Genomic DNA, 461,373 nt, shown 5'->3' on the forward strand with positions numbered 1-461,373 from the left:
TAAAGCGACCTTCACAGGCAGCCGGTCGGTTAAGACCATATCTTTAATCCGCCCATCTCGATGCGGGCAATTTCTTCTTACAATAGGACTTTATCCAGCTATACGATTTTCTTTTTCGCAGGTAAAGCGTATCTCCACAATGCTTTATCGCTTCCCAGTCAAAGATAGAATGATGTCTTATCATCCGTTCCCACCAATAAAGAAAATTATATGTAGACAAAGGCATTAACATAAACCACCAAGATAGCCATAATGACAATCCCAAGCCTGGTAGCAATGTGAGGAGAAAACATTCCGTATATTGTCTCAAATGAATTCGGGCCTCCATTTCTTCCCAAATTTCCAAATACTTATAACGGGTAAAGTAACAACCAAAAATCATAAAAGAATGTTTCTTCTTACCGAGAAAATATTTCGCTAAACGACTATTATATAAAATCATTATCCCTAATACTGGTTTGTAAGTTCCACTTTGCAAATGTCCGTATAATCACGAATATAGCAAATTGTATTCATGTCTAAGAGAAGAATACGTGTTCGAACTGGGCACTGATACTGGAACATATATTATGACAATATATTCCAATTACCCTTATTGTTTTCACAAAGATACTACATTTATGTGTATTTTATATGGAATATAGATAAAAATCATTCAATAATGCATTAAAATAAAAAATGCATCCTCTTTCCCACCGGAAAGAAGATGCACAAACAAAACAAACATAACAAATAATCTTTACCCAATAATACTTTTTATATAATCAGAAGGGCAGATGTTATAGAATTCCTTGAACTTTTTTCCAAAATATTTGGCATCACAATAACCTAGCATGCCGGCTATTTCCGAGTTAGTATACTGCTGGGAAGCTAAAAATATACGTGCTTTATCCATTTTAAATGAATAAATATAACTCTCCGGAGATTTTCCGGTAAGTTCTCTCATCTTACTATAAAATGCCGTACGACTTTTGCCCACATCAGTACAAAGTTGTTCTATAGAATACTTCTCTGATAGATTTTCTTCCAATATCGCGTTCACTTTTTCCATAAATTCCAAATCTTCTTTTGCCAATTCTTCCTGTACAGGCATCAGTGAAGTAACTGTATCTGACAAAAAACATTTTATCCGTTCGCGCATAGTCATATGATTTTCAATCAGCATACATATATTCGCCCTAAATTTACAAATACTTTCCATCCGCAATTCCAACCTGTCCGCACCGCTTCCCATATGAGACATATAGCTCTCATTATCAAAAGACCTTATCAAAAGGACAACCGGCATATCCCCCACTATCTTGTCCGTCTTGATTCGGAAACAAAGAGCATCTCCACTTATTCCATTGACATTGTCATCAATAATAATTGCATCAGGATTCAAATGGATTGTAGTTCTTATTAACAATTCAGGATTATCAAGAACCTCAATCCGAAAATATCTCGACAAATCTTTTTTCAAATAGTTACTGAGTCGCCTATCCGCCATAACTAATAAAACACAAGGTGCGTCCTTGATTTTTGCATTCCGACTCATATTATCAGCATTCCGGGAAGAACTACCGAAAGAACCCTTCACTCCGTCTGCCACATTTTTCCTGGCGGGGCATGACTGATTCTGACAATTGCAATCTGTTGGGATAATAATCCGAAAAGTGACAGTTTTGCCATACCCGAAACCCGTTATTTTTCCACCATGGAAATGAATAATTTTCCTCACTGTCCTTAAACCGCTAAACCCGTATAAAGGCAGCATAAGAGGAATAAAAGGAAGCATTCTTTTACCTTCTTTTTCCAACATCTTATGATTACTGATATAGAGTTTCCATGAATTTATCGTATGTGCTATCTTTATGAAAATGCAACAGCCTGGAGCAGATTTCTGAATCATCTTGTTCAGAAGATGTTGCAATGCCGCAGTCATAATATTCTCATTAATCCTGCAACTGACACAGTCTGGACATTCACTTACTATCAACTGTATCCGACGGGACTTCGCATAAGGACGACACTGATTTACAATAGAAGTAATATAAGTAAAAAGCTCAAAATTAATCGTAGATGTTTTGGGCTTGATTTTCCCATTCTCTTTGTCAAGCGTAGCAACATTATGATTACAGTCTATTACACATCTAGTATATCTCAACGCTTCTTCTATCTTGGGAGAAAGGGATTCCGAAAGATTATCAGTCTTTATGTCTTCCAACTGGTTCTGTAATAATAGTAATGGTGTATGTACCGCATGAATCATATTCACTGTAAGCTTATATTTCTCATGTGACTGTAACCTTGTATTATAGTCCAACAAGAAATACACCAATAAACAAACCAATAGCCCGAGTCCAAGACTCTCTACAGGAACCACATATCCTAATAAAGACATATTGGGTAAAATCACATCAACAGTTTGTTTACTATCTGCTAAATTGGCTCCGGCACTCAAAAAGAGTGAAGCCTGAAAATCTGATAACCAATTCAGATAACAATTATTCATACTAGTATCGGATTAAATTAATTAATATGTTACACTTTCAACATAACACACCTGATTTTTTATGCATGCCAAAAGTCGATGCAAGTGTAAACATTTTAACAACCACCAAGCAGGTGGTTTCCGACATAATAAATGGGTGTTTTTTATCAAATGGTAACAATTTACGCTGTTACCTTAAAAAATAAAGGATTTGATCGCAATTCTACCCGTTCTGTTTAGACTACAGTCTTAACCCATTCATTTGTAGAAGTGCCGATTCATCACTTGGAAGCAATCAATACGATAATCAAAAATAACAACAATTACAAAAGAACTTCACCCGCACCGTAGTTACTTTCCGGTGACGGCTCCGAAGTTCTGCCAAATTGTCTTTTTTCCTGGTATTCCTTAAGACTCATATATTTTTATGATTTATAAATGATTCAGTTCTATAACATCCTGTAGGCTCGTTTGTTTGCGGGTTTCTTGCATTTTAATGGCTTTAAAAACGTATTTAATTTTACTAACTTAATAATTCCTTTTTTTCTTGAAGTTTATTCGAATGTACTTAAATCAATAGAACTCACATAAACTAATTTCCCTTCAGATTTGTTTTTCAATGAAAAACAATTATTATGAAGAAGAATTTATCTGTTAATCAAGTAGTCATTGGCTGTCTGTTTATGTTCCTGTCTCCTTCTCTTGCAGAAGCCTGCACAGGTATTACTTTAAAAAGCAAAAATGACACTACTATCGTTGCAAGGACGATTGAATGGGGTGGAAGTGACATGAACAGCCAATATGTCATTGTTCCAAGAGGGTATACCGAACAATCATTCACTCCGGATGGCGTTGACGGAATGTTGTATGCCGCACAATACGGATATGTAGGACTGGCTGTAGAACAAAAAGAATTCATAGCCGAAGGTCTGAACGAAGCCGGACTTTCAGCAGGATTGTTCTATTTTCCTCATTATGGCGAATATGAGAAATACAATCCGGCAGAGAAAGCAAAAAGTATTTCTGATTTACAACTCGTTTCCTGGCTTCTGGGAAAATGTAAAACTGTGGATGAAGTGAAAAAAGCAGTTCAAGAAGTACACGTGATTAATTTTATCCCACAAGCATCTACTGTTCATTGGCGTTTTACTGACGCTTCCGGTCGACAGGTGGTTTTGGAGATAGTTCAGGGCATCCCCCATTTTTATGAGAATAAGTTGGGAGTGCTGACAAATTCTCCCGGTTTTGAATGGCATCTGACGAATCTCAATAATTATGTCAACCTATACCCCGGATCAGCTCCGGCCAAACGTTTGGGTAATATAGAATTAAGTGCTTTCGGCTCCGGAAGCGGCTTTCTAGGTATTCCTGGCGACATAACTCCACCCTCCCGTTTTGTACGTGCCGCTTTTTATCAGGCAACGGCTCCCCAACAGGATACTGCTTTAAAGACCGTTCTTCAATGTTTCCAAATACTGAACAATTTTGATATACCGGAAGGGATAGAGTTTCCGGCAGGAGAAATTCCGGCAAATATTCCAAGCGCTACCCAATGGACTTCAGCTACGGACATAGCCAATCGAATCATTTATTTCCGTACTATGTACAATAGCGCTATACGCAGTATCGATTTACATTCGATTAATTTCTCCACTGTACGTTATCAAGCTATACCGATGGATATTGTCAAACAACAACCTGTTGAAAATATAAGAATAAAATAGCATCCATATCTTTATAAACACATTTCCGAGGCAAGATGTTTCACGGAATATGGGTACAAAAATCTTCTCCAATCGTCCTTTTATAAAAGTATAAAAGCAATTGGACAGAAATGAATAAAAAGAGATTAATCGGATATCTGTTTGTTATGGTGTCTGTAAGTTGTATTCATGCACAGGAAAAGAAAGTAGCCACGCAGGAATATAAATTATGGTACGACCGTCCCGCACAGGTATGGACCGAAGCTTTACCCCTAGGGAACGGTCGCCTGGGAGCTATGGTATATGGAACACCGGGCACAGAACAAATACAACTAAACGAAGAAACCATTTGGGCAGGACGTCCCAACAATAACGCCAATCCGAACGCACTGGAGTATGTCCCGAAAGTGCGCGAACTGGTGTTTGCCGGAAAATATCTGGAAGCGCAGACTCTTGCAACAGAGAAAGTAATGGCAAAGACCAATTCGGGTATGCCATATCAAAGCTTCGGCGACCTGCGAATCGCTTTTCCCGGACATACCCGTTATTCCAATTATTACCGGGAATTAAGTTTGGACTCGGCACGTGCCATCGTCCGTTATGAAGTAGACGGAGTGCAGTATCAACGTGAAACGTTCACTTCATTTACCGACCAGGTAGTAATGGTCAGGCTGACTGCCAACCGTCCCGGACAAATTACTTTCAACGCACAACTTACTTCGCCACACCAAGATGTAATGATAGCTTCCGAAGAGGAAAATTGCGTGACACTTTCCGGAGTATCTTCCTGGCATGAGGGGCTCAAAGGGAAAGTGGAGTTCCAAGGGAGACTGACGGCAAAAAACAAAGGGGGGAAGATAGCATGTGCCGATGGTGTCCTTTCCGTTGAAGGAGCTGATGAAGCCACGGTCTATGTATCCATTGCCACCAACTTCAACAATTATCTCGACATCACTGCAAATCAGATAGAACGTGCCAGAGATTACTTGTCTAAATCAATGGCACGCCCATTCGCGGAAGCCAAGAAAAATCATATTGATTTCTACCGCAAATACTTGACCAGAGTAACTTTAGATTTAGGAGAAGATCAATACAAAAATGTGACGACCGACAAACGGGTAGAGAATTTCAAAGAAACGAATAATGCTCATTTGGTTGCCACTTATTTCCAGTTCGGACGCTACTTGCTGATTTGTTCTTCCCAACCGGGCGGGCAACCTGCCAATCTGCAAGGTATCTGGAACGACAAACTATTCCCTTCATGGGACAGCAAATACACCTGCAATATCAATTTGGAGATGAATTACTGGCCCTCGGAAGTTACGAACCTGAGCGAACTGAACGAACCTCTTTTCCGGCTGATAAAGGAAGTGAGCGAAACAGGAAAGGAAACAGCTAAAATCATGTATGGAGCCGACGGCTGGGTATTGCATCATAATACGGACATTTGGCGTGTCACAGGTGCAATCGACAAAGCACCTTCAGGTATGTGGCCGAGTGGCGGAGCATGGCTTTGCCGCCATCTTTGGGAACGTTATCTATACACGGGAGATGTCAATTTCCTGCGTTCCGTTTATCCCATACTAAAAGAATCGGGACGTTTCTTTGATGAAATCATGGTAAAAGAGCCTGTACACGGTTGGCTGGTAGTATGCCCCAGTAATTCACCGGAGAATGTACATTCCGGCAGTAACGGCAAAGCAACGACAGCCGCCGGATGCACAATGGACAATCAATTGATTTTCGACCTTTGGACTGCCATTGTTTCGGCATCCAAAATACTGGATACTGATAAAGAATTTGCCACTCACCTGTCACAACGCCTCAAGGAAATGGCCCCCATGCAAGTGGGACATTGGGGACAGTTACAAGAATGGATGTTCGACTGGGACGATCCGGATGATGTACACCGTCATGTATCCCATCTTTACGGACTATTCCCCAGCAACCAGATTTCTCCTTACCGTACTCCCGAATTATTCGATGCCGCACGCACTTCGCTCATTCATCGCGGAGATCCTTCGACCGGTTGGAGCATGGGATGGAAAGTATGTCTTTGGGCACGTCTGCTTGACGGTGACCATGCCTACAAACTAATTACAGACCAGCTAACCCTTGTACGCAACGAAAAGAAAAAAGGTGGTACCTACCCTAACCTGTTCGATGCACACCCGCCTTTCCAAATTGACGGTAACTTCGGCTGTGCCGCGGGTATCGCCGAGATGCTGATGCAAAGCTACGATGGTTTTATTTACCTGCTTCCTGCGCTTCCCACCCTTTGGAAAGAAGGTTCTGTCAAAGGTATTATTGCCCGTGGTGGTTTTGAACTCGACTTGAGTTGGAAAAACGGGAAAGTAAGCCGCTTAGTCATAAAATCCCACAAAGGCGGCAACTGTCGCCTACGCTCACTCAACCCGCTGACAGGCAAAGGACTGAAACGTGCCAAAGGAGAAAACATGAATCCTCTCTATGCTGTTCCTGCCATTCCCGAACCATTAATCAACGAAAAAGCCAACCTGAATAAAGTGGTTGTTGCAGATACCTATTTATATGACCTGCCCACCAAAGCAGGACAGGAATATATATTGACAGGAAAATAATAACTCAACCGATATGAACAGAAACTTATTAAAACTGATTGTCGCTTGCGGAGCTGCTTGTTTTATCGCATGCACGACCCCTCAGAAAGCAGAGACGGAAAAGTGGAGTGAACGTATGGCACGCTCCGAAATGAAGCGTTTTCCCGAACCTTGGATGATTGAGAAAGCCAAGAAACCACGCTGGGGATATACCCACGGTCTTGTGGTTAAGTCCATGCTCGAAGAATGGAAACATACGGGCGACAGCGCCTACTATGATTATGCCAGAATCTATGCTGACAGTCTGATTGATACCGACGGGCATATCAAAACCATGAAATACCTTTCATTCAACATTGATAATGTCAACGGTGGCAAGATTCTTTTTGACCTTTACGCACAGACTGGAGACGAACGTTACAAGATTGCCATGGATACCTTACGCAAACAAATGGCGGAACAACCCCGCACAAGCGAAGGCGGATTCTGGCACAAACTGAGATACCCGCACCAAATGTGGCTGGACGGAATCTTTATGGCTTCCCCATACTTAGCTCAATACGGTGCAACTTTTAATGAACCGGGCTTATTTGACGAAGCCGTGAAGCAGATTCTTCTTATAAACCGCAAGACTTATGATTCCGCAACCGGACTTTATTATCACGGCTGGGACGAAAGCCGCGACCAGAAATGGGCAAATCCCGAAACAGGCTGCTCTCCTAACTTCTGGAGCCGCAGTATCGGATGGTATGGAGCCGCCATTGTCGATGTGCTCGATTATCTTCCACAGGAAACTGCCGGACGCGACAGTGTGATGCAGATTCTTCAAGGACTAGCCAAGACACTGGTAAAATATCAAGATTCTCAATCGGGCACCTGGTATCAAGTAACCGACCAAGGAGCACGCGAAGGGAATTATCTGGAATCTTCGGCAACTGCCTTATTTATTTACACACTTGCCAAAGCTATCAATAAAGGATATATCGGCAAAGAATATATTGAACCCACACAAAAAGCCTTCGAGGGTATGATCAAGACATTCACCCGTCTTGAAGAAGACGGCAGCTACACAATCACCAACTGCTGTGCAGTTGCCGGATTGGGTGGAGACTCTAAAAGATACCGTGACGGCTCATTCGAATATTATATCAGTGAACCGATTATCGAAAACGATCCTAAATCGGTAGGCTCATTCATTTTGGCTGCTATCGAGTATGAAAAAATGATGGAGAAAAAATAATATTCAGGGACGGAATCATTAGTACAATAAACTAAAAACGATAAAATACAATGAGAAAATTCAAGATTCTTCCTCTTTTGTTGCTGTTATTGACACTGGCTACTACGGCCGCAGCACAAAAGAAAACACAAAAAACGTATATCCCCTGGGACAATGGCAAACTCGTCGTTTCCGAAGAGGGACGCTACCTGAAACACGAAAACGGCACTCCTTTTTTCTGGCTCGGAGAAACAGGATGGCTGCTCCCCGAACGATTGAACCGTGACGAAGCCGAATATTATCTGGAACAGTGCAAACGTCGCGGATACAATGTGATTCAAGTTCAGACAATGAATAATGTTCCATCCATGAATATCTACGGACAATATTCCATGATAGACGGATATAACTTCAAGAATATCAACCAGAAAGGTGTATATGGTTATTGGGATCACATGGATTATATCATTCGTACAGCGGCCAAAAAGGGACAGTACATCGGTATGGTTTGTATATGGGGAAGCCCTGTGAACCGTGGTGAAATGACTGTAGAACAGGCGAAAGCCTATGGCAAATTCCTGGCAGAACGTTATAAAGACGAACCGAACATTATCTGGTTTATCGGTGGGGATATTCGCGGCGACGTGAAAACAGACGAATGGGAAGCATTGGCAACCTCTATCAAGGCTATCGACAAGAATCACTTGATGACTTTCCACCCGCGCGGCAGAACGACCTCGGCAACCTGGTTCAACAACGCTCCATGGCTGGATTTCAATATGTTCCAAAGCGGACACCGTCGCTACGGACAACGTTTCGGTGATGGCGATTATCCTATCGAAGAAAATACAGAAGAAGACAACTGGCGTTTTGTTGAACGTAGCATGGCTATGAAGCCGATGAAACCCGTGATTGACGGAGAACCCATTTACGAAGAAATCCCTCACGGCCTGCACGATGAAAATGAACTGTTATGGAAAGATTATGATGTACGTCGCTATGCTTATTGGTCTGTATTTGCAGGTTCTTTCGGACATACATACGGTCATAATTCCATCATGCAGTTTATCAAGCCGGGTGTAGGCGGTGCCTATGGAGCCAAGAAACCCTGGTACGATGCTTTGAACGACCCGGGCTTTAACCAAATGAAATATCTGAAAAACCTGATGCTGACTTTCCCGTTCTTTGAACGCGTGCCGGATCAGTCCATTATCGCAGGTCAGAACGGTGAACGTTACGACCGTGCCATCGCTACACGCGGTAATGATTATCTGATGGTATATAACTATACCGGACGTCCGATGGAAATTGATTTCACCAAAATCAGCGGCGCAAAGAAGAATGCCTGGTGGTACACAACGAAAGACGGCAAACTGGAATATATCGGCGAGTTTGATAATGGTGTGCACAAATTCCAGCATGATAGCAGTTATTGCAGCGGAAACGATCATGTGCTGATTGTTGTAGACAGCAGTAAAGATTATCTGAATAAGGACTGGACGGAACTTCCCGCCCAGAACCGGCAAGGTGCCGGCTCTTAGTTTCCATTCGGTACAAATTAGCTACATAAAGTTAGTAGCCACTCTATATAATCAACGCTCATGAATAAAAGAATATTTATATTATCTATATTTTCTCTCCTGTTCTTTGCGGGTTCGCTACATGCAGCCATAGGCATAGCCGACTTGCGGACAGAGCAGTTGAAGAATCCATTAGGTATTGACACGCGCCAACCCCGACTAGGTTGGCGCATCGAATCCAATGAACAGAATGTGATACAAACAGCGTATCACATTCTTGTTGCATCTTCTCCCGAGCTATTGGCACAGGGAAAAGGTGATTGTTGGGATTCGGGAAAAATAGAGTCCGACGCATCCCAATGGGTCACTTACCAGGGAAAGTCATTAAAACGCAATGCCCCCTACTACTGGAAAGTGAAAGTATATACCAACAAAGGTGAAGCAGACTGGAGCACTCCGGCTTTCTGGACTATGGGATTACTCAACGAAGCAGACTGGCAAGGTCAGTGGATTGGATTGGACCGTGCCGCTCCGGGTGATAGTGAAACCCAATGGAGCCGTCTGGCAGCCCGTTACCTTCGCAAAGAATTTGTTTTGAACAAAGAAGTGAAACGCGCAACGATACACATTGCCGGAATGGGACTTTATGAATTGTTTATCAACGGACAGCGTATCGGAGAACAGGTATTGGCACCCGCTCCTACCGACTATCGGAAAACACTTCTGTATAATACCTACGACGTCACTTCACAACTTCAGAAAGAGAATGCAATAGGCGTTACCCTAGGTAACGGCCGCTTCTATACCATGCGTCAGAATTATAAACCGTACAAGATACCGACATTCGGCTATCCCAAGCTTCGGCTAAACCTGATTGTGGAATATACGGACGGCAGCAAAGAAACAATTTCCACTAATACTTCGTGGAAACTGACTACCGAAGGCCCCATCCGCAGCAACAACGAATATGACGGTGAAGAATATGACGCCCGCAAGGAACTGGGAAACTGGACGCAAAACGGATACGATGACAAGAACTGGATGCCTGCCCAGCGCGTCAGTATTCCTTCGGGAACATTGCGTGCCCAGATGATGCCGGGGATGAAAGTCATGGATACCTTAAAACCCGCTTCTATCAAAAAGCTCGGTGACAAATATATTCTGGACTTTGGTCAGAATATGGCAGGTTGGGTACGTTTCCGCATTAAGGGACAGGCGGGTGACAGCATCCGTCTCCGTTTCGCGGAAACTTTGCAAGCTAATGGTGAACTATTTACCAGGAATTTGCGTGATGCCCGTTCCACAGACGTATATATTACAAGCGGACACGAAACAAAAGATGCCACTTGGGCACCCCGTTTTATTTATCATGGCTTCCGTTATGTAGAAGTTGGCGGTTATCCGGATGCGAAAGCTGAGGATTTTGTAGCCGAAGTAGTGGAAGATGAAATGGAACATACAGGTTCTTTCAATTGTTCCGACGAGACTTTGAACAAGATTGTCCGTAATGCGTTTTGGGGTATCCGGAGCAATTATAAAGGCATGCCAATAGATTGCCCCCAACGCAATGAGCGCCAGCCTTGGCTAGGTGACCGCACCATGGGATGCTGGGGAGAAAGTATGCTGTTCAATAATCATGCCATGTACACCAAATGGGCGCGTGACATCTGCGAAGCACAACGTGAGGATGGTTGTATCCCCGACGTAGCCCCTGCCTATTGGAACTATTACTCGGATAATGTGACCTGGCCTGCTGCACTGCCTATGGCTTGCGATATGCTTTTCACCAATTTCGGAGACAAACGCCCGATAGAAGAGAATTATCCGGCTATCAAGAAATGGGTGTCCCATATCCGTGAATACTACATGACAGAGGAATACATTATCACCAAAGACAAATATGGTGACTGGTGTGTTCCGCCCGAATCATTAGAACTCATCCACAGCAAAGACCCTTCCCGCAAAACGGACGGTTCACTAATCGCCACCGCTTATTATCTGAAAGTGCTACAACTGATGCATCGTTTTGCAAGCTTACAAGGACTAAAGGATGATGCAGAAGAATGGGAAGACTTGGAGCATCGCATGAAAGATGCGTTCAATGCCCGTTTCCTACATATAAAAGAGGGAACTTCCCCTGTACCGGGACATGCGTTATACCCGGACAGCATCTACTATGGCAATAATACGGTTACCGCCAACATCCTGCCGCTTGCTTTCGGACTGGTTCCTAAGAACTATATCAAAGAGGTTGCTAAAAATGCCGTAACTTCCATTATTACAACCAATAAAGGACATATCAGTACCGGAGTAATCGGCGTACAATGGCTATTGCGTGAATTAAGCCGTCGCGGTCATGCCGATGTGGCTTACCTGCTTGCCACCAACAAGACCTATCCTTCCTGGGGATATATGGTCGAAAAGGGAGCTACTACCATTTGGGAATTATGGAACGGTGACACGGCAAATCCCGAAATGAACAGTGGAAACCACGTGATGCTTTTAGGCGACTTATTGCCTTGGTGCTTTAATAATCTGGCAGGTATCCGTGCCGACCGTTGGAAATCCGGTTATAAGCATATTGTCTTCCAGCCGGCTTTTGAAATTCAGGAGTTAAGCAATGTAGACGCATCCTATATGAGCATTTACGGAAAGATAACCAGCCGGTGGAGCAAAACACCCACACATCTCGAATGGGACATTGAACTTCCCGCCAATACAACGGGCGAAGTACATCTACCGGATGGACGAAAAGAGAAAATAGGTTCGGGAAAGTATCATTTCAGTGTAGATATACCTACTAAGAATACAGCTATTCTCAGTGATGAATTTCTATACAAAAAAGCATCTTTTCCCGAATGCCATGGGGCTACCATTGTAGAGATGAAGAACGGCGACCTTGTAGCCTCTTTCTTTGGCGGGACAAAAGAACGTAATCCCGACTGTTGTATCTGGGTATGCCGCAAGCCGAAAGGCGCAAAAGAGTGGACTGCTCCCCAACTTGCCGCCGACGGGGTATTTTCACTCAAAGACCCACAAGCAGCTTTAGCAGGAATTGATTCTACCTGTACACCTGTAAAAGACGCAAAAGGAAAACTTATCGCCCGCCGGAAAGCTTGTTGGAATCCGGTACTTTTTCAAGTCCCTGGTGGTGATTTGATTCTGTTCTACAAGATAGGTCTGAAAGTAAGTGACTGGACAGGATGGCTGGTTCGTTCGCGTGACGGTGGAAAGACATGGAGCAAACGCGAACCTCTCCCGAAAAGTTTCTTGGGACCTATCAAGAATAAGCCGGAATATGTCAATGGTCGTATTATCTGCCCCTCCAGTACGGAAGGCAGTAAGGGCTGGCGCATCCACTTCGAGATTTCCGATGACAAAGGAAAGACCTGGAAAATGGTAGAGCCATTGGATGCCGAATTATCCGTACCTACCCAAAACCGTAAAAAGGGAGGAATGAACGTAGATGACCAGGAAGGTGGAGAAGCCATCAAAGGAGAAGGCGCAAAACCTATTTATGCTATACAACCCAGTATTCTGAAGCATAAGGACGGAAGACTGCAAGTGCTTTGCCGTACACGTAATGCACAAATTGCGACTGCTTGGAGTAATGACAATGGCGATACGTGGAGTAAAGTAACACTGTTGGATGTCCCGAACAACAATTCCGGTACGGACGCAGTGACAATGAAAGACGGCAGACATGTGCTTATCTATAACAACTTCTCTACACTGCCCGGAACTCCGAAAGGCCCCCGTACTCCGCTCTGCATAGCCATATCAGAAAATGGAACCAACTGGAAGCCTGTTCTTACATTAGAAGATAGCCCAATCAGCCAATATTCTTACCCTAGCATTATTCAGGGAAAAGACGGCAAACTGCATGCCATTTACACTTGGCGTCGCCAACGAATCAAATATGCGGAAATAGATCCGGCAAAGTTTTAAATATCGAACGATAGACTGAATGAAATCGACCGCCCGTTCTAACAGAAATGAGCGGTCGATTTGTTGTAATTGACCGCTCATTTCTTGCGAATTAAGCAGTCGTTCCTATCCAATCAAACGGTCGATTCTTTGCATATATCCTTTTTATATTTTACATTTGCCAATAAAAAAAGAACAATGGCAGATAATTATATAGAGAGACAGCAGGAACAATATGAAGCCAGAAAAGCAGCTTGGAAACAGGCTCAAAAGTATGGTAAGAAGAAACCGGCAACAATCCGCCCGGCCGAATCAACCTCACACCTTCCAATGGCTTCAAAGTCAGATGACTCAAAAAGAAGAGTATTTATAACAGGAGGAGCGGAAGGAATAGGCAAAGCAATAGTAGAAGCATTTTGCCGGACTGGTAGTCGAGTCGCTTTCTGTGATATAAACGAAACATCGGGACAGGAGACAGCTAAATCAACAGGAGCCATATTCCATAAAGTAGATGTTAGTGATAAAAATGCACTTGAAAGTTGCATGCAAAGCATTCTTACCGAATGGAACGATATTGATATTATTATCAACAACGTCGGCATCAGCAAATTTTCTTCTATCACAGAAACAAGTGTAGAGGATTTCGACAAAATCCTGTCTATTAACCTGCGCCCTGTATTCATCACTTCCCGACTGCTTGCCATCCATCGCAAAGGGCAACCCTCTCCTAACCCATACGGTCGAATCATAAATATCTGCTCTACGCGTTACCTGATGAGTGAACCGGGAAGTGAAGGTTATGCAGCTTCGAAAGGTGGCATTTATTCTTTGACTCATGCATTGGCTTTGTCTTTATCCGAATGGAATATCACAGTCAACTCGATTGCTCCGGGATGGATACAGACGCATGATTATGACCAACTCCGCCTGGAAGACCATTCACAGCATCCTTCACGCCGGGTAGGTAAACCGGAAGATATTGCCCGCATGTGTCTGTTCCTCTGTGAAGGAAACAATGATTTCATCAATGGAGAAAACATCACTATAGACGGGGGAATGACGAAAAAGATGATTTATATAGAGTAAATAAAGTTACTGAAGACATAAATTATAGCAGCGTTTTTTGAGGGCTAAAGCATAGCTTTAGATATGATAAAGCTATGCTTTGTCAGTCGCAAAGCATAGCTCTATTCCCTCATTTTATTTCTTCTTTCCCTGAGCCTTCTTGTCAAAGTAAACAGCTACTTTATCAAATGAACGGATAGCATTTTCAGGAAGCAGTTCGCTTTTTTCTCCGAAACTGTACATCGCAGATTCCGGCTCAATTGTGACTTTGCTTTCATCCAGCATCTTTTTATCCAAATTGAATACGTCCGCGAAGAAGTCATAAACTGCATTTCGCTTATTAGGACCAAAGTCGTGCTTTTCTTTCGGAAGATGCACATTGGTTACTTTATCCGTTGCATTGTAGAAGCCGTATATCCGTTGCAAATATGGATATTCCAAAGCAGGTACGCTTGCCGTCCAGTCACCGCCATCCGAAACAATTAATTGCGGACGGGGGGCAAAAGCAGCCGCCAACTCCGCATTGCAAGTCCCACCTGCCGAAAGTTGGATAGGCATCCCGCTTTCACAAGGACATCCGCCGTCGAAATGAGAAGCCAGACTTATAACCGGTGCGGAAGCCGTAAAACGGTCATCCAACACGCTTAGCAAAACAGTATGCGTGCCGCCGCCCGAACCACCATTCGCTCCGATACGGCTAGTGTCGATATCCTTGCGGGAAGCAAGCATAGATTCAAGAATCAGCAAACCATTCATAGCCTGAATAGTATGCGCCGCACTGCTACGATGTGCCGCACTTCCTACCTGCAGGATAGATTCGCCCCATCCGAACAAATCATAATCTACACAAATAGCTCCCATACGGGCAAGTGTTCCCATACGCTGCTGTTGGTCTTTACGATAGCGACCGCCACCGAAATGTCCGTTCGGACAGATAATCAATGCATGTTTTCCTTTTGATTGAGGTGTATAGATAGAACCGCAAACATATAAACCGGGCAACGTTTCAAGCGCAAAATTCTGTACGGTGTATCCGTCAAACTTACGTACCTTTGAAAGGATAGGCTTTGATTTCACACATTGAGCCAGTAAAGCATCCAGCCCCAAGCGTTGGCGGACTTCCTTTTTTAGAGAATCGGCACGAAGCTGGAAAGCTTGTTTGTCCGCATATAGCGTATTAAGATAAGCCAGCATCTTTTCCCCGTCTGCATCTGTACGACGTGGATACTCATAGGCTTTCAGCTTATACATATTCCCTTTCTGCTTGACGAACTTATAATCAAAAGGTGCCAATACATTTGTCAGCGACTCTTCCACCGAATAAGGACGGATACGGAAATCAGCATAAGGCAATACTTTGCCTACCGTATCAATATCATACTTCAAGCGGATTCCAAAACGGTTTTGGATATCCGTCAGCACTTCATTCAAGGGACGGGCAAATTCCGCCTCGTATGTTTGTGTTTGCGCTTCTGCCGAAAGGGATGCGGCAAGAAGCATCGTGAAAAGGATTCGTTTCATATTCTAATTGATTTGATTCTGTTTTAATCTAGTTTGATTCCCTCACCATTGACGATTACATCATCCATCGTGATGCGTTCGCAATTTTCAAAGATACATTTCTGCTTTCCGCCCTGAATATGAATGTCACGCAATACGATATCAGAGATAGGAGCTTCTTCCAGTCCTACGATTTTGATAGGAGTCTTTACGTCTGTAACAGTCATCCCGCTGATATGTACATTGCGGAATACCGGAGTACGTTCGCTCTTTGGTTCTGCCGGCATTTTGCTGTATTTCAAATTCAATACGACAGCTTCCTGCTTGATATTACTCATCACAATATTGCTGACACGGATATCTTCAACGACTCCACCTCTTCCACGGGTCGACTTGATACGTATGCCACGGTCTGTTCCGTCGAACACACAGTTGGAAATAGTAACTTTACGTACACTTCCGCTCATCTCGCTGCCTATCACAACGCCGCCATGTCCGGAAAGCATTGTACAGTTCGTTATGGTAATATTCTCACAAGGCACTCCCAGACGGCGGGCTTGCGCATCCCTTCCCGATTTGATTGTGATGCAATCATCACCGACTGAAATATGACAATCGCTGATGTGAACATTCCGGCATGATTCGGGATTAATGCCGTCCGTGTTGGGAGAAGGAACATTATGGATGGTAATACCTTTTATAGTCACGTTCTCACAAAATTCAGGATTCACCGTCCAGAAAGGGGAATTGACAATTTTTACTCCTTCAATCTTCACTCTCTTACAACGAACCGGCTGTATAAACGGTGGGCGGAAAAAGCGACGCTGCAAGGTATTCACATAATCTTTATTCGTTTCGGCATAAATGGCAGTCGTATCGTTTTGGGCATCCCACATGGGTTGGTATTTGTTTATATCACGCATACCATTATCTTTCAGGTCAATCATGACATGGAAAAACTCCATCCACCATTTCTTGCCTTGCCCGTCCAATGTACCCTCTCCTTTGATAGTTATGTTCTCGGCATCTACCGCATAAATCAAAGGTTGGAAACTTTTCATCATCACTCCTTCGTGACGGACTTCCACAAAGGGAAGATAATCATCAAAGTTGTCGGAAAAGAGCAAAGTAGCCCCGGCTTCCAGTTCCAGTGTGATATTACTTTTCATGTGGATACTTCCTGTCAGGTAAGTTCCCGCAGGGAAGAACAGCGTACCACCGCCACCACGATTGAGACGGTCGATTGTGGTGTTGATTAACTTTGTATTAAGGGTCTTGCCATTTGCTTTTGCACCGGCTTTCAACATGTCTACACGTTCGGCACGAAGAACTGTTGCTGCACAGAAGCAAAGAAAAGAAATAAGAGTTATTCGTAAATTCATAGTCTATATAATTAAAGTATAATTTCTCCGTTACCTTCTAAAAAATCATGCTAATAGATTTATTTTTTCTTCCCAATGTTTTTATTAATCATTGCAATGATTTTTTCAAAGATGCAGCATGATTTTTTAAGGCATGCTACAAATATATGCAAAGATTTCCTTATTCTGCACATACAAATTTATATGTTCCACTTTGTACCTCTTTCGGTTCTTTCTCTCCCGGAAGAAAAACAACTGCGGTGGTATTCACAGGAACAGATACATTCAATGTGAAAGTTCCGTCCTGACGAGTCCAGTCCACAATGATAGTGCCATATAAAGTTTCATATGATGACTTGACAAACTTCAAATCCCCCACAGGTTCCGGAGCAATGATAAATTTCTGATAACCTTGCTTCGGATTGTTTTGTTGATTTCCGAATTCAGATGTGGCATAAGGACGGATGCCGACCAATGAATTGAAGAACCATTCGTCAATCTGCCCCATCATAAAGTGGTTCCAGGAAGAGCCTTGACGCGGGTCCCATTGCTCAGTCAGGGTTGTTGCGCCAAATTTCAGTTGGAAACCATAGCCGGGCGCTTCTTCGTGGTTGAACATTTTATATATCAATTCATGCTGACCGTTGCGGGCTAATGTCTGAATCAGATAACGATTACCTACATCTCCGGTGGTCAGCCGGTTGCCGTGTATTTCTATATCTTTAAGCAGATTCATAAATACCTTCTTATCCTGCGTCATATGAAGGAACAAGGGAAGTGCATTGCTGCACTGACTTCCTGTACCATACTGCGCCGTATCATTGTTCAGGAAACGTTTGCCAAATGCAATTCGTATATCTTCTGCCAAAGAACTGTAATAACGAATATCAAAATCATTGCCTACCATCTTTGCAGCTTCTATCAAATACATGACAGTCATATAATAATGTGCGGTAGCCACCAGTGGCACAGGCGTATTCCGGGAAAATCCGGCACGGAAATCTCCATAATCATACCAATCTCCCAGTCCGAAAGAAAGGATACCGTTGTCCGCACGTGTCTTCAGGTAATCAACATAACGACGCATGTTCGAATAATACTTCCTTATCAACGAATCATCTCCATACGTTTCATAATACATAAACGGGAAAATGACCAAAGAACCGCCCCATTCGGGAGATTCTGCGAAAGCATCCATTCCCGGACCTTCAAAAACCACGTATTCCGGGGCCGTGGTCGGCATTGCTCCATTGGAATGTTGCGCGTCCGCCATATTCTGCATAATCTGTGGAGCGTAGGCTGTCAAATCATAATTGTACAACAGTCCCGGACCGTTCAGATGTACCTGTTCCAGCCATCCCAGCTTTTCGCGGTGCGGGCAGTCTGTAAAAACAGATTGCATATTGCTGCGAACTGCTTTCTCTATCAAACGATGGGCGGCATTAAATATACGGTTGGATGATTCGAATGTAGATACCTTCTTTGCCGAATTATAGACAAAACAGGATTGGATATTCTTCAGTACAGGCAACTTTTGCGGATTCTTCTGTCCTTTCAATACGGCACCTTCCACTTGGATATATCTGAAACCATAATAGGAGAAACGAGGATGCCAGGTTTCATCACCATCGCCTTTCAATGTATATTCATAATAATGCTGGCGTCCCGTTTGGCGTTGGTTACAAGCGCCTTCATCAGTCAATGCTTCAGCTACTAGCAAAGTTACTTTTTGTCCACGTTTTCCACGTACTGTTATTTCGGGGAAACCTGCTAAATTCTGTCCCATATCCAGTACGAAAGCAGAAGGGTCTACTGTCCGTTTGGTCGATTTGGAAGCAGCCGCCACTTGGTCAGCATTCAGTTTGGTCACCTTTTGGATATCATATCGTTCCATTATCTTCACAGGTGGCGCCATCTGTGGACGGAGCATTCCTTTAGGTGCTTCCTGCATTACCACCGAGCGCCAATGGCTATCGTCAAATCTTGCCTGATTCCATCCTTTCTGTTCGCGGCGGGCATCATAATCTTCACCACCGTAAATACAGTTGAACGTTACCGGACTCAAATCATATTTCCATTCATTATCAGAACGGACGATTGTACGTGTTCCATCCTCATAATTGATAACTAATTCAAATAAAAGTGTGGGAGGGCCAAAACTTATCTGCAACTTGCGATAACGTCCCCCCTGCACATTATAGAATCCATTCCCCAATAAGATGCCAACGACATTCTCACCATACCGCAATTGTTCCGTTACATCATATGTGTTATAATAAACACTTTTATCATAATCACTCCAAAGTGGAGCAAACTCACTATTACCGACTTTCTTTCCATTCAAAGAGAATTCATAGAATCCCAAGCCGCAAACGTATGCAGTTGCTTCGACTATTTTCTTGCCGGACTCATTCCGGAACTCATTCTGGAGCTCATTACGAGACTTATGAGTCTTTGTTTTTTTCGCATCGTCCAGCAAAAACGTTCTTCGCAAGTAAATGCTTTTCTTCGCCAAAGTATCCACCGCTTCCCAAGCAGCTTTCACTTCCGGCTTTTTCAGTTCGCTGCCGTGAAACTTACGTCCTTCCGGCAAATGTGCATTCTGACGGGTAATAGCTCCAATCCATTTCCCTTCGGAAAGTCTTGAGGGGGCAGAACGGAACTTCGCTTCACGACTCCATTCGGAAGGAGTATCCGTTTCATCCCAAACACGGACACGCCAAATATAATTGAACGGATTATCAGAACTTATCTCCGCTCCTTCCGTTGAAACCAACTGGCTCTGTGAAGAATTGACTTTGCCGCTATTCCAGATTTGACGTCCCGTGAAAGCTTCCCTAATATCAATCTCATAAGCAGATTGTCGTGTCCCATTTTCCGGTGACTCCATCACCCATCCCAAACGGGGTGCTCCTTCAACCACTACCAATCCTTCCTGCATTTCACAGGTGAGACGGGTGATTGTTATGTTCTTCGCCTGTACAATACAGGGTAGACAAAGAAAAAGAAGAAGATATTTCTTAAAAGCCATTATTCGTTTTCATTATTTTTTATTAGACAGAAGAACAAAAGAACAGATATTCAGTAATCAATAAATAGTTATAAAAACTTTTGCTCTTTTGTTCTTCTGTCAGAAATAGATGATTTGTGTCTACTTTAAAGCATTTTCGCAAACAACTTTTGTCAATGTATCCGCATGTCCTACTTCTTTGCCATCGACAAAAATGCGTAATCCCTTCCCACAATGATAGCGGTCGCCATTCTTATCCCAAAGAATGGTCAGGTTATGCCCATGATACAATACATTGTCCAGACAGAACCAATCCCATTTATCTGCCGGAATCAACGGATTCACCTCTATCGTATTATCCAGGCGCGGACGTAATCCGATCAATCCTGTAATCATTAAGTCATTGAAAGTAGAATGATTATAATAGCGGCTGCGTTCCTGATCCCCTTTCAGCCAATAACCTGTCACTTCATCCAAATATTCGCCGATATACGGACGTCCACGGTGATATTGCGATTCTACATACAATTCCATTTGACGGAAATATACGCTGTCGGACAGTACGGTCTGCGGATAATTATTCATAAAGTTAGCCATTGCCGTCAATGTCTGTGCAGAAGCGAACGGCCAGATAGCTCCGTCCCATTCACATTTACCCACTCCACGCGTACGGAATTCCGGATGACGGCGTTCGGCAGTAGTCAGTCCGTAAGGAGCAGAGAAGCCTTTTTCGTCCATAATCTCTTTCCAGGCAACTTCGTACATCTTCGCCGTATCCGGCAAATTGAAGTACCACGGAATATAACCGATAGCCTCACGGACATTAGCAGAAGAATCCGTACGCATCGTTTCAAAGAACTGATGGCGTGTATTCCACAATTCGGTATCAACTAAAGTTTTCAGAGTATCTGCTTTCATGCCATATCTCATCGCCATTCCTTCATCACCGGAGAGGATTCCCATCAATGAAAGTGCTTTCGCATTGCCATACATATAACTGTTGATAGTAGGACGGGCATACTTCTTTCTGCGCCCGCCGCTGATGGATTCTTCCATACCGTCTTGTACGTCACCTTGCCAATATAAGCCGTTTTTCAGACGGTTTGTACGTTCCCAACGTTGGTATTCGGTCTCCAGGTCTTTCTTCATATCCAACATGAAGTCCTTATCACCATCGACCATATAGCGTGCCAATACCGCATCCGCATTCCATGAACTGAACTTATTCATTTTCTTCATCGGACCGCCGTCATTACCACGATACCAAGTATGGATAATCTGATCCAAATACCGGGGATCACGCAACCAACGGCTTTCGTAAATATGATGTCCGATGGCGCAGGCAATCAGATTATATTTATCCGAATAGGAACGTTGCACCAGGAATTCTGTCATGCCATATCCTACAGGAGTTTCTTTGATATGTTTGCGCAATGACCACCAACGGTAATAATACATTTCCTCAAAATTGCGTTGCGGACATTCAAACAAAGGAATATTCTCTTCCATCCATTCAGAAGCCTTGGCGTTAGGAATAGCCTGGATGATATTCTCATCTTCCATTCCATTGAAATAATCTACGTAATGGCTGAAATCCGCATAGTTCAGAAAAGCGGAAAACGCATCCTTGTCTGTAGAAGATGTTTTCACGTTGGCTATGCGATATTCAGCCAAAGGTTCCTGTTCACCTGCATTCGGCAAATCATAAGTCTGGTCAGCGGGAGTATCTACCGTCGGGAATGTACGTGGTGCACCTGTACGGAAAGCTATTCTTTCGACACTCGCTACCGGTGCATAGAACATACGCAACCCTACTCTCTTGCCGTCTACATATACTTGGATATTACGGTCTGTTGTTGAAAGGACAGCTTCTACGTGATAGTTTTTCCCGGCTTCATATTTCATCATATTCGCGAAACGGGAGCCGCCTTTCATACGAAAAATACCATCATTGGTCAGCTCCATACGAGAACAGGCGATTCCGTTCTCATCCAAGAATTCTATCTGAAGTGTGCCTTTATCATTTTGTCCGGCTTGTAAATCGAATGAAACTTTCAGTTCTTTAGAAGCTGGAATTTTCCGTTCCACTTTCGCGTAATCAAACGGATCTTTGTCTTGCAGTCTCAGCCATTGTCCGTCTAAGGAAACCGGAGCCCAGGCAGGAGAATAAATATTCCAATTGGTAAGTTCTGCAATTGCTTTCGATTTCGAGAAGTCATCATCGGCATGTGCGGAAGCATTGAGTTCCACCGGTACAGGGATACGGGAAATCCACATATCTTCCTTGTTCACACTGTAAGAAACCCATAAGTCACCATCCGCAGGTACTCCGTTTCCCTCTTGTATGCCACGAGGATATTGGGGACCGTATGATTTATAATTTCCACCGTAACGCATCGGTGTGATTTCACCGTGCACCAGGTTCAGCGTTGTATATTCCAGTCCGTCTTTGCTCAATGATATAGCAAGCGGCCAACGGAATTCGGAGGGGTTATACACTGTAGCATATGTACCGTCACTCAAACGTTGTCCCCATATTTTCGCATTACTATTAACAAAGCCTTTTGCACGAAGCACGGGTTCCGCCCAAGTATGTCCGCCATCTTCGCTGATGGAAGTCAGCGCGTGTTTCCAAAGACTGGCAATTTTTCCGTCAGGAAGTGTATAACAATTAAATGCTTTATATCCTTTCTTCAATGGAATGATAGGGTCTTCACGATCGGCTTCTTCTACCCATTGCATCATGTAGAGCGGATTATCGAGAATTTCCTGGCAGGCTTTCACAAATTCACGGTCCTTGCTTTTCTTGAAATATGGATAGTCGGTATTCTTTTCGTTGAATCCGTGATTATAATAAATGAAATAAATGGGACCGAACGAACCGTCTTTCTTTACCTCACGCACCACACGACCAATGCCGTTTCCGTCATTCGGGTCGTCTTTCTTATCCAGGGCAACACCGTAATTACCCATCGTTATCAAACGGCCTGATTTAGAGACGTAAAAACCTACGCGTTGGTGCATGATGGCAATCAAGTCTTTAGCCTGCATACCCGGACGGGATTCTTTGGTATATCCATCCGGAACTTTATACGGTGGAAAAACAATTTCGGGATTTGTCCATTGATAACCGTCTTTTGATGTCATCAAGAAGGTTTGGGAAGGCGGGACGTGTTCGTCCGAAGGATCAGCCAAGTATTGATAATAGAATTGACCGTTCCAATACGCCAGCATCGGTTGATGATTGTAAGTCCAACCATTGCCGTTAGAGGCATCAGGGTGTTCCCGGTTTGCCCGCACCAATTGGATATTATGTACTCCTACTACCGGCGACAGTTGCCCGTCATGATAAGTAGGATTTGAGATTTCTGTTCCTGTGTAATGGATTCTGTCTTGTGCTGAGACTGTGGCTGTCAGCCATCCGGCAGCCAGCGCAAGGAGAATCTTTGTAGAGTTGTTCATGATCTATTTCAGGTTTTAATTTATTACTTCTTGCTTTCTTCCAACAGTGTTTTAACCATTGTTTCCGGAGCCTTGAATATTGTTCCGTGTTTATGTCCCGCAGGTACGCTTATATCATTCGTTATATCTGTAAAATTCCTAAAGTCCTTTGTGCGCACAGCACCGTAGATTTTCTTCTTATAGACATCAAAATAAATGAGATAGTCCTCCCCTATCTTTTCTACGGTAGGTCCTTCTACAAAGGATTCGGTGAAGGGTTGTGATGCGGACGAATAAGGTCCTGTCAGGGAATCTGCAAAAGCTATTTTCAGATTGCGCTCCGGGCGGGTATTATCTTTGAGCACCATCACATAATCATTCTTAGCCCGTTTCACAAGAACAGCGTCAATTGTGCTAAAGCCCGGGTCGTATAGAACTTTCGCTTTTGAAATGGTCTTAAAATCCTTTGTTGTGATATAATACAAACGGTGGTTATTGTTTTCTTCTTCTATCCCTTTCTCAAAACGACCGGGGACGCAAGAAGCCCATACCACCATAAACTGCTCACTATCGTCATCATAAAAAATCTCCGGAGCCCATACGTTAACGGTGGTCGGCTCATCTGCCATGACAGGAATCATCTGTTGTTCCGACCAATGAACCAAATCTTTGGAATGTGCGTAACCAAAGCCCAAATCACCTTTCCAACTTGTAGTCCAGACTAAATGGAAAGTCCCGTCGGGAGTACGTACCATGGAAGGGTCGCGCATCAGTTGATGCTGTCCCAGTTCCGGCTTCAGCCAAACTCCGGGAATACTGTCCCAATGCATTCCGTCTTCGCTATATAAATATCTCAGCCCCTCGTCAGCGGGTTCGTGGAATGAAGTGAACATATAATAGTCTTTGCTTCCCCCACAAGAAGCCAAGAACAAAATACCTATTGCAGCTAATGTATTTCTTAACTTTTTCATTTCTATTATAATCAAAATTGTATCCTTATATATGGAAAAGACGATAAAAGCCCTCATTTGTACTCAAACAGATTCGAAGATTCGTCAGATTCTGAATTTATATACGAGAAAAGAGCGACTCTCCGAGCCACCCTTTCCATCATCAAACAAACTAACCATTTAATTATGGGAAAGAATCTTATAAAGATCCTCCACGTGCTTTCACACGTTTGTACCATTCTTCACGTTCTTTCTTGAGGTCATATCCGCGTTTAGTCAGATAATTATTAATACGACCTTTATATTTTCCGAAAGCTGCATGTTTCTTATTTGAATTTTCTGCATCCAAGGCAAATTCACGGGCTTCTACCAGCCACGCATAGATTTGTGCCTTTTCTTCTTCCTTCAATGTAGGAATCATGTCAAGATGTGAATCGTAGGTCACTTTCACCACTCCATAGGTCATGCCGTCCTTCACAGCTTCTATCTGCTTTTCGTCAAGAAAAAGAGATAAATTCGCGGGAAACGCAAAATGAGAACGATATAACGCTGCATCCTTAGCATTTTCGGCAGCTTTTAATGCTTCAGCCTTAGCATCACCGGTCAATCCCGATTCTTTTACTTTTTTGACTTTTGCATCGCGCACTTCATAAATATCGTTCAATTCGAAATAACGATTGGCAATGATATTACGGACGTCTTCAGCCACTTTCGCATCCGTAATTCCAAGTTTATCGACAATCTTTTGCGAACGATTGATGATAGACTCCACATACTTGGGGTCACGGTTTTCTTTGTTCAAGTCAACTGCCCCGGCAGACATCCAACCGGAAAATAACAGTAGAGAAATTATGATTATCTTTTTCATTAATTTTGTTTTTAAAGTAGGATACCGAAAGGAAACTTGGCTCCGGCACTTTGCCGGCGATTACATTAATTTTCCTTTTTCAGCCAAAGTATCGTAGTTGTTTTTCAAATCACGCCAGTTTACTTTGTGTTTCGTACTGATACCATTGATGTATTTTTCAATATTAGTGTATCCGTCACCCGTACAATCTTTATTGGCGTCACTCGGATCGTTCGGATTCAATCCGTTTGCGATTTCCCATTCATCCGGCATGCCATCCTTGTCTGTATCTACATAAGGAGTACCTTTGTACTCAGGATAGCCACCCATTTGACGAATATCTGTAATAATACCTTGTTTATAAGAATCTTTCGGTAAACGACGGTATCTAAACTGCCCGTCTTCACCCATTGACTTAGGAGATAAACCTGTCAAATCACCATAAGCGTCTTTCGGAAGCTTCTTTTCGTAATAAGGAATACCTGTTCTAACTTCTTCAACCACTCGTTCGTCTACAATATCACGACAAGGAATATTTGCGCCTACATGTTTCAATACATAATCATAAGCATCTTTAGCACCCATAATATTGATATACGGCATCTCGAAAGGCTGATAGCTACGCATATATTCGGTATATCCGTCAGTGTTCGGCTGGGTTTCAATCTGAATACCGCCGTTCCAGTTGTCTTTAGTTATTTCAGGATAGCCTTCCATGATATTTCCATCGGCATAAACACGTCCATACACTTTGTGATCCAACTTACTGCGTCCGGCTTCCGGTTTCAAGATACGATGTCCTACATTGGAATCCTTGGGAGTAGCAGGTCCCGGTTTATAGTAGTTGTTAATCATATTGAACATTGCAGTATAGTCACCACCATCGGAAGAACGGTGAACCCAATTGAATACTACATTATTAACGAAATTGAATATACCGTTCCAACCGATAGAAGGGTTACGTCCTGAGTTACTAGCCCAGAGATTGCGGGCAAATGCACAGTTCTCACCGCCTAATGTACTGCCAAATGCATGATTATATGTATCCAATGCTTTTGCTGAAATTGTATTCTGAATAGTTACGTTCACAGTAGGAAGTTTCAAATCTTTGCTTTCATATTGTCCTTCACTAGGATCATACATGTGACGATAGAAAGATATGTTTTCATCCAATCCCCATGTACAGGAACAATGGTCAATCATTATATTACCAACAGGGTTACCTCCGAAAGAGTCATCCCGATGCCATACTTTCGTTTCTCCACGACGGAAACGCATATGACGTACTACGACATCATGCGTATCTACCCAAAATGATTCTCCGGCGATACAAACACCGTCTCCCGGAGCTGTTTGTCCTGCAATAGTAACGTAAGGGGCACGGACGATAATCGGAGACTCCAGACGGATGATACCGGCAACATTGAACACGATAATACGTGCACCACCGGTTTCACATGCTTCACGGAAAGAGCCCGGTCCGCGGTCATTCAGATTTGTTACAGTTATCACTTTGCCGCCACGACCGCCGAAACTGTACATACCGCCACCTTCAGCACCTGGGAATGAAGGGATATCAGCCTGTGGCAAATCATACGGACGACCAGCCCAAGGAATATAAGGGCGGCCTTCTCTTGCTTCTTTTTGTACTATCGGCAACGCTTTTGCCCATGCTTCGTCAGAACGTCTCCGCTCTTCGGTCATCATCTTCGTATAGTTTTCTTTGGCTTCGCCGGATATTTGCGGGTATTGTGCCCATGCAATGGTCGGAGCCAACATTGTTGCAGCGAAAGCTGCTAAAAGTAGATGCTTCTTCTTCATTTTTATTTGGTTTTGTGAAGTTGTTAATTCAAAAATACAATAATAAGACGAAAGAGAAAAGGATTTGTAATCAGTAAGGAGAAATAATATTTCTTTTTTCCACCTATTTTATTGCTAAAGTTGATAGGCAAATATAAAATATTTTATTAGGAATATTCGGAACAAAAGGGAATTAATAGAAATTGCCACTTCCCGTCTTCTTCTTTTCAAAAAGAACAGGAAATGGCAATTTTCTGTATTTTCAGCCCTTTACAAGGAATGAGTCCGAGGGCATTTATTCAGCCAATGGATCAAAAGTTCCGTTAGCCCCACCATTCAAATAGTCACCCCAACCGATCGTTTGCGGCAATGCGTCATTATTACTTTGAATACCTTGATTAAACCCAAGTAAATAGTACCTTGGAAGGAAAGTGACATACAGTTCAGAATGACTGTCGTCATAAGAATCACCTTTCTTTGTTTTACGAATTAAGTTATCTTTATAGAAAGCTTTCAATCGTTCCTGTTCGCCGGCAAGATCTTTCCTCAAATCCATTGCTGCCGGACGGGTAACCCCAACTTTTACTAACGGGTCGGAATCAACTGTTGTTCCACCCACTCCAACTCCATTTCCTCCGTCAATATTCACACGGAATTCAAGATTTTCACGACGTTGTCCGTTCATCGGTTTGAAACCAAGATAGGTACAAGTATTTCCACCCCAACCGGTCAACTTCCAAGTGGCAGGCGCTCCGTCAGGCAGAACAGCTCCACCGTCAAACAGCATCCAACGGCGCATATCATCGAAACGCTTGCCTTCATAAGCCAACTCTATCTGACGTTCATACAAAATGGCGGCCATACACTTTGCCTGATCACTGCCTAAACCCACTTCCAGTCCAAAATTATTTTCAGCAGTATAACCAACCCGGGCGCGGATTTTTTGCAATTGTTCAACAGCAACGCCTAATTCGCCTGCATTACAAGCCGCTTCCGCATAATTGAGCAATACTTCAGCATATCTGATTTCCATATACGGGGCAGCCGAACGGGTGAATCCTCCGGAAGTTGCGAAAACATAACGTGAAGTCGAATTGACATCTCTATCATCTGAACGTTTACGGACATAAAAGCCTTTCACATTCTTTAAAAGAGCATCGGCACCATACGTAACATCACTATTCGCTTCAATATCATCTACGTAAGCCGCATCAGTATACCATGTGTAATTCCAAAGTTCATAACTGGGTCCATCATACGGATTTTGATTTTCCGACAGGCGTGGGTCACCGTTGAATGCCCAACGAACCCCCGGGAAAGCGAACGTACGGTAAAAACGTGGATCACGATTGATGAAAGGAAACTGAGGATCGTAAGTTACGGCTGATTTTGTCAGCGTAGTGTATGTGTTGCATGTGGCAGGTATCTTACCGTCGGACATCGGGAACATATCTACCAACATGGCAGAAGGAGTTTTGCCTCCCCCTCCCAAAGCGTTGGACGGACGGATACCCTGCTCCCATGTGTTGTTTTTACGATAATCGGGAGTACCTTCTGTGAGCGTATTGTGAAGTGTCACAAATACCGCTTCCTTACTTGGAACTTCTGTAAAAATCTTAGCCCAGTTGGAAGCATTCGTTCCCGGAGTTTCATTTGCTAATCCGTAGCCGGCAGCCGCCAACACGTCAATCGATCTTTTAATGTCAGTATAAGCCTGTTTCCAACGGTTTTCATCATTAGAACGATTGAACAATGGACTAGCATAAAGCAAGCGTACACGCCCTAACAAAGCAACTGCCGTACCGGAAGTAACACGACCGTAATTATCACCTGTCATCCACTGACCTGCCCCTGTGAAAGGAGCCAACATCGTCTCAGCTTTCTCCAAATCATTACAGATAAAATCGAAACAGTCTTTTGCAGAGGAACGGGGAGTTACCGAACTCTCGACCGGTTCTTGTACTTCCGTTATAATAGGCACACCACCATACCACTTCACTAGATTATAATAACACCATGCACGAAAGAAATAAACCTGTCCCAACAACTCATTCTTTTCATCCTGCGAAAGTGTACTGCCCTCAATACCTGCAATAGCATCATTAATATTACGAATACGTCCGTAAGCCGAAGTGATGGGATCTCCTTTCGTTCCTTCAAAATAATCAGGTACAGGATTGTTTCCGGTTTGATATGTCAGTGGCTTGAGAGGGTCAACAAAAGCACTAAACCCACTATATTCTTCAGTCGACTTTGATTGATCATCCGCCAAACCGGTACTGTTAAACATAGCACTAGGAACACCCTTAGGATCGGGTAGACATACTTTATAAACATCTGCCACACGTGCCAGCGCCCCACTCCAATAATTATAAGCATCGGTAGTAGTACTGTCATAATTCTGCTTATCTTGCATAAACTGGTCACTGCATGAAGTAAACGACATCGCAGCAAGGAAAGCAATACTAATACGGAATATATTTTTTCTTTTCATCATACTGTTCTTTTAGAATGTTAAATTAACACCAATCGTAAATTTACGCAGCGTAGGATAATTACCATAAATAGTCATCGGATCGATGAAGTTGTCCGGATAAGGATTATAGAAACTCAACAGATTCTGTCCTGTTACGTTGAAACGGCAACTTTCTATTCCCAACATCTTTGTATATTTTGACGGTATACGATATGCCAATGTCAAACGATTCAATTTGATACGTGTTCCGCTTATTCTCCAATAAGAAGATTTCTGGGCATTCACACTGCTCCATCGCAAGTTCGGATATTTACCGTTACGATTGGCTTTCACGACTACATTGCCTGCTGCATCCACTACATCATTGTATACAAACATATTATCTGTGTTCCAGAACGAAGGCATATTCGCATATTCCAAATCATTATAATTATTAGCCGATGTACCCTGATTTCCCAAAGAAATCGCATCGTCAGGCAAGAAACTGTAACCACCCCAGCTTGCGTTGAACTGAGCAGTCAGAGAAATTCCCTTCCATTCTGCATTGAGATTCATCGTCATGCTGTAAGGGTTATTCCGATTCGATAATCGTACTTGGTCATTTTCTGCACTTACCACCCCATCCGGTGCTGCGTATGTACCATCTGCCTGTCTCTCTCCCCGTACATCTTTATAAATCAACATACCAGGTTTTACATCTTCTTTTGCATAGCCCATGTAAGAAGTGATGTTGTATTTAGTAAAATACTCGTCTATATCCTGATAGCTGCGGAACATACCGATACACTGCATACCCCATGTACCCAAATCAAGACGGTCACCTTTCCTATAACTCTTATATGTTGGGTTTGTATCCCAGTCTCTCACAAGAATTTCATTATCACTAAGACCGGTATTCAACTGAATCTTATATTTAAAATCCTTGCCGATTTTATCTCTCCATGTCGCAGACAACTCAATACCGTAAGCATTCATTTCGCCATAATTCACTTTGGCAGAATTGGCGCCTACCGTAGAAGGAACCGATGCATTATAACTAAGCAGCATTTCACGATTCCATTCATAATAAGCATCCACATTAAAGGACAATCGGCTATCAAGTACATTTAGATCAATTCCGAAATTGCCTTTATAGGACTTGTCCCAATGAGCATCCCGGTTGATAGCTGCATTGTTTTTATTCATTGTGAGGTGACTACCTGCATTAGAAGTCATACCTGTTCCGAATACAGGACCTTTATCTTTATCTGTTCCGTAAGTCTGTAACCATTTCCATGGTTCTGTATTGTCACGCCCTGTCAAACCGAAAGATGCACGTACTTTCAAATAATCAATCCATTTCACATTCCGAGTAAACCATTCTTCTTGCGATACTACCCAACCTGCAGATACTGACGGGAAGAATCCCCAATAATTTTCAGGAGCAAATTTAGTGGATGAGTCCGAACGAAGCAGAAATTCTAACAAATATTTATTATCATATGAATAATTCAAACGTCCGATATAAGATAAATTACCAGATTCAAAACGAGTAAAATCCGTACTTGGTGTACTATTCCAGTCTACCGAATTCGATTGTCCTGTAGTAAATTCATACGGATTAGTAACCATACCATACAAATATTCAGTCTCTGATTCTGACTTTTCAATAGAAAACAAAGCTCCTACTGAATGCAATCCGAAATCACGATTATAAGTTGCCATAAAATTCATCTGATAATTATCCGAACGAGTCATAGCACGAGATAAATATCCGGTTATATCACTTGTACTGGAGTTAATTACCGGTTTGCCACTATTTGCATAGAAGAAATTGGAGTTTTCAAACGCACTATTATCCGCCCCATCAATCGGAGTATACAAATGCTGTCCACTACCTGCACGGGTCTCCATGTAATAAAGTTCGTATGAAGTACCATAATCATTCGTCTTATTAGTATTGATACTCTTCGAATAAGTAAACTTCAATTTCAAGCCTTTCAGCCATTTATTCCACCCGAAGTCATATTCCAATCCTGCATTAATATTCATATTGGACGTCATATTCCGTCTATAGTCTCCATTATTCTGAAGTACATTGAAATTGTAATTTTGTATATTACTAACCTGTGAGTTTGTGGGACCATAAGCAGCTACCGCATGTTCACCCACATACTCAGGTATATAATATGGATGCGTCAGAAGCGTATTATAATCCTTTTCAGCAGATGAACCACCCACTTGATTCAAGGGAGTATTCTTCTTTCCATAATCACCTGAAACTTGCACATTCGCCTTCACCCATTTACTAATCTTTACATCAATACCAGCACGATAATTCCAACGGTTGTAATCCAGCTTACCTAAATTACCATCTTGGTCAAAATAAGAAATACCAGCAAAATAACTAGCCCTTTCAGTAGCACCACTCAAATTCACACTATGCTGTTGTGTCAACGCAGATTCCCAATATTTATCCAAAAGATCATAATTCAACCCCTTCATGGCATTCAACTCATCTTGTTGAAAAATGGCTCTTAAAGGATCAATACCAGTCTCAGTCGGATCAGCCATACGTACTGCATTCCACAATTTACCATATTCGTATGCACTCAACATTTTCGGACGGGATACTTCGTCAGTAATACCAAATGTCCCACTATATGAGATTTTCGGAGTTCCCAATTTCCCCTTTTTAGTAGTTACCAGAATAACACCATTCGCTGCACGGGCACCATACACTGCTGCCGAAGCATCTTTTAAAATAGAAATACTTTCTACTACTGACGGATCTAAATTATTAAACGCTTCCGCACCCAAATTAGTATAAGAATTTCCCACTTTCACTTCTGTAGGATAAATATATCCGTCGATAACGTACAACGGTTGCAGATTTGAGTTTCCCATATTTTCCAATGCATTATTCTGGCGAATGGTAATTGTTGCGTTCTGCCCTGGACGAGTATCACCTCCACTAACAGATACTCCATTTACCAAACCGCTCAATGTATTTGCCAAACTACCGCTTGAAATATCTTGAATCTCATCAACGGGTACAGTAGCAATGGCACCAGTTAAATGCGCTTTTTTCTGTGTACCATAGCCTACCACAACTACCTCGTCCAACTGCTGAGCATCCTCTTTCATTATGATTCTTGTCAGTTTGAAAGGTGCAGAAAAATGCTGTGTCACATATCCTATATAGGATATCTCTACTTCCTTACCATCGGGAACATTCAATGTGAAATTTCCATCAAAATCTGTAATCGTTCCTATAGTTGTTCCCACTACTTTTACAGCAGCCCCAATGATAGGTTGTTCGGTCTCATCCAGAACAACCCCTTTGAATGTTTTAGAATTCTGTGCTATCGCAGGTATAACCATTACAAAAGCAAGAAACAGACCAAAACTAATTCTAAGTATATTCTTAAGTTTCATCTTTATCGTTTTCTAGATTTATACTCTTTTTAATTTAGCCAACGCGGATCACCGCTTGCATGAGCACGTATTTCAGGTGCACTCGGAGTGAAATCTCCTTCAACAGGATTGGCAAATCCGGGATCTACATTATAAGCAGTAGTTGTCTTGTCACCTTCTCCACGACCAGTTGTTTCATTCACTGGAATTCCCCCATTATACCAGTAACAGTTATCTCCAAAAGTCATTGCCACTGTAGTACTCTGTACTCTGATACGCTGATTGAATTGTCCGTTAAAAGAATCACAAAAAATATTGTTCTTTGACACGACTGAGTTGAAGTCTTTTTTCCAACCATTTCCATTAAAACTCTGTCCGGAGTATGATATATTGTAGAAAGTATTATTCAAGAATTTCATGCTTCCGGTTGACCACCCCGGTACATTCTGCGCATTTGCACCTGAATGCCGTATAAAACGGTTACCCGATTGAAGATGACTATAGAAAGTTGAATTACTTATTTCCATATCTTTTACAAAAGCCATATCTTTATTGAAATTAATAAAATCAACTTTTTGGTAAGCTTCAACAATACAGTCTCTAATGATAAGGTTCTGCACTGCATAACTCTTTCCATTAATATCAATAAATTTATTTCTAACATTCTTGATATTACAAGATTGAATCATGATCGGATTTGTTATAATGGGAGAAGTAATTCCCCACGCCTCAAATGTTTCCAATTCTCCCGGGACAATATCACCGAATCCCAAAAATATTCCTGTTGTAGCAAGATCGCAATCAAAATCTATAAACTTCAATGCTAATCCTCCCCCGCTCGTTAATATTTTACCGTCTGCACCTGTGAACTTCACTTTTGCATGCTTCAGTTTGTTTCCACGCAATTGCACATTGTTTATACCAAAATCCAAATTGCCTGAAATCGTATATTCGCCACCAGCTTCCAACTCGTATGCCACTTCTACATCTTTGCCTGTAGTAATCGGATTATTTGTAAACCATGCAGTTAAATCTCCAGGAGGAACAATAGTTGCAGGAACAAGTGTCGTCCACGTAGGCTCGGCAGGTGTAGTAGAAGCCGTGTTATTCAACTTCTCATTACCCAACGTGATAATTTCTGCTTTGTAATTAGTATCCTCTATATAAGGACACACCACAGACGAACCATCTATAATACTATCCTTTACTACCACAACCGGATTAGTTGGGTCATCTACAATATATAAGGAAAATCGGTACCCCCCCGCTCCCATAACCACAGGCCAAGTGACCTTTACATTATTAGTACCCGGAAGTTTGGCAAAAGCCACTTCTGATGCCTCCGGAGATTTCAATTGTGCCCCCTGCACGCCTCCCGAAAAGGTTTCTTCATCAAACCCATCTCCCGCACAAGAGCTAACTGAAAGAATCATCGACAAGCAAACTAAACTTTCGACAACCGTCTTTTTAATCTTTACTTTACTCTTCATAGATTAAATTTTAATTAAACAAAAATAATACATACTATCTTCAGTCTTAAAAAATATTTCAAATAAATACTTGTATCTAAAAAAATTTATTCACTTCAGATTCATAAAACTATAATCTTCTTTTTCTATATACACACAAACAGGACGAACAACTGAAGAAAATGTAATCACATAAAAAGTATAAAAATCAAATAAACGTGAACTTTATTTCTTCTGAACACATTTTATATGGTAATAACTTTCTTTATTGCAAGTTATATCTTCCTACAATCCATCCAAAAATTGCAGATTAATACCATAATGGAGATAATGAATTTTATAAAAAAAGCATGATTACAAACTTAATCCGGGAAGTTTATAAAGACAAAAAAACGAACTTAATATAAGTCCGGATTCTTAACATGATAAAAGTTCCAATTTAATAAAAAGTGACACTATTATTGAAACACCTCTTTCAAAAACTTTATGTTAGTTCCATAATTCTTCCTCACATTCCGTACATCATCTTTATCCCGCGAACGTTCTACAACCAACCATCCGCTCCATCCCATCTTATCGAGTGTCTTTTTCACCTTGTCCATATCTAGTCTCTTATTAAAAGGCAAAGTCACTCCATCTGTATCTGTACAGTGAATCTGGCAGATTCTCTTTTTCCCTAAAATCTTAAGTTCTTTACACAAATCCCTGCCATTCTCTAATGCATTCTGGAATTTAAAATAGATTTTAATACCGGGAGAATTAATTTCTTTCAGCAGTTTTACATCTCCTCTAGCATCCAATTGGGTTTCAATACCAATAACTACTCCTTCAGAAGCAGCCATGTCCCCCACCTTTTTCAAGCGTGTGACCACTTCCGCACGCAGTTCCGGTTCCTTTTCCCAACCTGCTTTTATTCCACCTAACGGAAGAAAAGCGACTTTAGCACTCATTACTTTCATTGCATTCAAGCAATCTTGTACCAGTTCCTTATAATTAGCACGCTCTAAAAAAGACTGTCCATAAAATCCGGACATAGCAACAGAAGGAACTTCCAATTGGAACTTCCGGGCAGTTTCACGAAACAATTGCTGGAAATGAGGTTCGCGCAGTTTGTTATCAAACATTTCCCTTTTTCCAAGACCACCCATATCCAGTTCTACTCCATCACCATTCAACTCATGCACCAACTGGAACGAGCCAATCTTCTGACGCTTCAAAATCATCCAGTCACATACGGCAATCTTATAACGCTGTTCTTTTTGCTGTGATGCGGCAACAGCCAATAAAGGAAAACATTCCACCAATATCAGTATCCAAAGGATCTGTCTAAATAAATTCTTTTTCATTTTAATTCTATTATACGCTATTTGTATAGTAGACGAATAAAGAGGTGTTTTGTAACCGCTTATATAATAGAGAATAAATAAAAGAAAAGAGAATCGAGAAATAACAAAGCAGGATGATGACGGTATCCGACTCGGATAGTGACGCTATACCATCCATATAGTGACGCTATATCGGGTATATACCGTCACTCTTTTTATTGGATATAATGATAAGAATAAATGTAAAAAAAATGGGCTGCCGAACCCCGAAAAGTCCGACAGCCCTGTCAACCCAAAAACGATACCTATGAAACACTGTGTGTTACTTTAAATCAAAAAATATGCGTTGACCATGAACCAGTTCATCGTGTGTGATATGATATTTATTGAACTTCTTGCCATTCAATACCACCTTATTGATATATAGAGTTCCCGGTTGAGTACGATTAGTCTCAATCACCAACTCTTTTTCCTTATACCATTTCGGATTCAAACGAATTGTGACTTTGTCAAATACCGGAGTCGTCAATGTGTATTCGGGTAGTCCCGGACAATCCGGATAGAAACCTATCATGTTGAAAATAGCCCATGAGGACATTGTTCCCGTATCATCATTTCCCGGAATACCATCCGGTTTTGTTGTGAAATACTTATCCAACAGACGTTGAGTCTCTTTTTGTGTACGCCATTCTTCACCTTTAAAGTATGAGAATAAATGAGGGTAGGCAATATCCGGTTCATTAGCCGGGTCATAAAGACCTTCGTCAAAAACCATTTGCAACTTTTCGATAAAAGATTTCTTTCCCCCCATCAATTTAGCAAGCCCATATACATCGTGGGGTACATAGAATGTATAGTTCCACGCACTACCTTCATGGAAACCGGGATTCGGTTCGAAATTCTCTCCTTGTCTCGGATTAAACGGACTGTAAAAGGTTCCATCAGGAAGAATGGGACGGAACGTACCAAATTCTTTACTATAATAATGTTTATAGCCTAAAGAGCGTTTATAGAACATTTCCGCATCCTTCTTTTTACCTAAAGCCTCGGCGAAGCGGGATAACGCAAAGTCTGCAATGTAATATTCCAACGCATGGGATACGGAATTGTCATACTGTTCACGAAGAGATACATATCCTTTTGACATATAATCATCATTATCCGGGCGCATCAGATTCTCCGCTCCTGGCAAAGTCGCTGATTTGTACATTGCTTCGTAAGCCAAGTCAACATCAAAGTCACGCAATCCTTTCATCCAAGTATCTACAATTACCGGAATGCTAGGGTCACCTTCCATCGTCAATGTCTCTCTTCCATATAATTCCCATTTAGGCAACCAGCCATGTTCCCGATACATATCAAGCATGGTACGGACCATCTCCATTTGACGTTCCGGATAGACAAGAGTCAGCAATTGGTGGACATTACGATAGGTATCCCAAAGAGAAAATACCGTGTAGCGGTCTCCCTTTGTTGTCATAATCTTATCGCTTTCCATTGCCGGATATTCTCCGTTGACATCTTGCAGGATATTCGGATGAATCAATAAATGATAAAGTGCCGTATAAAATACTGTTTTCTGAGCATCTGTTCCGCCTTCTACAGTTATACGTGACAAATCATCATTCCATTTTGCACGTGCGTCAGTATGAATCTGCTCGAAATTCTTTCCCGATTGTTCACGGTCTAAATTCAGTCGGGCATTCTCTATGCTGACAAATGAAACTCCCATCTGCACTTCCACTTGTTCCCCTTCTTCCGTATCGAAAGAAAAATAAGTGCCGATGTCATCACCTGCTATTTCTTTTCCATAGCGGGTATATAATTTATACTTCCCTTGATCAGGATCCCATTCGGCTTCCACACCCGTCATCGGGCGTTGCTTCTTCCAATATCCGGTTGCAGCAGGTGTCTTTTTAACCCGCATTACAAAATAAATAGGAAATACAGCCTGAGGATTATAGCAAAATGTACCAAGTAATTTTACTCCTTCCACTTCGCTATCGCTTACACGACGAAGCATGGCACCGCTTTCATTCGTCAGTCCTTCTCCCAGATTCAACAATATATGACTTTTACCTTTTGGGAAAGTAAAACGGGCAATACTAGTACGTGGAGTGGCAGACACTTCTGTCTTTACATTATACTTAGTCAGATAGTTGGAGTAATAACCCGGTGAAGCCTGTTCATCCTTATATTTACTACCGTATTCTTTATAATCTACATTCAGTTCTCCGGTAGTAGGCATCAATAATAAGGAACCTAATTCAGGACAACCGACTCCGCTCAAATTCACATGAGCATATCCGGTAAAGAAACAGTTGGTATATTCATAAGGCGTAGACCACCATCGGGCATCTTTATCATATGTATTCTCAGAAGAGCCCATCACGTTGAAAGGAACCACAGACATCATGCCATTCGGGCAGACTGCCCCTGGGTTGGTAGTACCGAAATTAGTAGTTCCGATAAAAGGATCTACATAATCTATCAAAAGATTCTTTTTAGCAGGAGGGCTTCCGCCTTCTCCCGCATAAACGGGAAGAAGGGCGAAAGCAAGTGTGTAAGTTAATAAAATACGTCTCATAACTTTATTAAATGATACTTGTTCGTTTAGTAAAGTCGATAATCTCTTTAATGTATCCGAAAGCCATGCCTACAACCGTATCTGCAGCACCATAATAAACGGCTACACGTTCTCCATCTTGCAAAGCGGCACAAGGGAATACTACATTAGGCACATCACCTTGAAGTTCATATGGAGCAGCCGGGCCAATCAGATATTCACGAGTACGGTAAAGTACTTTCTCCGGATGATCTTTATCAAGTATGGCAGAACCCATTGCATATCGGAAACCGTTGCAAGTAGTGATAACACCGTGATAGAAAAGCAACCAGCCTTCATCTGTAAGGAAAGGTACTGAACCGGCACCAATCTTCGTACACTGCCAAGCGCTTTCCGGGAATGGAGTCACTTTCATCACACAACGGTGTTCACCCCAATATTTCATATCCGGGCTATAGCTGATGTATATATCACCAAACGGAGTATGTCCATTATCACTGGGGCGGCTCAACATGGCATATTTGCCATCTATTTTTTGTGGGAAAAGTACCCCGTTACGATTGAAAGGCAAGAAAGCGTTCTCGCATTGGAAGAACTCCTTAAAGTCGAAAGTATAAGCAATACCAATAGTAGGACCATGATAACCATTACACCAAGTTACCCAATAACGGTCTTCAATCCATGTCACACGAGGATCATATTTATATTCCGATTCAATCATTTCCGTGTTACCGGCTTTGAACTGAATAGGCTCGTGATTAATATCCCAATGAATACCGTCCTTACTGAACCCGGCAAAGATATTCATCTGCACAGCTTTATTATCACAACGGAATACTCCTGCAAAGCCGTCTCCGAAAGGCACCACGGCACTATTGAATATACTATTAGAAGAAGGAATATGATAGCGTCCGATAACCGGATTTTGTGAGTAACGCCACATTACGTCCGTACATCCGACAGGACGATCTTCCCAAGGAATTTGAATCTTATTCATAATCAATGTTTTTTATATTATTTATTTTTTTGAATCATCATACGTAAAAGGTATGAAGTAAGTAATCAGAAAAGCAGGAATAGTCGCAATCAAGACATAAATAAAGAAGTTCCGATAGCCCAGCAAGTCACTAAGATAGCCACTCGCCATTCCTGGAAACATTACTCCTAAGTTCATAATTCCTGATGCAAATGCATAATGCGACATCTGATGTTTTCCCGGAGCAATCTGTTGCATCATAAACAATGTCAGTCCGACAAAACCAAAACCATATCCGAAATATTCCATCGTTATACATGTTCCTATCAGATACACGTCAGTAGGCTGTACAACTGCCAGGAAAGTATATGCGACAAACGGAAGATTAAATATACAACAAAGAGTAAAAAGTGTCTTCTTCAATCCGAACTTGGAGACATAAATACCTGCCAACAAAGAGCCAAGTACAAAAGCTGCAGAACCAAAAACTCCATTTAACGTACCAATCTCCGTCAAGGACAATCCTAACCCACCGGCATCTCTTGAAGCACGCAGAAATAACGGCGCAATCTTCATTATAAATCCTTCCGCCAGGCGATATAAAAGAATAAAGCAGATATAATAGAATATATGTTCCTTTGTTAAGAAGGCTTCAATAACCGTCATCAATTCTCTTTCAATCTCTGATGACGTTTTCTTTGTTGTTGACGGAATTTGTGAAGAAGGTAAAATTTTTATATGGTAAATGCCAATCAACACCATAATCACTGCAATAACCGCAAAAATGATCATCCATGCAGATGTATATGCTCCTTTATTAGCTTCTATAGAAGCACCTTCTATGGCTCCAAAATGTTCGGCCAATGTACCTGCCATAGCAACCAATCCACCATTGGCAACTAATTTGGCTACATTATAAAAAGCACCTTGTACTCCAATATATTTCGCTTGATCTTCTTTGTTTAATTCGGCCATATACACACCGTCACAGGCTATATCGTGTGTTGCTCCACTAAAAGCTATTATAGCCATTGTAGAAATACTTATGGCAAAAAAGTAATCGAAGAATAAAGAAAAGGCTACTATACCAAACAAGACTCCACTCAGCAATTCTGTGACCAATACAAAGAATTTCTTTGTTCGATACATTTCAAGAAAAGGACTCCATAAGAATTTAAATGTCCAAGGTGCCATAATAAGGGAAGTCCACAAGGTGATTTGTGTATCGGAAATTCCCAAATCCTTAAACATGAATACGGAAACCAGATTAATAGCAATAAAGGGAAGCCCCATTGCAAAATAAGCGGTAGGAACCCAGCAAGCCGGGCTGATAGAGTTTCGTTGAGAAGCAATTTTATTCTGTTGCATAAATCATAGTATATAGATAAAAAAATCATTTTTCTAACCCATCTATATATAATACAACTAAAAGGGGGAAACTACTAACGTCTCCCCCTACTTTTTTTTATTTTATTATCACTTCGTCTATGAAAAACCATGAAGGATGCCCTACACCATAATGCCAGGTCGGACATTCTTTCGTTCCTGTAACTTCCACTTTTACATAACGTGTCCTTATCGGCGTTGCAGATTCTGTCTTGACTCCGCGGAATCCGACCTTACCGGAGCGTTCTTCTGCCAAATCAGTCGTGCCCCACAAAGTATATTGTTCTCCATCCGTCGAATAAGAATAGGTAACTTGCAAAGGAAAGAGAATCCACGCCCCTATCTGATGTAAGAAATCTGTTTCTACACTACGAATCTCCTTTTCTGCTCCTAAATCTATGATGAACGCACCATCGGTTCCTTCCCAGCCTACCCAACTGTCAACAAAAGTAGCTCCGCCAAACAGTCCGTCCACTAATGCCGTCTTTCCTATCTCTACATATTTCCCGGTAGGCGGAATAATATAAGAAACCTTGGCTCCTAATGCCAAACTCCGTTCGGTCTGCGGCATATAACGTTTACGGTATAGCTCGCAGTACTCTATCGGTGAATTAGAACGTTCATTCAATGTAGGAACATTAAACTCTTTCACTCTCTCCTCAAAAAGTGTCAACTTTTTATCTATATCAGCTAAGTCTTTCACGGTTTCCGTACGCGCTATTTCCAACTCAGAATACTGAAGCGGCAAACGGGCACGCTGCACTCTTTTCAAGAATGTATCATTTGCTTCAACTGCTTTTTCCGCCAAATCAAACAAATCATTGTAACGACGCATCAAGGCCGGTTTCAACATTCCATATTTATGGGAGACAGGCGAATCATAAATCCATAGTCTTTGTCCACTGCCAATCAACGCACCTTCCATCACTTTTATATATTGATAAAGGTAAGGTGCAGCTTCGCCATAGTAGCCATGCAGAAAATGTTGCATCAATGAGTCTACATTAGCTTCCGGATTCCACATCAACTTCGATACCAGATAAGCACGCAACTCTGCAAAGTCTCCACCCCTGCTTCCTGCTATCTGAGAAAAGTGCATGGTAGCATGATTCTTCTTGAAAAGGCGGATATTATCCTGCAAGATATGGAAATTGGGGAATGGAGCAAGATAATTATCAAAGTTAATACCATAATCCCAAACAAATATATTATCAGTTATAGCAGACCAGCCCTCCATTGCCTTCACAAATTGCTTACCTGAAGCATTCTCAGTCAATGTCACTTCGCGGTCACAATCAATATCACAAAGCATTATATTTACATTAGGCAATGGTTTCACATGCTTCGGCGGGTTCATTGTGTATAAATAAGCCAAGGTAGAAAACTCCTTATCAGGAAAACGGGTAGCCAATTTATTCAAAAAGGTGATTATACTCCCTGACAATGCCCCTTCCCTATCATCAATAGCCTTACATGCATCACAAGTACAATTTGTATAGTTACCGTCATTCTGGCTTACAGACATAATGTGTTTATCAGGATTTGCCTTAAAAATAGAATCAACGCGTTGTGCTACAATCTCAAAGACTTCCGGGTTACTCAAGCACCACTGGCTAGCCTTTCCCGGATGACGTTTCCCCTTAAAATAAGAATAATATTCAGGATGTTCTTTTCCATAGACAGAGGAAGGTAATAATTTATCAAAGGTATGCACCCAATAACCGGCAGCAAAGACTTCACTGGGTTCTTCCAGCCGATTCCACCATTTATAGACAGAGTCCGTACGGATAGCATAACATTGCGTCTGGCGATAACGGAAAGCCGGATTGTCTATTTTATTAATCAAAGGCAAATTTATTGTTCTCTGTGGTGTGAGAGAATATTCATTTTCTCCCCAGTAATCAACGCCTAAATATTGTTCTAATAAGGTTACGATTCCATAAACGACTCCATTGTCTTTACCTGAAACTCTCAAAATGCCATCTTGAGTAGAAATAAAGAATCCATCCTCTGTCACTTCCTTAGTAGTTTCTCCACCAATAAAGATATCTCCTTTTTGTGGAATCTGTTTTATTACAATAGGCAAAGTTTTGCCCGTTATTTTTTGAACGAAAGATTGAAAAAGATTAGCAGCTACCCTATTCACATGGTTATCTTCTTCTAATATAACCTTTGCTTTCGTCTTTCCGTCTTTTATTAAAGGTATTTGGGCATATGCAAAAGACGTGCACATCCATACAATCAAAAAGAACATTAGCGTTCTCAAAATCAACTTTAGATTCATGTTTATTATTAATGGTGTTATATAAAGAATACAACTAAATGAACTACGGGACTAAACTGAAGCCTGTTCTTTTAATGCTTATTAAGAATTTTAAGAAAATAAGGCTTTTGTAGCAATACAGCTGGCAACACTAATACACTTAAACTCAAAAAGTTTTTTTCCTGTTTTTATTTCTTTGTCTCTACTTCTTTCATTATTTTTGTCCTGTAGAATTAAAAGAGAATGTCACAATCTCCAATATTTCTATAATAAATCTGTCATCAATGCTCTGAAAGCAGGCGAAGAAAAAGTTTTATTAATTCATCCTATTATTAGATAATGAGCGAACTCCTTGTTTATAAAGCCTCTGCAGGATCGGGAAAAACATTTACCCTGGCTGTAGAATATATTAAGCTACTTATTCTCAATCCACGCGCCTATCGGCAGATTTTGGCTGTAACCTTTACAAACAAAGCCACGGCAGAGATGAAAGAACGCATTCTCAGCCAGCTTTATGGTATCCAGACGAGTGATAAAGATTCTGAAGCCTATCTCAACCGTATCAAGGAAGAGACTGGTAAAACGGAGCAGGAAATACGTGAAGCAGCAGGTGTTGCCCTCAGCTATATGTTGCATGATTACAGCCGTTTCCGGGTAGAGACAATCGACTCTTTCTTCCAGTCCGTCATGCGTAACCTGGCACGGGAATTGGAACTCAGTCCGAACCTGAATATAGAACTGAACAACACCGAAGTACTTAGTGACGCAGTGGACAGTATGATTGAAAAGTTAGGTCCTACCTCCCCTGTCCTCGCCTGGTTGTTAGACTATATCAACGAACGGATTGCCGACGATAAACGTTGGAACGTATCGGACGAAGTCAAGAGTTTCGGACGCAATATATTTGATGAAGGCTACATTGAGAAAGGAGAAAAACTTCGTGAACGACTGCGCAACCCGGATACTATCAAAGAATACCGTAAACACCTGAAAGCCCTAGAGACTGAGGTTTTGGAACAAATGAAAGGCTTCTACGACCAATTCGAAGGAGAACTGGACGGACACGCATTGACTGCCGATGACCTGAAAGGTGGCTCACGAGGAATCGGCAGCTACTTCCGTAAACTCAACAATGGGATTTTAGGTAACGATATACGTAATGTCACAGTGGAAAAATGTCTGGAAGACGCCAAGAACTGGGCAGCCAAGACCTCACCCCGCTATGCGGATATCATAAACTTGGCTAATTCCAGCCTTATGCAAGTTCTGGAAGATGCCGAAAAGTTACGTCCACGAAACAATATGCTGCTGAACAGTTGCCGGCTGTCCCTGCAACATCTCAATAAAGTACAACTTCTCGCCAATATCGACGAAGAAGTACGCCAACTGAACCACGATAACAACCGGTTCCTACTGTCAGACACCAACGCCCTACTCCATCAATTAGTAAAAGACGGCGATTCTTCTTTTGTATTCGAAAAGATAGGGACGAATATCCGCAATGTCATGATAGACGAGTTTCAAGATACCAGCCGAATGCAATGGGGTAACTTCAAACTACTTTTACTCGAAGGATTATCCCAAGGGGCAAACAGCCTGATTGTCGGAGACGTGAAGCAATCTATCTACCGTTGGAGAAATGGGGATTGGGGAATTCTCAACGGACTGAACGACCATATCGAACATTTCCCGATTCGTGTCAAGACATTGGCTACCAACCGGCGTAGTGAGACCACTGTCATCCGGTTCAACAACCATATATTCACAGCTGCTGCCGACTATCTGAACGGAGTTTACCAGCAACAACTCGGCAAAGATTGCGAAGACCTACAAAAAGCCTATGCCGATGTCGTGCAGGAATCTCCCCGAAGTACAGAAAAGGGATATGTAAAAGTCTCTTTTCTCGAACCCGACGAAGAGCACGACTATACCGGACAGACACTAATCAGCCTGGGAGCAGAAGTAGAACATCTGCTTGCCAACGGTGTACGGCTAAATGACATAGCCATCCTTGTACGAAAGAACAAAAGCATCCCACGCATCGCTGATTATTTTGACAAAGAGCTGCATTACAAAATAGTATCGGATGAAGCATTCCGCCTGAATGCTTCCTTGGCTATTTGTATGATGATGGATGCTTTGCGCTATCTCTCGGACGAAAACAATAAGATAGCCCGTGCCCAACTGGCAGTAGCCTATCAGAACGAAGTTTTACAAAAAGGGCTGGACTGGAATGCCCTCCTGCTTCTTCCTGTCGAAAACTATCTTCCATCCGCATTTCTTGAAAGGATAAAAGAACTGAGGCTAATGCCTCTCTATGAATTGTTAGAGGAACTATTCAGCATCTTCGAGATGAAGAATATCAAGGCCCAGGATGCTTACTTGTTTGCCTTTTTTGATGCAGTAACGGATTACCTGCAAAACAACTCTTCCGAGCTTGACGCATTCATCCGTTATTGGGATGAAACATTATGCAGCAAAACGATTCCAAGCGGAGAGGTAGAAGGTATCCGAATCTTCTCCATACACAAATCCAAAGGATTGGAATTCCACACAGTGCTTCTTCCTTTCTGTGACTGGAAATTAGAGAATGAAACGAATAACCAATTAGTATGGTGTGCCCCTCAGGCAGCCCCCTTCAACGCTTTGGATATTCTTCCTATCAACTACTCCACGCAGATGGCGGAATCCATATATGGAAACGACTATCTGCACGAACGCTTGCAACTATGGGTAGACAACTTAAATTTGCTGTACGTCGCTTTCACCCGGGCAGGAAAGAATCTTATCATCTGGAGCAAAAAAGCCCAGAAAGGTACAATGTCGGAACTATTGGCAAACGCACTCCCTGTCGTAGCGCTCAAAGAAGGGATAGATTGGGAAGAAGAGTGTTATGAACAAGGTAGACTCTGCCCTTCGGAAGAAGATAAAGCTAAGACCTCTACCAATAAGCTTACTCAGAAACCGGAAAAGCTACCTGTTCAAATGGAGTCCATGCGCCATGATATTGAATTCCGCCAGTCCAACCGCTCAGCGGACTTCATACAAGGAATTGAAGAAGAGGAATCCGACGACCGTTTTATCAATCGCGGACGTTTGCTGCATACCCTATTCTCCGTTATCGAAACGGCAGAGGATATTGAACCCGCCATTGACCGGCTTATCTTTGAAGGAGTAATCAGAAACGAAGAAAAAGAGGAAATGGCACGTGAAGTCGCACAAAAGGCTTTCTCATCCCTCGAGATACAAGACTGGTATTCAGGAGAATGGACACTGTTCAACGAATGTGCCATCATTTACAAGGAAAAAGGAGCCTTGCAAACTCGCCGTCCCGACCGTGTAATGATGAAAGACGGGCAGGTAGTTGTCGTCGATTTTAAATTCGGCAAAGAGAATCCCAAATACAATAAGCAAGTGAAAGGATATATGCAACTGCTCACAAAAATGGGATATGAGAATATTACCGGATATTTGTGGTATGTAGACGAAGAAAGAATAGAAAAAGTCTAAAATTCAAAAGTATTAAATATTAGGTTCTAAGTATTAAAACAATATGCAAACATTTCTCCAACTAGTCGCTCACGATTTATATTCCAAAATAGGAAACGACCTGTCACGTACGGTACTCGTTTTCCCGAACAAGCGTGCCAACCTGTTTTTCAATGAATACCTGGCAGGAGAATCCGACCAACCAATTTGGGCTCCCGCTGCAATGAGTATCAGCGACCTGTTTCAGAAACTATCTGTACAGAAAACCGGTGACCCTATCCGATTAGTTTGCGAACTTTATAAAGTGTTCAAGGAAGAAACACAAAGCCAGGAGACATTGGATGATTTCTACTTTTGGGGAGAACTGCTTATCAGCGACTTCGATGATGTAGATAAGAACATGGTAGATGCAGACAAACTCTTCAGCAATCTGCAAGACTTGAAGAACCTGATGGATGACTATGACTTTCTGGACAAAGAGCAAGAAGAAGCTATCCGGCAATTCTTCCAGAATTTCTCTATCGAACGCCGGACGGAACTTAAGGCGAAGTTTATTTCCCTTTGGGACAAACTAAGCTCTATTTATCATCGCTATCAGGAGAACCTCGCAGAGCTAGGCATTGCCTACGAAGGTATGCTCTACCGGAATGTCATCGAGCAGCTCGATACTGACCGGCTCAAATATGACAAATATATATTCGTCGGTTTTAATGTACTGAATAAAGTAGAACACCAACTCTTCAAACTGCTGCAGGACGCAGATAAAGCCATGTTCTATTGGGATTATGATATATTCTATACCCAACAAATCAAGAAGCATGAAGCCGGAGAATTCCTTAAACGTAACTTACAGGATTTCCCGAACGAGCTTCCGGATAGTTATTTCGACTCTTTCAAAACACCCAAAAATATACGCTACATTTCCGCATCTACCGAAAATGCACAAGCGCGCTTCCTTCCCGAATGGATACGTACAACCTTCTCTAATAGTGAATGTGAAGAAAAAGAAAATGCAGTAGTACTCTGTAACGAAGCACTGTTGCTTCCCATACTCCATTCCATTCCGCAAGAAGTGAAGAACGTCAATATCACTATGGGATTCCCATTGGCGCAAACTCCCGTATACAGCTTTATCAACGCAGCAATGGAATTGCAGACCAATGGTTATCGTAGCGATACCGGACGATTTACCTACGAAGCAGTATCGGCTATATTGAAACATCCCTACACTCAACAACTGTCCACTCATGCCGATTCACTGGAAGATGAACTGACAAAGACAAACCGCTTCTATCCGCTCCCTTCGGAATTAAAACAAGATGACTTCCTAGCCAATCTCTTCACTCCCCGCAGCGGCATCAAGGACTTATGCGACTACCTTGTCGGACTAATCAAAGATATCTCCATCCTGTACCGCAAGGAAGGAGAATACAATGACATTTTCAATCAACTTTATAGAGAATCCCTATTCCAGAGCCATCTTAAAATCAACCGTCTCTATAGCTTGATTGAAAGTGGAGAACTGAACGTTCGCACCGACACATTAAAAAGGCTGATTAGCAAAGTACTGACTGCCTCTAATATCCCTTTCCACGGCGAGCCTGCCATCGGAATGCAAGTGATGGGCGTATTGGAAACGCGTAATCTTGACTTCCGCAACCTTGTGATGCTATCTCTCAATGAAGGACAACTGCCCAAATCCGGTGGAGAATCCTCATTCATCCCATACAATCTTCGAAAGGCTTTCGGCATGACGACCATCGAACACAAAAATGCGGTTTACGCCTACTACTTCTACCGCCTGATACAACGGGCAGAGAATATCACTTTACTCTACAACACCTCTTCAGATGGCTTGAATCGTGGAGAAGAATCCCGTTTCATGCTACAATTATTAGTGGAAGGACCTCACGAAATCACCCGTGAATATCTGGAAGCCGGACAATCTCCGCAAAGCAATCAAGAGATACAAATCGAGAAGACACCGAAGGTATTAAGACGAATTTACCGTGCTTACGACAGCACCAACCCGAAATCCGTCATTCTTTCCCCTTCCGCCCTTAACGCATACCTCGATTGTCGGTTGAGATTTTACTACCGGTATGTGGCAGGACTAAAGACTCCTGATGAAGTCAGTGCAGAAATCGACTCCGCTCTGTTCGGAACGATTTTCCATCTCTCCGCCCAACTGGCATATACCGAGCTGACAGCCAACGGAAATATGATACAGAAAGAAGACCTGGAACGCTTACTCCGTGATGAGGTCAAACTGCAAAGCTATGTTGACCGAGCATTCAAGAAAGAACTATTCAAGGTAGCTCCTGAAGAAAAACCCGAATACAATGGCGTGCAACTTATCAACTCCAAAGTCATTCTCTCCTATCTGAAACAGTTGTTACGCAATGACCTTCAATATACTCCTTTTGAAATGATTGCCATGGAAGAGAAAGTTGTAGAAGAAATAACTATCCGCACCGGACAAGGCCCGTTCACTCTCCGTTTGGGTGGAACAATAGACCGTATGGACGCTAAGGAAGGAACTTTGAGAATCGTTGATTACAAAACCGGCGGAAGCCCCAAAACACCAGCCAATATAGAGCAGTTGTTTACCCCTTCGGAAACACGCCCGAATTATATCTTCCAGACATTTCTCTATGCTGCCATTATGAGCCGGAAACAATCGCTGATGGTAGCTCCTGCCCTACTCTATATCCACCGAGCAGCATCGGAAAGTTATTCGCCCGTTATTGAAATGGGAGAACCCCGCAAACCGAAAATGCCGGTAAATAACTTCGCCTTTTTTGAGGACGAATTCCGCGAACGCCTGCAAGCACTATTAGAAGAGATTTTCGATGAGAAAGAAGCTTTTACGCAAACCGAAGATATAAAGAAATGTTCGTACTGCGACTTTAAGGCAATCTGTAAACGATAGATTGTTTTCAGAATTATAATAACGTGAGTTCGATATAAGTTCGCCCGCATGGCTTCCCCTCCTTCGGGAAGTATAGGCTTATATCGAACTGACGTTATACTATATAAAGTAGAGTTTGTCACATCCCTTGACGTGCCTTACGCAACTCTTCCGTTTGCGCCACAATGATTCGCTTCGCCGTGACCAGTGAAATCTGATGCGTCACACGGATAATCAGTTCCTCTTTATTGAACGGCTTCGATATAAAGTCATTTCCACCCACCTGGAATCCCTTCACGGTATCCGCAGTACTATTAAGTGCCGTCAGGAAAATAATCGGAATTTCAGCCATTTCCGGATCTGCCTTCATTTGTTGCGCCACTTCAAACCCGCTAATATCGGGCATCATGACATCCAACAGTACTAAATCCGGTTTTTCCTTCTTCACCTGTTCCAATGCTTGTGCACCATTGCCGGCTGTCACAACATTGAATTTCTCATTGGTCAGAAGTACCTTCAGCAAAAGCACGTTTGAGATTACATCATCCACAATGAGCACTTTATATTCAGAAGGATTAATTTCCATATTCATAATAATCGCGTTGTAATAGTTTTTTTATATATCAAACATAGCCATCAGATTATAACACCTTGCGTTCTGTTTCTGTAGGCGCAACTTCGTCAGGAATACTGAATTCCCGGTTGGCAAAGAGATCCGCCAAACCCGAAATTTGTTTCAGACGTAACAATTCGTCACGGTCCATACCGATATTTTTCATAATCCACTGGTCGGACATACCTGCCTTGTCGAGTTCCGCAACAATATTACACATCAATTCAATGTTGTGCATCCCACGGGCACGATTGTGCCGTATCGTCGAGCTCATACGATTCGACAAGTCTTTATCTATCACTACAATCGGGAGCAGTCCGTTCTCGCGTTTATAGATACGTTGCGACGTTTTCAGTACAGTATAACGGTGATAACCGTCCACCAGAATATAGTTATCTTCTTCTTTGTTGTAATAACACACACATGGCATCGTAAAGCCATCTTCCCAAATGGAAAGTTCGAGCAACTTCATTTCAGGCGGCGCTACGACATTCGGATTATAATCGTTTGCATGTACTTTCTCTACGGGCACCGCTTTTACTTCGTAAACAGGGCTTTTATCTACACTCATGACACTATGATTCTATATTGTTCCATTATTTGACTTCTTTTACTCATCTCTTCCTTCGTCGGCGAGAATCCCATATACTTGCAGGCATGGTCGTTCTTGATGATACAGATGCACATTCGCTTATAGGTAGGTATCTCCCTAAACTCCGGTATATCAATATCATCCTGATATTCCATGCGCACCGGCTTCTTCAACGTCTTATAGTTACTGTTGTCCATGACAATAATCGGCACTTTGGCATCAATCAGTTTCTTGATGGTGGCTTCACCCAGACAGCCCCCTTTCGTCCGCCAGAAATTTACGCTCACCGACAACTTCCGAAGATAATTCTTCCGTGCCCGCTCCGGCAAGGTAGACAACAGGAAGTACATAAACTCACGCCATGTATATCCTTCGGGCAGTTTCACCGATTGCCATCCCATGGCATGGGTACCGCCATACATTCCGGTGAAGTTGACACCGTTCACCCGTCCTATCATCTTGCCCCATGTATTGGGATCGAGCACGCGATAGAGCTGAAGGCTCTCCTGTGCCTCATTAATGAAGGGACTCGCCACACGCTGCCGTTCCAAATTGACACCTGCCCGATAATAAAGGTCATACAGTGTATTATAATCCCATTGGAACTTTCCGTTGGCAGTCCATACATCCGTCGTTTTCCAGTCGTAGATAGGATAGGCATTATAAATGTCGTTCCCCACTTTCGATGTCCACTTGTACTTATGATACATTTGAAACTTGCGGCTCATGTAGATACACCGCCACCGGTTGAAACTTTCCTGCGTGCGAATCCCAATCAGGCAGCAAGTCCGCACTGCGTCATTCTTATTATGTATCCATTGCGCAAATCGCATCTGGAACTCATAATCCCACATCGTTGTGTTATAAAAAGGAAAGTCATCCTTGGTCATTGCCTTTTTGGGCATGGAGCGCACCCATATATTCTTCTTGCTGTCTTCCCAAGGACGCCAGAATGATTGGTACATAGATGTACATGTAGATACGCGGAAAGGAATACACACACGGTACACCTCCAGGATATCCTTATTAGCTTCCAGAATCCGGTCTACATAATCAATGGTCATCTTATATTGAATCTCGTAATCCATATGAAAGACTCCGATACGTCTTTTCAAGTTATTCTTCCGGATATAGTCAATGCACATGTTCAACAATACTCCACTATCCTTGCCGCCGGAGAAAGATACATAGATATTATCAAACTCGTTAAATATAACCTTCAGTCGCTCTTGTGCCAGTTCATATACATTTTTTGTGCCCGTAACCTTCTTTTCCCCCATATATTATCTATACATTTTAACATATCTTGTCCACTTCTTATCCATGGAGATAAATTCAAACTTCTCGAATATCTCTTTGTCTTGTATCAATGTGACCGAATTAAGTAACCAGTTCGCAGGACCGAATTCCTTGGTGATGGCAGGTAACAACCGCGACAGGATTTCCTCCCGTTCAGCATCTTCTGCATTCACATAATAATTATTGATTACAGCCTTCTTCCGGCTTTTTTGCTCCACCGGAACGAAGCCTACCACTTCTTTATCTCTCAGCGCAATAAACCACACATACTCCTCGCCGGTCTTGAAAGGGTAATTATTGTTGGCACGTATTACTTCAGGATCCATAACCATCGGTGCCAAAAGCCGATACAAGTGTTTGTCTTTTCCTTTTAATTGTATTATCTGTATCATATCATTCAAAAATGGACATACAAAAATAAGGAAAAAATATCAATTCAGTCATTTCTATTCCTAAAACATTTGTTTTTCATATTATTATCTTTATATTTAATTACTATTGATATCTGGCATTCACCATTCCTCTTTCACGTTTAAAGTAGGTCAGTACGGTAGCAGAACTGAGATATTCCCGTCCGGGAATGTGCGACCGGCTCCGGAATTTATATCGTGCACACACCACTTCACATGCCAAGCTATACTTAAAAAACAGTTTATAACGATGCTGTATATAATCAAACATCTGGCAGAGGTGTGCAAAAGTCTCCCCCACCTTATCATTGGGAATAATTTGTGGCTCACGGTTCGTTTCTTCTATATGCTCCATCTTATCAAGTATATATTCCAATTGTTCTATTTCCTCTTCCGTCTTTTGTATTGTACACTTCATTTGTTCCGATTTCTCTTTCTGGTGCATGTATTGTTCGCGCTTATGTTGTAAACGTGCCTTTATTGCTTCTTTTCCTTTTAATACCATAATTTTTAGTTATATATGAATACTCTGGCACTGCTTCCGGATAGCCATTTAAAATGCCATATAAAATCTTTTTCCGCATGCAAATATAGAGAAGATTGTTTCAATAATTAGATTTTTAATTAAAAAGTTTCACGCAAATGGGATATTTAAATTACCGGCATTAAAAAGTTTGTTTTTTCAGCCTGTGAGGCAAGTAGTACTTTTGTGGCGTAATCAAACTTTGTAGACAATGGAAAAGGAGAAAAAGATACAATGTATTTTAATACATTCTTTCTTTACTATATATATTATGGGGACTGAGGGGTGGTCGAAGCGCGATTACGACATACGCGCTCCCCCCTTTAAACAGGGCATTTGAGAAAAAAGAAAGAGGTCGGTTCGGGTGGTTCAAAAAAACAGAGATACCAGACAGCCGGAATACTTTCATAATATATTCACCAAAAATTTATGAAAATGAATAAACCAACAGCAGAAATGCTAAAAAAGGGATATCTTCTCTTCCCTAAAGTGTTATTTGAGGAGCAGATTAAAGCGACTAAAGGCGCAAGAGGATATTTCGATGCCTTTATCCTGGTATTAACCCACGTCAATTACAGCACCACAACGTGTTGCAGCCATAATCACACGATCGAGTGTCGTCGTGGTGAGTCCATAATGTCCATAGCCCGCTGGGCTAAAATATTCGGATGGAAACGCAGCCGTACACGGTATTTCTTCAACAAGATGTATGAAGAGGATATTATCCAGCGAGTTGCCAACCCGTATACCACTCACATACGTATCCCCGCCTACGATATGTTCGTTGGACAGAAGCGTCGCGAGAATGCCCGTGAAACAACGAACGGAGTCACCTTCGAGACATTCTGGGAGAAATATCATGAAGTAACCCAAACCCCCAAGCGCAATATCGGGCGGGCGCGCCGGGAATGGAAAAAGCTTTCTCCTCATGAGCGAAATCTCAGCCTGAAGAATATTGATGAATATTATGACAACCTAACGGACACGAAGTACTGTATGCAGGCAAGCACGTATCTGTCGGACAAGGCATTCATGAACGAATATGATTATTAGAAAAGAGAATGAGTGAAATTTTAAACCCGCAGGATGCCGAGCTCGAGGAAATAGTACTCGGCGCCTGCCTGCTGGAAAGCAAAGCCATCACACTGGTTGCAGACATATTGCGACCGGAAGTCTTTTACACTGAAACAAACCGTGAGATTTATTCCGCCTTGCAGAGCATGTACCGTGCCGGAAAGGCAATAGACATCATGACGGCAAAAGAGGAACTTGCCCGGCGCGGCAAGCTCGAATTCATAGGCGGGCCTTACACAATAGTACGCATCAGCGCCCGTGTAGTGTCCAGTGCCCATCTCGAATACCATGCCCGGATTCTGAAACAGAAATATATCCGCCGTGAAGCGATTCTGGCATTCCACAAACTTCTGGCACTGGCGGCCGATGAAACAATCGACATAGATGATACACTGACTGATGCCTATACCCTTTTCGACCGGTTGGAGAAAGAGCGTGGCAATGCCGAACATCTTCGTTCCATGTTGCAACTTATGGAAGATACTATCAAGCAGATAGAAGTCCGCATTGCCTCTAACAAGAATGGTGTCACGGGGCTGCCTACCGGATTTGCCGACCTCGACCGCCTGACGTGCGGCTGGCAACCCGGTGACGAGGTGGTTATCGCCGCCCGTCCCGCAGTAGGCAAAACCGCCTTTGCCCTGCACCTGGCACGGGCTGCCGCTATTGCCGGATACCATATCGCTGTATATAGCCTCGAAATGCAGGGCGAACGCCTGGGAGATCGCTGGTTACTGGCTGCCGCTCCGAGGGTCAACCCTGACCACCTCCGCAGCGGACAGCTTACTCCCAATGAGTTACAACAGATACACGAAGCATCAACAGAGCTGTCACGCCTGCCTATTCACATCGATGATAACCCATCAGTGAGCATGGATTATGTCCGCTCTTCGGCAAAACTGCTACATAGCAAAGGGAAATGTGACGGTATCATCATTGACTACCTGCAACTGTGCGACATGAAAAGCGACCAGAACAACCGCAACCGTGAGCAAGAGGTAGCCCAGGCCAGCCGTAAAGCCAAGATGCTGGCAAAAGAGTTGAATATCCCCGTGATACTTCTCAGCCAGTTGAATCGTAATGTGGAAGGACGTCCCGACAATCGCCCCAGCCTGAGCGACCTTCGGGAAAGTGGAGCTATCGAACAAGACGCGGACTTGGTACTGATGCTTTCACGTCCCGCCCTTTCAGGACGTGAGACAGACCGCAAGAGTTCATATCCTACCGAAGGACTGGGAGTGATAGATGTTGTCAAACACCGTAACGGAACAACCAAGGAGCTTTACTTCAGACATGATCCGAGCATGACAAAGCTGGAAGACTACGTGCCCGGAATAGATTGGATGAAAAAGCATACAACTGCTTAGCCGTTTTTTATTAAACATTCGATTTATTTTAACCGGCCGCTTGATTGGAGACAATCGGGCAGCCGGTATTTGGAGAACAAGCGTATATTTACATCAAAACGACCACTCTTTTCTATCCAAAGGAGCGGTCGTTTTAATTCAAAAATACAGTCGTTTCAATTCAAAGGTACGGTCATTTCAACTCAAAAACACGGTCATCTTACATCAGCATGTTCATGCATAAGAATATAGCCGTCCGGTTCTCCCAAATAACGTACGATTAAGCGAACCTCCCGTGCGCTGAACATTTTCAGTTTCGGGTGAAAATCCCCTGCCGTCAATTCCTCCATCAAAGGCATACAGTTACGTATCCAACGGCGAAGTTTGGCTACGGATACAGGGTCACTCAAATAAGGAAAATACATCCTTGCCAGTTCTAACTTATCATAGCATCTCACACAAAATCTAACTTCTTCCATTTTATCCGGATTATTCTAATATTAATGGTATAAAGGTAGTCTTTTTCCCGTACACTGGCAAGCATTTAGTCAAAAATAATAACTACCGTTCAGTATCGTTCACTAACGTTCACTCCCCTGCTCCGATATGATATCTTTGCAGTGTAATCGATTACAGGAATATGTTTTTCAAGAAGTAAGTAGTAAGTTTCAAGTATTAATTTTTAAAGAGAAAATTATGGCACAGAAGTATGTAGTAGTGGAACGGAAGAACCCATTAAAGCCACAGGAACCGGCTAAGTTTTATGCGATGGCACGTAGCAACCGAAGGGTGGATACAGACGAGATAATCAGTCGTATCTCAGAACGTTCTTCCTTTTCCATTGGCGAACTGAAAGGTTGCATCACGGAGTTTTTGTTGGAAATGAAGAATCAGTTGGCACTGGGTAATATTGTCCTTTTGGGGGATATGGGGAGCTTCCGTATAACGATTTCCACCGGCAATGCGACAGAAACGGCAGAGAAATTCAAGGCAGCCACCTGTATCAAGATATCGCGCGTCCGTTTTCGTCCGGGAAATATGCTCGTAGATATGTGTAAGGCGATGAAGTACACCTTGATTAAGCCGGACAAAGAGGAAGGCGATGATGATGTCACTGTTCCCGATCCGAACCCGGATGATGGAAACGGCGGAGAAACTCCCGATCCGGATCCGGCAGCATAATTTAAGCAGTTATATATTCACCATTTAAAAGTAAAAAGTCATGAAAAAATCTATTTGGAAACAAATCTTGCAAATCATTATCACTGTAGCCACTTCAATCGTGTCCGCCCTGGGCGTAACGTCTTGTGCAGCTCACATCTAAACGTACGAATGAGATGAAAGAATTGAAAGAATTTTCTCTGAAAGAGGAATATGTGCCACGGAGCATCCAGTACATTGTCGTACATTGCAGTGCTACACGGGCAAATATCCCCTTCACGGAAGAGCAATTGCTCAAATGTCATTTAAAGCGTGGATTCAAGTGCATCGGCTATCATTTCTACGTGACGAAAGACGGGATTCTCCATCATACCCGCCCGATGAGTGAGATCGGAGCGCATGCGTTGGGATTCAACTTGCATAGTTTAGGGATTTGCTATGAAGGCGGATTGGACGAATCGGGAAAGCCGGCTGATACCAGGACTGCTTTGCAGAAAGAGACGCTTCGGCGGGTATTGAGTGAGTTGAAAGGACTCTATCCCGAAGTAAGGATTGTAGGGCATTACCAGTTGAGTGCGGATGTTCATAAGGCATGTCCTTGCTTTGACGCAAGAAAAGAGTATGCGGATTTGTAAAAGGTCTTAGGGGAATTTTATAGTAAAGGCGGTCGTTTGAAATGACCGCCTTTACTTGTTTATTTCATAAACACTTAACGAATTAACTCTGAAGCAAAACACCCAAACGCAACTAAATATTTTGCCCAAATTTGCTCTAATATTTCCTTTTATTAATTAAAAAGGGGACTGTTTATTAGACGTTTGTTGGAATTCATTCTCTTTTCTCTATATTTGCGCCCGCATTTAATATTTGCGCCCGCATTTATTATTTGAGATTAACCGCCTTATTCAAAAAACGAGCTAAATAAAATAGAACCGATGGATAAAATTAACGCAGTAATTACAGGAGTTGGAGGATATGTACCCGATTATATCTTGACTAATGATGAAATTTCCAAGATGGTAGATACCACCGATGAATGGATTATGGGACGTATCGGAATCAAGGAAAGGCATATCCTGAAAGAGGAAGGGCTGGGAACTTCGTACATAGCACGCAAGGCTGCGAAACAGTTGATACAACGCACCCAAACGAATCCGGATGATGTTGACCTGGTTATTGTCGCCACCACCACTCCCGATTATCGCTTTCCTTCCACAGCTTCTATCCTATGCGAAAGGCTGGGACTAAGAAACGCTTTCGCTTTTGATATGCAAGCTGTATGCAGCGGCTTCTTGTATGCATTGGAAACAGGAGCAAATTTCATCCGTTCGGGAAATTACAAGAAGATTATAGTTGTAGGAGCCGAAAAGATGTCGTCAATCGTCAATTATACAGACCGTGCAACTTGTCCGATTTTTGGTGATGGCGGAGCAGCCGTCATGCTGGAACCGACAACAGAAGATTTAGGTGTTATGGATGCTGTGTTAAGGACGGACGGCAAAGGGTTGCCTTTCCTGCATATAAAAGCCGGCGGTTCCGTATGCGCTCCTTCTTATTATACGCTAGATAACCAAATGCATTATATCTATCAGGAAGGACGCACTGTATTCAAGTATGCTGTAGCCAATATGGCTGATGCCTGCGAATCTGTTATCGAAAGAAATCATTTAAGCAAGGAAGAGATTGACTGGGTGATTCCCCACCAAGCCAACCAACGTATCATCACTGCTGTGACTCAGCGTTTAGGAATACCGTCCGAAAAAGTCATGGTCAATATAGAACGGTACGGAAATACTAGTGCCGGTACACTCCCACTCTGCCTCTGGGATTTTGAGAAAAAGCTCAAGAAGGGAGACAATGTGATTCTTACAGCATTCGGAGCCGGATTTGCGTGGGGAGCTATTTATTTGAAGTGGGGATATGACGGGAAGAAAGGATAAAAACAAGAATAATACTAGAAAAGAAAATGCTCTGATTCATGATGAATCAGAGCATTTTCTTTTTATATTTCTTTCAAGAAGCGGTGCGTACGGGACTCGAACCCGTGACCCCATGCGTGACAGGCATGTATTCTAACCAACTGAACTAACGCACCAAAATTTCTTTTTTATCGCATCTCTCTCGATTGCGGTTGCAAAGGTAGACATTTTTTTGAAACCTGCAATAGCTTTTATATCTTTTTTCTGAAAAAGTGGGTTTATTGAGAATTATCGTGTACATTTGCAGCTATTACATAAAATAGAAAATAGAATGAAAAATACACCAATTGAGCGACATCTGATTGACGAAACTATAAATGAGTTTCAAATTGTCGATTTTTCCAAGGCTACTATCCGGGAAGTGAAAGCTATTGCATCAAAGGCTGAAGCAGCATCGGGAGTGGAATTCATTAAAATGGAAATGGGCGTTCCGGGACTTCCGCCTTCTGCCGTGGGAGTAAAAGCGGAAGTTGAAGCATTACAGAAAGGCATTGCCAGTTTATACCCTGACATTAACGGATTGCCGGAGCTAAAGAAAGAAGCTTCTAATTTTATCAAAGCATTCATAAATGTGGATTTGAGCCCGGAAGGATGCGTACCTGTGACAGGTTCCATGCAGGGTACATTCGCCTCTTTCCTTACTTGCAGCCAATGCGATGAGAAAAAAGATACAATCCTGTTTATTGATCCGGGATTCCCTGTGCAAAAACAGCAGTTGGTAGTGATGGGACAAAAATATGAGACGTTTGATGTATATGACTATCGGGGCGAGAAATTGAGAGAGAAACTGGAAAGTTATCTGAAGAAAGGAAATATATCGGCAATCATCTATTCAAATCCGAATAATCCCAGTTGGATTTGCCTGAAAGATGAAGAATTAAGAATCATCGGCGAGTTGGCTACACAATACGATGTAATCGTTTTGGAAGATTTGGCTTATTTCGCAATGGATTTCCGTCAGAACTTGAGTAAGCCATACCAGGCACCGTTCCAGCCATCGGTTGCTCATTATACAGATAATTATGTATTGCTGATTTCAGGCTCTAAAGCATTCAGCTATGCCGGACAGCGCATTGGCGTAAGTTGTATTTCCGACAAGTTATATCATCGGAGCTATCCAGGGCTGAGCAAACGTTATGGAGGTGGCACTTTCGGTACTGTCTTTATCCATCGGGTGCTTTATGCGCTTTCTTCGGGAACGAGCCATTCGGCGCAATTTGCCATGGCTGCGATGCTGAAAGCTGCTAATGAAGGACAATATAACTTCCTTGACGAGGTGAAAATATATGGTGAAAGAGCGAAGAAGTTAAAAGATATCTTCCTTCGCCATGGATTCCATCTGGTATATGATAATGACTTGGGTGATCCGGTTGCAGACGGATTCTATTTTACAATCGGGTATCCGGGAATGACCAGTGGTGAATTGGCTAAGGAACTCATGTACTATGGCGTAAGTGCAATATCATTGGTTACGACGGGAAGCCATCAGGAAGGCTTACGGGCGTGTACATCCTTTATTAAAGACCATCAATATGCACAGCTTGACGAAAGGATGAAGCTATTTGCGGAAAATCATCCGATAGCCTGAGTATTAGATAGGAGATATTCATAAAAGCTACTCTTAAAATTTGAAAAAAAACGGAAAGAACGATTGTTATTCCGTTTTTTTTATTACTTTAGTGGCATGAATATAGACTTGAACATATTTAAAATTCAATCGAATAATGTACTTCCGTCAAGAGGAAAGATTTTAATATCCGAACCTTTTTTACGTGATGTGACGTTTGGCAGGTCTGTAATATTACTGGTTGACCATACGGAGGAAGGAAGTATGGGATTGGTCATCAACAAGCCACTGCCACTACTTCTCAATGATATTATCATGGAATTTAAATATCTCAATGAGATTCCTCTATATAAAGGTGGACCTGTTGCTACCGATACCTTATTTTATCTTCATACATTAACAGAAGTTCCCGGCTCTATTTCTATCAGCAAAGGTCTTTACCTGAATGGGGATTTTGACGCAATAAAGAAATACATATTGCAGGGGAATGAGATAAATGGGCACATTCGTTTCTTCCTGGGATATTCCGGCTGGGAAAGTGAGCAGTTACACAATGAAATTAAAGAAAACACATGGCTGGTCTCTGAAGAAGAGAACTCCTATCTGATGAAAGATGACACCAAGGATATGTGGCGGAAGGCTTTGGAGAAATTAGGCAGCAAGTACGAAACGTGGTCGCGTTTCCCACAAGTGCCTACTTTCAACTAAATGATTTATCACTTTATTTCTTAGGGTTCAAATACTGAAGGAGTGCCGCATCTTTGTAGCAACCGCCTACCTGCAACCAATTCTTCAATAGTCCGCATTGGGTGAAGCCGCAAGATGTAAACAATCTCATGCAGTTCTCGTTATCTACCGCCACGTGTGCGTATAGCTGGCTTAAAGAAAGAAAATCAAAGGCATATTCGCAAAGCAATTTCAATGCATCACTGGCATAGCCTTGTTGCCGATAGTCTTTATGAACAGCAATTCCTACTTCTCCGCGAGAATGGAGAGGAACAAAATCCGTAATATCAATCGTACCAATTATACAATGTTCGGATTTGCCCACAATCATCAGACGCAACTGTTTATCCGCAAAGACATCACACTGCGACCCTTCGATATACTGCCGTAACACATAGCGGGAATAAGGAACCGTAAAATTACTGATATCCCACATGGAAGGGTCATTCTCCATTTCGTACATGACATCCATATCTTCTGGCTCCACTGCACGGAGATAGATGCGGTCGTTCATTAAAAAAGATTGTCTCATTCGTCTTCGTCTTTTGAGATATGAAGTTCGTTACGCAGTTTTTTCTCACTGGGCAGACAGAACAAAGAAGCTGTCAGTCCAATCAACATACAAAGATTGCCTGTGCTGCTCAATGTCAAATAATAGCATAAAAGATTGACAATGATAGCTATTTCGAGTATTCCCAACCGGACGATACTCATTTGCACATAACGTTTCAGCGCAAGCGTGATAGTCATATTGTCTATTTTCTTCTTGAGCACAAGGCTGAATAGTTTCAGAGAAAAAGGTATACACAAGGCTGTCAGTAAGATACCGATAGTTTCAAAATAATAAGTAGCCTGCACGTTTCCTTCAATACTTCCTACAGGAATGAGTTCAAACTCCCCTGCCCCAAGCAGGAATGCCGGGAGCACCCAAAAGAAAACATAACTGATATTCAAATTCCTGACAGCACGCTTTATCTGTTCTTCCATGTTCGTCCTAAATTCTAAAGATGATTAATTATATAGTTCCGGTAAAAGCTGTCCGGTTCACAATGCTACGTCCTAAAGTGACTTCATCGGCATATTCCAATTCGTCTCCAACGGATACACCGCGTGCAATCACACTGAGTTTGACACCCAGCTTATCCAATTTGCGGTAGATATAGAAGTTCGTGGTGTCTCCTTCCATCGTGGTACTCAAAGCCAGGATAACTTCTTTAATTCCGCCTTCGGACACCCGTTGCACCAAGCTCTCTATTTGCAGGTCGCTCGGCCCTACCCCGTCCATTGGAGAAATGACACCACCCAGGACATGATACAATCCTCTGTATTGCTGGGTCGCTTCCACTGCCATTACGTCGCGGATATTCTCCACCACACAAATAATGGATGCATCCCGTTGCGGATTTGCGCAAATCTGGCAGGTTTCGGTATCGGATATATTATGGCAGACTTTGCAATATTTCACCTCGCGCTTCAAAGTTATAATGGAACTTCCGAACGCTTCCACAGTAGCCGTATCCTGACGGAGCAGATGCAGGACAAGCCTCATGGCCGTCTTACGCCCGATACCCGGAAGTTTGGAAAATTCGCCGACTGCCTTTTCAAGCAGTACGGAAGGATATTGTTGGTTCATAGATAATAATTGCTATTCTATCGATATTTTGGCGCAAAGATACGGATTATTGTTTTAATACCTGCAAAAAATACTACCTTTGCAGCCGTTATGATGATACTTATCACTATTATATGTTACTTTGCGATATTATTATTAATAGCCCGTATCACCGGACGCAAAGGCGGTTCAAATGCTGCGTTCTTCAAGGGAGAGAATAAATCGCCCTGGTATGTAGTCTCTTTCGGCATGATAGGCGCCTCTATATCCGGGGTTACTTTCGTTTCTGTTCCGGGCATGATACGCGGAATGGATATGACCTATATGCAAACGGTATTCGGATTCTTCTTCGGATATATGGTAGTGGCACATATACTTCTTCCTTTGTATTATAAACTCAACCTGACAAGCATATACGGCTATCTCGGCACACGCATCGGAGTACGCGCCTATCGCACAGGCTCCTTTTTCTTTCTGTTGTCGCGCATGCTGGGAACGGCTGCAAAGCTCTATCTGGTCTGCCTGATTCTTCACACCTATGTATTTCAAGAGATGCATGTCCCTTTCTGGACGATTGCTGTCGGTTCAGTGGCATTGGTATGGATATACACACATAAAAGCGGAATAAAAACGATTGTATGGACAGATACCTTGCAGACTTTCTGCCTGATTGCAGCGCTGGTTTTCATCATTTACTTCACTATTCAAAAATTGGATTTGAATTTCAGCGGTATTGTCCAAACCATCCGCAACAGCGAATATAACCGAATCTTCGTCCTCGACGACTGGATATCCCGACAGAATTTCTTCAAACAATTCTTTAGCGGTATCTTCATTGTGATTGTAATGACGGGGCTCGACCAGGACATGATGCAAAAGAACCTTTCCTGCCGCAACCTGCGCGAAGCGCAAAAGAATATGTATTGCTACGGATTCTCATTCATTCCGTTAAACTTTCTTTTCCTGTGTTTGGGAATCCTGTTGATAGCACTAGCCGGACAAATGCAACTGGAACTGCCTGCCATGAATGATGACATCCTGCCGATGTTCGCGACACAAGGTTATTTGGGGCAATCCGTCCTGGTACTCTTTACAATCGGAATCATCGCAGCCGCTTTCAGCAACTCGGACTCTGCCCTAACTGCCATGACGACCAGCGTTTGTGTCGACCTGCTGGATACGGAAAAGGATACCGAAGAAGTGGCACGCCGCAAAAGAAATAAAGTGCATTTATCACTTTCAGTCCTCCTGGCTTTCTTCATTTGCCTGGTAGAAATTTTAAATAACAAGAGTGTAATTGATGCTATCTACATCATCGCTTCCTATACATATGGGCCGCTACTTGGTATGTTCGCTTTCGGGCTGTTTACCCGAAGACAGACTAACGACCGGCTTGTACCTTTTATAGCCATCGCCTCTCCACTACTCTGCTTTGCCTTGGACTGGTGGATAGCCAAAGAAACCGGATATAAATTCGGTTATGAATTGCTAATGTTAAATGGAACGCTTACCTTTGCAGGATTAATTTTGATGTCTGGAAAAAAGAAAACGCCGAAAGTGCCATGAAAACAAGTGCCCAGCGTTTATAATATAATGAAGAAATAAATGACAAGAAAATGGAAATAACAAGTGCAGAATTTGTGATTAGTAATACGGACGTGAAAAAATGTCCGGCAGGTATTTTCCCGGAATATGCCTTTATAGGCCGTTCCAATGTGGGAAAGTCCAGCCTTATCAATATGCTGACCAACCGTAAAGGACTGGCCATGACTTCCGCCACTCCAGGAAAAACAATGCTTATCAACCACTTTCTGATTAATAAGAACTGGTATCTTGTCGATCTTCCGGGATATGGCTATGCCCGACGCGGACAGAAGGGAAAAGACCAGATACGTACCATAATCGAAGATTATATTTTGGAGCGGGAACAGATGACAAATCTCTTTGTCTTGATAGACAGCCGTTTGGAGCCCCAGAAGATAGACTTGGAGTTTATGGAATGGTTGGGTGAGAACGGCATTCCTTTCGCCATCATCTTCACCAAGGCCGACAAGCTCAAAGGTGGACGCCTGAAGATGAACATCAACTCATATCTGCGTGAGTTAGGCAAACAATGGGAAGAGCTTCCCCCTTACTTTATATCTTCTTCGGAAGACCGTACCGGACGTACAGAAATACTTGACTACATAGAAAACATAAACAAGAATCTCTAATTTAATGGAAAAGGGAATGAAAAAGAATTTTTTATCACTTGCCTTTATGGCAGCATTTATGCTCATGGCTACTGACAGCCAGGCACAATCATGGTCGGACTTATTTAATAAGGACAACATCTCAAAAGTAGTGAACGCCATTACCGGAAGTACCCAGTCTATCGACATGACAGGAACATGGAATTATCAAGGTTCGGCCGTCGAGTTCGAATCGGACAACCTGCTGATGAAAGCAGGCGGAGCTGCCGCAGCCACCATGGCGGAAAGTAAGCTGAACGAACAGTTGAGCAAAATAGGCATCAGAGACGGACAGATGAGTTTCACCTTTAATGCCGACAGCACTTTCACCAGCACGGTTGGGAAAAAAAAACTGAGCGGCACGTACTCTTACAATGCTTCGACCAAACAAGTAGACTTGAAATACCTGAAGTTGCTGAACCTGCACGCAAAAGTAAATTGTACTTCCAATTCGCTGGAATTACTGTTCAACTCGGACAAATTGTTGAAACTTATGTCTTTCATCGGTAGTAAGAGCAACAATACGGCACTGAAAACAGTGAGTTCACTGGCTGATAATTATGACGGAATGATGCTGGGATTCCAGCTTACCAAATAGCAAAAGTGAACCGTTTAATACTATTTCGCACTCCATAGAGTATATTTTAGGGGAAAAAGCATTACCTTTGGCACTCGTAATCAAAAAGAGAAGGAAAAATGAAAAAGATACTTTTTTTAATGACCTTATTAGTTATGGGTGTAAGTTTTGCATTTGCACAAACAAATGCAGACATCAAGTTTGACAAAACAACTCACGATTTCGGCAAGTTCTCAGAAAACAGTCCGGTGGTTAGTTGTACGTTTACCTTCACTAATATAGGGGATGCTCCTTTGGTAATTCACCAGGCAGTAGCTTCTTGCGGATGCACCGTACCCGAATATACAAAAGAACCTATCATGCCGGGCAAAAAAGGCACGATTAAGGTGACTTACAACGGAACAGGTAAATATCCGGGACACTTCAAGAAGTCGATTACCTTGCGTACCAATGCCAAAACAGAGATGGTAAGGTTATATATCGAGGGCGATATGGTAGCAAAAGACGCCAAATAAGAAAAAATAGGCATTACATAAAGGAGAATCTTTCGGTTCTCCTTTTTTTTTGTTTACTTTGAGGACGGAAATGTAAATTGACACATTAGCAAATTATAAAACTATGAAACAAGAAGAAGACAAATTCACCGGGTTGCCCGAGAATGCGTTCAGAGAGTTGAAACCAGGGGAAGTCTACAACCCGTTGATGAGTTCCTCGAAAAATTATCCGGAAGTTAATTTCTGGTCAGTAGCCTGGGGTATCGCCATGGCAATCCTTTTCTCGGCCGCCGCTGCCTATCTGGGCTTGAAAGTGGGGCAAGTATTTGAAGCTGCTATTCCGATTGCGATTATCGCAGTAGGAGTTTCAGGGGCAGCAAAAAGAAAGAATGCACTGGGAGAAAACGTTATTATCCAGTCTATCGGAGCTTGTTCGGGAGTAATTGTAGCCGGAGCTATCTTTACGTTGCCCGCTCTTTATATTCTTCAAGCCAAATATCCTGAAATGACAGTTACCTTTATGCAGGTATTCATCAGTTCTTTGCTGGGTGGTGTATTGGGCATTCTGTTCCTGATTCCTTTCCGGAAATATTTCGTCAGCGACATGCACGGCAAATATCCTTTCCCGGAAGCAACTGCTACCACACAGGTATTAATCTCCGGTGAGAAAGGCGGCAGCCAAGCCAAGCCGTTGTTGATGGCAGGTATGATTGGTGGTTTGTATGACTTCATTGTAGCTACATTCGGATGGTGGAACGAAAATTTCACGACCCGTGTATGCAGTGCCGGAGAGATGCTGGCGGAAAAGGCCAAACTGGTATTTAAAGTGAATACGGGTGCTGCCGTACTGGGGCTGGGATATATTGTAGGATTGAAATATGCTTCCATCATTTGTGCCGGTTCATTGGCGGTATGGTGGATTATCATTCCGGGAATGTCCGCTATCTGGGAAGACAGTGTGCTGAACGCATGGAATCCTGAGATTACGGCTACCGTAGGGATGATGAGTCCGGAGGAAATTTTCAAATATTATGCGAAGAGTATCGGTATCGGCGGTATCGCCATGGCGGGTGTGATTGGTATTATCCGCTCCTGGGGAATTATCAAAAGTGCCGTTGGACTGGCTGCCAAGGAAATGGGCGGTAAGGGTAATGTAGAAAAGACTATTATACGTACACAACGCGATCTCTCGATGAAGATTATCGCAATAGGCTCTATCATCACGCTGATATTGATTGTACTGTTCTTCTACTTTGACGTAATGCAGGGCAATCTATTGCATACATTGGTGGCTATTGCTTTAGTTGCCGGCATTTCTTTCCTGTTCACCACGGTAGCTGCCAACGCTATTGCAATCGTGGGTACTAATCCTGTTTCGGGAATGACGTTGATGACGCTGATTTTAGCTTCCGTAGTGATGGTGGCTGTCGGTCTGAAAGGTCCTTCGGGTATGGTTGCCGCATTGGTTATGGGTGGCGTGGTATGTACAGCGCTTTCAATGGCGGGCGGTTTCATTACCGACTTAAAGATTGGTTACTGGTTGGGAAGCACTCCTGTCAAACAAGAAACATGGAAGTTTCTGGGTACAATCGTATCGGCTGCAACCGTAGGCGGTGTGATGATTATCCTGAACAAGACATACGGATTTACAAGCGGTGCACTGGCTGCTCCGCAAGCCAATGCGATGGCAGCCGTTATCGAACCGTTGATGAGTGGTGTAGGCGCACCTTGGTTGCTATATGGTATCGGCGCTGTGTTAGCTATTATTCTGACTCTTTGTAAAATTCCTGCATTAGCTTTTGCATTGGGTATGTTTATTCCTTTGGAACTGAATGTGCCGTTGGTAGTGGGTGGAGCTGTAAACTGGTTTGTTACAACCCGCAGCAAGGACGCAACATTGAATACGGAAAGAGGAGAAAAAGGAACGTTGCTGGCTTCCGGTTTTATTGCCGGTGGTGCATTGATGGGAGTTATCAGTGCCGCTATGCGTTTCGGCGGAGTTAATCTTGTGAATGAAGCATGGCTGAACAATACCTGGTCGGAAGTGTTAGCATTAGGAGCATATGCCCTGTTGATTCTTTACTTTATCAAAGCTTCAATGAAAGTTAAATAAATAGTATGAGAAGACTTTTATCCGTCATAGTATCGTTTGTCAGTGTAATGACTTTTGCACAGGGACAGTCTGCGGAGCCTGCTCCGCAGGACTCTGCAGGGTTCGCAGCACCCACAGCGATGTTACAAATCGGGAAGTCTTATTTGGGAACAAAATATGTAGCCAATACCTTAGACCGGGACGGAGAAGAGAAACTGGTTGTCCGAACGGATGCGGTAGATTGCCTTACTTTCGTGGAATATACGTTGGCGCAGGCTCTCAGTCCATCATTTGCAGAGAATCTGCAAAAGATACGGTATCGGGACGGTATTATTGACGGTTATCCTTCGCGATTGCATTATACGTCCGACTGGATTGATAATGGTGTCCGGCATGGTTTCCTTACAGATATCACTGCTGAGAATAGTACGCCTACAATGAAATTGTCCCTTTCATACATGTCCACCCATCCCAAACAATACAAGAAATTGTCCGATTCGCCGGAAAATGTGTTACGGATGGCTGAACATGAGAAAGTTTTATCAGGAAAAGCAGTACATTGGCTGCCGAAAAGCCAATTGCCGGAAAACGGATTGCCGTGGATTATGGACGGAGACATTATTGCTATCACAACGAGGTTGCCCGGACTGGACATTGCTCACGTAGGAATAGCAGAATATAAAAATGGAAAGTTGCATCTGCTGCACGCTTCTTCCACATTAGGGAAAGTGGTGGTCAGCGATACGCCTCTCACCCATATGCTCAACAATAATAAATCGTGGACAGGCATACGTGTCGTTCGGATGTCGCACATTAAAAATAACTGATTATGAAACGAGTAAAACATTTCCTTCTCGTCTCGTGCTTATTTCCCGTCTTAGCGGGAGCACAAGGAGTGGCAAACGCCAACTTTCTGAGCCTTACCCCGGACGCCCAGTCGGCAGGTATGGCAGGTACGGGATTAGCTATCACCGATAACGGAAGTACAGCTATCTTTCATAACGCCTCTACTATCGCTTTCTCGCAGGAAGTGATGGGCGCGAGTTATTCATACGCTGATATAAACAAAGATTATGCATTGCACAGTGCATCCCTTTTCTATCGGATTGGAAGAGAAGGCATCCACGGATTTGCCTTAGGGTTCCGCCACTTCAAAGACCCTAAAATGATGGATTACCGTCCTCATGTATGGGACTTGGAAGCTGCCTATTTCAGAAATATAGCAAAGAACCTGTCGCTTTCATTGACATTCAGATATATGCAGGCAAAAGTCGCAGAAAGCGCGGATAGTAAAAATAGTGTTTCTCTGGATTTCGGCGCTACTTATTACCGCAACATGGCTCTGCTGGACGGAATGTCTTCCTGGAGTATCGGATTCCAGGCTGCAAATTTAGGAAAGAAACTGGACGGACAGAAGTTGCCCGCCAGATTAGGATTAGGGGGAGCAATCGACCTGCCGTTCAGCATAGAGAACCGTTTGCAGGTGGCGCTTGACTTCAACTATCTGCTTCCTTCCGAAATCCGTCATTTACAGGCAGGCGTAGGAGCCGAATATAATTTCCTGAAATACGGAGTAGTCCGTGCAGGTTATCATTTCGGAGATAAAGATAAGGGCGTAGGCAACTATGGCACCTTAGGCTGCGGAATCAACTTCTGGCCTATACGCGCAGATTTCTCATACGCATTGGCGGATAAGGATTGCTTTATGCACCGCACTTGGCAGTTGGGAGTCGGAATAGTTTTCTAAGCTCCTCTTCGAGGCGTTGCTTCACTTCGTCCATGGGCACATCGTGCTTCAACTCCTGACGAAGAGAAGTGACGCCTTTATCTATAAATCCACAAGGATGAATATAGCTGAAATATCGTAAATCCGTATTCACATTCAAAGCCAGTCCGTGCATAGTGACGTAATGGCTGCTCCTCACTCCTATCGCACAAATCTTACGGGCACGGGGAGTATCGCCTTCCAGCCAGACACCTGTTGCTTTCTCCAACCTTCCGGCTTCAATGCCATAAGATGCGCACACGCATATCACTGCTTCTTCCAGCAGATGAACGTATTCTTTCAGTCCCAGCCCGAACTCTTCCAAATTCAATATCGGATAGCATACTAACTGTCCGGGACCGTGATAAGTGATGTCTCCCCCTCTGTCAATATGATAAAGAGTCGCATCAATCGCTTTCAACTGTTGGTCACTCAGCAACATATTATTTTCTTTCCCGCTACGTCCCAAAGTATAGACGTGGGGATGCTCGCACATAACAATACGGTTCTCATAGGCTTCGCCCTGAGCTTTTGCCCGGACAACGCTGTCAAACCATTCCGTCTGCCGTTGCCATGCCTCGGCATACGGTATCAAATTCCAATCGACAAAAACTGTTTTCATAGAAACAAAGATAAGAAATAAAAAGAAAATGTGTACATTTGTTGGTCGAATATAACAAACACAACTATGAAAATGGACTTTCCACAGGTAGACTTGCCTACCGAAATATTAGCATGGACGAATGTCACAGAAGATATTCTGAATATTTATAAGCAATCTTGCCGGTTGCAGGCATGTATTGTCGCCATATGTACCGAGGGCTCGATGAAAGCATCCATCAACCTGCTTGATTATGAAATCCGTCCCAATGACTTGATAACACTATTGCCGGGAACCATCATTCAGTTCCGCGAAAAAACAGAAAAAGTATGTCTCTGCTTCGCCGGTTTTTCCGCTCATTGCGCCGGACGAATAAATCTGATGAAAAGTATCGGGAATGCTTATCCTAAGCTAATCGAACAACCGGTTGTACCGCTTACCGAAGAAGTGACCGGTTATCTGAAAGATTATTTCGCTCTGTTAGCACGTGCCAGTTGCAACGAAAACTTCGAGATGGATCCGGAGTTGGTAGAATTGGCACTTCAGACTATACTGACAAGCATACGGCTGATATACCATAACTATCCGGGAGAAAACAGCAGTTCAAACCGTAAAAAGGAAATATGCCGGGAACTGATTCAATCTATCACCGAAAATTACAAGAACGAGCGTCGGGCACAGTTTTACGCAGACCAATTGGGGATATCTCTCCAGCATCTGAGTACTACGGTAAGACAAGTGACCGGAAAAAGCGTACTGGATACGATTGCTTATATCGTCATTATGGATGCTAAAGCCAAACTGAAGAGTACGAATATGACTATCCAGGAAATAGCTTATTCACTAAACTTCCCAAGTGCTTCTTTCTTCGGCAAATATTTCAGACGATATGTAGGAATGACACCGTTGGAATTCAGAAACGGATAATGTTTATAACGATTAACGGAATAGTGATAATCACTAATCACTATCCCGTTAATCACTAAATCCTTCTTCTTCCCAAGCTCAGTGAATTAAGTACTACACTCACACTGGAGAAAGCCATAGCGGCACTTGCCAGCATCGGATTCAATAATAAACCATTCAAGGGGAACAGGACACCGGCAGCGATAGGGATACCTATCAGATTATAAATAAATGCCCAAAACAGGTTTTGATGAATCAGTTTGACCGTCTGCTTCGATAACTGGAATGCTTTAGGAAGCAGCAAGAGGTCGGATGTCATCAAAGTCACCATGGCAACATCCATAGCAATATCTGTTCCTTTCCCCATAGCAATGCTGACGTCCGCCAATGCCAGGGCTTGCGAGTCATTGATGCCATCCCCTACCATGGCGACTTTCTTTCCCTGCAATTGCAGTTCTTGCACAAAATCGGCTTTATCGGCAGGAAGGGCATCAGCTACAAAACGTTCGATTCCCAAATGGGAAGCAACAGCTAAAGCCGTTCGTTGCCCGTCGCCGATCAGCATACATATGTCAATGCCCTGACGTTTCAGTTCTTTCACCGCTTCGGCAGAAGTTGCTTTTATCGGGTCGGAGACTGCAATAATAGCTAACAGTTCATTCTCGCAACCATAGTAAATAATTCCGTTACCATCCGATTCATAACGAACCAGCATATCGGCCATTACATCATTCATCGTGGCACTGAAATCCCTTAATAGTTTGTGACTGCCTACCCAATACACTTTCCCTTGATAGGAGACTTTGATACCTTTTCCTGTGATACTTTCAAAGCTTTCCAATTTAGCGGGCTGTATCCTTTCCTCGTTCTGAAGCACAGCGACTATGGCATCGGCAAGCGGATGCTCCGATTTCATTTCCGCAGCCAGAAGTACATCTTTATAATGTGGTTCCTGAGACTGTGCCCATAACCATCCAGTGGCTGTGGGATGTCCTTCTGTCAATGTCCCCGTCTTATCCAATACGACGACATCCACTTTACGCATTTGCTCCAAAGCAACAGCGTCCTTTATCAGAATATGCTGACTGGCGGCTTTGCCTATTCCCACCATCAAGGCGGTAGGCGTGGCAAGCCCTAAGGCACACGGACAAGCGATAACAAGAACAGATACGGCAGACAGTACACCATAAGATATGTATTCACTACCGCCAATGACTACCCATAAGATAAACGTAAGGATAGCAATGCCTAGCACGACAGGCACGAAAATTCCAGTTATGCGGTCGACAATACGCTGAACGGGGGCTTTGCTGCCTTGTGCTTCCTGCACCGTGTGAATGATACGTGCCAATACAGTCTCGCTGCCGACTTGCGCTGCGCTAATGATAAACGAGCCGCGTTGATTGATAGTTCCCGCCAGCACTTTATCGCCTTTCTTCTTTTCTACCGGAATAGGCTCACCGCTTATCATACTTTCGTCAACATACGAGTCACCTTCGGAAAGTTTACCATCCACGGGAATCTGTTCTCCCGGACGGACAACGACCAAATCACCGACTTGCAGTTGCTCAATCAGAATCTCCTCTTCTACTCCGTTGCGCAGCACACGGGCTACTTTAGGCTGCATACCCATCAACTTGCGAATAGCGTTGGAAGTATTTCCTTTCGCGCGTTCTTCCATCAGTTTGCCGGTCAACACGAAAGCGATAATTACCGCAGAAGCTTCGTAATAGACGTGCGGTTCCAATCCACGGGCATACCAGAATTCAGGAAAGAAAGTATTAAACAGGCTGAACAGAAAAGCGATGGAAGTACTCAGCGCAACCAAAGTGTCCATATTACTCCGCCCTATCTTTGCCTGTTTCCAAGCTCCGGTAAAGAAACCGCCGCCGAAAAAGGCCATGACAGGGATGGCAAGCACCATCTGAATCTCGTTAGAATATGGCATATGCATCAATACCATAGAGAATATCAGTAGCGGCACTACCAGAATCCATGCACCAATCACTTTCCGTTTCAAGCGAACGTAGCGTTTATGCTGCTCTTCTTCCTGACGCTCTTCTTTATGGGCTTCCTCCACAATCAGGTCGTAACCCGCAGCGAGCACTGCCGCACGGATTTCTCCGGGAGTCAGCTTGTCCTTCTCATAAGAAACAGTCAATGTATTGGTGGCAAAATTAACGGAAGCCTCAGTGACTCCCGACAATTTCCTTACTATTTTTTCAACATTGTTAGCACAGCCCGCACAATGCATATTGAGCACGGGAAATGCTTTTTTCACTATATTACCCATATATAATTATTATTTTTGGCCTTTCCCCTTCCTCGGAAGAGGTGTGGAGAAAGACCATCGTTTATTTATAGAAACAAGTTAATACGGGTATTTGTTCAATTACTTCTTATCCGCTTTTTTACCGTCTTTCTTCGTTTCTTTCACAAATTCGGCTTCATAATTGAATTTATTAAATCCCGCCTGCAAGTTCTTCACATTTGTCTTTTCAGCATCGTATGTGATAGTAACTATCCGGTCTTTCACAACAGTGGAAATGTCTTTCAGACCTTTCTCAAAACGCATGTTGTCCTTCACCTTCTTTTCACATTTTTCGCAGTGCATCTGAGTCACCTTGAATACTACCACGCGAATATCCTTTGCCATTACGGCAACTACACTCAAAAGAGCCACCACGCAAGTGGCCATCCATCTTTTTGTTTTCATTTTTCTCATCTGTTTAAAAGTCATTTATTCTTTTTATTCACTGTTTCTAGCCAAGTTGAAACGCAGTCCGATATACGCCTTTGCACCGTGCATCGGTCCCCATATCATGGTGGAATCAAAGTTATCTCCCCAGGGATTTGCTGCGTCGATAATCGGGTTCTTCTGCTTGAAGTTTGTCAGGTTCTCGCCACCTACGTATATAGACCAGCGACGAAAATAGCGGGTTACTTGCAGGCTGAGTTGTTCAAAGCTGCCATAACGGCGGTTCCATGAGAGTTGTCCGTCCCCAAGTTTGTAAGGGGAAGGCATTCTGCCGCCGCCATTCAATTGCAGTGTTGCGTCAAATTGCCATATTCCCAGTGGAGTTTGATACGAAGCAGTCAACAAACCTTTGTATTTACTGGTCAAAGGTCTTTCCATCCGCTCGCCTTTGTAGGTGGTTTGCGCATCCGTCAAGCGGTAAGCGCCTGTCAGAGTAAATCCTTTGAAGAACGGATAGCTGGCTTCCACTTGGAATACATGCGAGTATGAACGCCCGTCAAGGTTGTAGAAAGACACTCCGTGGGGATTGCTGTCCATATCTACAACGACTTGTTTCAGAAAGTCCGTATAGTAGTATTCGGCATTTATATTCAGTGTTTTGCCGAATATCGGAATGTAAGTGGATACGCTCGCGCCATAGTTCCATGCTTCCTCCATATCCAGATTCTTCGCAATCTCTACTTTACGGCTGCTGGAAAGCAGATAGTTATTTTCTGCCAGTACATGATTTGTCCGGTAGCCTTTTCCAGCAGAGAGACGGAAGTTCACATATTCATTCGGATTGTATTTGAGATGCGCACGAGGAGTTACAAAGAATCCATGTTCGTTACTGTAATCTCCGCGAAGTCCTGCCATAAACATCCATTGATCGTTCAGATTCAAGGTGTACTGCACATAAGCACCGGGGACGGCTTCTTTCTCAAAAGCTTTGAGAGCGACTTTATCTACATTATTTTCCAAACGGTAATGTTGGTCGTAAGCATCGTAATTGAAACTCAGTCCGGCAGAGAAACTGTTCTGCTTATTAAACTCCGTTTCGAACATCAATGAAGCGTAAACATTGGTTTGGTCTACATTATAAAGTTTCTGTCCGTAGTTGGCGTCCTGATTATGCAAAGAGGCAGAAAGAATCAAAGCCAGGTTTGTATTCTTCTCCTTATTAAATATATAAGCATTTTTGGTGAAGAACTCATAACGTTCTGTGTCAATGTTTACTTTATAAGGATTGTCAAAATGCATTCCGCCATGATTGGCTTGTCCGCTGGTACGTGTTTCGGAAAGTGCTTTGATACCTGCCTGGAAAACATAATGGTCACCCATATACGCCCACCGGTTCCACACGTTGTATTGCTCTACCTGCGGAATATCTACAAATCCGTCATCATTGCCATCGTGGGCTTTTGTCTCGTTTTCATAATGCGCCAGCAGAGAAGTACTCCAGCGTTTGGAGATTTTCAGCGTAGCATCCGCATTGGCTTCATAACGATTGGTAGTGCTTGCGAAAAGATTAGCGGATACCCAGTCTGCTTCCGGTAATTGGGGCTTCTTGAACTCGACGTTAATCTGCCCTGTAATGGCTTCATAGCCATTCTTCACGGAAGAAGTTCCTTTGGAAACCTGTATGCTCTGCATCCACGGACCTGGAACATAGCCCAAGCCATAAGGAGCAGCAGCCCCGCGATAGTTTGGAATGTTCTCCGTCAGCATCTGCACATAAGTGCCGGACAATCCCAACAATTTGATTTGCTTGGCTCCTGTTGCCGCATCAGAATAACTCACATCGACTGAAGGATTCGTCACAAAACTTTCTCCCAAGTTACAACAAGCGGCTCTGCTCAACTCGGCACTGCTTATCATATCTTCATTCATCACGCTGCTGCGTAGTTTCATTGTTCCCAACCGGCGACTGACTACATTGACTTCATTCAGCTCCACCCCATCGCGAAGCACAATATCCAGCTTCTGATTCTTACCATTCACATGAATCGTATCGTTCTGAAAACCGATAAAGCTGACTATAAGCATATGGCTTTTGGAAGGTTTGCTGATAGAAAAACTTCCGTCTTCCTTAGTAGTCACGCCTTGTCCTGTATTCATCCAGAATACGTTTGCTCCGGGAACAACTTCCCCGGTACTATCTTTTACTGTTCCATGTACTTGTGCCTGCATATTGCTTGCAAACAACAGGAACAGTCCTATTATCAAATATTTCATTCTTTCTAAACTTTCTTTCGAGATACAAAATTAGTTCATTTTTCATGCAACTTGGTTGCATTCAATCTCACCTCACCTTCCAGCTTTAATTCAGCAGAAAGCAAAGTCCTAAAAAAGAAAGAAATAGTGGCTAAATTAGATAGGTGGCATATAGCGCCAACTTCTGTCTGGAGCAGAGAGGTGGCGGCGAAGTAGAAGTATCGTACTCTACTGATTTATCTGAATATGCAAAAGTCAGCAAATAACAGAACTGCGCACAGAAGAGGTCAACTGCTTGAGGTGAAACATTCAACTCAGTAGTATGTTTCATCAAGTCCAGCTTATAGATAGTAGCCGTACAACCTTTTGATTTGCAATCCTTCTTAGAGTCGCAAGTATGTGTTTTCTTACATTTCGGACAGCCTGTATCACAACAGCTTTGCACCGTTTCACAACGGGCACAACAATAGTGCATAATAGATACTCCTGCTCCCGAATAGATAATCAAGAGGGAAAGAATCAATGCTGTTATGTAAGCTAACTTTTTCATACCAAGGGACAAAGATAAGAATAAAAACAAATTAAATATTATAATTTATAGAAAAAACAAGCATAATGTCACATATGTTACAATTCAGAATCCACCTCTTGCTTTCTTCTTTTAGAAATACCTGAATATTTTTCTGTATTTATTAGTCCGATTCGTGAATTTCATCTATATTTGTCAATAGTGAATGAGATAGTAAATGTGTAATTTATAGAAAAAACGAGTATGAAAAAACAATATGTCAGCCTGCTTGCTATTATACTTTCGGTAAGCGGCTTTTTGTTTTCTTGTCATGACAAGATGAACAAAAACACAGGTGCGTTACAATTCGACAGTATCCAGGTGAATGAGACGGCACACCTCTTTAACGATACAGCCAAACCGGCTTGTAATATAATTATCAATTTCGCCTATCCCGTCAAGTCATCGGATGATATGCTGAAAGACAGTCTGAATACTTATTTCATTTCCGCCTGCTTCGGCGATAAGTACATTGGGGAAAAACCGGAAGAGGTCATAAAGCAATATACGGAAAATTATATCAGTGAATATCGCCGCGACTTGGAGCCGATGTACACAGAAGATGAGAAAGATAAGGAAGACGAAGCATCCATCGGTGCTTGGTATTCTTATTATAAAGGTATCGAAAGCCACGTGCAACTGTATGAGAAAGATTTGCTTGTATATCGTATTGACTATAATGAATATACCGGTGGTGCACATGGCATCTATATGACGACTTACCTGAATATGGATCTTACGCTGATGCGTCCGCTCCGTCTTGACGACATTTTCGTCGGAGATTACAAAGACCCGCTGACCGACCTCATTTGGAACCAGCTCATGGCTGACAACAAAGTGACGACTCACGAAGCTTTGGAAGATATGGGATATGCTTCGACCGGTGACATCACTCCGACCGAGAATTTCTATCTGAGCAAAGAAGGCATTACCTTCTATTATAATGTATATGACATCACTCCCTATTCCATGGGACCGGTAAAGGTGACAATCCCATTCCCTATGATGGAACATCTTCTCGGCAGCAACCCGATTTTGGGAGAACTGAAAGATTAAACTTCATAAAAGAACGAAACCTGATGGATATCCTGTTGTGACTATGCAGATAGCTATTTAGGCGGATATTCATTTCATATAATTTCTAATCAGTAATTTGTAATTGATAAAAGTGGAAATCATAGAGAAATACTTCCTTGAGCTGACAGAAGAGCAATGCAAACAATTTGCTGCTCTATATGACCTCTACATCGACTGGAATTCGAAAATCAACGTTATCTCACGCAAGGATATCGAGAACTTGTATGAGCACCATGTGCTCCATTCATTAGGCATTGCCAAAGTCATCCAGTTCCGTCCCGGAACCAGTATCATGGACTTAGGAACAGGCGGCGGTTTCCCCGGCATTCCCTTGGCGATATTATTCCCCGAAACAAAGTTTCACCTTGTAGACAGCATCGGCAAAAAAGTACGTGTAGCAACAGAAGTGGCTAATGCCATCGGACTGAAAAACGTCACTTTCCGCCATGCCCGCGCAGAAGAGGAAAAACGCACGTTCGACTTCGTTGTCAGCCGTGCCGTTATGCCCCTGGCGGACTTGATTAAGATTATCAAAAAGAATATATCTTCCAAACAGCAGAATGCATTGCCCAACGGGCTTATCTGTCTCAAGGGCGGTGAACTGGAACACGAAACGATGCCGTTCAAGCATAAGACAATGATTCACAGCCTGAGCGACAACTTCGAGGAGGAGTTCTTTGAAACAAAAAAAGTGGTATATGTCCCTATTTAAAGACTATTAGTTGTTCTGAATAAGATTAATCATAGAAAAGAACCATGAAAATAAAAAGGTTTGAATTTAATATGTTTCCCGTAAATTGCTACGTGTTATGGGACGAAACAAAAGAAGCAGTCGTCATTGATCCGGGCTGTTTCTATGAAGAAGAGAAACAAGCACTGAAGAAGTTCATTCTCACGAACGGACTGACCGTGAAGCATCTTCTGAATACTCACTTACATTTGGATCATATCTTCGGGAATCCTTTCATGTTGAAAGAGTTCGGTTTGGCAGCAGAGGCGAATAAAGCGGACGAGTATTGGATTGACGAAGCGCCGAAACAAAGCCGAATGTTTGGTTTCCAATTGCAGGAAGCACCCGTACCGTTGGGGAAATACCTGCATGACGGTGATATTATCACTTTCGGACACACCCAACTGGAAGCAATCCATGTGCCCGGTCACTCGCCCGGCAGCTTGGTGTATTATTGCAAAGAAGACAACTGCATGTTCTCCGGTGACGTCCTGTTTCAAGGCAGTATCGGTCGGGCCGACCTTACAGGTGGCAATTTCGACGAACTGATAGAGCATATTTGCAGCCGTCTTTTCATCCTTCCTAACGAGACAGTCGTTTATCCGGGACATGGCGCCCCCACGACCATCGGGATGGAAAAAGCAGAAAATCCATTTTTCAGATAAAACAATAAAATCCCCTTATCAATATGAAAACCGATTTGTTAGCTAGCCGTCACATCGGCATCAATGAACAAGACACAGCCGTGATGCTCCGCAAAATTGGAGTAGCATCACTGGACGAACTTATTGACAAAACAATTCCTGCCAATATCCGGCTGAAAGAGCCGTTAGCATTGTCGAGCCCGTTGACGGAATACGAATTTGAAAAACACATCGCCACACTGGCAAGCAAGAACAAACTGTACACCACCTACATCGGTCTGGGCTGGTACAATACGATTACACCCGCCGTTATCCAACGAAATGTATTCGAGAACCCGGTGTGGTACACTTCCTACACTCCTTATCAGACAGAAGTGTCGCAAGGACGCCTGGAAGCATTGATGAATTTCCAGACAGCCGTGTGCGACCTTACCGCCATGCCGCTTGCCAACTGTTCACTGCTGGACGAAGGAACCGCAGCAGCCGAAGCTGTCAACATGATGTATGCCCTGCGTTCTCGCGCCCAACAGAAATCGGGTGCAAACGTAGTCTTCGTTGACGAAAATGTCTTCCCGCAAACACTGGCTGTCATGACTACACGTGCCGTGCCGCAAGGTATCGAGCTGCGTGTAGGTAAATATAAGGATTTCGAACCTTCACCGGAAGTCTTCGCCTGCATCCTGCAATACCCCAATTCCAACGGAAACGTAGAAGATTACGCCGCATTTACAGAAAAAGCGCACACAGCCGATTGCAAGGTAGCTGTCGCTGCCGATATTCTGAGCCTTGCCCTGTTGACTCCGCCGGGAGAATGGGGAGCGGATATCGTATTCGGAACAACCCAACGTCTGGGCACACCGATGTTCTATGGCGGTCCGTCCGCTGCTTACTTCGCCACAAGGGACGAATACAAACGGAATATGCCGGGACGTATCATCGGATGGTCGAAAGATAAATACGGCAAACTCTGTTACCGCATGGCTTTACAGACGCGCGAACAACATATCAAACGAGAAAAAGCAACATCGAATATCTGCACGGCACAAGCCCTGCTGGCCACAATGGCAGGTTTCTACGCAGTCTACCACGGCCAGGAAGGTATTTCAACCATCGCTTCGCGTATCCACAGCATCACCGTATTCCTCGACAAGCAGTTGAAGAAATTCGGATATACGCAAGTAAACGCACAATATTTCGACACATTGCGTTTTGAACTGCCCGAACACGTTTCGGCACAGCAGATTCGGACGATTGCACTCAGTAAAGAGGTAAATCTGCGCTATTTTGAGAATGGAGATGTAGGGTTCAGCATTGACGAAACTACGGATATTGCAGCCGCGAACGTATTGCTTTCCATCTTTGCCATCGCTGCCGGAAAAGATTATCAGAAAGCAGATGATATTCCGGAGAAAAGCAATATTGACAAGGCTCTGAAACGTACGAGTCCTTTCCTTACTCACGAGGTATTCAACAAGTATCATACAGAAACGGAAATGATGCGTTATATCAAACGTTTGGACCGCAAGGATATTTCACTGGCTCAATCCATGATTTCCCTCGGCTCATGCACAATGAAGTTGAACGCTGCTTCGGAAATGCTGCCTTTGAGCTGTTCCGAGTTTATGGGTATGCATCCGCTGGTTCCCGAAGACCAGGCTGAAGGATACCGCGAACTGATAAAGAACCTGAGTGAGGATTTGAAGATTATCACCGGTTTTGCAGGAGTAAGCCTGCAACCGAATTCGGGTGCTGCGGGAGAATATACAGGTCTTCGCGTGATTCGCACTTACCTTGAAAGTATCGGTCAGGGACATCGGAACAAGGTTCTGATTCCGGCATCGGCTCACGGAACCAATCCTGCGTCGGCTATACAGGCAGGCTTTACAACCGTCACCTGTGCCTGCGATGAGCTGGGAAATGTAGATATGGATGACCTGCGTGCCAAAGCCGAAGAAAATAAAGATGAGTTAGCCGCATTAATGATTACCTATCCCTCGACTCATGGTATTTTTGAAACGGAGATAAAGGAGATTTGCAATATTATTCATGCGTGTGGCGCACAAGTATACATGGATGGTGCTAACATGAACGCACAAGTAGGACTGACCAATCCGGGATTTATCGGCGCTGATGTCTGCCATCTGAATCTTCACAAGACATTCGCTTCTCCTCACGGTGGCGGTGGTCCTGGAGTAGGTCCTATCTGTGTAGCAGAGCACTTGGTTCCTTTCCTGCCCGGACATGGTATCCTCGGCAATGCACAGAATCAGGTTTCTTCCGCTCCGTTCGGAAGTGCAGGTATCCTGCCTATCACATACGGATATATCCGCATGATGGGTACGGAAGGACTGACACAGGCAACTAAAATTGCGATTCTGAATGCCAACTACCTGGCTGCTTGCCTGAAAGACACTTATGGCATCGTCTATTGCGGAGCAAACGGTTTTGTAGGTCACGAAATGATTTTGGAATGCCGCAAGGTACACGAAGAAACAGGTATTTCGGAAAATGACATCGCAAAACGTCTGATGGATTATGGTTATCATGCCCCTACCCTTTCTTTCCCTGTTCACGGCACGTTGATGATTGAACCTACGGAAAGCGAAAGCCTTGCCGAACTGGATAACTTCGTAGAGGTCATGTTGAATATCTGGAAAGAAATCCAGGAAGTGAAGAATGGTGAAGCAGATAAGAATGACAATGTACTGATTAATGCTCCGCACCCCGAATATGAAGTGGTCAATGACCTTTGGGAACATTCATACACACGCGAGAAAGCTGCTTATCCGATAGAGAGTGTACGTGAAAACAAATTCTGGATAAACGTGGCACGCGTAGATAATACGTTAGGAGACCGCAAGTTATTGCCGACCCGTTACGGAACATTTGATTGACATATCCTCCTGAGATAGCTCAGAGAGCATGACGTTTTAAAAAGCTAAAGCGGCGTTTTAGGAGTCCTAAAGCGCCGCTTTACATAGTATAAAGCACCGCTTTAAGAACCGTAAAGCGTTACCTTAACAGTATTGAAGTGTCGTCTCAAGAAAATGAGATGCCGTATCAAAAATAGTAAGTCACTGGATATTTCTATCTCACGATGGTTACCATTCCTTCTTTTACTTTCTTCTCTTTTATCTGAATTTCCGGGTCAGCGTATCCTAAAGCTACACAACCATAAACCTTATGATTCTCCGGCACTCCGAGTGAAGTTATAAATTCGCGTACTTCAGAATCATCACATGTTGTACCTAACTGATTAATCCAACAAGAACCAATTCCTAAAGACTGGGCGGCAAGAAACATATTCTCTATCGCACAGGCACAGTCCATCCCTGCCCACCATTGGGTAGGCTCATTAGAGACGATGATTAAAGTCGGAGCATGGTAATAGCAGCAATAAGTCTTGCTATGACCGCGTTCCTGCAAACGGGTATCCTCACTTTTTGCGAAAGCTCCCTTTATACGTTCATTCAGTTCTGCCAATTTATCCATATTCTGAATAGCCGTGAAATGAAACGTTTCCAGATGCATTCCACTCGGAGCATAAGTTGCCGCTTCCAAAATCGCCTGCAAATTATCTTCTGAAACTTGCTGATTTGTATAAGCACGTACACTACGACGGGCTTTGATGTTTTCTAAAATCTCATTTGTTTTCATACTATCCTATGTTTAGAACCTATCCTTTTTTAATATCCTATTTTAATACTGTCTGTTTAGAGCCTATCTTTTAACCAGACCAATCTTTGCATTCAACTTGAAATAATAAACCCCGTTCTCCCTTTCCAGGAATCCGTATTTATCCTTCTCCAAAGCGCCTTTCTCCAAACGGGTATTCAAGAACAGAAAATCTTCCATAACCTGTTTTTCCGATTTATGATAACAGAGTACCTCTCCGCTCCCATCTACCAGCAAAATTCCTTCCACTGCCGAATCCAGTCCATTATAAATCTTTGCAGGACGCATGCCCAGCGCCAATGCCATCAAGAACTGCTTCACCTTAAATTCATAGAACTTATGCTTGTTTATCAACTCATCCTTAATCTTCAACGGATTTATCTGTTTGATAATCTCCGTCAGTTCACTAATACGGGACACACCGTCCAAATGCATGATACGCACCATTTCCGCCAATACACGCGGGAAATGCAAGTCAATCATCAAAAGGTTGCTACGAAATACCTTATCGGCTACATCCGAATACTTGAGTACACCGCCCAGACGTTCAATCATCATCATTCGCTCGGACACTTCATTGAGAGACTCGGGCAAAGCATTTATCTTATTCACCGTTGGAGTAGCAAATTTAACTCCACTCTGTTCCAGCTTCAGATTCGCTGCACGTCCACCGTCCAGCAACGGATTCATAGCGCTCAGTCTTGAACGGACATTGAAACCTCTCAACGGTGCTTCCGGATGCCAGAAGGCAACGGAGAAGTCCGTACGGTCTTCCGTCTTTGCCTCCAAGTCAAAAATGCCCGCTTCATCCAAAAACTCTTCTACTCCGTCCGGTGAAGTCACGTCATTCTCCGAAGAAGATTTGACAGCTTGCAATATCAGTTCGGCAACAATACCGAAATCTTCACGAGGCATGGATTTAACACTCGTTTCTCCTTCGATACGGATTGTCTCTTCTTCGATATAGTATCGACGCGTTCCGTCATGCTCTTCCCGTTGAATCATTGCAACAGGCCAGGACACTTCTCCTGCTTTCGCCTCTGCCGTACCTAATACCACTTTCCCGTCTGCCAACAAACGGAAGAATGTATAAAGTTCACACCATTCTTTTTTAGTTGCTTCAAATGCCATATATCTTGTTCTTCTTTATTTTGTTAATTATGTTTATCATTACATCACTTCTATTGACTGATAACCCGCGGCAATTCCACAGGCGGGACGAAAGGCGGAACCACATACATCACTTCTTCTAACGGCGGCAATTTGCCTACCTGTGCAAAGAGTGAATTGTGTATCCATTCCTTGGGAGTGACCACAATAAAACGTCCTGTCCAACATCCATCAAAATAAGAGGGATTACCCGGTTGTTTCTTTATAGGATAGCGGATATTTTCTCCCTTATTCCGCATCTCCGGCGAACGACCGGGGTCATTCACCCACACGTATTTATCATCAATCCCTCGAAGTACCATCCAATGTCCCCTCGGTCCGGGACGCAAGCCGCGAACTGCGCCTGTATATCTCACATTCACCAAAATAGGGATACCACGGTCAATATAATCTTTCAATATCCGATAATCTTTCTTTTGAAAATGCTCGGCACTTACCATATTTTCGTAATAACGAGCCAGCGAATCTATCTCGAAAGAATAATAACCACCCTGTCCTATCGAAGTACGACGACGGAAAGGAGCATGCTTTTTCAGAAAGTAATTCCGTTGATATTCCACCAGTTTCTTTTCAGCATCCTGAGCCGACCGTTGTTTGTCGGTCGTCATCCCCTTAAAATAGTCGAACACCATTAACGAAGAAGCCAGGGAACAATGCGAATAAGGACATCCCGTGATTTTCTGAGAATACCAGGGAACAGGAATATTATTAGGAGCTAACTGCCGAGTCTCTAAAGTCTCCGGAGTTTTCTGAACCTCCTGTGCACAAGCCTGAGTATTCCTCCATGCAAAGAAGCCCGAAAGCAGGATAAAAAATATATAGTTTTTCTTTCTCATTCAAATTCAGTCTAATCCCTCTGTCTCAACTATGACTATTTTCTACACGCTAATTCTCTTCATCATCCAGGATTCGTGCCGTCTCCACTTTTTCCAGTCGTGCCCGCAGTCTCGGCATCATCGAACGGCGAATCCGCAGTGTCATGCTGCAATCCATGTCATACGACTGATTGAGAATCTCCGGTTCTTCTTCCTTCACAATGCGCATGATGTCATTCATAAAAGGATACTCGAACATGACTGTCACATCATCATCTACCGTTTTCTCTATAATCGTAGCAGCAGCGATAGCTTCGGCAGCAGCAGCTTTATAAGCTACAATCAATCCGCTGGTTCCTAACTTGATTCCCCCGAAATAACGAACTACGATAATCAGAATATCCGTCAGTTCATTGGAATTAATCTGTCCGAGAATAGGCTTACCGGCCGTGCCGGAAGGTTCTCCGTTGTCATTGGCGCGAAAATCCTTGCGCGCCGCACCCAACATATAAGCATAACACACATGCCGGGCATCATAATACTTCTTCTGATACGTTTCAAGATGTACTTTTATCTCGTCGATAGTACGCACAGGAAGGGCAATAGCAATGAACTTGCTTCGCTTTTCTGTATAAATACCTTCAGAAGGTTCTGTGATGGTTTTATAAGTATCTTCAGCAGTCATAGCGCAAAGATACGGCTTTATTGAGAAAATTCAATCTATCATTTGGAAATATTAAGTGAAGTTCATTCATCCATATACGGTCGAACTGATACAAACAAGCGGCTGTTTCAGTGTAAATGAGCAGTCGCTTTACTGCAAACGAACGGTTATTCTATTATAAACGGGCGGTCGAACTGCTACAATTGACTGTATGATTGTAACGGTTCGACCGCTTGATTTTATTAAATAAGATTTTTTAATCCAACTTATGAATAACCAGTCCTGAGCGGAGTTTAGGTTCAAACCAGGTGGTCTTGGGCGGCATGATATTACCGGTATCTGCAATATCCATCAGTTGCTTCATAGACACAGGATAAAGTGCCAGAGCTACTTTCATTTCACCGCTATCCACACGTTTCTTGAGTTCGCCCAATCCACGGATACCACCGACAAAGTCGATACGCTTATCCGAACGCAAGTCCTTTATTCCCAAAATTTCGTCCAAAATCAAGTTGGAAGAAATGGTAACATCAAGTACACCGATAGGGTCATTATCATTGTATGTTCCGGCTTTGGCAGTCAGGCTATACCATTTATCATTCAGATAAAGAGAGAAGTTATGCAAACCGGACGGCTTGTATATATCCGCACCCTTTTCTTCTACGACAAAGTTCTTGCCTAATGCAGCAATGAACTGCTCGGGAGTCAATCCGTTGAGGTCTTTCACCACACGGTTGTAATCAATAATAGTCAGTTGGTTTGCCGGGAAGCAGACAGCCATAAAGTAATTATACTCCTCATCACCGCGATGATTCGGATTCTGCTTTGCCTTTTCAGCCCCAACCAATGCGGCAGCAGCGGAACGGTGATGTCCGTCAGCGATATACAGAGCCGGCATTTGGGCAAATTCGGCAGTAATGGCGGCAATGTCCTCATCCTGGTCAACAATCCAGAACGTATGACCGAAACCATCACCCGGAGCGATGAAGTCATAAACAGGCTTTTCTGCCGTATATTTCTTGATGATAGCATCCAACTTCTCATTATCAGGATAAGCGAAGAAAACAGGCTCGATATTCGCATTGTTCACACGGACATGCTTCATGCGGTCTTCCTCCTTGTCGCGACGGGTAAGTTCATGTTTCTTGATGACTCCATTCATGTAATCGGGAACATAAGCACCGACAACCAATCCGTACTGCGTCTTCCCGTTCATTGTCTGGGCATAGATATAATAGCTTTCTTTCGCATCCTGCACTAACCATCCTTTATCCTGAAACGCCTGAAAGTTCTCGGCAGCCTTGGCATACACCGGTTCAGCATGCTCGTCCGTACCTGCCGGAAAATCTATCTCCGGTTTGATGATATGATAAAGAGACTTTTCGTTACCTTCCGCTTCGACGCGGGCTTCTTCAGAATTCAATACATCGTAAGGACGGGAAGCAACCTGTTCCACCAAATCTTGCGGTGGACGAATGCCCTTGAAAGGTTTAATTATTGCCATGATATTAGTATTTAATATGTAAAAAATAAAAGCCACAGATTTTTAATAAATCTGTGGCTCAAATATACTACTATTTCTACGAATATTATTTATTCACGCGGAATTTTTCGCAACCGTCTTTCAAGAAACCAACGATTTGTTGGGCAGCAGCAATACCTGCATTGATATTTGCTTCGGCAGTCTGTGCACCCATCTTCTTCGGAGTTGAGAAATAACGTCCGGCAAACTTCTCCGCAAATTCTGCGTTGGCGGCAGGCATGATGTCCGTGATATATTTAAAGTCGGCACGGTCTTCCATCAACTTAATCAGTTCGGCTTCGTTAATAACTTCCTTGCGGGCAGTGTTTACCAACATGGCGCCCTTCGGCATATCTTTCAGCAACGCATAATTGATAGAATTCTTGGTTTCGGCAGTTGCAGGAATATGCAAAGACACCACCTGGCAAGTCTTATACAATTCTTCTGCCGAACCAACAGCCTTCACCCCGTCTTTTTCGATTACCTCTTTCGGGCAGAATGCGTCATAAGCATACACTTCCATTCCGAAGCCTTTGGCAACACGGGCAACATTGCGACCAACGTTTCCGTAAGCATGGATACCCAGTTTCTTGCCCATCAGTTCCGTACCGGACGTCCCGTTGTAGAAATTGCGGACAGCATACACCATCATACCCAAAGCCAGTTCGGCAACAGCATTGGAATTTTGTCCCGGAGTATTCATCACACAAACATTGTGAACAGTGGCAGCAGCCAGGTCTACGTTATCGTACCCTGCACCCGCACGAACCACAATCTTCAATTCCTTTGCAGCATCCAACACTTCAGCATCAACAATATCACTACGGATAATGATAGCGTTAGCGTCTTTCACCGCATCCAGCAACTGAGCCTTATCTGTATATTTCTCAAGTAAAGCAAGCTCATATCCGGCTGCTTCTATTTCTTTACGAATACCATCTACCGCAACTTTAGCAAACGGTTTTTCAGTAGCAACAAGTACTTTCATAACCCTTTTATTAATGAAGTTTTTCAAATTCCTGCATACAATCAATCAAAGCCTGTACACTTTCTTTCGGCATAGCGTTGTAGCAAGATGCACGGAAACCACCCACAGAACGGTGTCCCTTGATACCTACCATACCCTTTTCGGTAGCAAACTTCATAAAGTCAGCCTCAAGGTCTTTGTATTCGGGAGCCATTACGAAACAGATGTTCATGCGTGAACGGTCTTCCTTGGCAGCAGTACCTACGAACAATTTATTGCGGTCAATTTCCGCATACAGCATATCCGCCTTTTCGATGGCACGGCGTTCCATTTCTTTCACGCCACCCTGAGCTTTAATCCAACGAAGGTTCAGCATGGCAGAATAGATAGGCAATACCGGCGGAGTGTTGAACATAGAACCACCATCAATATGAGTCTGATAGTTCAACATTGACGGAATGTAACGTGACACCTTACCTACTGCATCATTCTTCACGATAACAAACGTAACGCCCGCAGGAGCCAGGTTTTTCTGAGCACCACCGTAAATACAAATATACTTGGAAACGTCAATCGGACGTGAGAAAATATCAGAAGACATATCGGCAATCATCGGAACCGGCGAATCAAGATCACTCTTCAATTCCGTACCGTAAATCGTGTTGTTAGTAGTGATGTGGAAATAATCTGCATCTGTCGGGATTGTGTAATCTTTTGGGATATAAGTATATGTAGCTTCAGCAGAAGAAGCGACCTCTACAACTTCACCAAACCCCTTAGCTTCTTTCATTGCTTTTTTTGCCCATACACCAGTGTTGAGATAAGCAGCCTTTTTTTCAAGGAAGTTATAGGGCACCATGCAGAACTCCATACTAGCACCACCACCCAGGAACAGTACCGAATAACCTTCGGGAATATTGAGTAATTCCTTGAATAATGCCACTGCTTCGTCAACCACAGGTTGGAAGTCTTTGGCACGGTGGCTGATTTCCATAATAGAAAGACCAGAGCCGTTGAAATCTAAAATAGCCTTCGCTGTGTCTTCTATTACTTCACGCGGAAGAATGGAAGGTCCTGCATTGAAATTATGCTTTTTCATTTGAAGTTTGTTTTTGGTTTAACAATTTCGTTACTTTTGTCTTTTGACCTTGCGAATTTACGAATTTATTTCTGGTGCACAAATCTTTCCTTATAAAAATACTGTTTTAAAGCAGATTTTCCTTTCTTTTTATTGTTTTATACAGGATATATACACCATATTGTTATCCATAGATAACAAGTAAGGGATAAAAGTCGAAATAGAAACATTACAAGGGGGAGTTACTAATAAAGTGAAACCAAAATGCAATAAAAACGTATATTTATTTAGCTTCTTCAATAATAGTCTTCATTCCTTTAATCTTTTCGCCTTGAATCAGGTTCAATAGTTGCTTGACCTTTGCACGCCGGACGGCAACGAACGCATAATGTTCCTTCACATCAATTGCCCCCACATCTTCACGGGTCAAGTTCCCTTTCTTATACAGGAATCCGGCAATATCCATCCGGCTCAGTTTCTCCTTCTTCCCTTTACCTATATATATGGTAGTCCAGACTGACTTCGGCGGACGGGACGGATTTTCAGGCAATGCAACCGTTTCCATATCTTCAGGGATATAAGCGGGCAGCTTTTCTTCCTCATGAAGAATCAGATAAGACGTTCCCGTAGCATCCCAGCGCGCCGTACGTCCGTTCCGGTGTGTAAAGGCTTCCTCATTCACCGGAAGATGATAATGGATGATATGCCCAATCTCCGGAATATCCAGCCCGCGGGCAGCCAAATCAGTAGAAATCAACACATGGCAACTGCCGTTACGGAATTTATATAATGCGCGTTCACGATCCGGTTGTTCCATGCCGCCATGAAAACGTTCGGCAGACAGTTTCTTATCCGCCAACAACTTCTGCACACGGTCCACCGCATCCCGGTGATTACAAAAGACAATGCTCGAACTGCTTCCCAACGTACAAAGCAGATTATATAAAGTATCAATCTTGTCTTTCACCGGAGAAAGCACCTTCATCAACGTCAGGCGGGATTCCTGTTCTTCGGCAGCGTCCGGCAGGAAATTCAACTTGACCGTCCGGTTCAGTCCTGCGAATTCGGGAATCTCTTCAGCGTCCGTAGCCGAAAGCAACATACGCTTTTTCAGTCCCGGAAGTTGGGTGATAATCCCCGCCATTTCATCATGGAAACCGAATTCCAGAGCCTTGTCGAATTCATCAATGATTAAAGTTTCAATGGTTGCGGGATTGAAATTTCCCTTTGACAAATGATCGGTAATACGTCCCGGAGTACCGATAATAATGGCGGGATGATTCCCCAGAATACTCTTCTTTTCTTCCGCGATGGGATGTCCGCCGTAGCAACAACATGTTTTCCAGGAAGTTCCCATGGCTTTAAACACGTTGTCGATTTGCAAAGCCAGCTCACGCGAAGGAACCAGAATCAAGACCTGCACATTACCGTCGTCCGGTTTCAGGGTAAGCAATAAAGGCAACAGATAAGCCAGTGTCTTGCCCGACCCTGTCGGTGACAATAATATAACATCTTTCCTTCCGGTAGCTTGTTCAAGTGAAGCTTCCTGCATCGGGTTCAGCTCTTCAATCTTCAAGTTGCGAAGAGCCGACTGTATAATTTCATTTTTCTCTAACATGGGGGCAAAGATACAAAAAGGAAAAGTATAAAGATACAAAAAGGAAAAATATGAAGAGGAAAACACGGTCAAACGAAAGACAGGCAGTAAAAAGCGTAAAAAAGAAGCGGGAAACCTGAAAAGCATATCAGCTTTTTCAGATTTCCCGCCCTGTTTCTTATGTCATCTTTCCGGTCAATTCTACCGACCGGAAATTAACTTCCGAAAAATTATCCGCCGAAGTTATCGAACATCAAGTTCTGAGCCGGTACGCCAAGGTCATCGAGCATCTTCTCAACAGCCTTCGACATCGGGCCAGGACCACACATGTAGTATTCAATATCTTCAGGAGCTTCGTGGTTCTTCAAGTAAGTTTCATAAATTACGTTGTGAACGAAGCCCGGAGTGTACTTCACGCCCGCAGCATCGGCAGCAGGATCCGGACGGTCGAGAGCCAGGTGGAATGTGAAGTTCGGGAAGTCTTTTTCGATTTGCAGGAAGTCTTCCAGATAGAACACCTCGTTCAGTGCACGGGCACCGTAGAAGTAAGACATCTTACGGTCTGTAGTATGCAAAGTCTTCGTCAAGTGCATGATTTGCGCACGCAACGGAGCCATACCGGCACCACCACCAATCCACATCATTTCCTTGTTGGAATCAAAAATCGGGTGGAAGTCTCCGTAAGGACCGCTCATGGTTACTTTGTCACCCGGTTTCAGAGTGAAGATATAAGAAGAAGCGATACCCGGCATTACATCCATAAATCCTGGCCCCTGTTCTTTCGGTTTGAACGGCGGAGTAGCGATACGTACTGTCAGCATGATGCGGTCACCTTCGGCAGGATAGTTGGCCATAGAGTAAGCACGAATCGTTTCCTCATCGTTCTTACATTTCAAGCCCAGCAGACCGAATTTCTCCCATGCAGGCAGATACTCGTCACCAATCAGGCCCTTGTCGATATCCTTGTCATAGTCCATTGAGAATTTAGGAATCTTAATCTGTGCGTAAGACCCCGGGACAAAGTCCATGTGTTCGCCCTTAGGCAGAGCCACGATAAACTCCTTGATAAACGTAGCCACGTTCTTGTTGGAGATAACTTCGCACTCCCACTCTTTCACGCCGAGTACAGATTCGTCAATCTTGATAGACATATCACTTTTCACTTTCACCTGACAGCCCAGACGCCAGTGGTCTTGCTGCTGTTTGCGGCTGAAGTGAGGAACCTCGGAAGGCAGGATTTCGCCGCCCCCTTCGAGCACCTGGCATTTGCACTGTCCGCAAGAACCCTTACCACCACAAGCGGATGACAGGAATACTCCGTTTACAGACAGCGTATTCAGCAAAGTAGAGCCGGAAGCCACTTCCAGTTCCTTTTCACCGTTGATTGTCAGTTTCACGTTACCTGACGGTACCAGAAAATTCTTGGCAACCAACAGGATAACAACAAGCAGCAGGATAACAACAAGGAATACCCCAATGCTCGCTAATATTAAATTCATATCCATTGTCTTATTCCTTTCTTTTTAGATGTTCAAACCAGAGAAACACATAAATGCGATTGCCATCAGACCTACAGTGATAAACGTGATACCCAAGCCCTTCAACGGAGCAGGCACGTCAGAGTAAGCCATTTTCTCACGGATAGCAGCCAAGCCGACGATAGCCAGCAACCAGCCGATACCCGAACCTAATGCATAGGCAAGAGCATCTGCAATGCCGCCGATGTATTTCGGATCGCTCGGACCGAGGTTGATGCGTTGCTGCATGAACAGAGAAGCACCCATGATGGCACAGTTAACGGCAATCAACGGCAGGAAGATACCCAGTGAAGCGTACAGCGACGGGCTGAAACGTTCTACCACCATCTCCACCAATTGCACGATACCGGCAATAACGGCAATAAAAAGAATAAAACTCAGGAAGCTGAGGTCGACGCCTTCAATGATAGCGTTGGCAGCCAGCACCCTGGTTTGCAACAGATAGTTGACCGGCAGCGTCACCAGCAACACGAAAGTTACGGCGATACCCAGTCCTACGGCAGTCTTCACATTCTTCGATACAGCCAGGTATGAGCACATACCGAGGAAGAACGCGAATATCATGTTGTCCACAAAGATAGAGCGGACGAATAAACTTAATAAATGTTCCATATCTTCAATTAAGAATTAAGAATGAAGAGTCTCCTTCATCTTTATTAATTACTTTCTTCTTGCAGTTCTTTGTGACGTGCACGTTGATACCAGATGATACAAGCTACAATAATCAACGCCATCGGCGGCATCAGCATCAAGCCGTTGTTCACATATCCAATGTTCCGGATAGGCTCATAGTTCAAGATATTGAAACCGAGCAACGTACCCGAACCGAGCAGTTCGCGGAAGAACGCCACGATTACCAGAATCTTGGCATAACCCAGACCATTACCGACACCATCCAAGAAAGATTCCCAAGGACCGTTCTGCATGGCAAATGCTTCCAGGCGTCCCATAAGGATACAGTTGGTAATAATCAGACCTACATATACAGAAAGCTGAACACTTACATCATAAGCAAACGCTTTCAGAATCTCGCTAACGATAGTTACCAGTGCAGCTACCACAACCAACTGAACGATGATACGGATACGGTTGGGGATGGTCTTGCGCAACAGTGAGATAACCACATTGGCAAACGCTGTAATGACCGTCACTGAAAGTCCCATTACGATAGCAGGCTCCAGTTTTGCGGTAACAGCAAGTGCAGAACAGATACCGAGCACCTGTACGGTCACCGGATTATCTATTCCCAACGGAGCAGAGAATACTTCTTTATTCTTCTTTGAAAACAGTTGTCCCATATTCTTTTCTTCTCCTTATTATTTAGTTAAAAAACTCATGTAACTACCCAGGCAAGCCTTCAGCATGGCATCCACACCAACAGAGGTGATTGTACCACCCGAAATACCGTCCACCTGATATTCAGGCTTCTCTACCTTGCCGTTCTTCACGACACCCAAAGTGATAGAACCGTTTTCCAGTGTCTTCTTACCTACGAACTCATTCTGGAAATGGTCGGTTGCGATTTCCGCACCCAGACCCGGAGTTTCACTTGCATGAGAGAAGTAAGTACCATATACAGTATCCTTATCTTCGTTCAGTGCAACGTATCCCCAGATAGAGCCCCAAAGACCGGCACCGTAAACCGGAAACACATATTTTGTCTGACCGTCCACTTCGCATACGAATACGTGAAGACGTTGTTGTTCTTTCGCTTCTTTCTCGTAGTTGGTAGCAAAATCGCCTGTATTTTCAGTCAGCGTACCGTCTACGTTCATCAGCATATCACCTTTTACATATTTCTTATATTCAGCATCCGCATCTTCCACGTTCTTGATGTTCAATGCAGCAAGAATCTGCTTTTTAGTGTCCAACTGCACATTCTTGTCCTGTGTAGCTTTCAGCGAAGAACTAACGAATGCCAGCAGGAATGCTACGATAATAACCATTACCGAAGCATAAATGATAGTATAACTATTACTATTTGTATTCATTTTCATCCGGTATTTATTGGTTAGACATAGCGCGTTTCTCGCGACGGCTGATATTACCCTGTACTACACAGTAGTCAATCAGCGGAGCGAAGATGTTCATCAGCAGGATGGCAAGCATCATACCTTCAGGATAACCCGGGTTCAGTACGCGGATGACGATAGCCATCACACCAATCAGGAATCCGAAGATGTATTTACCCCTTTCCGTACGTGCGGAAGTGACAGGGTCGGTAGCCATAAATACTGCACCGAAGCAGAAACCACCGAGAACAAGGTGTTCGTACCAAGGCATGTTAGCCATAGCGTTGTTTTCCATGCCGATGGCATTGAATACCCAAGCCATGAATGCACCACCGACAAATACGGAAATCATTGTCTTCCAGCTTGCAATGCCCGTCCACAAAAGGATAACGGCACCAATCAGGATGGCAATCACACTTGTTTCACCGATAGAACCCGGAATAAGCCCCGTCACCATATCCATGTTGAATGCAGGAGCAGCACCAGTCGTAGCAGCTTCTCCCAGTGGAGTGGCAACGGTGAGCCCGTCTACCGACTGTCCCAGCCCGAAGATGCTGTCGCCTGATACCCAAACGGCATCACCGGACATCTTGGTCGGATATGCGAAGAACAGGAATGCACGAGTAATCAACGCAACGTTGAAGATGTTCATACCTGTACCGCCGAATACCTCTTTAGCGAAGATTACAGAGAATGCAGTAGCTACTGCAAGAATCCATAGCGGACAGTCTACCGGAACAATCATCGGAATCAAGATACCCGAAACGAGGAATCCTTCCTGAATCTCTTCTTTCTTCCATTGTGCTACGACGAACTCGATGCCGAGACCTACTACATAAGATACGATAATTTTAGGCAGTACTGCCAGGAATCCGTAAGCGAACATTTCAATAAAACTACCAGTTGTATTGGTAGCGTGAAAATGCTGGTAACCTACATTGTACATACCGAACAGCAATGCCGGTACTAACGAAATAACCACAATCGACATGATGCGTTTGCTGTCAATCGCGTCGTGTATATGCGTTCCCGTTTTCGCAGTCTTGCTGGGCACGAACAGGAATGTTTCGAAGCCGTCGAACACCGACTGGAATGCGTGGAATTTGCCGCCTTCTTCAAAGTTCGGCTTTATCTTATCGAGATAATTTCTTAACGCTTTCATTTATTAAATTGAGAATTGAGAATTGAGAATTGAGAAACAGCTACGCAGTATTTACCGGAAGACGATTTCATAAAGTCCCAACTATCATTTTTTAATTTTTAATCTTTTATTTTAATTCTCTTATGCCATTTCCGAACGTAGCATGTCAAGTCCGGCACGGACGATGCGTTGCAGTTCCATCTTTGAGGAGCAGACGAATTCGCAGAGAGCGAAGTCTTCGGGAGCTACTTCATAGATGCCAAGCGCTTCCATGCGGTCGATGTCGCCGGCGATGATGGCTTTAATCAAGAACTCGGGCAAAATGTCCATCGGAAGCACTTTGTCGTACTCACCGGACATAATCATATGGCGTTCGCCACCTTTGACACGTGCATCCAGTGTGTATTCTTTCTTTCCCATCAGCCAACTGAAATAGGAACGGTTGGTACTGAACTGGTTGAAACGCGGCATAATCCATCCGAGCATTTCGTGGATGTCGTCACCTTCGGGGATAACGGTCACCTGGCTGTGGAATGCGCCTAAGAAGCCGTTCGGGGATACCTGCTTTCCTGTCAGCACGTTGCCGCTGATGTAGCGCAGGTCTTTGCCTGTCGTCACGTTGCCGGCGAATACGTTAGTCAGCAGTGCGCCTACCTGAAGTTTGCAGTAAGCGGGTTTCAACACTTCGGAACCTGTCACGGCCACTGTGCGGGTGAAATCCACACGACCTGTATTGAAAAGACGACCGATGAAGATAACGGCTTGCGGGTCGATTGTCCATACTGTCTCGCCTTTGGATATGGGAGCGATATGGTTGATTTGAACACCTACGTTACCTGCCGGGTTCGGTCCGTCGAATGCGGTGATTGTAACGTTCTTAGCCTGAGTCAGTGCGGCAGCATTCTGCTTCACGCTTATGTTCAGGTATGTTTTTGCCATCTTGGCAAGGGCATCAAGTCCTGTCTGGAAATTCGCTTCCTCACCTTTCAGCGCGAATTGGAAGTCGGGTGCCAGCGGATTGCTGTCAAACGCGGATACGAAGATGCCTTTCGGGAAACCCGACGGGTCTGCGATGATGTCATAAGGACGCTGTCTGATGAATGCGAACAGTCCGGCATTCAGCAAAGCAGCTTTCACTGAATTGCCATCCATCACGTTAACATCCATTTTACCGAACTCTTCGTAGTCCTGCTCTGCAGCAGCTTCCACTACAATGTTCAATACCTTACGACGGGCTCCACGCTCTACACTTGTCACTACGCCGCTTACGGGCGAAACAAATTTTACTTCAGGATGATACTTGTCAATAAACAAGGGTCCACCAGCCATCACATACTCCTGCTCTTTTACGACTACCTTCGGTGTCACTCCAGGAAAATCATCGGGTACGAGTGCGTAAAATCCCGGCTCTTTCACTGTCGTGTACGTCTCTGCAGCTGTACCTTTCAGGTTTATGTCAAGGCCTTTGCGTAACTTTATTACATTTGCCATGCTATAAATAAAATAATGGTTTCATAAATTTGCCGCAAAAGTAATAAATAATAATGTGATTAAAGAGGAAAAAAGAAAGGAATTACGGAAAAATATCCGTAATTCCTTTCGTGGTCGCACACATTACATCTTTCTTTTGTCTTGAAACAAAGAAAAGAACATCATTCAGCAAACATAGGGTCCCAAGCAGGAAGCCGGACAGGCTTCTGTTTTAGGACTTCAGATACTTTTTTCGTTGCATACTTGGTTTCTATCACCAGGCGGAACATGTATTCGTTGAACCACTCGTCGGTCATGATGAGATGCCCTTGATAACCGGAGCCGGCTCCCCAACTATTTTCAACCATCCATTTGGTTGGGTTTCCGTTCTTGTCGAGGTCTACTGCCATGAGCGTCATGGCGTGGCTTGAGCCGCTGGCGAAGCTTTGGATGCGTTGCTTCTTGTTCATGCCGAAGGTTGTCCCCATGAGGGCTTCGTAATCGTAGTTCTTAACATCCAGCAGACCACGGTCGGAATTGAGGAATTTGCCTACGTCGCAGGAGAAGTACATCATGGTGCTGTCTTTGAGAGAAGCTATTGCCATTTCCTTGATGTCCTCGATGGGAAGATTGACGTAAGTCCAGTTCTTGCCGTCGTAGCGGTGGCGGTCATAGTCTATCTCGTAAGATTTGTAGTAGTCGCGGCTGGGGTCATTCATGAGCATGACGTAGTTGCCGAGCAGGTTTTCGTCGCCGTACTTTTTCAGGAAAGAAAGCGGGGTGTAAGTTTCGGTGGATACAGGTTTGCCTTGGGCGTTGTATTCCGTCCAGGTGAATTCGGTGGGGGGAACGCCCAGATTCAAGACCAGCATGCGGTAGATGGTTCCGAGCATTTCGGTTTTCGTTTTTTCGAGAACTGCCGGTTTCGCACCTTTGGCGGCGAGGTCACGGAGTTGAAGCCCCTGTTCGCGGAGTTTCAGGGAGATTAGGCTTGCCATGCGGGACGTGTTTTCGCTGCTGTTCGTTTCGGGCATCACGTCTTTGGGGACAAGTCCGTATTTGCTTACGATGTCGGCTACACCGGTGAACGTTCCACCGTCACTCAAGGGATGACGAAAGAGCCATTCCACCATTTTGTCATCCATCGGTTTGTCGCTGGTGTCGATGATGCCTTGCAGGAAAAGGTTCGCCTTCTCCAGTTGGTCGAAGAAGAAAGGGTAAGTTTGCGAAAACTCGAATGAGCTGAGGTTGTGGCGGGCAATGGCCTTGGCACGCATCACGTTCAGACCGGTGAAGAGCCAGCAACGTCCGGAAGATTTCTGGTTGGTGATACCTTTGGAGTCCACTTTGATGGAGAAGTGCGTGTCCATTCCTTTCAGGTTGTCCTGGTTGAGGGCTAGTTTGCGGATATCGTTGCTGCCGATGGCGTTGCGGATAGCCTTGTCACTTGGAGTATTCTGGTAACTCTGTTTGATTTGTTGCATCATGTCGTCGCTGATGCCTCCTTTTGCACTCTGCGCTTGTGCAGAATAATAAAAAGCACAGAAAACAAAAACTGATAATATTCGTTTATTCATAAGTATAAATAGTTTATTAATCAATTACACTTCGGATATAGTAATAGAAAATCGCAAATTTACGATTCTTTTTTAGAATTATTATCTAAGAGTATCAAAACTAATCAAAATAAAAGAGTTTTCTTTGCAGTCGAATTCCTCAGAAAGAAATTATGAAGAAATATATAATAGGTGTATTGATGATGTTTGCATCCATCAATATTATGTCGGCTACCGCCGACAGCACAGCAATCTCTTTGTCGGATACCGTCCCCGCCCTCTCCAAACGTGAGGTGCGCCGCCAACGTGTGGCGAATCGAAATCTTCACTATAATATATTAGGTGGTCCCAGCTATACGCCTGACTTCGGTCTGCTAGTGGGCGGTAGCGCGTTGATGACGTTCCGGATGAATCCGAGCGATACCACCCAGCGACGTTCGGTGGTGCCGATGTCTATCGCGCTGATGTTTAAGGGCGGATTGAACCTGATGACAAAACCCCAACTGTTTTTCAAAGGCGACCGTTTCCGTATTTTCGGGACATTCTCCTATAAAAACACGATTGAGAATTTCTACGGTATCGGATACAGTACCAATAAAGACTATCCCCGTGGAGAAGATACCAGCGAATATCGTTACAGCGGCATCCAAGTAAATCCGTGGTTCCTTTTCCGTCTGGGCAAAAGCGACTTCTTTGCAGGGCCACAGGTGGATTTGAATTATGATAAAATCACCAAACCGGCAGAGGGAATGGTTCATCAGCCATCCTATATCGCGGCAGGCGGAACAGAGCATGGGTATAAGAATTTCAGTTCGGGGCTCGGCTTCCTGCTGACCTATGACACACGTGACATTCCCGCCAATGCATACCGTGGAATGTATCTCGATTTTCGCGGGATGATGTATAGCAAAGCGTTCGGTGGTGATGACAATTTTTACCGTCTGGAGATTGATTACCGCCAATACAAGACTGTCGGAAAACGCAAGGTTATCGCTTGGACGATGCAGACGAAAAATGTATTTGGAGATGTGCCGCTGACGAAATACGCGCTTAGCGGAACACCTTTCGACCTCCGCGGATATTACATGGGACAGTTTCGCGACAAGTCATCACATGTAATGATGGCAGAATACCGTCAGATGATAAATACGGACAAAAGCACATGGGTGAAGAAGATGCTCAATCATGTAGGTTATGTGGCTTGGGGCGGATGCGGCTTCATGGGCCCTACTCCGGGCAAGATAGAAGGCGTTCTTCCCAATCTCGGCGTAGGCTTGCGCATTGAGGTACAGCCCCGTATGAATATACGTCTCGATCTCGGAAGAGATATGGTGAACAAACAGAATCTGTTCTATTTCAATATGACGGAAGCGTTCTGATGCAGGCTTGTGGAATACGGGCTCAACCGCAGCCGGATGTTCTCATGGCAGAAAAGTGGATTACAATCAGGTCAATCTTCCTCATCGACCCGTCTCCTTTCACTCTTTTTGCCCTTTCTCTTTCTGCGAAAGAAGAACAGGACTTCCAGTACAATATCTAATTTTATAGTTTATATTATTGATAGGGAGACGGAAAACCGTGCACTAGCTTTCCGCCGGATGCGGACTTCTTATCCGAGAGAAGTTCAAAGATCATATTATTCTCTCCGCCACGGGTGGTCGCCGTGCTGTCGTTGGCAAGGCGCAAGGAATTATCGACCTTGAAACGAAGGTTGACACGGGTGATATTCTTCACTGTGCAGTCCTTTTCCACCTCTACACCGGGACAAATCAGCGTTGTGTAAAAGATGCCATACTTAAAAGATTGTTTCTACGAAAGGAAGGACATTCTCCCTTTCTGATGGTGAAACAAAGATACGGCAACACACCGGTAGCCTGACGGGTTACATCGGACTACGCAGGATTAAGAGGAAATAAAGGGAAATAAAAACAGGCATTGCTATCTTTGAATGCCCAAGATACAAAAATGGCAGCATGATTCCGAATCTCATGCCGCCATTCCTGTAAGTGCTTATCATCAGATATTTTCAATTTCTTCTACGGAAAGTCCGGAAGCCTGAGAGATAGTATCGGTGGGAACCCCTAATTTCTTAAGGTTACGGGCAATTTCCCTGCTCTTTTCCTTCATCCCTTTCTCCAGACCTTCTTCCATCCCTCTCTCCAGTCCTTTTCGCCAGCCTTTTTCTTCCGCAAACGAGATGGTAGCCAGTTGGTCACGAAACACTTTGATACTCTCATCGTATTTCATGCGTTCTTCTTTAGTCAGGGAAGCAATGTCCACAATCTTCTCCAACTTTTCGAAGACAGATTTTCGTGCCTTGAAAGGCATTCTTTTCAATGTGTCCATATTCTTCAATACATAAATCCAACGTTCAAAATCAGTTTCACATTCCGATTCCTCTTTGTGAAAAGAAGGAAGCTCGATAAAGATAAAACGTAACTTATCCGAAAATGTTTCATGCGTATCACGGTCGGCCAACACCACGTCCGTCCGAAGTTTGTGCGGAGCGTCTGCCAGACAGAAGTTCAGGAAAAACACGCCATACACCGCTTTCAAATCAAACTGCCAATGAGCGCCCCGCTCTCCTTGCCGGGCAACAGTATGCGATAAATAAAAAAGAGCCCGCTCCTTAAAATTCGTCTGCTGCTTGTTCTGCATCTCCACAATAAACTGCTCACCACTCTCTGTCGTACAATAAATATCGTAAATAACTCCACGGTCGCCCATGTATTCAGGAAGTAACTCCTTATCCAAAAAAGTGATATCCGTGATACTCTTCTCGTTTACAAGCAGGCCGTTCAAGAAATCAATCAGCAAGTCTTTTGTAATTTCCTGCCCGAATATCTTTTTAAAACCTACGTCCGTAAACGGATTGATAAATTTTCCCATTTTTCTTTGTTTTACGTTTGTATAGACCGAGATGTATCTGGTCTATACAAAGATACTATATTTTTCAAAGTGAGCGGTTTCTTTTCCTTTTTTTAACGTCCGCCCATTCCTTTTGAATCTTCCCTAATGTTTTCAAGTTCCCTCAAATGAGATTGACCCAAACTTGCACAACTCAGTAAAAATGCATAACTTTATAGCTAGTAAAAACAAACTCAACCACCCCATCAATGAAAGCAAAATCCGAAAACTTCCCGAACAGGAAGAAGAAAAAGTATTCCAATACCGCAGCTACGGAAAAGGCGAGCTTGCCGCATTATATCTCCCCTACATCAAGCAGCAGAGCGCAGTAGCCCGATTCAACGAATGGATAGACACTGCACCGGGACTGAAAGAGCGTCTGCTCGCCACCGGCATGAATCCCCGAAGCAGACGCTACACTCCCGCACAGGTACGGCTCATCGTAAAAGTGCTCGAAAAGCCTTAATCACTATTCAAACAGTTCTTTTTCCGGCAGCCAGCAGGTATTGTCGAAGATGGTATTCCGGGCACGCTGGTCGACAGGCACAGCAGGGTCATATGATTCCTCGTAGGGGAGATACCGCCCACTGACGGGGTCGTAGAAGAAAGTAGCCACACCGCCCGTTCCGAGATGCTTGAATTTCACCTTATCCACATACACACGGGTGATTCCGATTTCCTTGTCGCGCTCAACGACAATTCCGTAATCAGCCTTGTTGTAAAAATCTACGGAACCGTTGATGTCATACATTTCCACACGCGAGGTGACACCCGTCGCAGGATTTCGGTTCATTTTGCGCGGGTGGGCGGCGACTATCAACAGGCAATTATATTGAGTGGCAAATTCAGTGAATTCATTCAACAAGTTGGAGAGGTATTGCGTCTCCGACTGCCCCGGTTTGGGTTCGTGGTCGAAGCGGTTGAACGGGTCGAAGACGAAGATGCGGCAGCCGCGGCGGACAACGAGCTCGCGGGCTTTGGCTATCACACGTTCGGGAGTGGCGTTGCCTTTGAGGGAAATATGCGAGACGTTGTCCGCCAGAAACTCTTCGGAACGTGCTAAAATTCAACATAAAAATCTTTCGACCGCAAAGGTGTGTATTATTTTACATACCATATATCGCATATTTGCGATACATCGAATCTTATTTATCGGATATTTGCAACATTAACTTCTAATAAATATTTTTATAATGAAACAAAAACGCAATCAGACCCTTGATGAGATAAAAGAAAACGAGCTTGTAGACCGGATATACAACAATCAAATCCTATCAATAAAAAAATTGATTTATGCATCCAAATTGACAATCGCCGACCTGTGCGTACATCTTAATATAGACAGTGCCACGCTCCACCAATGGTATCAGGGCAAGCGCCCTACCCAAATAAATTTCCACACATACACGCACGCATCTTCTTCCACAAGTATATGACAAAACACAACATCCCTTATACGGAAGAAATTATCAAGCTGATAGAAGAAATAGAATCATTCTCCTTTATTTCATAATATTCTGACATGAATTTATACAAAAAAAAAGGAGCAAATTATCATATCTTTTCATACCTTTGTGGCAAAGCTCAGTTGATTAAGGTTCAGAAAAAAACATGAATGACAGTGAAGAGACAAACAGTACGGTGATAAAAGCACTTATTGTTTTCAGGGAAAACGGCGATACGGACAACCTGTTCGTCCCCATCTTGTGCGATGCTATCCGTATGAGCGGCATTGACGTGCGATGTTCCACAAAGAAATTTTGGGATTCGGATACAGCGTATGATATCATCCACTTCCAATGGCCCGAAGAGGTGGTGGGTTGGACTTGTGACAACCCCGATATCATCCGCCGACTGGAAGAACGGATTTGTTTCTTCCGCTCACGAGGGGCACACTTCATCTATACACGCCACAATGTACGCCCGCACTATGCCAATGAGATTATCAGCCGGGCGTATGACATCATCGAGTCGCAAAGCGATGTCGTGGTGCACATGGGGCAGTTCAGCCGCGATGAATTTGCCGCCAAATATCCCGGCAGCCGGAATGTCGTGATTCCGCACCATATCTACCAATATACCTATCAGGAGAATATCAGCGTAGAGCGTGCACGCCAGTATCTCAAGATTCCGCAGGAAGCGTTCATCGTCACCGCTTTCGGCAAATTCTGCAACCGTGAAGAAATACGCATGGTGCTCGGAGCATTCCGTGCGTGGGAGCAACCGAACAAGTTACTGCTCGCCCCCCGGCTTTACCCTTTCTCAAGACAGAACGACTATGGCGGCAATTTCCTAAAACGATGGGCTTCACGTGCCGGATATTATCTGCTCATGCCACTGCTCAACCGCTGGATGAAGCTGGAAGCCGGAGCCAACGACGAACTGGTGGACAGTTGCGACCTGCCATATTATATAGCCGCCTCAGACGTGATATTCATCCAACGAAAAGATATATTAAACTCCGACAATGTCCCCCTTGCCTTCTTTTACCACAAAGTGGTGGTGGGGCCCGCCGTGGGAAATATCGGCGAGATACTCTCCCAAACCGGTAACCCGACATTCGACCCCAACGATAAAACGGACATCGTCCAGGCACTCGAAACCGCCCGCTGGCTTGTGCTGCAAGAGAAGGGAGAAGCCAATTATTACTACGCCATGAAGAACATGAATGTCCGGAAAGTGGGAAAAGAGTACGCACAAACTTATAAAAACGCAGTAAATGGCTAACAACATCAAGCGTCAGATCTTCTCAGGAGTGTTTCAAACATCTGCTGAGAATTGACTATATTCTCCATTCGCCGGAGTCGAACTTATCATACATAACACACAAAAGGCTGCCCTCACATTTGAAGGCAGCCGTTCTTCATCTTATTTGCTTATATTTATTCTCCTACATAAATATTATCAAGCTGTACAGTGGATGTCTCATTCTTAGACTTATCTCCCAAGTAACGGAAAGCAATATAAACTTGCTGTCCGACATACTCTGTCATCATATAAGAACCTACATTAACAGATGTCCCATACTTGCCTGCCACCTGAGGTAAATTAAAGTTCTCAGTTACTTCTTTCCAAGTACCTTCCGGGTCAGCAGTTACATCTTCTTTGTTTCCAGAGAATGAAGAAGAAATATATACATGCAGGGCATCATGCGTCCAATGACCAGAAGTCATGTCAAAAGTCAATATATAATTACTCTTTATTTCCAAAGCCGGAGTTATCAGCCAAGAATCAACAGCTCCATCACTAATACCATATGCTGTACACTCTGTGTAATTGTTATCTTTATACGATTTATCATACCAAGCCTGTTTGTCTAATGCGACATTCAACCATCCTTCAAGCATTGTAGGGGCTTTAGCTGTAATCTTACGTCCATCTTCGTCAAACGTTTGATTCAAAGCAGCCTTAGGCACAGTACGCTTGTACACCCAAGCAGAACCGTCATATTCATATTCGTCAGTCATTTCCACTACGTCTGATGTAGAAGTCCAGCCAGCAACGGACTTTTGTAACTCAATAGCCATAAATTTATCTTCAGCCAATTTGAAACCAACAGCTTTAATTGTTCCGGATTGAGCATATGGATACTTTAATCCCAAATATGCAGAAATATAGGATTGCGCAGAAGATGCGGTCAGCTTCGTAACACCCATTGCTTCATAATCTTGGGGCTGCAGAAGCAGAATGTCAGTATATGCTTCCCATTTAGTACTCTCTTCATTATATTGATAGAAAGCAGAAACCTGCAAATAATGATTATCAGCCAAACTAGTAACGCTCCAGTTATTGGTATTCGCGCTTTCTGCCGACATAACTACTGTTTTCCAACTATCCAATGAATTGGATTCCAAATCATCCGTAAAAGCAAGTACTCCATCAAATGCACCATCACTATCGGCTTGGTTATAATTTACCACTGCCAGCTGCTTACCTACAGGAGCTGTAAATTCTTCCTTTAAGAAACCTGGTACATATTGAGTTGCTTTCTTTGTAGGAGAAAAATAAGTAAACGGCAAATCTTCCCACACTGCTTTGTAATCATCAGCTGTCACTGTATAAGCCGTAGCAGCAGAAACAGCTGAAACATATTCAGGAACTGAAGGCGCAAATTTGTAAGTTACCATCGCCGACGAACCTTTATCACACGTATAGTATTTTTTCTGCAACCATTCCGGCAATGTTTCTCTAGCCGGATTATCATCTGTAAAAGCAGCACCTAAATAAGTGTCTGCATATTTAGCCACATTTGTAAGAGTTTCACCTTTTACATCCAATCCCGGAAAATCCGGTTCATGGTCACAAGAGGTCCAGAGCGCCATTCCGGCAATAAATATGCTTGTATATAAAATATTTCTTTTCATATGATACTATCTTTTTAAAATCTAACCTTTAATCCCATATTCCATGTCCGTCCGAATCCATAGAATACCGTAGCATCTTCCCATCCATGTCCACCTGTCTTTGCACCATTATCCAAAGCTCTCATCACATAGTTATCATTGAAAAGATTGAAGCAGTTGGCTGTCCACGTAGCATCCAAATTGGCTATCTTGAAACGATAACTAATGTTTGCATCGAATACATAAGCTGAAGGCATACGCCAAGGTTGGACAAGTTCGACTACCGGATTGTCTTTTGTTGCCTTGACAGCCTGAGAAGCAATATCATAATCGGCATAATTACGTCCTGTGAAGTTACCACTCATTCCGACACGAAGTCCCTTCATCACTTGATAAGTAACTCCCAAAGCTGCTGTTGTCTGTGCAGAGTTGGCTACTTTTATGTCTTTCATATTAGTATAATAAATAGCTTGCTCGGGTGAACCTACTGGAACAACATTATTGTTGTAATCCAACGCTTGTCCGTTACGGTCATATACCCGACCTGCAACACCATCTTTTGCCCATTTCCAATCACCAATAGAAAACATACCGGTCACCGTCAAATCTCTTATCGGACGACAAGTGAATTCCAACTCAATACCCTGATGCAATGCATTCACACCATTCATAATCAAATAGGGACTTTCTTGCGCACTAGTCAAGGTCTTTTGGATAGAACGGTCATTCCATGTTGTACGATACAAGTTTAACTTCACGTTCCACATGGAGGATACATAACCGTAACCCAACTCATAGGAAAGCACTTTCTCATTACGAGAATCGGGATTGACAACGTTACTGCTTTGGGAATTCAAGAATACACCACCCGAGAAAAATGGAGTACGGGAGAAATAACCAATGTTAGCAAATACATTATGATGCTCTGTAAGGTTATAGTTAGCACCACCCTTTGCACCAAAACCAATTTTTCTCTCGATACTTGATTTCTCATCTTTCACATAAAAATGTCCATAACGCTGATTGCTAGCAATGTTAGCATTTCCTGAAACAACTACCGACAGTTTATCATTTGAATATTCTAACTGACCAAATACACCATATTGTCCGATAAAACTATCGAAGTTACGATAAACCACATCACCGATATACAAGCGCTCATTCTGCCAAGCAACATTATCTTTCATATACTCAACTTTGGCACGGTCTGTATCAATCACATACTCACCCCCCATCAAGTCCACAACCTTAGCCTTGTGCATACCTTTATAATAACGAAGGTCAATACCAGCCTGTAAGTCCAAATTCTTAGCAAGCTTCGTACTATATGTAGATAGCAAACCTACCCAAATATGATTGTTCATATTCTTTGCCAATGCCGCCAGACTACCATTAGCGGCTTCAGCATTATCACGTTTCAACGCTCCATAATCAAATGTTCCGTCGTCACGTCTATATGTAGTATTGGGAACACCATTGGAAGCTCCATAGAAAGCAGAGTAGTTAGAACCGACACCACGATAACCATAACCACTACCAATGGACATGTATAAGGAAGAAGATAAACTGGACTTATGATTGATAGCCCAAATATGATTCAATGAAATCTGCGGTTTGTGATAATAGTTGTAGTTTGTCCCGTGATATTCTCTACCTGCATCATCGAAACCATAAGTTGCATTATAACGGTATCCTGCACCAATACCTACATGTTTCTGTCTTTGCCATTCTTCAATAGTCAGCTTGTCGTAACGTTTGTAATGACTCTGCGGAGCACCTGTAGCGACCAATGATAAAGAATGATTGTCACCGATTCTTTTCGCAATATTCACATACCATGAATAAGATTCTCCTTCAGTACCATAGACATATCCGTCACCCCATTTCTTTGAGCCTAAAATAGAAAAGGCCCAACCATTCTTCGTCATACCAGAAGATATACTGAAAAGAATTTTGTTTTCTCCACTATTACCCATGTTATAAGAAAGAGCACCGCCTGTCTTCGTTTCCAAAGCGCTAGTCAGAATATTGATTGAACCACCAACAGAGGGAGAAGAAAGTTTTGAAGCTCCGATACCTCTTTGTATCTGAATGGAACGGGATACATCGGAAAGACCAGCCCAATTGGACCAATATATGCCCCCCCACTCCATATCATTCATCGGGACACCATTAATCATCACAGCTGTATTGGCCGAGCCAAAACCACGTACCATGATTTCAGAGTCTCCATAACCACCACCTTCTTTAGATGTATATACACTAGGTGTTGATTTCAATAATTCAGGAAACTCTTGATTTCCCAATCTTTCCTCAATAAAAGTAGGTTCGAGAGTAGAAACTGCTATTGGAGTCTTACGTGCAACGGCTACAGAAGAAGTAATTGTAACGTCTTTCAGCATCACTGCGTCAGGTTCCATACGAATAACTCCTAAATTTACCGTTCCTCTTTGGCTTATTTTCTTCGTTACATCTTTATATCCTAAATACTTAAAGACCAAAGTTGCGTTATTCCCAACTTTTTGAACAAAATTACCATCAATATCGGTAACACTACCTTGAGAAGTCCCTTCTACAGTAACAGCTGCACCAATCAACGGTTCGCCGCTCTCTACATCAACAACTTGCCCTTTTACTGTTGTCTGGGCAAAAGCTGAGGTCGCCGTACATACTATCGGCACTGACACCAGCAGGAAATGAATTAGATGTTTTCTCATAAAATTCTCTTTGTTAATTAATGAAAATCGTTTATTAATTATTGTTTGCTCAAGCAAAGGTAATTGATATTATTTAAACCTACGTTCCATTCCTGCTACAAAATTTTAAGAGAGATAAACATCTTATTGCGTTAAGAAACAAAAAAAGCCCTGCGAGTTCTTGCAGAGCCTTTTATTCTGATTTATAAAGTTTTTATAAACTTCCAATCTATTATCAAATCCTAGTCAGTCATTAGTTTTCTATAACGAACGCGCTTCGGTTCTTCATTTCCCAAACGTTTCAATTTATTTTCTTCATACTCTGAATAAGAACCTTCAAAGTAGAATACATTGGAGTCTCCTTCGAAAGCAAGAATGTGTGTACAGATACGGTCGAGGAACCAACGGTCGTGGGAAATAACTACCGCGCAACCTGCGAAATCTTCCAAACCTTCTTCCAGTGCACGCAATGTATTTACGTCGATGTCATTAGTAGGCTCATCGAGCAATAGTACGTTGCCTTCTTCTTTCAAAGCCATCGCCAGGTGCAGACGGTTTCTTTCACCACCGGAAAGGACACCGCAAAGTTTTTCCTGGTCGCCACCGGAGAAATTGAAACGGGAAAGGTAAGCACGGGCGTTCACGTCACGACCACCCATACGGATTAGTTCGTTACCGCCGGAGATGACTTGATAAACGCTCTTGTTCGGGTCGATGTCACGGTGTTGCTGGTCTACATAAGCTACTTTTACAGTCTCTCCTACTTCAAATTCGCCTTTGTCTACCGTATCCAAGCCCATAATCAAGCGGAACAAGGTCGTTTTTCCCGCACCATTGGGACCGATTACACCGACAATGCCGTTAGGAGGAAGCATGAAGTTCAAATCGTCAAAAAGAAGTTTGTTGCCATAGGCTTTGGCTACATGTTTGGCTTCGATCACTTTGTTACCTAGACGAGGACCGTTCGGGATAAAGATTTCGAGTTTTTCTTCTTTCTCTTTTACGTCTTCATTCAGCAATTTATCATAGGAGTTAAGACGGGCTTTACCTTTTGCCTGACGAGCTTTCGGAGCCATGCGCACCCATTCAAGCTCGCGTTCCAACGTTTTACGACGTTTGCTGACTGTTTTTTCTTCCATTTCCATACGTTTGGTTTTCTGTTCCAACCAGGAAGAGTAGTTGCCTTTCCAGGGAATACCTTCGCCACGGTCGAGTTCAAGAATCCATCCGGCAACGTGGTCGAGAAAGTAACGGTCGTGGGTTACGGCGATAACTGTTCCTTCGTATTGCTGCAAGTGTTGTTCCAACCAGTCGATAGATTCTGCGTCCAAGTGGTTGGTAGGCTCGTCAAGCAACAGAATGTCGGGTTTCTGCAAGAGTAAACGGCAAAGAGCCACACGGCGACGTTCACCACCAGAAAGATTTACGACCGGCTGGTCTTCAGGCGGGCAACGAAGGGCATCCATTGCACGTTCCAATTTGCTGTCGAGGTTCCATGCGTCTGTTGCGTCAATAATATCTTGCAATTCGCCCTGACGGGTAAAGAGGGCGTCCATTTTGTCCTGGTCCTCATAGTACTCCGGCAGACCGAATTTTTGGTTGATTTCTTCGTATTCTGTCAGTGCGTCAACAATAGGTTGCACGCCTTCCATTACTACTTCTTTTACTGTTTTCGTGTCATCCAAATGAGGTTCCTGCGCCAAGTAACCGACAGAGTATCCGGGTGAGAATACTACTTCGCCTTGATAGGATTTCTCCAAACCTGCGATAATCTTCAATAAAGTAGACTTACCGGAACCGTTCAAACCGATAATTCCGATTTTCGCTCCATAGAAAAAGGACAGGTAGATGTCTTTTAGCACATTCTTATTCGGAGTGAAAGCTTTGCTCACTCCCACCATTGAGAAGATAATTTTTTTATCGTCAGCAGCCATATATTAATAATGTATATTGTTGATAATGGCACAAAGATAAGAAAAATGTTTGAAATCTTTTGGAGTTATAAAAAAATGTTCTACCTTTGCACCCGCATTCGAAAGAAAGCAAATAAGGATTGATTCGCTAGCTCAGCAGGTAGAGCACAACACTTTTAATGTTGGGGTCCTGGGTTCGAGCCCCAGGCGGATCACTGAAACAACAAGAAGAATCAAGCAAATCCCTGATAATCAGACATTATCAGGGATTTCTTTTTTCTGGCAGGTAGCAAAAAATAGCCGTTTCAAGCATATTATCGGTGGATAAATCGTGGGACTAAAATTCAGTTCGAAAAAGTCCCACGAATTTGCATCTTTCTCACTGATTCATAGTATTTTGCATAGACTTACTTTGGAAGAGAATACATAGTTTTGTAACTTAAAAAACGATGTAAAAATGGCTCGAAAATCATTTTCTGTTTTGTTCTTTATCAAAAAAGCCAAGTTATTAAAGAACGGAGAAGCACCTGTGTGCATGAGAATCACTGTAAACGGCTGTATGGTAGATATTTCTATCAAAAGAAGTTGTCCCGTAAACCTATGGAATCAAGCAAAAGAGAATTCAAAAGGAAAAGACCGTATGTCGGTGGAACTGAACCACTACTTAGAAATCACACGCTCACGCATACACCAAATTTATAGGGAACTGGAAACTTCCGACAAGGTTATCACCGTTGATCTTGTGAGAAAACTGTATTATGGTGTGGATGAAGAAAGCAAAACCCTTTTGCAAGTATTCAGAGAACACAACGAACAAAGTCGTAAGCTGATCGGCAAAGATTTTGTTAGTAAAACCGTTCAACGGTATGAAACCACTACCCGATATTTGGAGGAATTCATTAAGAAAGAATATCAGTTATCTGATATTGCCCTGAATAACTTGGAAGCCAACTTCATTTCTAAGTTCGATGCTTTCTTGAAGATTGAAAAAGGTTGTGCGCAGAACTCCGCTATTACCCGATTGAAGAATTTAAAGAAGATTATCCGTATTGCTTTGGAAAACGACTGGATAAAGAAAGATCCGTTTGCTTACTACCGTTTCAAATTGGAAGAAACCGATCCTGAATTTCTGACGATGGACGAGATTAAAATCATTCTCGCCAAAGAGTTTACAATTAAACGAGTAGAACAGGTACGTGACGTTTTTGTCTTTTGCATTTTTACTGGTTTGGCGTTCAGCGATGTGAAAGATTTATCACCCGAACACTTGGTAAAAGACAACAAAGGGGAACTTTGGATAAGGAAGAACCGGCAAAAGACAAAAATCATGTGTAACATTCCTGTGCTGCCTGTGGCAGCTTCTATACTTGATAAATATAAGGATGTGGCAGAGTGTACCGGAAAACTTTTACCTGTATTGTGTAATCAACGCATGAACAGTTATTTGAAGGAGATTGCCGATGTGTGCGGAATTCATAAAAATCTTAGCACACATACCGCCCGTCATAGCTATGCTACAAGCATTTGCCTTGCAAATGGCGTAAGTATGGAGAATGTTGCTAAGATGTTAGGTCATGCAGATACAAGCGTAACAAAACACTATGCAAGGGTATTGGATCAGAATATTTTCAAGGATATGCAAAAAGTAAATAGCTGCCTGTCGGAATTGGCTATATAATAAAGATAGTAGCTAATATTGAAAAAGGATTGGGAAAAATGAATTTCATTTTCTCAATCCTTTTCTTTTATAGTAAGTTTTCCAGAACTCAATATGAAGCATTGACAAAGATAAGTTCCGTATTTAGCCTGTTCAAGTCCGAGCCTTCGATTTAGATGAAAATCTTCCTCTCACTATGTTCGAGCGTATTTTCATCTAAAGACTTGCACAGACTAAATACTTCACTGGAAAAGTCAATGATTCAAATTAAATTCCGAAAAACAATGTTTTTGGGCTTGGCAGGTTACTCTTTCCAACTTTCAAAATAGTGCCTTTGGAGCAGTTTATCAATATCACTCTGACGATAGATGATTTTACCTTTTATCTGGATAAAGGGGATTAGACCTGTATCTCTCCACTCTTGCAGGGTTCGCAAACTGACATTCAGTTTCTTGGAAACTTCATTATTAGAAAGAAAGCATTCCCCATTCAGGTGAGGCTTGTAATGCTTGACTATAGATTCAATACCATCCAGCATCGAATCGAGCGAAGAAATAAATTCTTTGACTTGTGGGGTATCTTTATTTATTAGTTCCATGATTGAAAGATTGTTTTATTGAAATATTGATTTCAAGATGGCTAGATAGCTGGTTAGTTACGCAGATAGTGACCCAAAGATGAAATGTTAAGTACGTCTTTTGCCGGATCATAATCTACATAGAGCCGTTTGGATGCAGAGGCAATAAAATACTGGCTACCATCTTGCTGTATCTCATAAGTAGCAGGTGAAGCCTGTTTGGTTGTTTCCGATACATATATAATAGAAAGAAGGTACTCTTTGTCGCTCCGATAGATGATAACCGTAGGATTCAGATTAATGCTTTCCCATGTGCCAACAATGGAAAACAGGTTGAAAAACGGATAATCTTTTTTAATTCTTTTCATAAGACGTGGGGTATTTGGGTGATTGATTTTGCGTTTCACTGTCTGCAATAATTCTTTCAATATCGGAAGTCTTATAATAAATCTTACTACCAATTTGAGAATAAGCCAATCTTCCGCTACTTCTGTAATACTGCAAAGTTCGCTTACTAACGCCTAACAACAGGCACACTTCCTGACTATCCAGCCAGTTTTCGACTTTCTGGGTATGAGTGCTGCACAAACTTTCTATCCGTTTGGCAAACTCCGTGAACCTCTCGCAGACATACGAAAAGGTTCTCTTTTCAATAGTTACTACTTCCATACTTTCAATTTTAAAAGGTTTATAAAACGTGTCGATTTTATTTTCATCGGCAAATAAAAGAAGAATCATGAGCCGTTTTCAAAACTGTCCGAAAGTGGCGAAGTAAAGTTCTTAATGACTTAATATGTACTTATCGTGGCAACATAATACAATGATTTATAGACGAAATACTCATTGATTTAGGCAGATCATATAGAAACAAAGAAAAATAAACCGATATTTCTTTGTCAATTCAAAAATAACGCTTATGTTTGCAGTGACCAATAATAACAAAATAGTCACACGGTATGGCAAAAGCATTTGATGACAACGAAAGAAAACTTATAAAGGATAAACTCAAAGAAGGAGCTTTGCTATTTATCCAGCAACAAGGGGTACGTAAAACTTCTGTAGATGAGCTTGTTAAATATGCCAATATTTCTAAAGGAGCATTTTATCTATTCTATACATCAAAAGAACTTCTTTTTTTCGATACAATAATAGACTATCATAAGAAATTGGAAAAAGAATTTCTTAATGCCATAAATAAGCATACCAATAATATTACGGTTGATACATTGACAGATATTATATCTGATTTGCTAATCAACAACAAACCATACTTTGTATCTATCTTCGTTAATAGTGATGTGGAATATCTAAATAGAAAGCTCCCTCAAGAAGTACTTTCAAAACACGTAGATGATGATGTCATGTTAGCAAACGAACTACTGAATTTTATTCCAGAAAGTAAATCAATTGATACAAAAGTATTTGCAGGGGCTTTAAGAGCTGCATTCTTGACTATTCTAAACGAGAAAACAATTGGAACAGATATTTACAATGAAGTTTTCAAGTTTATAGTTAGGGGAATAGTACAGCAACTATTTAAAGACTAATCCAATACAACAAGATTATATAATATCAACTGACTATGTGCAAATATGTTACATAGCGATACTTTGAATTTACAATATGACTATATAAACAATTTTAGTCATACGATATAAAATTTAAAAATTATGATTACAGTAAAAAACTTATCGTTTAGTTATTCTCAACTACCATTTATTGAGAATATGAATTTTCAAGTAAGAAGCGGAGAAATATTTGGCTTCTTAGGACCTTCTGGAGCAGGAAAAAGCACTCTCCAAAAGATATTAATAGGTATGCTCCCTAAATATAAAGGGAGTGTTTCTATTAATAATAATGAAATTAGAAATAAGTCTGACCAGTTCTATGAGAGTATTGGTGTCGATTTTGAATTTCCTAGTTTTTATGAGAAATTCACCGCATTGGAGAACTTAAAATTCTTTGGTTCTTTATATGACTGTAAGCTGATTCCTATCGAACAATTATTAGAAATGGTTGGACTATCACAACATGCCAATAAGAAAGTGGCAGGTTTTTCTAAAGGTATGAAATCCAGATTAAACTTTGCCCGGTCAATTATTCATCAGCCCAAAGTGTTATTTTTGGATGAGCCAACATCTGGTTTAGATCCTTCGAACTCCCAAGTGATGAAAAACATTATTCTTGATCTTAAAAATAAAGGAGTAACAATCATTCTGACTACTCACAATATGCACGATGCAACCGAACTTTGTGATCGTGTAGCATTTATTGTTGATGGCAACATTAAAGCTATGGACACTCCTCATAATCTTATCATGTCAAGGCGTTATAATGAAGTAACATATTCATATTTGGAGAATCAAAAAGAATTAAATACTACAATCGCACTTGACAAAATAAGTACAGATAAAAAGCTACAATCTCTGATTCAAGCTAATGCCTTATTATCAATACATAGCAATGAGCCAACATTAGACAATATATTCTCAGAAATAACAGGGAGGAAATTACTATGAAGCTTAAAGGTTTAATACTAGGTGATATTCGGCAACAATACAAATATGGTTTTTATGCCCTATATACGTTATTTACACTAATGTATATTACAGTATTGCGCATTCTTCCTATGCCGTGGAAAGAACTATGTACAACTACCCTTATATTTTCAGATCCCGTACTGATCGGATTAATGTTTATGGGAGCAATAATATTATTCGAGAAAAGCGAAAAAGTAATGCAGGCATTAGCTGTTTCGCCCATATCGATACACACATACATTTTGTCAAAGGTAATTTCCATTGGACTAATTTCTTTGCTAAGTGGAGTTCTCATCGCATTGTTCTCAGGCATGGAACATTCTTACATACATCTTGCTGTTGGAATTATGTTAGGTTCAGCATTATTCACACTGGTTGGAATATCACTTTCTGCTTTTATTTCAACCATGAATAATTTTATGCTGATTATGGTTCCCACTTTAATAATATCTGTAGCTCCCATATCTGTTTATACAATGGGCTATAAATCGGGAGCTATGCTATTACATCCAAGTATAAGTCTTATAGAACTTATGTCTGGAAATATCAGTGTCATATCTCTAATAGCAATAAGCATTTGGTGTATTGCAATGTATATTTTTTCTTGTCTGTCAGTAAAAAAAATGATGACGATATAATTATGAATCAGAATATTATTTCCTTCAAAATGTTTATCAGAAACATATTCTCAGATGGTATGTTATCTGCAATAATATGTATCCCGCTAATATTAGCAGCAATATATAGGTTTGTTTTCCCTTTAATTGTACAGCATTATCCGATGCTAAAGGATTTCAGCCTATATTATCCGATATTGGATTTATTCCTTGCAATTATGTGTCCTTACATGATTTGCTTCGCTTCGGTCTTAGTGGTATTAGATGAAACAGACATGAAAATCAACAGGTACATCACAATTACCCCACTTGGTAAGAAGGGGTATCTTATATCAAGATTGCTTATTCCTGTTTTATTTGCAGCCATTGTTTCTTTCGTACTGCTTTCTTTTTGTTCTGTATCAGATATGTCATTATGGACTACATTTATAATATCAATATTGGCTACAATACTAAGCGTTGTGGCTGCTATGATTATTTTGGCATATGCGGGGAATAAAGTAGAAGGTATGGCACTTGCAAAAGTATCTGCTTTAGTTATGGTGGGATTAATAATACCTTTTGTTATTACAGATAGTACCCAATATGTATTTTCATTTCTCCCTTCTTTTTGGATAGCCAAGTTTCTAATAAGTAATAACTATTGGTTTATTCTACCAACTATATTTCTTTCTGGCGGACTGATTTACATATTATATAATAGGTACAGCACAAAAATATAGTTTCTCCTAAAATTGATACTATAAATACCGAAGATATAAAAAGTATAGTACCTAAATAAGCATATTGAATTTATGATTATACGAATTAATATTATTCACTATCTAAAAATTATGCTTATGAATGAGTTATTGAAAATGAAGTTTTTTGAGCTATTGTCTAAAACTTCACAAGAAGTTACTAACACAGAAATGCAAGATGCCTATGGAGAATTTGTCAAGCACATAGTCGCTATTAGCAATTCAGAAGATTATTCCTATATCTTTCGGATGCTAAATCTCACCCGTATTGAGATAGTACCCCTAAAAGAGTTATATCAATGTGGGCAGGGGGAAAAATGCGCTTAAAATTCTCTATGTCCACAAAGCGTTATCGACAATTGATGCCGAGCTACAATTAATCAACTTAAAAATTAACCATCCAGAACAATTTAAGTTATCTATTCCTACAGCGTTCAAGTCCGACCTATATGTAATCCCTAAGTCAAAAGACTTGGGGATTATTGGCATTGCAGAAATCGTATTAGCTCTGTTTCTACAGGGGCAAATCGTTGGCGAAGATGGAAAACCTGCCCCAGAAGTTCGTTTAGCTCGTGGTTTTGAGCAGCTTTTCAATCTAAAATTCGGAAGTATTTACGATAAGGTAGGTGAAGTATTTACCCGCAAGCCGTACAACCTTACCAAAACATTGGATGCCTTACGAAATGCTATCATCAAAGAGGATCGAAAACGTAAGAACCGATAAAGATCAAAAAAGACACTTGTGTAAACTATTAATTTCCAGAGATTTGAAATTCTCTTTTCGGGGAGTAGGTAACTACTCCTCTTTTTCTGTTACATTGTTTTACTGAATTTTGCTTCATCAATCGATTGAGAACAATAATGTTAAACTAAAAATGAAGCAAAATGTATATAGACAACGAGAACTTCGATAAATGGATGGAGAAGCTATCTAAGAAACTCACTGAGATAGGACAAGACTTAAAATCCCTTATCAATACCGATCAGGTATTAGAAGAAAATGAACGATTACTTGATAATCAGGATTTAGCATTTCTATTAAAAGTGTCTTTCAGAACTTTACAACGCTATCGACTAAAAGGTAAGCTCCCCTACTTTACTATTGGGCATAAAACCTACTATCGGGCTAGCGATATTAGAGCTTTTGTACGTGAACGAGCCGATTTTCAAACTTATAAACAGTTTGAAAAAGCCAATCAATTAGAAAACAAACCTTGACAGCAAAATGCAGCAAAGGAAAGAAGCTTGTGTTTAAGCTATCACATTGTGTTACCACCCCGATTTAACAGAAACCGCTTCACCTATCGGTTCAGCCGGTTTCACTAAATCGAGCAAGAGGGAACTGGACAAGTCCTGTTCTTCCCTCTTGCCCTGCGGGGCAAAGCCTTCGGCTTTAGCGTGTTACAAGAACACGCTGTAATGACACCTGTAATAAGCATTTTCTTTGCAATGCTTATTATCAGGTATTTATCTATTCATATTTCCATAAAAAAGTAATTACCATGCCAAACAGCAGTCGAAAAACGATATTCACTACCATTTCCATAGACAAGGAAACGGCAGCTTTGGTAGAGAAGATATGCAAACGCTATTCACTGAAAAAGAGTGAAGTTGTAAAACTGGCGTTCGGGTATATAGATAAGGCGCATATCAACCCATCCGAAACACCTGAATCCGTAAAATCAGAACTGGCGAAAATAAATAAGAGACAGGATGATATTATCCGGTTCATCCGTCACTACGAGGAAGAACAACTGAATCCCATGATACGGGTTACAAATTCTATTGCTTTGCGTTTCGATGCTATTGGCAAAACTTTGGAAACTCTAATTCTCTCCCAATTGGAAGCCAGTCAGGAGAGACAAACAACCGTGCTTAAAAAGCTAAGTGAGCAGTTCGGCAATCATGCTGATGTAATAAACAACCAATCCAAAAAGATTAACGCACTCTACCAGATACATCAACGAGATTATAAAAGGTTACTTCAACTGATACAACTCCATTCAGAACTATCTGCTTGCGGTGTGACGGATAGTAAGAAGAAAGAGAACCTAAAGTCTGAAATCAGCAATCTGATAAACACATAGAGCCATGCATATAGATTTTGCCCCGCCATCGGGTGGAACATATAACAATGCAGGAAGTAGCCGACAATTAGTCTCTTACATGGAGCATGAGGATTTGGAGCGGATGGAGAAAGGAATCTATACCGATGGCTTTTTCAACCTGATGGATGATAATATCTATAAATCAAAGGTTATTAAGGATATAGACGGCAATATCGGGCAACTCCTAAAAACGGATGCTAAGTTTTACGCTATCCATATCAGCCCATCGGAAAGTGAACTTCGGGCAATGGGGAACACCGAGCAAGAGAAAGCCGAAGCGATGAAGCGGTATATCAGGGAAGTATTCATTCCTGAATATGCCAATAATTTCAACAAAGGGCTATCCGAAGCAGATATAAAGTTTTACGGCAAGATTCATTTCGACCGTAGTCGTTCCGACAACAAGCTGAATATCCACTGTCATTTGATTGTGAGCCGGAAAGACCAAGCTAACAAAAAGAAGCTATCACCGCTCACCAATCATAAGAATACCAAGAAAGGAACAGTAACAGGAGGTTTTGACCGTGTGAACCTATTCCAACAGGCGGAACAGGGCTTTGATAAACTGTTTGATTATAAACGTCAACTAGTAGAATCATTCGACTATTGCAACACTATGAAGAACGACACTATATTTGAAAGGCTCAATTTGCAAGGACAAGAACTTCAATCCAATGATAAAAAAACAGCAATCGATCAAGATAGCAATCAAGAAAACTTATTTTCTATCAAGCTTGAAAGCAAGGAAATAGACCATACATCTTGCAATACAGGCAATAATATTGATAAAGAAAAAGATAATCGAATTCCCACCCACCGATCTAATAATCAAGAAAACTATTTTTCTCCTGATTCTCTCGTCTCCTTAGTTCCATTTGGGGCTAACTTATTAATTAATTCAAATGTTCCAGAAGAACAAATACCTATATCCCAAAAGAGAAAGAAGAAATATCGCAAATTATAAACTGCTTTTGTATCCTGCAAAAGCTACATTTTTGCATACCTCTGCAAATTTTAATATTTTCAACCTCACTTTATACAAAATTCTTTGGATCATCGCATAACGTAATAGTTTTTTTGTTATTTTTGTGCATACTTAAAACTGATACACAATGGACAAAGAACGAAAAATTGCTTTTTACACTTTAGTAAAAGATATGTGGGCTAATAATGCTGACGGATTAGAAGGATTAATTCCTTTTTATGAAATAAAAGAAGTATTTAATTACATTGATGGGCGCAAAAGAAGATCTTTAAAGTTGAAAAGTAACAAAGCTTGTTCTTTGGAGTCATTTAGTATGAAGCAAGATTCTAAAGATTCTTCTATCTTGATAACAGGGCTATTTAAAAGTGCTGCATATAAATATCGTCCCCCCTATTGGGATACGGAAACAGACGAAGAACGAGAGAGTCCTAAAAAACAAACAGAAGGAGAAAAAGAAAAAACACATTTTGCAATAAAAATAACAAATGATGAGGTTTTCTTATTGGTAGAAGTTAATGGAAATGGTGTATCAGTCAATAATATCATAAGCTATTTAAATCAATTTACACGGGAATATTTGAAGAAAAAGAAAAAAACGAAGAATTTTACGGTAGAATATACAAAAATAGCTCGTGATAATTTTATATCAGAGCTTGAAAAGTTAAAACGAGCAACATCTATTGATGTCTTCTTCAATAAATCATTATTAGGAAGTCGCGCTCTTCAGTTTTCAGAAAGAACGTCAGCTATACAAGACCAAGTTAAATTGACTTTAAAAGCGGAAAGAAATAAAAGTGCAAAAGAAGTAGGTATTGATATTTTTAATCGCTTGAATAGACAAAAGAAGAATAATGCACAAGAGGTTTCCAAAATAAGAATTTATGGAAAAAACGAAAATGACAAAGATACATTTATTGATACAACTTTTATGGAAAAAAATAGAACCTATTAAGGTGTCTATAAATGAATCAACAGGTCAAGTGCAAACTATGGAAATATATCGTTTTCTTAAATCTTTAATTCTGCCTTTGTAAATTATGGAGTATATATTACTTTTTATAGATTTTCTAAGGACACGTGAAAAAAGGATTTTCTTAGTGAATGTTATTATTCCACTGATTGTAAGTATTATTGTTTTTTTGTATTCGGATTCATGCCGCTTCTATAGCGTTGTTGATGCTATTCAGAGTGATATTCTTTCAGTCATTGGCATTCTATTAGGTTTTACAATTTCTGTATTTGCTATATTCCTAACTTCCGAAGGAGCAAATATAGAAAAAGCTCGAAATAGTTATATAGAAAAAGTAAAGTTAGGTTCTGAACCTGTTTCATTATATAGAGCTATTACTATTAATTTCACTTATATAGTTGTAGTAGAAGGCTTTTTACTGTTGATTGGCATGATTTATCCAATATTTTTCTCAACTACTTTCTTAGTCGGGAAAATATTATTCTCATTTAATGTATTTTTATTGATTCATTGTATATTAATGACTTTGAGATTGATTTTGGATTTTTATTTTGTAATTACAAAAAAATAGTATGATACATATAGATAATGTTATTTTAGACAAGATATGCTTACATAAAGTAGGTAATAAAGTAGAAGAGGAAGGCGTAATCTTTTCAAAATCACCATTGTGTGTAAATGAGAATATCAGTAAGTTGCTTGTTAATTATTTTTTTGCTAATTTCAAGAGCAATGAGTATTATAACCTATTTCATGATTCTGATCTCAATTTAAATGAGATTTTCGTATATGCAAGCAATATATTTGACAACAAAGATTCTATTCTACAACAATCTAAAAATATAGCAAAGCACCTATATAATAAGTCTATGCATCCTAAAATTAATGGAGGAGAGCTTTATATTGCATATTTTAAAGACTGTGTAATAGATGGTCAATTAACAGATGGAGTTGGAATTTTTAAATCTGAAACCAAAGAAACCTATCTAAGAGTTTTTTCTACAGGGGATGATTTTGAAATTAATAGTGATTTTGGTATTAATATTAATAAATTGGACAAGGGATGTTTGATCTTTAATTTAGAGAGAGAGAAAGGTTTTTTAGTTGGTATCGTTGATAATTCCAGTAAAGGTTCAGAAGCTCGTTATTGGAAAGATGAATTTTTGCATGTAAAGCAGAGAAATGATGAATATTATTATACTAACAATATTATTTCATTATGCAAAAATTTTGTGTCTAAAAACAAAAATATAGATAATGTACAAAAAGCAGATATACTTAATAAAGCTGTATCGTTTTTTGAGAAAAACGATTTCTTTGATATAGACGAGTTCTCTAACCAAATAATTCAGGAACAAAGTCTTAGAGATGAATTTCAAAGCTACAAGAAAACATTTGAAGAAGAAAGAGAAGTTGTAATTGCGGATGATTTTACAATTTCAGAAAATGCGACTAAGAAACAATCAAGAAGCATTAAAAACATAATCAAATTAGATAAAAACTTCAAAATAACAATAGATGGTGATATTAGATATTTAGAGAAAGGTTTCGATGAACATCGCAAATTAAATTTCTATAAGCTTTTCTTTAGAGATGAAGAATAGATTTTATATTTTTATTTGCTAATACAATAAAAACAAATAACTTTGCCCCCAGTATTCTCCATGAGCAAACTACCGCAAAAGCACGTAGAAATTTAGTGGGATAATTCATGGGATATGCTTGAAGCAAGAAATATAAAGTTTTAAATATCAGCGTGGTAACTCTCTTAGGAGAATCCCAGGCGGATCACCAATCAAAGATTAAAATCGAAGAAAATCCCTGATAGTCAATAACTATCGGGGATTTTTAGTTTCTACCCACCTCCTCTTTTTACGCAGAATACGGCAAAAGAATCTGTATTCTTACATTGCAATATTGGAATTTTTTCAAAATATTATGCCCACAGTTTTTTAGGACTGATCCTATTTATATTACTTCAACTCAACCTGTCCTCTCCTCTCAACAAATTACTTTAAAATCCCTCACTTCATTCCCATCATCTCTGCCCGAATAGCAATAAAAAAGGGAATACACAGTAATCATACGCATATTCCCTTCACAAATAACATATTCAAGATTTACATTATAACTTTTCTATTTCCTCGTTAGATAAGCCGGTTGCTCCGATAATTAATTCTATTGAAGTTCCTGATGACTTTAAGTAACGAGCTACTTCTATGGCTTTCTTTTTCTCTCCTTCTTCCCTACCTTCTTCCCTACCTTTCTTTTCTGCCGTAGATATAACACTATACCAATCACGGAAATTTTTCAAACTATCCCAATACTCACTCAATTCAGTCTTGGTAAACTTTGCTATCTCGGCAGTTTCAAAAAGGCGGTCGAAAACTCTGTTCTGCAATGCTTTGGGACGTTCAAGCAGAGAGGCAAGATTACGCAGGACAAACAACCACTTGTCAAACATGCTCTCCAACTCATCCTCGGTCTTATTAAATTTAGGCATTTCAAGGTAAACAAAGGTAAGCTTGTCATAGAATACCTTGTGTGTATAAAGGTCTACAAGTTTCACCTCATGATGGAAATACTCCTCATCAGAATTATCAAAGGAGAAATTCAAGATACCCACCACATAAACAGCCTTCAGCTCATAATCCCATTCCCCGCGTTTGGCCTGCTCACGAATGGGGAAAGTGGAATAAAAGACACTGCGGTCCCTGAAGAACTGCTGCTCGCCACGCTGCATCTCAACCAGGAACTTCTCGCCCTTCTCATTCTCACAATATACATCAAATACAGCACGACGGTCATATTCCTGTGTCCCAAGATGTTCAGCATTAAGATAAGTGACATCCTTGATTACCTCCTCCTTGAATAAGAGTGCATTCAAAAAACTGATCAACAATTCCTTATTCATTGCCGTACCAAAAAGCAACTTGAATCCGAAATCGGTATATGGATTTACATATTTATCCTGTATTCCTTCCGTTCCCATGTCTTTTTCCATTCTTTATCGTTTGAAACTCCAATCCAGCCCCTTCAATATAACCAAGAATATGGACCTTCCTTTGAAATGACTCAATAGCCTTCCGGAGCATTATGTACAAAAGTAGCAATAATCAGATAAAATCAAGCGGAAAAAGATTATTTTAACGTCAGTTCGATATATTATAAGAAGATTATGCGTCATTAAACACAAAAAAATCCGGCTGTAATACTCTCGGAAAGAGAACATTACAGCCGGAACTTTTTGTGATTATCGTATTTCGTTTTACTTTTTCAAAGCCTGGAAAACGGTTTTTGCCATTATTTCAGCTCCCGCTTCGTTCGGATGAATCTTGTCCGGGAAAAGCTGGGGGATTCCGTCCATTGCAGTGTGAAGGTCGATAACCGACAGGTTATTTTTCTTGGCAACCTTCCTTATCATCGGAATGATTTCTTTGGAAATAATATCATCGTTAATTTTGTCACCGGTCTGATAAGCTTTGGAAGGATAACAGAGATAAATTTTAGGTTGGGCCGGCAGAGCTTTGAAAGCATCTACCATTGTTTGCAGGTCTTTTGTAAAGTCTGCCTTATACTTCCAGTTGAATGATTTGCTGTCGTTCGTTCCAAGTTTGATGACTACGATATTGGGGTTGAAAGCCAATGCATCCTGATAGGCTTTTTCATTCATATAAGGACGGTCGCCTTTATTTAATAAGGTGCGGCCACTTACTCCGAAATTCTTCACCCAATATGCGTCTCCCATCATGCGTCCCAAGACGGCAGGATAACTGTCGCGGTTGCGGTTCTTGATGCGGGCTCCATAGGTAATGCTATTGCCGATGCAAGCAACACGAATCGCATCTTTATGAGGAACTTTGAAGCTATGCAACCAGGAAGTCAGCTCGTTCAGCATTTCGTTCTTATAAAGAAAGCTCTCACGAATCCCCCATCCATGTCCGCCGGAAGGATAGATATGGAGAACAGCAGGAACTTTATGCTTGTTCAGAGCCAGATAATAATTCACACCGTTAGCAGGTAGAACTACCTTGTCATCATCACTATAAACGATAAAAGCACGAGGTGTCTCTTTGGTCACCTGTTTTTCGTTAGAATATTCAGTTACCAATTCGTCAGAAGCGTCTTTACCCAAAAGGTTGTTGCGTGAACCCATGTGAGTATATGATTTATCCATCGTAATCACCGGATAGAACAGAATCTGGAAGTTCGGGCGAAGTTCGGGCTTGGCGTGGGTAGCGATGGTCGATGCAAGATGACCGCCAGCAGAAGACCCCATGATACCGATGTCGTTCGGATTCAAATTCCAAACATCTGCACTGTCACGTACAATCTTCATGGCAGCTTCGGCATCCGAGATAGGCAATGCGCGGTCACCTTTCGGCATACGGTATTTGAGAACAATCAGCGCGATACCTTGTTTGTTGAAATACGGCGCCCAGTCATACCCTTCGTGGTCAACAGCCAAATGCGAATATCCACCCCCCGGACAAGCTACCACGGCACGACCTGTCGCCAATTCCGGCGCAGGAAGAAATACACGCAGTGAAGGCTGTTCAATATCAAAAGGGTTCGGAGCATTCTGGGCTACGACCCGGGAACCAGCAACCAAGAGGAACAAAAGAAGAAAAATAGTAGAAATTTTCAGTTTCATAGTATCTATGTACTTTGTTTAATTAATAATTTAGACGCGCGAAGATAGTAATTTTGTGTATCTTTGCACCCCATTTTGATTATAAAATTTATATGCAAGGAATAAAGAATCTCACACAAGGTCCTATCAATCGCCAACTGTTCAATCTGGCAATGCCAATCATGGCAACCTCATTTATCCAAATGGCGTATAGCCTTACGGACATGGCATGGGTGGGACGGTTGGGAAGCGAAGCCGTAGCCGCCATCGGTTCTGTCGGGATTCTGACATGGATGTCCGGCTCCATCTCTTTATTAAACAAGGTAGGTTCCGAAGTAAGCGTCGGACAGTCTATCGGTGCGCAGAACCAGGAAGACGCCCGAAACTTCGCATCCCACAATATCACAATCGCTTTGATTATTTCCTTGTGCTGGGGCGGATTGCTTTTCATTTTCGCAGACCCTATCATGCGTATATATGAGCTTGAGGAGCATATTACCGCCAATGCCGTACAATACCTACGAATTGTTTCAACCGGATTACCGTTCATATTCCTCTCCGCTGCCTTCACCGGAATCTACAATGCAGCAGGACGCAGCAAAGTTCCCTTTTTCATAAGTGGTACGGGATTGGTGCTGAATATAATCCTCGACCCCCTGTTCATATTCGGATTCGGACTGGGGACAAACGGTGCAGCTTATGCGACCTGGATTTCGGAAGCGAGCGTCTTTCTTATTTTCGTCTATCAGTTACGCCACAGGGATGCTTTATTGGGTGGTTTTCCATTCTTCACCCGCCTGAAGAAAAAATATACGCACAGAATTTTAAAGCTGGGATTGCCCGTAGCTACTTTAAACACCTTGTTTGCTTTCGTAAACATGTTCCTTTGCCGCACAGCTTCTGAACAAGGCGGACATATCGGACTTATGACTTTCACTACCGGCGGACAGATAGAAGCTATCACTTGGAACACTTCGCAAGGGTTCTCCACTGCACTAAGCGCCTTTATCGCCCAAAACTATGCGGCAGGGCGAATCGAACGAGTGCTCAGAGCCTGGCACACGACCTTATGGATGACAGGTATTTTCGGAACGCTCTGCACACTGCTTTTCGTTTTCTTCGGGAATGAGGTATTTTCTATTTTTGTCCCCGAACAGGCTGCGTATGAAGCCGGTGGTGTGTTCTTGCGTATCGACGGATATTCACAACTCTTCATGATGCTCGAAATCACCATGCAGGGAGTATTCTATGGCATCGGACGCACGATACCGCCTGCCGTTATCAGTATCGTCTGCAATTATATGCGTATCCCGCTTGCCATCCTGTTTGTACGGATGGGCATGGGAGTAGAAGGCATTTGGTGGGCAGTATGCATCACGACCGTTGCCAAGGGGCTGATTCTTTTAAGCTGGTTTGTCATAATCAGGAAAAAGTGCTTGAGTATCCCCAGTGCAGCTAAAGGATAGTTTTGATATCCCTCCTTATTTACGCGCAAAAAGCATCATCCGAGTTATTTTAACTTAAAAAGTACATGCTTGCCAAATAATATGTATATTTGCGGTGTTATTTATTATACGATATAATTCGTATAAAACTGTATTTTATTAACCAATAAAAAACGTCAACATTATGAACAAGATGAAATTTATGGTTCTCTTCATGAGTATTGCCATGATATTTGGGAGCTGTGGAAGTATGAACAACACTGGTAAAGGTGCTGCTATCGGCGGTGGTTCGGGTGCTGCACTAGGTGCAATCCTCGGTGGTGTTATCGGCAAAGGCAAAGGTGCCGCTATCGGTGCTGCCATTGGTACGGCAGTAGGTGCGGGAACTGGTGCTCTTATCGGCAAAAAGATGGATAAGGCAGCAGCAGAAGCAAAACAAATTGAAGGAGCACAAGTAGAACAGATAACGGACAACAACGGACTGCAAGCCGTAAAAGTCACATTCGATTCAGGAATTCTTTTCACAACAGGCAATGCAAATCTGAGTGCTGCCGCTAAGTCTGCTTTAAGCAAATTTGCCAATAATGTGCTCAACCAAAACCGCGACATGGACGTATCCATTTATGGATATACCGACAATCAAGGTTGGAAGAACAGTACTGCTGCACAAAGCCAGCAAAAGAACCTGAACCTGTCACAAGAACGTGCACAGAGCGTATCCAGCTACCTGCTGAGTTGCGGTGTTTCTCCCAACCAGATTAAAGGTGTACAAGGAATGGGCGAAAGCGACCCTGTTGCAAGCAATGACACTGCAGCCGGACGCGAACAGAACCGCCGTGTAGAAGTTTACATGTACGCTAGCGAACAGATGATTAGAGATGCACAAGCAGCTTCTAATTAAAAAATTACTGCGTTATACGCGAAACCTGCTGATATTCTTCTTTGCATCGACCTTGCTGACGGTCATAATCTATCGGTTTATGCCGGTTTATATCACTCCGTTGATGGTCATCCGAAGCGTTCAGCAGATTTTCTCAGGAGATAAACCCACGTGGAAACACACGTGGGTTTCTTTTGATAAGATATCTCCCAGTCTGCCGATGGCAGTCATCGCTTCTGAAGACAACCGCTTTGCCGGGCACTGCGGATTCGATTTCGTAGAAATCCAAAAAGCGATGAAAGAGAATGAAACACGCAAACGGAAACGGGGTGCAAGCACCATCAGTCAGCAGACAGCCAAGAATGTCTTTTTATGGCCGCAATCTTCGTGGGTACGGAAAGGACTCGAAGTTTATTTCACGTTCCTTATCGAAACATTCTGGTCGAAAGAACGAATCATGGAAGTCTATCTCAACTCTATTGAAATGGGAAATGGCATCTACGGAGCGCAAGCTGCCGCAACAAACAAATTCGGCACGACAGCCGCCAAACTAACGAAAGGGCAATGCGCCCTCATAGCTGCTACCCTTCCCAATCCGATACGGTTTAACTCGGCGAAGCCTTCGCCCTACATACTAAAACGGCAAAAACAGATATTACGGTTGATGAACTTGGTTCCCAAGTTCCCGCCGGAAGAGAAAACTACAGAAAAGAAAAGCAAGAAAAAGAAGAAACGGTAAGCAGATATCGTGACTATTTATATAGAAAAAAGAAGGAGCAATGGGAATCTATCCTTTTGCTCCTTTCATGTCAATAAACTAGTTTGTATGTGTTATCCTCATTTATACGAAGTCCTTCAGTTCTTGTTGTAAACGTTGGCGCGTGAAGAAAATGCGACTCTTCACTGTTCCTAATGGCAAACCTAATTTCTCTGCGATTTCGCGGTATTTAAAGCCGGACACGTGCATGGAGAAAGGCACTTTATACTCTTTGGGCAACGCATTGACAATACGGTGCATTTCTTTCAAGTCATAAGCACCCTCCGTGCTTTCAAGTCCTGAATCCTGCGGCAGGTTCAAGTGGTAATAATTATCGGTGGGGTCTACGAAAGTCTGGTCACGGACTATTTTCCGGTAGTTATTAATAAAGATGTTACGCATGATAGTATACATCCATCCCTTGAAATTTGTATCTGGAGCAAATTTATCCTCGTTATCCAAGGCTTTTAAAGATGTTTCCTGCAACAAATCATTCGCTTCTTCACGATTGGCCGTCAGTTTATAAGCGAAACGAAGCAACTCCTCTTGAACTCCAATTAAATCTTTTCTGAAACTTAAACTTTTCATACTTTAAGGGTTTTATGGTTAATATTTCGTTTTTCTCGTCGGTTACAAGTTTAAGGGTATTTTGCGTCTCATATAGGGGGATTTCAATCATTTCTTAGGGGTTATTTCTATCAAATGATAGTTTTCGGGTGGTTTCTGATAGTTTTTGGGTGGTATTTGAAGAAAAAGCTCCCATTCATTTGCTTAAAAGAATCAAATAGATTACTTTTGGTTAACATTAACCTAATAAATTAAAAGACGATGACGATTGAGATACTGGAACAGTTCTAAGTTCTTATTATATAATAAAGTGAAGGTCAGGATTTCTGTTTAATTTTCATTAAAGAAAAGAGAAGAGTTCCTGACTTTTTCGTATATTTGGTTGTTATATATATATCAACCTAAATGCAACTGATATGAAAACGAAGAAACAAATCCTAATGTTGTTACTAGCCTTGCTAGTAGGACTCCCTACCCTTTCAGCTCAAAGTAAAAAAGAAAAGAAGGAACAGAAGAAAGAAGCTGTGACGAAACTCATCGCATCCGAAAATTACAAAATAGATGTACAGACCGCCCTGCCGATGCGCGGACGTTCCGTCCCACTGACATCTCCCTACTCACTGGAAATCAGAAATGATTCGGTCATCTCCTACCTGCCTTATTTCGGACGGGCTTACAGCATCCCTTATGGTGGCGGGGACGGACTGAATTTCAGAGCACCCCTCAAAGAATATACAATGAAAATGGATAAGAAAGGAAATGCCGTCATCCAATTCATCGCCCGGAATCCCGAAGACAGATATGAATTCAGGGTAAAAGTGTATCCTAACGGTTCAGCAAGCATTGATGTAAACATGCAGAACCGGCAATCCATCAGTTTTCAGGGAGAGTTGGATATGAAAGACGAATAAGGGTTGTCGTCACTCTTCTTTTATCTCCTCTTTTATCTCATCGCCACCTTTTAATATAGGCAGGCAGATGTGATATTTTACAGCCAGGATGCGGGTCAGGAATACAGCCGACCCGCCGGTTAGCTGGCATCCGTATGGCTCAAGTCCCGCGACATCGCAAAGCCAGTAGGCAATACCACCTACCACACAAGCCATTGCATAAATTTCTTTTCGGAATATCAAGGGGATTTCATTGATAAAGACATCACGCATCACGCCGCCTGCCGCTCCCGTGATACTGCCCATAATGATTGCCACCCAGAAAGGATACCCCAAGGCAATGCTCTTGCCCACACCTACCACAGTGAACAATGCCAGCCCGATACTGTCGAAAATAAAAAATGTATTGTTGAGCCGGATAAGCCAACGTCCGAAGCAGATAACCCACACCAGAGCCAGCCCCGTACAAATCAGATAAATGGGGTCTGTCATCCACCCGGGGGTAACATCAAGCAGGACATCACGGATAGTACCGCCACCGATAGCCGTGGCAAGTCCGACAACATAGGCTCCGAACCAGTCGAAACGCTTCGCCGAAGCCAGCCGGATACCACTAATTGCAAAGGCAAATGTGCCTATAAAATCAAGAATTTGAACGAATGTGGGCATATATTTGTTATTTTGTATGCAAAGTAACAAATAAATTCCGTAAGAAAATGTACATTTGCTTCACGAATTAAACCGAATATGATAGAAACAAGATGAAAATAACAATTGTTGCCGGGGCACGCCCCAATTTCATGAAGATAGCTCCCATTACACGCGCTATTGAAGCCGCACGGGCGCTGGGTAAAAGTATCTCCTACCGACTGGTCTACACGGGCAGAAAAGAGGATACGAGTCTGGACGCTTCTCTCTTTTCGGACCTCGACATGAAGGCTCCCGATGTATATCTGGGAGTGGAAAGCAGTAATCCAACGAGTTTGACAGCAGGAATCATGGTAGCGTTCGAACAGGAGCTGACCGAGAACCCTGCACACGTTGTTCTTGTTGTGGACGACCTCACCGCAACGATGAGTTGCGCTATCGTTGCCAAGAAACAAGGAATCAAGGTGGCGCACCTTGTGGCCGGAACCCGCTCTTTCGACATGAAGATGCCGAAAGAAGTGAACCGCATGATTACGGACGGACTGTCCGACTACTTGTTCACAGCCGGCATGGTCGCCAACCGTAATCTGAATCAGACGGGTACGGAAAGCGAAAATGTATATTATGTAGGCAACATCCTCATAGATGCTATCCGTTACAACCGCAACCGGCTACTCAAACCGATATGGTTCTCCGTATTGGGACTCCAGGAAGGCAATTATCTCCTGCTCACCCTCAACCGTCGCGTCTTGCTCAATGACAAAGAGAATCTGCGGCAACTGATGGAAACATTGATTGAGAAATCTGCCGGCATGCCTATCGTAGCGCCATTGCACACGTATGTACGCAACGCGATTAAGGAACTGGGCATCGAAGCCCCTAACTTGCATATCATGCCACCACAGAATTACCTATTCTTCGGTTATCTGATTAATAAGGCGAAAGGGATTGTCACCGACTCCGGCAATGTCGCCGAAGAAGCAACTTTCCTGGGTATCCCTTGCATTACTCTCAATACGTACGCCGAGCATCCCGAGACATGGCGCATGGGAACCAACGAGCTTGTCGGAGAAGACCCGGCTCTGCTCGCCAAAGCAATGGACACACTGATGAAAGGCGAATGGAAGCGCGGTGAACTCCCCGAACGTTGGGACGGACGGACCGCAGAGCGTATCGTACAGATTCTATCAAGCAAATAACAATCACCTTACTTGCCCTATGCTGTCAAGTGTAGGGCAAGTTGTTTCAACATGCCTTGAAACAAAGTGTTTCACACCGAGAAACAAAGTGTTTCATTACTTGAAACAAACAGTTTCAATAGGTGAAACAAATAGTTTCAACGGATGAAACTAAATCAGGAACTAGTTGTTAAATATATATGACCAAGGCTAACTTATTTGAGCATTGGGCAATATACGCTTGTAAACAACCAAAAACGATGGGTAAAAAAAGTTATATATTCTCTCACACTGAGAGTTATTTGTTAACTTTGCACCCTACTACGAACGTTATGAGACAACGATATAACAAAATACTTATACTGCTCTTACTTGTATTGGCAGCTTCAAATGCGTTTGCACAGCAAATTAAAGGGGTAGTTACTGATTCAGTGACACATGAACCATTGATGTATATTTCCGTCTATTATCAGGAAAAAAGAGATATGGGTACTATCACCAATATCGACGGAGAATATAACCTCGATGCCCGCAGAAACGGTGGAACGCTTGTATTCTCTGCTGTCGGCTATATCAGCAAGACAGTTAAAGTCCACTATGCCAATCAGACCGTCAACGTTCAGTTGGCTCCGGATAATGTACTCCTGAATGAAGTTGTCGTAAAACCCAAGAAAGAAAAATACTCCCGTAAGAACAATCCGGCAGTCGAATTCATGAAGAAGGTCATCGAGCACAAGAAGGCGCAAGTCCTCGAAGTGAACGACTATTATCAGTACGACAAGTACGAGAAGATGAAAATGTCTATCAACGACCTCACGCCGGAGAAACTCGAAAAAGGCATCTACAAGAAATATGCCTTCCTCAAAGACCAGGTGGAAGTGTCGGAAACAACGAATAAGTTGATTCTTCCGATTTCCGTACAGGAGACGGCTTCGCAGACCATCTATCGCAAAGACCCCGAAAGCAAGAAAACCATTATCAAAGGAAAGAACTCCAACGGTATCGAAGAATTTTTCTCAACGGGAGATATGCTCGGCACAGTCTTGAAGGATGTCTTTGCTGATATTAATATTTACGATGATGACATTCGCCTGCTCCAACAACGTTTCGTAAGCCCTATCGGCAGTAACGCCATTTCTTTTTATAAGTATTATCTGATGGACACATTGATGGTGGACAAGCGCGAATGCGTGCACCTGACTTTCGTTCCACAGAATTCGCAGGATTTCGGATTTACCGGACATCTGTACGTACTGAACGATTCTACGTATGCCGTACAGAAATGTACGATGAACCTGCCCAAAAAGACCGGAGTAAACTTCGTCAACCGTATGGACATCGTGCAGCAGTACGAACAGCTGCCAAACGGCAACTGGGTATTGTCCGACGACAATATGACCGTAGACCTTTCATGGAATTCCAACAAAACGGCAGGCGGACTGCAGGTGGAACGAATCACTAAATACAGCGATTACAAGTTCGACCCTATCGAGCAACGGCTTTTCCGGTTGAAAGGAAGCGTGATAAAGGAAGCGGATATGCTTTCAAAAAGCGATGAATACTGGGCAAGTGTCCGCCAGGTGCCGCTGACAAAGAAAGAAAGTACGATGGATATATTCGTCAACCGTCTCGAACAGATTCCGGGATTCAAGTACATCATCTTCGGAGCTAAAGCCCTGATTGAGAACTTTGTGGAAACAGGAAGCAAGGGACGTCCGAGCAAAGTAGACATCGGGCCTATCAACACCATGATTTCGAGCAACTACATCGACGGAACCCGTTTCCGGTTGAGCGGTATGACTACGGCGCATTTCGACAAGCATTGGTTCTTGAGCGGTTACGGTGCATACGGTCTGAAAGACGAGCGGTGGAAATATAGCGGTACGCTGACTTATTCGTTCAACAAGCGTGATTATGTAGTCTGGGAATTCCCGAAACATTATATTTCGGCAACTTACAGTTATGATGTAATGTCGCCAATGGACAAATTCCTGTTTACAGACAAGGATAATATCTTCCTGTCACTAAAAACGACAACGGTAGACCAAATGTCTTATATGCGTGACGCGACCGTCAACTATGAACTCGAAACGCTTACAGGTTTCGGAGTGAAAGCGATGCTCCGCCACCGTAACGACGAACCTACCGGAAAACTGGAATATCTGCGCAACGATGCTGCACAAACACGTGTGCATGACGTTACGACCACCGAAGCAAGCCTGACATTGCGCTATGCTCCGGGTGAATCATTTGTCAATTCCAAACAGCGCCGCGTGCCGGTATCGCTGGATGCTCCTATCTTTACGCTGACTCATGCAATGGGATTTAAAGGGGTATTGGGCGGAGAATACAATTTCAACCGCACGGAAGCCAGTGTATGGAAACGTCTTTGGCTTCCCGCATCCTGGGGAAAAATAGATTGTAGCTTAAAAGCAGGTGCAGAATGGAATACTGTTCCTTTTCCGCTGTTGATTCTGCCGGAAGCCAATTTATCATACATCACTCAGCGGGAAACGTTCAACCTTATCAATAACATGGAATTCTTGAACGACCGTTTCGCTTCCCTATCCTTGTCTTACGACATGAATGGAAAGCTATTCAACCGTATTCCACTTATCAAGAACTTGAAATGGAGAGAGATGTTCCGTGTCCGCGCATTGTGGGGCACACTGACGGACAAGAATAACCCGTTCAAGAGCAGCAACCCCGATTTGTTCCGGTTCCCGACACGCGACGGCAAGTTTACCAGCTTCGTGATGGACCCGAAAGTGCCGTATGTCGAAGCAAGTGTCGGCATCTACAACATTTTCAAGTTGCTACATATTGAATATGTACATCGTTTCACTTACCGTGACAATCCGGGTATTAACAAGAATGGTATCCGTTTCATGGTATTAATGGTATTCTAAGAATTATGCAACCTTTAGCAGAGCGGCTACGGCCCAAGACTTTAGACGAATATATCGGTCAAAAACATTTAGTGGGACCGGGCGCCATCCTGCGCAAGATGATTGATGCAGGACGTATCTCTTCTTTTATCCTTTGGGGCCCGCCCGGAGTAGGTAAAACGACGCTGGCACAAATCATTGCCAATAAACTGGAAACTCCTTTTTATACATTGAGTGCCGTAACTTCCGGTGTGAAGGACGTGCGCGAAGTGATAGACCGTGCCAAAAGCAACCGTTTCTTTTCACAATCCAGCCCGATACTGTTTATTGATGAAATTCACAGGTTCAGCAAGTCGCAGCAGGATTCCCTGTTGGGGGCAGTGGAGAACGGAACTGTTACGTTGATTGGTGCGACGACGGAGAATCCGTCGTTCGAGGTTATCCGCCCTCTCCTGTCGCGTTGCCAGCTTTATGTGCTCAAATCATTGGAGAAAGAAGATTTGCTGGAACTTCTCCAACGTGCTGTCACTACGGATACCGTACTGAAAGAACGCAAAATCGAATTAAAAGAAACAACAGCCATGTTGCGCTTCTCCGGTGGAGATGCCCGCAAACTGCTTAATATACTGGAGCTCGTTGTCCAGTCGGAAACAGAAGAAACAGTGGTTATCACCGATGAGATGGTAACAGAACGTCTGCAACAGAATCCGCTGGCATATGACAAGGACGGAGAGATGCATTATGACATTATCTCCGCTTTTATCAAGTCAATTCGCGGAAGCGACCCCGACGGAGCTATTTATTGGCTTGCCCGCATGGTTGAAGGCGGCGAAGACCCTGCTTTCATTGCCCGCCGGCTTGTCATTTCGGCTTCGGAAGATATTGGCCTTGCCAATCCCAATGCATTGCTCCTGGCAAATGCCTGTTTTGATACACTGATGAAAATCGGCTGGCCGGAAGGACGGATTCCTTTGGCGGAAACAACGATATATCTGGCAACCAGTCCAAAAAGCAATTCGGCATACAGTGCAATTAATGACGCGTTGGAGCTGGTTCGTTCCACCGGAAATTTACCTGTTCCGTTGCATTTGCGCAACGCGCCTACTAAATTGATGAAACAATTGGGATATGGACAGGAATATAAATATGCGCATAGTTATGAAGGCAATTTTGTGAAACAGCAATTCCTACCGGATGAACTGAAAGACAAACGGATATGGCAACCACAAAATAATCCGGCGGAACAGAAGCATGCCGAACGGATGATACAATTGTGGGGGGATAAATTCAAAAAGTAAGCTATCGGCTTAAAGAAATATGCCATTGACAAGAAAGAATCAACTAATGGCAAAAGCAAAATAAAACAATAAGAAAAGACGTATAACATATTATTAATATTAAAATTGAAATGAAGATTGTAATTTTAGACGGCTATGCCGCCAATCCCGGGGACTTGTCCTGGGAAGGTATTAAAGCTCTCGGAGAATGTACGATATATGACCGCACTGCTCCCGAAGAAGTATTAGAACGTGCAGCCGGAGCAGAAGTGCTTCTGACTAATAAAGTAATCATCAACGCAGACCACATGGCTGCACTGCCCGAACTGAAATATATTGGCGTATTGGCTACCGGATACAATGTAGTTGACACTGCCGCAGCCAAGGAACGGGGAATCATCGTTACCAATATTCCTTCATACAGTACAGCTTCTGTTGCCCAAATGGTATTTGCACATATTCTGAATATCTACCAGCAAGTGCAGCACCATTCGGAAGAAGTGCACAAAGGCCGTTGGACCAACAGCAAGGATTTCTGTTTTTGGGATACTCCGTTAATGGAGCTGAGAGAAAAGAAAATCGGTCTGGTCGGACTGGGAAATACCGGATACACAACTGCACGTGTCGCCATCGGCTTTGGTATGCAAGTATATGCATTAACTTCAAAATCACATTTCCAGTTGCCACCGGAAATCAAGAAAATGGATTTAGACCAATTGTTCTGCGAGTGTGATATTATCAGCTTGCACTGTCCGCTTACTCCCGAGACACGCGAAATGGTGAATGCCCGTCGTCTTGCTATGATGAAGCCAACGGCTATCCTAATCAATACAGGTCGCGGTCCGCTGGTCAATGAACAGGATTTGGCAGATGCACTGAACAGCGGCAAGATTTACGCTGCCGGAGTAGACGTTCTTTCTACAGAACCACCGCGTGCTGACAATCCATTGTTGACAGCAAAGAACTGCTATATCACTCCGCACATCGCATGGGCAACGCTGGAAGCTCGCGAACGCTTGATGAATATCGCAACCAGCAACATACAAGCATACATTGCCGGAAAACCGGAAAACTTGGTAAATTGAGAATTGAAAATTGAGAATTAAAAAATAGGCTGCGCAATGAATACTTATTACCTCATGCGCAGCCTATTTTTTAATTCTCAATTTTCAATTCTCAATTTAATAAGAGTGTCCGCCTTCGTCCATCTCTTTCTCTGTAATCTTGTGACGGTCGATGCTACGCCAAGCGTAAAAGATATAAGCAATCACAAACGGAACGAGAATGGAAACATAAGCCATCGTTTTCAAAGTAAACTCGCTGGAACAGCTATTTGCCAAAGTCAATGAACTTTGCAAGTCGGTATAAGATGGATAATAAGCTGTGTTATTATATCCTGCCACCAATAATAAAGACAAGACTGTCAATACCGTGCCGATGCCCGTAAACCAAATACCTTTATCGAAAGTCTTTTTGAGCAATGTCTTTCCGATGCCGAAAAGAACCAAAACAACTCCTATCAGGAACAGGACAAGGACTATCGGCATTTCGATAAAGTTAGTAAAGTATTTGAAAGGTTGCATATAAATCTCCTGCGTATCCGGATTCACCGCAAAGCCATCGGAAACTAATGTACGAATGACAAATGACAGGAAGAATACAAGGAACAAGATAGTATTATTCCGTACCGCACGACGGCATTTGTCCGTCAGCTCTTTATCTGCTATATTATTAATAAAGTATAACGCTCCCAACACACGGGCAAGGAAGAATACCGCCAGCCCCAGAATCACATTCCAAATATTAGTCAACGCATCCAATCCATGCCAACCGTTCCCCCAATGGCTGATAACCGGCATAATGGTGTCCGTCATATTTCCTTTATTAATATAGAAATCGGAACCTGTGAAGAATGTAGCCACCGCCCCGCCAAGCAATAACGGCCCTACTACCCCATTAATCACCAGAAAAGTCTGATATGTCTTTTTGCCTAACAGATTTCCTGCTTTGCTCTGGAACTCATAGCTGACAGCCTGCAACACAAAACTGAAAAGAATAATCATCCAAAGCCAATAAGCACCACCGAAGCTAGTGCTATAAAATAACGGGAAGGAAGCAAAGAAAGCACCGCCAAAAGTAACCAGCGTAGTAAATGTAAACTCCCATTTACGTCCGGTAGAGTTCACCATCATTTTACGGTGTTCTTCCGTCTTACCGAGACAGAACAGCAATGAATTACCGCCTTGCACAAACAATAAAAACACAAGGATAGCCCCCAGCAAGGAAACGACAAGCCACCAATATTGTTGTAGAAATATATACATAGTCTTTACGATTAATGGTTAATAGTAACATTATCTCCCGTTTCCGGTCCTTTCTTGATAGCCTTTACCATAATTCCGGCACCCGCAATCAGCATTACTGTAAACAAGAACAGGAAGATAAAGAAAGTAGTCTGCACGGAACTCACGTCCAGTTTGGAGATGGCAACCGATGTAGGCAGCATATCACGGATAGCCCACGGCTGACGACCACATTCGGCAACCACCCATCCGGCTTGCCCGGCAATATATCCCAAAGGAATAGTCAATAGAGCAATCCAATGCATCCACCGCATCTTACTCAAATCCTTCTTATAGATAAAGAAAAGAACTACAATAAAGAAAAGGATGAAATATCCGCCCAAGATTACCATTATACGGAACGCGTAGAAATTGAGAGGGACATTCGGAACCAGTTGGTTCACATCCTTAATATATCCGTAGCCGAAATAAGGAATATTTTCCTGCAATACTTTGTAAGCCACTTGCGCGTCCTCTTCGTGTCCTGCGCTCTTTGCCGCACGATAGGCAGCCAAAGCACCGATAGCCGTTTTTCCACGTTCTATCTTCTCGGCAGCCGAAAGAGCTTTTGTACCGTCTTTCATCTCATAACCGCCCTCGATAATATTTGCAATACCCGGAACGTAGCCATCCACATCACGTTCAGCAAGAAAAGAAAGCATGCTCGGTATCTCTATGCGGAAGAGGAACGGGTCTTTTCCATCGTCATATGTCTTCTTTTCGGGATTCAGCATACCGATTCCTACTAGTCCGACATTCGTGCCGCCTTCATACAAACCTTCCAGAGCCGCCAGTTTCATGGGCTGCGTCTGTGCAATCTGATAACCGGAACCATCACCCGTCCATGCTGATAACAGCGATGCGACCAGTCCGAAGATAGCGCCAATCTTAATACTGGCAAGCGCAAACTCACGGTTGCGTTTCTTCAGCAAGTACCAACAACTGATGCCGACTACAAAAATAGCGCCAAGCACCCAACCGGATAACACTGTATGAAAGAATTTATTAACGGCTACAGGTGAAGTTGCCACCGCCCAAAAATCGACCATTTCATTACGAACAGTATCAGGATTGAACTCCATACCTACCGGATGCTGCATCCATGCGTTGGCAACGAGAATCCACCAGGCAGAGATAGTTGCTCCCAATCCCGTCAGCCAAGTTGAAGCCAGGTGGAAACGCTTGCTGACTTTTCCCCAGCCGAAAAACATCACAGCAATAAACGTGGCTTCCATAAAGAATGCCAAAATACCTTCAATAGCCAACGGCGCACCGAAAATGTCTCCTACAAACCATGAATAATTGCTCCAGTTCGTTCCAAACTCAAACTCAAGAATCAAGCCGGTTGCCACACCAATGGCAAAATTGATACCAAAAAGCTTCATCCAGAACATCGCCGTCCTCTTCCAGAATTCTTTGCCTGTTTTATAATACAACGTTTCCATGATGCCCATCACCACTGCCAGCCCGAGTGTGAGGGGAACAAAAATCCAATGGTACATTGCTGTCATCGCAAATTGGGCTCTCGACCAATCGATAAGCGAAGTGTCAATACTTTCAATCATAATCTTATGTAGTTTAAGAGTTAAAAATCAATTGATTTCTCAGGAATAGCGCGTTGTATCAGTTCGTTTCCCACATAGTTTCCCTTATCGGCATCCGTAGGATGGTCACCGAGGAAATCTGGAAAAAAGAACAATTTGAGGATGAAGAACATGACGAATAATTTCAGCAGGATAATAATCCATAAAGTACGACCAAGCGTCATACTACGGAAACCTTCCAGATAAAAATTCCAAATAGAAAGAAGTGTATTCTTCATATGTCAGCGTTATAGTTTGTAATGAGTACAAATATACAATTTTTATAACTAAAACAAACAAATACCCCGAATTGTTGCGAGATTTGTTGTGTTTTTCTGATAAAATCAACCTATCGACAGAAAAAAATCATTTAACGGTAAAATTCCGTGTTCCGTCTATCGCTTTTGCGGCTAATATAATATGTACGTACCTTCGTTATCAGTAAATCAATAGAAGTATAAATATGATGAATGTAAAAAGATTGACAGTGATGGCATTTCTTGGCGCAGGTATGTTTTCGGGCATATCTGCCCAAGAATCTCCGCTGCAAGCCGATACGCTGAACGAAGCAAAACTCCCTGCACAATGGGATTTGCAATCGTGCATCGACTATGCTTTGGAACAGAATATTACGATTCGCAAAAACCGTGTGGCTGCGGAAAGTACACAGATTGACGTGAAGACAGCTAAAGCTGCTTTGTTTCCCAGCCTTTCATTCTCTACCAGCCAGCAGGTGGTGAACCGCCCGTATCAAGAATCGAGTAGCCGGGTGAGCGGCAGCGAGATTATCAGCAGTAACAGTAAAACCAGTTATAACGGCAATTATGGTCTGAATGCTTCGTGGACTTTATATAATGGAAGCAAGCGGCTGAAGACCATCAAGCAGGAACAACTGAACAACCAAGTAGCCGAACTCGATGTGGCAACGTCCGAGAATGATATTCAAGAATCCATCGCACAGGTTTATATCCAGATTCTTTATGCGGCGGAGTCGGTCAGAGTTAACGAGAATACGTTACAGGTTTCCATTGCGCAGCGTGACCGCGGTCAGCAATTGCTGGATGCAGGAAGTATTGCCAAAAGTGATTTTGCGCAACTGGAAGCTCAGGTCAGTACCGACCGTTATCAACTTGTCACAGCGCAAGCCACCCTGCAAGATTACAAATTACAACTGAAACAACTGCTCGAACTGGATGGGGAGAATGAAATGAACGTTTATCTCCCTGCCCTGTCCGACGAGAATGTACTTGCCCCCTTGCCTACTAAAAAAGATGTATATGTGAGCGCACTTGCCCTTCGTCCTGAGATTGAAGCAAGCAAGCTCAATGTAGAAGCTTCCGAATTGGGAATTGATATTGCAAAATCCGGTTATTTCCCCACCGTCAGCCTTAGCGCAGGCATCGGAACGAATCATACGAGCGGAAGTGACTTTACTTTCGGTGAACAGGTGAAGAATGGTTGGAACAATTCCATCGGTCTGTCGGTCAGTGTGCCTATATTCAACAACCGTCAGACAAAGAGCGCCATACAGAAGGCCAAATTGCAGCGCGAAACGAGCATGCTGTCACTGCTTGACGAACAGAAGGCTTTGTACAAGACGATTGAAGGTCTTTGGCTGGATGCCAACAGTGCACAACAGCGTTATGCGGCAGCCAACGAGAAACTGAGAAGCACGCAAATCAGCTACGACCTGATTAGTGAACAGTTCAATTTGGGAATGAAAAACACCGTGGAACTTCTCACCGAGAAGAATAACTTGTTGCAAGCGCAGCAAGAACAACTTCAAGCTAAATATATGGCTATACTGAATACCCAGTTGCTGAAGTTCTATCAAGGGGATAAATTGGCATTATAATAAATAAGTAAAAGCATAAGAAACGAATGAAAACGAAAAAGATTATCTTAATCGCCGTGGCAGTCGTTGTGGTAGCAGGTGCGGGAATCTGGTTCTTCGCAGGGTCGCCCGCCAAACACAAAGTCACGTATGCCACTGTTACTGTCAGCAAAGGCGATATTTCAAATTCGGTGACTGCTACCGGAACGATTGAACCTGTGACGGAAGTAGAAGTCGGTACACAAGTATCTGGTATCATTGACAAGATTTATGTAGACTACAACTCAACAGTCACCAAAGGGCAGTTGATTGCTGAGATGGACCGCGTTACTCTGCAAAGCGAACTGGCTTCCCAACAGGCAACTTATGACGGAGCTAAAGCCGAATATGAATATCAGAAAAAGAATTACGAACGTAGCAAAGGGCTGCATGAGAAATCCCTGATTAGCGATACGGACTTCGAACAGGCTCTTTACAATTATCAGAAGGCTAAAAGTAGTTATGACAGCAGCAAGGCATCTCTTGCGAAAGCGGAACGTAACTTGTCTTATGCAACGATTACTTCGCCCATTGACGGAGTTGTTATCAGCCGTGATGTAGAAGCCGGACAAACGGTTGCTTCCGGATTCGAAACTCCGACACTCTTCACCATCGCCGCGGATTTGACTCAGATGCAGGTGGTAGCCGATGTAGATGAAGCGGATATAGGCGGTGTGGAAGAAGGCCAGCGTGCCAGTTTTACGGTAGATGCTTACCCGAATGATACATTTGAGGGGGTAGTGACACAGATTCGTTTGGGAGATTCAAGCAGTACGAGCAACGCAAGCAGCGGTACAAGCACGGTAGTTACCTATGAAGTGGTAATCTCCGCCCCTAACCCCGACTTGAAACTGAAACCGCGTCTGACGGCTAATGTCACTATTTATATTCTTGATAAAAAAGGTGTATTGTCTGTGCCAAACAAGGCTTTGCGTTTCGTTCCGGAGAAACCGCTCATCGGTGCTAATGACATTATAAAAGATTGTGAGGGTAAACATAAACTTTGGACACGTGAAGGCACTACATTCACTGCGCATCCTGTAAAAATCGGAATTAGCAACGGGATATCTACGGAGATTATCAGCGGTATCACCGAAGGTACGAAAGTGGTATCCGAAGCTACCATAGGCGCAATGCCCGGTGAGAATTTCGAAGCTGGTCCCAATAAAGTGAACGGTGGAGAAAGAAGCCCGTTCATGCCTGGCCCTCCGGGAAGTAAGAAGAAAAACAACAAGTGACAATCATGAAGAAAGTAATTGAAATACAAAATATCAAACGGGACTTCCAGGTGGGAGACGAAACTGTTCATGCGTTACGGGGCGTTTCGTTTACTATCAACGAAGGGGAGTTTGTCACCATCATGGGTACTTCCGGTTCGGGAAAGTCCACGCTGCTTAACATATTGGGCTGCCTGGACACCCCGACAAGCGGCGAGTATCTGCTCGACGATATTCCCGTCCGCACGATGAGCAAGCCTCAACGTGCAGTACTGAGGAATCGTAAGATTGGATTCGTGTTCCAAAGCTATAATCTGTTGCCTAAAACGACCGCAGTGGAAAATGTGGAACTGCCGCTTATGTACAACTCGTCCGTCAGTGCTTCCGAACGTCACCGCCGTGCCATCGAATCTTTGCAGGCTGTGGGATTGGGCGACCGTCTGGAACATAAATCCAACCAGATGTCCGGTGGACAGATGCAGCGGGTTGCCATTGCACGTGCGCTGGTAAATAATCCAGCTGTTATTCTTGCGGATGAAGCAACGGGAAACCTCGATACCCGCACCTCTTTCGAGATACTTGTCCTGTTTCAGAAACTTCACGCGGAAGGACGCACTATTATCTTTGTAACGCATAATCCCGAAATTGCGCAATATAGCAGCCGCAATATCCGTCTGCGCGATGGTCATGTCATAGAGGACACTGTCAACTCAAAGATTCTGTCCGCTGCCGAAGCACTTGCGGCATTGCCGAAAAACGACGAGGATTAAATAGTGATTAACGGGATAGTGATTAGTGATTAATTCATAGCTATTCATTATCGCGTTAATCACTAATCATTAAATAATTAATCACTAACAACATGAATGGAACTAATTTATTCAAGATAGCTCTCCGGGCATTGGCGAACAACAAATTACGTGCTTTTCTCACCATGCTCGGTATTATCATCGGTGTCGCTTCCGTCATCACGATGCTTGCTATCGGACAAGGTTCGAAGAAAAGTATCCAACAGCAGATTTCCGAGATGGGGTCGAACATGATTATGATTCACCCGGGAGCCGATATGCGTGGTGGTGTCCGGCAAGACCCGTCTGCCATGCAGACCTTGAAACTAGCCGATTACGAAGCCTTGCGCGATGAGACAAGTTTTTTGTCTGCTGTCAGCCCTAATGTCTCTTCATCAGGACAGCTTATTGCCGGCAACAATAACTATCCGGCATCCGTGAACGGCGTAGGAACGGAATACCTTGATATTCGCCAGTTGACGGTGGAAAATGGGGAGATGTTCACCGAAGCCGACATTCAAAGCTCTGCAAAAGTATGCGTGATAGGAAAGACAATAGTGGACAATCTTTTCCCGGACGGAAGTGACCCGGTAGGCAAGATTATCCGTTTCAGCAAGATACCCTTCCGGGTGGTAGGCGTGCTCAAGGCAAAGGGCTACAACTCTATGGGACAAGACCAGGATGCCGTAGTACTTGCTCCTTATACCACTGTGATGAAGCGTTTGCTTGCCGTCACATACCTGCAAGGCGTGTTTGCTTCTGCGCTCACCGAAGATATGACAGAATATGCTACGGATGAAATCAGTACGATTCTCCGCCGCAACCATAAGTTGAAAACAACGGACAATGATGATTTCACCATCCGTACCCAACAAGAACTGAGCACGATGCTCAACTCTACCACCGACCTGATGACGACCCTGCTTGCCTGCATCGCAGGAATTTCACTGGTGGTAGGCGGTATCGGGATTATGAATATCATGTATGTATCCGTCACGGAACGTACCCGCGAGATTGGTTTGCGTATGTCTGTCGGTGCACGGGGTGTTGATATTCTGAGCCAGTTCCTTATTGAAGCCATCATGATTAGTATCACGGGCGGCATCATCGGGGTGATTATCGGTTGCGGAGCCAGTTGGATTGTGAAAAGTGTGGCGCATTGGCCTATCTTTATCCAACCTTGGAGTGTATTCCTTTCTTTTGCGGTATGCACTGTCACCGGAGTCTTCTTCGGATGGTATCCCGCCAAGAAAGCCGCAGATTTAGACCCGATAGAAGCCATCAGATACGAATAAAAAGCTATCTTTGTCTTTATGAAACAAAACTTTACATCTGCGCGTCGTCCTCTGGAGATACTGATACACATTATCGGCTGGGGGATTATGTTCGGTTTCCCGTTCTTTTTCGTTGAACGCGGAAACGGGAACATTAACTGGATGGCTTATATACGCCATCTTGCCGTACCACTTTCTTTCATGATTGTGTTCTACGTCAACTATTTCCTTCTGGTTCCCCGTTATCTTTTCCAGGGGCAGGCAAAGAGATACATCATCTATAACATTATCTTTTTATGCGCCATCGGAGTTTTACTCCACCTTTGGCAAAGCCTGACGTTCGACTCGTCATTTGCATCCAGACCAAAGCGTCCGGGTATGCCACCGGGATGGCTGTTCTTCCTTAGGGATATGCTGAGTCTCGTCTTTACCATCGGGCTGAGCGCCGCCATCCGTATGAGTGCGCGATGGACGCAGAACGAAGCCGCCCGTAAAGAAGCGGAACGAAGCCGCGCGGAAGCCGAACTGAAAAACCTGCGGAACCAGTTGAACCCGCACTTTTTGCTGAATACCTTGAATAACATTTATGCTTTGATTGCCTTTGATTCGGATAAGGCACAGGAAGCGGTACAAGAGTTGAGCAAACTTCTCCGATATGTGTTGTATGATAATCAGCAGACGTATGTCCCTCTCTGCAAGGAAGTAGATTTTATCCGCAATTATATTGAGTTGATGCGTATCCGCCTGTCCGCGAATGTACAGATGACCACTCAATTCGACATTCAGCCGGATAGCCAGATGCTTATTGCTCCGCTTATCTTCATTTCGTTGATAGAGAATGCTTTCAAGCATGGCATCTCTCCTACTGAACCTAGTTTTATCAGTATTCATATTTCGGAGAATGATAAGGAAGTGGTTTGTGAAATCCGCAACAGCAATCATCCCAAGACGGTGGAAGATAAAAGTGGTTCGGGTGTCGGGTTAGAGCAAGTGAGCCGACGGTTGGAGATACTTTACCCGGGGGCTTACACTTGGTCGAAAGGCAGCTCGGAAGACGAATCTGTCTATGAATCGAGACTGAGTATTAAAATCAAAGAGTAGACAGAAAACGTTTAGTATAAAACATCAGATATAGAATAATATGGTATTACGTTGTGCAATTGTTGATGATGAGCCTTTAGCTCTCAGCCTGTTAGAAAGTTATGTGAACAAGACTCCGTTCCTGCAACTCGCAGGAAAATATTCCAGCGCAGTCCAGGCAATGAAGGAATTGCCGGATGAAGAGGTGGAACTTCTGTTTTTGGACATTCAGATGCCGGAGCTTAACGGACTGGAGTTCTCGAAGATGGTAGACTCCCGCACCCGTATCGTGTTTACTACAGCTTTCGGGCAATATGCTATCGACGGTTATCGTGTCAACGCACTCGATTATCTGCTGAAGCCAATCTCATACGTTGATTTCCTGCAAGCGGCAAACAAAGCGCTCCAATGGTTCGAACTGGTTCAGAAGCCGGAAGAGATAGATAGTATTTTCGTGAAAAGCGACTATAAGCTGGTACAGGTAGACCTCAAGAAAATCACGTATATCGAAGGTTTGAAAGATTATATCAAAATCTATACAGAAGATGCCCCCAAACCCATTTTGTCACTTATGAGCATGAAAGCAATGGAAGAACTTTTGCCTTCCAGCCGTTTCATACGCGTGCATCGTTCGTTCATTGTCCAGAAAGATAAGATACGTGTGATTGACCGTGGTCGTATCGTCTTCGACAAGACATATATCCCCATCAGTGATAGTTACAAGCAAGTTTTCCAAACTTTTCTTGATGAAAGGAGCTAACATTAGCTATTTTATCGGTGAAATTAATATTTTTGTCGATTATTATTTGTCAAAACCCGTTTTATCCCTACCTTTGCAGAGAACAGAAAGGGATTGTGAAATTCCGAGAATAGAATAGTTTAGTTAAGTCTAGTTTAGTTTTTGTGTTGAATGGCTTCCTCGTCGGCGGACGAACAAGGAAGCCATTTTTATAATTGATATACAGCAATTTACAAATCCTAATCGAACTTTTTCTTTCTTAATTAGTATTGTTCATTAAGAGTTAAAACGTCACTTTTGACGCTATTTACATTGCCGTAACCGTGCCGCGGCAATATATATACTAATTAAATAGAATTTAAACATGGCTAATCTATTTATCACAATCGTACCAACTAAAATATTGGCAAACGGCCAACATAAAATAAGAATTGCTGTGTCTCACAACTGGGACACACGTTACATTCCGACCAGTATAGTTATAGACTCACTCAATGAGTTCAAAAATGGAAAAATTGTAAAGCGTTCAGATAAAGAACTACTAAATGCAAAACTTAAAAGAATTTATGATACTTATTACGAACGCTGTGAAAGTATAGAATACGCAGATTCACTTACCTGTACACAGTTAGTCAAAATAATAACCAGCCCAATTAACGGTGAACAACACCGCAAATTTGAGGATATAGTTGAAGAATTCCTCTCACAGATAGATGAGGATGATAGAGAAAAAACGCATAAACTTTATAAATTGGCCGCTAAACATTTTATTCGGTTTACTGGTCCAAGTACACTCATGGAACACATAACACCAATCCGGATTAATAACTATCTAACGCATTTAAGGAAAAGCAAACTCTCTCCTACCTCAATCAAAATCTATATTACACTATTGAAAGTAATAATAAACTATGCCATCAAGATGAGATACGTAGAATATAAAGTAGATCCATTTGTCACAGCTTCCATTCCTTCAGCTAAGAAAAGAGACACACATATCACAGTTGAACAACTAAAGATTATTAGAGATATGGTGCCTAATCAATATAACGTATCAGTAGTTCGCGACATATTCATGCTTACTTATTACTTAGCCGGCATGAACTTAGTTGATATGCTAGCTTACGACTTCCGGACCAACATTGTAGATTACATCAGAATCAAGACAAGGAATACTAAGGATGGCGACCGGTTGACTTCGTTTGCGATTCCTGATGAAGCAAAACCTCTCATCAAGAAATATATGAATAAGAATACCGGAAAGCTTGTATTTGGAAAGTATAAAACTTATGTATCCTGTTATAATACACTCACCCGGAAAATGAAAGTTCTGAAAACAGTAGCAGGCGTTACTCACAACTTAACATTATATTCAGCTCGCAAATCATTCGTCCAACATGGCTACGATCTTGGAATACCCCTTAGCACTCTTGAATACTGTATCGGTCAGTCAATGAAAGAAGATCGTCCAATCTTCAACTATGTATCAATCATGAAAAAACATGCAGATAAAGCGATACGCGAGATACTTGATAATCTGAAATAAAATAGTATCTTTGCAACATCAAGATAATACGGACATAATTCGGATTATTTTGGTTTGACTTTAGTGAGGGGGTGGTTCCCCTCACTTTTTTTATATCCTTACCGAACTTTTCACTTATATATTAGTACTACCTTATGTAACCCTTCTGGAGAGTTTGTTGATTCGTGTGTTGTTGATTGGAGAGATTACAAAACAAAGAGGTAGCCGAATAGCTACCTCTTATAAACTCTATTATGATTGCTACTTAGTGAGAAGAAAGCCCTAGAATAAATACTCTTAGTACTTTCTTACTTTCTGATGTCTTGAAAGAATATAACTAATAATTAAATCGATTGAACTTTTCCATTATCAATAAGCCAACGTTCTTGAAAACTTCTTCTTGCGGCCAAACATATATCATTTATAAAAGCAATATTCATAGTTGCACCAACACCGGCACCTATAAGAGGAATTGCTTGAATTGCCTTTCTTTTTGTGATATTAATACCAAGTTGTTTAGCTAGACTTTTGATTGTAATCAATATGGCTTCACTACAATACTTATTTACAGTAGCTTTTTCAGCCATTTTTTTCCAACTTTGTTTTACAAGAATAACATTTAATTGTTTAAGAGTAACTAATGCCATATTCTTTTCTTGCATAGAATTAGAACCGGCAACAGACATTATAGAATATACAAATTGAGTATCTTCTAATGTTAATGCTTTATAACCATAGCAAATTCCTATTTTATGTATTGTTCTTAATGCAATAGTTACAACCATAGGAATATCAACAAACATACCTGGTAAGCCAAAAAAGCCAGTGACTCCCCCTTCTAGACCAAGTCCGGCCAATGCCCAATTATGAACTTCATCTGCTAACTTATCGGACAATTGAAGATCTTTTGTTTTTAACTCAATTATTGAATTAACTTTTGCATTCCGTATAATATCTTGTTCATCAGTAATTAACTTTGCCAAGGTATTAGAAGCTGTTAGAGCACCTTGTATCGCTTTTTGTGGGATAATTCTATTTGCAACCAGAACAATAGGCTTAGTCATATAACCTACAGCTTTGGAAACTACCGATGGTTCAGTAGCTTTCCAAATCTTAATGTCTTTAATTTGACTTTCTTCGTACGTATTCATCTTTTTACAAAACCTGTTTTTACTATTAGTTTAATCCATTAAAAATAAATTTAATTTCTTTCCCTATGTTAATTACCTCACAAACGCAATTGTGAGCATATTTATTTTCTTTTGCCATAGTAGTTAGTCAGTGACCAAATAGACAGTACTTCCCAGTCTACGAAAAAGTTTATCGTAGTTTTTAGTACGCCCATGGATTTGAAAAGGAGTAATTTCACTTTTATCTTTCTTCACATACCATTTATTTTCATTGAGAGCATTTGCAATCTCTGTTGTTGTCATAGGAGTACCCTTTTCTTTCAACAATTTAATAATAGCTTCGTGTAATGTCATATCTTTTTAATGCTTTTTGGGATGTTTTTTATCATACATAAGTTTAGTTTGAAACCCTTTCGTTATTTCATCTTCTAAAATGATATCTTTTGATAAGACCCAGATAATGATAGGACTTCCATCATCATAACGGATACCTGCTCCAATTGCCAGCCAAATTTGAAGATGAAGTTCATAGCCGAAAACTGATGCAAAGGTATAAGAAAGCCCCGAATCAAAGAGACGGGACAATATAAAAAGGATTTATCATTAATAGAACACAACTTATCTCTAAAATAATAAATCAATAATGATTGTTTGGTACAATTACTTTAGAATCTTTCATCATACTAATATATGCTTTCAAAAATGCTTCAGCAGTATCAAGATTAGACTCAACATTAGAAGGATTATATATTCCTATTCTATCCGCATCTTGCGGTTTTGTCAAATGACTTGTATACCAGTAATACAAACCACCTTCCTTTTCAATTCTTGCATACACAGTTACCATATTATCATATTTATCTTTCACCACATAAGTGAATTTTTTTATTGTTTTAGCCATATGATGATTATATTTATAAGATATACAGATTATATACTCAATCTTAATTTCAAATTAGTTTTTGTAGGACAGCAAAATCTAGTAAGAACATCAAGAGGCAAACTAAATGCAGTTGCCATTTCCTCATTTGAGTATTCCAATTCATTCTTATGAAGTTTATAAGCTTCATTGTACATATTCGGCATATCAATATATACACTCACAGGTTCACTTTTTCTATATCCTCTTCTACTTAGTTCAATACTAAAATATTTATATTTTTCGTTAGTAATACATTTCAAATCTTTTGCCCTACGTACAATAGATGCCATGGAAGTTAACCAATATCTTTTTAATTCCACCAAATACTGCAGTTTTAGTCCACGTAAAGAATTTGATATAGCATCAGAAGGCATAAGGAATTCTGAAGCAAATCTATTTGCTTCATCTTCTTTATCCCGATATTCAGAGATTAGAAACTCATTTGAAGTATGCATGATCAAATGTCCCAGTTCATGTGCTAAAGTGAATCTTTTATGGTCATTACTGAAATTCTTATTAATAATAATCACATAATATCCACCATCTGTCAAAAAAGAAACCCCGTCAAATAGATCCACATCATAATCCAATTCTATGATTATAATCCCATTTCTTTCCAGCAAAGAGAATATATTCCGAACCGGTTCATCTTTCAAGCCTAAATACTTCCTGGTGTACTGAGCCACGGTTTCGGGTGTATATCCATCTTCAAGGTCAATCATTCGAAATGACATATCTGGAAATTCCACAGACTCCCCCATTTGGTCTACAATATAACCTAATAACTTGTTTGAAAGGTCTATTTGGGAACGTTCATTTTTAGTCATTCCTTTCTTCCTTCGGTAGTGCGCATTTTCTGCAATATTTGAGATTTTCTTCTCATAAAAGTCAGTTGGAAATCCCAGAAAATCAATTATGCGATTAAGTACATCGGTAGATAAAGGACCAATACCCTTCTCATACTTAGATAAATTGGATTGTGACAATCCAACAATCTTAGAAGCAAGCTCGGTTTGCGAGTAACCTCGATATTCACGAGCAAATATTATCTGCTTATAGTTGATTTCCATTTTTGCTATCAGTATTGTTGTTTTCTAAAATAAATTCGGTGATGTATCATATTATTAATTATTTCTTCCTTCTTTCTTTTTGATATTTTGGCGTACAGAGAGAGACGCAGCGGCTGGTTGAACATCCATTGTTCTATTAACTGTAAAAATATCATTTTCAGAAATAGTCCATCTCACTCTGTTTTCATCGATATAAACCAATTTTGGATTTATAATCTCTCCAAAACGACTTTTATTATATCCAAAAAATAAAATAGGCTCTGTCCCGTTATCATACATATCAAACAAATAACCTTGCTCTTGGTTCTGAATAGATGATGAAAAACGAGTTGGAACATTCATTGGCATATTTTTACTATTTAATTTCTTAAAAAGCATAATATATCCATTAACTCTAAGCATAAATCTTTTGTACTTTCCAAATGTCCAGCCATCTTTAAAAACAGACTGAACACTTTGAATTATTTTTGAGTTTAAGAGGGAGGCTTCAAATCCTCGACAACGAGCTGTAAACGGGGTTTGTATTACCTCTTTTTCATAATTACGTACAGCATTCCAAAATGCATCAAATAGCTTTTCTAACGACTCACGAAGTTCGTATTCACATTCTTTAGCGTTTATTATACGCTTCCTTTTGGCTGTTTCAGCCACATTCTTTAATTTTGCCATAAAAATAAAATTTTATATTTTTACATCACCGAATTTAAAGTTTATCTCTGCGCCAACAGAGATATTCTTTTGCTGCAAAGATATATATTATTTCCGCAATATTGTATTTTATCACATATAATTTCTCCCCGAAATTGTATTTTCAATAAAAGAAAGGCTTATTTCTTAAATTTACACCCCAACCATCCCGCAAGAATCAAGCCAATGACATAGCAATAAACTTTATCTTTATGCAAATCCCACCAAGATAACTCGGCTACCTTCTCTCTTTGATTTAGTAAAGCATTCACCTTGTTACTTATAGTATCAAGTCGATTCGAAAACTGCTGCAAAGTAATGGATAATGTTTCATCAATTTCAGTCCGTTCTTGCTCCTGTTTGGAAGCGGTAGTAGTACTTTCTTTGACTGGATACTGTTTTCCGGCTGAATCCGGAAGCGACAAGTAAACTGTTTTATTCTCAATTTTCAGATTACTCAACTTGTCAGTAGTAACTTTCGTTTGCTTATTCACATCCAGCTGTAATGATTCAATTAAGTTTCGCAAATACAAAAAATCCCCTGAATAGTCAATCTGCTTTTGTGACTCAATGTTATGAGAAGTTTTGCAGGAAGTAAACCATATTCCTGACATCAAGAACATGGTTATATAGATTAGCATTTTCATACTTTCAGATATTTACAAATACCTTTCACATGAAGAGAGACAATAGTCCGTTTACCTTCTTCTGACAACAGGAAATCCACATCTTCTCTGTTATCCTGAAATAGATTCTCCGTCAGAACAGCCGGACACTTCGTATGCTTCAAGATATAAAAACTACTCTCCTTATCTGGATCACCGTCTGCCATATCCTTCCGTATCTTCATTCCAGGCAAGCATTCCTCAGCAGCCCCATACAGATAGTCAGCTAACTTATCGGCTTTTGTCTGCCCCACGCTAGTCCATGCTTCCCAACCACGTGCCTGCATCCAATTTGAGCCATTACCAGCTGCATTACAATGGATAGAAATAAGAATTGCTTCGGAAGCCTTATACTCGCTCACTCTCCGACAACGTTCTGCCAATGGTACATCCGCCTCTTCTTTCACAATACATTCAGTATCTACTCCCAGTTTACGCAATTCAAATACTACACGCCCAGCTATTTCACGGGTATAGGCGTATTCTTTTAACCTACCATCCGGAGAACACTTACCCGGAGTATTACTACCGTGACCGTTATCAATCAATACTTTCATTTTTTTCCTCCTTTTTATTAATTAGTGCAATTCTACGTGGTGGAATACGGCGACCGCATTCACTATCAGGCCGGTCACAGCGATTATGTTCAGCATCTTTCAACTGCAATTCCAGTTCATGACATTTATGTATCCAAGACAATTTATCATTTTGTTCATTACGTAATTCAACATAGATAGTATCTATCTTCATATCACGTTGTGCAATACGATCCTCTAACCAATCCACCTGCTTACGCTCATTCTCATCTTCCATAGAATCAGCAGAAGCATCTTCCTTACGCGCATTTGTTTTGCGATTCACGTAAAAATTAACGATCCATTTAATCGCTTCAAACCCGCCCAATGCTCCTAGTACAGCTAACCATTCATTTAAGCCCATTATTTTCTCAATCAATAGAAATGAACAAGAACAACCAGTATAGCAATTATACCAGGAAACAAGACAGTTGCTAACGCATCCAGCCAATCAAAGACAAATCCACATTTCTTTTGAATGTACTCAACCACTATTGCAGCAATAGCAGTTGTCGCTAAAGAAACAATAGCAGATTTACAGAAATCAATGCCTAATAGAAGGAAACAGAAGGCAAGCATTACAACATAGACGAACATACCGGCTTTAACGTGTGCCGGCCGGTTAGATTGCAAAATCCAATCATACAATACTTTTATACCCATACTCATAGCGTTTAATTATTTAATAAAATATTCTGTATGAGACAAATGTATCGAGTATAATAACCAGTTTTACAAAAACAGAAAATCTTGAAAATCAATTCTATGATAAACCACTATAAAACAAGTTATTATAATTTTCGCTTTTTCTTAAATAAAAAAGAGATGCTAGAACAGCACCCCTAAAATAACCAACAGATTGAACTATTAATCCGTAAACATATACATAGAAAGGTCAACCTTTTCTATTTCATCAGAAATTGTATCTCCATACATGGTCAAAGAAACCCGATAACGGTCAATACTTCTTTGAATCTGTTGTATTGTTGGTTTATCGGGATATTCCGAACTGGCAAAAGTTACCAGTTCTTCACCATTATCATCTTTTCCGACCACTCTGAAATGATGGCGGACAATCCAGGTTCCATCCGGTTGCTGCTCGATAGGCTTAGCACATATCCGGGGTAAGATATTTTTTTGCTCCATGTTTTTTGATATGTTTAATTAGTTGTTTTCTTTCATTGTATTTATTCTTCAACACAAATTTCTCAAAGGGGCCGTCGATGTAGACATATTCCCACCATTCCGCCACAAGCATTGTTGCCAATTTCCTTCGTATATTGTACGTTGCAAAGTGGCGCATCAGGCCGTAATAAGAGTTCATTGTACTTATAAACTTTTCAGCGTATGCTTCCGCAAGCCCTGTTTCTGCTATCTTATTAAATTTCCTCACAGCGTCATAAGCATTGCCGACAACCCTCTTGCTGATATAAATCCTGCCCGGCAGGATGAACGCACCAACAAACAGGACTCCTTTTTTATAGTGTTGAAAATAGACTTTCTTCGGATGCAGTTGTAGAAGGAGTTGCTCCTTCAGGAAACCGTTCATTAGAGAAACCTTGGGCAAAATATCCTCAGGCGACTTCACCACGATGCAGAAATCATCAACAAAACGAACGTAATGCTTGAATCCCAATATCTCCATTACATAGTAATCGAAAACTGATGCCAGGAAATTGGCTATAAGCTGAGAAAGGAGATTGCCCGGCGGAGTACCGTTGCCCTTATCATTATAAAAAAGACTTTTGCTACAGGGGAACTTGTCCCACATGGATAATGGCGACCGTCGGTGACACTTATCTTGCGGGCAATGGAAGATTGTGACGACAAGGAGATAGAGCAGACAGTCGATATCATCATCCTTATAGTTGTCTCTCAAGAAAATATCCATCATCTCCCAAACCAAAGACTTGGAAATCGACATGAAAAAATTCAGAAAGTCGGCTTTAAGAACATAAGCGTCGATAGTATAATTCTTACTCACTTCGACAATCATGCTATTCAGGTAGTGTACGGCAGACAGACACCCCTCACCTTTACGGCAGTTCTTAGAGACATTGCCTTGTGCTTTGAACCGTAGTTCCAACAGAGGTTCAATACGGATGGCAATCCAATGATGCACTATTCGGTCGATGAATGCAGCAGCAAAGATTTCCCGGTAAACCGGGCGGGTACGGACAAAGGCTTTCGAGAAGTCCGGTACATATTCACCATGAACGATTGCGTTCCATAGCCGCACCAGCGTGTATTGGTAATCGTCATAGAATTTAATACAGTCATGGCTTGTACGCTTCTGCCGGACGCATTCGTACATGGCTTCAAAAATACTGCTAAGGGTGATGTCATAGACTATATTATCTGTTGCGGAAACGGGGCGAACACGATAGGCGCTCAGGCGGCCGTTGGTGTTGACGTTGCCGTTGTTGAAGTTCACCCCCCAAGCGCTGGAAGCCCTTGTATCCACTTTTTCAGTGTTTTGATGCTGACTCTTTCCCAACTCATCGTTGGAAGGATACCCAATAAATAATTCTAGTTGCTCACCCATAACCACCGTGACAGTTATGGCTCCGGCTTTGCGAAATACTCAAGTTGGTACTGGTATTCCCGCAGGGCACGTTCGTCCTTGCCTGTTGACCTTTCCCAATCAGAGAGTGTTTTTTTATACCAGCCCGTGGCTTGTTTGCCGACACTCGCCAACAGAAGAGTGATGTCGGCCGCCATCTTGACGCTGATAAACTTTCGTTCTTGACATATCCTTAGCAGTACTCCTAAATTATCCAGCTCGCAACGAAGTCTCATCAGGTTATCAGCCCGGCGCGGCGGGTACATATCCGAATTGGCGTAACGGATATATTTCATGCAGTTCAGGGCGCAGGAAATGATATCGGAAGCAAATTCGTAACGGAATTCCTTCGGAAAATGGACACGCGCATCAATTATCTTATTCAGTAACCGATACATTGCATCTGATATTTTGAGGTCTTCGGAGAGAGCCATGTTAATTTTTTATATATTTTAATGTGTGTTACGAGGACACAAAGTTAACAGATGATAAACAATTAACAATATTTTAGGGCGTTTTTTTACAATAAAAAAGCCCCTACCGGGGCTTTTGCTTCGCTAAACAGCTAAGGATTAAAGAGATAAAGTCTAAAGAGACAAAGAGGTTATTGCGGAAACGGGGCGAACACGATAGGCGCTCAGGCGGCCGTAGGTGTTGACGCCGCCGCTGCCGAAGTACACCCCCCAAGCGCTGGAAGCGTCGTATTCGATATTAGACCAATACCAGTCAGTTGTAAGGATATTTTGAGAGCCAAACATAGAAGATATGAGCTCATTGATTTCGGTTTTATACTTGGCCATAAGCATAAGTTCACCCAGTGCGGCCAGGTTCCACACGGTTGTATCTTCAATTCCGTCAGATTCAAGCGTACAACCACGGTATGCGCGGGCGGCTTCAGCAGCTGGCGCACCGACAATTCCTTGCGAATCTTTAACACCTGCAAGGGTTTCTATGATAATATCGGTATTTTCCTTGCTATCAAAGGTATCATAGAGTCCTTGGTTACCACTGCCGTAGTTTTTCAGACCACGTATGTCTATACCGTAGCCGCCCCATTTGAAGGTTTTCGCACCATCGGCGGCGACACAGTCGCTTTTGGCAATGATAAACTGGCGGCATTCGGCACGCATACGGATACCGATACGGATATACTTGGAGCGGTTATTCGCGCTCATGGAGTTCCATTCGGCTGCCGTGAAGAAGACTTGTTCACCATCCTCGATGCGGAGAGTGGCCAAGGACAAATCCAAAAGCGTGCCTGCCCATTTCATATACTTGGCGATGTCGCTTGCGGGGGTATTTTCATTGACGGTTGTAAAACCTATTGACTTTAAAGCTTCTATCTGGTCTTGTTTATTCAAGCGCAAAAGCATTGCGTTAGCGATATTTTTATCCATTTTATTGTATAATATTAAGTTAATACTATTTAGAAGTAATAGATCTAACATGGAGAAGGACTGAATTTTTGTTTTGAACCGTAAAATGGAAAATTTAAAGTCGATTGACCCACTATTATACTCTAAATTGACCCATCAAAAAAATATTAGATTTAAATAAAGAAAAATGCATTTTAACCCGGGTCATTTTCAATTATAATAATCTACAATATATACTATTTCTTTTTAGCATTAATCTTTCTTACAGAATCCCCGGTAAGTTCAATCTTGTGTGCTGTATGTACAATTCTGTCCAGGATTGCGTCAGCTACTGTAGGATCACCAATTGCATCATACCAGCTTTCGACAGGAAGTTGTGATGTTATTATGATTGATTTTAATCCGTGTCTGTCTTCTATTATTTCCATAAGGATTGACCTTTCCCTGGCATCCAGTCCTATAAGAAACAGATCGTCAAGAATCAGCAGTTGACACTTTTCTATTTTTTTCATCTCAGATTCTATAGTGCCCTTGTTTTTGGCAATTTTAAGCTGTCCCATAAGCTTTGACGCATTTGAATACAAAGTCTTTATTCCATTCTTACATGCCTCATATCCTATGGCTGAAGCTATATAGCTTTTACCTGTACCGGAGCTTCCCGTGATGAAAACATTCTGTCCGTCTCTTATAAAATCAAGAGATGCAAGTCTCTCAAGCTGGTTACGGTCAAGGTTACGTTTTATGGTATAGTCTATTTTTTCCATATATGCCTTATATCTGAAGTTTGCAGACTTTATCAGTCTCTCAATGCTTACATTGCGTCTGTAATCATATTCGCTTTCAAGAAGCCATTTAAGAAACTCATCGTTTGTCATACCATCAGAGGATGTGGTCCTGCAGTCATTTCTATATGTTTCAAGCATGCCGTAAAAACGTAACTTGGAGAGTAGTTCCATTATTCTGTCCATATTTTTTCCGACAGTTCTGCTTGTTTTATTATTACTTGTCATTTTTATCCATGTTTTTAGAGTTAAAATAATCCTTGCCTCTGAGATTTCTGTGTTTGGGGGTAAGTTCGGGAGCCTGTCCCTCCATCTGTACATGATACTTCTCATCTTCCCTGTTTACCAGAATACTTTCAAGTTCGTTGTACCCGAACATACCGAATTCCATTGCCACCTGGCATGAAAGAACCACCCTGTCATGTCCGAAACGCTCCACAAGACTTAATATACCATCGGCTGAACGTACGGCCTGGACCGGATATTTCTTGGCAACGGCCACACGCTTTATGTACTCTTCCAATACCGGATCAATTTCACATGCCTTGCGGTATATATCATCCATTCTGATTCTGTATTCATGTAGCACTCCCGAAAGTTTGTGGGACGGTTTTTCTGAATAAGTGAAAGGTGTATCATCCCTGCGATGTGTCGTTATGTGTCTGAACTTATGATATATCTCCACTGTGTCCCCATCATACAGTAATTCTACAGTATCGCCGATATACTCTTTAGGAACACTGTAATAGTGATTGTTAAGCGATACATAACTGTTTCTCATGACAGTTGCCGTTTTCCGGCTTTTTGATATAAATTTTGTTGCCGGCAATGTATGCAGCCTGTCTTTCTCGACTTCGAGGAAACGTTCCCGACGGCTGTAGTTGCGATTGTACATCTTTCGGCTGTTCAACGCATCCGTATGCTTCATTATTTCTATGTTCAAGGCTTCAAGATCATTGAATTTCAATCCCGTCATCTTTGAATACACCTCCCTGTAGAGCAGTCTTACAGCATTCTCAACCAGAGCTTTGTCTTTAGGCTTTCGTACTCTTGCCGGGAAGACAACACATCCATAATGGTCTGCAAATGCAGCAAAGTCGTCATTGATTACAGGTTCAACACCTCCAGGCTTTGTTACGGCTGATTTCAGGTTGTCTGGAACTATGGCATTGGGGACACCTCCAAAATAATGGAAAGCATTTTCACATGCCTGGATAAGGTGTTCTTTCTTTTGTGATGGTACAGCCTCGTAATAAGTAATCTGGCTGCATGGAAGTATAGCGGCAAATACTTCTACGGGAACCTTATTGCCTGTTTTTTCGTATGAGAGATAAAGTTTGTCGCCGGCAAAATCCACATACATCTGATCACCGGCTATATGATCTATGCGTCCAACAGGAATCTTTACTTCCCTTTCTCGTCTGATATATAAACAAAAAGAACAGTAGCTGTAACCTTGTGGACGATTTTTAAGATATTCCTCATACAAAGACCTTCTTGTTGTCCCACGGACCTTAAGTCGTTTCATGTAATCAGGTATACGTTCTTGAAGATACTTATACTCTGCAGAGCCAGACGATTCTTTGTCAGTCTCCGTACCGAAAAGCTCATGCAGATGCTGCTCGTCCATTTTCAACAGACGCTCAAGTTCTATACCCATATCTTCGTATATACGGATATAACGTTTGACTGTATTACGTGAAACAAGGAGAGAAGAACTGATACCGCGGATACTCATTCCTGACTGATAACACCGCAGTATGTGCTTGATTCTTATTTTCATTCTTTAAAATTTTATTCAGTTAATAATACCGGGTTAAAATGCTTTGTAAAGTACGAAAACAAGACTGAAATATGGTAATTATACAGGGGCAATTTTTATTATAATCACAGCGGATCAGTTTCGGTTATAAAGGTGGGTCAGAAGACTTTTATAATAGTGGGTCAATCGACTTTAAATTTTCCATAAGACAATCTATCATAATAAAGCCGAGCTTCATCTTTCAGTTCATCTACCGAATATTCGTATTGTGTTCCTTTATTAGCTTTTATGATATTAGCAACACTATCATCTATCGAATTGATAGAAACAGTATTTCCATCATAGGTCAATGAACCGAAATCCAGTCGGCAACTGAAGAATTCATCATAAGTATGAGAATCGGTTATAGTATAAACAGAGATACTGGCATTAGAAGCCAGGTACTTGCTCAAATACTCCTCCAAAATGAGGTCATAGGCTTCTCCAACAAACTGGAATTTTGAAGTAAAAGTTCTAGTTATCCCTTCAAGTCCGGAGCGTTTACGGGAAAACTTAATTTCATCCCAATTCTGAATACAAGATTTAGGAATATCATAGGAAATACTATCAACTGTAAGTACATATTTACAAAGCATTTTAACTCGTTTTGAACGTTCACGAGCAAATATATAGAAAAAGCCAACCGGTTTCCCGATTGGCTAAATTCTTGAAAATTGCACTTTGCAGAAGCAAGACATAACTACTTATTTTTCAACGCAATAGATGAAATATAAAATAATTATGACTTTCTGCATTCTCAATTTACAAATTAATACTTTCATAAAAAAGCTCCGAACCCATATATAAAGGAACGGAGCCTGCCTTTGTCTTAAAACGGTCTCGCTTCACAGCGGTACACTATCTTTAGAAAGTAGCTGCGGAAAGTTCTTTAGATATACGTTCCACCGCTACCCGTATCTTATCATATTGTTTTTGTCCGGCTGCTGTCACACCGGAAGTATATTGCCTCATCAATGAAGCATTGATACCTGCCAACTCTGCAACCTTAGTAACATTCAGAAATGAAAAATAGTTGAAAAAAGACTGCATATCATATTTGTAAATAAACTCCAATTCCGGCATTTCCTTGCCTTCTTCTGCCTGCATCTCCTTTATTTCCTCATATGCTTTCATCATATCCTCTTTCGCGGCTTCCGCCGTATCTCCATACCCTGCCAAACCAAAGCCGGGTAAATCTTCCTCAACAAAGCATGAGTAATACCCATCGCTCGCCTTTTCCATGATTACAGTTACTTTCATATCTATTGAATTAAAATAGGAGTACGGCACTATTACCGTACCCCATTGCCCCAACAAAAACAGTCTCTAACTATGAACAAAAAAGGTAGGGGGATTACTCCCCCAAAAGAACCTTTCTTGCTTTACGTTCCATTCCGGTAGGTACTTCTTGTTTGCCATGCCTTGACAGGGCAAATTTGTTTCCCGTTTTGGGACTATACCAAATATCATGGTTAGCCCCATGTCTGAGAACGTAACAACCTGCTGCGGTAAGTTCCGCAAAAAACTGATTGTACTTCATAATGTAAAAGACCGTTTATTTAAGACGATACAAATATAGCGTTTTTGCTATAAACAGCCAAATAAAAACATAACTATTTTGCTATATTTATGAAAAAGTTATTTCCATACCCTTTTAATCAATCGTCAATACCCAATTTCGTGAAGCAGAAACTTCCGACCGGAAGAGATACGACTTCTTACAGTTCCAACAGGAATGTTCAGGATTTCACTTATCTCATCATAAGAATATCCACTAGCATAATACATCACACTATCAATACAACGGGACTTTTTAGCACACCGTTGTATTGTGGAAACCAAATCATCAAACAGTATTGAATGAGCTGTACAGTTAGAAATGGCACTTCCATCTACCATATCAAGCCCTGTAAAATGTATAAGGGAATTTCTATTGTATCTTATTATATAAGTATTCCTCATTACAATAAGGCACCACGGTTGAAGTGGTTTAGAACAATCAAATTTATCACGATTCACAAGTAGCTTATAAACTGTATCACCGGCTAAGTCTTCAGCATCTTGCATGGAACAGCAGAATTTTCTTGCCACCCTTAATATCCAAGGATATATTTCTGATAATTCCTTTTCAAAGTCCATTGTCAGCCCTCCTTATTAGGTGTATCTTCGGTTCGCCATTAATGCACCTTTCCACGTATTCCCGGTGCATGATACTTTGCTCGTGCATTTCCTTAGCAGAACGCTCGATTGAACTAATAAGAGTGCCAATATCGGGGGGCAATAAGGCAATCATTTTTTTTACCTCGGACACTTCTGCTGTTATCCGATTACACTTCGTCTCTAATGTACGTAATTCTGACAATAAAACATTGTATAAATGCCTATTTATACAATGGATGCTGTTTTTTCTATTCATAAAAAAGTCGTTTGTGATTCCAAAAGAGATGTACAAACGACTGTATGAAATAATTCGCTTTAATTAAAAATTAATCGAATTACAGTATATATGTAATGCCCAATATTATCATGTGCTTCTTTTTCTGATTGATATTTCAACATCAGCTTGATGAACGATATTCGCATAGACAGCAGCATTAATTACGCGGGAATCAATACTCATTTTAAAGAATGTCATTAGAAAAGCAATCTCTGCATCAAAAGAAGAACGAATTTGTTCAGGAGTAGCTTTACTTCCTTTATATTCCTCACTGCGTCTCTCCTCATTCCGTTTTTGCTCAAAAATTGCAGAATGAAGTAAATAATCAATCTTCGATATTACTTGCTCATCACTCATATTCCGGATATCTACATTTAGTTGACCCAATACCTGACGAACATCATCATAAAAGCCAAGAGAAACAAGAGCCTGACAAATACGAAGACTCAATAGTTTGGCACGTTCTTTCAGCATATCCTCTTTGTCCATTACCATAGCCTTCATATTTGAGGGATTAACAATACTTCTGTATTCGACAAGTAATTTAGACGCTATTTCTTTAAGCGTGCTTTCGGACATAGATTTGCAGTCCAAAAGCAAACAAGCATAGTTTCCGCAAGAAAGCTCAATGAAATCATTCAATGTTATCTGATTTAATCTTTCAATCATGACTATTTCAGTTTAGATAATTTATACAGTTCAAATTCACGGTTAGAAGCATCTTGGCGTTGCATTTTTAGACTCTTCATCAAAAGAAAATTTGTTCTATCAACCCTTTTTTCTAATCGGGAATAATCATTGAAAACAATGGTGTCACCGGAAGAAGATGCAAAATATGTCGGTGAAAATGTAGGAAAGTCCCAATCCGGCATATCAAATTTAGAGATATCTACCTTATCGACATCAGGAAAGACTTGCGCACCTTTAGGAATATCAACTAAAGTTGGAGTATCAGGAGTAATCCATGCTTTTCCGGAATACATGATAATTTCATGCTTACCAGCATCACCTACCAAAGCAGTACCACCAGGGTGCCTATCATTACCTTTTGTACCTTCCGCATAAGAAGGGATAGGAGTAGCAAGAATTGTTGCAACTTGCATAGCCCCCATTGCCCCAATAACAATAGATAAAGGTATATTAGGTAAGGCTTCAGTTATTGCCAGTGCAGTGGCTATTCCAGCTTGAGCGACACTAGTCGCCTTTTCCCAAATAGCTTGTTTACGTGCCATTTCCTGCTTTTGCCTTTCCAAGTCCTTATCTTTGGCTTCAGTTCGTTCCTTTGCAGCTCGTTTTCGTGCTTCCGCTTCCTCTTCGGATATGGATCCAGACTCTGCCAAATTCTCAATTCGTTCAATATCCTCATCATACTTTTCCTCATTAGCTTCCCGCTCTTCTTCTATTTTCTGAATCTGACCATCATAAATAGAAGAGACTAAGTTTCCAATAGCCCCCACAGCTTGAGATGCAGTTTGAAGCCATTTTTTCAAGTTCTTTTGACGCTCTTTCTGTGCTTTCTCATCCGCTTTAGTAACTTTATTGATAGCATCTATTTCTGTTTCTGCTTCTTTTTGGGCAAGGTCCGCTTTCAATTTTGCAAGTTTCTCCTCAAGTTTCTCCCTTTTGTCCGTACTCAAGTTGGCAGTAGCAAGTTCGGATTCCAAAGCGTCAATGGCAGCTTCCGAGGTTTTACGTACATAATCTAATTTTAACTGATACTCAAGTTCTGCATACTCTTGCTGGGTTATTTCCTTAGAAGCTAACTGTTTTTTAAGAGCAAGCGTATCCATAACATATGCAGCATCCCGGATTTCCTGCTCATGCGCTGCATTCTCTGCAATTAACTGCACCTGATCGGATGCATGTCTTTCGTAAAGTTCTTGTTTCTTTTTTGCATATTTTTCATCAATGAGAAAAACATCTTCACCAGTTTTCTCCGCTGCATCAATTTCTGCTTCACGTTGCAACTCCAACTGGTGCAATTTCAAATCAAGTTCTTCCTGGGATCCCTTTTTTACAACAGCAAGAGCGTTCTCAACATCTTTCTTTTCACGGTCAGAATTATACTTAATAGAGAATTCATCTAATTTATCCTGCATTTCTTTCGCCAAATTCTGACGAGTAGCGATTTCTTCTTTACTATAACCCTTAACAGCAGCAATCTTCTTTGAGTACGCTAAACCAATTTTAGCAAGTTCCTTTTCTAAGCCTTCATCCATGAGGGCGAGTTCAGACTCTTGATAGGTTTCCTTAATCTTTTGTTTTTCCTTAGCAGCTTTCTCCAGTTCACGTTTTTCTTTATCTGTGAGAGGTTTGTTGAATGTACTTCCCGTATTTTCCTCTTGATAATCATTGGTAATACCTTTGATTTGCTCTATTTTTTCTTTCAACCCAGCAACATATGCAGTTTGCTCTTCAACAAGCTTGAAAGACTCATCTATGTCTTTTTTCATCTGATTAGTAGTTTTTTGAAGCCCTAGGCCTTGTTTCAATAAACTACGATTATTATACTCACTCCACTGCTTTTGGTTTCGTTTAGTATAAAGTTGCAATCTAGCTTCTTCTTGTGATAAAGTTCTTTCTAATATTTTAAGTTGTTCTCCTCTAGCTTTCTCAAAAGCTTCTGCACCGTCAACTCCCTCTTTTCTATATTTCAAAGCGACCCTATCAATACTTTCCTCCTTAGATTTAACCCATTCCTTATCCAGTTTAGCAGCTTCTTGACCGTTACGGACTGCATTAGCTAATCTTTCCTCGCCAAGTTCTTCTGCCGTAGCTATTACGGCACGCATAGAACGGACAAGGTCGGTAAATTCGTTTATTATCCCAGATAAAACGCCTGTGTTTTTACCTAAAGAGATCATCAGGGCTTCCCAAGCAGATTTTAAACTATCAATTGCACCTTTGGCATTATCTTCCATAGTATGAGCCATATCACCCAATTCACCTTCAACACCTGTTATTTGTTCGCGTAATGGAACAATCTTATCGGCAGCGGTAAGAAATGCATTGAAAGCAGCAACACTCCGTTTATCAGTCATTTCAAGAGTACTATTCAAATCTACTCCCTGCTCTTTCAATTTTTGTAATCCAGCGACCAACTCAGGTAATGTTCTCACAGGGCCACCTAACGACTTGGCAAGTACCCCGTTTGTATCAGCTAAATTTAGAAGAATATTACGTGTAGCAGTAGCAGACATTGAAGCGTCAAAGCCAGCGTCTGATAATTTACCTAGTAAAGCCAAAGTATCTTCAATAGAGAAATTAAAAGCCTTAGCTACCGGTCCAACGATTGGAAGTGCAGTAGCAAGATATGAAAACGATAACGCACTCTTTGTTGTAGCAACAGCCATTGCAGATACATAACGTTCTGTCTCACGAGTATCTGCATTGAACATTCTCAATGCAGCTCCAGTTAGCGAAGCAGCTTCCCCTAACTCTGCACCGGTAGCTTGAGCAAAACGTAAAATCGATTCTGTTGCATCTAATATTTCTTTCCGTGTAAAACCTAACTTGGCTAATTCTATCTGCAATTCGGTAGCTTCAGAAGCTGTATATTTGGTTGTAGCTCCCAACCTTTTAGCATCAAGAGTTAATTCTTTTATTTGGTCTGATGTGGTACCGAGTATTGCAGCAAGCCGGCTATTAGCGAATTCAAATTCAACAACACTACCTACACCCTCACGAAGTTTAGTGAAAAGAGCAACGACACCACTTACAACAGCTTGCGCACCTATATATCCAGCAGCCCATCCTTTCAATCCGGCACCAACTTTACTTAACCCAGGAGCAAATTCAGAATTAAGTATTTTTCCTGCATTCCGGGCAATAATACCCATATTCTGCATGGACTTATTACCGTTCTGTATCTCAACCCATGCAGCCTTTACTTCTTCCCGATATGCACCGATAGTCATTTTCTGTTGACTATATCGATCGGAATTTCGTTTTATGTAATCGGTATTGATTCCGATTGTAGAATTAAGACGGGCAAGTGTACGAATATAATTCTCATCCGTATCTTTCAAAACATCAACAGCCTTTTGCAGCTGCTTATTCATTTCCTTTGCTTGTGAACGGCTATGTACTTCCTGATTAGTCAAGGTAATAGCAGTTCTGATAAGTTTTAAACGTTCTTCTTCAGATAAAACAGCTTTCTTACGAGTAGTATTACCGGCATTCTGCGCTTTTGTCAAGTTAGCTTCCGCTTTAGCAGCCTTTTCCAAGGACGCAGCATTATCCGAGTTTGCCTTGGTTAGTTTCTTCAGTTCAGCAGCAGATAATTTCTCTACATTTAGCTTTTCCTCTATCTTCTTACTGACAGTTTGAGTTATTTCAGACTGTTTTCTAAGAGCCTCGGTTAATTCAGCAGATGCAGAACCAGCCGTTTTTGCTTGAGTATTATAAAGATTACTCAACTTTTCAAGATCAGCAACGCCTTCTACATTTAGTTTCAAACCTTTTGCTAATTCTTTGGCTGCATTAACATAGTCAGCTCTCACACGCTCAATAGTATTATCAAGCTCTACCAATTTCTGCAAGTCGTTCTCATCAACGAAATCTTTCAATTTTAAATCCATAATTACAGGTAATGTCTATATTCAACAATCTTTCCTTTTATTTCATCTCCTAGTTTATCAAAAGCATAGGTACCATCTTCTTTCTGATAAACGACATACACGCAGCCGTCCAAGACAGCCGCTTTCTTTGCAAGCTCGCTGATACGTTCCAGTTCACTCTGCATCTTTCTTATTTCGCAACTACAAGCCATTTTCTACCGATATCCACATTCTGAAAAGAAACGTTCCATCCAGGGACGGAGATACATAATATTAAAGTACTCTTTAGCTGTATCACCAATACCTAAAATCAGCTCACCGTATTTCTTCTCAATAGAGCTACCGTCCGTAAATCCTTTCGTTGAGAATCGAAGCCCGGAATCAATTCTATCGGCAGTTATGCTATCATAGAAAGTACCAGTAATAAAAAGGTTAGGTACCTCAACCGGACGCGGTGGCAAATAAAGCATCTCACTTCTAAGAGGTGGAGTTATCCTCTCCTTCCATCGTTTATATTGTTCCGCACGGTTCTGCCAGGGACCGGGCTCGTTAAAATAGGTGTCAGTATCATAATCAGGATTCAATAGATGTTCAGTACCGTCCAGACCGGAATATAATTGCTCCTGAATGCAATCAACGAGCACATTCTTATGTTCTTCCATACACCTAATACATTCCTCTTTAAACCCGGATGCAATGGAATGAATAACTCTATGTAATTCATCAAAATCTGCCATACAGTAAAAATATAACGGGCCGGGCTGTAATCACACCCCAGCCCGTCGGTTACTTAGTTATCGCATCGTACACTTCCGAGAGCTTCTTCTTGCGGTCAGCTTCCTTCAGTTCCTGCCACACGACTTTAATGTGTGCATTAATAAACTCTTCCTTCGTCATGCCCTTCACAGCAACCTCGACGAACGTAACATTATCTACTTTCATGACACCTGCTCGATACCTCTGATTCCTTTTTCATACAATACAGAAGGAGCTTTCAACGAAGGAACCGCCCCGGCTTTAGGAACAATGGTAATGATACCATCCGAATATGTAGCAGAAGTTACGTTATTCATAACTTCAGCAGCACCATCAGCAATAAGACTGCCAAATTCTTCTGTACGGTCATAACCACCAACAACTTCGACAATTTTGTAGGTATTTTCAGTCTCCAACTTTTGAAGCACAACATCAACCAAGCCTTTAACGAAATTCTTGGGATTGAAGTCTAACTGCACGTAGTCAAAGTGCAATTGGCTGTCTTCCACATCTTCATGTGAAAAACTAACAGTCATCGCAGACTTAGCACTACTGGTCGGGTACTGTGTCACGGTCGGGTAAACAGTAGACATCGGAATACCGGCAAGGATATCAGTGTCATCATTATAACCGATCAACATATTATCCTGATTCCAAAAGTAAACGTCCCATCCTTTATTGGCACATTTCAGAAGCTGGGCATTCAAAACCTCATCAAATTTCTTCAAAGTGAAGGTGTCTGTTTGAGCGCTAAGCCCGTTGTATTCACTTGCACCGTACCCTACAGCATTAACTTGGGGCTCTCCACCATTCTTGGCATACTCCAGGAATGGCAAAATAGGGTAAATACGCCCGGGACGGTCTGCATGGCACAATTCGAGCAACTTCTCACCTGTTATATCAGCAGGGAGTTTGACACCGTGTTCTGTCAAGATAGCACCTTTGACTTTTTTCCAGTCAATGCTACAAGCAGAACTACCAGTGTTCATCCGGGAACCCTTACACGTTCTAATCTTTCTCATTTTCTTCTACAATTAAGATTATTAATTTTTATTTCCATCGAGCGTATATTTATGGCATCAATCGGCTCGCTCACAGCCTCACCGGAATCTGTATAGGCTCCGTATCTGCCATATGAATAGTTTTCTGAATAACTATGTTTCACTTTTTCGTCATAGTCGCAGTCGAACCGAGAATCTTCATATAATACTTCCAATAAACGTTTATAGATTGGCCGAAGGATATTTTTAAAAGATGTGGTTCTGCGCATCTCATTGCTCCACTCTTTACAAGAAGAACATGCTATAATTAACGAAACCTTTGCTTTTGAAAAATAATCCGCGTCACCTCTATCCTCACTAATTGGAGTGAATAGTGCAACCAACGGAAACTTCCTTTCAGACTGGGCAGAAGACTTACTGTATTCATCTAAAATATCTTTGATATATTGACTGCTACCGAAGATGTAATTCAACCTTGGGGACTTCACAACTTTAGTTCCCCCTTTCCCATTTGGATAGAGGATTTCAAGCCCTTCTGGAAGTTCCTTTACAATCTCCTCAAACAGTTCTGTTATATCTAAATCTATCATAAATTGAAAGCATTAATTGGGGTCAAAAGATTCTTGGTTATTTTCACATCGAAAGGACAATCATTCGACATAGCCCATTCAACAAACTGTTTATTCTTCTCTACCATGCTATTCCATGTGCTTACTTGTCTCTTCAAAGGAGCTACATATTCATTAGCACATTTCAAACGGACAAGCCCGGTTATTGTAGCCTGGGTGTTTGCGTCACGAAGAATATGATAAAAGACATAGTCAGCGAACGGTTCACACAGCTTCTCGCATAATACTGCATATCCGGACTGGGGGGCTTCCTTCTCTTCTGAAATATCAACTTCATCTGAAGAATCTTCCTTTTCCCGTTCAATAAGCTCCAAATAATCTGTGATAGCTTGGGAAAGAGTCACACCAACAACATTCCGGAGAAATTCGGGCTGAAATGCCTTAATATACCCATTTATCACCTCATTCACAGCAAGAGATTGGGGCGAAGGCATTTCAGCGACCGAAACATTCTCAATATGCCTGGGACCTGACATAAAATATGAAACATCAATCAACATAGCGATAGTTATTTAGAAGTCTTGCCTTTCCCGGTTTTCTTTTCATCTTCCACGGAAACGGCTTTATCATCTGTAACAGTTACCTCCTTGGCATCTTCCTCTTGCAAATCTTTTGAATCGGCAACCGGAAGATTCTTTTCATCAGAAGGCACCTGTACTTCAAGTTCTGCAATGCGAGCTTTCATTGTTTCACGCTCTTCTGTCAGTTCAACAATTGTCTTATCTTTCTCTGCAATGGATGCAGTAAGCCTGCCAATCTCTTCATTTTTCTCTGCAAGCATACATTCCAATGTCTTTCGGGCATCTTCTTCTGTAACAAGACCACATTCGGAAATAGGGATGAGTTGAATCATCCCTCTATTAATCCGAATGCGTTGCTCTTTAAGCACATTGGTTACATCCTTATCGTTACCTCTAAGTATGTAATCCATAATCCTACGCTTTAGTTATTGCAGTCTTCAATGCGGCCAAATCCCCATAAGCGAAAGCCCACGGCATATAAATCGGGAAGATAACTTCTTCTTGTGCCATCAGCACAACCTCATTGCAAAGCTTGGTCTCCACATCTTCAGCCCATTCAAGTGTCAAAGTGGTATAATCAACCAAATTTGCGGCTTGGTTAAAGTCACCTAAAAGATACTTACCTGGAAGAATACCACCATACTCGATAATCGGACGACCGGCAATATATTTCACCCCATCAACCATTTTAACGATACCAAGATTACGTCCTGTCGTATCTTTCTCTGATTCCATACCGTTAACAGTCATTGGATTAAGAATAATAGCATTCGGAAAATACTGGGCATATGTCATTGCGGCGAAAGCTGTTTTCACTACATCTTCAGAGTTGGGTTCCTCAATGTTCTTAAAGCCGGCTTCATGAACACTGAATGTCATTTTATCCGTAGCCGTTTCAGCACCGGAGAACGCGACACCAGGAATAAGGATACGACCATCTTCCATTTTCACAAGAGCGTGTGTTTTGTTCAGTTCTGTAAGAACAGCGGCACCAGCGAACGTGATGCTCATTCCATCAAGTATCAAATCCTGTGGTTCTGCAAACTCTACAATCACATCCTTATCACCGTTATATCCGGTAATAGCTTTTACAGCACCAGCGGCACCTGTAACAATGGCTGTACTGATAATCTTCTCTACAGAAGTCACCCCAGTATTATTAATAATACCAAGCAAATTCTCACCATTACCGTCACCAAACAAGATGTTCCAGTCTTCTGCCATCCAAACAGCTTCAGGAAGCATGTTCAAGATGTAGGAACGAATGTACACTCTTGATTTCAACATACGTTTTGAGATACGGATATGAGTACCAAGGCGCTTAGTTCCTGTCTGTATCTCTTTTACCTTGATGCTTGATTCAGGCAAACGCCCATTCTCTGTTACAAAACGGGCATTGCGGTTGAAAGCATATACTTGTGCATAGGCAAGTTGAGGGTATGCAGGATCAGCAGTCAACGTCGTTAATACATCACGCATATGCAACTTTTTGTTGGCAACCTGAGTCACAACACGTTTCTGTTGTTGAGTAATCAACAAATCACCGGTGTAATTGTCAGTCATGGAAACGACATCTTTCAAGGAGAAGCCGTCAAATTCTCCTGATTTGCGTGTTTTTCCTTCTGCGAAATCTCTGAATTTTTCAGAATCAAGCATCTCGTTCAACTTCTCATCGAACTTGTTGATAGTATCCATAGAAAGACCTTTCTGCTTCATTTTCTCGATACTTTCACCTAGAGTTTTAACTTGTTCTACAAGTTGCTCGTTGTCCTTTACCAATTGCTGGAACTTTTCTCCATCATAGGCTTTCAATAGATTATTGATGTCACCAAACTGTTTCGTTACCTCCTCCGGTGAGGCAAATCCTTCAAGTGACTTGTTAACTACTTCACACATCATGCCGACAATGTTTTCCATGAATGTTTTCTGTTCTGCCGGCAGACCGTCCGTTTTCAGATTAAAATCTGATACTGTAAATTTTCTAATTGGCATAAAATTTAAATTTTAAGTTATTTATTCTCGAAACAGCTATTCAAACTCTTGAAATCGAGTAAAGTGCCATTATCAGCGGCTTTAATCGTTACTTCATCGTTCCCATTTTCCCCGTCATTCTTTTCTTGAGTGTCAACAGACGGCTCATTTTTTCCGGTGGTATTTTCAGAAGTGTTTTGCAGAATAGCATTCGAACGATATACTTTTCCCCAACAGTGGGGACATCTTACATAATTCATAAGGTCTTGTAGACCCTTTTGAGTAAATTCTTTCTTTTCTGATTTGACAGAATCAATAAGAGAAATTACTTGGGTTCTAATCTCCGGAGTGAGCTTCTCCATTTCTTCCCTTACAATGTCCTGTGTTATCCATCTCTGATAATCAGCAGCATAATCTAATACCTGTTGGGCAAAGGTATGCTCTGTTTCTGCATCATAATCAAATTGATAACCACAATGAGGACATGAGACAACGGCACCACCGTTGAGGCTCTTCAGTAATAAACTTAATTCCATATCGTATCCTTTTAAACGTTCATCACTATATCCATGCTGCAAGAACGCTTTCCGGACGAAATCAACAGCTTCCTTTACCTGGTCAGCAGTAGCAGACTTGATATTCACAAGGAACGTCTGTGGATTACTCCCCCAACTTGTCAATGTTGAATATTCCATCATACGCCATTCAAGCACCTTACAAGGATCGATAGAATCCCTTTTGATGGCTTTTACTCCGATAGAGTGTTCTAGGGTTCTTCCATTCTCTGCAAACAGCTTATAATCAGCTAACGTATCACGGCCAATCTGTTTTTCAAGATTTAACTGACCGACCATAACCAAATTACCTTCTGTTTCCTTACCACTCAACGGAACACCTAACAACTGGTCTGTACGATGATTCAGGAACCAACGCATCCGACCAATATTTTCTTTCAATGTCTTATTGAATGAGCCAGGCATAGATATGTCATTTTGTGAGTCCTTCACACCGATACCGTTCACCGCAACGGTAACGATACCCTTCTCATCAACATCATTTGCCTTTGTCTTGTACTGAAGGCTTTTGATTTTCTCTTCCATCTTTTTCATCTCCACTTTTAGTGTTAAAAACTCGATTTACTTTATCCAGTTCCTCATCTGACATATCAAATTTCAATTTGTCAAACAAGGGATTTTCTATCATACTTTCGCCTATTTGGGCACGCCAGTCATTGAGTGTTATAAGCCCACATGAGAATTGTTCACGACAACGTTTATTTATATTTGTCTTTACGTCTTCGGATTCTTTCAATCCTTCCTGCAAACAATCAACATCAGAGAAATCACAATCCAAATAATATCCCCCTCCTTCAAGACCAAGGAAAGCTGTAAAATCCTTGCAGAATTGTTTGGCCATAGGAATAACAGTTGAACAATATACGCTCTTTTCAGCAGTAGCCTGATTGCTAAATGTGGACTGGTCTTTTCGCGGAACAAGAACGGCAGGGATGCCGTATGCCCCTGCAATATTTATTGCATCAGCCAAAGTCTCTTCAAACGGCTGTAACTCTGCAATAGAAAGATTAGTACGAACAAAGTCAATGTCTGCATCTGAAATACCATAAGGTACCTGGCCCTTCCTTACACCATACTTCTCAAAATTTTGCTTCAAAAGCTGTTCCTTTTCATCGTCAGTCAACGCTATTGAACCGGTAGCATCAGTTTTCTTACTTACAATAAAGCCCAATCCACCCCGCTTTACATAAATCACATTTCTAGCTTCATATACAGCTATTAGATTTGACATTGGCTTATTTTGGGAAGCAAGACGACTTTTGGACTTCAAGAACATAGCCCCTGAATAGAACTCTGCACTTCCGTCTCTATCATGCCATATTTGGTATGGAGGAATTTCCAAACTACCATTCCAACCATACTCCAAACGATAGCTACGAATAATATCTTCTGTTTGGGCAATGCCAAACAATGGTATATTCCCGTAAACAGGTTCTACAATAGTCTTATCAGAAGGTAGCACCCAATAATTATCGCAATATCTCCATTTTTCAGCTGTAGAAAAGACATCAGGCATAGCGGCACGAATAAAGCTATTCCCTGTACACAATTTATAAATATGGTGCTGATAAATCAATTCTTTCCAACGCATCAAACAATTAGGACGACTAAGTATGCCATTCATTCGTTTATTCGCCCATACTATACTGTCATCCTTAGTTTTCTTCAATTGAAAATTAGCACCTGCAATTCGCGATGCAATATAATCGATCGGGAAAAAGACTTCAGGTATCGTACTGAATAGCGTTAGATAGTTACTGCCCGCTACAATAGGACTAGTAAGGTCCTCAATGTATGCAACTGACCATTTTTCAGCCTTGCCACTTTGAGTATCTATATCCTTATTTTCAGATGAAGTAACTATTTCAACTTCACCTTTAGTCTTAGATTTCTTTCCAAATAGATTATCAAAAAAAATATTCATTGGGTTCCTTTTTGAGCAAAACTAAGTAAAAAGGAAAACCGTTTTCCAAAACACTAAAATCTTGAAATTACGAAAACATAATATCAACAATACAACATCCTTATTTTCAATCACATATAACGCAATTCAATTCAAACCTAATTTTACAACGAACTGTACTAGCCCACTCAAAACAGCACTGGCCTCTTTTGTTTCACTATCTTTATTATAGTCCATCAGATTATTCATGAAGGCAACATATTCCGTATCAGATTCTACTTTTGATGCAGAAAAAAGAATACTATTTTTCACATAATCAGATGTTGCAGCAATACGCTTATCTACATCCGGAAACTCTTTCATTACACGAATCTCCTTGTTTGTACTAGAACGGAGTTCCCGGATAAAAGGGAAATAAGCATCTGTACATTCAATTACACATGAATCAGATTCATGGGACAAAATAGAAGAACGTATATCTTCTGTTGAAGTAGTATCCATAAATACGACATCAACAACATGCCATTTATTTCCACATCTAAACGCTTGTATAAGGACAAATTTCCCATTAACATTCGGCATCACATATAGAATCTTCTTAGTGTATTTACATTCGGTATCTGGATTGAAGAAATTAATAGTGCCATTACAAGCATACAAGTTCCTTTTTCGCCGGTTACTAAACTCTATATACTGCTCACTACACAAATCCACAACGACATATCGGAACGTATCGCAATTATGAACCAATACACCATTGGCAAAGAAACGATGCGATACTGTCGAAATATCATAAAGGTCAGCTATTCCTCCGATTCTTAGCAATACATTTCCGTGAACAAAAGATCTTCTTAGAATATTTATTGATAATAAATTTAGTCCCACAAATTGGACAAATACGTTCTTCATTGTCCACTCCCGATAATCTACGCCATTGGCTTTTGCAATTGTTAGAACAAAATTTTGGAGCTCCGATACTGCGCGACGTATATACTTTCCCACAAACTTGACAAACATATTCTCTATACTTCCTATTTTCCATCTGCCTTTTCGCTTTCTTTGAGTGCCATTCACGTCCTGCGTCAGACTTATGCCATTCTGTTGCTTTGTCTCTGTTGTTATCCAACCCCTCTTTAATTTTCTTCCACTGATGTTCCGTATAATTGTCTGTATGAAGTTTTTCATGTTCAGAGGCAAGCATAAGAGCAAAGTTATCAATTGAATTATGGTTGTAATCACCATCAATATGGTGAACGCAATAGTCTTGAGGTATTTCGCCACACTCACATAACCACATATACCGATGAAGGCTTTCTTTTCTCCATTTTCCATTTTCCTTAACCCATCCCTTAAAGTACTTGCTATCGCTTTCACGTTCACTATTTGGGTAACGAATAAATCTAAAACCGTTATATTCGACAATTTCTTTTTCCATACTTTCTCATTTTCTTTTACGATTATTTCATCTCCGACTTTCAATTCACAAACTGGTACAAAACCTCGTTGAGTATAAACCGGATGATCAATAGTACACTTAATTATATTATCACATAAAGTTAATAAAAAATACCGAGATTTCCTACTAGTACACAATGAATTATATACATCAGATTCCCCATTTTCAATAATAACCTTATCCCCCTTCTTTATTTCTGAAATAGGAATATCTCCATGTGTTGTACTAACTAAAGTATCACTAGTAAAACATAAATGCCCGTGCTCCTCATAAGTCTGCAAGGTAGTTTTATTCTTGACCTTGGTTTTAAGAATGGCACCGTTAGCATCTTTCTGTACGCTCATGTAGTCCTCAATAGATACCGAACATGATTCGTCAATGTATATCTCTATACCGGGAACTGTACAATCAAAAATGGCATTAATAAACTCACCGGTCATCGCTACACTCGGATTCTTGTTGCCTACCTTATCTTCAATCTCGAACCCTTCTTTTTGCAATGTATCTATGAATAAGTCCATCCAAGAACGTTTTTCATCATCAATGCTATTGGCCGCCTTTGTTGAGGCATCCCCGTGTAGGTAGACTTTATCACTATACCTGATATCTTTCAGATACTTGGCTACAAGTTTAGAGGACTTCTTTACTGTATTGTTAGGACTTTCGGCGCATGTCTCATGGAACTGCCAAACCTTGATACCGGTAGTGAAATCTACTTGCCAGTACGACACACTGATATATGGCAGTACGTTATTATCTACTGATATATGAATAGGCAGGTCCGGGATATATTTATGTTCACCGGAATGTTTGCCACGATTGAAAGAACCGAAGAACTCGCTACCGGTACGAATGACACCCCATTCTCCCAATGCGTACACATTGTAATAGTCCGGGTCGTGAACTCTATCATACTCAAAATCGGCAACACATTGCTCATCATAGAAACCATACGTACCGTCAGGACTACCGACAACCCAAAAATTATTCAAATAGGTAGATTGGATAATAACTGTATTAGGTGCCTGTTCCTCGATTTGCTTAGTACGAAGATTAAGTATTTGCCTGGGTGCGTTCTTTCTTACGGATTTGACCTTGGTAAGTTCTTCCGGCAACTCTTTGCCGGCAATGGTAACCGTCATCGGTACATCATGCCATTTGTCTTTATCAATGAACTCTTTCTTTATCCAGTGGCTTTCACTGATCGGATTAAAGGTACAAATAATTTGCTGCCCTTTCTTACCACGCAAACGCTTACGTAGCTGCTTGAAATCCGGATGCTCGAACTCTGACCATTCCTCTAACTGAACTCGCTTATAATTGGAGATACCTTTTATCTTTTCCGGATCGTCAAGACCGGAAAAATCTATCTTCGCACCATTAACCAGACACTTAATAGTATTCTGTTGGAACTTGAACAAATGGGATATGCCAAGACCGGCCGCAGCGACTTTATAATCTTCATAAATGGTTTTGAGAATAGAAGCTCCTACTTTACGCATGACAAGAGTGTTCTCACCATCCTGTAATGTCTGTATCAGTATTGTTTGTGCCACACTATACGACTTACCGGAAGATGAACCTCCATAGAGAATGATAAAACGGATAGTCTCATCATTCAAGTACTTCAATAGATAGAATCCGTTAGGATTTAGCTTCTTATAATTTATAACCATATTGTTCTAAAAGTAAGGTTTCTCCGTAGGGTGAATACTAGATTTTGCAGTTCAAATTGTTCTATTCTTCCGAATCCTCATTATCTTCAAATCCGATACGAAGTTCACCGACTTTATTTCCGTCTCCACCTTTGATGTTGACATTCTTATCGGCTTCCCATCCATTCCAGGCACCAAGAATCCGGGCGGCTTCTGTCTTGCCGTTGAACTCATAATTAACCACTCCTCTATTATTCTGAATCTTCTTCAACGCATTACGGGCGCGCTTTGGAAGTTGGGACGGACTTCTCATCTTTGTTTTCCCGGTAACAGGGTCTACATAATGTAAATCATCGGGATCAGCGAGTACAATATCCATTAATACCTTCTCGACCGTTTTCCTCTCTACTTCAGTCTCTTTCGCCCTCTGTTGCTTAATCTCACTTATCCTTGCACTAACCTTGCTATTGGCTAACAATCTGCTAGCAGCACTCCAAATCGTTTCAGGTTTCATCTTTGACGCATCATAAGACATCCTATATGCTTCACTAGCATTACCTTCTGTATCAACGTAGTATTTACAGAATTTCTCTTGCTTGAATGTTAATGGTTTCTCTTGCTTTCCCATATCATTTGTTATTTATTCCTACGAGAAAAAGAAGCTGCTCTCTATCCTTTAAAAGCTCATAGGTGGCAAGCAGTGTGCTGCCAGTTGTTAATATGTCATCATACACTATTATTTTCTTTTCCTTTATCGGACGAAGAAGAAAGAATTCTGGATTCAATCTATCTTTAGTTAGGCACTGGATTGCATTCTCATAGAATGGTATTTTCACCGCCCCCGCAATTTTCGTACAGATAGAGGTTGAAAAATGAAAGCCCTCGTTGTGTCTCCGTCGCGGTGTGGTGACTATACACCATCCTTCATATCCCCCTACTATGAAGCGGTGGAGAAACTCACACGCTCTCTCTGCAAAGAATGATGCAAGTTCCTCCGACTGTTTAATTTCTGAAAAGCTGGTACCAGTCTTGGAACGGGTGAACTGGGAGATGTAATAGATATCACCCTTTTTATGAAGTGATACCTTTTCTTTCAGATCACATAACCGTTCCTGATGAGACCAGCTCTTACATTTCACCGCTTCCGGCTTATCCCAGTCGTCAATACGACATATCTTTCCCTTTCCTTTCATCAAAGATCTTCTTTACTCCGTCCTCGACAGATGTGTAAGACAAAGGTACTAAATAGATATCCCGGTTCACCGACTGCTCTAAATTGTCAAAATCCCGTTTTTCATTAATTAGCTCAATTTCAAGCGGTTTGTAGTATCTTACTAAAGAAGCAAAATACATAGTAGTCACAGGTTGGACGTTACAAATATTGATAAGTTGCCGGTTACAACCCACCGAATAGATAAGCCCCTCAATGACATCATCTATGTAAGTGAAGCACCGGATATTCTGACCACAGTTGTATAATGACACGTTTTCCTTTTCCATCAGGAACCAGAGAAGAGTTCTTTTTCGCGGATTAGGTCCATATACATTATGCAGCCGACACCCGGTCGCAGCCTTACAATAGATAGATGCATACTGTTCATCGAAATACTTGCTTATTCCATACATAGAAGTGGTATTCTCCGGATTCGCAGTTGACGAACTGGCATACACTAACTTTACATGATATTGATTACATGCATTAGCAACTCGCATGAAAGTATCAATGTTATCTCTCCTGATTTGTTCCAGGTTTCCATTAAACACACTGGTTTGCGCCGCCAAATGGAACACACAATCAATCCCCCCATTCTTCAGGAGCTCGCATACTTCCGTAGCTTCAGTACCACACTTTCGATCAAGTCCTATGACTTCAACACCTCTTTTTGCTAATTCTCGGCAAAGGGCTTTACCAATAAATCCCTCACTGCCGGTTACAACTACTTTCATCATCACAAAAATAAAAGGATGTATCAGATAACCGATACACCCAGATTCAACATCAAAATTACTTATACCAACGTCCACCATAATATCTGCATACAAAATAATCCCCCATACTCGTTATTTGGACTTTTTCATCAACGCATATACGACACATACAAATCTTGTGATACCCGTCTGATTCAGGTTCCTGGATTCTATCATATTCCCAAAATGATAATTTCCCTTTAGCCGGTATCGGTTCTGGAAATAATATAGGATTAGCTAGCACCCAGTTATAAATAGGATTTTCATAATAGCCTTTACTATCATCGGATTTCTCTGCCCATTTAGAAGGATGATTGATAGAGCATCCAATTATTTCTACACTTCCAATGATAGCAGAATTGACAATGCCCTCTGCACATATTATTTTTCGTTGAAACTCAACAGGCAGACTATCCCATTGAGTTTTTGTAAATACACTATTGGGATTTCTCATTTCTACAGGTTTTCCACTTGCATGGATTAACACTCTATGTCCTATGTATTTCCATGGACACGCCCAAGTACGGTTCTCAATATCTTTGATACCGTGGATTATCAAAGAGGCCCACGGCTGTTTTATTGTTATTGCTTTCATTGTTCCAAACTTTTTTTGTTGCTACTTGTTTAATTAAAAAATAGATTATATGAAAACTAAATTACTACTTACGTTATTCTGTATATCATTATGCCTTAACATTACTTCATGTATGTCGGTGAGGGTTCACCCACATAAGGATAAAACAATTCCTCCAGGACAAATAAAGAAAGTAACAGGCAGTAAGTCTGCGAGATATTATACTCCGGGGCACAATAAGTAGAATCGTTATTATTTCTGTTTTGAGGGTTAATTCCACTTGGTTACTGTTGAAAAGTCACAAGGGGAATTGAATCTATTAGTTAATATGTATGCCGCCTTGTACTGGTTCCTCAAAGTATCACCGTGGAATACGATACCGGATATTCCCCTGACAGCCAGATTAAATAAAAGGAAAGGTACTGTTTTGTCTGACAACTCACCGCATACAATCAAATGGTCGTTAGGCTTGTAATCTAAGAAACTAATACTATTCCGGTGATTGTACCAATTTGAAATGAGCATTCCGCCTGTTCCGGCTGTTGGCTCATAGGTTACGCCCGTATCAGAACCTAATAATTTAGAAACCAAAGTTGAAATACATTTAGGAGTGAAATCCTGCTTGTTGTTCTTTCGGTCAGCATGTTCATCTTCAAAGTATTCATGGAACCAATCATAACTGACATCACATTTGAAGTAGTCCAAAAAGTCTTTGAATACCTTTGTCCGTTCTTTTTCCTCTCCAAACAAAAGACTCATTATCCGTTCCGGTGCCTGATAACTGTCTGTTATTCCCAACATTCCATTTATGTCAGATAATATATTTCTCATGGGATAATTTAATTTCGTCATTGGTTGATTGTGCATAGATAGTAGTTGTCTCAATGCTCTCATGACCTAGCATCTTCTGTACCTGTTCTATTGGCATTCCTCGTTTTAGGGCTGTAGTTGCCGCTGTTCTCCTAAGTCTATGTGGATGTACATTGGATATACCCGCCTTTTTCCCTAGATTCCTTAGCATGATTTCAACTGCTCCCTTGGATATCCGGGATAGTTTATTCATATCTTTTATCTGCTGGCACATTCCCTCATAATCAGATAAAAATAGGGCTTCTAAATCATCTGTTCTTGAATCAACATATTCCTGAAGAGCTATTTTACAGCGAGCAGACAAGTAAACAGTTCGATACTTACGCCCTTTTCCAAGTACATCAATCTGCCCATTTTGCCAATCTACATCACCGAGATTCACATTTACCATTTCGGATACGCGACAGCCGGTGGAAAACAAGAATTCGATTATAGCCTTATTCCTTTTTGTCCTAGCCAAAGACCTTAATTTCTCCATATCATCCTCACTTAATGGCTTCTTCAATTTCTTCACTTGTCGCACTCCCTTGATTCTAAGCATTGGATTCCTATCAAGTACACCTTCTTCTGTGCACCAAGTAAAGAAGCTGCTCAAAGTTCTTCGAATGTTGTTAAGAGTATTATCACTACATTTATTAATCTTCTTATAGGCTAAATAGACACGGACATCATCGGTAACGATTTCCTTGATATGTTTTCCTACTTGTATGATAAACGCTCTTAATATGATACGATAGTAATCTAATGAACTTTGGCATAATCCTTCCACAGCTTTAGCTATGAAAAATCGGTTTATGATCTGCATATCGGAATTATCATAAACTACAACAGAAGTTTCTTTTGCCGTAATCTCATAATTTCTCAAACAAAATGATATGGAATCAATTACGGTTGAGATTTCCTCATTGGAGATTTTACCAAATAAGGTATTACGTATTTCAGTTAAAATATATTCTTTCATTTAATTTCTTTCTTGTAATTAAAAAATAACCTTTGTAAATTCATATGAACTAAGTGCATTCTCTAAACTATCAAAAGAGTCAAATTCTCTTTTAATACGTCCAAACTGATATGAATATACTTCTTCACCTCGTTTACGCTCCATGCTAATAATATATCTGAAACCATCTTCCCGTATAACTGTAACAGGATAACCTTCTGTTATACTATCAACTATTTTTTGTCCGTTTAATGTCACTTTATTCATACTATTCTATGTATTATTGATATATTTATTTGACTTTTAGTTCTTTACATCTATAAAGGTAATCGTTATTGACAAGTTTTACAAACAGAAACTTCGCCTTTTTAACGCCATTTTACCCAGTCTTTTTCTTCAATAATTCAAGTATGTTTTCATATTACGTAAATAAACTAAGTTGGGTTGTAAATTCGGGTTTATAAATTCTAAACTTACGGCTAAAGAAAGTCTCAAAGGCTGTTACAATTTCAGAGATGGTATTATCAGTAATGCCTAACAACTTGTCATCGGCAACTATAAGGGACAAAGCCTTGTCAAGAGTCATCCTCTTCTCAATAAACAGGGAATATACCAAATATCTATGAGTGTATTCTCCTGCCTTGAGTGACGCTACTTCTTCAGGTGTAGCCTTTCTCTTGTATAGCACTTTGTACCAGTGCGTTTCAGCAGTACGAGCACGCTTTTGTCTCGGTAACAAGTCATAAAACACAGCTATTTCATTCTTCTTAATAGACTTGTGTTTTTTACGAACTCCATACATTACGTAGGGAATATCCCAATCTGGATGGGTTCTTCGATATTCAAGCTCTTTCTCCCGGTCAATAAGGTCTTGCTCAAAGTCTTGTTTCATCAACCATTCTTTGAACCAGGCAGCAAGTGCTTCTTCTCGATCATAATAATCTTTTCCATTTACACATATGGGAATCATAATAACCCTTTTTGTTGCATTTCACGTTTAAATCTTTCCTCTAAATCAAAAATGTTTTCTCCACTATTACGCCGATAAGGTCTATCAGTATTTAACTGAAGTTCTTTCAACTTTTTCCAATACCATGGAAGATACAAATACATATTCTTCAACTCCTTCAAGTTCTTATTTCCACAACACCAGCAGCTCACACGATCAAGTAGCTCATATAGCCTTACTCCATCCTCATGCCAAACAAAGCCTTTTGTGTAACAATACTGGAGTGCATCTGCTTCAGTAATGCCCCAATCACGAAGTGGTAAAACCCGATTGGGTCGTTTTTCCTTTTCAAAGCGATGGGTCTCATCGGCAGCAATACCGACATAATCAATTCCGTCTTTTGTGTGAGTTTTCAATGCACGAAGTTTTTCACTCGTTCCCCACCGACATGTTCCCCCACACCAACTATATCCTTTTTTATGGATAATATTGGTCCCTCTTTTCTTAACCGGCCTTTCAAACATTGTCCAAAGAAAAGGTTGCTCCGGATGTAGTTCTGTATATTTAATGCCAAGTTTTTTAAGAATTGGAAGAACAGCATCACGAGTGTTATAGATTGCCTGAAATTCCATACCTGTATCATAGAAAACGACTTCATCCAACTGATATCCTTTATCTATTAGCATGAAAAGCATTGCCAAGGAATCCTTTCCAAAGCTGACTGAAGCATAATATTTCATACAAAAAATTTAATAGACAAGTCACTTTTTCTTCTTTGCCCTCTGATTATTAATCTGTGACATACACATACGGCACCAGGAAGTCAACAAATGATATTCCTTACCTTTTCTCACCACTATACGATTGTAGAACCGGTTCAAGTAGAAGTAATTTCCGCAATGGGTACATCTTTTCATTTCACGTCCTGAATCATCTATAATCCGATTACGCGGCTTACGACGAATTAGAGTACAACTTTTACACTTCTCATCAGTTTCGCGGTGCCGCCGGCAATGTGATAAGGATTTTGCTCCACATTTAGCAAACACCTTACAATCTCTACGAGGTATTGATTGACACACATTCATGGCTTCCTCGCATTCAAGAATTTATTTACTACACGAGAAAGTACATCCTCATTCTCCGGCATCAGCCATTCTTTTGCAACGTTCCAAGCAATACTCATAGCAGGATTGAAGTTATCCTTCCTGACAGTGTGATGAGACAAACGTCCTTCAGTGGGCTTCAAACCCTTATCATGTAAGATACACAGTCCATTCTCGAAAAAAGCACAATACTCCTTACCAGCAACGGGCTGAATCATCGGAATAGCAATATTAATAACCCCTAAGAATATACCAGCAGCCCAGTTCGTCAGCGCTAACCTGTCGGCATAACCTGCATCAATAATTCGTTCAATATCATCAGGAGTACCTAAACATGGCGTATGACATTGTTGTTTACAAACACTGCATGAGCATTGTACAGGTACACGACCTGAAGCCCTCATTACCCTTTGTAATGAGGTTTCTTTTGATAATTCTCTCATAGTAAATTATTTGAGATACTACAGATTATTAAACATCGCCCCACAGCTTTACTGCAAGGTCATAATTTTTTTAGCCTCTTTTACTGCTTTATTGGCATAAGCCATAGCGTATGTATGCTCGCGTCGGTACTTACCGGACTTCAATCCTTCGTGATATTCTTTTGCTTGTTCCAACTTATGTTCGTAGAAATCTATACTTTCCGGCATGGACAAGTTTATCGTATTAGCCCTTTTTTCCCAATACTTCGCAACTCTTTCATGTTCGGCAGCCTTATCGCTAAACTCAACGCTTTTCCCCATGTTATTCCAGGCATCATCTATCATTTTGCGATGTCCTCGTTCGCTATGGTGTCCAACTTTGATAGGCTCACCCAAAGAAAGGAAATCGCGATGTTTATTTGATTTCTGAAAATACTCATTGCTTTTTTGTACTGCCGATGACGCCCATTCATGCCTGCGTTCCGCTCTTTGCTTAGCCCATTCTTGAACATTAAAGCCGTCAGCTCTAACGATGGAATAATAGTAAAACCCATCTTTTTCGAAGATTAGGTTAAATACTATACTTTCGTTCTCCTTACCATACTTGGTGGTAACTTCAATAGTTTCACCTTTTTCGTGCTTCTCATCACACTTTGCCAAAAATACATTTGGCGCAAATTTGTAATACGTGTTCATTTTCTAAATTAAATTGGTTTGACTTATATGAAAAATGAGAAACCACAGCTACTTAGCCGTGGTTTCATCATTAAATAACTTTGGTTGACTGGGTTGAACCAAATCATCGAATAAACCAGGAACACGAGGTTGTAACGCCTTGTATTCTTCCTGAAAGAATTCTTCTTTGGTTCTCCCATGTTTTTTCCCCTTTCGTGTATGTACATCGAAAGTGTAATCTGGAATAGGAATAGGGTAACGCCTGACATCATTTATCCACTTTTCTATATCAATATCCTTTCTATCATAGATGAAGTTTTGCAAATGATCCGCATCACGATTCTTTCTACATTCACAAAGGAGAATAACAGCTTTACTGACAAATATCCTCCCTTTGGGTTCAGTAGCAGTCTTGTTTACCAGCTCATGCCCCTGCCACAATGCTTCTATCTCTTTAGTAATGATTCCATAGCAATCTTCAGCACTAATGGTAAACAGACGCTTCCACACATAGTCGCGGTACCCACTCGCCCAAAGTTCCAATGCAAAAAAGCCGGCTACCCCGGTGTCGGCTCGCCTAATGGCTTTCTGCATTGCAGAACTCACCTCAAAGAAATCATATCCGCAAACTGTTCTTATAATCATAATTCTAATTTAATGGTTTGACTTTTAGTTTATTACATCAGTAAAATTAGCTAAAAAAGGCGAATATGACAAACAGAATGGACACCATTTAAACGCCTTTTTTACAGACTATTAGAATTTGAATTTGCATGATATATTATATTGAACGAGCTGCTTTGTTTTGTCTTTCCCATTAGTGGTTGCACTCTTTAGCAAAATACTATCACCAAAATTCTTTTTGATAAAGAGGATAGATTTACGTTCCTCTTCCTGATTCCTTATAGAAGCAAGCCCACCAGCGTTTACAAAAGTGTTCTTTTGCTCAAAATTATACCGCAAATCGGTTAAAACCTTACGTTCTTTGTACTTCATGTAACAAGAAATCCAAAAATCTTCTTTCAAACGTATTTCCTCATTCCACCAAGTGTTTTTGTTATAGATTACTCCATAACTGCAACCGGTTATCATTTTCGAAAGAGAAAGAAAAGCGGATTCATCATACATTACCGGCGATATCCGAGCGGTGAAGCCAAACAGATGTACATCCATCATACTGGCTATCTCAAATAATGACTGAATGATATTAGTTATCTTATCTTTATCCTTTATCCGGCTAGGTTCTCCTTTTTCCACATAAATAGGTTTGCAGGCATGGACATCATCATCAAGCATGAAAAGTTCTCCAAAATGCTTTGCCATCCAATTACGTTTCGGGATGAGGCCCATAACGTCGTCAGGATGAGTAACAATTTCACATTCCGGGTTAAATTGCTGATATAAGTCAGCTTGACTTTCAGCAACGCAAATGATAGGATCGTTCACCAACTTTTTAGCGAACACCCGGTCATGGCGTTTATGACTTGGTATTACTATCTTGCAGGGCATGGCGAACGTCTTTTATATCAATTACATTGGATTTACTTATTTTCCCGGTTTTGTACGACTTCATGTGCTGCATGTCCAGCCTTTCACGAAGCCAGTTGCTATCTACCTCATTACTTGAGGTGATGATAAACAACTCATGTTTTTCGTCATACTTTGGAATGAGAGGATAAATGGCTGTATCATCCGTGATGGCATCAAAGCGCTCTTTAAATTCATCCTCTTTCTTCTCCGGAGCAAATTCGATGCCCCAGTCTTGGAGTTCCGCCTTATTCCACTCGTTTTCCATAACGTCCAAATCATTCTCACCAAAATTGACATTATCTTTAGTGGCATATTCCCTCAACTTCTTAACGGGGATATCAGGTGCCAGAATTTTACAAGGCAGTTCTTTATAACCTAACTCCTTGCAAGCTCGCAAACGTAAATTACCACAAACAACAATATATCTGCCATCATTGTAGGGAAAAACTATAAGTTCCCGAAGCTCAAGCATCTCTGGCGAATCCTGAATGCTTTTCTTCATCGCTTCAAAGCGGTAATCACGAAAAAAACGTGGATTTTTCGGCAATCCCGTGAGCTGCCCCTTATTAAAATCAAGTAGGCAGACTTGAATAATCTCTGTCATAACTAACTATATTAAAATCAACAACACAAAATCAACAACACAAACAGTCAGTAACAACACCTAATCATTTTTTCTATCATCGAACTCTATCTTATCTTTGATAAGCTGTTCAATGTCCTCACAACCAAATCTTTTTAAATAGGCAACAAGGTAAATTATCATCTCGGCTGCCAATTCTTCATCTTCCGAATATTTAGGAAGATTATCACTCCTATATTTAGAAGCAATATCGAATTTTCTCCAAACGGCTTCAATTCTTATGCTAAACGCTTTTCTTGAGCTATGCTCATTCATCTTAAAGCGCTTCCTCATGATATTCAAGCATCTCTGGGCAAACCTATTCAATGTTATCATATCGATCGGGTTAAATTGTTAGACTATGAATAATCTCACACGATTCTATTAGGTTGGTCTCTGATGCGAAACCAATGAACATATTCTTTATATATCAGCATACTAATTATTTATTTTGAGGGGTCTGTTGTATCTAAATATTTCCTGTACTCTAATTCAGTCTTAGCAAGATTGATTACGGTATTAACCCCTTGGAAAACTTGTTTTGCTTGGCTCACTTTACTAGGATCTTCTTTCACATCCTTTATTTGTTGAAGAACCAAATTCCTCAAATCTTGTAAAATGGTAGGGTTCACTGTAGACACCTTATTCAACCGTTCATTAGCTAACACGACAACTGTATTTGTTATTGGCCGGAAACGGTTCAATTTGGAAGCCAAATCAAACATACTAAATACCAACACTTTGCCATTATTCAAGTATATCTCAACTTCGGTACCATCATCACCAGTACCGTCACAGTAATTAAGAATTACAACTTCTTCATTCTGATAAAGGAATGGTTTATTAACCATTTCTTTCAATCTATCTATTGCTCCATCAGTCATGATTCATTCTTTTTCGTTACTTTATTAATTTGTCTATTCAAAGCTCCTTTTAGCTTGATTAGGTACTGAACATCTTCCGGATATCGGGCATACAAAGAATTCTCTTTTTTTAATTGTTCAGAACGACTAATCATGTAAAGGTTCTCAATGGAAACGTTTTGCCTGTTGCCATCCTTAAACTGAATATTATAACCAGGAGGGATTTCTCCATTATGCTCAACCCATACAAGCCGATGTTTAAGTTCAAAGACATTCGGTTCAGCAGTTTTCACTTCAATGTAACCGTCACGAGTTATGCGTTCATAACCGACTGGTTTATGATTTTTGGGGATATGTCCTTTCTTAAATCGAGTAGCTTTCGTTTTTGCCAATTGTTCCTCTGACATATATTCCGTTTGCTTACGTCCCTTGTTCATCGGTTGGTGGCCTTTGGGAAAGAAACTTTTAGAAGCGCATTGAAATTTAAACTCTTTAGATTTAAAGAGCCGTAATTTAAATGCAATTCTATTTACAGCAGAATAAGTGGTACCTAATATCTGTGCTATTTCCTCATTAGTATGATTGGAATATAACTTTTTCAATTTATCAAGCCTCTCACTATTCCAAAACGAGATTCTCGGAGAGCGCCTAAGTTTTCGAATCAAGGCCTTTGTTTTAACAGCACTAAGTGTTTTATCAAGACGCCTAGCAAGTTCTTTTAAATCAGCAGTCGGGTACTCACTGTCAAGTATAGCAAGTTGTTCGTCAGTCCACGTTTTCATAAGTGCGTCAATAAAGAGAGGAAACCACTAGGCTTCCTCTGTGTTATCGTTATTTAGTTCTTTCAGTCTTTCTTTGAGCTTCTTTTCTTTCTTATCATATGAATCCGCAAGTTTCTTAGAGAGCGCTTTGAAATCATCCGGATATTGTTCTGCAAAAAGGATTTTCTGACACTTTTGCAAATAGGAGTAGAAATTCACATTATTCGATGATAAGCATTCAGCAATAAAGGCTCTATACCATTGGTGTCGGTCAGCTTGGTTGTTCTTGACATAATTTACAAAATCACTCTCACCATTCCATTTTTTTAAATTCAGTTTTTCAAGATAAGTACTGCTACAACCGCTAAGAACCAGCACATCAAAAACAAGTTGTTCATTTTCAGAGAATTCTTTTGTTCTCTGATAATATGTTTTCTCTTGCGCCCACTTGCGCATTTCTTCAGCAGACTTCTCCTTGACTATATCCTTCGCTCTTTTTAATTGGGCGTTTATTTTTTCCCTTTCTATCTCTTTTAGATCGGCAACGGCGGAAGTAGAGGAAGCCGTTTCTTTTCTAACATAATAGAAACTAACGTTAAATTCGGGAGAATAATGTCCAAAAAATGAAAGACAACGATAAACTTCTCCATCTTCAAGCATTTTCAAAGTGCGTTCATCATCTTCTGAATACCAGCACTTACATCTAAAGATTTCATCAGGATCAACTATTTCAAATCCAAGTTGTTTAACAGCTTCCAAAGTTTTTTCATAGAAAACCTTTCTATCTTCTCCCCAATATGTATCGGGACGTCTAGCGATAATTACTGTTTTTCCAAATGAAAGAGGTTCGCCAACTTTAACAAGATGTTCATATTCTAGTTGAATTTTCCGCGTCACATAAGCAATCTGTTTTTTCTCATAGCAAGCAGCATTGATACATCTAGCATCCTTACTATTCATTTCATAGAACAAACAACCATGATTACACGTATTATTCTCACATTGAGAACATGATTTAATATCAGTATTTTCCCAATTATCGGAATCATCTTTAATCCAAGGTGCGTTACCAAGCTCCATGAAAGAATTACTCACAAATTCTCGAATCATAGCAGTAGTACATTGTTCTTCCTCCTCCTCATGAAACTCTTTTTGAGTATCTTCATCCAATTTAGAAAGAATCATAGCACCGGACAATGGTATATCTCCATTTCTTACCCGCTCTTTTAGTTCAGGAATAAGAGAATTCAATTTAATACGGTCAAATACAAACCGGGTAGACTTTCCTATTTTAAGAGCGATATCTTCCAAAGTTCGTCCTTTTTCAGCCAACTGCGCAAAGGCAAAAGCTTCTTCGATGGGATCAACATCTTTTCTTTGAAGATTCTCGGTAATCATCGCTTCAAAAGCCTCATCATCTGTCATTTCTCTGACAATGCAGGATATTGTCTGAAATTTTTCCGACTTTTTTCGATGGGCTTTGATTTTTGCAACATTCGCTTCATCTTCCTTTGCTTTCAAAAGTGACACAGCCCGGAAACGACGCTCACCGCAAACAATTTCGTATGTGTAAGGTAATGGGGTAACATCTCCGGTTTCTAGGTTAGTCATCTCCTCGGATTTAGCAACTCTGACAGTGACAGGTTGCAATAAACCTTGCTTTTCAATGTTGCTTGCAAGCTCTTCAAGAGCTGCTTCATCAAAAGTCTTTCTCGGATTCAAAGGAGAAGGACTGATAAGGTCAATTCTAATGTTTTGTACTTCCATAATTTAATTATATTGGTTTGACTTTTAATTCATTACATCAGTAAAGTTGTCGTAAAATGACAAGTTATGCAAACAGAAACTTCGCCATTTTAACGCCATTTTCATGCGGGCTTATTACGTATTTGAATGAAGCCACGTTTTTCCGTTTCCCGAAGCAATTCCATATCTTCCTCACGGATATAACAATCCGTTTCACCATTAACAGTTGTGTGATTAGGAATACCAAAACGCTCCCGTATTCTTCTTTTCACTTCAGGAATATCTTCAAGTTTGATATGCCTAGTGTTCCAGTAAATTGTCACCTTCTGCTTCTTGTTTGCCATATTCTCTTTTGTTTAGATAAGAGATTATTTCATTTGAGAGACTTAACGCTTTAGCAGCTTCTTCATCTCCTTGCTCAACTCTAAGTTTGAGTTCGTTCCGGTATTCTTCATACGACAAGCCACTTGTATAGCCCACTTCCTCCGACAAATTCTCTTTATGAAAATTCCATGACTGATTATCAGCAACAGCACAACGTTCTTTATTGTATTCACGAAGCCAACTCATGATGACCTGACCATCAATTCTATTATAGATATTGCCATATTTCATTTTCATTGCGTTCTTGAAACACAGTTTAAAATCATCAGTTTTCATATATGGATATTCTTCAATGATTAAATCTACTGTAGTAGCGACTTGTGTAGCCGACATTGGATTACCGACATTGAAAAACTCCAAGGCATCAGCTATCAATATGACCAACACTGCTCTGGCTTGCGGCTCACCAAACTTTCTTATAATAGTGCCAATAGAAGGTTCATCACTTTGAAATACATCTTCAACCTTCTTGGGGCATAGAGCTTTGCAATAGTTTTTCGGCGAGGTCCGTAAGACTGCTAACCGATTCTCTTCTTGTGGCCGCAGTATCAGTTCGTTTTCCATTGTAATTTCCTTCTAAAATTTTAGTAAAATTCGCAGACTTGAATATCCAGTCAAAAGTGCACCTCCAATTTTTATCGTTTTGTCCAAGCAAGAAAGGACTGTCTAAAACCAATTGGAACACATCGAATACAGCTTGCTTCCCGTATTGTGCGACACGTGCTTTAATAGCTTTCTTTCGTTTTGCATCTATGGACTTTATAGCAGGAAGTTTACCTTTAAACGTGGAATTAAAATAATCCATTAGCCCACCCCAATCAATCTTTTCCTCGGGGAACAAAGAAAGCTCGTCTTTCTTTGATTCTCCTTTAGGAGAAGTTTCTTTCTTTTTTAAATGAGAATCATTATCATCTACATAATCATTATCATATTCATTATCATTATCGGGTTTTGTGGGTTCTTTTGGGTTTCCAAATAACCCAGTGGGTTTTGTGGGTTCTTTGGGTTCTTTTGGGTTTTCACTTTTCGGACGTCCCCCCTTAGAACCATTGCTCTTATTCCTTTCCACAATAGACATATACTTTTCAGTATCCCTGTCTATATCTATCTTTATAAAGTTGAAAGCAATATTTGCCATAGGTTTCAACCCCCGAAGATTTCCCGTTGTCGCATACTCAATTATGCTTTCGTAAATCTCCAGCCTGACATCATCCGGCAAATCCTTGATTGCTTCTCTCCACCCTTTATAAAAGATGAATGAATTTCTTTCCATATTTTAAGGGATTATACTCCGATTAGTAATAAAACTCACAGACCTTTTGCTTCCTTCAGTTTTTTCGCTTCTTCCTTGTAATGAGTAATCAGCTTTTCTAATTGAAAGTCACTAAATTGCTTAGTAACATTTTTCTTGGCTTCCAGGATCAGCACATTTCGTTCACCATACTTGGCAACTAGACGTCTGCGATAATCCTGAATATTTCCTTCCATGAAGCGGTTACAATGTGAACATTGAGCATTGCAGTTCATTTCATCAAAGCGAGTACTCATGTGTTGGCGGTTGATGTAATGACCGCAATCTGCTTTATTGAAAGGCTTTATTTTACCACATGAAATACACTGAAAATATCCATTAGGCATCGTATCACGATAACGGATGAATAAACTAAATATTCTGTCTAGTTTATCGACAAGATCAGGTTTCTTCTTGACCTTAACACCTTCTACCTCGAAAAGAGGCTTTTTCTTTTCTTTCTTCTTGTAATTTCTCCACATGATAATTAAAATACTACATTGGTTAATTGACGGCCACGACTCATTATACACCATTTTCCCTTTTCAGGCTGTTCTATGCGTAACTCTTCAACACGCCCAAAACGCCGGAAATTCCCACTCAAATCAACAACCCAACCCTCTTTACCTTGGCAGGGACGAATAACACGACCGACCATTTGATAATAGAGGGAAAGGGATTTGGTTGGACGTGCAAGAACAATCGTATCAAGCTCCGGGTAATCGAATCCGGTTGTAAGTACTCCGACATTAGCAACAACTTTTATTCTTCCATCTTTAAAACCTTTCAGAATTCGTGCCCTTTCTTCCTTTGGAGTAGAACCGCTAACGATCGCACAATTAGGAATTTCGGAAGCCAGTTTTTCAGCTTCACGAATAAACCTCGTGAATATTAAAATACCTTTGCGTGGTATGCCCGATTTGGGGTTCAACAGACGTTTTGTCCATCCAACTATATCTTTGTATATGTCCACACGTTCAAACTCTTGCAGAAGACTTTTTTCATCATAATCTGCACCAGTAGAATTAGTCCTGACTCTACTTAAATCCAACTTTGTAATATCATAGTATTTCAAACTTGCGAGAAATCCTTTAGCAAGTAGTTCACTCACCTGACAGTGATAAATAACATCAGTGAAAACCTTTGGCCGGGTACGAGTTATAAATTTAAGCATAGCACCACCTCTTCCTGAACATAATCTGTAAGGAGTCGCTGTCAGCCCAATAACTTTCCTTTGCTCATCTTCAAAGAATTCCTTATACATTCCTTTCTCCGGATTCACTAAATGACATTCATCAATCAGAACGTGCTTAAAATGTTTGAAGAAACTCATGTGTTTCATCACACTACCAATCATAGCAAACGTAATACGATTGATATCCTTTCTTCCGGCAGAAGCTGAATAAACTCCACAATCGAATATGCCGTATGATTGAAGTTTTGCAAAATTTTGTTCGAGTATTTCCTTGCTAGGCTGGAACACTATCAGCGGCCCGTCTATCCGTGCAGCTATATTGGCAATGACAAGGGACTTCCCGGCACCAGTGGGAAGAACTATCACGTAGTTTTTCTTTTCCTTGGATTTAAAAACGCTGACCGCTGCATCACTAGCACTTTTTTGGTAGTCTCTTAACTGGTATGTCATAATTTGATGTGATATTTATGAACTTTCAAATGACAGTCACCACAAAGGGTAACGAGACAATCAAGATGTTCAAGCTCATGACCAACGATTGATTTTCCGTTAACCCTGTATGTTTTGTGGTGAATCTCTAAATTAAAGTCTTTACCGCACATCTGGCATTTATGTCCGTCCCTAATACGAACTTTACGCTTGGCTTCTTCCCAATCTGGATTATTCACAAGCCGCTTCACATAGTTGGACTTCCTGCCTTTTTTGTGCTGCAATCTACTCATCGTCTTCCGGTTCTTCTTCAGGAAGTTTATCAGACAGGTCTTCTTCGAACTTGTCCCCATAATCTTCTGTATCATCAATAGGACGTTCTACTTCAGGATATTCAATACCAAACAAATCAAGCATCGCTTTTCTGTTTCGATCTTCCTGTGCCCAAAGAGAACGTTTGTCCCAATCAGGAATTTTTTCAGCTTTCACAAGCTTAAACTCACCGTTCACCCATGAATAATACAGGAAATATCCATCAAGAGCAAACCGGATCGTATTCTTACTTGAAAGATGATACTCCCTCGTCCCCTTTTTGACCTCGGCAGCCAGGTCTTTAATTTCAGTCTTAATAGAAGCTAACCTGTCTTGTGCATCACTCTTAATTTTCTTTGCACGTTCAATGGCTTCCAACAGTTCACGTTCGCGTTTGGGGACCTCATTCTCTTGCTTGATGCAATACTCTTCACGAATTTCGGAAATCTCAAATTCATCCAGTAAACGTTGTGTCACCTCACTTTCAGGGAATGTAGCATTGAAATGCTCATTCACCAACTTTATCAATTCATCTACATTCGTAGAACCCTGAAATAAAACAGGGGGAAATTTTTCCCGAATAGAATCGGGAACTACAAACTCGATTGTCTCGGGTTCGTAGTTTCTCAAATTTGCAATCATAAATTATAAAAGGATTAATTAGTACCGGTTTTGGTACTCATGAATAAAATCTAAGTAATGCTGGTCTTCAGGCAATGGAAGTGTAATACCAAACTCGGTGGCCGCATCTATTTTCACGCTTTCCATGAAATTATGCATCTCTAAAGTATTAAGTTTACTTGTTCCTCGCACAATAGTTTCCACCTTACCATTCACATGAACCTGTTTCACAAGAAACTTCTTACAATACAAGTCATGTATATCCTGAACTCCAGCAGCAGTGCTCCAATACTCTTCACCTGTGTATTCACGCAAACAGGCACCAATACACTGAAACCATTTCCACATGAGAGCATTTTGATTTAATGTTCTCGGCTGTGTTTTTTTCTTAATGGTTACAGTGTATTCTCCATTACGAAGTGTGCTGCACATGAACTCGAAAGACTTATCCATTTGGATTTTGCCATCTTTCTTCGTCAATGTTGCTTCCATAACCTATCAGAATGGCAAATCGTCCTTGGTCGGTGGTGGCGGTGGCGGGCACTCATTCACCGCACTTCGAGTCTGATTATTGGTGTGTTCCGGAAGAGGTGGCGGTGGTGGCGCTTGTTGAGGCTTAACAGAAAGCATCTCCATATTATCAACAAAAAGTTCTGTAATATACCGTTTAATTCCTCTGCTATCATCATAACTCCGAGTTCTTATCTTTCCTTCCAGATACAACTTGTCTCCCTTATGGACATACTTCTCAACAACATCGGCAAGACCACGCCAAACAACAATATTATGCCATTCAGTTCTTTCAGGAACCTGTGTTCCATTGGCAAGGGTATAACCTTTTTCAGTGGTGGCAAAGGAGAAAGTGGCCACTTTAGAACCAGCTTCCAAAATTCTAATATCGGGGTCTTTGCCAACATGCCCGATAAGCATCAATTTGTTTAAACTCATGATTTATCCTCCCTTATTGTTACACGGATACTATCAGCTTTAGGAACTGTTTTGATATACTTAGAATATAATTCCGGATAGTCAGCCTGAAACTTTTTAGTATCAAAATTGTCACTCGTAGAAGCGGGTGTATAACTAACTCGCAATCTTCCGGCATCCCATGACTTGACACCATTCTCACGCATAGCAGTTTTCAATTTTGCCTTATAATCTTTCTGAATCTTGGTTAGATCTGCAAGTTCTTCCTCAATTCCGATTATAGTATTTACAAGTTGCATTGGAATAAGTAACTTGTCATCATCAGGGGCAGGAACAGGAAGAATGGATAGATATTGCTCACCCTTCTTCTCGCATTCCATTAATTTCTTGACTTCTTTATCAGGCTTACGAGGAATTTCAACCAATTCATGTTTATCACCACGTACCCAAATGCCGAACAATTTATCAACTTTGAGTAATGGATTTTGTAGTTCAAACAGATAAGCATAAATTGACAACTGCCAACTCAAATACTCTTCGTCAAGATGCAGCGTAGTTTTGATGTCACCAAGACAGATTCTACCGGCTTTCTCCCAAACACAATCTATATTCGATGCAAAGTATTCGTTATCAGACACCGTGTACTCATTAGCAAAAGCCTTATATCCAGCTTTCGTCCGCTCTTTCAAATAATTCTCTGCTTCAATACTTTCAGGCGGTAAGCCTGTTGCATCAACAAACTGGCATTGAGCATGAATAAGGCTCCCCTTCTCAGCAGCTCTCTTCAATACAAAATCTGGGACATCTTTATATTTGTCAGGGAACAACTGCCGGCTAATCATACCGGTTATACCTTGCAACTGTTTTTCACCGAGCATATAAGTGTGGTTTTCCTCATTGAAAACCACACTGGATTTCACTAATTCTATCATTATTATCAATTTCTAGGGGGATATGTTTTCTGCATGTCAATAGTTATGTTTCTGAACTCCTTATTATTGTGAAGTTCAGGATGTTCAGCCCAAACTCTTTCAAGCTCTTCGCGGCTTTTAACACCAGTCATTTGTTTAATTGCACGATCCAGGTCTACACCAGTATATACTTTGCCCGAAGCGTTTGAAGCAGAAACATTGGGAGCATATACTTTTTCCTTTGTATTACCATAAGCAAAACGAACACGGTTTTTATTGTCCACAATAACAAGTAGAATAATCTCCTTTTGCTCGTTATAGCCAATCTCTTTCACACTGAATTTGGTATATAGAGCAGGAGAACCTGTTTTGCTCTGATATACTTCATTTTTCTCAAGTGGAATCCAAATGAAAGGACCCGTATAAAGTTCACGCCCAATTCCCCAGTTAAATCCTGCACGTTTAAAGGCATCCGAAGCCTGCCCTTTCTCTTTTTCTGTACTGGATTCTGTCCCAACATCCTGTTTACTCACCCATTCCTTCTTTTCATTATCCCAAATGGACAACGTACAGAATAGATTCCCATTAACGACATCATGGTGCCGTTTCCAGTTCATTTCTCCGAACACTTCATCAAGTATTCTCATGTCTACTCGAGCATCCTTGTATAATAGCAAGGAGCAGCCCGAACCGTCCGGTTTCATAGTACCAACCCTACATTCAATTTCAGAAGCTAGAAGCGGTCTGATAGAGTTTTTCTTCTTCTCTTCATTCTGAATCGTTGATACAGTGTTTTTTCTCGCTGTCATAATTCTAATTTAATGGTTTGACTTTTAGTTTATTACATCAGTAAAGATAATCGTTATTATCAAGTTTAGCAAACAGAAACTTCGCCATTTTAACGCCATTTTCAAGTAGTAAAAACTGCCTGTACAATATCGTACAGGCAGAAAAATAAGAATAATCCAATGTACCTTATGGAACGGCTACGCTTGAAGGGTGTACGGCTCCCTGATTTATACATAATGTAAATGCTAGTGGACGGAACCGGAGTCGAACCGGTCTCACGGAATATTGGTGCACCTCACCGCAGTTTCAACCAACGATATACATATCCGCCCGATTAATTAAAAAGGTGCACTATCTTCACAGACCATACACCCTAATCACAAACACAAAACAAAACTCATGAACTACTATAATTTAATTAGGATCAGAAGGGTGAATGGCGTGGGGATCGAACCCACATCACGCATATCTGCGTATGCTGCCAATTACACCAGCCATCCGTTTAAAGTGAACTATTCTCACGAACCATTCACTTAGAACACAAACACAAAATAAAACACGACATTAACTATAAAATAGCACTCTCACGAGCTTCTTGCTTCCGGATAGCCGTTCAAAGCACACCGGAATGGTATAGAACAATTAAAACTCAAATAACAGGGGCTTTAACCCTACAGCGTCCTTTTCGCTGGCAACATTAGTTAAACATAAAAAGAAAAATTCTCTGTGAAGGAACCCGGACTCGAACCGGGATGACAGATTACCTATGTATGACTTTCTTCAATCTATCTGCATACTTGCGTCTACCAATTCCGCCATTCCTTCAGGTCGTAGCCAGACGATTCTGGCTACATTGATTGATTGTTATTGATACAAACATAATTTTCCCCCTCACGGGTTACTTAACTCTGATTGAGTTGAGCCGGGAAACGGATTCGAACCGCTGACCTCATGTAGAAACATGCGCTCTAACCAACTGGGCTATCCCGGCAGATGCCCGGCGAACCGGGCTAAATAAACATGACAAATACTAAAATTAAGCAATGCAAACCTTCACAGGCTATTTTTATATCCTTCCCCTTTCCTCATATTCGAATCTCACAGCCAATAGTACAACAGTAATAATGAATATGATATACGACCAATTAATATCACTTTTCGTTGCTTCGATTCCCCCACCTATATACATAGCTACCAATATGGCAACTACTGTAAAAATGTTATGAATGAGTTTTAATTTTTTCATCTCTTCCGTTTTTTAGATTTGACTTTCCTTCTTGCACATCGGCAATGAAGTAATACTTGAGCAGCATTACAATGCCATTTACCGTTTTGGACATTAGTGGGCTTATCACTTTCAATCTTACCCGCTTCTATAAGATTCATCAATTTCTTTTCCCCACCTACGTAATATGCAGACTTATCTTTTCCAAATGTCTCTGTAGAAAACAGACGGAGAATATTATCTAACAATATTTCAGCCATTTCACCTCTAATAGTTTCCATAAGCTTTAATTACTTACTCAACTCGTGTGACCGTGACAATACCGCTGTTCCTATCAGACTTAATACCCCATTTTTTATCAGGCTCCTTCTCCTTTAGCCTGTAAGAAGTCAGATTCAAAAGATACGCCCTTTTGGAAATGGGAAAGTCTTTTTTGTCATCAATCTCCATTTCACGAAGAATGCACATAATACTCTTTTCTTTTTCCATACTGATTAATTTTAAAATAAAAGCTCCCCCGAACCAATTCGATCGGCAGCATCACGCTTTATTCGGAGGATTTACTTAACTTTGGGGTGTATAATCAAAAATTAAGTAATATGAGAGCTGAATTTTACAAAAAACACGCAGAAGATATACTTTCTAACCTTGAAAGCATACGAGCAACATTTAAAGAATTGGTTGATTCTAACAAGATAGCGCCCAAAAGCTATAAAGATAGTACTCCAGGAACAAATGATGTATATTCATGCAAATTCAAAGAAGTACAAGATGATTTCATCAATCTTGTACATGCTTTTGACCAAGAAATGCCATTTTACAAAAAAATGATGTCAGAACCTCGACCTCGATTTGATTCAGGTTTTTTAGATCATTATTACAATGATGATTGCAACAAGCTAAAATCACTCATAGAAAAATTCATTCATTATCTCTCTTTTTATCTCGATTAAACCCGACTTTACAATCTGAATAATCCCGAAAAGCTTTCTGTATCATAGCAGGAAGCTTTTCGGCTACTACTTTAGCTGATTTTATCGGCATATTCTCTACACTTAATGAGAATGTGGCATCTTCCAAATTCTCATTCCTATCGTTTTTAATTGTTACTTGAATCATAAATATGTTGATTAATTAATGTGGCTACTCAATGAGTAAGATAGTCCAATAACCGTTCCCAATCAGACTCATCGCCTGACCCACATTCATCTTTGAAATGAGTGACACACCACAATCGGATGCGCCACTCTTTCAAAGGTGCGTTAATTACAAAAGAGACTGCTTTTTGGTAATCTCCATCGGGTTGTATTTTCTTAACAACTCGCATCTTAATCATTCGGATTAAGTATTTACGGATAAACTTGGGAAATTTCATTATTGAGTTATTTTCAGAAAATCAGGAGCAATACCATAGAGCGGTGTTTTTCCATCCCATTTATCAATAAACTGCTTATACAGGATTTCTTTAGTCAATCCTTTCGATGTAATAAGAGCCTGTTCCGTTTTCAATCGTTCCAATTCATTTTGTTTCTTCTGCTCTTCAATTTTCTGATCGAGAACAGATATATTGGTATTTACTTCATTGCGACTATCAATCTTATCACGAACAGCTCTTGAAAACTCCAACTGTGCAGAAAAAGTAAGTAATTGTAATCCTCGTTTATCAAACTCTTTATCTACTATTTGCTCCAGTCTCTTTTCAAAAACTAACGAACCACCATCCGCCATCAGGCTATCAGTCTTATGTTTTCGGCTTTCCTCCTTAATAAGGTCATAAATACGAGGTTCCAAGATATTATCTTCCAACGATTGCATAAAGCCATCCTTTCCTGATGGAGTATCGGCTTTATCAATATGCTTGTTGTCAAATACAATATCAATAGCCCTATTCTTCATCACCTTATAGGAATAAGTCGGACGTGCTGTAAACTCCGTATTGTCAGCAGCCTTTAATGTTACTGGCTCTGCGAATTCTCCACGTTGGTCAAACAAAGGAACTTGAAATAGCTCCGTCCCCCATTCCCATGTAGATACTTTGCCCGAAACTACCTTAAAATCATCTTTCCCCTGTTTACCGTAATTCTCCATGAGCACACCGGCATAATTAGGAGCAACTCTTTCACACGATGCAAATAAAATAATGGCAATCAATGCCAAAAACAGACAATCAATGTTTCTTCTCATTTTTCAGTGCTTTTATTAATTTATATGTGACAAAAAATATCGTGAACAAGATTACACCCACACCTATCCACGCATTTACATGATTAAATATTCTATTTCCAACAAATAGACCGATGATGAACATCACAATTAGCGTTATGTAATTCTTCATAATACGCTTAATATTAATTGATTAATAATTTCCCCCGTTCCAAGATTATTCGCTAATAAAAAAGGAACGGGGGATTTTCTTATTTTTGAAGTGTCAAATCAAAAAACAAGAAAATGAACAAATTTATTGAGATTACCGAAAACGGTAAACGCATCCTTATCAATCTAGGATGTGTTATTAAAATTGAGGACCATAGAAAACAGTGTATCCTACATTTCATTGATGGAACACCACCATTAACAATCACTCTTGCTTATGAGAGTTTGAAGTCGATTCTTCAGGATCCCAATCATTCAATCTATGGGTAATTCGCTTAATGGGAATGCCAAAGAAAGTTATCACCTTGTAGCTTTCAAATACTTTCACGCAATCCCTGATAGGTTTACCTCTTCCCCTATTGATGTCGCCTATCTCTCGAAAGGCGACATCTTTAATTTCAATTATTGCTTTCATATCTCTTCTTTATTGCATCCAACTTATCTGAAAATGCTTGTAAGGCATTCATTAATATCCGGAACATTCCGTATGTAAATAGAGCACTTACCGCACCGAGAACAAATGAAGCTGTTCTTTCTTCAAAATCACTCAACGTAAATGTTGTAATAAAAAAGTAACACGAAGAAACAATAGAAGCGAGCAACATAAGCACTGCTCCTAATATTATTCCAACTATTACAAACTGGAAAAACCTTGTCATAACTCTATATTCTTTAATTAAACATTGAAGTGATGGGTGGATTCGAACCGCCGACCTCATGTAAAAACATGTGCTCTAACCTGCCTGAGCTACATCACCTTTATATACATAAAGCAAATACCTCGATTTGCCGACAAACGTCTAACTGATTTATTTTTACAACGATACGGCTTGACCATTAACCACAGCATTATATCGTTGAGAAGCCCGCCTACATCAGTAATCCCTTTCGGCACGTGTCGGCTTCCAAAACACCATTTTACCAATATGTCAAAGAACTCTTCTCTGTTGTTCCCAGTCTCCCTTCAAGGGCAGGCTCAAAGACCGGACTGGGTACCGGATAACCGGCGGTTTGGTTTGACTTTAGTGAGGGTTATGATTTAGCAGCGGTGCAAATCAAGTTAGCTATTGTAGAAATGGATTTGACATTCTCCGCCAGTTCGTAGTTTTTAGCATCCGCTTTTCTCCACCAATCCTCATACATAGCTCTTTCTTTTCTTAGCTGTTCGTTCTCTTTCTTCAGTTCCTCTACTTGTTCTTCAAGAATCTGCTCACGTGATTTCTTTTGTTCTTCCATGATTATTTTATAATTTGATTAATCTCCGACATAATGTGCACCGTAATGAGTACTATTTGAGTTATAGTAAGCGGAAGCGGGAATACTGAGGTTATTGTACCCCTCATGCCTTGTAGCTTTAGCCGCTTTACTCATTACCTCGTTTCTTTCTGATAAGAATTTATCCGTTCTTGCTTTCATGGCTTCCTGTGAGAAATTTTCTTGAAGTTTAGCAAGTCTCCAGGTAGCTTTCAGAACCTCTCCAAAAGTTTTTCCCTGCTTCTTGCCTGAATACTTATAGGTTCTATGAGCATTTCTCATTATTTCGGATAAATCAAATCTTTTCATGTCTGTCACATTTATTTGGTTTCACATTTGTTTTATCAATCATTTTTTATACTTTTGGAGTATTGATTGATTGATGATGCAAATATAAACGTATTTACGTTAATTACAAAGCATAAAACTTGATAAATAATCGTATTTACGTTAATTAACTATTGATATAGATATGACTGAAACAAGCGTAAACGAAAAAATTAGAGAGATTATCTCTTATTATAAGCTGTCAGACAGGCAGTTTTCCATTAAAATTGGGGTAACCCAATCGGTGATTGGTTCTATGTTTCAAAAAAACACAGAACCTTCCTCTAAAGTAATTAGGCTCACATTAAACGCATTTACGGATATTTCAGCAGATTGGTTACTACGCAATAAAGGTCCAATGCTGATTTCAGATATCAAACCTGATCCAAGTATTGAACGCATGGAACGTTTAGTTGATACAATAGCAACCCTTCAGGGAACTATAAATGAGCAAATGAAAACTAATCAATTACTAACAGAGAAGTTGAAAAAGATCGAAGGTGAACTAGCGATGTTGAAAAATGAACGAAATGTAGGATAAAAAATAAAAAGACAATGATGAAAAACAAACTACTATACATACTTTTATTAAGTATTATTGTAACATCTTGCAATACACTCCCAAAGCCACAAACTTTTATTAAGATTATAGACTATTCACTACTTACCAAAGAAGGCATCTATGTGACAGAATCTAATTCCGTTAATTTCGATTATATAGCGGTAGGAAGTATTATTGTAACTGAAAAAGGAGGATGGGAATTTGAAAAAAGAATCGATCCCAATATTGAATCAGCATTAAAGAAACTTGTTATAGAACTAAAAAAAATAAACGCAAATGGAATTATTAATTTAACAGTGTCATATTCTTCCGAACTCGCAAGCTTCTCCACATCTCAAGTATATGTCCCTACAATTACGGTTAGAGGCATGGCTATCAAAACTTCAGAAAACAAATTAACAGATATACCTATAATAAAAACATCACCTCAAAAAGAAAAGGACAATTATCTTGGAAAAGTTGACGATGTAGAATGTTGGATAATAAAAAAATACACTAACGGTGTCCGAATAAGGACATCTAAAAAACTCTCAGTAGAGCAAATAAGAAGGGCTAAGGACGTATTTCTATTAAAAGGACAGATTATGTTTTATTTAAAAGGAGATGAAGAAAAAAAACAGTCATATGCAGGAATAGATGATAAACATATCATACTGTACGACAGAAACGATTTCATCGAACTATAATTTAAACATAATAAAGCGCTTACACCGCAAGAAATATTGATATATTAAAATCTTTTGATGATATATCTACCGAATAGCTTTTAAGAGGTAATGGAAATATGTTTAAATAGAAAAAAGAACCAGGAATGGACAAATTGAAAAGTATAGTATATACCATAGCGAATCTACAGGATGAGATTAATGAAAAGACGATGCTCACTCAACGTCTTTTGGAAGAGAATCAAAAGTTAAAGGGTGAACTGGCTATGTTGAAGAATGAAAGAAATATTGGATAATTTAAATTTATACACACTAATGAAAACATTATTATTTATCGTTGCATCAGCTACCATATTATTAAGTGGATGCAAATCTAAAGAAGAAAAAGCTAATGAATTAATTAAGGACGATATGTTTAAAGTCCTATATGATTTTGCTAGCTATGAACCTATTGAAACCAATATAGACAGTGCTTTTACATCTGTATATACAGATTCAATCATTACAAGACATGCCTATTTCATTAAAATAGCTATTGAAAAAGCAGATGAATATCTAGATGAAATGAAAGATGCACGAAAAACCATGGAGATTTGGAGTGATGGTTATTCTTCATATAGTAACTCTAGATATTATGAAGCTAAAAATAAATTCAATGAAAATCTAGAAAAAGCCAAAGCATGTACTAATATGGTTTCACTACATTCGGACAGTATAAAAGACAGAGCTAATTTTATAAAAAAAGAATTTTGTGGTTGGAAAGCAATACATAAATTTAGATGTAAAACTAAAGGAGGTAGCCCAGACATAGGAAATTATGAATATATATTTGATAAGGATTTCAAGGAAATTATTAATAAAGAAGATTTAGATGACAAAGATTACATTAAAATCAAAGAACTTATTAATGAAGTATTAGAAAGCAAAAAAGAAAGTGATGAAACTGATTCTAAAAGTAATAATGAAATATAAGTTTAGAACTGTTGAAGCATGAACGAAATATAGGATAGAACCAATCAATAAAACAGATACGACATGAAAATAATTACATTTATCACTTTTGCCATTGTACCAATGGCACTATTTGCACAAGCTCCTGCACCTACATCATCCGGCGGATTCGGTTCAGTACTTATGGTATTACTTATCTGTGCTATAATCTTTATCGTTTGCAGAGAACTACTCTGCTGGTACTATAAAATTAATAAAATGGTATCTAACCAGGAAGAAATTATTAGGCTGCTAAAGCTAATAGCAGACAGAGATAATAGTAAAATTAACCAAGAGAATAAAGAAATAATTATCGATCCATTTCACAAAAAATAAACTATGATAGCACGTAATAGAATATGGGAAGAATTAAAGCAAGCAAGAGCAAATGTTTTATGTTTGCAAAAATACACCGACATTAGACGTGCTCACAATAGATATTACAATGGATTTATAGCACTTTCTGCATCAGCTGGAGCTTTGGGATTTTCCATTAATGAATACATTCCATTTATCACTTCATTGTTAATTGGTTTCGTATCAATAACTAAATCTATAATGCCCAACTTCCTGCAATCAGAACCCGAACTATCTGAATTAGATAATTTGTCCAACTTTTATGTACGCTACATGAATCATTTAGAAAATATATGGTATGATTTTGATCATGAACATATAGATGAAAAAGAAGCAATGAAACGCTTTTTTGAGATAAAAGAGACAGAGTGCGATAAAGAATCACAATTAAATAAAGGTATCAGATATATATCTAAAAGACTTCAACATCAAATAGATGAACAAGCTGAAGAATATATTAACCGAGTATATTTTGAAAAAGAAAATTAATTATGGCTAAAACGACAAATTCAGGAAAGACCTCCAATCACGAAACTAATTATGGAGGTGGGTATGGAAAGATTCATATTATACATGATAAACCAATATCACCTGTTGGCTCTATGCCTTTACCGTGTAAAACACCACCACCTCCTAAAAGTAAAACAAGTAAATAACTTAATAATATAAATATGGGATATACAAAGAAAATTAATAATGGAGATTATACTCCAAAAGAGATGCCACGCAGTTCCTCTATTCCACCTCCCCCAAAAAGGGAAGAAAGGTCTATACCTCAAACAACGAACACTCCTCCGTCAAACAAAAGCGGTAATAGTGGAAAAAAGTAATCATATTCTCTTCTTCCATTCCCATGGTTTGGGAGAAGGAATATAGTCGACAGGAATTCCTTTTTCAGATAAGATCCTTTGCAAATGCCAAACAAGTGCTTCATCAGTAACATTTTTTTCGCCTGTAAGGTATCTTATCTGATAAACGATTCCTTCCAATGAGGCTTTTGAAATAGGCTTTATTCTCTTGAACATACGATAATCAATTCTAGTGATGCGCAAATATAACATTTAAAGTAATATAAAACATGAAATACAGAAATCTTGATAGTACATGATACAACAACATTGCTGTTACCGTGCTGTTTAGCATTTTTCAACGGCTATAACTAATTAAGATTGAAGTCATTCATAGACAAATTTAAGAATATGTCTAGTTTAGTTTTTGTGTTGAATGGCTTCCTCGTCGGCGGACGAACAAGGAAGCCATTTTTATATATTACAAGAATAATATTGCACAAAATATACATATTTTCCATAACTTTGCAGCGACAAAATATCACACAAATGGAATATGCTGTAGAAGAGTTGAAAAGTGCACTAATAGAGAAATGCGAAAGTGAAGGAATCTTATACGCAATGGTTGCGGTAGACCGTCGTACGAAAGAAATAATTCTTCCTGATACTTTAAAAGGAGCGTTGCAACATCCTGAATACTTTGTATGTACTTGCAAGAAAGTAAAAGATGAATATATAGTAGAGGAGATTACGAAAGCGTAACTCTCCTCGATTGCCGATAAACATACTTTCCGGCATTTGTTTAGTTTAAATCTTTTTTATTCAGGTCATCAATATAAAAAGCAGCTCCTTTATCCATAAACAGTTCTACATTCTGTGCATGATGAGCAATGTATGCTGCCGGTCCGGTATCACCCGAATTACAGATTTCCTCTACTACATCCGCTTTGCTTTTTCCCGTTATCAGAAATATGACATGACGGGCATTCAGAATGGGATAGCCGGTCATCGCAATACGTTTCTGTCCGTTGCGGGGATGGGTGCTGACCACATAAATGTCATTGGAAGTCAACAAATCTTCTTGTCCGGGGAAAATGGAAGAAGTATGCCCGTCATCTCCTGCCCCCAACAATATAATATCAAACTCCGGCCAACCTTGCTTGAGCGGCACTTGCTTCTTGACTAATTCCGAATAGCGGACAGCTTCTTTCAGCGGCTTTGCTTCACCACGAATACGAAAGACATTCTCATAAGGAATGGGAGCCAATCCTAAAAGAAGGTTACGCATCATCCCATAATTACTGTCCGAGTCATCGGGCGGCACACAACGTTCGTCCACCCAATAGATATGCATGCGGTTCCAGGGAGTAATATCCATATACTCATTCGCCCATAAGTCGAACATCAGAGCAGGGGTGTTGCCACCGCTCACAGCTATATTGAACACCTTGCCAGGTTCTTCTTTTATGATTTCCACCAGGCGGAGTATCAACTCCCGGGACGTCTCTATGGACGAGGGAAAAACTTCTAGTCTCATAATTCACAATATTGATCTGTGTTTGTCAAATTCTTACAGGGATTCGTCCAGTCAGCTCCATGTTCGTGCATCATAGCTTCACTTTCCAAAGGTCCCCACGTACCCGCAGGATAGCCGTAAAGAGGTGCATCGGGATTCTCTTTCCAATAACGGAGTACCGGCTCGAAGAATTTCCATGAGGCTTCCACTGCGTCACTTCGAGTAAACAAGGTCGGGTCACCCTGGATACAATCGTCTATCAGACGTGCATAAGCGTCACCGCTAGGCACACCACCCAACTGGGCATAACTGAAGTCCATCGTCACCTGGCGGACTTCGAAGCCTGCACCAGGGACTTTCATTCCAATCTTGAGGACTATTCCTTCGTTTGGCTGCAAACGAAGAATCAATTTATTTGCCCGCGGACAGTTTCCACCGGCACAATGAAACATCTGGTGGGGTGTCTCCCGGAAATGCACTACGATTTCCGTCACCTTTGTCGGCATCTGTTTGCCTGTGCGGATGTAGAACGGAACACCGCTCCAGCGCCAATTGCTGATGCCCAGTTTCATGGCAATATAAGTTTCCGTGCGCGAATCGGGAGATACGCCTTTTTCTTCACGGTATCCTTTCTTATTGCCGGAAGCAGTATATTGTCCGCGAACGATATGTTCGTTTAAGTCTTCTTCATTCAACGGAGTCAGAGATTCGTAGACCTTCACGACTTCGTTACGGAAATTATCAGCGTTGAAAACAGCAGGCGGCTCCATAGCCGTGAGGGCTACAAGTTGGATAAGATGGTTCTGCACCATATCACGCAAGGCTCCTGCCGTTTCGTAGAATCCGCCACGCTGTTCGATACCGAGATTTTCAACGGCAGTTATTTCTACATAGTCGATATAGTTCCGGTTCCAGAGCGGTTCGAAGATACCGTTAGCAAAACGGAAAGCCAGTACGTTCTGGGCAGTCTCTTTGCCAAGGAAATGGTCGATACGGTAAATCTGCTGTTCGTTGAAGACCGAAGCATAGATTTTGTTCAGCTCACGTGCCGATTCGAGGTCGTAGCCGAAAGGCTTCTCAACAATGATACGTGAATGGGGAGTATTGAGTCCGGCTGCTTTCAGATGCAGGGGCACTACGCCATAAAGTGACGGCGGAGTGGCAAGATAGAACAGCAGGTTGTCAGGGTCTACCTCGTTGGTCAACTCTACCAGCCGTTGACGAAGTGTCGGGTAACCTTCTTCTTTTGCCGGGTCCATTGGCAGGTAATACAAATGAGAGACAAAGGCATCCATCAATGCCGCATCCTGTTCTTCAGACTTCACAAAAGTCTGAAGTTCACCTAATATATATGAACGGTAATCCTCGTCAGAGTAGATTGTACGCCCGATACCCACGATACTATAATCTCCGGTCAACCGCTTCTCGCGGAAGAGGGAGTAAAGGGCGGGCATCAACTTACGCTTGGTAAGGTCGCCGGACGCACCGAAAATAATCATTGCAAATTTATCCATTGTCGCTTTTTTATTTCTTACTTATAAAACAATCTTATTACTCATAATTTCCTGTCAGACGTTGTACGTGCCCGACTTCGTATCGCCACCGCGTCCCGTCCAGTTTTCGTGGAAGAACTGGCCGCGCAACTCATCTTTACGTTCGAAAGTGTGCGCGCCGAAATAGTCACGCTGTGCCTGTACAAGGTTGGCGGGCAAATCGGCAGAAGTGAGCGAATAGAAATAGTTCAAGGCGGAAGAGAAAGCAGGAACAGGAAGTTCTTCTTTCATAGCTTCGGTCACGAGGCTCTTCCAACCGGGGAGTAACGTTTTCATCTCTTCCTTGAAATAAGGAGCCAACAACAAGTGCTTAGGCTTGTCGGTGGCTTCGAAGGCGGCTGCAATGTCGTTCAGGAATATGCTGCGGATGATGCATCCACCACGCCACATACGGGCAATGGAAGCCAAGTCGAGATGCCAAGCGAAAGCGTCGGAAGCACGTTGCAACACGGCGAATCCTTGGGCATAGGAGACGAGCTTGGAAGCATAAAGAGCGGAGAAAATGTCCTTGACGAGTTCCACCTTATTATATATAGGTTGTGTATGTTGGCACTGGAATTGTTTGGAAGCCAGGCGGCGCAAATCTTTCTGGGCGGAGAGACTGCGTTCAAACACGGCTGTGGCAATCAGTCCTAACGGCATGCCGAGTTCCATAGCATTGATGACCGACCATTTGCCTGTTCCTTTCTGTCCGGCAGCGTCCAGAATCTTATCAATGAGATAACCGCCGGCTTTGTCTTTATGACGCAAGATGTTGGCAGTAATTTCGATAAGGTAACTGCGAAGTTTGCCTTCGTTCCAACGGGCAAAGACGTCTGCCATTTCCTCATTGTTCAAATCGAGCAGTTTCTTCATTACCCAATAGGCTTCGGCAATCAGTTGCATGTCGCCATATTCGATACCGTTGTGAATCATCTTCACGAAGTGACCGGAACCTGCCGGACCTACCCATTGGCAGCAAGGAGTACCGTCCGGCGCTTTTGCCGCAATGCTCTGAAGAATCGGTTTCACTTCCGGCCATGCTTTTTCCGAACCGCCGGGCATGATGGAAGCACCGTTCAAAGCCCCTTCTTCACCACCGGACACGCCACTGCCGACGAAAAGAAAACCTTTCGATTCGGCAAGCTCGACACGGCGGTTGGTATCCTCGTAATTGGAATTACCACCGTCGATAAGAATATCACCGGATGAGAGCAACGGGAAAAGCTGCTCCATCAGTTCGTCTACCGGACTTCCGGCACGAACCATCATCATTATTTTCCGGGGGGTAGCTATTGAGTCTACAAAAGCTTTTATATCTGTGAATCCTTCGATATTTTTGCCTTTTGCCCGGCCGTTCATAAAGCGGTCTACTACTCCTTCTTCCACTCCGGGAACGGTACGGTTATAAACCGATACATGCCATCCCTTACTCTCCATATTTAAAGCAAGATTCTCGCCCATCACAGCCAAGCCGATAAGTCCGATATCTGTTTTATTCTGATTTGCCATAACTTGTATATTTTGTAATAATATTTACCATAGTAACAATTGAAATGAACATTTGTTCGATATATTTAGATTAAAATATTATTTTTGCGGGCAACAAATAGAAACAGAAATGAAGAAAATCAGAATCGGTTTATTAGCCCGTATTGTCATCGCTATCATTCTAGGCATTGCCATCGGTACCTTTTTCCCGTCTCCGCTGGTACGGATATTCGTCACTTTCAACGGCATTTTCAGTGAGTTTCTGAACTTCTCCATTCCGTTGATTATCCTCGGACTGGTCACTGTGGCTATTGCCGACATCGGCAAAGGTGCGGGAAAGATGCTGCTCATCACCGCTCTGATTGCATACGGGGCTACTCTGTTTTCGGGTTTCCTCTCTTATTTCACCGGTGTCACGGTATTTCCGTCGCTTATCGAACCGGGCGTGCCACTCGAAGAAGTGAGCGAAGCACAAGGGATTCTCCCCTATTTCTCCGTATCCATCCCCCCGTTGATGAATGTGATGACGGCTTTGATTCTCGCTTTCACTCTTGGATTGGGGCTCGCTTCGCTGAACAGCGATGCTTTGAAGAATGTAGCACGGGATTTTCAGGAGATTATCGTCCGTATGATTAGTGCGGTGATTCTACCTTTATTGCCGCTTTACATCTTCGGTATTTTCCTGAATATGACACATTCGGGACAAGTGTATTCTATCTTGATGGTATTTATCAAAATCATCGGAGTAATCTTTATCCTGCATATATTCCTGTTGGTCTTCCAATATTCCATTGCAGCGCTGTTTGTACGCAAAAACCCGTTCAAGCTACTCGGCAAGATGATGCCGGCTTATTTCACGGCGTTGGGTACGCAATCATCGGCCGCTACCATTCCTGTAACGTTGGAACAGACGAAGAAGAACGGAGTTTCGGCAGATATTGCAGGCTTCGTGATTCCGCTATGTGCCACGATTCATCTGTCGGGCAGTACGCTGAAAATCGTAGCTTGCGCACTGGCGTTGATGATGATGCAAGGAATGCCGTTCGACTTCCCCCTCTTTGCCGGTTTTATCTTTATGCTGGGAATCACGATGGTGGCTGCACCGGGCGTTCCGGGCGGGGCTATCATGGCTGCTTTGGGAATCCTTCAATCCATGCTCGGCTTCGATGAATCGGCTCAAGCCTTGATGATTGCTCTTCACATTGCAATGGATAGTTTCGGAACAGCCTGCAACGTCACCGGTGACGGAGCTATTGCGCTGATTATCGACAAAATGATGGGCAAAAACCGTGCTGAGAAACTGTGCTGAAAAATAAATGGAAAGTGGTTTGCATATACAACAAAAAATACCGACATTTGCACCCACATTTTCAATTATTAAATACATAGCGTATGAAAAAAGCCCTAATTTCAGGCATCACCGGGCAGGATGGTTCTTATCTTGCCGAGTTTTTATTGCAAAAAGGTTACGAAGTACACGGTATTCTCCGGCGTTCTTCTTCGTTCAATACAGGACGTATTGAACATTTGTATTTTGACGAGTGGGTGCGCGACATGAAACAAAAACGTACTATCAATCTGCATTATGGGGATATGACAGATTCTAGTTCGTTAATCCGTATTATCCAACAGGTGCAACCGGATGAAATCTACAATCTGGCTGCCCAAAGCCACGTAAAAGTTTCATTCGACGTTCCCGAGTACACTGCCGAAGCGGATGCTGTCGGCACACTGCGTATGCTCGAAGCAGTACGCATTCTGGGACTGGAAAAGAAAACCCGCATCTATCAGGCTTCTACTTCCGAATTGTTCGGCAAGGTGCAGGAAGTGCCACAAAAAGAGACAACTCCGTTCTATCCCCGCTCTCCGTACGGGGTAGCCAAACAATATGGTTTCTGGATTACTAAGAATTACCGTGAAAGTTATGGTATGTTCGCTGTAAACGGTATCTTGTTCAACCATGAGAGCGAACGCCGTGGCGAAACTTTCGTTACCCGTAAAATTTCTCTGGCTGCTGCACGTATCGCGCAGGGAGAACAGGACAAGCTGTATTTAGGTAATCTGGATGCACGCCGCGACTGGGGATACGCCAAGGATTACGTAGAATGTATGTGGCTGATTCTGCAACATGAGGTTCCCGAAGATTTCGTGATTGCTACGGGAGAAATGCACACTGTACGCGAGTTTGCGACACTGGCTTTCAAAGAGGCAGGCATCGAACTTCGTTGGGAAGGTGAAGGCGTGAACGAAAAAGGTATCGATGTAGTTACCGGAAAGACTTTGGTAGAAGTTGACCCCAAATATTTCCGTCCGTCGGAAGTGGAACAATTGTTGGGCGACCCGACTAAAGCGAAAACTTTATTGGGATGGAATCCGTGCAAGACTTCATTCGAAGAACTGGTAAGTATCATGGTCCGCCACGATATGGAGAAGGTAAAACGCATGATAGCTACCAAACATTAATACTTGTTTCACCACAGATTAACACAGATTTCCACGGATATAAAGAAAATATTCTGTGAAAATCTGTGGTAATCTGTGGTAAGAATAAAATAAGATAAAATGGAAAAGAATGCAAAGATATATGTAGCAGGACACCGCGGTCTTGTAGGCTCTGCTATCTGGAAAAATTTGCAAGATAAAGGATATACCAATCTGATAGGTCGTTCCCATAAGGAACTTGACCTACTGGACGGTGCAGCTGTCCGCAAGTTCTTTGATGAAGAAAAACCGGAGTATGTATTCCTTGCCGCTGCCTTTGTAGGCGGTATCATGGCAAACAGTATCTACCGTGCCGACTTTATTTACAAGAATTTGCAGATTCAGCAGAATGTGATTGGAGAAAGTTTCCGTCACAATGTAAAGAAGTTGCTCTTTCTGGGTAGTACGTGTATTTACCCGCGTGATGCAGAACAGCCCATGAAAGAAGATGTGCTACTCACTTCTCCGCTAGAATACACTAATGAGCCGTATGCCATTGCCAAAATTGCCGGATTAAAGATGTGCGAAAGTTTCAACCTGCAATATGGCACAAACTATATCGCTGTGATGCCGACCAATCTCTACGGTCCGAATGATAATTTCGATTTGGAACGCAGTCATGTATTGCCTGCCATGATTCGAAAAATCCATCTGGCTCACTGTTTGAAAGAAGGCGATTGGGAAGCTGTACGCAAGGATATGAACCTGCGTCCGGTAGAAGGTGTCAATGGTGACAGCTCCAAAGAAGAGATCCTCGCTATTCTAGGAAAATATGGTATCAGCGACACGGAAGTGACGCTTTGGGGCACAGGCACTCCGCTTCGTGAATTCCTTTGGAGTGAAGAAATGGCAGATGCCAGCGTATTCGTCATGGAACATGTGGACTTCAAGGATACCTATAAAGAAGGTGACAAGGATATTCGCAACTGCCACATCAACATCGGAACCGGTAAGGAAATCACAATCCGCCAACTTGCCGAAAGTATCGTAGAAACCGTAGGGTATCAAGGTAAACTGACCTTCGACAGCAGTAAACCGGACGGCACTATGCGGAAACTGACCGACCCTTCAAAACTGCATGCGCTCGGATGGCATCATAAAATCGAAATCGAGGAAGGCGTACGGAAAATGTACGAATGGTACTTGAAATAAGAAGTAAAACAATCTGTTGATATGCTATCAGCATCATTATTTTAGCTTATAGCATAATTAATTATCATTATAGCATATATGATTTTCATTATAGCATATCAGAATTAGCTCATAGCATATCACAGATTTTCTCCCTCTTCCCCCCCCTCTACCCAAAAATTCTTCACTCATAGTTCTTCATTCTTAATTAAATTGTTATATTTGCACAATTTAATACCAAATGTGCAAAAACAATGGAACAGAGTTTTATAGCTTACATTGAAAACAGTATCAAGAATAATTGGGACTTGGATGCCTTGACCGATTACAAGGGTGCCACCCTACAGTATAAAGACGTAGCTCGCAAAATCGAAAAACTCCATATCATTTTTGAGGAAAGTGGAATCCGCAAGGGAGACAAGATTGCCGTATGCGGAAGAAACAGTTCGCATTGGGGAGTAACTTTCCTGGCTACGCTGACATATGGAGCGGTTATCGTGCCTATTCTCCATGAGTTTAAAGCAGACAATGTGCACAACATCGTCAACCACTCCGAAGCGAAATTGCTACTTGTAGGAGACATGGTATGGGAAAACCTGAACGAATCGGCAATGCCGCTACTGGAAGGTATCCTGATGATGAACGATTTCAGTCTGCTGGTATCGCGCAGCGAACGTCTGACTTACGCACGCGAACATCTGAATGAAATGTTCGGTAAGAAATACCCCAAGAACTTCCGAAAAGAACATGTCGCATATCATAAAGACGAACCCGAAGAATTAGCCGTTATCAATTATACTTCCGGCACGACCAGTTACTCCAAAGGAGTAATGCTCCCCTATCGCAGTTTGTGGTCGAATACCCAATTTGCATTTGATGTGTTGGATTTGAAAGCCGGAGATAAAATCGTATCCATGCTTCCTATGGCGCACATGTACGGATTGGCGTTCGAATTTCTTTATGAGTTTGCCGTCGGATGCCACATTTACTTCCTTACCCGCATGCCGAGTCCGAAAATCATCTTCCAGGCATTTGAAGAAGTTAAACCCAGCTTGATTGTGGCTGTCCCGCTTATCATCGAAAAAATCATAAAGAAAAGCGTACTTCCGAAACTGGAAACTCCTGCTATGAAGATATTGTTGAAAGTACCTATCATCAATGATAAAATCAAAGCAACAGTACGCGAGGAGATGATAAAAGCATTCGGTGGGAACTTTAAAGAAATTATCGTCGGGGGAGCTGCATTCAACCAGGAAGTGGAACAATTCTTGAAAATGATTGATTTCCCTTATACGGTAGGATATGGAATGACGGAATGCGGTCCGATTATCTGCTACGAAGACTGGACAAAATTCAAGCCGGGCTCTTGCGGAAAGGCTGCCCCCCGTATGGATGTACGGATTCTGTCTTCCGACCCGGAGAATATCGTCGGAGAAATTGTATGTAAAGGCCCGAATGTGATGTTGGGATATTATAAGAATGAGGAAGCTACACAGGAAGTTATTGATAAAGACGGCTGGCTGCACACAGGCGACCTCGCATTGATGGATGCGGAAGGCAATGTAACTATCAAGGGACGCAGCAAAAACTTGCTTCTCAGCGCAAGCGGGCAGAACATTTATCCTGAAGAAATCGAAGATAAACTGAATAATATGCCGTACGTGGCCGAAAGTATCATCGTTCAGCAGAACGAGAAGCTCGTCGGTCTTGTTTATCCTGATTTTGACGACGCTTTCGCCCACGGTCTGAAGAATGAGGACATCGAAAGAGTAATGGAAGAAAACCGGGTGACACTGAATACAATGCTACCGGCATACAGCCAGATTTCCAAGATGAAGATTTATCCCGAGGAATTCGAAAAAACACCGAAGAAGAGCATCAAACGGTATTTGTATCAGGAAGCTAAAGGTTAAGGCTACTAAACATAGCATAGAAGAATATAACTTAAACCGAAGATAAAGAGCTATAGAATGAAGATAAAGAAAACAATAATTACGGCAGCTATCCTAATGGCTGCCGTTTGTTTACCGGCGCAGAATAAGAGTGCCGGTATTAATATTTCCATTTGGAAAGATATTTGTACGCAACCACATGACAGTACGCAGACTACTTATGTGAATATCGGTCTGTTGTCTACTATGAATCGTCTGAATGGGGTAGGAATCAACGCATTGGGAAGCGTAATCCACGGTGATATGAACGGTGTTCAGATTACAGGATTGGCAAACTTGGCAGGTGGAACAATGCGAGGCGTTCAAATAGCCGGTATCAGCAATATCAGCGGAGACAATACGATAGGATTTTCCACTGCCGGACTGGTTAATATAACCGGTGACGGTACACGGGGAGTAACCATTGCCGGACTTACCGGTATCGGTGGAGACAATACCTCAGGAGTAATGATAAGCGGTTTTATGAATGTGACGGGGAACATGGCTTCGGGTATTCATTTCTCCGGCGCAGCAAATATCACGGGACAAAGTTTCAATGGTATGATGACTTCCGGACTCTTGAATGTGGTAGGCGAAAACATGAATGGTCTGCAAATAGCCGGCATTGCCAATATTACGGCTACAAAGTTGAATGGCATGCAAATAGCATTGTGCAATTACGCTACCAAAGCCTGTGGACTACAGATTGGTCTGGTCAACTATTACAGGGAAGATATGAAAGGACTTCAATTAGGATTGGTCAACGCGAATCCTAATACAAGAATACAGATGATGGTATATGGCGGTAATGCGACTCCTGCTAATGTAGGTGTACGCTTCAAGAACCAATTATTCTATACGATTCTGGGAGTGGGTTCCATGTACCAGGGATTGAATGACAAGTTTTCTATGAGTGCGTCCTATCGTGCCGGGCTGTCTCTTCCTATTTATAAGGGACTCTCCATTAGTGGTGACCTCGGATACCAGCATATAGAAGCTTGTGATAATAAAGATGAAGTAATTCCAAGACGCCTGTACGCATTGCAGGCACGTGCAAATTTGGAATATCAGTTCACTAAGAAATTCGGTATCTTCGCGACAGGCGGCTACGGCTTGACCAGGTTCTATAATAAATCAAGCAATTACGATAAAGGAGCGATTATCGAAGCGGGTATTATTCTTTTCTAAGTTGGTCTCATCTAAAAGAAAGAAATAATAAACGACAAGCTCACCAGAAAATAAAGGAATAGCCCTGTAAGAATGAGACTTCAAATTCATCATTCTACAGGGCTTATTTATTATATAATGTATGACTTATCTATTACACCTTTTCTTTAATCAACCCCGTACAATAAGCTACAAGCAACTTCTTCAAATCCTGAATTTGCGTCACAAGTTCTTTCCCTTTATCGGTATCCTTCACCATCATCCGCTGGGAGTTAAACTCTAAAACAAAGTTAGTCGATTTTATATCCAAGCCCTCTTCAATAGCTTTCTGACGAGACTGGAACGGTTCATGCTGCACGAGCTGCATACCGTGAGAGTGATAAACAAGCGTATATCCCGCAATTCCCGTTTCTGGCTGATAAGCTTTTGAGAATCCGCCATCAATAACGAAAAGCTTGCCGTTGGCTTTCATAGGTTGCTCTCCCTGGATTGTTTTCACAGGCACATGACCATTGATAATATGCGAATGAGGACCTAAAGCCCCGAACTCGGCCAATATCTGGTCACATATATCTTCCCGGTTACGCAGCGTATAATAATGCCCTTTCTTCTCTTTATGCAACTCTTTGTCATCCACAAAGTAACGTTCGAAAGTTGCCATCTTATCCTTGTCGAACAAAGGAGCTTCCGGGCCGCACCACATATACCAGATATAGTCCATTGCAAATTCCTTGTCCTCTTCCCCATCTTCATCAAAATATGCGGTACGAATCAATTGGTCGGCTTTATCCAACAATTTGCGTCCCCAGTATTCCTTGTCCCGTATCCTGACATGCTTGAAGCTGCCATCTTCATTCAAAGGTACGGAAGCATGATAAAGAAGGTTAGAGTTGGAAACCAGATACATTCCGCCATATGTAAACAGACAGCGCATATGCTTCTTCAGTTTTTCACTATTCATAAACGAATAATGAATCTTCTCCACCAGTTCGCGCTCTTCATCCGTCAAACGATAAGGGTCGGCAGGGTCTATGGTCGGGAAGTTCGTATCGCGGAGCACATATTCTTTTCCTTCATAAACAAAGACACCACGTTCAAAATCTATCTTCTCCAGCAGTTTGCGGTTTGCCATCCCAAACTCTGGACGACGGTCGATAATCTCAGCTTCCAGTTTAAACTGAATAATAGTGATAGCCTTATGCATCTGGGTTATCAGGCGCAAAGTCTTTTCATTATAATGAGCATCGGCAAAATTCATTTTCGGCATGAAGATGGAACAAGGGTCGTCGGCATAAGTATCCATGGCGAAGGTAGCCAAGGGAAGCAAGTTAATTCCGTAACCATCTTCAAGTGTAGCCAGATTGCCATAACGCATAGACATACGGATAACGTTGGCGATACAACTGTCATTGCCGGAAGCAGCGCCCATCCAAAGAATGTCATGGTTACCCCATTGAATATCAAAGTTATGATAGTTGCACAAAGTATCCATAATAATGTGAGCGCCCGGGCCACGGTCGTAGATATCACCTACGATATGAAGAGAGTCTATAGTGAGACGCTGAATCAGGTTGCACATGGCAATGATAAAATCATCCGCACGCTTTGTAGTAATAATCGTACTGATAATCACATTGATATAAGCATGCTTATTCGGCTCGATGGAAGATTCGTGCAACAGTTCCTGTATGATATAAGAAAATTCGGCAGGCAGGGATTTGCGCACTTTGGAACGGGTGTACTTGGATGATACATTCTGGCAGACTTTCACCAGTTGGTTCAACGTTATCAGATACCAGTCGTCCAAATCCTTTTCACGCGCTTTCACGAGTTGGAGCTTTTCTTCGGGATAGTAAATCAGAGTACAGATTTCTTTCTTTTCCGCCTCACGGAGAGTATTACCGAATATTTCATTCACTTTACGTTTTACCGCACCCGACGCATTTTTCAGTACATGTTGAAAGGCTTCATATTCACCATGTATATCTGTCAAAAAATGCTCCGTCCCCTTCGGTAGATTCAAGATAGCTTCCAGGTTGATTATTTCCGTACTTGCATCGGCAATCGTAGGAAAACTTCGGGAAAGCAATTGCAGATAGCGAAGGTCGCTCACAATACTTTCAGGAGTTATATTACTTTGAGCAGTCATTTTATTTTATTACAATTTACTAATTACCAATTATTTTACTTCTTAATGTTCTTTAGTTTGGAATCATACGATTCAGTTATTCGTGATAAATATAGTACTTTTATAACACAAGTCTATTATTTCTCAATTTTTAATTCTCAATTTTCAATTTAACAAGAACATCAACAACACTTGTGCGATAATCACCCGCAGAAACATACACAGCGGATATACTGTCGCATAAGCTACGGACGGATTGTCACCGGGGATTGTATCATTTGCATAATTCAACGCCATCGGATTCGCCATACTTCCGCACAACATACCGGACACCGTGCCGAAATCTATCTTCATCATCTTGAAGGCTATAAAGCCTACCAAGACTGTCGGGACAATCGTCAATCCTGCTCCCAAAGCAATCCATAACAAGCCTTCCGGGCGGAATACAGTGTCGAAGAAATGCGCTCCGGCATCCAGTCCCAAACAGGCGAGATACATAGAAAGTCCCAGTGCGCGCAACATCAGATTTGCGCTGCGAGTGGTATAGGTAATCATGTGTATCCGCGGTCCGAATGTACCCAAAAGGATACCCACAATAATCGGTCCACCCGCCAATCCCAGCTTCACGGGAGTGCTTACACCCGGGATGGAAAAAGGAATGGCACCCAATGCCAATCCAAACACGATACCGATAAATATAACCACTAGATTAGGCTCTTTCAAACTCTTGACAGCATTACCCAGTACTTTCTCCACATTTTGGATGGCAGCCTTCTCTCCTACTACCGTCAAGCGGTCGCCCAACTGAAGTATCAATTCCGGAGTGGCAAGCAGTTGCACGCCCGAACGGTAAACACGGCTGATATTAATCCCATAATGATTTCTCAACCGGAGAGCGCCCAGTTTTTTTCCGTTCAACTCAGGACGAGTGACAACGATACGTTGGGAAACCAATTCGCTGTCAATCGCATTCCAGTCAATATCCTCTTTGTTCCAATCCGTATTTTCCTGTTCTCCGAAAAGAACGGTCAAGGCTAAAGCATCTTTCTCTGCGGTTATCACCAGCAAGCGGTCTCCCTCTTTCAATACTTTATCGGAAGTCGGGATGCTGACATGCCCGTCCCGCCACAAACGGGAGATGACAAACTTCGGGTAACTCATATGAGCTATATCCTTTATACTCTTATTGAAAATAGCAGGATTGTGTACTTGAAACGCAGCAATATAAGTTTTGTTCGCATCATCTTTCTCTTTTATCTCCAAATCTTCTTTGCGAACCAGCACTTTACGGATTAATAAAACGGCAAGAATTACGCCGACTACTCCCATCGGATATGCCACCGCACATCCTAGGGCAGGCGTACTGCTCTCCATTCCCATCTGTTTCAAAGTTTGCTGTGCAGCTCCCAATGCCGGAGTATTGGTCGTTGCACCACAAAGAATACCAACCATATCGGGAAGAGACACACCCGTGGCATAACTGGCTACCACCGTCAACAATGTTCCTAAAAGAACGACTCCGAGCGCCAGCATGTTCAGCGTCACTCCGCCTTTACGAAAAGAGCTGAAGAAACCGGGCCCCACTTGCAGCCCAAGGGAATAAACAAATATGACGAGTCCGAAACTTTCTGCATAATTCAACATCTGCGCATCCACCGAAAGCCCGAAATGCCCGGCAAGAATACCCGCAAAAAAAACAAAAGTGACTCCCAGGGAAACTCCCCAGAAATGCACTCTTCCCAGCCCCAGACCTATTGCCGAAATCAGCGAAAGTACCACAACAGCCTGTAAGGCAGAATGTTCGAGAAATAAACTATATAACCACTCCATGTATATTCAAACTAATAGGGCGCAAAGATAAAAACTATTTAGTCCCATTCAAAACTTTTAGCTTTCATTTCGCGCCCCATATATGGTCTGATTCTTAATATCCTGAAATCTTATTGGCAACCCTTTACCGCCTTACCTATTATTTTGTTTTTAATCTTTGCAAAACTTCTGTCTTTACTTTATTATCCTTTCTCTTTTTACCCGCATATTGACATTTACAGACTTTTCACCTATTATCCCATTACATATTCTTTGTTATTTCTTTGTTATCTTTTCCCCTGATATTCCACAAAGTTATTCCGTCCGTCCAGATAACCGCTCAACCTGTTGCCACCGATATATACGTCATCCAGATATGATACATCATTCGGTCCATAAGACATACGGATAGAGGTCTGTGCGTAGTTATCCCAGCTCCAACGGAATTTATATTCAAATTCCTTTACGTAACCGTTGGGATACTTCACCCGTATATAGTCAATCCCTGTACGATCTAAAAAGAAGTCTAGTTCCTGACGGCAATAGTTACCATCTATATCCCAATAAGAACTCGCCCACGTGCGGCTGCATAAATCGACAGAACGATTGTAATAACCTCCGCTAATATTATCATCATCATAAAAGCTGTCAATTTCTACTTCGCAAGAAGTAAAGCTTATCATCAATACGGCCATCAAAGCCAAGCCTAAGTATCTGAATGTGTTCGTTTTCATATTCCTTTATTTTTAATGGTTATTTATTATTATCTATCATTTATCTTTCGATATGACAAAAGTATAGAATGAAATTTCCCCATAAAACTGAAAATTCCTACTGATTGAGAGGAAATCCCCTAAAGCTTCCGGAACTGATAAAATTCGTTTCAAGGAATTATGAAGTTCATTTCAAGGAATTCTTGTATCTTTGTCCCCCACTGACAACACATAAAATCATCTGTCGTATGAAGTCTATCAAATCGCATATCACCCAATTACTAAAGTCTCTCAACGAGGGAGTATTTGAAAAGGAACATACCATCGCACTTTCCCTGCTGTCAGCTATGGCAGGTGAGAGCATCTTTCTGTTGGGTCCCCCCGGGGTAGCCAAGAGTCTGGTGGCTCGAAGGCTCAAGCTTGCTTTCAAGGATGCGGACGCTTTTGAGTATCTGATGTCACGCTTCAGTACACCCGACGAAATATTCGGCCCAGTTTCTATATCCAAGTTGAAGGACGAAGATACATACGAACGCATCACAAAAGGGTATTTACCCACGGCCACGATTGTTTTCCTGGATGAAATATGGAAAGCCGGACCTGCCATTCAGAATTCACTCCTGACGGTTATCAATGAAAAGATATATCGCAACGGACAGTTCACGGTTCGTGTACCTCTGAAAGCCCTGATTGCCGCTTCCAACGAACTATCCGCCAAAGGCGAAGGACTGGAAGCATTGTACGACCGTTTCCTGGTTCGCCAGTTTGTAGGATGCATCGAGCAGGAATATGCTTTCGACCAGATGATTTCTTCCACGAAAGAGATGGAACCCGAAATTCCCAGAGAACTCCAGATAAACGATGAATTATACTCTAAAATACAAGCTGAAAGTGAAAAAGTAGGAATCCATTATACAATCTTCGAACTGATTCATAATATCAAACGGGAAATAGAGCTGTATAACACAGGACGCGATGAAAATACCCCGCCCATCTATATATCTGACCGCCGCTGGAAGAAAATAGTAGGTCTGCTCCGCACTTCCGCCTATCTGAACGAATCTGCGGGAATCCACTTCTCCGATTGTCTCTTGATGAGTGCCTGCCTGTGGGACGAAGTCTCTCAATTACCCATTATCGAAGAAATGGTAGAGCAATCCATAACACGGGGTATCAATGCTTATCTGTTAGGCGAAAAAAGGTTGGAGCAGAAACTGGATAGCTTGAAAGAAAATATGAAATCCGAACATAGCCTGCGGGAACTCAGCGACCCGGGAATCCAGGTGGTAGATACATTTTATCATCGCATCGAGGGATATCATATCGCCGGAAACCTGCTCATATTTGCTTCGGACTACCAATCTCTGAAAAAAGACAGCAACCGGCTATTCTATATCCAGCAAGATAAGTTTCGCCCTGTCAACAAAATCCTGAAAGCCTACGACTTCGTAAAAAACAGGAACGTTGCACAAAAGAACATTTATTCTCTCCGAAAAGGAAAGCGCTCTGTTTTTGTCAACAACCAGGAGTATCCGCTATTATGCTACGACAATTGCGACCCTCTGCCGGCACAGCAAGATGACAGTACTCCGTTCGAATTCACCTTGCAGGAAGTCATCGACCTGCTCCATCAGATGGAAGTAGAATACAAGACGATTTCAGAACGGGAGACTGCATACACGAAAGAACATCTTTTCCTGAGCCCATCACAGAAAAGCAAGATTAGACGGATTTTAGGAGAAACTGCACATATCATCGAAAACTACCGGAACGAGCTTCGCATCATCGCCCATGCCCATGAACAAGAGAACAGAGAGTATTAGGCTCAAACACCTGCAAGACATCTACTACGAGAAATTGCAGGGAATAGCCTACGACGTGTACGACGAACAACTGCACAACTTGATTATCCGCCCCGAAGAACTGGATGCGGATATTCATCAGTATTTTCGCCATACACAACCCTCTTTGCAGGATTTCTATTCCCGTTATGCATCGCAATGGGAATATTTCCACGAAATGGATGAAGCGTCCGATGCCAAGTTTCTCCAATTTCTGAAAAACAGTGCTTATCCCTTTTCCATGAAATATCACCTGGTAGACCTGAACGTGAAATATTATCTCCAACGTTTTGCTGTTATCAGCCCGCGTTCCAAGGAATGGAAAGCTCTGCGTGCTCTTTTTTTCGACAAATGGCATACGTTACTCTCGAACAACGAGTTCAACTACCAGATGGAGCATATCGAACAACTCTGTGATGACTTTTACCGTCTTCAACTGTCACTCTCCAAAAATCTCCCGGTGCGCGGCGGTTCACGCCTCGTCTGGCTGCTCCGTAACCACAAACAGATAGCGGAGCAAATCCTGGAATACGAAGAAACCATCAAACGGAATCCAGTAATCCGCGAATTGGTGGAGATATTAGGAAAGAAGCATCAAAGCAGCCGGAAACGTTTCAAAATGACTGCGGGCATCCATCGGGAGCAAATCGTGTCGCATGCCACACGCAGTGATATTACAGGCATCAGTGAAGGAAACGATTTGAACAGCCTTCTCCCTCTCGAATATTGCTACCTGGCAGAAAAAAGCCTGCAAACCGTATTCTTCGAACGTTTTATAGAGAAACGGCTTCAAGTTATCGATTACCAATCGCACGAAAAGCAAGCTATCAATGACAAGAAAATGGCAGGAAATGAAGTCTCCGAAGAAGCCGAAGGTCCTTTCATCGTCTGCCTGGATACTTCCGGTTCTATGGCGGGAGAACGGGAAAGAATCGCGAAGTCAACCTTGCTCGCCATCGCCGAACTGACGGAAGTGCAACATCGGAAATGCTATATCATCCTTTTCTCGGATGATATTGAATGTATTGAAATCACCGATTTGGGGAGTAGCTTCGACCGTCTTGTCGATTTCCTGAGCCAGTCTTTTCATGGTGGCACAGATATGGAACCCGTTATCACTCATGCTTTGCGAAAAATCAGCGAGGAAGGATATATGAAAGCAGACATCATCACAGTGTCCGACTTTGAAATGCATCCTGTCGATAATATGTTAGCCAAAAGCATAGAGCGGGCAAAAGCCAAACAGACAAAGATGTATGCCATTTCTTTAGGCGGTAAAAGCGCTGAAGCCAGTTATCTGAAATTATGTGATAAATATTGGGAATATAGCATTCAGAGCGCCGAAAAACTTAATAAAAATAGAATTGAAGAATCAAATATTTAATCAATGTTATAAAACATGCGTTTTTCCTTGTTTTATTTGCTAATTTCACAGAAGTCCGTATATTTGCAATGTGTTTTTCATAGTATTAGATTTAAGGTTAACAAAAAAGATTGGCTGTCTGGGATAGATAGCCTTTTTTTTATGCTTATTTCTCTGCTCTTTTTTTCTGTATCCCTATAATGTCAATATCCAGTCAACATAGTTACTTTATTATATAAGAATGACAAAAGCCAAAGACACCGAAAAAAAATTCTCCCGTTTAATATTTGAAACATAGGATGTTATCTCCTTTCTCAAAAAAACAGTAAAAAAAATCTTGCTAAAAGATTTGCATAGTCGAAAACTTCCCCTTATCTTTGCACCGCATTTGAGAGAGAATGCGGGTTCAAGGAAGTTTGGGTGAGTGGCTGAAACCACCAGTTTGCTAAACTGACGTACTCGTAAGGGTACCGGGGGTTCGAATCCCCCAGCTTCCGCAAAATCTCAATATAAAAAAGAGCTAAGTTTTAGAACTTAGCTCTTTTTAAATCAATTAAAACTCCGGTGGGTTCGTCTAACGGTTAGGACACATGCCTCTCACGCATGTAATACGAGTTCGATTCTCGTACCCACTACTTTCTGATTATTAGCCCCTTACAAGTAGTAAGGGGCTTTTTTATTACCTCATATTTATCTCAAGATATTGTTTTTAGGCGTTATAAAGTAATATTCTCAAAAGAAAAAACGCAAATTGTAGTTAGAACTACACTTACTCTTCTAATTTATATATCTCAAAGAAAGATTCCCTATCAATCCTCAGTCGAATTCTATCTTCCCGCTTCTGCCCTGCCAGATTCACAAACAAGTTGAAATATAACTGGCTGAAAGAAAGGTTCGAACGATTATATTCTATATCGAATGTCCAGGTTCTGCGAAAAGAGTCGAAATAGGCAAATGATTGCTCCCCGCCTGTACACATAAAGACTTCAGGGAAAGATGCAGGCGGATACGGCTGAAACAAGCTCGCCAGTTGGGCATAAACAAAGTCAATCATCCATTCGTCCCCAGACAAGGTCAATTCGCCTTTCAAGCGAAGCTTTACTGCATATGCCGTGGTTACGTCCGGCGAGGTATAGACAGGAACCTGGCTTTCTTCCGGATAGTTGCCATCCTTGTAGCCAAGGCTCATCGTCAATCCCGATTTACCGATTCCATTAAACCCGTTTGCTTCCTGACCAGCCAATTGATTTTTCAGATTCACCATAAATGTCAGTTTGCCGAGGATAGGATCCCCCGGATATTGCGCTACCGTGTCCAGCACATAATCTTCAGTATTATAACTTCGGGCAACCAATTCACCCTTTCCATCTTCCAAAGCCGGACCGCCATTCTCTACATCCACATTACCTACCGGATAATAAATAGCATCATTATCCCTCGCACAGCTACAGAAACAAAGCAGTAATACTGCCAATCCTATTATCTTATTCATTATCATCTTACATCTTGATTTAGAGAACAAATATACATCTTTTTTGCAGCACACTTGATTTATGTCAACCGTTTTTAGTATTTTTGCACACAACAAGACAGAAAAGACATGGATACACTATTAAGAGATACCGTAAATGCCGTTGTAAACTCCCGTTTTCCCGAGATGAGTATAGAAGGAAGGCGACAGATAGAAAGCATACTGATTCGTAAAGAATTCCCTAAAGGCGCTATCGCGCTGAATGAAGGAGAAGTTGCCCACGAAATCGTATTTGTCGGCAAAGGAATGCTCAGACAGTACTACTATAAGAATGGAAAAGACGTCACCGAACACTTCTCTTATGAAGGCTGTATTGTCATGTGTATCGAAAGTTTTTTGAAACAAGTACCTACACGGCTGATTGTAGAAACCCTGGAACCTTCCATCATCTACCTGTTCCCCCGGGATATGATACAAAAACTGGCGAGAGAGAACTGGGAAATCAATATGTTCTATCAGAAAATATTGGAATACTCCCTTATCGTATCACAAGTAAAAGCAGACTCCTGGCGTTTTGAATCCGCCCGCGAACGCTATAACCTCTTGCTCGAAACCCATCCCGAAATCATCAAACGGGCTCCACTGGCGCACATAGCCTCTTACCTGCTGATGACACCCGAAACATTAAGCCGCGTACGTTCCGGGGTGCTATAAAGACATTCCCATCTGCGATAACGGAATTTCCCGTTATCGGCTTTTCCGATATTCCTTGGGAGACATGCCCGTATAATGCTTAAAGTACTTCCCAAAGAAAGACTGGTTCGCGAAATTCAACCGGTCGGCAATCTCCTGTATATTCATACTTGAAGAATTCAACAACGCTTTCGCTTCCAGAATAACAAATTCATCAATCCACTCTCCTACTGTTTTTCCACTAACCTCTTTCACCACGCCCGATAAATGCTTGGGAGTCAGACAGAGTTGGTCCGCATAAAATTGCACACTACGCTCAGACTGATATGACTCAACCAACGACTCATAAAAACGTTCGAAGATATACTCTTTCCTGCTTTTCGCTTTAGGCGAGGCAGCCGCCGCAGGAGCATGGTTGTTAAAGATATTGCAAAGTTCGAAGAAAAAGCCCTGCATCAGCCCCAACACAACTTCCCTGCGGTATGTCCCCTCTTTATCCCTCAACCGCTTTCTCACAAACACATGATACTCCTTAACCACTTCCTGCTCATGCGGAGCAAGGTTGAAACACGGATAATCCTTCAGATAGAAAAACAATGAAAGCATATTTCCCATTTTAGGCAACGTCTCAAATACATTCTTCGACACGGCAAAAAATATACCTTTATAGTCAGGACTGAAATACCGGTGTTCTATAATCTGATTCGGCAACGCCACCACCATCACCCCCGGCGATAGGTGAAACTCACGTAAACTGATATTAAAAGCCCCCTCACCTTCCAGACAAAGCCCTATCGTCAACACTTCCATCTTACTTGGACCGTTGTACAATGATATAACGCTCTCCGTATCGAAGAGCGCTATATCATTATCGACAACATCTATCTTCTTGAAATCTATATGCTTAGAATGAACTACCGAAGAAATACCAATCTTCGGAACATTTTGAATATCCATGTTCTCTCTCTTTTTTCCGACAAATATACCAGCTATAAATCAGAAACACAAGCCAAGACAGGATATTACAAGACAAAATGAACACTTTTTGCTACTTATTGACCACCCCAAATAGATAGAAACGAAGATCCTTATCCAACCGGAAAGGAGAACCATCCGCCATACTGACAATCAAATGAAGAAGATAAAAAGATATCCGGAATACTTTGGCATAATCATGCAGTTTTGATGTGTCAATTCATTTATTTAAGCTGCAAATATAATAAAACTTGTCGGGTTTATGAGATTTATATGTATTTTTGTCGCTCATTCATTTTCAAAAAACTGTTTATGGAATTATTTCACAAAATGATTTCCGGACTGTTAGGAATACCGGAAAGACAAATAAGCAGTACCCTCCGTCTTTTGGACGAAGGTGCTACGATTCCTTTCATCAGCCGCTACCGTAAAGAAGTTACGGGCGGGCTGGATGAAGTCCAGATAGAGCAAATCAAGGAGCAACACGATAAGTTGTGCGACATAGCCAAACGGAAAGAGACGATTCTCAGCACCATCACCGAACAGGGAAAACTGACCGCCGAACTGGAAAAACGTATCAACGACACTTGGAACCCGACGGAATTGGAAGATATTTATCTCCCCTACAAGCCCAAACGGAAGACACGTGCCGAAGCAGCCCGCCAGAAAGGATTGGAACCGCTTGCCACTATCCTGATGTTACAAAGAGAAAACAATCTCGACGCCCGTGCCGCATCTTTCGTGAAAGGTGAAGTGAAAGACGTGGAAGACGCTCTGAAAGGAGCCCGTGACATCATCGCCGAACAAGTGAACGAAGACGAACGTGCCCGTAATGCCGTGCGTAACCAATTCGCCCGACAGGCGGAAATCAGCGCCAAAGTAGTGAAAGGCAAAGAGGAAGAAGCCGCCAAGTACCGTGATTACTTCGACTTCTCCGAACCGCTCAAACGCTGCACTTCCCACCGCCTGCTAGCCATCCGCCGGGCAGAAGCGGAAGGACTGCTGAAAGTCTCCATCACCCCGGACGACGAAGCGTGCATCGAACGCCTGGAACGCCAGTTCGTACGCGGCAACACCGAATGTAGCCGGCAAGTGAACGAAGCCACCGTCGACGCTTACAAACGCCTGCTCAAACCTTCCATCGAAACGGAATTTGCCGCCCAATCGAAAGAGAAGGCGGACGATGAAGCCATCCGCGTATTTGCCGAAAACCTTCGCCAGCTACTTCTCGCAGCTCCATTGGGGCAGAAACGGGTGCTCGCCATCGACCCCGGATTCCGTACCGGATGCAAAGTCGTCTGTCTCGACGCACAAGGAAACCTGCTGCACAACGAAAATATCTACCCACATCCGCCGGTCAACAAAACCAGTGAAGCAGCAGCAAAACTCCGTAAGATGGTCGAAGCCTATCAGATAGAAGCCATCTCCATCGGCAACGGGACGGCAAGCCGTGAAACGGAAGACTTCATCAGCCGCCAAAGTTTCGACCGCCAGATTCCCGTATTTGTAGTCAGCGAGCAGGGAGCTTCCATCTATTCGGCTTCCAAAATCGCCCGCGACGAATTTCCCGAATATGACGTGACAGTCAGAGGAGCCGTTTCCATCGGACGCCGGCTGATGGACCCGTTGGCGGAATTAGTCAAGATAGACCCTAAATCCATCGGAGTCGGTCAGTACCAGCACGATGTAGACCAGACGAAACTAAAGAAAGCGCTCGACCAGACCGTAGAGAACTGCGTGAACCTCGTCGGAGTCAACCTGAACACGGCAAGCAGCCATCTGCTGACCTATATTTCCGGCTTAGGCCCGCAACTGGCGCAAAACATCGTCAACTACCGGGCAGAGAACGGCGCCTTCGGCTCACGCAAAGAACTGATGAAAGTCCCGCGCATGGGTGCAAAAGCCTTCGAGCAATGTGCAGGATTCCTACGTATCCCCGGAGCAAAGAACCCGCTGGACAACACAGCCGTGCATCCCGAAAGCTACCACATCGTAGAGCAGATGGCAAAAGACCTGAAATGTACCGTCAACGAACTGATAGCCGGCAAGGAACTTCGCCAGAAGATTAACATCTCCGACTATATCACTCCCACGGTCGGTCTGCCTACCTTACAGGATATCCTGCAAGAGCTTGACAAACCGGGACGTGACCCGCGTAAAGCTATCAAGGTATTCGAATTTGACAAGAACGTGCGTACCATAGCCGATTTGCGCGAAGGCATGATTCTTCCGGGCATTGTCGGCAATATCACCAATTTCGGTGCTTTCGTCGATATAGGAATCAAGGAGAACGGACTCGTGCATCTCTCCCAACTAGCCGAACGTTTCATCTCCGACCCGACGGAAGTCGTATCCATCCATCAGCAAGTCATGGTGAGAGTGATGAACGTAGATACCGACCGGAAACGGATTCAACTCAGCATGATTGGGGTACCGCAAGACTGATTGCCTCTCTCTTCTCTCCCCACCAGACTATCAGAATCGTAAATACTATCATAAGTACTGTGCAAATGAGCGAGCCTTCAAAACCGAAGGCTCCGCCATTCAGCACATTTTCTTCGGGCATATGCAATTTCAGCATCGTAGACATGAAATTGTTCCCGCTCACCTGGTAGCCTAGAATCGGACCTTGTATCCAGTTCCAGAAAAGATGCAGCGAGATGGGGAAACAAAGATTCCGGGTATATAAATAGGAAGCTCCCAGCAACATGCCTGCCAACACAAGATTTATCATCGGCAGGAAGTCTATCTCCGGATTAAAAATATGCAGGAATGCGAACAACGCCGCCGAAATGAACAGCGACAGGAATTTATTTAAACGGGTATGCAGCAGATGTCCGAGAATATACCCGCGCATCAGAATCTCTTCAAACAGCGCGACTAACAGAAAAAACAGCAACGCTCCCAGTAAATCCAACGGCTTGAACTGAAAACCGGTCACTTCCACTTCTCCCATAACCAGGGACAATCCGAAGCCTACCAGATACAGCAAAACAGCCAACAGAAATCCATACCACAACCCTTTGGCATGCCCCTTGACGGACAATCCCAAATCGGAGAACGGACGCCGCTCCAACCGGAGCATAATGACAGTAGCAGTAAGAACAGCCAGCAGCATACTGCCTTCGAGCAGAATATACCCCACCATCCCCGGATGACGTGCTTCCACACCAAGAACCAATGACAAGAACCCTTGAGCCAATATACCATACAATCCCATACATACAAAAAACACCACAATAAACAGGGGAATACACGCCCATACGGGAAGTCTCTTAGGCTCTTTTTTCTCTACGATGTTGTCTGCCGTCATCTTTACAATTTGTTAATCCGACTACAAAATTAGATATAAAACATAAAAAAACATCATGTAATCTCTATTTTTCCTATATTTGTCAGAACAAATCCGCAAAATTATGAAAATTAAACTACTATTGATAAGCTTCTTATTGGCTGCCAACTCATTAGGAGCCACAGCGCAAGTGAGTAAAACGTATTATGTGAGCAAACCGGGAACACTGATTTCCATGATGACGGAAGACGAAGCCAACGCCGTCACCCACCTCACCCTTACCGGAAAATTGAATGCCGAAGATTTCAGACACCTGCGTGATGAGTTCGATAACCTGAAAGTGCTGGATATTTCGAATGCCGAAATAAAAATGTACAGCGGGAAATCGGGAACCTATCCCAACGGCAAGTTCTACATTTATATGCCGAACTTTATCCCTGCCTATGCTTTCTCCAGCGTAGTGGACGGAGTGACCAAAGGCAAACAAACTTTAGAAAAAGTAATCCTCTCCGAAAAGACCAAGAATATCGAAGACGCCGCTTTCAAAGGCTGCGAGAATCTGAAAATTTGCCAGATTCGCAAAAAGACAGCTCCCAACCTGTTGCCGGAAGCATTGGCGGACAGCGTTACCGCTATCTTCGTCCCTCTGGGCAGCAGCGACGCTTACCGCTACAAGGACAGATGGCAGAACTTTGCTTTCATCGAAGGCGAACCGGTAGAAGCAACTTTGCAGGTAGGACTTATGGGCAAACTGGAAGAAGAGATTCTGAAAGCAGGGCTTCAACCCCGCGACATCAACTTCCTCACCGTTGAAGGTAAACTGGACAATGCCGATTTCAAACTTATCCGCGATTATATGCCGAATCTGGTATCGGTCGATATTTCAAAAACAAATGCAACGGCTATCCCCGATTTTACTTTCGCGCAGAAGAAGTATCTGTTGAATATGAAATTACCGCATAATCTGAAATCTATCGGGCAGCGCGTGTTCAGCAATTGCGGTCGCCTGTGCGGTACGTTGGAGCTGCCGGCCAGTGTGACGGCTATCGAGTTCGGTGCGTTTATGGGATGCGATAATCTGCGTTACGTGTTGGCTACGGGAGATAAGATTACAACGCTGGGCGATAGTTTGTTTGGAGACGGTGTGCCGAGCAAGTTGGTTTATAAGAAATAAGAAGAAAAAAAATTCCCCTGATATAAACTGGTTATTAGTGAGTTTATATCAGGGGAAAATATAAATTCAGCTTGAGCCATATTCAACTTTTCTCTTGCATTTCGTATCTTAAAACCGATACGCAAAGCCTCAAGTTCCCGTTCAAGCCTATCCCGTTCCGGCATTCCAATTTCACCGTAATATTCATTCTTAATCTGGTCTAAAGTCTTTGTATTCATTTTAATATCTCCTTTCCTCTTTCTTCGTAATAATCAGTCATAAGTCGTTCGGCTCTTTTTATTTCTTCGGTTTTCAATATAACTTTCAATCTTACGATATAGCATATTACACTTTTCGAATAATATTAAGACTGATAAAATTGCTGCACGGCATGAACATGATATGGTAAGGCTTTCCATCCGTATGCCGTGCGACTTGAACGGCTTGAGCGGAAGATGGTCATCGAAGCGCTTGTCTCACATTTACCAAAAGGACATGCCTTTTAATCGTTTGATATTCTGATGTTTTATAGATACCGTTACATTTTACGCGGTGAACTGTGAATTTTTACGCAGCGGCAAGCGTCGCGACCCCAGCCAGCTTATTCCAACACACTGTCCAGATGGGCATAATTCAGCAGGCTGATTTCTCCGGCGGTGTTTTCGAGCGTGCCCGCATAGACCACCGCCTTGCCCTCTACAGGACCTTTGACCCAACCGTCCATCTGTTTCAACGCCTTTTCAAAGTCCGCATGATAAGTCATTGCCGACTTGATTTCGATACCGTAAAATCCCAAACCTTTTTTCAGCAGCAGATCTATCTCATTCTGGTTTGAATCCCGGTAGAAATAGAGGTTGCTCTCCTTACCCCGATTATACCGCCGTTTCAACGCTTCCATCACGATGAAGTTCTCGAACAGCGCCCCCCGCATCTTATCCCGGGCAAGTTGTTCCGGAGATTCGATACCGAGCAGATGGCAGGCAAGCCCCGTGTCCGTAAAGTAGAGCTTTGGAGTTTTGGTCAGCCGTTTGCGCGTATTCTCGAAATACGGGGGCAGCAGGGTCACGATATAGGATGCCTGCAAGACGGAAAGCCACGCCGTGACCGTGTGCGAGCTGATACCGATTTCGTTCGCCAGCTCAGAGGCTTTGAACAGCGAACCGATACGCCCGGCGCACAGACGGATAAACGTGTGGAACTGCATCATGTCCTTGATTTGCAGCAAATCGCGCACGTCCTTGTCCAGATAGGTTTTCATGTAGGCCGGATAGAGGAATTTGGGCACATTGCGCCCCGAATAAATCGCGGGATAGAACCCGTTCAGCAGCAGATTGTAAAGCGGCGTATCGGCGGCAATCTCCCGTATCTCGGAGTAAGACATGGGCAGCAGCTCGAATACACCGGTACGTCCCGCCAGGGACTGCGTAACCTTTTTCAGCATGGCGAACTGCGAACTGCCCGAAAGGATGAACCGCCGGTCTGCGTCATCGTCCACCATACCTTGTATATACGACAAGAGATTCGGAGCATTATGCACTTCATCGAGAATCATGCCCTCCGCATGCTGGTTCAGAAAAGCGACCGGGTCGTTTTCGGCAAAGCTCCGCACATCAAGGTTCTCCAAAGAGTAGTACGGCAGGTGCGGGAACAGATTACGGATCAGCGTTGTCTTGCCGGACTGACGGGGACCGGTAATGGTTATGACCGAGAAATAGCGGTACGCCTCTTCTATCACGGCGGATAATTCCCTGCGGATATATTTTGTCTCCATATTTATTTATGCAATTTTGAAATACAACTGCAAAATTACATAAACTTTGCTGCGATGCAAATTTTCTGGGGTATTTTCTCCTGTCTCTCACCGCTTTACCCTGTTATATCTGCAATTTTCTCTCCTCCGTCGGCAGGTCAGCCTTTCTCTTTTCGTCGGCGAAGTTGGTATAAAGCGCATCGCCGCCAAGCCGCATTCCATTCGGATAACGGAAACAGACTATTGCATGGTCGGTTTCCTATCCGGGTTTGGCTTATCATGCTTTCTTTTATCTTTTTTCCTGCCTTGAAAAACTGAAAACAGACCTACTCGGCCGGACGAAAGCAGAGAAAGAAAAAAAAATGTTCAACAACTAAAAAACAAGACAGTATGAAAGACGAAATCAGACAGAACGGCAAAGTCGTATTGAAAAGCGAGGACGGGGTTTCTATCCCGATGTTCTTCAACAACCTGTGTGGAAAAAACTTTTCGGGCACACAGTATCGGAACTATATCAGGAACATAGCCCTCGGCGAAATGGGTTTCAAATCCGGACGAATCGAGTTCTACCGGGACGGAATATTGCAAAGGGCAGGAGAAATACCGAAACTCTGAACCGTAAAACGACCCCTAAAAATCAACAAAGAGAAATACATAATTTAATGACTTACAAATATGGAAACTGACACTATTCATCCAGCGGAAGCCTATCTCCGCAACGAGAAAAACCCTTCGTCATTGTATGTAAAGATTGAGGGAAAACGCAGACGTTTGTTTATCAACCGTAACGAGAATGTCATCGGCATTATCGCATTGGGAAAACGGTATTACAACCGGTACACGTATCGACAGCAAGTACAATCGCCAAATCAAAAAATTCCTGCCCAAAAAACAAAATGTATCATTGAAACACATCTTAACATAAAAAAATGTGATTTTTAGTGCAAATTAAAAGCCTGTTTAAACTCAATTAAACAGGCTTTTACCATGTAAACAGATAAATCAGGGTAAGACACTAATGATATTTGTGATTATTCAGTTCATATTTATTTCGATATAGCTATGATACTCCTAATAATATTGTTTTATCAATAACCCATTTATTGTTAATTTTGCGAATACAAATAATTACTTCCTCACCACAAAGCCGTCCACAAGCATAAAAACAATAAAAGAGTCCAACTCTCTTTTCTTTATCAAAGTATATCCTCGACATACCCAATATTCCTGAAAAAAGAAAATTATAGTTTTCTCTTTCCCATATTTTAAATCCTTCAGGAAACTCTGAAGTGTATTTCAATATGAACCGTTTTCTATTCTCTATTTCGGACAAATTCAGTGGACGACTTTGTATTGAGTACTTATTCACAGAGTTAAGTGCCTCAATATAATCCGGTTCCATTAATTGTTTTCCGATATAGTTCATATCTAAATTTAGATTATAACAAGGGAATAGAGTATCAAAAACAGCAATAACGAAGGTCGTATCTCTCATTTTCCTATTTTTTCTCTCAATCTCAGCAATCTTTTTATCATATCCAGCAGTGTCATACACTATTGGATTGTTGTTATCAAGAAATGGTATTGGAGGAGGGGGAACTTCAAAACTACTTAATGCCCCCATCTCCTCAATCAAGTTATCAAAAATCTCATTAAACACTTTCATTTCATAACTACCAGCCCTATCTATTCTGCATGATAGCACTCCAATCAATAACATTATTACTATAAGATACTTTTTCATAATCAATTAATTTAAAAATCCATACATTGACTTCACTATAGCATCATTTGATCTTATTATTCCTTGTGAGTTGTAATATTGTTGTAATATGGGTAGTCCAATTCTTTTCATAGCCTTATTCACATATCTTTCTTGCCAATGCTGTTTAAAATTGTCTGTATTTATCCATTTTTCTTAATGCAGGATAAATATTTGAATTATTCATCACTTTGTCATCATAAGAATCGGCAACTTTTCAGATTGCCGATTCAATTTTTATGGGGATTTTCTTATCCCAACCCCATATCAAATATTTCAGAAACTCACAATTGGTTGTTATCCGATAGATTATAATCTGGGAGCATGAAAAGTATCTGTTTGCATTGATGTTTTTTGCAGAATTTTTTTAGGAATACCTCTAAATTTACATAAAAAGGTGATTGGGAAACAATTCGTTCGTCACTGCAATAGTAACGAAGAGGTTTTCCAAAATTATATTCCAACATAGAGAATATGGGAACTGTATCATTCTCATATATATAATATTTATATGGTATGGAACCATTAGAAATATCAATATATTTTTGTTGAGTCAGTCGAATACCTTTTTCAAAATCTTGATAAACCTTATCGGGAAAGAAAATAATTCTATTATTGGACGAATAACAACGGGGCACACGTAACTTTTCATAATAGTGATAATAATCATTAGGTCTTTCTCCTATAAAAAACGAATTTTCGCAGGGAGAAAAAGGCCAGAATCCAGGTGGCACATATACCAAAGTATCGCCTTCCATCCGCATAGTATAAGTATATTCTTTCTCTTCTTCTATTGATATACGTTTCTTGTTCTTTTTCAAATAGGGAAGGATATTTATTTCAAGATTACTCTTAGTGGCGTTATCGTTAGAATAAGTCTTTAAGAAATATTCTGTAAAACGAATCAAATCCTCGACTGAATCGGGAAATTTGAAATAGCAATTGTGATAGTTGGCAACAATTACATCCAAATGTGGATAAAACATATTATCCCTCTTCAAATATTGTGCATTACATAGAAATGTACACAATAGAATACTAAATAAGAACGTTGTTTTTCTTCTCATTTAAATCTATCTTTAAATAGTTTATTATATCTATTATAAAAATTAGAAGCTGTCTTTTTATCATAAAATACAATCTGTACTGCATTGACAATCTTATCACCTTTTGTATTCATACGTTCAAAATAAATAGGAATGCCGGATTTTAATGCCCCTGTTCCTCTATTTCCTTGTCCACGTACGATACCTTTCCTTGCATATTCCAACCCACCAACTTTTACTTGGTTTTTTACACCTTTATCTGTTTTAAAATAGGCAACAGAACCTCCTTCAATCTCAAATTGAAAATATGTAGATTCTCTCAATCCCAAGGCACTTACTCTGTTATATTCACCTATATCAAAATCGGTAGATTCATCTCCGCTCAGCTTATTTCCAAATCCGTCATTCACTTCTGGAACTGCATACTTTATCAAATGTTGCCCTGATAGTCCTGAATGAAGTAATGATACTTATTATCATCAAGTGATACATATCCCGCTTCGGTCAACAACATCTTCGGAACACCATTTTCATAGACCACATTGCCGCAATAGTCCGTCACGGTAGCATCCTTTCCTATCACATACGTGGTGCGGAGCTTCGTTCCGTCCGCAGCATACGAGAAAGAAATGTCATTCCCGTTTTCAAACTCGATTCGACTCGGTAAATTTAAACAATTATATTGAATATCAATGATATTCTTATTTAAATCTTTCGTTAGATTGCCATTTACATCATAAATGTATTCTGTCGACGAATCAGCGCCATCTTTGAATTCCATCCCGGAAAGTGCAGCAGAAAGAGTAGCATTATCATACACCGACTGCAATTGGTTACCCTCATACGCCAGGTTCAAGTTGTCTATCAAGCCATAAGTAGAAGCATCGGTTTGTCCGTAACGCAGCAAACCTGTGATATTCCCGTTCTTATCATAACCTGTCACTTGTTCATTGAACCGGTCCGCATTAGCGGACAATGACGTTCCTTCGCCATATACCGCATCCGTCAAGCGTGACAGCCCGTCATAGGAATACTTATAACCTTTATCAGCTGAAGAGTCTCCTGTCTTCCATGTCATGCTACTGATATTTCCGTTGTAGCAAGGAACACCGACACCGTCCGTTATAAAACGAGCCATTTCGTCTACTCCAATATAGTCCAGTTGTTGGACCAACTCGTACCGCAAAGGCTCTTTGTTGTAACTGAACGAAATAGAATGCTTTCCAGTGGGCGCAGTTATTTGATGAAGATACCATGAATTTCCCAAACATTCGGAAAAATCATATCTCGTACCGTCATCATTGGTGATATGGAATGCATCTATCGAACTGTTTCTGATAGCGGAGTCGGATACTCAAAATTATGAGTATATTGTGCAAATGATGTTGCATATGCACATATGAATAAAAAAAAGATAATTTTTCTCATCATATCAATGGATTAAAACATTATATTGAATGTAGCAGCTTAATTTATAAGACGTATAAGAATGATTGTGGCACCATATCATTGACATAATGCCACAATCCTCATAGTCTCATGTCGCCCGCACCGCAGAGCGGGGCACATTTTTACAGATTCATCGCATTAGCGCCCAAAACGCCAGCCAAAGCCGAAGCCATTGCGATAACCACTTTCAGGATCATATCCCATACGGATTTCTTCATTGCCATAATTTACCTCCTTTCTGTTTCTTTAAATAGTTGTTTTACTCTGTGTCCTTCCGTGTCCTCCGTCTGTGCCGTGAATGCTCCGGAATCCTTGAATTCCTTCGCCACATCGAAACACGGGCACTGTTTAATCCACTCTTCCGGTTCTATCTCACCGTTTCCGTTGCGGTCCGGCGAGAGGTCGCGGTGTCCGCACACCCGGCAACCGGGGAATCTCTCCTGCAACTGCCCGACGAGCTGCCGGAGCGTGGAACGCTGTGCCGGAGTCCGGATGTCTGCCGGGCGTCCCCGGCAGTCCAGACCACCTTCATAGCAGATACCTATCGAGTGAGCGTTGAAGCCTTTAGCGTGGGCTCCGACGCGTTCCAGCAACCGGGTGAGGTGCAACGTTCCATCCTTGCGGATGTAATAGTGGTATCCTGTCCCGTTGAAGCCGCGGCGGCGGTGCTGCTGCTCCAAGTCGCCTGCGGTGAGCGAACGGTCGGCACGCGTAGCGGAACAGTGGATAACGATTAAGTTTATCTTTCTCATGATGTAGCTGATAGTTTAATGGTTGATTACCGATAATTCTGTAGCTGATTACTGATAATTCTGTAGCTGATTACTGATCGTCCAATGACCGGTTATCGCTTATCGGTCTGTTTATGCTGCCGGATCCGGAGTTTCATCACCGTCATCTCCACCCGGAGTGGGGTCGGGCGTCTCGCCTCCCTCATTATCGTCTTCTCCTCCAGCGTCCGCCGACAATGACTTGAGCTGCTGCTCGAGGTCGACAAAGTCCATCTTGCCTTCCGCACGGGTAGCGGCAAGGTTGGGACGCACGCTGCTCGAGGCGCGGAAGTTGATGCGCACCGTGCGGATGTTTTCGGGCAGGCAGTCCTTCTTCAACTCAGTGCCTATGGTGGTGGCGGAGAGGCTGAACACACCGAAATTCTCGATATTCACCGAATGACCGTGGTAGAGTTCGTGAAGCATCACTTCAACGAAGGTGGTCAACACACTCTTTATGTCGCCCAAGCTGAGCGAAGTCTTGTCCTTCATCTGGACGGCAATGGTGTCCAACGTAGCGGGTTTTCCCCACGTGATAAGATGCGGGTAGTATTTGCCCGCGCTGTCCTTGTCGAACGGAGATTTTCGTAAAATCTTTTTAAATGTAATAGACATACGTTTCTTGTTTTTTAAATGACTGAATAAAATGATTGTTTTTTCTCTCGTTGTCCTCGCGAAGGAGAGCCTGGCGACGTCTTTCCCGCCTATCTTTCCGAGAACACGACAAAGGTCGGGAAACTGATGCTGATGGGATGTCGTAACGGTACATACCGGTACGAAGCAGGAAATACAGATTATTACTTTGACATAGAAAGACGCAGAAAGGCGTACTTGCACACACAAAGAGACATCCATTTGCACAAAAGGCACACTCTTTCACAAAAGGCACGTCCTTGCAAGAGAGGTACATTCTTGCAGGAGAGGTATGTTCTTGCAGGAGAGAAAGAAAAGAGGGAAGATTGCTTGTCATTGTCCGAATAATTTCATATCTTTACAAGGAAATAACAAGGGGAGACACACCCTCCAAAAATAAGCATCATGGAAAAAAGACAAGAAGATTTTCAAATACGGGTCTATCTAAAAACAGAACTCGCACAACTCTATGCTCCACACCTTTCGCCCGAAGCTGCACTGCGGAAAATGCGAAAATGGATACACCGCAACCCCGAACTATACCATCGGCTATACGATGAGGGAAACGAAGGGAAAAACGAACAGGCATACAGCAAAAGACAGGTGGGAATCATCGTGCAATACCTTGACACACCCTGAATCACGCTATCATATACGCAGACTATTACGTACACACATTATTATATACGCACGCGCGCGATATTTTCTTATTTATAATCCCATGTGGGGGGAGAATTTCAGGTGGTGGTCCGCTACCTCCTGAAATTCTCCCCCCTGCTTCTTCTAAAAATTATATACATAATATATATGACTTAAATAATGTAAGTTCGATATAATTTCGTCCGCATGGTTTCCCCTTCTTCGGGAAGGAGGGGTGTCCGAAGGACGGGGTGGTAGGACAAACGAGGTTCTTTCTATCTTACTGTAGATGATAGACTTATGTATTTACCTACCACCTCCCCCTACGGGGACTCCTCCTTCCTGAAGCTACCCTTTATACACAAGTCTTAGCTGATTAACTCATACAATTCAAACTGTGTATAAAATCTATCCAGTCCATTCTTAAAAGTTATATATCCTGGAATGGACTGGCTCTTGTATGCACTCCATGCTCCTAACCTTGCAATAATCCATGCCGCCCATGCCATTGATTCTTTTTTATATGGATTTTGCTGTATTTTTGTATTTCCCTCACTCTTTTTTCCTACTATATGTAATAATTCTATTTCTTTGCTTGTAAAGTAGATTTCTGAAGAGAGGTTTTCATCTTCTTTATCAAAAGAAAGTTTGAGTACCATCACCTGCAGGGCTGCCTGCAAGGAAATTAAGATTAGTTTTTGTAATGCCGAAACTGTTTCCAACTGTGCGTCCTCAATCATGAATCCCTTTCTTTTGAGTACTCTGAACAACTCTTCAATCAGCCATCTACAACGATACCAACCGATACATTCAATTGCTTGTTCTACAGTCTCCACCACATGTGTAGTTAGCAGTCTCCATTCAATAGGACTCTCATTTATCGGTGTACTGGAAGATTTTTCTTTAACATGTATGCAATAAAGACTAACAGGGGGACTGCCCTTTGCCGGACCGTTAACAGGAGCGCACAAAGTGACTCTTTCAAAGCGAAGTTCCATACACGCTATCCGTTTCTTACGTCCGCTTCCCGGGAGCACTTCAAAGCTATACTCTGCCCGTAGAACAGCCTGATCCATTAATGTATTCAGATGGACAGAACAGTCTGGATTATCCAACCGGCAATTCCTTTCATGAACAGAACGGATCAGCAAGTGAACATTATCAGCAGGGATACGGCTGAAAAGCTCGAAAATGTCCGCTTCACGGTCACCGATAATCGTTTTAACTGCATCCCGGGGCATTTGCTCACTGGCAGCCATGCCACTTTCTATCCAACGATATGACTCTTTTTCTTCTATAGGCTGATATCTGTAATTACGTTCTTCACGACTTAAAGCATCCGGTGAGCGATTCCACTGCTTGACCGAAGAAAAGCCTATAGGAATATGGCTGGAGGCATCCACTACCAAGACTGGATGCAAAAAAGTACCACATTGCTTTTGACCGACAATGCCGGGACTGACTGTTTTTTTCTTCATTCGCTCAACATGAGCCTCATAGTTTATCTCCGAGGTATCTTGAATACACAGTAAATGCTTACGACCGGAAGCATTCTTACAGCAAGTTTGTATCAGACCTGATAAGATAGCATCAGAACTGACTGAGGAATTGTTCAAAAATCTATAAGCACCCATCTTTTCTTTATGTTCCTTACTAAATTGATTCACTATAGCACTTTGATGGACAACCATCTGAGAGCAAATTAAGTTTAAACGTCGCAAAAGCCGAGGATCACGAATTTGATCTGTCTCTAATAACATCAAGCAAAGATAAAAAAATAATATATACTTGTGTATAAAGGGTAGCTTCCTGAAGGAGGAGAATCGAAAAGTACAGGCTTACATCAAGCTCCTTTACATCGAACTCTTTTATATCGAACTCTTTTACATCGAACTGCCGTTCAACAGAGATTCTACTGCAAATAATCCTTGGATTGTGATGAAATATCGTCAAAAAAATACACTTTTGTGCTTTTTTTCAAAAAAAACGAATTTTATTACTCATCTAAAACTGTTAAAATTATGTCTAAAAAGGACTTTTTACCAAAGGATTTATCTATCAGAACAAGCAAGCTGTGACACTCGACAAGGAAGCATTTCCCACCACCGACCTACTTGTCACACAAGTACTCAACACCGTCGATCACCTATACACGCATCGCATCGTCGTGCTGCCCGCCGAACGGAAACAGTATATAATGCCCTTTGCAAAGCTCTGCTACAACTCCCTTTTACATTATCACAAAGGACCGAAGTTCTTCGCACAGATACTTTGGCTCTCTTTCGACTTCAGGAAAAACGAGAATTCGGAAGAATCACTCAGTGTGGATGAAATCGATTTTGAGATACAAAAACTGAAAAGACTCCTGTTCGAATAACTGGTTATCAACCATTTGCGGAATGCCGATTGAACATCAAGCAAGCACTGGACAAGCATCAAGCAAGCACAGGATGAACATCAAACGGCAAAGAACGGAAAATATGTTAAAAAACGGGTTTTAGGCTTCTAAAATCCGTTTTTTTATTCCAGCCCAAAGCCGTTCCTTTGCAGCATATCAAAAAAACAGAATAAAAAAACACTTATTTATGAACACGATTAATGTCACTACGTACAAGGGACTATCAGCCGTATCCGGAAGTATCAGTATCAAACAACTGTTCGAGCTCATCCGCAGCAACACCTATCGCGAACGTATCCAACGCCTGCGTCTCGCCACGGAAACCGGTGAGAACGACAAGGCCGACCGCATGAAGCGGCAACTGCCCTATCACACCGTCACCGCCACATACTCCACTGAGAGACTCGCCTGCAGCCTTGCCACCTATCAGGATATCATCACGCTCGACTGTGACGAGATGCCTGCCGAACGCTTGCCGGAATTCCGCCGCCTGACAAACGAATGCCCCGACACGATAGGCAGCTTCACCAGTCCGCGCATGCATGGACTGAAAATCTTCGTCTACCTCAAAGGACGGGAAGCCGAAGCCCTGCGCACCGAACTGAACGCACGCGGAACCATTGATTTCGCCACCCTCAACATCTACCACCACCGCATGTATACCCTCGCCTGCCGACAATACGAACAGCTGCTCGGCACGAAGGTGGACAGCAGCGGAAGCGACATCGGACGCGGCTTTTTCGTATCATACGACCCCGAGGCGTTCCTCTCCGACGAACGGCTGGCAGCTGTACGACCGCTCACCGTGATGGTGACTCTCCCCACCCGCGAAGCATGCAAAAGCACCAAGCGCAAGTCTGTCTCCACCCCGCCCTCCGACGTCACGGACAACACCGCACACGATGCTACGGATGCCTCCTCCATCATCGACCTGCAAGTGCAACTCGACTTCCGCAAAGCAATGGACTACACCCGCCGCAAGGAACGACTGGCGGAGGGCAACCGCGACAATTATTTCTACTGCCTGGGCAACCAGTGTTACCAACGCCACATCACCGAACAGGAAGCGCTGGCACTCACCGGCAAACATTTTACCGACCTCGGCGGATTCGACTTCGCCACACCTCTTCGCAATGCCTATCGATACACCTCCAAGACCGACAACGCTGAAGAGCACCCCAAAGAGCCGCGCATCAACCAGCTCATCCGGTTCATGGACACGCACTATGAGATTCAACGCAACGTAGTGAAGGAGCAACTCGAATTCCGACGCATCACGCCCGATGCCCCCAACACACCACCGCAACCTTTCACCACCCTGCGCGCCAAGGACATCAACACGTTCTATGTCAACGCCCAGCTGGATGGCATCTCCTGCTCAACCACCGCCCTGCGGGCACTCGTCGACTCTGACTATGCGCAACCCTTCAACCCCATCCTCCACTACTTCAACTCGCTTGACCCGTGGGACGGGAAAACAGACCATATCGGGATACTGTCACGCCGCGTGCATGCCACCGACCAGCAGTTTTTCGACGACAGCTTCCGGCGCTGGCTCGTGGGAATGGTGGCATGTGCCATCGACGACGACAAGCAAAACCACCAGCTACTCCTCCTCCACGGCGCACAGGGAAAAGGGAAAAGTACCTTCATCCGCCACCTCCTACCGCCCAAACTGAAGGATTACTACCGCAGCAACATGATCAATCCCGACAACAAAGACCATTTGCTGCAACTCTCGTCGTGCCTGCTCATCAATCTCGATGAGTTTGACACACTTTCCCCCTCACGCATGCAAGAGCTGAAGAGTCTCATCACACAGGATGTCATCACGGAACGGAAAGCGTTCGACATACAGACCTACAGTTTCGTCCGCCGCGCCTCGTTCGTGGCAAGCACCAACAATCCGCAATGCCTGCCGGACATCGGCGAAAACCGGCGTATCCTCTTCAATAGCATCACCGACGTCGATTACCGTACGCCTGTCGACCACCAAGGGATATATGCACAAGCGCTCGCACTCTACCGACAGGGGTTCCACTACTGGTACGAGAACGAAGAAGTGACCTATCTCAACCAACGCAACGAGGAATTCCGCCAGAAGGATCCGGTGGAAGAAAGCCTTTTCTTCTACTTCCGCCCTGCAAAAGGAGGCGATCTGAAAGCTCAATGGTATCCCGCCACGTATCTGCTCTCCATACTGAGCCTGAACGGACGCATACAGTCGAACTCGCAAGCGAAACAAACGCTCACCGCCGTACTCGAAAACCACCATTTCCTCAGCCGCAAGACTCTGAACGGCATCACCGAATATTGTGTGGTGGAATACACACAGGATGAACGCAAGCAAAACGCTACACTGCCGCTACCCCCTGTTCAAAACAAACTGGAGCTGTGACAAGCCGAAACCGGAACGAAAAGAGACGGGAAATGACATAAGAAGCAATGGGGCACACCGTAAGAAGCAATGGGATGCATCATAAGAAGCAATAGGACGGGGCACAAGAAGCAATGGGGTGCATCGTAAGAATCCATTCTTTGTGCGATTACCCAGGAAATTGCACAAAGTTGGCTTATTAATTCATTCTTTTTCCGTATATTTGCTTCAATTATGAATCTCTGATAAAGAAAGGAATCGCAATATGCTGAAGCAAATACCATACGGATTGACGGACTTCGGACGCATCCAGAAAGAAAACTATTATTATGTGGATAAGACGATGTTTATCGAAAAGATAGAAATGCAACCGTCTTACCTGTTTCTGATTCGTCCCCGACGTTTCGGAAAAAGCCTTACGCTGGCTATGCTGGAAGCCTATTATGATGTCCGGTATGCCGACCAGTTCGACGAATTGTTCGGCAATCTGTATATCGGGAAGCACCCCACACCGATACATAACCAGTTTCTCATCATGAGATTCAATTTCTCTGAGGTGAGTTCGAATATCAATGAGGTGGAAGAATCTTTCCGGTTGCATTGCTGCGGGAAACTCAGACATTTTCTGCAAAAGTACGAGCATATATTGGGAAAGGAAATCTGGGACGTGCTGAATGAGGAGACGCTCGAAGAACCGGGAGCATTATTGTCCACCATCAATTCGTACGCCACTCTCAAGGGAGATATCAAGATTTATCTCCTGATTGATGAATACGATAATTTCACGAATACCATTCTTTCAACTTACGGCACGGACCTTTACCGGAAAGCGACGCATGGCGAAGGATACATCCGCCGTTTTTTCAACGTCATCAAAGCCGCCACAACGGGCATGGGCTCTGCCGTCAACCGTTTGTTCATCACCGGAGTAAGCCCGGTGACGATGGACGACGTGACAAGCGGATTCAACATCGGAACGAACATCACTACCGACCCTTGGTTTAACGACCTTGTTGGTTTCAGCGAGAAGGAACTACGCGAGATGCTGACGTATTACAAAGAGCAAGGGGCTTTGCCTTTGTCGGTAGATGACGCGGTGGCAATGATGAAGCCGAATTATAACAATTATTGCTTTAGCAGAAACAAATTGGCGGATTGCATGTTCAACTCGGACATGGTGCTCTACTGTATGAAGTCGTTGATATTGCACGGAGTTAAACCGGACGAGATTGTAGACCCCAATATTCGTACGGACTTTAACAAGCTGGCTTACCTTGTCCGCCTTGACCACGGACTGGGAGAGAATTTCTCCGTCATCAAGGAGATTGCGGAAAAGGGAGAGATAGTGACTGATATCGTCACTCATTTCTCTGCATTGGAAATGACGGACGTGAGCAACTTCAAATCTCTGCTGTTCTATTTCGGACTGCTTTCTATCAAAGGCGTGGATATGATGGGACGCCCCATCCTGCACGTTCCCAACCTGGTGGTTCGCGAACAGTTATTCAATTTCCTGATTCAGGGATATGCCCGCCATGATGTCTTCAAGCTCGACGTGAACCGTCTGTTCTCCTTGTTTGAGAATATGTCTTTCAAGGGAGATTGGAAGCCGTTGTTCGAATTTGTTGCCGGAGCTATCCGCGAGCAGAGCCGCATCCGCGAGTATATAGAAGGAGAAGCACATATCAAGGGCTTTCTTCTCGCCTATCTGAGTATGTTCCGCTATTATCAACTGTATCCGGAATATGAGATGAACAAAGGTTTTGCCGATTTCTTCTTTAAACCCAGTCCGGCAGTACCCGTAATGCCGCCGTACACTTATCTGCTGGAAGTGAAGTATGCGAAAGCCGGTGCGTCGGATAAGGAAATCAGGGCACTTGCCGATGATGCGCGGGAGCAGTTGGTTCGTTATAGCGGGGATGAATGTGTGGTGGAAGCTCGGGAGAAAGGGGGACTGAAACTGATAACTGTTGTATGGCGCAGTTGGGAATTGGCGCTGACGGAAGAAGTAGAGATATAGGAAGACTTAATCACACGAGAGGTATAGGGAAACTTATCACATGAGAAGTACAGGGAGACTTAATCACATGAAATGTGTGAGTGGGGCTTATCAATAAAAATCAGGCACGGATTGCTAAATAAAAAATTAGGCGCGGATTACGCGGATTTCACGGTTTTTGTTAATCAAAAATGATTAGTTATCGTGTTATCCACGTAATCCGCGCCTTAGTTTTATGGCTATGGCTAAGCGTTAGCGTGATTATTTGTCACCGTACATCTTCGCTCTCAGTTCCTTGATGTGGTCTGACGTGATATATTCGTCATATTCCATCATCTTGTCGATGATGCCGTTCGGAGTCAGTTCGATGATGCGGTTGGCAACGGTCTGGATGAATTCGTGGTCATGGGAAGAGAAGAGGATATTTCCCTTGTACGTCTTCAGGTTGTTGTTGAATGCCTGGATAGATTCCAAATCCAAGTGGTTGGTAGGAGTATCCAGAATCAGACAGTTGGCGTTGCGGAGCTGCATGCGGGCAATCATACAACGCATCTTCTCGCCACCGGAGAGTACGCTTACTTTCTTCAGCACTTCTTCGCCGGAGAACAGCATACGGCCGAGGAAGCCTTTCATATATACTTCGTTGCCTTCGCCGAACTGGCTGAGCCAGTCTACGAGGTTGAGGTCGGTGTTGAAGAAGTCGGTGTTGTCCAACGGAAGATAAGCGGTGGTGATAGTCACGCCCCAGTTGAAGGTTCCGGCATCCGGCTTCATGTTTCCGTTGATGATTTCGAAAAAGGCAGTCATCGCACGCGGGTTGCGTGAAAGGAATACAATTTTGTCGCCTTTCTCTACGTTGAAGTTGACATCGTTGAAGAGCACTACGCCTTCTTCCGTCTTCTTGCTCAGTCCGGAGACTTCCAGAATCTGGTTGCCCGGTTCGCGTTCGGGAGTGAAGATGATACCCGGATATTTGCGTGAAGAGGGTTTGATTTCTTCTACGTTCAACTTCTCAAGCATCTTCTTGCGGCTTGTAGTCTGCTTGCTCTTCGCTACGTTGGCACTGAATCGGCGGATGAACTCTTCCAGTTCTTTCTTCTTCTCTTCAGCCTTCGCCTTCTGGTTCTGCTGCTGGCGGAGTGCCAACTGGCTTGATTCGTACCAGAAGCTATAGTTACCGGCAAACATGTTGATTTTTCCGTAGTCGATGTCCACCGTATGCGTACATACGGAGTCGAGGAAGTGACGGTCGTGGCTTACTACGAGCACGGTGTGTTCGAAGTTGGAGAGATATTCTTCCAGCCAAGTCACTGTTTCCATATCGAGGTCATTGGTAGGCTCGTCCAGCAGCAGGTTGTCCGGATTCCCGTACAAGGCTTGTGCCAACATCACACGTACCTTTTCTTTACCGCTCAATTCACCCATCAATGTGTAATGCTTGTCTTCCTTAATGCCCAGTCCGCTCAACAGCATGGCTGCGTCACTTTCCGCATTCCATCCGTCCAGCTCGGCAAATCTTTCTTCGAGTTCGGATACTTTCAGTCCGTCTTCGTCTGTGAAGTCTTCTTTGGCATACAATACTTCGCGCTGTTTCATTATGTCCCACAACACGGTATGCCCCATCATTACGGTATCCATCACGGTAAAGGCGTCCCACTTGAAGTGGTCCTGGCTCAATACGGAGAGGCGTTCGCCCGGTCCCAGGGCAATCGAACCGGTAGTAGGGTCCAAATCCCCGTATATCGTACGGAGGAATGTAGATTTTCCCGCACCGTTCGCACCGATAATACCATAACAATTACCACTCGTAAACTTCAGGTTTACGTCATTAAACAACACTCTTTTACCAAACTGTACCGATACGTTTGAAACTGTAATCATCTTACCTTTTTCTATTTAACTTTAAACTTTTTCGCTTTGAAGTTGCAAAGGTAGGCAATTAAAATGAATTATGAGCTATCCGGTATGTGCCAATCTGACATAAAAGTGTTACCTTTGCAGCATTTTTGGCAAAAACGCCAACTTGGCAAAGTTTTTGCTTGGGAAATTGATATTACGAATAAAAAATAAAAAAAGATATGAATCCGAAAGAAAAAAAGGTGAAGGAAGAAGAGATGAATGTGGAAGACATTCTGAACAATGGTGCGGAAGAACAACCGCAGAACGAACAGGCTGAGGACGCGGCTCCGCTGACGCACGAGGAAGAGCTCGAGCAGGAGTTGGGAAAGGCTCAGGAGACGATTGAGGAGCAGAAGGACAAGTATCTGCGCCTGTCTGCCGAGTTCGACAATTACCGCAAACGCACCATGAAGGAGAAAGCCGAACTGATTCTGAACGGCGGCGAAAAGAGCCTGAGCAGTATTCTTCCGGTAGTGGATGACTTCGAACGTGCCATCAAGACGATGGAGACGGCAACGGACGTGAATGCCGTGAAAGAGGGCATCGAGCTGATTTACAACAAATTCCTGGCTGTGTTGGCACAAAACGGGGTGAAGGTCATCGATACGAAAGACCAGCCGTTGGATACGGATTATCACGAAGCCATCGCAGTAATTCCTGCACCGTCGGAAGCACAGAAGGGCAAGATTCTGGATTGTGTGCAGACGGGATATACATTGAATGACAAGGTGTTGCGACACGCTAAAGTAGTGGTAGGGGAATAAGATTAATTTGTAATTGACAAAGAAGCATGGCAGAAAAAAGAGATTATTACGAAATACTGGGAGTGACGAAGACCGCCACAGCAGAAGAAATTAAAAAGGCTTACCGCAAGAAAGCGATTCAGTATCACCCTGACAAGAATCCGGGGGATAAAGAAGCGGAAGAGAAGTTCAAGGAAGCGGCCGAGGCTTATGACGTATTGAGTAATCCGGATAAGCGTTCGCGTTATGACCAGTTCGGTCATGCGGGTGTGAGCGGTGCGGCAGGCAATGGCGGGCCGTTCGGCGGTTTCGGTGGCGAAGGTATGTCGATGGATGACATTTTCTCTATGTTCGGTGATATTTTCGGTGGTCGTGGCGGTGGCTTCGGCGGCGGATTCAGCGGTTTTGGCGGATTCGGTGGCGGTGGCGGCGGTTCACAACAACGCCGGTATCGCGGTAGTGACCTTCGCGTGAAAGTGAAACTGACTTTGAAGGAAATCTCCGAAGGGGTGGAAAAGAAGTTCAAGCTCAAGAAATATGTGCCGTGCGACCATTGCCACGGTTCGGGTGCCGAGGGTGACGGCGGTTCGGAAACGTGTCCTACTTGTAAGGGTAGCGGCTCGGTGATTCGCAACCAACAGACGATTCTGGGCACTATGCAGACGCGTGTCACTTGTTCTACTTGTAACGGTGAAGGTAAGATTATCAAGAACAAGTGTAAGAAGTGTGGCGGCGACGGAATCATTTACGGTGAAGAAGTGGTGACGGTGAAAATTCCTGCCGGTGTGGCAGAAGGTATGCAGCTCTCGATGGGCGGCAAGGGTAATGCCGGAAAGCACAATGGCGTGTCGGGCGATTTGCTGATTCTTGTAGAGGAAGAACCGCATCAGGACTTGATTCGCGACGAGAATGACTTGATTTACAATCTGTTGTTGAGTTTCCCGATGGCTGCGTTGGGTGGCGCTGTGGAAATTCCGACGATTGACGGTAAGGTGAAAGTGAAGATTGATTCGGGTACTCAGCCGGGTAAAGTGCTTCGCCTTCGTGGCAAGGGGTTGCCGAACGTGAATGGATATGGAACGGGGGATTTGCTCGTGAATATCAGTATTTACGTGCCGGAAGCTCTAAACAAGGAAGAGAAGGCTACGCTGGAGAAAATGGATGCTTCGGATAACTTCAAGCCGAACACTTCGGTGAAGGAGAAGATTTTCAAGAAGTTCAAGAGCTTCTTCGATTGATTTTTTGCTGTTATATATAGATAAAAATAAGTGAGCTGTAATTTTTTGCGGCTCACTTATGCTTTATATAAGGGTATGTGAGTGCGATAGATGTTCGCCCGCATGGCTTCCCCTCCTTCGGGAAGCTACCCTTTATACACAAGTCTTAGCTGATTAACTCATACAATTCAAACTGTGTATAAAATCTATCCAGTCCATTCTTAAAGGTTATATATCCTGGAATGGACTGGCTCTTGTATGCACTCCATGCTCCTAACCTTGCAATAATCCATGCCGCCCATGCCATTGATTCTTTTTTATATGGATTTTGCTGTATTTTTGTATTTCCCTCACTCTTTTTTCCTACTATATGTAATAATTCTATTTCTTTGCTTGTAAAGTAGATTTCTGAAGAGAGGTTTTCATCTTCTTTATCAAAAGAAAGTTTGAGTACCATCACCTGCAGGGCTGCCTGCAAGGAAATTAAGATTAGTTTTTGTAATGCCGAAACTGTTTCCAACTGTGCGTCCTCAATCATGAATCCCTTTCTTTTGAGTACTCTGAACAACTCTTCAATCAGCCATCTACAACGATACCAACCGATACATTCAATTGCTTGTTCTACAGTCTCCACCACATGTGTAGTTAGCAGTCTCCATTCAATAGGACTCTCATTTATCGGTGTACTGGAAGATTTTTCTTTAACATGTATGCAATAAAGACTAACAGGGGGACTGCCCTTTGCCGGACCGTTAACAGGAGCGCACAAAGTGACTCTTTCAAAGCGAAGTTCCATACACGCTATCCGTTTCTTACGTCCGCTTCCCGGGAGCACTTCAAAGCTATACTCTGCCCGTAGAACAGCCTGATCCATTAATGTATTCAGATGGACAGAACAGTCTGGATTATCCAACCGGCAATTCCTTTCATGAACAGAACGGATCAGCAAGTGAACATTATCAGCAGGGATACGGCTGAAAAGCTCGAAAATGTCCGCTTCACGGTCACCGATAATCGTTTTAACTGCATCCCGGGGCATTTGCTCACTGGCAGCCATGCCACTTTCTATCCAACGATATGACTCTTTTTCTTCTATAGGCTGATATCTGTAATTACGTTCTTCACGACTTAAAGCATCCGGTGAGCGATTCCACTGCTTGACCGAAGAAAAGCCTATAGGAATATGGCTGGAGGCATCCACTACCAAGACTGGATGCAAAAAAGTACCACATTGCTTTTGACCGACAATGCCGGGACTGACTGTTTTTTTCTTCATTCGCTCAACATGAGCCTCATAGTTTATCTCCGAGGTATCTTGAATACACAGTAAATGCTTACGACCGGAAGCATTCTTACAGCAAGTTTGTATCAGACCTGATAAGATAGCATCAGAACTGACTGAGGAATTGTTCAAAAATCTATAAGCACCCATCTTTTCTTTATGTTCCTTACTAAATTGATTCACTATAGCACTTTGATGGACAACCATCTGAGAGCAAATTAAGTTTAAACGTCGCAAAAGCCGAGGATCACGAATTTGATCTGTCTCTAATAACATCAAGCAAAGATAAAAAAATAATATATACTTGTGTATAAAGGGTAGCTTCGGGAAGGAGGAGAAACCATGCGGGCGGATATCTATTTCACGATTATCTCGTCAGTAAATATCCAGCCGCCGAACTCTTTTCCGGCTTGTGCCTGATAGCGTACATATCTTCCTTGTGCGTTTCCTTCCCAAGAGATGTCCATGAATTTAATAGGGACTTCTTTGGTTACTTCAAAGGTTTGATGTTTCAACTCTGTGAAGTTGCTTCCGTCGTCGGAAATAGAAATCGTGACAGATGCAGGCAGGAATACTTCTGCGCCTATCACCTGCATAAAGGCGGCGGTAACGGAGTGGATGGAAGTTTTGGTTTCCATATCAATCGTTACATCCAGACGTTTGCCGTCGATAAAGCCTTGCCAACAACCGTCACCGTAAGTCCAGTCGCCACGTATGCCATCCGTCAAGGCGGTGTTTCCCTGAGCGGGATAGTGGGGGCTGTACGGAGTGTTGTAAATCACTTTCTTTCCTAAGGCAAGGTGAGCGGCAGGTTTGGTAGATTCCGGGCGGCTACCGATTTCATTTTTAAGGTCGAAAGGATGGTAGCCTTTTGCCTGCAAATCCGATACGGCTTTCAAAGCACGGGCATGGAAGTCCGGCCATGACTTACGTTCGGGAGCCGACCAGGCAACTTCCGCCAACGCCAATGTGCGGGGATATAACATATACTCTACATGCTCGGGAGTCGGAACATATTCTGTAAAAAGGTTAACTTGTGCGCCATACACAAGTTTCGCCTGTTCCGCCGACAATGAAGCGGCAACCGGATTGTAAGCATAGACCTTTTTCAGAGGCAGGTATCCGCCGATGGCTTCCGGCTGGGAGTACGGGGCATCCTGATAACTGTCCAGATAACAGTGGCTTCCCGGCGTCATGACAGCCCGGTGACCGGAAGTAACGGCAGCAATGCCGCCTTCTTCGCCACGCCACGACATAACTGTCGCATTAGGAGCCAAACCGCCTTTAAGTATCTCGTCCCAGCCCAACAAACGACGGCCGCGGGCGTTCAGAAACTTTTCTATCCGGTGAATCAGGTAGCTTTGCAGTTCGTCTACGTGAGAGAGGTGCTCGTCCTTCATTCTCTTCTGGCATTTCGGGCAGTTTTTCCATGCTGCCATACCGGCTTCGTCACCGCCTATATGAATGTATTCGGAAGGGAAAAGTTCGAGGACTTCGGTCAGTACATTCTCTAGGAAAGTGAATGTCTCTTCGTTTCCGACACAAAAATCCGCATTCTTATAAGGTTCACCCGAACAAGAGAGTTGCGGATAGGCTGCCAATACCTCTTCCGAGTGGGAAGGCATTTCAATCTCCGGAATAACGGTGATAAAATGCTGACGGGCATATTCTACAATTTCACGGATATCATCCTGGGTATAGTAACCGCCGGAAGCTCCGGGTTCGTCGAAACGGACGTATTTGCGGTCGCCATTCCACCATTTTTTCCAGTTGGCATCGGTACGCCAGGCTGCAAATTCTGTCAGCAGAGGGTATTTCTTGATTTCAATCCGCCAGCCTGCCGCATCCGTGAGGTGCAGATGCAGACGGTTGATTTTATAGTATGCCAGTACGTCTATCTGTTTTTTCACAAATTCTTTGGTGAAGAAATGGCGGGATACGTCGAGCATCAATCCGCGATAAGCGAAACGGGGCGTATCCTGCACTTCAACGGCAGAGACGGTGATGACGCCCGTGCCCGAAGAAACCGATAGCTGCAAGAGTGTCTGAATCCCGTAGAAGAGTCCGGCTCCCGAAGTTGCTTGAATCTGGATTCGCTCCGGTGTGACGGACAGCGTATAACTTTCAGGAGTAGGCAACTGCCCGCTCTTTTCCGTTATCAATAGAGAAAGTACATTCTGTGTATCTTTCTTTTTCCCTTTCTTGAGATGAACTGGCAATGCTTGCAGGCAATTCTCCAGAAGCTGCGCTTCTCCACCTTGTAGGTTTGTATAAAGTTTTGTTTTCTCTGAGAGCAAAAAAGAGCCCGTCCCCTGCTCCATTTTCAACGGGACAGGAATGACGGACTGTGCTTGTAGGGAATGTGCGGTCAAGCACATTCCCAATACCCATAAGAAAAGACAAACTTTAGCGTATCTATTCTTTATATTCATTAATCTATCGTGATTTCGTCTACAAACAAGAATGCCGGACTGTCTTTGCCACCATGCCATGCTGGTATTTTACTTTCAGACAGGGCAACCACTTTCACATATTGAGTTTTCACCGGGCTGAATGACAGTTTATGTTCGTAGATGCCATTCTTATCGCTTTCTTTCATAACAGGATACTCCTCGGAAGCAACTTTGGTAAAGTTCTTGCCATCGTCCGAAACTTCTACGGAGAGTCCTCTCGCATCGAACACCCAGTCGCCCTTCTCCACGCAAGTAGAAATAGCAACGCTCGAAATCTCGGTGGGCTGCTGAAGGTCGATAGTCATATCCATATCGTTCTTGTAGAATGCAATCCAACGCCCGGTCTTGTAATTGCCGTTTCCTTTCAAGCCGTCTACCAGTGTAGATTCGCCTTTGAACATGTATTGCTTATTGACAGGTTGGTTGGCTACAATCGGCTTCATACTTGACTTGCTGAAATTCATCTTTTCAGAAACCACACGGCTGTTTCCGGTAGGACGGACAGCAATGGCAGAGAAGGTCACATTTTCCTTGATTTTCAGCGGGCTTTCATAAAGCGGAGAAGCGGCGGTAGGTTCCGTGCCGTCCAAAGTATAGTGGATAGGCGCATTGTCGATAGTAGACAAGGTGATGTCCAGCGTACCGTCTGCCGGGTTCGGAGTGTATTCGGCAGTAACGTTGAATACATGTTTGGCGTAATTGTATCCTTCCGCATCGTACCACTTAATCAGACGTGGCAGACGGGACAGGAAGTCTTCATAATTCTTCTTGTCGGGAGCCGACCACTGGACTTCGGACAAGGCAGCCCAACGGGGTAATACCATATACTGGGCATGAGAGAAAGTAGGAACGTACTCAGTCCAGAGGTTAGCCTGCACGCCTTTGATATATTTCTGTTCTTCCGGAGTGAGGGAAGCCGGCATCGGCTCGTAGCTGTACACTCTTTCAAGAGGCAGGTAACCACCAATACCGAGAGGTTCGTTCTCCGTGTCTTTTGTCTGGTAGTAGTCGAAATACAGGTAAGTGTTCGGTGTCATGATGACATCATGTTTCTGCTTAGCCGCTTCGATACCACCCTTTTCGCCACGCCATGACATGACAGTCGCGTTCGGTGCAAGCCCGCCTTCGAGGATTTCATCCCAACCGATAATCTGACGTCCGTGCTCGTTGAGGAATTTTTCGATATGGTTGATTATGAAGCTCTGCAAGCGTTCTTCCTTACTATGCTTATCATCCGATTTCAAGCCCAGCGCCTTGATACGTGCCTGGCATTTCGGACATTTCTCCCAACGTACTTTCGGACATTCGTCACCACCTACATGGATATATTCTGACGGGAAGATTTCAATCAGTTCGGCATATACGTCTTCGAGGAATTTCAATACCTGGTCGTTTCCGGCACAGAGCACGTCTTCGGATACACCCCATTGTCTCCATACTTCGTACGGGCCACCTGTACATCCGAGTTCCGGATAAGCGGCAAGAGCAGCCTGCATATGTCCCGGCAGGTCGATTTCGGGGATAACCGTGATATAACGTTCGGCAGCATAAGCTACTATGTCTTTCGCCTGTTCCTGAGTGTAGAAACCACCGTAAGGTTTGCCGTCATATTCGCCGGAATTGCGTCCGATGACTGTCTCCGTTCTCTTAGAACCGATTTCCGTCAGTTTCGGGTATTTCTTGATTTCCAAACGCCAGCCCTGGTCTTCAGTAATATGCCAGTGGAAACGGTTCATATTGTGTAAAGCCATCATGTCAATATATGTCTTCACTTCATCTACGGTAAAGAAATGGCGGCTGGTGTCGAAGTGCGCGCCACGATAAGAGAAACGGGGAGCATCCTTTATCTCTACTGCCGGCAAAGCTATATCCGCACCCATTGCAACGGGCAAGGATTTGCGCAAAGACTGGATTCCGTAGAATACTCCGGCTTCCGTAGGACCGGTGATAGTGATTCCGTCACCTGCTACTTTCAACTGGTAGGATTCGGGATTTTCGGCTTCCGCTCCCAATGCCAGTACAATAGCGTTCTTGCCTTCTGTTCCGGCTTCGATGGCAAAGTCTTTTCCGGTAGCTGTTTTCAGATAGTCTGCCAGGAACTTTGCGTTGCGTTGCATCTTTTCGTTACCCTCCGGATAAAGGATTTTCACTCCGCTCTTCAGGATGAAGGGACTTCCCTGAGCTGTAACGATTTCCTGCGGCAAGGGGATGATTTGGTAATCAGCTTCTTGTTGCGCGGATTGGCACGAAGCAAAAAGTCCCGCCACTGCCAAGCATCCGGTTAGCTTTAAAAGTTGTTTCATAAACTAAAAAATTAGGTATTAAGTTACTAATAGATATTTAATTATAGGTTTCACGAATATGTTTGAGTCTCAATGGCAACTCTTCCCCTTTCTTTATTTGGGGAGAAGTGATGACGACCGTTTTACGCTCTCCGGGCAAAAGGTCGAAGAAGTTGTCGCTGAAACGGGCACCCTGCAAAGGTATTTCGATAAAGACATCCTTTGCCAAAGCAGGAGAAAGAAGAGTCAGTTCGCATTTGCCGTCTGTCTGCTTCATCTTGCAGGTGATGGTCGTTTCGGGCAGGAGCAGGTCTTTGGTCTTCTCGAAGAAATAGACTGTTTCGGCTACCGTATGACCGGATTTGTCTTTCAAGGTCAGTTGCATAAAGCAATGGCGGAGTGCTTCCGAAAGCCGTTTTTCCGCAGAAGATTGAGACGTTTCCGAGGATTTACGCTCTATTAAAGAGAGCAAATCGCTGGGCTTCGCCTTGTACACACATTTGGAAGTATTTGCCGGAATCGACAAGGATTTCAGTTGTATCGGCTTTCCTGCCTTTTTCCCTTCAAAGTCTGTTATCTTCATTTCCAATGTCATCTTCTCCATCGTATCGAGACGGTCTGAGAGAAGATAGACGCACAGGCTGTCATTCTGCCGGATGGGGTTGATATGGATAGGGGCGAAAGCTCGTTTCGCCTGATAATGCAGGGCTTTCCAGTTGCCGTAATAATCAATGCCCGACCAAGAGACAACAGGCCAACTGTCGTTCAATTGCCAGTATAATGTACCCATACAGTAGGGACGGTTGCGACGGTGGGCTTCCAGTCCGTGGCGCATGCCTTGTCCTTGTAATACAAGTCCGACATAAACGAAGTCCTCAAATTTCTCGGGTACGATATAATCACGTTCCATATAAGTGCGAATCAAGTCATTGCCGATGCTGCTCTTTTGATGAGCGTTCATCACTTCCGATTCGATTTCGTAATCTTCGGGAGATGCGAATGTGGCAATGGTTTTCATTTCGGGGAAAGACTGGAAACCGAATTCGCTCATGAAACGCGGCAAATCGGTGTCCAATGATTCAAAGGTTTTCTTTCCGTACCAGACGCCCCAGTTGTGGCTATCCCCTATTCCCCATGATTCGGGACGTCCCCAGTTGGCGAGATAGGGAGAGCTGTGGATGTAAAAGCGGTCTGCGTCGAGCTCTTTCACTTTGGCGGGAAGCAACTCGCGGAAGAGTTTGTCGTAGCCGGTCATCATTTCCTGGTAGATTTCCGGAGTGTATTTTTTCTGATAGCCCCAGTATTTCAAGGCTTCGAGTATTTCGTTGTTACCGCACCACATGGCTAGCGAAGGGTGGTTGCGGAGACGGCGGATGTTGTAGCAGGCTTCCGCCTCTACCCTCTTCAGGAAGGTGGGGTCGGACGGATAAGGGGTGCAGGCAAACATGAAGTCCTGCCATACCAGTATTCCGTTCTCATCAGCCAGATTGTAAAAGCGGTCGTCTTCGTAAGTTCCGCCGCCCCATACGCGGATGACGTTCATGTTCGCTTCCTTGATGTCGCGGAACAATGTCTGATAGCGTTCGGTAGTCACATTCGTCAATAGCGCGTCCTGGGGGATATAGTTGGCTCCCTTGGCAAACATCGGAATACCGTTTACTTCAAAATAGAAGGATTCTCCGTCCGCGTCCTTTTCATTCACCAGTCGGACGGTGCGGAGTCCGATTCTGTGGGATTGTTCAGCTACAACGTTGCCTTCGGTGATGATTTGGGCGGAGAAGTCGTATAAGGTCGGAGCTCCCCAGCCGTTCGGCATCCAGCGTACCGGTGAGACAACTTCCGTAGGGATACAGATGCGGTTGATTCCGGGTTGCAGGGTGACTGTTTGGCTCGTGGCGGATTCCTGTTCCCCTTCGAGCGAGGTGTTTATTTTTATTTCTGCTTGAAGCGGATGGGGAAGTATGTTGTTTATTTCCAATTCATTGGATAGCTTCGCTACCTGGTCGGTCAGAGATAGTTGCTTCACGTGGTAGTCGCTGATTGAGGCGGCATCGTAGAAACGGATGGTTACCGGACGCCAGACGCCGCTGGTCACCATGCGGATTCCCCAGTCCCAACCGTAGCTGTAAGGGGCTTTGCGGGAGAATACACTCAGGTGTTTCTCGTGATGGTCGTTGTCGGCGGGATAGTTGAATCCGTTGGAAGCGTATTGAGGCAATGTCTGCCGGATGGGCGAATGAAAATATATGTGAAGGAGATTTTCTCCGGAACGAAGGTATTGTTTTACGGGGATTGTATAGCCGACGAACATGTTGTCGGCTTTAAATAGCAGTGCTCCGTTGAGGTAGACGTCAGCGTAGGTGTCGAGCCCTTCAAAGGTGAGTTGGGCGTCATCACGTTTCAGTTGGTCGGGGGTGATTGTGAAAGCCGTCCTGTATTCCCAGTCTTCATTTTCTATCCATTGGATTTTCTGTTCGTTGGTACCGTAGAAGGGATTGGGAATGAGGTCGTGATGAATAAGGTCCTGATGTACCGTGCCGGGCACCACGGCTGTGCGCCATATCTCTGTCCCCACTTGGGAAAACTCCCAGCCTGTGTGCAAAGTTAAAACTTCTGAATTGTCATTGCTCTGGGCATAGGCCATGCTGCAACAGCAGAGTAATCCACACGCTATTTGAGCTTTTTTTCTGATTAAATTAATCATCATAGTGGGGGTATTAGATATTAATGGGGTCAAAGATATTATTTTTTCATCAATTTCCCCTGATAATTTAACAAAATATAGATTAACGTCAGCGCGATAGAAGTTCGCCCGAAGGAGGAGAACCGAATAGTACAACTGACGTCAGATTACAAGCAGCATTGTTTTTATTACTCGATTGTTATCCTGACTATTTCGGGAGTGCGGACACCCGGCTTCAATTCTCCGTTTATATTGTAATAAGTTTTATCCCATCCTGTCAACGCCGCTCCGGCACGGGCTGTTTGCGGGGTACGGGCGACTTCCTGCCATGTGTTTTGACTAATATTATAGATTAATATACGGTCATTGAATTTGTACCATTCGGCTGGATGAAGAAGATAGTCCTTTTGGGGCTGTCGGAGAGCTGCGAGGAAGATATCCTTATTCACTCCGCCTGTACAGAGAATCAGGTTTTCATTGATGGCGATGGCTGTTCCGCCACCCAAGGAGATGGTTTCACCGTCGTTTCCTGTCGGGGTAGCTATGGGAGTCCATTGCCGGGATGCGGACGAGTAGCAATAGCCATCGGTGGAAAGTGTTGCCGATTTGCCATCGGTGGAAGCAGCGAATCCGCCCCATAGGAAGATACGGGCTTCACCGTCTTTATGCTGTCCGGCACAGACGGCTTGCGTCCGTGCATCTCCGGGAAAATCCGGTAACTCCTGCCAACCCCTCTCAAGATTATCCAAATCGAGACAAAGGAATGAGTTGGAAGGTTTGCCGTTTTTGTTGCCGCCTGCAACAAACAGTTGCCCGCCTGTCAATGTACCACACATGTTGTCTAGTGTATAAGGCAAAGCTGGAAGAGTTTCTATCTTGACTTTCCCTTGCTTTGCTGCCTTCGGATTGTCCTCAAAACTGATTTTATAGACAGATGTCAGCGCATCTTTTCCATCCGTTCCCCCTATGCAGATGATACCGTCCGGACAAGATACGGAAACTCCGTAAGCGGAAGCGACCGGCAACTCTCCTACCTTACGCCAGGCAAGTACCGTATCGGGATTCATCGTTGCCGCATAAATTCCCCGATAGAATTTCTTCTTTCCACCATCGCTGGCAGGAACACCGGGAAAATTGCAACCGCCCGCCATCAGCAGATTGCCGCCCAGGATTCCTGAGTAGCAGGCGGAAACGCCTAGTTTGAAGCCTTTCTCCGATTGGGGGAATCCTTCCATTTTCTGCAAGTGAATGTCCGTAATGAACCGTTCGGGTGCTTCTGCACGAAAGGTGGAAGCCGGCAGGCCTGCTTCATTCACCAGGTTTGCCCGTGTGAAAGGCTGCCAACCGTAGCGGACGTATCGCGGATGCTTTACTTGTTCACTATATACTTTTATCCGACCGTCTGTTATCTCGGCAACGGCAGGGTAATAAATGCCGTCCGTCTCGGCGACCTCAAACGTGCGCAAAGGATGACCGTCCGAACTCTTTAAGCCTTTGCCGTAATTGAAAGTTATATATACGGCATTTTCACGGAAATCGGCTTGGTGAAATAACGGGCCGGATGGCAGTATATGGTTCATGCCATACGTTTTATTCAATGCCCAACGGGCGAGACGTTCGCCAATCGGTTTCTTATTTCTAGGGTGTACGTCTAATGAGTCGCCATTATCACTAGATACCGCCATACCCGTATTCGGTATTTCGTTCATCATCCTGCGCTGGCTGTCACGGAACCACGGCCAGGAAGGACGGGCTACACTGGAAAGCTGAACGTAGTAGAACGGCAGTTCCTCATTCTCCCAGTTCTTTCGCCAACTGCTTATCAAGAGTTTGAAGAGTTTCTCGTGCGCTTTGTAATTATGGGCGTTCGATTCCCCCTGATACCAAATCACACCTTTGACCGGATATTGCGCTAACGGACGAATACCGGACTCGTACAAATAACAAGGTTCGTAAGGGTGGCGTTGGTATTTATCTTCCGATTGTTTGATGTTTAATGCAGCGCGTCTGCGTACCCAGTCTTGTATAAAGTCATTATGTGTCCAGTCTTTCAATATAGCCGGAAAGTGGTATTCCAACGTGTTCCGGTCTATCCATGATTCGGTAGGCGAACCGCCGATTGCATTGCATATCAACCCTACCGGAACTTTCAAGCTATCCCGCAACATCTGGCCGAAATAAGATGCTATCGCCGAAAAACGGGCGGCATTGTCGGGAGTACAGGCTTGCCATTCTGTGTCTTTATAATATTGAAGATGATTCAGGGAGTCGAGGACGGAAGCGTCCCATTGCACGGCGTTTGTATGCCAACGGGCTTTCATGTCATACAAGCGCAACTGTTCGTCGGCAACTTGAGGAATGTCTTTTTTGTCGGTAGTGGTCTGGCTCAACATAAATGCCATGTTCGACTGACCGGAGCATAGCCAGACTTCTCCTGCCAGGACGTTGGTGTATTTCAAGGTTCTTTTTGAGGTAGAGATTACCAGCGTATAAGGACCGCCTGCTTTCAACGGTGATAATTTCACCGACCATTTCCCGTCCGGTGTAGTTTTTGTAATCCACTGCTGACGGTCTATGCGGACTGTTACTTGTTCTCCCGCATTGGCTGTTCCCTGTATCAGCAAGGGGGTATCACGTTGGAGAACCATATTATCCGTGTAAAGTGGGGATAATTTCAAGCCGCCATACTCTCCGGTTATAGCCGAATAAACTGTTTTTGCAATGATAGATGCCCCTTCGGCAGTAGGATGAACGGCATCCGGCAGCAAGAAAGGATAAGGATAAAGCGGTTCGTGGAAATCTATCAACTGCACACCGGCATAACGTGCTACTGTTTCGATAGCCGTCTGTATCTCGCCGTGCCAGTCACGGGTTCCCGAAAGGAAACGGTTATGGCGGTCGGCAATCGGGGTCATTCGCGCTATGATAATCCGTACGCCGGGATTGGCTTTGCGGAATGTATCAATCAGACTCAGATAGTTTTTCACAAAGAAATCACGGTAGTTTGTCCAGTCGCGGGGGTCGGTATCATTGATTCCCAAATGAATGACGACAATGTCTCCTGCAAAATCCAATGCTTTCTGATATTCTTCTTGCCGGGTATAGGGGCGGTGTCCCTGATTGAGCAGGGTAGCGCCGGGCTTTCCGAAATTTTCGACTTCATAACGCTCCCCCAGTAGTTTCTGCAACTGTATGGGGTAAGATTGTGTTGCACGGTCGGACAATCCGGTTCCGTAGGTGATGCTGTTTCCTACACATGCAACTTTTATCCGTTGTTGGGCAGAAAGCACGCAACAAACGAACAGACAGACGGATAGTATCAGAATCTTTTTCATTTATTTTCTCCCGGTATTTAGTTTTCTCTAATAGTTAGCTTTCTCTAATAGTTAGCTTTCTCTAATATTTAGTTGTTTCAGATATTTACTTCTTCCCAATGTAAGGTTTCACAATCTCCACCCATTTCAGATAACCTTTTCCGAGAAGGTGCAGACCGTCATTGGTGTAGGCAGTGTTCATCTTTCCGGTTTGCCCGTCTATAAAGTGAGAGTACAAGTCTATATAAGTCAATCCTTCCTTCTCTGCGAGGCGGACTAATCCTTTATTGATTTCGGGGATAACCTGCCAACGGGAAGTATGCCCCTTGAACGTATTGTAATGGTCGGTGACGGGAAGAACACTTTGCAGATATAATTTTGTCTTCGGAGAATCAGCCTTTATCTTTTGGGCAATCATTCCGATACGGGATACAATCGTATCGGCAGGAGTTTCGCGGCTCACATCATTAATACCAATCAGAAGAAATATTTTAGCCGGTTTTCCTTTCAGGATGGCGTCCAGGCGGTCATATACTCCCATGCAAATATCACCGCTGATTCCACGGTTTTTCACGTGTTTATTTTGAAACAGTTCTGCCCATTCGGCACCGTTCGTGATACTGTTTCCGAGGAAAATAATGTCGTTGGAAGTAACGGGTAGTTCTTCAAACAACGTAGCACGTTGGTAATAAAACGTAGAATATTTGCGTTCCTGAGCATGGCATGCCAAAGTTAAGGTCAATATGACCATTAATAAAAAGTTCTTCTTCATGGCTGTTCTTTTTATTTATCAATTAGTATATCCGTATTTCATTATAGCATATTTATTTTCATTATATAGCATATTCAAATTAGCTCATGGCATATTCATAAAAGTCCTTCCCTTTATGATTGGTATGTCACTTTAGTCTTTTATCCGGTGAGTAGACGAGTCCATCTACAGCCTTCTGTCCGTCGAGGGTAACAAAGACGGTGGTGAACATCCATTTTACCAACCGGACTTCGGAAGTAGTAAACTTCCCTATCGGCAATTTCAGCAATACCTTGTTCCACCCTTTTTGCAGATGAACTTTCAAAGGAGGGCGTGCTACACAGTTTTCGTTGCCCAATGCTACTTCGTTGCTTTTAGTCCGATGGGTGGCTGTCCAGACTGGTGGGATTATTTCCTGCCCATTTATCCAGATACGGCTTTCTTTATAATCCCATTTTCCCGGCAAGGGCGGCAGGTCTGCTTCGGAACGTCCGTAATTCTGAAATTCAGCCCACAGACCGACGGTTTGTTCTTTCGGTGAATAGACATAGGTGTAGGCATAGGCCGTATGGTTCTCTTTCGGTTCTTTGTAGAATCCGGGGATAAGCGTGCCCCACACATGACGGAGATAGATTCCCGCACCAATGGCGGGGCGTACATTATATGTCTTTCCTGCGTAGCTGTAACTATCCTGCAAAGTTTCTTCCGGTGGAAAAACCTTTGCCAAATCCCCTTCATTCGGGAAAGGGTCTGTTATATTCCATTTCACATTTGTCTGACGGACATATGCAAACGGATAGCCGGTAAAAGTGTGTTCTTTATGCCATAATAAGCGACGTTCAAAATCGGCAAAGTTCTTGAACAGTTCCGACTGTTCGTCAGTGGGAAGTATTGTGCCGTTCTTATCGAAGTACTCTGTCCCACCGCCTTTCCAAGCACGTTCTGCCATAGCCAGCATATTGGGATAGAAATTATTTTCGACAATCATCCCCCATTCGGTATCTACTAACCGGTCATTCCAAATAGCCAGAATCGTGCCTGCAAGGTCATCGCTTCCTTGTTCCTTATTATAAATACGGCTATTGTACAATGCGATAATATCACCGAAGGTATCGAAATGGTTCAGATAATGGAAACGCGAGTCAATGGCGGGAATACCTTCCTGTGCCTTTCCCCGATAACTCCAAAGTTGGGTCATGTCAATTTCTCCGGGTTTATAGTGCCATCCCGGATTCCAGGAGATTACTTTCTTGCCTTTGGAACGTACATAGGATACCATTTCCGGTACAAACCGGGGATTGGTAAATTGGACTTCATCCGTACCGATATGCAAATAAGGTACGTCAAACGTTTCACAGACTTCATCCAACAGGAGTTTTAATATTTTCATCCCTTCAGGGCTTTGCATATCGTGGCGGAAGGTGCGTATGAATGCGGCACTGTGTCCGGGCATATCTATTTCAGGGATTAGCGTCATGTGGTGTGCCTTACAGAAAGCGACCAGTTCTTTGGCTTCTTCCAGCGTGTAATATTTGCCGGGCATCCGGGTGGTGTTCACGCTATCATTCAGCATCGGGAATATCTTGCTTTCCAAACGCCAGGATTGGTTCTCGGTCAGATGCCAGTGGAAGACGTTGATTTTGAATTTGGCGAGCGCGGCGATTTCACGCTTGAGTTCTTCCAGAGAAATGTAGCTACGTCCTACGTCCTGCATGAATCCGCGAATGCGGAAAGCAGGCCAGTCAACGATTTCGGCTCCTTGAATCTGTGTTTTTGAGTTTCTTTTCTCTGCCAGTTGCCTTAAAGTCTGCATAGCCCAATAAACGCCGCGTTCGGTCACAGCCTCAACGGTTATCCGTTTCTTGGTTACATTCAGGCGGTAAGCCTCATCCTGGTTCATCGGTATTCCGGGGAGAGAAGGCAGTAATTTCACCTCAATGACGGCAGTTGCCTTTGGCGAGATAGTTCCGCCCATTTCAGCGATAAAAGCTTCCCACTCCTGTTGAAGCACAGGAGTGGAAAGCATCACCTTATTCACTTGAAAGTTTGTATGAGAGGGGGTAAACTTTTGTGGCTGGGGGAGCAGGTGATAATCACCTGCTTTTGCCACTGAAGTTGTGTATAAGTTAATTATAAAATATATTAGTAAAATGAGTTTGTTTTTCATGATTACAGGTCGTATGGTAAGTACTCGTTTTAAATTAGTACTTGATGTCTATTTTATTATATCCCTTAGCCGAACAGCCTGGAAAGTCATGTGGGCTACACTACTTTCATATAATATACCAATTGTCTCCTTATCAATCATTGTCAGGCAAGAATATCCCCATCCTTCACCCTCGTCCAGCATCACCTGATGTTCGGGCAACCATGTGATACCTCCGTCCAGACTTGCTTTGATGGTGATATGATGGCGGCCTTTAACTGTATTCGGATTGGAGAACAAAAGGACATCTTTGTTTAATGCATTATCTTTCGCTTTCACACTAATCAAGCTCGCCATACAAATAGGCTCCTGCAAAGCCTTGCGGGAAGAGGGATGTTCTGTCCATGTCTTGCCTAAATCCTTTGTAGTAGAGATAGCACGGCTACCGCCACGGTTGTCTCTCATGTTCAGCATCAACACACCCGGTTCTACTTCCGCCACTTGGGCTTCTGTTGTATTGGTACGTGCGTAGTTGTGGATTTTCCATGTCTCGCCACGGTCTTTGCTATACATGATTCCCGCATTCGGGACACGGGTAGAGTCGATAAACTGAATCGGGAATACCAATGTACCATCCTGCATGGTGATACCCCGTCCCGGACCTTGCAGAAGGAAATACCATGAAGGGTCTTTCACCTGCTCTGTGATATTGATGGGTTTAGACCATGTCTTACCGTCGTCCGTACTCTTTGACAGTACCAATTGGGCTGTATGATTCATATCCATTCCCGGATATGAGCTCCACCAGGCGCGTTGGTTACCCATTCCGTGCGTCCACGCTGCCACCACCCATACTGTGTTGGTCTTGGTATCCACCAGGATGGAAGGGTCGCCGACACCGTTCTGCGCAGCAGGCAAATCACCCGTTTCGCCGAAAGCCAAAGGCAAGCGCATCTTCTCCCAGGTTTTGCCACCGTCTACACTGCGACTCAAACCTATGTCTACATGTTCCTGCAAATCGGCACTGTTATTATAACGTACATCATATACCCCGAGCAATGTTCCCTTATTGGTAGTCACCAATCCCGGAATACGGAAGGCAGCCGAACCGTCGTCACCGGCATGACGTACGCCTACCCCTACCCTATGAACTATATTCTCCGGTGAAACTATGTGCATAAGGGCTTCTTTGTTATCAACCTTAATCGCAGCAATCTTAGCCGAAACCTTATCCAACAAAGATGCATCCGGCTTCATCTGCAAACTAATCCAGAAATAGTTGATTCCGGGAAAAAGCTTCTGATTAGCTTTCAACGCAACTTTCTGCTTCGGATTATTCACTTGCGACTTATTAATCGAATAAGAAGGATTCGCCGCCAATGTCTTTCCCGGTGTATGACTGGAAACATAGGATACAGGAGCAAAGAAATTCTTATCGTAGTTCTGTCTGGCTTCCGTACCACTATAATATAACTTAACGGATTGTATATCCGACATATTTACATCTTTGCCGAAATTCAAAACAACTTCGTCCAAAGTACGACTCTCTCTAGCATTCAAACGCAGCATAAACAACACATTGTCTTGTCGTTCAATCAAAACAGGAATCTGAGTTTCACGCACAAATACAGTATCCGATGCAAAAGCCTGCAAAATCACCCAGAAAGAAAAGATGATTGATAAAAATAGATTCTTTTTCATGGTATTATTTAAATATTTCATGCCGCAAATATATAAAATTACAACGAATTCCCGCTATATTTAATAAAATAATTTATTATAAAAAGTACAATTAATAAATTAACTACCACAAAAACGAGAACGTATATGCCAAAACGCACATACGTTCTCTTGTTTTATTTAATTATCAGCCTGAATTAATACTATTCTTCACCTTCTCCACCGGTGAGATACCCTTTAGTCTGAACCAACTCTCTATTATTTGTCAACGTATTGGCATCAATCGGCCATAACAGCCGTTTTTCATTTGCCGTAGAATATTTTGCCGTATAACCTAAAGTACGTATATCATACCAACGTTTTCCTTCATACATCAATTCACGCAAACGTTCTTTCAGAATTGTCTCAATAGGGTCATCATCACCTGCTACAAACGGGTTGGCAGAATAAAACTCACCGCCTTTCTCATTTGGATATGCCAGGGTTGCTTTATTTGCCTCGAAATAAGTTTCACCATATGCACGTTTACGAACAGTATTAATTTCCGTAGTGATATCTTCACCTAACAAAGCTTTAGCTTCTGCAAGAAGTAACAAACAGTCCGCATAACGATAAATAGGATAATCGTCTAACCATGCGCGCTCTGAAGCACCAGGCAACATCGTTCCTTGAAATTTATAAGGAATACAAGCCTTATATACCAAGTTTTCCCCCTCCTTCGTATAAACAGCTTTCACTGAACCGGCTTTACGAGTATCACCTTCACGGAATACTTTATCATAGAACTCTCCTTTAATCTGAAGCCTAATCAAACCATTCATTTCGGCATCTTTAGTTTTGGCATAAGAAACTCCATTCTCATCAAAGTAATTGCCTGAAGTCATGTAAGCTTGCTGAGGAACAAGATTATTTCTAAAATTAGTATCCCCCCACATATTATACTCATCACGTCCATTATGAATGGTGAAGATTATTTCTTCATTTTTCTTGTTCGCATAAGCGAAAACATCTGCAAAGTTTTCTTCCAGAGCGATACCCGGACAGTTGTTCACTTCTTGTAAAGCACCTTTAGCAGTACGGTAGTCAGCATCGCCACCGCCCATTTGCTTACCACTCCACAAGTACACTTCACCTTTCAACATCTTAGTAGCTCCCAGCGACCAGTAATGTTTTCCAAATTTATAGGAATAATCATTATTAAATGCCGCCTCAGATGCAGTAATATCTTCTTTGATACGAGCCATCACTTCCGTTGCCGGAGAAGCAGCCTTTTGTATATTTGCCAAATCAATGGTCGAACCACTGGTGTAAGTCAAATGAAGAATGACATCTCCCCATGAGCGAAGCAAATGAAAGTAAAGAAAAGCACGCATGCCATAAGCTTCTCCCAAATAATATTTCTTGGTGTCTCCGGACAACAATCCGGTTTCTTCCGTCTTGGCAATCATAAGGTTTATCTGATTGATAACTCCGTACAAATTAGCAAAATTGCTGAGTCCTACGTTTTCCCTATTCAGTGAGTTGGCAGGAAAAATTTCCATCCCTTGAGTTGCCTCACCACCAAAAGGTGCATCACCATAAATATCAGCACGGGGTTCACCCAATATAAACAAGTTGTACGAACGTTCTCTGAGCTGCGCATGCAAACCTACATTGAAAGCACTGAAGTGCGTGTCACTTTTCCAGTAGTTGGCGTCGGTTATTGTACTTTCCGATTCAATATCCAAGGAGTTGCATCCGGCAAGGAAAGGCAGCAAAGCTGCGCTTGCCAATAAATATTTGAATATATTTTTCATAATTCTATTCCTTTTTAAGTCCTGTTAAACTAGAATGTTAGAGATAAACCGAACAAAAGTGTTCTCGGAGTAGGATAACGACCATTATCGATACCACGACCGTATGTAGTCGACACAGCAGGCTCAGGAGATACACCACCATATCCGGTGACATAGAATAAGTTCTGTCCGGTGACGTACACAGATGCCTCTGTCATATGTACCTTGCTGATAAGCGATTTCGGCAACTGATAGCTCAATGTGACTTCGCGCAAAGCAAGATAATCACCTTTTTCATAATAACGAGAGCTGTTATTATCGGCTGCAGTAGAAGCATTATTTGAACGGGTAATATTCTTTTTTGCCAACTGATCGGCATAGTAGAATTTCGTAAGGTCTGAGTTCGGATTTGAGTCGCTCCACATATCTTTCACATCTGTGATAATATTGAATTGTCCTTGATATTGCCCCAACGAACGCGCTTTCAAGTCATTATATAGTGTATGTCCTAATGCATAGTCGAAACGTGCGTAAAGTGACAGACCTTTATATCCGAATGTAGTAGAAAAGCCACCTGTTACATTCGGGAAAATGTTACCCATTACAGAACGGTCATAACCGTTAATTACATTGTCACCGTTGATATCTTCCCAACAAGCGTCACCCGGTTCGATAGGTTGCCACCCGGAAGATTCCTTATATGTCTTTCCGGTAGCCGGATTGATTTGATCAGCCAATCCGGGACCATACAAGTTGGCAACCTCATCCACCCGATAGTTAGCATGTTGCTTTACGTCATCCCAGTCTTTGAAAACATGCTCTTGCTTATACCCTACCAGTTCTCCAAGTTTGCCACCTTCCTGACGACCGGCAATCCATTTTTTCGGGAACTTGCCATCAGCATCTACTTTGCCTGCCGCTACTTCATAACCACCTACGCGGTTGTTCTCAACTCCGTTATAAGGCAATGAAATTATCTTGTTGGCAACAGAAGTGATATTTGCCGTCATATCCCATGAGAACCCACCCTTATTGATGATATTCGCTTTCACTTCCGCTTCAAACCCGGAGTTACGTAATGTTCCCATATTTGTCACAATATCCGAGAATCCTGTATATCCGGGCAATGCTTGTTTTGTCAGCAAATCCTTTGTCTGCCGACTGTAGAAATCGAGAATAAAGGAAAGTCTGTTCTGCAAAAATCCGATGTCCAAACCAACTTCAAAAGTCTGGCTCTGTTCCCAACGCAGGTTAGTATTGAGCAATTTGGAATTATAAAGAGCCGTCGCTCCAGCATAAGTTTTAGCCTTCACTTGCGCGTACTCTCCATACACTTCATAGTTTCCGATACCATTTACATTACCATTCACACCATAACTGAGACGCGGTTTCAAATTGGAAATAATATCAGACACTTTCGATTCTTTCCAAAAATCTTCTTCCATTATATTCCACCCGACAGATACTCCCGGGAAAAATCCCCAACGATTGTCTTTCAAACGAGAAATTCCGTCATAACGAGCCGTGAAAGACAGCAGATATTTCATATTGTAATTATAATTAATGCGACCGAAACCGGAAAGAATGCGATAAGCCGTCTTTTCCGTACGAGTGAAAGTCCTTTCAGAGCCAACATTTAAGGTCGAAACATCGTCCGTGGGAGAACCTTGTGTCTTAGCCTCAAAATCAAATTGATTGTAGGTATAATACTCTCCACCAATCATTGCGTCCAAATTATGCTTTTCGGCAAACGTTTTGGTATATGCCAATGAAGCGTTAAGCTGAATCTGATTATATTTCTGAATCCAAGCTTCCGCATTGCGAGTTTTATTAGGAGTAGAAGATGTCTGCGTCTGATATGCCTTGTCAAACTTCTCTCTCTGATATTGATAATTCAGTAAAGAAGCATTTCCATTCAATACCAATTCTTTTGGAAGAATATCCAACGTAAAACCAAGATTGTATGTGGCGCGTGCTGTACTGTTCTTTTGGGTTAGCAAATCACGATAGTAAGCCGGGTTACCATCCCCGGTACCACCACCTGATGCAGGAGAACCATCTTCCATCCAAGGATTCCATGTAGGACGTTGCGAACGGGTACGATAAAAGAATTCATAAGTGCCAATCCACAGTTCTGGGCGGGTAGACCATACATATGAGACACCGGCTTTTACGTTTAATATCGGAAAAATCTTATACGACCCGTTGAACGCCCCACTGAAACGTTTGAAACCTGTTCCTTTAACCATACCATCTTCGTTATAGTACCCCAAACTGCTAGCAAAGGTACTTTTCTCATTCCCACCCGTAATATTAAGGTAATGATCTTGCGTAATGGCACTGCTGCTAAATACCTCATCATCCAACTGTCCGTTGTAATCTCTAAATAAAATCTGCTTTCCGTCATAATATGGATCATTCATTACAGACCATCCTTCATTCTGAAGATGAGCCGTTTCATCGGTCAGATAACGAATATCATACAATGTATTCCCCACACCATATCCAGCCTGTGTATCTACATTGTATGTCCCCATACGTCCTTCCCTTGCCTGGTTAGTACGGAGCATTCCCAAACGGTTATAATAGATATAATCTTCCGCATTTACAAACTCATACCCCTTACGAGTGAAATTCTTACCGATCTTGAATTTGTAATTGACAGAAGTTTTTCCTTCTTTTCCACTTTTCGTTTCAATCAAAATAACACCACCATTCGCGCGAGCTCCGTAAATAGCCGTAGAAGCCGCATCTTTCAAAATTTGGATAGATTCGATATCGGAAGGATTCACATCAGACATACTGTTACGCACAATACCATCCACTACCACCAAAGCGTTACTGTTGTCGCCAGTAATAGTCGCCCCACCACGTAAAGTAATATCCGGATTCGTACCTGGCTGACCGGTAGTGTTTACTACCCGAAGACCTGTCACGGAACCTTGCAAAGACTGCCCGGCATTACTGAATGCTGCGTTTTTCAAAACAGAGTTGTCCAATTTAGAGATTGCAGTCGTCAATGTGGCACGCTTCTGAGCCCCACCATACCCTGTAACTACCACTTCATCCAAGACTTCTGTGTCGTCTCGTAAAACAACATTCAACATCTGTCCCGCAAACTTAATTTCCTGTGTTTTATAACCGACGAAAGATATTTGAATTATATCTCCGTCCTTCACATTGCTTAAGGTAAATTTACCATCAATATCCGTAATAGTACCATTAGTGGTACCTTTCACAATTACGGACGCACCAATAACAGTCTCACCGGACTGGTCAGTAACCACACCTGTAGCAGTTTTAGTCTGTGCCATAGCCCCTATCAAGCCAAATAAGCACAACATCAACAAAAAGATGTTTCTTTTCATAAGTATTACTTTTAGTTAATAAAAAAGAGTTGTTCACATTTCTCACCTAAGTTCGATTAGAACTAATCCTATCGTAATATTTATGTTTATCTTATTAAGAAGCGGCTGTGCTAAGCTAAATACGAAAAAGAAACTTCAAAAGAAATACCTATTATCTACTTAATTAGTAAATATTCGAGTACAGAGTATTAATAATGCAATTTAATAAACAATTATATGCTTATCAACATATATAAATAAAATTATTTATTAAATAGTTTGTTATTATTAATAATATAGATATATTTGCAACGTTTTTAAGAAATGTACATTGATAGCTAAGAATAAAATTGCTTATGAAACAGAAATAATTCCAAGAAATAACTCACCTAAGTTCTAATCGAACTTATGCATCCATTAATAATCACCACCCATTATTTTAATAATAATACTTATAAAGACAAGCTGTTATTTATTGGCAATACTACACTTATTCAAGTTTCTAGGAGTTATTAGAAAAACATAATCACTCACCGGTATGATGACAAATAACATAAGCCAAACAAAGTTTTTGATATAAGTGTAGTAGAAATAGGTATCACAAATGATACAGAAACATAAGTTATGAAGTAAGAAAGTATTAGTTATCTTGCCTTTATCCTTTCGTTAGGCTGCCGGTATTCTTTCATTAGATTACCGGTAGCCTAACAAAAGTTATCTCTGGGTGCTATCATAACCTGCTCTCATAGCTGAAGCTACGATGAATAAAGGCTTTGAGGAAATTTATGAGAGTATGAGGGTAAATCGTGAAAACTTTCGTTTGGAGGCGTGTTTAGTTCTGAAATCGATTTAGTTCATTTTCGCACGAATTTGAACTAATTGCGTTTGCTATTAATCAATATATAAACATCAAATATTTACTCTAAATGTTTCTTTAACCAAGGAAGAACTAATTCCGATTTAAAATAATGATTAGGACCATCTACGTTCACCAATCTATAGAACTCATCTCTATCAAGCCCTTTCGGCAGTACGTCAAAGTCCGTTCGATTATGCGGACTGGCATACTTAGGATAATGGTGTATCTCGATATTCTCCGGGTGTCCGGCAATCTTATATGCGGCACGTACAAGATTCAAGTCACGGTCTAGTCCTCCTTCCGTCAATATCACAGGACGAGGAGCCAAGGCAGCTACAATATCAGGGAAATTGAATTTACGCCAAAAGTCAGGTATCAGATGGCGGATAGAGTTAGGGAAAGGTCGTGTGCCATCCTTATCAGGTACGGTCATGACCAATGCACGTTCTTGCGTTTGGCACAAAAAATCATTGTAAACAAAAGCATAGAGTGACGTATCCAGCGTTCCCAGTACCATCAAAGGCTCTGTCCCCAAAGAAAAGCCACTTACGATAATCCGGTCTTTACGGATATAGGACTGTGTTTTCATCCATTGAAGAACTTGCATATCCAGATAAGAAGTATATCCCAGATAACTCCACCCCAACTCTAACAGAACTCGCGACACCAAATCATAGTTATAATTTCTTCCGCGTGCATAACGTTCCAAATCCGAGGATTCACCGGCTGCCGGATTATCTACGGCTACCGCCACATAACCTGCTTTCGCGAAATTCCGTGCCATTGTTACCTTGGGATTCTGATAATCATCATTCAGTTTCGGGAAAATGCCCGGCTCGCCCGCCAATCCCTCTTTACTGCCACCGGAACCGGGAATACATAAAACAGCAGAAATCGGCTGCTGCAAAGAATCCGGTATCAGTACTAGAAAGGTAGATACACATTCAGGCAAAGGATAAAATTCCCACTTTTCCAGTTTGTAACCGTCACACTGTTTGTTGTATAGTCGTTTAGGTGAGGGCATGTCCTTTATTTCGGGAAAGTTCATTATTTCCTGCATCGACTTCCGTACTTTATGTTGCCATTCACGGAATTCTTCCGAAGTCATATCCGGCTGAAATGCACATTCCGGTTTTATGTGTGAAAGCATTGCGTGAACAACTCCATAAGTACTCAGGAAGCGTCCATCTTGTCGCTCTGATTGAATGATATTATGTTCACGCCCTATTACTTCCGGAGTTTGGGCAGAAGTTATGCTACTGTGAACTGTCAGCATTAATAAACCTACTATTATACTTTCTCTCATTGTAATGTTGTATTATAAAAAAGATCACTCCTATCGTCCTATAATGAAAAGAATCCTTGGCATGATTTGGATAAAGCACGCCAAGGATTTATAAAATGAAAAGCTATTTAGTTTGTGGTATTGTCTTTCATACAACGAACCGGGTAGCCATATGTTCTAGCTTGGCTTCTCAAAGGGAAGAAATTAGCAGTATCATACATCAAACAACAACCATTTGCCACAGTTACCGGACTGTTACTCCAAGATTGCCCTCTATTAGCCGGGTTCTTTATTACAAATGTAGCATTATTCACATATCCCGAAGTTGCATAACTAGGAGTTGCTCCGACAGCAAAAGTACCTCCGGCTTTTGAAATAAAATCAGCCATTGTTCCATTGACATTAACAGTAACCGCACCAGTACTATATTTACCTCCAGCCGCAACATTAACAAATCCTGTCCAGACATATGCATGAGGTACACGGTACCCCGGTGGACATGGATCATAAATAGTCTTACTACCGGATTCATTCACTACCGGACTGGATGCCGTCACAATATTGGCGTTACCCCACAGATCATTGCCACCATCCACGAGCCAACTTTTTGCACCAGACGCTATATAACACATTGGATATCGGGCAATATCATTAGCTTCTATTGGCGTAGTAATCCACCCCCAAGTATTATCTGTAGCAGCAGCTAATGATTTAATAGCGTCAAATGCATTACCATCCTTATCATAAGTCGTCAGGACTGTCACCGATCCTGCACTAGCATCATTTCTTTCCGGGAATGGATCTTTACGTCCCCATTGATAACGCATTCCTTGAGCTTTATTGTTGTTATTTACTGCCCAATATCCGTCAGAAAGAGCACCTAAGTTCCTATCCATCATTATGGGATTGACTAATTTATCATAGTCATTATAATCTGAATGAATGGTATATGTTTCCACTTTGGAATCCAAATCAACATCTGTCACCCAAATATGCCAACTCCAAAGGATTGTAGTGCCATCTGCTGCATAAGCTGCAATAACAGCGTTTCCTGCATCCAAAGGTGTATTCTCAGACCCATTCAAGGTAAAGTAAATATATCCATTTTTCAGTTGGACTCCATAAATTAATCCTGGCGCAGTCTGCCAAAGTATATTAGCCGATACCGGCGCCAATGTTTTCGGAGTAATCCCAGGAGCAGTTCCCGATAGCGGGTCATAATCAGCAACAGGCTGAGTAGTAGCACCATTTCCCATCACCGTAGCTTTGAAACGATATTCCTGCCCGACCTTACCAGCGATGTAACAATTTGCCGTTTCGCTCTCGCTCAAATCAATTGAAGTATCCACGACAGAACCACTAGTCAATTGATCTAAATCCAAAGTCAAAATAGTAAATTCTCCGGCAATAATATTCATCCAATCAACTTCACCAGTCAAAGCAATATCTTCAACACCTGTTTTCTCCAATATGAGTTTAACAGAGCATTTTGTAGAAGACAGCGCCAATGGATTTACTGAAATATATCCATGAAATTCTTTGTTTGCGACCAATTCCGGTGCATTATCTATTTTTAACAAGACATCGGAAGAACCTTCGGAAATACTAAATGAGCCCGTGGTCAAATTGAATTTATAATTTCCAACCAAAGGTGTTCCCTCTGCCGCAGAAAGTTCTATCGACTTTACTTTCCATCCCGGATACTTGGTAGCTGTAGTATAAGCGACATCCAAATATCCCAATGCATGCTTAAATGTCACCGGAACGGCATTTTCCACTTCGGACGCAGTTATTGTCGCATAAGTCAAAGCAGTACTTGTCAAATGGGCATTGGATGTACCCGACTGCAATTGTGTACTATTCAAAGTCCCGGCTATGGATGTTGCCGTAGTGTTAGTTTTACTGTAAGGTGAATAAACATAAAATGTATGTTCACCACTCCCCCATGCCACTTTCGTATAGAACAAGCCTTCGGTCTGCCCTACACAAGGAGCTGCAACCCCTACGGCAAGATTAGCAGTTTTTGTCTGCTCACAGAAGAAACCAATTTTACTATCTGCCGCCCAAACCGTCTTATTATCATCCAACTGTGACTGGCAATTGAGGAAAATCTGATTTCCCCCCGCCGGACGCGTAAAATCAGTCTGGGTATAGTCATCGTCACTACATGCAACGACAAGAAATGCCGCACAGAGTCCTAAGACCGGAAATATAGATTGTTTTTTCATCTTTGTATGATTTAATTTTTAATGAATGATATGAATCTGACAGGCAGATTAATAACCTGGTGTCTGCTGCACTAACGGGTCTTTCGACATTACCGCAGCATCGACAGGCCATAACAGATGTTTCTCGACAAGGTCGCCCGTAACGCTAATCTGAAGAGCTTTAGCCAATTCTCCATCCTTCATACGGCGGATGTCATACCAACGCTTACCTTCACCGACAAACTCTTTAGAGCGTTCTTCCAAAATCGCTTCTTCTGCTGTTTCACCACTACGGGGGTATTTATTGGCAGCATAGGCGGAACCGTATGCACGTTCACGGACACTATTGATATATGCAGCGGGATCACCTCCTTGTAATGCTACAATTTCAGCCAGCATCAACTGCAAATCCGCATAGCGATAGACGGGCCAATCGTTCGTGAACTTACGTATATCATTGTCAAGTTCTCCTTTATATTTATTCAAAAGTATAGCTGCCGCTCCACCGTCGATCTTATATACATCAAAGAAAGTGGCGCTACGGCGAATGTCGCTTTCACTGAACGTATCAAAAAACTCTTTTGCATACTGGTAGTTGGATGCAGTACCATTCAGTTTCAAAGGATTCACATTGTTGCCTTTGTACTCCACACCATCTGCATTTTCGAAACCTACCAGATTGGTATTCGTAGGATACATGAATTTGCTAAAGAAATTTTCTTTCTCATTCAGCATGTAGCGGATTACGAATATCATTTCTTTATTATCTTTCTTCGTTACGTCAAAAACCTCTTCAAAGCTAGTATTGGAAGCAAAACCATATTTGCCGCAATCTATAATATCCTGCAACGCTTGCTTGGCTGCTGCCAGGTCGGCAGGAATATTTTTTGAATAGACGCTTCCACCGCCAATGGGTTTCACCTTACATCCCCACAACAGGATTTCGGCTCTCAACATTTTTGTTGCTGCCTTGCTCCAATAAGAACTTTTGTCTGTAGAATTGATGGTAAATGCATCATCTGCGAAATAATCTTCCGATGCCTTGATATCTTTTACAAGGAAATTGTAGACTTCTTCTTCCGTGGCCCGTGGCTGATTCAAGTCGGCAGGGGTAAAACTACCGTCCATCACGCGTGCGGTTTCAATCAGAGGAACTCCGCCATAGGTACGGAACAGATGGAAGTAATAGAAACTTCTCAATCCGTGCAACACACCCATATAATAGTTCTTTTCTGTTTCATTCAAGGCAGAACTGCCGGGGACGGACTGGATGGCATGGTTAATCTGCATGATGTCCATATAAAAGTTGCCCCAGTTGCTTATCACAGAATTAGCTTCAGTAAGATTGTTTGTCACAGCCGGCACATCACTAATAGTCTGATTGAACAAAGAAGAGTTTGAACCGTAAAAAGTTCCACCTCTAAGTTCTCCCATCTTGAACAGTACTTCCTGACGCTCGCGAACACGATAATGCAAACCACGCACAAAGCGTTCCACCTGATCTTTGGTACTCCAGTAATTACTGATACCATAGGAGTCTACCGGACTCAAGTCCAAATAATCACAAGACTGCATGACTCCTATCAACAACACTAACAATGTATATTTTATATTTTTCATAATGCTATCTTTCTTTATGATTTTAGAACACGACCTTTAATCCCATCAGAACTGTCTTAGGCAAAGCATATCCGCCCTTGTTGCTACTGGTAGTTCCATATTCAGGAGTGTAGAGACGATTGTCTGTTATGTAGAACAAATTCTGTCCGGTTAGCGTCACCGTCACTTTATCCATGAGGGCTTTTTTAGTCCACTGCGAAGGTAAATCGTAACTCAAGGAAATCTCACGAGCGCACAAATAAGAAGCATCCTCCCAGAATAGTGAAGTGTTGCGGGTATAGTTCTTTTTAAAGTTAGTGTCGTTAGTCATCAATACCGGAAGTTCCGCACCCGGATTATCCTCCGTCCATGTCTTTTTAGCCAAATCCGGGACATTGAAGTGACCAGAAGTGATACCCATAAAATATTGATAACCGCTATTCCATTTCTTGTATCCCAACGCATAGTCAAATCGGGCAAATAAGGTCAGACCTTTCCATGTAACGGACGTATTGAAACCACCCATCCATTTTGGGATTTCGTTGCCAAGCTTCACCTGATCATACGTGTCGATAGTTCCGTCACCATTCACATCATACCATACAGCATCACCAGGAGCCAACTGCTGTGCATTTTTCTGTTGCTCAACCGTCAACTGTGCATAAGCCGCCGGACCATATATCGGTTTAGAGGGAACCTTATCTACGTAATAAGCATAGTTTGCTAAATCGGCTTCGTCACGTACAACATTCATCATCTTAAATCCGTAGATATCACCATAAGATTGTCCTTCTTGTATTCCACCCTTCCACACAGTTTCATTACTACCTTTGCCTTTGTACACTTCCGTTCCGCCCTGGCGGTTGTTCTCATTACCATTATCGGGCAATTGCAAGATTTTGGATTTCACGTAAGTGATGTTGGCACCTACATTCCACTTAAAGTCCTTACGATCAAAAATACGGTAATTGACTTCAAGTTCCATACCCTGACTACGAACAGCACCATTGTTTGTCGTCATCGAGCCTACACCGGATGAGGAAGCCAAAGGTACATTGGCAATCAAGTCGGTAGTCTTCTTGTTGAAATAACCGGCACTCAGGTCTACCTTATTATACAGTCCTAACTCCATCGCAGTATCAAAAGAAGTAGTTTTCTCCCAACGCAATCCAGGATAAGCAATATCGTCAATCAACAGACCGTAAATACCGTTGTAGTTACCGGCATTTGCATAGCTGCCTTGTAGCTCGTACAACCCGATGCCGTTCACGTTACCATTCTGCCCGTATCCCATACGAACCTTTATGTTGGAAAATATATCCAGATATTTCTCCATGAATTCTTCACGATACACATTCCATGCAGCACTGACACCTGGGAAAAATCCCCAACGGTTGTCTACCAGTTTAGAATAGCCATCATAACGTCCGGAGAAAGAGAAAAGATACTTGCTCTTATAGTCATAGGTTGCATTTACGAAACCGGACATTATACGCTCCTGTGTATGAGTGGTAGACATGTTACGGGTAGATTTCCCATTAGCATCCAACGGGGCGGTAAACTGCAACCCGATAAAGTCGTCGGAAGTAGCTCCCTGACCTGATGCCGAGAGTCCGTAGCTATATTTGTCTATTATTTCAAAACCACCGACTGCGCTGACGTTATGGTCGCCAAATGAGGCATTGTAATTAAGAATGGCGTTATAAGTCTGATCCAGTTTGCGCGCATAAGTAGCAGAAGCTTTGCGGTTAGAATTCAACTTACCGGGAGCTGTAGGCAATTCTTTATCAAATGATTCTGTTTCTTTCATCCAAAGATACCACATGCCACTCAGTTTCAGACTCAATCCTTTCATCAAATCCACTTGGAAAGAAGTTCCCAATGTGGTCTTATAAGCCGTATTTCTACGATAATAGTAGTTCTTCATTTCATTCCAGTTGGCATTCTGGGTATTATTGAGCAGTGTTATAACTGTCCCATCCAGATTAGCCCCTTTGAAAGTAGGCGGAGCCGCAGCCACCACGCTCCAGAAATTAGCGTCGCTCATGTAGTTAGGATTTGTTTCCGAACGTGAAAAGTTTACGAAACCGGAAGCTTTCAACCAACTCTTAATCTTATATTCACCGTTTAAATTGAAAGACAAACGCTGATATCCCGACTCCAATGGGAAACCCGTTTCATCATAATATCCGATGCTCGAATAGTACTTGCCTTTATCGTTTCCACCGGAGAATGAAACATTATAATCCTGCGTCCAGGCATCCTGTGTGTTCAACTTCATAAAATCAGTTTCCTTGAACAATAGATAATTGTCTGATGCAGGATCTTTCATCGACTGCCAGCCGTAGTCCAGAAGATATTTATTCTTATCCGTCAGAATAGATGTACTATAGATACCGTTGCTGCTTTTATTTCCGTCGGCAGTAATGTCATTTCCTGTCCCCCATCCGTTCACCAGGTTCAAATCGTCTCCACTACGCTTTGCCGCCATACGCTCCCAATAGAGATAATCACGGGCATTCATAAAATCATAGTTGTCGCGGGCAAAACCTTTACCGATATTTACGTTCAAGGTTACAGTTGTTTTTCCCACATGACCGCTCTTGGTAGTCACCAATACTACACCATTGTTAGCACGTGCGCCATACAACGCTGTCGCAGCAGCATCTTTCAAGACTTCGATAGACTCAATATCATTACTATTAATATCGTTCATATCGTCTTTCTGTACACCATCAATAATATACAATGGACTACCGGAACCATTCAAAGAAGCACCCGCACGTACCTGGATAGAAGGTCCTGCTCCCGGCTGACCGGAAGTTTGTGTAACTCGTACACCGGTAACCGTACCTGCCAAAGCTGTCAACGGATTGGAACGTACACCTTTCTCCAAAACTTCGGAAGATACTTTTGATATAGCTGCCGTCAGTTTATCTTTAGTAACGGTCTTGCCATAACCTGTGACGATAACTTCCTGCAGACCTATGGCATCATCTTTCATCACTACCATAATATTCTTACGTCCATCCACCGGAATATTCTGCTGAGCATAGCCTATGTATGAAAAAGCAAGAACCGATTTGCTCTTCGTCAACGTTAACGTATATTTTCCATCCAAATCTGTAATAGCACCATTTGATGTGCCCACTTCCAATACAGAAACACCAATCAAAGGTTCTCCAGCAACATCCTTCACAACGCCATTTACCGTTTGCCCAACTTGTGCATATATGCTGTCAATGGAACAAAGCATGGCCACTACCATGAAAATTATTTCACGGTAGAACTTTAAATGTATTTTTCGCATATTAAAGAGGTTATTTTGTAGATAATATAAATAGTTCCAGTCTCATCCATCCAGCCGGACGAGTCGATAGTTTTTGAAATCCCGGCTCATCACCGAGTTCGGCAATAACAGCCATACCACCATCAGGCAAAAGAGCCATACATGTATATCCTGCTGCTTTGTCATAAAGTACCATCTGATCTGTCGGTTCGAATGTATGTGAATGACCTCCAAAGAATTTAGCTTTGGCCAAATATAATATACCACGATCGTCATGAGCTGCCGTCTCGGTAATCCCCTTCGCTCCACAGTAATACAGCCAGCCATCCTTTACTATGACACTGCCTGCACAGCCTTTGGCTGGAGTAGGTAATGCTGTTGGAGCATAATCCGTAAAAGAAGGCCATTTGGCACCACCATCTGTACTTACATAGTTTTGACGGTATCCATTATAACGGATATTTCCGATCAATGCACCATCAGGAGCTTCCGTCACTGTCCATTCACCTGATTTATTAGGTTGCCCAGTCTCCCATGTCACTCCGTTATCATCTGACCACATAACTGTATTTCCACCATTTGACACGGTTCCTGCAGCTTCATTCACTTTGAAAGTACGTATAGGAACAATCAGACGGTTCTTATATTGTTCGCTTGATGTCATTTGTACCCCGGAACCAGGACCGAAACTACCGATCATTCTTGTCGCACCACTAAAAACACCAACTGTCACTTCGTCTGTGAGATCTTTTCTTGTCCAATTTAATCCATCATCTTCCGAAGTATACATTATGGCCCTATTGTTATAACCTTGCTTAGCAGACTCTTTACCTACGGCATCCCATAAAGAGGTAAACAAAAAGATTTTTCCTGTAACTTGGTCAACGACAACAGTCGGATCCATATATGACAACTTTGACGAAGTAGCTTGATTAGTTAAATTCTTTTCAGTCCATGTTACCCCCTTATCAGTACTACGCTTCATCAGAATATCCGTCCGACCAGCTTTGTCTTGCCAAGTTCCATAGCGAGCTTCACAAAAAACTAGTATGCTACCTTTCTTTGTAACCGCGATAGCAGGAACACGATATGAAATGTCATTACTTGCTTTCGAATTGAATACAGTAATTGTTGGAGAAGCTATCTTCCATATCGGTTCAGAATCAGGATCAAGGGCAGGATCTGGGTCCACAACTTCGTCCGGATAAGGTACCGGACTGAAGTCATTAACATTATCATCTGAGCAGGCATTAAAAAGGAACAATCCAATGCTTAAAGCTAAAGCATTAAATAACCATTTCATAAATAAAAAAATTAAAGATTAATAATAGGCACTAAAATTAAATCTAGCTTCATCCATTCAGCCGGACGTTTAAGAGGTTTTATATTAGGTAATGATTTGCGAGTAAACGATTGCGTATCTGCTGTTTCAAAGATTATCGCCATTCGTCCATCCGGTAGTAAAGCCATACAGCTATATCCGGAAGCCTTGTCATATAAAAGCAGACCATCATTCCAAGTTCTTCCACCATTACAGCTTTTATATAAAGTCAATCCAGCTCTTTCGTCATATTCCGGTGTTTCCGGGATTCCCTTTATTCCGGAGAAATAAAGATTTGCATTTTCCCCTAACACACTAGCTTGGCAGCCTTTAGACACACCAGGCAGAGCCGACTCTTTCATTGCTTTACTCCAAGTCATGCCTCCATCTTTGCTATATGCTACCATACGTGCACCTGATACTCGAGCATTATACACTAAAACTCCATTTGGAGATTCTGCAATCTGGAACTCATTATCTGTATCTCCATTCTCTCCTACCGTCCACGTTTCACCATGATTGTCAGAAAAAATAGCAACATCGTGTGCAGCTTTTCTTTCTGTATCAGAAATACGGGCGGGCAGAATTAAACGTCCTTTGTACTTCTCACCTACCATCTGCAATCCTGCTCCCGGACCAAAACCATATATATAACGTCCATCTGGCATTAAAGATGCAGTAACATCGACAGGAGTAGACCATGTCTGCCCATTATCATCCGAAGTAATAAGAATGGCACGGTTGCCAGCTCCTGAAAGATCATCTGCCGGCCAAAAAGTCGTAAAAAGAAAGACTTTGCCAGTGATTGAATCCAAAATGGGAGTTGGATCCATATAAGCACCAGTGATTCCTTTTGTCAAATCCTGCATAACCGACCATGTCTGACCATTATCTGTACTACGCTTCACTACTATATCTGTACGACTTTTATCTTGCCAACTTTCTCTACGTGCTTCACAAAATACAAGTAAAGAACCATCTTTAGCTGTCAATAATGAGGGAATACGATAACTATTCACATTATCATCCCCGGCAGAAAACACGGTGTATTTAGGAAACTCAGAAAAAGTGTTTTTAGCGCCGGACTGCGCTTCTCCTTTCATACAAGAAAAGAGAAGCATAAGTCCTGCTAATAATATGCTTTTCAAAATTCGCATAGTAATAGTTTTAGATTCTATCTTTAAAAGCTACGCAATACTTCAAAGAAGTTCCTTGCAAAGCATATAACTACGAATCATCATACGAGGTATATGGAAAGGACCTTTAAAAAGATTCCCTTTGGCGGGTTGGGCTACGGTACCGTCACGATGAAGATAACCATACCATTCTCCGTACTCCTTATCGGGGAAATGAGCGTACGTCCAATCACTGATCTGCTTGTGCATCTGAAGATATTTCTCATCTCCGGTAGCTTGATAGGCATATAAAGTAGCAATAATAGCTTCTGTTTGCGGCCACCAGAATTTCATATCCTGAGAATACTCTTGAACCGGAAGATTACGGCAGTCACGGAAATTGATGATTCCACCAAACTCCTTGTCCCATCCCCATTCCCAAGACCAATCAAGAATTTGAAGAGCCAATTGGAGTAAATCTTTATCCCAGTTGCGATATTTAGCTTCTTCCATGATGAACCAGGCTGTTTCAATACAATGTCCCGGATTTATGAGACGTCCGTTACAAGTATCAATAAATTCACCATTGGGTCCTACCATCTCAAGCAAAGCTTTAAATTCGGGATGAATGAAGTATTGACGCAATGCTGCAATCGAACGGTCGATCTGTTCTGTCAACACCGGGTCGTCAACAACCATACGGATTCGAGAAGCTGTATTAATCAAAATCATCGTTATTGAATGACCTCGTGCTTCCAATGAAGGCAGATATTTCGGTTCTAGCAAACCGGGAGTTTCTAAGAAATGCTGTATGCTCTTGAAAATCTCCAAAGCTCTTTCTGCATATTTTTTATCACCGGTTGCCAAAGCATATTCAGCCATTGCAATAGCAGCAAACCCTTCGGAGAACACATAACGACGTTTACGCAAAGGAGTACCTTCTTCCGTTACTTCAAAAAACATGTGTCCATCTGTATCAAAGCAATGGGCTTCTATAAAGTCAATACAACTTTTCGAAGCGGAAAGCCATTCGGGATTCTTTTCTATATTATTATATGCAAATGCTGCAATGAAACCAAAACGTCCCTGAAACCACACAGACTTTGTGGTATCTATTATACTGCCATCGCGATCGATACAAGTATAAACACCGCCATGCTTACGGTCCAAGCCGTGCTTCATCCAAAACGGCATAATATTGTTCATTATGTCGTCCTTATAAGATGCAGCCCATTGATTAATATATTCTGTTTCGTTCATGCCTCGTACAATTAGAATTTATTACAACGTTCGAAGAAATGGATTGCTTCCAATTCCGCTCTCATCTGCGCCTCTTCTGCATCTGTCATGTTCTGAAATGGAGTACGGTTCTTACCTAAATCAAGACCTATCAATTTCATTATGCGTTTTCCACCGACTATATTTCCACGGAAATGGCAAATAACGTTAATCACTTCCTGTGAGAAGTTCTGACGTTCACGGGCTGTCTCCAAATCACCGGCTTTCCATGCATCAATAATACCAACCAATTCTTTTCCGTTATAATTGGTAGTTCCGCCAATGCCACCCTGAGCACCGCCCATAGCCAAACAAGGAAGAATCGTTTCGTCCTGACCATGCAGCATATCGAATTTACCATTCTTATATAAACGACACTGATTGTACTCATACATGCTTTCAAATGTATATTTGATACCCGCGAAATTAGGAATACGCCCGTCTACTGCTTCCAATAATTTAACCATTGGCAAAAAAGCGCCATTAAATGCCGGAATATGATAATAATAGAAAGGAAGTTCGGGTGCACCGGATGCAATCTCTTCGATGTACTTAACTAATTCTTCAATACGTCCAATCTTCGGAAAAGGTGGAGCCATAGCACCAATCCCCCATGCACCGATTTTTTGTGCATGTTCGGCCAGCATACGACTTGCCTTCACACAACAACTACCAACATGCACGATTACTTTAAAGCCTTCGGGTGCGACAGATACCCAGCGTTCGGCAAGTTGCATGCGTTCTTCTTCTGTCAGCATATAGCCTTCACCGGAAGATCCATTGATAAAAACTCCTTGCAGCCCATTCTTTACCAACATTTTGGCGTATGCTTCAATTGGTTCTAAATTTATTTCACCATTTTCATAAAAAGGAGTAAACGGTGCATCAATAAGTCCTTTAATTCGTTCCATCATTTTATTTTTTATAAAGTTAGTATTATTCTCAATCTACCATATTATCAGTCTTCGGTCTTAAAAAATAGATTTGAAGTACCAATGCCACAGTCACTACAATGCTTAACATTGCAAACCCTTGTCCCAGGCTTCCACCATCTGTCCATTTGCCAAGAAGTTCGGTCACGGCAGCTCCGGCAAACACCCCGGTCATATTCATTATGCCATAAGCAGTTGCACGGTGTTTTGCCGATACAAACTGACATAGGATAGGCATATTATTGGCATCAAATATTCCAAAACCAATACCAAAGAGCAGACCTGCACCAATCACACTGATAAAACTATGACCAAAACCTAGTAAAAGCAATGCCGGTATAGTCATTCCCAGGCCAATAGCTCCAGTATAAATACGTCCACGAATATTTTTTTGCACCCAACGGTCGGACAATATTCCACCTAGAATAACACCGATAAAAGATGATACTGCAATTGTTATGGTAGAGATCGGACCTGCCTCGGCCATAGGGATATTCAGACTATCTGCAAACAATGTCGGAAGCCAGTTCTTTGTAGCCCATCCCGGAAGGCTGGGAGCAGCAAAATAGATAAGAATTATCCAAAATGCCCAGTTAGTAAACAGCAGGGAGAGACCATTTATGACAGAAGGTTTCTTCTCTTTAGGAGCATTATCTATTTCCTTAATAACAATATTATGGATAGGATTTTCTTTCAAAAACAATATTAGCACTAAAGAATAGGCAATACCAACAATACCAAACCAATGAAAAGTAGCTTGCCAAGAAAAAGCCGCAGCTGCCGTAGCCCCGAAACCACCAATAGCCTGTCCCACATACAATCCCGTCATATGTACTCCTACCGCTAAAGAACGTGATTTTCCTTCGTGCCAATCAGCAATCAACGACAAAGCCGATGGAATATACAACGCCTCACTGACTCCCATTATAGCACGTAACCAATATAGCTCGTGAAAATCTTGGGCATATCCCATCAAGAAAGTAACAGCAGACCACACAAAAAGACTGCCAACCACCAACCATTTACGATTTACCCTATCTGCTATTATTCCGGCAACAGGACTCATAAAACCATATATCCACAAGAAAATAGCCATCAAAGCACCAAAAGCCTCTGCTTTATTCAACTCCACAATATCGACTTTCATAGCTTCTTGCATAGTAGAAAGCATCTGACGATCCATATAATTAAGAAGCGCCACTATCCACAATAAACCAACTACCATCCAGGGGTAAATACTCTTGTTTTTCATATAAAGTAATTTTTATGTTTCACTCGCATTAAATCATTGCAAATGTAATAACAATTTTTATTATCATCCAAATATTTAATTAAATATTTTATTATATAATCCTAGATTAATTAATAAGCAATGCATAGCAATAGCGTACACAACTAAAAAAGGTAGCGCTACTACAATAAATAACGCTACCTTTTTGGTATTGAAAAGCAATCCAATAATAAATCAAAGCTTTACTTTAGCTATCAACTTACGAATCTTACCATGACCGATAACCGGCGCATGGGGATCCTCCGGATATACAATCACAAATTGCCCCGGCAGCAGATTAACATAAGTAGTAGGACGATCTGAATATAAGGCACATTCTTCCTCTTTAGAATATGCCTTAACCTCATTTTGCAAATCCTCTAAAGCTTTCCAGCCAATCGTCTCTGCGCCCTCTAACAGAATATGCACATCAATGTAATCGTGATGCAATTCTAAAACCTGCTCATCAGGAGCTACACACTCCGGATTTACATTATTAATAAACAAGCGCTCACCATCAATCTCAATACGCCCCAAATCCGCGTGAAGTAAATCATGCGTTTTCACATAGTTGAACAGAAGCCCAAACATAGGATGAAGCCCTTCAATGCGCTGACTATTTTGCAGATTAGATACAATCATATTTCTCTTTTCATTTATAGTTAAACAATATCTGCACAAATATAGATTAAATATTTAATATAAACACTTCTATTAATAAATTTATTTATTATACATGCTTATAAAATCAGATATTTCACATTAATCATTTACGCCAAAGAAGAATACCAAAATGGACATTATAACAATTTCAAATTCGGCAAACGTCTATTAATAAATAAATTTATTATCTTTGTGGAAAAGAATAAAGAAGAACTAAGATGAAACAACATTTACAGAAAGAAATAGAAGCAGGAACCAAAAATGCTCTTCTCAAGAAGAAGATTATTACGCATTATATATATAATGGTAGCTCTACTATTACAGATTTAGCAAAAGAGCTAGACCTTAGCGTTCCAACTGTCACAAAATTCATTAGTGAAATGTGTGAAGAAGGCTATATTAATGATTATGGCAAATTAGAGACAAGTGGTGGACGTTATCCCAGCCTGTATGGTCTTAACCCCGAATCCGGATACTTCATTGGGGTAGACATCAAGAAATTTGCGATTAATATAGGTTTAATCAATTTCAAAGGCGATATGGTAGAATTAAAAATGGATATCCCTTTTAAATCAGAAAATACTGTAGAAGCACTTGATGAGCTATGCAGACTTATTCTTCAATTTATAAAGAAAGTAGATGTTGATAATGATAAAATATTAAATATCAATATAAATGTTTCCGGCAGAGTGAATCCTGAATCTGGTTATAGTTTCAGTCTATTTAATTTCGAAGAAAGACCCTTAGCAGAAGTACTAACTGAGAAAATTGGATTTCGGGTAACAATAGATAATGATACACGCGCCATGACCTATGGAGAATTCATGAAGGGATGCGTAAAAGGAGAAAAAGATATTATCTTTGTAAATGTTAGTTGGGGACTAGGTATCGGTATTATTATTGATGGGAAAATATATACCGGAAAATCGGGCTTTTCCGGAGAATTTGGACATACCAATGTCTTTGATAACGAAATCATTTGTCATTGTGGAAAAAAAGGATGCTTGGAAACCGAAGCGTCCGGCTCCGCCTTTCATAGAATATTAATCGAACGTATCCAAAACGGAGAAAGTTCTATTTTATCAAACAGAATCTTATCAAAAGATAATGCATTGACTCTTGATGAAATTATCGCTGCCGTGAATAAAGAGGATTTGCTCTGTATCGAAATAGTAGAAGAGATTGGACAGAAACTTGGAAAACAGATTGCAGGATTAATAAATATCTTTAATCCTGAGTTGGTTATCATAGGCGGAACTCTATCATTAACCGGTGACTATATCACCCAGCCCATCAAAACAGCAGTACGCAAGTATTCTCTAAATCTGGTCAATAAAGATTCAGCCATCATGACTTCCAAATTGAAGGATAAAGCTGGTATTGTAGGGGCTTGCATGCTGGCACGCAGCAGAATGTTCGAGAGTTGATTCTATCTTCTGCGCCGAGAAAGAAAGTTATCTATAAAACGAACAATATAGACTACGGCAACTCCGACAACAACTAAAACAATAATACGATTTAACATAGATTGTATTTTTATATTTCACATAGGGATATTCAGTAAATGTTCCTCTTTCTAATAAATCAAGAGAAAAGTTTTGCTTTATGTGAGCTTTTCTCTTGATTTTTTCGTTCAACTCTCCCAGTCTTCTATCTTTTTTGTAGAATATTATTTACACATTCTTGTTTTTTCCTTCCCACCCATGCATTATGTACATGTCTTTTTTAGGGGAAGTTAAAACCTCTCCTGTTTTTCCTCTTATTTTGATCCGATTATGCTGCCTTTCTTTTTTTCTTTTCGACCTTTTCTATCATACATACCGCATTGGCTGTATGTATCCCAAAGAAAATCCAAAGTACTTCCGTTTTCCTGTTTCTAGCTTTTATCCTGGCCAGTGAGTAATGTTGTTTCTGCGTTCCAAAACTTCCTTCCAGGCGGGTAGCTCTTTCACGGCTGAGTTCCGACCGTAAGATTTTCCGAAGCGGCTCATCTTTGGCAGCTCTGCCCTTACGCTTAAAGGAAGTACTTATATGATATTTTGTACAAAATTTCCGGTTGGCATTATTGGCATAGATTGAATCCGCCGCAAGCGCCTTAACCCTAACCCCGGTCAGTTGTTGTTGCAGATGAATACAGTCTTTCAAACGTACTCCTTCGTTAAAAGCCTTAAAGGAGATATGTTCTATAAAGGAGATTCCGTCTATCTGTATATTGTTGACTTTGGCTCCGAATTCAACGGATTTGGTTTCCTTGCCTCTGATAATGGGGCGAAGGTAATGCCGGTCGATACTCACGATACGGTTGGACACTTTTTTGCCTGCAAATAAATTCTTCCCTTGCTCAAGGACCGTCTGTATGACCGAGAAACGTCTTTGGTAATCAGAGGATAATGTAAGCCTGTTCCTGTAGGATGAATGAAGCTGCTCCAGCTGGTCAAGTAACTTTTCCAATAACTGAAGTAACCTGCGTGTAATCATACGAGTCTGTGATTTCTTGCGTTTACGCAGTTTGCTATAAGCAAGATAGGCACGGCGTACATCAAGATACTTGTTACGGGGACGTTGTATATGCAAGGTCTGGCAATGTTTGCACAGATGACGATGAAGCCATACAATACCTTCCCATAAGAGTTTGGTATCAGTAGGAAAACGCAGATGACTTTCATAACAGGTGGCATCGGTCATACAGACATGAAGGTTCTCAAGATAAGGTTTCCAATACTCGGCAAGAATGAGCTGGAGGGAGTCAACGTCAAGGCGATTCGCTAGTTCCTGACGAATTGCACTAACGATTTTAGGATTGGTTAGTGGATGAAGCGGATCAATCTGAACACCACAAAATAACTGGTAATGAATATTACCGTTTAAATGCTCAATCAGTTGTGCATCGGAAAAGTTGGTATAGGACTTCAAGACCATCAAGGCTATTTTACCTTCAGGAGAAAAATAACTTTTACGCCCCAAAGGAGAGGACTTCAAATGCATTTGTCGGGCCAGTTCCGAGAAAGGGAATAGAGAATGGAGTCGACCTAATTCACTCGTTGCAAAACTTTGACGATATTTTTTAAGCATATCGAACTCGGTAAAACCTAAACAAGGTTCGATTTCTGAGATTTTTTGTATCTTTACCATGTGTTTTTATTTTTAATTACCCCCGCTTTGGCCGTCAAACCGTTTTTTTGGGGGAATGCTTAAAGATACAAAAAAGGCAACTAACTCGCAATGAATTAGTTGCCTTAAATTTTATTATTTTAGGAATATCCCAACATAGATTGTATTTTTATATTTCATATAAAATCCATACAAAAAGACATTCCTAGTAATACAATAGGAATTCTGCAAGAAAAACGAAACGCTGATTATTTTACTAATAATCAGCGTTTTATTTGAGAGCCGCTAGCCAGACTTGAACTGGCGACCTACGCGTTACGAAGTCCCGTACAGCGGCTCTATTATTATACTGATTACTAATTTATTAAATGCTCTTTTCTTACCTTTTCAAAAAACAATCTACTATACAATTGCTGTTTTTAAGATAGAACTGAGATGTTAATATTGAGTTTTGAAATAATTAACAGAACACATATATACTATAGATTTACTAATATATCATAAGAGGATACTGAAGTATCTTTCGATAAATACTTAACTTTGCTCATAAACAATTTACCTCTATTATTTTTTGCACTTATATAGAAAAAAGAATGCTCAGTAGATATTGTACATGTTTCGCCTACGGCAACATCTTTGGTATCAATCATTTCTAGCAGTTCCGCATCATCATCTCCAGAACTCATAATACATACATCTACATCATGCCAATTTACACCAGTTAGATTTTTTATTGTATAAGTTTCTTTGCCATCATCATCTGATGAACATGCTGCTAATAACATCATTGGCAGTATTGCCATTAAAAATAAAATCTTTTTCATAACGCTTATTTAGTTTGTTTTAAATCATCAAGAAAATTGATATGTTCCATCGTTTCATAATATTTATTCAATGGATACAGTTGTGTTATTTGCAACAGTTGCATCAAATTCATATCCTATTTTCATTTCCGCCTTAGACCCACAAGGAAGAGGAATGCAAGTACAACAGAATATAACTACCGATAAAGGAGTACGGTTTTTACCAGTAATATAAACTTCAGAAGAAGCAAAATTGACAACATCTCCAGAAGGCAAGGTCATATATCGAACCTTAATCCCTAAACGCCCTTTTGTTCCGAACCATGCGGATCTTTTCGCCTCATAAACCGTTCCTTTTGCTATTGTACCTGCTGGAATAGCTATTTTCTTGTCAATAATAATATCTCTTGAAACTTTAAAGTCGATGGTTTGCCCTTCATGGACTTGAGATGCTTTTACATTATTAATCGCTTCTAAAGACACTATTGTACCAGCTTTTATAACTACATCACTTTGCTTCTGGGCTTTAGATGGCATACACAAAAATGCAACCATCATTAAAAATAAAATCTTCTTCATTGTGCTTTAATATTTAGTTTGTTCTTTAATTCGTTGAAAATGTCAGGATTTTCCATATCCAACCATGTATATCTTTTATAACTATTCCGATCAAAAGACTGCTGCTTTTCATATACAAATAGATAATATTTGTCACACAAAACAATAACAGATGTCTCCAACAACTGAGCATAAGATTTAGCTTGCAAGAAAGCATCCTCTATCGCCTGGTTGTTCTTCATGTGCAGCTTGGCTTCAATCAGAACTTTTGCCCTTTCCTCATTGGGCTTGTTATCATAATGGAGTGCATAATCAGGAAATACCCTATGACCTCTCCCCGCTTGGATTGGTAACTGCCGGATGAAGTCTTTGTTTTCGTACCACCCCATAGAATTAAGTAAGGGTTCCAACAATTGTTGTTCTACATCATGCTCGTACTCTACAATTACATCTTTGGGTAAGGTTGGAGCATACAGCTTTGGTAAAGTCTCTATATCAAACCCTTTTGTTTTTATGATACGCAATAGCTCCAAATAATCCTCACTATTAACTGCCCATCCGTTTACTCCTTGAAAGTTCTTTCTTATGAGTGGGTGCCCGGAGAAGTATTCATCTTCCCGAAGCTCTTTTAGTGTAATATGAGGAATGTCTATTCTGTTACTTACATAAGTGTTGCTGTAATAATGTGTAAATGGGTCAATAACTCCATCTACTTGGGCTATCCATAAACAGGTAATTGCACTAATTGGTGCTGTTTCGTAATGAATCAGAATGTCTCCCTTCTTCGTTTCTTGATTTGACTGCCAAAATCCGGTAGTCCATTGCTCGCCATATCCTCTTATCAATCCACCAATGAACCATGCTTGTGATGGTTGGGGGATTTCACTCTTTTTCTCCGTGTGTAGGAGATTTGGTGCATAATCGTACATGAATGCACTCAATTCATCGGGTGTCAGGTTGTTTTTCGTCCTGAACAGATAGAATACCTTACATAACTCCCAGTAATACATACATCTGCTTTTGTAATCTGGCTTTTTGGGAATAGATGGCAATTCTATCTCGAAATAGTCGGCTAACCTTTTGAGTTCATAGAATCTGTCAATGTACAAATATGGAAAGAAATATTCACCAAGCAGGCAATTTAACTCCATTGATAGAAATGGAATGTATTCAAGCATCAAGTCGAAATCTCCTATCTTCAATACTTCTTCATTTTCTATCCGTAATCCTGTAGAGATAATATCTTCATATATATTACCAGCTTCATCAAGTGACGGATATTCTATACCTTCAAAATCGGAAACTTTATAGCACCAAAAATCTTCCAGTATTTTGCATATAATTTCCTTGTTGAAATTGTCTTTGATACTTGGGTTATAACGTTCTAAAAGTTGCTCCTCGTCTATCCATTCCTTTCTGTCTGAAAAGCTGGATATGACAGTTTCTCCTTCCGGGGAGTTCTTATATAGATTCCATATATATTGATTGAATTTCATAATACTAATTTCAACAGTTCGCACATTAAGCTTTAAACTATCTCCTTCTTGGCCTTTGTAATTCTATCACATTGAATATTTGCCTAACCTCCGCCAAATCAATAACCCTATCAGAATACATATCATTTAGAGAATGTATCGTTATTGTATGATTTTCTAGATTATGATCAATAATCCTTTTGACTAAAATTCCTTCCTCATGGACTATTACAAAATCCCATTTTCTAATATGAAGTTTAGACTCCGCCCATAAATAAGGGGCAATTTCGCGACAAAGAAGTCTATCTCCTTCAAGATAACTTTCCTCTGTTCCATCATTCATACTATCACCTCTCACCTCAAAGGCTACATAGTTCCCTTTAGCTTCATGATCTATTATAAACGGTATAGTAGGCAATGTAGCTATATATGCAGCATCTTGGAAGCCACATAAATAACCTGCTTGTGCATATTGATTCACTAGTGGTACATTTATAATATAGTTCTGATTTAATGGTACTGCTTCTAGAATTTCTATATTTTCTTTAGATATAATAGGTTCTCCTTTCCCATAAAGAATCCAGTCCATGTTCCAATGCGGGAAGCTTTTTTTTATTTTTTCTATTGTTGGTTTCCTGAAGCTTTCACCAACATTATTCAAATACCCATTTCCCAATCCAGAGATAGTATAGAATTGGTTTGGATTAATACCTTCTTTTTCAATCAGATAGAACATTCTTTCTCTTAAAGTCATATAGATATTCTAGTTTTTAATTATAGAAAATCTAGCATATTTACAATAATTAACTAGAATTTCTATGCTAGATATAGAACTTCTAGTATATTTGCATCATCAAACAGTGATAACCTAATCACTTTTGCAAAGAAAGACATTTTTAAGGTCATATACAATAGTATAAACATATTAAAATACACGATTATGAGCACGAATTTTAAAAATCAAATGAAAGAAGTCATGAGTCTAGCATGGTCTTTTGTAAAAAGAAACGGTTTTTCAATGAGTGAAGCACTGAAATGCGCATGGGCAAATATGAAGTTGAAAGCTCAAATGAAAAATAAGATTGTGAAGTTCTACTTTCAGAAAGTCGATGGTACAATGAGAGAAGCTTACGGCACACTTTGCGAAAAATACATGCCGGCAGTAACAGGCAATGACAAAAGAGCAAGGAACGATACGGTTCAAACCTATTTCGATACAGAACGCGGTGAGTTCAGATGTTTCAAGAAAGCTAACCTTTTAAAAATTGCATGATTATGACACGCTACGAGATTGAACAAGGCTTGGATGCCTTATACAGAGACCTAAACAACGTTCAGGATATGGATGAAGAAACAGCCCGCAGGGTTTACAATATAGATTGCAAGGCTGATATCATAGAAGTTATCGAAGAAGAAATTGATACCTATGAAGCCATCCTTTCAGGGCCAGATACAGGTGAAGATAACGACATGGATTATGATGCCCTCTGTCTGATTCAAGGTCTAAGCAGATACGCATAAATACACGATTATACAATGCCCGTCCGGTCTCGATACCGGGCACAATCCGTAGAAGGTATGGCGGGCGCAATATATAACGGATTTTTCGTCCGTGCGCATAATGGCAAGCCTTCGGGCACATAGCAGACAGCGAAGTTAATCGGCTACAGGCAGTAACCACCGACACGTTCACAAGGTTCTAAACGAAAGATTCAAGTTGTAAGTATGACTTTTAAATTTTCTTTCAGTAGAAATTCAACGATATATTGCCCGTCCAGTCTCGATTCTGGGTACAATCCGTAGAAGGTATGGCGGGCGCAAATTTCTAAATCATACGATTATGTCACATTATTATTCAAAAGTGGGTGCTGATAGTTTATTATCACTTGTAAGCGCATCCGACTGTGTGGATTATTTTGATGTATCCAGTCTTGTTTCTGAAATGGATGAAACAGAGGTTCTAAACCAAGTCAGTGAAGATACCATAATTAGTTATCTCGAAGATAAGGGTTTTAAAGTAGAAAAGGAGGATTGATTATGAAAATAATCCAGTTGATTTTATCCATACTTTTAACCTTATGCGCTATAATTATGTTTTATGGGGCAATCACAACCTACAGCCCAATAAAAACGATCTCTATTACTATCATGGGTATTATATGTGTTGGTTGTTTTGCTTTTGTTAGAATCACCTACACAGAATTACGTGAATAACCTTTAAAACACTTCATAACAAATAAAGAAATGAATGAAACATTAGAACTACAAATTAAGCGGTTAGAGTTTTGCCGTGACTGTATCGTACTTGATTACGATGCCGGAAGAGAAGAATACAATCGCCTTGAAAGGATGATTGAAGAATTGAAACAACTAAAATCCAAACAGAAATCCGCAAAAAGGTAGACCGATAATCCGGCATAAGGTTCCTGCAATAAACCAGTACTGTGAGTAAGGGAAACCAGCCGGGCGGATTCTGAAAAATATAGTAGTTTTTGTCGTGTTTTATTTTGTGTTTGTACTAGGTGTGCCGTCTGTGAAGATAGTGCACCTTTCTTATATGGGTGGTTAGCTCATCGGTTAGAGCTTTGTGTTGCGCAACCAATTATCATAATTGAGAGAGGTTCGACTCCTCTACCACCCACCAATCATTAATTTAATTTTTAATCTTATGGCAACAATCAGAGAAACGATTTTAAAAGTAAAACCGGGCAAACAGAAGATTATCCCGCTATCAGAAGTTGATGTTACAGGCTACAGACAACAAGCCCATGTAATTAGCAAAGAATTGAGAGATAAAGGTGTTGTTGTTCCAGGCGGCAAGCCGGCATATACAATCTCTAAAAACAAGTACACCGGTTCAATGTATATTATCAATAATATGCAGGAATAGTATCTAATCTTACGCGATTATGAAAAGAGTACTAACCGAACTGACACCTGAGTGTGAAGTAACAGCACAGATGTTTATTTCCGGTATGGAAAAGGAAGAGATTGCAGAAGCCAAATGCAGGGCATTCAGTACAATAAACAACCAACTGCAGAAAGCTTTTCAAATCCTTAATGTAAAAAATGGCAGGCAGCTATGCAAAAAGTTTTATGAACGTTTATCAGGTGTTGAATATACGTTTGATTTTTCACCGGCTATACGTTCTGCTTTTGCTTCCTTCTATGTGTTTTCGGATTATCGCTCTACCACGAACAGAACGATATGAAAAGAGCCAGAAGAACGAAAATAGAAACCGTTGACAGGATAAGGAGGTCAGAATGAATGCGGAAACGAAATTAAACACCCTCTACCGGATTGGCAACAGAATACCTTTAAACAAGTCACAAGCTGCAGGATTTGTTGGCGGACGGTATCGTCTTGAGAAATTAATAGCCGAAAAGAAGATACGAGCAACAAAGACAGGTCCGACAAAGATGTCTCCTTATGATGTAAACGCCTGTGATGTATTTCTTTATGCCATCGATTCTAAAGAACAAAGAATATAATTAACCCTTTAAATTTTACGATTATGAGTCTTATCAAAAAAAGTAATGAATTAGTAATCCCTACCACAGTAAAGATGATGATTTACGGTCAAGCCGGTATGGGAAAGAGTACGGTAGCACTGAGTGCTCCGAAACCTTTGTTATTGGATTTCGATAACGGGGTGAAACGTATGAATATGGCACATTTGGAAAACATAGACACAGTACAGGTCACTTCTTGGAGTGATGTTCAACAGGTCTTGCAGGAGGATTTGTCAGCTTATCAGACAATCGTAGTTGATACCATCGGTAAAATGATGGACTTTATCATTACTTATAAATGTGGCAGCCGCCAACCGTCTATCAGAGATTGGAGTGGTATCAATGCCGAATTTTCTTGGATGACAAGAACGCTCTCAAGCCTGAACAAGCATATTATTTTCGTTGCCCACCGTGATACAAGAAAAGAAGGTGATGATACAGTGTTCATTCCTGCCTTACGTGAAAAATCCTACAACTCCATCGTTACCGAATTAGATTTGCTTGGTTATCTTGAAATGAAAAGCGAAAGAGGCGTTCAAAGACGTACTATCACTTTCGACCCAACTTCTAGAAATGACGGTAAGAATACCTGTAATCTTCCTTCCGTAATGGAAGTGCCGACTATCCTTGACAAGAACGGTAATCCAACTGCCAAGAACGACTTTATTGCCTCGAAGATTATCAACTCTTACCTTGGGATGCTTGCCGCCAAAAAAGAAGCACAGGAGAAATACGATAAGGTGATGAAGGAAATCAAAGAGCAGGTTGAGCTGGTGACAGACGCAGAATCCATCAATGACTTGTTATCAAGGCTTGGTGAATTTCAACATATAGGTAGTTCGATGGTTGCGGCAAAAGTGCTTATTAATAATAAAGCAAAAGCATTAGGGCTTGTTCCCAATAAAGAGACAAAGACTTATGAAAAACCAGCAGCTTAATTACTGTATATATGCAACATTATTGGATGCCTATTGGGGATATCTGAATAGTGATGTAATTTGGGAAAAGTATTGGGGATGGAGCGAAAATCCTCCCCATACTCCCGAAGAATTTCACGAATTGCAGTTTCAAGAACTGATAGACCGTATCAATCGAAAGCCTTTTGATAGTGAAGCGGCTGACAAGGGCACAGCCTTTAATGAATTGGTAGATGCTCTAATCGAAAATCGAAAACCAAACGGGATGGATGTAGAAAGGAATACAGAAAATACTTGTTATACAGTTGTTTATAACAACCGTACATTTGTTTTCCCTATTTCTCTTTGCCGTGAGTTTGCCGGTTACTTCAAAGGCGCATTGACCCAACAGCGTGTAGAAGCCATTCTGCCCACCGCATACGGAAATGCTTTGGTTTATGGAGTAATTGATGAATTGATGCCTACCAGTGTTCATGACATCAAGACAACTGGCAGTTATACTGTAGGAAAGTTCAAAGACCATCACCAACATCTGGTTTATCCATACGCTCTTATGCAGAATGGATCGGATGTACGGACGTTTGAATACAACATCGTAGAGTTCAACAAGGGCGGTTATGTGGTAGATACTTATACAGAGACATACGTTTTCAACCCCGAACGTGATATTCCTATTCTCACTAATCATTGTGAAGAGTTTATCAGATTCTTGGAAGAGAACAGAAGTTTAATCACTGATAAAAAGATATTTGGAGGAGAAAATTAATGGCAAATCAAATAACCGGACGGATAATCGAAATTGGGCAAACCGTTCAAATAGCATCCAAAAACGGTGGTTCCTCATTTACAAAACGGGAATTTATTTTAGATGCTACCACTTACGACCCTTATACGGGAGAGCGTAGCGAGTATGAGAATGTTATTCCCTTAGAGTTTTCGGGTGACAAGTGTACAGAACTTGACCGCTTTAATCAGGGTGATGTCGTTACTGTATCATTTGTCTTACAGGGACGTTCTTGGACGACTCAGGATGGAGAGCTTAAACGCATGGCATCTATTCGGTGCTACAAAATAGAAGGACGTAGCGGTGTATCACAATCCCCACAGAGTGCACCAGTGCAACAACTAGCACCACAGCCGACTTATCATCAGCCGCAGGATTTTCCGCCTCCGGTTGATGCAAATGGTAATGCAAAGGACGATTTGCCTTTTTAGTGTATGCTATTCGACTTGAAGAATGAATATCAAATACCCAAGTTTAAAGAGTATGTAAACAAATTGTTTAGTGAACGTGCGGTGGTGGAAGTGAAAAAGAAACTCCCTAACCGCACGCTTGCTCAGAACAGCTACTTGCATCTTCTTTTAGGGTATTTCGGTAGTGAATACGGTTGCAGCCTTGATGAAGCAAAAATAGACTTCTATAAGAGGACTTGCAACCGTGATTTGTTTGAGAGAAAGATGGTCAACAAGAAGGGGAAGGAAGTAACCTACTTGCGCAGTTCTGCCGAACTGACAACGGGTGAAATGACTCTAAGTATTGACCGCTTCCGCAATTGGAGTGCAGCGCAAGCGGGTATTTATTTACCCGCTGCAAATGAACATCAAATGCTGATATACGCCCAGCAGGAAATACAAAGAAATCAAGAATTTATTTAATTATGATAGAAACAAGAAAAACAGAAATCCGATACGTGACATCCGACCCAAAGAAAATGCTCAACATGTACCTTGCAAAGCGTGTTCTCAAAACATGGGAGGAATCTTTCATAGATGAAGATACCGGTGAAACGGTAAACATTGAACGTAATGAAGTCCTTTTTGATCGTGGTTCTCTGATAGACCAAGACCTATTGGCAAAAATTCGTTTCAGTATGGAAGCGGATGGCATCAAAGAAGTGGAAGTCAGTAGTCAAAAACGTTTAGCTTTTGAGAACGAAAACAAATTCTTATATCCCTATCTTGCACAAGCACAGATAGGTGATAAGAAGTACAAATTCCTGCTTTATGCTACCGGCCTGGAGAATGTCTGCCTTATTTTGAGAGACTACATTGAACTTAATTATCAATCGGGATTCACCTTAACGATGGCAAAGGAGTTTGATTCGTGCGTGATTCTTACTGATAACTTGAAAGAACGCAAGGTTGATGATGCTTCGCTTGCTTATCTCAAAAATGAAATCACTATGGCAGAATATGTTGACAAGATGGACGATGAGACGGAAGATAGCGACGAAGAATCTAAACCGGATGAAAAGAAGTTCTATCAGATTGAAACGAAAATCACATTTGACGAAGAGCAACGTACTCAAATATTCGTAGTGAATACTTTTAATGTTGACAGGGCGATGATGCTTATTACCCACTACCTCAAAAATAAAGAGGAAGAATGTGAGAAGCAAGCCAAAGAAAAGGGACATGAGTTCAACAAAAGAGAAATCCATGCGGCCATTGAATCTGCCAAACCAATACCAGTAGGGCGGTTTATTCCGAAAGAGTTTTCAATGGCTTATATGGAATAACTTTGTTAACCAGCCTGCCCCGTCTGTGAAGATATGGCAGGCAAACACGGAGAAGTGGCGGAATCAGTAGACGCACCACTCGATAATAGGAATGCCAACCTTAGATGTGGTGAGCTTGGCAACTCGTCCCAGTGCAAATCTGGGCTTCTCCACAACCCTTTATGAGAGAAAATCCGTTTTAATCCGAGAGTAGGGCGAAGATAGCGCAGGGATTCATCCGCACGGCATCGGTTAGCCGTTGACTCTATCTGAAAGGTGACACGAAATCGGATAGGATTAGGAATGTTTGTTGTTTGTGCCCCGGAGAATATGCTTCGGGGCTTTTAATTTGGTAAGGTTATGAAAGAAAAGGAAATGCCTTGGCATAATTTGTTGTTAGATGATTTGCCCGGTGAAATTTGGGTTGATGCCTTTGGATTTGATGGTGTATATGAAGTCTCCAATATGGGAAGAATAAAGAGCCTTGCAAGATGGGTTTCTAATGGGAAATCAGAAAGAAAAGTCAAAGAATGTATTAGAAAACAATCTTTATCGAAAGATGGAAGGTTAACTTGCCCGTTTCGTATTGATAACAAAAAGTATTCTATAAATATTCCAGAGCTAATATATAAATCTTTTTATAATGATATTTCAATAGGTAAGAATGAATGTATTATGCACAAAAACAAATTAGCCTCTGATAATCGGTTGTCTAATTTACGCTTAGTATCTATTACTGAATCTCACAAACTTAATTACAAAAAGGGGTTGCTTTCTCATTTGAATGTGAATAATGAGAAGAAGCATAAAGAACATTTGGCTATAAAAAACAAGAAATGCAAAGTCTGTGGCTTAATTAAAAATGTTTCTGATTTTGAACATAATAGATGTATTTGTCTATCTTGTAGAAAGAAATATAGACATGATAAATACATGGAAAATAAAAATAGATAGAATGCCATACTACATAAAACGAACAAAGGCTAAGAAGAAAGACAAGCCTTTACCCTTGTTTGATAAAGCAGGGGTGACAGTAAAGAAGAAGCCGGATTTGAAAGCTAAGCTCGACAAAGAGTTTTCCCTTTTCATCCGGCTTCGTGATTGTATGCCTAACGGTTATTTTCGCTGTATCTCTTGTGGGCAGATAAAACCGTTTGAACAAGCTGATTGCGGTCACTATTTCAGTCGCACGCATTTGGCTACCCGATTTGATGAGAACAATTGCCATGCCGAATGCCGTGCGTGCAACCGTTTCCGTGCCGACCACCTTGAAGGCTACCGTGAGAATTTGATAGCCAAAATCGGACAACAGCATTTTGACTTGCTAAAAGTGAAAGCTGCATCAAATACTAAGATGTCAGATTTTGATTATGAACAGCTAATCAAATATTACAAAGCACTTAATAAGAAGTTACGAAAGGAGAAAGGGCTATGAGTTATGTGTTACGAGATTATCAACAGAAAGCCTCTGATGCTGCCGTTTCTTTCTTTAACAATAAGGCAAAGAAAACAAATGCCATTATGGTGTTACCAACCGGAAGCGGAAAGAGCCTTATCATAGCGGATATAGCCGCAAGACTTGATGGACATACTTTAGTGTTCCAGCCTTCAAAAGAGATTTTGGAGCGAAATTTTAAAAAGCTCTGCTCGTATGGTATTCTTGACTGTAGCATTTATTCGGCTTCTTTCAACTCAAAGGAAATAAGCCGGATAACATTCGCAACAATCGGATCGGTAAAGAATCATCCCGAACTGTTCATCCACTTCAAGAACATCATCGTGGATGAATGTCACCTTGTGAACCCCAAAGAGGGAATGTACAAGGATTTCTTTGATGCGGTGAAATGCAAGGTACTGGGACTGACAGCTACGCCTTATCGGCTATCATCCAGTCGTGATTTCGGTTCTATGCTGAAATTCATCACCCGGACAAAACCGCATGTCTTTTCAGAGGTCATTTACCATGTACAGGTATCAACCCTATTAGATATGGGCTACTTGGCGAAGCTAAACTATTATCCAATGAATCCTTCAGGATGGAATGAACTTAACCTGAAAGTAAATACCACCGGTGCCGACTATACCGATAAATCAGTTCAACGAGAATATGAACGGATAGACTTCTACAGTTATCTCGTTCATATCGTCCAAAGGCTGATGAACCCCAAAGCAGGTGGTAAGAGAAAAGGCATTTTAGTATTTACTCGGTTTTTGAAAGAAGCCGAACGGCTTACGATGTCAATACCAGGATGTGCAATTGTTTCGGGTGACACTCCAAAGGCTACCCGTGAAATGATACTTAATAAATTCAAATCAGGCGAAATTCCGGTAGTTGCTAATGTTGGAGTACTTACTACGGGGTTTGACTATCCAGAACTCGATACAGTCGTTATGGCACGTCCTACGATGTCTCTTGCTATGTGGTATCAGATAGTCGGTCGAGCAATTCGCCCCCACCCTTCTAAAGAATATGGCTGGATCGTGGATTTATGTGGGAACATCAAACGTTTTGGCGAAGTCTCTGATTTACGGTTGTTTGATAGCGGTAATGGTAAATGGGTAGTTTGCTCTAAAGGAAGACAATTAACAAACGTGAGATTCTAACTATGGACGAAGGATTTTTGAGGCTAAGCCGCAGGTTTTTCTCGAATGAAATGTGGAAGGTAGCCCGTGAGTTTTCGGAGTGCGAAGCGTGGCTTGACTTGATTCAGTCAGCACGATTTGAGGCAACCGACAAGGCGTACAGCGAACTCATCGGAGGTCGGGAAATCTCTTATACAAGAGGTCAATATCCAGCATCTATATCGTTTTTGATGAAGCGTTGGCAATGGTCTGAAAAGAAAGTGCGCTATTTCCTTTCAAAACTTAAAAGAAAAGGTATGATAACGACTTGTAACAAACAAGGCATGACTGTGATAACTTTATGTAACTATGATGAATATAACCCATACAGGGGCATACCCAAGGACGTAGACAGGGGCATAGATAACAATAAAGAAATCAGCGAATTAAACATTGCTTTGGGCGAGCTAAGGGCAGAGTTAAGGGCAGTTGTTGAAAAAATGGGGCAAGCTAAGGGCGATAATAAGAAGAAAGATAAAGAAGATAATACTAAAGAATCTCCTAACGGAGATAAGAAAGGCGCGGCTAAAGCCGCTACTCTCTCTCGAAAAGAGTCTTTTTATCAATCTCTTATACCTTTTGTCGGCAAGTATCAAAAGGAAATGATTCGCTCCTTCTTTGATTATTGGTCTGAACTGAATAAAACAGAGACTAAGATGCGCTATGAACTTGAAAAGACCTGGGAGCTTCCTAAAAGGTTAGTAACATGGGCAAACCGAGAAAGAATGTCCGCCAAGCCAACTACTGACATTGGTGTGGTTCTCAAAGATAACTCTCCTGACAAATACGATTCGCCACAGGAAAGAAAATGGGAGGAAAGATGGAACAAATAGATTTCAAGAAAACAATCGACAGTCTCAGAAAGACCGGATTTAACCCTATCCCTAATCTTGTGAATATAGCGATACCAGATTCAAAGAATATCCTTTGGCGAGGATTGAATTATTTCACGGGAAATGCCGAATGGTTGCCGGAATACGAGGAAATAGCCACATGGCTTTCCGGAAATAACGGACGTGGGCTTTTATGTCACGGCAATTGTGGGCGGGGAAAATCACTTATATGCTGGAAAATTATCCCTTTGCTTCTCAATCACTATTGCCGGAAGATTGTAGCATGTTATGATGCACAACAGATGAACGCTGATATAGACGCAGTGAAGACAAAACATATCATCTACATTGATGATGTCGGTACAGAGAATCTTAGCGTGAAATTCGGAGAAAAAAGACTTGCATTCTGTGAAATTGTTGACGAAGCGGAAAAGCGGGGAAAGCTCTTGATATTGACCACTAATCTATCGCTTGATGAAATATCCCAAAAGTACGGGGAACGGACAATGGATAGATTGGTTGCGATTACTACACGGGTAAAATTCAAAGGAGAAAGTCTGAGAAAATGAATATTACAATCTGTTGGGTTACCAAAGACCGAGAATCTATAGAAAAGATACGAAAGAAGTTCGACATATCATCTTATATGAGTGTCAACAGAGAAACACCTTGTAATATCAAGGAAGAAGATATGGAACTCCTTAAAGAGACAGAAAAACGAGGATTCATTCAAATAAGAAATAAGTAAAATCATGTTAGTAGGAACAACAAATCTTAATACGACCCTCAACCTAGCATACGTGTTGACAGATGTCGTAGAAACTCTTCTCTATGATTTGAGAAGTGAGATGGGAAAACAAGGCTATGAGTTACGTTACGATGCGAAACGCAATTTCAATACTGCTATAGCCGCCATCCGTAAATTGAAACAAGACGTGGACAAAACACAGTTCTCAACACAAGAGAACTTCGGAAACGACTCCGATTGTCTCCTAGCTTTCATACGGTTATTAGTAGACAGATGCGGAGATGATGACAAAAAGATGTTCGCATTTTATAATTACATCAAATGTCACCCTTCACAACTTGATTTAACATTATCTGATGAAAAGAGTGTGTTCGCGCATATTTTCGAAGGTGATGAGAAGCTGGATTAGTTATGAGAATACTCCTAAACATCCTCCTTCTCCTAGGAGTGAACATTTTATTTTACCTGGTAGTGTATGCGATAGCGGACTACCTGATGGATAGTATTAATTAAACCTTGCAAGTTCTTGAAGAATTATCAAGGATTGGCGGAAAACAGAAGAATAACAATTCTACTTATTGTGCCCCGGAGCATAATATCTCGCAGACTTACTGCCTGTCACTTTCTTTATTTGTCCTGGAGGAATTGTTTTATCCTTATGTGGGTGAACCCTCACCGACATACATGAAGTAATGTTAAGGCATAATGATATGCAGAATAACGCAAGTAGTAATTTGGTTCTCATATAATCTATTTTTTAATTAAACAAGTAGTAACAAAAAAAGTTTGGAACAATGAAAGCAATAACAATAAAGCAACCGTGGGCCTCATTAATCGTTCACGGTATCAAGGATATTGAGAACCGGAGTTGGCGAACAAATTTCCGTGGACGTGTCCTTATTCATTCAAGCGCAAAGGGTGATATTGCCAAGTTTGGCTGCTTACAGCCAAATCAAAGACTAAAGATTCTTAATACGCCTATGAGCCGTATAGGTTTCAACGATCTTCCTTTTGGCTCCATCATCGGTAGTGTGGAGATTGTAGACTGTGTGCAAAATCATCCATCCATTTGGGCGAATAAAGGGGTATATAATTGGGTCTTGGCTAATCCAATTCTTTTTGAAAAACTATTTGAGAACGTGAAAGGTAAGCTATCCTTTTGGGATTATTCCGGTTGCAACGAAGTAAAGATTGAGTGCCCGGAATGTGGCAGTATTGAGATGGCAGTCGAAGATTACACAACAGTTCCATTTAATACATTCATCCACAGTTGCAATAAGTGCGGGTATGTGATAATGGAGAGTGAGTGGAATAAGATTAACGAATAACAAATTTAGAAATGAGCAAATACAGTGAATACCATTACGGCTTTACCTCTACAGTAGCCCATCTGGGAGATAAGTGTGGATATGTTTTTTAGAAAGTAAAATCAATAACTATTATGGATAATTATATTGACCATAACTTGTATGCTGAATCAATGAAAAAGGCATTACGAGTAGATTTTCTTGCTAATAGCGAGGAATTGAGATTATATGCAACTTCTATCTATAACGCTTCAATATGGAGCAGAGAAGTAGACAAGAGAAATAAAGCTATTCTTAAAAGGAATAGGGTTTTAAAATAGAAAGGGAGAACCAGCGAGCACGACCAAGCTTAATTCTCCCAAATCTTACACGATTATGATGCAAATATACTATTTACTTTTTAAATAATTGTGTTATGATGAATGATTTTTCAATTATTGAGCAAATAAAATCTGTAAAAAAAAGAAAAGAGGAACTTTCAAGAATAGAACAGAATATGTCAACTCCCACCTTAACGGATAAATCACTCATTCCAGTCATTTATGAAATGTTCAAGGAGATTCTAGCAGAACAGGATTTCGCACCGATGCCGGAAAGCCCTCATCAGAGAAAGAAGTTTGTGTTCGTTATACTTTTCTTGTATTCTCCCAAGACACTAGCCGGATACCACTCTCCAAAGGGATTGAGGGATGCGATTGCAAAAGCTATCGGATTACACGATGTCACATTCATTTCCAACAATATTGAAACTGTTGCTTTTCTATCTCAAAACGATAAGTACTTCAAGAAAGATATAGAGTATCTTTACACTGAGATTATTAATCAGTTAAAAACCAAAGGGCTAATCAATTAATGAGCCGGAGTTTAGTGCTCCAGCTCATCTAAATCAATAGTAGTGACTTCGTCTTGCTCGGTTATATTAAGCTCTAACTTCATCCAAATATGCAACTTGGGGTTTTTATTATAAGGTCTAATAGCTGTAAATATAGATGAAACTGTTGGGTATTTACTTAAAACAGCTCCAAATGAGCTAATAATACACCTCATATCCGAACCGGAGTTTAGGATAATAATGTCGTTAGATTTTTTATTTCTGACAATGTAGATTTCGGTATTCCAATCCCCCTCATTAACAATTTCTATTACTTCGACTTCCGATTCTATTTCTTTGAACTTTTTGTGAATAAATTTTGATTTACCTGAATCTTTTTCACCTTGGACTAATGTAATTCGTCTCATTTATATCTCCTTTCTCATTTTAGTTTTTCGTTCTAACTCTCCTTTTCTAATTATGCAAATAGCATTCTCATAAGGTTCTTCCGTCTTTTGCCAGTAGTTCAGAAGTGACTGTCGGGCTATTCCGAGTTCTTGGCTTGTATAATTATCATACATAGCCGATGGCGAACCGAAGTATCTATGTATCCCAGTCGCCTTAATTTCCAAATGTATTACTCCTTTTGCTTCCATAATGCAAAAATACTTATTTATTAGTATATATTATAAATAATACTGCATTTTATAATTTGTTAACTCACAAATAGTATTTTATATTATAAATAATACCATCTTTGCATCATCAAAAACGAAGTAATAACAATTAAAAGATATGATTATGGCAACAAAAATGAGTGATAAGGTAAAAGGTAGTTTGATAGCTCAAATTATGAGTGAAATGAAATCAGCAGCTATATTACAAAACAAACCTTTTGATGAAGGTGTTTTCTTCGACCTCATATTTATGAGCGATAAAGAGCTATTGAAAGTTTCAAAACTTTGCGGTATTAAATAATAGTATTAACCAGCAGGGCTTTCGCCCTGCACAATATAAAAGATTATGAATACAAAAGAGATAGAAGTTGGTTTGAGATACAGAGTGTCAGGTGATTTAGCTAACGGTCACTATGCAGATGGTACACCATGTATAATACATGAAGATGTAGTAAGGGTAATCAAAAGAATTACAGAAACCCATATTATTTGCGAGTGCGGTCGTAGATTTATTATCAATGATAATCTCAAAATTGAGAGGTTCTAAGTTTAACCGGTAGCCTTCGGGCTACCACAATACACACGATTATGGCAGCATCAGTAATTAAACAAAGAACAATAGAAAAGTTCATCATGTCAGAATTTGTACAAGGCAACTTAAATACAAAAGAGCAAGTAAGTTGTATGCTTCTTCTGATTCAAAAGAAGTTGGATATGTCAGTAGAGCAAGCGAGTGACTTTATGAGAAATGTAATTGGTATTAACGCTTAAATATACGATTATGACAAAGCAAGAACTTGAAAGTAATATGACTAAAGTAGCCGGCGTGCCGGTTGAAATAACAGTCAGAGGCAAGCGCTCTTTTACTTTCTCTTTTGAGGGTAAGAATGAAACAGCAGCAAAGAAGATACAGCAATACTTTACACCTGTATCGCTTGAATACGACTACGATGAAGAATGTGATCTGACTTGTTTATATATGAACCTTTAATAATACACGATTATGACAAAAGAACAATGGATTCACCATAAGAACGTAATGTGTGAAATCAGCCTAAGTTTTCATTTTGCTTGGCTCGCCAACCCTAGCCCGTTGAGGTCAAGATTGTACGATAACCACTGTAAGATGTTTTTTTATTAGCATACACGATTATGAAAGTATATAACTCAAATAGCGTATTAGTAGCAGAAGGTTACTTAGTACCCAATCCCAATTTCATCCCTAAAGGTGAATACAAAGCAACAGAACTGGACGAATATAAACGTAGCGTTGATTTTCTAATAACGAGTTGCGGCAACAAGTATGAAGTCATCTTCAACAAGCCTGTCGTTCTCAAAGAAACACGTTCTATCAAGCGTATTGGCAGCAATGAGCGCTACGCATATCTAATTACAGAAAAAGCCTTAGAGGGCCTAAAAAAAACAATATACGCACGCTTGTGATTTTTAAGAGAAGAAAGATTGAATGTAAAATTTTAAATATATATATTAGTTATGAACTCAATAAACAAAAACGGTTGCAGCGTATGCCAACCAGGTAAAGAGAATTACACTACCTATAACACCAAACTGAAAGGCAAAAGAGTAAAGATGTACCAATACGACTTTCGTACTGAAAGTAGTGAGTTGTTTTCTTGTTGTGCGCCTACCTTAGAGGCGTGTAGAGAAAAGCGTGATAAATGGTTACAGAGCAAGAAATAACCAACATTTCACCTATTGTTGGTTTTATAGGTTGAAGATTTTTCATTATCTTTGGTTTACATAGTATCTTTGAAGTACTATCGCGGGTTAGAGCAGTGGGCAGCTCGTCACTTTGACTTGGTGAAGGTCAGCGGTTCGAATCCGTTACCCGCAACTACTTAATTATTAATTTAAAAGACACGATTATGAACATTCTAACGCTTAGTATTAAGCAAAAGTATTTCGATGAAATTTTAGCAGGTAAAAAAACTCATGAATACCGCGAAATTAGACCTACCAATGCAAAAAAGTACATAACCTACTTATGTGGTGGTAAAGAATATAAGGCTGATGAAGAATTACCTGAAGAGGGTGAGATAGAATTAAAACCTATCCAGTACGATGCCATAAAACTGCTAACTGGTGAATATAGGGGTAAACGTCCGTATATTATAGTTGAGGTGAAAGGCGCAGAAGCATCAATTCTCACAGATGATGAAGGTAACGATGTTGTTTACACCTATAAGGGTGAAGAATATCTTGCCGCTCAAATGGATTATACTTTAGGCGAAATACTAGAGAAACATATAGATTGAATTGTTTAAACCTAAAATTTGATTTGCTGAGTCGCAAGAAGAATTAACAGAGTAGCCGGACCGCGCAGAAACATGAATGGAGCAGGTGCAGGCGGTAGATTGGTTGCCAACCGTAGAGGTACGGCTAGTGCCACACAGTTAGGTTCACGTAGACAACGTTATGCTGATTTACGTGTGTCATTGGGTATGTCTGGAGGTTAACCATGAATAAGGTAGAACAAACGAACCGGTATATAGACCTCATTCGGGTAAAATCGAATGAGGCTTTACTGTTTTTATCACTCGGTAAAGACTCGCTTGTTCTGCTTGATTTAATCTATCCGAAGTTTGACCGGATTGTTTGTGTGTTTATGTACTTCGTCAAGGACTTGGAACACATAAACCGTTGGATAAACTGGACTAAAGCCAAATATCCTAAGATAGTGTTCATTCAAGTGCCACACTGGAACCTTACATACATTCTCCGTGGCGGATTGTATTGTGTCCCTAATCCAAAAGTTAAACTGTTGAAGTTGACAGATGTAGTGAAAGCTATGCAGCTCAAATACGATGTCTATTATACCTTCTTAGGCATGAAGAAAGCCGATGGCATGAATCGCAGACTTATGCTGAAGGGTTATGAAGAAAATGGATATGAGAATAACGGCATGGTTTACCCTTTGGCTGATTGGAATCAGAAAGACATTCTCGCTTACATGAGACAACATAATCTTCCAGAACCAGTGAGATACTCACTAAAAGCCAGTTCTGGAGTTGGTTTTAATCTTGATTGTATGCTTTGGATGGAAAAGAATTACCCACAGGACTTACAGAGAATTTACAAAGTGTTTCCAATGGCTGAAAGAGTGATTTGGGAACACCATAATAAACAAGATTAATAGGAGAACAACTGAGTCAAAAACAGAAGAAAAGGTAGAATGAAAAGCGCTGCTGATATTGGAGTACAGACAAACCGTTTGAGCCGTGCAGCAGATGGTAATCCTACAAGACAAGCAAGGATTAACAGTATTGGCGGTGCCATGTATCGTAACCTTAGCCGTTTGAATTATGCAAGAAACGGAAGCGTATACCAACAGTATTCAAGAGCCGCCCGTCAAGGACGTAATAGTCTAGGATTGAGTAACGGATAAATAAAAGGAGGTATTGAGTCAAAAGAATATCTAAAAGAACTGCCAGATATAATACTACAATGTTTCCCAATACCAGTGAAGCCGGAAGACAGTATGCTGTCGGAAACAGAGCAGCCAACATGATTCGTGCAAATTTGCAAAATCAGGGAAATAGCAACTTTATGAGGAATTATAATCGTATTATTCGTGCAAGAAACAATATGCTAAGTTCTTCGCGTGGGTTGAGTAATGGATAAAGAAAGGAATTTTTGAGTCAAAAAAAACAAAATAATAGGAGGAAAGCTGAGTTAGAAGAAGAACAAAAACAGCAGAAGAAATAGGAAGACAAACGATACGTGCTCTTGCTACTAATAATCAAAATGTATCACGTGGTGGCATAAATAGACAAGGTAGAATACTTCGTGCAAATGCAGGTGCATTGCTTCCGATTTATCAAAGGCAAGGAAATAGAGCCGCAGTAAATGCGATGCGTTCACGTTTGGGGTTAACTAATGGATGATATGGAATTGTCAAAGTACATAAAGAGTAAGTCGGTAGAACTTAATCGTTCTGCCATTCACTTCGCTGATTATAATCCCCGAAAACTATCCGATGAATCACGTAAGACATTGAAGCGTGGTATCAAAAAATTCGGATTGGTCGGTGGAATTGTCGTTAATAAGCGTACAGGTCTTACGGTAGTTAGCGGACATCAACGTTTAACTGTTATGGATGAATTGCAGAAGTTCCCCGATAATGACTACCGTATCCGTGTCGATGTCATAGATGTGGACGAAAAGCAGGAAAAGGAACTCAATATTCTGATGAATAACCCGAACGCTCAGGGAACATGGGATTTCAATGCTCTTGCAAGGATTGTTCCCGACATTGACTGGAAAGATGCCGGTCTGACCGATGCTGACTTGAACATGATTGGAGTTGACTACCTATTACAGACCGAAGAAGAAAACTCTATTGCGGACGCTCTGTCTGATATGATGGCGCCAGTTGCCGAGCAGAAAGAAGCTGATAAAGCCGCTAAACAGTTGGAACGTGCCGAAAAGATTGCCCACATGAAAGAGGTCAAGCAGCAGGTGAAAGAAAACGCACAGAAGCAAGCCGAGAACATGGATGCTTATGTAATGCTTTCTTTTGACACATACGAAGCAAAAGCAGCTTTCTGTGAAAGGTTCGGATATGATCCTGATATAAAATTTATAAAGGGAGAGGTCTTTGATGAACAAGTAGAAAGAATTGATTAATTTTTAGGGAGGAATGCTGAGTTAGAAAGAAAACATATAGTCAGCTATATCAACAGTCAAGACGAATAATGTACAACGCAGGAAGACAATACGGATTAGGCTCTGCAAGGCAAAGGAACATAAGAGATAAGACAAAGTCCATAATGGAAAGATACGGTGCAAGAATAGATAGTTATTTTGCAAAAAGAGGAATTGACGTGTATGGAAACAAGCTAATCTCTCACCGTGTATATATGGGTAATAATAACGGATAATTGATTATGACAAAAAGTGAATCTCAAAACAAAAAAGGTAAAGGGGGAAGAAAGCCTAAGTTTGACTATACAAGCGAAGACTTTCTTTCTCTCGTGGAATCGTATGCCAAAAAGGGATTCACAGATAAGGAGATTGCCCATGCTATTGGATTATCGCCACAAAAATTTAGCGAAAAGAAAAGTGCATACAGTGAATTAAGTGATGTCCTCTCACGTGCGCGTTGTGCGATAAATTCCCTTGTGCGCGCCAAATTTCTTGCAATGGCTCTTGGTGGCATAAAAACTAAGAATACCACAGTTCGGAAGTTACGGGATAGAGATGGCAATCTGACAGGCGAAGAAGAAGTGCAAGTTGTAGAAGGTGAACTAGCTCCCAATTTGAGTGCTCAAATGACTTGGCTATACCATTACGATGAAGATTGGAGAAAGGTTGAACGCAAACAGGATGAAGATGCAGATATCCCTACTGACATCGACCACGGTATCAACATTGATTCTTGGATTAAAGACAAGCTGAAATGATAGTACCTCAAGAAATTTACCATCCATTGTACACTGATACGGATAAATTCATTATTCTTATCACCGGCGGTCGTGGCTCTGGCAAATCCTTCAATGCTTCCACCTTCATTGAACGGTTGACTTTTGAAATGACTCCTGTGGAGAAGATAGTTCATCAGATTCTTTATACCCGTTATACGATGGTTTCTGCCGGCATGTCTATCATCCCCGAAATGATGGAGAAGATAGACTTGGACGGAACAACCAAATACTTTAAAACTACCAAGACGGATATAGTCAACAAAATGACTAAGAGCCGTATCATGTTCCGAGGTATCAAAACTTCATCAGGAAACCAAACAGCGAAACTAAAATCCATCCAGGGTATCACTACTTTCGTCTGCGATGAAGCGGAAGAGTGGACAAATGAAGAAGAATTCGACAAGATAATGCTCTCCATTCGTAAGAAGGGTATCCAGAACCGGATTATCATCATAATGAACCCTTGTGACTCTAATCACTTCATCTACAAAAAATACATTGAGAAAACTCACAAGCTGGTAGAGATTGACGGTGTGCAGGTGCAGATTTCCACTCATCCGAATGTGCTACATATCCATACAACCTACTTTGACAATTTGGAGAATCTTTCCCCAGAGTTCTTGAAAGAGGTTGAGGATATGAAAGTGAGCAATCCCGAAAAGTACGCTCATGTGGTTATCGGTCGCTGGGCTGACGTTGCGGAAGGCGCTGTATTTAAGAAGTGGGGAATTGTTGATGAGTTCCCGGCTTGGGCAAAGAAAGTAGCTATCGGGCAAGACTTCGGTTATACACATGACCCGTCCGCTTCCATCCGGTGCGGAATTGTGGATAATGCTCTATATCTAGATGAAGTGGATTACCGTACAGGACTGCTTTCCTCTGACATTATCAAGACTCTTCGTCCGTGGGGCTTGAAGGTAATTGCCGATAGTGCAGATCCACGATTGATTCAAGAGGTACATAACGGAGGCATTAGGATATATGCTGTCGAAAAAGGAGCAGGCTCTATCAATGCCGGTATTGACAAGACGCAGAGCATGGAAATATATATTACCAAACGCTCTTACAACTTGCAAAGCGAGTTCCGAAAATATGTTTGGGCAAAGGATAAGGATGGAAACTATATCAACGAGCCGGAAGACCACGACAATCACGGAATAGATGCTGCTCGTTACTATGTGCTTGGTGAGCTTCTTGGAAAGATTCAGAAGCCAAAAGATTTAACAGGAATATTCACACACTAAAATTATAGATTATGCCATTGACACTTGAAGAAATATTAGCTCTATCAGACATTGGGCAGAAAATAAATTACCTGAAGAAAGGTAGAAAGACCGAACTTCCCGACCGTTGTAAATTATGGGACGATTGGAATCCGGAACGCCATGAAATTATAGTGGATAAAGAAAAGTACCCGGACAGAAAGGTTCTTGAAAAGGAAGCGGAAAAGATCTTCGATGAAAAGACTGGCAAGACCTACGAGATTGAAGCACAATACAAGAACGAACCGGTAAACCGTATCTCTATTCCTTTGGAACAAGATATAGTGAACATTCAAACGGCTTTTACTGTCGGCACCGAACCTTCAATGGATTGCACCCCAACAGATGATGACGAGAAGAAACTGTTGGATGCTGTCAAGGCTGTATTCAAGTCCAATAAAATCAAATACCAGAACAAGAAGATTGTCCGCGCTTGGCTTTCCGAACAGGAAGTAGCCGAGTATTGGTATGTTACCGATGATGATTCATTCTGGGCGAAGTTCTGGAAGAAAGTTAAGACCACATTTGGTGGCAAGGTTAAACCTACCAAGAAACTGAAAAGCGTGTTATGGTCTCCATTCAGAGGCGATAAGCTATATCCGTTCTTCAACGATGAAGGTAAGATGATTGCTTTCTCCCGTGAGTACAAGAAAAAGCTCATGGATGATTCGGAGGTAACTTGTTTTATGACTATCACGGATAAAGCAGTCTATCAGTGGGATTTATCTAAAGGGTATGAGGAAAGGACTTCTTTCGTTCACGGATTCCCCAAACTGCCGGTTCTCTATGCCTACCGTCCTGAACCTTATTGCAAGAAGATAAAGACCTTCCGCGTCCGGTTGGAGAAACTTTTATCCAATTATGCCGATTGTATAGACTATCATTTCTTCCCTTTATTAAAGTTGATTGGTGATGTGGAAGGTTTTATGGGAAAGACCAAAGATCGGATGGTAAAACTCACAGGAGAGGGGGCAGATGCTCAATACCTAACCTGGTCACAAGTTCCGGATACTATTAAGTTCGAAGCTGAAACGCTTACTAACATGGCTTATGATATGTCAAACACTCCAAGAATATCCTTTGAAACATTAAAAGGTGTTGGCAAAGCATCAGGCACCGCTTTCCGTTTCATGTTTATGGGTGCACACATGGCGGTAGAAAATCACGGTGAGGTTATCGGTGAGTTCTTACAACGAAGAGTAAATTTCATTGTCTCCGCTTTAGGCTCTATCAATCCAACCGAGTTTAGCAAGGCATCCCAAACCATCGACATTGAAACAGATTTGGTTCCATATATGATTGATGACTTGAATGACAAAGTTGCTACTGCTGTTTCTGCCGTCAGTGGTGGAGTATGGTCCAGACGTGAGGGGATTATGTTTGCTGGAAATGCTGATAGAATTGATGAAGAGTTGAAAGAAATCGAGGAAGAACAGAGTTTGAAAAATGAAAAGGTGATTCCTGCTACAAAAGAATGACTTTTGGTTAATTGTGAATAGATAGCGGAGCTTTTCAGCTCCGCTTTTTTATTGTGCATAATTCGATATTATAAAATATTTATACTATAATAGTTTTATAATTCAAAATTATTTAGTACTTTTGTAGCAAATGAACAACGTATGAGAATAGTATCACATAAAAAGCTGAAAGATTTCTATGAAACCAAAGGTTATGAAGATTCACGCATAGCCTTAGAGCGTTGGTATGATATAGCAGAAAAAGCCGAATGGAAAAATTTGTCTGATATAAAGGTTGATTTTCTTTCTGCTGACTATGTAGGCAACCAACACTACGTTTTCAATATCAGAGGCAACAACTATCGGTTGGTTGTCGTTGTTAAGTTTACAATTGGGTACGTCTTCATTCGCTGGGTTGGTACTCATAAAGATTATAATAAAATAGATTGTTCAACCATTTAAGATATAGGATATGAATAAAGTTACGAAAGAACAATATGAATTTGCATTAGCAAGAGTAGAAGAGCTTCTACCTTTGGTTGATGATAATACACCTGCAAACGATAAGAACGCGGTGGAGCTTACTGTTATGTCTGACATTGTGATAGCTTACGAGAAGGAGCATTATCCGATAGAAAAGCCGACCGTTGCGAAATTGATAGAATTATCCCTTGAAGAAAAGGGGATGACGCAAAGGCAACTTGCTGGAGAGATTGGGGTTAGCCCTTCACGGGTGAATGATTATCTTGCCGGACGTTCGGAACCTACATTGAAAGTAGCAAGATTACTTTGCCGGGTTCTGAATATACCTCCGGCTGCTATGTTAGGATTTTAACTAAAATAATAAGATTATGATTGATGTAAACGGTTTAAGATTAGGTAATTATGTCTATAAGACTGACGACCGAACGCAACAAAAAGTTGCAAAACAAGTATTTATGATACAACCCAGTTACGTGAGTTTAGAAAAACAAAATGGAAATCCATGTGATATTCACCTAGTGGAACCTATTCCTTTGTGCCACGATCTTCTTTATAAAAATAGCTTCAATTTAATTGATAATCGGTTCTATTCGAGAAATGTGATTGATAAAATTGGAGTAGGGATAAAGTTAAATGGTGATGGAAGTCTTTTCATCGTTATGAATTCAGCACCTAATGGATATATAGAAATACCTGTTGAAGCAAAAATAAAATATTTGCATCAGCTTCAGAATCTATATTTTGACCTTACTGGCAAAGAACTTGAAGTAAACCTATAAAGAATATCGGAGCAGAATTGCAATCTGCTACTTTATAAATTCAAAATTAAGGCGTGAGGCTCCGGCTATTCACGCCTTTTTCATTTCATTTTCCAACAATAACCCAATTGTTGTTTTTCATCCATTCAATTATTTTCTCTCCTCTTTTATCCTCCTTACTTTTATACCACGAATTTTAAATAACAATTTAATTCATACGGTATGAATATTCAAGAACTTATCTTAGCAGGACTGCAACAAAAATTCACTGGGGTGGACACTGCTATCTTAACCCGAATCGCCACTAAAAAGGCAGAGGGTGTAACGGACGAGACAAAAGTAAACTCCATCGTAGAGGGTATCAGCTTTTCGGACGTGCTTAATTCCTACGGTGACTTCCGTGCCGGGGATGCTTCAAAAACGGCAGTTACTAACTACGAGAAGAAGCATAACCTTAAAGACGGTAAGCCAGTCGAAACTACCACTACTACCACAACCATCAAAACGGAAGAAAATAAAGACGATGTGCCTGCATGGGCGCAAGCTTTAATTGATTCCAACAAGAACCTTTCTGATAAGCTAACACAGTTTGAAACGGAGAAGGCTCAAGCAACACGTAGCCAGCAGATTCTTGCCAAGGCAAAGGAGTATGGTATTCCCGAAAATTACGCCAAGAGGTGCGCCATCAAGGACGATGAGGACTTGGATGCCTATTTCAAGGACTTGAAACAAGAGTTCGCAAATGACGGCTTCAAAGGTGTTACACCTCCCGAATCAGCAGAAACAAAGATTGAGAAAGAAGCTGAATCTATCGCCAAGATGATTGACGAGGGAACGAAAACTATTGTTGAACAAAACAAGAATTAATTATGTCAGCAGGATTTAAGTATGACTTGGTTCCGCCTGTTGAGCAAGAGGAACACTACGATGTACAAACAGGCATCCGTAGACGCGGACCGTTCAAGCTCGACAAGACGAACCTTGTAGTGGGAAGTTTCCTTCCCGGATTTACACCGATTTATGCAGACTTGAAAAACAAGTTTGCTTATGCGGTTATCAATGTGAGAGTTATCGAAGCATACACTTCTGGTACAAGTATCAAAATTGCCAAGAACTCTTTGGCTTATGTGGGAATGTTCATTGGTAATGGTACTAAAGGTGCGGAAGTGACAGCCATCGACAAGGCTAATAAAGATTACGATGTCTTAACTATCAAGGCTACTTTTGGTGAGAATATCGCCAAAGATGCCGTACTATTCAATGCGGTTGCAGTTGATGGTTTGAAGCAGAAGCACGTGGCGAATTCGGCTCTGTACAACCGTACAAAGGTTGAGGATGGAATCACACTGGTTTCATTGCTCCGCACAGCCGCAGAAATTGAACCTTCAAAATTGGTTATGCCGTTCTCAGAAAACGATAAAGCCAACATGAAGGGATGGTTTGAATTTAATGAGTAAGGAGGCAAGGTATGTTTTTAACGATTCAAACATTATTCGATGATCCCGGAATAGTTTCCGCTATCATCAGACGTGTGAACCAGACACGAAAAGACACAATCTATTGGCAGCAGTATCTTACTTTCCGCAGAGTAACTACTCGTATATTCAAAGACTACATCGGCTCTGTAACTGGAGTCATGGCTGGTTCTATAAACTCACGTTTTGGCGAAAAGCCCATCCGTGAACGTAGAAATATCGGTTCTGGATATGGTGAAATAGCCTATCTGGGCGATGCGTATCAAATGTCTATTGACCGTCTGTCTGAATTACAGGATTTGATTGACAAGTTCAATCAGGCTAAACCAGCAGACCAAAATACGGCACTGGAAGAAATCGTAAACTTCCTGGCAGACGACTACCGTCAGATAACCCTTGCAGCTCACAAGCGTATGGATATTATTGTCGGTGCATTACTGATGACTGGTGAAGCCACCGTTTACAATAAGGATGCTGCTATCACTTCCGGCCAAACCGACAACAAACTGTTGGAGATTGCCCTTCCGTTCAACTTCGTTAAGCCCACAGCTGGAGATATAATTGTTGATGGAAAGAATATGTTCATCTCTTATCTGAGAGAAAAACTGCATTCACTAGCTCCAGACTTTGGTGCTTATGCCAAGATGATTATGACACGTACAACCTTCAACAAGAATGTACTTGGCTCTTCTGAATTTGGTGAACAGTACAAGATGATTCTCGGCACTAACGAAATGAAATTGAGTACTGGCTTGATTTCTTCTTCGTTGGCTTCTGAAGTATTCACCGGTATCGGTCTGCCACGTATCGAAATCAAAGAGGATTACGTGAAAGACCAGACTGGAAAGAACGTACAGATTTATGCGGACAACCGCATCACCTTGCTCAACAGTGACGAAGTCGGTTATATGCGCCATCATACCCCGTATGAAGCGACAGACCCGGTATCAGGACGTACTTATGTTCCATCAGAGGGACAGATGCTTATATCCAACTACCGTGACAAGAACGGTCGTTATATGGAATATACAGCAGAATGGATTCCACAAATTACCAACCCGGATTTGATTACCAATTTTGACTTGAGCGAAATTGCATCAATCCAGTCAGCATAAGGAGGAGAATATGAAAGTAAAGGTTATATCTGTTTTCCGCGACAAATTCACTGGACAATATTATAATCCGGGAGAAATGATTGAAGTCAGTGAGGAGTCCCGTGTATTGGATATGGAAAACCGCAGACTTGGCGAACGAGTTGAAGTGAAAGTTCCTGAAGAAAAGAGGGAACTCAAAATATCCCTCTTTGAAAAGGAATTTGAGAAAAAGGCTTTGGTTGACGCTTTGAAGTCTATCAGTGTTCAAGCGACCGGGAACATGAAAGAGGAGACTCTTTTAGCCAAGATTGCCGAGTTGGACGAAGAGTCAACAGCCAAACTAAAAGAAGTATTAGATATTAAGTAAAAAAGGGTACTACTCCTACCCTTCCATTGTGTAACTTATAATTCAAAAAAGAAATGAAGAATTTTATTTTTGCCATGTGTGGCTTTTTAATGATGTCTTTAGTCTCCTTGAGCGTACAGGCATCGAGTGGCGAATCTTTCGAGTGTGAATACGTAGCCCCATCCGTTAATGTTGGTTTGCCGAATATCCAGTGTATCACTTTTGAAACTGTTCCGGCCGATTACATTGTATTGTCAGTTCCGCAACCAATCTTTATGATTGCAGATAGTCCGGCGATGCAACCAGCAACTATTACGGCGATGCAAGGAAAACAAATTTCAATTCCTAAGTGTCCGTTCCGATATATCTACAAATCGAAGTATTGTACGCATTACTCTTATACTGCATATAGCAGACTGATTACACCATATTAAATGATAGCAGCCATGAGTAACAAGGAATTTGTATTAAGTGTATTCGATAAAAATACCCCATCCAACCTTGCGATTGAAAATATACTTTCAAGAACGGGCTTGGATGGTGAAGAACCTTTTGCCGAGGAAAATAGGGCAAGATTAGAGGTTGCTTGTGCAAAGCAAATCCCATGGATGATACAAAATCCATCTTCGGTCAGCGAAAGCGGATTTTCTGTGTCTTGGTCTAATTATGCCAATAGCTTAATGAAATTGTACTCATGGTTGTGCAAGCGGTACGGTTTGAAAGACGAATTGAGTGATAAGCCCAAAGTGACTTTCTTATGATATTCTCTCCACACATATTGCAAGCAAAGGTAATCACCCCGATGGATAAGGATGAGTTCGGTAGACCCATCCCAGGAACCGGTGGTGAAAGCTGGCAAGATATATGTAAGTGTCGTTGTGATGATAACACTACCAAAGAGTTTAAGTCAGACAATGGCGAGGTGTATCGCCCGAACTATCATGTGGTGTGCGAAAAGAGAATCACGATTAAGGCGGGTGATGAAGTCCGTTGCATGGATGGAAAGAGCGTAAGAGGGCAAGGTGTAGTTTATACGGTAAAAAGTACAAACTATTTTAACTACTCGGAGTTATGGATATAGATTTTGATTTCTCAGATGTTGATCACTTCCTTAAAAACGGAGAATGGGAAGTCGAGAAAAAGATGATTAATGTGGGCGATGAAGCTGTTAAGTATGCAGAGGAACATGGCGATTATAAAGACCACACATTGACTTTGAGAACGTCCAATGATTTCGATGTCGATAAAGATGGTTTAACCCTGAAAAACGAAGCGGAATATGCTTCATTCGTGGAATCCAAAGGATATGATGTTTTGAGTAGTGCTGCTTTATATGCGGAGAAACGATTAAAAGAAGAATTTGCATGATAGTAACTACCGACATAGGAAACATTCTCTATCGGGATTGCAAGACTTTCGGGATAGACACCGTTCCCAGTGGTAAAACTCTGACGGGTGAATTGAAGTCCGAAAGGATTGTTATCCACACGAAGAAACAACAGCCGGGGACTTATTGGAAGAAGTCATTCACTGAAGTGAATCTTTGTGTGCCCGATTTAAGCGAGAATGAAGCGAACACCATCCGTTTGAATGAACTCGAAAGAGAAGCCAACAAGTTGTTTGACGATACAGTAAGCACCTATGACGGTACAACCTATCGTTACTCTATCAATTCAATCGGTACAGAAGCAGACACAGCTTTGAAGTGTCATTATGTGAATGTAAGAATTTTATTTGAAGTATTGAATGTAAAACAATAATTATGATTTCAGCAGTAGGAATTAAAAGAATCTTGTTCGCCGACACTGATAAGGTAACGGCAGACATTACCCCAGAAATCGCAAAGACTTTGATTCAAGCCGCTATTAAAGCTAAGGACGAAGTGTTGAATGTACATGGGGAAACGTGGCAGATCGAAGAAACGGAAGCCTCCGTCACTGGATATAAGAATCAGCTAACAGGAAAGAATTACCGTTACGATGACGTACCAGGTGAAGTCTCCCCTTCTTTCTCTATCGGGCAATATGACTGGAAAACAAAAAAAGCTTTTATGGGTGGTGATATCGTCCAGGCAGATTCTACAGATGTCGGTTGGAAACGTGCCTTAGACAAAGTTATCGTTAATAAGGCTTTATTTTGTCTGACTGATGATGATGTCTGGTTTATCTTCCCCAAATGCCGTATCATTTCCCGTGAAGCTAATACGGATAAGGCTATTGCCATTGCAGTACGTGGAATGGTTCAAGAACCGGGAATCGAAGGTGTTTCTTCTGAATACAATTACGAAGAGGAAGCTATCAAAGCATTGGTGCCAGTAGCGTAATATTTTGAGGTAAAACGATTGTAAACAACAAGGGTGAGGTGGTGGTATTCGCTTCACCCTTGTTTCAATTTAGAATCATGAATCAAGCAGCAAAAATAGTTTCTGATGCCCTTTTAGGGCTTGATTTTAAGAATGTCGAAATAGGTGGAGTTGTTTATACAATCAAGCCGCCCACTATCAAGGTTATATGTAGTGCTATTCGTTATTTTTCCAATATTGGTATGGCAGGTGACAACATCATGGAAGCTATCAAGGAACTTCCCCGAGCCACCGATGATATGCTGAAAGGCATCTCCTGTTTTATTTGCGGTAATGAGAATATGGCTAAGGCTTTGGAAAACGGAACCTTTGATGAAATCAAAGTCGCTTTGGAGATGTGTTTCTCTATGATGGATATATCGGCTTTTCAGTGTGTCAGCTTGACGAAGAACGTGTCGATGCTGGCAGCAAGACCGAAACAGTAGGAAACACAACGTTCTTCGGGCAAATAGCTCATTTGATTGACACGCTCCATTTAAGCTATATGGAAGTGTTTGAGGTTATCCCATATAGAAATCTGTTGATGATGCAACGGGATAAATTACACACGGTGTATGGCGGTCAAAAGGTAAAGAAAATTAGTGGCAAAGAATTGGCAAATCGTAGAAAAAAGAAATAAGTATGGCAAAGTTATATTTTAAAGTCGCAAGTGATTGGGAAGAAGTCGTAAGACTCCGGGGTGAAATAGCTAAACTAAAGCAGGAGTTGAAAAATATGGATGGAACACAATCCCCTGCTACTTTCAAGGCTTTAAATGTTCAACTTGCTGCATCTAATCAAAAATTAGATGAGTTGGTGACTAATGCTGCTAAAGCCGGAACCGAAATGGAAATGGGATTTAAGAAGAAAATCTTTGATGCCTCTCAGTCTGTTAACGGATTCACAGAGAAGATTATTTCTCAAAAGAATACTATTAAAGGCTTTGAACAAGATTTAAGGGCTTTACAAGAAAAGTACCGGAAAATAACTATGAATGGCGGTAAGAATCAAGGTGCGCTTGATTCTATACATCGAATGAAGAATATCATTGCAGAAGAAAAAGATGTATTGTTCAATCTTACTCAACAACAAGCCGAAGCGCGTCTTTCTGTGAAAAAACTCCATGATGAATACGCCCTTTACAACGATAATGCCAAAGAGGTCGTAGAAAAAAACAATGGCATTACAATTTCTTGGAAGAAGGCGTTGGCGGTTATTGGTGGTGTTGGCGTGCTGAAAACACTAGGCTCTGAAATAATTCGTATTCGTGGAGAGTTTCAAGCTGCTGACACAGCTATTCAAACCCTATTAGGAAACAAACAAAAAGCCGACACACTCATGGCGCAAGTTCGCGAATATGCTAAGGTTTCTCCACTGGAGTTCTCCGATGTCACCCAAGCAACACAAATGATGTTAGGTTTCAATATCGAAGCCGAGAAAGTACCACGTTTTCTTTCCGCTATCGGTGATGTATCTATGGGGGATACACAAAGATTCAATTCCCTTACACTTGCTTTTTCACAGATGTCTGCTGCAGGTAAGTTAATGGGACAAGACCTCAACCAAATGATTAATGCCGGATTTAATCCGCTGCAAATCATGTCCGAAAAGACAGGTAAATCCATTGCGACTTTGAAAGACGAAATGTCCAAAGGTGCTGTTTCCGCTGAAATGGTTCAACAGGCATTCATTGATGCAACCTCGGCCGGTGGTAAGTTCTATCAGATGTCCGAGAATGCTTCAAAAACTATTAATGGACAACTTTCTATGATGCAGGATGCGATGGATACTGTCTTTAATGAATTGGGGCAGAAATCGGAAGGAACAATCATAAATGGCATTCGGATAACAACTTCACTGATTGAGAATTATGAGACAGTAGGTAAAGTGTTGGTTGGGTTGATTGCTACTTATGGAACTTACCGTACTGCTGTAATGCTGGTTACCGCTGCAGAAAGTAAACACACTCTCGTGGAAATAGGACTTACCAATGCTCGTGTATTAGCACGAAAGGCACAATTAGCCTTAAATGCAGCAATGCTTACTAATCCTTATGTGGCATTAGCTACGGTAGTTGTTGGGTTGAGTGTAGCAATGTGGACGATTTCTGATAGTACAACCGCTGCTGCATGTGCACAAAAGGAATACAATGATATAAAAGAAACTGCTTCAAAAAGGGAGCAAGAACACAAACAGAAAATAGAAGAACTTCTAATGGCGGCACGACATGAGAGTTTGTCTACTCTTACCCGGCAAAAATCTTTAGAAGAACTACGTAAGGAATACCCGAAAATTTTTGAAAAATACGATATTGAGAAACTGAAGTTAGAAGATATTTTAAAGCTAAAGCAACAAATAAACGAGGAAGATTCAAGACGTTCCGTTCAAGGTAAAAAAGAAGATTATAATGCTCTAAAGCAAACAGTTGCCAACCAACAGAGATATTTGCAATTGTTTGACAATCCTGATTTACGAAAAAATATGTCTGATGCTGACAGGGAGATATGGAAAATGTTTTCCGGCAAACAGTCCTATGTACAGGTGCGTGAGCAGATGGAGAAAAATTCTGAGCTTTTGAAAAAGTATCAGAAAGATGTATTAGAAGATAACATAGCTTCTTACAAAGCTAACCTTAAAAACTATTCCAAAGAAAAACTTGAAGCAGAATTGAAACTTGCTCAATCATCAGTTTCCAAACGCAACGGTTTTGCCATAAATGGAATGATGGTAAAAGGTGGAGACTTGGAGGGCATTGTTTCTTCAATAAATAGTGCATTGGCAGAAAAGAAATCTTCTACCACCTACAAAGAAGATTACGAAAAAGCTAAGAAGGACTGGGAAGATGCCAAAAAGAAACTATCTGAAATAGAGAAGGACAAATCTAAGTTTACCTCAAAGCAATATGAAGAAGCTAAGAAACGGGAAGAAACTGCCGAAAAAGCATACAAAAACTTAGGAGGAATCACTGGCAATGCTTTATCTAAACAAGAAAAAGCTGCTAAAAAGCAAAAAAAAGAACAACAAAAGACATCCGAAGAACTTCTGTCTCTCCGCCACCAAAACCAACAAGACGAAATTAATCTCATGAAAGATGGTACTGAGAAAGAGCTGAAACAGATTGACCTAAATTATCAAAAAAAGCTGGATGCTATCAAAAAGAAAGAAAAAGAACTGAGTGAAAGACAGGGGGGTAAACTGACGCAAGAACAATCTGTTGAGATTTCTGCTCTCTATACCAATGCTGAAAATGAAAGAGATAAAGCAATTGCCGACGTAACTAAAGAGCAGCTTAAAGCTGAACAGCAAGCTTTAAATGATTATCTGAAAGAATATGGTACATTCCAGCAACAGAAGCTTGCGATAGCCCAAGAATATGCTGAGAAGATTAAAAAAGCACAGGAAGAAAGTGGGGTAAATAGTGCCCAAGTTAAATTACTAGAGAAACAACGGGATGTTGCCATACAAAACAAGGAGACAGAAGTAATAAAGGCAAACATTGATTGGGTTACTGTATTTGGTGAGTTTGGCGGAATGTTTAATGATATGGTGAAACCCGCTTTGGAAGAAGCAAAGAAATATGTTCAAACAGATAAGTTTAAAAGTTCAGACCAATACAGCCAAAAAGCACTGATTGATGCCATAAACCAAATGGAAAAATCCTTGGGTGGAGCCGGTGGTTTAAATTTCAAGAAACTTGGTCAGGACATAAAAACATACCAAATGGCTGAACAAAACCGGCTTATCGCTATTGAAGATGAAAAAACAGCCCAAGATAAACTTATTAAAGCGCAGGAAGATTATGAAAAGGCTTTAAAGAATGGTACAGAAGAAGAGAAACAAGCCGCCCAACATGCACTTGAGATAGCGCAACAAAATGCAGATGCTGCATCCGCAAATGTCCAGACACAGACGGATATTGCTAACGAAAGCCAACAAAATCTGACCAATACTGCCACAAATCTCAAAGCCAACATGGAAAACGTGACAGGTGGGTTGCAAAAATTAGCTTCAGGAGGAATAAAAAGCGCTTATGATGGATTGATAGAAACTAGCAAAGGATTAGGTGGAGCCTTTGAAAAGGTAGCTGATAAGATAGAAGATGTTCCAATAATCGGTTGGATAGTTTCAATTATTGATATATTCAAAGATGGACTGAGTGAAGTTGTCGGTGGTTTACTTGATGCTGTATTTAATGCAGTAAGCGGAATCCTTAGTGATGTTTTGAAAGGAGATTTTTTTGTTACATTAGGCAAATCCATACGAGATGGTGTAGGTAATATCCTTAATGCAATTACTTGGGGTGGATGGGATTCATGGATGAGCAAAATTAGCGGTAGCAACGCCAAAGAAGTACAAGAAGCAATCGACAGGCTTACAGATAGAAACGAAACGTTAGAGAAATCCATAGACCGACTTACTGACGTGATGGAAAAGTCAGCAGGTTCCAAATCTATATCAGCATATGAACAAGCGTTTAAATATCAGCAGGAGCAGATTACCAACACACTTAAAATAGCCCAAGAACAAGCACGGTATCATGGCTCTCATAAGAGCTGGCAACATTATATGGAATGGACTGACGAACAACTGCGTTGGGCTCGCGAAAATGTGGACAAGAATTTCTCCAGCACTGGTTCTTTGTGGGGATTAAGCCCGGAACAAATGAAAATGTTACTTAGCAATGCTGATATATATGAACAAATAAAAAACGAAGGAAAAGGTGGATATGGCGGTCGTGTCTTAGAGAAGTTGGAGGCATATGCCGACCAAGCCGGAAAATTGGATGAACTTACAGAGAAGATAAACGAATCTCTCATGCAAGTTTCTTTCGATGGGTTACGTGACAACTTCCTCGAATCCTTAATGGATATGGACAAAGATGCCAAAAGTTTTTCGGAAGATTTTTCTGAATATATGCAACGTGCCCTGCTTAATTTCTCAATAGGAGAGTTGTTTGATGATGAATTGAAAGAATGGTACAATGGCATTGCAGAATTGATGAAGGAACAAGGTGGGAAATTAACCAAACAGCAGATAGAAGATGCCAGGAGGGAGTACGATTCAATGGTTCAAAAAGCAATGGATGAAAGGGATAAGATTTCGGAAATTACCGGATACACAGGGAGCTCTTCTTCCTCTTCCCAAGAAGCTTCAAAGAAAGGTTTTGCCGCTGCTTCGCAAGATTCAATCGACGAACTTAACGGACGTTTCACAGCTTTGCAAATAGCTGGAGAAGAGATAAAGAATCAAAGTGTAACTCAATCCCAATCACTAAATATTCTAACGATGAAAACGGATACACTTATTTCCATAAATACGGAAACGAGAAATATTGCTGATGATACACGTGATTTGATAGCAAGTTCATATCTCGAGCTAGTTCAAATCTCCGAAAATACTGGAGCAATAATAAAACCAATCCAGCAAATGCAGAAGGATATTTCAGAAGTTAAAAACAATACCAAAGGATTATCAACAAAATAGTTAGTTATGACAGATTTATTAATAAATGGCAGAGACGCTTTCCAAGTATGGGGAGTCAGAATGGGGGATAATTTTCTTAATTCACTTGGAGCATCAGTTCCTATGAAAGAATTCATTGAAAATAAATCTCGTTTGGAACATGGAAAACGGATAATAGCCACCACCCTTAAATTGGATGAGAGAGAAATCACTTTAGCTTTTACCATAGAAGGCAATTCCCAATCTGATTATCAGACAAAGAAAATAGCCTTTTTTGAAGAACTATACAAAGGTGTAATTGATATTCAGATTCCGGCTATCAGCAATGATATCTATCACTTGATTTATTTAGGTAAAAGTATTACCTATGCGCAAAGTTTAGACAGAACCTTTGGTAAATGCTCAATGAAGTTTTGTGAACCAAACCCTAGTTTAAGAACCTAAATTCCAACAATAGGGTAATTGTTGTATATGCGAGTGCTCAAAATTGGGCACTCTTTTTTTTATCTCCGAACTTTGGTGTCATGGAATCAGTAGACATCAAAGACATATCCGGCAATCTGCGCCTCTCGACACCTATCAATGAGGGTTCGAAAAGACACTTCCTATTGATGAAGGAGGACTATATCACACTGAGGTTCTCTTCTGTTGAACCGGTGTATTTCAAACTGGGTGACTATATAGACAACGAACTCGGCATGTTCGAGTTAGTAGACCTGTATAAGCCCACCTATAATACGACTACAGGTGCATATGACTACGAACTCCGCCTTGATGCCTACTACTGGAAATGGAAGAACAAAAAGTTCTTTTATACACCGGAGACAACCGGACGTGAAGCCGGATGGAATCTTACCGCTCCTCTCAAAACTCATCTTGAAGTCTTTCTTGATAACCTGAAAGCACTCGGATATAAGTTCAGAGAAGAAGAATTTACATACGAGATTGACAATACGGTAGCGAACATTTCCAAGCTCGTTTCCTACGACAACGTGAACCTAATTGACGCACTCACACAGATGGCGGAGACATGGGTGTGTGAATGGTGGATAGAGAACAAGACTATTCATTTCGGACGTTGTGAATACAGCTCTCCAGTAGACTTCAAAGCTGGTGACTTGACGGACACGGAGAACGTGAATGTCAACTCCATGCAAAGAAGCGACAGCCAGACAACATATGCGACCCGCGTCTACGCTTTCGGTTCCACCCGTAACATCCCTGCCAGCTACCGGAAGAGTTTGATATTTGACGTGAAGAAAGTCAAAGGACGGGATATATCCGATACGGCAAGAATACTCAAACCGGATTTCTTTCCCTTGGCTTCTCACACAGGTGTAGAGCCTTTCAATATAAACGTATTTAAAGAGGGAGAGATGACTGGCGCCCAAGATGGCTACGAGGTAATGACAGATATATTCGCTTCTTCCATACCGGCAAGCAGCTACCGTATCTCTTTTGATTCGATGCCTGTCTTTCTAAGTACCAGATTCACTTCCAACATAGAAAACCTAAAAGTAAAAGCGTCCCTCTACTATTATGTCGGAGATGTAGAAAAGGTACTGGATATACAGGAGCAGTCCGCAAATGATTCATTATCGAGCCAGTCCCTTATTTTTGATGACATTGATTTTTCGCTTGAAGAGAGAGCGGAGAATTGCCGGCTGATGTTTACGCTTAGCTTCACGTTGAACCATCCTGGTAAAACCGTATATTACACTATTGGTAGAGGCAAAGAAATAAAGATTGAATGCTTAGTAGTATCGGCAAACACTTCTGTAACGTTCCTTTCCGGCTCCAATGCCGGACAGACATTCGATGCTGTCTATAATCTGGATTTACTCACAGGAGATAATTCGAACGTTATCCGGCTACCCGAAGGCGTAACAGTATCTTTGAACGACCGATATACGATTAACAACATAATCAAAGGCAAAGTTCCCGACAACTATTTTAGTAAAGACGACAAAGAACTCACCCTGAACGGTGTTGTCCAAAAGCGTCTTATGCTCCCGGAAGGTGTTCCTTATGTGGACGCTTATAGATACAGCCCAACCGGTGAACGTATCAACATAGGAGATGAACGCTACGACAACCCCAACAACGTGAAAATGCCGGAAGAGGAAGCCATCGAAGAGATAGTTATATTCGAGGATGAATATCCCAAGTATATCGGCTCTGTATCCAGTATCTCACATGAAGAAAAGGAAGAAATAGACGAAGAGACAAAGGAGCCAACCGGAAACAAGTACCCTATCTACACATTCAAGGATTACGGACTGAAGAACTTTACGAAAGACTTTCTTCTGGAAGAGTTACATCTAATTTTCCAAACCGGGAAGCTTGCCGGACTGGATTTCGCCCTTAATCTCAAAGAGAGCGACAACACCGGTACAACCTTTGAAATTGTCCGCAATGAGGACTACGGGCGTGCACTTCCTGACGATACGCTTTTCCCGCAAGCCGCACATATGGAAGACGGTGAAGAAGTCCCCGCAGACACATATGTCCTTTACGGCTTCGATACGGCATTCATTTCCGAACAGATGTTACCGGATGCAGAGCAATCACTTCTAAAAAAGGCTAAAGATTATGTAAAGAAATCCATGATTGACCCGTCCACCTACGATTGTGAGATGGATGCGGATTTCATTTACAATAATGGCAATATTCGTACCTATGAGGTAGGAGCTAAAGTCAACCTGATTAACAAAGCGTTTTTCCCCGAAGGACGGCAATCAAGAATAATTGGTTTTGAATGGCCACTGGATTTTCCTTACGACCATCCCATCTATACAGTAGGTGAAACTGCTTCATATTCCCGTATCGGAGAGATAGAAAGCAAACTTGATTCTCTCACCTACAAGGGACAAACTTACTCCAGTTCCATAGTCGGTGGCGGTGGGGCAAGTATCTATGTGATAGGGGTAAATGATAAGACGCTACCGTCTGACCGTAACGTGTTCTCATCACAAAAATCCCTTGCTACCTTCCTGAATAAGACACAAGAAGAAACAATGGATTATCTTATCAGGCTTCTTGGTGGTGTCATAACCGATAAGATTGAATCCCAGAACTTCATAAGCGGTGCGCTTGGTACAGGATTCCTGGTCAAACGTGACCCGAAAACCGGACGCTCATATGCGGAGTTTGATGAAATCTACGTCCGCCTTAAAGCTATATTTGAATCTCTTACAATCAAGGAACTCCAGTCGGTAGGCGGTGAGATACTTCTTACACTAGCCAGTATTGAATGTACTAAGGTTGAAGACAGCTCGCCTGTTCCGGCATATGATTCTGAGAACGCCCGTCTTTATGATGCAGATGGAAAAGCGTTGTTTGTCCCGAAAGTTGAAAATGGTGTCTATCGTTGCTATTTCACGGCTGATGATGGAGAAAAAGCCATCATCAACCAGTTTGCAGTCGGTGACCTTGCGCAGTGTAGGCAGTTCAACATCAAAGAAGGGGCTTATACCGGTGTATCCAATCGCTATTATTGGAGATATGTTGTTGCTGTAGGAGACAATTATATAGATTTATCTGTTGATGACTGTGCGGAAGGCAGCGATATTCCGCAGGTTGGAGACAAGATAATCCAATTGGGACACCGTACTGTTCCGGCACGCCAGAACGCGATACTTCTATCCGCTTACGGTCTCACGGCTCCTACCATACAAATGTTACAAGGAATTGATTCTTATTCGCTGGATGGCAAGGCGGTAAAAGAAGAAGGATTTGACCAGGAGACGCAGCAGTTCTATTCAAAAACGTACGGACGTAGCTATACAGGCACACGGGATAAAAAATCGTTTATTCAGTTTGACCCTATAACAGGTTTGAAAATACACGGTGCCAAAATAGACGTTTCAACCGATAATTTTACTATAAATGACAGTGAAGGCAATCAGATTGCTGTCTTTGAAATAGGAGAAAACGGGAAGCCACGCCTTAAAGCTGATAATATAAATGCCGATGAGCTATTATCAAACGGTGACAAATGGGCACTCAAAAAAGACGGAAGTGGATTTCTCGCATCCAATAATATAGAATGGAACAAGAATGGATTATTGAAAATACGTGCAAATATTGCTTACCCATATATAGAATATCCTTTATCATCCGAGGGGGTCGTTTTAGATTTATCCAAAGGATACAATATTCGATTAGCTTATGGAGGTGGTGTAGGTTTATATACGCAAATAGCTATCTTACCTGACCCTGCACTATTTCCGAATATTGAAGTGTCTATTTTTGGACATTGGATAGTAACAAGGTCATCTCCTGAGTACTATGTTAAGAATTATAATAACAAAAGTTTCCTTTATAGACACTTCAGTCCTTTTACATCAAGCAGATATAATAAAATAAATGTAACAGGAACAGAACTACGTGTCAAGTCTATGGAGTATAATGATGGTTCTTATGTTTATTATGCTTGGTATGTAGTTAATTTCAATGAAATCGGAGAAGAATATTTCTCATGGGAAGAATAATTTAATAAAGTATATTATGGCAGAAGAAAACATTTATAAGTTCAAACGTTCAGGCTCAAATATTGATGACCTGTTGGATAAGGTACAAGCAGGATTTGTCTATGTGGTAGACAATACCAAACTTGACTTCGGTGATATCCATAGAAGAGATAACAAGGCTATTACACAAGAAGAGTGTGATGAAGTTATAAACATTATCGAACAATACAAATCCGGTAAGGTAGTTGTCATAGTAAACGAGGCACTTAATGACTCCTATAATAGGTTTGGCGTTTTAAACATCTGTACAATGGATGACATGATGCCTACTTCTTTAATGTTCTATGATAACGAAGGAAATCTGATTGCATATACTTTGGATGACGGACCGTCAATTGGAAATGTTTGGAAGGTGGTAAGGAAAACCAGCAGTTATACAATTGCTCCACCGTTGACACAGGCGCAATATGATGCTCTTGCCGTAAAAGACGAACATACTCTTTACATTATAACTGAGTAAAGCTTATGGCAGATACAAGAAAATTGCGTATAGGAAATCGTATCCCCAATAAGATTATGCTTGGTAATATGAAGTGTAAAAAGGCTTATCTGGGAAATTCCCTAATTTGGGAATCGGATACGAGTTCCGATTTTCTGAATATAGTACCTGATGTAATTCAAGACATCCCAAAAAATGGCGCAAATTACGACATCGTCATTACCTCTTCTGGGAATTGGACGTGTATGGATACTCCATTATGGGCTGTTCCGAACATTTATACCGGTGAAGCCGGGAAAACGATTGTGAATATAGATGTCGAGATGAATGAGAGTGGTTCTGAACGTTCGGGAGTGATGACTTTTAAGCTTGATGATGCAGATACGGTTTCTACTCTGTTGATAAAGCAGTTGGCTCAGAATGATTATATAATTATCGACCCGAATCCCATAAACATTCCCAAGGACGCATATTCCAGTGTCATCAATATAGAGGCTTCTGGCAGTTGGAGAATTGTAAGTAAACCATCATGGGTGGAGATATCCCCATCAGACGGCATGGAAGGACATAATAATGTATCTATTGATATAACGGCTAATGTTGGGAATACAAGAACAGGAAGAATTGAGTTTGCTTTGGATGATAAACCGGATACGGTTGGAACGCTTGTTATTCAACAAGAAGGAAAAGAACCGCCTTTGATTATCAGCCCCGATACAATAGACGGTATCCCAGCTTCCGGTGGTTCATATGAAGTGACAATCAAGGCAACCGGCAACTGGACATGCTCATATAATCCGGCATGGGCTAGACCTGATAACGATTCGGGGACAGCAGGAGAAACAACCTTCATGCTGGACATTAATGCCAATACTGGCGATGCACGTGGTGACTATTTAGAATTTGAATTGGTCGACACCGGATATGTCGTAAAACTGTATGTGTTTCAAGATGCTGAATCGTCAATTAATGGCATCTCGCTTGAACCGCCATTCCCCTCTGAACTGTATGGAAGTGCATATTCAGGTGGAGAGTATGAAGTTGTCAGCGAAAACAATTGGTTCAATTCTTTAGCCAAGAATATTGAAATGAATCCGACTTCAGGATTGGCAGGAAGAACCTATGTAGATTTTAAAGTCTCCGAAAATAACAATAGTCCTCGAGTGGTCGTTTTGGAATTAACAGATGAAACTACATATGATACATATGCGTTTGGCTGTATACAGCAGTCTACCACAGGTGATTCTAAAGAAATAATGGCAAATATAGCGGGATTCCCGGATATTCCTAAAGCGGGTGGAGTTTTTTCGGCTTATCTGGTATCTCTAAAGGATTGGATTTATGATGGAGATTTGGGCATTAATGCCAGTTGGATAAATGTCATGCAGAAATCGGGCGTTGCCGGTGCAACCAAGGTTTCGGTTGTAGTGTCACAGAATCAAACAGGGCAACCAAGGCTTGTGATACTTCGGTTTACAACTGCTGATGGAACAGATTATGTCTTAATTAGTGTTCATCAATTAGGATAAGTTTACGAATTTATTAATTAAAAACAGATAAAGCTATGATTACATTAGTACTATTATCATTCATTCTCATCGCTGGCTATGTCTTTGCGATGATTAAAAAAGGGAAAGAAATCCCTTATTCAATCAGTGCCACCTACTATGCGCTGACACACAAATTTTGGTTCGGATTGTGCATGATTGGTGCCAGCCTTCTGCTTCTTCCGCCCGCATTTGAAGCCAGTACGGAAAACAGCCAGTTCCTTGTGTTCATCTCAGTTATCGGCATGATTGTATTGGGAGTATCTCCTAATTTCAAAGTAGAGGATAAGATACCTCATATTGTCGGTTCATGTATAGCCTTAATCTTCTCCCAGATATGGGTAGGTTGCAATAGTTGGTATTGGTTACTGTTATGGTATGGATTCATCGCGTACATGGCTATCTCCATGAAAAGATATTGGACGGGCAATTTCATCTCCGACTTTATCAAGCGAAAACCGATGTTCTGGATAGAGGTAATTTCATTGTTAACCGTTTATCTTACTTGTATCGTATGAGAGATGTGATTGAGACATTTATCAGGGAGCATATGTTAACCCATATTATCCTTATTGCTCTTGCCATGGCTGCCATGTTGGGAGCTATGATTGTAGATTTCGTTTTCGGCATTTACAAAGCGAAAGAAAGAGGGGAAGCCCGTACATCTACCGGATACAAGAAAACGGCAACAAAGGCTCAGAAATACTTCTCTCCGTTCATGGTGCTATGCTTTATAGACCTGTTATGTAGTGTTGTTGTGCCGTTCCCCGTATTCTGCATGCTATGGGCCGCTTACTGTATCTTCTGTGAATTCAAGTCAGTGCGTGAAAAAAGCTGGGAAAAAGCGGAGTTGAGAAAAGCGGAACGCACCATGTCGGTAATTATAGAGAACAAGGAAGACTTTGTAAAACTGGCTTCCGAGATGCTGTTTAACGATAAAACAAAAAGTGATGGGCTGGATGAATGAAAGTAACCGCCCAAAGCACCTGCTTTACGCCATCCCGGCAGGTGCATTATTTACCATCCTGTTTGTAGCGGGACTGGCTGCTGGCATGGAGTTTAAAGACCGTGCATACGGTAACGAATGGGACTGGCTCGATATTGCCGCCACGCTGATAGGCGGTTTTATCGGACAAGTGATTCAAATTGGAGTATTAACGTTAATCGTATAGGAGAAAATAAACATGAGTATATCAAGAGGCCTGAGAAATAATAACCCCGGCAATATCCGTATCACAAAGGACAAATGGCAGGGACTGAGAGAAAAGCAGGAAGACAAATCGTTCTTCCAGTTCAAAGAAATGAGATGGGGCTACCGTGCCCTTATCCGTACTTTACAGAATTACCGTAAAAGACACGGCTGTCAGACGATTGCCGACTTCATTAAGCGGTGGGCACCGGAGAATGAGAACAATACAGCCGGATATATCAGCCGTGTATGTAGTGAAATGCAAGTCCCGAACACATACGTTCCGGACATTAATGACAAAACGACCATGTGCGCTTTCGCTGCCGCAATCTCACAGGTAGAGAACAATGCTCCGGCTGTCATGGCTGACATAGAAGCCGGATGGGCTTTATTATAAACTTTAATCAATAGGAGATTTCAATCATGGCATTAAAAGATATTACATTCAATCAGGTAGAAGATAAATATGTAAGTGACCCTATACAAGTGAATCAAGAAAGCATTGGTTTGCAACTTGAATTCGAAAAGGGAAGCTCGTTACAGTTCTTCATCAGCTACGATAGCGAAAACTTCCAATCGGTAGAAACCCGGTTGTGTGGTAAGATTTTCGCCCGCCCTGTCATTGGTCTTAAGAAAGGTCAATATATCAAACTAGAATCTACACAACAGCCTATCAAGGCTCAATATTTTGAATCAGAAGAGTGATGGAAGCAATAGGATTAAATCCGATAAGGCTTGACGCAATAGGGATTGATCCTATTCGTCTGAATGCTATTAGGCTTGGAGTTCCGGGAGCTTCTTCCGGTTCTTCCGCCCGTCCCTACATTGACCCGGAAGTATTGGCATCTTTGGTCGCTGTCTGTATCTGTGACGGTAAAAGCAACGATGACCCTGACAGGGCTGTAATCAAGAACTTGGTTGACCCCGACAATCCGTTCGTAATTAGCAATGCGGCTTACAAACTGAATAGCGGGTATGGGAAGTATGAAGAGGATTTTACAAATTGGTCAAATACTCATTCAGAGTTAACACCATTCAGTATTATCACTACAGCCAATTATAGTAGAGTTTTCAATAATATAAGTTTAGGTAAAGATATTCCTTCTTTTACTATAGAGGTTGTAAACAAAGGAAGTAAGATTATTAGTTATAGTTATATAGACGAAAGTGGTAAACGTAAGTCCATAGGAATAAGCAAAAGTGGAAAATATAGATTACCTGCATCTTATCTAACAAAGTACACTGAAGAAGATAATGCATGGGTAGGATTTATGGTTACAGGAGATGGCTTTTGTTCAATAACCCAAATTCCTTCTTTCCAAGGCGCACTGGTAACTGATGGAGTTGATGACTTAATTGTTTCTAGTAAGACTGTACAGGAAATGCTTGATGGTAGTACTGAGCTTAGTGTCGTAACAATGATGTGTAATCTTACTAATGATAAAGCTACATATAATAATCAAATAAGACCTTATGTAGAAGGGTTTATAAGAACTAGATTTATTAATAACTCTGGAGGGAAATTATCAATAAGTGGTTATACTATAAAGAATATAAACTATAATGCAAGTATTCCATCTTCAAATACTACTGATATAAAAGATATCTTAGGAGATAAAAATGATTTTGGTAGAGAAATAACTAATGGTAAATTAGATGGAGTATTTTCAGTAGAAGGTTATCGTTTAAATACTGGAATTGTTTACGAACTTAGTCAAGTCGCATGGTATTGGACTTTCATTGCCAAAAGAGCATTAACCACTGACGAAATCAATCAAGTAATAGCCTACTACAATTTGGACAAGTATGTTAAGCCTGATGTGTACTATGACGTAAAGAAACAAGGTCTAAGCAATGATACTCCCGATGCAGATTGGTATCTGAAAGACTTTAGTGGCAATGGTCGTAATATGCAGTTGTACAATTTTGCTAAGAAGTTAGGTAGTGGGATTGGCAAATATAATGAAGATTTTAAAACTTGGTTTCAAATGACCAATGGAACAGCAATAATTAGCCATGATAAATTGCGTGTCAATAAAGTCGGTGACATTAATGGTGGTAATTTTATTGCTTGGAAATTACAGAGTGAAATTAAAGCATTTAAAGCCAAAATTACTGGCATTCCTAAGGATGCAAATATTTCTTATGTATATAGTAGAGAAGGTAGTGTTAGAGAATCAATAATTATTAATACTGATGGAGAATATGACCTTCCTTATAGTCATCCATATGCAAGCGGAGTTGGATTTGCTATTAATGGTAACTTTCCTAAAGAAGCCTATATAGGAGTTACTATTGAACAAATCTCCGACTATGAAGGAGCATTAGTCTTTGATGCAGTAGAGGACTACGGTCAGTTTGTAGGAGACTTAGGATTAAAGGACTATACTGTTGCAGTTGATAGAGCTTATCCTAGTTTGAAAAGTAGTGGAGTTCCAGTGAGTTCAGATATAAAAGGTACTACTGCTGTTCCATTCCTATTTGAATTTGCTATTACAGATTCTACAAGACCTTATTCCTTTGGAGAAACTACTGTTCTATCTCCTATGGAATTAAATAGAAAGATTAGTTACCAATCTACATATATCTATAATGGTAGAACTATTAACAAAGGAGTAATTATCAATAAAGGTGAAGGATTAACTATTGGACGTTTTGGTGTCGACCGACAATATGCTAATATAGCACTATGGAGTTTCTTGTTATTTCCTTACACCCTCTCCGAGTTCCTGTTAGAACGTCAACTAAAGAGGTATAAGTTGGGTACTCTGTATCCCGATATGGTGGAAGTAAGACCGATTATAAATAGTACAGGAAAATATTTTAGGATTGAATACAGAAATGGACAAGGTGGACTAATACAGCCTGGTTCTTATCTTCCTGTTGGTTCTATTCTTAGAATCTCTGTGGTGATGAATGATGACACTAGTGAAGTCTCTTCATTAAAGGTTAATGGTGTAGATATACCTGAAACGGATTATTCTAATGGAAGGTTTTACATTTACGATGCTACTGTTACTAAATCTCCTCAAAAGATAGACATCACTATTGATGAATACATTAGATACGAGGATATTGTCCAGCCTTATCCGGCAATAGTTAATCTAAGACAGAATGATAAAAATATTACTTGGGGAGATAAGTTAAAAGTAGGTAGTGAGGTAACTTTTGTAAATCATACTAATCTTTTGCCGGAATTATATGCTGTTAGTGGTGGAGTATCATATAATGGAGTTCTTATTAGTAATTGGGGAAGCACTATTAAGGTTGCTAAATCTATGACATTTACCAATGTTCATAGTTATAAGAAAGACAACGAACCCAACTGTATTCTTGCTCCTCAGACTCTAAGAATACCAAATAGTTCTTATAAGATTCTAGGGTATATTCCCGACCTTACAGGAAAAGGTAATCATGGTAAGATAAACAATTCTGCTTATGCTGGAATGAGTGGAGCTAATGGGTATGTTTTGAACTTTGAACAGTTTACAACTGTTAGTGACAATGTAGTACTTAATGACAATACTATTCGTATAGTAGGTAAACTTAGCAATACTAGGTTAGCTAATTGGCATGCAAATACTTCGTATCCTAAATCTAAACTAAAGATATCCGGTATTCCGAGTACTGGACATGTCTATTTGTATCAATCCGGGACATTTATAGAATTGTTTAATGGAACGAATGATATTGAAGCTATTAACACTACAGGCAAGTCTGTTAACTTTTCCGTTAATGTTCTTGGCTTAGACTGGACAACATTAGTAATCGAAGAAGTTGGAAATTACGAAGGCTCATTCTGTCTTGATGGAGTAGAGGATTTCATTACTATACCTACGTTGTCTCATGGTGCTAAGCAGGTATTGATGAAGGTGAATACGCAGAACATGAATGGAGTTCTGTATGACCAAAGAAAATCTTCCGGTCAACCTTGGCATTTTGCGGTTTATAATACAACGGAAGCAGACAGTGTAGCTTATAATGCTAGAAACACTAATGGTAAGACTTATATTGATGGCGTTTTAAACGCAAATATAACTTGTCAACAGCTACTTAATATTACTCATAACTTGACCATTACGAATAATGGAGCTAACGAACAAAATACTCAATCTCCCGTTATTGGAGCTAGCAGGTCGGCTGCTGCCAATTTTTCCAAATTTGCTTTGTTTGTATTCATGTCCTTCCCCGAAATAAGTGATGAAGATGAAATCAAAGAACTGAATGACATAGTAGGAATTGAAGGTGGTTACGTAGAAAGTTCGGATTATTATTGGGATGCTTATGGTAAAGCTAATAGAGCTACACAAGATATTGATTACTTGAACTTAAATCAAGCAAGTAATGCTCATCATATACTTATTGATAAATCTAAGGCAGGTCTAGCTGCTTTAGATTTATATCATGATACTGGAAATATTACAGAATTGAATAACAGAAGACTTACTGCTAATAATTTTGCTTATAATACAGAGAGTGGTTATAGTGAAATTGCTGATACTTGGTTATTCAATCAATGGATTCCCTATGGAGGAAATCGTTATATAGAAAGAGAACAGATTAATAACACTACTATTAGAATAACTAAATCTAATATAGCTAGTGTTGATTCTTTCTACGCAAGGACAAATATCAATAAAAAGGCTTACTATAAGATAACAGGTTTACAGCAAGGTCAAGCCATTCAATTTGGATATACTAACGATATTATTTATACTGCTGAATCTGATGGAGTACATGAAGTTGATTGGAGTTTGACAGAAAATAGAGCTTATCAGGAATTAGGTTGTACTTTTGTTGGTAACTGTAATATTGTTATAGAACAAGTAGCCCAGTATCAGAATGGTCTTGTCGGTGACGGTGTAGATGACCATCTTATTAATACTATTATTCCAGCTCTCACTGATTTTACAGTTATTGCTAAGAGAACTATATTAGATACTCCAGTAAATTCAGCTTTCTTATGTAAAGGCTCAGGGTTTTATGACAATGGTTCTGCATTTATGTTAGAGTTTAAAGGTGGAAATGACCAAGTAAGCTCTTTTGGCGTATTAACAAGTAGTGTTGAACTGCCAGAATTAATTACTTATATGACTTCTACTAATTATAATGGGAAAACAATAAATAAAGGCACTATTAAAGATAGAGAAGGTATATGCGTTGGTATATATCGAAATGTATATTATTGGAAAGGAGTATTCTACAAAGCTATGCTCTATTCTAAGACTATTGATATGCTATCTATCAACATGCTAAAGAATCTGTTTGCTAAAGACGAATTGATTGATGTGAATAACCCAATATTTAAAAAGTAATTATGAAATACATTACATTTCCCTCAGAGAATCTGAACGAGATACCGCAAGAGGTGCTCGATGAATTACACTTGGTTCCAAGAAAAAGCATTGATGGCACTAAAGTGATTATGAAGGTAGACAATTACGAGAAACTGTTCCCGTCTGCTGTGGCGCTCTCTTTACAGGAGGATGAAGAAACGCCACAAGAACCGTTTTATCCTTATCCGGTCTACGAAGGCTCAGAACTTGAAGAATTGCTCTCAACTTCCGAGTGGACTTCAAACGATAGTATCCTATGAGGTCACTCCCTTGGATATTAGTCTGCCTGCTGCTTGGCGTGGTCGTGTGGATGCGTTGTAATCCGCACGAGCCACAACCTATGTATGTAAAAGGAGATACAGTTCGTATCCGGGATACAGTAAGAGACACAATCCTTAAGCCGGTAAGGGAGACTTTGAAACGTACTGATACGGTATATTTACCGATTTTGATAGATACTACCACCAACAGAACCGTAGAAGACGACTCTATTCCGGTACTTATACCTATTACAAGCAAGGAGTATAAGACAGATGATTACCGTGCGGTAGTTAGTGGATATAAGCCAAGCCTTGATTCCATGGAGTTGTACAGGGACAATAAAATTATCACTCTTGCACCCTTACAGAAGAAAAAACGATGGGGATTTGGTTTGCAAGTTGGATATAGTTACCCAAGAAGTGGTTGGTATGTTGGTGCAGGGGTGAGTTGGAATGTGATTGTATGGTAAATTTAAGTGTACAACTTAATAGTTATAGTGTTACTATTTGCTTAAGAATGTTAACAAAAAACAGAATAAGAGAGAATAATTACTTTATTTGCAAACTAATTTAATGATGTAAGCATTGCTATTATAAACTTAATACGGTTGTTATGAATAAAATATTTGCCTTTGATTATATGTTGTCTCTCTTTGAACAATGGTATAAAGATGAGGGTAAAGAATCCATGAATTTTCAGAACTGTTCTAAGTTATCCGTACTCAAGCTTTTATTTTTAACTGCTGCACCAAAGAGGGAAGGTGCAAGAGATTTATTGGATGTTTTTAATAATTTTCATGCATTGCCTTATGGACCAGTGGAGAGTGATATATATAATGCTATTCAAGATAACAGATTGCCATCTTATATTGTAACAGAAAGGTCTATTGTCAAAAAGGAGAATGTGATATTACCTTATAAAATAGAAGATTACACTCAAATAAAAGATGCTGTCAATACCTTAAAAGAGAAAAATAAGCATCTTATATTATTAAATGCTTTTTCTTTGGTAGAGATTACACATAAATGGGAAAGTTGGAGACAATCCATAGCTTTTGCTAGGTTAATGGAAATGTCAAGTTACAAAATGACTGTAGAATCGATTAGAAATGATAGAAATAAATACTTTGAATAAACAAAACAAGTAGGATGGGGTTTATATTAGAGCAGTGTTATAATCACTTTATAGAAGAGTTTCCAGAATCTTGGCTTCCCAATAGTAGTGAGGAAGAATCTGTCTTTTTTGATAAAAGTGCTCAAATTGAAAATTTCTTTGAGACATGTTTTATACTGTTAAGTAGGTCGATTATTAGTGGGGAATATATTAATGTTCCTAATTTTCTAGATGTACTAAATAATTTTCTTGCCAAAACGACAGTGGAATATGCTCCGCCATCACTTTCAGACTCTGGAAGTGAAAAGGTTGATAAGTTGCTGTCACGATATAGGGATTTGAATTACTCAATCTATAATGCATTACAACACTATAATTATTTTGTAACAATTTCGAAAAACAAATTTAGTACTGAGGGGAACCAATATAAATATGGTTTCTACAAATTGAAAAACATTAATTCAACTGACAAAATTCTTAAATTATTTCCAGAGATTACAATTCCTTTATGTTTGTTTGATTATCGGTTTCCTATTGGTGAAGATGAATTCCAAAATCTACTTATAAGTAGAGATAGATTAAAGGAATACATTTCTGAAGGGAGTTCTGAAAGAAGGTCTGTTTTAGCTGTCTTGCTCCACAAATGCCATTTTATAATATACAATATTAAAGAATCTCCTTTTTATATTAATACAGAATCAAGTGCTATATGCATAAATCCTAAGGATTTAGATATTGGGGATTATGATGGGTTTATTGCAAGAGAATGTGATTCAGAATCACAAGCAAATGAACTTTTAAATGATATTAGTGGGGTAAATCCTGAATTGAAATCATTTGTTTTGCTGATGAAATATTATAAACAAAATCTTTCTAATAAGTCTGATATTGTTAAAATGGATTTTGTTCTTAAAAAGTTCTCAGATATATATCAAATAAAACGAAATTCGAGAGAGTTTATAAATCCTAGTAATTCGGTAGAGGAATATAATAAATTTTCATTGAATTCTATATTGAATTTCTTGCATAATTGTCGCTTTTCGTTTTATACACAAAAATGCGAACCCAATTTGAAACAAATAAAAGAAGAACTTCGACACATAGAGAATATACAAGCGAAAACTGGAGTGAAAAATTTCCATCCATATGAAAAGGCTATAGAAGCTATTATTAAATGTATTGAACTTCATATAGAAAAAGGAGATTTTGATGATAAGCTAATAGAAGATAAATTGGAAGAACTTGGGCGCATTATTATTTTATATAGAGAATCTTATGAATGGAGTCGGGCTCATCAGTTTTTCCCTTTTCAATTGCCATTTGAAGAGTCTATGTACTGTGTGGATAAATCAATAAAACTATTTGTGCCTTCGGCTTATGCGAAATATATTGATTATAACACGTTGAAAGAACGATTGGAGCAATTTAATAGAACCAAAGAGTATTTAAGGTTCCGTTGTGATCTATCAATAGAAAGAAAAGAAATAACTCAGATAAAAAATGATATTAAAACTTCAGATAAAAAAGCTTATGATTTAATAGCGATATTTACAGCAGCTATTACTTTTCTTTTTGGAATTGTAGATATATTTATCAACAATACAACTCTAAATTTATATCAATTGATAGCTAATACGATTGGCTTTGGAGTATTATTATTACTTTTTGCATCTTTGTATTTATTTATTTCGCCATTATTAATTCAGAGGATAAATTGGTATCAATATTTAAAAACAGGTCGTTGCATAGCAGGAGTAGTATTAATAGGCATATATGCTATATTAGTTTTTACGCTATCAAAAACTAGCCAATCAGTAATAGATAAGATTGGACCAGTGGAAACTGTAGTAGATTCGTTACATAATAAACCGAAGTTAGAGGTACAACAAATAAAGGCAGTCGAATAGGCTGCTGTTTATCCTTTCATCATCATGATATCAGCTCTCATCTCTATATATTCAGTATATTTTTCTGGATTGTTGGTATAGTCTACCACCCTGTTTATGGCTATTTCCGCTTGCTTTTGCTTTACCTTCGTATAATATCGGATAACTCCCCTACTCTTGTCCGAATGACCGAGACAATAATCTATCACTCCGTCAGGTATACCAAGTTCAGAGGCGAATTGTGCAAAAGTCTTACGAGCAGAATAGAAACACAATGTCTGTTTGATTCCTAAGTGCTCTTTTAGTTCCCTCATGCAAAGATTGATATACTTTTGCAAATTAGAATAGGTATAAGAATACCCCAAATCCAAAAATCCTTTTTTATTTATGTACTTACTGATAATTGCTTTCGCTTCACTGTGTATGGGTATCGTTATGACTGATTTCCCTGTCCTAGCATGAACAGTCTTGATTCTTTCAAAAGAAAGTATATCCACCGACAAATCGACTGATAATAAATCTTTCAGATTGATACCGCACAAATAGAAAGAGAGTAGAAACATATCCCTACCTAAATTCAATCGTTTTCCTTCAACTTCCGTTCTTTGTATTTTCTGAAATTCTTCTATTGAAAGATCGCATTCTTTAGGTTCGGCTGTTGGTATTTTCGTGTACGCAAATGGGTGTATGTCTGTTTTAAGAACCCCAGTTTTTATCAACTCGTTTATCCGGGCTTTCAGATGGGTTAATCTCAATCCGATGTTTCCATTAGCATAGCCTTTTTTTATCATCCACTTTTTAAAATGCTCTACCAATAAAGTATTAATTGCAGGAATAGGTACATCCCCTTCCGCATTAGTAAACACCCGTACAGTCTCCTCGTTCATTTTGGCATAGCTTTCCCTACCCTCTTCTCTGATTTCATTTATGCGCTGTTTCCAGAACTCTAAAAACGAAATATGTGAAGGGCGTTCCTTGGATATTATAATCCGTTTTATCTGAAGTGCAGAAAAATAGTCTATGCATTCAATAGAATTGAATTTCTCTTTGTATTGTGAAAACACAAATTCAAGCCTTTTATTCATAATATTCGCATCCTTCCGGTAAACGACTTTACCGTTGTCAAATTCTGCAATATCATCTAACAGAAACTCTGTTTTGATGTAGGCACGTTCTTTCTTTTGGGAGATGCAGACTAAGATGGGAAGCCTGCCATCATGTTCCTTAATGGAATTTAAAACTGTTAATCTGATTGTTGCCATAGTCGAATAATCAAAACACAATTCTACTATACAATTTTGTGCAAATATATACGCAGATTTATGTTTTTTTTATTCGGAATCGAATTTTCAGAAAAGAAAAACGCTGATTAAATAGTTAATAATCAGCGTTTTATTTGAGAGCCGCTAGCCAGACTTGAACTGGCGACCTACGCGTTACGAATGCGTTGCTCTACCAACTGAGCTATAGCGGCATTTGTCTCTCGTTTACGGCGTGCAAAATTACAGCTTTATTTGAAAAAACAAAAAGAATCCGACATTTTTTTGAGTTTAAATTTTAAATCGACTTTTGTTGACTAAATCTAAAACTTCTCTTTATGATCAAATTTCCCTTCATCAGTATAGTATTTCCACGTACCTTTAGGTTTATTATTAGCATATTTCCCGCGAAGTTTCAAAGTACCATCTTCATAATATTCACGGTAACGTCCATGCCGTTTCCCCTCTTTTACTTCCGACTCGCTCTTTAATGCTCCTTCAGGATAAAACTCCCTCAGAACATTTCCTTCAAACTTTTCGACATAGAAACGTTTCAGCTCACTCATCTGCTCTTTTTCTGTTTCAACATCTTCATCCATTTCTTCATCGTCTTCATCAGTAGCAACTGAAATAACCTCCTCCTTAGGTTCATAGGGTGTATAGTCCATAACATATTGCAAAGAAGTTGACCAGCCATCCCCTATCACCTGCATAGTCCAATAAGGAAATGAAAACAAAACATCTTTATTAGATTGTATTTCATTCCATGTACTAACATTCATCATCGGCTTTAACTGAGAATAGAACTTATGTACGTCTGTATATAAGAAAATAGTAGAACTAGACTTCAAATATGAAAATGCATCCTTAAATCCTTGATTATTTTTTAGTAATTTTTTTTGCCCGTAGTCCTCTACAAATGAAAGTAAAGAAGAAGCTTTATTACTAAAAACCACATAATCATCTACATAAGTGTAATATGGTTTCTCGAATTTATCAAACAATTTTCCGAAAAACAGGCGGAAGAAGCCCTTCATCTCAACATAATTGATCTCAAAATCCTTATAATTTACCGTCTTCACCTTAACCGGTGTACGCCGCTTTATTTTCTTCTCTATAAGTTCCATATTCTTGCGGGCATCTTTTATACTTTTAGCCTTGACAGCCAGAATAAGCTCAGGATCACGCCCCAACAATCCCGGTTCGGATTGCGTAATGGCAAATTCACCTGCCATCCAACTCAGAAAGTTATCCTCTAAAGAGATACCGAATAATCCTTCAATCTTCTTTCTGGAACTCTGATAAGAGTCATACAACTGTTTATCATATACAGAAAGCGCACTTTCCAACTCCTTCACAAAAGTCGCCGGATTATTGAAACCTATATTCGTATAAAGAGCGGTACGTCCGGAAAGAATTTCATGCGCTTTCATCTTATGTTTCCCCGAATTCAACAAAGCAATAACATAAGGATCGGCAGAATCTTTCCGCAAAGTATAACCTTTCACTTCTATTCTGTCTTCATTCGCATTCAAATAAAGACCGGCAAAATTCATAGAGTTGCTGAAGAGATCAATATATTCATTTCTTGCCCCTAAATAAATAGACATGAACTGAGGAACGCGCGCATAATTGATAAAGACTCTGACAAGTCCTTTACCCGAAACTAACTTTTCTGTTTCAATAAAAGACTGATCTAGCCCGATTTTAGGTTTGTTGCGTGAGTTAATAGCAGATTCAACAAGCGTAGATGTATAAGAACCCACTAAATGATTATCCACAAAAGCAATGTAGAAAATATCACGCGTATCAGGATCACGCATTTCAAGTATATTGACGCCATTATGCATTCGGTTAGTAACCGTAAAACCACTCATAACTAATACCGTTTCAACCTGATCTTTCAATAAATCCATCTTCGATGCTTTCTGCATATCCAGGATAAGCAGGAAATCCCAATTGGTGGCACGAGTCTTATGAAGTGAAATAAGCATATCCCGCTCTCCGACAAGAGACAATAACACTTTGTTACTTTTAACTACTGAATCGAGTTTTTCGACACTCGCTGTCACTTCCTCAAAAGATTTCGCTTTCTTCAGACATTGCCATGTCTCGCTTCCACTAAATTTTTCCCAATCTTCAATCGGAGCTGATGACTGAATAATAAATGCGGCATCTTCGGGGACCAAATAAATCTGCTGGATATTGCGATCGGGCGAAATAAACAGGTAAACGATGGAATATACAACATATACCACCAAAGCTAATCCTGCCGCAACTAAAATTCTCTTTACTATTTTCTGAATATTCTTTTTCTTACCGGACTCAGCATATTGTTCCTGCTGCCCATTGTGTAATTCATCCATCATGTTCCGTTATTGAGTTGAGCGGCAAAATTACTAAAAAAATGAAATTAATTAATTAGTTCTGATTCATTTAGCAAAATTATCCCGCAAAAGAGATTTTATAAAAGACAAAATAGTCCATATCAGTTTCTCCCTATTTTTATAAAATCTATTCTGAATAAATGATAATCTATTGACTGGTATGGCAAATAAATACTAACTTTACGGCATGAAAAAAAAATTCCAACTCGAAGTTCCGAAAGGAGCCGACAAGATTTTACTTCATACCTGTTGCGCTCCCTGTTCGTCAGCTATCATCGAATGTCTGATGCAACATAATATTACACCTGTGATTTATTATTGCAATCCTAACATCTATCCACTGGAAGAGTATAACATAAGAAAGGATGAATGTACACGCTATGCACAATCTTTAGGACTAGAAATCATAGATGCCGATTACAACCATGAAGTCTGGCGATGCCAAATGACAGGAATGGAGCAGGAACCAGAAAGAGGTGGACGTTGTCTGCGCTGTTTCAAAGTCCGTCTACTGGAGACTGCCCGCTATGCACACGAACATGGATTTTCCGTCATTACAACCACACTTGCTTCCAGTCGCTGGAAAAGTTTGGAACAGATAAATGAAGCCGGACAATATGCCACAGCAAACTATCCCGATGTCATATACTGGGAACAGAATTGGCGCAAAGGTGGACTTAGTGAACGCCGCATTGCCATCATTAAAGAATACAATTTCTACAACCAGCAATATTGTGGTTGCGAATTCAGTATGAGAAAAGAAGAATAAATCAAACATACCATTATCACCAGTAAATCAATGAATCGAAGTAAAAAAGGTAAAAAAAGGAAATTATTCAAGAAGAAATCACGCTTTAATTATAAATTAGGATGTATAATCGCTCTCATTGCCCTTATCCCTATTATATATGGTGTCCATTTATATTGCCAACAAATCAGGAGTTCTCAAAAAGACGAACCACAAACAAGTACATCACTTCAGGTTCTATCCAGCAAAGAACTGGCAATCCCTATATCGCTGACTCCCCAACAAGAGCAAATAATCCGCCACACCGGATATACCGTTTCCTATAATAAGGAGTTGAAACTTCCAAATTGGGTTTCTTATGAATTGACCCGAGAGGAAACAAAAGGAAAAGAAAAAAGAAACAACCGCTTTATAGCTGACCCGTTAGTAAAAGGAACAATTGCAACTAATGCAGATTATACACGTTCAGGATATGACAAAGGGCATATGGCACCGGCTGCGGATATGAAATGGAGTCCGCAAGCCATGAAAGAATCGTTCTATTTCAGCAATATGTGTCCACAACACCCACAACTGAACAGAAGAGGCTGGAAAAATCTAGAAGAGAAAATCCGGGATTGGGCGATAGCAGACAGCGCTATTATCATTATCTGCGGTCCCATTATAACCAAGCAGCCAAAAACAATCGGGAAAAATAAAGTTGCAGTACCCCAACAGTATTTCAAAGTAGTCCTCTCTCCTTTCGTCAAACCTATGCAGGCTATCGGCTTCCTGTTCAATAACAGACAAGCTTTGGAGCCTCTCTCTACATACGCAGTAACAGTAGATAGCATTGAACGGCTTACCAATATGGATTTCTTCGCATCTCTGCCTGACGAAATAGAAAACAAAATTGAAGCAGAAGAGAATTACTTCCAATGGCCCAATTAACTAATATCCAACCTAACTAAAATTAAACAGAAAGAAACCGTCTCTATCCAAATTCTTTTTATCTTTGACGAACTTTTTAAACAGCTAAAAAGATGAACAAAAAAAAAAGAAACATTTTATTATCAATTCTGATTGGAACATTCCTTCTTTGTGCCATCGCCGGAGGAACCGTTTATTATTATCTGTTTGCTCCTCAATTCCATCCATCTAAAACCGTTTACATCTATGTAGACCGAGACGATACCGCCGATTCCATATATAACAAAATAAAGAAGTTCGGACATGTCAATAAATTATCGGGATTTCACTGGATGGCTAAATATAAAGATTTCAAACAGAATATTCATACTGGACGCTATGCTATTCGCCCGAATGATAATGTCTACCACGTATATAGCCGCTTTTCCAGAGGATACCAGGAACCAGTCAACCTCACTATTGGAAGCGTCCGGACACTAGACCGCCTGGCACGAAGTGTTGGAAAACAGCTCATGATAGACTCCGCCGAAATTGCCAGCCAACTGTTTGATTCTTCTTTTCAGAGTAGAATGGGATACACAGAAACAACTCTTCCAAGCCTTTTCATACCGGAGACTTACCAAGTGTATTGGGATATGAGCACAGAAGATTTCTTCAAACGCATGCAGAGAGAACACGAACGTTTCTGGAACAATGAACGTCTCGCACAAGCCACCGCCATCGGAATGACACCAGAAGAAGTTAGTACACTGGCTTCCATTGTTGAAGAAGAAACCAACAACAATGAAGAAAAACCAATGGTAGCCGGACTATATATCAATCGTTTACAGAAGGATATGCCTTTGCAGGCAGACCCCACCGTAAAATTTGCCCTGCAAGATTTTGGTTTACGCCGTATCACCAATGAACATCTGAAAATTAATTCACCCTACAATACCTATATCAATACCGGACTACCGCCCGGTCCTATCCGCATTCCCTCAAAAAAAGGAATAGACAGTGTATTGAACTATACAAAACATAACTATATTTATATGTGTGCCAAAGAAGATTTCTCAGGAACCCATAATTTTGCTTCCAATTATGCCGATCATATGGCAAATGCAAGAAAATACTGGAAAGCACTGAATGAAAGAAAGATTTTCAAGTAAATTTGTGATAAAACGGACTGAAAATCCTATCTTTGCCCGATAGATTAACAAACTGTGATCAACACTAAATAAAAGAAATAAATATGAGCAAGCAACTCTTACTTGGCGATGAAGCCATTGCACAAGCTGCACTGGATGCCGGACTTTCAGGTGTTTATGCCTATCCTGGTACTCCTTCAACTGAGATTACGGAATATATTCAAATGGCCCCTATAACGACCGAACAGAATATACACAACCGTTGGTGTTCCAATGAAAAAACAGCAATGGAAGCTGCATTAGGTATGTCTTTCGTAGGCAAACGGGCATTAGTTTGTATGAAACACGTAGGTATGAACGTAGCTGCCGACTGTTTCGTCAATTCTGCCATCACCGGCGTGAAAGGCGGATTAATCGTGATAGCAGCAGATGACCCCAGCATGCACTCTTCTCAGAATGAGCAAGACAGCCGTTTTTACGGAGATTTTTCATTGATACCAATGTACGAGCCCAGTAACCAGCAAGAGGCGTATGACATGGTATATAATGGTTTCGAATTTTCTGAAAAACTAGGTGAACCTATTTTAATGCGTATGGTCACCCGCCTTGCCCACTCCCGTTCCGGAGTAGAGCGTAAAGAGCAAAAGCCACAGAACGGCATATCTTTCAGCGAAGATCCGCGCCAGTTCATCCTGTTGCCGGGAAATGCCCGTAAACGTTACAAAATATTGCTCTCCTGTCAGGACGAGTTTATCAAAGCTTCCGAAGAATCACCTTACAACCAATATACGGATGGTCCTAACAAAAAATTAGGAATCATCGCTTGCGGTATCGGCTACAACTACCTGATGGAAAACTATCCTGAAGGTTGTGAATACCCGGTACTTAAAATCGGTCAATATCCATTGCCTAAAAAACAACTGTACCAATTAATCGAATCTTGCGACGAAATCCTCGTTCTGGAAGACGGTCAGCCATTCGTAGAAAAGCAATTAAAAGGTTATTTAGGTATTGGCGTTAAAGTAAAAGGACGTTTAGACGGCACACTGTCACAAGACGGAGAGTTAAATCCCGACTCGGTAGCCCGTGCAGTGGGAAAAGAAAACAAATCAGAATTCGGTATCCCCTCTCTAGTAGAAATGCGCCCCCCAGCACTTTGTGAAGGATGCGGACACCGTGATATGTACATCAGGCTGACCGAGGTTCTTAAAGAAGAGTATCCTTCTCATAAAGTATTCAGCGATATTGGTTGTTACACACTTGGCGCAAACGCTCCATTCAACGCTATCAACTCATGTGTAGACATGGGGGCTTCTATCACAATGGCAAAAGGTGCAGCAGATGGCGGTCTTTATCCGGCTGTAGCCGTAATCGGCGACTCTACTTTCACCCATTCAGGAATGACGGGATTACTCGACTGCGTAAATGAAAACGCCAATGTAACCATTATAATTTCCGACAACGAAACTACTGCCATGACAGGTGGACAGGATTCTGCCGGAACCGGACGCATTGAAGCTATCTGCGCAGGTCTTGGAGTAGAGCCCGCCCATATCCGCGTAGTTGTTCCATTGAAGAAAAACTACGAAGAGATGAAGCAAATCATACGCGAAGAGATCGAATATCGTGGTGTATCTGTCATTATCCCACGCAGAGAGTGTATCCAAACATTAGCACGCAAAAAAAGAAGTAAGTAAGCCATGAAAAAAGACATTATATTATCAGGAGTAGGTGGACAAGGAATTTTATCCATCGCTACAGTAATCGGCAAAGCAGCCTTAAAAGAAGGGCTTTATATGAAACAGGCAGAAGTGCACGGAATGAGCCAGCGTGGTGGAGACGTTCAATCCAATCTCCGTATCAGCGACCAGCCGATTGCTTCCGACTTGATTCCTTCCGGCAAATGTGACCTAATCATTTCACTAGAACCCATGGAAGGACTGCGCTATCTCCCCTACCTCAGTTCTGATGGCTGGTTGGTGACTAACGAAACCCCGTTTATCAACATTCCCAATTATCCGGAATCAGACAAAGTTATGGCAGAAATCAATAAATTACCGCATAAGATTGTATTAAACGTAGACAAGGTAGCCAAAGAAGTAGGTTCCGCCCGCGTTGCTAATATCGTTTTACTGGGAGCAACCATCCCATTTCTCGGCATCAATTACGAGAAAGTGCAAGACAGCATTCGTGAAATCTTCCTTCGCAAAGGAGAAGCAATTGTAGAAATGAATCTTAAAGCATTGGCTGCCGGCAAGGAAATTGCAGAAAAACTGATGTAATAACAGGCATTACCATGAATACACAATACTGGGAAGAAGAATTAGAAACCATGAGTCGTGAGAAGTTGCAGGAATTGCAACTTCAACGGCTTAAAAAAACAATCAGCATAGCTGCAAACGCTCCTTACTACAAAGAAGTTTTCAGCATACATGGCATTACCGCAGATAGCATACAATCATTGGATGATATCCGCAAAGTGCCTTTTACAACCAAATCTGATATGCGCGCCCACTACCCTTTCGGGCTAGTGGCAGGCGATATGAGCAATGACGGTGTACGTATCCACTCTTCCAGCGGTACTACCGGAAACCCGACCGTGATCGTTCATTCACAACATGACCTTGACTCTTGGGCCAACTTGGTGGCTCGTTGTCTGTATGCCGTAGGTATTCGCAAGACCGATGTTTTCCAAAACAGCTCAGGATACGGCATGTTTACAGGTGGGTTAGGTTTTCAATACGGCGCTGAGCGCCTTGGTTGTCTGACAGTTCCTGCTGCAGCCGGAAACAGTAAGCGGCAGATCAAGTTTATCAACGACTTTAAGACAACTGCCTTGCACGCCATCCCCAGCTACGCCATCCGCCTTGCTGAAGTTTTTCAGGAAGAAGGACTCGACCCGGCAAAAACAACACTAAAAACATTGGTTATCGGGGCCGAACCTCATACAGACGAGCAACGCCGGAAGATAGAACGAATGTTGGGCGTAAAAGCATACAATAGCTTCGGTATGACAGAGATGAACGGTCCCGGTGTCGCTTTCGAATGTCAGGAACAAAACGGAATGCATTTTTGGGAAGACTGTTATCTGGTAGAAATCATCGATCCTGAAACTGGCGAACCCATGCCTGAGGGAGAAATCGGAGAACTGGTACTCACTACTCTCGACCGCGAGATGATGCCCTTAATCCGCTATCGCACCCGCGATTTAACCCGCATTCTACCCGGAAAATGCCCATGCGGACGTACGCATATCCGCATCGACCGTATTAAAGGTCGCAGTGATGATATGTTTATTATCAAAGGAGTCAACATTTTCCCAATGCAGGTCGAAAAAATCCTGGTACAATTTCCCGAATTAGGCAGCAACTACCTAATCACTCTGGAAACTCTAAACAACCAGGATGAAATGATTGTCGAAGTAGAACTGAGCGACCTCTCCACTGACAACTATATTGAACTGGAAAAAATCCGCAAGGACATCACCCGTCAATTGAAAGATGAAATTCTGGTTACGCCAAAAGTGAAACTAGTAAAAAAAGGCTCTCTTCCGCAAAGTGAAGGAAAAGCCGTTCGCGTGAAAGACGTACGAAACAACAAGTAAACTATTAAAATTATCCATGTGCTAATATACCATCCGCAATTTTCATCACACAGGATAGTATATTAGCACATTATCAATTAATATCATACAGCATGCAATTACTTAAAAAAGAATTCTGCAAGACGGAAAATGCTACGAAGGGGGTATCCTAAAAGTGGATAGTTTTATCAATCATCAAATGGACCCTGTTCTGATGAAATCAATCGGAGTTGAGTTTGTGCGCCGTTTTGCAGCCACAAATGTAAATAAAATCATGACAATCGAAGCCAGTGGCATTGCTCCGGCGATCATGACAGGATACTTGATGGATTTACCTGTCGTATTCGCCAAGAAAAAATCTCCTAAAACAATTCAGAATGCACTAAGCACCACTGTGCACTCATTTACCAAAGACCGTGACTATGAAGTTGTTATCAGTGCTGATTTTCTCACACCTAACGATAATGTACTCTTTGTAGATGATTTCCTTGCCTACGGTAACGCTGCATTAGGTATTCTCGACCTCATCAAGCAGTCCGGGGCCAATCTGGTAGGAATGGGATTCATTATCGAAAAAGCCTTCCAAAATGGCCGCAAAATATTAGAGGAACAAGGAGTTAGAGTAGAAAGCTTGGCTATTATTGAAGACTTGTCTCACTGCTGCATTAAAATCCAAAATCAATAACCGGAGTTGGGGTTGAAATATTGCCCTTTTCCTTTTGTTCTTCTCCCATATTGCACTGCTTGCCGAGGACATACATGATAACATGCCAGGCATGAGGTACAGTCTTTTCCCCACACAGGCTTCCCTTCCACAATAGTTATATTCTTCACCGGACAACTCTTCTCGCAACATTTGCATCCAATACAGGCATTTGTAGCATAGAAATTCGCAGGCGACATCTGAAAACGGTTAAATAAAGGATTGATTATTCTTGTCTTGATAAAAGGAATACTCCCTTCATAACAGGAGAACACACATTCTTTCCTACTTATCAACGTATTTATCCTTTTAAGACTCGGAATACTCTCCGCCAGTTTTTTCCTTTCCAGTTCTTTATTATCCACATCAAAGCCCGGAAGCAATACATAATTATTGGGCATAGTCACAGAAAAATCGGCATGACACTCCCACCCTTTATATTTTAATGTTTTCGTCAAGACCTTCTGAGTAAGCCCAATATCATCTCCACATGAACAGACAAAAAACAGATATTGCCCATTATATCCTTTCAGAGAAAGTTTTTGAATAAAGCGTAAAACAATCGCAGGCGGTGCCCATGAATAAATTGGAAACACAAATCCCACCTTTTCATCTTCCCGTAGACAAAACTCCGACGTTCCATTCCTTAACGTATCGGGAATAAACACTAAATCTTCTTTTTGTTCCTTGGATAGCTGATTAGCGATCCACTTAGAATTGCCTGTACCAGAGAAATAAAATATCATAGAAAAGTATATAAGAAAGCCGTACCGACGATGTGATGAAACTCTGATAGAACAAGATTTGAGTGCTCGCCCTCGTTGTAATCCACCGGCTTAAAGCTGTCCCGAAGGATGTGGCCCGCCATTGAAGAACGAAGCTTTCTCGGTGCATCAGATTAATTTGAAGAGTTTCCCGATCTAGTCGATACGGCTAATATTTTTGTATCACAAATGTAATAAGAATACATGAAACTAACAAGAAAAAAAAAGGAATTTGTTTGCCAACTAACATTTTTTTTATTCCCTTTCATCTGCCTAACAAAAGAAAAGTGCCAGTCACTAGCTTAGTAACTGACACTTTGTAAATCATAAACTGTTGAAACTTAAGCAGCTTTTGCTTTTGCAACTACAGCTTTGAAAGCTTCCGGGTGATTCATAGCTAAATCAGCCAAAACCTTACGGTTTATTTCAATACCGGCTTTGTGCAGACCGCCCATCAATTTAGAATAAGACATTCCTTCAAGACGTGCAGCAGCGTTGATACGTTGTATCCAAAGAGCGCGGAAGTTTCTTTTCTTATTTCTACGGTCACGGAACGCGTAAGTCAAACCCTTTTCCCAAGTGTTTTTAGCTACGGTCCATACATTCTTTCTTGCACCAAAGTAACCTCTGGTTAATTTCAAAATTTTCTTTCTTCTTGCTTTTGAAGCAACATGATTTACTGATCTTGGCATAGTTTTACTTTTTTTGAATGTTAGCGCCGCTACTTCACGCAGCGAACTTCAGGCTAATGCATTCGGTTAATACTTTAATAATACTTTTACGCTTTTGATTACTTCATTGCTAAGAGTTCCTTAACCTGGCTTACATTTGTTGCATCAACAGTTGTAGAGTAGCACAAGTTTCTTTTTCTCTTTTTGGATTTCTTAGTCAAAATGTGACTGTGAAAAGCGTGCTTTCTTTTGATTTTACCTGTTCCGGTAAGGGTAAACCTTTTTTTAGAACCGGAGTTAGTCTTCATCTTTGGCATCTTACTTGTTTTTAAATTATTAAATATATAATGGCAACGCACTATACCTGCGCGTTACGCATCTCTTCTTATTCTTCGTTTGTTTCCGGCTTTTCTGCTTTCGGTACAGGAGCCGGCTTCGGAGCTGCGGGTTTCTTAGAGGACTCTTTCTTCTTCGGAGAAAGCTGGATAGTCATACGCTTTCCTTCAAGCACCGGCATCTGGTCTACTTTCGCGTAGTCTTCAAGATCATTCGCAAAACGAAGCAGCAACACTTCACCTTGTTCCTTGAAAAGGATGGAACGACCTTTAAAGAATACATAAGCCTTTACTTTATCACCGTCTTCGAGAAATCCCTTGGCATGTTTCAACTTAAAGTTGTAGTCATGGTCATCTGTTTGAGGTCCGAAGCGGATCTCTTTCACATTAACCTTCACCTGCTTCGCTTTTTGTTCTTTCTGACGTTTCTTTAACTGATAAAGAAATTTAGAATAATCAATAATACGACAAACAGGGGGTTGAGCATTAGGAGAAATTTCCACTAAATCCAATTCTCTTTCTTCAGCCATTTTCAAAGCTTGAAAAATTGGATATACTTTCGGTTCAATATCATCGCTTACTATGCGAACTTCCTTGGCACGAATCTGTTCATTGATTCTGTATTGCCCTTTTAGAGTGTCATTCTTCATTAAAAACGTTTACTTCCTAGTTTGATCCTTTTATTGTTATACTAAATATTTTATTCTGAAACGGCTGCAAAGTTACCATTTATTTATCATATTCTGAACTTCTTCGTTCAAAATTTTAGCAAATTCTTCAAATTTCATGGTTCCCTTATCGCCTTCGCCTTGTCTGCGGACAGAAACTTCACCGTTTTCAGCTTCTTTCTCACCAACGATCAGCATATAAGGAATACGCTTCATTTCATTATCTCGAATCTTACGACCGATTTTCTCGTTACGGTCATCCACTATCGCACGGATTTCATGAACTTTCAGATACATCTTCACCTGTTCTGCATACTCATTGAATTTCTCACTGATCGGTAAGACAACGACCTGTTCCGGTGTCAGCCACAATGGGAATTTACCAGCAGTGTGTTCAATCAATACAGCAACAAAACGTTCCATTGATCCGAACGGTGCACGGTGAATCATAACCGGACGATGTTTCTGATTGTCAGAACCCATATATTCAAGTTCAAAACGTTCCGGCAAGTTATAGTCAACCTGGATAGTACCTAGCTGCCAACGACGACCGATAGCGTCTTTCACCATAAAGTCGAGTTTAGGACCATAAAAAGCAGCTTCTCCATGCTCAATCTTAGCTGGCAACCCTTTTTCCGCACAAGCTTCAATAATAGCCTGTTCAGCTTTTTCCCAATTATCATCACTACCGATATATTTCTCGCGATTCACTTTATCACGCAATGATATCTGGGCCTCAAAATTCTGGAAATCCATAGAACGGAACACAATAGATATAATATCCATCACACGAAGAAATTCATCCTTCACTTGTTCCGGACGGCAGAATATATGTGCATCATCCTGCGTAAAGCTACGTACACGAGTTAAACCGTGCAACTCACCACTTTGTTCATATCGGCAAACCGTTCCAAATTCAGCAATACGCAACGGCAGATCTTTATATGAACGCGGAAAGTTCTTGTAAATCTCACAATGATGGGGGCAGTTCATCGGTTTCAAGAAGTACTCCTCACCTTCTTCCGGTGTATGGATAGGTTGGAATGCATCCTTACCATATTTTGCGTAATGTCCAGAAGTCACATACAGCAATTTATTGCCAATCGGTGGAGTTATCACTTCCTGATAGTCATAACGGGTCTGGATACGGCGCAAGAATTCCTGCAGACGCAGACGCAACGCAGTACCTTTTGGCAACCACATCGGAAGTCCCTTGCCTACAGTTTCAGAGAACATGAACAATTGCATTTCCTTACCAATCTTACGGTGGTCACGCTTCTTTGCTTCTTCCATCAATACCAGATATTCATCCAGCATCTTCTTTTTCGGGAATGTAATACCGTAAATACGGGTCAGCATTTTGCGATCTTCATGACCACGCCAATAAGCACCGGCAACAGTCGTCAGTTTGATAGCCTTAATCGGAGCAGTCGTCATCAAGTGAGGTCCACGGCAAAGGTCAGTAAATGCACCCTGGGTATAAGTTGTAATATGCCCGTCTTCCAATTCGGAAATCAATTCACATTTATAAGTTTCTCCACGATCGCCAAACATCTTCAAAGCATCTGTTTTAGCAATACTCTTTCTGACCACCGCTTCTTTTCTGGCAACCAGTTCCTGCATTTTAGCTTCAATAACAGACAGGTCACTTTCTTTAATCACAGCTTCTCCCGGATCCACATCATAGTAAAATCCGTTTTCGATAGCCGGACCGATACCGAACTGAATACCCGGATAAAGTTCCTGCAAAGCTTCAGCCAACAAGTGGGCACTCGTATGCCAAAAAGCATGTTTACCTTCTTCATCATCCCATTTGTAAAGTACAAAATCGGCATCTTCGTTAATAGGACGTCCTAAATCATAAGTCTCGCCATTCACACCACAAGCCAAGACATCTTGTGCCAAGCGCGAACTGATACTTTCTGCAATCTGTAAACCGTTCACTCCTTCGTTATACTCACGAATGGAGCCATCGGGAAATGTTATCTTTATCATAATATGATTATGTTATATTTTCACAATTTGAACGCAAAAGTAACTAAATCTTTTGAGTTATCCATTTTTTATCAAAAAAATGTTATTCCGTTTTATCTGTAAAACGCTTGATTACATTATAAGCGGAAACAATACCTAACTCGCCTGCCTTACTTAAATCAGAAATACCCAGTTTATTATTACCTAAGAAAATATGAGTAAGTCCCCTGTTAAAATAAGCATCTGCAAAATCCGGATTCAGTTCAATAGCCTTGTCATAATCAGCCACAGCAGCGCGATAATCTTTCAACATAGCAGACACATTTGCCCGATTATAATATGCATAAACAAAATCCGGTGCTAAAGTGATTACCTTATCCAAATCTTTTCTTACCACTTCATAATCTACCGCAGTAATCTCTTTGCGTTTATCACCTAAAGCCTCCATTTCGGCAGCTTGTTCCGCTTTTTGGTATTCCAATTGTTTACAACGAATAAGAGCACGCATAAAGTATGCCGGGAAGAAATCCCCGTCCAGCAGAATCGTCTGCGTCAAATCGGAAACTGCGCTTGAGAAATCTTGCACCAGATAAAAATCAATTGCACGGGCAAAACGTTTTGAAGCGCTCTTTTCATCTGCCACAATAGCCGACGTATGTGTATCAATCAAAGCAAAGTGGAATTTCACTTGTTCTTCCGTCAACGGAGCCTCCATATTCGTTATACGAAGCCGCTTCGAAAGTACCCCCGAACTATTCAAATCCTCAATATATTTGTGGAAATTCACAGAGCGTTTCACATCACTCATTTTCTCATAATAAGTCAATGCAAACATGGGCTCTAGTGTAATATTCACGTTTTTATCCTGCACACGTCCACGATAATCACTCGTGTAGCGTTGTTCAGCTTCAGAGTCGTCCGCAATGACTATCTTACGATAGTTATTCATATTCTTATCCGACTTTTTACGGGTTTTTTCGTCCTCTCCGCCTTCACCTTCCTTGTCTTTATTCTGATTTTGGGCTACATCTTTATTCGCCACACCATTCTGTTTATCAATCTGAGCCTTCATGACTTTAAACTCATCCTGTTCCGCTCCTTTCTTGTCACCAATCTTCCGGCGGGCCTCCGAACGCTGATAATATCCCGCCAAAAAGTTAGGATACTGGTCGATAACAGTTGTGTAATCCTTTATTGCTCCGCGGTAATCGCCCGTTTGCGCACGAAGCAAACCACGGTTAAATACCGCCATCATATTGTCCGGTTCCATTTTGATTACAAAATCAAAATCTTCAATAGCACGGTTGTCATCCCCTACCCGGGCACGAAGCAAACCACGGTTATAATGCCCGATAAAATTATTGGGGTCAATATCCAATGCCAAATCATAATCACTCATAGCCCCTCTCAGATTATTCTGATGAAACCGTGCTAATGCCCGATTTATATAATTACCTGCATTTTTGGCACTTAAATGGATTGCACGATCGAAGTCCGACTCAGCTTCCGCATATTTAGACTGCTGCAATCTCACAACCGCTCTTGCAGCCCATGCGTCCGGATCATACTTATCCAAATCAAGCGCTTTATTAAAGTCATTCAAGGCAGCAATCGTATCTTTCTGCTGCAATGAAACTTCCCCCCTCATCAGATAGGCACGGGTATAACGCGGAGCTACTCTAAGCAAGCTCTCCAAATCCTCTTTCGCCGAACTATAATCCTTTTTCTGAATATGAGATAATGTCAGATTATGCCACAAAGTAATATTCTCCGGGTCATAATGCAAAGCCTTCTGATAATCTTCAATAGCACCGTCAAATTTACTTTGGCGGATTCTTGCCAAACCACGAACCTGATAAGCACCTACCACGAACGGATTCCGTTGAATAGCCGCGTCACAGTCCATCTCAGCACCTTGGAAATCTTCCAGGTTCAATTTAGCCAACGCCCTGAAAAAATAAGGCTCATACAGATAAGGCTTAGCATTAATCACCTGATTAAAATATTGAATAGAAAGTACATAATCCTCAAAATAAAGAGCGTTTCGGGCGATAGTCATCACCCGATCCGTATTTATCTGAGCGCATACCAGTGTGGGAAACAGCAATAATACTGTTAATATTCTTTTTATCATCGACATTTTATGCTTGTAAACGAAGCAAAAATAATGCTTTTCGTTTACTTAACAGGGATATAAACGTTTTTTATCTTTATTTCACCTGTTTCATCTTATAAGAGCTGCGCGCTTTTCCCTTCAACATTGTATTCAGCTTCCCTCTGATCATCTGCTTACGAAGTGGGGAAATATGGTCAATGAACATTTTACCGTCCAAATGGTCAAATTCATGCTGCATGACACGAGCCAAGTAGCCTTCTACTTCCTCTTCATGCTCTACAAAATTCTCGTCCATATATTTCACACGGATTTTATCTCCTCTCTTCACTGTTTCATGAATACCGGGAAGACTCAGGCAACCCTCTTCCATGCCCACTTCCTCACCACCTATTTCCAGGATATGAGGATTAATATAAGCCTTATTAAAATCTTTAAATTCAGGATAATCTTCCGAAAGCGGATCCAGAGTGATTGTGACAACACGAATAGGCAAGCCAATCTGTGGAGCAGCTAGTCCTACACCGTCCGCGTTCACCATCGTTTCAAACATATTCGCTATCAACTCTTTTAAATTCGGATAATCCGGTGTTATATCCTCTGCCACCTTTCTCAGAACAGGCTGTCCATATACATAAATAGGTAAAATCATATCTTTAATATTCTACTGATAAATTAAATTATTCTATTGTTATCTACTAAATAAAACGTTTACTCTCCAAATATGTTTGTAAAATAATCGTAGCGCTTATCTCATCTACCAGCGCTTTGTTCTGGCGATCCTTTTTTTTCAACCCCGCTTCCAACATTGTACGATGCGCTAAAACAGACGTAAAACGCTCGTCCACATACTCAACAGGAATCTCCGGAAAACGCTTCTTCAGCGAACGAACAAAAGGTTCTATATTTTTCATATTCTCCGAAACCTCATTATTCATTTGCTTAGGCAATCCGATAATAATTCGCTCTACCGGTTCTTGCGCTACGTAATCACCGATAAAGTTCAGAAGTTCATGCGTAGGCACTGTTGTCAAGCCATTTGCAATCAGCTGCATAGTATCGCTAACAGCTATCCCTGTACGCTTTCTCCCATAATCTATTGCTACAATTCTGCTCATGGGGCACAAAAATACAAAAAAAGACGTTTCCTATGAAAGGAAACGTCTCTTTTATTATAATATTTCAAATGTATATTATTCTTCAACGATAGCTACACGGCTTAGTTTAGCGCTATCATAGAACATATTGCTTACACCACCCTTGTAATCAACCTTCAATTGAGAAGCCGGCACACCAAATTCGTTAACCATCAAATCACGAACAGCTTCAGCTCTCTTCTTACTCAACTTCATGTTGTATTCAGCAGAACCAGTACCCTTATCAGCATATCCGGTTATAGTATATACCTTACCTGAATTTTCTTTGATAGCTTTAGCCATAGTCTCAATGTTCATGTATTCTCTCTTGGCGATATTACTCTTACCGATATTGAATACAACAACCAAACGTGGGATAGCAGATACGACTTCCTTCTTAACGATTACTTCCGGTTTCTTGTTACGTGCTTCAACCAAATCGCGTTTCAAAGATTCGTTTTCACCCTTCAAAGCATTCACTCTGTCTCTCATATCGTTCAACTGACTCTCCGGAACCATAGGAACAGTAGGAACAGCATCCCAACCGCGTTTCTTGAATTTATAAGTAACACCTACAGTTAAACCGGCCATACCTTCCTTGCCTGCACCACCGAAAGCATTCTTCATCAGCAATCCACGCAATTCTACATTAAGATCCCATACCGGAGAAAGACGGAAACGGTTAATCAAACCTGCATTCACACCTAAGTTGCTCTCTGTCGGTTTTGTCCATGAATGTACCAACCCAACACCTACATAAGGAATAAATGAGTAAACGCGTTCCTCGTTATACCCGCAGAACATATTAGAAAGGTTGAACATCACATCACCATGGAAATTAGCAACATTCCATTTTTGTTTGTAATACCCATTAGAATAAGTACCGCCTTTTACATAGAGGTCATCTGCTTCTGGAGATGCCCCTTTAGCCTGAAGACCATTATATGCAACACGCAATCCCAATCCCGGTGTAAACCACTTACCTACGGCAATATCAAGTGCCGGGGCAAGACGTTTTCCAAAACCAGCCTCACTGTCGTTGTCACCGAAGTACATTTGCGCACCAACGCCACCGCTGATAAACCAATTAGCGCCAAAGAGATTTGTCTCTACTCTATAACTCTTTGCTGCTTTTTCTTTTTCTTGAGCAGACAGACATACTGAGGCTGCTGCCAATAAAACAAACAATAAACCCTTCTTCATCTCAATTTATTTTAGTAAATAATATATTTCAATTGTCTTACAGGATGGCAATAAAACTGAATACCTACTCCTGACAAAGAGACAACATAGTTCGTCCTTTTCTCTAAAAATTAATGCAAATATAGATATTTAATATAACACAAACAAAAAATCACGTAAATTTTCATTCATACATAGTTTTTTATGGAATGATAAAAGTGCCATATAACTCCAGGCGCCTTCTGAGGGCATTTATAAGAGAAGAATCAAAACAAAAGAAATAGCCGGCAATAAAATCATATTACCGGCTATTTCTTATATTGGAATTATACCTTTATTAATATACCAATTTTACATTATCAATCCATAGTGAATTTCCCGGCGAACCGATATAAGCACCACCATGACTGGATGTAAACTGAAGACACATATGAGTCGGGACATCTTCCTCATTTCCCCAAGCCACTTCATGAATAGGTACACTTTCACCTTTACTGTTGACCGTATAACTTTCAGTAACCTGCAAACGCATCATGTGGGCTTTATATTCAGGACGACCTGTTATGTCACCATACATAATCTCATAAGAAACATTATTCTTCCAATCCGTTGAATGATAGTAATAGGTCACCATCGTACCAATGCGCTTGGCATATACATTTCCCTCTGCATCTTCCCAACGTTTCTGCAAAAACAGAATAGCCGCCGGATAATCTTTACCAGGTACATCCGTTATCTTGCTGAAGCCAGTAGCACGGATACGGTTCTCCCGTTCGGACATCTTTACTTTATAATCAAACTGGAGAGCGACCGGTTTTTTGGTGAACGGAATCCCCGTCTGTAACATCTGCTGAGGATTCTTAGTACCTTTAATGGGTTCATGTACCGAACCGGTAAAAATAGAGCCTGCCGCCAACACCGTAATATTGACGAGCCCCAACACCTTCACACTCTCCATACGTGTATCCAACCGTGCACAGTATCCATCTCCCCTCTTTTCTGGGAAAACCGAAGTGTTTGTCTTCGTAATACCTGCCACCTTTGCCATCACATTTGAAGTCCCCCAAGGCGAGCCACCCATATTCTTATAAACCTGATCCCCCTTGATTACAGACGTCGGTCCTATCGCATATACATTTTTTGTATTCCCACCAATAATGCCCGACTCCTTTATCTGACGGTCTACCCATTGGTCCATGTCTCCAAAAGGAACCATTTCCACTCTATGTTGCGCCATCAAAGACAAGGAAGAAAAAAATGCCACGAAACCTGCCATCAACAGGCGATGAACGATTTTTTGAATCATTGTTTTCCTTTTTTCTTCTTTTTATAACTTATAATCCCATTGCTTCAAAGCAAAATCCCAGTTTTCTTCTACCAACCGGATTGTACGGTCATCGTATTTATACTTATTCTTTTTATACCCTTTCTTACCGCCTACATACTTCTCTATATCTCCACATGCTTCGGCAAATCCGGGGATAGAAAGAGATTTATAAATATTCTCCGTCATTCCCATCGCATCTGCTTCAAAGTCCTCAAACTTCACTTCCATCAGATTGCCTTCAGGAATAAAATGTTTGTCCGATTCATACTTATGATAAAGCTTTGCATAAATCGAAAGGATATTTTCCTCTAATTGTTCATTGCTTACATCTTGTAATTTCAACGGCTGAATCGTGTTTGTAAAGAAACTGCGTGTTGATTCGAATACCGTATAAGGATTACGCATCAGGTAGATAAACTTGCCGTTCGGAAACATTTTTACCAGCTCCTTCACCCTACCTGTATGCGGTGGATTCTTGCTGAGAAACTGCGTCCCATGTGTGTTCCACAATGAAATCTTAATCAGTTTCGTAAACACCTCTTCAAAGACTTCCAGTTCGGCATCCGTAATATCATCAAACAGCAGATACTTATCGGCATACTCCTGTTGATATTTCGGCAAGAACCAAAAATTATAATAAGTATAAGGCATCATATTCGCCAGCGCGAATTCCTCTTCTTGGGGAAGATCCACAGCCAGTTCCATATTATCTGTCGGACGCTTGTCCGGCATCAGCCAACTCATATTTTTCTTGAAGAAAGGCTGTCCCCACATCATCAGATGAGGAAACACGGTCTGATACGTCGTATTATACCCAAAGTGCTTGTCGCAGGAAAACACATTATGCACAAAAGTCGTTCCACTCCGCCAGTGCCCCAGGATAAATACAGGGTCATGTTCCAACGATTGATTAGCCAACAACTTCTCATATCGGCTATTCTGTAAGGCAGCCAATGGAGAAAGTAAGCGGCACACCGCCTTTGTCAACCGGTATTTCCCCTTATAGGACGCATCAATTTCACGACCGGCGGTAATAGCCTTAAATGTTTTCCAATCAGCACCTACCAATGTATTAATCGGAAGTTTATTAAATTCGAGTAATCCCATACTTTCTTACTTTATAATTTTCACAGCAAATCCCTGGCGTTCCAGTTCTTTTACCGCTTTCTCTACAGCCCCATAATGTTCCGGGGCAATCCCCAGTTTTGAAAAATCCAATACAGGAATATCATCCGTATTGCTCATATCCTTCACCTCTACCTTGTCGATAATCATACCTACCGCTGAAGTATTATTTGTAATCGGGTCAATCAGGATGAACGAGCCACAGGATTTATTCTTCTTATAAGAATCAAAGAACAATTCTTTGGCAGTAGTCAGCACCACACGGGCTATCTGATTCAACTGCAAAGGCAAAGTTTCTTTCGTTAATTGTCCGTTATCCAAAGACAGATGTTCCATTGTATTTACATCTACCTTATATTTAATCGTATCAATACGCGTACGGCTTAGATTGGTAGTCTGCTTGATAAAAAACGATTTGTTAACGTCCATCGGCTCTTCATCCATCCATACCATCATCGCCTCAAAGTTACGGTCAACAGTCGGCATATTACTGGGATGCACAAGCATTTCACCGCGAGACACATCAATCTCATCTTCCAAAGTTAGCGTAACCGATTGCGGCGGGAAAGCGTAATCCAATTCCCCGTCATAAGTCGCAATACTCTTTACTCTCGATGTTTTGCCGGAAGGAAGTGCCATCACCGTATCCCCTTTTCGAACGATACCTGACGCTACTTTACCACAAAAACCTCTAAAGTCCAGATTCGGGCGAAGCACATATTGAACCGGGAAACGGAAGTCAGTCAGATTATGGTCATTATCAATATGAACAGTCTCAAGGAAATCCAGCAGAGAAGTACCTTTATACCACGGAGTACGCTCTGATTTATCCACTACGTTATCGCCATCCAATGCAGAAAGAGGTATGCAATTCACATCAGGAATACCCAACGGAGCCACGAACTTCTTATATTCCGTAACGATATCATTAAAACGCTCTTCTGAGAAGTCCACCAAGTCCATTTTGTTGACAGCTAACACCACATGCTTGATACCTAACAAAGACACCAGGAAAGTATGGCGGCGAGTTTGAGTAATCACTCCTGTACGGGCATCCACCAGGATAATCGCCAAATTAGCCGTAGAGCCACCGGTAATCATATTACGTGTATATTGCTCATGCCCCGGAGTATCTGCAATGATAAACTTACGTCCGTTGGTAGAGAAATAACGATAAGCCACATCAATCGTGATACCTTGTTCGCGTTCAGCCTTCAAGCCGTCGAGCAGCAGCGCATAGTCGATATGCTCTCCCGCATTACCCACACGTTTGCTGTCGCGTTCCAACGCATCCAACTGATCCTCATACAGTTTCTTACTGTCAAACAACAAGCGCCCAATCAGCGTCGATTTTCCATCATCCACCGAACCGGCTGTCAACAGTCTCAGCAAGTCTTTCTGTTCATCTTTATCTAGAAAAGCCTTTATATCTAATTTATTATCTGCCATCACTTTTTAAATTAAAAATTGAGAATTGAGAATTGAAAAATGAGAATTAAAAACCGCATAATGCTATTTTTTTAATTTTTAACTCTCAACTTTCAATTTTCTAAAAGTATCCTTCACGTTTCTTTTGTTCCATACTACCTTCCTGGTCAAAGTCTATCACACGAGTAGTACGTTCGCTCTTAGTGGTAGTCATCATCTCTTCCACAATTTCCTCAATGGTAGCGGCTCCACTTTCCACAGCGCCGGTCAGCGGCCAGCAACCTAATGTACGGAAACGAACCATTTTCATTTCAATCTGGTCACGGTATTTATCAGGCAGACGTTCGTCATCCGCCATAATGATATTTCCGTCAAGATTGATTACAGGACGTTCTTTAGCATAATAAAGTGGAACAATCGGAATATTCTCCAGACGGATATACTGCCAAATATCCAGTTCCGTCCAGTTACTAATCGGGAATACGCGGATACTCTCCCCCTTATGCACACGCGCATTATAAATATCCCACAACTCAGGACGTTGATTTTTCGGATCCCATTGGTGGAACTTATCCCGGAACGAGAAAATACGTTCCTTCGCACGTGATTTCTCTTCATCACGACGAGCACCGCCAAAAGCTGCGTCAAATTTATATTTATCAAGCGCGTGAAGCAAGGCCTGCGTTTTCATCAAATCCGTATGCACTTTACTTCCATGTGTAAAAGGCCCTACCCCTGCATGAAAAGCTTCCATATTGCTTTCCACAATCAGATTCCATCCATACTTCTTCGCATATTCATCACGGAACTGAATCATCTCCTTAAATTTCCATTTCGAGTCGATATGCATCAATGGGAATGGTACCTTACCAGGATAAAACGCTTTTTCAGCCAAGCGCACCATTACCGAAGAATCCTTTCCGATACTGTAAAGCATCACCGGATTCTCAAATTCCGCCGCCACCTCGCGGATGATATGAATAGACTCTGCTTCGAGTTCCTTCAAGTGGCTTAATTTATATTCTTCCATTACTAAAATAATGATTTTATTCTTCTACTAAACATTCTTCTTCACTTTAGGCAAAATAAGTTCCAACAAACGATTCACCGACTCTTCCAGGCTCAACTTCGAAGTATCCAATGCCAAAGCTGGATACTCGGGAACTTCAAACGGAGCGGAAATCCCCGTAAAATTCTGAATTTCTCCTTTCCGTGCTTTCGCATACAAGCCTTTCACGTCACGCTTCTCGCACTCTTCTAGCGGAGTACTCACAAATATTTCCAAGAAATCATCTTTTCCGATAATATTCGCAGCCATTTCGCGAATATCATTATTAGGGCTAATAAATGCCGCAATCGTAATAATACCACTATCCAAAAAAAGCTTGGACACTTCGGCTATACGACGTATATTTTCCACTCGGTCAGACTCAGAGAACCCCAGGTTATTATTAATTCCGCTACGGATATTATCACCGTCCAAGATACGGCAAAGCAATCCACGCTTATGAAGTTCACGTTCCAGCGCAATAGCGATTGTACTTTTCCCCGACCCACTCAATCCGGTAAACCAAATCATTACGCTATGTTGCCCTAGAAGTTCTTCTTTGTCCCGGCGTGTCATCATGCGGTCGAAAATAGGATATATATGATTCTTTTCTTCCATTTATAAATTAGTTTTATTAAAAGTTCCAAATCATCGGAATCAGAATAACAGAGATTAAGAAAGTAATGATATTAAGCGGCAAACCGATACGAACAAAATCCGTAAACTTATAGTTACCGATACCCTGTACAATCAAATTAGTCTGATAACCGATAGGTGTAGAGAAGCTGGCAGACGCAGCCATACAGATCACAACAAAGAAGGGCGTCGGGCTTACCCCCAACTGGGCAGCAATGGACAACGCCAACGGGAATGCCAGAGCCGCAGCCGCATTGTTTGTAATCAGCTCCGTAAATAGATTCGTGATGATAAACAACATTGCAAGCAGCACGTGCGGTCCGTAGTCGTCACTCAGCCCGATAATGAACTTCGCGACGCAATCAGCCACACCCGAATTCACCATCGCCTTGCTGATAGCAAAAGCACAGGCAATAGTAATCAGAATATCCCACGAGATATATTTAGTATATTTACGGGCAGGGAACAGATTCGTCCATGCCATGATAATAGTAGTAATAGAAACAAAGAAAAACATATCCAGCTTAATGTCCGGAAACAATTCCTTCGTTACCGGAAGTTCCCCCACTGTTGCGCCGACAATCATCAATACCAATAACAACAAAGCAAACCAACGTTTCTTTTTCCCCGTAGTATCCGGCTCATTTCCATTAGTCAACAGCACGAATACCGAAGATTCGCCCCATGTCGGGATAAATGTATCATCCGCCATCACCACCAGCGTATCACCTTCGTGAAGTACCACATCATTCAGATTATCCACAAATCGTTGTCCGTTACGTGTCTTGATTTCCTTCACTTCGACACCATAATGACGCTGGAAATTAAAATCCTTCAACTTTTTATTGATACCGGGAAAACGGGCACCCAAAACTGCTTCCACTCTATGCAGCTTTTCTCCTTCTTCTACATCCTCATCAGGTACAGCCGTATCCGGACGCGCATCGGGCAACAAGCGTTTCGAGAAAACAAAAAGATAAATAATCCCAGCTATCGCGATAAAGATTCCCACCTTTCCGAGTTCAAACATCGAAAAGCCTTCAAATCCGGCTTCCAATATCATTCCGTGCACTACCAAATTCGTAGAAGTACCGATTAGCGTACAAATACCACCCAGAATAGTCACATATGAAAGAGGAATCAAAAACTTTGTAGCGGGGAGCTTGACCGACTTTGCCCAGTGTTTGATAATCGGAGCAAAAATAACCACAACAGGAGTATTATTCAGGAAAGCAGAAATAAACGCAACCGAAGGCAAGATACGCAACTGCGCCTTAAACACTGTTGTCTTACCCTGAGGTAGCAATTTCTTAATCACTTGCCCCAATGTACCCGACTGACGAATACCTTCACTCACCAAAAACAGCAAAGCAACGGTAATCATCCCCTTGTTGCTGAACCCTTCAAGCATCTCTTTAGGAGTCAGGATACCGACACACAAAAATAAAACCACTACCGAAAAAAGTACCATACCCGGTCGCATTTTGTCCGCAACCAAAGCAGCTACCATTCCTAATAGAGACAATAGTACAAATACAATTTCAAATGTCATATAAACATTAATTAGTGTTCTCTTTTGGGCTCAACGATAAACCAAGGATTCAATAAGTCTTCCTTGTTATATCGTAGAGGTTCGTCTTTTCCAGCCTGATACACTTCCATTCCGGCGGCACGAGCTATCGCATGTCCGGCAGCCGTGTCCCATTCCATCGTTGGAGCGAAACGCGGATACACATCCGCCTTTCCTTCCGCAACCAGACAGATTTTGATAGAACTTCCGCTGGATATCAACTCAACGCTGCCATATTTCTTCCTCAAATCTGCGATATATTCTTCCGTTTCTGGCGAAAGGTGCGAACGGGAAGCCACTACAATAAAACGCTCACGAACATCTTCCAACGGCATCCGGTCCGACTCCTTTATCAACTGCTCCAATGACACTCCGTCATCTTCCAGACCGATAATACCGGAACATTTATAAGCTCCTACACCTTCAACCGCAAAATAAAGTTCTTTTCTTACTGGTACATAAATAACCCCCATCACAGGCACGGAATTCTGCACCAAAGCTATATTTACAGTAAATTCACCGTTGCGCTTGATAAACTCTTTCGTCCCGTCCAACGGATCTACAACCCATAAAGTATCCCATGTACGACGGACCTCATAATCCAAATGCTTCCCTTCTTCACTAAGAACAGGAAAAGGAGTCCCGTCCAAAATAGCGACAATAGCCTCATGCGCCTTCCTGTCTGCTATTGTCAGCGGAGAGTTATCAGCTTTTCGTTCTATCTCGAAGTCCGATGCCGGATCTTCATAAATAGAAAGTATTTCTTTACCAGCTTTTAATGCCGCATCGATGGCAGCCATTACATATTTTTGTTTCATTCAATCCCTTCATTAATACCTTATTTTCGTTAAGGCTGTGAATCATCCAAATTAAGAGTTGACAAAAGTAAAAACTTTCTTTACTATAAAAGTTTCCCCACTATCATTTATAACTTCTTTTAGTAGAAAGATAAAAATATCTAAACGGAATAACCTTTCTTCTCTCTCAATAAAAAAGCAGTAACTTCCCAGTTACCGCCTTCTTATTTGGAAAGAACGCTTGTCCTCTCCAATATATATTACCAAAAAGAAATCAATATACACGATACAGCAACCAAGCTCCCTGGAAATCCGAACGGTTCGGATACTTAGCCTTGAATGCATCGCGAGCTTCGGCAGCAGCAGCTTTATCAGCAAATGAACTTACAATAACACGATACATTGCCTTGTCTGCATTAAATGCGATAGTAGAGTGGTAACCTTGTGCGTCTAACCAGTCTTTCAGACCTTCTGCATTTGCTTTCACACCGAAGCTACCAGCCACAACACTATAATCTTTCAATCCTTCATTGCCGGAAACCACTGTAACCTTTTCCTGGCGAACACCGGATGTATCTGCCACTTTAGGCGTTGTCACAGGAGCTGCAACTACCGGAGTCACCTCTACTGGAGCTTCCACTTGCGGTTCAGCCAGTTCCTGCTGTTTCGCTTTCTCATAAGCTTTCTTATAGGCACTTTCACTGGATTTACAAGAAGCAAATGCCAGCACCAAGCATATTCCCATTCCTAATACGACTAATTTTTTCATAATCCTATACTCTATTTTAATTAATAATTCAACGTTCCCGTCTATCTATATTTAGTTTCGGGCAACAAAATAATAGAAATTTTATCATCCGGCAAAGAAATCCGTCAAAAAAACGTCTATTCCTGCTTTTTCTTGTAAGAAATCGTCCCCGTTGCCTGGTTGGTAGGCATCAAAAGCACTTCCGCAATCTGAATATGCTTCGGAGCCGATGCAGCAAAATAAACCGTTTCGGCGATATCATCTCCTGTCAACGGACGTATTCCCTTGTAGAAATTATCAGCAGCTTCCTTATCGCCCCGATAACGCACCACTGAGAAATTCGTCTCCACCATACCCGGTTTGATGTTCGTAACCCTTAACGGAGTATCTACTAAATCAATACGCAAGCCGTCCGAAAGCGCTTTCACGGCAGCCTTAGTGGCACAATACACACTTCCGCCCGGATAAGCAGCGTCACCGGCAATGGAACCGATATTGATAACATGCCCCTGTCCGCGTTCCACCATGCCGGGAACCACAAGACGTGTCATTGCCAATAATCCTTTTATATTCGTATCAATCATGATATCCCATTCGTCCAGGCTGCCTTCGAACTCCTTGTCCACCCCGATCACCAGTCCGGCATTGTTTATCAGCAAATCGATTTCAGCCCATTCTCGTGGCAACTCTTCCAGTGCTGCCTCAATCTTTTTACGACTACTTACGTCACAAAGAAACGACCACGTCACCACTTTGGGATATTCCATCTTCAACTCATATATCAACTTCTCCAATTTTGAAGCATTACGAGCATTCAAAATCAAGTTCCATCCTTCTTTCGCAAATTTACGGGCACAAGCTTTACCAATTCCGCTAGTTGCGCCAGTAATTAAAACAATTTTATTATCCATTATGTTTTGGTTTATAATATTCGGTAGCAAAAGTACGCCTTAAGTCATATTGGTTAGTCTCGAAAGCCCGTTAAATAAGATTAAACCATAAAAGAAAAAAAGAATTATAAAACTAAGCACTTTTTCTTCGTCTTCATGAACAACCTTTCGATAAAAATGTTATATTTGTTGTATCGTAATCATTTTAAATATTACAAATTATGAAAGGATTGAATGTATTAGCAGCTTTTTTGGGTGGTGCAGCCGTAGGTGCAGCCCTTGGTATTTTGTTTGCTCCTGAAAAGGGAGAAGATACCCGTCATAAAATCGCCGAGATTCTACGCAAGAAAGGAATCAAGCTCAACCGCAGTGAAATGGAAAATCTCGTAGACGAGATTGCTGCCGAGATGAAAGGAGAAATAGCAGAGTAAGTGAGTAACAAAAGACTAAAAACAGAGCAACTATGTTTGGGAATGATAAAAGTATTGAGAATTTTCAACAGTTATTTTTCGAGTTCAAGAAGTATTTGGAACTTCAAAAAGAATATGCCAAATTAGAATTAACAGAAAAGTTAACCATACTTTTCTCAACATTAATCATGGTTTTAATACTAATTATTCTTGGCATGGTAGCCCTGTTTTATTTATTTTTCACACTGGCTTATATTTTGGAACCATTCGTAGGAGGACTCATGGCAAGTTTTGCCATCATTGCAGGTATCAATCTTGCCATCATTGCTATCATTGTCATTTTCCGGAAGCGGCTTATCATCTCACCCTTAGTCAATTTCCTCGCTAATTTATTTCTAACCGATTCAAATAAATAAGTTATGAGTTCGCAGACAGTACATAAATATACTTTAGAAGAAATTGCCGAACGTAAAAAGCAATTACAACATGAGATTCAGGTCCAGAAAAAAGCAATAATTACCACTACCCGCGAAATATTCGCTCCTGTTGCTCCGACAGCCAATAAGGCGGACGCCATCATGCGCTCGTTCAATACCGGTATGGCTGTCTTTGATGGAGTGGTGATGGGGATTAAGATTATGCGGAAGGTGCGTGCGTATTTCAAGAAACTGAAATAAGATGACTCATTTTTCGTACTTATTCGTGAGGTATTAAACAACCGGAGAGGTACAATAGGTACCCCCTCATTTTCCACACACCCGTGCGCGTAATAATTAAGGTATAGAATATCAAAAACTAATCAAAAATTCTATTATTTATCATAATTCATACTACCTGCTACATGTACATTATGTAATGCGATATTATTCGAAACACGAACAGATAGAAGTATCAAAAAAACTCATATATAAGTTTTTCTTGCGTGCACCTTATAAATATGCGGGCGCATACACATACGCATGTGTGTGTGAAAAGAGCCCCGAGAAAAGTGTACCTACTGTACCCGTTAATAACATAGTGCTTTGCGAGTTCTAAAGCACTGCTTTAGCAATCGTAAAGCATAGCTTTAGCAGACATAAAGCGATGCCTTACTCTTTCGTTTCCCTAAAGTTCTATAATGCATCATTTATCATTACATACAACAAAAAGTCATCCGGCTTTGCCCGTCATTATAACAGAACAAAGTCGGATGACCTTAACTATACGCAAATTAAATCTTACACGTATGTCTCCAACAACTTCACATTTCCCCCTTCAGGAGTAATAGTGATATCCTGAGTGGTAGCAGGAAGCAGGATAGACTCTCCAGCGTTGACAATCAGCTCGTTGCCTTCATTATCTCTCATTTTGCATGCACCTTCCATGCAGATAAAAATCACGAATGAGTCGAGTTCCGAGTAGTCACAACTGATTTCTTCGGTCATGTCATACAGAGAAGTCGTGAAGTAAGGGCAGGCTACCAGTTCCACCGGTTCATCCTTCACAGCATCATATTTAGTACGGTAGTCATCCAATACTTCGTAGTTGATAGCTTCGCGGGCTAAATCGGTGTGAAGTTCACGGGTTTTGCCATTTGCGTCCTTGCGGTTGAAGTCGTAGATGCGGTAAGTTATGTCAGAGGTTTGTTGGATCTCGGCGATAAACGAACCGGCTCCAATGCTATGCACACGTCCGGCAGGCAAGAAGAATACATCTCCCGAATGAACTTCATACTCTTGCAATACATCGGTAATCGTATTGTTCAACACGCGTTCTTTATATTCTTTTGGGGTAATCTGTTCAGAAAATCCCGAACGCAATTTAGCACCGTTGTCAGCATCTACCACATACCACATTTCGGTTTTTCCCATCGAGTTATGGCGTTTCTTCGCCAAGTCGTCCGCCGGGTGCACCTGGATTGACAAATCCTGTTGGGCATCGATAAACTTAATGAGCAACGGGAATTTATTACCGAAGCGCGCATAGTTAGCTTCGCCCACCAATTCCTCGCGATACCTTCTTACCATATCGGTTAAGGTTAAACCTTTATCCGGGCCATTAGCCACTACGGATTCATTGTCTTCAACACCGGAAATCTCCCAGCTCTCTCCTACTCCTTTCAAGTCTGAGTTCAAATGCTTGAACGGAATAATTTTGTCGCCCCCCCAAAGCGTCTGCTTCAGAATCGGTTCGAATTTTAATGGATACATTTTTGTTTTTCTTGTTATAAACTTAGATTAAATTCGCTCGGATTGTTACAATCCGGGAGCAAACATACAAAAAATAGTTTAGTTTTAAAGAAAGGGAGATGAAAATCTTTTTGAAAAAAATCATACCGCAAAGGATAAGGCACATTAAAGTAATAAAGCTAAACTTTCCTAAACCATCTCCTATATTTAGCCAGAATAATTTGTGAGTAAGAAAGAATTTCCTTTTATTTGCAGGAAATTTTAATAATACCAGACATGAATAACACATTCCCAACAGAAGGGAATCTTTCAGGGCTCAGCCGTAAAGATTTCCAAAAGGAGATAAACGATAAGAAAACTGATCTATTTATCCTCAAAAACACAAAGGGAATGGAAGTAGCTGTAACCAATTACGGATGCGCCATTCTTTCTATTATGGTACCGGACAAAAACGGTAAGTATGCCAATGTGATTCTCGGTCACGACAGTATTGACCATGTAGTTAACAGCCCGGAACCTTTCCTGAGCACGACCATCGGACGCTATGGCAACCGTATCGCCAAAGGAAAATTCACTTTGTTCGGCGAAGAACATGAACTCACCATCAACAACGGCCCTAATTCCCTGCACGGCGGACCGACAGGCTTTCATGCCCGCGTTTGGGACGCTGTTCAGATCGATGAGAGCACAGTACAGTTCAATTATGTTTCCGCTGACGGCGAAGAGGGTTTCCCCGGGAATCTGGAAGTAGAAATGACTTACCGCCTGGAAAACGAAGTAAACGCACTGACTATCGAATACCGTGCCACAACAGATAAAGCCACAGTGGTTAATCTGACTAACCATGGTTTCTTCAACCTCGCAGGCATCGCCAACCCTACTCCTACCGTCAACAACCACATTGTCACTATCAACGCTGATTTCTATACGCCCATCGATGAAGTTTCCATCCCGACAGGGGAAATTGCCAAAGTAGAAGACACTCCGATGGATTTCCGCACTCCGCACACCGTAGGTGAACGTATCAACGATAAATTCCAGCAACTGATATTCGGTGCAGGATACGACCACTGCTACGTACTGAACAAGAATGAAAGCGGTTCGCTCGACCTTGCTGCTACCTGCAAAGACCCTGAAAGCGGACGTATCATGGAAGTGTACACCACCGAAGCCGGTGTACAACTTTATACCGGCAATTGGCTTAACGGATTCGAAGGAGCGCACGGTGCCACATTCCCTGCAAGAAGTGCTATCTGCTTCGAAGCACAGTGTTTTCCGGATACTCCGAACAAGCCTCATTTCCCGTCAGCTACTCTGCTACCGGGTGATGAATACCAACAAATCACTGTTTACAAATTTACAGTAGAAGAATAATTATCAAAAATAACTAACCTAATTTTATAAACTAACATTTTTTTGAACCATGACACAAGTAAAAAAGAGTGGTAATCTCATCGCTATTATCACAATGTGCTTTATTTTTGCGATGATTTCATTTGTTACTAACATGGCCGCTCCATTCGGTAATATCTGGGGATTCCAATATAGTTGGGCTGCCATGATGGGAAACATGATGAACTTTGCGGCTTACCTGTTTATGGGTATTCCCGCAGGTAAGATGCTTGTCAGATACGGCTATAAGAAAACAGCCTTGAGTGCCTTGGCAGTAGGTGCTATCGGATTGATAGTGCAATATCTTTCCAGTATTTTCGGAGCAGACATCGAGACTTTCACTTATGATGGTCAAATCGTTGCCTTGAACCTTATTATTTATCTGTTAGGTGCATTTATCTGTGGTTTCTGTGTATGTATGCTGAATACCGTAGTAAACCCAATGTTGAACCTCTTAGGTGGCGGTGGAAACAAAGGGAACCAGTTGATTCAAATTGGTGGTACCTTGAACTCACTGACCGGAACATTGACTCCGTTATTGGTAGGTGTATTGATCGGACAAGTTACCGCAGCAACAAGCATGAGTAATGTAGCTCCTCTTTTGTTTATCGGTATTGGTATATTCATTCTGTCATTCGTCATCATTTCATTTGTTGCCATCCCCGAACCGCAAGCTAACACAGGAAACAAGAAGTTCGAACACAGTCCATTGGCTTTCCGCCACTGTCTGCTGGGCGTTATTGCTATTTTCTTCTATGTGGGCGTAGAAATCGGCATACCGGCACAGCTAAACTTCTATATCACGAACCTAGGATTCGAAGGCTCAGCAGCCATAGGTGGTACATTGGCTGCCAGCTACTGGTTCCTGATGCTTATCGGACGTGCTTCCAGCAGCATCATCAGTGGAAAAATTTCAACTACAGCACAAATGACTGCCGTTTCCCTATTTGCCATTATCATGTTGCTGATTGCTATCCTAATGCCTGAAACAGTCACTGTAGAGTTCAAAGGAAATGAAATTCCAATGAAATGTTTCCTCATCGCAATATGCGGACTTTCCACTTCTGTTATGTGGGGCGGTATCTTTAACCTTGCCGTAGAAGGATTGGGCAAGTATACAGCTGCTGCGTCCGGCTTATTCATGATGATGGTAGTCGGTGGTGGTATCATGCCATTGATTCAAGACTTCATAGCAAAAGCAACCAACCCGATTACAAGCTACTGGCTGATTATCGCTATGTTAGTCTATATTTTATATTATAGCAAAATCGGTTGCAAAAATGTCAACAAAGATATTCCTGTGGAATAATCATATATAATTTATTCACCTTTAAACTATTAATATCATGGATACAGAATACGTAAGAAGTCGATTCATTAAACACTTTGACGGAACTACCGGATTTTTATATGCTTCACCAGGCCGCATCAACTTGATCGGCGAACACACTGACTACAACGGCGGATTCGTTTTCCCCGGAGCAGTAGACAAAGGTATGATTGCTGAAATCAAACCGAACGGTACTGATAAGGTTAGAGCGTACTCTATCGACTTGAAGGATTATGTAGAATTTGGCTTGAACGAAGAAGATGCTCCACGCGCCAGCTGGGCAAGATATATTTTCGGTGTTTGCCGTGAGATGATCAAACGTGGCGTTGACGTAAAGGGATTCAATACTGCTTTCGCGGGTGATGTGCCTCTGGGTGCAGGTATGTCTTCTTCTGCAGCTTTGGAAAGTACGTACGCTTTCGCATTGAACGAGCTGTTTGGTGAAAACAAAATAGATAAATTTGAATTGGCGAAAGTTGGTCAGGCAACAGAACATAATTACTGTGGCGTGAACTGCGGTATCATGGACCAGTTTGCTTCTGTATTCGGTAAAGCAGGCAGCTTGATTCGTTTGGATTGCCGTTCACTGGAATATCAGTATTTCCCGTTCCATCCGGAAGGTTATCGTCTGGTTTTGATGGATTCAGTGGTGAAACACGAATTGGCTTCTTCTGCTTACAACAAGCGTCGTCAAAGTTGTGAGGCTGCTGTTGCCGCTATCCAGAAGAAACATCCGCACGTAGAATTCCTGCGCGACTGTACTATGGAAATGTTGAAAGAGGCAAAAGCTGACATCAGTGACGAAGATTATATGCGTGCAGAATACGTAATCGAAGAAATCCAACGCGTACTCGATGTTTGCGACGCTTTGGAAAAAGATGATTACGAGACTGTAGGTCAGAAGATGTACGAAACTCACCACGGCATGAGCAAGCTGTACGAAGTAAGCTGCGAAGAACTCGACTTTCTGAATGATTGCGCTAAAGAATACGGTGTGACCGGTTCACGCGTTATGGGTGGTGGCTTCGGTGGTTGTACTATCAACCTCGTTAAAAATGAATTGTATGACAACTTCGTTGAAAAGACAAAAGAAGCTTTCAAAGCTAAATTCGGCAGAAGCCCGAAAGTATATGACGTAGTAATCGGTGACGGTTCTCGTAGATTGGAATAAGAGATTATTCAAGATTAAATACTAAGAAGGGCGGCTACCGTGACGGGAAGCCGCCCTTCTTCTCAATTAACAAAACCTAAAACCTATTATCTATTGATTTAACTAATTCCAATCTTATTATTCTTTTACTGTACGCCTTCTGTTGTCATCTGTATCCTCTTCATTGTGCCGTCTTCATTGTAATACAAACGGTCAATGCAAACGGAGCGACGGAAACTTCCACCGGCGGTATTAATACCGCCATTGTGATAAATGAAATACCAGTCTCCCTTAAACTCGATGATGGACTGGTGGTTAGTATTGGAGTTACCCGCAATTTCATTCAGGATGCCTTTATATTCCCAAGGTCCTGTAACGCTACGGCTCATTGCATAGCAAATCTTTTCTGGAAATCCGGAAGCATACGAGAGGTAATACCAGTCTCCACGTTTATGTATCCAGGGAGCTTCCGTAAAACGAGGAAGACTAACCGGAATAATCGGACCGTCCAATTCGATCATGTTCTTTTTCAGTCTGACATAGTAGCATTGGGTGTTTCCCCAATAAAGATACGCCTGACCGTCATCGTCAATAAAAACTGTCGGATCAATATCATCCCACCGAATTTTGGTATATTCGGTAGTCATGTCATTGGTGACCAATGCCGAACCGCGGGCATCAGCAAAAGGACCTGTCGGAGAATCTGAGACGGCTACACCGATAGATTTACCGGGAATCGTATTGTGTTCTACCGTTACATACCAATAAAACTTGCCGTCACGTTCAATCACCTGGCTTGCCCACGCCTCACCTTTTGCCCAACTGAAATCCTTGGCTTTTAAAGGAACGGGGTGTTCCGTCCATGTTTTCATGTCGGGAGAGGAAAAGACACACCATTCATTCAGCAGATAATGTTCCTTGGGGGGCGGACATTCATCGTGTCCGGCGTAAATATATACTTTTCCATCATGTACCATGGCTCCCGGATCCGCCGTATATTTATATTGAATGATGGGATTGCCATTGGCAATAAAAGTAGTGTCATTCTGCGCTGACAGCCCGGAAAAGGCTGTCAGTACGAATGAGAAAACTACGTATCTAATCTTATTTATCATTTCTTCGTGAATTTATAAACAGCAAATGTATTCGGTTCCAATTCGGCTGTAAACACATGCCCTTCAATGGATACCGGAGTCTCTTGCGGAGTAATGGCAAAAGGTTGTTCAAGCGTATTATCTTTGTCCAAATCAAGTGAGCGAAGCTTGATACAACGGCCATTCGATAATACGTCTTGTTTCTTCAATCCTGCGAAGTTCAACGAAATAGGTTGGGCAGTATTCGAAGTGTTGGCAACCTTTACAATCAGTTCATTCTTATCCTTATCATATACGGCACTGGCAAAGAGCCCGTTCTGCCCTTCGGCACCTGTCACGTTTTTCTTGTCCATGGTAAGCGGAAGTACATTCGTCCCTTTGTTCTGTGCATACAGTTGCTGCACATAGTAGCTTACGGTACGTACGGAATTCAGGTTATCAAACCAAATCATGTCCGGACGCCACTGCCAGCCTTCCACATGGGCGAAAAGCGGAGCATAAGTAGCCATATGGACAATGTCAGCGTTACGTTCCAGTCCGGTCATGAAAGCAGCTTCGAGCAAGGCGGCATTGAAATGGTTCCATTTCTTTCCTTTTCCGTGGCAGGCATATTCACCGGCAAAGACTTTCGGACCTTTACGGTTGTAGTTGTCATAACGTGCGCCTTGGGCTAAGAACCAGCTTTCGGGACGATAGAAGTGTTCGTCCACCAAATCGGCTTTCAGGCGTTTCATTTCGGGCCACAGGTAATCGAATTCCTTACCTTCGGAATTAGGGCCGGAGCTGCCTACAATCTTCACATCGGGATATACCTTACGGATAGCTTTGATAAACGGCTCGAGACGTTCGGGATATTCTTTGCCCCATTGTTCGTTACCGATACCGATAAATTTCAGATTGAAAGGAGCCGGATGCCCCATATCGGCACGCACTTTTCCCCAAGTCGTATTAACATCGCCATTGGCAAATTCAATCAGGTCAAGTGCATCCTGTATATAAGGAGCTAAGTCGCAAACAGCCACATGCGCCTTCGGATCATTATTCTGGTACTGACAAACAAGACCACAATTCAGAATAGGAAGAGGTTCCGCTCCTATTTCTTCGGATAACAAGAAATATTCATAGAATCCCAGTCCATAGCTTTGATAATAATCCGGATAAAAACGATGCGTAAACGTATATTGCCAGCGATTTAAATTCAAAGGACGATTTTCTACAACCCCTACCGTTTTCTTCCAGTCATAACGATCACCCTGTTCCGTACCTTCCACGATACAGCCGCCGGGAAAACGGAAGACTCCCGGATGAATATCCGCCAAAGCCTGTGCAAGGTCTTTGCGGAGTCCGTTTTCATGTCCTTTCCAAGTATCTACCGGGAAAAGAGAAATGTGTTCCAGATCTACGGTTCCTTTGGAAGTAAGGAAAATGCGAAGCGTAGATTTGGGATTGGTCACTCCCGGTTTCAGGATAACCTGATATTTTTTCCATTCTTTTGAGTCAATGATAAGGTTCTGTGTGGCAAAAGCCTGGCGTTCGCCCATTGATTTGGTATCTACGAGTTCAATCCGCAATGTTTCTTTCGTACTTCCTTGCGGTAAACGTGCCCAAACGGAAAAGCGATACTCCTCCCCCTTCTTAACACCGATACCGAAAAAACCTTCGTTATCAAGTCCGGTATGCTTATGCGCGTGTCCCGGGTCGGAAAGGCGTACATAATGAGGATTGCGTTCGAAAGGGCCGTCGTCCATCAATGACACTTTTCCATAGGTATTCCAGCCCATCAAGTGTTGGGGAAACTCGAATGAACGGTTCTTGACCAATTCAGCATAAAGCCCCCCGTCGGCAGCATAGTTGATGTCCTCAAAAAAGAGTCCGTACATGGTAGGTTTAATTTCTGCTCCCAACTTCTTGGTTTGTATCACCATTTCATTGGTTTGCGCATGAAGTGCCATTCCGGCAGAGATGGCTAATGCAGCCAAAATTTCTGTGTATCTTCTCATGTTTTTCAATAAAAAATTATATATGGTTTATTTGATTCTTTTTCCCCAGACAGAACGTCCCCGACTATCGAGCCCGGTAAAGAGAATGGTTTCCGTTTCATTCTCCCAATCGTGTCCTGCAAAGATAATCAGATTCTTAATTTCCTCTTTGCCCAATCTTACCATTAATAGCTGTTTTTCGGTCAAAAAGGACCAATTTCCATTCATTTGCACAATTTTCCATTCATCATCCGTCATCTCCCCTTTGCAGGTTCCGTCCTTTAATAAACTGATACGGGTTGAGAGATTCCACTCACCATCTTTCAATTCACCTTCGCCCCAAAGGATTTGCCCGGCTTCCAACTGGCGTTCGTACTTGGGTTCCTGTACACGGATAACCTCCCACTCTCCTGCCAAGTCCGCTTCGGTGAACTTACGGGGAACTGTCCCTGCATATCTTTCGGGAGAAACGACCGGCCATCCGTCCGGTGTAAAGAACAACTGGCGAATATGCAATACCATCAACTGGTTTTGCGGAGAAAGACGCCCTTGGTGAGCCATGAAATAGTTTCCTTCACCATCGGAGAAAACTCCGCAATGCGCTGTACCCGCCCACCCGGGATGATTCTCAAAACGATAGGGAGCGGTCAGTATCGGGAAATTATTGGTCGTATCTTTCACCGCCTTTCCCAAATAATCGACAAATGGCCCCTCAGCGGCATCCGAACGGCTGACACGTACATTATAGGTTGTCATCAACGGGTCATAAGAAGTGAACAGATAGTATTGTTTCAAATTAGGGTTGTAAATTATTTCCGGTGCTTCGAGGTTGTCTTTCCTGTAATTGGCACGACGTGCTACAAGATGCCCCAAGTCTCCGTTTTTCAGAGGCAATCCAGTTTCAGGATTCAGTTCTACACAGTATAATCCACCGAAGAAAGAGCCGTAGTGCATCCACCATTCTCCAGTGACCTCGTCTACTATGACACTTGGATCAATGGCGTTCATGGCAGTGGAATCATCTGTCTTTACGGTACAACCCACTTGCGTCCACGGCCCTTCGGGAGAAACAGATTCAGCAAGCCCAATATAGGAAGTCTTACGTCCGAATGCGGATACGCAATAGTACAGACGATATTTGTCCTTATAGGGGATGATATAGGGAGCCCAGATATTTGTAGCCCCATGTCCGCCCGCGTGAGCCTGTACCCACCGTACAGCTTCTTCGGGTATCTCGGGAAAAGCCCATCCTAGAAATTCCCAATGTACCAGATCCTTGGAACGGCGTATCTGGATATATCCCAAAGGAACTTCTTTTTCTTTGGCTTCCTTCCGGTTTTCACCGAAAATAGCGTCAGTGGAATACATATAATAATAGTCGCCCAGCTTGCGACAGGACGGGTCGTGCACATTATATGTTCCCCACTGGCGGTAATCTTCCATTTTAGCTACGGATAAATAATTGTCATCCCAAGGATTCGCAGAAGGAATCGGTTTAAATACAGCAGAAGTGCAACTTGCGAACAAGCTGCCTGCAATTAAAAAGACGGGCAAGAACAAGTTTTTCATAACATCAGTGTTTTCGTTCATCAATCATGTTACAAAAATACGGTCTGTTTCACCTATTGAAGGTGGACATACGAACACGATTGGTGGACAATCCTGTATTCTGCCGAAAAGAAGCCCGTTCCGCTTTTGCGATTTGAGATTATCTTTTAACTTTGCTCTTACTTAATACGTACCCGCATGAAAAAACACCTATTCGTACTCCTTGTAATTTATAATATTCTGTTTTTTGCCGGCCGGAAGAACGTGCATGCACAGGAACGGTTCGCCGACCGCTACAACATCACATACGTGACAATGAACAACGGATTGCCCCACAATTTCATAGATGACTTATATAAAGACAGTCGTGGATTTCTATGGATTTCAACTGCCGGAGGCGGGGTTTCGCGCTACGATGGCTATGAATTTGTGAATTACAATCCCAATACCCCTCATTGCAAACTGAAAAGTAACTTTATTATTAATGTATGCGAAGATTCATTTCAAAGACTTTGGATGGTGTCAGAAGGAGGAACGGATATCATTGACCTCACCAACCTGAAACCGACCTTGCCGGAAGATGCCAAAGGGGTATTGAATAACGTCCTGAATCAGCCGGCTACGCACGTCATGAAAGATTCTAAAGGTTGCATCTGGTTACATTGTGCCAATAAGCTCAATCGTATTGAATTTAACGAAAAAGGAGAAGTAAAATCTGTTTCCACCCTCGTTCCCATTACCCTGAACGGACCGAATATCGCTCTTCAGGATATTGACGAAGACGGTAAGATATGGGCGGGAATCAATGGTGAAATACTTAAAGTGGATTGGGACTCACAAGGAAAACTGACAGCCATCCCCATCGCCGAATGCCTGAAATTCGAGCCCGGAACCTATATATCCGATTTTCTAATGAAGGAAAACGAAGTATGGGTTTCTACTGACCGGGGACTGTTCCGATATAATAAAAACGGGAACGTCGTCAAACGGTACGAACACAACCCGATTAATCCCCGTTCGCTTTCACAAAACTATCTGACCGACCTGGCTATCACAAATGATAAACAATTGATTATTGCCACCTTGTGCGGTGTGAACATCTATAACCCAATGACCGACGACTTTGAGCGCATCGCATCCTATGGCCTTCAGAATGGAAGTTCCAATCTGCTGAACAGTAACTTTATCAATGACATACTATCTGAAGAGGATCATATCTGGTTCGGAACAGAAACCGGCGGTATCAATATGCTGAGTCCAAGACGATTATCAATACGTAACTATAAACACGACAAAGAAAACCCGTCGAGTTTGTCCTACAATCCGGTAAATGCCGTTTATGAAGATATTTACGGCACATTATGGGTAGGCACCGTAGAAGGCGGACTGAACCGGAAAGAGCACGACAGCGAACAGTTTACTCATTTCACCCGTGAAGGCGAGGGACTGAGCCATAATTCTGTCAGTGCATTGACAGCCGATCAAGACGACCATCTATGGATAGGAACCTGGGGCGGAGGTATCAATTTGCTTGACTTGAAAGCTCCCCGACAAGTGCTGAAAGTTATTTCTTCTCAGACAAGCGGAGGATTTCCAATCGACTTTATCGGCTCGCTGACATACGACCCTATAAATAATGGTGTATGGATAGGAGCCAATCAAGGACTTTATTTTTACGAAATGGCTACCGGAAAAATCTGCGCTCCCCTAGCAAACAGAGTAGCGGAAAATATTCACGGCTGCATCGGTTCTATAATTGATAAAAACGGGAAACTCTGGATAGGATGCATGGAAGGTGTGTACATCATCGATCTCCACACACGCACATCCGCAGGAGAGTTTCAGCACAGGCATCTGAATTTTAAACTAGATGATCCCGACTCACGTCTGATTGAAAAAATCACCTGTTTCTTTGAAACCAAAGATGGAACTCTGTGGCTGGGAAGTAACGGATACGGTATTTACAAACGGACAATAGACAAACAGGGTAAGGAAATATTCGTATCTTACAGTACTTCTCAAGGGTTGCCCAACAGTAGTGTGCGCGGCATATTGGAAGACAGCGACGGTCATCTTTGGATTGGAACAAATAATGGCCTTTCCTGCTATCATCCGGAAGAGAATCGCTTTATCAATTATACTTCTCAGGATGGATTGATTGACACTCAGTTTTACTGGAACGCCTCTTGCCGTTCGGCACATTCGGGACAAGATTTACTTTATTTCGGCAGCGTAGGCGGATTGGTGGCTATCGAGAGTAATCGTCCCGCTATTTCTCTTCCTGCCGCCAAGGTTCGTTTCACACGCTTGAGGATTGGTAATGAGGAGATTTTGCCGGGAAACGAATATTTGCCGGAAGATATTGCTATCACTAATGAGTTACGGCTGCACGAGAAAGAGAAATCGTTTTCTTTAGAATTTTCAGCACTCAATTTTGAAGCGAGCAATACGGCAATTTACAGCTACCGGCTGCTCGGATTTGATGATAAATGGGTGCATGTGCCCGGCAATCGCCGTTTTGCCAGTTACACAAATTTGCCTCCGGGAAATTATACGCTGCAGGTAAGATATACCCCTGACAGGGAAAATGAAGGGGAAAATGTAACGGAGTTGAACATCACAATTGTCCCTTACTTTTATAAGACTGCATGGTTCATTCTATTGATCATCATTCTCGTGCTTGTGATTGTATGGCAATTTTACCAATGGAGAATTCGCACGCTGAAACGGCAGAAGGAGTATTTGCATCGCACAGTGGAAGAACGCACGCACGAACTGGAGCAACAGAAACATTTGTTGGAGAATCAGACCGAAGAACTATCACGACAGAACCGGATGCTGACCCAACAGAATGAGAAAATTACGAAGCAGAAAGCACAGTTGATCCGAATGTCGCGCAAAGTGCAGGAGCTGACACTTGATAAGATTTCTTTCTTTACGAATATCACACATGAGTTCCGAACGCCGATTACGTTGATTATCGGACCTATTGAGCGTGCATTGAAGTTGAGTTATAATCCGCAGGTGATTGAACAACTTCATTTCGTAGAGCGCAATTCGAAGTATCTGTTGTCTCTAGTCAATCAGTTGATGGACTTTCGCAAAGTGGAATCCGGCAAACTGGAAATTGTCAAGACGCGGGGGAATTTTCTGAAATTCATTGATTCGCTAATCACTCCTTTCGGAGTGTTTGCAGGGGAAAGGAATGTCGTGCTGAAACGATATTACCGGATGGAAACGCCAGAGATTCTATATGATGAAGAGGCAATGCGTAAAGTGGTGACTAATCTGTTGAGTAATGCAATTAAGTTTACGCCGAATGGAGGTACTGTCTCACTGTATATATCTTCCCTACCATCTGGTAAGAGTGGAAAAGAATCTTTATATATATGTGTCGGAGATACGGGACCGGGCATTCCGGAAGAAGACCTGAACAGGATTTTCAATCGTTTCTATCAATCGCAGAACCAAGTGAAGTATCCGGTTTATGGACAGGCGGGAACAGGTATAGGCCTTTATCTCTGCAAACGAATTGTGCAGATGCACGGTGGAGAAATCAAAGTGCGTAACAATCGCCTTGCGGGCTGTTCTTTCCGCCTTCTCCTCCCCTTGCAACAGGAAGAAGAAAAAGATGATAAGTTAATCATCATTGATTCTAACGGTTCTTCATCCAATCCTGTCCCGGCTTCTGAGCCCTCCAAAGAGAAAGAAGCTTTGACGATTCTAGTGGTAGAAGACAATGTAGATATGCGGGGATACATCCGTTCCATTCTCCGCGAACAGTACAATGTACTGGAAGCGTCAAACGGAGAAGAGGCGCTACATATTCTTTACAGCAACCCAGTGGATTTTATCATCAGTGACTTGATGATGCCTGTAATGGATGGCATTGAGCTCTCCCGCCGGGTGAAGGACACTTTTGCCATTTCACACATACCTTTCTTGATGCTGACTGCCAAGACCTCGCAAGAGACACGCCTGGAAAGTTATCGTATGGGAGTGGATGAGTATCTGCTGAAGCCATTTGATGAGACTTTGCTCTTGACACGTATTCAGAATATCTTGGAAAACAGGAAGCGGTATCAGCGAAAATTCACACTCAACATGGATGTGGATGTGCTAAATATGGAAAAGGAATCCGGAGATAAGAAGTTTCTGAATCATGTAATGGAGGTCATCAAGGAGAATTATAAGAATTCTTATTTTGAGGTAAGTGATTTTAGCGAAGCGGTCGGAGTGAGCAAAAGTCTGCTGAATAAAAAGCTGCAAAGCCTCATCGGACAATCTGCCGGACAGTTTATCAGGAATTATCGGTTGAATATAGCACGCGAACTGATTCTGAAGAATCGGGAAACAAAGAATATGAATATTGCGGAAATATCTTATGAAGTCGGGTTCAATGATCCGAAATATTTTACAAGGTGCTTCACCAAATACTTCAATACGACACCGAGTTCACTGCTTAATAAGGAAGAATAGTTTTACCTAAAACAATAATTTCACATAATAAGCTGTATCCTTTTACACTTAAAATACTTTTATCCACCTCTAAAACACGTTTGTCCACCCTCATTTACAATCAATGCCATATTTTTGTCATGCAATTGGTGCTCAATCCTTTGGGAGAGAACCATGCATTTAAAGTTTATCTAATATTAATATTATGAAGAATGACAAGAAAATGGCTGTCGCATCGTGCATAGCATCGGCTGAATTCAACCTTTCCCTATTGCACAACAATCTAATCCATCAAATTTACAACCTTAATACTTTTAAAAATGAGGAAACATTTATTTTTTTCCGTAATGCTTAGTCTGTGTACCTTTGGCGGCATAGCGGTGTATCCTACACCTGCAATGGCTACCGTAGCACAATCTCCGACTATCAAGGTTCGTGGTCAGGTTATCGACGAACAAGGTGAACCCATGCCAGGGGCTACCGTCAGGATTAAAAATGGACAAGGCGGAACCATCACCGACTTAGACGGAAACTTCCAACTGGAGGTTCCCGGAAACGCTACCCTTTTGATAAGCTATGTGGGCTTCAAGGAACGTGAAGTGGCTGTTCGCAATCGTGCTATTATTGAAGGCATCCAGTTGCAAGCCGATAATAAGATGCTTGAACAAGTGGTTGTCGTAGGTTATGGTACACAAAAGAAATCCGACTTAACCGGTTCCGTTGCCGTGGTAGATGCGGAAGCCTTGAAACAGACATCAAACTCCAACATCTCCACCATGCTCGAAGGTAAGGTTTCCGGCGTGCAAGTCACCTCCGACGGACAGCCTGGTGCCGATCCCACCGTTCGCATCCGTGGTGTCGGGTCTTTCGGCGACACCTCTCCTCTTTATGTTATCGACGGGGTTCCCATGGGTACTTCCATTCGCGATTTCTCCTCAAACGATATTGAAACCATCCAAGTGCTGAAGGATGCTTCTGCTGCTGCCATCTACGGTTCGCGCGCTGCCAATGGTGTGATTATCATCACTACCAAACGCGGACAAAAAGACCAACCGCTGAAAGTGGATTACAATGGATACTTCGGTGTGGATAATATCCCTAAGGGTGTCTATGATGTAATGAATGCTGACCAGTACAGCCAGTACATCGGTCAGGCGGCCGCAAACTCCAACACTCCGTTGCCAACGGGATACAAGCTTGACAGCGAAACCGGAAAATACCATTTCCAAGATGACACCAACACTAACTGGTTTGACGAGGTATTCAAAACGGGTATCCGTCAAAACCACAATGTGAACCTCTCCGGAGGTGGCGCTCATAACACCTATAATATATCATTAGACTATTTCAACCAAAAAGGGACTCTCGAAGGTGCCGGTCCTAACTACGAACGTTATACGGCGCGTGTCAACAACACCATGGAGACTAAGTTCATAAAGTTCCAGACCAGCCTTGTTTACTCCCACTCCGACCAAGACAACATGGGCTTGTCGAATGCTTCCGAATACGTTCAAGGCTTGTATGGTGATGTTACCAATGTGCTGCGTGGCACCTTACTGATGCAGCCCACCATCAAGGCATACGATTCTTCTACATGGGTACTTGATAACTTGGTGGGAATCGCCAACAACTTCAATTATGACGCTTACGGCTACGGCGTATACTACGATACCGTGCATGGTGACATCTCCGCTTCCAACCCGTTGCTGGTAAATAACCTGCTGAAACGCAACACTCGCGTGGATCGTTTCGTGGGAACCGGATCTGCCGATGTGGATATCCTCAAAATGATTGGCGTTGACAACAAAAATCATAAGCTCAACTATAAAGTCAACCTCTCTTACAGCAAAACCCATTGCAAGGACTTTACTTGGATTCCGGCATGGGTGCAAAGCAACCGTGTGTACTTGGCCAAGAGCAACGAACGACTCACCAAAGGGTCGCGCGACTATTCGGATGCTTTAATAGAGAACGTGATTACTTACGATGGCACGATAGGCAAGCATCATATCAACGTATTGGCAGGCCAGACTTACGAAGAAGAAGACACCGACCTGCTGACCGGATGGGGAATCAACTTCACCGAACCTTATTTCCTACAACTCCAGAATGCTTCCGATACGTATTCTGAAAGCTACGAATACAAGCATTCAATCCTCTCTTACATCGGTCGTATCAATTACAATTACGATGACAGATACTTATTCTCGGCAACAGTGCGCCGGGATGGCAGTTCCCGCCTGACCAGAAATATCCGTTGGGGAACTTTCCCTTCCGTCTCTGTGGGTTGGCGTTTCGACAAGGAAAAATTCTTCCCTTTCGACCAAAATGTCGTAAACCTGTTCAAGGTGCGTGCCAGCTATGGTGAACTCGGTAACGAGAATATCGGCGAGTATATGTATCAGGCTGTCATGTCGCGCAACAACATGACTTACAATTTCAACGGTAACGTAGTGACCGGTTCTGCCGTTTCCACTTTCGTGGACAATAACTTGGCATGGGAGAAAAAGAAGACCTACAACATGGGTATCGACCTTGCCTTGTTTAACAATCGCTTGGAATTCACAGCCGAATGGTACAAGAATACCAGCGAAGACCTGCTGTATGCTGTCCCAGTTCCCGAACAAGCCGGTGTATCCAATACCACCGTTACGATGAATGCCGCCTCGATGAACAACTCCGGTTTTGAGTTCTCGGCTACCTACCGTAACCGCGATCGTGACTTCAAGTATGAAATTTCGGCTAACCTCAGCACGTTGCGCAACCGCGTAACTTCGCTAGGCTTTGGTACCGACTCTTACATCTCTGGAGCATACATTACCAATGTAGGCCAAGAAATAGGCCAGTTCTACGGCTGGGCTTATGAGGGCATTGCCCGCACACAGGAAGACTTGGACAACCACGCCACTCAAGAGGGTGCCCAGATTGGTGACTGCCTTTATAAGGACATAAGCGGACCGGACGGTAAACCCGACGGTAAAATAGACGCCAACGACCAAGTGGTACTGGGTAGCGGTATGCCTAAGATTCATTTCGGCCTTAATGCCCGTTTTGAATACAAGCGTTTCGACTTGAGCATTGCTACCTTCGGTGCGCTGAACTATCACGTCAGCGACGACATCTACAACTCGCTTAACTCTTGCTACGGCTGGGGAAACAAAGAGGTGGGTATGCTCGATGCCAACCGCTTTAGCGAAGACGGCAGCACTTACCTTTCCAACGTGCCACGCACCTATGTCACCAACAGTGCCAGCTTGGGTTGGAACGATCTCTTTAGCTCACGCAAGATTCAGAACGCAGCCTACTGGAAGATTGCCAATGTAGAATTAGGCTACAACTTCCCCAACGAGTGGTTCGGTAAATATGTATCTGATGTACGCTTATACGTATCAGCACAAAATCTTCACACATTCACCGGCTATCACGGTTATAATGTAGACTATGCGGGAGGAACTTTCACCCCGGGATACAACTTCTGTTCTTATCCTACTGCACGCACTTTCATGTGTGGCGTTCACTTTACATTCTAATCGTTACTATCTAGTACCAAATACTAAAAACATTTCTTATGAAACTAAATAAATATTCACTTGCTCTCATTTTGGGATTTAGCACGCTGTTTTCTTGCAGTGACAGAATGGATTTGTTGAATCCCAACCAGCAAACCTCCAGTACTTTCGGCTTCAATGCCGATGATTTGGAGGAAAGTGTGATTGCTGCCTACAACCACATCCGTATGGAGGGTTCCTATGCCCGTGTAGGCTACACCATCGACGTGTGCCGTGGCGATGAAGCCTGGAACTCTTCACAAGTGTGGTATCTCCCTTTCGATGACCTTAACGCAGAAGTCACCTCGGACATCACATGGTGGCCTTGGCGGGAATGGTACTACACCATCAACGTATGCAACTTCGCCATTGCGCGTTGCGGTGAGGACAACAGCCTACTTTCTGATAAAATGAAACGCATCAAAGGACAAGTGCTTTTCCTACGTGGCCTATCGTACTACAACTTGGTTGGTTATTATCAGAATCCACCTCTCATCACAGATTATACCACCTATTCATCATTGGACGGACTTTATACCTCCAACAGCACATACAACGACGTACTCGATCAGGTGGAAAAAGATTTCCATGAGGCGATGGCATTGCTTCCTTCCCGTGATGAAGGCGGTGAATGGGCTGGCGGACGCGCCACCTGTGGTGCTGCGGCGGGCTATTATGCCCGTGCCTTAATGATGCGCCAGAAATACAGCGATGCGCTCACGGTGCTGAAAGATATCATCGGCAAGAAATACGGCACCTATCGGCTGATGCCCAACTATGGTGATAACTTCCGAGAAGGTTCGGCATACGAGAACAATGCAGAAAGTCTCTTCGAAGTGCAGTACCTCGACTATGGTTCGCAAGGCACCGACGACGAGTGGACTCCAGTTAATACAAGCCCCAATGCTACACAAGGTTCGGCCATTGAGAGCAACTTTGGTCCCGGTAACTACGGAGGATGGGCCGATATTTCTGCTTCTCCATGGCTCTATCAACTCTTCAAAAGCGAACGTACTACCAATGGTAAACTCGATCCCAGGCTCTATTGGACTATCGGAACCTACGAAAATGACTGGGCGGATTTCGAGTATGGTAATGTAGCTTATACGCATACACTTACAGCCACCGACAACATCGTGACCAACAACACTTATGGCGGTTTGCCGATTGCCAAATTCACAAATCTCCGTATCGGTCTGTACAGCACTATCATTACAGGATTGCACGATGGCATCAACCTGCGCCTGATGCGCTATTCTGATGTGCTGCTACGTGCTGCCGAATGCGAAAACGAGGTCAATGGTCCCACACAGCAAGCTATCGACTGGATCAACGAGGTGCGTGGGCGCGTCGGTCTGGCAGACTTAAAACTCGAAGACTTCGACACGGCTGACAAACTCTTTGAACAGATAGCCAATGTGGAACGTCCTAAGGAGTTCGGCTGCGAATTTGGCCGAGGCTTCGACCTCATCCGCTGGGGCTTCTTCTATGACAGCGGCCGCTTGCAGCAACTCAAGGAACACGGCACGGTACGCCGCTCTACAGTGGGAGTAAAGGATCCTGTGAACTACAGCGATATAGCAAACGATTCTGAACTGAAGAGCACTTTCGACACCTACATATCCGGACACGAATTCCTGCCCATTGTGCAGCAATTGATGAACAACAATCCGAATCTGAAAGGCAACTCTGCCAACTATAGTACAGATAACTCCACTTACTTCCGGGAAAGCGGGTGTAAAGTGCGTCCGGTTGTAGATTTAAGCAAGTAAATAAACTTAGAAAAGGTTTCAACCCATTACCTATTAAAAATTAAGACAATGAGATTACTAAAAAAAATAGCATACGCTTGCTATTCCGTAACCTTTGGGTTACTGGCATTGACAGGCTGTACGGATGGCGAACTTTATGACGTAAACGCCCCCGACTGGATTTCCGATAAGATACAGGAAATTGAAGATTCGAAGAAACAACCGGAAGAGGAGGTGCTTGAGGGCATGCAAGAAGATGTGTACACCATCGGAAATACAGATTTCACCTCCGGTTGGTGGGCTGCTTTCTCCAAGTATTACGTGGTACCCGATGGCGAAAAGTGGAATGCGGTGTTCAATCTCCACATCAACCCGGCCGATAACACGTATTACAAGAACTTTGTCCTTGTAATCACCAACGATGCAGATCGTGGAGGTACAGGATACACTGAATACGGAGCCATCCGCTTTGACTTCGCAGCAGCCCTCAATTCCGAGTGGGGCGATTATATCGATAGGCAATACATCTCGAGTACGTTGATTTTCAGTCCCGACGAAAGCGACATAGATACCAATGTACAGAAATTGGGCGGTAAGGTGACACTTACCGTAGATCGCACCAGCGAAAATGCTTTCACCGTAAAGATAACCAACAGCGAGGTGACTAAAACTTACAAACAGCCATACAAGGAAGAAAATCTTAACACCGATGCAAGCAACGCCAATATCCGCTGCTTCTTGGTTACCGAAGGCTCTTACATCGACTTCTTGCAAACCAACATCGTCCCTATTGGGGGCCTTACTTCTGCCGAAGACAAGAATCCGGTATCGATGGTGCTGCAAGACGTACCCGAACTAATCAACGTAGGTACTCCGCTCGAAGAAGCCATGGCTGATGTCTCGGCCATCGTCACCTTTGAAGAGGGAGTGACCAAAAACGTATCAGCTGCCGAACTCACATTCTCTGCCATCCCCGATATGGAACAACCGGGTGTAAAAACTCTTGTGGCCATCTACAATAAGACCTTTAAGGGTGAGAATTGCGATAAGCCGATTATGGCTAGTACTACCTTTGAAGCTGTGGAAAAGATTGCATCCATCGAAGTGACTACCCTACCCTCGCACACGCGATACTATTATTATACTTCGGCAGCTACCACGAGCTTGACGGACCGGACAATGGTCTTCGACCCGACAGGTCTAGTGGTTACGGCAACTTACACCGATGGAAGTACAAGAACCGTCGACAACGCGAGACTCAGCTTCTCCGCCGTTCCCGCGAAGCCCGGTTCTCAGAGCGTTACCATTACCGCTGGAGAAGAAGTCACCGCAACAGTAGAGGTTACCGTCTCTGAATCTACAACTTCTGCAGTGACAAACTCAACTAACATGGTAGGAGTTGAAGACAACTCAACGGGTTGGTGGACAGTTTTCTCAGACGACTTCAATGTAGCTGCGGGCGAGACAAAGTCCATCACCTTCACTAACCACAGCAATAGAACTGCCAATCATTGCAACTTCGTTGTGATTCTCCGTAAAACCAATAAAGCCGAATACGCAGTGGTTCGCGCTGACAATTATGGATGGGACGGAAATGCAGATGACGGTATTGGATACGAAGCCTGCATTCACAACGGAACACAAGGTGACTGGGGCACTTGGCTTAGTGGAATGGATGGTGCCCAAGTAACAATCTATGTAACGAACTGCGGCAATGGCACCACCGACGTTCAGGCAGTGATGGAGGGTACTACAGGCACCACTTCTACCCAGTACTATTTAGGTATCAACACAGTAGATCCCAGCGACCTGAACTTCGCATTGACCATTGAAGGTGGTCATCTCGTCTTCAATAATAATTAATTTCTTTATCATCCATACCAAATGAAAAAACTAACATTTTTATTAATATCCCTGCTGACGGTCTTTGTTTTTGCAGCTTGCTCCGATGGGCTGGACAATATCGAATACAATAGAAACAGCGATATAGCCATAGCCACCCCCGAAGTAACTGCAACCACAGGCACCTCGCTGACTGTCACTTCATCGATCACTGGCAATCTGAATAACGTAGTCAAGAAGGGCTTTTGCTACAGTGTCAATGCACAGAACCCAACCATCAAAGATAACATAGTGGATGCCGACGAGAATTTCAGCGCCACGATTTCCGGATTGACGGGCAATACCTCTTACTATATCCGTGCTTATGTCTACGGTAACAGCCGTTATACCTATTCGGATGTGCTCACGGCAACAACAGAAAGCCAAAGCCTTGACGAACAACTCAAAAACTACGTGGCACCCACCTATGAAGACAATTACGTGGACATAGCTGCCTGGAACCAACGCAGTAAATGGAACTTGGCCAACGTTCATGACCCCACAGTGATGAAAGCAGATGACGGATATTATTATATGTATCAGACAGATGCTTCTTACGGAAATGCACACTCCGGTAACGGACATTTCCATGCACGGCGTTCACGTGACCTTGTCAACTGGGAATATCTCGGAGCAACCATGACCGAAACTCCTCCTACTTGGATTAAAGAGAAGCTGAATGCCTATCGTGAAGAAATGGGACTGGAGCCTATCGAAAGCCCTTCTTATGGTTATTGGGCTCCGGTTGCCCGCAAAGTTGCTACCGGCAAATACCGGATGTACTACTCCATCGTGATTACCAACTACATCAAAACAGGCAAACCGGAAATAGAAAACAACGGAAACTTCGACGGTTCATGGACCGAACGCGCCTTCATCGGACTGATGGAAACAGCCGACCCGGCAAGCAATATCTGGGAAGACAAGGGTTTCGTTGTTTGCTCTGCCAGTGATAAAGGCAAAACGGATTACTTACGTCCAAGTACCGGCGATTGGAACGGTTATTTCAAGATCAATGCTATCGACCCGACCTATATTATTACTGAGAACGGAGAACACTGGATGATCTATGGCTCATGGCACAGTGGTATCGCTGCTTTACAACTAAATCCGGAAGATGGCAAGCCACTAAATGCTTTAGGCAAACCCTGGAATATTACGGGAGATGATAACTCCGGCTATGGAAAAATCATAGCCAAACGTGGTAGCAGCCGCTGGCAAGCATCTGAAGGACCGGAAATTATTTATCGCAACGGTTATTATTATCTTTTCCTGGCTTATGGCACATTATCCGTAGAATACAACACACGTGTTTGCCGCTCTGCCAACATTGATGGGCCTTACGTAGATATAGACGGAAACTCTGCCATGGGTAACGGCGAGCTATATCCGATACTGACTGCCCCTTACAAGTTCAATAATAGCTACGGTTGGGTAGGTATCTCTCACTGTGGTATATTCGATGATGGAGAAGGCAACTGGTTCTATACCTCTCAAGGGCGTTTCCCTGTGAATGTGGGTGGAAATGAACACTCAAATGCTATCATGATGGGACATGTCCGCAGTATCCGTTGGGATGCCAATGGCTGGCCTCTCGTTATGCCCGAAAGATACGGAGCAGTGCCACAAGTACCTATCACAGAAGCTGAAATAGCAGGAGATTGGGAACATTTGGCATTAACGGCAGCCGGTGTAAGTACTCAAAGGGCTTCCGAAACAATGACTTACGACCTCAGTACTCATAAAATAACTACAGGCAGCTGGAAAAGTGCCACATGGACATTTGATGAAGCCGCACAAACAATAACAACAAGTTCCGGAGTCGTACTTTACCTGCAACGTGAAGTAGACTGGGAAGTTACTCCCAGAACGCATACCATCGTTTATGCTGCCCACGGTACACAAAAGACTTATTGGGGAAAGAAAATCCAATAAACGCTCATTGATAATCTTCAAGAAACTGCTTCCGGAATTTTGATACCCGGAAGCAGTTTTTTTCTCTTTTATGCTGCATAACATATAAGAGTGTATTTGATACACCGAACGAAAGTGTTACTTTTACACCCAAATTAAGATAAGCATCTCATTTACATTAAAAATAAAACCATGAAAAAACATTTTCTACTTGCAGGAATTGCAGCACTGATGCTGTCAGCATGCAATAACAAGCCGGCTTCCGAGCTGACTTTATCCGGTCTTGATCCGGTAAATTTTCAAACAGAAGTGAACAATGCCCAAACGAATCTTTATACATTAAAGAATAAGGCAGGCATGGAAGTATGCATCACTAACTTCGGGGGACGCATCGTGTCTATCATGGTGCCGGACAAAAACGGAAAGATGCAGGATGTAGTTTTAGGTTTTGACAGCATTGCTGATTATATTAATGTACCGAGCGATTTCGGCGCTTCTATCGGACGTTATGCCAACCGTATCAACCAAGGACGTTTTGTCTTAGACGGTGACACTATCCAGTTGCCGCAAAATAACTTCGGTCACTGTCTGCACGGCGGTCCGAAAGGCTGGCAATATCAGGTTTATGAAGCCAACCTTATTGACCCTATGACATTGGAACTGACCCGTATTTCACCCGATGGTGACGAAAACTTCCCGGGCAATGTTACAGCTAAAGTGACTTACCAACTGACCGAAGATAACGCTATCGACATTAAATATAGCGCTACTACTGATAAAAAGACGATTATCAACATGACCAACCACTCTTACTTCAACCTGGCAGGTAATCCGTCAAAAGCTTCAACTGATAATATCATGTATGTAAACGCAGACTACTACACTCCAGTAGACAGTACCTTTATGACAACAGGCGAAATAGCCCCAGTAAAAGACACTCCGATGGACTTCACTACTCCAAAAGCAGTAGGACAGGAAATCAACAACTACGATTTCGTCCAGTTGAAGAACGGAAACGGATATGACCATAACTGGGTACTGAACACGAAAGGCGACATTTCCCAGGTAGCAGCCAAACTGACTTCTCCTGAAAGCGGTATTACCCTGGAAGTCTATACCAACGAACCGGGTATCCAGGTTTATACAGGCAACTTCCTCGACGGAACCGTAACCGGAAAGAAAGGTATCGTCTACAACCAACGTGCTTCCGTATGTCTGGAAACACAGCACTATCCTGACAGTCCCAACAAGGCAGACTGGCCTTCAGTGGTTCTGGAACCGGGACAAACATACAACAGCGAATGTATTTTCAAATTCTCAGTAGAGAAATAATATTAACTTATAAATCATATTTATTGTGGAAGCATTAGATTGGGTAGTAATTGGAGTCTTCTTTTTGGCTCTGATCGGTATTATCGTCTGGGTAGTCAGACAAAAACAAAATGACTCGGCAGATTATTTCTTAGGCGGACGCGACGCGACATGGCTCGCAATCGGCGCCTCTATCTTTGCATCAAACATCGGTTCGGAACATTTAATCGGACTGGCGGGAGCCGGAGCATCCAGCGGTATGGCTATGGCACACTGGGAAATCCAGGGATGGATGATTTTGATTTTGGGATGGGTATTCGTTCCTTTCTATACACGAAGCATGGTATATACGATGCCTGAATTCCTGGAACGCCGTTATAATCCTCAGTCACGTACCATCTTGTCAGTTATTTCTTTAGTAAGTTACGTATTGACTAAGGTGGCTGTTACCGTATATGCCGGTGGTTTGGTATTCCAACAGGTATTCGGTATCAAAGAACTTTGGGGAATCGACTTCTTCTGGATTGCAGCAATCGGTCTGGTACTCTTGACTGCACTTTATACAATCTTCGGTGGTATGAAATCCGTATTGTACACTTCTGTGCTACAGACCCCTATCCTTCTGTTAGGTTCATTAATCATCCTTGTGCTTGGTTTCAAAGAACTCGGTGGATGGGACGAAATGATGAAAGTTTGTGGTGCTGTAACTGTAAATGATTACGGTGATACAATGACTAACCTCATTCGTAGTAATGATGATGCAAACTTCCCCTGGCTGGGTGCTTTGATTGGTTCTGCTATTATCGGCTTCTGGTACTGGTGTACTGACCAGTTTATCGTACAACGTGTGCTTTCCGGAAAGAATGAAAAGGAAGCCCGTCGTGGTACTATCTTCGGCGCTTACCTGAAACTGTTGCCTGTATTCCTGTTCCTGATTCCGGGTATGATTGCTTTTGCTTTACATCAGAAATATATCGGTGCCGGTGGTGAAGGTTTCCTTCCGATGCTCGCGAACGGCAATGCAAATGCCGATGCAGCTTTCCCGACATTAGTAGCTAAATTACTTCCTGCCGGTGTGAAAGGTTTGGTAGTATGTGGTATTCTTGCCGCTCTGATGAGTTCTTTGGCTTCTTTATTTAACTCATCTGCCATGTTGTTTACAATCGACTTCTACAAGCGTTTCAGACCGGAAACACCGGAAAAGAAACTGGTAGGTATCGGTCAGATTGCAACAGTTGTTATCGTAATTCTGGGTATTCTTTGGATTCCCATCATGCGTAGCGTTGGCGATGTACTTTACACATATTTGCAGGACGTTCAGTCTGTACTGGCTCCGGGTATTGCCGCAGCTTTCTTATTGGGAATCTGCTGGAAGCGTACTTCCGCCCAAGGTGGTATGTGGGGATTGATTTCGGGTATGGTGATTGGTTTAACCCGCTTAGGGGCTAAAGTATATTACAGTAATGTCGGTGAAGTAGCAGACTCTACATTCAAATATTTGTTCTACGATATGAACTGGTTGTTCTTCTGCGGATGGATGTTCCTATTCTGTATCATCGTAGTAATCGTAGTCAGCCTGGCAACAGAAGCCCCGACAACCGAAAAAATCCAGGGACTGGTATTCGGTACGGCTACCAAAGAACAAAAAGCGGCTACACGTGCAAGCTGGAATCACTGGGATATTATCCATACAGTTATTATCCTGGCTATCACAGGTGCATTCTACTGGTATTTCTGGTAATTAAATAAAAACTCATATTAACAAAACAATGAATAACTATTATAGCTCGAATCCTACTTTCTATCTTGGTATCGACTGTATTATCTTCGGTTTTAACGAAGGCGAATTAAACCTGCTGTTGTTGAAAAGAAATTTTGAACCGGCAATGGGCGAATGGTCATTGATGGGAGGGTTCGTGCAAAACAATGAAAGCGTGGACGATGCTGCCAAACGTGTACTAGCGGAGCTTACAGGATTGGAAAACGTGTATATGGAACAGGTGGGAACCTTCGGGGCGGTTGACCGCGACCCGGGAGAACGGGTAATTTCCGTTGCATACTATGCGCTCATCAACATCAATGAATACGACCGGAAACTGGTAAAGAAACACAATGCTTACTGGGTTAATATCAATGAACTCCCCCAACTGATTTTCGACCACCCTGAAATGGTGGCACAAGCACGAGAGTTAATGAAACAGAAAGCATCTTCCAAGCCAATCGGTTTCAATTTATTGCCGAAGCTCTTCACATTGTCTCAATTGCAAAGCCTGTATGAAGCCATTTACGGTGAGGAGATGGACAAGCGGAATTTCCGCAAGCGTGTTGCAGGAATGGACTACGTAGAAAAGACGGACAAAATAGATAAACTGGGTTCTAAGCGCGGTGCAGCCTTGTATAAGTTTAACAGCAAAGTTTACCGCAAAGACCCGAAATTTAAATTATAATCAATATGCTGGAAGAACTGAAAGAAAAAGTGTTTCATGCCAATCTCGAATTGGTAAAGCATGGATTAGTCATCTTTACCTGGGGAAATGTTTCTGCCATCGACCGTGAAAGCGGACTGGTAGTAATCAAGCCCAGCGGTGTAAGTTATGATGATATGAAAGCAGAAGATATGGTAGTAGTGGATTTAGAAGGCAAAGTCGTTGAAGGACGACTGAAGCCTTCCTCAGATACTCCCACTCACGTAGTACTCTACAAAGCATTCCCGGAAATCGGCGGAGTGGTACACACCCACTCTACTTATGCGACAGCTTGGGCACAGGCCGGTTGTGACATTCCGAATATAGGAACGACTCATGCTGATTATTTCCATGACGCCATCCCCTGCACGGCAGACATGACGGAAACGGAAGTGAAGGGTGCCTACGAACTGGAAACTGGAAATGTGATTGTGAAACGTTTCGAAGGATTGAATCCCGTACATACACCGGGAGTTCTAGTGAAGAACCACGGTCCTTTCTCCTGGGGAAAGGACGCCCACGATGCAGTGCACAATGCCGTAGTGATGGAGCAGGTAGCCAAGATGGCAAGCATTGCTTATGCCGTCAACCCGAACTTGACAATGAACCCGTTGCTGGTGGAAAAACATTTCAGCCGCAAACATGGTCCGAACGCTTATTACGGACAATAAATAATGAAAGATTAACAACTTAAAATTGAATAAAGATATGAACGCATTTGACCAATATGAAGTATGGTTCGTAACAGGAGCACAGCTTTTGTACGGAGGTGACGCAGTAATCGCAGTAGACGCACACTCTAATGAAATGGTGAACGGACTGAATGAATCCGGCAAACTTCCTGTTAAAGTGGTATATAAGGGAACAGCCAACTCTTCCAAAGAGGTGGAAACTGTTTTCAAAGCTGCTAACAACGATGACAAATGTATCGGTGTCATCACTTGGATGCATACTTTCTCTCCTGCCAAAATGTGGATTCACGGTCTGCAACAACTGAAAAAACCGTTGCTGCACCTGCACACCCAGTTCAACAAGGAAATTCCCTGGGATACAATGGACATGGATTTCATGAACCTGAACCAATCAGCTCATGGCGACCGTGAATTCGGGCACATCTGTACCCGTATGCGTATCCGTCGCAAAGTAGTGGTAGGTTACTGGAAAGAAGAAGAAACACAGCACAAGATTGCCGGTTGGATGCGCGTTTGCGCCGGTTGGGCAGACTCTCAGGATATGCTGATTATCCGTTTCGGCGACCAGATGAACAATGTAGCCGTAACCGATGGTGACAAAGTGGAAGCTGAACAACGCATGGGTTATCACGTAGACTACTGTCCGGTAAGCGAACTGATGGAATATCACAAAGAAATCAAGAATGAAGAGGTAGATGCACTGGTGGCTACTTACTTCAAGGAATACGACCACGATTCTTCTTTGGAAGACAAATCGACCGAAGCTTATCAAAAAGTATGGAACGCAGCTAAAGCAGAACTTGCCATCCGTGCCATTCTGAAAGTTAAAGGCGCTAAAGGATTCACTACCAACTTTGATGATTTGGGCGATATCGAATACAACGGATTTGACCAGATTCCGGGATTGGCTTCCCAACGCCTGATGGCGGAAGGCTACGGATTCGGTGCTGAAGGCGACTGGAAATCGGCTGCTCTTTACCGTACTGTATGGGTAATGAATCAGGGACTTCCGAAAGGCTGCTCATTCCTTGAAGATTATACACTGAACTTCGACGGTGCCAACAGCTCTATCCTACAGTCACACATGTTGGAAATCTGTCCGCTTATTGCTGCCAACAAACCTCGCCTGGAAGTACACTTCCTCGGTATAGGTATCCGCAAGAGCCAAACTGCAAGATTGGTATTTACTTCAAAGACAGGTGCAGGATGTACTGCTACAATAGTAGATATGGGTAACCGCTTCCGCCTGATTGTAAACGACGTAGAATGTATCGAGCCGAAACCGCTGCCTAAATTGCCGGTTGCTTCCGCTCTTTGGATTCCGATGCCTAACCTTGAAGTAGGTGCAGGTGCATGGATTCTGGCAGGTGGTACCCACCACTCTTGCTTCTCTTACGACCTGACAGCCGAATACTGGGAAGACTATGCGGAAATTGCAGGCATCGAAATGGTACATATCAACAAAGATACTACTATCAGTTGCTTCAAGAAAGAACTGCGCATGAACGAGGTGTATTACATGCTGAATAAGGCGCTTTGCTAAACCTTAAAATATTGATTTCAATATGAAATTAGATGCAAAATCAACAATCGAGACAGGCAAAGCCATTCTGGGTATAGAGCTCGGTTCAACACGAATAAAAGCAGTCTTGATTGACCAGGAAAACAAGCCAATCGCTCAAGGCAGCCACACATGGGAAAACCAGTTGGTAGACGGACTTTGGACTTATAGCATTGAAGCCATCTGGTCAGGTTTGCAAGATTGCTATGCCGACCTTCGTTCCAATATAAAGAACTTATACGGTGACGTGGAAATCGAGAACCTGGCAGCTATCGGTGTCAGCGCCATGATGCACGGTTATATGCCGTTCAATGAAAAAGAAGAAATCCTCGTGCCTTTCCGCACTTGGAGAAACACCAATACAGGTCGAGCTGCGGCAGCCTTGTCCGAACTATTTGTCTACAACATTCCTCTGAGATGGAGTATTTCACATTTGTATCAGGCTATCCTGGACAATGAGGCGCATGTCAAAGACATCAAATTCCTGACAACCCTTGCAGGTTATGTGCATTGGCAGATAACAGGTGAGAAAGTGTTGGGCATCGGCGACGCATCGGGTATGCTCCCCATAGACTCGGTTACCAACAACTATTCCGCAGAAATGGTGGCAAAGTTCGACAATCTCGTTGCTCCAAAGGAATACGGCTGGAAGCTGGAAGACATTCTGCCTAAAGTATTATCGGCAGGTGAAAATGCCGGTGTTCTCACGCAGGAAGGAAGTAAGAAACTCGACGTTTCGGGTCATCTGAAAGCAGGAATACCGGTATGCCCGCCGGAAGGAGACGCAGGAACCGGCATGGTTGCAACCAATGCCGTCAAGCAACGTACCGGAAACGTATCGGCAGGTACTTCCTCATTCTCTATGATTGTATTAGAGAAAGAATTATCGAAGCCGTACGAAATGATTGACATGGTTACTACTCCCGACGGAAGTCCCGTAGCTATGGTACATTGCAATAACTGTACGTCCGACCTCAATGCGTGGGTTAACCTGTTCAAAGAATACCAGGAACTTTTGGGCATCCCTGTGAATATGGATGAAATTTACAGCAAGCTCTACAATATTGCACTCACTGGTGATGCCGACTGCGGTGGTCTTCTCTCCTACAATTACATCTCCGGCGAACCTGTAACGGGTATTGCTGACGGAAGACCGCTATTCGTACGTTCGGCAAATGACAAGTTCAGCCTGGCAAACTTTATGCGTACTCATTTATACGCCTCAGTCGGAGTTCTTAAGATTGGCAACGACATTCTGTTCAACGAAGAGAAAGTCAAAGTTGACAGAATTACAGGACACGGCGGATTATTCAAGACCAAAGGAGTAGGTCAGAGAGTGCTTGCAGCAGCCATCAACTCACCTATTTCCGTAATGGAAACAGCAGGTGAAGGTGGCGCCTGGGGCATTGCCCTGTTAGGCTCTTACCTCGTGAACAATGAAAAGAAACAATCCCTTGCCGATTTCCTGGACGAAAATGTATTTGTCGGTGACGCCGGTGTCGAAATATCTCCCGTGCCCGAAGATGTAGCCGGTTTTAACGCATACATTGAAAACTACAAGGCTGGATTGCCAATTGAGGAAGCGGCAGCTAAATTCAAATAAGCCACATCACGGGGCTTCTTCGCTCCTTTCTCAATCATCATTTTAAGTATTAACATAAACTATCCCCATCCCCTCTCCGTTTGGAGAGGGATAAGGGGAAATCTACCATCATGAAAACCACCTCGTTCATACTTGCCCTTATTCTATCCGTTTCATTGGGAAAAGCACAAAACCGGCAACAAGTTTCGTACTTTCCCCTACAAGATGTGAAACTGCTGAACAGTCCTTTTCTGCAAGCCCAACAGACTGATTTACATTATATATTATCAATGAATCCCGACCGCCTGCTCGCCCCTTTCCTTCGTGAAGCAGGACTGACTCCCAAAGCTCCGAGCTACACCAATTGGGAAAACACAGGACTGGACGGGCACATAGGCGGACATTATTTATCCGCCCTCTCCATGATGTATGCCGCGACCGGAGACACCGCAGTCTACAACCGTCTCAACTATATGTTGAACGAACTTCACCGTGCACAGCAAGCTGTCGGCACAGGATTTATCGGCGGCACTCCGGGCAGTCTCCAACTATGGAAAGAAATTAAAGCGGGAAATATCCGTGCCGGTGGTTTCGACCTTAACGGCAAATGGGTGCCTCTATACAATATACATAAGACTTACGCCGGATTGCGGGATGCATATCTCTATGCAGGAAGCGATCTTGCACGCCAAATGCTTATTGCTTTTACAGACTGGATGATCGACATCACTTCCGGCTTGAGCGACGAACAAATACAAGATATGCTTCGTAGCGAACATGGCGGATTAAACGAGACTTTCGCCGATGTGGCTGAAATCACAGGCGACAAGAAGTATCTGGAACTAGCACGCCGTTTCTCTCACAAGCTTATCTTAGACCCGCTTATCAAAGAGGAAGACAAATTGACGGGAATGCATGCCAACACACAGATTCCGAAAGTGATCGGCTACAAGCGAATAGCCGAACTTTCACAAGACGACAAGAATTGGAATCATGCTGCAGAGTGGGATCATGCCGCCCGTTTTTTCTGGAACACGGTAGTCAATCACCGTTCTGTTTGCATTGGAGGAAATAGCGTCCGCGAACATTTCCATCCGTCGGATAACTTCATGTCCATGCTGAACGATGTTCAAGGACCGGAGACCTGTAATACTTACAACATGCTCCGTCTAACTAAAATGCTTTATCAGAATTCTCACAATCCGAATCAAACAAACGAACCCGACCCCAACTACGTAAACTATTACGAACGTGCGCTTTACAATCATATTCTAGCGTCACAAGAACCGGATAAAGGTGGATTTGTCTACTTCACTCCTATGCGTCCGGGACACTATCGTGTGTACTCACAACCGGAAACATCTATGTGGTGCTGTGTAGGTTCAGGCCTGGAGAATCACACCAAATACGGTGAATTCATCTATGCGCATCAGAAAGATACGCTCTATGTCAATCTCTTCATTCCTTCACAACTGACCTGGAAAGAGCAAGGCATTATTTTGACACAAGAAACCCGTTTCCCCGATGACGGCAAAGTAACCTTACGAATAGATGAAGCCCCTAAGAAAAAACGTACTTTAATGATACGTATTCCAGAATGGGCGAACCAATCCAAAGGATATAGAGTCAGCATCAATGGAAAAAGAAAAATATTCGTTATGGCAAAAGGTAACCGATATCTTCCTCTCTCCCGCAAATGGAAAAAAGGGGATATCGTTACTTTCCACTTGCGTATGAAAGTCAGCGTAGAACAGATTCCCGACAAGAAAGATTATTATGCTTTCTTATATGGTCCGATTGTTCTTGCAGCTTCCACAGGCACTGAACATCTTGATGGTTTATATGCCGATGACAGTCGTGGCGGCCATATCGCTCATGGCAAACAGATTCCTTTACAAGAAGTCCCGATGCTGATAGGAAATCCAGATTCAATCTGCAAGTCTCTTCAGAAAGAACAGAATAGCCGGATTACTTTCAGCTATAACGGAGAGGTTTATCCTGCACAAGGCAAAGCATTGGAACTCGTTCCGTTCTTCCGTCTGCATAATTCCCGCTATGCCGTTTATTTCCAGCAGGCAAGCGAAGAGCAGTTTAAAGCGATTCAAGAAGAGATGGCAACGGCTGAACGAAAAGCAACGGAATTGGCTAATCAAACCATTGACCTTATCTTCCCTGGCGAACAGCAGCCGGAGTCTGACCATGGCATCCAATATGAGCAGGCAGAAACAGGAACGAATAAAGACCGACATTTCCGACGTGCCAAAGGTTGGTTCGGCTATCAGCTGAAAGTGAAAGAGGAAGCAAGCCGCATTTTAATCATGGTACAAAAAGACGACTGCAATAAAGTGGCTATTCTTCTGAATGACGAAAAGTTGGCTGTCCATCCGACTATCAGCGAAGCGGATAAAGACGGTTTCATAACCCTTTCATACGTTCTACCTCAAAAATTGAATACGGGTAGTTGTCCGATACGTTTTATCCCTGACGGGACAGAATGGACCTCTGCCGTTTATGAAGTTCGTTTACTAAAATAGAAGTCACTACAGATTACACGGATTAACACAGATTATTTATGGGTTATAACATGATAGTAATCAGAATAAAATCAATCTGTGATAATCTGCGTAATCTGTGGTAAAAAAATAATCATTAAACAAATACCATTTATGAAAGCAAAACTATTAGCCAGCACGGTCTTTCTGGCAGCATCGGTATCTCTTTCCGCACAAAAGAGCGCTACCATCACCGTACATGCCGACCAAGGCAAAGAAATCATCCCGAAAGAAATCTACGGCCAATTTGCCGAGCACCTGGGTTCATGCATCTATGGTGGTCTATGGGTAGGCGAAAACTCGGATATTCCTAATATCAAAGGATACCGCACGGACGTATTCAATGCATTGAAAGACTTGGCAGTCCCCGTTCTCCGTTGGCCGGGCGGCTGTTTCGCCGACGAATATCACTGGATGGACGGTATCGGTCCGAAAGAAAACCGTCCGAAGATGGTTAACAATAACTGGGGCGGAACAATCGAAGACAACAGCTTCGGTACACATGAATTCCTGAATCTCTGCGAAATGTTGGGCTGCGAACCTTACGTAAGCGGAAATGTAGGCAGCGGTACGGTGGAAGAACTTGCCAAATGGATAGAATACATGACATCGGACGGTGATTCTCCAATGGCAAATCTCCGCCGCAAGAACGGTCGTGACAAGGCATGGAAAGTAAAATACCTCGGTGTAGGTAATGAAAGCTGGGGATGCGGCGGCAGCATGCGTCCGGAGTACTATGCCGACCTCTATCGCCGTTATTCCACCTATTGCCGTAACTATGACGGCAACCGCCTGTTCAAAATTGCCAGCGGTGCCAGTGACTACGATTACAACTGGACAGATGTATTGATGAATCGCATAGGACATCGTATGGAAGGTCTTTCTCTGCACTACTACACAGTAACGGGATGGAGCGGCAGTAAAACATCCGCAACCCAGTTCAATAAGGACGATTATTACTGGACAATGGGCAAATGCCTTGAGGTAGAAGACGTACTAAAGAAACATTGCGCCATCATGGACAAATATGATAAGGACAAGAAAATCGCCCTCTTGCTTGACGAATGGGGAACCTGGTGGGATGAAGAACCGGGAACCGTCCGCGGACACCTTTACCAGCAAAACACACTGCGTGACGCTTTCGTTGCCTCTTTGAGCCTTGACGTATTCCACAAATACACCGACCGCCTGAAGATGGCAAACATCGCACAGATAGTCAACGTACTCCAATCCATGATTCTGACGAAAGACAAAGAGATGGTGCTCACTCCTACTTATTACGTCTTCAAAATGTACAAAGTACATCAGGATGCCACTTATCTCCCAATCGAGCTGAACTGTGAAAAGATGAACGTACGCGACAACCGCACCGTGCCTATGGTGAGCGCAACCGCATCAAAAGACAAAAACGGAGTTATCCATATTTCCCTCTCGAATGTGAACGCTGACGAAGCACAGGAAATAACCGTCAACCTCGGGGATACAAAAGCGAAAAAAGCTGTCGGAGAAATCCTGACCTCAGCCAAACTGACCGATTACAATTCTTTTGAAAATCCTGATATTGTAAAACCTGCACCTTTCAAAGAGGTAAAAATCAATAAAGGTACAATGAAGGTAAAACTTCCTGCTAAGTCTATTGTTACTTTAGAGTTACAGTAATTCAAGGGCTGTTACTTATTGTACCACAAACAAGAAGACTGTTAAAATGGTAATAAAAAAGATGGCACTTTTGGATTGTTAAATCCACATAAAGAGTTATCTTTGCCAGCAATCTGACAGAAATCAATTAAATTTTAATGATATGAACGATAACAAACTTATGAATCGTGCAGCGGATAATATCCGTATTCTTGCTGCTTCAATGGTTGAAAAAGCCAATTCCGGTCACCCGGGGGGCGCCATGGGTGGTGCTGACTTTGTAAATGTACTCTTTTCTGAGTTTCTAGTATACGACCCCGAGAATCCCCGTTGGGAAGGACGTGACCGCTTTTTCCTCGACCCGGGCCATATGTCCCCGATGCTTTATTCTACACTGGCACTGACAGGAAAATTCACTTTGGATGAACTGAAAGAATTCCGTCAATGGGGAAGCCCTACTCCGGGACACCCTGAAGTAGACATCATGCGTGGTATCGAAAATACTTCCGGTCCGCTGGGACAGGGACATACTTTCGCCGTAGGTGCTGCTATTGCCGCCAAATTCCTGAAAGCCCGTTTCGACGAGGTGATGAACCAGACAATCTATGCTTACATCTCCGACGGTGGTATCCAGGAAGAAATCTCTCAAGGTTCCGGACGTATTGCCGGTGCTCTGGGACTGGACAACCTGATTATGTTCTATGACTCCAACGACATTCAGCTTTCTACTGAAACAAAAGATGTGACCGTTGAAGACACAGCCATGAAATATGAAGCATGGGGATGGAAAGTAATCAGCATCAACGGTAACGACCCTGACGAAATCCGTGCTGCCATCAAGGAAGCACAGGCTGAAAAGGAACGCCCGACACTGATTATCGGTAAGACCGTAATGGGTAAAGGCGCTCGCAAGGCAGACGGCAGCAGCTATGAAGCCAACTGCGCTACTCACGGTGCTCCGCTCGGTGGTGACGCTTACGTAAATACAATCAACAACCTGGGCGGTGACCCAACCAACCCGTTTGTCATTTTCCCGGAAGTAGCCGAACTATATGCAAAACGTGCAGAAGAACTGAAGAAAATCGTAGCTGAAAGATATGCAGTGAAAGCCGCATGGGCAAAAGCCAATCCGGAACTGGCTGCCAAATTGGAAGCTTTCTTCTCCGGCAAAGCTCCGAAAGTGGACTGGGCTGCTATCGAACAGAAAGCTGGCAACGCAACCCGTGCCGCATCCGCCACTGTACTGGGCGCACTTGCTACCCAGGTAGAAAACATGATTGTTGCCTCTGCCGACCTTTCCAACTCTGACAAGACTGACGGCTTCCTGAAGAAAACCCATTCATTCAAGAAAGGTGATTTCAGCGGAGCATTCTTCCAGGCTGGTGTATCCGAGTTGTCGATGGCTTGTATCTGTATCGGTATGTCACTTCACGGTGGTGTTATCGCTGCTTGCGGTACATTCTTCGTATTCTCCGACTATATGAAACCTGCTGTACGTATGGCTGCCTTGATGGAACAACCCGTAAAATTCATCTGGACGCACGATGCATTCCGTGTAGGTGAAGACGGTCCTACTCACGAACCGGTAGAACAGGAAGCACAAATCCGCTTGATGGAGAAACTGAAAAACCATAAGGGACACAACTCTATGTTAGTACTTCGCCCGGCTGATGTGGAAGAAACAACAATCGCATGGAAACTCGCCATGGAAAATATGTCCACTCCGACTGGCTTGATTTTCTCCCGTCAAAATATCGCTAACCTTCCGGCAGGAACCGATTACGAACAAGCAGCCAAAGGTGCTTATATCGTTGCAGGTTCTGACGAAAACCCCGATGTTATTCTGGTAGCTTCCGGCTCTGAGGTTTCCACATTGGTAGCCGGTACAGTATTGCTCCGCAAAGATGGCGTTAAGGTACGTATCGTATCCGCTCCGTCTGAAGGCCTGTTCCGCAGCCAGTCTAAGGAATATCAGGAAGCAGTTCTTCCGTCAGACGCAAAAATCTTCGGTATGACTGCCGGCTTGCCTGTCACTCTTCAAGGTCTGGTAGGTTGCCACGGTAAAGTTTGGGGATTGGAATCTTTCGGTTTCTCCGCTCCTTACAAAGTGTTGGACGAGAAACTTGGATTCACTGCCGAAAACGTATATAACCAAGTAAAAGCAATGCTCTAATGAAAACAATCGGATTAGCATGCGACCATGCCGGCTTTGAACTGAAAGAATATGTTCGCGGCTGGTTGGAAGCAAAAGGCTGGGCTTACAAAGACTTCGGAACAAACTCTACCGCAAGCGTAGACTATCCGGACTATGCCCATCCGCTAGCCCTCGCAGTGGAATCGGGTGAATGTTATCCCGGTATCGCTATCTGCGGCAGCGGAAACGGAATCAATATGACGTTGAACAAGCATCAGGGAATTCGTGCCGCACTCTGCTGGAACGCAGAAATCGCACACTTGGCTCGTCAGCACAATGACGCCAATATTCTGGTGATGCCGGGTCGTTTTATCAGTACTGAAGAAGCGGACATGATTCTGACAGAGTTCTTCTCTACAGAGTTTGAAGGCGGACGCCATCAGAACCGTATTGATAAGATTCCGGTAAAATAGCCTAAAGATAAATCAAACAGATATAAAGCTGTTCTTCTTTTTGAAGGGCAGCTTTATTTTTATACCTGTTTCACCGGACAAGCCCGACTATAAACTGATAACAGAAATAACCGCAGACAACAAACTTCAGCAAAGTGCCGAGAATGAATCCGAGCAATGAACCGAACCCGGATTTTAGCGCCTGGGAAAACTCCTTATTTCCCAATAATTCACCAATCACGGCACCGAGAAAGGGACCGACAATAATTCCCCAAGGCAAGAAAAGAAGCCCGACCAACGTTCCGATAATGCATCCCCAATTTCCCCATTTACTGCCGCCGCTATATTTACTTCCCAACATTGGAGTGAAATAATCCAATACCTGCAATACAGCTACAATCAATAACCATACGACTAATTGCGTCGTACTATATTGTACTTTATCCGTCAAATGCAGAAAAACCAATCCCAAGTAAGCAATAGGTGGTCCCGGAAGAAACGGAAGAATACAACCTGCCAATCCGGCTACCAGACAAAGGGCACTTATCACAATCAAAACAATATCCAGCATAGTCTATACATTTTAATATCTGCACAAAAGTACAGTATCTTTCAGTAAATACAAGCTAACATCGAGAATTATTTCGCCCCTTCACCTTTCACCTTTTCATGTATCACTCTATCAGTAAACGGTTTATGGTGAAGGTTCTCCCCCTTCACTCATCCCTTCACCGTTTTTTCTTTTCCAAACCGTACCTTTCTGTTATAAAAACCGTACCTTTGTCAATTATGTATATATTATACAATATAAAATGAATGACAACAAATTAAAAAACAAATCAGTCCCTTTCAACTACGCCCGCTGCTACAACGAGCAATGTCCGAAAGCTTGTAACTGCCTTCGTCGGGTGGCTGCACTTCTCACTACCGCTGATATTTCCTACATCAGCATTGTAAACCCTATGTGTATTCCGGCAACCGGCGTTGACTGCCCCCACTTCCAAACCGCAGAAAAGATGCATGTGGCATGGGGTATCAGCCATCTGCTGGACAAAGTACCTTATAAGGACGGAACAAACATCAAACAACTATTGATTGGACATTTCGGAAAAACGCTTTACTATCGCTTTTATCGCAAAGAACGTTTCCTCAGCCCTACAGACCAAAACTACATCCGCCAGCTTTTTCGCCGGAAAGGTATCACCGAAGAACCGGTCTTCGACAGCTACACGGATGAGTATAATTGGTAAAGCTGCGTTCTAACTAGTTTCTAGCCTACTGAAACTTTTTGTTTCAAGCGCTAGAAACTAAAAGTTTCATACGGTGAAACACTTCGTTTCACACCGAGAAACAAAGTGTTTCATTACTTGAAACGATTCGTTTCAGTAAATGAAACAAAAAATGGAACTAGTTGAAAACAGAAGAAGCTCTGGTGAAGGAATAGGTGAAGCTTAGTCCTTCACCCTCTATCACCGATGAACAAAGCGATATAGAAGATATTGAAGAGTGAAACAGCCAAAGTGAAACGAGAGTCAAATATTATAGAGAAAATGAATAAAATCAATTCAGACATTGCATACTTGATAGAACTTTTGCGAAACAAAGGTATTATTTTCACTAAAGGATTATCCGATAAAGAGATACTGGATATAGAAGAAACATTTAGGTTTACTTTTCCACCGGATTTGAAACTATTTCTTCAAATAGCTTTGCCTATATCTAATGGCTTTGTCGATTGGTATTCAACGAAAGATGTAAAGTCAAGACTTGACTGGGTCTTTGAAGGAATTGCTTTTGACATAAGAAATAATGCTTTCTGGCATGCCGATTGGGGTGAAAAGCCTGATTCCTTGGCAGAGCAAATCCACATAGCCGAACTATTTTATAATAATTGTCCCAAACTAATCCCAATATATTCACATAGGTTTCTTCCTGCCAGTCCCTGTGAAATGGGAAATCCAGTATTGTCAATATATCAAACAGATATTATATATTATGGAAACGATTTGTTGACATATTTATGTAACGAATTTGGTATAAGAAATTATAAATCGTCATTCCAAAGAGAAGAGCCAAAACATATCGAATTTTGGAGCGATTTTCTATAATGAGACATGTAGTGTAGTACTATTTATTCACCCTATATGCAATAAACTCAAAACGATGCAAATTTCCGTCCACGTTTGCCCCATTTACACAAATAAAAACTATCTTTGCGTTTCAGAATCCCGAAAGACGAAAGAAATGAAGCAAATAGACGACCTAAAAGAGCTTATCAATCAGGGGGACGTGGACACAGCGATTAAGCAATTGGACCAGCTTCTCCGGGACACTTCTGTCAAGGCAGAAAAAGATACTCTTTACTATTTACGGGGAAATGCCTACCGAAAAAAAGGAGATTGGAAACGGGCACTGGACAGCTACCAGTACGCCATCGAAATCAATCCCGACAGTCCTGCCGTCCAGGCAAGAAAGATGGTGATAGATATCCTCAACTTCTACAACAAGGATATGTTCAACCAATAAAAAGATGTATAATCAATAACCGTACTCAAAGATAACGTAATAAAATAAAGATTATGGCAAAAATCAAAGGAGCAATCGTAGTTGACACGGAGCGTTGCAAAGGATGCAACCTGTGTGTAGTGGCGTGTCCGCTCGATGTAATCACCCTCAACAAAGAGGTAAATATGAAAGGCTATAACTATGCCTGGCAAGTGAAAGAAGATACCTGCAACGGATGTAGCTCGTGTGCAACGGTTTGTCCGGACGGATGTATCTCAGTGTATAAAGTAAAAGTAGAATAAAAGAAAAGAATATGGCAGAAGAAGTTGTATTAATGAAAGGAAACGAAGCCATCGCCCACGCGGCCATCCGTTGCGGTGCGGACGGATACTTCGGTTATCCTATTACTCCCCAATCGGAAGTGTTGGAAACGCTCGCCGAACTGAAACCGTGGGAAACAACTGGCATGGTAGTACTCCAAGCTGAAAGTGAAGTGGCAGCTATCAATATGGTATATGGCGGCGCAGGCAGCGGAAAGATGGTAATGACCTCATCTTCAAGCCCGGGCGTAAGTTTAAAACAGGAAGGTATCTCCTACCTGGCGGGTGCCGAGCTTCCTTGTCTGATTGTAAACGTGATGCGTGGCGGTCCCGGATTGGGCACTATCCAACCGAGTCAGGCCGACTACTTCCAAACGGTAAAAGGCGGTGGTCACGGTGACTACCGACTGATTGCCCTCGCTCCGGCATCCGTACAGGAAATGGCGGATTTCGTTGCACTAGGATTCGAACTGGCTTTCAAATACCGCAACCCGGCTATCATCCTCGCCGACGGTGTTATCGGACAGATGATGGAAAAAGTAGTTCTTCCTGCACAGAAGCCACGCCGTACGGATGAAGAAGTGATTGCACAATGCCCGTGGGCTACCACCGGAAAAGCAAAAGACCGTAAGCCGAACATTATCACTTCCCTCGAACTGAAACCGGAAGCGATGGAAATAAACAATCTCCGTTTCCAGGCCAAATACCGTGAAATAGAAGAAAACGAGGTACGCTTCGAAGAAATAAACTGCGAAGATGCGGAATATCTGATTGTTGCTTTCGGTTCAATGGCACGTATCGGTCAGAAAGCAATGGAACTGGCACGCGAAAAAGGTATCAAAGTAGGTATCCTTCGTCCTATCACATTATGGCCGTTCCCGACAAAAGCAATTGCCGCTTACGCTGACAAGGTGAAAGGCATGCTCGTTACGGAACTGAATGCAGGACAGATGATTGAAGATGTCCGCCTGGCTGTGAACGGTAAAGTAAAGGTAGAACATTTCGGACGTCTCGGCGGTATTGTTCCCGACCCGGATGAGATTGTAACTGCTTTGGAAGAAAAAATAATCAAATAACGAAACGATGAATCCCGATAAAATAAGAAACATACTGAACATCCTCTTTATGATACTGGCACTTGCTGCCATTATCACTTACTTCGTCGTAGGAAAAGAAGATTTTAAAATGTTTATCTACGTATGCGGCGCGGCAATCTTTGTCAAGCTGATGGAGTTTTTTATACGGTTCACCAACAGATAAGGAGAAGAAGTTATGACTAAAGAAGAAATAATCAAACCCGAGAATCTGGTTTACAAGAAACCGACTCTGATGAACGATAATGCCATGCACTACTGTCCGGGTTGCAGTCACGGTGTGGTACACAAGCTCATTGCTGAAGTGATAGAGGAAATGGGCATGGAGGACAAAACAGTGGGCATCTCTCCGGTAGGATGCGCAGTTTTCGCCTACAACTATCTGGATATTGACTGGCAGGAAGCGGCACACGGACGTGCTCCCGCTGTGGCAACTGCCGTAAAACGCCTGTGGCCGGACCGCCTCGTTTTCACTTACCAGGGCGATGGTGACTTGGCTTGTATCGGTACAGCCGAAACAATCCACGCATTAAACCGCGGCGAGAATATCACAATTATCTTTATCAACAATGCCATCTACGGTATGACCGGCGGTCAGATGGCACCGACCACGCTGGTAGGCATGAAAAGTTCGACTTGCCCTTACGGACGTGATGTCGAACTTCACGGTTATCCATTAAAGATTACCGAAATCGCTGCCCAACTGGAAGGAACCGCCTACGTGACCCGCCAGTCCGTACAGTCTGTGCCAGCTATCCGCAAAGCGAAGAAAGCCATCCGCAAGGCATTCGAAAATTCAATGAACGGCAAGGGCTCCAACTTGGTGGAAATCGTTTCCACTTGTAGCTCCGGCTGGAAAATGACTCCCGAAAAGGCAAACAAATGGATGGAAGAACATATGTTCCCGTTCTATCCGCTGGGTGATTTAAAAGATAAAGAATAACGCTAAAAGTCAACAGAACAATGAAAGAAGAAATAATTATAGCAGGATTCGGTGGACAAGGCGTATTGTCCATGGGTAAGATTCTGGCTTATTCGGGTCTGATGGAAGGCAAGGAAGTGAGCTGGATGCCTGCATACGGTCCTGAACAACGCGGTGGAACAGCCAACGTTACAGTAATTGTAAGCGATGACAAGGTTTCTTCGCCCATCTTGAGCAAATATGACACTGCCATCATTCTGAACCAGCCTTCACTCGAAAAGTTTGAAAGCAAAGTAAAGCCCGGCGGTATCCTTATTTACGACGGTTACGGAATCATCAACCCGCCTACCCGCAAGGACATCAAAGTATATCGCATTGACGCGATGGACGCAGCCAATGAGATGAACAATGCCAAGGCGTTCAACATGATTGTACTCGGCGGTTTATTGAAACTCCGCCCGATTGTCACGCTGGAAAATGTAATCAAAGGACTGAAGAAAACCCTGCCGGAACGCCACCACCACTTGATTCCCATGAATGAGGAAGCCATCAAGAAAGGTATGGAGCTAATCCGTGAGGTTTGATAAATTAAAAATTGAGAATTGGGAATTAAGAAATAATTGCTCGGTAAGTAAAGGATGCAACATATTTTTCAATTCTCAATTCTCAATTCTCAATTAAAGTAAGTATCTTTGTCCCCAATTATGAGACGAATCTTACTATTATATATACTACTTTCCGTTATAGGTTTGACAACTGTCCATGCGCAGTTCGATAATGGTCGACAAAGAGTGGACGAAAACGGATACGACCAATATGGTAATCAGGTAGACCCAGCCATGATTCCGGACAGGCTGGATAGTGCAAACGTTGAAGTACAGGGATTAGCGCCTACATTGTATATGTGGCGTATCAAAAATCAATTGGGCGACCGGACTATCATTCCGGCGGATACGACCTACCACCATTTCCAGAACACGAATCTTACAGACGGGCTGACCGGACATTACAACTACCTTGCCAATATGGGTTCTCCCCGTATGTCACGCATCTTCTTTGACCGTCGTGACCCGGAGCCGACTATTTTTATGGAGCCTTTCTCCAGTTTCTTTATCCGTCCTACGGAATTCAATTTTACAAACAGTAACGTGCCCTACACCAATCTTACCTATCATAAAGCGGGTAATAAAGTAAACGGTGAAGAACGTTTCAAATCATACTTCTCCGTCAATGTCAACAAAAAACTGGCTTTTGGTTTTAATATAGACTACTTGTACGGACGAGGGTACTACAACAATCAGAATACGGCATACTTCAACGCCGCATTTTTCGGCAGCTATATTGGCGACAAGTATCAGATGCAAGCCATTTACAGCAATAATTACTTGAAAACAAATGAAAACGGAGGTATTGAGGACGACCGATATATCACCGCTCCCGAAGAAATGGCCCAAGGACAGAGGGAATACGAGTCAACCAATATTCCGACTAAGCTGAGTGAAACGACCAACCGTAATCACGACTTTTACATATTCCTTACCCAACGTTATAATTTGGGGTTCAAACGTGATATACCACAGGCTGAGAATGACACGACTCCTGCCAAACAGGAATTCGTACCGGTCACCAGCTTCATACATACCATTCAAGTAGAGCGGGCACGGCACACCTTCAACTCTAATGACGATATGCGGAAGAAAAACTATTATCAGAATACTTATCTTGACCCCGACAATCCGATTGCCCACGACAGTACCACCTATGTAGGAATCAAGAACACCGTTGGTATTGCCCTGCTCGAAGGTTTCAACAAATATGCCAAAGCCGGTCTGACCGCATTTGCTTCCTATAAAATCAGCAAGTACACACTGATGAATATGAACGGCAGCCCGTCTCCCGACAAATATAATGAAAACGAAATATTTGTAGGCGGTGAACTTTCCAAACGCGAAGGTAATGTGCTTCATTATCATGCTATCGGTGAAGTGGGGCTGGCAGGAAAAGCCATCGGACAGTTCAACGTGAAAGGGGATATTGACCTTAACTTCCCTTTGTGGAAAGACACGGTCAGTCTCATAGCCCGTGGTGAGGTCAGCAATAAACTTGCCCCTTTCTATATGCGTCATTACCATTCCAAACATTTCTTGTGGGATAATGACATGGATAAAGAATTCCGTACCCGTATCGAGGGGGAATTGAGCATTGCCCGTTGGAGAACAAGGTTGAAAGCAGGAGTTGAAAATATAAAGAACTATACTTACTTCAACCAACAGACAACACCCGAACAAAAAAGCGGAAGCCTGCAAGTATTATCGGCAAGCCTCAACCAGGACTTCAAGCTCGGAATATTCCATTTGGACAACGAAGTGACCTGGCAGAAATCCAGTGACCAGACAGTGCTTCCCTTGCCCGACCTCTCACTGTATCACAACTTCTACATGCAGTTCAAACTGGCGAAGAAAGTACTTAGCGTGCAGTTGGGTGCCGACGTACGATACTTCACCAAATACAATGCCCCTGCGTATATGCCTGCCATCCAAAACTTCCACCTGCAACCGGCAAACGACCAGGTAGAGATTGGCGGCTACCCGATTGTGAATGTTTACGCGAACCTGCACTTAAAGCGTACGCGTTTCTATGTAATGATGTACCACGTGAACCAAGGTATGAGCAGACCGAATTACTTCCTGTCTCCCCACTACCCCATCAACCCGCGTGTACTGAAATTCGGCCTTTCATGGAATTTCTATGATTAACAAAAATCTTACGGCTTATGGAGACACGCCCCAAACTGAGACTGTTCAGATATTTAGTACCTGTCGTTATTGTACTGGCCATCCTCTTTTCTGTCCGCCAATGCGGTAGTAAACAGGAAAAGCCGTCGGGACACCCGCGTGACTACGCAGCCATTGCCAAAGAAGGAATATTACGTGTAGCAACCGAATACAATTCCACCAGTTTCTATGTAGACGGCGACACTATCTCCGGTTTCCATTATGAACTGATAGAAGCCTTTGCCCGCGACAAAGGGCTGAAAGCCGAGATAATGCCTTTCATGAGTTTTGAAGAACGGTTGAAAGGACTGGCGGAGGGACGTTTTGATGTCATCGCTTTCGGTATATTAGCCACTAGCGAACTCAAAGACTCCCTACTTCTCACCACGCCTATCGTACTCAACAAACAAGTGCTGGTGCAACGGAAAGAGACTGAAGAAAACGACTCACTCTATATCCGCAGCCAACTGGACCTGGCACAGCGTACGCTTCATGTCGTGAAAGGCTCCCCTTCCATTTTGCGTGTCCGGAACCTGGGAAATGAAATCGGCGACACTATCTACATAAAGGAAATAGAGAAATACGGCCCCGAACAATTGATTTCACTGGTAGCTCACGGAGATATCGACTATGCCGTTTGTGACGAAAGTATCGCACGGGCGGTCGCGGACTCTTTGCCACAGATAGACATCAATACCGCAATCAGCTTTACGCAGTTCTACTCATGGGCAGTCAGCAAACAATCACCCGTCTTACTCGATAGTTTGAATACATGGCTGGATAAATTCCAAAAGGAAAAGGAATACCAAAAGCTTTATAAAAAATACTATACCCGATAAAGTTGCTCTTAACAAAAAATAGCTTTATCTTTGGAGTTCGTTTAAAACAGGCACAAATAGGTAATAACATTATGAGTGAAAAGATTATCAAATGGGGCTTCATCGGTTGCGGAGAAGTAACCAAGACGAAAAGTGGTCCCGCTTTCCAGAAAGTAGAACATTCGGAAGTCGTGGCAGTAATGAGCCGTGACGGTGCGAAAGCAAAAGCTTATGCCAAAGAAAGAGGTATCAAGAAATGGTATGATGATGCACAGGAGCTGATAGACGACCCGGAAGTAAATGCTATATATATCGCTACTCCCCCTTCTTCACATGCCACTTATGCCATCATGTCCATGAAAGCAGGCAAGCCTGCCTATATTGAGAAGCCGATGGCCGTCACTTACGAAGAGTGTACCCGCATCAACCGTATATCCAACGAGACGGGGGTTCCCTGCTTTGTTGCCTATTACCGCCGTTACCTTCCATACTTTCAGAAAGTAAAGGAACTGGTAGAGAACGGGACTATCGGTAACGTTATCAATGTGCAGATTCGTTTTGCTCAGCCGCCGCGCGATTTGGATTACAATCGTAATAATCTTCCCTGGCGTGTGCAAGCGGATATTGCCGGAGGCGGTTACTTCTATGACCTTGCTCCGCATCAGATTGATTTATTACAGGATATGTTCGGTTGCATCCTCGAAGCCAGCGGATACAAGAGCAATCGCGGCGGGCTTTACCCTGCCGAAGATACCCTGAGTGCTTGTTTCCAGTTTGATAACGGGCTGGTGGGTAGCGGTTCCTGGTGTTTCGTCGCCCATGATTCCGCCCGTGAAGACCGTATAGAGATTATCGGTGACAAGGGAATGATTTGTTTCTCCGTCTTTACATACGAGCCTATCGGACTGCATACAGAGAAAGGACGCGAGGAAATCTGTATCGGCAATCCTGAACACGTGCAGCAACCGCTTATCCAGGCGGTGGTAGACCACCTATTAGGTAAGTCCGTTTGTTCTTGCGACGGTGAAAGCGCAACGTTGACCAACTGGGTAATGGATAAGATTCTCGGAAAACTCTAAAGGAACGCCCTTCAAATCTTTATTTAGCATACAAAAAGTACCGGTGTCTCGAATATCCGCATACACACACTACCTACGGACTCGTTGAGAAGAATAAAGGTTCCGAACCAACTCCTTTCTCGTTTGGTGCTTGCTGATACTGGTAAGAAATAAATAGAAAACGCCCTTGTATATTGTTAGTTTTTTCTATCTTTGTAGAACATGAGATTAGAATAAAACTAACAATATATTTTTTGCGCTATGACAAAAGAAGAATTGATGCGGAAAGCTATCGAGCTTTCTAAAGAGAACATTGAAAATGGTGGAGGTCCGTTTGGTGCTGTGATTGCTACCAAAGAGGGGGAAATAGTTGCAACAGGCGTGAACCGTGTTACGGCATCCTGCGACCCTACTGCTCACGCTGAAGTGAGCGCCATACGTGCCGCTGCTGCGAAGCTCGGGACATTCAACCTTAGCGGATACGAAATCTATACCTCTTGCGAACCTTGCCCGATGTGTCTGGGTGCTATCTATTGGGCACGACTGGACAAGATGTATTACGGCAACAATAAAACTGATGCCAAGAATATCGGCTTTGACGACTCTTTTATTTATGACGAACTGGAACTTAAACCGGAAGACAGAAAACTACCCTCAGAAATCTTACTGCATAATGAAGCCCTTACTACCTTCAAAGCCTGGGTGGCCAAAGAAGACAAGATAGAATATTAAAAGTGATACTAATAAAAATCCCTGGAATTGCTGTAGACACTCAGCATCCAGGGATTTTTCACACACAAAAGTTATTATTGAAATTGAAAACTGTCTCTTTATCAGATTAGAAACGCATACCTAAAGTAAGAACCACCTTATGGTTATTGTTCGTCACTTTCGTTCCAGGTAAATCTAAACTATCGAAAGCATAGAATGTTTCTTTATAAGTATTATACATATATGCCATGTCTACATAGAAACTTTTACCACGATAACCGCAACCCAATGTATAATTATCAGTAGCACCCGGATTAGAGAACTCCGTATCAGTACGCATTGAATTTACAGGAAGATACTTAAAAGCATCTGATTTCAAAGGAGCAGTAATATGATTATATCCTAAACGGAATGCAAATTCCGGTGCTAATTTAAACTCAGCTCCAACACGAAGTGTATGAACAGCCTTCATCATTGCTTTAATGTCTGCAGTCTGTCCCAATTCATATCCGTCCAGATCTTTCATTTTAGCTGAAGTGCGGTCTGAATATTCATACTCAACTCCCAATGCAACAGAAGAACCAATGGTATATCCCATACTTGCATTAAACTTCCACGGAGTTATCAACTTATATTCATATTCTCCTTCAGTATCATTCCCACGAGCATCATAAGGTTTGGTAATGCCACGTGTAGTCTCATTCAAATCAAAATTAATATAAGCAGTATTACGCTCCTTCAAACTAAAGAAAGTCGGAGTATGTACAGCAGCACCAATACGGAATGAGGATGACTCAAAAGGACGAAGAATAAAACCAAGTTTAAAATCAACTCCGCTACCATTTACCCAGAAATCATTTCCTAAAGTATATCCTCCATGACCATTTCCGTCCTTATCAGTAAAGTCTTCATTATATTCACTAGTCCTGTCATAGTTTACACTATAAAGTCCTAATGTGGCTCCAACATAAAAACGATCATAAAAATTCAGTGCACCGTTCAAATCAAAAGAATGGATACCTCCACTTTCTTTCGAGCGATAAGACTGACTCACAGCATCTCCTGCCTGGAAATAGGGTTCATATCCATCAAAAGAAGGTTCTGCATCCGGATTCTCCAGATCTACTTTCCCATAAACAGGATTCACTAAATGTGCATTATATCCCATAATACCCAACCAAGGCAATTCAGGATTCTGAAAAGCATCATCGCTCCTCAAAGCAGCTTCCGTGAACGGATCAAAGTCTCCGTATGAATCAAAGTTCACCATATTAGCCATCTGAACTGTTTGGGAAGTATTGAATACTCCACTCGCCAACATACTTCTATTGAATGACTTCATTTTGCGATAATTGAAACCAAAGTTGGCAAATCTCAAAGCAGTCGTATTTCCTATTTTTGTGGAAAACACAAATCCGGCATTATCGAATGAACCATGAAACTTATCAAAACTTGCCCCATTCGCTTTCACTCCTGTATTATCAAAGCCAAATGAAACCATAGCATCATTGCTACGATAAATTCCGATACCAGCAGGATTAGTTCCTATAGTGGTTATATCTCCGCCTAAAGCTCCCATAGCACCGCCCATACCGACAAAGCGGGCAGTTCCATTCAAATCACTTCCCATCCATCGATTTGCATCATAGATAGTTGTTTGAGCATTTAGAAATCCTGCACTTATCAAAAGAATACAAATCGCTAATATTCTATTACTTTTCATAATCAATCTCTTTTGAAATTATAAACTATCTTCTATAGCTACCACCAGAACTACGTGAAGAGCCACCACCGCTACTACGTGAAGAACTGCCACTGCTGCCAGAACTACGAGAATAACTACCGCTACTACCTGATGAATAACTACCTCCACTACTTCTTGAATAACTACCTGAATTAGAAGAGCGGGATGATGATCTGTCAGGGGTATAACTTCTTGATGGAGAAGTGGAACTTCCACGTGAATAGCTACCACTGCTTCTACGACTAGTATTTGTTCCAGAGCTTCCCGTCGAGCTATTACTTCTAGTATAAGAAGAGCCGGAGTTGCGTGTACTAGTAGCACTAGAGGTACGTGTACTGCTTGGACGCGTATACGTTTCTGTATTTCTACGAGAGTATGAACTTCCTGAACGAATAGAGCTATTGCTACCACTACGAGTATAATTGCGAGTTCCAACAACTCTGCTATTTGTACCTGTACTACCTGAACGGCGAACACTTTGTCCAACAGAAGAATTAGCAGGTCTAGTAGTTGATGAACCAACACCTCTTCTGTAAGAAGTAGAATTATAATTTCTCGAACCGGAATAATAGGAACGATTATTACCATTAATCACACTACGCCCGGCATAATATGGTCTTCCACCTCCGCCCCAGCCCCAGCTAGGACCACCATGCCAATGGTGATGATGTCCCCAATATCCGCCGCCATACCAGCCACCCCAGTAGCCGCCACCCCAATAACCGGGGTAATATCCCCAAGCATAGTAAGGACGATTCCATCCCCAGCCATAGTTCCAGCCCCAGCCGTAAGAACCATAACGCCAATCCCACCACATCGGGTTACTGAACGTCGGGAATGCATAAGCATACATACCATCGGTATATACGTTCCAGTCCCATGAATTCGGACCATAAACTACATCCCAATAGAGCGGGCTGCTGATACTGATTGCGAAACGCGGATTGCGGAAACGGATGATACGTTCTGCGTATTCATAGTCGTCTTGCGTACCATTGAATTCGCCGGTCACCCATTCTCCGTCCAAATCCGGATTAGATTTTTCTTTTATGTATAAGGTATCATTATCCATTACGAATTCATTATCACGTGCATCGTAACGGCGGTTATATTCATCCACGTCCCGTGTCCTGCCCTTGCGGTCTTGAACCACTACGGTAGTACCCGGTGAAGTATAGATGTTGGTCACCTGTTTCTTCGGTTCCTTCCGGACTGGAGTTTCTTTTTTCTCCTGTTTGCCTTTGGAAGGTACGAAGTAAAGGTCGTCATCAACGCTTTGTGCCATCAAGCCTATCGGAAGGCACAAGGCAAATAGCAAGAAGTAAACAATCTTTTTCATATCATCTCGGTTTATGTAATTACTTAAACTTATTCACGTTACAAAGATAAGGAAGAGATTTTTTATCCTTGGGAGATTTTCCCGAAAGAGAAGTAGGGAAATCCCTAAAAAGTCTATTATCTTTGCACATTATTCACTAGAAAAAGAAAACAACCATGAAGTATTTTGAGTTCACATTCCATACCAACCCTTGCACTGAAACAGTTAATGACGTACTGGCTGCCGTGCTTGGCGAAGTAGGATTCGAGAGTTTTGTTGAATGTGAAAGCGGGTTGACCGCCTATATCCAACAATCATTATATGACGAAACCGCTATTCAAACTGCAATCACCGAGTTCCCCCTGCCCGATACGGAAATCAAATTTACTTATACAGAAGCAGAAGACAAGGATTGGAACGAAGAATGGGAGAAGAATTTCTTCCAGCCGATTATTATCGGCGACCGATGCGTGATTCACAGCACTTTCCACCAAGACGTTCCCAAAGCAGAATATGATATTGTTATCAATCCGCAAATGGCTTTCGGGACAGGACACCATGAAACAACAAGCCTTATCATTGAAGAGTTGCTGGATAGCGAACTGAAAGATAAATCACTCCTCGATATGGGCTGTGGGACTTCGATTCTTGCCATCCTCGCAAGAATGAGAGGCGCACGTCCGTGCACAGCTATCGACATTGACGAATGGTGCGTACGAAATTCTATCGAGAATATTGAATTGAATCATGTAGATGATATTGCCGTTTCTCAAGGAGATGCTTCGTCCCTTGTTGGGAAAGGACCGTTCGACGTTATTATTGCCAATATCAACCGGAATATTCTGTTGAATGATATGAAACAATATGTCGCTTGTATGCAGCCGGGGTCTGAACTGTATATGAGCGGATTCTATGTAGATGATATCGCAGTTATTCGTGAAGAAGCGGAAAAGAACGGATTGACTTATGTCCATTATAAAGAGAAGAATCGTTGGGCAGAAGTGAAGTTCATTTATAAAGCCTGATAATTTTTTGAATAACAGAATTAAAAAACGAGAGGGTGCCAGAAAGGAACGTTTTTTCCTTTTGACACCCCCGTTACATATTTATAATATAAAGAAGTTATTTAAACTCCTTCTTTACCTGCTCACACCAGTCCTTGATTTTCTTTTTCGCCTGTTCCGATTGATTATCCAAGTCAACGACCAGTCCGCACCAATGGTCACCACGCAATGCTTTTGAACGTTCAAAAGTATATCCTTCGGAAGAAGTGAAACCTATCAATGTGGCTCCGTCCTCTTCGAAGACTTCTGCCAGCAACCCGATGCCGTCCGCAAAGTTTTCCGGATAGCGTATCTGGTCACCCAATCCGAAGATAGCCACTTTCTTTCCTTTTAAATCCATTGTCCGGAGTTCCGGCAACAGTTCGTCCCAGTAGGTAGGAAGTTCACCGTCAAACCAGGTGGAAGCACCGACTATAAAACAGTCATAAGCGGCAAAATCATTCTGCCATGCTTGTTCTATCGGCACTGCCGTTATCTTGTCTTCACCAAATTCCTGTTGAATCTTCTCTGCTACCCAACTCGTCTTTTCAGCCTTAGCGGCATAAAATAATCCTATCCTTTTCATAATCTACTACTATTTAATATTCCAATAATTTCTTGGCTGCTTCATAAATTTTAGCCTCATCCGGCAGAATCTCTTTTTCAAGAATCGGATTGAAACCGACAGGGGTAAATGTAGAACCTACACGCTGCACAGGTGCGTCCAAATAACGGAACATCTCTCCGCCAATCATAGCGGCAAGCTCCGCCCCAAAACCGGAGAAAACTTTATCTTCATGGACAACCAACGCCTTACTTGTTTTCTTCACCGACTCGAAGATTGCTTCCTTATCTAATGGTATCAAAGAACGAATGTCGATGACTTCCACTTTCCATCCACCCTCTTTCTCCAACCGTTCTGCCGCATGCAGGCAGAAATGAGTAGTGTTACCATAAGTAATGATACTCAAATCCGTTCCCTCACGACGGATACGTGCCTTGCCGAAAGGAACTTCAAAATCTTCCGGCACAACGGTGGCCGCTTCTACGGAGTTATACAATGCTTTCGGTTCGAGGAACAGGGTAAACCCTTTGGAACGCATACTAGTACGAAGTAATCCGGCTGCATCATCCGCAAAGGAAGGGCAGACAATACGCGCTCCCGGCAAGGTTGTAAGAGCACCCTCTATGTTTTGGGAATGATAAAGACCTCCACCGATATAGCCACCGGAAGCCAGACGCAGGGTTATGTTCGGAGCAAATTTTCCATTGCTACGCCAGTATTCATGCGTACACTCCACATATTGCTCGACGGCAGGCCAGAAGTAATCGGCAAATTCCGCGCCTTCTATCACAACATGGATTTTGGGGTCAAAACGGCTCATTCCGTTGGCTGTACCTACAATATAATCTTCGGCAATCGGTGCACTGAACACACGGGAATCGCCAAATTCCTGTTGCATGCCTTTCGTCACATTAAATACACCGCCTTTTTCCTTATTTGCCACATCTTGCCCCCATATAAAGGTGTCGGGATTATGGCGGAATTCCGCTTTCAATGTCTCGTTAATGGCATTGACCAGGAAAGTCTTCTCTCCTTCCTCTTCATGAGTGCCTTCCTTATATTTCTGTGGTTGATAGGGTTCGGGCATTACGAAATCATAGATGCTCTTGGGGTCAGGGTCGGGAGCAGCCAATGCTTTCCGGTTGGCAGCAGATAATTCTTTTTTAGCTGCTGCCTCTATTTCTTGCAGTTCCTCTTCAGTCAGCCGTTTGTAGCGGAGTAACATCCGACGGAATTTCAGTAACGGGTCGGCTTCCTTTACATATTCCAGCTCGTTTTCATCCCGGTATAAGGTATGTTTGTCCGAATTGGAATGAGAACCGATGCGAACACAGTTAGCCTGCACAATCACGGGATTACGGGTAGTAATCGCATATTCGCGGGCTTCGGTCATGGCGTTCATCGAGTCGAACACATCTTTTCCATTGCAATAGATGATTTTCAGGTTCTTGAAGCCAGAGAAGTTTTCTGCTACTTTACGGTTGGCGGTCTGCTCCGATTTAGGAACAGAGATGCCGTAGCCGTTATCCTGAATCACAAAAATAACAGGGAGACGTTCGAGGCTGGCACCATTGATAGCTTCATAAACAAAGCCTTCGGACGTAGCCGATTCTCCATGCGAAGTAATGGCAACCCCTTTATGTCCATAATATACCATTGCCCGCGCCACACCTGCCGCATGAAGGTCGTGTGTACCCGTTGCGGAAGAAATGTTTTCTATATGCCATTCCGGTTTGGCGAAATGGTTCGACATATGGCGTCCGCCGCTTCCGGGGTCGGTTGCCTTTGATATACCGTTCAGGATTATTTCTTCTGCGGTCATTCCGGCAGAGAGTACGGTCAGCATATCACGATAGTAAGGGAACAGGAAGTCTTCTCCAAGAGTAAATACCTGTCCGATAGCCAGTTGGATACCATCATGTCCCGCATAGGGAGCATGGTAAGACCAACCCAACGATTGCAGCAGGTAAGACGGTGCCTTTTCGTCCAAGGCACGCCCTAATGTCATCAGATGATACCACTTCTTTAAAGTTTCGACATCTGTATTTTTTATATCATACTTTTTCATAGGTAATGAAGTTCTTAATGAATGAAACAATCTGTTTATCAACCTTGCCAGTTCTCTAGATAATCGGCAATGAAATGCAGGAAGTTACCGCCTAACATTCCGTCTACCACCCGATGGTCATAAGACAAAGAGAGATACATCTTATGACGAATGGCAATCGTATCGCCTTCGGGAGTTTCTATGACGGCAGGTTTCTTTTCGATATAGCCTACTCCCAGAATAGCTACCTGTGGCTGATTGATAATCGGCGTACCGAACAGGCTCTTGAACGTACCGAAGTTGGTGATGGTAAATGTGCCACCGTCAATATCTTCGGGCATCAATTTGTTATCTCTTGCTTTCAGAGCCAGAGAGTCAATGGCAACAGCCAATCCATTCAGGTTCAGACGGTCGGCATCATGCACTACGGGCACAATCAGATTTCCATCGTTCAAAGAAACGGCAATACCCACATTGATATGTTTCTTGAAGAGAATATTGTATCCGTCTACGGATACATTCACTTGCGGATAGGTTGCTAATGCTTTCGCTACAGCTTCCGTTATCACGGGCATATAAGTCAACTTGACACCTTCGCGGCGGAAGAAAGCATCCTTGTTCTTTTCACGCCAACGCACCAATTTAGTGACATCTACTTCTACCACATTAGTGACATGCGGAGACACTTTCTTGGACATGACCATATGGTCGGCAATAATCCGGCGGACACGGTCCATCTCTTTCACTTCCACTCCCGGCATAGCGGAGACAGGCGCAGATGATTTGGATTCAGCGGGAGAAGAAGAAGATTTCGGGCTTACCGTTTCGGTTGAAACAGCAACTGCTGGTTTGTTCACAGCCGAAGCAGTTACAGATACCGACGGTTTCGTACCACCGCTGCCCCCTCTTTTCCTTTTATCAATATAGTCTTTTATATCCTTCTTGCTCAATCGTCCTTCATAGCCGGTGCCCTGTATAGCATCCAGTTCTTCCTTCGGAATCTTCGCTTCTCTTGCCAACTGAATCACCACAGGAGAGTACCAACGCTCTTCCTCGACAACCACCTGTTCGGCAACTTCTTTCTGAAGTTGGGTCTGTTTTTCAGGCGCTTCCACTTTTACAGTTTCTTCACTGGCAACGTCTCCATCGGAAGCCCCTTCACCATCCAAATCTATAATGGCTACAACTGTACCTACCGCAATGGTATCCCCTTCCTTATATAAAATCTCAACTACTTTCCCCTCTACCGGAGAAGGTATTTCAGCACTTACTTTAGCAGTATTCACTTCAAAAAGAACATCGTCTTCCTGAACCATATCACCCACTTTTACAGACCAGGAAACAATCGTCCCCTCGGTTATACTCTCGCCCAACTTGGGCATTTTTATTTCGAATCTTGACATAGACAGTAAATTTATTTATTCAACCTTGATATAATAGAACAATGGGCTGAAATAGAAAGTTTTATGTTAAGGTATTTTTAACCGGATTCTGATTAACGCAACTTAGAATTCAACGGCTATATATCCACTCTTTCCGAATATACTTTTCTTTCCGAAGCTGATTGACAGCCACTATCTCCTCTCCACTGAATGAACTGACCATCTGTGATTTGCTGAAATACTGAAAAGCATTCTCTTTGAAATCATCCACTGTCCCCACTGAAAGATGCTTACGGATATTAGTCACTTCACTCCGAACGGACGGAACAGCGTATATGGAAGACAAAGTTCCACCATCAACTAACGGCTCCGGGTTCAGTACCTTATTCAGCACCGTAAGATTGGTATCATAAAGTAATGTACAATGATATAGAACCCTGTCTTTATGTACACACTGCGCACTTCCCGATATTTTCAACCCATCCAGATAGATGCCGAGTCTTTCATCTCCTTTTGCCATTACGCCTATGGATGCCAAAAAGTCCAACGTCCGTTGCAGATAAGTGGCAAACTCGGGGAGATGCGAAACCGTTTCGATAAAAGTCAGATTGACATTACCCAAATCATGATACACCGTTCCCCCGCCCGAAAAGCGACGGGCGATATGTATCCGTTCCTGTTCCGCCCATTCCGTATCCACTTCCGACTGCAAACGCTGATGTTTACCTATCACGACAGAGGGAGTATCCTGCCAAAGCATAAAAACGTCATCGTTTCCTTGCTTCAACAAATACTCTTCTGCCGCTAGATGAAAATAAATATCAGTATAAGGACTGTATATACATCGAATCATAGACATGGAGGAATAAGAATTAAAACATTATCTCATGATAAATCTCTCCGACCGTCGGATGAGGGAATACAGTATTCTGGAATTCTTCCACCGTATAGCCTCTCTGAATGGCAATGCCGGCTATCACAATCAGTTCCGATGCCGGATTTCCCAACATATGGCAACCGATGATTTTCCCCTCTTCATCCTGAATCAGCTTACAAAGTCCATTGCCTTGCTCATTCTCCGCAACGAACCGCCCGGAATAAACCATCGGCAATTTCGTAACACGATAAGGAAGACCTAGCTTTATCAGTTCTTCTTCAGTTTTTCCCACGCCTGCCACTTCGGGATTAGTGTAGACTACTCCCGGAACACAATCGTAATTCATACGGTCTTCTACACCCAATATATGATTAATCGCAACTTCCGCCTCACGAATGGCGGTATGCGCCAATAAGGAATATCCCGTAATGTCTCCACAAGCATATACCCTAGGATGCGAAGTCTGCAGATGTTCATCTACTTTTACTCCATTCCGGTGCAACTCTATCTTCAGCTTATCCAATCCTACATTAGACAAATTCGCCTTTCGACCGACGCTGAGCAATATTTTATCCGCTTCAATCGTAGAAACCTTGCCTTCTTTCTCAATTACCACTCCGCCAGGTTTCACTTCCACAACTTTCGTATTCAGATAAAAAACGACTCCCCGTTTGGCATATTCGGCGCGAAGCATACCGCTGGTTTCCTTATCCATTGCTCCCAATATTTCAGGCATCATTTCCACCACATGAACCTTTACACCCATGCTATTGAAAAAAGAAGCAAATTCCATCCCAATCACTCCGCCACCGATAATGACTAAAGTTTTAGGAAGTACCTTTATTTCCAACGCTTCCTTGGAAGTCCAATAACTGACTTCCGACAATCCCGGAATCGGAGGAATCACTGTATCGGAGCCGGTACATACCAGCAGATATTTTGCAAAATAGATTTCTCCGTCACAAGCAATGCGGACCAACCCATTTTCTTCCCCTTCTATAAAAGCCTCTTTTTCCACAATAGTCACTCCATAGGAGTTGACAGTCATCTTCACACCACCCGTCAGCATTTTCACCGTCTTATCTTTACGGCTCATGATTTTAGACAAATCAAAAGAAGGAGATTCGGCAGAAACGCCATATTTGGAAGCAGTCTTAATGCTATCCAGTATTTTAGCCGAATATAACAAAGTTTTAGTAGGAATACATCCTTCATTGAGACATACTCCACCTATTGCTTTCTTCTCGAAAAGAACGGCTTTCAATCCGTTTGCCCCTGCCCTTTCGGCGGCTGTATAACCAGCAGGGCCACCACCAATAATAGCTATATCAAAATTCATAATCGTATTTTTTTAAGTAATAATACGATTATAACAAATAAGAGAAGAGATAAGTTGTTCAGCGAAGAAAGACCCGCTATTTAATTGTCAGATTTTTAAGATCTTCCAACGTACCGTTGAATACATTCAGGTCGACGTCTTCCTTGATTCCAGGTACATTTCCCACATCCGTATGTTGCCAAAAGTCCCATTTACCCTGATACTTCACAGAGTCGACATAATAATGGGCAATCCAATAAGGATATGCGTTGAAAATGGAATCGTCCAGATAACGTGTCTTAAATTTATAGGAAGTATAAAGAATCGGCTTCACACCATAATGAGATTCCACACGGTCAAGCCAGCGTTTGATGCCTTGTTGTAATTCAGCCTTTTCTTTGCGTCCGGTCACTTCCACATCAAGTACAGGGGGTAAATCGCCTGTATCCAACTTTACAGTACGGATAAAAAAGTCGGCTTGCTTCAAAGCATCCGTACTAGGAATATAAAAATGATAGGCTCCCCGTATAAATCCATGATTACGGGCATTGGCAAAGTTTGCCGAGAAAGTAGTATCGCCATGATCTCCGCCTTCTGTTGCCTTCATAAAGATGAAATGCAAAGGAGTCACCGTTTCCTTGTTCTGCCGAAGTCTCGGCCAGTCAATATTCCCCTGATAATGGGAAATATCAATTCCGTGAATATCGTATCCAGCCGGAATGCAAACTCCATATTCTTTTAATCCGTGGCAAGGTTTCCAACGGTAAGCATACGGACGGATAAAGAAATAATAAAAAGCAATGGAAAAACAACCGACAATCATTACTGCCAGAACATTGCGAAGCCAAACAGGCATGGCATGATTATGCTTCGCTTGTACCTTTTTCGGGGTACAGGAAGATTTGGAAGAAGAAGCCGTTCCCTTCTTTCTTGTAGTGGAAACAGTTTTTTTCTTCTGTACAGCAGACATCGGGTTGTTACGTGGCGGCAAGTAAATTAAGGATTAAGTGATTAATGAGCGACGAAAAAAGAAACGGTGAACGATAATCATACAGACAAGCTGCACAGCATTAAACGTTCACCGTTAACATTAATCGTTAATTATTTAGCTTGTTCCAACTGCAAAGTCTTAGTTGCCTGGTCGCAAACTTCCGTAGGACCAAAATACTGGATCGGACCCGGATATACATAATCCGTTTCGATAGCCCAACGGTCACGTTGTGCAGCAAATGCCTTGAAAGGAGCACCGTCCAGTTTCACCAATGCTTTCTGGATAACCGGTTTCATTTCACCGTGGCGACGTTCCATGTTCATCATCATTGTGATAGGCACACCACCAGCAATCCATTCGGCAGCAGGAGCAGTTGTGTTGCGTACAGAAGACATATAACCAGTCTTGCCGTTAGCAATCAACATAGAAGCTGTGTAACCCAAAGAGTAGCAGTAGTCAGCGTCGAAGTTTGACGGAGCAGCACAACGTCCTTCGTAACCGAAGAAGTGGTGTTGGGCAGCAAACTTACCTACATATTTGCCTTCTTCTTTCCAGGAAGCCAATTTAGTAGCTACCATTTCAGACAACAGCTTTTCAGTTTCAATCAGTGATACCTGTACGTTTCCGTGCGGGTCACGATCCAAAGTCAACTGACGGGCAACACCTTCCGGCAGACTTGCGTAGATAGCAGAGTTTTCTGGAGAAAGTTTGCGGATGATATAATCACGTTGATGAGATTTCTTGATTTGAGCGAATTCTTCTGCGTTGGCAGCCAGGAAGTCATTCAATTCAGCAATCAGGCGTTTCATAGCCGGGATGAACTCTACCAATCCTTCAGGAATCAATACAGTACCGAAATTATGTCCTTGTGCAGCACGGTCTGCCACCACTTTAGCGATATATGTCACTACATCATCCAAAGACATATCTTTTGCTTCCACTTCTTCAGAAACGATACATACGTTAGGTTGTACCTGCAAAGCACATTCCAGTGCAATGTGAGAAGCCGAACGACCCATCAATTTGATGAAGTGCCAGTATTTGCGGGCTGAGTTACAGTCGCGTTGGATGTTACCGATTACTTCTGCGTAAGTCTTGCAAGCAGTATCGAAACCGAAAGAAGTCTCAATCATATCGTTCTTCAAGTCACCGTCGATAGTCTTCGGACAACCGATAACCTGTACTCCATACTTCTTGGCAGCATAGTATTCAGCCAATACACAAGCATTTGTATTAGAGTCGTCACCACCAATGATAACCAGCGCTTTGATACCCAGTTGTTTGATGATTTCAAATCCTTTTTCGAACTGTTCTTCTTTCTCCAACTTCGTACGACCGGAACCGATGATATCAAAACCACCTGTGTTACGATATTCGTCGATGATATCAGCAGTCAGTTCCATATAGTTGTGGTCTACCAAACCACCGGGACCCAAAATAAAGCCATATAGTTTGCTATCCGGATTCAGTTTCTTGATACCGTCAAACAAACCGGAGATTACATTGTGTCCACCAGGAGCTTGTCCACCAGAAAGGATTACACCCACATTCATAGCAGGAAGAGCGACAGCTTCACCAGCTTCGAATGTAATTAACGGCATTCCGTACGTGTTAGGGAATAATGCTTTGATAGCTTCCTGATCGGCTACAGACTGAGTAGCAGTACCTGCTACAGCTTTAACGGCTCCTGATGCCAATGCCTTCGGAAGTTTGGGCTGATAAGCAGCCCTTGCGATTTGCAATGCACTTTTAGTCATTTTCTTTATTTTTTTATTTAAAGGTGTTAGTAAGTTTCTTGTCAAACTTGAAAAGCGTTGCAAATTTCGCACTTTTTTCCGAATTATGAAAGAAGGCAGTGAACTTTTATTTCCGACACAAGAAATACAAAGCAGTTAATATTCCGCACATGTCATTAAATACTAACAAAAGATATGGTACTTTATACTATCTATTTTTCCTCCACTATCCATTTCTCGATATTACGGGTTTCCGCACTGAAGTTTACTCCTATTTTAAAGAGTTTTCGTCCGTCCATTTTGAAAGGAAGGACATAATGCTTGTCGTTAATTTGTTGCAAAGCATCTTCCGCTGTACCATTCAGTTTAAATTCCATGATATAGATGAACTTATCAGTCTGTAAGACAAGGTCGATGCGACCGTCATTTGTGTTATATTCCACATTAACATAGAAACCAACCAGTTTGAAAACGATGAAAAGCACGTTTTCGTAATGTAATTCCTGCTCACGGACCACTTCGTAAGTGGTATCCGCAAAGAAACTCTGTAAGCGACGGAAGAAAGAACTATAATCACCAGCACGCACTTCACGAACAAACTTCTGAATCTCAAAAGGAGACTCTACCTTGTTTACGTTCGCATAAAAAGGAAGCAAGAAACGAATAAACCCTTCTTCAACTTCACGGTTGGGAAAACCCAGGCGATACATTCCAAATTCTTCATCATACCCCTTGATAGTGAGATATCCACTCTGATAAATCACCGGAATAGGATTGGTGGATTCAGAGTCTATACTGTTCAGAACCTGGGCATCGGTTTCTTCATGTGCCATCCGTTCCAGATCATAATGATGTTTTTTTAGTAACTTCACCAAATAGGTAGGCGTCCCCGTCTCAAACCAATAACTGCCGAATTCCTTACGTTTGAAAGCATTAAGCAGACTGAACGGATTGTACATACCGATTGAATTGTGCGTAAAGTGATAGCCGTCATAGCACTCTCTCAATTCTTCACAAAGTTTGTCATACGTTATTCCTCGCGCTGCGGCAAATTCATGAAGTTCCGTTTCTAGATTTTCGTGGATTTCACGCTCGCTGACACCACATATTTCGATGTACTCATTCCACATTGAAATATCATCCAGATTATTCAAATCACTGAATACACTGACTTTGCCAAACTTCGTCACACCAGTGAGAAAGGCAAACTTGATGCAACCGTCCTTAGTCTTCAAAGCTCCATAGAATGGTTTCAGGGTATCTCGGAATTGTTTCTGTAATACCTCATTACCTATAGCTTGCAGCATAGGCTTGTCATATTCATCAACCAAAATAACTACCCGCTGTCCCGTCTTCTCGCAAGCACGTTGAATGATACCTGCAAAACGTAGAGAAAAAGAAGTCTCGGACGGACGGCTGCCGTATTGGCTTTCCCAATATTCCAGATTATCATTCAATATCTTATCCAAACTTTCCGGTGTGTCATACTTTTCGATATTAAGGTCGAGATGCAATATAGGATATTTAATCCAATCTTTTTCCAACTTTTCTACTGCCAGCCCTTCAAACAGCTCCTTCTTTCCTTGAAAGTAAGCCTCTAAGGTAGAAATGAGCAGACTCTTTCCGAAACGGCGCGGACGACTCAAGAAATAATAACTTCCCGTCTTGACCATTTGATACATCAATGCAGTTTTATCAACATAGAAATAACCGTCATTACGAATTTTTTCAAAATTCTGAATACCGATAGGATATATTTTATTGCTCATATTCTCTTCCTTTATAAATCAACATCTGTTTCGCAAAGATATATATTTTTAATAGAACTCTTTATCATGGCAAGTTAAAAGATTATTTTCCGCAATTTGTATCCTACAATTCTCTCATAGAAACCTCACTAATAAATCGGTTAATATTCTACACATATCATTAAAAGCAACAAGATATATTATGTCACCAATTTTGATAATAAATAGCCATTATCCATAAAATCATGAGGGGGTCACTTCACAAAAGGATACCCTCATGATTTCATCAAAAACAAGTTAAAAGCTATTGTTTCCAACCACCGCCAAGCGCTTTATAAAGTTGCACGACAGTAATCAACTCGTCACGAATCGCATTGCTCAGACCAATCTGGGCATCGAAATATCCACGCTGGGCATCCAGCACATCCAAATAATTAATAACACCATTAATGTATTGAAGTTGTGCAAGTTCCATGTAGCTCTTCGCCGAACGTTCCAAGTTGGCACGAAGTTCATACACTTCTTTTATCTTATTGAAATTTACAATTGCGTTGCGTGTTTCCTTAAAGGCTTGTAATACAGACTTCTCATAATTGTGTACTTCGGCTTCATAAGCCGCTTTCTTCGCTTTCAGTGCCGCACGGTTCTTTCCCCAACCAAAGATAGGAGTCAACAGAGCTCCTTCCATAACGGCATAGGGAGATTTCAAAAGGCTGGACAGAGAAGTACTCTCCGTACCGGAACCACCGGTCAGTGCCAAACGTGGGAACATATTCGTATAAGCCACTCCTACTTTCGCATTGGCGGCAATCAACTTCTGTTCTGCCTGACGAATGTCGGGACGACGTTCCAACAAAGTGGACGGTAAACCTACCGGTAGCGTTTGGGGAGAGTTAAACTCCTGAAGCAAGCGGGAACGGGCTATCTTGTTAGGATACTCCCCTGCAAGAAAAGCAATATCGTTTTCTTTCAAAGAGATTTTGCGTTCCAAGTCCGGCACTAATGTTGCCGTACGCGCCAATTCCACTTGTGACTGACGGTAAGAAGTCTCCGAAGTCAATCCCCCTGCAAAACGGATACGTGCCAGACGGACACCCTCCTCACGGGCTTTCAATGTTTGTTTTACAATATCCAGTTCCGTATCCAAAGCCACCAGTTCATAATAAGCCTGTGCCACCTCGGCTACAATCGTCATCCTAAGTGCCCGTTGCGCTTCTATGGATTGCAGGTATTCGGCAATACTAGCGGAACGCGCCCAACGCAGATTTCCCCAAAGATCGAGTTCCCATGAAACCAAAAACTGAGCTTCAAAGGTCTCAGACTTTTTAAAGGCATCTCCCCCATGATTCTCCAGTTCACGTTCTGCAGTCACTTTTCCTTTAATATCCGGTAGCAGTGCCGCAGTAGAAATTCGTTTCTGCGCAGCCATTTCCTGTACACGGGCAGCGGCAATCAGCATATCCTTGTTATGTTCCAATGCACGTTCTATCAAGCTTCGCAAGGTAGAATCCGTGTATATGTCTTTCCAATCCTGGTCACCGAAACTAGCCGAATCCTGATGCTGCGCCAAGCTATCGGGCAGATGAAGGTCGGGACGGACATAGCTTTTTCCCACCTTGCAGGAAGTAAATACTCCTGCAAGTAATAAGACAGCAATATATAGTTTCTTTCGTTTCATTATTTCTTATGTTTTAAGATTTTCGACTTTGTTTTATATACCATCACAAAGAAGAACGGTACAAGAATGATACCGAATACAATGGCAAATATCATTCCGAAGAATACACCCGTACCAATCGCCTGCCGGCTTGCCGAACCGGGGCCGCTTGCCAATACCATCGGAAGCATGCCGAGAACGAATGCCAATGAGGTCATCAGAATCGGACGGAAACGCAGTTTAGCCGCATAAATAGCCGACTGCACCAAATCTTCTCCTTTATCAACCTGCACTTTCGCGAATTCCACAATCAAGATGGCATTCTTGGCAGCAAGCCCCACCAACATGACCAGACCAATCTGAAAATATACGTCATTCTCCAATCCGCAAACCCATACTCCCAAGTAAGCTCCCAAAGCGGCAACAGGCAAAGAGAGCAATACTGCAATAGGCACCGTCCAACTCTCATATTGTGCGGCAAGGAAGAGGAATACAAACAGGAATACCAAAGCCATCACCATACCAGTCTGACCACCCGCCTGTTTTTCCTGATAAGAGAGTCCGCTCCATTCCAAACCGATATTATCGGGAAGATGGTCACGGGCAATCTGCTCCATGATTTCCATTGCCTGCCCGGAACTGTATCCTTGCGCGGCTGCTCCGCGAATAACGGCAGTAGTAAACATATTAAAGCGCTTGATACTACCCGGCCCTGTGGTATAGGACGCGTTTCCTAAAGAAGTCAGCGGTACCATAGCCCCGTTGGACGCTTTCACAAAGAACAAATTGATATTATCCTTATGTTCACGATAAGGAGCTTCCGCCTGGATATATACCTTATATATACGGTTGAACATGTTAAAGTCATTCACGTACACCGAACCGGTATAAGCTTTCATGGTAGAAAACACGTCCGCCAAAGGTACACCCAGCATCTTTACCTTATCACGGTCTACATCAAAGTAGAGTTGCGGTATCTCCGATTGCAGGGAAGAAGACAAGCCTGTCAATTCCTTGTACTTGGATGCATAATACATCAACGTATCCGCCGCATCCACCAGATTATCAAAAGTAGCCTCTCCACGAGCTTCCAACTGCATTTCAAAACCGCCCGAACTACCCAATCCCGGTATCACCGGCGGAGTGGAAAGATAAACTTTACATTCCGGATATTCCTTGAGATGCTTTTCCACTGTATCCATTATCTTTTCGATACTGGTGCTCTTGCGTTCTTCCCAAGGCTTGAGAATAACCGTCAGTTCGGCACGCCCCTGGTTACTTCCTACGCGTGGGCTGCTTCCCGTCACGTTCTGTATATATTCGATATATGGATTCTTTTCCAAGTAAGCAATGGCACGTTCCGTTACAATGCGCGTACGTTCCAATGTAGCACCTTCCGGCAATTCCAGTTCGATTTTGAAATATCCCTGGTCTTCCACAGGCAAGAAGCTGGTCGGAATAATACGGTGAATCAGCATAATAGCAATCAATACCATTCCGAACGCGCTCAATACCCTGCGGGGATGCTTGATAGTACGGGTTACGGCAGCTACATACTTATTGCTACCAATGCCCAGCCATTCATTGATTTTCCTGAAAACTATATTTTTCTTCTTTCCGCTGTCCGGCTTCAAAATCAGAGAGCACATGACAGGGCTCAATGTCAAAGCTACCACCGTAGAGATAAGTACGGACACAACAATCGTCACCGTAAACTGGCGATACAACTGTCCCGTAATCCCGCTCAGAAAACTGACAGGAACGAAAACGGCCGCCAACACCAATGATGTGGCAATCAAGGCACTAGCCAGCCCATTCATCGCTTTTTTGGTAGCTTCATAAGGACTCAGCTTTTCCGTTTCCATAATATGTTCCACGCCTTCCACCACCACAATCGCGTCGTCCACAACGATACCGATGGCAAGAATCAATCCGAGCAATGTCAATATATTGAGCGAGAAACCGAAAATCAACATGAATCCGAAAGTACCGATCAGTGAAATAGGCACCGCCACCACCGGAATCAACGTTGCACGCCAACTCTGCAAAGAAAGATAAACGACAAGCACCACCAATACCAAGGCTTCAAACAACGTCTTATATACCTCGTGTATAGATTCGGAAATATAAGTCGTCATATCGAACGGAATCTCATAGCTCAATCCTTCGGGAAAGTTCTTGCTGATTTCATCCATCGCTTCCTTCACCCTCTCGGCAACTTCCATTGCGTTGGCACCCGGCAACATATAAATGCCAAGTACGGCTGCATTCTCACCGTTGATACCACTCTCCGTATTATAAGATGAGGCTTCCAATGATACACGTGCCACATCTTTCAACCGGATAATGGAACCGTTCGCATTAGCACGCACTACGATATCTTCAAACTGCCCCACAGTGGAAAGACGCCCCTGCGTCGTAATAGGAATCGTTATATCCAACCCCTGCACCGGCTGCTGTCCTAGTACACCGGCTGCCGATTCACGGTTCTGGTCTTTCAAAGCATTCTGCAAGTCCTGCACTGTCAATCCGAAGTTTGCCAGCTTATCGGGTTGCGCCCATATCTGCATGGCATAGTAACGGCTACCGATATTCGACACACGCCCTACTCCAGGAATACGACGGATTACATCGAGCACATTGATTGTAGCAAAGTTACTCAGATAGATTTCGTCGAACTTAGGGTCGGTCGAAGTCAGACACAGAGTCATCAACTGGCTGGGAGCCTGCTTCTCCACTGAAATACCATTCTGAATCACTTCTGCCGGCAAACGGGATTCTGCCAACTTCACACGGTTCTGAATCTCAACTGCCGCCAAATCCGGATCAGCGGAAACATCAAATGTCACCGTTGCCGAGAAACCACCGGAGTTAGAACTGGTCGATTCCATATAAAGCATTCCCGGTGTACCGTTGATTTCCTGCTCAATCGGGGTAGCTACCGCCTGCGACACAGTGAGCGCGCTCGCACCCGGATAGGATGCACTGATCTTCACCACTGGGGGCGTAATCTGTGGATATTGGTCCACCGGAAGCATTGTCAGACCGATAATTCCGACAATTACGATCACGATGGAGATTACAGCCGAGAAGACCGGCCTGTCTATAAAAAAAGTAACTTTCATCGTTTATTCTCCTTTCGCGTTATCCTTCGTTTCCGTGTCCGGCTGACTTATCCGTACTTTCATTCCCGGAGTCAACTTATGGAAACCTTCTACTACTACCATTTCGCCTTGCGCCACTCCTCTTTCCACTACTACGTTATTCCCGACTTCAGGACCTAATTCGATAAAACGTTTCTCTACCGTATTGTCCTTACGCATCGTGTAGATATAGGCTCCGCCTTTTTCGATAGTAACCGCTTTCATCGGAACGACAAGCGCGCCCTCACGGAGATCCAGCAGTAATTTCACTTTTGTAAACTGTCCCGGCAGTAATACCTGTTTCGGATTAGGCATTTCCGCACGCACGGAGAAAGTACCGGTCTGCGGGTCGACTTGTGGCTCGGCAAAGTCTACATAACCTTTATACGGATAAACGGTGTTGTCTGCCAATGTGATGGTAATGTTCGGTTGCCAGGAACGGGTGGAGTCCTGCTGTCCCAAGTTGATATTTCTTTCTTTACTTTTCAGATAGTCAAGTGCCGTCATGCTAAAGTCTACAAGCACCGTATCACTTTTCACGATAGTAGCAAGTAATGATTTTCCACCGGGACCGACCAATGTACCCAAGTCCACATTTCTTTCACTGATATGTCCCGACAGCGGCGAACGGACAATGGTATAGCCCAATTCAAGTTCCGCCTGCGCCAAATCAGCTTCGCTCATGGCTACGGTTGCTTCGGCACTCTCATAGGCGGCTTCCGCATTATCCAAGTCCAACTGGCTAGCGGCATTCTGCTCAAATAGCGGGCGGATACGTTTCAAATCACGATCCGCCTTCAACGCCTGCGCCTCGTCCTTTTTCAACTGAGCTCTGGCTTTATCCGCCTTGGCGCGATACTGGTCCTGATTAATCACAAACAGGACCTGATTCTTGTTTACATACGTACCTTCAGCAAAAAGCATATTCTCCAGATAACCTTCCACACGGGCACGTACTTCGACGAACTGCTGGGCACGGATACGTCCCACATATTCCCCGTATATTTCTACATCATCTTTCAGCACTGGTTCAACAATGACTGTCGGCACCTCCAGCTCAGCCTTCTGAGGTCGGGTCAGTATCCAATATACACCCAACACGACCAGCATACAAATAACAGCAGCAATGGTTCTCTTTCTCCTCAGTTTCAACTCATGTTTCGAAAAGAATAATCTCATATCGAATCTTATTATTAAATTTAACTTATGTTTGTTCTATACTCCTTTTACGCAATTCCCATGCCAAAATTCCTTATGTAACCTATTTACTGGCGTTCAGCGTTTTATATTCCGTCATATCAGATGTAGAAATGTGGAATACACCGCATAATGTGTAGAAATAATCCACAATTCCGACTTTTAGAACATTTTTTCTACTTTCCATTTCAACAACTAAACAAATTATGTCTTACATTTGTATTATAATAAACAACACTAGACTGTGTCCTAATGAAAAAACAAATCTTTTCAACATTGGTTTTGTCAATCTGCATCTTATTTCCTTTTTCTTTGCATTCTCAGGAGCAACGTAAAAAGGTGGGAGTAGTTTTAAGCGGTGGCGGCGCCAAAGGAATGGCGCACATCAAAGCATTGAAAGTGATTGAAGAAGCCGGAATCCCCATTGATTACATAGCGGGAACCAGTATGGGTGCTATTGTAGGTGGTCTATACGCCATCGGCTACACGCCGGAGCAACTGGACAGTATGGTACGGAAACAAAACTGGACATTCCTGCTCAGTGACCGTGTCAAACGAAGCGCCATGTCACTGACCGACCGTGAGCGCTCTGAAAAATTCGTCATTTCCATCCCTTTCACCAAAACTCCTAAAGATGCAGCTTCGGGAGGAATCATGAAAGGACAGAACCTTGCCAACTTATTCTCGGATCTGACAATGGGGTATCACGACTCTATTGACTTCAATAAACTTCCTATACCTTTTGCCTGTGTAGCGGCTGATATCGTAAACGGAAACCAAATTATATTCCGGGACGGGATACTTTCTACTGCCATGCGTGCCAGCATGGCAATTCCCGGCGCATTCACTCCGGTGCGGCAAGATAGCATGGTGTTGGTAGACGGTGGCATTGTCAACAATTACCCGGCAGATGTCGCGAAAGCGATGGGAGCTGATATTATTATCGGGGTAGATGTACAAAACGCCTTGAAACCGGCAGACAAGCTAAATAGTGTCCCTGATATTCTAGGACAGATTGTGGATATTACCTGTCAGGCAAACCATGAAAAGAATGTAAATCTCACAGATACCTACATCCGTGTGAATGTAGACGGCTATTCTTCCGCCAGTTTCACTCCCGCTGCCATTGACACGTTGATGCGAAGAGGCGAAGAAGCTGCAAGGGCACAATGGAAGTCCCTGCTTGCACTGAAAAAGAAGATAGGAATACCGGATGATTATACCCCCAAACAACACGGTCCCTACTCTTCCCTATCCAATGTACGCACTATCTACGTGACGGATATTTCGTTCACCGGTGTAGAAGCCGATGACAAGAAATGGCTAATGAAGAAGTGTAACCTGAAAGAAAACAGCAATATCACCACCCAACAGATAGAACAAGCTTTGTTCCAGCTACGTGGAAGCCAGTCTTATTCCAGTGCCAGTTATACATTGACGGACACTCCCGAAGGTTATCAGCTCAACTTCCTGTTGCAAGAGAAATATGAAAGAAGAATCAACCTGGGAATCCGTTTCGATTCGGAAGAAATCGCATCACTGCTGCTTAACGCAACGGCCGACCTCAAGACTCACATTCCTTCCCGCCTATCCCTCACCGGACGATTGGGAAAACGATATGCCGCCCGCATAGATTATACGCTCGAACCGATGCAACAGCGTAATTTCAACTTCTCGTACATGTTCCAATACAACGATATCAACATATACGAGGAAGGCGACCGCGCCTATAATACCACCTATAAATATCATCTAGCCGAATTTGGTTTCTCCGATGTATGGTACAAAAACTTCCGCTTCGGTCTCGGACTACGTTTCGAATATTATAAGTACAAGGATTTCCTGTTCAAGAAACCGGAACTTGCCGATCTGAAAGTAGAATCGGAACATTTTCTGAGCTATTTTGCGCAGGTACAGTATAGTACTTACGACAAGGGATATTTCCCCGCCAAAGGTAGTGACTTCAAAGCCGCCTATTCACTCTATACGGATAACATGGCGCAATACAACGACCATGCCCCATTCTCCGCATTAAGTGCTTCGTGGGCAAGCGTCATTCCTATCACCCGGCGTTTTTCCGTCATCCCTTCCATTTACGGACGTATCCTAATTGGAAAAGGATTTCCATATCCTCTGCAAAATGCGATTGGCGGTGAAGTACCCGGCTTTTATATCCCACAACAATTGCCATTTGCCGGAGTTACTAACCTGGAACTGATGGATAATACTATCATGATTGCATCATTAAAATTCAGACAGCGCATGGGAGCTATCCATTATCTTACCCTAACAGGAAATTATGGACTGACGAACAGCAATTTTTTCAACGTATTGAAAGGCAAACAATTATTCGGCATCAGCGCAGGATATGGAATGGACAGTATCTTCGGACCATTGGAAATATCATTGGGATATTCCAATCAGACGGATAAGGGAAGTTGCTTTGTGAATTTGGGGTATTATTTCTAATCGTCCATACGATTATTGGTCAACTCAAATACATCCCACCTCTAAAAGAAAACCATTTCGCTTTCAGCCATTTTGTCCGTAGACATGTATTCACTCATGTATCGGCAAAACTTTGCTGGCACGTGGGTAAAACCTTACTAAACAGCAGGCAAAAGGCTGCCCACACGTAGACTTACATTCGCTAATGCCCGGGCGTAATATAGCCGTCCGAAGAGTACATATGGAAAAGAAAACGAACCCTCTGTTTGGAGTAAATACAGGGTCTAAAAAACAGGCTGAAAGCTATCCTTTTCATTTCAGAGGCGGTTTCAGCCAAATCCTTCGATAAAATGGAGCAATTTGAAAGAAGCTGAAGGCTGAAAGCGGTTTCATGAACTTATTATTAGTCCATATAATATAGCCTATCAATAGAGTTAATTTAAAAGATTTATATATTAGGGCAGTTATTATTAGAATTAAAAAAGGGTTGTCCTTCACCCGCTATCCCCTATCAAATTAGTGATACAGCAAGAAGATGCAGGCTCAAATAATGTTTTTTTTGTTCATTTATTCGTCTGAATCGAAGAAAGTACCTATCTTTACCGCAAGTATTTTTATTATTCACCATTAAATATAAAGATTATGGCAAGTAGAAGAGAACTCAAAAAGAACGTAAATTATATCGCTGGAGAATTATTCACCGAGTGTTTAATTAACAGCATGTTTATCCCTGGTACTGATAAAGCTAAAGCAGATGAGTTGATGGCTGAAGTGCTGAAGATGCAGGATGAATTTGTAACCCGTATCAGCCATACGGAACCGGGAAACGTGAAAGGTTTTTATAAGAAATTCCGCGCAGACTTTAATGCAAAGGTAAACGAGATTATTGAAGCTATAGGAAAATTGAACTAAAAAAAAGAATGAAGAAAGCAATTTATAGCTTTATCTATTACCGCCTGTTAGGGTGGAAGACAAACGTTACGGTACCTAATTATGATAAATGCGTGATATGTGCCGCTCCACACACAACGAACTTCGACTTATTTATTGGGAAACTATTTTATGGCGCTTTAGGCCGTAAGACAAGTTTCATGATGAAAAAAGAATGGTTTTTCTTTCCGCTCGGACTGTTTTTCAAAGCAGTGGGCGGGATTCCTGTAGACCGCAGCCGGAAAACTTCGCTAGTAGACCAGATGGTTCAACATTTTGCTAAGTGCAAAAAGTTCCACTTGGCTATCACTCCCGAAGGAACCCGCAAAGCGAATCCAAACTGGAAGAAAGGTTTTTATTTTATCGCCCAGAAGGCTCAAGTTCCTATTGTTCTAATCGGTATTGATTACAACAAAAAGACAATCTCGGCAACGAAAGCTATCATGCCATCGGGAGATATCAACAAAGATATGAGAGAAATCAAACTTTATTTCAAGGATTTCAAAGGAAAACACCCTGAGAATTTTGCTCTTGGTGAACTTTAAATATTAAGTATAGAGGTATTCAATTATGGAGTCTATTCGTATTTCCATAGTACAAACCGATATCGTTTGGGAAAATAAACAAGAAAATCTCCGTTTGCTCTACGAAAAGCTGCAAAGCCTCCGTGGAACAACGGAGATTGTTGTTCTACCGGAGATGTTCTCTACCGGATTCAGTATGCAGAGCGAAATGCTGGCAGAATCAAACTCCGGCGAGACGCTCACAACTTTCAAACGATGGACCTCACAATTCCAACTGGCTATCTGCGGTAGTTACATAGCAACAGATAACGGACAGTTTTATAACCGTGCTTTCTTTCTGACTCCCGAAGGAAAAGAATTCTACTATGACAAACGGCACCTGTTCCGTATGGGACGGGAAGCAGAACATTTCTCTGCCGGTGACAAACGTCTCATCATCCCCTACCGTGGATGGAATATCTGTCTACTCGTCTGCTATGACCTTCGTTTCCCGGTATGGAGCCGGAATATAAACAACGGATACGACCTATTAATATATGTAGCAAACTGGCCTGTCCCCCGCCGCCTGGCATGGGATACCTTGCTTCGTGCACGTGCATTCGAGAACCAATGCTATGTATGCGGCGTGAACAGAACTGGAACCGACGGATACCATTTGGAATATAACGGCGGCAGCAAAGTTTACTCGGCTTACGGCGAAGAAGTAGCTTCTCTGCCCGATGGACAAGAGGGAATAGTCACAGTAACACTCAATCTGGTCTCCCTCAACCAATTCAGGGAAAAGTTTCCGGTATGGAAAGATGCCGACGAATTTCATCTATAAGATATGCTACAAAACAAATGTTAAAAACAGATTAAAACAGCAACAATACCTTGAAGTAGGTAGTTAATAATATAGACTTCTTTTGTATCTTTGTCGTGAAAATACAGTCGCAAGGACGCTAATCTTACATAACTTAATTAACAACTTTATGAAAACAAATCTTAGTTCTCAAATCAGTCTCCACCGGGTCTCCCCCAGATACTACAGACCGGAGAATGCATTTGAAAAATCAGTCTTGACAAGACTAGAGAAAATCCCCACAGACATCTATGAATCTGTAGAAGAAGGAGCTAACTACATTGCTCGCGAAATAGCACAGACCATCCGCGAAAAACAAAAAGCAGGACGTTTCTGCGTATTGGCACTGCCTGGCGGCGATTCACCCAGACACGTATATACGGAACTTATCCGCATGCACAAGGAAGAAGGCCTCAGCTTCCGCAACGTGATCGTATTTAACATGTACGAATATTATCCGTTGTCTCCCGATGCTGTCAACAGCAACTTCAATGCTTTGAAAAGCATGTTGCTGGATCAAATCGACATCGACAAGCAGAATATATTCACCCCGGACGGAAGCATTGCCAAAGATACTATCTTTGAATATTGCCGTCTGTACGAACAACGTATCGAAAGCTTCGGCGGTATCGATATTGCTTTGCTGGGTATCGGTCGTGTAGGTAATATCGCATTCAACGAACCGGGTTCACGTCTGAACTCTACCACTCGTTTGATTTTGTTGGATAATGCGTCACGCAATGAAGCAGCCAAGATTTTCGGAACTATGGATAATACTCCCATCAGTTCTATTACGATGGGTGTAGCTACCATTCTCGGTGCAAAGAAAGTTTATCTGCTTGCATGGGGTGAAAACAAGGCAGCCATGATTAAAGAATGTGTGGAAGGTGCCATCACTGACACAATTCCTGCATCTTATCTGCAAACGCACAACAACGCACATGTAGCTCTCGATCTTTCGGCAGCTATGAACTTGACACGTATTCAACGTCCGTGGCTGGTAACTTCCTGCGAGTGGAATGACAAACTGATCCGCAGCGCTATCGTTTGGTTATGTCAGTTGACAGGCAAACCTATCTTGAAATTGACAAATAAGGATTATAACGAAAACGGCTTGAGTGAACTGTTGGCACTTTATGGTTCTGCATACAATGTAAATATCAAGATTTTCAATGATTTGCAGCACACCATCACCGGATGGCCGGGTGGCAAACCGAATGCCGATGATACTTATCGTCCCGAACGTGCCAAACCATTCCCGAAACGTGTGATTATCTTCTCTCCGCACCCGGATGATGATGTGATCTCCATGGGTGGAACGCTCCGCCGCCTGGTAGAGCAAAAACATGAAGTACATGTAGCCTACGAGACTTCCGGTAATATCGCCGTAGGTGATGAAGAAGTGGTTCGTTTCATGCATTTCATCAATGGCTTCAACCAACTTTTCAACAATAGTGAAGACCAGGTTATCAATGAGAAGTACGCAGAAATACGCAATTTCCTGAAGAATAAGAAAGATGGCGATATGGACAGCCGTGACATTCTGACTATCAAAGGTCTGATTCGCCGTGGTGAAGCCCGCACCGCTTCTTCTTATAACAATATCCCGTTGGATCGTGTACACTTCCTTGACCTGCCATTCTACGAAACAGGCAAGATTCAGAAGAATCCTATCAGCGAGGCAGACGTAGAAATCGTACGAAACCTGCTCCGTGAAGTGAAGCCTCATCAGATATTCGTAGCCGGCGACCTTGCCGACCCGCATGGAACACACCGTGTATGTACGGATGCTGTTTTTGCTGCCGTCGACCTCGAAAAAGAAGAGGGTGCAAAATGGCTGAAAGACTGCCGTATCTGGATGTATCGTGGTGCATGGGCTGAATGGGAAATTGAAAACATCGAAATGGCAGTACCTATCAGTCCGGAAGAACTCCGTGCAAAACGTAACTCTATCCTGAAACATCAGTCTCAGATGGAAAGCGCTCCGTTCTTGGGTAATGACGAACGTTTGTTCTGGCAACGTAGTGAAGACCGCAATCGTGGTACAGCTACTTTGTATGACAAATTAGGACTGGCTTCCTACGAAGCAATGGAAGCATTCGTGGAGTATATTCCACTATAAGGAAAATCATTCTTAATTAAGAGAATATAAAACAATGAAAGAAGAGTGGGAAGTTTGGATACTTCTCACTCTTTTTTTGTTTATTTTTGTAGGATAATTCACCACAGAGAAAATGAGAACAAAAGCAATGAATAATGAAAAAGATAATAGTGTTTCTTCTATGCCTTACTATAAGTGCTAATTTTCTTTTCGCTCAAGATATTGAAAGGAATGTAAAAGAAAGATTAACGGATTATTTCGGCAAATATACCGCAACAGCCAAAATCAGCACTCCAAAGCTGAATAGTATTGATATAAATTATGACCGTAAGACAATTACTGTCTATGCCTCGGAGAGTTTCGCTTATCAACCTTTCCGGCCGGAAACCGTAGAGACAATTTATAACCAGGTGAAAGAATTACTCCCGGGCCCCGTCCACTATTACCAATTGGCGATTTATGCGGACGGAAAGCCAATCGAGGAACTTGTTCCTAATTTCTACCGGAACAAGAAAAAGGATAAGGAACGAATGTCCCTGAACGTGGATTATAAAGGAGCCCCCTGGGTAAAAAATATCTCACGCCCGAATGATATTTCACGCGGATTACAAGACCGTCACATCGCAATCTGGCAAAGCCATGGCAACTATTTCAAGAATGACAAGAACGAATGGGGGTGGCAACGCCCCCGCCTGTTCTGTACCACAGAAGATTTGTTCACTCAGTCTTTCGTTCTTCCTTATGTGATTCCCATGCTGGAGAACGCAGGTGCTATCGTTTATACTCCCCGCGAACGGGACACGCAAAAGAATGAAATCATTGTGGATAACGATACGCCTGACGCTTCCTTTTATCTGGAAGTAGGAAGCAAAAAAGCGAAGTGGGCAACGGCTCCTGTAAAAGGATTCGCCTTAAAGAAAACGATTTATAGGGATGGGGAAAATCCGTTCAGCGATGGAACTTGCCGTTTTATCTCCACCGAAAGAAAGAAAAAGAAGAATAAGAACCAGGTATTTGCCGAATGGGTACCTACCCTGCCGGCAACAGGCGAATATGCCGTTTACGTTTCTTATCAGACACTGCCGAATAGTGTAAGCGATGCCAAGTACCTCGTTTTCCATAACGGTGGAGTTACAGAATTTAAGGTAAATCAGAAAATAGGTGGCGGCACATGGGTTTATCTCGGCACTTTCGAATTTGACAAGGGAAATAATGACTACGGCATGGTTATACTAAGCAACGAAAGTAGTGAGCATGGTGTAGTATGTGCCGACGCGGTACGTTTCGGCGGGGGAATGGGAAATATTTCCCGAGGGGGAAAGCTCAGCGGACTGCCTCGTTATCTGGAAGGAGCACGTTACTCGGCACAATGGGCGGGAATGCCTTATGATGTATATGCCGGACGCAAAGGTGAAAATGATTATGTAGATGATATCAATACACGTTCCCATACCGTCAATTATTTATCAGGTGGTTCTGTTTATAACCCGAACCAACCGGGGTTGCGTGTGCCGTTAGAAATGACAATGGCACTCCACAGTGACGCAGGATGCAGTAAAACAGACGAGTTGATTGGTTCACTCGGCATTTACACGACCGACTTCAATAATAGCAAACTGAACACAGGAACAGACCGGTATGCGTCACGCGACTTAACGGATATTATACTCTCCCAAATTCAGAAAGATATCCATTCGAGTTATAACCTACCCTGGACACGCCGGAGCATGTGGAACCGGAATTATAGTGAGACACGGCTTCCCGCTACTCCCTCTACGATTATCGAATTACTTTCTCATCAGAACTTTGCCGACATGCAGTTAGGACACGACCCGAATTTCAAATTTACCGTAGGACGTGCCATTTATAAAGGTATCTTGCAATTCATTACCAGCCAGCATGATAAAGAATATGTAGTGCAACCTTTGCCTGTGAGCAATTTTTCTGTCCGTTTCGGGAAAAAGAAGAATACGCTGGAACTTTCCTGGAAAGGTGAGGATGATCCTCAAGAACCTACTGCCCGTCCGCGGGAATACATTGTATATACACGCATCGGTTATGGCGGATTTGACAATGGGACTTTGGTCAGCAAACCTTCTTATACAGTCAAGATAGAACCGGGACTTGTTTATTCATTTAAGGTAACTGCCGTAAACCGGGGTGGAGAAAGCTTCCCATCCGAGATTCTTTCTGCATATAAAGCAAAACGGGAACAAGAAAAGGTATTAATCATCAATGGATTTGACAGAATCAGCGGTCCGGCTGTTATTAATGCTTTTGATAAAGCAGGCTTCGATTTAGAGCAGGATCCCGGAGTTCCGTACCTGTCGAACATTTCATTCAGCGGAGCGCAGACCGGATTCGACCGTTCGCAGGCTGGTAAAGAGGGAAAAGGCAGTTTGGGAGATAGCGGAAGTGAATTAGAGGGAATGAAAATTGCAGGAAACACATTTGATTATCCTTTTATTCACGGAAAGGCAATTCAGGCAGCCGGGAAATATAGTTTCGTGTCATGCAGTGATGAGGCAGTAGAGAACGGATTAGTGACACTGGAAGATTATCCGATAGTGGATTATATCCTGGGATTGGAAAAGGAAGATCCTGCAAGTAAAGCTTATTACAAAACATTCTCTTCGGCTATGCAACGGATTATCACCAGCTATTGCCAGTCTGGAGGAAATTTATTTGTCAGTGGCGCCTATGTGGGAAGTGATATGAGCGGAACGCAAGGAAACCGGGAATTTACGGAAAAAACTTTAAAATATGGTTACCAAAGTAGCTTGACGGATAAGACTTCAAACCGTATCAATGGATTGGGACGCACGATTACTATTCCACGTGTGCCCAACGAGAACAGTTATGCTGTTCCTGCACCGGATTGTATCGTCCCGGTAGATACTGCTTTTCCCGTATTTACTTATGCTCCAGGCAACCAAAGCGCAGGCATCGCCTACAAAGGAAATTACCGCACTTTCGTATTAGGTTTTCCATTCGAAAGTATCCAATCGGAAGCTGACCGGGCAACTATTATGGCAGGCATATTGGGATTCTTTACACAGAAATAAAAAATATCCCATTTTTTAATCTGTTTCTCATTTTATATTCTATCTTTGCTATTGTAATAACCCTTAAAACTAAAAAACAATGTATACTATACAAGCAAATCCCAGCGGTACACGCAACATAGAAGTATCTAACGAAAACTTGAGAACCATTGAAAAATATGCCCTGTTCCGCCACCTTATTGACAGCACCGGTATTGTAGATGAAAGCGTACTGGATAAACTGAAGCTAAACATCCGTTCTCTCATCGCCAGCCAGGAAGAAGACAGCAAAGACTTGCTGGACCTCTGCATCGACGTGATTTATCACAATAATATGAAGGCATTCGGTTTGCAGCAGCTTATAAAGCTTTATCTCACCTGGCTTTCCAGTCCGGAAACGGAAGAAGAGGAGTAACGATGATTACGGTAGATACTCGCGGAACGACAGCTTACAGCCCGCTGATTCCAGCAATCAAAGCCATGTGTGGCACTTCTCCCGGTGAAACGATAGAGATTATTATGAACCATGCCGACGCATTCCAGGATTTGAAAGAATATCTTTCCGAGCAAGGTATCGGTTTCCGCGAAATCTACGACGGAGAACAAATGACATTAGAGTTCACAATCAATAAGAAGTTTTGAAAAAACATCCTAATGATTGAAGTTAAACATCCCAATGAATAAAAAAATCATTGGGATGTTTTTTATTATCCTTATCTTTGCGGCATGAAAGAATATCGATTGACCGACTGGTTACCCACTACTAAGAAAGAAGTAGAACTCCGCGGATGGAATGAATTGGATGTCATTCTCTTCAGCGCGGATGCTTATGTGGACCATCCATCTTTTGGCACTGCCGTTATCGGGCGTATTCTCGAAGCAGAAGGTTTGAAAATAGCCATCGTACCTCAACCTAATTGGCGTGATGACCTGCGTGATTTCAAAAAGCTGGGACGTCCCCGCCTGTTCTTTGGTATCTCCGGCGGATGCATGGACTCGATGGTAAACAAATATACCGCCAACAAACGGCTGCGCAGTGAGGATGCTTATACTCCCGACGGTCGTCCGGATATGCGTCCGGACTACCCTTCTACTGTTTACAGTCAAATTCTGAAAAGACTTTATCCCGATGTTCCCGTTATCTTAGGCGGCATTGAAGCCAGCATGAGGCGATTAAGCCATTATGACTATTGGCAGGACAAGGTACAAAAAAGCATTTTATGCGATAGTGGTGCAGACTTACTCATTTATGGAATGGGTGAAAAGCCGATTGTAGACTTAACCCGGAAAATGAAAAGTTTACTTCCAACAGAAGAAGCTTCATTAACTACCAACGACTTTAAAAAGATTATTGGAACAATCCCACAGACAGCCTATCTTTGCCGTGAGACAGAGTGGGTTTCCGATGCGGAAGATATCCAACTCTATTCACACGAAGAATGCCTGACGGATAAGAAAAAACACGCGAGCAATTTCCGGCACATTGAAGAAGAATCCAATAAATATGCGGCTGCACGTATCACGCAAGTTGTGGGTAATAGGGTTGTAATAGTCAATCCCCCTTATCCACCAATGAGCCAGGAAGATCTGGACCGTTCTTTCGATTTGCCATATACCCGCCTGCCGCATCCTAAATATAAGGGAAAGCGGATTCCCGCTTATGATATGATTAAGTTTTCCATCAATATTCATCGGGGATGCTTTGGTGGTTGTGCGTTCTGCACTATTTCCGCGCATCAGGGGAAATTTATCGTTAGCCGTAGTAAAGAGTCTATTCTGAAAGAAGTAAAAGAAGTTATCCAGTTGCCGGACTTCAAAGGATATTTAAGTGACTTGGGCGGCCCTTCCGCCAATATGTATCAGATGAAAGGGAAAGATGAATCTATCTGCAAAAAATGCAAGCGACCATCATGTATCCATCCGAAAGTTTGCCCTAACCTGAATTCGGATCATCGTCCGTTATTGGATATTTATCATGCGGTAGATGCTTTGCCCGGTATTAAGAAATCTTTTATCGGCAGTGGGATACGTTATGATCTGCTGCTTCATCAGAGTAAAGATGCAGCCATCAACCGCAGTACTGCCGAATATACCCGTGAGTTGATTGTCAATCACGTTAGCGGTCGTCTGAAAGTGGCTCCCGAACATACCAGTGCAGGTGTATTGTCGATAATGCGCAAACCATCCTTCGAACAGTTCGAAACATTCAAGAAGATATTCGACCGCATTAATAGGGAAGAGAATCTGCGCCAACAACTGATTCCTTATTTTATCTCTTCACACCCGGGTTGTAAGGAAGAAGATATGGCAGAACTCGCTGTTATCACCAAACGTTTGGACTTTCACCTGGAACAAGTACAGGACTTCACTCCTACTCCGATGACAGTAGCCACCGAAACATGGTACACGGGGTTTCATCCGCACACCTTGGAACCGGTATTCAGTGCTAAGACCCAACGGGAGAAACTAGCTCAACGGCAATTCTTCTTTTGGTATAAGCCGGAAGAACGCAAGAACATTATCAATGAATTGAGACGAATCGGGCGTTCGGACTTGATAGACAAATTATATGGAAAAGGAAAAGAAGTAGAAAGAAACAAAGCCAGAGGAAAAAGATAAATAGACAGAACCGCCTGTCTATTTATCTTTTACCGGCAATGCCACAATCTCTTGCAGCACACTGACTGCTGTCTCTACATTCGACACATCCTTAATCAGCATACTCCGTTTTCCATTCTGTTCCCTCAAATCGCAACGACGGGTATATTTCATCATATAGTCTATCACCTTACCGAAAGCCTGGCTCTGGTAGAACGGACTATCCGGATTGGATACAAAGAACAAGGTCATGCGCCCGCCTTTCAGGAATATCTTTTCTGCTCCCAGACGTGCTGCGAGGCGGCGGAGAGGTACAATACGCAACAACTCCTGCGTTTCCGGCGGAACAGGGCCGAAACGGTCTTCGAGGCGGGAGCGGAAAGCGTCTACGTCTTTGTCTAATGTCAATCCGTCCAGTTCGCGATAGAGCAACATGCGTTCGCTGCTACCGGTTACGTAATTGGCTGGCAATAACAGCTCAAGGTCGCTCTCTACCTGACATTCGTCCACAAATCCTTCACCGCTAATCTGTCCTTCGCCCTTGATTTCATCGGCATATAAATCGGCAAACTCGTCGTTCTTCAGTTCATGGACGGCTTCGGAAAGAATCTTCTGATAAGTTTCATATCCCAAGTCGGCCACGAACCCGCTTTGTTCCGCACCGAGCAGGTTTCCTGCTCCACGAATATCCAAATCCTGCATGGCAATATGGATTCCACTTCCAAGGTCGCTAAAGTTCTCGATGGCCTGAAGCCGGCGTTTTCCTTCTGTCGTAAGACTACTCAATGGCGGAGCCAGCAGATAACAGAAGGCTTTCTTATTGCTGCGCCCCACCCGGCCACGCATCTGGTGAAGGTCGCTCAATCCGAAATTCTGTGCCTGGTTGATGATGATGGTATTGGCATTCGGAATGTCAATGCCACTTTCAATGATAGTTGTTGCCAGAAGCACATCATAATCATAGTTGACAAAGTCTAAAATGATTTTCTCCAGTTGCGACGGTTCCATCTGCCCATGCCCGATTGTTACACGGCAGTCCGGGATGTGGCGTTCAATCATCGCTTTTAATTCGGGCAGATTGGCAATCCGGTTATTGACGAAGAAAACCTGTCCGTTACGACTCATCTCGAAATTAATGGCATCCGTGATTACTTCTTCATTGAAGGTGTGGACTTCGGTCTGAATCGGATAACGGTTGGGCGGCGGGGTAGAAATAACACTCAGGTCGCGCGCGCCCATCAATGAGAATTGAAGTGTACGGGGAATCGGGGTGGCGGTCATTGTCAATGTATCTACATTCACTTTTAGCTGACGCAGCTTTTCTTTTACGGAAACTCCGAACTTCTGCTCTTCGTCAACTATCAGCAGCCCCAGGTCTTTGAACTGCACATCTTTTCCCAAGATACGGTGCGTGCCGATAAGGATGCCGATTTCTCCTTCTTTCAATCCTTTCAGAACTGCTTTGGACTGTGCTGCCGTACGTGCGCGGCTGAGATAATCCACCCGGCATGGCAATCCTTTCAGACGCTCGCGGAATGTCTGGAAATGCTGATAGGCAAGTACCGTTGTCGGCACCAGGACAGCTACCTGCTTATTATCGGCCACTGCTTTGAAGGCGGCACGGACAGCAACTTCTGTTTTTCCGAAACCTACGTCTCCACAAACCAAACGGTCCATCGGACGGTCGCTTTCCATATCGGCCTTGACTTCGACAGTCGCTTTGCTCTGATCGGGCGTGTCTTCATAAATAAAGGATGCTTCCAATTCGCGCTGCAAGAAACTGTCGGGACTATATGAGAATCCCTTTTCCTGCCGGCGTTGCGAATACAGCTTTATCAAATCACGGGCTATGTCCTTTATTTTGCTCTTCGTGCGCTCTTTCAGTTTCTCCCATGCACCCGTGCCCAATTTATTCAGCCGAGGGGCTTCGCCTTCTTTTCCTTTATATTTAGAAACCTTATGCAGGGAGTGTATAGAGACAAATACAACATCTTCATTCTGAAAGACCAGTTTCAATACTTCCTGCGTAGTGTCCCCATTCGGAATACGCACCAAACCGGAAAAACGCCCGATGCCATGATCCGTATGCACGACATAATCGCCCGGAGTAAATTGGTTCAATTCTTTCAAGGAAAGAGCCACTTTTCCCGAACGTGCCTTATCGCTCTTCAGATTGTATTTATGGAAACGGTCGAACAGTTGATGGTCCGTAAAGATGCAAAGACGCAAAGTGTTGTCAACAAATCCTTCGTGAATGGTACGCTCCACAGCGGTGAACTGTATCTTGTCACCACGATCCTCGAAAATAGCTTTGATACGCTCCGTCTGCTTCGTGCTGTCACTACATATGTAAAGCGAATATCCTTTCTCCAGATAATCCTTGAAGGAACTTGCCACTAAATCGAAATTCTTATGAAAGATTGGTTGGGCGGAAGTGCTGAAAGTGATACTGGCATTCGGCGTGCCGGTCGGCTTGTTTCCAAACTCCAACCGACGGAAATCAAGTGCACGTACCGTAAATTCACTGCCGTCTATCAGTTTTCCTTCCAGTGTAATCCCTCCGTTCTCTTCGGCTTCCTGAACGGCTATCGCCTGCGGTGTCAGTGCATCGTCGTGCACTGCCTGTATCCGCTCACGCAACCAAAGGAAATCACGCATTGCCAAAGTTGTCTCTTTCGGGATAAAATCCAGGAAAGAGGTGGTCACCTCTCCGGTCACTGCCAAATCGGGCACAATAGATACTCCGTCTTTCTTCTCACGGGATAATTGGGTTTCTACTTCAAAGGTGCGGACACTCTCCACTTCATCGCCAAAGAAGTCGATACGATAGGGATACTCCGAAGCAAAAGAAAAGACGTCGATAATGCTTCCGCGAACGGCGTATTGTCCCGGTTCATATACATAATCCACATATTCAAAGCCGTAGCTATGCAAAACGTCCGTTATAAATGTGGTGTCCACTTTCTCGCCGACGTTCAGTTTCAACGTCTTGTTGCTCAGTTCCTTGCGGGATACGACTTTTTCTGCCAACGCATCCGGATAAGTTACAATGCACAAGCCTTTCTCCCCTTTCTGCAAACGGCTCAGTACTTCGGTACGAAGAATCTCATTCGCTGCGTCTTTCTGCCCATACTTGATGGAACGACGGAAGGAGGAGGGAAAGAAAAGCACTGTCTCCGCACCCAATATCTGCGTCAGGTCATGATAGAAATATCCGGCTTCTTCAAGGTCGCCTAAAACAAATACAAACGGGCAACCGCCCTCTTGTACCAACACAGAAGAAAAAAGGGAAGCGGCAGATGCACACAGTCCGCCACAAAAGATAGTCTGGACAGAGGTGTCCTTCAACAAGCGCTTCATAACTGCCGTATTGGGGTGGGCAGCATATTGTTGTTGCAACTCAGTTATTGTCATACCTATTAAGAATTTCACCGCAAAAGTACAAAAAATAATGGGAGTACATACTTTAAGGATGGAAGTATTGCAAAGGGGGATTCCCAATGAAGCATAGCGCACGTTAAATTTTCCTTAGTTCGCCTATAACTAAAGGAAAAGAGCTACTTTTGTTTCTAAATTTTATAGTAACTATATGCAAACATCGGATAGCATCGTAATTATCCCTACCTATAACGAACGGGAGAACATAGAAAATATCATCCGCGCCGTTTTCGGACTTCCTAAAGTATTCCATATCCTGGTAATAGAGGACGGGTCTCCGGACGGAACGGCAAATATAGTAAAAAAACTGCAACAAGAATTTCCCGAACGCCTTTTCATGATTGAACGTAAAGGGAAACTGGGACTGGGAACCGCTTATATCGCCGGTTTCAAATGGGCACTGGAACATACATACGAATATATCTTCGAAATGGATGCCGACTTCAGCCATAACCCGAACGACCTCCCACGGCTGTATCAGGCTTGCTCGGAACAGGGTGGAGATGTGTCTATCGGCTCCCGTTATGTCAGCGGAGTGAACGTAGTGAACTGGCCAATGGGACGGGTACTGATGTCTTATTTCGCATCCAAATATGTGAGGTTTATCACAGGCATTCCCGTACACGACACCACCGCCGGATTCGTCTGTTACCGTCGCCAAGTATTGGAAACGATTGATTTAGACCATATCCGCTTCAAAGGATACGCTTTTCAGATTGAAATGAAATTCACCGCTTATAAATGTGGCTTTAAAATCATCGAAGTTCCCGTTATCTTCATCAACCGTGAACTGGGCACTTCCAAGATGAACAGCAGCATCTTCGGAGAGGCCATATTCGGTGTGATTAAATTAAAAACAAATAGTTGGTTCCATAAATTCCCGCAAAAGAAATGAAACGTACACTGATTCAAAATGCCGTTATTGTAAACGAAGGAAGAAAAGTTCTGGGCTCTGTCGTAATAGAAAATGAGATTATCGCCGAAATATTAGTAGGCGACGAGAAAACAACCATACCTTGTGACGAAATTATAGACGCGACCGGATGCTACCTATTGCCGGGCGCCATCGACGAACATGTTCATTTCCGTGATCCCGGGTTGACTCATAAAGCGGATATTACCACAGAAAGCCATGCCGCGGCAGCCGGTGGTGTCACTTCCATCATGGATATGCCGAATACAAATCCACAGACAACTACTTTGGAAGCCTTGAATGAAAAACTCGCTTTATTGGGCGAGAAGTCTGTTGTCAACTATTCCTGCTACTTCGGAGCGACCAATAACAACTACACCCAGTTTGCGCAACTGGATAAGCATCGTGTTTGTGGCGTGAAATTATTTATGGGTTCGAGTACCGGGAATATGTTGGTAGACCGCATGGCCAGCCTGCGCAATATATTCGGCGGAACTGATTTGCTCATCGCTGCCCACTGCGAAGACCAGGGAATCATCAAAGAGAATACGGATAAATATAAAAAGGAATACGGTGACGATGTACCATTGGCTCTCCATCCTGTAATCAGGTCGGAAGAGGCTTGTTTCCGTTCTTCCGAACTGGCTGTGCAACTGGCACGCGAAGCAAACGCCCGCCTGCACATCATGCACATTTCCACAGCCAAAGAACTAAGCCTGTTCTCTGACGCTCCTTT

The 461,373-nt window shown here is 42.1% G+C and carries 415 protein-coding genes, 13 tRNA genes and 7 pseudogenes (1 of these 435 running past the window's edge); 208 read left to right on the forward strand and 227 right to left on the reverse strand.

The genetic code is table 11. From position 1 onward, the window contains the following. Nucleotides 1-43: 43 nt before the first annotated feature. Both CLIN57ABFB40_RS20215 and CLIN57ABFB40_RS06880 read right to left on the reverse strand, forming a co-directional pair. Nucleotides 44-442: a hypothetical protein gene (locus CLIN57ABFB40_RS20215; RefSeq protein ID WP_254871716.1), complete on the reverse strand. Its 399-nt coding sequence runs from the start codon at nt 440-442 to the stop codon at nt 44-46. A 297-nt stretch (nt 443-739) separates the two neighbouring features. After that, on the reverse strand, nt 740-2,494 hold the full coding sequence (locus tag CLIN57ABFB40_RS06880) for a helix-turn-helix domain-containing protein (protein ID WP_175629455.1): 1,755 nt from the start codon (nt 2,492-2,494) through the stop codon (nt 740-742). Between the two features lie 614 nt (nt 2,495-3,108). On the opposite strand from CLIN57ABFB40_RS06880, the gene CLIN57ABFB40_RS06885 reads away from it, so the two are divergent. The 6 genes from CLIN57ABFB40_RS06885 to CLIN57ABFB40_RS06910 all read left to right on the forward strand — a co-directional run bounded on the left by CLIN57ABFB40_RS06885 (nt 3,109) and on the right by CLIN57ABFB40_RS06910 (nt 14,507). After that, nucleotides 3,109-4,197 (forward strand): linear amide C-N hydrolase, encoded by a 1,089-nt coding sequence (locus CLIN57ABFB40_RS06885; protein WP_175629456.1) that lies wholly within the window; start codon nt 3,109-3,111, stop codon nt 4,195-4,197. A 110-nt stretch (nt 4,198-4,307) separates the two neighbouring features. Beyond that, on the forward strand, nt 4,308-6,776 hold the full coding sequence (locus CLIN57ABFB40_RS06890) for a glycosyl hydrolase family 95 catalytic domain-containing protein (protein WP_175629457.1): 2,469 nt from the start codon (nt 4,308-4,310) through the stop codon (nt 6,774-6,776). A 13-nt stretch (nt 6,777-6,789) separates the two neighbouring features. Then, nucleotides 6,790-7,995 carry a glycoside hydrolase family 105 protein gene (locus CLIN57ABFB40_RS06895; RefSeq protein ID WP_175629458.1) on the forward strand — a complete coding sequence of 402 codons (1,206 nt, stop codon included), beginning with the start codon at nt 6,790-6,792 and terminating at the stop codon, nt 7,993-7,995. Nucleotides 7,996-8,045: 50 nt separating this feature from the next. Further along, nucleotides 8,046-9,515 (forward strand): glycoside hydrolase family 140 protein, encoded by a 1,470-nt coding sequence (locus CLIN57ABFB40_RS06900; RefSeq protein ID WP_175629459.1) that lies wholly within the window; start codon nt 8,046-8,048, stop codon nt 9,513-9,515. A gap of 60 nt (nt 9,516-9,575) precedes the next feature. Continuing rightward, on the forward strand, nt 9,576-13,442 hold the full coding sequence (locus CLIN57ABFB40_RS06905) for a family 78 glycoside hydrolase catalytic domain (RefSeq protein ID WP_175629460.1): 3,867 nt from the start codon (nt 9,576-9,578) through the stop codon (nt 13,440-13,442). A gap of 177 nt (nt 13,443-13,619) precedes the next feature. Further along, nucleotides 13,620-14,507 carry an SDR family NAD(P)-dependent oxidoreductase gene (locus tag CLIN57ABFB40_RS06910; protein ID WP_175629461.1) on the forward strand — a complete coding sequence of 296 codons (888 nt, stop codon included), beginning with the start codon at nt 13,620-13,622 and terminating at the stop codon, nt 14,505-14,507. Nucleotides 14,508-14,621: 114 nt separating this feature from the next. Here CLIN57ABFB40_RS06910 and CLIN57ABFB40_RS06915 read toward each other — a convergent pair whose 3' ends face one another. The 15 genes from CLIN57ABFB40_RS06915 to CLIN57ABFB40_RS06985 form a co-directional block, all read right to left on the reverse strand. Then, nucleotides 14,622-16,007, reverse strand: a complete 1,386-nt coding sequence (locus CLIN57ABFB40_RS06915; RefSeq protein ID WP_175629462.1) for an alpha/beta hydrolase family protein — start codon at nt 16,005-16,007, stop codon at nt 14,622-14,624. A 23-nt stretch (nt 16,008-16,030) separates the two neighbouring features. Next, nucleotides 16,031-17,368 carry a glycoside hydrolase family 28 protein gene (locus tag CLIN57ABFB40_RS06920; RefSeq protein WP_175629463.1) on the reverse strand — a complete coding sequence of 446 codons (1,338 nt, stop codon included), beginning with the start codon at nt 17,366-17,368 and terminating at the stop codon, nt 16,031-16,033. Nucleotides 17,369-17,528: 160 nt separating this feature from the next. Next, nucleotides 17,529-20,378 carry a glycoside hydrolase family 78 protein gene (locus CLIN57ABFB40_RS06925; protein ID WP_175629464.1) on the reverse strand — a complete coding sequence of 950 codons (2,850 nt, stop codon included), beginning with the start codon at nt 20,376-20,378 and terminating at the stop codon, nt 17,529-17,531. A 120-nt stretch (nt 20,379-20,498) separates the two neighbouring features. Continuing rightward, nucleotides 20,499-23,819, reverse strand: coding sequence for an MGH1-like glycoside hydrolase domain-containing protein (locus tag CLIN57ABFB40_RS06930; RefSeq protein ID WP_175629465.1), 3,321 nt, complete (start codon nt 23,817-23,819; stop codon nt 20,499-20,501). Between the two features lie 23 nt (nt 23,820-23,842). After that, on the reverse strand, nt 23,843-24,769 hold the full coding sequence (locus CLIN57ABFB40_RS06935) for a glycoside hydrolase family 43 protein (protein ID WP_175629466.1): 927 nt from the start codon (nt 24,767-24,769) through the stop codon (nt 23,843-23,845). 178 nt (nt 24,770-24,947) lie between these two features. Then, on the reverse strand, nt 24,948-25,616 hold the full coding sequence (locus tag CLIN57ABFB40_RS06940) for a DUF3826 domain-containing protein (RefSeq protein ID WP_175629467.1): 669 nt from the start codon (nt 25,614-25,616) through the stop codon (nt 24,948-24,950). Nucleotides 25,617-25,676: 60 nt separating this feature from the next. Then, complete coding sequence (locus tag CLIN57ABFB40_RS06945; RefSeq protein ID WP_175629468.1) at nt 25,677-27,416, reverse strand: thrombospondin type 3 repeat-containing protein; 1,740 nt, start codon at nt 27,414-27,416, stop codon at nt 25,677-25,679. A 274-nt stretch (nt 27,417-27,690) separates the two neighbouring features. Continuing rightward, the gene (locus CLIN57ABFB40_RS06950) at nt 27,691-29,889 is read right to left on the reverse strand and encodes a RagB/SusD family nutrient uptake outer membrane protein (RefSeq protein WP_175630350.1); all 2,199 of its coding nucleotides are present in this window, start codon (nt 29,887-29,889) and stop codon (nt 27,691-27,693) included. Between the two features lie 12 nt (nt 29,890-29,901). Further along, entirely contained in the window at nt 29,902-33,288 is a 3,387-nt protein-coding gene (locus tag CLIN57ABFB40_RS06955) for a SusC/RagA family TonB-linked outer membrane protein (RefSeq protein WP_175629469.1), read from the reverse strand. 29 nt (nt 33,289-33,317) lie between these two features. Continuing rightward, nucleotides 33,318-34,757 carry a DUF4992 family lipoprotein gene (locus tag CLIN57ABFB40_RS06960; RefSeq protein WP_175629470.1) on the reverse strand — a complete coding sequence of 480 codons (1,440 nt, stop codon included), beginning with the start codon at nt 34,755-34,757 and terminating at the stop codon, nt 33,318-33,320. Between the two features lie 437 nt (nt 34,758-35,194). Then, nucleotides 35,195-36,082, reverse strand: coding sequence for a sugar phosphate isomerase/epimerase family protein (locus CLIN57ABFB40_RS06965; protein WP_175629471.1), 888 nt, complete (start codon nt 36,080-36,082; stop codon nt 35,195-35,197). Nucleotides 36,083-36,383: 301 nt separating this feature from the next. Continuing rightward, nucleotides 36,384-38,648 (reverse strand): GH92 family glycosyl hydrolase, encoded by a 2,265-nt coding sequence (locus CLIN57ABFB40_RS06970; protein WP_175629472.1) that lies wholly within the window; start codon nt 38,646-38,648, stop codon nt 36,384-36,386. 7 nt (nt 38,649-38,655) lie between these two features. Further along, nucleotides 38,656-39,624 carry a 1,4-beta-mannosyl-N-acetylglucosamine phosphorylase gene (locus CLIN57ABFB40_RS06975; protein WP_175629473.1) on the reverse strand — a complete coding sequence of 323 codons (969 nt, stop codon included), beginning with the start codon at nt 39,622-39,624 and terminating at the stop codon, nt 38,656-38,658. 21 nt (nt 39,625-39,645) lie between these two features. Then, nucleotides 39,646-40,971 (reverse strand): MFS transporter, encoded by a 1,326-nt coding sequence (locus tag CLIN57ABFB40_RS06980; protein WP_175629474.1) that lies wholly within the window; start codon nt 40,969-40,971, stop codon nt 39,646-39,648. Nucleotides 40,972-41,068: 97 nt separating this feature from the next. Further along, nucleotides 41,069-43,243, reverse strand: coding sequence for a DUF4838 domain-containing protein (locus tag CLIN57ABFB40_RS06985; protein ID WP_410489603.1), 2,175 nt, complete (start codon nt 43,241-43,243; stop codon nt 41,069-41,071). Nucleotides 43,244-43,591: 348 nt separating this feature from the next. Between CLIN57ABFB40_RS06985 and CLIN57ABFB40_RS06990 the strand changes: the two genes are divergently transcribed. Both CLIN57ABFB40_RS06990 and CLIN57ABFB40_RS06995 read left to right on the forward strand, forming a co-directional pair. Beyond that, complete coding sequence (locus CLIN57ABFB40_RS06990) at nt 43,592-46,762, forward strand: UvrD-helicase domain-containing protein (protein WP_175629476.1); 3,171 nt, start codon at nt 43,592-43,594, stop codon at nt 46,760-46,762. A 43-nt stretch (nt 46,763-46,805) separates the two neighbouring features. Beyond that, nucleotides 46,806-49,673, forward strand: coding sequence for a PD-(D/E)XK nuclease family protein (locus CLIN57ABFB40_RS06995; protein WP_175629477.1), 2,868 nt, complete (start codon nt 46,806-46,808; stop codon nt 49,671-49,673). Between the two features lie 102 nt (nt 49,674-49,775). Here CLIN57ABFB40_RS06995 and CLIN57ABFB40_RS07000 read toward each other — a convergent pair. The 5 genes and pseudogenes from CLIN57ABFB40_RS07000 to CLIN57ABFB40_RS07020 form a co-directional block, all read right to left on the reverse strand. Continuing rightward, a pseudogene (locus CLIN57ABFB40_RS07000) lies at nt 49,776-50,244 on the reverse strand (response regulator); the annotation flags it as partial. Nucleotides 50,245-50,293: 49 nt separating this feature from the next. Beyond that, a complete protein-coding gene (locus CLIN57ABFB40_RS07005) occupies nt 50,294-50,836 on the reverse strand; it encodes an IbrB-like domain-containing protein (protein WP_175629478.1) in 543 nt (180 codons plus the stop codon). Further along, complete coding sequence (locus CLIN57ABFB40_RS07010) at nt 50,833-52,137, reverse strand: DUF3440 domain-containing protein (RefSeq protein WP_175629479.1); 1,305 nt, start codon at nt 52,135-52,137, stop codon at nt 50,833-50,835. The genes CLIN57ABFB40_RS07005 and CLIN57ABFB40_RS07010 overlap by 4 nt, the downstream gene beginning before the upstream one ends. A gap of 3 nt (nt 52,138-52,140) precedes the next feature. Continuing rightward, complete coding sequence (locus CLIN57ABFB40_RS07015) at nt 52,141-52,548, reverse strand: hypothetical protein (protein ID WP_175629480.1); 408 nt, start codon at nt 52,546-52,548, stop codon at nt 52,141-52,143. 103 nt (nt 52,549-52,651) lie between these two features. Next, on the reverse strand, nt 52,652-53,071 hold the full coding sequence (locus CLIN57ABFB40_RS07020) for a hypothetical protein (protein WP_175629481.1): 420 nt from the start codon (nt 53,069-53,071) through the stop codon (nt 52,652-52,654). 453 nt (nt 53,072-53,524) lie between these two features. On the opposite strand from CLIN57ABFB40_RS07020, the gene CLIN57ABFB40_RS07025 reads away from it, so the two are divergent. Further along, complete coding sequence (locus CLIN57ABFB40_RS07025; RefSeq protein WP_175629482.1) at nt 53,525-54,142, forward strand: hypothetical protein; 618 nt, start codon at nt 53,525-53,527, stop codon at nt 54,140-54,142. Nucleotides 54,143-54,150: 8 nt separating this feature from the next. After that, on the forward strand, nt 54,151-55,530 hold the full coding sequence (dnaB, locus tag CLIN57ABFB40_RS07030; RefSeq protein WP_175629483.1) for a replicative DNA helicase: 1,380 nt from the start codon (nt 54,151-54,153) through the stop codon (nt 55,528-55,530). 194 nt (nt 55,531-55,724) lie between these two features. On the opposite strand, the gene CLIN57ABFB40_RS07035 is transcribed toward dnaB, so the two are convergent. Then, entirely contained in the window at nt 55,725-55,988 is a 264-nt protein-coding gene (locus tag CLIN57ABFB40_RS07035) for a DUF4248 domain-containing protein (protein WP_175629484.1), read from the reverse strand. 217 nt (nt 55,989-56,205) lie between these two features. Between CLIN57ABFB40_RS07035 and CLIN57ABFB40_RS07040 the strand changes: the two genes are divergently transcribed. From CLIN57ABFB40_RS07040 to CLIN57ABFB40_RS07055, 4 genes are all read left to right on the forward strand, one after another. Continuing rightward, a complete protein-coding gene (locus CLIN57ABFB40_RS07040) occupies nt 56,206-56,691 on the forward strand; it encodes an HU family DNA-binding protein (protein ID WP_175629485.1) in 486 nt (161 codons plus the stop codon). Nucleotides 56,692-56,731: 40 nt separating this feature from the next. Beyond that, on the forward strand, nt 56,732-56,833 hold the full coding sequence (locus CLIN57ABFB40_RS07045; protein ID WP_175629486.1) for a smalltalk protein: 102 nt from the start codon (nt 56,732-56,734) through the stop codon (nt 56,831-56,833). Between the two features lie 13 nt (nt 56,834-56,846). Then, complete coding sequence (locus CLIN57ABFB40_RS07050) at nt 56,847-57,305, forward strand: N-acetylmuramoyl-L-alanine amidase (protein ID WP_175629487.1); 459 nt, start codon at nt 56,847-56,849, stop codon at nt 57,303-57,305. A 300-nt stretch (nt 57,306-57,605) separates the two neighbouring features. After that, complete coding sequence (locus CLIN57ABFB40_RS07055) at nt 57,606-58,610, forward strand: beta-ketoacyl-ACP synthase III (RefSeq protein ID WP_175629488.1); 1,005 nt, start codon at nt 57,606-57,608, stop codon at nt 58,608-58,610. Nucleotides 58,611-58,691: 81 nt separating this feature from the next. Here CLIN57ABFB40_RS07055 and CLIN57ABFB40_RS07060 read toward each other — a convergent pair. Then, a tRNA-Asp gene (locus tag CLIN57ABFB40_RS07060) sits at nt 58,692-58,765 on the reverse strand. A 155-nt stretch (nt 58,766-58,920) separates the two neighbouring features. Between CLIN57ABFB40_RS07060 and CLIN57ABFB40_RS07065 the strand changes: the two genes are divergently transcribed. Continuing rightward, nucleotides 58,921-60,237: a pyridoxal phosphate-dependent aminotransferase gene (locus CLIN57ABFB40_RS07065; RefSeq protein WP_175629489.1), complete on the forward strand. Its 1,317-nt coding sequence runs from the start codon at nt 58,921-58,923 to the stop codon at nt 60,235-60,237. A 96-nt stretch (nt 60,238-60,333) separates the two neighbouring features. After that, a complete protein-coding gene (locus CLIN57ABFB40_RS07070; RefSeq protein ID WP_175629490.1) occupies nt 60,334-60,924 on the forward strand; it encodes a YqgE/AlgH family protein in 591 nt (196 codons plus the stop codon). A 13-nt stretch (nt 60,925-60,937) separates the two neighbouring features. Here CLIN57ABFB40_RS07070 and CLIN57ABFB40_RS07075 read toward each other — a convergent pair whose 3' ends face one another. From CLIN57ABFB40_RS07075 to recR, 3 genes are read right to left on the reverse strand one after another with little or no spacing between them, the layout of a single operon-like run. After that, nucleotides 60,938-61,474 (reverse strand): GNAT family N-acetyltransferase, encoded by a 537-nt coding sequence (locus tag CLIN57ABFB40_RS07075; RefSeq protein ID WP_175629491.1) that lies wholly within the window; start codon nt 61,472-61,474, stop codon nt 60,938-60,940. Continuing rightward, entirely contained in the window at nt 61,471-61,929 is a 459-nt protein-coding gene (locus CLIN57ABFB40_RS07080; RefSeq protein WP_175629492.1) for a hypothetical protein, read from the reverse strand. Before CLIN57ABFB40_RS07080 ends, CLIN57ABFB40_RS07075 begins: the two co-directional genes overlap by 4 nt. Before the next feature lie 28 nt (nt 61,930-61,957). Then, complete coding sequence (gene recR, locus CLIN57ABFB40_RS07085) at nt 61,958-62,575, reverse strand: recombination mediator RecR (RefSeq protein ID WP_175629493.1); 618 nt, start codon at nt 62,573-62,575, stop codon at nt 61,958-61,960. Between the two features lie 90 nt (nt 62,576-62,665). Here recR and CLIN57ABFB40_RS07090 point away from each other — a divergent pair, with 90 nt between their 5' ends. From CLIN57ABFB40_RS07090 to CLIN57ABFB40_RS07120, 7 genes are all read left to right on the forward strand, one after another. Further along, nucleotides 62,666-64,120: a sodium:solute symporter gene (locus CLIN57ABFB40_RS07090; RefSeq protein ID WP_175629494.1), complete on the forward strand. Its 1,455-nt coding sequence runs from the start codon at nt 62,666-62,668 to the stop codon at nt 64,118-64,120. A gap of 50 nt (nt 64,121-64,170) precedes the next feature. After that, a complete protein-coding gene (gene yihA, locus CLIN57ABFB40_RS07095) occupies nt 64,171-64,767 on the forward strand; it encodes a ribosome biogenesis GTP-binding protein YihA/YsxC (protein ID WP_175629495.1) in 597 nt (198 codons plus the stop codon). 16 nt (nt 64,768-64,783) lie between these two features. Further along, a complete protein-coding gene (locus CLIN57ABFB40_RS07100; RefSeq protein ID WP_175629496.1) occupies nt 64,784-65,383 on the forward strand; it encodes a DUF4923 family protein in 600 nt (199 codons plus the stop codon). A 98-nt stretch (nt 65,384-65,481) separates the two neighbouring features. After that, on the forward strand, nt 65,482-65,877 hold the full coding sequence (locus CLIN57ABFB40_RS07105) for a DUF1573 domain-containing protein (RefSeq protein WP_175629497.1): 396 nt from the start codon (nt 65,482-65,484) through the stop codon (nt 65,875-65,877). 103 nt (nt 65,878-65,980) lie between these two features. Continuing rightward, complete coding sequence (locus CLIN57ABFB40_RS07110; protein WP_175629498.1) at nt 65,981-67,969, forward strand: OPT family oligopeptide transporter; 1,989 nt, start codon at nt 65,981-65,983, stop codon at nt 67,967-67,969. A 47-nt stretch (nt 67,970-68,016) separates the two neighbouring features. Further along, complete coding sequence (locus CLIN57ABFB40_RS07115; RefSeq protein ID WP_175630351.1) at nt 68,017-68,775, forward strand: DUF1460 domain-containing protein; 759 nt, start codon at nt 68,017-68,019, stop codon at nt 68,773-68,775. 2 nt (nt 68,776-68,777) lie between these two features. Next, complete coding sequence (locus CLIN57ABFB40_RS07120) at nt 68,778-69,695, forward strand: PorV/PorQ family protein (protein WP_175629499.1); 918 nt, start codon at nt 68,778-68,780, stop codon at nt 69,693-69,695. Here the strand turns inward: CLIN57ABFB40_RS07120 and lipB are convergent. After that, nucleotides 69,652-70,335, reverse strand: coding sequence for a lipoyl(octanoyl) transferase LipB (lipB, locus tag CLIN57ABFB40_RS07125; RefSeq protein ID WP_175629500.1), 684 nt, complete (start codon nt 70,333-70,335; stop codon nt 69,652-69,654). The two genes, CLIN57ABFB40_RS07120 and lipB, sit on opposite strands and share 44 nt — an antisense overlap. A 66-nt stretch (nt 70,336-70,401) precedes the next feature. Between lipB and CLIN57ABFB40_RS07130 the strand changes: the two genes are divergently transcribed. Next, nucleotides 70,402-71,241, forward strand: a complete 840-nt coding sequence (locus tag CLIN57ABFB40_RS07130; RefSeq protein WP_175629501.1) for an AraC family transcriptional regulator — start codon at nt 70,402-70,404, stop codon at nt 71,239-71,241. 55 nt (nt 71,242-71,296) lie between these two features. Here the strand turns inward: CLIN57ABFB40_RS07130 and CLIN57ABFB40_RS07135 are convergent, their stop codons facing one another. From CLIN57ABFB40_RS07135 to CLIN57ABFB40_RS07150, 4 genes are all read right to left on the reverse strand, one after another. After that, nucleotides 71,297-73,513: a heavy metal translocating P-type ATPase gene (locus tag CLIN57ABFB40_RS07135; protein WP_175629502.1), complete on the reverse strand. Its 2,217-nt coding sequence runs from the start codon at nt 73,511-73,513 to the stop codon at nt 71,297-71,299. A 99-nt stretch (nt 73,514-73,612) separates the two neighbouring features. After that, nucleotides 73,613-73,936 (reverse strand): heavy-metal-associated domain-containing protein, encoded by a 324-nt coding sequence (locus CLIN57ABFB40_RS07140; protein ID WP_175629503.1) that lies wholly within the window; start codon nt 73,934-73,936, stop codon nt 73,613-73,615. Between the two features lie 33 nt (nt 73,937-73,969). After that, nucleotides 73,970-76,192 (reverse strand): TonB-dependent receptor, encoded by a 2,223-nt coding sequence (locus tag CLIN57ABFB40_RS07145; protein WP_175629504.1) that lies wholly within the window; start codon nt 76,190-76,192, stop codon nt 73,970-73,972. 130 nt (nt 76,193-76,322) lie between these two features. Continuing rightward, nucleotides 76,323-76,721 carry a hypothetical protein gene (locus tag CLIN57ABFB40_RS07150; protein ID WP_175629505.1) on the reverse strand — a complete coding sequence of 133 codons (399 nt, stop codon included), beginning with the start codon at nt 76,719-76,721 and terminating at the stop codon, nt 76,323-76,325. 222 nt (nt 76,722-76,943) lie between these two features. On the opposite strand from CLIN57ABFB40_RS07150, the gene CLIN57ABFB40_RS07155 reads away from it, so the two are divergent. The 4 genes from CLIN57ABFB40_RS07155 (at nt 76,944) to gcvP (ending at nt 82,084) form a co-directional block, all read left to right on the forward strand. Further along, the gene (locus tag CLIN57ABFB40_RS07155; protein ID WP_175629506.1) at nt 76,944-77,795 is read left to right on the forward strand and encodes a DUF3298 and DUF4163 domain-containing protein; all 852 of its coding nucleotides are present in this window, start codon (nt 76,944-76,946) and stop codon (nt 77,793-77,795) included. Between the two features lie 112 nt (nt 77,796-77,907). Continuing rightward, nucleotides 77,908-78,528, forward strand: a complete 621-nt coding sequence (rsmG, locus tag CLIN57ABFB40_RS07160) for a 16S rRNA (guanine(527)-N(7))-methyltransferase RsmG (RefSeq protein WP_175630352.1) — start codon at nt 77,908-77,910, stop codon at nt 78,526-78,528. 44 nt (nt 78,529-78,572) lie between these two features. Beyond that, complete coding sequence (locus CLIN57ABFB40_RS07165; RefSeq protein WP_175629507.1) at nt 78,573-79,211, forward strand: MBL fold metallo-hydrolase; 639 nt, start codon at nt 78,573-78,575, stop codon at nt 79,209-79,211. Between the two features lie 23 nt (nt 79,212-79,234). Beyond that, nucleotides 79,235-82,084 carry an aminomethyl-transferring glycine dehydrogenase gene (gene gcvP / locus CLIN57ABFB40_RS07170; RefSeq protein ID WP_175629508.1) on the forward strand — a complete coding sequence of 950 codons (2,850 nt, stop codon included), beginning with the start codon at nt 79,235-79,237 and terminating at the stop codon, nt 82,082-82,084. Between the two features lie 193 nt (nt 82,085-82,277). On the opposite strand, the gene CLIN57ABFB40_RS07175 is transcribed toward gcvP, so the two are convergent. The 15 genes and pseudogenes from CLIN57ABFB40_RS07175 to CLIN57ABFB40_RS07245 all read right to left on the reverse strand — a co-directional run bounded on the left by CLIN57ABFB40_RS07175 (nt 82,278) and on the right by CLIN57ABFB40_RS07245 (nt 98,416). Further along, nucleotides 82,278-82,847, reverse strand: a complete 570-nt coding sequence (locus CLIN57ABFB40_RS07175; RefSeq protein ID WP_175629509.1) for a nitroreductase family protein — start codon at nt 82,845-82,847, stop codon at nt 82,278-82,280. A 63-nt stretch (nt 82,848-82,910) separates the two neighbouring features. Continuing rightward, nucleotides 82,911-83,996, reverse strand: a complete 1,086-nt coding sequence (locus CLIN57ABFB40_RS07180) for an HpaII family restriction endonuclease (protein ID WP_175629510.1) — start codon at nt 83,994-83,996, stop codon at nt 82,911-82,913. A gap of 50 nt (nt 83,997-84,046) precedes the next feature. Continuing rightward, nucleotides 84,047-84,871 (reverse strand): C39 family peptidase, encoded by an 825-nt coding sequence (locus CLIN57ABFB40_RS07185; RefSeq protein ID WP_254871718.1) that lies wholly within the window; start codon nt 84,869-84,871, stop codon nt 84,047-84,049. Nucleotides 84,872-84,920: 49 nt separating this feature from the next. Continuing rightward, the gene (locus CLIN57ABFB40_RS07190) at nt 84,921-85,535 is read right to left on the reverse strand and encodes an IMPACT family protein (RefSeq protein ID WP_175629511.1); all 615 of its coding nucleotides are present in this window, start codon (nt 85,533-85,535) and stop codon (nt 84,921-84,923) included. A gap of 235 nt (nt 85,536-85,770) precedes the next feature. Continuing rightward, on the reverse strand, nt 85,771-87,018 hold the full coding sequence (locus tag CLIN57ABFB40_RS07195; RefSeq protein ID WP_175629512.1) for a DUF1015 domain-containing protein: 1,248 nt from the start codon (nt 87,016-87,018) through the stop codon (nt 85,771-85,773). An 85-nt stretch (nt 87,019-87,103) separates the two neighbouring features. Beyond that, complete coding sequence (locus tag CLIN57ABFB40_RS07200) at nt 87,104-88,024, reverse strand: NAD(P)-dependent oxidoreductase (protein ID WP_175629513.1); 921 nt, start codon at nt 88,022-88,024, stop codon at nt 87,104-87,106. Nucleotides 88,025-88,034: 10 nt separating this feature from the next. Further along, the gene (serC, locus tag CLIN57ABFB40_RS07205) at nt 88,035-89,102 is read right to left on the reverse strand and encodes a 3-phosphoserine/phosphohydroxythreonine transaminase (RefSeq protein ID WP_175629514.1); all 1,068 of its coding nucleotides are present in this window, start codon (nt 89,100-89,102) and stop codon (nt 88,035-88,037) included. A 262-nt stretch (nt 89,103-89,364) separates the two neighbouring features. Next, nucleotides 89,365-90,699, reverse strand: a complete 1,335-nt coding sequence (locus tag CLIN57ABFB40_RS07210; RefSeq protein ID WP_175629515.1) for a DEAD/DEAH box helicase — start codon at nt 90,697-90,699, stop codon at nt 89,365-89,367. Between the two features lie 209 nt (nt 90,700-90,908). Continuing rightward, nucleotides 90,909-92,183 (reverse strand): NADH:ubiquinone reductase (Na(+)-transporting) subunit F, encoded by a 1,275-nt coding sequence (gene nqrF, locus CLIN57ABFB40_RS07215; RefSeq protein ID WP_175629516.1) that lies wholly within the window; start codon nt 92,181-92,183, stop codon nt 90,909-90,911. An 18-nt stretch (nt 92,184-92,201) separates the two neighbouring features. Continuing rightward, nucleotides 92,202-92,828, reverse strand: coding sequence for an NADH:ubiquinone reductase (Na(+)-transporting) subunit E (gene nqrE, locus CLIN57ABFB40_RS07220; RefSeq protein ID WP_175629517.1), 627 nt, complete (start codon nt 92,826-92,828; stop codon nt 92,202-92,204). 44 nt (nt 92,829-92,872) lie between these two features. After that, entirely contained in the window at nt 92,873-93,514 is a 642-nt protein-coding gene (locus tag CLIN57ABFB40_RS07225; RefSeq protein ID WP_121767363.1) for an NADH:ubiquinone reductase (Na(+)-transporting) subunit D, read from the reverse strand. Nucleotides 93,515-93,532: 18 nt separating this feature from the next. After that, nucleotides 93,533-94,207, reverse strand: coding sequence for a Na(+)-translocating NADH-quinone reductase subunit C (locus CLIN57ABFB40_RS07230; RefSeq protein ID WP_175629518.1), 675 nt, complete (start codon nt 94,205-94,207; stop codon nt 93,533-93,535). 13 nt (nt 94,208-94,220) lie between these two features. After that, entirely contained in the window at nt 94,221-95,390 is a 1,170-nt protein-coding gene (locus CLIN57ABFB40_RS07235) for an NADH:ubiquinone reductase (Na(+)-transporting) subunit B (protein ID WP_175629519.1), read from the reverse strand. A 120-nt stretch (nt 95,391-95,510) separates the two neighbouring features. Next, nucleotides 95,511-96,982 (reverse strand): annotated as a pseudogene (locus CLIN57ABFB40_RS07240) (Na(+)-translocating NADH-quinone reductase subunit A). A gap of 39 nt (nt 96,983-97,021) precedes the next feature. Beyond that, the gene (locus tag CLIN57ABFB40_RS07245; RefSeq protein WP_175629521.1) at nt 97,022-98,416 is read right to left on the reverse strand and encodes a C1 family peptidase; all 1,395 of its coding nucleotides are present in this window, start codon (nt 98,414-98,416) and stop codon (nt 97,022-97,024) included. Between the two features lie 152 nt (nt 98,417-98,568). On the opposite strand from CLIN57ABFB40_RS07245, the gene CLIN57ABFB40_RS07250 reads away from it, so the two are divergent. Further along, entirely contained in the window at nt 98,569-99,774 is a 1,206-nt protein-coding gene (locus CLIN57ABFB40_RS07250) for a BamA/TamA family outer membrane protein (protein WP_175629522.1), read from the forward strand. 175 nt (nt 99,775-99,949) lie between these two features. Here the strand turns inward: CLIN57ABFB40_RS07250 and CLIN57ABFB40_RS07255 are convergent. Both CLIN57ABFB40_RS07255 and CLIN57ABFB40_RS07260 read right to left on the reverse strand, forming a co-directional pair. Next, nucleotides 99,950-100,186: pseudogene (locus CLIN57ABFB40_RS07255) on the reverse strand (hypothetical protein); the annotation flags it as partial. Nucleotides 100,187-100,411: 225 nt separating this feature from the next. Continuing rightward, on the reverse strand, nt 100,412-101,284 hold the full coding sequence (locus tag CLIN57ABFB40_RS07260; protein WP_175629523.1) for an Rpn family recombination-promoting nuclease/putative transposase: 873 nt from the start codon (nt 101,282-101,284) through the stop codon (nt 100,412-100,414). Nucleotides 101,285-101,465: 181 nt separating this feature from the next. Here CLIN57ABFB40_RS07260 and CLIN57ABFB40_RS07265 point away from each other — a divergent pair, with 181 nt between their 5' ends. After that, nucleotides 101,466-101,768, forward strand: coding sequence for a DUF4248 domain-containing protein (locus tag CLIN57ABFB40_RS07265; RefSeq protein ID WP_175629524.1), 303 nt, complete (start codon nt 101,466-101,468; stop codon nt 101,766-101,768). 3 nt (nt 101,769-101,771) lie between these two features. Here the strand turns inward: CLIN57ABFB40_RS07265 and CLIN57ABFB40_RS07270 are convergent. Continuing rightward, nucleotides 101,772-102,368 (reverse strand): annotated as a pseudogene (locus tag CLIN57ABFB40_RS07270) (DNA primase); the annotation flags it as partial. A 127-nt stretch (nt 102,369-102,495) separates the two neighbouring features. Between CLIN57ABFB40_RS07270 and CLIN57ABFB40_RS07275 the strand changes: the two are divergent. Both CLIN57ABFB40_RS07275 and CLIN57ABFB40_RS07280 read left to right on the forward strand, forming a co-directional pair. Next, entirely contained in the window at nt 102,496-102,738 is a 243-nt protein-coding gene (locus tag CLIN57ABFB40_RS07275; protein WP_254871719.1) for a hypothetical protein, read from the forward strand. 175 nt (nt 102,739-102,913) lie between these two features. Further along, nucleotides 102,914-104,029 (forward strand): glycosyltransferase family 1 protein, encoded by a 1,116-nt coding sequence (locus CLIN57ABFB40_RS07280; RefSeq protein ID WP_175629525.1) that lies wholly within the window; start codon nt 102,914-102,916, stop codon nt 104,027-104,029. Between the two features lie 155 nt (nt 104,030-104,184). On the opposite strand, the gene CLIN57ABFB40_RS07285 is transcribed toward CLIN57ABFB40_RS07280, so the two are convergent. The 3 genes from CLIN57ABFB40_RS07285 to ettA all read right to left on the reverse strand — a co-directional run bounded on the left by CLIN57ABFB40_RS07285 (nt 104,185) and on the right by ettA (nt 110,275). Beyond that, on the reverse strand, nt 104,185-105,666 hold the full coding sequence (locus tag CLIN57ABFB40_RS07285; protein ID WP_175629526.1) for a choice-of-anchor J domain-containing protein: 1,482 nt from the start codon (nt 105,664-105,666) through the stop codon (nt 104,185-104,187). A 14-nt stretch (nt 105,667-105,680) separates the two neighbouring features. After that, nucleotides 105,681-108,362 (reverse strand): TonB-dependent receptor, encoded by a 2,682-nt coding sequence (locus tag CLIN57ABFB40_RS07290; protein WP_175629527.1) that lies wholly within the window; start codon nt 108,360-108,362, stop codon nt 105,681-105,683. A gap of 221 nt (nt 108,363-108,583) precedes the next feature. Next, nucleotides 108,584-110,275 carry an energy-dependent translational throttle protein EttA gene (ettA, locus tag CLIN57ABFB40_RS07295; RefSeq protein ID WP_175629528.1) on the reverse strand — a complete coding sequence of 564 codons (1,692 nt, stop codon included), beginning with the start codon at nt 110,273-110,275 and terminating at the stop codon, nt 108,584-108,586. Between the two features lie 121 nt (nt 110,276-110,396). Between ettA and CLIN57ABFB40_RS07300 the strand changes: the two genes are divergently transcribed. Further along, a tRNA-Lys gene (locus tag CLIN57ABFB40_RS07300) sits at nt 110,397-110,469 on the forward strand. Between the two features lie 242 nt (nt 110,470-110,711). Continuing rightward, the gene (locus CLIN57ABFB40_RS07305; protein ID WP_025835674.1) at nt 110,712-111,932 is read left to right on the forward strand and encodes a site-specific integrase; all 1,221 of its coding nucleotides are present in this window, start codon (nt 110,712-110,714) and stop codon (nt 111,930-111,932) included. Between the two features lie 283 nt (nt 111,933-112,215). Here the strand turns inward: CLIN57ABFB40_RS07305 and CLIN57ABFB40_RS07310 are convergent, their stop codons facing one another. Genes CLIN57ABFB40_RS07310 through CLIN57ABFB40_RS07320 form a run of 3 tightly spaced genes read right to left on the reverse strand, consistent with a single transcriptional unit; the run spans nt 112,216 to nt 113,157 of the window. Further along, entirely contained in the window at nt 112,216-112,509 is a 294-nt protein-coding gene (locus CLIN57ABFB40_RS07310; protein WP_057328243.1) for a helix-turn-helix domain-containing protein, read from the reverse strand. 53 nt (nt 112,510-112,562) lie between these two features. Continuing rightward, the gene (locus tag CLIN57ABFB40_RS07315) at nt 112,563-112,856 is read right to left on the reverse strand and encodes a DUF3876 domain-containing protein (protein ID WP_175629529.1); all 294 of its coding nucleotides are present in this window, start codon (nt 112,854-112,856) and stop codon (nt 112,563-112,565) included. Continuing rightward, the gene (locus CLIN57ABFB40_RS07320; protein ID WP_118417681.1) at nt 112,843-113,157 is read right to left on the reverse strand and encodes a helix-turn-helix domain-containing protein; all 315 of its coding nucleotides are present in this window, start codon (nt 113,155-113,157) and stop codon (nt 112,843-112,845) included. The genes CLIN57ABFB40_RS07315 and CLIN57ABFB40_RS07320 overlap by 14 nt, the downstream gene beginning before the upstream one ends. 287 nt (nt 113,158-113,444) lie before the next feature. Between CLIN57ABFB40_RS07320 and CLIN57ABFB40_RS07325 the strand changes: the two genes are divergently transcribed. The 12 genes from CLIN57ABFB40_RS07325 to CLIN57ABFB40_RS07380 all read left to right on the forward strand — a co-directional run bounded on the left by CLIN57ABFB40_RS07325 (nt 113,445) and on the right by CLIN57ABFB40_RS07380 (nt 122,052). Further along, a complete protein-coding gene (locus CLIN57ABFB40_RS07325; protein ID WP_022011030.1) occupies nt 113,445-114,035 on the forward strand; it encodes a TetR/AcrR family transcriptional regulator in 591 nt (196 codons plus the stop codon). Between the two features lie 123 nt (nt 114,036-114,158). Next, nucleotides 114,159-115,007 carry an ABC transporter ATP-binding protein gene (locus CLIN57ABFB40_RS07330; protein WP_007656984.1) on the forward strand — a complete coding sequence of 283 codons (849 nt, stop codon included), beginning with the start codon at nt 114,159-114,161 and terminating at the stop codon, nt 115,005-115,007. Further along, on the forward strand, nt 115,004-115,666 hold the full coding sequence (locus CLIN57ABFB40_RS07335; RefSeq protein ID WP_175629530.1) for an ABC transporter: 663 nt from the start codon (nt 115,004-115,006) through the stop codon (nt 115,664-115,666). Before CLIN57ABFB40_RS07330 ends, CLIN57ABFB40_RS07335 begins: the two co-directional genes overlap by 4 nt. Before the next feature lie 2 nt (nt 115,667-115,668). Beyond that, complete coding sequence (locus CLIN57ABFB40_RS07340; protein WP_057098592.1) at nt 115,669-116,367, forward strand: hypothetical protein; 699 nt, start codon at nt 115,669-115,671, stop codon at nt 116,365-116,367. 111 nt (nt 116,368-116,478) lie between these two features. Further along, nucleotides 116,479-116,712 (forward strand): hypothetical protein, encoded by a 234-nt coding sequence (locus tag CLIN57ABFB40_RS07345; protein WP_085978836.1) that lies wholly within the window; start codon nt 116,479-116,481, stop codon nt 116,710-116,712. Then, nucleotides 116,687-117,109, forward strand: coding sequence for a hypothetical protein (locus CLIN57ABFB40_RS07350; RefSeq protein WP_175629531.1), 423 nt, complete (start codon nt 116,687-116,689; stop codon nt 117,107-117,109). Before CLIN57ABFB40_RS07345 ends, CLIN57ABFB40_RS07350 begins: the two co-directional genes overlap by 26 nt. A 161-nt stretch (nt 117,110-117,270) precedes the next feature. Then, on the forward strand, nt 117,271-117,603 hold the full coding sequence (locus tag CLIN57ABFB40_RS07355) for a helix-turn-helix domain-containing protein (RefSeq protein WP_046451575.1): 333 nt from the start codon (nt 117,271-117,273) through the stop codon (nt 117,601-117,603). Nucleotides 117,604-117,887: 284 nt separating this feature from the next. Then, on the forward strand, nt 117,888-118,472 hold the full coding sequence (locus tag CLIN57ABFB40_RS07360) for a BfmA/BtgA family mobilization protein (RefSeq protein ID WP_175629532.1): 585 nt from the start codon (nt 117,888-117,890) through the stop codon (nt 118,470-118,472). A gap of 4 nt (nt 118,473-118,476) precedes the next feature. Further along, on the forward strand, nt 118,477-119,457 hold the full coding sequence (locus CLIN57ABFB40_RS07365) for a DUF5712 family protein (protein WP_175629533.1): 981 nt from the start codon (nt 118,477-118,479) through the stop codon (nt 119,455-119,457). A 148-nt stretch (nt 119,458-119,605) separates the two neighbouring features. Then, the gene (locus tag CLIN57ABFB40_RS07370) at nt 119,606-120,430 is read left to right on the forward strand and encodes a hypothetical protein (RefSeq protein WP_175629534.1); all 825 of its coding nucleotides are present in this window, start codon (nt 119,606-119,608) and stop codon (nt 120,428-120,430) included. Between the two features lie 85 nt (nt 120,431-120,515). Continuing rightward, nucleotides 120,516-121,019 carry a hypothetical protein gene (locus CLIN57ABFB40_RS07375; protein WP_009037224.1) on the forward strand — a complete coding sequence of 168 codons (504 nt, stop codon included), beginning with the start codon at nt 120,516-120,518 and terminating at the stop codon, nt 121,017-121,019. A gap of 1 nt (nt 121,020) precedes the next feature. Beyond that, nucleotides 121,021-122,052, forward strand: coding sequence for a nucleoid-associated protein (locus CLIN57ABFB40_RS07380; protein WP_115499822.1), 1,032 nt, complete (start codon nt 121,021-121,023; stop codon nt 122,050-122,052). A 521-nt stretch (nt 122,053-122,573) separates the two neighbouring features. Here the strand turns inward: CLIN57ABFB40_RS07380 and CLIN57ABFB40_RS07385 are convergent. Together CLIN57ABFB40_RS07385 and CLIN57ABFB40_RS07390 are read right to left on the reverse strand one after the other, a co-directional pair. Further along, the gene (locus CLIN57ABFB40_RS07385) at nt 122,574-123,440 is read right to left on the reverse strand and encodes an Rpn family recombination-promoting nuclease/putative transposase (RefSeq protein WP_175630354.1); all 867 of its coding nucleotides are present in this window, start codon (nt 123,438-123,440) and stop codon (nt 122,574-122,576) included. 276 nt (nt 123,441-123,716) lie between these two features. Next, nucleotides 123,717-125,102 (reverse strand): GDSL-type esterase/lipase family protein, encoded by a 1,386-nt coding sequence (locus tag CLIN57ABFB40_RS07390; RefSeq protein ID WP_175629535.1) that lies wholly within the window; start codon nt 125,100-125,102, stop codon nt 123,717-123,719. A 92-nt stretch (nt 125,103-125,194) separates the two neighbouring features. Here CLIN57ABFB40_RS07390 and CLIN57ABFB40_RS07395 point away from each other — a divergent pair, with 92 nt between their 5' ends. From CLIN57ABFB40_RS07395 to mtgA, 3 genes are all read left to right on the forward strand, one after another. Beyond that, nucleotides 125,195-126,547, forward strand: coding sequence for an MATE family efflux transporter (locus tag CLIN57ABFB40_RS07395; RefSeq protein WP_175629536.1), 1,353 nt, complete (start codon nt 125,195-125,197; stop codon nt 126,545-126,547). 163 nt (nt 126,548-126,710) lie between these two features. Beyond that, nucleotides 126,711-127,427 carry an OmpA family protein gene (locus CLIN57ABFB40_RS07400; RefSeq protein ID WP_024988542.1) on the forward strand — a complete coding sequence of 239 codons (717 nt, stop codon included), beginning with the start codon at nt 126,711-126,713 and terminating at the stop codon, nt 127,425-127,427. After that, nucleotides 127,405-128,145, forward strand: a complete 741-nt coding sequence (gene mtgA / locus CLIN57ABFB40_RS07405) for a monofunctional biosynthetic peptidoglycan transglycosylase (protein WP_175629537.1) — start codon at nt 127,405-127,407, stop codon at nt 128,143-128,145. The genes CLIN57ABFB40_RS07400 and mtgA overlap by 23 nt, the downstream gene beginning before the upstream one ends. A gap of 102 nt (nt 128,146-128,247) precedes the next feature. Here mtgA and CLIN57ABFB40_RS07410 read toward each other — a convergent pair whose 3' ends face one another. Next, nucleotides 128,248-128,751, reverse strand: a complete 504-nt coding sequence (locus CLIN57ABFB40_RS07410) for an RNA polymerase sigma factor (RefSeq protein ID WP_175629538.1) — start codon at nt 128,749-128,751, stop codon at nt 128,248-128,250. 395 nt (nt 128,752-129,146) lie between these two features. On the opposite strand from CLIN57ABFB40_RS07410, the gene CLIN57ABFB40_RS07415 reads away from it, so the two are divergent. Then, nucleotides 129,147-129,641, forward strand: a complete 495-nt coding sequence (locus tag CLIN57ABFB40_RS07415) for a DUF4251 domain-containing protein (protein WP_175629539.1) — start codon at nt 129,147-129,149, stop codon at nt 129,639-129,641. Between the two features lie 9 nt (nt 129,642-129,650). Here the strand turns inward: CLIN57ABFB40_RS07415 and CLIN57ABFB40_RS07420 are convergent, their stop codons facing one another. Next, complete coding sequence (locus CLIN57ABFB40_RS07420) at nt 129,651-130,289, reverse strand: trimeric intracellular cation channel family protein (protein ID WP_175629540.1); 639 nt, start codon at nt 130,287-130,289, stop codon at nt 129,651-129,653. Nucleotides 130,290-130,381: 92 nt separating this feature from the next. On the opposite strand from CLIN57ABFB40_RS07420, the gene wecB reads away from it, so the two are divergent. The 4 genes from wecB (at nt 130,382) to CLIN57ABFB40_RS07440 (ending at nt 136,696) form a co-directional block, all read left to right on the forward strand. Continuing rightward, a complete protein-coding gene (gene wecB, locus CLIN57ABFB40_RS07425) occupies nt 130,382-131,467 on the forward strand; it encodes a non-hydrolyzing UDP-N-acetylglucosamine 2-epimerase (protein WP_175629541.1) in 1,086 nt (361 codons plus the stop codon). 311 nt (nt 131,468-131,778) lie between these two features. Continuing rightward, complete coding sequence (locus tag CLIN57ABFB40_RS07430; RefSeq protein WP_175629542.1) at nt 131,779-134,355, forward strand: DUF5686 and carboxypeptidase-like regulatory domain-containing protein; 2,577 nt, start codon at nt 131,779-131,781, stop codon at nt 134,353-134,355. A 5-nt stretch (nt 134,356-134,360) separates the two neighbouring features. Continuing rightward, nucleotides 134,361-135,632: a replication-associated recombination protein A gene (locus tag CLIN57ABFB40_RS07435; RefSeq protein ID WP_175629543.1), complete on the forward strand. Its 1,272-nt coding sequence runs from the start codon at nt 134,361-134,363 to the stop codon at nt 135,630-135,632. Between the two features lie 110 nt (nt 135,633-135,742). After that, complete coding sequence (locus tag CLIN57ABFB40_RS07440; RefSeq protein ID WP_175629544.1) at nt 135,743-136,696, forward strand: D-2-hydroxyacid dehydrogenase; 954 nt, start codon at nt 135,743-135,745, stop codon at nt 136,694-136,696. A 96-nt stretch (nt 136,697-136,792) separates the two neighbouring features. Here CLIN57ABFB40_RS07440 and cydB read toward each other — a convergent pair whose 3' ends face one another. From cydB to CLIN57ABFB40_RS07455, 3 genes are read right to left on the reverse strand one after another with little or no spacing between them, the layout of a single operon-like run. Continuing rightward, the gene (gene cydB, locus CLIN57ABFB40_RS07445; protein ID WP_175629545.1) at nt 136,793-137,935 is read right to left on the reverse strand and encodes a cytochrome d ubiquinol oxidase subunit II; all 1,143 of its coding nucleotides are present in this window, start codon (nt 137,933-137,935) and stop codon (nt 136,793-136,795) included. A gap of 11 nt (nt 137,936-137,946) precedes the next feature. Continuing rightward, on the reverse strand, nt 137,947-139,518 hold the full coding sequence (locus tag CLIN57ABFB40_RS07450; RefSeq protein WP_175629546.1) for a cytochrome ubiquinol oxidase subunit I: 1,572 nt from the start codon (nt 139,516-139,518) through the stop codon (nt 137,947-137,949). Nucleotides 139,519-139,538: 20 nt separating this feature from the next. Beyond that, nucleotides 139,539-139,775 (reverse strand): DUF4492 domain-containing protein, encoded by a 237-nt coding sequence (locus CLIN57ABFB40_RS07455; RefSeq protein WP_175629547.1) that lies wholly within the window; start codon nt 139,773-139,775, stop codon nt 139,539-139,541. A 218-nt stretch (nt 139,776-139,993) separates the two neighbouring features. Here CLIN57ABFB40_RS07455 and CLIN57ABFB40_RS07460 point away from each other — a divergent pair, with 218 nt between their 5' ends. The 7 genes from CLIN57ABFB40_RS07460 (at nt 139,994) to CLIN57ABFB40_RS07490 (ending at nt 148,053) form a co-directional block, all read left to right on the forward strand. After that, complete coding sequence (locus tag CLIN57ABFB40_RS07460) at nt 139,994-141,391, forward strand: TolC family protein (protein WP_410489604.1); 1,398 nt, start codon at nt 139,994-139,996, stop codon at nt 141,389-141,391. A 26-nt stretch (nt 141,392-141,417) separates the two neighbouring features. Next, nucleotides 141,418-142,647: an efflux RND transporter periplasmic adaptor subunit gene (locus CLIN57ABFB40_RS07465; RefSeq protein WP_175629549.1), complete on the forward strand. Its 1,230-nt coding sequence runs from the start codon at nt 141,418-141,420 to the stop codon at nt 142,645-142,647. Between the two features lie 5 nt (nt 142,648-142,652). Next, complete coding sequence (locus tag CLIN57ABFB40_RS07470) at nt 142,653-143,396, forward strand: ABC transporter ATP-binding protein (RefSeq protein WP_175629550.1); 744 nt, start codon at nt 142,653-142,655, stop codon at nt 143,394-143,396. Between the two features lie 92 nt (nt 143,397-143,488). Then, a complete protein-coding gene (locus tag CLIN57ABFB40_RS07475) occupies nt 143,489-144,709 on the forward strand; it encodes an ABC transporter permease (RefSeq protein WP_175629551.1) in 1,221 nt (406 codons plus the stop codon). A gap of 18 nt (nt 144,710-144,727) precedes the next feature. Then, complete coding sequence (locus CLIN57ABFB40_RS07480; protein WP_175629552.1) at nt 144,728-145,789, forward strand: sensor histidine kinase; 1,062 nt, start codon at nt 144,728-144,730, stop codon at nt 145,787-145,789. A gap of 40 nt (nt 145,790-145,829) precedes the next feature. After that, nucleotides 145,830-146,528: a LytR/AlgR family response regulator transcription factor gene (locus CLIN57ABFB40_RS07485; RefSeq protein ID WP_175629553.1), complete on the forward strand. Its 699-nt coding sequence runs from the start codon at nt 145,830-145,832 to the stop codon at nt 146,526-146,528. A 343-nt stretch (nt 146,529-146,871) separates the two neighbouring features. Next, nucleotides 146,872-148,053: a tyrosine-type recombinase/integrase gene (locus tag CLIN57ABFB40_RS07490; RefSeq protein ID WP_175629554.1), complete on the forward strand. Its 1,182-nt coding sequence runs from the start codon at nt 146,872-146,874 to the stop codon at nt 148,051-148,053. A gap of 323 nt (nt 148,054-148,376) precedes the next feature. Here the strand turns inward: CLIN57ABFB40_RS07490 and CLIN57ABFB40_RS07495 are convergent, their stop codons facing one another. From CLIN57ABFB40_RS07495 to CLIN57ABFB40_RS07830, 69 genes and pseudogenes are all read right to left on the reverse strand, one after another. Continuing rightward, nucleotides 148,377-149,183: an EcsC family protein gene (locus tag CLIN57ABFB40_RS07495; protein ID WP_175629555.1), complete on the reverse strand. Its 807-nt coding sequence runs from the start codon at nt 149,181-149,183 to the stop codon at nt 148,377-148,379. A gap of 123 nt (nt 149,184-149,306) precedes the next feature. After that, nucleotides 149,307-149,516 (reverse strand): HTH domain-containing protein, encoded by a 210-nt coding sequence (locus CLIN57ABFB40_RS07500; protein ID WP_175629556.1) that lies wholly within the window; start codon nt 149,514-149,516, stop codon nt 149,307-149,309. 283 nt (nt 149,517-149,799) lie between these two features. Further along, complete coding sequence (locus CLIN57ABFB40_RS07505; protein WP_175629557.1) at nt 149,800-150,063, reverse strand: hypothetical protein; 264 nt, start codon at nt 150,061-150,063, stop codon at nt 149,800-149,802. Between the two features lie 29 nt (nt 150,064-150,092). After that, nucleotides 150,093-151,154, reverse strand: a complete 1,062-nt coding sequence (locus CLIN57ABFB40_RS07510; protein WP_175629558.1) for a helix-turn-helix domain-containing protein — start codon at nt 151,152-151,154, stop codon at nt 150,093-150,095. Nucleotides 151,155-151,208: 54 nt separating this feature from the next. Beyond that, nucleotides 151,209-151,823: a hypothetical protein gene (locus CLIN57ABFB40_RS07515; protein ID WP_175629559.1), complete on the reverse strand. Its 615-nt coding sequence runs from the start codon at nt 151,821-151,823 to the stop codon at nt 151,209-151,211. A gap of 158 nt (nt 151,824-151,981) precedes the next feature. Further along, nucleotides 151,982-152,488 (reverse strand): histidine kinase, encoded by a 507-nt coding sequence (locus tag CLIN57ABFB40_RS07520; RefSeq protein WP_175629560.1) that lies wholly within the window; start codon nt 152,486-152,488, stop codon nt 151,982-151,984. After that, nucleotides 152,485-153,063, reverse strand: coding sequence for an N-acetylmuramoyl-L-alanine amidase (locus CLIN57ABFB40_RS07525; protein ID WP_175629561.1), 579 nt, complete (start codon nt 153,061-153,063; stop codon nt 152,485-152,487). Before CLIN57ABFB40_RS07525 ends, CLIN57ABFB40_RS07520 begins: the two co-directional genes overlap by 4 nt. Continuing rightward, complete coding sequence (locus CLIN57ABFB40_RS07530; RefSeq protein ID WP_024986999.1) at nt 153,047-153,445, reverse strand: hypothetical protein; 399 nt, start codon at nt 153,443-153,445, stop codon at nt 153,047-153,049. The genes CLIN57ABFB40_RS07525 and CLIN57ABFB40_RS07530 overlap by 17 nt, the downstream gene beginning before the upstream one ends. A gap of 11 nt (nt 153,446-153,456) precedes the next feature. Next, the gene (locus CLIN57ABFB40_RS07535; protein ID WP_175629562.1) at nt 153,457-153,744 is read right to left on the reverse strand and encodes a hypothetical protein; all 288 of its coding nucleotides are present in this window, start codon (nt 153,742-153,744) and stop codon (nt 153,457-153,459) included. Nucleotides 153,745-153,948: 204 nt separating this feature from the next. After that, nucleotides 153,949-154,227, reverse strand: a complete 279-nt coding sequence (locus tag CLIN57ABFB40_RS07540) for a hypothetical protein (RefSeq protein WP_175629563.1) — start codon at nt 154,225-154,227, stop codon at nt 153,949-153,951. After that, on the reverse strand, nt 154,190-155,626 hold the full coding sequence (locus tag CLIN57ABFB40_RS07545; RefSeq protein WP_175629564.1) for an RNA-directed DNA polymerase: 1,437 nt from the start codon (nt 155,624-155,626) through the stop codon (nt 154,190-154,192). Before CLIN57ABFB40_RS07545 ends, CLIN57ABFB40_RS07540 begins: the two co-directional genes overlap by 38 nt. Nucleotides 155,627-155,640: 14 nt before the next feature. Then, the gene (locus CLIN57ABFB40_RS07550; RefSeq protein ID WP_175629565.1) at nt 155,641-156,078 is read right to left on the reverse strand and encodes a four helix bundle protein; all 438 of its coding nucleotides are present in this window, start codon (nt 156,076-156,078) and stop codon (nt 155,641-155,643) included. A gap of 153 nt (nt 156,079-156,231) precedes the next feature. Further along, complete coding sequence (locus CLIN57ABFB40_RS07555) at nt 156,232-157,041, reverse strand: DUF1566 domain-containing protein (protein WP_175629566.1); 810 nt, start codon at nt 157,039-157,041, stop codon at nt 156,232-156,234. A 215-nt stretch (nt 157,042-157,256) separates the two neighbouring features. Further along, nucleotides 157,257-158,030 (reverse strand): IS21-like element helper ATPase IstB, encoded by a 774-nt coding sequence (istB, locus tag CLIN57ABFB40_RS07560; protein ID WP_065539093.1) that lies wholly within the window; start codon nt 158,028-158,030, stop codon nt 157,257-157,259. After that, on the reverse strand, nt 158,020-159,585 hold the full coding sequence (istA, locus tag CLIN57ABFB40_RS07565) for an IS21 family transposase (protein WP_175628403.1): 1,566 nt from the start codon (nt 159,583-159,585) through the stop codon (nt 158,020-158,022). Before istA ends, istB begins: the two co-directional genes overlap by 11 nt. Nucleotides 159,586-159,746: 161 nt before the next feature. Further along, nucleotides 159,747-160,199 (reverse strand): hypothetical protein, encoded by a 453-nt coding sequence (locus tag CLIN57ABFB40_RS07570; protein WP_254871720.1) that lies wholly within the window; start codon nt 160,197-160,199, stop codon nt 159,747-159,749. Between the two features lie 268 nt (nt 160,200-160,467). Beyond that, the gene (locus CLIN57ABFB40_RS07575; RefSeq protein WP_175629567.1) at nt 160,468-160,863 is read right to left on the reverse strand and encodes a type II toxin-antitoxin system HicB family antitoxin; all 396 of its coding nucleotides are present in this window, start codon (nt 160,861-160,863) and stop codon (nt 160,468-160,470) included. Nucleotides 160,864-160,957: 94 nt separating this feature from the next. Further along, nucleotides 160,958-161,143 carry a type II toxin-antitoxin system HicA family toxin gene (locus CLIN57ABFB40_RS07580; protein ID WP_005652458.1) on the reverse strand — a complete coding sequence of 62 codons (186 nt, stop codon included), beginning with the start codon at nt 161,141-161,143 and terminating at the stop codon, nt 160,958-160,960. Between the two features lie 125 nt (nt 161,144-161,268). Continuing rightward, entirely contained in the window at nt 161,269-161,742 is a 474-nt protein-coding gene (locus tag CLIN57ABFB40_RS07585; protein WP_175629568.1) for an RNA polymerase sigma factor, read from the reverse strand. A 385-nt stretch (nt 161,743-162,127) separates the two neighbouring features. After that, nucleotides 162,128-162,709: a hypothetical protein gene (locus CLIN57ABFB40_RS07590; RefSeq protein ID WP_175629569.1), complete on the reverse strand. Its 582-nt coding sequence runs from the start codon at nt 162,707-162,709 to the stop codon at nt 162,128-162,130. 2 nt (nt 162,710-162,711) lie between these two features. Then, nucleotides 162,712-166,623: a phage tail tape measure protein gene (locus CLIN57ABFB40_RS07595; protein WP_175630355.1), complete on the reverse strand. Its 3,912-nt coding sequence runs from the start codon at nt 166,621-166,623 to the stop codon at nt 162,712-162,714. After that, a complete protein-coding gene (locus tag CLIN57ABFB40_RS07600; RefSeq protein ID WP_175629570.1) occupies nt 166,623-166,784 on the reverse strand; it encodes a hypothetical protein in 162 nt (53 codons plus the stop codon). Before CLIN57ABFB40_RS07600 ends, CLIN57ABFB40_RS07595 begins: the two co-directional genes overlap by 1 nt. Nucleotides 166,785-166,814: 30 nt before the next feature. Then, a complete protein-coding gene (locus CLIN57ABFB40_RS07605) occupies nt 166,815-167,336 on the reverse strand; it encodes a hypothetical protein (RefSeq protein ID WP_175629571.1) in 522 nt (173 codons plus the stop codon). Between the two features lie 49 nt (nt 167,337-167,385). After that, nucleotides 167,386-167,541, reverse strand: a complete 156-nt coding sequence (locus CLIN57ABFB40_RS07610) for a hypothetical protein (RefSeq protein ID WP_004300280.1) — start codon at nt 167,539-167,541, stop codon at nt 167,386-167,388. Then, on the reverse strand, nt 167,538-168,377 hold the full coding sequence (locus CLIN57ABFB40_RS07615) for a hypothetical protein (protein WP_175629572.1): 840 nt from the start codon (nt 168,375-168,377) through the stop codon (nt 167,538-167,540). Before CLIN57ABFB40_RS07615 ends, CLIN57ABFB40_RS07610 begins: the two co-directional genes overlap by 4 nt. Further along, nucleotides 168,374-168,946 (reverse strand): hypothetical protein, encoded by a 573-nt coding sequence (locus tag CLIN57ABFB40_RS07620; protein WP_004315583.1) that lies wholly within the window; start codon nt 168,944-168,946, stop codon nt 168,374-168,376. The genes CLIN57ABFB40_RS07615 and CLIN57ABFB40_RS07620 overlap by 4 nt, the downstream gene beginning before the upstream one ends. Continuing rightward, the gene (locus CLIN57ABFB40_RS07625; RefSeq protein ID WP_009039425.1) at nt 168,943-169,485 is read right to left on the reverse strand and encodes a hypothetical protein; all 543 of its coding nucleotides are present in this window, start codon (nt 169,483-169,485) and stop codon (nt 168,943-168,945) included. The genes CLIN57ABFB40_RS07620 and CLIN57ABFB40_RS07625 overlap by 4 nt, the downstream gene beginning before the upstream one ends. A gap of 8 nt (nt 169,486-169,493) precedes the next feature. Then, nucleotides 169,494-169,916 carry a hypothetical protein gene (locus tag CLIN57ABFB40_RS07630; protein WP_004300271.1) on the reverse strand — a complete coding sequence of 141 codons (423 nt, stop codon included), beginning with the start codon at nt 169,914-169,916 and terminating at the stop codon, nt 169,494-169,496. 4 nt (nt 169,917-169,920) lie between these two features. After that, nucleotides 169,921-171,498 carry a phage major capsid protein gene (locus tag CLIN57ABFB40_RS07635; protein WP_087318356.1) on the reverse strand — a complete coding sequence of 526 codons (1,578 nt, stop codon included), beginning with the start codon at nt 171,496-171,498 and terminating at the stop codon, nt 169,921-169,923. A 17-nt stretch (nt 171,499-171,515) separates the two neighbouring features. Then, the gene (locus CLIN57ABFB40_RS07640; protein WP_004311553.1) at nt 171,516-172,577 is read right to left on the reverse strand and encodes a phage prohead protease HK97 family; all 1,062 of its coding nucleotides are present in this window, start codon (nt 172,575-172,577) and stop codon (nt 171,516-171,518) included. Next, nucleotides 172,531-173,976: a phage portal protein gene (locus CLIN57ABFB40_RS07645; RefSeq protein ID WP_004311552.1), complete on the reverse strand. Its 1,446-nt coding sequence runs from the start codon at nt 173,974-173,976 to the stop codon at nt 172,531-172,533. Before CLIN57ABFB40_RS07645 ends, CLIN57ABFB40_RS07640 begins: the two co-directional genes overlap by 47 nt. 778 nt (nt 173,977-174,754) lie before the next feature. After that, nucleotides 174,755-175,390: an HNH endonuclease gene (locus CLIN57ABFB40_RS20555; protein ID WP_175630356.1), complete on the reverse strand. Its 636-nt coding sequence runs from the start codon at nt 175,388-175,390 to the stop codon at nt 174,755-174,757. A gap of 854 nt (nt 175,391-176,244) precedes the next feature. Beyond that, nucleotides 176,245-177,087: pseudogene (locus CLIN57ABFB40_RS20560) on the reverse strand (PBSX family phage terminase large subunit); the annotation flags it as partial. 61 nt (nt 177,088-177,148) lie between these two features. After that, nucleotides 177,149-177,694 (reverse strand): terminase small subunit, encoded by a 546-nt coding sequence (locus CLIN57ABFB40_RS07665; protein WP_118313731.1) that lies wholly within the window; start codon nt 177,692-177,694, stop codon nt 177,149-177,151. Between the two features lies 1 nt (nt 177,695). Further along, a complete protein-coding gene (locus tag CLIN57ABFB40_RS07670) occupies nt 177,696-178,259 on the reverse strand; it encodes a phosphoribosyltransferase (RefSeq protein WP_115484175.1) in 564 nt (187 codons plus the stop codon). Next, nucleotides 178,228-179,016, reverse strand: a complete 789-nt coding sequence (locus tag CLIN57ABFB40_RS07675) for an NAD-dependent epimerase/dehydratase family protein (RefSeq protein WP_175629573.1) — start codon at nt 179,014-179,016, stop codon at nt 178,228-178,230. Before CLIN57ABFB40_RS07675 ends, CLIN57ABFB40_RS07670 begins: the two co-directional genes overlap by 32 nt. Before the next feature lie 55 nt (nt 179,017-179,071). Then, nucleotides 179,072-179,629 carry an ASCH domain-containing protein gene (locus tag CLIN57ABFB40_RS07680; protein WP_175629574.1) on the reverse strand — a complete coding sequence of 186 codons (558 nt, stop codon included), beginning with the start codon at nt 179,627-179,629 and terminating at the stop codon, nt 179,072-179,074. A gap of 249 nt (nt 179,630-179,878) precedes the next feature. Beyond that, nucleotides 179,879-180,439, reverse strand: a complete 561-nt coding sequence (locus CLIN57ABFB40_RS07685) for an N-6 DNA methylase (protein ID WP_175629575.1) — start codon at nt 180,437-180,439, stop codon at nt 179,879-179,881. After that, nucleotides 180,420-181,439: a tyrosine-type recombinase/integrase gene (locus CLIN57ABFB40_RS07690; RefSeq protein WP_175629576.1), complete on the reverse strand. Its 1,020-nt coding sequence runs from the start codon at nt 181,437-181,439 to the stop codon at nt 180,420-180,422. The genes CLIN57ABFB40_RS07685 and CLIN57ABFB40_RS07690 overlap by 20 nt, the downstream gene beginning before the upstream one ends. 18 nt (nt 181,440-181,457) lie before the next feature. After that, nucleotides 181,458-181,685 (reverse strand): hypothetical protein, encoded by a 228-nt coding sequence (locus CLIN57ABFB40_RS07695; RefSeq protein ID WP_138274412.1) that lies wholly within the window; start codon nt 181,683-181,685, stop codon nt 181,458-181,460. 154 nt (nt 181,686-181,839) lie between these two features. Further along, nucleotides 181,840-182,388, reverse strand: a complete 549-nt coding sequence (locus tag CLIN57ABFB40_RS07700; RefSeq protein ID WP_138274411.1) for a hypothetical protein — start codon at nt 182,386-182,388, stop codon at nt 181,840-181,842. After that, nucleotides 182,385-183,107, reverse strand: a complete 723-nt coding sequence (locus CLIN57ABFB40_RS07705; protein ID WP_138274410.1) for a phosphoadenosine phosphosulfate reductase family protein — start codon at nt 183,105-183,107, stop codon at nt 182,385-182,387. Before CLIN57ABFB40_RS07705 ends, CLIN57ABFB40_RS07700 begins: the two co-directional genes overlap by 4 nt. A 21-nt stretch (nt 183,108-183,128) precedes the next feature. Next, the gene (locus tag CLIN57ABFB40_RS20565) at nt 183,129-183,455 is read right to left on the reverse strand and encodes a hypothetical protein (protein ID WP_008775932.1); all 327 of its coding nucleotides are present in this window, start codon (nt 183,453-183,455) and stop codon (nt 183,129-183,131) included. After that, nucleotides 183,452-183,916 (reverse strand): hypothetical protein, encoded by a 465-nt coding sequence (locus CLIN57ABFB40_RS07710; RefSeq protein WP_004300224.1) that lies wholly within the window; start codon nt 183,914-183,916, stop codon nt 183,452-183,454. Before CLIN57ABFB40_RS07710 ends, CLIN57ABFB40_RS20565 begins: the two co-directional genes overlap by 4 nt. A gap of 28 nt (nt 183,917-183,944) precedes the next feature. Next, a pseudogene (locus CLIN57ABFB40_RS07715) lies at nt 183,945-184,591 on the reverse strand (DUF3560 domain-containing protein). Nucleotides 184,592-184,639: 48 nt separating this feature from the next. Then, nucleotides 184,640-185,215 carry a hypothetical protein gene (locus CLIN57ABFB40_RS07720; RefSeq protein ID WP_004300222.1) on the reverse strand — a complete coding sequence of 192 codons (576 nt, stop codon included), beginning with the start codon at nt 185,213-185,215 and terminating at the stop codon, nt 184,640-184,642. 111 nt (nt 185,216-185,326) lie between these two features. Further along, on the reverse strand, nt 185,327-186,079 hold the full coding sequence (locus CLIN57ABFB40_RS07725; protein ID WP_138274409.1) for a hypothetical protein: 753 nt from the start codon (nt 186,077-186,079) through the stop codon (nt 185,327-185,329). Next, nucleotides 186,048-186,704 (reverse strand): ParB N-terminal domain-containing protein, encoded by a 657-nt coding sequence (locus CLIN57ABFB40_RS07730; RefSeq protein ID WP_138274408.1) that lies wholly within the window; start codon nt 186,702-186,704, stop codon nt 186,048-186,050. The genes CLIN57ABFB40_RS07725 and CLIN57ABFB40_RS07730 overlap by 32 nt, the downstream gene beginning before the upstream one ends. Before the next feature lie 60 nt (nt 186,705-186,764). Then, nucleotides 186,765-187,058 (reverse strand): hypothetical protein, encoded by a 294-nt coding sequence (locus CLIN57ABFB40_RS07735; RefSeq protein WP_004318818.1) that lies wholly within the window; start codon nt 187,056-187,058, stop codon nt 186,765-186,767. A gap of 110 nt (nt 187,059-187,168) precedes the next feature. Next, nucleotides 187,169-187,606, reverse strand: coding sequence for a hypothetical protein (locus tag CLIN57ABFB40_RS07740; RefSeq protein ID WP_004300218.1), 438 nt, complete (start codon nt 187,604-187,606; stop codon nt 187,169-187,171). Beyond that, nucleotides 187,603-188,367 carry an HNH endonuclease signature motif containing protein gene (locus tag CLIN57ABFB40_RS07745; RefSeq protein WP_175629577.1) on the reverse strand — a complete coding sequence of 255 codons (765 nt, stop codon included), beginning with the start codon at nt 188,365-188,367 and terminating at the stop codon, nt 187,603-187,605. Before CLIN57ABFB40_RS07745 ends, CLIN57ABFB40_RS07740 begins: the two co-directional genes overlap by 4 nt. Before the next feature lie 27 nt (nt 188,368-188,394). Continuing rightward, nucleotides 188,395-190,113, reverse strand: coding sequence for a ParB/RepB/Spo0J family partition protein (locus CLIN57ABFB40_RS07750; protein ID WP_117512284.1), 1,719 nt, complete (start codon nt 190,111-190,113; stop codon nt 188,395-188,397). A 101-nt stretch (nt 190,114-190,214) separates the two neighbouring features. Then, a complete protein-coding gene (locus CLIN57ABFB40_RS07755; protein WP_004318822.1) occupies nt 190,215-190,436 on the reverse strand; it encodes a hypothetical protein in 222 nt (73 codons plus the stop codon). Continuing rightward, entirely contained in the window at nt 190,393-190,809 is a 417-nt protein-coding gene (locus CLIN57ABFB40_RS20505) for a hypothetical protein (protein WP_004318823.1), read from the reverse strand. The genes CLIN57ABFB40_RS07755 and CLIN57ABFB40_RS20505 overlap by 44 nt, the downstream gene beginning before the upstream one ends. Before the next feature lie 127 nt (nt 190,810-190,936). Further along, entirely contained in the window at nt 190,937-191,749 is an 813-nt protein-coding gene (locus CLIN57ABFB40_RS07765; protein ID WP_004314099.1) for a DUF6291 domain-containing protein, read from the reverse strand. 35 nt (nt 191,750-191,784) lie between these two features. Beyond that, nucleotides 191,785-192,249, reverse strand: coding sequence for a recombination protein NinG (locus tag CLIN57ABFB40_RS07770; protein WP_004300212.1), 465 nt, complete (start codon nt 192,247-192,249; stop codon nt 191,785-191,787). 5 nt (nt 192,250-192,254) lie between these two features. After that, nucleotides 192,255-193,412, reverse strand: coding sequence for a DEAD/DEAH box helicase (locus CLIN57ABFB40_RS07775; RefSeq protein WP_008999323.1), 1,158 nt, complete (start codon nt 193,410-193,412; stop codon nt 192,255-192,257). Next, nucleotides 193,409-193,759 carry an HNH endonuclease gene (locus tag CLIN57ABFB40_RS20570; RefSeq protein WP_225472646.1) on the reverse strand — a complete coding sequence of 117 codons (351 nt, stop codon included), beginning with the start codon at nt 193,757-193,759 and terminating at the stop codon, nt 193,409-193,411. Before CLIN57ABFB40_RS20570 ends, CLIN57ABFB40_RS07775 begins: the two co-directional genes overlap by 4 nt. Next, entirely contained in the window at nt 193,677-194,345 is a 669-nt protein-coding gene (locus CLIN57ABFB40_RS07780; RefSeq protein ID WP_004300209.1) for a hypothetical protein, read from the reverse strand. The genes CLIN57ABFB40_RS20570 and CLIN57ABFB40_RS07780 overlap by 83 nt, the downstream gene beginning before the upstream one ends. Nucleotides 194,346-194,363: 18 nt before the next feature. Then, a complete protein-coding gene (locus tag CLIN57ABFB40_RS07785) occupies nt 194,364-194,816 on the reverse strand; it encodes a hypothetical protein (RefSeq protein WP_004300208.1) in 453 nt (150 codons plus the stop codon). Between the two features lie 6 nt (nt 194,817-194,822). Further along, nucleotides 194,823-195,272 (reverse strand): single-stranded DNA-binding protein, encoded by a 450-nt coding sequence (locus CLIN57ABFB40_RS07790; RefSeq protein WP_004300206.1) that lies wholly within the window; start codon nt 195,270-195,272, stop codon nt 194,823-194,825. Further along, on the reverse strand, nt 195,269-196,183 hold the full coding sequence (locus CLIN57ABFB40_RS07795) for a hypothetical protein (protein WP_004314097.1): 915 nt from the start codon (nt 196,181-196,183) through the stop codon (nt 195,269-195,271). The genes CLIN57ABFB40_RS07790 and CLIN57ABFB40_RS07795 overlap by 4 nt, the downstream gene beginning before the upstream one ends. A gap of 5 nt (nt 196,184-196,188) precedes the next feature. Further along, nucleotides 196,189-196,971: a hypothetical protein gene (locus tag CLIN57ABFB40_RS07800; protein ID WP_149939343.1), complete on the reverse strand. Its 783-nt coding sequence runs from the start codon at nt 196,969-196,971 to the stop codon at nt 196,189-196,191. A 229-nt stretch (nt 196,972-197,200) separates the two neighbouring features. After that, nucleotides 197,201-197,283, reverse strand: a tRNA-OTHER gene (locus CLIN57ABFB40_RS07805). Nucleotides 197,284-197,384: 101 nt separating this feature from the next. Further along, a tRNA-OTHER gene (locus CLIN57ABFB40_RS07810) sits at nt 197,385-197,451 on the reverse strand. 227 nt (nt 197,452-197,678) lie between these two features. After that, nucleotides 197,679-197,776 (reverse strand) — tRNA-OTHER (locus CLIN57ABFB40_RS07815). A 95-nt stretch (nt 197,777-197,871) separates the two neighbouring features. Further along, nucleotides 197,872-197,942: transfer RNA gene (locus tag CLIN57ABFB40_RS07820), tRNA-OTHER, on the reverse strand. A 251-nt stretch (nt 197,943-198,193) separates the two neighbouring features. Continuing rightward, entirely contained in the window at nt 198,194-198,457 is a 264-nt protein-coding gene (locus CLIN57ABFB40_RS07825) for a hypothetical protein (protein WP_008775947.1), read from the reverse strand. Nucleotides 198,458-198,470: 13 nt separating this feature from the next. Then, on the reverse strand, nt 198,471-198,665 hold the full coding sequence (locus CLIN57ABFB40_RS07830; RefSeq protein WP_008775948.1) for a hypothetical protein: 195 nt from the start codon (nt 198,663-198,665) through the stop codon (nt 198,471-198,473). Between the two features lie 110 nt (nt 198,666-198,775). Here CLIN57ABFB40_RS07830 and CLIN57ABFB40_RS07835 point away from each other — a divergent pair, with 110 nt between their 5' ends. Beyond that, nucleotides 198,776-199,129: a hypothetical protein gene (locus tag CLIN57ABFB40_RS07835; protein ID WP_032851135.1), complete on the forward strand. Its 354-nt coding sequence runs from the start codon at nt 198,776-198,778 to the stop codon at nt 199,127-199,129. A 194-nt stretch (nt 199,130-199,323) separates the two neighbouring features. Here the strand turns inward: CLIN57ABFB40_RS07835 and CLIN57ABFB40_RS07840 are convergent, their stop codons facing one another. From CLIN57ABFB40_RS07840 to CLIN57ABFB40_RS07870, 7 genes are all read right to left on the reverse strand, one after another. Beyond that, complete coding sequence (locus tag CLIN57ABFB40_RS07840) at nt 199,324-199,512, reverse strand: hypothetical protein (protein WP_147337301.1); 189 nt, start codon at nt 199,510-199,512, stop codon at nt 199,324-199,326. Nucleotides 199,513-199,550: 38 nt separating this feature from the next. After that, nucleotides 199,551-200,360 carry an SPFH domain-containing protein gene (locus tag CLIN57ABFB40_RS07845; protein ID WP_175629578.1) on the reverse strand — a complete coding sequence of 270 codons (810 nt, stop codon included), beginning with the start codon at nt 200,358-200,360 and terminating at the stop codon, nt 199,551-199,553. Nucleotides 200,361-200,754: 394 nt separating this feature from the next. Beyond that, nucleotides 200,755-200,964, reverse strand: coding sequence for a hypothetical protein (locus tag CLIN57ABFB40_RS07850; protein ID WP_032856102.1), 210 nt, complete (start codon nt 200,962-200,964; stop codon nt 200,755-200,757). Then, nucleotides 200,948-201,208 (reverse strand): hypothetical protein, encoded by a 261-nt coding sequence (locus CLIN57ABFB40_RS07855; RefSeq protein ID WP_032856101.1) that lies wholly within the window; start codon nt 201,206-201,208, stop codon nt 200,948-200,950. The genes CLIN57ABFB40_RS07850 and CLIN57ABFB40_RS07855 overlap by 17 nt, the downstream gene beginning before the upstream one ends. A gap of 27 nt (nt 201,209-201,235) precedes the next feature. Continuing rightward, nucleotides 201,236-201,307: transfer RNA gene (locus CLIN57ABFB40_RS07860), tRNA-OTHER, on the reverse strand. Nucleotides 201,308-201,581: 274 nt separating this feature from the next. Next, nucleotides 201,582-201,785, reverse strand: coding sequence for a hypothetical protein (locus tag CLIN57ABFB40_RS07865; protein ID WP_175629579.1), 204 nt, complete (start codon nt 201,783-201,785; stop codon nt 201,582-201,584). An 18-nt stretch (nt 201,786-201,803) separates the two neighbouring features. Then, on the reverse strand, nt 201,804-202,112 hold the full coding sequence (locus CLIN57ABFB40_RS07870; RefSeq protein WP_175629580.1) for a hypothetical protein: 309 nt from the start codon (nt 202,110-202,112) through the stop codon (nt 201,804-201,806). Between the two features lie 163 nt (nt 202,113-202,275). On the opposite strand from CLIN57ABFB40_RS07870, the gene CLIN57ABFB40_RS07875 reads away from it, so the two are divergent. The 6 genes from CLIN57ABFB40_RS07875 (at nt 202,276) to CLIN57ABFB40_RS07900 (ending at nt 205,193) form a co-directional block, all read left to right on the forward strand. Beyond that, nucleotides 202,276-202,671, forward strand: coding sequence for an XRE family transcriptional regulator (locus CLIN57ABFB40_RS07875; RefSeq protein WP_175629581.1), 396 nt, complete (start codon nt 202,276-202,278; stop codon nt 202,669-202,671). A gap of 14 nt (nt 202,672-202,685) precedes the next feature. After that, nucleotides 202,686-203,378 (forward strand): hypothetical protein, encoded by a 693-nt coding sequence (locus CLIN57ABFB40_RS07880; protein ID WP_175629582.1) that lies wholly within the window; start codon nt 202,686-202,688, stop codon nt 203,376-203,378. A gap of 125 nt (nt 203,379-203,503) precedes the next feature. Beyond that, entirely contained in the window at nt 203,504-203,653 is a 150-nt protein-coding gene (locus CLIN57ABFB40_RS07885) for a hypothetical protein (RefSeq protein WP_175629583.1), read from the forward strand. 19 nt (nt 203,654-203,672) lie between these two features. Then, nucleotides 203,673-204,329, forward strand: coding sequence for a hypothetical protein (locus CLIN57ABFB40_RS07890; protein WP_175629584.1), 657 nt, complete (start codon nt 203,673-203,675; stop codon nt 204,327-204,329). A 63-nt stretch (nt 204,330-204,392) separates the two neighbouring features. After that, a complete protein-coding gene (locus CLIN57ABFB40_RS07895) occupies nt 204,393-204,683 on the forward strand; it encodes a hypothetical protein (RefSeq protein WP_175629585.1) in 291 nt (96 codons plus the stop codon). A gap of 3 nt (nt 204,684-204,686) precedes the next feature. Then, on the forward strand, nt 204,687-205,193 hold the full coding sequence (locus CLIN57ABFB40_RS07900) for a hypothetical protein (RefSeq protein ID WP_121768558.1): 507 nt from the start codon (nt 204,687-204,689) through the stop codon (nt 205,191-205,193). A 341-nt stretch (nt 205,194-205,534) separates the two neighbouring features. Here the strand turns inward: CLIN57ABFB40_RS07900 and CLIN57ABFB40_RS07905 are convergent, their stop codons facing one another. Beyond that, nucleotides 205,535-205,729, reverse strand: a complete 195-nt coding sequence (locus tag CLIN57ABFB40_RS07905; RefSeq protein ID WP_121768557.1) for a hypothetical protein — start codon at nt 205,727-205,729, stop codon at nt 205,535-205,537. A 312-nt stretch (nt 205,730-206,041) separates the two neighbouring features. On the opposite strand from CLIN57ABFB40_RS07905, the gene CLIN57ABFB40_RS07910 reads away from it, so the two are divergent. Beyond that, nucleotides 206,042-206,254 (forward strand): hypothetical protein, encoded by a 213-nt coding sequence (locus CLIN57ABFB40_RS07910; protein WP_121767375.1) that lies wholly within the window; start codon nt 206,042-206,044, stop codon nt 206,252-206,254. Between the two features lie 40 nt (nt 206,255-206,294). Here the strand turns inward: CLIN57ABFB40_RS07910 and pgl are convergent, their stop codons facing one another. From pgl to gnd, 3 genes are read right to left on the reverse strand one after another with little or no spacing between them, the layout of a single operon-like run. Beyond that, nucleotides 206,295-207,029, reverse strand: a complete 735-nt coding sequence (gene pgl, locus CLIN57ABFB40_RS07915; RefSeq protein WP_175629586.1) for a 6-phosphogluconolactonase — start codon at nt 207,027-207,029, stop codon at nt 206,295-206,297. Further along, complete coding sequence (zwf, locus tag CLIN57ABFB40_RS07920; protein WP_175629587.1) at nt 207,026-208,522, reverse strand: glucose-6-phosphate dehydrogenase; 1,497 nt, start codon at nt 208,520-208,522, stop codon at nt 207,026-207,028. The genes pgl and zwf overlap by 4 nt, the downstream gene beginning before the upstream one ends. Nucleotides 208,523-208,576: 54 nt before the next feature. Further along, on the reverse strand, nt 208,577-210,052 hold the full coding sequence (gene gnd, locus CLIN57ABFB40_RS07925; RefSeq protein ID WP_175629588.1) for a decarboxylating NADP(+)-dependent phosphogluconate dehydrogenase: 1,476 nt from the start codon (nt 210,050-210,052) through the stop codon (nt 208,577-208,579). A gap of 109 nt (nt 210,053-210,161) precedes the next feature. Between gnd and CLIN57ABFB40_RS07930 the strand changes: the two genes are divergently transcribed. From CLIN57ABFB40_RS07930 to CLIN57ABFB40_RS07950, 5 genes are all read left to right on the forward strand, one after another. Next, a complete protein-coding gene (locus CLIN57ABFB40_RS07930; protein ID WP_175629589.1) occupies nt 210,162-211,340 on the forward strand; it encodes a dicarboxylate/amino acid:cation symporter in 1,179 nt (392 codons plus the stop codon). Between the two features lie 83 nt (nt 211,341-211,423). Beyond that, complete coding sequence (gmd, locus tag CLIN57ABFB40_RS07935) at nt 211,424-212,494, forward strand: GDP-mannose 4,6-dehydratase (RefSeq protein ID WP_175629590.1); 1,071 nt, start codon at nt 211,424-211,426, stop codon at nt 212,492-212,494. 99 nt (nt 212,495-212,593) lie between these two features. After that, a complete protein-coding gene (locus CLIN57ABFB40_RS07940; protein ID WP_175629591.1) occupies nt 212,594-213,664 on the forward strand; it encodes a GDP-L-fucose synthase family protein in 1,071 nt (356 codons plus the stop codon). 233 nt (nt 213,665-213,897) lie between these two features. Beyond that, the gene (locus tag CLIN57ABFB40_RS07945) at nt 213,898-215,556 is read left to right on the forward strand and encodes a long-chain fatty acid--CoA ligase (protein WP_175629592.1); all 1,659 of its coding nucleotides are present in this window, start codon (nt 213,898-213,900) and stop codon (nt 215,554-215,556) included. A gap of 57 nt (nt 215,557-215,613) precedes the next feature. Further along, a complete protein-coding gene (locus tag CLIN57ABFB40_RS07950; protein ID WP_175629593.1) occupies nt 215,614-216,762 on the forward strand; it encodes an LA_2272 family surface repeat-containing protein in 1,149 nt (382 codons plus the stop codon). 133 nt (nt 216,763-216,895) lie between these two features. On the opposite strand, the gene CLIN57ABFB40_RS07955 is transcribed toward CLIN57ABFB40_RS07950, so the two are convergent. From CLIN57ABFB40_RS07955 to CLIN57ABFB40_RS07965, 3 genes are all read right to left on the reverse strand, one after another. Then, nucleotides 216,896-218,890, reverse strand: a complete 1,995-nt coding sequence (locus tag CLIN57ABFB40_RS07955) for a fructose-1,6-bisphosphatase (RefSeq protein ID WP_175629594.1) — start codon at nt 218,888-218,890, stop codon at nt 216,896-216,898. 144 nt (nt 218,891-219,034) lie between these two features. Then, nucleotides 219,035-220,699, reverse strand: a complete 1,665-nt coding sequence (locus CLIN57ABFB40_RS07960; protein ID WP_175629595.1) for a putative transporter — start codon at nt 220,697-220,699, stop codon at nt 219,035-219,037. 266 nt (nt 220,700-220,965) lie between these two features. Next, nucleotides 220,966-221,412, reverse strand: a complete 447-nt coding sequence (locus CLIN57ABFB40_RS07965; RefSeq protein WP_175629596.1) for a hypothetical protein — start codon at nt 221,410-221,412, stop codon at nt 220,966-220,968. Nucleotides 221,413-221,639: 227 nt separating this feature from the next. Here CLIN57ABFB40_RS07965 and CLIN57ABFB40_RS07970 point away from each other — a divergent pair, with 227 nt between their 5' ends. The 4 genes from CLIN57ABFB40_RS07970 (at nt 221,640) to CLIN57ABFB40_RS07985 (ending at nt 225,230) form a co-directional block, all read left to right on the forward strand. Continuing rightward, nucleotides 221,640-223,214, forward strand: coding sequence for an AAA family ATPase (locus tag CLIN57ABFB40_RS07970; protein WP_175629597.1), 1,575 nt, complete (start codon nt 221,640-221,642; stop codon nt 223,212-223,214). Continuing rightward, nucleotides 223,189-224,616, forward strand: coding sequence for a VWA domain-containing protein (locus CLIN57ABFB40_RS07975; protein ID WP_175629598.1), 1,428 nt, complete (start codon nt 223,189-223,191; stop codon nt 224,614-224,616). Before CLIN57ABFB40_RS07970 ends, CLIN57ABFB40_RS07975 begins: the two co-directional genes overlap by 26 nt. A 389-nt stretch (nt 224,617-225,005) precedes the next feature. Continuing rightward, a tRNA-Ser gene (locus CLIN57ABFB40_RS07980) sits at nt 225,006-225,092 on the forward strand. A 66-nt stretch (nt 225,093-225,158) separates the two neighbouring features. Next, a tRNA-Glu gene (locus CLIN57ABFB40_RS07985) sits at nt 225,159-225,230 on the forward strand. Between the two features lie 134 nt (nt 225,231-225,364). Here CLIN57ABFB40_RS07985 and CLIN57ABFB40_RS07990 read toward each other — a convergent pair. Next, entirely contained in the window at nt 225,365-226,180 is an 816-nt protein-coding gene (locus CLIN57ABFB40_RS07990; RefSeq protein ID WP_175629599.1) for a DUF3845 domain-containing protein, read from the reverse strand. Nucleotides 226,181-226,195: 15 nt separating this feature from the next. On the opposite strand from CLIN57ABFB40_RS07990, the gene CLIN57ABFB40_RS07995 reads away from it, so the two are divergent. Further along, the gene (locus CLIN57ABFB40_RS07995; RefSeq protein ID WP_175629600.1) at nt 226,196-226,780 is read left to right on the forward strand and encodes a Crp/Fnr family transcriptional regulator; all 585 of its coding nucleotides are present in this window, start codon (nt 226,196-226,198) and stop codon (nt 226,778-226,780) included. A gap of 33 nt (nt 226,781-226,813) precedes the next feature. Here CLIN57ABFB40_RS07995 and CLIN57ABFB40_RS08000 read toward each other — a convergent pair whose 3' ends face one another. Continuing rightward, on the reverse strand, nt 226,814-227,716 hold the full coding sequence (locus CLIN57ABFB40_RS08000) for a helix-turn-helix domain-containing protein (RefSeq protein ID WP_175629601.1): 903 nt from the start codon (nt 227,714-227,716) through the stop codon (nt 226,814-226,816). Between the two features lie 330 nt (nt 227,717-228,046). On the opposite strand from CLIN57ABFB40_RS08000, the gene CLIN57ABFB40_RS08005 reads away from it, so the two are divergent. After that, a complete protein-coding gene (locus tag CLIN57ABFB40_RS08005) occupies nt 228,047-230,179 on the forward strand; it encodes a Tex family protein (RefSeq protein WP_175629602.1) in 2,133 nt (710 codons plus the stop codon). Here the strand turns inward: CLIN57ABFB40_RS08005 and CLIN57ABFB40_RS08010 are convergent. Beyond that, on the reverse strand, nt 230,151-231,047 hold the full coding sequence (locus CLIN57ABFB40_RS08010) for a CPBP family intramembrane glutamic endopeptidase (RefSeq protein ID WP_175629603.1): 897 nt from the start codon (nt 231,045-231,047) through the stop codon (nt 230,151-230,153). The genes CLIN57ABFB40_RS08005 and CLIN57ABFB40_RS08010 overlap by 29 nt on opposite strands. A 103-nt stretch (nt 231,048-231,150) precedes the next feature. Here CLIN57ABFB40_RS08010 and CLIN57ABFB40_RS08015 point away from each other — a divergent pair, with 103 nt between their 5' ends. Then, entirely contained in the window at nt 231,151-232,200 is a 1,050-nt protein-coding gene (locus CLIN57ABFB40_RS08015; protein WP_175629604.1) for a leucine-rich repeat domain-containing protein, read from the forward strand. On the opposite strand, the gene CLIN57ABFB40_RS08020 is transcribed toward CLIN57ABFB40_RS08015, so the two are convergent. Together CLIN57ABFB40_RS08020 and CLIN57ABFB40_RS08025 are read right to left on the reverse strand one after the other, a co-directional pair. Continuing rightward, a complete protein-coding gene (locus tag CLIN57ABFB40_RS08020; RefSeq protein WP_254871721.1) occupies nt 232,188-232,418 on the reverse strand; it encodes a hypothetical protein in 231 nt (76 codons plus the stop codon). The genes CLIN57ABFB40_RS08015 and CLIN57ABFB40_RS08020 overlap by 13 nt on opposite strands. 362 nt (nt 232,419-232,780) lie before the next feature. After that, the gene (locus CLIN57ABFB40_RS08025) at nt 232,781-233,950 is read right to left on the reverse strand and encodes an ATP-binding protein (RefSeq protein ID WP_175629605.1); all 1,170 of its coding nucleotides are present in this window, start codon (nt 233,948-233,950) and stop codon (nt 232,781-232,783) included. A 369-nt stretch (nt 233,951-234,319) separates the two neighbouring features. On the opposite strand from CLIN57ABFB40_RS08025, the gene CLIN57ABFB40_RS08030 reads away from it, so the two are divergent. Beyond that, entirely contained in the window at nt 234,320-234,544 is a 225-nt protein-coding gene (locus CLIN57ABFB40_RS08030; protein ID WP_175629606.1) for a hypothetical protein, read from the forward strand. Nucleotides 234,545-234,604: 60 nt separating this feature from the next. After that, the gene (locus CLIN57ABFB40_RS08035; RefSeq protein WP_175628351.1) at nt 234,605-234,871 is read left to right on the forward strand and encodes a hypothetical protein; all 267 of its coding nucleotides are present in this window, start codon (nt 234,605-234,607) and stop codon (nt 234,869-234,871) included. 118 nt (nt 234,872-234,989) lie between these two features. On the opposite strand, the gene CLIN57ABFB40_RS08040 is transcribed toward CLIN57ABFB40_RS08035, so the two are convergent. The 7 genes and pseudogenes from CLIN57ABFB40_RS08040 to CLIN57ABFB40_RS08070 form a co-directional block, all read right to left on the reverse strand. Next, a complete protein-coding gene (locus tag CLIN57ABFB40_RS08040) occupies nt 234,990-235,673 on the reverse strand; it encodes a hypothetical protein (RefSeq protein ID WP_175629607.1) in 684 nt (227 codons plus the stop codon). A gap of 302 nt (nt 235,674-235,975) precedes the next feature. Next, the gene (locus CLIN57ABFB40_RS08045) at nt 235,976-236,758 is read right to left on the reverse strand and encodes a hypothetical protein (RefSeq protein WP_175629608.1); all 783 of its coding nucleotides are present in this window, start codon (nt 236,756-236,758) and stop codon (nt 235,976-235,978) included. Beyond that, the gene (locus tag CLIN57ABFB40_RS08050; protein ID WP_175629609.1) at nt 236,755-237,171 is read right to left on the reverse strand and encodes a hypothetical protein; all 417 of its coding nucleotides are present in this window, start codon (nt 237,169-237,171) and stop codon (nt 236,755-236,757) included. The genes CLIN57ABFB40_RS08045 and CLIN57ABFB40_RS08050 overlap by 4 nt, the downstream gene beginning before the upstream one ends. A 2-nt stretch (nt 237,172-237,173) precedes the next feature. Further along, nucleotides 237,174-237,857 (reverse strand): annotated as a pseudogene (locus CLIN57ABFB40_RS08055) (RHS repeat-associated core domain-containing protein); the annotation flags it as partial. Nucleotides 237,858-238,308: 451 nt separating this feature from the next. Then, nucleotides 238,309-238,404: a smalltalk protein gene (locus CLIN57ABFB40_RS08060; RefSeq protein ID WP_175630357.1), complete on the reverse strand. Its 96-nt coding sequence runs from the start codon at nt 238,402-238,404 to the stop codon at nt 238,309-238,311. 9 nt (nt 238,405-238,413) lie between these two features. After that, nucleotides 238,414-238,938: an N-acetylmuramoyl-L-alanine amidase gene (locus CLIN57ABFB40_RS08065; RefSeq protein WP_254871722.1), complete on the reverse strand. Its 525-nt coding sequence runs from the start codon at nt 238,936-238,938 to the stop codon at nt 238,414-238,416. Nucleotides 238,939-239,049: 111 nt separating this feature from the next. Then, a complete protein-coding gene (locus CLIN57ABFB40_RS08070; RefSeq protein WP_175630358.1) occupies nt 239,050-239,571 on the reverse strand; it encodes an HU family DNA-binding protein in 522 nt (173 codons plus the stop codon). A 423-nt stretch (nt 239,572-239,994) separates the two neighbouring features. Here CLIN57ABFB40_RS08070 and CLIN57ABFB40_RS08075 point away from each other — a divergent pair, with 423 nt between their 5' ends. Further along, complete coding sequence (locus tag CLIN57ABFB40_RS08075; RefSeq protein WP_175629611.1) at nt 239,995-240,228, forward strand: DUF4248 domain-containing protein; 234 nt, start codon at nt 239,995-239,997, stop codon at nt 240,226-240,228. Between the two features lie 368 nt (nt 240,229-240,596). Here CLIN57ABFB40_RS08075 and CLIN57ABFB40_RS08080 read toward each other — a convergent pair whose 3' ends face one another. Next, nucleotides 240,597-241,988 (reverse strand): IS4 family transposase, encoded by a 1,392-nt coding sequence (locus CLIN57ABFB40_RS08080; protein WP_262886940.1) that lies wholly within the window; start codon nt 241,986-241,988, stop codon nt 240,597-240,599. A 314-nt stretch (nt 241,989-242,302) separates the two neighbouring features. Between CLIN57ABFB40_RS08080 and CLIN57ABFB40_RS08085 the strand changes: the two genes are divergently transcribed. From CLIN57ABFB40_RS08085 to CLIN57ABFB40_RS08095, 3 genes are all read left to right on the forward strand, one after another. Further along, a complete protein-coding gene (locus CLIN57ABFB40_RS08085) occupies nt 242,303-242,605 on the forward strand; it encodes a hypothetical protein (RefSeq protein ID WP_175628352.1) in 303 nt (100 codons plus the stop codon). 208 nt (nt 242,606-242,813) lie between these two features. After that, nucleotides 242,814-245,024 (forward strand): VapE domain-containing protein, encoded by a 2,211-nt coding sequence (locus CLIN57ABFB40_RS08090; protein WP_175629612.1) that lies wholly within the window; start codon nt 242,814-242,816, stop codon nt 245,022-245,024. A 244-nt stretch (nt 245,025-245,268) separates the two neighbouring features. Further along, entirely contained in the window at nt 245,269-247,023 is a 1,755-nt protein-coding gene (locus tag CLIN57ABFB40_RS08095; protein WP_175629613.1) for an ATP-binding protein, read from the forward strand. Nucleotides 247,024-247,263: 240 nt separating this feature from the next. Here the strand turns inward: CLIN57ABFB40_RS08095 and CLIN57ABFB40_RS08100 are convergent, their stop codons facing one another. Further along, nucleotides 247,264-248,883 carry an ABC-F family ATP-binding cassette domain-containing protein gene (locus CLIN57ABFB40_RS08100; RefSeq protein WP_175629614.1) on the reverse strand — a complete coding sequence of 540 codons (1,620 nt, stop codon included), beginning with the start codon at nt 248,881-248,883 and terminating at the stop codon, nt 247,264-247,266. A 197-nt stretch (nt 248,884-249,080) separates the two neighbouring features. Between CLIN57ABFB40_RS08100 and CLIN57ABFB40_RS08105 the strand changes: the two genes are divergently transcribed. After that, nucleotides 249,081-249,665: a nucleotide exchange factor GrpE gene (locus tag CLIN57ABFB40_RS08105; protein ID WP_175629615.1), complete on the forward strand. Its 585-nt coding sequence runs from the start codon at nt 249,081-249,083 to the stop codon at nt 249,663-249,665. Nucleotides 249,666-249,691: 26 nt separating this feature from the next. Beyond that, a complete protein-coding gene (gene dnaJ / locus CLIN57ABFB40_RS08110) occupies nt 249,692-250,882 on the forward strand; it encodes a molecular chaperone DnaJ (RefSeq protein ID WP_175629616.1) in 1,191 nt (396 codons plus the stop codon). A gap of 145 nt (nt 250,883-251,027) precedes the next feature. Here dnaJ and CLIN57ABFB40_RS08115 read toward each other — a convergent pair whose 3' ends face one another. The 20 genes from CLIN57ABFB40_RS08115 to CLIN57ABFB40_RS08210 all read right to left on the reverse strand — a co-directional run bounded on the left by CLIN57ABFB40_RS08115 (nt 251,028) and on the right by CLIN57ABFB40_RS08210 (nt 288,371). Next, entirely contained in the window at nt 251,028-252,419 is a 1,392-nt protein-coding gene (locus tag CLIN57ABFB40_RS08115) for an IS4 family transposase (RefSeq protein ID WP_262886940.1), read from the reverse strand. Nucleotides 252,420-252,499: 80 nt separating this feature from the next. Continuing rightward, complete coding sequence (locus tag CLIN57ABFB40_RS08120; RefSeq protein WP_175629617.1) at nt 252,500-254,575, reverse strand: family 20 glycosylhydrolase; 2,076 nt, start codon at nt 254,573-254,575, stop codon at nt 252,500-252,502. After that, nucleotides 254,575-256,899, reverse strand: coding sequence for a glycoside hydrolase family 20 protein (locus CLIN57ABFB40_RS08125; RefSeq protein WP_175629618.1), 2,325 nt, complete (start codon nt 256,897-256,899; stop codon nt 254,575-254,577). Before CLIN57ABFB40_RS08125 ends, CLIN57ABFB40_RS08120 begins: the two co-directional genes overlap by 1 nt. A 37-nt stretch (nt 256,900-256,936) precedes the next feature. Beyond that, nucleotides 256,937-259,585, reverse strand: a complete 2,649-nt coding sequence (locus CLIN57ABFB40_RS08130; RefSeq protein ID WP_175629619.1) for a beta-mannosidase — start codon at nt 259,583-259,585, stop codon at nt 256,937-256,939. Nucleotides 259,586-259,749: 164 nt separating this feature from the next. Continuing rightward, the gene (locus CLIN57ABFB40_RS08135; protein ID WP_175629620.1) at nt 259,750-262,896 is read right to left on the reverse strand and encodes a cyclically-permuted mutarotase family protein; all 3,147 of its coding nucleotides are present in this window, start codon (nt 262,894-262,896) and stop codon (nt 259,750-259,752) included. An 85-nt stretch (nt 262,897-262,981) separates the two neighbouring features. Then, a complete protein-coding gene (locus tag CLIN57ABFB40_RS08140) occupies nt 262,982-263,647 on the reverse strand; it encodes an SGNH/GDSL hydrolase family protein (protein ID WP_175629621.1) in 666 nt (221 codons plus the stop codon). A gap of 127 nt (nt 263,648-263,774) precedes the next feature. Continuing rightward, entirely contained in the window at nt 263,775-265,793 is a 2,019-nt protein-coding gene (locus CLIN57ABFB40_RS08145) for a family 20 glycosylhydrolase (RefSeq protein WP_175629622.1), read from the reverse strand. A gap of 48 nt (nt 265,794-265,841) precedes the next feature. Next, entirely contained in the window at nt 265,842-267,473 is a 1,632-nt protein-coding gene (locus tag CLIN57ABFB40_RS08150) for a sialidase family protein (protein WP_175629623.1), read from the reverse strand. A 182-nt stretch (nt 267,474-267,655) separates the two neighbouring features. After that, entirely contained in the window at nt 267,656-269,248 is a 1,593-nt protein-coding gene (gene nanU, locus CLIN57ABFB40_RS08155; RefSeq protein WP_175629624.1) for a SusD family outer membrane lipoprotein NanU, read from the reverse strand. 29 nt (nt 269,249-269,277) lie between these two features. Then, entirely contained in the window at nt 269,278-272,595 is a 3,318-nt protein-coding gene (locus tag CLIN57ABFB40_RS08160; protein ID WP_175629625.1) for a SusC/RagA family TonB-linked outer membrane protein, read from the reverse strand. Between the two features lie 896 nt (nt 272,596-273,491). Next, nucleotides 273,492-274,709: an alpha/beta hydrolase family protein gene (locus CLIN57ABFB40_RS08165; RefSeq protein WP_254871757.1), complete on the reverse strand. Its 1,218-nt coding sequence runs from the start codon at nt 274,707-274,709 to the stop codon at nt 273,492-273,494. Between the two features lie 137 nt (nt 274,710-274,846). After that, nucleotides 274,847-276,946, reverse strand: a complete 2,100-nt coding sequence (locus CLIN57ABFB40_RS08170) for a fimbrillin family protein (protein ID WP_175629627.1) — start codon at nt 276,944-276,946, stop codon at nt 274,847-274,849. 48 nt (nt 276,947-276,994) lie between these two features. Further along, nucleotides 276,995-278,545, reverse strand: a complete 1,551-nt coding sequence (locus CLIN57ABFB40_RS08175) for a RagB/SusD family nutrient uptake outer membrane protein (protein ID WP_175629628.1) — start codon at nt 278,543-278,545, stop codon at nt 276,995-276,997. A gap of 22 nt (nt 278,546-278,567) precedes the next feature. Beyond that, the gene (locus CLIN57ABFB40_RS08180; RefSeq protein WP_175629629.1) at nt 278,568-281,834 is read right to left on the reverse strand and encodes a SusC/RagA family TonB-linked outer membrane protein; all 3,267 of its coding nucleotides are present in this window, start codon (nt 281,832-281,834) and stop codon (nt 278,568-278,570) included. A 10-nt stretch (nt 281,835-281,844) separates the two neighbouring features. Beyond that, nucleotides 281,845-283,005 (reverse strand): sialidase family protein, encoded by a 1,161-nt coding sequence (locus tag CLIN57ABFB40_RS08185; protein WP_254871723.1) that lies wholly within the window; start codon nt 283,003-283,005, stop codon nt 281,845-281,847. A gap of 122 nt (nt 283,006-283,127) precedes the next feature. Then, entirely contained in the window at nt 283,128-284,291 is a 1,164-nt protein-coding gene (locus tag CLIN57ABFB40_RS08190; protein ID WP_175629631.1) for a sialidase family protein, read from the reverse strand. Between the two features lie 42 nt (nt 284,292-284,333). Then, the gene (locus CLIN57ABFB40_RS08195; protein WP_175629632.1) at nt 284,334-285,509 is read right to left on the reverse strand and encodes an AGE family epimerase/isomerase; all 1,176 of its coding nucleotides are present in this window, start codon (nt 285,507-285,509) and stop codon (nt 284,334-284,336) included. Between the two features lie 11 nt (nt 285,510-285,520). Then, a complete protein-coding gene (locus CLIN57ABFB40_RS08200; protein ID WP_175630359.1) occupies nt 285,521-286,438 on the reverse strand; it encodes a dihydrodipicolinate synthase family protein in 918 nt (305 codons plus the stop codon). Between the two features lie 31 nt (nt 286,439-286,469). Then, a complete protein-coding gene (locus CLIN57ABFB40_RS08205; protein WP_175629633.1) occupies nt 286,470-287,711 on the reverse strand; it encodes an MFS transporter in 1,242 nt (413 codons plus the stop codon). A 213-nt stretch (nt 287,712-287,924) separates the two neighbouring features. Next, nucleotides 287,925-288,371 (reverse strand): YhcH/YjgK/YiaL family protein, encoded by a 447-nt coding sequence (locus CLIN57ABFB40_RS08210; RefSeq protein ID WP_175629634.1) that lies wholly within the window; start codon nt 288,369-288,371, stop codon nt 287,925-287,927. 239 nt (nt 288,372-288,610) lie between these two features. Here CLIN57ABFB40_RS08210 and CLIN57ABFB40_RS08215 point away from each other — a divergent pair, with 239 nt between their 5' ends. After that, nucleotides 288,611-289,819, forward strand: a complete 1,209-nt coding sequence (locus CLIN57ABFB40_RS08215) for an ROK family transcriptional regulator (RefSeq protein WP_175629635.1) — start codon at nt 288,611-288,613, stop codon at nt 289,817-289,819. A gap of 346 nt (nt 289,820-290,165) precedes the next feature. Here the strand turns inward: CLIN57ABFB40_RS08215 and CLIN57ABFB40_RS08220 are convergent, their stop codons facing one another. The 6 genes from CLIN57ABFB40_RS08220 to CLIN57ABFB40_RS08245 form a co-directional block, all read right to left on the reverse strand. After that, entirely contained in the window at nt 290,166-291,524 is a 1,359-nt protein-coding gene (locus CLIN57ABFB40_RS08220; protein WP_175629636.1) for a transposase, read from the reverse strand. Nucleotides 291,525-291,783: 259 nt separating this feature from the next. Beyond that, a tRNA-OTHER gene (locus tag CLIN57ABFB40_RS08225) sits at nt 291,784-291,840 on the reverse strand. Nucleotides 291,841-291,982: 142 nt separating this feature from the next. After that, nucleotides 291,983-292,327 carry a hypothetical protein gene (locus CLIN57ABFB40_RS08230; RefSeq protein WP_175629637.1) on the reverse strand — a complete coding sequence of 115 codons (345 nt, stop codon included), beginning with the start codon at nt 292,325-292,327 and terminating at the stop codon, nt 291,983-291,985. Nucleotides 292,328-292,390: 63 nt separating this feature from the next. Next, the gene (locus tag CLIN57ABFB40_RS08235) at nt 292,391-292,885 is read right to left on the reverse strand and encodes a hypothetical protein (protein ID WP_175629638.1); all 495 of its coding nucleotides are present in this window, start codon (nt 292,883-292,885) and stop codon (nt 292,391-292,393) included. Beyond that, a complete protein-coding gene (locus CLIN57ABFB40_RS08240; RefSeq protein WP_175629639.1) occupies nt 292,882-294,360 on the reverse strand; it encodes a type I restriction enzyme HsdR N-terminal domain-containing protein in 1,479 nt (492 codons plus the stop codon). The genes CLIN57ABFB40_RS08235 and CLIN57ABFB40_RS08240 overlap by 4 nt, the downstream gene beginning before the upstream one ends. Nucleotides 294,361-294,397: 37 nt before the next feature. After that, nucleotides 294,398-295,093 carry a helix-turn-helix transcriptional regulator gene (locus CLIN57ABFB40_RS08245; protein WP_175629640.1) on the reverse strand — a complete coding sequence of 232 codons (696 nt, stop codon included), beginning with the start codon at nt 295,091-295,093 and terminating at the stop codon, nt 294,398-294,400. A 186-nt stretch (nt 295,094-295,279) separates the two neighbouring features. Here CLIN57ABFB40_RS08245 and CLIN57ABFB40_RS08250 point away from each other — a divergent pair, with 186 nt between their 5' ends. From CLIN57ABFB40_RS08250 to CLIN57ABFB40_RS08350, 22 genes are all read left to right on the forward strand, one after another. Next, nucleotides 295,280-295,612 carry an SH3 beta-barrel fold-containing protein gene (locus tag CLIN57ABFB40_RS08250; RefSeq protein WP_175629641.1) on the forward strand — a complete coding sequence of 111 codons (333 nt, stop codon included), beginning with the start codon at nt 295,280-295,282 and terminating at the stop codon, nt 295,610-295,612. A 2-nt stretch (nt 295,613-295,614) separates the two neighbouring features. Continuing rightward, nucleotides 295,615-295,860 carry a hypothetical protein gene (locus tag CLIN57ABFB40_RS08255; RefSeq protein WP_175629642.1) on the forward strand — a complete coding sequence of 82 codons (246 nt, stop codon included), beginning with the start codon at nt 295,615-295,617 and terminating at the stop codon, nt 295,858-295,860. Between the two features lie 319 nt (nt 295,861-296,179). Next, nucleotides 296,180-296,374, forward strand: a complete 195-nt coding sequence (locus CLIN57ABFB40_RS08260) for a hypothetical protein (RefSeq protein ID WP_175629643.1) — start codon at nt 296,180-296,182, stop codon at nt 296,372-296,374. 209 nt (nt 296,375-296,583) lie between these two features. Beyond that, nucleotides 296,584-296,742, forward strand: coding sequence for a hypothetical protein (locus CLIN57ABFB40_RS08265; RefSeq protein ID WP_175629644.1), 159 nt, complete (start codon nt 296,584-296,586; stop codon nt 296,740-296,742). Between the two features lie 156 nt (nt 296,743-296,898). Next, nucleotides 296,899-296,983 (forward strand) — tRNA-OTHER (locus CLIN57ABFB40_RS08270). Nucleotides 296,984-297,007: 24 nt separating this feature from the next. Next, entirely contained in the window at nt 297,008-297,229 is a 222-nt protein-coding gene (locus CLIN57ABFB40_RS08275) for a hypothetical protein (protein WP_175629645.1), read from the forward strand. 19 nt (nt 297,230-297,248) lie between these two features. Beyond that, a complete protein-coding gene (locus tag CLIN57ABFB40_RS08280; RefSeq protein ID WP_317167717.1) occupies nt 297,249-297,551 on the forward strand; it encodes a DNA-binding response regulator in 303 nt (100 codons plus the stop codon). A gap of 52 nt (nt 297,552-297,603) precedes the next feature. Next, nucleotides 297,604-297,831 (forward strand): hypothetical protein, encoded by a 228-nt coding sequence (locus CLIN57ABFB40_RS08285; protein WP_175629646.1) that lies wholly within the window; start codon nt 297,604-297,606, stop codon nt 297,829-297,831. A 23-nt stretch (nt 297,832-297,854) separates the two neighbouring features. After that, complete coding sequence (locus CLIN57ABFB40_RS08290; RefSeq protein WP_175629647.1) at nt 297,855-298,790, forward strand: ATP-binding protein; 936 nt, start codon at nt 297,855-297,857, stop codon at nt 298,788-298,790. Next, complete coding sequence (locus tag CLIN57ABFB40_RS08295; RefSeq protein ID WP_175629648.1) at nt 298,771-299,535, forward strand: HNH endonuclease; 765 nt, start codon at nt 298,771-298,773, stop codon at nt 299,533-299,535. Before CLIN57ABFB40_RS08290 ends, CLIN57ABFB40_RS08295 begins: the two co-directional genes overlap by 20 nt. Beyond that, the gene (locus tag CLIN57ABFB40_RS08300; RefSeq protein WP_175629649.1) at nt 299,535-299,984 is read left to right on the forward strand and encodes a DUF3127 domain-containing protein; all 450 of its coding nucleotides are present in this window, start codon (nt 299,535-299,537) and stop codon (nt 299,982-299,984) included. The genes CLIN57ABFB40_RS08295 and CLIN57ABFB40_RS08300 overlap by 1 nt, the downstream gene beginning before the upstream one ends. 3 nt (nt 299,985-299,987) lie before the next feature. Then, nucleotides 299,988-300,425, forward strand: a complete 438-nt coding sequence (locus CLIN57ABFB40_RS08305) for a hypothetical protein (RefSeq protein WP_175629650.1) — start codon at nt 299,988-299,990, stop codon at nt 300,423-300,425. A 2-nt stretch (nt 300,426-300,427) separates the two neighbouring features. Further along, on the forward strand, nt 300,428-301,288 hold the full coding sequence (locus CLIN57ABFB40_RS08310; protein WP_175629651.1) for an RNA polymerase subunit sigma: 861 nt from the start codon (nt 300,428-300,430) through the stop codon (nt 301,286-301,288). Between the two features lie 339 nt (nt 301,289-301,627). Then, complete coding sequence (locus CLIN57ABFB40_RS08315; protein WP_175629652.1) at nt 301,628-302,221, forward strand: NUMOD4 domain-containing protein; 594 nt, start codon at nt 301,628-301,630, stop codon at nt 302,219-302,221. 1 nt (nt 302,222) lies between these two features. Then, on the forward strand, nt 302,223-302,702 hold the full coding sequence (locus CLIN57ABFB40_RS08320) for a recombination protein NinG (protein ID WP_175629653.1): 480 nt from the start codon (nt 302,223-302,225) through the stop codon (nt 302,700-302,702). Next, nucleotides 302,699-303,871 carry a DEAD/DEAH box helicase gene (locus CLIN57ABFB40_RS08325; RefSeq protein ID WP_175629654.1) on the forward strand — a complete coding sequence of 391 codons (1,173 nt, stop codon included), beginning with the start codon at nt 302,699-302,701 and terminating at the stop codon, nt 303,869-303,871. Before CLIN57ABFB40_RS08320 ends, CLIN57ABFB40_RS08325 begins: the two co-directional genes overlap by 4 nt. Nucleotides 303,872-303,873: 2 nt before the next feature. Next, nucleotides 303,874-304,722 (forward strand): hypothetical protein, encoded by an 849-nt coding sequence (locus tag CLIN57ABFB40_RS08330; RefSeq protein WP_175629655.1) that lies wholly within the window; start codon nt 303,874-303,876, stop codon nt 304,720-304,722. Beyond that, on the forward strand, nt 304,710-305,291 hold the full coding sequence (locus CLIN57ABFB40_RS08335; RefSeq protein WP_175629656.1) for a hypothetical protein: 582 nt from the start codon (nt 304,710-304,712) through the stop codon (nt 305,289-305,291). Before CLIN57ABFB40_RS08330 ends, CLIN57ABFB40_RS08335 begins: the two co-directional genes overlap by 13 nt. Continuing rightward, complete coding sequence (locus tag CLIN57ABFB40_RS20225; protein ID WP_254871724.1) at nt 305,288-305,470, forward strand: hypothetical protein; 183 nt, start codon at nt 305,288-305,290, stop codon at nt 305,468-305,470. Before CLIN57ABFB40_RS08335 ends, CLIN57ABFB40_RS20225 begins: the two co-directional genes overlap by 4 nt. A gap of 4 nt (nt 305,471-305,474) precedes the next feature. Then, nucleotides 305,475-305,879 (forward strand): hypothetical protein, encoded by a 405-nt coding sequence (locus tag CLIN57ABFB40_RS08340; RefSeq protein WP_175629657.1) that lies wholly within the window; start codon nt 305,475-305,477, stop codon nt 305,877-305,879. A 385-nt stretch (nt 305,880-306,264) separates the two neighbouring features. After that, a complete protein-coding gene (locus CLIN57ABFB40_RS08345) occupies nt 306,265-306,798 on the forward strand; it encodes an ASCH domain-containing protein (RefSeq protein ID WP_175629658.1) in 534 nt (177 codons plus the stop codon). Between the two features lie 394 nt (nt 306,799-307,192). Next, nucleotides 307,193-307,630, forward strand: coding sequence for a hypothetical protein (locus tag CLIN57ABFB40_RS08350; RefSeq protein ID WP_175629659.1), 438 nt, complete (start codon nt 307,193-307,195; stop codon nt 307,628-307,630). 11 nt (nt 307,631-307,641) lie between these two features. On the opposite strand, the gene CLIN57ABFB40_RS08355 is transcribed toward CLIN57ABFB40_RS08350, so the two are convergent. Then, entirely contained in the window at nt 307,642-308,016 is a 375-nt protein-coding gene (locus CLIN57ABFB40_RS08355; protein ID WP_175629660.1) for a hypothetical protein, read from the reverse strand. A 373-nt stretch (nt 308,017-308,389) separates the two neighbouring features. Between CLIN57ABFB40_RS08355 and CLIN57ABFB40_RS08360 the strand changes: the two genes are divergently transcribed. The 44 genes from CLIN57ABFB40_RS08360 to CLIN57ABFB40_RS08570 all read left to right on the forward strand — a co-directional run bounded on the left by CLIN57ABFB40_RS08360 (nt 308,390) and on the right by CLIN57ABFB40_RS08570 (nt 344,712). Next, nucleotides 308,390-308,566, forward strand: coding sequence for a hypothetical protein (locus CLIN57ABFB40_RS08360; RefSeq protein WP_007759483.1), 177 nt, complete (start codon nt 308,390-308,392; stop codon nt 308,564-308,566). A 45-nt stretch (nt 308,567-308,611) separates the two neighbouring features. Further along, complete coding sequence (locus tag CLIN57ABFB40_RS08365) at nt 308,612-308,812, forward strand: hypothetical protein (protein WP_175629661.1); 201 nt, start codon at nt 308,612-308,614, stop codon at nt 308,810-308,812. A gap of 41 nt (nt 308,813-308,853) precedes the next feature. Beyond that, nucleotides 308,854-309,036: a hypothetical protein gene (locus tag CLIN57ABFB40_RS08370; RefSeq protein WP_175629662.1), complete on the forward strand. Its 183-nt coding sequence runs from the start codon at nt 308,854-308,856 to the stop codon at nt 309,034-309,036. 10 nt (nt 309,037-309,046) lie between these two features. Further along, on the forward strand, nt 309,047-309,256 hold the full coding sequence (locus tag CLIN57ABFB40_RS08375) for a hypothetical protein (protein WP_175629663.1): 210 nt from the start codon (nt 309,047-309,049) through the stop codon (nt 309,254-309,256). A 161-nt stretch (nt 309,257-309,417) separates the two neighbouring features. Beyond that, nucleotides 309,418-309,708, forward strand: coding sequence for a hypothetical protein (locus CLIN57ABFB40_RS08380; RefSeq protein ID WP_175629664.1), 291 nt, complete (start codon nt 309,418-309,420; stop codon nt 309,706-309,708). A 51-nt stretch (nt 309,709-309,759) separates the two neighbouring features. Then, nucleotides 309,760-309,966 carry a DUF3873 family protein gene (locus CLIN57ABFB40_RS08385; protein WP_175629665.1) on the forward strand — a complete coding sequence of 69 codons (207 nt, stop codon included), beginning with the start codon at nt 309,760-309,762 and terminating at the stop codon, nt 309,964-309,966. An 81-nt stretch (nt 309,967-310,047) separates the two neighbouring features. Next, a tRNA-Val gene (locus tag CLIN57ABFB40_RS08390) sits at nt 310,048-310,120 on the forward strand. 31 nt (nt 310,121-310,151) lie between these two features. Then, a complete protein-coding gene (locus CLIN57ABFB40_RS08395) occupies nt 310,152-310,541 on the forward strand; it encodes an ASCH domain-containing protein (RefSeq protein ID WP_175629666.1) in 390 nt (129 codons plus the stop codon). Between the two features lie 72 nt (nt 310,542-310,613). After that, a complete protein-coding gene (locus tag CLIN57ABFB40_RS20435) occupies nt 310,614-310,742 on the forward strand; it encodes a hypothetical protein (protein ID WP_255421080.1) in 129 nt (42 codons plus the stop codon). A gap of 2 nt (nt 310,743-310,744) precedes the next feature. Next, nucleotides 310,745-311,419, forward strand: coding sequence for a phosphoadenosine phosphosulfate reductase family protein (locus tag CLIN57ABFB40_RS08400; RefSeq protein WP_175629667.1), 675 nt, complete (start codon nt 310,745-310,747; stop codon nt 311,417-311,419). Between the two features lie 39 nt (nt 311,420-311,458). Further along, nucleotides 311,459-311,671 carry a hypothetical protein gene (locus CLIN57ABFB40_RS08405; protein WP_175629668.1) on the forward strand — a complete coding sequence of 71 codons (213 nt, stop codon included), beginning with the start codon at nt 311,459-311,461 and terminating at the stop codon, nt 311,669-311,671. Between the two features lie 500 nt (nt 311,672-312,171). Then, a complete protein-coding gene (locus CLIN57ABFB40_RS08410) occupies nt 312,172-312,912 on the forward strand; it encodes a ParB/RepB/Spo0J family partition protein (RefSeq protein ID WP_175629669.1) in 741 nt (246 codons plus the stop codon). A 260-nt stretch (nt 312,913-313,172) separates the two neighbouring features. Beyond that, a complete protein-coding gene (locus CLIN57ABFB40_RS08415; RefSeq protein WP_175629670.1) occupies nt 313,173-313,688 on the forward strand; it encodes a hypothetical protein in 516 nt (171 codons plus the stop codon). Beyond that, nucleotides 313,685-314,953: a PBSX family phage terminase large subunit gene (locus tag CLIN57ABFB40_RS08420; RefSeq protein ID WP_175629671.1), complete on the forward strand. Its 1,269-nt coding sequence runs from the start codon at nt 313,685-313,687 to the stop codon at nt 314,951-314,953. The genes CLIN57ABFB40_RS08415 and CLIN57ABFB40_RS08420 overlap by 4 nt, the downstream gene beginning before the upstream one ends. A gap of 11 nt (nt 314,954-314,964) precedes the next feature. Next, nucleotides 314,965-316,449 carry a phage portal protein gene (locus CLIN57ABFB40_RS08425; RefSeq protein ID WP_175629672.1) on the forward strand — a complete coding sequence of 495 codons (1,485 nt, stop codon included), beginning with the start codon at nt 314,965-314,967 and terminating at the stop codon, nt 316,447-316,449. A gap of 141 nt (nt 316,450-316,590) precedes the next feature. Then, nucleotides 316,591-316,890, forward strand: coding sequence for a type II toxin-antitoxin system HigB family toxin (locus tag CLIN57ABFB40_RS08430; RefSeq protein WP_175629673.1), 300 nt, complete (start codon nt 316,591-316,593; stop codon nt 316,888-316,890). 10 nt (nt 316,891-316,900) lie between these two features. Further along, nucleotides 316,901-317,263, forward strand: a complete 363-nt coding sequence (locus CLIN57ABFB40_RS08435; RefSeq protein WP_175629674.1) for a type II toxin-antitoxin system HigA family antitoxin — start codon at nt 316,901-316,903, stop codon at nt 317,261-317,263. 16 nt (nt 317,264-317,279) lie between these two features. Further along, entirely contained in the window at nt 317,280-317,690 is a 411-nt protein-coding gene (locus CLIN57ABFB40_RS08440) for a hypothetical protein (RefSeq protein WP_175629675.1), read from the forward strand. A 201-nt stretch (nt 317,691-317,891) separates the two neighbouring features. Continuing rightward, nucleotides 317,892-318,536, forward strand: coding sequence for a hypothetical protein (locus tag CLIN57ABFB40_RS08445; RefSeq protein WP_175629676.1), 645 nt, complete (start codon nt 317,892-317,894; stop codon nt 318,534-318,536). Nucleotides 318,537-318,538: 2 nt separating this feature from the next. Further along, the gene (locus tag CLIN57ABFB40_RS08450) at nt 318,539-319,126 is read left to right on the forward strand and encodes a head fiber protein (protein ID WP_175629677.1); all 588 of its coding nucleotides are present in this window, start codon (nt 318,539-318,541) and stop codon (nt 319,124-319,126) included. 11 nt (nt 319,127-319,137) lie between these two features. Further along, entirely contained in the window at nt 319,138-320,259 is a 1,122-nt protein-coding gene (locus CLIN57ABFB40_RS08455; RefSeq protein ID WP_175629678.1) for a hypothetical protein, read from the forward strand. Nucleotides 320,260-320,269: 10 nt separating this feature from the next. Beyond that, entirely contained in the window at nt 320,270-320,605 is a 336-nt protein-coding gene (locus CLIN57ABFB40_RS08460) for a hypothetical protein (protein ID WP_175629679.1), read from the forward strand. A 53-nt stretch (nt 320,606-320,658) separates the two neighbouring features. Next, on the forward strand, nt 320,659-321,018 hold the full coding sequence (locus tag CLIN57ABFB40_RS08465; protein ID WP_175629680.1) for a hypothetical protein: 360 nt from the start codon (nt 320,659-320,661) through the stop codon (nt 321,016-321,018). Nucleotides 321,019-321,030: 12 nt separating this feature from the next. Beyond that, nucleotides 321,031-321,345: a DUF6706 family protein gene (locus CLIN57ABFB40_RS08470; RefSeq protein WP_254871725.1), complete on the forward strand. Its 315-nt coding sequence runs from the start codon at nt 321,031-321,033 to the stop codon at nt 321,343-321,345. Next, the gene (locus CLIN57ABFB40_RS08475; protein ID WP_175629682.1) at nt 321,342-321,665 is read left to right on the forward strand and encodes a hypothetical protein; all 324 of its coding nucleotides are present in this window, start codon (nt 321,342-321,344) and stop codon (nt 321,663-321,665) included. Before CLIN57ABFB40_RS08470 ends, CLIN57ABFB40_RS08475 begins: the two co-directional genes overlap by 4 nt. Continuing rightward, the gene (locus CLIN57ABFB40_RS08480; RefSeq protein ID WP_175629683.1) at nt 321,656-321,952 is read left to right on the forward strand and encodes a hypothetical protein; all 297 of its coding nucleotides are present in this window, start codon (nt 321,656-321,658) and stop codon (nt 321,950-321,952) included. Before CLIN57ABFB40_RS08475 ends, CLIN57ABFB40_RS08480 begins: the two co-directional genes overlap by 10 nt. After that, nucleotides 321,949-322,344 carry a hypothetical protein gene (locus CLIN57ABFB40_RS08485; RefSeq protein ID WP_175629684.1) on the forward strand — a complete coding sequence of 132 codons (396 nt, stop codon included), beginning with the start codon at nt 321,949-321,951 and terminating at the stop codon, nt 322,342-322,344. Before CLIN57ABFB40_RS08480 ends, CLIN57ABFB40_RS08485 begins: the two co-directional genes overlap by 4 nt. 2 nt (nt 322,345-322,346) lie before the next feature. After that, on the forward strand, nt 322,347-322,907 hold the full coding sequence (locus CLIN57ABFB40_RS08490) for a hypothetical protein (RefSeq protein ID WP_175629685.1): 561 nt from the start codon (nt 322,347-322,349) through the stop codon (nt 322,905-322,907). Nucleotides 322,908-322,984: 77 nt separating this feature from the next. Further along, nucleotides 322,985-323,371, forward strand: a complete 387-nt coding sequence (locus tag CLIN57ABFB40_RS08495; RefSeq protein WP_175629686.1) for a hypothetical protein — start codon at nt 322,985-322,987, stop codon at nt 323,369-323,371. A 196-nt stretch (nt 323,372-323,567) separates the two neighbouring features. Continuing rightward, complete coding sequence (locus CLIN57ABFB40_RS08500) at nt 323,568-328,409, forward strand: tape measure protein (RefSeq protein ID WP_175629687.1); 4,842 nt, start codon at nt 323,568-323,570, stop codon at nt 328,407-328,409. 6 nt (nt 328,410-328,415) lie between these two features. After that, nucleotides 328,416-328,832, forward strand: a complete 417-nt coding sequence (locus tag CLIN57ABFB40_RS08505) for a hypothetical protein (RefSeq protein ID WP_175629688.1) — start codon at nt 328,416-328,418, stop codon at nt 328,830-328,832. An 80-nt stretch (nt 328,833-328,912) separates the two neighbouring features. Then, nucleotides 328,913-332,881, forward strand: a complete 3,969-nt coding sequence (locus CLIN57ABFB40_RS08510) for a hypothetical protein (RefSeq protein WP_254871726.1) — start codon at nt 328,913-328,915, stop codon at nt 332,879-332,881. A 16-nt stretch (nt 332,882-332,897) separates the two neighbouring features. Continuing rightward, entirely contained in the window at nt 332,898-333,380 is a 483-nt protein-coding gene (locus CLIN57ABFB40_RS08515) for a hypothetical protein (RefSeq protein WP_175629689.1), read from the forward strand. A gap of 5 nt (nt 333,381-333,385) precedes the next feature. After that, nucleotides 333,386-334,888 (forward strand): BACON domain-containing protein, encoded by a 1,503-nt coding sequence (locus CLIN57ABFB40_RS08520; RefSeq protein WP_175629690.1) that lies wholly within the window; start codon nt 333,386-333,388, stop codon nt 334,886-334,888. Nucleotides 334,889-334,923: 35 nt separating this feature from the next. Beyond that, a complete protein-coding gene (locus CLIN57ABFB40_RS08525) occupies nt 334,924-335,424 on the forward strand; it encodes a glycosyl transferase (protein ID WP_175629691.1) in 501 nt (166 codons plus the stop codon). Nucleotides 335,425-335,456: 32 nt separating this feature from the next. Further along, entirely contained in the window at nt 335,457-335,873 is a 417-nt protein-coding gene (locus CLIN57ABFB40_RS08530) for a hypothetical protein (protein WP_254871727.1), read from the forward strand. Then, on the forward strand, nt 335,857-336,078 hold the full coding sequence (locus CLIN57ABFB40_RS08535) for a hypothetical protein (RefSeq protein WP_175629693.1): 222 nt from the start codon (nt 335,857-335,859) through the stop codon (nt 336,076-336,078). Before CLIN57ABFB40_RS08530 ends, CLIN57ABFB40_RS08535 begins: the two co-directional genes overlap by 17 nt. Before the next feature lie 18 nt (nt 336,079-336,096). After that, on the forward strand, nt 336,097-336,492 hold the full coding sequence (locus CLIN57ABFB40_RS08540; protein ID WP_410489605.1) for a structural protein P5: 396 nt from the start codon (nt 336,097-336,099) through the stop codon (nt 336,490-336,492). Nucleotides 336,493-336,518: 26 nt separating this feature from the next. After that, nucleotides 336,519-336,800, forward strand: coding sequence for a hypothetical protein (locus CLIN57ABFB40_RS08545; protein ID WP_175629695.1), 282 nt, complete (start codon nt 336,519-336,521; stop codon nt 336,798-336,800). Further along, complete coding sequence (locus CLIN57ABFB40_RS08550) at nt 336,800-341,410, forward strand: hypothetical protein (protein WP_175629696.1); 4,611 nt, start codon at nt 336,800-336,802, stop codon at nt 341,408-341,410. The genes CLIN57ABFB40_RS08545 and CLIN57ABFB40_RS08550 overlap by 1 nt, the downstream gene beginning before the upstream one ends. A gap of 2 nt (nt 341,411-341,412) precedes the next feature. Then, entirely contained in the window at nt 341,413-341,691 is a 279-nt protein-coding gene (locus tag CLIN57ABFB40_RS08555; RefSeq protein WP_175629697.1) for a hypothetical protein, read from the forward strand. Next, the gene (locus tag CLIN57ABFB40_RS08560; RefSeq protein ID WP_175629698.1) at nt 341,688-342,161 is read left to right on the forward strand and encodes a DUF6808 domain-containing protein; all 474 of its coding nucleotides are present in this window, start codon (nt 341,688-341,690) and stop codon (nt 342,159-342,161) included. Before CLIN57ABFB40_RS08555 ends, CLIN57ABFB40_RS08560 begins: the two co-directional genes overlap by 4 nt. A gap of 143 nt (nt 342,162-342,304) precedes the next feature. After that, nucleotides 342,305-342,826, forward strand: coding sequence for a type II toxin-antitoxin system antitoxin SocA domain-containing protein (locus CLIN57ABFB40_RS08565; RefSeq protein ID WP_175629699.1), 522 nt, complete (start codon nt 342,305-342,307; stop codon nt 342,824-342,826). Between the two features lie 14 nt (nt 342,827-342,840). After that, nucleotides 342,841-344,712, forward strand: a complete 1,872-nt coding sequence (locus tag CLIN57ABFB40_RS08570; RefSeq protein ID WP_175629700.1) for a hypothetical protein — start codon at nt 342,841-342,843, stop codon at nt 344,710-344,712. Nucleotides 344,713-344,720: 8 nt separating this feature from the next. Here the strand turns inward: CLIN57ABFB40_RS08570 and CLIN57ABFB40_RS08575 are convergent, their stop codons facing one another. The 3 genes from CLIN57ABFB40_RS08575 to CLIN57ABFB40_RS08585 form a co-directional block, all read right to left on the reverse strand. After that, entirely contained in the window at nt 344,721-345,953 is a 1,233-nt protein-coding gene (locus CLIN57ABFB40_RS08575; RefSeq protein WP_175629701.1) for a tyrosine-type recombinase/integrase, read from the reverse strand. A 139-nt stretch (nt 345,954-346,092) separates the two neighbouring features. Beyond that, nucleotides 346,093-346,165, reverse strand: a tRNA-Thr gene (locus CLIN57ABFB40_RS08580). Between the two features lie 108 nt (nt 346,166-346,273). Further along, the gene (locus CLIN57ABFB40_RS08585) at nt 346,274-348,316 is read right to left on the reverse strand and encodes a toxin-antitoxin system YwqK family antitoxin (protein WP_175630360.1); all 2,043 of its coding nucleotides are present in this window, start codon (nt 348,314-348,316) and stop codon (nt 346,274-346,276) included. Between the two features lie 208 nt (nt 348,317-348,524). Here CLIN57ABFB40_RS08585 and CLIN57ABFB40_RS08590 point away from each other — a divergent pair, with 208 nt between their 5' ends. The 7 genes from CLIN57ABFB40_RS08590 to xpt all read left to right on the forward strand — a co-directional run bounded on the left by CLIN57ABFB40_RS08590 (nt 348,525) and on the right by xpt (nt 355,392). Beyond that, the gene (locus CLIN57ABFB40_RS08590; RefSeq protein ID WP_175629702.1) at nt 348,525-349,106 is read left to right on the forward strand and encodes an epoxyqueuosine reductase QueH; all 582 of its coding nucleotides are present in this window, start codon (nt 348,525-348,527) and stop codon (nt 349,104-349,106) included. Nucleotides 349,107-349,136: 30 nt separating this feature from the next. Next, entirely contained in the window at nt 349,137-350,015 is an 879-nt protein-coding gene (locus CLIN57ABFB40_RS08595; RefSeq protein ID WP_175629703.1) for a DNA/RNA non-specific endonuclease, read from the forward strand. Nucleotides 350,016-350,107: 92 nt separating this feature from the next. Further along, entirely contained in the window at nt 350,108-351,145 is a 1,038-nt protein-coding gene (gene mltG, locus CLIN57ABFB40_RS08600) for an endolytic transglycosylase MltG (RefSeq protein WP_175629704.1), read from the forward strand. Between the two features lie 83 nt (nt 351,146-351,228). Then, entirely contained in the window at nt 351,229-352,821 is a 1,593-nt protein-coding gene (locus CLIN57ABFB40_RS08605) for a thiamine pyrophosphate-dependent enzyme (protein ID WP_175629705.1), read from the forward strand. Between the two features lie 3 nt (nt 352,822-352,824). After that, on the forward strand, nt 352,825-353,406 hold the full coding sequence (locus CLIN57ABFB40_RS08610; RefSeq protein ID WP_175629706.1) for an indolepyruvate oxidoreductase subunit beta: 582 nt from the start codon (nt 352,825-352,827) through the stop codon (nt 353,404-353,406). 14 nt (nt 353,407-353,420) lie between these two features. After that, nucleotides 353,421-354,728 carry a phenylacetate--CoA ligase gene (locus CLIN57ABFB40_RS08615; RefSeq protein ID WP_175629707.1) on the forward strand — a complete coding sequence of 436 codons (1,308 nt, stop codon included), beginning with the start codon at nt 353,421-353,423 and terminating at the stop codon, nt 354,726-354,728. A 112-nt stretch (nt 354,729-354,840) separates the two neighbouring features. Next, the gene (gene xpt, locus CLIN57ABFB40_RS08620; protein WP_175630361.1) at nt 354,841-355,392 is read left to right on the forward strand and encodes a xanthine phosphoribosyltransferase; all 552 of its coding nucleotides are present in this window, start codon (nt 354,841-354,843) and stop codon (nt 355,390-355,392) included. Here the strand turns inward: xpt and CLIN57ABFB40_RS08625 are convergent. From CLIN57ABFB40_RS08625 to CLIN57ABFB40_RS08710, 18 genes are all read right to left on the reverse strand, one after another. Beyond that, nucleotides 355,386-356,156, reverse strand: a complete 771-nt coding sequence (locus tag CLIN57ABFB40_RS08625; RefSeq protein ID WP_175629708.1) for an EFR1 family ferrodoxin — start codon at nt 356,154-356,156, stop codon at nt 355,386-355,388. The two genes, xpt and CLIN57ABFB40_RS08625, sit on opposite strands and share 7 nt — an antisense overlap. 359 nt (nt 356,157-356,515) lie before the next feature. Continuing rightward, on the reverse strand, nt 356,516-356,866 hold the full coding sequence (gene rplT / locus CLIN57ABFB40_RS08630; RefSeq protein WP_004297540.1) for a 50S ribosomal protein L20: 351 nt from the start codon (nt 356,864-356,866) through the stop codon (nt 356,516-356,518). Between the two features lie 98 nt (nt 356,867-356,964). Beyond that, nucleotides 356,965-357,162: a 50S ribosomal protein L35 gene (gene rpmI, locus CLIN57ABFB40_RS08635; protein ID WP_024988256.1), complete on the reverse strand. Its 198-nt coding sequence runs from the start codon at nt 357,160-357,162 to the stop codon at nt 356,965-356,967. A gap of 68 nt (nt 357,163-357,230) precedes the next feature. Further along, nucleotides 357,231-357,830 carry a translation initiation factor IF-3 gene (gene infC / locus CLIN57ABFB40_RS08640; protein ID WP_175629709.1) on the reverse strand — a complete coding sequence of 200 codons (600 nt, stop codon included), beginning with the start codon at nt 357,828-357,830 and terminating at the stop codon, nt 357,231-357,233. Nucleotides 357,831-357,902: 72 nt separating this feature from the next. Then, entirely contained in the window at nt 357,903-359,843 is a 1,941-nt protein-coding gene (thrS, locus tag CLIN57ABFB40_RS08645; RefSeq protein WP_175629710.1) for a threonine--tRNA ligase, read from the reverse strand. Nucleotides 359,844-359,925: 82 nt separating this feature from the next. Continuing rightward, nucleotides 359,926-361,956, reverse strand: coding sequence for a tetratricopeptide repeat protein (locus CLIN57ABFB40_RS08650; RefSeq protein WP_175629711.1), 2,031 nt, complete (start codon nt 361,954-361,956; stop codon nt 359,926-359,928). Between the two features lie 76 nt (nt 361,957-362,032). After that, a complete protein-coding gene (gene def, locus CLIN57ABFB40_RS08655; protein WP_175629712.1) occupies nt 362,033-362,587 on the reverse strand; it encodes a peptide deformylase in 555 nt (184 codons plus the stop codon). A gap of 46 nt (nt 362,588-362,633) precedes the next feature. Then, nucleotides 362,634-363,053 carry a Holliday junction resolvase RuvX gene (gene ruvX, locus CLIN57ABFB40_RS08660; RefSeq protein WP_175629713.1) on the reverse strand — a complete coding sequence of 140 codons (420 nt, stop codon included), beginning with the start codon at nt 363,051-363,053 and terminating at the stop codon, nt 362,634-362,636. 75 nt (nt 363,054-363,128) lie between these two features. Continuing rightward, nucleotides 363,129-364,274, reverse strand: a complete 1,146-nt coding sequence (locus CLIN57ABFB40_RS08665) for an OmpA family protein (protein ID WP_175629714.1) — start codon at nt 364,272-364,274, stop codon at nt 363,129-363,131. Nucleotides 364,275-364,590: 316 nt separating this feature from the next. Then, entirely contained in the window at nt 364,591-365,559 is a 969-nt protein-coding gene (locus CLIN57ABFB40_RS08670; RefSeq protein WP_175629715.1) for a PCMD domain-containing protein, read from the reverse strand. Nucleotides 365,560-365,580: 21 nt separating this feature from the next. Beyond that, nucleotides 365,581-366,687, reverse strand: coding sequence for a sulfotransferase family protein (locus CLIN57ABFB40_RS08675; protein ID WP_175629716.1), 1,107 nt, complete (start codon nt 366,685-366,687; stop codon nt 365,581-365,583). Between the two features lie 6 nt (nt 366,688-366,693). After that, nucleotides 366,694-368,154, reverse strand: coding sequence for a sulfate adenylyltransferase subunit CysN (gene cysN, locus CLIN57ABFB40_RS08680; protein ID WP_175629717.1), 1,461 nt, complete (start codon nt 368,152-368,154; stop codon nt 366,694-366,696). Nucleotides 368,155-368,254: 100 nt separating this feature from the next. Further along, nucleotides 368,255-369,163 (reverse strand): sulfate adenylyltransferase subunit CysD, encoded by a 909-nt coding sequence (cysD, locus tag CLIN57ABFB40_RS08685; RefSeq protein WP_175629718.1) that lies wholly within the window; start codon nt 369,161-369,163, stop codon nt 368,255-368,257. A 27-nt stretch (nt 369,164-369,190) separates the two neighbouring features. Next, the gene (cysC, locus tag CLIN57ABFB40_RS08690; protein ID WP_175629719.1) at nt 369,191-369,799 is read right to left on the reverse strand and encodes an adenylyl-sulfate kinase; all 609 of its coding nucleotides are present in this window, start codon (nt 369,797-369,799) and stop codon (nt 369,191-369,193) included. A 16-nt stretch (nt 369,800-369,815) separates the two neighbouring features. Further along, complete coding sequence (locus CLIN57ABFB40_RS08695) at nt 369,816-371,369, reverse strand: SLC13 family permease (RefSeq protein WP_175629720.1); 1,554 nt, start codon at nt 371,367-371,369, stop codon at nt 369,816-369,818. Between the two features lie 11 nt (nt 371,370-371,380). Then, entirely contained in the window at nt 371,381-372,205 is an 825-nt protein-coding gene (cysQ, locus tag CLIN57ABFB40_RS08700) for a 3'(2'),5'-bisphosphate nucleotidase CysQ (RefSeq protein WP_175629721.1), read from the reverse strand. A gap of 253 nt (nt 372,206-372,458) precedes the next feature. Next, a complete protein-coding gene (locus tag CLIN57ABFB40_RS08705; RefSeq protein WP_175629722.1) occupies nt 372,459-372,953 on the reverse strand; it encodes an SPOR domain-containing protein in 495 nt (164 codons plus the stop codon). Nucleotides 372,954-373,069: 116 nt separating this feature from the next. Then, complete coding sequence (locus tag CLIN57ABFB40_RS08710; RefSeq protein WP_175629723.1) at nt 373,070-373,843, reverse strand: SDR family oxidoreductase; 774 nt, start codon at nt 373,841-373,843, stop codon at nt 373,070-373,072. Between the two features lie 200 nt (nt 373,844-374,043). Here CLIN57ABFB40_RS08710 and CLIN57ABFB40_RS08715 point away from each other — a divergent pair, with 200 nt between their 5' ends. From CLIN57ABFB40_RS08715 to CLIN57ABFB40_RS08725, 3 genes are read left to right on the forward strand one after another with little or no spacing between them, the layout of a single operon-like run. Further along, nucleotides 374,044-374,253 carry a YtxH domain-containing protein gene (locus tag CLIN57ABFB40_RS08715; RefSeq protein ID WP_005677876.1) on the forward strand — a complete coding sequence of 70 codons (210 nt, stop codon included), beginning with the start codon at nt 374,044-374,046 and terminating at the stop codon, nt 374,251-374,253. 32 nt (nt 374,254-374,285) lie between these two features. Further along, a complete protein-coding gene (locus tag CLIN57ABFB40_RS08720) occupies nt 374,286-374,648 on the forward strand; it encodes a phage holin family protein (RefSeq protein WP_175629724.1) in 363 nt (120 codons plus the stop codon). Nucleotides 374,649-374,651: 3 nt separating this feature from the next. Continuing rightward, entirely contained in the window at nt 374,652-374,909 is a 258-nt protein-coding gene (locus tag CLIN57ABFB40_RS08725; protein ID WP_175629725.1) for a hypothetical protein, read from the forward strand. A gap of 540 nt (nt 374,910-375,449) precedes the next feature. Here CLIN57ABFB40_RS08725 and CLIN57ABFB40_RS08730 read toward each other — a convergent pair. Beyond that, nucleotides 375,450-376,421 carry a type I phosphomannose isomerase catalytic subunit gene (locus CLIN57ABFB40_RS08730; RefSeq protein ID WP_175629726.1) on the reverse strand — a complete coding sequence of 324 codons (972 nt, stop codon included), beginning with the start codon at nt 376,419-376,421 and terminating at the stop codon, nt 375,450-375,452. A gap of 255 nt (nt 376,422-376,676) precedes the next feature. Between CLIN57ABFB40_RS08730 and CLIN57ABFB40_RS08735 the strand changes: the two genes are divergently transcribed. Genes CLIN57ABFB40_RS08735 through galK form a run of 3 tightly spaced genes read left to right on the forward strand, consistent with a single transcriptional unit; the run spans nt 376,677 to nt 380,293 of the window. After that, nucleotides 376,677-377,774, forward strand: coding sequence for an aldose epimerase family protein (locus CLIN57ABFB40_RS08735; RefSeq protein ID WP_175629727.1), 1,098 nt, complete (start codon nt 376,677-376,679; stop codon nt 377,772-377,774). A 49-nt stretch (nt 377,775-377,823) separates the two neighbouring features. Continuing rightward, a complete protein-coding gene (locus tag CLIN57ABFB40_RS08740) occupies nt 377,824-379,101 on the forward strand; it encodes an MFS transporter (RefSeq protein WP_175629728.1) in 1,278 nt (425 codons plus the stop codon). A gap of 37 nt (nt 379,102-379,138) precedes the next feature. Further along, a complete protein-coding gene (gene galK, locus CLIN57ABFB40_RS08745; protein ID WP_175629729.1) occupies nt 379,139-380,293 on the forward strand; it encodes a galactokinase in 1,155 nt (384 codons plus the stop codon). Nucleotides 380,294-380,418: 125 nt separating this feature from the next. On the opposite strand, the gene CLIN57ABFB40_RS08750 is transcribed toward galK, so the two are convergent. Genes CLIN57ABFB40_RS08750 through CLIN57ABFB40_RS08760 form a run of 3 tightly spaced genes read right to left on the reverse strand, consistent with a single transcriptional unit; the run spans nt 380,419 to nt 384,935 of the window. Continuing rightward, nucleotides 380,419-381,387, reverse strand: a complete 969-nt coding sequence (locus CLIN57ABFB40_RS08750) for a glycoside hydrolase family 43 protein (protein WP_175629730.1) — start codon at nt 381,385-381,387, stop codon at nt 380,419-380,421. Further along, entirely contained in the window at nt 381,384-383,366 is a 1,983-nt protein-coding gene (locus CLIN57ABFB40_RS08755) for an alpha-L-arabinofuranosidase C-terminal domain-containing protein (protein ID WP_175629731.1), read from the reverse strand. Before CLIN57ABFB40_RS08755 ends, CLIN57ABFB40_RS08750 begins: the two co-directional genes overlap by 4 nt. 27 nt (nt 383,367-383,393) lie before the next feature. Beyond that, the gene (locus CLIN57ABFB40_RS08760; protein ID WP_175629732.1) at nt 383,394-384,935 is read right to left on the reverse strand and encodes an arabinan endo-1,5-alpha-L-arabinosidase; all 1,542 of its coding nucleotides are present in this window, start codon (nt 384,933-384,935) and stop codon (nt 383,394-383,396) included. Nucleotides 384,936-385,091: 156 nt separating this feature from the next. Between CLIN57ABFB40_RS08760 and CLIN57ABFB40_RS08765 the strand changes: the two genes are divergently transcribed. The 15 genes from CLIN57ABFB40_RS08765 to rpiB all read left to right on the forward strand — a co-directional run bounded on the left by CLIN57ABFB40_RS08765 (nt 385,092) and on the right by rpiB (nt 412,853). Beyond that, nucleotides 385,092-389,372 (forward strand): two-component regulator propeller domain-containing protein, encoded by a 4,281-nt coding sequence (locus tag CLIN57ABFB40_RS08765; RefSeq protein WP_175629733.1) that lies wholly within the window; start codon nt 385,092-385,094, stop codon nt 389,370-389,372. 299 nt (nt 389,373-389,671) lie between these two features. Next, on the forward strand, nt 389,672-392,881 hold the full coding sequence (locus CLIN57ABFB40_RS08770) for a SusC/RagA family TonB-linked outer membrane protein (RefSeq protein WP_175629734.1): 3,210 nt from the start codon (nt 389,672-389,674) through the stop codon (nt 392,879-392,881). Between the two features lie 38 nt (nt 392,882-392,919). Continuing rightward, nucleotides 392,920-394,671: a RagB/SusD family nutrient uptake outer membrane protein gene (locus tag CLIN57ABFB40_RS08775; RefSeq protein WP_175629735.1), complete on the forward strand. Its 1,752-nt coding sequence runs from the start codon at nt 392,920-392,922 to the stop codon at nt 394,669-394,671. A gap of 48 nt (nt 394,672-394,719) precedes the next feature. Continuing rightward, a complete protein-coding gene (locus CLIN57ABFB40_RS08780) occupies nt 394,720-396,513 on the forward strand; it encodes a bacterial Ig-like domain-containing protein (RefSeq protein ID WP_175629736.1) in 1,794 nt (597 codons plus the stop codon). A gap of 21 nt (nt 396,514-396,534) precedes the next feature. Then, a complete protein-coding gene (locus CLIN57ABFB40_RS08785) occupies nt 396,535-398,466 on the forward strand; it encodes an arabinan endo-1,5-alpha-L-arabinosidase (protein ID WP_175629737.1) in 1,932 nt (643 codons plus the stop codon). A gap of 171 nt (nt 398,467-398,637) precedes the next feature. Then, complete coding sequence (locus CLIN57ABFB40_RS08790; protein ID WP_175629738.1) at nt 398,638-399,777, forward strand: aldose epimerase family protein; 1,140 nt, start codon at nt 398,638-398,640, stop codon at nt 399,775-399,777. A gap of 25 nt (nt 399,778-399,802) precedes the next feature. Then, complete coding sequence (locus CLIN57ABFB40_RS08795) at nt 399,803-401,497, forward strand: sodium:solute symporter (RefSeq protein WP_175629739.1); 1,695 nt, start codon at nt 399,803-399,805, stop codon at nt 401,495-401,497. 28 nt (nt 401,498-401,525) lie between these two features. Then, nucleotides 401,526-402,203 (forward strand): NUDIX hydrolase, encoded by a 678-nt coding sequence (locus CLIN57ABFB40_RS08800; protein WP_175629740.1) that lies wholly within the window; start codon nt 401,526-401,528, stop codon nt 402,201-402,203. A gap of 5 nt (nt 402,204-402,208) precedes the next feature. Continuing rightward, nucleotides 402,209-402,892, forward strand: a complete 684-nt coding sequence (locus CLIN57ABFB40_RS08805; RefSeq protein WP_175629741.1) for an L-ribulose-5-phosphate 4-epimerase — start codon at nt 402,209-402,211, stop codon at nt 402,890-402,892. Between the two features lie 37 nt (nt 402,893-402,929). Continuing rightward, entirely contained in the window at nt 402,930-404,456 is a 1,527-nt protein-coding gene (gene araA, locus CLIN57ABFB40_RS08810) for an L-arabinose isomerase (RefSeq protein WP_175629742.1), read from the forward strand. Nucleotides 404,457-404,478: 22 nt separating this feature from the next. Continuing rightward, a complete protein-coding gene (locus CLIN57ABFB40_RS08815) occupies nt 404,479-406,077 on the forward strand; it encodes a xylulokinase (RefSeq protein ID WP_175629743.1) in 1,599 nt (532 codons plus the stop codon). Between the two features lie 110 nt (nt 406,078-406,187). Next, nucleotides 406,188-408,590, forward strand: a complete 2,403-nt coding sequence (locus tag CLIN57ABFB40_RS08820; RefSeq protein ID WP_175629744.1) for a glycoside hydrolase family 127 protein — start codon at nt 406,188-406,190, stop codon at nt 408,588-408,590. 132 nt (nt 408,591-408,722) lie between these two features. Then, nucleotides 408,723-410,267 carry an alpha-N-arabinofuranosidase gene (locus tag CLIN57ABFB40_RS08825; RefSeq protein WP_175629745.1) on the forward strand — a complete coding sequence of 515 codons (1,545 nt, stop codon included), beginning with the start codon at nt 408,723-408,725 and terminating at the stop codon, nt 410,265-410,267. Between the two features lie 142 nt (nt 410,268-410,409). Further along, nucleotides 410,410-412,419 (forward strand): transketolase family protein, encoded by a 2,010-nt coding sequence (locus CLIN57ABFB40_RS08830; RefSeq protein WP_175629746.1) that lies wholly within the window; start codon nt 410,410-410,412, stop codon nt 412,417-412,419. Then, a complete protein-coding gene (rpiB, locus tag CLIN57ABFB40_RS08835; RefSeq protein ID WP_175629747.1) occupies nt 412,419-412,853 on the forward strand; it encodes a ribose 5-phosphate isomerase B in 435 nt (144 codons plus the stop codon). Before CLIN57ABFB40_RS08830 ends, rpiB begins: the two co-directional genes overlap by 1 nt. 70 nt (nt 412,854-412,923) lie before the next feature. Here rpiB and CLIN57ABFB40_RS08840 read toward each other — a convergent pair whose 3' ends face one another. Then, nucleotides 412,924-413,403: a DUF456 domain-containing protein gene (locus CLIN57ABFB40_RS08840; RefSeq protein WP_175629748.1), complete on the reverse strand. Its 480-nt coding sequence runs from the start codon at nt 413,401-413,403 to the stop codon at nt 412,924-412,926. A gap of 241 nt (nt 413,404-413,644) precedes the next feature. Here CLIN57ABFB40_RS08840 and CLIN57ABFB40_RS08845 point away from each other — a divergent pair, with 241 nt between their 5' ends. The 12 genes from CLIN57ABFB40_RS08845 to CLIN57ABFB40_RS08895 all read left to right on the forward strand — a co-directional run bounded on the left by CLIN57ABFB40_RS08845 (nt 413,645) and on the right by CLIN57ABFB40_RS08895 (nt 423,055). Further along, nucleotides 413,645-414,082 carry a DUF6078 family protein gene (locus CLIN57ABFB40_RS08845; RefSeq protein WP_175629749.1) on the forward strand — a complete coding sequence of 146 codons (438 nt, stop codon included), beginning with the start codon at nt 413,645-413,647 and terminating at the stop codon, nt 414,080-414,082. 300 nt (nt 414,083-414,382) lie between these two features. Next, complete coding sequence (locus tag CLIN57ABFB40_RS08850; RefSeq protein ID WP_175629750.1) at nt 414,383-414,940, forward strand: SMI1/KNR4 family protein; 558 nt, start codon at nt 414,383-414,385, stop codon at nt 414,938-414,940. A gap of 136 nt (nt 414,941-415,076) precedes the next feature. Continuing rightward, the gene (locus CLIN57ABFB40_RS08855; protein ID WP_175629751.1) at nt 415,077-415,358 is read left to right on the forward strand and encodes a tetratricopeptide repeat protein; all 282 of its coding nucleotides are present in this window, start codon (nt 415,077-415,079) and stop codon (nt 415,356-415,358) included. A 53-nt stretch (nt 415,359-415,411) separates the two neighbouring features. Then, nucleotides 415,412-415,639, forward strand: a complete 228-nt coding sequence (locus tag CLIN57ABFB40_RS08860) for a ferredoxin family protein (protein WP_175629752.1) — start codon at nt 415,412-415,414, stop codon at nt 415,637-415,639. Nucleotides 415,640-415,650: 11 nt separating this feature from the next. Continuing rightward, nucleotides 415,651-416,733, forward strand: coding sequence for a 3-methyl-2-oxobutanoate dehydrogenase subunit VorB (locus CLIN57ABFB40_RS08865; protein ID WP_175629753.1), 1,083 nt, complete (start codon nt 415,651-415,653; stop codon nt 416,731-416,733). Between the two features lie 49 nt (nt 416,734-416,782). Beyond that, entirely contained in the window at nt 416,783-416,917 is a 135-nt protein-coding gene (locus CLIN57ABFB40_RS20440) for a hypothetical protein (RefSeq protein ID WP_258909510.1), read from the forward strand. 12 nt (nt 416,918-416,929) lie between these two features. Then, nucleotides 416,930-417,694: a thiamine pyrophosphate-dependent enzyme gene (locus CLIN57ABFB40_RS08870; protein ID WP_004297416.1), complete on the forward strand. Its 765-nt coding sequence runs from the start codon at nt 416,930-416,932 to the stop codon at nt 417,692-417,694. Nucleotides 417,695-417,714: 20 nt separating this feature from the next. Continuing rightward, entirely contained in the window at nt 417,715-418,257 is a 543-nt protein-coding gene (locus tag CLIN57ABFB40_RS08875) for a 2-oxoacid:acceptor oxidoreductase family protein (RefSeq protein WP_167964127.1), read from the forward strand. Nucleotides 418,258-418,377: 120 nt separating this feature from the next. Next, the gene (locus CLIN57ABFB40_RS08880) at nt 418,378-420,429 is read left to right on the forward strand and encodes a putative porin (protein ID WP_175629754.1); all 2,052 of its coding nucleotides are present in this window, start codon (nt 418,378-418,380) and stop codon (nt 420,427-420,429) included. 17 nt (nt 420,430-420,446) lie between these two features. After that, nucleotides 420,447-421,286, forward strand: coding sequence for a transporter substrate-binding domain-containing protein (locus CLIN57ABFB40_RS08885; RefSeq protein ID WP_175629755.1), 840 nt, complete (start codon nt 420,447-420,449; stop codon nt 421,284-421,286). A 71-nt stretch (nt 421,287-421,357) separates the two neighbouring features. Further along, complete coding sequence (locus CLIN57ABFB40_RS08890; protein WP_175629756.1) at nt 421,358-422,344, forward strand: Gfo/Idh/MocA family protein; 987 nt, start codon at nt 421,358-421,360, stop codon at nt 422,342-422,344. Between the two features lie 240 nt (nt 422,345-422,584). Next, complete coding sequence (locus CLIN57ABFB40_RS08895; protein WP_175629757.1) at nt 422,585-423,055, forward strand: nucleoside deaminase; 471 nt, start codon at nt 422,585-422,587, stop codon at nt 423,053-423,055. Nucleotides 423,056-423,161: 106 nt separating this feature from the next. On the opposite strand, the gene CLIN57ABFB40_RS08900 is transcribed toward CLIN57ABFB40_RS08895, so the two are convergent. Then, nucleotides 423,162-424,757 (reverse strand): hypothetical protein, encoded by a 1,596-nt coding sequence (locus tag CLIN57ABFB40_RS08900; RefSeq protein WP_175629758.1) that lies wholly within the window; start codon nt 424,755-424,757, stop codon nt 423,162-423,164. A gap of 25 nt (nt 424,758-424,782) precedes the next feature. Continuing rightward, entirely contained in the window at nt 424,783-426,117 is a 1,335-nt protein-coding gene (locus CLIN57ABFB40_RS08905) for a hypothetical protein (protein WP_175629759.1), read from the reverse strand. Between the two features lie 155 nt (nt 426,118-426,272). Between CLIN57ABFB40_RS08905 and prmA the strand changes: the two genes are divergently transcribed. Continuing rightward, nucleotides 426,273-427,121 carry a 50S ribosomal protein L11 methyltransferase gene (gene prmA / locus CLIN57ABFB40_RS08910; RefSeq protein WP_175629760.1) on the forward strand — a complete coding sequence of 283 codons (849 nt, stop codon included), beginning with the start codon at nt 426,273-426,275 and terminating at the stop codon, nt 427,119-427,121. Nucleotides 427,122-427,218: 97 nt separating this feature from the next. On the opposite strand, the gene CLIN57ABFB40_RS08915 is transcribed toward prmA, so the two are convergent. The 11 genes from CLIN57ABFB40_RS08915 to CLIN57ABFB40_RS08965 all read right to left on the reverse strand — a co-directional run bounded on the left by CLIN57ABFB40_RS08915 (nt 427,219) and on the right by CLIN57ABFB40_RS08965 (nt 443,782). Beyond that, nucleotides 427,219-427,725: a flavodoxin gene (locus CLIN57ABFB40_RS08915; RefSeq protein WP_175629761.1), complete on the reverse strand. Its 507-nt coding sequence runs from the start codon at nt 427,723-427,725 to the stop codon at nt 427,219-427,221. A 13-nt stretch (nt 427,726-427,738) separates the two neighbouring features. Beyond that, a complete protein-coding gene (locus CLIN57ABFB40_RS08920) occupies nt 427,739-429,772 on the reverse strand; it encodes a thiamine pyrophosphate-dependent enzyme (RefSeq protein ID WP_175629762.1) in 2,034 nt (677 codons plus the stop codon). 38 nt (nt 429,773-429,810) lie between these two features. Next, nucleotides 429,811-431,154 carry a dihydrolipoamide acetyltransferase family protein gene (locus CLIN57ABFB40_RS08925; protein WP_175629763.1) on the reverse strand — a complete coding sequence of 448 codons (1,344 nt, stop codon included), beginning with the start codon at nt 431,152-431,154 and terminating at the stop codon, nt 429,811-429,813. Between the two features lie 109 nt (nt 431,155-431,263). Further along, nucleotides 431,264-431,986, reverse strand: coding sequence for a biotin/lipoate A/B protein ligase family protein (locus tag CLIN57ABFB40_RS08930; protein WP_175629764.1), 723 nt, complete (start codon nt 431,984-431,986; stop codon nt 431,264-431,266). A gap of 19 nt (nt 431,987-432,005) precedes the next feature. Continuing rightward, entirely contained in the window at nt 432,006-433,349 is a 1,344-nt protein-coding gene (gene lpdA / locus CLIN57ABFB40_RS08935; protein ID WP_175629765.1) for a dihydrolipoyl dehydrogenase, read from the reverse strand. A 76-nt stretch (nt 433,350-433,425) separates the two neighbouring features. Continuing rightward, the gene (locus tag CLIN57ABFB40_RS08940; RefSeq protein WP_175629766.1) at nt 433,426-434,319 is read right to left on the reverse strand and encodes a glycoside hydrolase family 25 protein; all 894 of its coding nucleotides are present in this window, start codon (nt 434,317-434,319) and stop codon (nt 433,426-433,428) included. Between the two features lie 110 nt (nt 434,320-434,429). Next, nucleotides 434,430-436,076 carry a diphosphate--fructose-6-phosphate 1-phosphotransferase gene (locus CLIN57ABFB40_RS08945; protein WP_175629767.1) on the reverse strand — a complete coding sequence of 549 codons (1,647 nt, stop codon included), beginning with the start codon at nt 436,074-436,076 and terminating at the stop codon, nt 434,430-434,432. A 191-nt stretch (nt 436,077-436,267) separates the two neighbouring features. Further along, nucleotides 436,268-437,824 carry an ATP-binding protein gene (locus tag CLIN57ABFB40_RS08950; protein WP_175629768.1) on the reverse strand — a complete coding sequence of 519 codons (1,557 nt, stop codon included), beginning with the start codon at nt 437,822-437,824 and terminating at the stop codon, nt 436,268-436,270. 283 nt (nt 437,825-438,107) lie between these two features. Then, a complete protein-coding gene (locus tag CLIN57ABFB40_RS08955) occupies nt 438,108-439,481 on the reverse strand; it encodes an efflux transporter outer membrane subunit (RefSeq protein WP_175629769.1) in 1,374 nt (457 codons plus the stop codon). Next, nucleotides 439,481-442,585: an efflux RND transporter permease subunit gene (locus tag CLIN57ABFB40_RS08960; protein WP_175629770.1), complete on the reverse strand. Its 3,105-nt coding sequence runs from the start codon at nt 442,583-442,585 to the stop codon at nt 439,481-439,483. The genes CLIN57ABFB40_RS08955 and CLIN57ABFB40_RS08960 overlap by 1 nt, the downstream gene beginning before the upstream one ends. Before the next feature lie 3 nt (nt 442,586-442,588). Next, complete coding sequence (locus tag CLIN57ABFB40_RS08965) at nt 442,589-443,782, reverse strand: efflux RND transporter periplasmic adaptor subunit (protein WP_175629771.1); 1,194 nt, start codon at nt 443,780-443,782, stop codon at nt 442,589-442,591. A 270-nt stretch (nt 443,783-444,052) separates the two neighbouring features. Between CLIN57ABFB40_RS08965 and CLIN57ABFB40_RS08970 the strand changes: the two genes are divergently transcribed. The 9 genes from CLIN57ABFB40_RS08970 (at nt 444,053) to CLIN57ABFB40_RS09010 (ending at nt 456,307) form a co-directional block, all read left to right on the forward strand. Beyond that, a complete protein-coding gene (locus CLIN57ABFB40_RS08970) occupies nt 444,053-446,269 on the forward strand; it encodes a patatin-like phospholipase family protein (RefSeq protein WP_175629772.1) in 2,217 nt (738 codons plus the stop codon). A 621-nt stretch (nt 446,270-446,890) separates the two neighbouring features. Next, nucleotides 446,891-447,160 carry a hypothetical protein gene (locus CLIN57ABFB40_RS08975; RefSeq protein ID WP_022139503.1) on the forward strand — a complete coding sequence of 90 codons (270 nt, stop codon included), beginning with the start codon at nt 446,891-446,893 and terminating at the stop codon, nt 447,158-447,160. 8 nt (nt 447,161-447,168) lie between these two features. Further along, complete coding sequence (locus CLIN57ABFB40_RS08980) at nt 447,169-447,723, forward strand: lysophospholipid acyltransferase family protein (RefSeq protein WP_175629773.1); 555 nt, start codon at nt 447,169-447,171, stop codon at nt 447,721-447,723. A 25-nt stretch (nt 447,724-447,748) separates the two neighbouring features. After that, nucleotides 447,749-448,525: an amidohydrolase gene (locus CLIN57ABFB40_RS08985; RefSeq protein WP_175629774.1), complete on the forward strand. Its 777-nt coding sequence runs from the start codon at nt 447,749-447,751 to the stop codon at nt 448,523-448,525. 148 nt (nt 448,526-448,673) lie between these two features. Beyond that, nucleotides 448,674-450,665 (forward strand): glucosamine-6-phosphate deaminase, encoded by a 1,992-nt coding sequence (locus CLIN57ABFB40_RS08990; protein WP_175629775.1) that lies wholly within the window; start codon nt 448,674-448,676, stop codon nt 450,663-450,665. Between the two features lie 134 nt (nt 450,666-450,799). Next, entirely contained in the window at nt 450,800-453,709 is a 2,910-nt protein-coding gene (locus tag CLIN57ABFB40_RS08995; protein ID WP_175629776.1) for a xanthan lyase, read from the forward strand. Nucleotides 453,710-453,788: 79 nt separating this feature from the next. Next, nucleotides 453,789-454,103 (forward strand): hypothetical protein, encoded by a 315-nt coding sequence (locus tag CLIN57ABFB40_RS09000; protein ID WP_175629777.1) that lies wholly within the window; start codon nt 453,789-453,791, stop codon nt 454,101-454,103. A 2-nt stretch (nt 454,104-454,105) separates the two neighbouring features. Further along, nucleotides 454,106-454,330 carry a sulfurtransferase TusA family protein gene (locus CLIN57ABFB40_RS09005; RefSeq protein ID WP_175629778.1) on the forward strand — a complete coding sequence of 75 codons (225 nt, stop codon included), beginning with the start codon at nt 454,106-454,108 and terminating at the stop codon, nt 454,328-454,330. Between the two features lie 84 nt (nt 454,331-454,414). Beyond that, entirely contained in the window at nt 454,415-456,307 is a 1,893-nt protein-coding gene (locus tag CLIN57ABFB40_RS09010) for a YgiQ family radical SAM protein (protein ID WP_175629779.1), read from the forward strand. A gap of 18 nt (nt 456,308-456,325) precedes the next feature. Here CLIN57ABFB40_RS09010 and mfd read toward each other — a convergent pair whose 3' ends face one another. Next, nucleotides 456,326-459,700 (reverse strand): transcription-repair coupling factor, encoded by a 3,375-nt coding sequence (mfd, locus tag CLIN57ABFB40_RS09015; protein ID WP_175629780.1) that lies wholly within the window; start codon nt 459,698-459,700, stop codon nt 456,326-456,328. A gap of 175 nt (nt 459,701-459,875) precedes the next feature. Between mfd and CLIN57ABFB40_RS09020 the strand changes: the two genes are divergently transcribed. Further along, nucleotides 459,876-460,619, forward strand: coding sequence for a polyprenol monophosphomannose synthase (locus tag CLIN57ABFB40_RS09020; protein WP_175629781.1), 744 nt, complete (start codon nt 459,876-459,878; stop codon nt 460,617-460,619). Further along, nucleotides 460,616-461,373, forward strand: the 5' portion of a protein-coding gene (locus tag CLIN57ABFB40_RS09025) for a dihydroorotase (protein ID WP_175629782.1). Its footprint extends 583 nt past the window's final position; 758 of the gene's 1,341 nt are visible here — the first part of the coding sequence; it begins with the start codon at nt 460,616-460,618; its stop codon lies beyond the right edge, outside the window. The genes CLIN57ABFB40_RS09020 and CLIN57ABFB40_RS09025 overlap by 4 nt, the downstream gene beginning before the upstream one ends.

The sequence above is a fragment of the Bacteroides acidifaciens genome, assembly GCF_903181435.1.
Lineage (GTDB): Bacteria > Bacteroidota > Bacteroidia > Bacteroidales > Bacteroidaceae > Bacteroides.

Coding starts and splice junctions, on each gene's coding strand:
- CLIN57ABFB40_RS08485 (WP_175629684.1), top strand. CDS start 321,949: ATGATAGTAACTACCGACATAGGAAACATTCTCTATCGGGATTGCAAG.
- cysN (WP_175629717.1), bottom strand. CDS start 368,154: ATGGCAGATAATAAATTAGATATAAAGGCTTTTCTAGATAAAGATGAA.
- CLIN57ABFB40_RS08265 (WP_175629644.1), top strand. CDS start 296,584: ATGAATGAAACATTAGAACTACAAATTAAGCGGTTAGAGTTTTGCCGT.
- CLIN57ABFB40_RS08300 (WP_175629649.1), top strand. CDS start 299,535: ATGGCAAATCAAATAACCGGACGGATAATCGAAATTGGGCAAACCGTT.
- CLIN57ABFB40_RS08425 (WP_175629672.1), top strand. CDS start 314,965: ATGCCATTGACACTTGAAGAAATATTAGCTCTATCAGACATTGGGCAG.
- CLIN57ABFB40_RS08930 (WP_175629764.1), bottom strand. CDS start 431,986: ATGATTCGATGTATATACAGTCCTTATACTGATATTTATTTTCATCTA.
- CLIN57ABFB40_RS07725 (WP_138274409.1), bottom strand. CDS start 186,079: ATGCCCTGCAAGATAGTAATACCAAGTCATAAACGCCATGACCGGGTG.
- CLIN57ABFB40_RS08445 (WP_175629676.1), top strand. CDS start 317,892: ATGAATATTCAAGAACTTATCTTAGCAGGACTGCAACAAAAATTCACT.
- CLIN57ABFB40_RS08525 (WP_175629691.1), top strand. CDS start 334,924: ATGATTACATTAGTACTATTATCATTCATTCTCATCGCTGGCTATGTC.
- CLIN57ABFB40_RS07910 (WP_121767375.1), top strand. CDS start 206,042: ATGGAATATGCTGTAGAAGAGTTGAAAAGTGCACTAATAGAGAAATGC.
- CLIN57ABFB40_RS07865 (WP_175629579.1), bottom strand. CDS start 201,785: ATGGAAGAACAAAAGAAATCACGTGAGCAGATTCTTGAAGAACAAGTA.
- CLIN57ABFB40_RS07875 (WP_175629581.1), top strand. CDS start 202,276: ATGACTGAAACAAGCGTAAACGAAAAAATTAGAGAGATTATCTCTTAT.
- CLIN57ABFB40_RS07880 (WP_175629582.1), top strand. CDS start 202,686: ATGATGAAAAACAAACTACTATACATACTTTTATTAAGTATTATTGTA.
- CLIN57ABFB40_RS07750 (WP_117512284.1), bottom strand. CDS start 190,113: ATGGAAGTACAAAACATTAGAATTGACCTTATCAGTCCTTCTCCTTTG.
- CLIN57ABFB40_RS08470 (WP_254871725.1), top strand. CDS start 321,031: ATGAGTAACAAGGAATTTGTATTAAGTGTATTCGATAAAAATACCCCA.
- CLIN57ABFB40_RS07740 (WP_004300218.1), bottom strand. CDS start 187,606: ATGACTGATGGAGCAATAGATAGATTGAAAGAAATGGTTAATAAACCA.
- CLIN57ABFB40_RS06930 (WP_175629465.1), bottom strand. CDS start 23,819: ATGAACAACTCTACAAAGATTCTCCTTGCGCTGGCTGCCGGATGGCTG.
- CLIN57ABFB40_RS08090 (WP_175629612.1), top strand. CDS start 242,814: ATGAACACGATTAATGTCACTACGTACAAGGGACTATCAGCCGTATCC.
- CLIN57ABFB40_RS08350 (WP_175629659.1), top strand. CDS start 307,193: ATGATGAATGATTTTTCAATTATTGAGCAAATAAAATCTGTAAAAAAA.
- CLIN57ABFB40_RS08865 (WP_175629753.1), top strand. CDS start 415,651: ATGGCAGAAGAAGTTGTATTAATGAAAGGAAACGAAGCCATCGCCCAC.
- CLIN57ABFB40_RS07360 (WP_175629532.1), top strand. CDS start 117,888: ATGCCAAACAGCAGTCGAAAAACGATATTCACTACCATTTCCATAGAC.
- CLIN57ABFB40_RS08530 (WP_254871727.1), top strand. CDS start 335,457: ATGTTAACCCATATTATCCTTATTGCTCTTGCCATGGCTGCCATGTTG.
- CLIN57ABFB40_RS08890 (WP_175629756.1), top strand. CDS start 421,358: ATGAGTGAAAAGATTATCAAATGGGGCTTCATCGGTTGCGGAGAAGTA.
- CLIN57ABFB40_RS08860 (WP_175629752.1), top strand. CDS start 415,412: ATGGCAAAAATCAAAGGAGCAATCGTAGTTGACACGGAGCGTTGCAAA.
- CLIN57ABFB40_RS08735 (WP_175629727.1), top strand. CDS start 376,677: ATGAATAACACATTCCCAACAGAAGGGAATCTTTCAGGGCTCAGCCGT.
- CLIN57ABFB40_RS08190 (WP_175629631.1), bottom strand. CDS start 284,291: ATGCGAATTTTGAAAAGCATATTATTAGCAGGACTTATGCTTCTCTTT.
- CLIN57ABFB40_RS07675 (WP_175629573.1), bottom strand. CDS start 179,016: ATGATGAAAGTAGTTGTAACCGGCAGTGAGGGATTTATTGGTAAAGCC.
- nqrE (WP_175629517.1), bottom strand. CDS start 92,828: ATGGAACATTTATTAAGTTTATTCGTCCGCTCTATCTTTGTGGACAAC.
- CLIN57ABFB40_RS07550 (WP_175629565.1), bottom strand. CDS start 156,078: ATGGCTCTCTCCGAAGACCTCAAAATATCAGATGCAATGTATCGGTTA.
- CLIN57ABFB40_RS08020 (WP_254871721.1), bottom strand. CDS start 232,418: ATGAATACAAAGACTTTAGACCAGATTAAGAATGAATATTACGGTGAA.
- infC (WP_175629709.1), bottom strand. CDS start 357,830: ATGAAGAATGACACTCTAAAAGGGCAATACAGAATCAATGAACAGATT.
- CLIN57ABFB40_RS08730 (WP_175629726.1), bottom strand. CDS start 376,421: ATGTATCCATTAAAATTCGAACCGATTCTGAAGCAGACGCTTTGGGGG.
- CLIN57ABFB40_RS08695 (WP_175629720.1), bottom strand. CDS start 371,369: ATGACATTTGAAATTGTATTTGTACTATTGTCTCTATTAGGAATGGTA.
- CLIN57ABFB40_RS07145 (WP_175629504.1), bottom strand. CDS start 76,192: ATGAAATATTTGATAATAGGACTGTTCCTGTTGTTTGCAAGCAATATG.
- CLIN57ABFB40_RS07795 (WP_004314097.1), bottom strand. CDS start 196,183: ATGATAGAATTAGTGAAATCCAGTGTGGTTTTCAATGAGGAAAACCAC.
- CLIN57ABFB40_RS08840 (WP_175629748.1), bottom strand. CDS start 413,403: ATGCTGGATATTGTTTTGATTGTGATAAGTGCCCTTTGTCTGGTAGCC.
- CLIN57ABFB40_RS08870 (WP_004297416.1), top strand. CDS start 416,930: ATGACTAAAGAAGAAATAATCAAACCCGAGAATCTGGTTTACAAGAAA.
- CLIN57ABFB40_RS08780 (WP_175629736.1), top strand. CDS start 394,720: ATGAGATTACTAAAAAAAATAGCATACGCTTGCTATTCCGTAACCTTT.
- ruvX (WP_175629713.1), bottom strand. CDS start 363,053: ATGAGCAGAATTGTAGCAATAGATTATGGGAGAAAGCGTACAGGGATA.
- CLIN57ABFB40_RS08280 (WP_317167717.1), top strand. CDS start 297,249: ATGAAAAGAGTACTAACCGAACTGACACCTGAGTGTGAAGTAACAGCA.
- CLIN57ABFB40_RS07130 (WP_175629501.1), top strand. CDS start 70,402: ATGAAAATGGACTTTCCACAGGTAGACTTGCCTACCGAAATATTAGCA.
- CLIN57ABFB40_RS07190 (WP_175629511.1), bottom strand. CDS start 85,535: ATGACTGCTGAAGATACTTATAAAACCATCACAGAACCTTCTGAAGGT.
- CLIN57ABFB40_RS07100 (WP_175629496.1), top strand. CDS start 64,784: ATGAAAAAGAATTTTTTATCACTTGCCTTTATGGCAGCATTTATGCTC.
- CLIN57ABFB40_RS07540 (WP_175629563.1), bottom strand. CDS start 154,227: ATGGAGCAAAAAAATATCTTACCCCGGATATGTGCTAAGCCTATCGAG.
- CLIN57ABFB40_RS08235 (WP_175629638.1), bottom strand. CDS start 292,885: ATGAAGAAGATTTTATTTTTAATGATGGTTGCATTTTTGTGTATGCCA.
- CLIN57ABFB40_RS08010 (WP_175629603.1), bottom strand. CDS start 231,047: ATGACGGCAGACAACATCGTAGAGAAAAAAGAGCCTAAGAGACTTCCC.
- CLIN57ABFB40_RS07135 (WP_175629502.1), bottom strand. CDS start 73,513: ATGGGTAATATAGTGAAAAAAGCATTTCCCGTGCTCAATATGCATTGT.
- CLIN57ABFB40_RS08370 (WP_175629662.1), top strand. CDS start 308,854: ATGGCAGCATCAGTAATTAAACAAAGAACAATAGAAAAGTTCATCATG.
- CLIN57ABFB40_RS07515 (WP_175629559.1), bottom strand. CDS start 151,823: ATGGCAAAATTAAAGAATGTGGCTGAAACAGCCAAAAGGAAGCGTATA.
- CLIN57ABFB40_RS08830 (WP_175629746.1), top strand. CDS start 410,410: ATGAACGATAACAAACTTATGAATCGTGCAGCGGATAATATCCGTATT.
- CLIN57ABFB40_RS07450 (WP_175629546.1), bottom strand. CDS start 139,518: ATGATTGAAAGTATTGACACTTCGCTTATCGATTGGTCGAGAGCCCAA.
- CLIN57ABFB40_RS08295 (WP_175629648.1), top strand. CDS start 298,771: ATGAAAAACCAGCAGCTTAATTACTGTATATATGCAACATTATTGGAT.
- CLIN57ABFB40_RS07375 (WP_009037224.1), top strand. CDS start 120,516: ATGGAGTATATATTACTTTTTATAGATTTTCTAAGGACACGTGAAAAA.
- CLIN57ABFB40_RS08095 (WP_175629613.1), top strand. CDS start 245,269: ATGCTGAAGCAAATACCATACGGATTGACGGACTTCGGACGCATCCAG.
- CLIN57ABFB40_RS06990 (WP_175629476.1), top strand. CDS start 43,592: ATGAGCGAACTCCTTGTTTATAAAGCCTCTGCAGGATCGGGAAAAACA.
- CLIN57ABFB40_RS08990 (WP_175629775.1), top strand. CDS start 448,674: ATGAAAACAAATCTTAGTTCTCAAATCAGTCTCCACCGGGTCTCCCCC.
- CLIN57ABFB40_RS07330 (WP_007656984.1), top strand. CDS start 114,159: ATGATTACAGTAAAAAACTTATCGTTTAGTTATTCTCAACTACCATTT.
- CLIN57ABFB40_RS07695 (WP_138274412.1), bottom strand. CDS start 181,685: ATGAATAAAGTGACATTAAACGGACAAAAAATAGTTGATAGTATAACA.
- CLIN57ABFB40_RS07790 (WP_004300206.1), bottom strand. CDS start 195,272: ATGAGTTTAAACAAATTGATGCTTATCGGGCATGTTGGCAAAGACCCC.
- CLIN57ABFB40_RS08145 (WP_175629622.1), bottom strand. CDS start 265,793: ATGAAAAACAAACTCATTTTACTAATATATTTTATAATTAACTTATAC.
- CLIN57ABFB40_RS07015 (WP_175629480.1), bottom strand. CDS start 52,548: ATGATACAGATAATACAATTAAAAGGAAAAGACAAACACTTGTATCGG.
- CLIN57ABFB40_RS08035 (WP_175628351.1), top strand. CDS start 234,605: ATGGAAACTGACACTATTCATCCAGCGGAAGCCTATCTCCGCAACGAG.
- CLIN57ABFB40_RS08345 (WP_175629658.1), top strand. CDS start 306,265: ATGAAAGCAATAACAATAAAGCAACCGTGGGCCTCATTAATCGTTCAC.
- CLIN57ABFB40_RS08980 (WP_175629773.1), top strand. CDS start 447,169: ATGAAGAAAGCAATTTATAGCTTTATCTATTACCGCCTGTTAGGGTGG.
- CLIN57ABFB40_RS07045 (WP_175629486.1), top strand. CDS start 56,732: ATGAAAAAATCTATTTGGAAACAAATCTTGCAAATCATTATCACTGTA.
- CLIN57ABFB40_RS08125 (WP_175629618.1), bottom strand. CDS start 256,899: ATGAAACAACTTTTAAAGCTAACCGGATGCTTGGCAGTGGCGGGACTT.
- CLIN57ABFB40_RS07870 (WP_175629580.1), bottom strand. CDS start 202,112: ATGAAAAGATTTGATTTATCCGAAATAATGAGAAATGCTCATAGAACC.
- CLIN57ABFB40_RS08030 (WP_175629606.1), top strand. CDS start 234,320: ATGAAAGACGAAATCAGACAGAACGGCAAAGTCGTATTGAAAAGCGAG.
- CLIN57ABFB40_RS20555 (WP_175630356.1), bottom strand. CDS start 175,390: ATGGAAAAAGAAATTGTCGAATATAACGGTTTTAGATTTATTCGTTAC.
- CLIN57ABFB40_RS07325 (WP_022011030.1), top strand. CDS start 113,445: ATGGCAAAAGCATTTGATGACAACGAAAGAAAACTTATAAAGGATAAA.
- CLIN57ABFB40_RS07735 (WP_004318818.1), bottom strand. CDS start 187,058: ATGATAACATTGAATAGGTTTGCCCAGAGATGCTTGAATATCATGAGG.
- CLIN57ABFB40_RS08255 (WP_175629642.1), top strand. CDS start 295,615: ATGACACGCTACGAGATTGAACAAGGCTTGGATGCCTTATACAGAGAC.
- CLIN57ABFB40_RS08405 (WP_175629668.1), top strand. CDS start 311,459: ATGAAAAGCGCTGCTGATATTGGAGTACAGACAAACCGTTTGAGCCGT.
- CLIN57ABFB40_RS08070 (WP_175630358.1), bottom strand. CDS start 239,571: ATGTCTATTACATTTAAAAAGATTTTACGAAAATCTCCGTTCGACAAG.
- CLIN57ABFB40_RS20435 (WP_255421080.1), top strand. CDS start 310,614: ATGAATGGAGCAGGTGCAGGCGGTAGATTGGTTGCCAACCGTAGAGGT.
- CLIN57ABFB40_RS07525 (WP_175629561.1), bottom strand. CDS start 153,063: ATGAAAGTATTGATTGATAACGGTCACGGTAGTAATACTCCGGGTAAG.
- CLIN57ABFB40_RS07370 (WP_175629534.1), top strand. CDS start 119,606: ATGGACAAAGAACGAAAAATTGCTTTTTACACTTTAGTAAAAGATATG.
- CLIN57ABFB40_RS07775 (WP_008999323.1), bottom strand. CDS start 193,412: ATGACATACCAGTTAAGAGACTACCAAAAAAGTGCTAGTGATGCAGCG.
- CLIN57ABFB40_RS20440 (WP_258909510.1), top strand. CDS start 416,783: ATGATACTGGCACTTGCTGCCATTATCACTTACTTCGTCGTAGGAAAA.
- CLIN57ABFB40_RS07090 (WP_175629494.1), top strand. CDS start 62,666: ATGATGATACTTATCACTATTATATGTTACTTTGCGATATTATTATTA.
- CLIN57ABFB40_RS07070 (WP_175629490.1), top strand. CDS start 60,334: ATGAATATAGACTTGAACATATTTAAAATTCAATCGAATAATGTACTT.
- CLIN57ABFB40_RS08015 (WP_175629604.1), top strand. CDS start 231,151: ATGAAAATTAAACTACTATTGATAAGCTTCTTATTGGCTGCCAACTCA.
- mtgA (WP_175629537.1), top strand. CDS start 127,405: ATGCACAAGCAGCTTCTAATTAAAAAATTACTGCGTTATACGCGAAAC.
- CLIN57ABFB40_RS08995 (WP_175629776.1), top strand. CDS start 450,800: ATGAAAAAGATAATAGTGTTTCTTCTATGCCTTACTATAAGTGCTAAT.
- CLIN57ABFB40_RS07645 (WP_004311552.1), bottom strand. CDS start 173,976: ATGAATATTTTTTTTGATAATCTATTTGGAAAGAAATCTAAGACTAAA.
- CLIN57ABFB40_RS07600 (WP_175629570.1), bottom strand. CDS start 166,784: ATGCAGAGTGAACTGGAACGTATCAGCGAGCTTGCAAAGAAAGCGGCT.
- CLIN57ABFB40_RS08590 (WP_175629702.1), top strand. CDS start 348,525: ATGAAAAAAAAATTCCAACTCGAAGTTCCGAAAGGAGCCGACAAGATT.
- CLIN57ABFB40_RS07890 (WP_175629584.1), top strand. CDS start 203,673: ATGAAAACATTATTATTTATCGTTGCATCAGCTACCATATTATTAAGT.
- CLIN57ABFB40_RS08115 (WP_262886940.1), bottom strand. CDS start 252,419: ATGTTATTAGAGACAGATCAAATTCGTGATCCTCGGCTTTTGCGACGT.
- CLIN57ABFB40_RS08205 (WP_175629633.1), bottom strand. CDS start 287,711: ATGAAAAACAAGAGTATTTACCCCTGGATGGTAGTTGGTTTATTGTGG.
- CLIN57ABFB40_RS07770 (WP_004300212.1), bottom strand. CDS start 192,249: ATGTGGAGAAATTACAAGAAGAAAGAAAAGAAAAAGCCTCTTTTCGAG.
- CLIN57ABFB40_RS07630 (WP_004300271.1), bottom strand. CDS start 169,916: ATGGATTACATACTTAGAGGTAACGATAAGGATGTAACCAATGTGCTT.
- CLIN57ABFB40_RS07475 (WP_175629551.1), top strand. CDS start 143,489: ATGAATGGAACTAATTTATTCAAGATAGCTCTCCGGGCATTGGCGAAC.
- CLIN57ABFB40_RS08965 (WP_175629771.1), bottom strand. CDS start 443,782: ATGAGATTATTCTTTTCGAAACATGAGTTGAAACTGAGGAGAAAGAGA.
- CLIN57ABFB40_RS08500 (WP_175629687.1), top strand. CDS start 323,568: ATGGCAAAGTTATATTTTAAAGTCGCAAGTGATTGGGAAGAAGTCGTA.
- CLIN57ABFB40_RS08275 (WP_175629645.1), top strand. CDS start 297,008: ATGGCAACAATCAGAGAAACGATTTTAAAAGTAAAACCGGGCAAACAG.
- CLIN57ABFB40_RS06995 (WP_175629477.1), top strand. CDS start 46,806: ATGCAAACATTTCTCCAACTAGTCGCTCACGATTTATATTCCAAAATA.
- CLIN57ABFB40_RS07850 (WP_032856102.1), bottom strand. CDS start 200,964: ATGAAAGCAATAATTGAAATTAAAGATGTCGCCTTTCGAGAGATAGGC.
- CLIN57ABFB40_RS06895 (WP_175629458.1), top strand. CDS start 6,790: ATGAACAGAAACTTATTAAAACTGATTGTCGCTTGCGGAGCTGCTTGT.
- CLIN57ABFB40_RS08140 (WP_175629621.1), bottom strand. CDS start 263,647: ATGAAGAAGAACTTTTTATTAATGGTCATATTGACCTTAACTTTGGCA.
- CLIN57ABFB40_RS20505 (WP_004318823.1), bottom strand. CDS start 190,809: ATGTCGGCTACACAAGTCGCTACTACAGTAGATTTAATCATTGAAGAA.
- CLIN57ABFB40_RS08135 (WP_175629620.1), bottom strand. CDS start 262,896: ATGAAAAAGATTCTGATACTATCCGTCTGTCTGTTCGTTTGTTGCGTG.
- CLIN57ABFB40_RS06905 (WP_175629460.1), top strand. CDS start 9,576: ATGAATAAAAGAATATTTATATTATCTATATTTTCTCTCCTGTTCTTT.
- cydB (WP_175629545.1), bottom strand. CDS start 137,935: ATGTATATATTTCTACAACAATATTGGTGGCTTGTCGTTTCCTTGCTG.
- recR (WP_175629493.1), bottom strand. CDS start 62,575: ATGAACCAACAATATCCTTCCGTACTGCTTGAAAAGGCAGTCGGCGAA.
- dnaJ (WP_175629616.1), top strand. CDS start 249,692: ATGGCAGAAAAAAGAGATTATTACGAAATACTGGGAGTGACGAAGACC.
- CLIN57ABFB40_RS08410 (WP_175629669.1), top strand. CDS start 312,172: ATGGAATTGTCAAAGTACATAAAGAGTAAGTCGGTAGAACTTAATCGT.
- CLIN57ABFB40_RS07200 (WP_175629513.1), bottom strand. CDS start 88,024: ATGAAAGTACTTGTTGCTACTGAAAAACCGTTTGCTAAAGTTGCGGTA.
- CLIN57ABFB40_RS07885 (WP_175629583.1), top strand. CDS start 203,504: ATGGACAAATTGAAAAGTATAGTATATACCATAGCGAATCTACAGGAT.
- CLIN57ABFB40_RS08820 (WP_175629744.1), top strand. CDS start 406,188: ATGAAAACCACCTCGTTCATACTTGCCCTTATTCTATCCGTTTCATTG.
- CLIN57ABFB40_RS08365 (WP_175629661.1), top strand. CDS start 308,612: ATGAATACAAAAGAGATAGAAGTTGGTTTGAGATACAGAGTGTCAGGT.
- CLIN57ABFB40_RS06900 (WP_175629459.1), top strand. CDS start 8,046: ATGAGAAAATTCAAGATTCTTCCTCTTTTGTTGCTGTTATTGACACTG.
- CLIN57ABFB40_RS07580 (WP_005652458.1), bottom strand. CDS start 161,143: ATGAAGTACAATCAGTTTTTTGCGGAACTTACCGCAGCAGGTTGTTAC.
- CLIN57ABFB40_RS08430 (WP_175629673.1), top strand. CDS start 316,591: ATGAGAATAGTATCACATAAAAAGCTGAAAGATTTCTATGAAACCAAA.
- CLIN57ABFB40_RS07400 (WP_024988542.1), top strand. CDS start 126,711: ATGAACAAGATGAAATTTATGGTTCTCTTCATGAGTATTGCCATGATA.
- CLIN57ABFB40_RS07895 (WP_175629585.1), top strand. CDS start 204,393: ATGAAAATAATTACATTTATCACTTTTGCCATTGTACCAATGGCACTA.
- CLIN57ABFB40_RS07690 (WP_175629576.1), bottom strand. CDS start 181,439: ATGAAAGAATATATTTTAACTGAAATACGTAATACCTTATTTGGTAAA.
- CLIN57ABFB40_RS07115 (WP_175630351.1), top strand. CDS start 68,017: ATGACTTTTGCACAGGGACAGTCTGCGGAGCCTGCTCCGCAGGACTCT.
- CLIN57ABFB40_RS06880 (WP_175629455.1), bottom strand. CDS start 2,494: ATGAATAATTGTTATCTGAATTGGTTATCAGATTTTCAGGCTTCACTC.
- CLIN57ABFB40_RS07210 (WP_175629515.1), bottom strand. CDS start 90,699: ATGTTAGAGAAAAATGAAATTATACAGTCGGCTCTTCGCAACTTGAAG.
- CLIN57ABFB40_RS08040 (WP_175629607.1), bottom strand. CDS start 235,673: ATGAAAAAGTATCTTATAGTAATAATGTTATTGATTGGAGTGCTATCA.
- CLIN57ABFB40_RS08210 (WP_175629634.1), bottom strand. CDS start 288,371: ATGATTGTATCTAATCTGCAAAATAGTCAGCGCATTGAAGGGCTTCAT.
- CLIN57ABFB40_RS07940 (WP_175629591.1), top strand. CDS start 212,594: ATGGAAAAGAATGCAAAGATATATGTAGCAGGACACCGCGGTCTTGTA.
- CLIN57ABFB40_RS08515 (WP_175629689.1), top strand. CDS start 332,898: ATGGCAGAAGAAAACATTTATAAGTTCAAACGTTCAGGCTCAAATATT.
- CLIN57ABFB40_RS07930 (WP_175629589.1), top strand. CDS start 210,162: ATGAAGAAAATCAGAATCGGTTTATTAGCCCGTATTGTCATCGCTATC.
- CLIN57ABFB40_RS08230 (WP_175629637.1), bottom strand. CDS start 292,327: ATGAAAAAGATTTTATTTTTAATGGCAATACTGCCAATGATGTTATTA.
- CLIN57ABFB40_RS07700 (WP_138274411.1), bottom strand. CDS start 182,388: ATGATTCCCATATGTGTAAATGGAAAAGATTATTATGATCGAGAAGAA.
- CLIN57ABFB40_RS08785 (WP_175629737.1), top strand. CDS start 396,535: ATGAAAAAACTAACATTTTTATTAATATCCCTGCTGACGGTCTTTGTT.
- CLIN57ABFB40_RS06980 (WP_175629474.1), bottom strand. CDS start 40,971: ATGCAACAGAATAAAATTGCTTCTCAACGAAACTCTATCAGCCCGGCT.
- CLIN57ABFB40_RS08105 (WP_175629615.1), top strand. CDS start 249,081: ATGAATCCGAAAGAAAAAAAGGTGAAGGAAGAAGAGATGAATGTGGAA.
- yihA (WP_175629495.1), top strand. CDS start 64,171: ATGGAAATAACAAGTGCAGAATTTGTGATTAGTAATACGGACGTGAAA.
- CLIN57ABFB40_RS08360 (WP_007759483.1), top strand. CDS start 308,390: ATGGCAACAAAAATGAGTGATAAGGTAAAAGGTAGTTTGATAGCTCAA.
- CLIN57ABFB40_RS07320 (WP_118417681.1), bottom strand. CDS start 113,157: ATGGAAGTAGTAACTATTGAAAAGAGAACCTTTTCGTATGTCTGCGAG.
- CLIN57ABFB40_RS07420 (WP_175629540.1), bottom strand. CDS start 130,289: ATGCCCACATTCGTTCAAATTCTTGATTTTATAGGCACATTTGCCTTT.
- CLIN57ABFB40_RS06945 (WP_175629468.1), bottom strand. CDS start 27,416: ATGAAGAAGAAGCATCTACTTTTAGCAGCTTTCGCTGCAACAATGTTG.
- CLIN57ABFB40_RS08395 (WP_175629666.1), top strand. CDS start 310,152: ATGAACATTCTAACGCTTAGTATTAAGCAAAAGTATTTCGATGAAATT.
- CLIN57ABFB40_RS07530 (WP_024986999.1), bottom strand. CDS start 153,445: ATGGGCTTAAATGAATGGTTAGCTGTACTAGGAGCATTGGGCGGGTTT.
- wecB (WP_175629541.1), top strand. CDS start 130,382: ATGAAAATAACAATTGTTGCCGGGGCACGCCCCAATTTCATGAAGATA.
- CLIN57ABFB40_RS07500 (WP_175629556.1), bottom strand. CDS start 149,516: ATGACATTACACGAAGCTATTATTAAATTGTTGAAAGAAAAGGGTACT.
- CLIN57ABFB40_RS07905 (WP_121768557.1), bottom strand. CDS start 205,729: ATGTTCAAGAGAATAAAGCCTATTTCAAAAGCCTCATTGGAAGGAATC.
- CLIN57ABFB40_RS08165 (WP_254871757.1), bottom strand. CDS start 274,709: ATGCTGACAGTTCACAGTAGCATAACTTCTGCCCAAACTCCGGAAGTA.
- CLIN57ABFB40_RS08260 (WP_175629643.1), top strand. CDS start 296,180: ATGTCACATTATTATTCAAAAGTGGGTGCTGATAGTTTATTATCACTT.
- CLIN57ABFB40_RS07555 (WP_175629566.1), bottom strand. CDS start 157,041: ATGGATAAAAATATCGCTAACGCAATGCTTTTGCGCTTGAATAAACAA.
- CLIN57ABFB40_RS07180 (WP_175629510.1), bottom strand. CDS start 83,996: ATGGCATTTGAAGCAACTAAAAAAGAATGGTGTGAACTTTATACATTC.
- CLIN57ABFB40_RS08065 (WP_254871722.1), bottom strand. CDS start 238,938: ATGAGAAAGATAAACTTAATCGTTATCCACTGTTCCGCTACGCGTGCC.
- CLIN57ABFB40_RS08330 (WP_175629655.1), top strand. CDS start 303,874: ATGGACGAAGGATTTTTGAGGCTAAGCCGCAGGTTTTTCTCGAATGAA.
- CLIN57ABFB40_RS08900 (WP_175629758.1), bottom strand. CDS start 424,757: ATGAAAAGTAATAGAATATTAGCGATTTGTATTCTTTTGATAAGTGCA.
- CLIN57ABFB40_RS08450 (WP_175629677.1), top strand. CDS start 318,539: ATGTCAGCAGGATTTAAGTATGACTTGGTTCCGCCTGTTGAGCAAGAG.
- CLIN57ABFB40_RS06950 (WP_175630350.1), bottom strand. CDS start 29,889: ATGAAAAGAAAAAATATATTCCGTATTAGTATTGCTTTCCTTGCTGCG.
- def (WP_175629712.1), bottom strand. CDS start 362,587: ATGATTTTACCTATTTATGTATATGGACAGCCTGTTCTGAGAAAGGTG.
- CLIN57ABFB40_RS08555 (WP_175629697.1), top strand. CDS start 341,413: ATGAAATACATTACATTTCCCTCAGAGAATCTGAACGAGATACCGCAA.
- CLIN57ABFB40_RS07050 (WP_175629487.1), top strand. CDS start 56,847: ATGAAAGAATTGAAAGAATTTTCTCTGAAAGAGGAATATGTGCCACGG.
- CLIN57ABFB40_RS07490 (WP_175629554.1), top strand. CDS start 146,872: ATGGCTAATCTATTTATCACAATCGTACCAACTAAAATATTGGCAAAC.
- rplT (WP_004297540.1), bottom strand. CDS start 356,866: ATGCCAAGATCAGTAAATCATGTTGCTTCAAAAGCAAGAAGAAAGAAA.
- CLIN57ABFB40_RS07640 (WP_004311553.1), bottom strand. CDS start 172,577: ATGGAAGAGAAAATCAAAAGCCTTCAGTACAAGACAAAGGCAAATGAT.
- nanU (WP_175629624.1), bottom strand. CDS start 269,248: ATGAAAAATATATTCAAATATTTATTGGCAAGCGCAGCTTTGCTGCCT.
- CLIN57ABFB40_RS07505 (WP_175629557.1), bottom strand. CDS start 150,063: ATGGCTAAAACAATAAAAAAATTCACTTATGTGGTGAAAGATAAATAT.
- CLIN57ABFB40_RS08605 (WP_175629705.1), top strand. CDS start 351,229: ATGAGCAAGCAACTCTTACTTGGCGATGAAGCCATTGCACAAGCTGCA.
- CLIN57ABFB40_RS07415 (WP_175629539.1), top strand. CDS start 129,147: ATGAAAACGAAGAAACAAATCCTAATGTTGTTACTAGCCTTGCTAGTA.
- CLIN57ABFB40_RS08905 (WP_175629759.1), bottom strand. CDS start 426,117: ATGAAAAAGATTGTTTACTTCTTGCTATTTGCCTTGTGCCTTCCGATA.
- CLIN57ABFB40_RS08240 (WP_175629639.1), bottom strand. CDS start 294,360: ATGAAATTCAATCAATATATATGGAATCTATATAAGAACTCCCCGGAA.
- CLIN57ABFB40_RS08800 (WP_175629740.1), top strand. CDS start 401,526: ATGAATAACTATTATAGCTCGAATCCTACTTTCTATCTTGGTATCGAC.
- CLIN57ABFB40_RS08975 (WP_022139503.1), top strand. CDS start 446,891: ATGGCAAGTAGAAGAGAACTCAAAAAGAACGTAAATTATATCGCTGGA.
- CLIN57ABFB40_RS07035 (WP_175629484.1), bottom strand. CDS start 55,988: ATGGAAGAAGTTAGATTTTGTGTGAGATGCTATGATAAGTTAGAACTG.
- CLIN57ABFB40_RS07480 (WP_175629552.1), top strand. CDS start 144,728: ATGAAACAAAACTTTACATCTGCGCGTCGTCCTCTGGAGATACTGATA.
- CLIN57ABFB40_RS07800 (WP_149939343.1), bottom strand. CDS start 196,971: ATGACAGCGAGAAAAAACACTGTATCAACGATTCAGAATGAAGAGAAG.
- CLIN57ABFB40_RS07665 (WP_118313731.1), bottom strand. CDS start 177,694: ATGGGAAAGCAAGAGAAACCATTAACATTCAAGCAAGAGAAATTCTGT.
- thrS (WP_175629710.1), bottom strand. CDS start 359,843: ATGATAAAGATAACATTTCCCGATGGCTCCATTCGTGAGTATAACGAA.
- CLIN57ABFB40_RS08925 (WP_175629763.1), bottom strand. CDS start 431,154: ATGTCAAGATTCGAAATAAAAATGCCCAAGTTGGGCGAGAGTATAACC.
- CLIN57ABFB40_RS06935 (WP_175629466.1), bottom strand. CDS start 24,769: ATGAAAAAGTTAAGAAATACATTAGCTGCAATAGGTATTTTGTTCTTG.
- CLIN57ABFB40_RS06940 (WP_175629467.1), bottom strand. CDS start 25,616: ATGAAAAAGATAATCATAATTTCTCTACTGTTATTTTCCGGTTGGATG.
- gcvP (WP_175629508.1), top strand. CDS start 79,235: ATGAAAACCGATTTGTTAGCTAGCCGTCACATCGGCATCAATGAACAA.
- CLIN57ABFB40_RS07335 (WP_175629530.1), top strand. CDS start 115,004: ATGAAGCTTAAAGGTTTAATACTAGGTGATATTCGGCAACAATACAAA.
- CLIN57ABFB40_RS08160 (WP_175629625.1), bottom strand. CDS start 272,595: ATGAAAAGAAACATCTTTTTGTTGATGTTGTGCTTATTTGGCTTGATA.
- CLIN57ABFB40_RS08310 (WP_175629651.1), top strand. CDS start 300,428: ATGATAGAAACAAGAAAAACAGAAATCCGATACGTGACATCCGACCCA.
- CLIN57ABFB40_RS07830 (WP_008775948.1), bottom strand. CDS start 198,665: ATGGAAAAAGAAAAGAGTATTATGTGCATTCTTCGTGAAATGGAGATT.
- CLIN57ABFB40_RS07745 (WP_175629577.1), bottom strand. CDS start 188,367: ATGAAAACGTGGACTGACGAACAACTTGCTATACTTGACAGTGAGTAC.
- lpdA (WP_175629765.1), bottom strand. CDS start 433,349: ATGAATTTTGATATAGCTATTATTGGTGGTGGCCCTGCTGGTTATACA.
- CLIN57ABFB40_RS08460 (WP_175629679.1), top strand. CDS start 320,270: ATGAAAGTAAAGGTTATATCTGTTTTCCGCGACAAATTCACTGGACAA.
- CLIN57ABFB40_RS20215 (WP_254871716.1), bottom strand. CDS start 442: ATGATTTTATATAATAGTCGTTTAGCGAAATATTTTCTCGGTAAGAAG.
- CLIN57ABFB40_RS07365 (WP_175629533.1), top strand. CDS start 118,477: ATGCATATAGATTTTGCCCCGCCATCGGGTGGAACATATAACAATGCA.
- CLIN57ABFB40_RS08650 (WP_175629711.1), bottom strand. CDS start 361,956: ATGATAAAAAGAATATTAACAGTATTATTGCTGTTTCCCACACTGGTA.
- CLIN57ABFB40_RS07845 (WP_175629578.1), bottom strand. CDS start 200,360: ATGAGAAGAAACATTGATTGTCTGTTTTTGGCATTGATTGCCATTATT.
- CLIN57ABFB40_RS08535 (WP_175629693.1), top strand. CDS start 335,857: ATGGGCTGGATGAATGAAAGTAACCGCCCAAAGCACCTGCTTTACGCC.
- CLIN57ABFB40_RS08080 (WP_262886940.1), bottom strand. CDS start 241,988: ATGTTATTAGAGACAGATCAAATTCGTGATCCTCGGCTTTTGCGACGT.
- CLIN57ABFB40_RS08385 (WP_175629665.1), top strand. CDS start 309,760: ATGAACTCAATAAACAAAAACGGTTGCAGCGTATGCCAACCAGGTAAA.
- CLIN57ABFB40_RS09020 (WP_175629781.1), top strand. CDS start 459,876: ATGCAAACATCGGATAGCATCGTAATTATCCCTACCTATAACGAACGG.
- gnd (WP_175629588.1), bottom strand. CDS start 210,052: ATGGCAAATCAGAATAAAACAGATATCGGACTTATCGGCTTGGCTGTG.
- CLIN57ABFB40_RS08725 (WP_175629725.1), top strand. CDS start 374,652: ATGAGTTCGCAGACAGTACATAAATATACTTTAGAAGAAATTGCCGAA.
- rpiB (WP_175629747.1), top strand. CDS start 412,419: ATGAAAACAATCGGATTAGCATGCGACCATGCCGGCTTTGAACTGAAA.
- CLIN57ABFB40_RS08075 (WP_175629611.1), top strand. CDS start 239,995: ATGGAAAAAAGACAAGAAGATTTTCAAATACGGGTCTATCTAAAAACA.
- CLIN57ABFB40_RS07570 (WP_254871720.1), bottom strand. CDS start 160,199: ATGCTTTGTAAATATGTACTTACAGTTGATAGTATTTCCTATGATATT.
- CLIN57ABFB40_RS07755 (WP_004318822.1), bottom strand. CDS start 190,436: ATGGCAAACAAGAAGCAGAAGGTGACAATTTACTGGAACACTAGGCAT.
- mltG (WP_175629704.1), top strand. CDS start 350,108: ATGAACAAAAAAAAAAGAAACATTTTATTATCAATTCTGATTGGAACA.
- CLIN57ABFB40_RS08475 (WP_175629682.1), top strand. CDS start 321,342: ATGATATTCTCTCCACACATATTGCAAGCAAAGGTAATCACCCCGATG.
- CLIN57ABFB40_RS07485 (WP_175629553.1), top strand. CDS start 145,830: ATGGTATTACGTTGTGCAATTGTTGATGATGAGCCTTTAGCTCTCAGC.
- CLIN57ABFB40_RS20565 (WP_008775932.1), bottom strand. CDS start 183,455: ATGAATGTGTGTCAATCAATACCTCGTAGAGATTGTAAGGTGTTTGCT.
- CLIN57ABFB40_RS07265 (WP_175629524.1), top strand. CDS start 101,466: ATGCATAACTTTATAGCTAGTAAAAACAAACTCAACCACCCCATCAAT.
- CLIN57ABFB40_RS07285 (WP_175629526.1), bottom strand. CDS start 105,666: ATGAAAAGAAATATTTTATATACAAGCATATTTATTGCCGGAATGGCG.
- CLIN57ABFB40_RS07975 (WP_175629598.1), top strand. CDS start 223,189: ATGAACAAGAGAACAGAGAGTATTAGGCTCAAACACCTGCAAGACATC.
- CLIN57ABFB40_RS08000 (WP_175629601.1), bottom strand. CDS start 227,716: ATGGATATTCAAAATGTTCCGAAGATTGGTATTTCTTCGGTAGTTCAT.
- CLIN57ABFB40_RS07040 (WP_175629485.1), top strand. CDS start 56,206: ATGGCACAGAAGTATGTAGTAGTGGAACGGAAGAACCCATTAAAGCCA.
- CLIN57ABFB40_RS08545 (WP_175629695.1), top strand. CDS start 336,519: ATGGCATTAAAAGATATTACATTCAATCAGGTAGAAGATAAATATGTA.
- CLIN57ABFB40_RS08320 (WP_175629653.1), top strand. CDS start 302,223: ATGCCATACTACATAAAACGAACAAAGGCTAAGAAGAAAGACAAGCCT.
- CLIN57ABFB40_RS08245 (WP_175629640.1), bottom strand. CDS start 295,093: ATGACTTTAAGAGAAAGAATGTTCTATCTGATTGAAAAAGAAGGTATT.
- CLIN57ABFB40_RS07495 (WP_175629555.1), bottom strand. CDS start 149,183: ATGAATACGTACGAAGAAAGTCAAATTAAAGACATTAAGATTTGGAAA.
- CLIN57ABFB40_RS08060 (WP_175630357.1), bottom strand. CDS start 238,404: ATGAAGAAATCCGTATGGGATATGATCCTGAAAGTGGTTATCGCAATG.
- CLIN57ABFB40_RS08715 (WP_005677876.1), top strand. CDS start 374,044: ATGAAAGGATTGAATGTATTAGCAGCTTTTTTGGGTGGTGCAGCCGTA.
- CLIN57ABFB40_RS07310 (WP_057328243.1), bottom strand. CDS start 112,509: ATGGAACTAATAAATAAAGATACCCCACAAGTCAAAGAATTTATTTCT.
- CLIN57ABFB40_RS07315 (WP_175629529.1), bottom strand. CDS start 112,856: ATGAAAAGAATTAAAAAAGATTATCCGTTTTTCAACCTGTTTTCCATT.
- CLIN57ABFB40_RS07390 (WP_175629535.1), bottom strand. CDS start 125,102: ATGAAACTGAAAATTTCTACTATTTTTCTTCTTTTGTTCCTCTTGGTT.
- CLIN57ABFB40_RS07025 (WP_175629482.1), top strand. CDS start 53,525: ATGAATAAACCAACAGCAGAAATGCTAAAAAAGGGATATCTTCTCTTC.
- CLIN57ABFB40_RS07635 (WP_087318356.1), bottom strand. CDS start 171,498: ATGCCAATTAGAAAATTTACAGTATCAGATTTTAATCTGAAAACGGAC.
- zwf (WP_175629587.1), bottom strand. CDS start 208,522: ATGGATAAATTTGCAATGATTATTTTCGGTGCGTCCGGCGACCTTACC.
- CLIN57ABFB40_RS08915 (WP_175629761.1), bottom strand. CDS start 427,725: ATGAAAAGGATAGGATTATTTTATGCCGCTAAGGCTGAAAAGACGAGT.
- CLIN57ABFB40_RS08985 (WP_175629774.1), top strand. CDS start 447,749: ATGGAGTCTATTCGTATTTCCATAGTACAAACCGATATCGTTTGGGAA.
- CLIN57ABFB40_RS08195 (WP_175629632.1), bottom strand. CDS start 285,509: ATGAACGAAACAGAATATATTAATCAATGGGCTGCATCTTATAAGGAC.
- CLIN57ABFB40_RS06925 (WP_175629464.1), bottom strand. CDS start 20,378: ATGGCTTTTAAGAAATATCTTCTTCTTTTTCTTTGTCTACCCTGTATT.
- CLIN57ABFB40_RS08520 (WP_175629690.1), top strand. CDS start 333,386: ATGGCAGATACAAGAAAATTGCGTATAGGAAATCGTATCCCCAATAAG.
- CLIN57ABFB40_RS08595 (WP_175629703.1), top strand. CDS start 349,137: ATGAATCGAAGTAAAAAAGGTAAAAAAAGGAAATTATTCAAGAAGAAA.
- CLIN57ABFB40_RS07625 (WP_009039425.1), bottom strand. CDS start 169,485: ATGTTGATTGATGTTTCATATTTTATGTCAGGTCCCAGGCATATTGAG.
- CLIN57ABFB40_RS08510 (WP_254871726.1), top strand. CDS start 328,913: ATGGAATCAGTAGACATCAAAGACATATCCGGCAATCTGCGCCTCTCG.
- CLIN57ABFB40_RS08970 (WP_175629772.1), top strand. CDS start 444,053: ATGAAAAAACAAATCTTTTCAACATTGGTTTTGTCAATCTGCATCTTA.
- CLIN57ABFB40_RS08170 (WP_175629627.1), bottom strand. CDS start 276,946: ATGAAAAAACAATCTATATTTCCGGTCTTAGGACTCTGTGCGGCATTT.
- CLIN57ABFB40_RS06955 (WP_175629469.1), bottom strand. CDS start 33,288: ATGAAACTTAAGAATATACTTAGAATTAGTTTTGGTCTGTTTCTTGCT.
- CLIN57ABFB40_RS08565 (WP_175629699.1), top strand. CDS start 342,305: ATGAATAAAATATTTGCCTTTGATTATATGTTGTCTCTCTTTGAACAA.
- CLIN57ABFB40_RS07510 (WP_175629558.1), bottom strand. CDS start 151,154: ATGGAAATCAACTATAAGCAGATAATATTTGCTCGTGAATATCGAGGT.
- CLIN57ABFB40_RS09005 (WP_175629778.1), top strand. CDS start 454,106: ATGATTACGGTAGATACTCGCGGAACGACAGCTTACAGCCCGCTGATT.
- prmA (WP_175629760.1), top strand. CDS start 426,273: ATGAAGTATTTTGAGTTCACATTCCATACCAACCCTTGCACTGAAACA.
- CLIN57ABFB40_RS07900 (WP_121768558.1), top strand. CDS start 204,687: ATGATAGCACGTAATAGAATATGGGAAGAATTAAAGCAAGCAAGAGCA.
- CLIN57ABFB40_RS08315 (WP_175629652.1), top strand. CDS start 301,628: ATGAAAGAAAAGGAAATGCCTTGGCATAATTTGTTGTTAGATGATTTG.
- CLIN57ABFB40_RS08285 (WP_175629646.1), top strand. CDS start 297,604: ATGAATGCGGAAACGAAATTAAACACCCTCTACCGGATTGGCAACAGA.
- araA (WP_175629742.1), top strand. CDS start 402,930: ATGAACGCATTTGACCAATATGAAGTATGGTTCGTAACAGGAGCACAG.
- CLIN57ABFB40_RS06910 (WP_175629461.1), top strand. CDS start 13,620: ATGGCAGATAATTATATAGAGAGACAGCAGGAACAATATGAAGCCAGA.
- CLIN57ABFB40_RS07545 (WP_175629564.1), bottom strand. CDS start 155,626: ATGGGTGAGCAACTAGAATTATTTATTGGGTATCCTTCCAACGATGAG.
- CLIN57ABFB40_RS07290 (WP_175629527.1), bottom strand. CDS start 108,362: ATGAGAAAACATCTAATTCATTTCCTGCTGGTGTCAGTGCCGATAGTA.
- CLIN57ABFB40_RS07020 (WP_175629481.1), bottom strand. CDS start 53,071: ATGGTATTAAAAGGAAAAGAAGCAATAAAGGCACGTTTACAACATAAG.
- CLIN57ABFB40_RS08440 (WP_175629675.1), top strand. CDS start 317,280: ATGATTGATGTAAACGGTTTAAGATTAGGTAATTATGTCTATAAGACT.
- CLIN57ABFB40_RS08670 (WP_175629715.1), bottom strand. CDS start 365,559: ATGATTCAAAAAATCGTTCATCGCCTGTTGATGGCAGGTTTCGTGGCA.
- CLIN57ABFB40_RS08950 (WP_175629768.1), bottom strand. CDS start 437,824: ATGAGCAATAAAATATATCCTATCGGTATTCAGAATTTTGAAAAAATT.
- CLIN57ABFB40_RS07945 (WP_175629592.1), top strand. CDS start 213,898: ATGGAACAGAGTTTTATAGCTTACATTGAAAACAGTATCAAGAATAAT.
- istB (WP_065539093.1), bottom strand. CDS start 158,030: ATGACAAGTAATAATAAAACAAGCAGAACTGTCGGAAAAAATATGGAC.
- CLIN57ABFB40_RS09010 (WP_175629779.1), top strand. CDS start 454,415: ATGAAAGAATATCGATTGACCGACTGGTTACCCACTACTAAGAAAGAA.
- CLIN57ABFB40_RS08380 (WP_175629664.1), top strand. CDS start 309,418: ATGAAAGTATATAACTCAAATAGCGTATTAGTAGCAGAAGGTTACTTA.
- gmd (WP_175629590.1), top strand. CDS start 211,424: ATGAAAAAAGCCCTAATTTCAGGCATCACCGGGCAGGATGGTTCTTAT.
- CLIN57ABFB40_RS08175 (WP_175629628.1), bottom strand. CDS start 278,545: ATGAAAAATATAAAATATACATTGTTAGTGTTGTTGATAGGAGTCATG.
- CLIN57ABFB40_RS07230 (WP_175629518.1), bottom strand. CDS start 94,207: ATGAATACAAATAGTAATAGTTATACTATCATTTATGCTTCGGTAATG.
- CLIN57ABFB40_RS08250 (WP_175629641.1), top strand. CDS start 295,280: ATGAGCACGAATTTTAAAAATCAAATGAAAGAAGTCATGAGTCTAGCA.
- CLIN57ABFB40_RS07470 (WP_175629550.1), top strand. CDS start 142,653: ATGAAGAAAGTAATTGAAATACAAAATATCAAACGGGACTTCCAGGTG.
- CLIN57ABFB40_RS08200 (WP_175630359.1), bottom strand. CDS start 286,438: ATGGAACGAATTAAAGGACTTATTGATGCACCGTTTACTCCTTTTTAT.
- cysQ (WP_175629721.1), bottom strand. CDS start 372,205: ATGAAACAAAAATATGTAATGGCTGCCATCGATGCGGCATTAAAAGCT.
- CLIN57ABFB40_RS08945 (WP_175629767.1), bottom strand. CDS start 436,076: ATGACTAAAAGTGCATTGCAAATCGCAAGGGCTGCTTATCAGCCCAAA.
- CLIN57ABFB40_RS07780 (WP_004300209.1), bottom strand. CDS start 194,345: ATGATTGCAAATTTGAGAAACTACGAACCCGAGACAATCGAGTTTGTA.
- CLIN57ABFB40_RS08585 (WP_175630360.1), bottom strand. CDS start 348,316: ATGGATGAATTACACAATGGGCAGCAGGAACAATATGCTGAGTCCGGT.
- CLIN57ABFB40_RS07235 (WP_175629519.1), bottom strand. CDS start 95,390: ATGAAAGCGTTAAGAAATTATCTCGATAAGATAAAGCCGAACTTTGAA.
- CLIN57ABFB40_RS07955 (WP_175629594.1), bottom strand. CDS start 218,890: ATGACTGCTCAAAGTAATATAACTCCTGAAAGTATTGTGAGCGACCTT.
- CLIN57ABFB40_RS07305 (WP_025835674.1), top strand. CDS start 110,712: ATGGCTCGAAAATCATTTTCTGTTTTGTTCTTTATCAAAAAAGCCAAG.
- CLIN57ABFB40_RS08215 (WP_175629635.1), top strand. CDS start 288,611: ATGAAACAACATTTACAGAAAGAAATAGAAGCAGGAACCAAAAATGCT.
- CLIN57ABFB40_RS08505 (WP_175629688.1), top strand. CDS start 328,416: ATGACAGATTTATTAATAAATGGCAGAGACGCTTTCCAAGTATGGGGA.
- CLIN57ABFB40_RS08845 (WP_175629749.1), top strand. CDS start 413,645: ATGAATGACAACAAATTAAAAAACAAATCAGTCCCTTTCAACTACGCC.
- CLIN57ABFB40_RS07345 (WP_085978836.1), top strand. CDS start 116,479: ATGCTTATGAATGAGTTATTGAAAATGAAGTTTTTTGAGCTATTGTCT.
- CLIN57ABFB40_RS07605 (WP_175629571.1), bottom strand. CDS start 167,336: ATGGCAGATTTTGATGAATTACATAGAGTTATTCATTCCATTGCATCC.
- CLIN57ABFB40_RS07950 (WP_175629593.1), top strand. CDS start 215,614: ATGAAGATAAAGAAAACAATAATTACGGCAGCTATCCTAATGGCTGCC.
- CLIN57ABFB40_RS07140 (WP_175629503.1), bottom strand. CDS start 73,936: ATGAAAACAAAAAGATGGATGGCCACTTGCGTGGTGGCTCTTTTGAGT.
- CLIN57ABFB40_RS08130 (WP_175629619.1), bottom strand. CDS start 259,585: ATGATGATTAATTTAATCAGAAAAAAAGCTCAAATAGCGTGTGGATTA.
- cysD (WP_175629718.1), bottom strand. CDS start 369,163: ATGGAAGAATATAAATTAAGCCACTTGAAGGAACTCGAAGCAGAGTCT.
- CLIN57ABFB40_RS07075 (WP_175629491.1), bottom strand. CDS start 61,474: ATGAGACAATCTTTTTTAATGAACGACCGCATCTATCTCCGTGCAGTG.
- CLIN57ABFB40_RS07670 (WP_115484175.1), bottom strand. CDS start 178,259: ATGAAAGGAAAGGGAAAGATATGTCGTATTGACGACTGGGATAAGCCG.
- CLIN57ABFB40_RS08770 (WP_175629734.1), top strand. CDS start 389,672: ATGAGGAAACATTTATTTTTTTCCGTAATGCTTAGTCTGTGTACCTTT.
- CLIN57ABFB40_RS07245 (WP_175629521.1), bottom strand. CDS start 98,416: ATGAATAAACGAATATTATCAGTTTTTGTTTTCTGTGCTTTTTATTAT.
- CLIN57ABFB40_RS06965 (WP_175629471.1), bottom strand. CDS start 36,082: ATGAAAAAGAATTTATTTAGACAGATCCTTTGGATACTGATATTGGTG.
- CLIN57ABFB40_RS08885 (WP_175629755.1), top strand. CDS start 420,447: ATGGAGACACGCCCCAAACTGAGACTGTTCAGATATTTAGTACCTGTC.
- CLIN57ABFB40_RS07615 (WP_175629572.1), bottom strand. CDS start 168,377: ATGAGAAAGATTAGAACGTGTAAGGGTTCCCGGATGAACACTGGTAGT.
- CLIN57ABFB40_RS07260 (WP_175629523.1), bottom strand. CDS start 101,284: ATGGGAAAATTTATCAATCCGTTTACGGACGTAGGTTTTAAAAAGATA.
- CLIN57ABFB40_RS07275 (WP_254871719.1), top strand. CDS start 102,496: ATGAAACAAAAACGCAATCAGACCCTTGATGAGATAAAAGAAAACGAG.
- CLIN57ABFB40_RS07535 (WP_175629562.1), bottom strand. CDS start 153,744: ATGGGTATAAAAGTATTGTATGATTGGATTTTGCAATCTAACCGGCCG.
- CLIN57ABFB40_RS07105 (WP_175629497.1), top strand. CDS start 65,482: ATGAAAAAGATACTTTTTTTAATGACCTTATTAGTTATGGGTGTAAGT.
- CLIN57ABFB40_RS07785 (WP_004300208.1), bottom strand. CDS start 194,816: ATGGAAGCAACATTGACGAAGAAAGATGGCAAAATCCAAATGGATAAG.
- CLIN57ABFB40_RS08120 (WP_175629617.1), bottom strand. CDS start 254,575: ATGAATATAAAGAATAGATACGCTAAAGTTTGTCTTTTCTTATGGGTA.
- ettA (WP_175629528.1), bottom strand. CDS start 110,275: ATGGCTGCTGACGATAAAAAAATTATCTTCTCAATGGTGGGAGTGAGC.
- CLIN57ABFB40_RS08875 (WP_167964127.1), top strand. CDS start 417,715: ATGAAAGAAGAAATAATTATAGCAGGATTCGGTGGACAAGGCGTATTG.
- CLIN57ABFB40_RS07165 (WP_175629507.1), top strand. CDS start 78,573: ATGAAAATAAAAAGGTTTGAATTTAATATGTTTCCCGTAAATTGCTAC.
- CLIN57ABFB40_RS07440 (WP_175629544.1), top strand. CDS start 135,743: ATGAAGATTGTAATTTTAGACGGCTATGCCGCCAATCCCGGGGACTTG.
- CLIN57ABFB40_RS08435 (WP_175629674.1), top strand. CDS start 316,901: ATGAATAAAGTTACGAAAGAACAATATGAATTTGCATTAGCAAGAGTA.
- CLIN57ABFB40_RS07825 (WP_008775947.1), bottom strand. CDS start 198,457: ATGGAAACTATTAGAGGTGAAATGGCTGAAATATTGTTAGATAATATT.
- serC (WP_175629514.1), bottom strand. CDS start 89,102: ATGAAAAAGCATAATTTCAATGCAGGACCTTCCATTCTTCCGCGTGAA.
- CLIN57ABFB40_RS07380 (WP_115499822.1), top strand. CDS start 121,021: ATGATACATATAGATAATGTTATTTTAGACAAGATATGCTTACATAAA.
- CLIN57ABFB40_RS06970 (WP_175629472.1), bottom strand. CDS start 38,648: ATGAGACGTATTTTATTAACTTACACACTTGCTTTCGCCCTTCTTCCC.
- CLIN57ABFB40_RS07620 (WP_004315583.1), bottom strand. CDS start 168,946: ATGATAGATTTAGATATAACAGAACTGTTTGAGGAGATTGTAAAGGAA.
- CLIN57ABFB40_RS07005 (WP_175629478.1), bottom strand. CDS start 50,836: ATGAGTGTAGATAAAAGCCCTGTTTACGAAGTAAAAGCGGTGCCCGTA.
- CLIN57ABFB40_RS07280 (WP_175629525.1), top strand. CDS start 102,914: ATGAATGACAGTGAAGAGACAAACAGTACGGTGATAAAAGCACTTATT.
- CLIN57ABFB40_RS07250 (WP_175629522.1), top strand. CDS start 98,569: ATGAAGAAATATATAATAGGTGTATTGATGATGTTTGCATCCATCAAT.
- CLIN57ABFB40_RS07195 (WP_175629512.1), bottom strand. CDS start 87,018: ATGGCAATAATTAAACCTTTCAAGGGCATTCGTCCACCGCAAGATTTG.
- istA (WP_175628403.1), bottom strand. CDS start 159,585: ATGAAAATAAGAATCAAGCACATACTGCGGTGTTATCAGTCAGGAATG.
- CLIN57ABFB40_RS07155 (WP_175629506.1), top strand. CDS start 76,944: ATGAAAAAACAATATGTCAGCCTGCTTGCTATTATACTTTCGGTAAGC.
- CLIN57ABFB40_RS07965 (WP_175629596.1), bottom strand. CDS start 221,412: ATGAAAACGAACACATTCAGATACTTAGGCTTGGCTTTGATGGCCGTA.
- CLIN57ABFB40_RS08335 (WP_175629656.1), top strand. CDS start 304,710: ATGGAACAAATAGATTTCAAGAAAACAATCGACAGTCTCAGAAAGACC.
- CLIN57ABFB40_RS08765 (WP_175629733.1), top strand. CDS start 385,092: ATGAAAAAACACCTATTCGTACTCCTTGTAATTTATAATATTCTGTTT.
- CLIN57ABFB40_RS08005 (WP_175629602.1), top strand. CDS start 228,047: ATGGAATTATTTCACAAAATGATTTCCGGACTGTTAGGAATACCGGAA.
- CLIN57ABFB40_RS07225 (WP_121767363.1), bottom strand. CDS start 93,514: ATGGGACAACTGTTTTCAAAGAAGAATAAAGAAGTATTCTCTGCTCCG.
- CLIN57ABFB40_RS08815 (WP_175629743.1), top strand. CDS start 404,479: ATGAAATTAGATGCAAAATCAACAATCGAGACAGGCAAAGCCATTCTG.
- CLIN57ABFB40_RS08355 (WP_175629660.1), bottom strand. CDS start 308,016: ATGAGACGAATTACATTAGTCCAAGGTGAAAAAGATTCAGGTAAATCA.
- cysC (WP_175629719.1), bottom strand. CDS start 369,799: ATGGAAGAAAAGAATCATATATATCCTATTTTCGACCGCATGATGACA.
- CLIN57ABFB40_RS09000 (WP_175629777.1), top strand. CDS start 453,789: ATGTATACTATACAAGCAAATCCCAGCGGTACACGCAACATAGAAGTA.
- CLIN57ABFB40_RS08760 (WP_175629732.1), bottom strand. CDS start 384,935: ATGAACGAAAACACTGATGTTATGAAAAACTTGTTCTTGCCCGTCTTT.
- CLIN57ABFB40_RS07465 (WP_175629549.1), top strand. CDS start 141,418: ATGAAAACGAAAAAGATTATCTTAATCGCCGTGGCAGTCGTTGTGGTA.
- CLIN57ABFB40_RS08305 (WP_175629650.1), top strand. CDS start 299,988: ATGCTATTCGACTTGAAGAATGAATATCAAATACCCAAGTTTAAAGAG.
- CLIN57ABFB40_RS07435 (WP_175629543.1), top strand. CDS start 134,361: ATGCAACCTTTAGCAGAGCGGCTACGGCCCAAGACTTTAGACGAATAT.
- CLIN57ABFB40_RS08575 (WP_175629701.1), bottom strand. CDS start 345,953: ATGGCAACAATCAGATTAACAGTTTTAAATTCCATTAAGGAACATGAT.
- CLIN57ABFB40_RS08570 (WP_175629700.1), top strand. CDS start 342,841: ATGGGGTTTATATTAGAGCAGTGTTATAATCACTTTATAGAAGAGTTT.
- CLIN57ABFB40_RS07340 (WP_057098592.1), top strand. CDS start 115,669: ATGAATCAGAATATTATTTCCTTCAAAATGTTTATCAGAAACATATTC.
- CLIN57ABFB40_RS07395 (WP_175629536.1), top strand. CDS start 125,195: ATGCAAGGAATAAAGAATCTCACACAAGGTCCTATCAATCGCCAACTG.
- CLIN57ABFB40_RS07120 (WP_175629499.1), top strand. CDS start 68,778: ATGAAACGAGTAAAACATTTCCTTCTCGTCTCGTGCTTATTTCCCGTC.
- CLIN57ABFB40_RS06890 (WP_175629457.1), top strand. CDS start 4,308: ATGAATAAAAAGAGATTAATCGGATATCTGTTTGTTATGGTGTCTGTA.
- CLIN57ABFB40_RS07055 (WP_175629488.1), top strand. CDS start 57,606: ATGGATAAAATTAACGCAGTAATTACAGGAGTTGGAGGATATGTACCC.
- dnaB (WP_175629483.1), top strand. CDS start 54,151: ATGAGTGAAATTTTAAACCCGCAGGATGCCGAGCTCGAGGAAATAGTA.
- CLIN57ABFB40_RS08615 (WP_175629707.1), top strand. CDS start 353,421: ATGAATACACAATACTGGGAAGAAGAATTAGAAACCATGAGTCGTGAG.
- CLIN57ABFB40_RS08375 (WP_175629663.1), top strand. CDS start 309,047: ATGACAAAGCAAGAACTTGAAAGTAATATGACTAAAGTAGCCGGCGTG.
- rpmI (WP_024988256.1), bottom strand. CDS start 357,162: ATGCCAAAGATGAAGACTAACTCCGGTTCTAAAAAAAGGTTTACCCTT.
- CLIN57ABFB40_RS07720 (WP_004300222.1), bottom strand. CDS start 185,215: ATGATTATAAGAACAGTTTGCGGATATGATTTCTTTGAGGTGAGTTCT.
- CLIN57ABFB40_RS07080 (WP_175629492.1), bottom strand. CDS start 61,929: ATGGAAGAACAGATAAAGCGTGCTGTCAGGAATTTGAATATCAGTTAT.
- CLIN57ABFB40_RS07855 (WP_032856101.1), bottom strand. CDS start 201,208: ATGACAAGGTTTTTCCAGTTTGTAATAGTTGGAATAATATTAGGAGCA.
- CLIN57ABFB40_RS08045 (WP_175629608.1), bottom strand. CDS start 236,758: ATGAGAAGAAAAACAACGTTCTTATTTAGTATTCTATTGTGTACATTT.
- CLIN57ABFB40_RS08750 (WP_175629730.1), bottom strand. CDS start 381,387: ATGATAAATAAGATTAGATACGTAGTTTTCTCATTCGTACTGACAGCC.
- CLIN57ABFB40_RS07410 (WP_175629538.1), bottom strand. CDS start 128,751: ATGAAAAGTTTAAGTTTCAGAAAAGATTTAATTGGAGTTCAAGAGGAG.
- lipB (WP_175629500.1), bottom strand. CDS start 70,335: ATGAAAACAGTTTTTGTCGATTGGAATTTGATACCGTATGCCGAGGCA.
- CLIN57ABFB40_RS08895 (WP_175629757.1), top strand. CDS start 422,585: ATGACAAAAGAAGAATTGATGCGGAAAGCTATCGAGCTTTCTAAAGAG.
- CLIN57ABFB40_RS08550 (WP_175629696.1), top strand. CDS start 336,800: ATGGAAGCAATAGGATTAAATCCGATAAGGCTTGACGCAATAGGGATT.
- CLIN57ABFB40_RS07685 (WP_175629575.1), bottom strand. CDS start 180,439: ATGAGAAATATATTATCTGACATAAATGGAATGTTGGGAATAACAGAC.
- CLIN57ABFB40_RS06975 (WP_175629473.1), bottom strand. CDS start 39,624: ATGAATAAGATTCAAATTCCTTGGGAAGATCGTCCTGTCGGATGTACG.
- CLIN57ABFB40_RS08675 (WP_175629716.1), bottom strand. CDS start 366,687: ATGGGATTACTCGAATTTAATAAACTTCCGATTAATACATTGGTAGGT.
- CLIN57ABFB40_RS08150 (WP_175629623.1), bottom strand. CDS start 267,473: ATGAAAAAGAATCTATTTTTATCAATCATCTTTTCTTTCTGGGTGATT.
- CLIN57ABFB40_RS08415 (WP_175629670.1), top strand. CDS start 313,173: ATGACAAAAAGTGAATCTCAAAACAAAAAAGGTAAAGGGGGAAGAAAG.
- CLIN57ABFB40_RS08850 (WP_175629750.1), top strand. CDS start 414,383: ATGAATAAAATCAATTCAGACATTGCATACTTGATAGAACTTTTGCGA.
- CLIN57ABFB40_RS06985 (WP_410489603.1), bottom strand. CDS start 43,243: ATGTTCTTTTTGATTGTATGGATGTGCACGTCTTTTGCATATGCCCAA.
- CLIN57ABFB40_RS08180 (WP_175629629.1), bottom strand. CDS start 281,834: ATGCGAAAAATACATTTAAAGTTCTACCGTGAAATAATTTTCATGGTA.
- CLIN57ABFB40_RS07610 (WP_004300280.1), bottom strand. CDS start 167,541: ATGAAAGTAGATAATGTTACGTTCGTCGAGGTTGCTGTGAAGGGCATG.
- CLIN57ABFB40_RS08920 (WP_175629762.1), bottom strand. CDS start 429,772: ATGAAAAAGTATGATATAAAAAATACAGATGTCGAAACTTTAAAGAAG.
- CLIN57ABFB40_RS08710 (WP_175629723.1), bottom strand. CDS start 373,843: ATGGATAATAAAATTGTTTTAATTACTGGCGCAACTAGCGGAATTGGT.
- CLIN57ABFB40_RS08855 (WP_175629751.1), top strand. CDS start 415,077: ATGAAGCAAATAGACGACCTAAAAGAGCTTATCAATCAGGGGGACGTG.
- CLIN57ABFB40_RS07730 (WP_138274408.1), bottom strand. CDS start 186,704: ATGACAGAGATTATTCAAGTCTGCCTACTTGATTTTAATAAGGGGCAG.
- CLIN57ABFB40_RS08625 (WP_175629708.1), bottom strand. CDS start 356,156: ATGATATTTTATTTCTCTGGTACAGGCAATTCTAAGTGGATCGCTAAT.
- CLIN57ABFB40_RS07680 (WP_175629574.1), bottom strand. CDS start 179,629: ATGAAAGCAATAACAATAAAACAGCCGTGGGCCTCTTTGATAATCCAC.
- CLIN57ABFB40_RS07585 (WP_175629568.1), bottom strand. CDS start 161,742: ATGGACTTTGAAAAGGAATTATCAGAAATATATCCTTGGATATTAAGG.
- CLIN57ABFB40_RS08880 (WP_175629754.1), top strand. CDS start 418,378: ATGAGACGAATCTTACTATTATATATACTACTTTCCGTTATAGGTTTG.
- CLIN57ABFB40_RS08740 (WP_175629728.1), top strand. CDS start 377,824: ATGACACAAGTAAAAAAGAGTGGTAATCTCATCGCTATTATCACAATG.
- CLIN57ABFB40_RS08755 (WP_175629731.1), bottom strand. CDS start 383,366: ATGAGAAGATACACAGAAATTTTGGCTGCATTAGCCATCTCTGCCGGA.
- CLIN57ABFB40_RS08325 (WP_175629654.1), top strand. CDS start 302,699: ATGAGTTATGTGTTACGAGATTATCAACAGAAAGCCTCTGATGCTGCC.
- CLIN57ABFB40_RS07385 (WP_175630354.1), bottom strand. CDS start 123,440: ATGGGAACGGAAGGAATACAGGATAAATATGTAAATCCATATACCGAT.
- CLIN57ABFB40_RS08560 (WP_175629698.1), top strand. CDS start 341,688: ATGAGGTCACTCCCTTGGATATTAGTCTGCCTGCTGCTTGGCGTGGTC.
- CLIN57ABFB40_RS20570 (WP_225472646.1), bottom strand. CDS start 193,759: ATGATACAGAAGATTATGGGGACAAGTTCGAAGAAGACCTGTCTGATA.
- CLIN57ABFB40_RS08495 (WP_175629686.1), top strand. CDS start 322,985: ATGAATCAAGCAGCAAAAATAGTTTCTGATGCCCTTTTAGGGCTTGAT.
- pgl (WP_175629586.1), bottom strand. CDS start 207,029: ATGAGACTAGAAGTTTTTCCCTCGTCCATAGAGACGTCCCGGGAGTTG.
- CLIN57ABFB40_RS06960 (WP_175629470.1), bottom strand. CDS start 34,757: ATGAAGAGTAAAGTAAAGATTAAAAAGACGGTTGTCGAAAGTTTAGTT.
- CLIN57ABFB40_RS07455 (WP_175629547.1), bottom strand. CDS start 139,775: ATGAAGAATACACTTCTTTCTATTTGGAATTTTTATCTGGAAGGTTTC.
- CLIN57ABFB40_RS08665 (WP_175629714.1), bottom strand. CDS start 364,274: ATGAAGAAGGGTTTATTGTTTGTTTTATTGGCAGCAGCCTCAGTATGT.
- CLIN57ABFB40_RS20225 (WP_254871724.1), top strand. CDS start 305,288: ATGAATATTACAATCTGTTGGGTTACCAAAGACCGAGAATCTATAGAA.
- CLIN57ABFB40_RS07590 (WP_175629569.1), bottom strand. CDS start 162,709: ATGATTGAAAGATTAAATCAGATAACATTGAATGATTTCATTGAGCTT.
- CLIN57ABFB40_RS07705 (WP_138274410.1), bottom strand. CDS start 183,107: ATGAAATATTATGCTTCAGTCAGCTTTGGAAAGGATTCCTTGGCAATG.
- CLIN57ABFB40_RS07995 (WP_175629600.1), top strand. CDS start 226,196: ATGGATACACTATTAAGAGATACCGTAAATGCCGTTGTAAACTCCCGT.
- CLIN57ABFB40_RS08610 (WP_175629706.1), top strand. CDS start 352,825: ATGAAAAAAGACATTATATTATCAGGAGTAGGTGGACAAGGAATTTTA.
- CLIN57ABFB40_RS07110 (WP_175629498.1), top strand. CDS start 65,981: ATGAAACAAGAAGAAGACAAATTCACCGGGTTGCCCGAGAATGCGTTC.
- CLIN57ABFB40_RS07150 (WP_175629505.1), bottom strand. CDS start 76,721: ATGAAAAAGTTAGCTTACATAACAGCATTGATTCTTTCCCTCTTGATT.
- CLIN57ABFB40_RS06915 (WP_175629462.1), bottom strand. CDS start 16,007: ATGAAACGAATCCTTTTCACGATGCTTCTTGCCGCATCCCTTTCGGCA.
- CLIN57ABFB40_RS08720 (WP_175629724.1), top strand. CDS start 374,286: ATGTTTGGGAATGATAAAAGTATTGAGAATTTTCAACAGTTATTTTTC.
- CLIN57ABFB40_RS07520 (WP_175629560.1), bottom strand. CDS start 152,488: ATGAAAATGCTAATCTATATAACCATGTTCTTGATGTCAGGAATATGG.
- CLIN57ABFB40_RS08705 (WP_175629722.1), bottom strand. CDS start 372,953: ATGAAAAAATTAGTCGTATTAGGAATGGGAATATGCTTGGTGCTGGCA.
- CLIN57ABFB40_RS08400 (WP_175629667.1), top strand. CDS start 310,745: ATGAATAAGGTAGAACAAACGAACCGGTATATAGACCTCATTCGGGTA.
- CLIN57ABFB40_RS07355 (WP_046451575.1), top strand. CDS start 117,271: ATGTATATAGACAACGAGAACTTCGATAAATGGATGGAGAAGCTATCT.
- CLIN57ABFB40_RS08465 (WP_175629680.1), top strand. CDS start 320,659: ATGAAGAATTTTATTTTTGCCATGTGTGGCTTTTTAATGATGTCTTTA.
- CLIN57ABFB40_RS07175 (WP_175629509.1), bottom strand. CDS start 82,847: ATGAAAACAAATGAGATTTTAGAAAACATCAAAGCCCGTCGTAGTGTA.
- CLIN57ABFB40_RS08480 (WP_175629683.1), top strand. CDS start 321,656: ATGGATATAGATTTTGATTTCTCAGATGTTGATCACTTCCTTAAAAAC.
- galK (WP_175629729.1), top strand. CDS start 379,139: ATGGATACAGAATACGTAAGAAGTCGATTCATTAAACACTTTGACGGA.
- CLIN57ABFB40_RS07970 (WP_175629597.1), top strand. CDS start 221,640: ATGAAGTCTATCAAATCGCATATCACCCAATTACTAAAGTCTCTCAAC.
- CLIN57ABFB40_RS07010 (WP_175629479.1), bottom strand. CDS start 52,137: ATGGGGGAAAAGAAGGTTACGGGCACAAAAAATGTATATGAACTGGCA.
- CLIN57ABFB40_RS08420 (WP_175629671.1), top strand. CDS start 313,685: ATGATAGTACCTCAAGAAATTTACCATCCATTGTACACTGATACGGAT.
- mfd (WP_175629780.1), bottom strand. CDS start 459,700: ATGACAATAACTGAGTTGCAACAACAATATGCTGCCCACCCCAATACG.
- CLIN57ABFB40_RS07835 (WP_032851135.1), top strand. CDS start 198,776: ATGAGAGCTGAATTTTACAAAAAACACGCAGAAGATATACTTTCTAAC.
- CLIN57ABFB40_RS07185 (WP_254871718.1), bottom strand. CDS start 84,871: ATGAGAAAGAAAAACTATATATTTTTTATCCTGCTTTCGGGCTTCTTT.
- CLIN57ABFB40_RS07575 (WP_175629567.1), bottom strand. CDS start 160,863: ATGAAAGTAACTGTAATCATGGAAAAGGCGAGCGATGGGTATTACTCA.
- CLIN57ABFB40_RS06920 (WP_175629463.1), bottom strand. CDS start 17,368: ATGAATTTACGAATAACTCTTATTTCTTTTCTTTGCTTCTGTGCAGCA.
- CLIN57ABFB40_RS08825 (WP_175629745.1), top strand. CDS start 408,723: ATGAAAGCAAAACTATTAGCCAGCACGGTCTTTCTGGCAGCATCGGTA.
- CLIN57ABFB40_RS07840 (WP_147337301.1), bottom strand. CDS start 199,512: ATGATTAAGATGCGAGTTGTTAAGAAAATACAACCCGATGGAGATTAC.
- CLIN57ABFB40_RS07710 (WP_004300224.1), bottom strand. CDS start 183,916: ATGAGAGAATTATCAAAAGAAACCTCATTACAAAGGGTAATGAGGGCT.
- CLIN57ABFB40_RS08490 (WP_175629685.1), top strand. CDS start 322,347: ATGATTTCAGCAGTAGGAATTAAAAGAATCTTGTTCGCCGACACTGAT.
- CLIN57ABFB40_RS08775 (WP_175629735.1), top strand. CDS start 392,920: ATGAAACTAAATAAATATTCACTTGCTCTCATTTTGGGATTTAGCACG.
- CLIN57ABFB40_RS08960 (WP_175629770.1), bottom strand. CDS start 442,585: ATGAAAGTTACTTTTTTTATAGACAGGCCGGTCTTCTCGGCTGTAATC.
- CLIN57ABFB40_RS06885 (WP_175629456.1), top strand. CDS start 3,109: ATGAAGAAGAATTTATCTGTTAATCAAGTAGTCATTGGCTGTCTGTTT.
- CLIN57ABFB40_RS08220 (WP_175629636.1), bottom strand. CDS start 291,524: ATGGTAAAGATACAAAAAATCTCAGAAATCGAACCTTGTTTAGGTTTT.
- CLIN57ABFB40_RS08790 (WP_175629738.1), top strand. CDS start 398,638: ATGAAAAAACATTTTCTACTTGCAGGAATTGCAGCACTGATGCTGTCA.
- CLIN57ABFB40_RS07765 (WP_004314099.1), bottom strand. CDS start 191,749: ATGGAAAGAAATTCATTCATCTTTTATAAAGGGTGGAGAGAAGCAATC.
- CLIN57ABFB40_RS07960 (WP_175629595.1), bottom strand. CDS start 220,699: ATGGAGTGGTTATATAGTTTATTTCTCGAACATTCTGCCTTACAGGCT.
- nqrF (WP_175629516.1), bottom strand. CDS start 92,183: ATGGATATGAATTTAATATTAGCGAGCATTGGGGTATTCCTTGTTGTT.
- CLIN57ABFB40_RS08805 (WP_175629741.1), top strand. CDS start 402,209: ATGCTGGAAGAACTGAAAGAAAAAGTGTTTCATGCCAATCTCGAATTG.
- CLIN57ABFB40_RS08455 (WP_175629678.1), top strand. CDS start 319,138: ATGTTTTTAACGATTCAAACATTATTCGATGATCCCGGAATAGTTTCC.
- CLIN57ABFB40_RS08340 (WP_175629657.1), top strand. CDS start 305,475: ATGTTAGTAGGAACAACAAATCTTAATACGACCCTCAACCTAGCATAC.
- CLIN57ABFB40_RS08100 (WP_175629614.1), bottom strand. CDS start 248,883: ATGATTACAGTTTCAAACGTATCGGTACAGTTTGGTAAAAGAGTGTTG.
- CLIN57ABFB40_RS07065 (WP_175629489.1), top strand. CDS start 58,921: ATGAAAAATACACCAATTGAGCGACATCTGATTGACGAAACTATAAAT.
- CLIN57ABFB40_RS08290 (WP_175629647.1), top strand. CDS start 297,855: ATGAGTCTTATCAAAAAAAGTAATGAATTAGTAATCCCTACCACAGTA.
- CLIN57ABFB40_RS07430 (WP_175629542.1), top strand. CDS start 131,779: ATGAGACAACGATATAACAAAATACTTATACTGCTCTTACTTGTATTG.
- CLIN57ABFB40_RS08955 (WP_175629769.1), bottom strand. CDS start 439,481: ATGAAACGAAAGAAACTATATATTGCTGTCTTATTACTTGCAGGAGTA.
- CLIN57ABFB40_RS08025 (WP_175629605.1), bottom strand. CDS start 233,950: ATGGAGACAAAATATATCCGCAGGGAATTATCCGCCGTGATAGAAGAG.